The 452926-nt window shown below is 68.7% G+C and carries 427 protein-coding genes, 8 tRNA genes and 8 pseudogenes (2 of these 443 only partly in view); 294 read left to right on the top strand and 149 right to left on the bottom strand.

The genetic code is table 11. From position 1 onward, the window contains the following. The 4 genes from ligA to AB0H76_RS04285 all read left to right on the top strand — a co-directional run. A protein-coding gene (gene ligA, locus AB0H76_RS04270) for an NAD-dependent DNA ligase LigA (protein WP_357317170.1) crosses the window boundary here: on the top strand, window positions 1-1197 show its 3' portion. 927 nt of this gene lie to the left of the window's left edge; the window shows 1197 of its 2124 coding nt (coding positions 928-2124); its start codon lies off the left edge, out of view; it ends in the stop codon at window positions 1195-1197. An 83-nt stretch (window positions 1198-1280) separates the two neighbouring features. Continuing rightward, on the top strand, window positions 1281-1829 hold the full coding sequence (locus tag AB0H76_RS04275; RefSeq protein WP_357317172.1) for a hypothetical protein: 549 nt from the start codon (window positions 1281-1283) through the stop codon (window positions 1827-1829). 52 nt (window positions 1830-1881) lie between these two features. Next, entirely contained in the window at window positions 1882-2583 is a 702-nt protein-coding gene (locus tag AB0H76_RS04280) for an SDR family oxidoreductase (RefSeq protein WP_357317174.1), read from the top strand. Next, a complete protein-coding gene (locus tag AB0H76_RS04285; protein WP_357317176.1) occupies window positions 2580-3608 on the top strand; it encodes an S-adenosylmethionine:tRNA ribosyltransferase-isomerase in 1029 nt (342 codons plus the stop codon). The genes AB0H76_RS04280 and AB0H76_RS04285 overlap by 4 nt, the downstream gene beginning before the upstream one ends. Here the strand turns inward: AB0H76_RS04285 and AB0H76_RS04290 are convergent. After that, on the bottom strand, window positions 3605-3955 hold the full coding sequence (locus AB0H76_RS04290) for a hypothetical protein (RefSeq protein ID WP_357317178.1): 351 nt from the start codon (window positions 3953-3955) through the stop codon (window positions 3605-3607). The two genes, AB0H76_RS04285 and AB0H76_RS04290, sit on opposite strands and share 4 nt — an antisense overlap. A gap of 230 nt (window positions 3956-4185) precedes the next feature. Here AB0H76_RS04290 and AB0H76_RS04295 point away from each other — a divergent pair, with 230 nt between their 5' ends. From AB0H76_RS04295 to AB0H76_RS04305, 3 genes are read left to right on the top strand one after another with little or no spacing between them, the layout of a single operon-like run. After that, the gene (locus AB0H76_RS04295) at window positions 4186-5433 is read left to right on the top strand and encodes an ATP-binding protein (RefSeq protein WP_357317180.1); all 1248 of its coding nucleotides are present in this window, start codon (window positions 4186-4188) and stop codon (window positions 5431-5433) included. A 10-nt stretch (window positions 5434-5443) separates the two neighbouring features. Further along, window positions 5444-5785 carry a hypothetical protein gene (locus AB0H76_RS04300; protein WP_357317181.1) on the top strand — a complete coding sequence of 114 codons (342 nt, stop codon included), beginning with the start codon at window positions 5444-5446 and terminating at the stop codon, window positions 5783-5785. A gap of 43 nt (window positions 5786-5828) precedes the next feature. Further along, complete coding sequence (locus AB0H76_RS04305; protein ID WP_357317183.1) at window positions 5829-6335, top strand: GNAT family N-acetyltransferase; 507 nt, start codon at window positions 5829-5831, stop codon at window positions 6333-6335. A 13-nt stretch (window positions 6336-6348) separates the two neighbouring features. On the opposite strand, the gene AB0H76_RS04310 is transcribed toward AB0H76_RS04305, so the two are convergent. Beyond that, window positions 6349-6999, bottom strand: coding sequence for an amino acid-binding protein (locus tag AB0H76_RS04310; RefSeq protein ID WP_357317185.1), 651 nt, complete (start codon window positions 6997-6999; stop codon window positions 6349-6351). Between the two features lie 309 nt (window positions 7000-7308). Between AB0H76_RS04310 and gatC the strand changes: the two genes are divergently transcribed. Together gatC and gatA are read left to right on the top strand one after the other, a co-directional pair. Then, window positions 7309-7608: an Asp-tRNA(Asn)/Glu-tRNA(Gln) amidotransferase subunit GatC gene (gatC, locus tag AB0H76_RS04315; protein ID WP_357317188.1), complete on the top strand. Its 300-nt coding sequence runs from the start codon at window positions 7309-7311 to the stop codon at window positions 7606-7608. After that, window positions 7605-9077, top strand: a complete 1473-nt coding sequence (gatA, locus tag AB0H76_RS04320) for an Asp-tRNA(Asn)/Glu-tRNA(Gln) amidotransferase subunit GatA (RefSeq protein ID WP_357317191.1) — start codon at window positions 7605-7607, stop codon at window positions 9075-9077. Before gatC ends, gatA begins: the two co-directional genes overlap by 4 nt. Window positions 9078-9153: 76 nt before the next feature. Here gatA and AB0H76_RS04325 read toward each other — a convergent pair whose 3' ends face one another. Beyond that, window positions 9154-10017, bottom strand: a complete 864-nt coding sequence (locus tag AB0H76_RS04325) for an SDR family NAD(P)-dependent oxidoreductase (protein ID WP_357317193.1) — start codon at window positions 10015-10017, stop codon at window positions 9154-9156. Window positions 10018-10132: 115 nt separating this feature from the next. Between AB0H76_RS04325 and AB0H76_RS04330 the strand changes: the two genes are divergently transcribed. Beyond that, window positions 10133-10711 carry a TetR/AcrR family transcriptional regulator gene (locus tag AB0H76_RS04330; RefSeq protein WP_357317196.1) on the top strand — a complete coding sequence of 193 codons (579 nt, stop codon included), beginning with the start codon at window positions 10133-10135 and terminating at the stop codon, window positions 10709-10711. Here the strand turns inward: AB0H76_RS04330 and AB0H76_RS04335 are convergent. The 3 genes from AB0H76_RS04335 to AB0H76_RS04345 are packed head-to-tail and all read right to left on the bottom strand — an operon-like array spanning window position 10708 to window position 13453. Next, window positions 10708-11151 (bottom strand): SRPBCC domain-containing protein, encoded by a 444-nt coding sequence (locus AB0H76_RS04335; RefSeq protein ID WP_357317199.1) that lies wholly within the window; start codon window positions 11149-11151, stop codon window positions 10708-10710. The two genes, AB0H76_RS04330 and AB0H76_RS04335, sit on opposite strands and share 4 nt — an antisense overlap. 38 nt (window positions 11152-11189) lie before the next feature. Next, on the bottom strand, window positions 11190-12620 hold the full coding sequence (locus tag AB0H76_RS04340) for an alpha/beta-hydrolase family protein (protein ID WP_357317202.1): 1431 nt from the start codon (window positions 12618-12620) through the stop codon (window positions 11190-11192). A gap of 50 nt (window positions 12621-12670) precedes the next feature. After that, window positions 12671-13453, bottom strand: a complete 783-nt coding sequence (locus AB0H76_RS04345) for a hypothetical protein (protein ID WP_357317205.1) — start codon at window positions 13451-13453, stop codon at window positions 12671-12673. A 168-nt stretch (window positions 13454-13621) separates the two neighbouring features. Here AB0H76_RS04345 and AB0H76_RS04350 point away from each other — a divergent pair, with 168 nt between their 5' ends. Then, complete coding sequence (locus tag AB0H76_RS04350) at window positions 13622-14833, top strand: sensor histidine kinase (RefSeq protein WP_357317208.1); 1212 nt, start codon at window positions 13622-13624, stop codon at window positions 14831-14833. A 63-nt stretch (window positions 14834-14896) separates the two neighbouring features. Beyond that, window positions 14897-15562, top strand: a complete 666-nt coding sequence (locus tag AB0H76_RS04355; protein WP_194814781.1) for a response regulator transcription factor — start codon at window positions 14897-14899, stop codon at window positions 15560-15562. Here the strand turns inward: AB0H76_RS04355 and AB0H76_RS04360 are convergent, their stop codons facing one another. Then, a complete protein-coding gene (locus tag AB0H76_RS04360; RefSeq protein WP_357317211.1) occupies window positions 15563-16459 on the bottom strand; it encodes a hypothetical protein in 897 nt (298 codons plus the stop codon). It lies immediately after the preceding gene. Between the two features lie 221 nt (window positions 16460-16680). On the opposite strand from AB0H76_RS04360, the gene AB0H76_RS04365 reads away from it, so the two are divergent. Next, window positions 16681-17790: a serine/threonine-protein kinase gene (locus AB0H76_RS04365; RefSeq protein WP_357317213.1), complete on the top strand. Its 1110-nt coding sequence runs from the start codon at window positions 16681-16683 to the stop codon at window positions 17788-17790. Between the two features lie 6 nt (window positions 17791-17796). Here the strand turns inward: AB0H76_RS04365 and AB0H76_RS04370 are convergent, their stop codons facing one another. From AB0H76_RS04370 to AB0H76_RS04380, 3 genes are read right to left on the bottom strand one after another with little or no spacing between them, the layout of a single operon-like run. After that, the gene (locus AB0H76_RS04370; protein ID WP_357317216.1) at window positions 17797-20286 is read right to left on the bottom strand and encodes an FtsX-like permease family protein; all 2490 of its coding nucleotides are present in this window, start codon (window positions 20284-20286) and stop codon (window positions 17797-17799) included. After that, complete coding sequence (locus AB0H76_RS04375) at window positions 20283-21008, bottom strand: ABC transporter ATP-binding protein (protein ID WP_357317218.1); 726 nt, start codon at window positions 21006-21008, stop codon at window positions 20283-20285. Before AB0H76_RS04375 ends, AB0H76_RS04370 begins: the two co-directional genes overlap by 4 nt. A gap of 34 nt (window positions 21009-21042) precedes the next feature. Then, on the bottom strand, window positions 21043-21357 hold the full coding sequence (locus AB0H76_RS04380) for a hypothetical protein (RefSeq protein WP_357317221.1): 315 nt from the start codon (window positions 21355-21357) through the stop codon (window positions 21043-21045). Window positions 21358-21514: 157 nt separating this feature from the next. On the opposite strand from AB0H76_RS04380, the gene AB0H76_RS04385 reads away from it, so the two are divergent. The 8 genes and pseudogenes from AB0H76_RS04385 (at window position 21515) to AB0H76_RS04420 (ending at window position 31111) form a co-directional block, all read left to right on the top strand. Continuing rightward, entirely contained in the window at window positions 21515-22909 is a 1395-nt protein-coding gene (locus tag AB0H76_RS04385; protein ID WP_357317223.1) for a histidine kinase, read from the top strand. A gap of 35 nt (window positions 22910-22944) precedes the next feature. Further along, window positions 22945-23598 carry a response regulator transcription factor gene (locus AB0H76_RS04390; RefSeq protein WP_357320379.1) on the top strand — a complete coding sequence of 218 codons (654 nt, stop codon included), beginning with the start codon at window positions 22945-22947 and terminating at the stop codon, window positions 23596-23598. A gap of 48 nt (window positions 23599-23646) precedes the next feature. Continuing rightward, window positions 23647-24495 (top strand): annotated as a pseudogene (locus tag AB0H76_RS04395) (serine/threonine-protein kinase); the annotation flags it as partial. Window positions 24496-27036: 2541 nt separating this feature from the next. Further along, window positions 27037-28176, top strand: a complete 1140-nt coding sequence (locus AB0H76_RS04400) for an LLM class flavin-dependent oxidoreductase (RefSeq protein WP_357317226.1) — start codon at window positions 27037-27039, stop codon at window positions 28174-28176. A 4-nt stretch (window positions 28177-28180) separates the two neighbouring features. Continuing rightward, a complete protein-coding gene (locus tag AB0H76_RS04405; protein ID WP_357317229.1) occupies window positions 28181-29023 on the top strand; it encodes an ABC transporter permease in 843 nt (280 codons plus the stop codon). Next, window positions 29020-30072, top strand: coding sequence for a glycine betaine ABC transporter substrate-binding protein (locus tag AB0H76_RS04410; RefSeq protein ID WP_357317231.1), 1053 nt, complete (start codon window positions 29020-29022; stop codon window positions 30070-30072). Before AB0H76_RS04405 ends, AB0H76_RS04410 begins: the two co-directional genes overlap by 4 nt. Further along, window positions 30059-30880 (top strand): ABC transporter ATP-binding protein, encoded by an 822-nt coding sequence (locus AB0H76_RS04415; RefSeq protein ID WP_357317234.1) that lies wholly within the window; start codon window positions 30059-30061, stop codon window positions 30878-30880. Before AB0H76_RS04410 ends, AB0H76_RS04415 begins: the two co-directional genes overlap by 14 nt. Before the next feature lie 45 nt (window positions 30881-30925). Next, window positions 30926-31111: a hypothetical protein gene (locus tag AB0H76_RS04420; protein ID WP_357317237.1), complete on the top strand. Its 186-nt coding sequence runs from the start codon at window positions 30926-30928 to the stop codon at window positions 31109-31111. On the opposite strand, the gene AB0H76_RS04425 is transcribed toward AB0H76_RS04420, so the two are convergent. After that, window positions 31108-31527 carry an ATP-binding protein gene (locus AB0H76_RS04425; RefSeq protein ID WP_357317240.1) on the bottom strand — a complete coding sequence of 140 codons (420 nt, stop codon included), beginning with the start codon at window positions 31525-31527 and terminating at the stop codon, window positions 31108-31110. The two genes, AB0H76_RS04420 and AB0H76_RS04425, sit on opposite strands and share 4 nt — an antisense overlap. Before the next feature lie 259 nt (window positions 31528-31786). Between AB0H76_RS04425 and AB0H76_RS04430 the strand changes: the two genes are divergently transcribed. The 6 genes from AB0H76_RS04430 to gatB all read left to right on the top strand — a co-directional run bounded on the left by AB0H76_RS04430 (window position 31787) and on the right by gatB (window position 39169). Beyond that, entirely contained in the window at window positions 31787-32989 is a 1203-nt protein-coding gene (locus AB0H76_RS04430; protein WP_357317243.1) for a SpoIIE family protein phosphatase, read from the top strand. Further along, on the top strand, window positions 32986-33996 hold the full coding sequence (locus tag AB0H76_RS04435; protein WP_357317246.1) for a YdcF family protein: 1011 nt from the start codon (window positions 32986-32988) through the stop codon (window positions 33994-33996). The genes AB0H76_RS04430 and AB0H76_RS04435 overlap by 4 nt, the downstream gene beginning before the upstream one ends. Window positions 33997-34240: 244 nt before the next feature. Further along, complete coding sequence (locus AB0H76_RS04440; protein ID WP_357317249.1) at window positions 34241-35104, top strand: hypothetical protein; 864 nt, start codon at window positions 34241-34243, stop codon at window positions 35102-35104. Between the two features lie 53 nt (window positions 35105-35157). Continuing rightward, window positions 35158-36192 (top strand): ATP-dependent 6-phosphofructokinase, encoded by a 1035-nt coding sequence (locus AB0H76_RS04445; protein WP_357317252.1) that lies wholly within the window; start codon window positions 35158-35160, stop codon window positions 36190-36192. Window positions 36193-36223: 31 nt separating this feature from the next. Beyond that, a complete protein-coding gene (locus tag AB0H76_RS04450; protein ID WP_357317255.1) occupies window positions 36224-37603 on the top strand; it encodes an alpha/beta fold hydrolase in 1380 nt (459 codons plus the stop codon). A gap of 54 nt (window positions 37604-37657) precedes the next feature. After that, window positions 37658-39169: an Asp-tRNA(Asn)/Glu-tRNA(Gln) amidotransferase subunit GatB gene (gene gatB, locus AB0H76_RS04455; protein WP_357317258.1), complete on the top strand. Its 1512-nt coding sequence runs from the start codon at window positions 37658-37660 to the stop codon at window positions 39167-39169. A 52-nt stretch (window positions 39170-39221) separates the two neighbouring features. Here the strand turns inward: gatB and AB0H76_RS04460 are convergent, their stop codons facing one another. After that, window positions 39222-40331 (bottom strand): PQQ-dependent sugar dehydrogenase, encoded by a 1110-nt coding sequence (locus tag AB0H76_RS04460; RefSeq protein ID WP_357317261.1) that lies wholly within the window; start codon window positions 40329-40331, stop codon window positions 39222-39224. 240 nt (window positions 40332-40571) lie between these two features. On the opposite strand from AB0H76_RS04460, the gene AB0H76_RS04465 reads away from it, so the two are divergent. Next, window positions 40572-41402, top strand: a complete 831-nt coding sequence (locus tag AB0H76_RS04465) for a DoxX family protein (protein ID WP_357317264.1) — start codon at window positions 40572-40574, stop codon at window positions 41400-41402. A 71-nt stretch (window positions 41403-41473) separates the two neighbouring features. Here the strand turns inward: AB0H76_RS04465 and ilvD are convergent, their stop codons facing one another. Next, window positions 41474-43315, bottom strand: a complete 1842-nt coding sequence (gene ilvD / locus AB0H76_RS04470) for a dihydroxy-acid dehydratase (RefSeq protein ID WP_357317267.1) — start codon at window positions 43313-43315, stop codon at window positions 41474-41476. A 207-nt stretch (window positions 43316-43522) separates the two neighbouring features. Next, the gene (locus AB0H76_RS04475; RefSeq protein WP_357317270.1) at window positions 43523-43981 is read right to left on the bottom strand and encodes a PH domain-containing protein; all 459 of its coding nucleotides are present in this window, start codon (window positions 43979-43981) and stop codon (window positions 43523-43525) included. A 426-nt stretch (window positions 43982-44407) separates the two neighbouring features. Between AB0H76_RS04475 and AB0H76_RS04480 the strand changes: the two genes are divergently transcribed. The 4 genes from AB0H76_RS04480 (at window position 44408) to AB0H76_RS04495 (ending at window position 48991) form a co-directional block, all read left to right on the top strand. After that, window positions 44408-46330 (top strand): acetolactate synthase large subunit, encoded by a 1923-nt coding sequence (locus AB0H76_RS04480; protein ID WP_357317273.1) that lies wholly within the window; start codon window positions 44408-44410, stop codon window positions 46328-46330. Continuing rightward, window positions 46327-46830: an acetolactate synthase small subunit gene (gene ilvN, locus AB0H76_RS04485; RefSeq protein WP_040693551.1), complete on the top strand. Its 504-nt coding sequence runs from the start codon at window positions 46327-46329 to the stop codon at window positions 46828-46830. The genes AB0H76_RS04480 and ilvN overlap by 4 nt, the downstream gene beginning before the upstream one ends. An 84-nt stretch (window positions 46831-46914) precedes the next feature. Then, window positions 46915-47916 (top strand): ketol-acid reductoisomerase, encoded by a 1002-nt coding sequence (ilvC, locus tag AB0H76_RS04490; protein WP_357320382.1) that lies wholly within the window; start codon window positions 46915-46917, stop codon window positions 47914-47916. A gap of 142 nt (window positions 47917-48058) precedes the next feature. Continuing rightward, window positions 48059-48991 carry an alpha/beta fold hydrolase gene (locus AB0H76_RS04495; protein ID WP_357317275.1) on the top strand — a complete coding sequence of 311 codons (933 nt, stop codon included), beginning with the start codon at window positions 48059-48061 and terminating at the stop codon, window positions 48989-48991. Between the two features lie 54 nt (window positions 48992-49045). On the opposite strand, the gene AB0H76_RS04500 is transcribed toward AB0H76_RS04495, so the two are convergent. Further along, window positions 49046-49465, bottom strand: a complete 420-nt coding sequence (locus AB0H76_RS04500) for a VOC family protein (RefSeq protein WP_357317278.1) — start codon at window positions 49463-49465, stop codon at window positions 49046-49048. Window positions 49466-49542: 77 nt separating this feature from the next. Between AB0H76_RS04500 and AB0H76_RS04505 the strand changes: the two genes are divergently transcribed. Then, a complete protein-coding gene (locus tag AB0H76_RS04505; RefSeq protein WP_357317281.1) occupies window positions 49543-49854 on the top strand; it encodes a hypothetical protein in 312 nt (103 codons plus the stop codon). Between the two features lie 389 nt (window positions 49855-50243). Here the strand turns inward: AB0H76_RS04505 and AB0H76_RS04510 are convergent, their stop codons facing one another. The 3 genes and pseudogenes from AB0H76_RS04510 to dcm form a co-directional block, all read right to left on the bottom strand. Next, the gene (locus AB0H76_RS04510) at window positions 50244-51062 is read right to left on the bottom strand and encodes an HNH endonuclease (RefSeq protein WP_357317284.1); all 819 of its coding nucleotides are present in this window, start codon (window positions 51060-51062) and stop codon (window positions 50244-50246) included. Between the two features lie 648 nt (window positions 51063-51710). Then, window positions 51711-51812, bottom strand: a pseudogene (locus tag AB0H76_RS04515) (DNA cytosine methyltransferase); the annotation flags it as partial. 354 nt (window positions 51813-52166) lie between these two features. Beyond that, a pseudogene (gene dcm / locus AB0H76_RS04520) lies at window positions 52167-52868 on the bottom strand (DNA (cytosine-5-)-methyltransferase); the annotation flags it as partial. 120 nt (window positions 52869-52988) lie between these two features. Between dcm and AB0H76_RS04525 the strand changes: the two are divergent. Then, window positions 52989-53402 (top strand): very short patch repair endonuclease, encoded by a 414-nt coding sequence (locus AB0H76_RS04525; RefSeq protein ID WP_357317287.1) that lies wholly within the window; start codon window positions 52989-52991, stop codon window positions 53400-53402. Window positions 53403-53717: 315 nt separating this feature from the next. Here the strand turns inward: AB0H76_RS04525 and AB0H76_RS04530 are convergent, their stop codons facing one another. Both AB0H76_RS04530 and AB0H76_RS04535 read right to left on the bottom strand, forming a co-directional pair. Further along, window positions 53718-54047 carry a hypothetical protein gene (locus AB0H76_RS04530; RefSeq protein WP_357317290.1) on the bottom strand — a complete coding sequence of 110 codons (330 nt, stop codon included), beginning with the start codon at window positions 54045-54047 and terminating at the stop codon, window positions 53718-53720. A 169-nt stretch (window positions 54048-54216) separates the two neighbouring features. Further along, entirely contained in the window at window positions 54217-54903 is a 687-nt protein-coding gene (locus AB0H76_RS04535; RefSeq protein ID WP_357317292.1) for a hypothetical protein, read from the bottom strand. Between the two features lie 185 nt (window positions 54904-55088). On the opposite strand from AB0H76_RS04535, the gene AB0H76_RS04540 reads away from it, so the two are divergent. The 3 genes from AB0H76_RS04540 to AB0H76_RS04550 are packed head-to-tail and all read left to right on the top strand — an operon-like array spanning window position 55089 to window position 59189. Further along, the gene (locus tag AB0H76_RS04540) at window positions 55089-56498 is read left to right on the top strand and encodes a ParB N-terminal domain-containing protein (RefSeq protein ID WP_357317295.1); all 1410 of its coding nucleotides are present in this window, start codon (window positions 55089-55091) and stop codon (window positions 56496-56498) included. Next, window positions 56465-58324: a DEAD/DEAH box helicase gene (locus AB0H76_RS04545; protein WP_357317298.1), complete on the top strand. Its 1860-nt coding sequence runs from the start codon at window positions 56465-56467 to the stop codon at window positions 58322-58324. The genes AB0H76_RS04540 and AB0H76_RS04545 overlap by 34 nt, the downstream gene beginning before the upstream one ends. After that, window positions 58308-59189 carry a DUF3883 domain-containing protein gene (locus AB0H76_RS04550; protein WP_357317300.1) on the top strand — a complete coding sequence of 294 codons (882 nt, stop codon included), beginning with the start codon at window positions 58308-58310 and terminating at the stop codon, window positions 59187-59189. The genes AB0H76_RS04545 and AB0H76_RS04550 overlap by 17 nt, the downstream gene beginning before the upstream one ends. A 24-nt stretch (window positions 59190-59213) precedes the next feature. Here AB0H76_RS04550 and AB0H76_RS04555 read toward each other — a convergent pair whose 3' ends face one another. From AB0H76_RS04555 to AB0H76_RS04565, 3 genes are all read right to left on the bottom strand, one after another. Then, window positions 59214-59957 carry a hypothetical protein gene (locus AB0H76_RS04555; protein WP_357317303.1) on the bottom strand — a complete coding sequence of 248 codons (744 nt, stop codon included), beginning with the start codon at window positions 59955-59957 and terminating at the stop codon, window positions 59214-59216. A gap of 739 nt (window positions 59958-60696) precedes the next feature. Then, window positions 60697-61044 (bottom strand): hypothetical protein, encoded by a 348-nt coding sequence (locus tag AB0H76_RS04560; RefSeq protein WP_357317305.1) that lies wholly within the window; start codon window positions 61042-61044, stop codon window positions 60697-60699. A gap of 170 nt (window positions 61045-61214) precedes the next feature. Beyond that, window positions 61215-61535 carry a hypothetical protein gene (locus AB0H76_RS04565; RefSeq protein ID WP_357317308.1) on the bottom strand — a complete coding sequence of 107 codons (321 nt, stop codon included), beginning with the start codon at window positions 61533-61535 and terminating at the stop codon, window positions 61215-61217. Between the two features lie 242 nt (window positions 61536-61777). On the opposite strand from AB0H76_RS04565, the gene AB0H76_RS04570 reads away from it, so the two are divergent. From AB0H76_RS04570 to AB0H76_RS04580, 3 genes are all read left to right on the top strand, one after another. Beyond that, entirely contained in the window at window positions 61778-63139 is a 1362-nt protein-coding gene (locus AB0H76_RS04570) for a DUF2252 domain-containing protein (RefSeq protein ID WP_357317311.1), read from the top strand. Between the two features lie 22 nt (window positions 63140-63161). Then, a complete protein-coding gene (locus AB0H76_RS04575) occupies window positions 63162-64043 on the top strand; it encodes a MoxR family ATPase (RefSeq protein WP_357317313.1) in 882 nt (293 codons plus the stop codon). A gap of 100 nt (window positions 64044-64143) precedes the next feature. Then, window positions 64144-65529 (top strand): VWA domain-containing protein, encoded by a 1386-nt coding sequence (locus AB0H76_RS04580; RefSeq protein WP_357317316.1) that lies wholly within the window; start codon window positions 64144-64146, stop codon window positions 65527-65529. On the opposite strand, the gene AB0H76_RS04585 is transcribed toward AB0H76_RS04580, so the two are convergent. The 6 genes from AB0H76_RS04585 to AB0H76_RS04610 all read right to left on the bottom strand — a co-directional run bounded on the left by AB0H76_RS04585 (window position 65530) and on the right by AB0H76_RS04610 (window position 69567). After that, window positions 65530-65967, bottom strand: a complete 438-nt coding sequence (locus AB0H76_RS04585) for a GNAT family N-acetyltransferase (RefSeq protein WP_357317319.1) — start codon at window positions 65965-65967, stop codon at window positions 65530-65532. It abuts the gene before it with no gap. Further along, window positions 65964-66314: a hypothetical protein gene (locus AB0H76_RS04590; RefSeq protein ID WP_357317322.1), complete on the bottom strand. Its 351-nt coding sequence runs from the start codon at window positions 66312-66314 to the stop codon at window positions 65964-65966. The genes AB0H76_RS04585 and AB0H76_RS04590 overlap by 4 nt, the downstream gene beginning before the upstream one ends. 49 nt (window positions 66315-66363) lie before the next feature. Then, window positions 66364-66645 carry a hypothetical protein gene (locus AB0H76_RS04595; protein WP_357317325.1) on the bottom strand — a complete coding sequence of 94 codons (282 nt, stop codon included), beginning with the start codon at window positions 66643-66645 and terminating at the stop codon, window positions 66364-66366. Between the two features lie 159 nt (window positions 66646-66804). Continuing rightward, entirely contained in the window at window positions 66805-67503 is a 699-nt protein-coding gene (locus tag AB0H76_RS04600; RefSeq protein ID WP_357317327.1) for an endonuclease/exonuclease/phosphatase family protein, read from the bottom strand. Between the two features lie 10 nt (window positions 67504-67513). Further along, the gene (locus AB0H76_RS04605) at window positions 67514-68539 is read right to left on the bottom strand and encodes a Gfo/Idh/MocA family oxidoreductase (RefSeq protein WP_357317330.1); all 1026 of its coding nucleotides are present in this window, start codon (window positions 68537-68539) and stop codon (window positions 67514-67516) included. A gap of 26 nt (window positions 68540-68565) precedes the next feature. Further along, window positions 68566-69567 carry a LacI family DNA-binding transcriptional regulator gene (locus AB0H76_RS04610; RefSeq protein WP_357317332.1) on the bottom strand — a complete coding sequence of 334 codons (1002 nt, stop codon included), beginning with the start codon at window positions 69565-69567 and terminating at the stop codon, window positions 68566-68568. 242 nt (window positions 69568-69809) lie between these two features. Between AB0H76_RS04610 and AB0H76_RS04615 the strand changes: the two genes are divergently transcribed. From AB0H76_RS04615 to AB0H76_RS04660, 10 genes are all read left to right on the top strand, one after another. Next, window positions 69810-70724, top strand: coding sequence for a TIM barrel protein (locus AB0H76_RS04615; RefSeq protein ID WP_357317335.1), 915 nt, complete (start codon window positions 69810-69812; stop codon window positions 70722-70724). Between the two features lie 50 nt (window positions 70725-70774). Then, window positions 70775-71752: a sugar ABC transporter substrate-binding protein gene (locus AB0H76_RS04620; RefSeq protein WP_357317338.1), complete on the top strand. Its 978-nt coding sequence runs from the start codon at window positions 70775-70777 to the stop codon at window positions 71750-71752. A gap of 19 nt (window positions 71753-71771) precedes the next feature. After that, window positions 71772-72821, top strand: a complete 1050-nt coding sequence (locus tag AB0H76_RS04625; RefSeq protein ID WP_357317341.1) for an ABC transporter permease — start codon at window positions 71772-71774, stop codon at window positions 72819-72821. After that, on the top strand, window positions 72818-73603 hold the full coding sequence (locus AB0H76_RS04630) for an ATP-binding cassette domain-containing protein (RefSeq protein ID WP_357317344.1): 786 nt from the start codon (window positions 72818-72820) through the stop codon (window positions 73601-73603). The genes AB0H76_RS04625 and AB0H76_RS04630 overlap by 4 nt, the downstream gene beginning before the upstream one ends. A 16-nt stretch (window positions 73604-73619) precedes the next feature. Then, window positions 73620-74570 carry a 5-dehydro-2-deoxygluconokinase gene (iolC, locus tag AB0H76_RS04635; RefSeq protein WP_357317346.1) on the top strand — a complete coding sequence of 317 codons (951 nt, stop codon included), beginning with the start codon at window positions 73620-73622 and terminating at the stop codon, window positions 74568-74570. 16 nt (window positions 74571-74586) lie between these two features. After that, window positions 74587-75480, top strand: coding sequence for an aldolase (locus tag AB0H76_RS04640; RefSeq protein ID WP_357317349.1), 894 nt, complete (start codon window positions 74587-74589; stop codon window positions 75478-75480). 130 nt (window positions 75481-75610) lie between these two features. Beyond that, window positions 75611-76489 carry a 5-deoxy-glucuronate isomerase gene (gene iolB / locus AB0H76_RS04645; protein ID WP_357317352.1) on the top strand — a complete coding sequence of 293 codons (879 nt, stop codon included), beginning with the start codon at window positions 75611-75613 and terminating at the stop codon, window positions 76487-76489. A gap of 12 nt (window positions 76490-76501) precedes the next feature. Next, on the top strand, window positions 76502-78415 hold the full coding sequence (iolD, locus tag AB0H76_RS04650; protein ID WP_357317355.1) for a 3D-(3,5/4)-trihydroxycyclohexane-1,2-dione acylhydrolase (decyclizing): 1914 nt from the start codon (window positions 76502-76504) through the stop codon (window positions 78413-78415). 171 nt (window positions 78416-78586) lie between these two features. Then, a complete protein-coding gene (locus tag AB0H76_RS04655; RefSeq protein ID WP_194814734.1) occupies window positions 78587-78790 on the top strand; it encodes a cold-shock protein in 204 nt (67 codons plus the stop codon). A 96-nt stretch (window positions 78791-78886) separates the two neighbouring features. After that, window positions 78887-79093 carry a cold-shock protein gene (locus AB0H76_RS04660; RefSeq protein WP_357317359.1) on the top strand — a complete coding sequence of 69 codons (207 nt, stop codon included), beginning with the start codon at window positions 78887-78889 and terminating at the stop codon, window positions 79091-79093. Here AB0H76_RS04660 and AB0H76_RS04665 read toward each other — a convergent pair. Continuing rightward, the gene (locus AB0H76_RS04665; RefSeq protein ID WP_357317361.1) at window positions 79083-79889 is read right to left on the bottom strand and encodes a nucleotidyltransferase domain-containing protein; all 807 of its coding nucleotides are present in this window, start codon (window positions 79887-79889) and stop codon (window positions 79083-79085) included. The two genes, AB0H76_RS04660 and AB0H76_RS04665, sit on opposite strands and share 11 nt — an antisense overlap. 946 nt (window positions 79890-80835) lie before the next feature. On the opposite strand from AB0H76_RS04665, the gene serA reads away from it, so the two are divergent. Continuing rightward, entirely contained in the window at window positions 80836-82434 is a 1599-nt protein-coding gene (serA, locus tag AB0H76_RS04670) for a phosphoglycerate dehydrogenase (RefSeq protein WP_357317364.1), read from the top strand. 59 nt (window positions 82435-82493) lie between these two features. Here the strand turns inward: serA and AB0H76_RS04675 are convergent, their stop codons facing one another. Continuing rightward, complete coding sequence (locus AB0H76_RS04675) at window positions 82494-82685, bottom strand: hypothetical protein (RefSeq protein WP_357317367.1); 192 nt, start codon at window positions 82683-82685, stop codon at window positions 82494-82496. Between the two features lie 100 nt (window positions 82686-82785). Between AB0H76_RS04675 and AB0H76_RS04680 the strand changes: the two genes are divergently transcribed. Together AB0H76_RS04680 and AB0H76_RS04685 are read left to right on the top strand one after the other, a co-directional pair. Continuing rightward, window positions 82786-83793, top strand: coding sequence for a 3-isopropylmalate dehydrogenase (locus AB0H76_RS04680; RefSeq protein WP_357317370.1), 1008 nt, complete (start codon window positions 82786-82788; stop codon window positions 83791-83793). A 1017-nt stretch (window positions 83794-84810) separates the two neighbouring features. Beyond that, entirely contained in the window at window positions 84811-85074 is a 264-nt protein-coding gene (locus AB0H76_RS04685; RefSeq protein WP_357317372.1) for a hypothetical protein, read from the top strand. Between the two features lie 56 nt (window positions 85075-85130). Here the strand turns inward: AB0H76_RS04685 and AB0H76_RS04690 are convergent, their stop codons facing one another. After that, on the bottom strand, window positions 85131-86198 hold the full coding sequence (locus tag AB0H76_RS04690; protein ID WP_357317375.1) for an ADP-ribosylglycohydrolase family protein: 1068 nt from the start codon (window positions 86196-86198) through the stop codon (window positions 85131-85133). A 78-nt stretch (window positions 86199-86276) separates the two neighbouring features. Beyond that, complete coding sequence (locus AB0H76_RS04695) at window positions 86277-87464, bottom strand: MFS transporter (protein ID WP_357317378.1); 1188 nt, start codon at window positions 87462-87464, stop codon at window positions 86277-86279. 251 nt (window positions 87465-87715) lie between these two features. Between AB0H76_RS04695 and AB0H76_RS04700 the strand changes: the two genes are divergently transcribed. The 4 genes from AB0H76_RS04700 (at window position 87716) to AB0H76_RS04715 (ending at window position 90416) form a co-directional block, all read left to right on the top strand. Further along, window positions 87716-88489, top strand: coding sequence for a fumarylacetoacetate hydrolase family protein (locus AB0H76_RS04700; protein ID WP_357317381.1), 774 nt, complete (start codon window positions 87716-87718; stop codon window positions 88487-88489). Window positions 88490-88505: 16 nt separating this feature from the next. Then, complete coding sequence (gene gltX, locus AB0H76_RS04705) at window positions 88506-89978, top strand: glutamate--tRNA ligase (RefSeq protein WP_357317384.1); 1473 nt, start codon at window positions 88506-88508, stop codon at window positions 89976-89978. 125 nt (window positions 89979-90103) lie between these two features. Next, window positions 90104-90175, top strand: a tRNA-Gln gene (locus tag AB0H76_RS04710). A gap of 168 nt (window positions 90176-90343) precedes the next feature. Next, window positions 90344-90416, top strand: a tRNA-Glu gene (locus tag AB0H76_RS04715). 213 nt (window positions 90417-90629) lie between these two features. Here AB0H76_RS04715 and AB0H76_RS04720 read toward each other — a convergent pair. From AB0H76_RS04720 to AB0H76_RS04730, 3 genes are all read right to left on the bottom strand, one after another. After that, window positions 90630-90812, bottom strand: a complete 183-nt coding sequence (locus AB0H76_RS04720) for a DUF5302 domain-containing protein (protein WP_357317387.1) — start codon at window positions 90810-90812, stop codon at window positions 90630-90632. 84 nt (window positions 90813-90896) lie between these two features. After that, a complete protein-coding gene (locus AB0H76_RS04725; protein ID WP_357317390.1) occupies window positions 90897-91397 on the bottom strand; it encodes a PPOX class F420-dependent oxidoreductase in 501 nt (166 codons plus the stop codon). 33 nt (window positions 91398-91430) lie between these two features. Then, window positions 91431-92132: an IclR family transcriptional regulator gene (locus tag AB0H76_RS04730; protein WP_357317393.1), complete on the bottom strand. Its 702-nt coding sequence runs from the start codon at window positions 92130-92132 to the stop codon at window positions 91431-91433. Window positions 92133-92287: 155 nt separating this feature from the next. Here AB0H76_RS04730 and leuC point away from each other — a divergent pair, with 155 nt between their 5' ends. The 3 genes from leuC to AB0H76_RS04745 all read left to right on the top strand — a co-directional run bounded on the left by leuC (window position 92288) and on the right by AB0H76_RS04745 (window position 95155). Beyond that, window positions 92288-93712 carry a 3-isopropylmalate dehydratase large subunit gene (leuC, locus tag AB0H76_RS04735; RefSeq protein WP_357317396.1) on the top strand — a complete coding sequence of 475 codons (1425 nt, stop codon included), beginning with the start codon at window positions 92288-92290 and terminating at the stop codon, window positions 93710-93712. 35 nt (window positions 93713-93747) lie between these two features. Next, window positions 93748-94356 carry a 3-isopropylmalate dehydratase small subunit gene (gene leuD / locus AB0H76_RS04740; protein WP_357317399.1) on the top strand — a complete coding sequence of 203 codons (609 nt, stop codon included), beginning with the start codon at window positions 93748-93750 and terminating at the stop codon, window positions 94354-94356. 157 nt (window positions 94357-94513) lie between these two features. After that, entirely contained in the window at window positions 94514-95155 is a 642-nt protein-coding gene (locus AB0H76_RS04745; RefSeq protein WP_357317402.1) for an HU family DNA-binding protein, read from the top strand. Window positions 95156-95326: 171 nt separating this feature from the next. Here the strand turns inward: AB0H76_RS04745 and AB0H76_RS04750 are convergent, their stop codons facing one another. From AB0H76_RS04750 to cofC, 3 genes are all read right to left on the bottom strand, one after another. Beyond that, window positions 95327-96301, bottom strand: a complete 975-nt coding sequence (locus AB0H76_RS04750; protein WP_357317404.1) for an NUDIX hydrolase — start codon at window positions 96299-96301, stop codon at window positions 95327-95329. Further along, window positions 96298-98475, bottom strand: coding sequence for an RNA degradosome polyphosphate kinase (locus AB0H76_RS04755; protein ID WP_357317407.1), 2178 nt, complete (start codon window positions 98473-98475; stop codon window positions 96298-96300). The genes AB0H76_RS04750 and AB0H76_RS04755 overlap by 4 nt, the downstream gene beginning before the upstream one ends. Window positions 98476-98546: 71 nt before the next feature. Next, window positions 98547-99224: a 2-phospho-L-lactate guanylyltransferase gene (gene cofC / locus AB0H76_RS04760; RefSeq protein ID WP_357317410.1), complete on the bottom strand. Its 678-nt coding sequence runs from the start codon at window positions 99222-99224 to the stop codon at window positions 98547-98549. Window positions 99225-99267: 43 nt separating this feature from the next. Here cofC and AB0H76_RS04765 point away from each other — a divergent pair, with 43 nt between their 5' ends. Next, window positions 99268-100281: an NAD(P)H-dependent glycerol-3-phosphate dehydrogenase gene (locus AB0H76_RS04765; RefSeq protein WP_357317413.1), complete on the top strand. Its 1014-nt coding sequence runs from the start codon at window positions 99268-99270 to the stop codon at window positions 100279-100281. Window positions 100282-100332: 51 nt separating this feature from the next. Continuing rightward, complete coding sequence (locus tag AB0H76_RS04770) at window positions 100333-101445, top strand: D-alanine--D-alanine ligase family protein (protein ID WP_357317415.1); 1113 nt, start codon at window positions 100333-100335, stop codon at window positions 101443-101445. On the opposite strand, the gene AB0H76_RS04775 is transcribed toward AB0H76_RS04770, so the two are convergent. Then, on the bottom strand, window positions 101442-102068 hold the full coding sequence (locus AB0H76_RS04775) for a DUF3515 domain-containing protein (protein WP_357317418.1): 627 nt from the start codon (window positions 102066-102068) through the stop codon (window positions 101442-101444). The genes AB0H76_RS04770 and AB0H76_RS04775 overlap by 4 nt on opposite strands. Before the next feature lie 167 nt (window positions 102069-102235). On the opposite strand from AB0H76_RS04775, the gene AB0H76_RS04780 reads away from it, so the two are divergent. From AB0H76_RS04780 to AB0H76_RS04795, 4 genes are all read left to right on the top strand, one after another. Then, on the top strand, window positions 102236-103207 hold the full coding sequence (locus AB0H76_RS04780; RefSeq protein ID WP_357320385.1) for a thiamine-phosphate kinase: 972 nt from the start codon (window positions 102236-102238) through the stop codon (window positions 103205-103207). Between the two features lie 79 nt (window positions 103208-103286). Next, window positions 103287-103970, top strand: coding sequence for a uracil-DNA glycosylase (locus AB0H76_RS04785; RefSeq protein ID WP_357317421.1), 684 nt, complete (start codon window positions 103287-103289; stop codon window positions 103968-103970). 44 nt (window positions 103971-104014) lie between these two features. Then, complete coding sequence (locus AB0H76_RS04790) at window positions 104015-104257, top strand: hypothetical protein (RefSeq protein WP_357317424.1); 243 nt, start codon at window positions 104015-104017, stop codon at window positions 104255-104257. A 120-nt stretch (window positions 104258-104377) separates the two neighbouring features. Then, window positions 104378-105247, top strand: coding sequence for an alpha/beta hydrolase (locus tag AB0H76_RS04795; RefSeq protein ID WP_357317426.1), 870 nt, complete (start codon window positions 104378-104380; stop codon window positions 105245-105247). Window positions 105248-105292: 45 nt separating this feature from the next. Here the strand turns inward: AB0H76_RS04795 and AB0H76_RS04800 are convergent, their stop codons facing one another. Both AB0H76_RS04800 and AB0H76_RS04805 read right to left on the bottom strand, forming a co-directional pair. Then, on the bottom strand, window positions 105293-106078 hold the full coding sequence (locus tag AB0H76_RS04800; RefSeq protein ID WP_357317429.1) for an enoyl-CoA hydratase-related protein: 786 nt from the start codon (window positions 106076-106078) through the stop codon (window positions 105293-105295). After that, window positions 106075-106584: a GNAT family N-acetyltransferase gene (locus AB0H76_RS04805; protein ID WP_357317432.1), complete on the bottom strand. Its 510-nt coding sequence runs from the start codon at window positions 106582-106584 to the stop codon at window positions 106075-106077. Before AB0H76_RS04805 ends, AB0H76_RS04800 begins: the two co-directional genes overlap by 4 nt. Before the next feature lie 227 nt (window positions 106585-106811). Between AB0H76_RS04805 and AB0H76_RS04810 the strand changes: the two genes are divergently transcribed. The 3 genes from AB0H76_RS04810 to AB0H76_RS04820 are packed head-to-tail and all read left to right on the top strand — an operon-like array spanning window position 106812 to window position 110837. Then, window positions 106812-107744 (top strand): glucosyl-3-phosphoglycerate synthase, encoded by a 933-nt coding sequence (locus AB0H76_RS04810; RefSeq protein ID WP_357317435.1) that lies wholly within the window; start codon window positions 106812-106814, stop codon window positions 107742-107744. Window positions 107745-107776: 32 nt separating this feature from the next. Beyond that, window positions 107777-109189 (top strand): condensation domain-containing protein, encoded by a 1413-nt coding sequence (locus AB0H76_RS04815; RefSeq protein ID WP_357317438.1) that lies wholly within the window; start codon window positions 107777-107779, stop codon window positions 109187-109189. Continuing rightward, on the top strand, window positions 109179-110837 hold the full coding sequence (locus AB0H76_RS04820; RefSeq protein ID WP_357317441.1) for an MFS transporter: 1659 nt from the start codon (window positions 109179-109181) through the stop codon (window positions 110835-110837). Before AB0H76_RS04815 ends, AB0H76_RS04820 begins: the two co-directional genes overlap by 11 nt. A gap of 65 nt (window positions 110838-110902) precedes the next feature. On the opposite strand, the gene rpmB is transcribed toward AB0H76_RS04820, so the two are convergent. Continuing rightward, complete coding sequence (gene rpmB / locus AB0H76_RS04825) at window positions 110903-111091, bottom strand: 50S ribosomal protein L28 (protein WP_194814704.1); 189 nt, start codon at window positions 111089-111091, stop codon at window positions 110903-110905. A 326-nt stretch (window positions 111092-111417) separates the two neighbouring features. Between rpmB and AB0H76_RS04830 the strand changes: the two genes are divergently transcribed. Both AB0H76_RS04830 and recG read left to right on the top strand, forming a co-directional pair. Next, complete coding sequence (locus AB0H76_RS04830) at window positions 111418-113040, top strand: DAK2 domain-containing protein (RefSeq protein ID WP_357320388.1); 1623 nt, start codon at window positions 111418-111420, stop codon at window positions 113038-113040. Window positions 113041-113073: 33 nt separating this feature from the next. After that, on the top strand, window positions 113074-115356 hold the full coding sequence (recG, locus tag AB0H76_RS04835; RefSeq protein ID WP_357317444.1) for an ATP-dependent DNA helicase RecG: 2283 nt from the start codon (window positions 113074-113076) through the stop codon (window positions 115354-115356). On the opposite strand, the gene AB0H76_RS04840 is transcribed toward recG, so the two are convergent. Beyond that, on the bottom strand, window positions 115353-116777 hold the full coding sequence (locus AB0H76_RS04840) for a short-chain fatty acyl-CoA regulator family protein (RefSeq protein WP_357317446.1): 1425 nt from the start codon (window positions 116775-116777) through the stop codon (window positions 115353-115355). The two genes, recG and AB0H76_RS04840, sit on opposite strands and share 4 nt — an antisense overlap. Before the next feature lie 246 nt (window positions 116778-117023). Then, complete coding sequence (locus AB0H76_RS04845; RefSeq protein WP_357317449.1) at window positions 117024-117206, bottom strand: DUF1737 domain-containing protein; 183 nt, start codon at window positions 117204-117206, stop codon at window positions 117024-117026. Between the two features lie 129 nt (window positions 117207-117335). Between AB0H76_RS04845 and AB0H76_RS04850 the strand changes: the two genes are divergently transcribed. Then, entirely contained in the window at window positions 117336-117710 is a 375-nt protein-coding gene (locus AB0H76_RS04850) for a limonene-1,2-epoxide hydrolase family protein (RefSeq protein WP_357317452.1), read from the top strand. 203 nt (window positions 117711-117913) lie between these two features. Here AB0H76_RS04850 and AB0H76_RS04855 read toward each other — a convergent pair whose 3' ends face one another. Together AB0H76_RS04855 and AB0H76_RS04860 are read right to left on the bottom strand one after the other, a co-directional pair. Further along, entirely contained in the window at window positions 117914-118492 is a 579-nt protein-coding gene (locus AB0H76_RS04855) for a hypothetical protein (RefSeq protein WP_357317455.1), read from the bottom strand. After that, a complete protein-coding gene (locus AB0H76_RS04860; protein ID WP_357317458.1) occupies window positions 118489-119058 on the bottom strand; it encodes a TetR/AcrR family transcriptional regulator in 570 nt (189 codons plus the stop codon). Before AB0H76_RS04860 ends, AB0H76_RS04855 begins: the two co-directional genes overlap by 4 nt. Window positions 119059-119265: 207 nt before the next feature. On the opposite strand from AB0H76_RS04860, the gene AB0H76_RS04865 reads away from it, so the two are divergent. From AB0H76_RS04865 to coaD, 3 genes are read left to right on the top strand one after another with little or no spacing between them, the layout of a single operon-like run. Further along, window positions 119266-122658, top strand: coding sequence for a pyruvate carboxylase (locus tag AB0H76_RS04865; RefSeq protein WP_357317461.1), 3393 nt, complete (start codon window positions 119266-119268; stop codon window positions 122656-122658). Continuing rightward, complete coding sequence (gene rsmD, locus AB0H76_RS04870) at window positions 122655-123212, top strand: 16S rRNA (guanine(966)-N(2))-methyltransferase RsmD (protein ID WP_357317464.1); 558 nt, start codon at window positions 122655-122657, stop codon at window positions 123210-123212. The genes AB0H76_RS04865 and rsmD overlap by 4 nt, the downstream gene beginning before the upstream one ends. A gap of 50 nt (window positions 123213-123262) precedes the next feature. Further along, window positions 123263-123748: a pantetheine-phosphate adenylyltransferase gene (coaD, locus tag AB0H76_RS04875; protein ID WP_357317467.1), complete on the top strand. Its 486-nt coding sequence runs from the start codon at window positions 123263-123265 to the stop codon at window positions 123746-123748. Window positions 123749-123801: 53 nt separating this feature from the next. Here coaD and AB0H76_RS04880 read toward each other — a convergent pair whose 3' ends face one another. Beyond that, window positions 123802-124314: a GtrA family protein gene (locus AB0H76_RS04880; protein ID WP_357317470.1), complete on the bottom strand. Its 513-nt coding sequence runs from the start codon at window positions 124312-124314 to the stop codon at window positions 123802-123804. A 252-nt stretch (window positions 124315-124566) separates the two neighbouring features. Between AB0H76_RS04880 and AB0H76_RS04885 the strand changes: the two genes are divergently transcribed. The 8 genes from AB0H76_RS04885 to AB0H76_RS04920 all read left to right on the top strand — a co-directional run bounded on the left by AB0H76_RS04885 (window position 124567) and on the right by AB0H76_RS04920 (window position 130070). After that, window positions 124567-125313: a DivIVA domain-containing protein gene (locus tag AB0H76_RS04885; RefSeq protein WP_357317473.1), complete on the top strand. Its 747-nt coding sequence runs from the start codon at window positions 124567-124569 to the stop codon at window positions 125311-125313. A gap of 85 nt (window positions 125314-125398) precedes the next feature. Next, window positions 125399-126004 (top strand): DUF177 domain-containing protein, encoded by a 606-nt coding sequence (locus AB0H76_RS04890; protein ID WP_357317476.1) that lies wholly within the window; start codon window positions 125399-125401, stop codon window positions 126002-126004. 43 nt (window positions 126005-126047) lie between these two features. Further along, window positions 126048-126230, top strand: a complete 183-nt coding sequence (rpmF, locus tag AB0H76_RS04895) for a 50S ribosomal protein L32 (protein WP_357317479.1) — start codon at window positions 126048-126050, stop codon at window positions 126228-126230. Between the two features lie 26 nt (window positions 126231-126256). After that, entirely contained in the window at window positions 126257-126979 is a 723-nt protein-coding gene (rnc, locus tag AB0H76_RS04900) for a ribonuclease III (protein ID WP_357317481.1), read from the top strand. A gap of 18 nt (window positions 126980-126997) precedes the next feature. After that, window positions 126998-127858, top strand: coding sequence for a bifunctional DNA-formamidopyrimidine glycosylase/DNA-(apurinic or apyrimidinic site) lyase (mutM, locus tag AB0H76_RS04905; protein ID WP_357317483.1), 861 nt, complete (start codon window positions 126998-127000; stop codon window positions 127856-127858). A gap of 66 nt (window positions 127859-127924) precedes the next feature. Further along, window positions 127925-128506 (top strand): dihydrofolate reductase family protein, encoded by a 582-nt coding sequence (locus AB0H76_RS04910; RefSeq protein ID WP_357317486.1) that lies wholly within the window; start codon window positions 127925-127927, stop codon window positions 128504-128506. Between the two features lie 26 nt (window positions 128507-128532). Next, the gene (locus AB0H76_RS04915) at window positions 128533-129558 is read left to right on the top strand and encodes a PHP domain-containing protein (protein WP_357320391.1); all 1026 of its coding nucleotides are present in this window, start codon (window positions 128533-128535) and stop codon (window positions 129556-129558) included. A 71-nt stretch (window positions 129559-129629) separates the two neighbouring features. Then, window positions 129630-130070, top strand: a complete 441-nt coding sequence (locus AB0H76_RS04920) for a carboxymuconolactone decarboxylase family protein (RefSeq protein ID WP_357317488.1) — start codon at window positions 129630-129632, stop codon at window positions 130068-130070. A gap of 9 nt (window positions 130071-130079) precedes the next feature. Here the strand turns inward: AB0H76_RS04920 and AB0H76_RS04925 are convergent, their stop codons facing one another. Next, on the bottom strand, window positions 130080-130367 hold the full coding sequence (locus AB0H76_RS04925; RefSeq protein ID WP_357317491.1) for a hypothetical protein: 288 nt from the start codon (window positions 130365-130367) through the stop codon (window positions 130080-130082). 54 nt (window positions 130368-130421) lie between these two features. On the opposite strand from AB0H76_RS04925, the gene AB0H76_RS04930 reads away from it, so the two are divergent. After that, window positions 130422-131507 (top strand): winged helix DNA-binding domain-containing protein, encoded by a 1086-nt coding sequence (locus AB0H76_RS04930; RefSeq protein ID WP_357317493.1) that lies wholly within the window; start codon window positions 130422-130424, stop codon window positions 131505-131507. A gap of 2 nt (window positions 131508-131509) precedes the next feature. On the opposite strand, the gene AB0H76_RS04935 is transcribed toward AB0H76_RS04930, so the two are convergent. Next, the gene (locus AB0H76_RS04935) at window positions 131510-131983 is read right to left on the bottom strand and encodes a VOC family protein (RefSeq protein WP_357317496.1); all 474 of its coding nucleotides are present in this window, start codon (window positions 131981-131983) and stop codon (window positions 131510-131512) included. A 73-nt stretch (window positions 131984-132056) separates the two neighbouring features. Between AB0H76_RS04935 and AB0H76_RS04940 the strand changes: the two genes are divergently transcribed. Next, entirely contained in the window at window positions 132057-132653 is a 597-nt protein-coding gene (locus AB0H76_RS04940) for a YdcF family protein (RefSeq protein ID WP_357317498.1), read from the top strand. Here AB0H76_RS04940 and AB0H76_RS04945 read toward each other — a convergent pair. Continuing rightward, window positions 132644-132892 carry a hypothetical protein gene (locus AB0H76_RS04945; protein WP_357317500.1) on the bottom strand — a complete coding sequence of 83 codons (249 nt, stop codon included), beginning with the start codon at window positions 132890-132892 and terminating at the stop codon, window positions 132644-132646. The genes AB0H76_RS04940 and AB0H76_RS04945 overlap by 10 nt on opposite strands. A gap of 81 nt (window positions 132893-132973) precedes the next feature. On the opposite strand from AB0H76_RS04945, the gene AB0H76_RS04950 reads away from it, so the two are divergent. Together AB0H76_RS04950 and AB0H76_RS04955 are read left to right on the top strand one after the other, a co-directional pair. Further along, window positions 132974-133807, top strand: coding sequence for an SDR family oxidoreductase (locus tag AB0H76_RS04950; protein WP_357317503.1), 834 nt, complete (start codon window positions 132974-132976; stop codon window positions 133805-133807). After that, on the top strand, window positions 133804-134586 hold the full coding sequence (locus tag AB0H76_RS04955; protein ID WP_357317506.1) for a MerR family transcriptional regulator: 783 nt from the start codon (window positions 133804-133806) through the stop codon (window positions 134584-134586). The genes AB0H76_RS04950 and AB0H76_RS04955 overlap by 4 nt, the downstream gene beginning before the upstream one ends. A 48-nt stretch (window positions 134587-134634) precedes the next feature. Here AB0H76_RS04955 and AB0H76_RS04960 read toward each other — a convergent pair whose 3' ends face one another. From AB0H76_RS04960 to AB0H76_RS04980, 5 genes are read right to left on the bottom strand one after another with little or no spacing between them, the layout of a single operon-like run. Further along, a complete protein-coding gene (locus AB0H76_RS04960; protein ID WP_357317508.1) occupies window positions 134635-135534 on the bottom strand; it encodes a potassium-transporting ATPase subunit C in 900 nt (299 codons plus the stop codon). A gap of 1 nt (window position 135535) precedes the next feature. Then, window positions 135536-137689: a potassium-transporting ATPase subunit KdpB gene (gene kdpB, locus AB0H76_RS04965; RefSeq protein ID WP_357317511.1), complete on the bottom strand. Its 2154-nt coding sequence runs from the start codon at window positions 137687-137689 to the stop codon at window positions 135536-135538. 1 nt (window position 137690) lies between these two features. Continuing rightward, the gene (gene kdpA / locus AB0H76_RS04970; protein WP_357317514.1) at window positions 137691-139361 is read right to left on the bottom strand and encodes a potassium-transporting ATPase subunit KdpA; all 1671 of its coding nucleotides are present in this window, start codon (window positions 139359-139361) and stop codon (window positions 137691-137693) included. Further along, a complete protein-coding gene (gene kdpF, locus AB0H76_RS04975) occupies window positions 139362-139448 on the bottom strand; it encodes a K(+)-transporting ATPase subunit F (RefSeq protein ID WP_357320394.1) in 87 nt (28 codons plus the stop codon). Beyond that, a complete protein-coding gene (locus tag AB0H76_RS04980) occupies window positions 139445-139528 on the bottom strand; it encodes a potassium-transporting ATPase (protein ID WP_067449012.1) in 84 nt (27 codons plus the stop codon). Before AB0H76_RS04980 ends, kdpF begins: the two co-directional genes overlap by 4 nt. Window positions 139529-139828: 300 nt before the next feature. Here AB0H76_RS04980 and AB0H76_RS04985 point away from each other — a divergent pair, with 300 nt between their 5' ends. The 9 genes from AB0H76_RS04985 (at window position 139829) to AB0H76_RS05025 (ending at window position 147339) form a co-directional block, all read left to right on the top strand. Next, window positions 139829-139957 (top strand): hypothetical protein, encoded by a 129-nt coding sequence (locus AB0H76_RS04985; protein ID WP_357317517.1) that lies wholly within the window; start codon window positions 139829-139831, stop codon window positions 139955-139957. 7 nt (window positions 139958-139964) lie between these two features. Then, entirely contained in the window at window positions 139965-142544 is a 2580-nt protein-coding gene (locus AB0H76_RS04990) for a sensor histidine kinase KdpD (protein ID WP_357317520.1), read from the top strand. Window positions 142545-142575: 31 nt separating this feature from the next. Next, the gene (locus tag AB0H76_RS04995) at window positions 142576-143283 is read left to right on the top strand and encodes a response regulator (RefSeq protein ID WP_357317522.1); all 708 of its coding nucleotides are present in this window, start codon (window positions 142576-142578) and stop codon (window positions 143281-143283) included. A gap of 72 nt (window positions 143284-143355) precedes the next feature. Next, window positions 143356-143781 (top strand): OsmC family protein, encoded by a 426-nt coding sequence (locus AB0H76_RS05000; RefSeq protein ID WP_357317524.1) that lies wholly within the window; start codon window positions 143356-143358, stop codon window positions 143779-143781. Then, window positions 143782-144057: an acylphosphatase gene (locus AB0H76_RS05005; protein WP_357317527.1), complete on the top strand. Its 276-nt coding sequence runs from the start codon at window positions 143782-143784 to the stop codon at window positions 144055-144057. A gap of 13 nt (window positions 144058-144070) precedes the next feature. Then, complete coding sequence (locus AB0H76_RS05010; RefSeq protein WP_357317530.1) at window positions 144071-144736, top strand: hypothetical protein; 666 nt, start codon at window positions 144071-144073, stop codon at window positions 144734-144736. Next, window positions 144736-145902 (top strand): glutathionylspermidine synthase family protein, encoded by a 1167-nt coding sequence (locus AB0H76_RS05015; protein WP_357317532.1) that lies wholly within the window; start codon window positions 144736-144738, stop codon window positions 145900-145902. Before AB0H76_RS05010 ends, AB0H76_RS05015 begins: the two co-directional genes overlap by 1 nt. A gap of 23 nt (window positions 145903-145925) precedes the next feature. After that, complete coding sequence (locus tag AB0H76_RS05020; protein ID WP_357317535.1) at window positions 145926-146375, top strand: DUF350 domain-containing protein; 450 nt, start codon at window positions 145926-145928, stop codon at window positions 146373-146375. Continuing rightward, the gene (locus tag AB0H76_RS05025; RefSeq protein WP_357317538.1) at window positions 146353-147339 is read left to right on the top strand and encodes an endonuclease/exonuclease/phosphatase family protein; all 987 of its coding nucleotides are present in this window, start codon (window positions 146353-146355) and stop codon (window positions 147337-147339) included. The genes AB0H76_RS05020 and AB0H76_RS05025 overlap by 23 nt, the downstream gene beginning before the upstream one ends. Before the next feature lie 7 nt (window positions 147340-147346). Here AB0H76_RS05025 and AB0H76_RS05030 read toward each other — a convergent pair whose 3' ends face one another. Continuing rightward, complete coding sequence (locus AB0H76_RS05030; protein WP_357317541.1) at window positions 147347-147763, bottom strand: hypothetical protein; 417 nt, start codon at window positions 147761-147763, stop codon at window positions 147347-147349. 93 nt (window positions 147764-147856) lie between these two features. On the opposite strand from AB0H76_RS05030, the gene AB0H76_RS05035 reads away from it, so the two are divergent. Continuing rightward, entirely contained in the window at window positions 147857-148276 is a 420-nt protein-coding gene (locus AB0H76_RS05035) for a hypothetical protein (protein ID WP_357317544.1), read from the top strand. A 7-nt stretch (window positions 148277-148283) separates the two neighbouring features. Here AB0H76_RS05035 and AB0H76_RS05040 read toward each other — a convergent pair whose 3' ends face one another. The 3 genes from AB0H76_RS05040 to AB0H76_RS05050 form a co-directional block, all read right to left on the bottom strand. Beyond that, on the bottom strand, window positions 148284-148907 hold the full coding sequence (locus AB0H76_RS05040) for an MBL fold metallo-hydrolase (RefSeq protein WP_357317547.1): 624 nt from the start codon (window positions 148905-148907) through the stop codon (window positions 148284-148286). Then, window positions 148904-149989: an S-(hydroxymethyl)mycothiol dehydrogenase gene (locus AB0H76_RS05045; RefSeq protein WP_357317550.1), complete on the bottom strand. Its 1086-nt coding sequence runs from the start codon at window positions 149987-149989 to the stop codon at window positions 148904-148906. Before AB0H76_RS05045 ends, AB0H76_RS05040 begins: the two co-directional genes overlap by 4 nt. Before the next feature lie 82 nt (window positions 149990-150071). After that, on the bottom strand, window positions 150072-150833 hold the full coding sequence (locus tag AB0H76_RS05050; RefSeq protein WP_357317553.1) for an alpha/beta hydrolase: 762 nt from the start codon (window positions 150831-150833) through the stop codon (window positions 150072-150074). 128 nt (window positions 150834-150961) lie between these two features. On the opposite strand from AB0H76_RS05050, the gene AB0H76_RS05055 reads away from it, so the two are divergent. Continuing rightward, the gene (locus AB0H76_RS05055; RefSeq protein ID WP_357317556.1) at window positions 150962-151393 is read left to right on the top strand and encodes a DUF1707 domain-containing protein; all 432 of its coding nucleotides are present in this window, start codon (window positions 150962-150964) and stop codon (window positions 151391-151393) included. Window positions 151394-151397: 4 nt separating this feature from the next. Here the strand turns inward: AB0H76_RS05055 and AB0H76_RS05060 are convergent, their stop codons facing one another. Next, window positions 151398-152816 (bottom strand): hypothetical protein, encoded by a 1419-nt coding sequence (locus AB0H76_RS05060; protein ID WP_357317559.1) that lies wholly within the window; start codon window positions 152814-152816, stop codon window positions 151398-151400. Between the two features lie 246 nt (window positions 152817-153062). Between AB0H76_RS05060 and smc the strand changes: the two genes are divergently transcribed. Beyond that, a complete protein-coding gene (gene smc / locus AB0H76_RS05065) occupies window positions 153063-156668 on the top strand; it encodes a chromosome segregation protein SMC (RefSeq protein WP_357317562.1) in 3606 nt (1201 codons plus the stop codon). Here smc and AB0H76_RS05070 read toward each other — a convergent pair whose 3' ends face one another. Next, window positions 156669-157565 (bottom strand): NmrA family NAD(P)-binding protein, encoded by an 897-nt coding sequence (locus AB0H76_RS05070; protein ID WP_357317564.1) that lies wholly within the window; start codon window positions 157563-157565, stop codon window positions 156669-156671. Window positions 157566-157679: 114 nt separating this feature from the next. Between AB0H76_RS05070 and AB0H76_RS05075 the strand changes: the two genes are divergently transcribed. Next, window positions 157680-158450, top strand: a complete 771-nt coding sequence (locus AB0H76_RS05075; RefSeq protein WP_357317567.1) for a helix-turn-helix domain-containing protein — start codon at window positions 157680-157682, stop codon at window positions 158448-158450. Between the two features lie 25 nt (window positions 158451-158475). Here AB0H76_RS05075 and AB0H76_RS05080 read toward each other — a convergent pair whose 3' ends face one another. After that, window positions 158476-158865: a DUF2237 domain-containing protein gene (locus tag AB0H76_RS05080; protein WP_357317570.1), complete on the bottom strand. Its 390-nt coding sequence runs from the start codon at window positions 158863-158865 to the stop codon at window positions 158476-158478. A gap of 243 nt (window positions 158866-159108) precedes the next feature. Here AB0H76_RS05080 and ftsY point away from each other — a divergent pair, with 243 nt between their 5' ends. From ftsY to ffh, 6 genes are all read left to right on the top strand, one after another. Further along, on the top strand, window positions 159109-160434 hold the full coding sequence (ftsY, locus tag AB0H76_RS05085; protein WP_357317573.1) for a signal recognition particle-docking protein FtsY: 1326 nt from the start codon (window positions 159109-159111) through the stop codon (window positions 160432-160434). A gap of 305 nt (window positions 160435-160739) precedes the next feature. Next, a complete protein-coding gene (locus AB0H76_RS05090) occupies window positions 160740-162059 on the top strand; it encodes an ammonium transporter (RefSeq protein WP_357320397.1) in 1320 nt (439 codons plus the stop codon). 5 nt (window positions 162060-162064) lie between these two features. Further along, entirely contained in the window at window positions 162065-162403 is a 339-nt protein-coding gene (locus AB0H76_RS05095; RefSeq protein WP_357320399.1) for a P-II family nitrogen regulator, read from the top strand. 104 nt (window positions 162404-162507) lie between these two features. Further along, window positions 162508-164910: a [protein-PII] uridylyltransferase gene (locus AB0H76_RS05100; protein ID WP_357317576.1), complete on the top strand. Its 2403-nt coding sequence runs from the start codon at window positions 162508-162510 to the stop codon at window positions 164908-164910. A 117-nt stretch (window positions 164911-165027) separates the two neighbouring features. Next, window positions 165028-165342 (top strand): hypothetical protein, encoded by a 315-nt coding sequence (locus AB0H76_RS05105; RefSeq protein WP_357317578.1) that lies wholly within the window; start codon window positions 165028-165030, stop codon window positions 165340-165342. A gap of 147 nt (window positions 165343-165489) precedes the next feature. Further along, the gene (gene ffh, locus AB0H76_RS05110) at window positions 165490-167058 is read left to right on the top strand and encodes a signal recognition particle protein (RefSeq protein ID WP_357317581.1); all 1569 of its coding nucleotides are present in this window, start codon (window positions 165490-165492) and stop codon (window positions 167056-167058) included. 35 nt (window positions 167059-167093) lie between these two features. Here the strand turns inward: ffh and AB0H76_RS05115 are convergent, their stop codons facing one another. Next, window positions 167094-167291 carry a hypothetical protein gene (locus AB0H76_RS05115; RefSeq protein WP_357317583.1) on the bottom strand — a complete coding sequence of 66 codons (198 nt, stop codon included), beginning with the start codon at window positions 167289-167291 and terminating at the stop codon, window positions 167094-167096. Window positions 167292-167363: 72 nt separating this feature from the next. On the opposite strand from AB0H76_RS05115, the gene AB0H76_RS05120 reads away from it, so the two are divergent. The 4 genes from AB0H76_RS05120 to AB0H76_RS05135 all read left to right on the top strand — a co-directional run bounded on the left by AB0H76_RS05120 (window position 167364) and on the right by AB0H76_RS05135 (window position 171228). Then, window positions 167364-168296, top strand: coding sequence for a LysR family transcriptional regulator (locus AB0H76_RS05120; RefSeq protein WP_357317585.1), 933 nt, complete (start codon window positions 167364-167366; stop codon window positions 168294-168296). Between the two features lie 81 nt (window positions 168297-168377). After that, window positions 168378-169472, top strand: coding sequence for an amidohydrolase family protein (locus AB0H76_RS05125; protein ID WP_357317588.1), 1095 nt, complete (start codon window positions 168378-168380; stop codon window positions 169470-169472). Window positions 169473-169569: 97 nt separating this feature from the next. Further along, entirely contained in the window at window positions 169570-170553 is a 984-nt protein-coding gene (locus AB0H76_RS05130; RefSeq protein WP_357317590.1) for an LLM class F420-dependent oxidoreductase, read from the top strand. A gap of 120 nt (window positions 170554-170673) precedes the next feature. Then, window positions 170674-171228 carry a dihydrofolate reductase family protein gene (locus AB0H76_RS05135; RefSeq protein WP_357317593.1) on the top strand — a complete coding sequence of 185 codons (555 nt, stop codon included), beginning with the start codon at window positions 170674-170676 and terminating at the stop codon, window positions 171226-171228. A 4-nt stretch (window positions 171229-171232) separates the two neighbouring features. Here AB0H76_RS05135 and AB0H76_RS05140 read toward each other — a convergent pair whose 3' ends face one another. After that, entirely contained in the window at window positions 171233-171391 is a 159-nt protein-coding gene (locus AB0H76_RS05140; RefSeq protein WP_357317595.1) for a hypothetical protein, read from the bottom strand. Between the two features lie 276 nt (window positions 171392-171667). On the opposite strand from AB0H76_RS05140, the gene rpsP reads away from it, so the two are divergent. The 23 genes from rpsP (at window position 171668) to AB0H76_RS05255 (ending at window position 191718) form a co-directional block, all read left to right on the top strand. After that, window positions 171668-172108 carry a 30S ribosomal protein S16 gene (gene rpsP, locus AB0H76_RS05145; protein WP_357317597.1) on the top strand — a complete coding sequence of 147 codons (441 nt, stop codon included), beginning with the start codon at window positions 171668-171670 and terminating at the stop codon, window positions 172106-172108. Then, the gene (locus tag AB0H76_RS05150; protein ID WP_163822793.1) at window positions 172108-172350 is read left to right on the top strand and encodes an RNA-binding protein; all 243 of its coding nucleotides are present in this window, start codon (window positions 172108-172110) and stop codon (window positions 172348-172350) included. The genes rpsP and AB0H76_RS05150 overlap by 1 nt, the downstream gene beginning before the upstream one ends. Then, on the top strand, window positions 172351-172884 hold the full coding sequence (gene rimM / locus AB0H76_RS05155) for a ribosome maturation factor RimM (RefSeq protein ID WP_357317600.1): 534 nt from the start codon (window positions 172351-172353) through the stop codon (window positions 172882-172884). It begins immediately after the preceding gene. Continuing rightward, a complete protein-coding gene (gene trmD, locus AB0H76_RS05160) occupies window positions 172881-173564 on the top strand; it encodes a tRNA (guanosine(37)-N1)-methyltransferase TrmD (RefSeq protein WP_357317602.1) in 684 nt (227 codons plus the stop codon). Before rimM ends, trmD begins: the two co-directional genes overlap by 4 nt. A gap of 105 nt (window positions 173565-173669) precedes the next feature. Beyond that, a complete protein-coding gene (locus AB0H76_RS05165) occupies window positions 173670-175325 on the top strand; it encodes an AMP-binding protein (RefSeq protein WP_357317605.1) in 1656 nt (551 codons plus the stop codon). 144 nt (window positions 175326-175469) lie between these two features. Continuing rightward, window positions 175470-177809: a Tex family protein gene (locus AB0H76_RS05170; protein ID WP_357320402.1), complete on the top strand. Its 2340-nt coding sequence runs from the start codon at window positions 175470-175472 to the stop codon at window positions 177807-177809. A gap of 32 nt (window positions 177810-177841) precedes the next feature. Further along, the gene (locus tag AB0H76_RS05175; protein WP_357317607.1) at window positions 177842-178729 is read left to right on the top strand and encodes a hypothetical protein; all 888 of its coding nucleotides are present in this window, start codon (window positions 177842-177844) and stop codon (window positions 178727-178729) included. Window positions 178730-178920: 191 nt separating this feature from the next. Next, window positions 178921-179262, top strand: coding sequence for a 50S ribosomal protein L19 (gene rplS, locus AB0H76_RS05180; RefSeq protein WP_357317610.1), 342 nt, complete (start codon window positions 178921-178923; stop codon window positions 179260-179262). Between the two features lie 106 nt (window positions 179263-179368). Then, window positions 179369-180133 carry a signal peptidase I gene (lepB, locus tag AB0H76_RS05185; protein WP_357320405.1) on the top strand — a complete coding sequence of 255 codons (765 nt, stop codon included), beginning with the start codon at window positions 179369-179371 and terminating at the stop codon, window positions 180131-180133. 49 nt (window positions 180134-180182) lie between these two features. Then, on the top strand, window positions 180183-180947 hold the full coding sequence (locus tag AB0H76_RS05190; protein ID WP_357317613.1) for a ribonuclease HII: 765 nt from the start codon (window positions 180183-180185) through the stop codon (window positions 180945-180947). Window positions 180948-180987: 40 nt separating this feature from the next. After that, complete coding sequence (locus tag AB0H76_RS05195) at window positions 180988-181293, top strand: DUF2469 domain-containing protein (RefSeq protein WP_011210678.1); 306 nt, start codon at window positions 180988-180990, stop codon at window positions 181291-181293. 110 nt (window positions 181294-181403) lie between these two features. Beyond that, window positions 181404-181760: a YraN family protein gene (locus AB0H76_RS05200; protein WP_357317616.1), complete on the top strand. Its 357-nt coding sequence runs from the start codon at window positions 181404-181406 to the stop codon at window positions 181758-181760. Beyond that, entirely contained in the window at window positions 181760-183268 is a 1509-nt protein-coding gene (locus AB0H76_RS05205) for a YifB family Mg chelatase-like AAA ATPase (RefSeq protein WP_357317619.1), read from the top strand. Before AB0H76_RS05200 ends, AB0H76_RS05205 begins: the two co-directional genes overlap by 1 nt. Beyond that, a complete protein-coding gene (dprA, locus tag AB0H76_RS05210; RefSeq protein WP_357317622.1) occupies window positions 183265-184479 on the top strand; it encodes a DNA-processing protein DprA in 1215 nt (404 codons plus the stop codon). The genes AB0H76_RS05205 and dprA overlap by 4 nt, the downstream gene beginning before the upstream one ends. Window positions 184480-184572: 93 nt before the next feature. Beyond that, window positions 184573-185496 carry a tyrosine recombinase XerC gene (locus AB0H76_RS05215; RefSeq protein ID WP_357317625.1) on the top strand — a complete coding sequence of 308 codons (924 nt, stop codon included), beginning with the start codon at window positions 184573-184575 and terminating at the stop codon, window positions 185494-185496. 124 nt (window positions 185497-185620) lie between these two features. Then, complete coding sequence (locus AB0H76_RS05220; RefSeq protein WP_357320408.1) at window positions 185621-186316, top strand: acetoacetate decarboxylase family protein; 696 nt, start codon at window positions 185621-185623, stop codon at window positions 186314-186316. A 71-nt stretch (window positions 186317-186387) separates the two neighbouring features. Further along, window positions 186388-186744: a DUF202 domain-containing protein gene (locus tag AB0H76_RS05225; RefSeq protein WP_357317627.1), complete on the top strand. Its 357-nt coding sequence runs from the start codon at window positions 186388-186390 to the stop codon at window positions 186742-186744. After that, on the top strand, window positions 186741-187061 hold the full coding sequence (locus AB0H76_RS05230; protein WP_357317630.1) for a DUF202 domain-containing protein: 321 nt from the start codon (window positions 186741-186743) through the stop codon (window positions 187059-187061). The genes AB0H76_RS05225 and AB0H76_RS05230 overlap by 4 nt, the downstream gene beginning before the upstream one ends. Window positions 187062-187080: 19 nt before the next feature. Beyond that, window positions 187081-188982 carry an alkyl sulfatase dimerization domain-containing protein gene (locus AB0H76_RS05235; protein ID WP_357317632.1) on the top strand — a complete coding sequence of 634 codons (1902 nt, stop codon included), beginning with the start codon at window positions 187081-187083 and terminating at the stop codon, window positions 188980-188982. 6 nt (window positions 188983-188988) lie between these two features. After that, the gene (locus tag AB0H76_RS05240) at window positions 188989-189339 is read left to right on the top strand and encodes a hypothetical protein (RefSeq protein WP_357317635.1); all 351 of its coding nucleotides are present in this window, start codon (window positions 188989-188991) and stop codon (window positions 189337-189339) included. Between the two features lie 68 nt (window positions 189340-189407). Continuing rightward, complete coding sequence (locus AB0H76_RS05245; protein WP_357317637.1) at window positions 189408-190124, top strand: ANTAR domain-containing protein; 717 nt, start codon at window positions 189408-189410, stop codon at window positions 190122-190124. Window positions 190125-190231: 107 nt separating this feature from the next. After that, window positions 190232-190942 (top strand): GAF and ANTAR domain-containing protein, encoded by a 711-nt coding sequence (locus AB0H76_RS05250; RefSeq protein ID WP_357317639.1) that lies wholly within the window; start codon window positions 190232-190234, stop codon window positions 190940-190942. Window positions 190943-191112: 170 nt separating this feature from the next. Continuing rightward, window positions 191113-191718, top strand: a complete 606-nt coding sequence (locus AB0H76_RS05255) for a sigma-70 family RNA polymerase sigma factor (protein ID WP_357317642.1) — start codon at window positions 191113-191115, stop codon at window positions 191716-191718. 47 nt (window positions 191719-191765) lie between these two features. Here the strand turns inward: AB0H76_RS05255 and AB0H76_RS05260 are convergent. The 3 genes and pseudogenes from AB0H76_RS05260 to AB0H76_RS05270 form a co-directional block, all read right to left on the bottom strand. Then, window positions 191766-192279, bottom strand: a pseudogene (locus AB0H76_RS05260) (DUF1990 domain-containing protein). A 602-nt stretch (window positions 192280-192881) separates the two neighbouring features. Then, window positions 192882-193364, bottom strand: a complete 483-nt coding sequence (locus AB0H76_RS05265) for a M23 family metallopeptidase (RefSeq protein WP_357320410.1) — start codon at window positions 193362-193364, stop codon at window positions 192882-192884. A 299-nt stretch (window positions 193365-193663) separates the two neighbouring features. Beyond that, the gene (locus tag AB0H76_RS05270; protein WP_357317644.1) at window positions 193664-194323 is read right to left on the bottom strand and encodes a hypothetical protein; all 660 of its coding nucleotides are present in this window, start codon (window positions 194321-194323) and stop codon (window positions 193664-193666) included. 326 nt (window positions 194324-194649) lie between these two features. Here AB0H76_RS05270 and rpsB point away from each other — a divergent pair, with 326 nt between their 5' ends. The 5 genes from rpsB (at window position 194650) to AB0H76_RS05295 (ending at window position 199036) form a co-directional block, all read left to right on the top strand. Then, window positions 194650-195522 carry a 30S ribosomal protein S2 gene (gene rpsB, locus AB0H76_RS05275; RefSeq protein ID WP_357317647.1) on the top strand — a complete coding sequence of 291 codons (873 nt, stop codon included), beginning with the start codon at window positions 194650-194652 and terminating at the stop codon, window positions 195520-195522. A 101-nt stretch (window positions 195523-195623) separates the two neighbouring features. Then, on the top strand, window positions 195624-196448 hold the full coding sequence (tsf, locus tag AB0H76_RS05280) for a translation elongation factor Ts (RefSeq protein WP_357317649.1): 825 nt from the start codon (window positions 195624-195626) through the stop codon (window positions 196446-196448). Between the two features lie 186 nt (window positions 196449-196634). Beyond that, entirely contained in the window at window positions 196635-197375 is a 741-nt protein-coding gene (gene pyrH / locus AB0H76_RS05285) for a UMP kinase (RefSeq protein WP_357317652.1), read from the top strand. 68 nt (window positions 197376-197443) lie between these two features. Beyond that, window positions 197444-198001 (top strand): ribosome recycling factor, encoded by a 558-nt coding sequence (gene frr / locus AB0H76_RS05290; protein ID WP_357320413.1) that lies wholly within the window; start codon window positions 197444-197446, stop codon window positions 197999-198001. A gap of 138 nt (window positions 198002-198139) precedes the next feature. Beyond that, window positions 198140-199036 (top strand): phosphatidate cytidylyltransferase, encoded by an 897-nt coding sequence (locus tag AB0H76_RS05295; protein WP_357317654.1) that lies wholly within the window; start codon window positions 198140-198142, stop codon window positions 199034-199036. Here the strand turns inward: AB0H76_RS05295 and AB0H76_RS05300 are convergent. Together AB0H76_RS05300 and AB0H76_RS05305 are read right to left on the bottom strand one after the other, a co-directional pair. Then, window positions 199033-199470, bottom strand: coding sequence for a lipopolysaccharide assembly protein LapA domain-containing protein (locus AB0H76_RS05300; protein WP_357317657.1), 438 nt, complete (start codon window positions 199468-199470; stop codon window positions 199033-199035). The two genes, AB0H76_RS05295 and AB0H76_RS05300, sit on opposite strands and share 4 nt — an antisense overlap. A 61-nt stretch (window positions 199471-199531) precedes the next feature. Next, window positions 199532-201076, bottom strand: coding sequence for a long-chain fatty acid--CoA ligase (locus AB0H76_RS05305; protein ID WP_357317659.1), 1545 nt, complete (start codon window positions 201074-201076; stop codon window positions 199532-199534). 153 nt (window positions 201077-201229) lie between these two features. Here AB0H76_RS05305 and AB0H76_RS05310 point away from each other — a divergent pair, with 153 nt between their 5' ends. The 7 genes from AB0H76_RS05310 to rlmN are packed head-to-tail and all read left to right on the top strand — an operon-like array spanning window position 201230 to window position 207698. Then, window positions 201230-202417, top strand: a complete 1188-nt coding sequence (locus AB0H76_RS05310; RefSeq protein ID WP_357317662.1) for a lipid-transfer protein — start codon at window positions 201230-201232, stop codon at window positions 202415-202417. A gap of 2 nt (window positions 202418-202419) precedes the next feature. After that, window positions 202420-202878, top strand: coding sequence for a MaoC family dehydratase N-terminal domain-containing protein (locus AB0H76_RS05315; protein WP_357317664.1), 459 nt, complete (start codon window positions 202420-202422; stop codon window positions 202876-202878). Next, entirely contained in the window at window positions 202875-203288 is a 414-nt protein-coding gene (locus tag AB0H76_RS05320) for a MaoC/PaaZ C-terminal domain-containing protein (RefSeq protein WP_357317667.1), read from the top strand. Before AB0H76_RS05315 ends, AB0H76_RS05320 begins: the two co-directional genes overlap by 4 nt. Window positions 203289-203312: 24 nt before the next feature. After that, window positions 203313-204143 carry an SDR family oxidoreductase gene (locus tag AB0H76_RS05325; protein WP_357317669.1) on the top strand — a complete coding sequence of 277 codons (831 nt, stop codon included), beginning with the start codon at window positions 203313-203315 and terminating at the stop codon, window positions 204141-204143. Between the two features lie 36 nt (window positions 204144-204179). After that, window positions 204180-205358, top strand: coding sequence for a TetR/AcrR family transcriptional regulator (locus AB0H76_RS05330; protein ID WP_357317671.1), 1179 nt, complete (start codon window positions 204180-204182; stop codon window positions 205356-205358). A 44-nt stretch (window positions 205359-205402) separates the two neighbouring features. Next, entirely contained in the window at window positions 205403-206536 is a 1134-nt protein-coding gene (locus tag AB0H76_RS05335) for an NAD(P)/FAD-dependent oxidoreductase (RefSeq protein ID WP_357317674.1), read from the top strand. Between the two features lie 49 nt (window positions 206537-206585). Beyond that, window positions 206586-207698 (top strand): 23S rRNA (adenine(2503)-C(2))-methyltransferase RlmN, encoded by a 1113-nt coding sequence (rlmN, locus tag AB0H76_RS05340; RefSeq protein WP_357317676.1) that lies wholly within the window; start codon window positions 206586-206588, stop codon window positions 207696-207698. Between the two features lie 264 nt (window positions 207699-207962). Here the strand turns inward: rlmN and AB0H76_RS05345 are convergent, their stop codons facing one another. Beyond that, on the bottom strand, window positions 207963-208889 hold the full coding sequence (locus AB0H76_RS05345; RefSeq protein ID WP_357317678.1) for a hypothetical protein: 927 nt from the start codon (window positions 208887-208889) through the stop codon (window positions 207963-207965). Window positions 208890-209290: 401 nt separating this feature from the next. Here AB0H76_RS05345 and AB0H76_RS05350 point away from each other — a divergent pair. From AB0H76_RS05350 to AB0H76_RS05365, 4 genes and pseudogenes are all read left to right on the top strand, one after another. Further along, a pseudogene (locus AB0H76_RS05350) lies at window positions 209291-209619 on the top strand (23S rRNA (adenine(2503)-C(2))-methyltransferase RlmN); the annotation flags it as partial. Between the two features lie 274 nt (window positions 209620-209893). Next, complete coding sequence (locus AB0H76_RS05355) at window positions 209894-211012, top strand: hypothetical protein (protein ID WP_357317681.1); 1119 nt, start codon at window positions 209894-209896, stop codon at window positions 211010-211012. Then, the gene (locus AB0H76_RS05360; protein ID WP_357317683.1) at window positions 211009-214251 is read left to right on the top strand and encodes a hypothetical protein; all 3243 of its coding nucleotides are present in this window, start codon (window positions 211009-211011) and stop codon (window positions 214249-214251) included. Before AB0H76_RS05355 ends, AB0H76_RS05360 begins: the two co-directional genes overlap by 4 nt. Continuing rightward, a complete protein-coding gene (locus AB0H76_RS05365) occupies window positions 214238-216733 on the top strand; it encodes an RNaseH domain-containing protein (RefSeq protein ID WP_357317686.1) in 2496 nt (831 codons plus the stop codon). Before AB0H76_RS05360 ends, AB0H76_RS05365 begins: the two co-directional genes overlap by 14 nt. 137 nt (window positions 216734-216870) lie before the next feature. Here the strand turns inward: AB0H76_RS05365 and AB0H76_RS05370 are convergent. Continuing rightward, window positions 216871-217898 (bottom strand): annotated as a pseudogene (locus AB0H76_RS05370) (IS3 family transposase); the annotation flags it as partial. Between the two features lie 244 nt (window positions 217899-218142). Here AB0H76_RS05370 and AB0H76_RS05375 point away from each other — a divergent pair. Genes AB0H76_RS05375 through AB0H76_RS05390 form a run of 4 tightly spaced genes read left to right on the top strand, consistent with a single transcriptional unit; the run spans window position 218143 to window position 226256 of the window. Next, on the top strand, window positions 218143-219693 hold the full coding sequence (locus AB0H76_RS05375; protein ID WP_357317689.1) for a DUF2397 domain-containing protein: 1551 nt from the start codon (window positions 218143-218145) through the stop codon (window positions 219691-219693). 4 nt (window positions 219694-219697) lie between these two features. Further along, complete coding sequence (locus tag AB0H76_RS05380; protein ID WP_357317691.1) at window positions 219698-220837, top strand: DUF2398 family protein; 1140 nt, start codon at window positions 219698-219700, stop codon at window positions 220835-220837. Further along, on the top strand, window positions 220834-225069 hold the full coding sequence (locus AB0H76_RS05385) for a TIGR02680 family protein (RefSeq protein ID WP_357317694.1): 4236 nt from the start codon (window positions 220834-220836) through the stop codon (window positions 225067-225069). The genes AB0H76_RS05380 and AB0H76_RS05385 overlap by 4 nt, the downstream gene beginning before the upstream one ends. Further along, window positions 225066-226256 carry a TIGR02679 domain-containing protein gene (locus AB0H76_RS05390; protein WP_357317696.1) on the top strand — a complete coding sequence of 397 codons (1191 nt, stop codon included), beginning with the start codon at window positions 225066-225068 and terminating at the stop codon, window positions 226254-226256. Before AB0H76_RS05385 ends, AB0H76_RS05390 begins: the two co-directional genes overlap by 4 nt. Window positions 226257-226361: 105 nt before the next feature. Here AB0H76_RS05390 and AB0H76_RS05395 read toward each other — a convergent pair whose 3' ends face one another. Genes AB0H76_RS05395 through AB0H76_RS05405 form a run of 3 tightly spaced genes read right to left on the bottom strand, consistent with a single transcriptional unit; the run spans window position 226362 to window position 227876 of the window. Continuing rightward, window positions 226362-226898: a hypothetical protein gene (locus tag AB0H76_RS05395; protein WP_357317699.1), complete on the bottom strand. Its 537-nt coding sequence runs from the start codon at window positions 226896-226898 to the stop codon at window positions 226362-226364. Continuing rightward, window positions 226895-227545, bottom strand: a complete 651-nt coding sequence (locus tag AB0H76_RS05400; protein ID WP_357317701.1) for a nucleotidyl transferase AbiEii/AbiGii toxin family protein — start codon at window positions 227543-227545, stop codon at window positions 226895-226897. Before AB0H76_RS05400 ends, AB0H76_RS05395 begins: the two co-directional genes overlap by 4 nt. Window positions 227546-227549: 4 nt before the next feature. Then, window positions 227550-227876, bottom strand: a complete 327-nt coding sequence (locus AB0H76_RS05405; RefSeq protein WP_357317703.1) for a hypothetical protein — start codon at window positions 227874-227876, stop codon at window positions 227550-227552. A 99-nt stretch (window positions 227877-227975) separates the two neighbouring features. Between AB0H76_RS05405 and AB0H76_RS05410 the strand changes: the two are divergent. Continuing rightward, a pseudogene (locus AB0H76_RS05410) lies at window positions 227976-228545 on the top strand (radical SAM protein); the annotation flags it as partial. A gap of 15 nt (window positions 228546-228560) precedes the next feature. On the opposite strand, the gene AB0H76_RS05415 reads toward AB0H76_RS05410, so the two are convergent. Continuing rightward, window positions 228561-229985, bottom strand: coding sequence for an ATP-binding protein (locus AB0H76_RS05415; RefSeq protein WP_357317705.1), 1425 nt, complete (start codon window positions 229983-229985; stop codon window positions 228561-228563). A 304-nt stretch (window positions 229986-230289) separates the two neighbouring features. On the opposite strand from AB0H76_RS05415, the gene AB0H76_RS05420 reads away from it, so the two are divergent. Both AB0H76_RS05420 and AB0H76_RS05425 read left to right on the top strand, forming a co-directional pair. Continuing rightward, window positions 230290-231087 carry a hypothetical protein gene (locus AB0H76_RS05420; RefSeq protein ID WP_357317708.1) on the top strand — a complete coding sequence of 266 codons (798 nt, stop codon included), beginning with the start codon at window positions 230290-230292 and terminating at the stop codon, window positions 231085-231087. A 132-nt stretch (window positions 231088-231219) separates the two neighbouring features. Further along, entirely contained in the window at window positions 231220-232362 is a 1143-nt protein-coding gene (locus AB0H76_RS05425; RefSeq protein WP_357317710.1) for a serine/threonine-protein kinase, read from the top strand. Here AB0H76_RS05425 and AB0H76_RS05430 read toward each other — a convergent pair. Beyond that, entirely contained in the window at window positions 232359-232775 is a 417-nt protein-coding gene (locus tag AB0H76_RS05430) for a DUF5997 family protein (protein ID WP_357317712.1), read from the bottom strand. The genes AB0H76_RS05425 and AB0H76_RS05430 overlap by 4 nt on opposite strands. Window positions 232776-232847: 72 nt before the next feature. Between AB0H76_RS05430 and AB0H76_RS05435 the strand changes: the two genes are divergently transcribed. The 3 genes from AB0H76_RS05435 to AB0H76_RS05445 all read left to right on the top strand — a co-directional run bounded on the left by AB0H76_RS05435 (window position 232848) and on the right by AB0H76_RS05445 (window position 235514). Further along, on the top strand, window positions 232848-233810 hold the full coding sequence (locus AB0H76_RS05435; protein WP_357317715.1) for a LysR substrate-binding domain-containing protein: 963 nt from the start codon (window positions 232848-232850) through the stop codon (window positions 233808-233810). Between the two features lie 146 nt (window positions 233811-233956). After that, window positions 233957-235093 (top strand): BTAD domain-containing putative transcriptional regulator, encoded by a 1137-nt coding sequence (locus AB0H76_RS05440; RefSeq protein ID WP_357317717.1) that lies wholly within the window; start codon window positions 233957-233959, stop codon window positions 235091-235093. Between the two features lie 223 nt (window positions 235094-235316). Next, window positions 235317-235514: a hypothetical protein gene (locus AB0H76_RS05445; protein ID WP_357317719.1), complete on the top strand. Its 198-nt coding sequence runs from the start codon at window positions 235317-235319 to the stop codon at window positions 235512-235514. Here the strand turns inward: AB0H76_RS05445 and AB0H76_RS05450 are convergent, their stop codons facing one another. The 5 genes from AB0H76_RS05450 to dxr form a co-directional block, all read right to left on the bottom strand. Continuing rightward, entirely contained in the window at window positions 235515-237305 is a 1791-nt protein-coding gene (locus AB0H76_RS05450) for a penicillin-binding transpeptidase domain-containing protein (protein ID WP_357317721.1), read from the bottom strand. Between the two features lie 60 nt (window positions 237306-237365). Next, window positions 237366-238229, bottom strand: coding sequence for a GNAT family N-acetyltransferase (locus tag AB0H76_RS05455; RefSeq protein WP_357317723.1), 864 nt, complete (start codon window positions 238227-238229; stop codon window positions 237366-237368). 55 nt (window positions 238230-238284) lie between these two features. Beyond that, on the bottom strand, window positions 238285-239439 hold the full coding sequence (ispG, locus tag AB0H76_RS05460; RefSeq protein WP_357317725.1) for a flavodoxin-dependent (E)-4-hydroxy-3-methylbut-2-enyl-diphosphate synthase: 1155 nt from the start codon (window positions 239437-239439) through the stop codon (window positions 238285-238287). A gap of 126 nt (window positions 239440-239565) precedes the next feature. After that, entirely contained in the window at window positions 239566-240768 is a 1203-nt protein-coding gene (locus tag AB0H76_RS05465; protein WP_357317728.1) for a M50 family metallopeptidase, read from the bottom strand. A 158-nt stretch (window positions 240769-240926) separates the two neighbouring features. Continuing rightward, the gene (gene dxr / locus AB0H76_RS05470) at window positions 240927-242069 is read right to left on the bottom strand and encodes a 1-deoxy-D-xylulose-5-phosphate reductoisomerase (protein WP_357317730.1); all 1143 of its coding nucleotides are present in this window, start codon (window positions 242067-242069) and stop codon (window positions 240927-240929) included. 131 nt (window positions 242070-242200) lie between these two features. On the opposite strand from dxr, the gene AB0H76_RS05475 reads away from it, so the two are divergent. Then, window positions 242201-242488 (top strand): DUF2631 domain-containing protein, encoded by a 288-nt coding sequence (locus tag AB0H76_RS05475; protein ID WP_357317733.1) that lies wholly within the window; start codon window positions 242201-242203, stop codon window positions 242486-242488. Window positions 242489-242551: 63 nt separating this feature from the next. Here AB0H76_RS05475 and AB0H76_RS05480 read toward each other — a convergent pair whose 3' ends face one another. After that, window positions 242552-243070 (bottom strand): peroxynitrite isomerase, encoded by a 519-nt coding sequence (locus AB0H76_RS05480; protein WP_357317735.1) that lies wholly within the window; start codon window positions 243068-243070, stop codon window positions 242552-242554. 34 nt (window positions 243071-243104) lie between these two features. Further along, on the bottom strand, window positions 243105-243449 hold the full coding sequence (locus tag AB0H76_RS05485) for a helix-turn-helix domain-containing protein (RefSeq protein WP_357317738.1): 345 nt from the start codon (window positions 243447-243449) through the stop codon (window positions 243105-243107). A 65-nt stretch (window positions 243450-243514) separates the two neighbouring features. On the opposite strand from AB0H76_RS05485, the gene AB0H76_RS05490 reads away from it, so the two are divergent. Both AB0H76_RS05490 and AB0H76_RS05495 read left to right on the top strand, forming a co-directional pair. Further along, window positions 243515-244282: an SDR family oxidoreductase gene (locus tag AB0H76_RS05490; protein WP_357317741.1), complete on the top strand. Its 768-nt coding sequence runs from the start codon at window positions 243515-243517 to the stop codon at window positions 244280-244282. Between the two features lie 140 nt (window positions 244283-244422). Next, on the top strand, window positions 244423-244905 hold the full coding sequence (locus tag AB0H76_RS05495) for a hypothetical protein (protein ID WP_357317743.1): 483 nt from the start codon (window positions 244423-244425) through the stop codon (window positions 244903-244905). A 31-nt stretch (window positions 244906-244936) separates the two neighbouring features. Here AB0H76_RS05495 and AB0H76_RS05500 read toward each other — a convergent pair whose 3' ends face one another. The 4 genes from AB0H76_RS05500 to AB0H76_RS05515 form a co-directional block, all read right to left on the bottom strand. Further along, the gene (locus tag AB0H76_RS05500) at window positions 244937-245419 is read right to left on the bottom strand and encodes a hypothetical protein (RefSeq protein WP_357317746.1); all 483 of its coding nucleotides are present in this window, start codon (window positions 245417-245419) and stop codon (window positions 244937-244939) included. Between the two features lie 69 nt (window positions 245420-245488). Beyond that, window positions 245489-246901: an APC family permease gene (locus AB0H76_RS05505; protein ID WP_357317747.1), complete on the bottom strand. Its 1413-nt coding sequence runs from the start codon at window positions 246899-246901 to the stop codon at window positions 245489-245491. 68 nt (window positions 246902-246969) lie between these two features. Further along, window positions 246970-247851, bottom strand: coding sequence for a helix-turn-helix transcriptional regulator (locus AB0H76_RS05510; protein WP_357317750.1), 882 nt, complete (start codon window positions 247849-247851; stop codon window positions 246970-246972). A 129-nt stretch (window positions 247852-247980) separates the two neighbouring features. Further along, the gene (locus tag AB0H76_RS05515; protein WP_357317752.1) at window positions 247981-249312 is read right to left on the bottom strand and encodes a family 1 glycosylhydrolase; all 1332 of its coding nucleotides are present in this window, start codon (window positions 249310-249312) and stop codon (window positions 247981-247983) included. A 672-nt stretch (window positions 249313-249984) separates the two neighbouring features. Between AB0H76_RS05515 and AB0H76_RS05520 the strand changes: the two genes are divergently transcribed. Beyond that, on the top strand, window positions 249985-250344 hold the full coding sequence (locus AB0H76_RS05520) for a DUF4254 domain-containing protein (RefSeq protein WP_357320416.1): 360 nt from the start codon (window positions 249985-249987) through the stop codon (window positions 250342-250344). 206 nt (window positions 250345-250550) lie between these two features. Here the strand turns inward: AB0H76_RS05520 and AB0H76_RS05525 are convergent, their stop codons facing one another. After that, window positions 250551-253862, bottom strand: coding sequence for a hypothetical protein (locus tag AB0H76_RS05525; protein WP_357317755.1), 3312 nt, complete (start codon window positions 253860-253862; stop codon window positions 250551-250553). A 134-nt stretch (window positions 253863-253996) separates the two neighbouring features. Then, window positions 253997-254725 (bottom strand): GntR family transcriptional regulator, encoded by a 729-nt coding sequence (locus AB0H76_RS05530; protein WP_357320419.1) that lies wholly within the window; start codon window positions 254723-254725, stop codon window positions 253997-253999. Between the two features lie 136 nt (window positions 254726-254861). Here AB0H76_RS05530 and AB0H76_RS05535 point away from each other — a divergent pair, with 136 nt between their 5' ends. Genes AB0H76_RS05535 through AB0H76_RS05565 form a run of 7 tightly spaced genes read left to right on the top strand, consistent with a single transcriptional unit; the run spans window position 254862 to window position 261583 of the window. Continuing rightward, window positions 254862-255989, top strand: a complete 1128-nt coding sequence (locus AB0H76_RS05535) for a TIGR03364 family FAD-dependent oxidoreductase (protein ID WP_357317758.1) — start codon at window positions 254862-254864, stop codon at window positions 255987-255989. Window positions 255990-255997: 8 nt separating this feature from the next. Next, window positions 255998-256687, top strand: coding sequence for a phosphonatase-like hydrolase (locus tag AB0H76_RS05540; RefSeq protein WP_357317761.1), 690 nt, complete (start codon window positions 255998-256000; stop codon window positions 256685-256687). A 55-nt stretch (window positions 256688-256742) separates the two neighbouring features. Further along, a complete protein-coding gene (locus AB0H76_RS05545; RefSeq protein WP_357317763.1) occupies window positions 256743-257801 on the top strand; it encodes a 2-aminoethylphosphonate ABC transporter substrate-binding protein in 1059 nt (352 codons plus the stop codon). A gap of 29 nt (window positions 257802-257830) precedes the next feature. Next, window positions 257831-259045, top strand: coding sequence for an ABC transporter ATP-binding protein (locus tag AB0H76_RS05550; protein WP_357317766.1), 1215 nt, complete (start codon window positions 257831-257833; stop codon window positions 259043-259045). After that, on the top strand, window positions 259042-259935 hold the full coding sequence (locus AB0H76_RS05555; protein WP_357317768.1) for a 2-aminoethylphosphonate ABC transporter permease subunit: 894 nt from the start codon (window positions 259042-259044) through the stop codon (window positions 259933-259935). Before AB0H76_RS05550 ends, AB0H76_RS05555 begins: the two co-directional genes overlap by 4 nt. Window positions 259936-259937: 2 nt before the next feature. Next, the gene (locus tag AB0H76_RS05560) at window positions 259938-260735 is read left to right on the top strand and encodes an ABC transporter permease subunit (RefSeq protein WP_357317771.1); all 798 of its coding nucleotides are present in this window, start codon (window positions 259938-259940) and stop codon (window positions 260733-260735) included. 5 nt (window positions 260736-260740) lie between these two features. After that, on the top strand, window positions 260741-261583 hold the full coding sequence (locus AB0H76_RS05565) for an EamA family transporter (protein ID WP_357317773.1): 843 nt from the start codon (window positions 260741-260743) through the stop codon (window positions 261581-261583). A gap of 6 nt (window positions 261584-261589) precedes the next feature. Here the strand turns inward: AB0H76_RS05565 and AB0H76_RS05570 are convergent, their stop codons facing one another. Next, window positions 261590-262417, bottom strand: a complete 828-nt coding sequence (locus AB0H76_RS05570; RefSeq protein ID WP_357317776.1) for an SDR family NAD(P)-dependent oxidoreductase — start codon at window positions 262415-262417, stop codon at window positions 261590-261592. Between the two features lie 90 nt (window positions 262418-262507). Between AB0H76_RS05570 and AB0H76_RS05575 the strand changes: the two genes are divergently transcribed. After that, window positions 262508-263068 carry a helix-turn-helix domain-containing protein gene (locus tag AB0H76_RS05575; RefSeq protein ID WP_357317779.1) on the top strand — a complete coding sequence of 187 codons (561 nt, stop codon included), beginning with the start codon at window positions 262508-262510 and terminating at the stop codon, window positions 263066-263068. 9 nt (window positions 263069-263077) lie between these two features. Then, on the top strand, window positions 263078-263689 hold the full coding sequence (locus AB0H76_RS05580; protein ID WP_357317781.1) for a DUF4126 domain-containing protein: 612 nt from the start codon (window positions 263078-263080) through the stop codon (window positions 263687-263689). Window positions 263690-263715: 26 nt separating this feature from the next. Here AB0H76_RS05580 and AB0H76_RS05585 read toward each other — a convergent pair whose 3' ends face one another. Continuing rightward, window positions 263716-264726 carry an LLM class flavin-dependent oxidoreductase gene (locus AB0H76_RS05585; RefSeq protein WP_357317783.1) on the bottom strand — a complete coding sequence of 337 codons (1011 nt, stop codon included), beginning with the start codon at window positions 264724-264726 and terminating at the stop codon, window positions 263716-263718. Window positions 264727-264851: 125 nt separating this feature from the next. Here AB0H76_RS05585 and map point away from each other — a divergent pair, with 125 nt between their 5' ends. From map to AB0H76_RS05605, 4 genes are all read left to right on the top strand, one after another. Then, the gene (map, locus tag AB0H76_RS05590; RefSeq protein WP_357317785.1) at window positions 264852-265715 is read left to right on the top strand and encodes a type I methionyl aminopeptidase; all 864 of its coding nucleotides are present in this window, start codon (window positions 264852-264854) and stop codon (window positions 265713-265715) included. Between the two features lie 28 nt (window positions 265716-265743). Beyond that, window positions 265744-267303 carry a cobyric acid synthase gene (locus tag AB0H76_RS05595; RefSeq protein ID WP_357317787.1) on the top strand — a complete coding sequence of 520 codons (1560 nt, stop codon included), beginning with the start codon at window positions 265744-265746 and terminating at the stop codon, window positions 267301-267303. A 63-nt stretch (window positions 267304-267366) separates the two neighbouring features. Then, window positions 267367-267930, top strand: coding sequence for an alpha/beta hydrolase (locus AB0H76_RS05600; RefSeq protein WP_357317789.1), 564 nt, complete (start codon window positions 267367-267369; stop codon window positions 267928-267930). A gap of 60 nt (window positions 267931-267990) precedes the next feature. Continuing rightward, window positions 267991-269037, top strand: coding sequence for a hypothetical protein (locus AB0H76_RS05605; RefSeq protein ID WP_357317792.1), 1047 nt, complete (start codon window positions 267991-267993; stop codon window positions 269035-269037). Here AB0H76_RS05605 and AB0H76_RS05610 read toward each other — a convergent pair. Further along, window positions 269028-270080 carry an alpha/beta hydrolase gene (locus AB0H76_RS05610; RefSeq protein WP_357317794.1) on the bottom strand — a complete coding sequence of 351 codons (1053 nt, stop codon included), beginning with the start codon at window positions 270078-270080 and terminating at the stop codon, window positions 269028-269030. The genes AB0H76_RS05605 and AB0H76_RS05610 overlap by 10 nt on opposite strands. Before the next feature lie 217 nt (window positions 270081-270297). On the opposite strand from AB0H76_RS05610, the gene mqo reads away from it, so the two are divergent. The 6 genes from mqo (at window position 270298) to AB0H76_RS05640 (ending at window position 277305) form a co-directional block, all read left to right on the top strand. Next, window positions 270298-271812, top strand: coding sequence for a malate dehydrogenase (quinone) (gene mqo / locus AB0H76_RS05615; RefSeq protein ID WP_357317796.1), 1515 nt, complete (start codon window positions 270298-270300; stop codon window positions 271810-271812). A gap of 18 nt (window positions 271813-271830) precedes the next feature. Continuing rightward, on the top strand, window positions 271831-272280 hold the full coding sequence (locus tag AB0H76_RS05620; RefSeq protein WP_357317798.1) for a GNAT family N-acetyltransferase: 450 nt from the start codon (window positions 271831-271833) through the stop codon (window positions 272278-272280). Between the two features lie 107 nt (window positions 272281-272387). After that, window positions 272388-274703 (top strand): VWA domain-containing protein, encoded by a 2316-nt coding sequence (locus AB0H76_RS05625; RefSeq protein ID WP_357317801.1) that lies wholly within the window; start codon window positions 272388-272390, stop codon window positions 274701-274703. Window positions 274704-274770: 67 nt separating this feature from the next. After that, window positions 274771-275385, top strand: a complete 615-nt coding sequence (gene cobO, locus AB0H76_RS05630; protein WP_357317803.1) for a cob(I)yrinic acid a,c-diamide adenosyltransferase — start codon at window positions 274771-274773, stop codon at window positions 275383-275385. Between the two features lie 79 nt (window positions 275386-275464). Then, window positions 275465-276901, top strand: a complete 1437-nt coding sequence (locus AB0H76_RS05635; RefSeq protein ID WP_357317805.1) for a cobyrinate a,c-diamide synthase — start codon at window positions 275465-275467, stop codon at window positions 276899-276901. Between the two features lie 35 nt (window positions 276902-276936). Then, on the top strand, window positions 276937-277305 hold the full coding sequence (locus AB0H76_RS05640; protein ID WP_357317807.1) for a cobalamin biosynthesis protein: 369 nt from the start codon (window positions 276937-276939) through the stop codon (window positions 277303-277305). Window positions 277306-277348: 43 nt separating this feature from the next. Here the strand turns inward: AB0H76_RS05640 and AB0H76_RS05645 are convergent, their stop codons facing one another. Both AB0H76_RS05645 and AB0H76_RS05650 read right to left on the bottom strand, forming a co-directional pair. Then, complete coding sequence (locus AB0H76_RS05645; protein ID WP_357320422.1) at window positions 277349-278470, bottom strand: hypothetical protein; 1122 nt, start codon at window positions 278468-278470, stop codon at window positions 277349-277351. 8 nt (window positions 278471-278478) lie between these two features. Continuing rightward, window positions 278479-279609 (bottom strand): phosphotransferase family protein, encoded by a 1131-nt coding sequence (locus AB0H76_RS05650; protein WP_357317809.1) that lies wholly within the window; start codon window positions 279607-279609, stop codon window positions 278479-278481. A gap of 360 nt (window positions 279610-279969) precedes the next feature. Between AB0H76_RS05650 and AB0H76_RS05655 the strand changes: the two genes are divergently transcribed. Both AB0H76_RS05655 and AB0H76_RS05660 read left to right on the top strand, forming a co-directional pair. Beyond that, window positions 279970-281331 carry a DoxX family protein gene (locus tag AB0H76_RS05655; protein WP_357317811.1) on the top strand — a complete coding sequence of 454 codons (1362 nt, stop codon included), beginning with the start codon at window positions 279970-279972 and terminating at the stop codon, window positions 281329-281331. 97 nt (window positions 281332-281428) lie between these two features. Beyond that, window positions 281429-282712 (top strand): DoxX family protein, encoded by a 1284-nt coding sequence (locus AB0H76_RS05660; RefSeq protein WP_357317814.1) that lies wholly within the window; start codon window positions 281429-281431, stop codon window positions 282710-282712. A gap of 15 nt (window positions 282713-282727) precedes the next feature. On the opposite strand, the gene AB0H76_RS05665 is transcribed toward AB0H76_RS05660, so the two are convergent. Beyond that, the gene (locus tag AB0H76_RS05665) at window positions 282728-283699 is read right to left on the bottom strand and encodes a hypothetical protein (protein ID WP_357317816.1); all 972 of its coding nucleotides are present in this window, start codon (window positions 283697-283699) and stop codon (window positions 282728-282730) included. Window positions 283700-283836: 137 nt separating this feature from the next. Here AB0H76_RS05665 and AB0H76_RS05670 point away from each other — a divergent pair, with 137 nt between their 5' ends. The 5 genes from AB0H76_RS05670 to AB0H76_RS05690 all read left to right on the top strand — a co-directional run bounded on the left by AB0H76_RS05670 (window position 283837) and on the right by AB0H76_RS05690 (window position 288576). After that, window positions 283837-284796 (top strand): lipase, encoded by a 960-nt coding sequence (locus AB0H76_RS05670; RefSeq protein ID WP_357317819.1) that lies wholly within the window; start codon window positions 283837-283839, stop codon window positions 284794-284796. A 65-nt stretch (window positions 284797-284861) separates the two neighbouring features. Further along, window positions 284862-286115 carry a uroporphyrinogen-III C-methyltransferase gene (cobA, locus tag AB0H76_RS05675; protein WP_357317822.1) on the top strand — a complete coding sequence of 418 codons (1254 nt, stop codon included), beginning with the start codon at window positions 284862-284864 and terminating at the stop codon, window positions 286113-286115. A gap of 102 nt (window positions 286116-286217) precedes the next feature. Next, complete coding sequence (locus AB0H76_RS05680) at window positions 286218-287678, top strand: MFS transporter (protein WP_357317825.1); 1461 nt, start codon at window positions 286218-286220, stop codon at window positions 287676-287678. A gap of 32 nt (window positions 287679-287710) precedes the next feature. After that, window positions 287711-288145, top strand: a complete 435-nt coding sequence (locus AB0H76_RS05685) for a helix-turn-helix transcriptional regulator (RefSeq protein WP_357317828.1) — start codon at window positions 287711-287713, stop codon at window positions 288143-288145. A gap of 20 nt (window positions 288146-288165) precedes the next feature. After that, window positions 288166-288576: a VOC family protein gene (locus AB0H76_RS05690; protein WP_357317831.1), complete on the top strand. Its 411-nt coding sequence runs from the start codon at window positions 288166-288168 to the stop codon at window positions 288574-288576. Here AB0H76_RS05690 and AB0H76_RS05695 read toward each other — a convergent pair. Further along, entirely contained in the window at window positions 288573-289496 is a 924-nt protein-coding gene (locus AB0H76_RS05695) for a LysR family transcriptional regulator (RefSeq protein ID WP_357317834.1), read from the bottom strand. The genes AB0H76_RS05690 and AB0H76_RS05695 overlap by 4 nt on opposite strands. A gap of 127 nt (window positions 289497-289623) precedes the next feature. Between AB0H76_RS05695 and AB0H76_RS05700 the strand changes: the two genes are divergently transcribed. From AB0H76_RS05700 to AB0H76_RS05710, 3 genes are read left to right on the top strand one after another with little or no spacing between them, the layout of a single operon-like run. Continuing rightward, a complete protein-coding gene (locus AB0H76_RS05700) occupies window positions 289624-289890 on the top strand; it encodes a hypothetical protein (protein WP_357317837.1) in 267 nt (88 codons plus the stop codon). 20 nt (window positions 289891-289910) lie between these two features. Further along, window positions 289911-290147 carry a hypothetical protein gene (locus AB0H76_RS05705; RefSeq protein WP_357317840.1) on the top strand — a complete coding sequence of 79 codons (237 nt, stop codon included), beginning with the start codon at window positions 289911-289913 and terminating at the stop codon, window positions 290145-290147. A 46-nt stretch (window positions 290148-290193) separates the two neighbouring features. Then, the gene (locus AB0H76_RS05710; RefSeq protein WP_357317843.1) at window positions 290194-292581 is read left to right on the top strand and encodes an excinuclease ABC subunit UvrA; all 2388 of its coding nucleotides are present in this window, start codon (window positions 290194-290196) and stop codon (window positions 292579-292581) included. 97 nt (window positions 292582-292678) lie between these two features. On the opposite strand, the gene AB0H76_RS05715 is transcribed toward AB0H76_RS05710, so the two are convergent. Beyond that, window positions 292679-294169 (bottom strand): CoA-acylating methylmalonate-semialdehyde dehydrogenase, encoded by a 1491-nt coding sequence (locus AB0H76_RS05715; protein ID WP_357320425.1) that lies wholly within the window; start codon window positions 294167-294169, stop codon window positions 292679-292681. Between the two features lie 148 nt (window positions 294170-294317). On the opposite strand from AB0H76_RS05715, the gene AB0H76_RS05720 reads away from it, so the two are divergent. After that, window positions 294318-294947, top strand: a complete 630-nt coding sequence (locus AB0H76_RS05720) for a metal-dependent phosphohydrolase (protein ID WP_357317846.1) — start codon at window positions 294318-294320, stop codon at window positions 294945-294947. A 60-nt stretch (window positions 294948-295007) separates the two neighbouring features. Next, a pseudogene (locus AB0H76_RS05725) lies at window positions 295008-295742 on the top strand (NAD(P)-binding domain-containing protein); the annotation flags it as partial. Between the two features lie 2 nt (window positions 295743-295744). Here AB0H76_RS05725 and yaaA read toward each other — a convergent pair. Then, window positions 295745-296488 (bottom strand): peroxide stress protein YaaA, encoded by a 744-nt coding sequence (gene yaaA, locus AB0H76_RS05730; protein WP_357320428.1) that lies wholly within the window; start codon window positions 296486-296488, stop codon window positions 295745-295747. A gap of 102 nt (window positions 296489-296590) precedes the next feature. On the opposite strand from yaaA, the gene AB0H76_RS05735 reads away from it, so the two are divergent. Both AB0H76_RS05735 and AB0H76_RS05740 read left to right on the top strand, forming a co-directional pair. Next, window positions 296591-298339, top strand: a complete 1749-nt coding sequence (locus AB0H76_RS05735) for a proline--tRNA ligase (protein WP_357317849.1) — start codon at window positions 296591-296593, stop codon at window positions 298337-298339. Window positions 298340-298498: 159 nt separating this feature from the next. Next, window positions 298499-299185 carry a maleylpyruvate isomerase family mycothiol-dependent enzyme gene (locus AB0H76_RS05740; RefSeq protein WP_357317852.1) on the top strand — a complete coding sequence of 229 codons (687 nt, stop codon included), beginning with the start codon at window positions 298499-298501 and terminating at the stop codon, window positions 299183-299185. 52 nt (window positions 299186-299237) lie between these two features. On the opposite strand, the gene AB0H76_RS05745 is transcribed toward AB0H76_RS05740, so the two are convergent. Together AB0H76_RS05745 and AB0H76_RS05750 are read right to left on the bottom strand one after the other, a co-directional pair. Next, a complete protein-coding gene (locus AB0H76_RS05745) occupies window positions 299238-300530 on the bottom strand; it encodes an FAD-dependent monooxygenase (protein ID WP_357317855.1) in 1293 nt (430 codons plus the stop codon). A 16-nt stretch (window positions 300531-300546) separates the two neighbouring features. After that, the gene (locus AB0H76_RS05750; protein ID WP_357317858.1) at window positions 300547-301032 is read right to left on the bottom strand and encodes a MarR family winged helix-turn-helix transcriptional regulator; all 486 of its coding nucleotides are present in this window, start codon (window positions 301030-301032) and stop codon (window positions 300547-300549) included. A 135-nt stretch (window positions 301033-301167) separates the two neighbouring features. Between AB0H76_RS05750 and AB0H76_RS05755 the strand changes: the two genes are divergently transcribed. Further along, entirely contained in the window at window positions 301168-302919 is a 1752-nt protein-coding gene (locus AB0H76_RS05755; protein ID WP_357317861.1) for an acyl-CoA dehydrogenase family protein, read from the top strand. Window positions 302920-302970: 51 nt separating this feature from the next. Here AB0H76_RS05755 and AB0H76_RS05760 read toward each other — a convergent pair whose 3' ends face one another. Both AB0H76_RS05760 and AB0H76_RS05765 read right to left on the bottom strand, forming a co-directional pair. After that, window positions 302971-303408, bottom strand: a complete 438-nt coding sequence (locus tag AB0H76_RS05760; RefSeq protein WP_357317864.1) for a ferritin-like domain-containing protein — start codon at window positions 303406-303408, stop codon at window positions 302971-302973. After that, a complete protein-coding gene (locus tag AB0H76_RS05765) occupies window positions 303405-303983 on the bottom strand; it encodes a hypothetical protein (protein WP_357317867.1) in 579 nt (192 codons plus the stop codon). Before AB0H76_RS05765 ends, AB0H76_RS05760 begins: the two co-directional genes overlap by 4 nt. A 202-nt stretch (window positions 303984-304185) precedes the next feature. Between AB0H76_RS05765 and rimP the strand changes: the two genes are divergently transcribed. The 8 genes from rimP (at window position 304186) to AB0H76_RS05805 (ending at window position 312972) form a co-directional block, all read left to right on the top strand. Then, on the top strand, window positions 304186-304809 hold the full coding sequence (gene rimP / locus AB0H76_RS05770; protein ID WP_357320431.1) for a ribosome maturation factor RimP: 624 nt from the start codon (window positions 304186-304188) through the stop codon (window positions 304807-304809). Beyond that, the gene (nusA, locus tag AB0H76_RS05775; RefSeq protein ID WP_357317870.1) at window positions 304806-305834 is read left to right on the top strand and encodes a transcription termination factor NusA; all 1029 of its coding nucleotides are present in this window, start codon (window positions 304806-304808) and stop codon (window positions 305832-305834) included. Before rimP ends, nusA begins: the two co-directional genes overlap by 4 nt. A gap of 167 nt (window positions 305835-306001) precedes the next feature. Further along, complete coding sequence (locus AB0H76_RS05780; protein ID WP_357320434.1) at window positions 306002-306289, top strand: YlxR family protein; 288 nt, start codon at window positions 306002-306004, stop codon at window positions 306287-306289. Window positions 306290-306398: 109 nt separating this feature from the next. Beyond that, window positions 306399-309419 carry a translation initiation factor IF-2 gene (infB, locus tag AB0H76_RS05785; protein ID WP_357317873.1) on the top strand — a complete coding sequence of 1007 codons (3021 nt, stop codon included), beginning with the start codon at window positions 306399-306401 and terminating at the stop codon, window positions 309417-309419. A gap of 147 nt (window positions 309420-309566) precedes the next feature. Next, window positions 309567-309857 carry a DUF503 domain-containing protein gene (locus AB0H76_RS05790; protein WP_357317876.1) on the top strand — a complete coding sequence of 97 codons (291 nt, stop codon included), beginning with the start codon at window positions 309567-309569 and terminating at the stop codon, window positions 309855-309857. A 23-nt stretch (window positions 309858-309880) separates the two neighbouring features. Further along, entirely contained in the window at window positions 309881-310321 is a 441-nt protein-coding gene (gene rbfA, locus AB0H76_RS05795; protein ID WP_357317879.1) for a 30S ribosome-binding factor RbfA, read from the top strand. Between the two features lie 9 nt (window positions 310322-310330). Continuing rightward, the gene (locus AB0H76_RS05800) at window positions 310331-311362 is read left to right on the top strand and encodes a bifunctional oligoribonuclease/PAP phosphatase NrnA (protein WP_357317881.1); all 1032 of its coding nucleotides are present in this window, start codon (window positions 310331-310333) and stop codon (window positions 311360-311362) included. A gap of 269 nt (window positions 311363-311631) precedes the next feature. Beyond that, window positions 311632-312972 carry an MATE family efflux transporter gene (locus tag AB0H76_RS05805; protein ID WP_357320436.1) on the top strand — a complete coding sequence of 447 codons (1341 nt, stop codon included), beginning with the start codon at window positions 311632-311634 and terminating at the stop codon, window positions 312970-312972. 28 nt (window positions 312973-313000) lie between these two features. Here AB0H76_RS05805 and AB0H76_RS05810 read toward each other — a convergent pair whose 3' ends face one another. Next, complete coding sequence (locus tag AB0H76_RS05810; RefSeq protein WP_357317884.1) at window positions 313001-313615, bottom strand: DUF6461 domain-containing protein; 615 nt, start codon at window positions 313613-313615, stop codon at window positions 313001-313003. A gap of 115 nt (window positions 313616-313730) precedes the next feature. Here AB0H76_RS05810 and AB0H76_RS05815 point away from each other — a divergent pair, with 115 nt between their 5' ends. Both AB0H76_RS05815 and AB0H76_RS05820 read left to right on the top strand, forming a co-directional pair. Beyond that, entirely contained in the window at window positions 313731-314723 is a 993-nt protein-coding gene (locus AB0H76_RS05815; protein WP_357317886.1) for a permease, read from the top strand. Next, on the top strand, window positions 314720-315436 hold the full coding sequence (locus AB0H76_RS05820) for a TIGR03943 family protein (RefSeq protein ID WP_357317889.1): 717 nt from the start codon (window positions 314720-314722) through the stop codon (window positions 315434-315436). The genes AB0H76_RS05815 and AB0H76_RS05820 overlap by 4 nt, the downstream gene beginning before the upstream one ends. A gap of 46 nt (window positions 315437-315482) precedes the next feature. On the opposite strand, the gene grpE is transcribed toward AB0H76_RS05820, so the two are convergent. After that, window positions 315483-316058: a nucleotide exchange factor GrpE gene (gene grpE / locus AB0H76_RS05825; RefSeq protein WP_357317892.1), complete on the bottom strand. Its 576-nt coding sequence runs from the start codon at window positions 316056-316058 to the stop codon at window positions 315483-315485. A gap of 128 nt (window positions 316059-316186) precedes the next feature. Here grpE and AB0H76_RS05830 point away from each other — a divergent pair, with 128 nt between their 5' ends. The 5 genes from AB0H76_RS05830 (at window position 316187) to truB (ending at window position 325031) form a co-directional block, all read left to right on the top strand. Then, window positions 316187-317869 carry an Hsp70 family protein gene (locus tag AB0H76_RS05830; RefSeq protein ID WP_357317895.1) on the top strand — a complete coding sequence of 561 codons (1683 nt, stop codon included), beginning with the start codon at window positions 316187-316189 and terminating at the stop codon, window positions 317867-317869. Between the two features lie 7 nt (window positions 317870-317876). After that, window positions 317877-321362 carry a hypothetical protein gene (locus tag AB0H76_RS05835; protein ID WP_357317898.1) on the top strand — a complete coding sequence of 1162 codons (3486 nt, stop codon included), beginning with the start codon at window positions 317877-317879 and terminating at the stop codon, window positions 321360-321362. 871 nt (window positions 321363-322233) lie between these two features. Further along, on the top strand, window positions 322234-323190 hold the full coding sequence (locus AB0H76_RS05840; protein ID WP_357317900.1) for a metallophosphoesterase: 957 nt from the start codon (window positions 322234-322236) through the stop codon (window positions 323188-323190). A 252-nt stretch (window positions 323191-323442) separates the two neighbouring features. Beyond that, the gene (gene npt / locus AB0H76_RS05845) at window positions 323443-324111 is read left to right on the top strand and encodes a 4'-phosphopantetheinyl transferase Npt (RefSeq protein ID WP_357317903.1); all 669 of its coding nucleotides are present in this window, start codon (window positions 323443-323445) and stop codon (window positions 324109-324111) included. Then, on the top strand, window positions 324111-325031 hold the full coding sequence (truB, locus tag AB0H76_RS05850) for a tRNA pseudouridine(55) synthase TruB (protein ID WP_357317906.1): 921 nt from the start codon (window positions 324111-324113) through the stop codon (window positions 325029-325031). The genes npt and truB overlap by 1 nt, the downstream gene beginning before the upstream one ends. Before the next feature lie 66 nt (window positions 325032-325097). Here truB and AB0H76_RS05855 read toward each other — a convergent pair whose 3' ends face one another. After that, complete coding sequence (locus AB0H76_RS05855) at window positions 325098-325700, bottom strand: helix-turn-helix domain-containing protein (protein ID WP_357317909.1); 603 nt, start codon at window positions 325698-325700, stop codon at window positions 325098-325100. 93 nt (window positions 325701-325793) lie between these two features. Between AB0H76_RS05855 and AB0H76_RS05860 the strand changes: the two genes are divergently transcribed. Next, window positions 325794-326177, top strand: a complete 384-nt coding sequence (locus AB0H76_RS05860; protein ID WP_357317911.1) for a DUF4345 domain-containing protein — start codon at window positions 325794-325796, stop codon at window positions 326175-326177. 36 nt (window positions 326178-326213) lie between these two features. Here AB0H76_RS05860 and AB0H76_RS05865 read toward each other — a convergent pair whose 3' ends face one another. Continuing rightward, window positions 326214-327020 carry an alpha/beta hydrolase gene (locus tag AB0H76_RS05865; protein WP_357317914.1) on the bottom strand — a complete coding sequence of 269 codons (807 nt, stop codon included), beginning with the start codon at window positions 327018-327020 and terminating at the stop codon, window positions 326214-326216. 137 nt (window positions 327021-327157) lie between these two features. Between AB0H76_RS05865 and AB0H76_RS05870 the strand changes: the two genes are divergently transcribed. Together AB0H76_RS05870 and AB0H76_RS05875 are read left to right on the top strand one after the other, a co-directional pair. Continuing rightward, window positions 327158-327577 (top strand): EF-hand domain-containing protein, encoded by a 420-nt coding sequence (locus tag AB0H76_RS05870; RefSeq protein ID WP_357317917.1) that lies wholly within the window; start codon window positions 327158-327160, stop codon window positions 327575-327577. 399 nt (window positions 327578-327976) lie between these two features. Then, window positions 327977-328510 carry a hypothetical protein gene (locus tag AB0H76_RS05875; RefSeq protein ID WP_357317920.1) on the top strand — a complete coding sequence of 178 codons (534 nt, stop codon included), beginning with the start codon at window positions 327977-327979 and terminating at the stop codon, window positions 328508-328510. A gap of 4 nt (window positions 328511-328514) precedes the next feature. Here the strand turns inward: AB0H76_RS05875 and AB0H76_RS05880 are convergent, their stop codons facing one another. Then, window positions 328515-329171: a metal-dependent transcriptional regulator gene (locus AB0H76_RS05880; RefSeq protein ID WP_357320439.1), complete on the bottom strand. Its 657-nt coding sequence runs from the start codon at window positions 329169-329171 to the stop codon at window positions 328515-328517. Window positions 329172-329451: 280 nt separating this feature from the next. Between AB0H76_RS05880 and AB0H76_RS05885 the strand changes: the two genes are divergently transcribed. The 6 genes from AB0H76_RS05885 (at window position 329452) to AB0H76_RS05910 (ending at window position 338313) form a co-directional block, all read left to right on the top strand. Continuing rightward, window positions 329452-330420, top strand: a complete 969-nt coding sequence (locus tag AB0H76_RS05885) for a bifunctional riboflavin kinase/FAD synthetase (protein ID WP_357317922.1) — start codon at window positions 329452-329454, stop codon at window positions 330418-330420. 128 nt (window positions 330421-330548) lie between these two features. Further along, window positions 330549-330818 (top strand): 30S ribosomal protein S15, encoded by a 270-nt coding sequence (rpsO, locus tag AB0H76_RS05890; protein WP_357317925.1) that lies wholly within the window; start codon window positions 330549-330551, stop codon window positions 330816-330818. Between the two features lie 379 nt (window positions 330819-331197). Next, complete coding sequence (locus tag AB0H76_RS05895; RefSeq protein ID WP_357317928.1) at window positions 331198-333474, top strand: polyribonucleotide nucleotidyltransferase; 2277 nt, start codon at window positions 331198-331200, stop codon at window positions 333472-333474. Window positions 333475-333542: 68 nt separating this feature from the next. Then, entirely contained in the window at window positions 333543-334862 is a 1320-nt protein-coding gene (locus AB0H76_RS05900; protein WP_357320442.1) for a pitrilysin family protein, read from the top strand. A 114-nt stretch (window positions 334863-334976) separates the two neighbouring features. Continuing rightward, on the top strand, window positions 334977-336476 hold the full coding sequence (locus tag AB0H76_RS05905; RefSeq protein WP_357317930.1) for a hypothetical protein: 1500 nt from the start codon (window positions 334977-334979) through the stop codon (window positions 336474-336476). Between the two features lie 76 nt (window positions 336477-336552). After that, on the top strand, window positions 336553-338313 hold the full coding sequence (locus AB0H76_RS05910; RefSeq protein ID WP_357317933.1) for an alpha/beta-hydrolase family protein: 1761 nt from the start codon (window positions 336553-336555) through the stop codon (window positions 338311-338313). Window positions 338314-338321: 8 nt separating this feature from the next. Here AB0H76_RS05910 and AB0H76_RS05915 read toward each other — a convergent pair whose 3' ends face one another. Continuing rightward, window positions 338322-338633, bottom strand: a complete 312-nt coding sequence (locus AB0H76_RS05915; RefSeq protein ID WP_357317935.1) for a helix-turn-helix domain-containing protein — start codon at window positions 338631-338633, stop codon at window positions 338322-338324. 91 nt (window positions 338634-338724) lie between these two features. Here AB0H76_RS05915 and AB0H76_RS05920 point away from each other — a divergent pair, with 91 nt between their 5' ends. Next, window positions 338725-339954, top strand: coding sequence for an MFS transporter (locus tag AB0H76_RS05920; RefSeq protein WP_357317938.1), 1230 nt, complete (start codon window positions 338725-338727; stop codon window positions 339952-339954). Between the two features lie 98 nt (window positions 339955-340052). Continuing rightward, on the top strand, window positions 340053-341495 hold the full coding sequence (locus AB0H76_RS05925; protein WP_357317941.1) for a pentapeptide repeat-containing protein: 1443 nt from the start codon (window positions 340053-340055) through the stop codon (window positions 341493-341495). On the opposite strand, the gene AB0H76_RS05930 is transcribed toward AB0H76_RS05925, so the two are convergent. Then, window positions 341474-341869 carry a VOC family protein gene (locus AB0H76_RS05930; protein WP_357320444.1) on the bottom strand — a complete coding sequence of 132 codons (396 nt, stop codon included), beginning with the start codon at window positions 341867-341869 and terminating at the stop codon, window positions 341474-341476. The two genes, AB0H76_RS05925 and AB0H76_RS05930, sit on opposite strands and share 22 nt — an antisense overlap. A 153-nt stretch (window positions 341870-342022) precedes the next feature. On the opposite strand from AB0H76_RS05930, the gene AB0H76_RS05935 reads away from it, so the two are divergent. The 5 genes from AB0H76_RS05935 (at window position 342023) to AB0H76_RS05955 (ending at window position 345780) form a co-directional block, all read left to right on the top strand. Beyond that, window positions 342023-343126 carry an alcohol dehydrogenase catalytic domain-containing protein gene (locus tag AB0H76_RS05935; protein WP_357317943.1) on the top strand — a complete coding sequence of 368 codons (1104 nt, stop codon included), beginning with the start codon at window positions 342023-342025 and terminating at the stop codon, window positions 343124-343126. Window positions 343127-343262: 136 nt separating this feature from the next. After that, entirely contained in the window at window positions 343263-344207 is a 945-nt protein-coding gene (locus AB0H76_RS05940) for an NAD(P)-binding domain-containing protein (RefSeq protein WP_357317946.1), read from the top strand. Further along, window positions 344204-344458 (top strand): hypothetical protein, encoded by a 255-nt coding sequence (locus AB0H76_RS05945; RefSeq protein WP_357317949.1) that lies wholly within the window; start codon window positions 344204-344206, stop codon window positions 344456-344458. The genes AB0H76_RS05940 and AB0H76_RS05945 overlap by 4 nt, the downstream gene beginning before the upstream one ends. A 93-nt stretch (window positions 344459-344551) precedes the next feature. Beyond that, entirely contained in the window at window positions 344552-345298 is a 747-nt protein-coding gene (dapB, locus tag AB0H76_RS05950) for a 4-hydroxy-tetrahydrodipicolinate reductase (RefSeq protein WP_357317952.1), read from the top strand. Next, window positions 345295-345780, top strand: a complete 486-nt coding sequence (locus AB0H76_RS05955; protein ID WP_357317955.1) for a hypothetical protein — start codon at window positions 345295-345297, stop codon at window positions 345778-345780. Before dapB ends, AB0H76_RS05955 begins: the two co-directional genes overlap by 4 nt. Before the next feature lie 14 nt (window positions 345781-345794). Here AB0H76_RS05955 and AB0H76_RS05960 read toward each other — a convergent pair whose 3' ends face one another. Further along, complete coding sequence (locus tag AB0H76_RS05960) at window positions 345795-346502, bottom strand: 2'-5' RNA ligase family protein (protein WP_357317958.1); 708 nt, start codon at window positions 346500-346502, stop codon at window positions 345795-345797. Window positions 346503-346615: 113 nt separating this feature from the next. Between AB0H76_RS05960 and AB0H76_RS05965 the strand changes: the two genes are divergently transcribed. Continuing rightward, entirely contained in the window at window positions 346616-347068 is a 453-nt protein-coding gene (locus tag AB0H76_RS05965; protein WP_357317961.1) for a flavodoxin family protein, read from the top strand. Window positions 347069-347328: 260 nt separating this feature from the next. Here the strand turns inward: AB0H76_RS05965 and AB0H76_RS05970 are convergent, their stop codons facing one another. Next, window positions 347329-347457 (bottom strand): hypothetical protein, encoded by a 129-nt coding sequence (locus tag AB0H76_RS05970; protein WP_357317964.1) that lies wholly within the window; start codon window positions 347455-347457, stop codon window positions 347329-347331. 320 nt (window positions 347458-347777) lie between these two features. Between AB0H76_RS05970 and AB0H76_RS05975 the strand changes: the two genes are divergently transcribed. Genes AB0H76_RS05975 through AB0H76_RS05990 form a run of 4 tightly spaced genes read left to right on the top strand, consistent with a single transcriptional unit; the run spans window position 347778 to window position 352011 of the window. Further along, complete coding sequence (locus AB0H76_RS05975) at window positions 347778-348458, top strand: response regulator transcription factor (protein WP_357317967.1); 681 nt, start codon at window positions 347778-347780, stop codon at window positions 348456-348458. Continuing rightward, window positions 348455-349744: an ATP-binding protein gene (locus AB0H76_RS05980; protein WP_357317970.1), complete on the top strand. Its 1290-nt coding sequence runs from the start codon at window positions 348455-348457 to the stop codon at window positions 349742-349744. The genes AB0H76_RS05975 and AB0H76_RS05980 overlap by 4 nt, the downstream gene beginning before the upstream one ends. Then, on the top strand, window positions 349737-350771 hold the full coding sequence (locus tag AB0H76_RS05985) for a hypothetical protein (RefSeq protein ID WP_357317972.1): 1035 nt from the start codon (window positions 349737-349739) through the stop codon (window positions 350769-350771). Before AB0H76_RS05980 ends, AB0H76_RS05985 begins: the two co-directional genes overlap by 8 nt. 37 nt (window positions 350772-350808) lie before the next feature. Then, complete coding sequence (locus AB0H76_RS05990; RefSeq protein WP_357317975.1) at window positions 350809-352011, top strand: crosslink repair DNA glycosylase YcaQ family protein; 1203 nt, start codon at window positions 350809-350811, stop codon at window positions 352009-352011. A gap of 2 nt (window positions 352012-352013) precedes the next feature. On the opposite strand, the gene AB0H76_RS05995 is transcribed toward AB0H76_RS05990, so the two are convergent. Further along, entirely contained in the window at window positions 352014-352481 is a 468-nt protein-coding gene (locus AB0H76_RS05995) for a hypothetical protein (protein WP_357317978.1), read from the bottom strand. A 147-nt stretch (window positions 352482-352628) separates the two neighbouring features. Here AB0H76_RS05995 and dapA point away from each other — a divergent pair, with 147 nt between their 5' ends. Beyond that, window positions 352629-353537, top strand: coding sequence for a 4-hydroxy-tetrahydrodipicolinate synthase (gene dapA / locus AB0H76_RS06000; protein ID WP_357317981.1), 909 nt, complete (start codon window positions 352629-352631; stop codon window positions 353535-353537). Continuing rightward, window positions 353534-355564: a ribonuclease J gene (locus tag AB0H76_RS06005; RefSeq protein WP_357317984.1), complete on the top strand. Its 2031-nt coding sequence runs from the start codon at window positions 353534-353536 to the stop codon at window positions 355562-355564. Before dapA ends, AB0H76_RS06005 begins: the two co-directional genes overlap by 4 nt. Window positions 355565-355622: 58 nt before the next feature. Here the strand turns inward: AB0H76_RS06005 and AB0H76_RS06010 are convergent, their stop codons facing one another. Beyond that, a complete protein-coding gene (locus tag AB0H76_RS06010) occupies window positions 355623-356180 on the bottom strand; it encodes a hypothetical protein (RefSeq protein ID WP_357317987.1) in 558 nt (185 codons plus the stop codon). 62 nt (window positions 356181-356242) lie between these two features. After that, window positions 356243-356623, bottom strand: coding sequence for a DUF4189 domain-containing protein (locus AB0H76_RS06015; protein ID WP_357317990.1), 381 nt, complete (start codon window positions 356621-356623; stop codon window positions 356243-356245). Window positions 356624-356830: 207 nt separating this feature from the next. Between AB0H76_RS06015 and AB0H76_RS06020 the strand changes: the two genes are divergently transcribed. Then, window positions 356831-357454: a TIGR03085 family metal-binding protein gene (locus AB0H76_RS06020; RefSeq protein ID WP_357317993.1), complete on the top strand. Its 624-nt coding sequence runs from the start codon at window positions 356831-356833 to the stop codon at window positions 357452-357454. A 103-nt stretch (window positions 357455-357557) separates the two neighbouring features. Beyond that, window positions 357558-360272 (top strand): DNA translocase FtsK, encoded by a 2715-nt coding sequence (locus AB0H76_RS06025; RefSeq protein ID WP_357317997.1) that lies wholly within the window; start codon window positions 357558-357560, stop codon window positions 360270-360272. Window positions 360273-360293: 21 nt separating this feature from the next. On the opposite strand, the gene AB0H76_RS06030 is transcribed toward AB0H76_RS06025, so the two are convergent. The 7 genes from AB0H76_RS06030 to AB0H76_RS06060 form a co-directional block, all read right to left on the bottom strand. Then, window positions 360294-360368 (bottom strand) — tRNA-Gln (locus AB0H76_RS06030). 4 nt (window positions 360369-360372) lie between these two features. After that, window positions 360373-360445 (bottom strand) — tRNA-Arg (locus AB0H76_RS06035). 45 nt (window positions 360446-360490) lie between these two features. Beyond that, window positions 360491-360563: transfer RNA gene (locus tag AB0H76_RS06040), tRNA-Arg, on the bottom strand. Window positions 360564-360590: 27 nt separating this feature from the next. Continuing rightward, window positions 360591-360662 (bottom strand) — tRNA-OTHER (locus AB0H76_RS06045). 9 nt (window positions 360663-360671) lie between these two features. Next, window positions 360672-360745, bottom strand: a tRNA-Leu gene (locus AB0H76_RS06050). 222 nt (window positions 360746-360967) lie between these two features. Then, the gene (locus AB0H76_RS06055) at window positions 360968-361801 is read right to left on the bottom strand and encodes a hypothetical protein (protein WP_357318000.1); all 834 of its coding nucleotides are present in this window, start codon (window positions 361799-361801) and stop codon (window positions 360968-360970) included. 116 nt (window positions 361802-361917) lie between these two features. Continuing rightward, a tRNA-Leu gene (locus tag AB0H76_RS06060) sits at window positions 361918-361994 on the bottom strand. A 474-nt stretch (window positions 361995-362468) separates the two neighbouring features. Between AB0H76_RS06060 and AB0H76_RS06065 the strand changes: the two genes are divergently transcribed. After that, a complete protein-coding gene (locus tag AB0H76_RS06065; protein WP_357318003.1) occupies window positions 362469-363452 on the top strand; it encodes a TerC family protein in 984 nt (327 codons plus the stop codon). Window positions 363453-363503: 51 nt separating this feature from the next. Here the strand turns inward: AB0H76_RS06065 and AB0H76_RS06070 are convergent, their stop codons facing one another. After that, window positions 363504-363791, bottom strand: a complete 288-nt coding sequence (locus AB0H76_RS06070; protein WP_357318006.1) for a YciI family protein — start codon at window positions 363789-363791, stop codon at window positions 363504-363506. Between the two features lie 16 nt (window positions 363792-363807). After that, window positions 363808-364317, bottom strand: coding sequence for an amino-acid N-acetyltransferase (locus AB0H76_RS06075; RefSeq protein WP_357320447.1), 510 nt, complete (start codon window positions 364315-364317; stop codon window positions 363808-363810). Window positions 364318-364538: 221 nt separating this feature from the next. On the opposite strand from AB0H76_RS06075, the gene pgsA reads away from it, so the two are divergent. The 7 genes from pgsA (at window position 364539) to AB0H76_RS06110 (ending at window position 369127) form a co-directional block, all read left to right on the top strand. Next, entirely contained in the window at window positions 364539-365186 is a 648-nt protein-coding gene (gene pgsA, locus AB0H76_RS06080; RefSeq protein WP_357318009.1) for a CDP-diacylglycerol--glycerol-3-phosphate 3-phosphatidyltransferase, read from the top strand. Beyond that, complete coding sequence (locus AB0H76_RS06085) at window positions 365183-365677, top strand: CinA family protein (RefSeq protein ID WP_357318012.1); 495 nt, start codon at window positions 365183-365185, stop codon at window positions 365675-365677. Before pgsA ends, AB0H76_RS06085 begins: the two co-directional genes overlap by 4 nt. 163 nt (window positions 365678-365840) lie before the next feature. Beyond that, complete coding sequence (locus tag AB0H76_RS06090) at window positions 365841-366290, top strand: helix-turn-helix transcriptional regulator (RefSeq protein WP_357318015.1); 450 nt, start codon at window positions 365841-365843, stop codon at window positions 366288-366290. A 198-nt stretch (window positions 366291-366488) separates the two neighbouring features. After that, window positions 366489-367307 (top strand): PspA/IM30 family protein, encoded by an 819-nt coding sequence (locus AB0H76_RS06095; protein WP_357318018.1) that lies wholly within the window; start codon window positions 366489-366491, stop codon window positions 367305-367307. 31 nt (window positions 367308-367338) lie between these two features. Further along, on the top strand, window positions 367339-368241 hold the full coding sequence (locus AB0H76_RS06100; protein ID WP_357318021.1) for a hypothetical protein: 903 nt from the start codon (window positions 367339-367341) through the stop codon (window positions 368239-368241). A 100-nt stretch (window positions 368242-368341) separates the two neighbouring features. Then, a complete protein-coding gene (locus tag AB0H76_RS06105) occupies window positions 368342-368809 on the top strand; it encodes an MmpS family transport accessory protein (protein WP_357318023.1) in 468 nt (155 codons plus the stop codon). Window positions 368810-368950: 141 nt separating this feature from the next. Beyond that, window positions 368951-369127, top strand: a complete 177-nt coding sequence (locus tag AB0H76_RS06110; protein ID WP_357318026.1) for a hypothetical protein — start codon at window positions 368951-368953, stop codon at window positions 369125-369127. Between the two features lie 70 nt (window positions 369128-369197). Here AB0H76_RS06110 and AB0H76_RS06115 read toward each other — a convergent pair whose 3' ends face one another. Next, complete coding sequence (locus tag AB0H76_RS06115; RefSeq protein ID WP_357320450.1) at window positions 369198-369908, bottom strand: PIG-L deacetylase family protein; 711 nt, start codon at window positions 369906-369908, stop codon at window positions 369198-369200. 123 nt (window positions 369909-370031) lie between these two features. On the opposite strand from AB0H76_RS06115, the gene AB0H76_RS06120 reads away from it, so the two are divergent. Further along, window positions 370032-371192: a nucleotide disphospho-sugar-binding domain-containing protein gene (locus tag AB0H76_RS06120; protein WP_357318029.1), complete on the top strand. Its 1161-nt coding sequence runs from the start codon at window positions 370032-370034 to the stop codon at window positions 371190-371192. Window positions 371193-371301: 109 nt separating this feature from the next. Here AB0H76_RS06120 and AB0H76_RS06125 read toward each other — a convergent pair whose 3' ends face one another. Next, entirely contained in the window at window positions 371302-371937 is a 636-nt protein-coding gene (locus AB0H76_RS06125; protein WP_357318032.1) for an FMN-binding negative transcriptional regulator, read from the bottom strand. A gap of 66 nt (window positions 371938-372003) precedes the next feature. Between AB0H76_RS06125 and AB0H76_RS06130 the strand changes: the two genes are divergently transcribed. Beyond that, entirely contained in the window at window positions 372004-372195 is a 192-nt protein-coding gene (locus tag AB0H76_RS06130; RefSeq protein WP_357318035.1) for a DUF3046 domain-containing protein, read from the top strand. After that, window positions 372192-373475, top strand: a complete 1284-nt coding sequence (locus AB0H76_RS06135) for a phosphotransferase (RefSeq protein ID WP_357318038.1) — start codon at window positions 372192-372194, stop codon at window positions 373473-373475. The genes AB0H76_RS06130 and AB0H76_RS06135 overlap by 4 nt, the downstream gene beginning before the upstream one ends. A gap of 2 nt (window positions 373476-373477) precedes the next feature. On the opposite strand, the gene AB0H76_RS06140 is transcribed toward AB0H76_RS06135, so the two are convergent. Beyond that, window positions 373478-373993, bottom strand: a complete 516-nt coding sequence (locus AB0H76_RS06140; protein ID WP_357318041.1) for a CGNR zinc finger domain-containing protein — start codon at window positions 373991-373993, stop codon at window positions 373478-373480. Window positions 373994-374132: 139 nt separating this feature from the next. Between AB0H76_RS06140 and AB0H76_RS06145 the strand changes: the two genes are divergently transcribed. The 6 genes from AB0H76_RS06145 to recX all read left to right on the top strand — a co-directional run bounded on the left by AB0H76_RS06145 (window position 374133) and on the right by recX (window position 378454). Next, window positions 374133-374594, top strand: a complete 462-nt coding sequence (locus tag AB0H76_RS06145) for a VOC family protein (protein WP_357318044.1) — start codon at window positions 374133-374135, stop codon at window positions 374592-374594. A 39-nt stretch (window positions 374595-374633) separates the two neighbouring features. Then, window positions 374634-374888 (top strand): hypothetical protein, encoded by a 255-nt coding sequence (locus tag AB0H76_RS06150; RefSeq protein WP_357318047.1) that lies wholly within the window; start codon window positions 374634-374636, stop codon window positions 374886-374888. Between the two features lie 54 nt (window positions 374889-374942). Beyond that, window positions 374943-375833 carry a pyridoxamine 5'-phosphate oxidase family protein gene (locus tag AB0H76_RS06155; RefSeq protein WP_357318050.1) on the top strand — a complete coding sequence of 297 codons (891 nt, stop codon included), beginning with the start codon at window positions 374943-374945 and terminating at the stop codon, window positions 375831-375833. Window positions 375834-375847: 14 nt separating this feature from the next. Further along, window positions 375848-376300 (top strand): nuclear transport factor 2 family protein, encoded by a 453-nt coding sequence (locus tag AB0H76_RS06160; protein WP_357318053.1) that lies wholly within the window; start codon window positions 375848-375850, stop codon window positions 376298-376300. A 181-nt stretch (window positions 376301-376481) separates the two neighbouring features. Further along, entirely contained in the window at window positions 376482-377522 is a 1041-nt protein-coding gene (recA, locus tag AB0H76_RS06165) for a recombinase RecA (RefSeq protein ID WP_357318056.1), read from the top strand. Between the two features lie 383 nt (window positions 377523-377905). Further along, window positions 377906-378454 (top strand): recombination regulator RecX, encoded by a 549-nt coding sequence (gene recX / locus AB0H76_RS06170; protein ID WP_357318059.1) that lies wholly within the window; start codon window positions 377906-377908, stop codon window positions 378452-378454. Window positions 378455-378500: 46 nt separating this feature from the next. Here the strand turns inward: recX and AB0H76_RS06175 are convergent, their stop codons facing one another. Further along, on the bottom strand, window positions 378501-379271 hold the full coding sequence (locus tag AB0H76_RS06175) for a phytanoyl-CoA dioxygenase family protein (RefSeq protein ID WP_357318062.1): 771 nt from the start codon (window positions 379269-379271) through the stop codon (window positions 378501-378503). A 189-nt stretch (window positions 379272-379460) separates the two neighbouring features. Here AB0H76_RS06175 and AB0H76_RS06180 point away from each other — a divergent pair, with 189 nt between their 5' ends. Then, window positions 379461-380684: a cytochrome P450 gene (locus AB0H76_RS06180; RefSeq protein WP_357318065.1), complete on the top strand. Its 1224-nt coding sequence runs from the start codon at window positions 379461-379463 to the stop codon at window positions 380682-380684. A 62-nt stretch (window positions 380685-380746) separates the two neighbouring features. Here the strand turns inward: AB0H76_RS06180 and AB0H76_RS06185 are convergent, their stop codons facing one another. The 5 genes from AB0H76_RS06185 to AB0H76_RS06205 form a co-directional block, all read right to left on the bottom strand. Beyond that, window positions 380747-381751 (bottom strand): amino acid ABC transporter permease, encoded by a 1005-nt coding sequence (locus AB0H76_RS06185; RefSeq protein ID WP_357318068.1) that lies wholly within the window; start codon window positions 381749-381751, stop codon window positions 380747-380749. Beyond that, window positions 381748-382419, bottom strand: a complete 672-nt coding sequence (locus AB0H76_RS06190) for an amino acid ABC transporter permease (protein WP_357318071.1) — start codon at window positions 382417-382419, stop codon at window positions 381748-381750. Before AB0H76_RS06190 ends, AB0H76_RS06185 begins: the two co-directional genes overlap by 4 nt. 96 nt (window positions 382420-382515) lie before the next feature. Further along, window positions 382516-383349 carry a glutamate ABC transporter substrate-binding protein gene (locus tag AB0H76_RS06195; protein WP_357318074.1) on the bottom strand — a complete coding sequence of 278 codons (834 nt, stop codon included), beginning with the start codon at window positions 383347-383349 and terminating at the stop codon, window positions 382516-382518. 36 nt (window positions 383350-383385) lie between these two features. Beyond that, window positions 383386-384114, bottom strand: coding sequence for an amino acid ABC transporter ATP-binding protein (locus tag AB0H76_RS06200; protein ID WP_357320453.1), 729 nt, complete (start codon window positions 384112-384114; stop codon window positions 383386-383388). Window positions 384115-384434: 320 nt separating this feature from the next. Further along, a complete protein-coding gene (locus tag AB0H76_RS06205; protein WP_357318075.1) occupies window positions 384435-385625 on the bottom strand; it encodes a hypothetical protein in 1191 nt (396 codons plus the stop codon). Window positions 385626-385802: 177 nt separating this feature from the next. On the opposite strand from AB0H76_RS06205, the gene miaB reads away from it, so the two are divergent. Continuing rightward, on the top strand, window positions 385803-387317 hold the full coding sequence (gene miaB / locus AB0H76_RS06210) for a tRNA (N6-isopentenyl adenosine(37)-C2)-methylthiotransferase MiaB (RefSeq protein ID WP_357320456.1): 1515 nt from the start codon (window positions 385803-385805) through the stop codon (window positions 387315-387317). A 177-nt stretch (window positions 387318-387494) separates the two neighbouring features. Next, window positions 387495-388082: a hypothetical protein gene (locus AB0H76_RS06215; protein WP_357318078.1), complete on the top strand. Its 588-nt coding sequence runs from the start codon at window positions 387495-387497 to the stop codon at window positions 388080-388082. Window positions 388083-388085: 3 nt separating this feature from the next. Here AB0H76_RS06215 and AB0H76_RS06220 read toward each other — a convergent pair whose 3' ends face one another. Together AB0H76_RS06220 and AB0H76_RS06225 are read right to left on the bottom strand one after the other, a co-directional pair. Further along, window positions 388086-388652, bottom strand: a complete 567-nt coding sequence (locus AB0H76_RS06220; protein ID WP_357318081.1) for a VanZ family protein — start codon at window positions 388650-388652, stop codon at window positions 388086-388088. 87 nt (window positions 388653-388739) lie between these two features. After that, a complete protein-coding gene (locus AB0H76_RS06225; RefSeq protein WP_357318084.1) occupies window positions 388740-390182 on the bottom strand; it encodes a DUF349 domain-containing protein in 1443 nt (480 codons plus the stop codon). A gap of 288 nt (window positions 390183-390470) precedes the next feature. Here AB0H76_RS06225 and AB0H76_RS06230 point away from each other — a divergent pair, with 288 nt between their 5' ends. The 16 genes from AB0H76_RS06230 (at window position 390471) to entS (ending at window position 418213) form a co-directional block, all read left to right on the top strand. Further along, on the top strand, window positions 390471-391235 hold the full coding sequence (locus AB0H76_RS06230) for a hypothetical protein (protein ID WP_357318087.1): 765 nt from the start codon (window positions 390471-390473) through the stop codon (window positions 391233-391235). Then, window positions 391232-392221, top strand: a complete 990-nt coding sequence (gene miaA, locus AB0H76_RS06235; RefSeq protein ID WP_357318090.1) for a tRNA (adenosine(37)-N6)-dimethylallyltransferase MiaA — start codon at window positions 391232-391234, stop codon at window positions 392219-392221. Before AB0H76_RS06230 ends, miaA begins: the two co-directional genes overlap by 4 nt. Further along, a complete protein-coding gene (locus AB0H76_RS06240) occupies window positions 392218-393099 on the top strand; it encodes a TrmH family RNA methyltransferase (RefSeq protein ID WP_357318093.1) in 882 nt (293 codons plus the stop codon). Before miaA ends, AB0H76_RS06240 begins: the two co-directional genes overlap by 4 nt. 29 nt (window positions 393100-393128) lie before the next feature. Next, window positions 393129-394010: a diaminopimelate epimerase gene (gene dapF / locus AB0H76_RS06245; protein WP_357320459.1), complete on the top strand. Its 882-nt coding sequence runs from the start codon at window positions 393129-393131 to the stop codon at window positions 394008-394010. A 119-nt stretch (window positions 394011-394129) separates the two neighbouring features. Continuing rightward, complete coding sequence (locus AB0H76_RS06250) at window positions 394130-394597, top strand: hypothetical protein (RefSeq protein WP_357318095.1); 468 nt, start codon at window positions 394130-394132, stop codon at window positions 394595-394597. 391 nt (window positions 394598-394988) lie between these two features. Next, window positions 394989-396581 (top strand): GTPase HflX, encoded by a 1593-nt coding sequence (hflX, locus tag AB0H76_RS06255; RefSeq protein ID WP_357318098.1) that lies wholly within the window; start codon window positions 394989-394991, stop codon window positions 396579-396581. A 451-nt stretch (window positions 396582-397032) separates the two neighbouring features. Continuing rightward, window positions 397033-397842 carry a lysophospholipid acyltransferase family protein gene (locus AB0H76_RS06260; protein ID WP_357320462.1) on the top strand — a complete coding sequence of 270 codons (810 nt, stop codon included), beginning with the start codon at window positions 397033-397035 and terminating at the stop codon, window positions 397840-397842. A gap of 221 nt (window positions 397843-398063) precedes the next feature. Further along, window positions 398064-399062 carry an alpha/beta hydrolase family protein gene (locus AB0H76_RS06265; protein WP_357318101.1) on the top strand — a complete coding sequence of 333 codons (999 nt, stop codon included), beginning with the start codon at window positions 398064-398066 and terminating at the stop codon, window positions 399060-399062. Window positions 399063-399222: 160 nt separating this feature from the next. Beyond that, on the top strand, window positions 399223-400368 hold the full coding sequence (locus tag AB0H76_RS06270; protein WP_357318104.1) for an acyl-CoA dehydrogenase family protein: 1146 nt from the start codon (window positions 399223-399225) through the stop codon (window positions 400366-400368). 196 nt (window positions 400369-400564) lie between these two features. Then, window positions 400565-401281 carry a hypothetical protein gene (locus tag AB0H76_RS06275; protein ID WP_357318107.1) on the top strand — a complete coding sequence of 239 codons (717 nt, stop codon included), beginning with the start codon at window positions 400565-400567 and terminating at the stop codon, window positions 401279-401281. An 87-nt stretch (window positions 401282-401368) separates the two neighbouring features. Next, on the top strand, window positions 401369-402403 hold the full coding sequence (locus tag AB0H76_RS06280) for an iron chelate uptake ABC transporter family permease subunit (RefSeq protein WP_357318110.1): 1035 nt from the start codon (window positions 401369-401371) through the stop codon (window positions 402401-402403). Continuing rightward, window positions 402400-403455, top strand: a complete 1056-nt coding sequence (locus AB0H76_RS06285) for an iron chelate uptake ABC transporter family permease subunit (RefSeq protein WP_357318112.1) — start codon at window positions 402400-402402, stop codon at window positions 403453-403455. Before AB0H76_RS06280 ends, AB0H76_RS06285 begins: the two co-directional genes overlap by 4 nt. A gap of 26 nt (window positions 403456-403481) precedes the next feature. Next, window positions 403482-404324: a siderophore-interacting protein gene (locus AB0H76_RS06290; RefSeq protein ID WP_357318115.1), complete on the top strand. Its 843-nt coding sequence runs from the start codon at window positions 403482-403484 to the stop codon at window positions 404322-404324. Window positions 404325-404442: 118 nt separating this feature from the next. Next, complete coding sequence (locus AB0H76_RS06295; protein WP_357318118.1) at window positions 404443-415893, top strand: amino acid adenylation domain-containing protein; 11451 nt, start codon at window positions 404443-404445, stop codon at window positions 415891-415893. 59 nt (window positions 415894-415952) lie between these two features. Then, window positions 415953-416957 (top strand): ABC transporter substrate-binding protein, encoded by a 1005-nt coding sequence (locus AB0H76_RS06300; protein WP_357318121.1) that lies wholly within the window; start codon window positions 415953-415955, stop codon window positions 416955-416957. After that, window positions 416954-418213, top strand: coding sequence for an enterobactin transporter EntS (gene entS, locus AB0H76_RS06305; RefSeq protein ID WP_357318123.1), 1260 nt, complete (start codon window positions 416954-416956; stop codon window positions 418211-418213). Before AB0H76_RS06300 ends, entS begins: the two co-directional genes overlap by 4 nt. Before the next feature lie 86 nt (window positions 418214-418299). Here the strand turns inward: entS and AB0H76_RS06310 are convergent, their stop codons facing one another. Continuing rightward, a complete protein-coding gene (locus AB0H76_RS06310) occupies window positions 418300-419943 on the bottom strand; it encodes an AMP-binding protein (protein ID WP_357318126.1) in 1644 nt (547 codons plus the stop codon). 55 nt (window positions 419944-419998) lie between these two features. Here AB0H76_RS06310 and AB0H76_RS06315 point away from each other — a divergent pair, with 55 nt between their 5' ends. The 3 genes from AB0H76_RS06315 to AB0H76_RS06325 all read left to right on the top strand — a co-directional run bounded on the left by AB0H76_RS06315 (window position 419999) and on the right by AB0H76_RS06325 (window position 422460). Further along, entirely contained in the window at window positions 419999-420802 is an 804-nt protein-coding gene (locus AB0H76_RS06315; protein ID WP_357318129.1) for an SDR family oxidoreductase, read from the top strand. Window positions 420803-420847: 45 nt separating this feature from the next. Then, window positions 420848-421495 carry an isochorismatase family protein gene (locus tag AB0H76_RS06320; RefSeq protein ID WP_357318132.1) on the top strand — a complete coding sequence of 216 codons (648 nt, stop codon included), beginning with the start codon at window positions 420848-420850 and terminating at the stop codon, window positions 421493-421495. Between the two features lie 122 nt (window positions 421496-421617). Beyond that, window positions 421618-422460, top strand: a complete 843-nt coding sequence (locus tag AB0H76_RS06325; RefSeq protein ID WP_357320465.1) for an AMP-binding protein — start codon at window positions 421618-421620, stop codon at window positions 422458-422460. On the opposite strand, the gene AB0H76_RS06330 is transcribed toward AB0H76_RS06325, so the two are convergent. Next, window positions 422374-424299: a hypothetical protein gene (locus tag AB0H76_RS06330; protein WP_357318135.1), complete on the bottom strand. Its 1926-nt coding sequence runs from the start codon at window positions 424297-424299 to the stop codon at window positions 422374-422376. The two genes, AB0H76_RS06325 and AB0H76_RS06330, sit on opposite strands and share 87 nt — an antisense overlap. A 131-nt stretch (window positions 424300-424430) precedes the next feature. Further along, window positions 424431-425576 (bottom strand): isochorismate synthase, encoded by a 1146-nt coding sequence (locus tag AB0H76_RS06335; RefSeq protein WP_357320467.1) that lies wholly within the window; start codon window positions 425574-425576, stop codon window positions 424431-424433. A 146-nt stretch (window positions 425577-425722) separates the two neighbouring features. Here AB0H76_RS06335 and AB0H76_RS06340 point away from each other — a divergent pair, with 146 nt between their 5' ends. The 3 genes from AB0H76_RS06340 to AB0H76_RS06350 are packed head-to-tail and all read left to right on the top strand — an operon-like array spanning window position 425723 to window position 427917. Further along, entirely contained in the window at window positions 425723-425971 is a 249-nt protein-coding gene (locus AB0H76_RS06340; protein ID WP_357318138.1) for a phosphopantetheine-binding protein, read from the top strand. Beyond that, a complete protein-coding gene (locus tag AB0H76_RS06345; protein WP_357318141.1) occupies window positions 425971-427260 on the top strand; it encodes a SidA/IucD/PvdA family monooxygenase in 1290 nt (429 codons plus the stop codon). Before AB0H76_RS06340 ends, AB0H76_RS06345 begins: the two co-directional genes overlap by 1 nt. A 21-nt stretch (window positions 427261-427281) precedes the next feature. Next, window positions 427282-427917 carry a histone deacetylase gene (locus AB0H76_RS06350; protein WP_357318144.1) on the top strand — a complete coding sequence of 212 codons (636 nt, stop codon included), beginning with the start codon at window positions 427282-427284 and terminating at the stop codon, window positions 427915-427917. 317 nt (window positions 427918-428234) lie between these two features. Here the strand turns inward: AB0H76_RS06350 and AB0H76_RS06355 are convergent, their stop codons facing one another. Continuing rightward, the gene (locus tag AB0H76_RS06355; protein WP_357318147.1) at window positions 428235-428639 is read right to left on the bottom strand and encodes a DUF4440 domain-containing protein; all 405 of its coding nucleotides are present in this window, start codon (window positions 428637-428639) and stop codon (window positions 428235-428237) included. A 95-nt stretch (window positions 428640-428734) separates the two neighbouring features. After that, a complete protein-coding gene (gene lexA, locus AB0H76_RS06360) occupies window positions 428735-429397 on the bottom strand; it encodes a transcriptional repressor LexA (protein WP_357320470.1) in 663 nt (220 codons plus the stop codon). Window positions 429398-429648: 251 nt separating this feature from the next. Here lexA and AB0H76_RS06365 point away from each other — a divergent pair, with 251 nt between their 5' ends. The 3 genes from AB0H76_RS06365 (at window position 429649) to nrdR (ending at window position 432040) form a co-directional block, all read left to right on the top strand. Next, window positions 429649-430107, top strand: a complete 459-nt coding sequence (locus AB0H76_RS06365; protein ID WP_357318150.1) for a hypothetical protein — start codon at window positions 429649-429651, stop codon at window positions 430105-430107. Between the two features lie 134 nt (window positions 430108-430241). Further along, window positions 430242-431501, top strand: coding sequence for a hypothetical protein (locus tag AB0H76_RS06370; RefSeq protein ID WP_357318153.1), 1260 nt, complete (start codon window positions 430242-430244; stop codon window positions 431499-431501). A gap of 71 nt (window positions 431502-431572) precedes the next feature. Then, on the top strand, window positions 431573-432040 hold the full coding sequence (gene nrdR, locus AB0H76_RS06375) for a transcriptional regulator NrdR (RefSeq protein ID WP_357318156.1): 468 nt from the start codon (window positions 431573-431575) through the stop codon (window positions 432038-432040). 58 nt (window positions 432041-432098) lie between these two features. Here nrdR and hrpA read toward each other — a convergent pair whose 3' ends face one another. Then, complete coding sequence (gene hrpA, locus AB0H76_RS06380; RefSeq protein WP_357318159.1) at window positions 432099-436259, bottom strand: ATP-dependent RNA helicase HrpA; 4161 nt, start codon at window positions 436257-436259, stop codon at window positions 432099-432101. Between the two features lie 137 nt (window positions 436260-436396). Here hrpA and AB0H76_RS06385 point away from each other — a divergent pair, with 137 nt between their 5' ends. The 3 genes from AB0H76_RS06385 (at window position 436397) to AB0H76_RS06395 (ending at window position 438984) form a co-directional block, all read left to right on the top strand. Continuing rightward, entirely contained in the window at window positions 436397-437029 is a 633-nt protein-coding gene (locus tag AB0H76_RS06385) for a Pr6Pr family membrane protein (protein WP_357318161.1), read from the top strand. A 93-nt stretch (window positions 437030-437122) separates the two neighbouring features. After that, entirely contained in the window at window positions 437123-437764 is a 642-nt protein-coding gene (locus AB0H76_RS06390) for a Pr6Pr family membrane protein (RefSeq protein WP_357318164.1), read from the top strand. Then, on the top strand, window positions 437761-438984 hold the full coding sequence (locus AB0H76_RS06395) for an aminotransferase class III-fold pyridoxal phosphate-dependent enzyme (RefSeq protein WP_357318167.1): 1224 nt from the start codon (window positions 437761-437763) through the stop codon (window positions 438982-438984). The genes AB0H76_RS06390 and AB0H76_RS06395 overlap by 4 nt, the downstream gene beginning before the upstream one ends. 5 nt (window positions 438985-438989) lie before the next feature. Here AB0H76_RS06395 and AB0H76_RS06400 read toward each other — a convergent pair whose 3' ends face one another. Further along, window positions 438990-439559 (bottom strand): hypothetical protein, encoded by a 570-nt coding sequence (locus tag AB0H76_RS06400; RefSeq protein ID WP_357318170.1) that lies wholly within the window; start codon window positions 439557-439559, stop codon window positions 438990-438992. Between the two features lie 37 nt (window positions 439560-439596). Continuing rightward, a complete protein-coding gene (locus AB0H76_RS06405) occupies window positions 439597-440064 on the bottom strand; it encodes a GNAT family N-acetyltransferase (protein ID WP_357318172.1) in 468 nt (155 codons plus the stop codon). A 129-nt stretch (window positions 440065-440193) separates the two neighbouring features. On the opposite strand from AB0H76_RS06405, the gene AB0H76_RS06410 reads away from it, so the two are divergent. Then, complete coding sequence (locus AB0H76_RS06410) at window positions 440194-441816, top strand: acyl-CoA synthetase (RefSeq protein WP_357318175.1); 1623 nt, start codon at window positions 440194-440196, stop codon at window positions 441814-441816. Between the two features lie 3 nt (window positions 441817-441819). Here AB0H76_RS06410 and AB0H76_RS06415 read toward each other — a convergent pair whose 3' ends face one another. Beyond that, the gene (locus AB0H76_RS06415; protein ID WP_357318177.1) at window positions 441820-442548 is read right to left on the bottom strand and encodes an SDR family NAD(P)-dependent oxidoreductase; all 729 of its coding nucleotides are present in this window, start codon (window positions 442546-442548) and stop codon (window positions 441820-441822) included. Between the two features lie 388 nt (window positions 442549-442936). Between AB0H76_RS06415 and AB0H76_RS06420 the strand changes: the two genes are divergently transcribed. From AB0H76_RS06420 to AB0H76_RS06445, 6 genes are all read left to right on the top strand, one after another. Then, the gene (locus tag AB0H76_RS06420; protein ID WP_357318180.1) at window positions 442937-443974 is read left to right on the top strand and encodes an AraC family transcriptional regulator ligand-binding domain-containing protein; all 1038 of its coding nucleotides are present in this window, start codon (window positions 442937-442939) and stop codon (window positions 443972-443974) included. 89 nt (window positions 443975-444063) lie between these two features. After that, the gene (locus AB0H76_RS06425; protein WP_357318183.1) at window positions 444064-445101 is read left to right on the top strand and encodes an AraC family transcriptional regulator; all 1038 of its coding nucleotides are present in this window, start codon (window positions 444064-444066) and stop codon (window positions 445099-445101) included. Window positions 445102-445169: 68 nt separating this feature from the next. Further along, a complete protein-coding gene (locus AB0H76_RS06430; RefSeq protein WP_357318186.1) occupies window positions 445170-446210 on the top strand; it encodes an AraC family transcriptional regulator in 1041 nt (346 codons plus the stop codon). 122 nt (window positions 446211-446332) lie between these two features. Next, window positions 446333-447046 (top strand): DUF5134 domain-containing protein, encoded by a 714-nt coding sequence (locus AB0H76_RS06435; RefSeq protein ID WP_357318188.1) that lies wholly within the window; start codon window positions 446333-446335, stop codon window positions 447044-447046. Window positions 447047-447107: 61 nt separating this feature from the next. Further along, the gene (locus AB0H76_RS06440) at window positions 447108-447521 is read left to right on the top strand and encodes a phage holin family protein (protein WP_357318191.1); all 414 of its coding nucleotides are present in this window, start codon (window positions 447108-447110) and stop codon (window positions 447519-447521) included. Continuing rightward, window positions 447518-448186 (top strand): DUF3618 domain-containing protein, encoded by a 669-nt coding sequence (locus AB0H76_RS06445; protein ID WP_357318194.1) that lies wholly within the window; start codon window positions 447518-447520, stop codon window positions 448184-448186. Before AB0H76_RS06440 ends, AB0H76_RS06445 begins: the two co-directional genes overlap by 4 nt. Before the next feature lie 19 nt (window positions 448187-448205). Here AB0H76_RS06445 and AB0H76_RS06450 read toward each other — a convergent pair whose 3' ends face one another. The 3 genes from AB0H76_RS06450 to AB0H76_RS06460 form a co-directional block, all read right to left on the bottom strand. Beyond that, entirely contained in the window at window positions 448206-448880 is a 675-nt protein-coding gene (locus AB0H76_RS06450; RefSeq protein ID WP_357318197.1) for a PhzF family phenazine biosynthesis protein, read from the bottom strand. 117 nt (window positions 448881-448997) lie between these two features. Beyond that, window positions 448998-449537, bottom strand: coding sequence for a carboxymuconolactone decarboxylase family protein (locus AB0H76_RS06455; RefSeq protein ID WP_357318200.1), 540 nt, complete (start codon window positions 449535-449537; stop codon window positions 448998-449000). Between the two features lie 57 nt (window positions 449538-449594). Continuing rightward, the gene (locus tag AB0H76_RS06460) at window positions 449595-450182 is read right to left on the bottom strand and encodes a peroxiredoxin (RefSeq protein ID WP_357318203.1); all 588 of its coding nucleotides are present in this window, start codon (window positions 450180-450182) and stop codon (window positions 449595-449597) included. Between the two features lie 121 nt (window positions 450183-450303). On the opposite strand from AB0H76_RS06460, the gene AB0H76_RS06465 reads away from it, so the two are divergent. Continuing rightward, window positions 450304-451212: a hydrogen peroxide-inducible genes activator gene (locus AB0H76_RS06465; RefSeq protein WP_357318206.1), complete on the top strand. Its 909-nt coding sequence runs from the start codon at window positions 450304-450306 to the stop codon at window positions 451210-451212. 3 nt (window positions 451213-451215) lie between these two features. Here AB0H76_RS06465 and AB0H76_RS06470 read toward each other — a convergent pair whose 3' ends face one another. Then, window positions 451216-451944, bottom strand: a complete 729-nt coding sequence (locus tag AB0H76_RS06470) for a PE-PPE domain-containing protein (RefSeq protein ID WP_357318209.1) — start codon at window positions 451942-451944, stop codon at window positions 451216-451218. Continuing rightward, on the bottom strand, window positions 451941-452711 hold the full coding sequence (locus tag AB0H76_RS06475) for an N-acetylmuramoyl-L-alanine amidase (protein ID WP_357318211.1): 771 nt from the start codon (window positions 452709-452711) through the stop codon (window positions 451941-451943). Before AB0H76_RS06475 ends, AB0H76_RS06470 begins: the two co-directional genes overlap by 4 nt. Window positions 452712-452897: 186 nt before the next feature. Between AB0H76_RS06475 and AB0H76_RS06480 the strand changes: the two genes are divergently transcribed. Beyond that, window positions 452898-452926 carry the beginning of a DUF4231 domain-containing protein gene (locus AB0H76_RS06480; RefSeq protein ID WP_357318214.1) on the top strand. 424 nt of this gene lie beyond the right edge of the window, so only the first 29 of its 453 coding nucleotides appear in the window; the start codon lies at window positions 452898-452900; the stop codon falls past the right edge of the window.

Here is a 452926-nt window from a genome sequence, read left to right on the forward strand (position 1 = left end):
GTCATCAAGATCGACGAGACGGCGTTGCAGCGCCGCCTCGGGTCGACCTCGCGCGCGCCGCGCTGGGCCATCGCCTACAAGTACCCGCCGGAGGAGGCGACCACCCGGCTCCGCGATATTCAGGTGAATGTCGGTCGCACCGGGCGGGTTACGCCGTTCGCGGTGATGGAGCCGGTCTCGATCGCGGGTTCCACCGTCTCGATGGCCACGCTGCACAACGCGTCCGAGGTGAAACGCAAGGGCGTGCTGATCGGCGACATCGTCACCATCCGCAAGGCCGGAGACGTGATCCCCGAGGTGCTCGGCCCGGTGGTCGACGCGCGCACCGGCGCGGAGCACGAGTTCGTCATGCCGACGCACTGCCCGGAGTGCGACACCGAGCTCGCGCCCGCCAAGGAAGGCGACGCCGACATCCGCTGCCCCAACCAGCAGTTCTGCCCGGCGCAGCTGCGGGAGCGGGTCTTTCACGTCGCGGGGCGCGGCGCCTTCGACATCGAAGCGCTCGGTTACGAGGCCGCGGTCGACCTGCTCAAGGCCGGCGCGCTCGCCGATGAAGGCGACTTGTTCGACCTCGACGAGGCCGACCTGCTGACCACCACGTTGTTCGCCAACAAGAGCGGCACGCTCTCGGCCAATGGCAAACGCCTGCTGGAGAACCTGGAGTCGGCCAAGGATCGTCCGCTGTGGCGGGTGCTCGTGGCCCTGTCCATCCGCCATGTCGGCCCGACCGCCGCGCGTGCCCTCGCCGCCGAATTCGGCAGCATGGAACGAATCATGGCGTCGTCGGCCGAGGAGCTCGGCGCGGCCGACGGTGTCGGCCCGACCATCGCGCAGGCGGCCGCGGAATGGTTCACCGTCGGGTGGCACCGGGCCATCGTCGACAAGTGGGCGGCCGCGGGTGTGCGCATGGAAGACGAGCGCGACGAATCGATCGAACGCAATCTCGAGGGTCTGTCCATCGTGGTCACCGGTTCCCTGCAAGGGTTCACCCGCGATGGCGCCAAGGAGGCGATTCTCCGTCGCGGCGGCAAAGCGGCCGCCTCGGTCTCCAAGAAGACCGCGTTCGTGGTGATCGGCGACGCACCCGGCACCAAGGCCGCGAAGGCGGAGGAGCTCGGGGTCCCGATCCTGGACGAGGACGGGTTCCGCCGCCTGCTCGACGAGGGGCCCGAGGCGGTGACGCCGCCCGCCGAGTAGGGCCGGTACTACGCGTCGCGGCGTAGGCGAGCCGTCGCCGTCAGCCGGATTCGCCGCGCGCCGCCGGGCGCGAGGCTTGCCCCATGAGGAAATTGAGCCGCCGAGGGCGTCAGACCGTGCTCATCGTTCATCTCGTCGCGGCCGGGGCGTGGATCGGTATCGACGTCATCGTCGCGGTGCTGGTCATGGTCGGCCGCTTCGGCTCGGGGCTGGAGACCAGAAGCCTCGCCTACCGGGCACTCGCGGCCTTCGTGGTGTGGCCGATGCTGATCTCGGGGTTGGTGTGCCTGGCCACCGGCGTGCTGCTGGGGCTGGGGACCAAGTGGGGGCTGATCCGCTACTGGTGGGTCCTGGTCAAGCTGGTGCTCAACGTGGCGCTGTGCACCGTGATCCTGGCGGTGCTGCGGCCGGGCATGGGCGCGGTCGGGGACTACGGCCGGGATCTGCTGACGGGCACGCCCGACCCGGTGGAGGTGTCGCAGCTCTTCTATCCGCCCGCGGTGTCGCTGACCGCGCTGACGATCGCCACCGTGCTCAGTGTCGCCAAACCGTGGGGCCGGCGCGGCGGCACGCCGGCGCGGAAGCCGGCGACGGAGCGGCCCGCCCTTACGCGCACGGCGAACAGTGCTTGACCTGAACTATTGTTCAGGTATCACGATGGGTGGTGACTGGTAGGAGGTCACCATGAGTCAGGAACGCAATGCTCTGATCACCGGTGCGTCAGCGGGTTTCGGGCTGGCGCTGAGCCGGGAGCTGGTGCGCCGGGGCTGGCGGGTCGTCGGCACCGGGCGGCAGGCGGAGCGGCTGGAGCGGGTTCGGGACGAACTCGGCGCCGCGTTCGTCGCGGTGCGCGGCGATGTCATCGATCCCGCGCATCGTGCGCGGCTCGCGGAGATCGCCGTGGGTCTCGGGCACCTGGATCTCGTCGTGAACAACGCGAGCGCGCTCGGCCCGAGTCCACTGCCCACGCTGGCGGACTATCCGCTCGACGTGCTGGAGCAGGTCTATCGCACCAATGTCGTTGCGCCGCTGGCGGTTCTGCAAGTCGCGCTGCCGCTGCTCCGCGCCGTGGACGGTGTCGCGGTGAACATCAGCTCCGACGCCGGAGTCGAGCCGTACCCGGCCTGGGGCGGCTACGGCTCGTCCAAGGCGGCCCTGGACCAGCTCACCGCGATCCTGGCCGCCGAACAGCCGGGCCTGTCGATCTACGCCTTCGACCCCGGGGACATGCGCACCGAGATGCACCAGGCGGCTTTCCCGGGTGAGGACATCTCCGACCGGCCGACGCCGGAATCCGTTGTCCCCGTGCTGCTCCGCCTGCTCGAGCAGCGCCCCAAGAGCGGCCGCTACACCAGTGCCGACTTCGCCACCGAGGTTGTTCGATGACCGCGACGATGGCGGCGCGGGCCTTCGTGCTGCCGCCGGAGCGGAACGCGACGCGGCCGCCGGAGGCGCGCGGACTCGCTCGCGACGAGGTGCGCCTGCTGGTCGCGCAGGACGGGCTGACGCACGCCCGGTTCCAGGAACTGCCGCGGCATCTGCGGCCGGGTGACCTTGTGGTGGTGAACAATTCGGCGACCATGGCGGCGGCGGTGGCGGGTTTCCTCGGTGACCGGCCGGTCGCGGTGCACTTCTCCACCTGGCTGGACGACGGGCGCTGGATCGTCGAGGTCCGGTCACCGGATCGGGTGCCGTTCCCGCCGGAAGAATTACGGGCGGGGACCGTGGTGGCCCTGCCGGACGGGGCCCGCGCGCGGCTGGTCGAGCCGTGGTTGCCGCCCGCGCGTCGACTGTGGCGTGCCGAAGTGACCGTCGATCCGCATCAGCTGATGCGGGCCCACGGGTACCCGATCACCTATTCCTATGTGCCGGAACGCTGGTCGGCGTCGTACTACAGCACCGCGTTCGGGCGGATCCCGGGCAGTGCGGAAATGCCCAGCGCCGCGCGGCCGTTCACCGACCGGCTGGTGCTGGACCTGCTGACCTCGGGCGTCGGCGTCGCGCCGATCACCCTGCACACCGGGGTGTCCTCGCCGGAGACCGGGGAACCGCCCAGCCCGGAACGCTTTTCGGTTCCCGCCGCGACCGCTCGCCTGATCAACGACACGAAAGCCGCCGGCGGCCGGGTGATCGCGGTCGGCACCACGGTGACGCGCGCGCTCGAATCCGCCGCCGACTCGTCCGGGCAGGTCCGGCCCGCCGCGGGCTGGACGGAACTCGTCCTCGGCGCGGACCATCCGGCTCGCGTTGTCGACGGCTTGATCACCGGCTGGCACGCGCCGGGTGCGTCGCACCTGGACCTGCTGGTCGCGGTCGCGGGCGAACGCGTGGTGGCCGAGGCCTACGCGGCGGCGCTGGACACCGGCTACCTATGGCACGAATTCGGCGACAGCGCGCTGCTGCTGCGTTAGACCGGCGTGAGGACCACGGAGGCGGACTTCTGCGCGGGCAGCGGAACCTGGGCGCAGTGCCCGGGCGGGAGTTCGCGATCGTACGGCTTGGCCTTGCGGCCCTCGTACTCGACATGCAGGGTGACCTGCACCCGGCCCACCGAGCACACCTTGGACACCCACTGCGGCGAGGAGAAGGACGCCGACCCCGCCTGGCAGTGGTTGTCACCGCCTTCGAAGAAGATGCGCGCGGTGCCGTCCGGACAGGGCGCGCCCGCCACCGCCTCCGGCACGAACACCACCGACCCGAGACCCATCGCCGCGATGACCGCGCTCCGGAGTGCTATCCGCTGTACTGAAATTTCCATCGCTACCTACCCGCTCGAAACTTTCGCACCGCATCGCACACGGCAACTACTGCGTCCAGCATGCTAGTGCGACTCGTCCGCCTTGTCCGCACTTCGAGCCCGTGACGCCGCTCCGCCGCCGCCGCGGTCGACCGCATTTCCGCAGCTCCGGGCGGTGCGGTCGGGTCGTGAACCGGCTTGCGCACACCTCCGATGTCGCAGTCGGCCGGTCCAGGCGCAAGGATGACACCGTGTTGCGGAGCTTTCAGGTGGAGAATCATCGGTCCTTGGCCGAGCGGCAGGAACTGCGGCTGTATCGGGGAAGCGGCCCGGTGGCGGTGCCGGTGACCGCGGTGCTCGGTGCGACGGCGGCGGGCAAATCCAGCCTGATCGGCGCGCTGGGGCAGATGCGGGACGCGGTGCTGAACTCGGTGACCGGATGGGATCCCTATGCCGGGCCGGTGCGCGCGCCGCATCTCGGATCTCCGGACAAGCCCACCGAATTCGTCGCCGCGTTCGTCGCGGAGGGGGTGCCTTATACCTACGGCTTCCGCCTGGACAACGCCGATGTGACGGCGGAGTGGCTGCACACCCATCCGCGCAACCGCAAGCGAATCGTGTTCGAGCGCACCGGCGATCAGATCAAGGTCGGCCCGATGTTCGAGGCGGCGCGCTTCGGGATCGCCGCACTGGTGCCGCTGGTGCGCCCGAATGCCTTGCTGCTCAGCCTGGCCGGTCAGATGTACGCCGAGGCGCTGGTGCCCGCGTACCGCTGGTTCTCCTCGCTGCTGGAGGTGCAGCTGGGCACGCCGGATCCGGTCGAGGTGGCGCATAGGTTGGGCGGGCACGTCTCCCGCTCCGCCGACAACGCCGCACGCCTGCTGCTGCTGTTGCGGGCCGCGGACCTGGGCATCACGGATCTCCTTGTCGCCGAACACGATCCGATGTACGCCGACTATCTGCGCGAGCTCGACGCCGACATCCTCGCGACCGCCGAGCAGGCCGACCTGTGCGCCACCTCGCCGGGCCACGCCGAGCAGCTGTTGCGCGCCAACGGCATCACGCCGCTGCTGCTGGAGCGCGAGTTGACCAATCTGCGGGCGGCCCGGGACGCGCTCTACGCCCGGATGGCCGATCGCCGCGGCACCGGCCTGCACCTGGTGCACGCCGGCATCGGCACGCCGTTCGAGATCACCGACGAGTCCGCCGCCACGTTGTCCCTGCTCCGGCTGCTGCCGACCATGCTGGACGCGCTGGACGCCGGGCGCGTGCTCGCCGTCGACGATCTCGGCGCGCACCTGCCCGCCGAACAGGCCGACCGCCTGATCCAGCTGTTCCAGAACCCGGAAACCAATTCCCGTGGCGCCCAGCTGATCTACACCACCGGCAACCGCGCGCTGATCGACCGGGGCAACGGCCGCTCGCAGCGCACCCGCACCGCGGTGTGGCAGATCCGTCGCACCGAGCAGGGTGCCAGCGAGCTGGCCGCCACTCACTAGGATGGGTGCCATGCTGCAGTTCGCGTTTGTCGTGGTCATGGTGGTCGTGCTGGCCGCCCTGGTCGTACCGATCCTGCGCGGACGCAAGGGCTCGGTGATCGCGGAACCCGAGAGCGGCTCGGTGTACGTGACCGGCATCAGCCCCCTTCCGCTGGAGGGCACCGAGGATTTCGTCACCATCACCGGCAATCTGAGCGGTCCGACCGTCTCGGAGCAGGTCGTCTACGGCCGGTGGGTCTGGGATGTGAACCAGTGGCCGACGGTCGGGGAGTTCATCCCGGTGGTCTATCCGGCCGGGAAACCGGATCGCTGGCGTCCCGTGCACCCCGGTGCACGGTCGCTGTGGGGGTAGCCGCGCGGCGCGCACCGGCGTCGCTGGTGGCAGGATGCCCGGTATGGGTGCAAACGACTCCGCGCTCGTCATCCGGGCGGCGAATCCGGACGACTACGACGCGATCGGCGAATTGACGGTCGACGTCTATGTGGGCGAAGGCTACGTGCAGGCGGACAGCCTCTATGTCGCCGAGCTGGGCGATACCCCCAAGCGCGCGGCCGCCGCACAGATCCTGGTGGCCACGCACGAGGAGCGGATCGTCGGCTCGCTGACCGTGGCCCGGCCCGGCAGCGACTATGCCGAGATCGCCCGGCCGGGTGAGCTCGAGTTCCGGATGTTGGCGGTGTCGAAGCGGGCGCGCGGTCTGGGCGCCGGCACGACGCTGGTCCGCACGGTGCTCGAGATCGCCGCGGCGGAGGCGTTCGAGGCGGTGGCGATCACGACGATGCCCGCCATGGTCGACGCGCGCCGACTCTACGATCGGTTCGGTTTCGTTCCGGTGCCCGACCGGGACTGGAGTACGCCCAGCGGGGAGCAGCTGCGCGTGCTCCGGCTGCAACTCGCCTGAGGCGCAGCCGGATTCAGCCGAGGACGGTGGCGACTATCCCGGCCAGGTAGCCGAGCCGCGCGACCTCCGACGGCCGGAAATCCGGCCCGCCCGGACGGCCCAGCATGAACACCTTGCCGGTGTTGCCGAGCGGCGCGGCGGCCAGTTTGGTGTCCATGTCGCGCCAGATCTGCGGCACCCACTCGGCCTCGGGATCGAGCACCGCGGGCTTCTCCAGCGGCATCCACGGCGCCGACGCCGCCTGGGTCTGCGGCGCGCTCTGGCTGCCGACCACCCGATAGGCGCCCTGCGGGCCCATGTCGAGGATGGTGGACCAGCCGACGCGCAGCACCCGGGGCGCACCGTCGACGAGCACCTGCATCCGGTCGTCGCGGGCGCTGGCGACCTGATCGATCAGTTCGAGTTCGCGGTGGGTGTCGAGCACGCCCGAGTACGGGCGGATCGAATCCACGAGGACGTCGCCGATGGATTCCGCGGCGGTGATGAGCGTGTCGGGCAGGGCGCCGGGCGGCACCTCCACCACCAGATCGTCGATCGCGAAGCCGGCTCCCCGCTCGACCACGTCGAGGGAGAGGATGTCGGCACCCACCGAACCCAGGGCGAGGGCCAAGGAGCCGAGGCTTCCCGGGCGATCCGGAAGTTGCACGCGGAGCAGATAAGACACGCGCGTTCCTTTCCTCTGGGCCGGCCGAGCCTGGTGTTCGGTTACCCGGGTCTGGCAATACTTACACCCCTGGGCGACGGTTATCGAGTCGAACAGCCGCCAGTGACCAACGCCACGCGGCGTTTTGGCGGCGCGACGGCGTGTCACGCTAGGCGGTGAGGGTGTGTCGCTCCGCCTACGGTACGTCGGCGAAAGCCGGCCAGTGCGCGGTGGGCCCGGCCCGGGCTGCGGTGGTCGGCGCACGCGGCGGGGTCGGTAGGCTACCGTCTGGCCGATTCATCATGCTCACATGCCGAAAGGGGTCCTGCGGTGCCCGCCATCTCCCGCGACGAGGTAGCTCACCTCGCCCGGCTGTCCCGGCTCGCGCTGTCCGAGGCCGAACTGGATCAGTTCGCCGGTCAGCTGGATTCGATCCTGAGTCACGTACGGACCATCAACGAGGTCGCCGCCGCCGACGTCCCGCCCACCTCGTCGCCGAATCCGGCCACGAACGTGACCCGGCCCGACGAGGTCCGGCCCAGCCTGACCCCGGAGGAGGCGCTCTCCGGCGCACCCGCGGTGGACGAGCAGCGGTTCATGGTTCCGCAGATTCTGGGAGAGGCCGAATGAGTGACCTGACCACCCGGACCGCGGCCGAGCTCGCCGCGCAGATCCATGCGCGCGAGGTGACCTCCGTCGAGGTGACGCAGGCGCATCTGGATCGCATCGCCGAATCCGACGGTGAGATCCACGCGTTCCTGCATGTCGCGGGTGAGCAGGCGCTGGCAGCCGCCGCGCAGGTCGACGCCGACCTGGCCGCCGGTCAGGCGCCCGCCTCCGCGCTCGCGGGTGTGCCGCTGGCGCTCAAGGATGTGTTCACCACCACGGACATGCCCACCACCTGCGCCTCGAAGATCCTCGAGGGCTGGGTCTCGCCCTACGACGCGACGGTCACCGCGCGGCTGCGCGCCGCCGGCATCCCGATCCTCGGCAAGACCAACATGGACGAGTTCGCGATGGGCTCCTCCACCGAGAACTCGGCCTACGGCCCGACCCGCAACCCCTGGGATCTCACCCGCATTCCGGGCGGTTCCGGCGGCGGTTCGGCGGCCGCGCTGGCCGCGCACCAGGCGCCGCTGGCCATCGGCACCGACACCGGCGGTTCCATCCGCCAGCCCGCCGCGGTCACCGCGACCGTCGGCACCAAACCCACCTACGGCACCGTGTCCCGGTACGGCCTGGTCGCGTGCGCGTCCTCGCTGGACCAGGGCGGCCCCTGTGGCCGCACCGTGCTCGACACCGCGCTGCTGCACGAGGTGATCGCCGGGCACGACCCGCGCGACTCCACCTCCCGCGACGTGCCGGTGCCGGCCGTGGTCGCCGCCGCGCGCGCGGGCGCCGCGGGTGACCTGCGCGGGCTCAAGGTCGGCGTGGTCAAGGAACTGCACTCCGACAGCTACCAGCCGGGCGTGCTCGAATCCTTCGACGCCGCCGTGGCGGTGCTGAAGGAACTCGGGGCCGAGGTCGTCGAGGTGTCGTGCCCGAACTTCGAGTACGCGCTGTCGGCGTACTACCTGGTGATGCCCTCCGAGGTGTCCTCGAACCTGGCCCGCTTCGACGCGATGCGCTACGGCCTGCGCGTCGAGGACGACGGCAAGCACAGCGCCGACCAGGTGATGGCGGCCACCCGCGCCGCCGGGTTCGGCCCGGAGGTCAAGCGCCGCATCATGCTCGGCACCTACGCGCTCTCGGCCGGCTACTACGACGAGTACTACGGCCAGGCGCTGAAGGTGCGCACGCTGATCACGCGTGATTTCGACCGGGCCTACGAGCAGGTCGACGTGCTGGTCTCGCCGACCAGCCCGTTCACGCCGTGGAAGCTGGGCGAGAAGGTCGACGATCCGCTGGCCATGTACCTCTCGGACCTGTGCACCCTGCCCACCAACCTGGCCGGGCATCCGGCGATGTCGGTGCCGTCGGGGCTGAGCAAGGACGACGGCCTGCCGGTCGGGTTCCAGATCATGGCGCCCGCGCTGGCCGATGACCGGCTCTACCGCGTCGGCGCGGCCTACGAGGCGGCGCGCGGCGCGATCGTCTGACGCGAGAATCGAAGGCGGGCCTGCGAAGTGGTGACACTGCGCAGGCCCGCTTCGTTTTTCCGGGACGGCGGCTCGGCTAGGCGGGCCAGCTGAACTCCGGGTCGCTCAGGTAGTCCTGACGGCGCTGGTCGAGCGCGAGCGCGACCATCTGGTGCGCGCCGGGGCCGATCACCTTGCGCAGCGGCGGGTTCGGCAGGTTCACCAGGTCGAGTAGTCCGGCCGCGGCGACTTCCGGTGCGGCTTCGACCCATTCGGATTCCTCGGCGGAATCGGCTGCGGTGTCGGTGGTTTCGGGTGCGCCGGCCGGGTCCGGGTAGTCGGCCATGCCGAGGATGCCGGTGCGCAGGTCCGCGTAGGCCGGGAGCCCGGTGCCGAACTTCATGCTCGACTTCGCCCAGTCGGTATCGAAACCGCCCAGCTGCGCCAGGGTTACGTGGACCCCGAAGGGGCGCAGTTCGTCGGCGAGCGCGGCGCTGAAACCCTCCAGCGCCCATTTGCTCGCGTTGTACAGGCCGAACAGGGGCAGGCTGCCGACCGCGCCGACGGTCGAGATCTGCACGATGTGCCCGTGGCCCTGGGCGCGCAGATGCGGCGCCGCCGCCTGCGAAACCCACAGTGCGCCGAAGAAATTGGTGTCCATCTGGTCGCGGATGGCGGCTTCGCCGAGTTCCTCGATGGCGCCGACGAGGCCGTAGCCCGCGTTGTTGACGAGCACATCGATGGTGCCGGCTTTCGCGAAAGCGGTGTCCACCGTGTCGATCACGGTGGCGCGGTCGCGCACGTCCAATGCCAGCACGGTGAGCCGCTCGTGCCGCAGATCGTCCATGGTCTGCGGATCCCGGGCGGTGGCGACGACCCGGTCACCCTGGGCGAGGGCGGTGGTGGTGAAGGCGCGGCCGAGGCCGCGGTTGGCGCCGGTGATGAACCAGGTGCGAGTCATGTCGATCCTTTCGTCGCGAGACGGTCCGTCTCGTTGGAACGAGGACCACAATGTCAGGCGGTTCGAGAGTTGTCAAGACGAGACGTATCGTCTCGCTCGCTGGTAGAGTGCTGCCATGCCCGAAACCGCAAGACGCAGTGAGCGCGCTCGCGCCGCGATTCTCACCGCCGCCACCGAGCTGATCCGGGAACTGCCGTACGGGAAGCTCAGCGTGGAGGCGATCGCCGCCCGCGCCGGGGTCGGCAAGCAGACGATCTATCGCTGGTGGCCGTCCAAGGGCGCGGTGGTGTTCGACGCGATGCTCGAACTCGACGCCGGGCCCGACGGATTGGCGCTGCCGGACACCGGCGACATCCGCGCCGACCTGGTGCCACTGCTGCGCGGCTCGGTCGTCGCACTCACCGACCCCGGTTTCGAGGCGTTCCTGCGCGCGATCTACATCGAGATCCAGCACGACCCGGCGCTGGCCGCGCTCTATCGTGAGCGGCTACTGCTGCCACAGCGCGCGGCGCTGGCCGACCGGCTGGCGGCCGCGATCGAATCCGGCGAGCTCCGTGCCGATCTGAACATGGAACTCGCGCTGGACCTCTTGCTGGGCCCGATTCAGAGCCGCTGGTCCCTGGGCCTCGGCGGCCTGGACGAGGCCTACGCCGACGCCGTCTTGGACGCGGCCCTTGCCTACCTCCGGGCCTAGGGGGTGTGCAGCGATTCGGACTGGCGCTGGACGGCGGCGGTCATGCCTTCGAAGCCGTTGCGCAGCTGCTTGCCGAGCAAGGCCGCGACGACGGGGTGCAGCCAGCCGTTGAGCTCGAAGTGGGATTCGTAGCGGGTGCGGGTCGGGGTCACCGCGGTGACGGTGTGGGTGCGCGCGCTGTGCAAGGTGCCCAGGGGGACCGGCTTCATGGTGTAGCTGAATTCGCGGCCCGGAGTGTGGCTGCGGATGAATTCGCGCTGGCGCTGGCGGCGCGGGCCCAGGTTGACCACCATGTCGATGGGCTCGCCCGGCACCAGGCTGGTCTTGCACTCGGGCACGAAGGGATTCCAGTCGCCGTAGTGCGCGAAGTCGGTGAGCACCCGCCACACCACCTCGGCGGGGGCGTCGATGTACACGGCGGCGTCGATGGTCAGTCCCATGCGAGAAAACTAGAACACGTTTCAGGATGCGTCAACGTTCAGCAGCTGCCCAGGGCGCTGCCCTGATCGGTGCCGTAGCGGTGGCCGTGGCCGGCGGGGGCGTCGAGGGCGGCGAGCAGGTCGGCGGTGGTCTGCACGAAGGCGAGCAGCGGAAGCCACTGCGGCACCGGGGCATCCACCCGGGTTCCCGACAGCTCGGGCGCCCGCCACAGTAGCGACGGCGACCAGTGCACGACCGGATCGGAACTGTTGGCCAGCACCGTCGCGCCCGGCCGGTGCACCTGACCGGCGGGTGGCCCGGCCCAGAGCGCCGCGCAGGTGCGCCGATCCTGGTCGGCCGCGTCGGCGAAGACGGCGCTGCCGCCGTACGCGCCCAGGCTCTGGCCGTACACGAACAGCCGATGCGCCCCGCCGAGTTCGGCGCTGCGTCGCTCCACCGCGGCGAACAGGGCGCGGGCGGCGGCGGTGGCCTCGTCCCGGCCGAACACGAACGTCACCCAGCTCGGCGCGTAGGAGTACTGCAAGCCGACGACCGCCGCGTCGGCGCCGAACCGCTGCGCGAAACCGGTCATCGCGTTGGCGTCGATCCACCCCGACCCGGTCGGCACCGCGATCACGATATTGGACCGCGCGAAGCCGCCGGAGCGCTCCAGCTCCCGAATCGCCAGCGCCACCCGCGAATCCAGGTCCGGCGCGGAGTTCATCCCGACGTAGACCCGCACCGGCCCCTCGGCCGCGCCGGACACGAACTTGCGCCCCTCCGCCCCGAGCGAACCCCAGCTGACCGCCGACTCGGCACTACCCGACCTGGTGAACGAAACCGGCCGCACCAGAGTGGAATCCACGACCGCGTTGGCCGCCGCGTAGGTGCTCTGCCGCCATCCGACGAAGCCCGGCACCAGCACGAGATAGCCCGCGATCGCGGCCACCACGGTCAGCGCGACACTGCGCGCGAGCCCCAATCGCCGCAGCGCCCAGCCCATGCCCCGCGCGAGACCGACGCACGCCAGAACCAGCGCGCCCGCCGTGAACGCGCACCGCACCCAATAGTCCGCCCCGATCGGCGGCGTCCCCATCGCGGCCCGCAGTGCGTTCTGCCAGTGCCCCGCATGCGCCGCCGCGCCGGCGATCAGCAGCGCGACGAGGCCGGACAGCGGACGGCGGGCCCGTGGAAAACGGCTGTTGAGATCGATAGTCCAGTGCCGCAGCGCGATACGTCCCAGCCCTGCCGCCGCGAGCGCGAGCACGATGAGCAGTGCGGTCAGGATCGCCTGCGCTCCCGGCGTTCTCGGCAGCAGTCCGGGCGCCAGGGAGACCAGCCCGCCGAGGCCGATCGACAGGGTCGTACCGATGCGCGGCGCGCTCGATAACACCCGTCGCGCCGTCACCAGAAGTTTGCTCTGCCGCAGCTCCACTGTTGCCGGGGCGGCATCGGCGACGACGCCGGGCCGTTCGAGAGTGGTCGTCATCGGGAAACCTCCTGCGAATGAACACGATTCAGGGATGGGCGACCGCACGGTCAGGCCGGGGCCCCGGCGAGACCGATCGGGGCGGGCCGGGCACCCCGTGCGGCGGGGGTGCGGCGAGTGAAGAGGGAGCGGGCGAAGGCCAGCAGGGCGGTCAGGCCGAGGCCGGCCAGGGCGAAGATGCCGAAATGCCAGCTGTTGAGGCCGGATTCGGGGATGGGTGCGCCGTAGTCCTGGCGGCGGGAGTTCAGGTCGACGAAGGCGTCGGCGATGTCGGCCATCGCGAAGCATTGCGCGCGGCCGATCGAGGTGCCGCGGGTGGTGCAGGCTTCCTGCATGCGGCGGTCGAGCATGCTGTCCACGGCCTGGCGGGCCCAGGGGCCCAGGGGCGCGCCGCTGTAGTCGGCGTAGCGCAGCAGGTCGTAGCCGAGATCGTGGGTCCGGCAGGCGAGTTCGAATTCGTCGGGCAGCGGGACGGGGGAGGAGCAGTCGCCGCTGGGATTGACCAGCAGACCACGCTCGGTGCCGGGTTGGTAGCCGACGACGGCCCGGAAGTCCGCGGGGAGCCGGTCGGCCGAGCCGGGCCCGCCCGAGGTGAGATCCAGCACCGCGGCGGCCGCCGAGGCGTTTTCGATCCGCGGGTCCGCGGCCGCCGCGTGCGTCACAGGGGCGAAGGTGACGGTGGCGGCCATCGTGGTCAGCGCGACGGCCGTGGCGGCGGCACCGCGCCGGAGCTTCGTGCGCCCACCGCGCGCGGCGGGGGAGGTGTTCGCGAGGGAGGAGTCGTCGGCCGCTGTGTCAGCGCCGGCCAGTCGGGCGGTGGTCGGGAAGCTCATGATCAGTGACGTTAGAAATCGGCTCCGCCCGCCCACCTCCCGCCGAAGTGCGGTTTCGGGTGCCGTGCCGGCGGGGGAGCGGGCGGCCGATCTCCCACCGGGGTACGGGGTCGCGGTTCACCCGCCGGTATGACGCGGTCCGCGCCGGGGGTTTCTACTGTCATAGGTATGAAGCAGCAAAGCCCTGCCTGGAAGCGGTCGATGACCCCACGCCTGATGTTCGATATCGGCTCGGTGGTGGTGGCCCTGATCTTCTTCAGCATCGCCTGGCCGACGCTGCACCTCACCCATGTGGTCCCGATCGCGGCGCAGCCGGGTGTGGCCGCGCTGGCCGCGTTCCCGGTGCTGTTCGCCCGGGTGAATCCCGCGCTGGGCTGGGCGATTTCCGCGGGTTCGGCGCTACTGATCGCGCTGGCGATTCCGCATCAGCCGGGTAATGACATGCCGTTCCAGGTGATCCACCTGTTGTCGCTGCTGATCCTGTTGTTCGCGGTGGGCCTGCGCGCCCCGGGGCAGCTGGTGGCGGTGGCGTGGGCGGGGACCGCGCTGCTGTTCGGCACCGCGATGCCGGGGCCCGGCGCCGGCGCGGCCTGGGGCTGGCCGATCGGGTTGGCGGCGATCGTGCTGGTCGCGCTGCTGGTCCGCTGGCTGGTGGCCTCGCGGGCGCAGCTGGTGCAGCAGGAAGAGGCGAACGAACTGGAGCGGGCCCGGCGCGCGATCCTCGAGGAGAAGGCGCGCATCGCCCGGGACCTGCACGATGTGGTGGCCCACCACATGTCGCTGGTGGTGGTGCAGGCCCAGACCGCGCCGTACCGGGTCGAGGGCGTGACCCCGGCCGCGCGGGCGGAATTCGATTCCATCGGCGCGACCGCGCGCGAGGCGCTGAACGAGATCCGCGGGATGCTCGGGGTGCTGCGCAGCGACGGTCAACTGCCGGAAACCGCACCCCAGCCCAAGGCCTCCGACCTGGTCGGGTTGTTCGAAGGCGCGCGCCGGGCGGGCGTGGACATCGACTGGACTATCTCGGGTGACCTCACCGCGGTCCTGGAGACCACCGGCTTGGCGCTGTACCGGATCGCGCAGGAGTCGCTGTCCAATACCTCCCGGCACGCACCGGGCGCACCGGTGCGCGTGGATCTGGTCAGCGGCGCCGACCTGGTGCTGCGCATCGGCAACGGCCCGGGCACGACCGCGGCCCGGCCGTCCAGCAACGGCGGGCACGGCCTGGCGGGCATGCAGGCCCGGGCGCTGGCGGCCGGTGGCGAACTCGTCGCGAGTCCGCGCCCGGACGGCGGTTTCCAGGTCGAGGCCCGGCTGCCGCTGAGCCCGGCCGTGCCGGGCGGCGCCGCCCTCGCGGTCGGTGCGCCCCCGGTGGGCTAGGACTCGTGTAGCCCCGAAAACCTGCGGGGACGGTGTGGTCGCGTGCGCGGCTAAGGTGAGCGGGTGGCTATAACGGTTTTGATCGCCGACGACCAGGCGATGGTGCGCCAGGGCTTCGGCGCACTGCTCGCCGCGCAACCCGATATCAGCGTGATCGGGGACGCGCCGGACGGCAAGGCCGCGGTGGCAGAGGCCAAGCGGCTGCGCCCGGACGTGGTGCTGATGGATGTGCGGATGCCCGAGATGAACGGCCTCGACGCCGCCCGGGCGATCCTGGCCGCCGGGTTCGATCCGCCGGTGCGGGTGCTGATGCTCACCACCTTCGACATCGACGATTACGTCTACGAGGCATTGAGTCTGGGCGCGAGCGGCTTCCTGCTCAAGGACGCGCCCGCCGAGGAGCTGGTGCGCGCGGTGCGGGTGGTCGCCGAGGGGCAGGCGCTGCTGGCGCCGACCGTCACCCGCCGCCTGATCGCCGATGTCACCAGCCGGCGCAATCACACTCGCGCGAAACCGACTCCCGCCCTTGCCTCGTTGACGCCCCGGGAGCGCGAGGTGCTGGAGCTGATCGCCAAGGGCATGTCCAACACCGAGATCGCCGAGGCGCTCTTCGTCGCCGAGCAGACCGTGAAAACCCATGTCTCCAAGGTGTTCTCGAAGCTGGATCTGCGCGACCGGGCGCAGGCGGTGGTGCTGGCCTACGAGTCCGGTCTGGTCACGCCCGGCTGATCAGCGCGGGCACTTGCCGCCGCGCATCTCGGTGAGGTGCCGGTCCAGCAGTTCGGCCAGGGTGTCCAGCAGCCCGGTCGCGTCGTCGTAGGTGCCCGAATCGGCTTGCGCGGCAACGGCGATGGCCACCCGGCCGGCCTTGGTGGGCACCAGGCCGAACTGGCGGACGGTGTAGATGCCGGTCTCGTCGTCGGGACCCCAGCCGCCCTTGAACTCCACGTCGGCCAGATTGCCCAGCCCCCAACCCTGTTCGGGGGTGATCTCGCCCATCAGCTTGGTGACCGTGTCGGTCTGGTCCAGGCAGGGCAATTTCGAGGCGAACTTGACCTGATCGGTGAGCGTCCACTCGGTGGCGCCGAACGCCGACAGGTCCAGGCGAGTGTGCGGGGACGCGAGATCGGTCTCGTCGTCGGCCTCGTCGAGCACCTCCTGGACGGCCTTGGCGGCCTCCTCGCCGGCGCCGAGCGAAGCCCAGAGCGCGTCGGCCGCACCGTTGTCCGACCAGGTGATGGCGGCTTCGACATCGCTGAGCACGCCCTCGGGATCGTGGCGCAGCGCGGCGATGGCGAGCGGAACCTTGATGGTGGACCAGGCGATGCCGGTGGTCCAATCGCCGAGCACGGTCATCTTGCCGCCGCCGACCGGCATGATCGCCAAGCCGACCCGGCCGGCCAAAGTGGGTTGCAGGTCGGCGAATTCGGCGGCCAGCGAGGTGGAGCGGGCGGCCGACCAGGCCGAGCGCCACATGCCATCAGTGGGCAGCACGATCTTCGGTGGCGCGGCTTCCATCTTGTGGTCGGGCGCGAGCCCGCAGGAGGTCAGGGCCAGCGCCGCGACGGCAACGGCGGCGCCCCGTAACGCCGCCCGCCGCACGGGCTTCGATCTAGCAGACTTCACTACCGCGTCCTCCCCACCACCACGGCACGAGCAACTACCTGGTGATGCAAACTACTCCGCATGCCGACCGGTTGCCACCGGACGGCGGGAACGCCGTACCCCGTCGCCGGAGTAGTGACGTTCCTCTTCCAGTTTCCCTGATGTTCGGGTGGAATTCGAAATCAAGAGCTGGGCGGTCGCCTTGTAGGCTGACTCTCGGTCTTTACCGGAAGGGGGTCGCGTTGCTGAACATCGGTGACGTGTTCGCCGGCTACACCGTGGAACGCCTGCTCGGACAGGGTGGCATGGGCTCGGTGTATCTGGCCAGGCATCCACGCCTGGCTCGGCAGACCGCGCTGAAGTTGCTGAATCGAGACCTGTTCACCGACGCCGAAGTTCGAGCCAGATTCGAACGTGAGGCCGATTTGGCCGCTCACCTGGACCATCCGAACATCGTGGCGGTCTACGACCGCGGCTCCGAGGACGAACAGCTCTGGATCGCCATGCAGTACGTCGACGGGGTGGACGCGGCCACGGTGAACCCGATGACCCTGCCCCCGGACCGCGCGGTGCAGATCATCGAAGGCGTCGCGGGCGCACTGGATTACGCGCACGGCATGGGTGTGCTGCACCGGGACGTGAAACCGGCCAACATCATGCTCGCCAAGGCCGGTGGCGGCCACGGCGAGCGGGTGTTCCTCACCGACTTCGGAATCGCCCGGCTGCGTGAGGATTCCACGCATCTGACCCAGGCGGGCATGTTCACCGCCACCCTCGCCTACGCGTCCCCGGAGCAGATGACCGGCCGCCCCCTGGACCACCGCTCGGATCAGTACGGCCTGGGTTGTGCCCTGTATTGGCTGCTCACCGGCATCGGCCCGTTCGACGCCGACAATCCGGCCGACATCATCCACGGCCACCTGCGGATGGCCCCGGTGCCGGTGTGCGTGCGCCGCCCGGGCCTGAATCCGGCACTGGACCAGGTGATCGCCGTGGCGATGGCCAAGCTGCCCGACCAGCGGTTCGGTTCGTGCGCCGAATTCGCCTCCGCCGCAAGGAAAGCCCTCACCGCGCCGGTGCCGCAGGCGCCGCCGCCCACCGTGACCGGGTCGATGGCTCCGCCCTTCCCGGCCGGGTTCGCGGGCTATCAGGGCGTCCCGCAGGTGCTGCCCGTGCCCGCGATGGCCGCGCCGCCGGTCCCGGCCCCGCCGCCCAATTATCCGGTGCCGCACCCGATGGCCCGGCCGCCGCGCCGCCCGTCCAGCGGCCTCGGGTGGCTCGCGGCGGGCCTGATCGTCGCCCTGGTCCTGGTGCTCCTGCTGTTCGTCGCGGCGCTGTACGGGCCGATCTGAGCCCGCTCAGTCGACGGCCAGGGCCTGCACGATCGGCATGCGCGCCGCGCGCAGGGCGGGCGGGATGGAGCCCAGCAGGGCCAGGCCGAGCGCGCCGGCCCCGTAGACCAGGATCAGGATGCTCGGGTCGTAGATCGGGTCGATGGTCATGGCGTGCCCGATCGCGATGATGGCCAGGTATTGGATGCCGACGCCGACGGCGAGACCGATTGCCGCCCCGGTGAATCCGATACCCACCGCTTCGGCGAGCACCGAGCGCAGCAGGAATCGGCGGTTGGTGCCCATGGCGCGCAGGACCCCGAGTTCGCGGCGGCGCTCCAGGACCGAGAGCATCAGCGTGTTCAGCAGGGCCACGGTGGCGACGAGAACCACGATCCAGAGGATGGCGGCGCTCAGCGCGGTGCCCTGGCGCAGGCTGCCGGAGATGGCCTCGACCTGCTGCTGACCGGTGGCGACGCGGATGTCGGGCGGCAGCGCCGCGCGGATCGCGGACTGCACCGCGGCCGGGTCGGCGCCGTCGGCCACGTCGACCCCGAGAATGGTCTCGCCGGGTCGTTCGTACCAGGTGCGCAAATGCTCGATATCCATGATGACCACGCCCGCGACGGCGGTGAAGTACGGAATCACCTGCAGCACACGCACGGTGTGGTCGCCGGTCGGCGTCGGCAGCGTCACCTGCGCGCCCGCCGTGACGCCGAGTTCGCGGGCCACATCGCGCGAGACGATCACGCCCTCGCCGGAGGCCAGGCGGGGCAGCAGGGTTCGGTCCACCGCCGCGATATTGATGTCGTCCTCTTCGGTCCGGAAGCCTTGCAGCATGACCCGGCCGCTGCCGAGCGTCGCGAACGCCATCTGGGCCGGGCTGACGTCGGCGACGCCGGGGATGCCCGCGATCGTCTCCTTGACGTCGGCGGGCAGCAGCGGCCCGGTCGGGAACTGTTCGGCCGCGGTCACACTCACGTTCAGATCGATGCGGCCCAGTTCCTCGAACGTCTTGCTCGCCGAGTCGACCATGTCGCGGGACGCGCCGCCCATCGCGACGGTCGCCGCCACGCCGATCATCACCGTCATCGCCGTCGCCCACACCCGGCGCGGCGCCCGTTCCAGCGTGGTGGCCCCGAGTGCGCCGGGCGCCCCGAAGCGGCGCGCGATCGCGGCCGCGGCCCGCACGATGGGCCCGGTGGCGGCGAAGCAGAGCACCACCGCGCCCGCGTAGGACAGCGAGATCGCCCCCAGCGAGAGCCGCCCCAGATCGGCCTTCGCCAGGGCGATCGCGCCGCCGGCCAGCCCGAGGCCCAGCACGATGGCCGCGATCCGCAGCGCCCGGCTGGTGTTGTCGGTCTGCGCCACGCCCACCGGGACCAGGGCCTCGATCGGTTCCACCTTGTACACCTGACGCGCGGCGATGGCCGCGGCGATCACACTGGCCAGCACGCAGGCGGCGACGGCGATCGGAATCGCGTACCCGGGCACCATGTACTCGGTGCGGGCCTCGACCGACTGCACGATTCCGGCCGGAACGCGGTCGATACTGATGCGCCCCATGAGGATTCCGATGCCCGCGCCGAGCGCGCCGCCGAGCACGCCGAGCAGCGCGGCCTCGACCAGCAGATCGCGCACCATCGGCCCGCGCTTACCGCCGATCGCGCGCAGCAGCGACAGCATCGGACGGCGCTGTGCCACCGCCATACTCATCGCGTTGTAGATCAGGAACGCGGACACGATCAGCGCCGCGAGCGAGGACATGAGCGTGGAGTAGCGCACGATCTGGATGGCGCCACCGGCCTGGGCGGTGCGCAGGCTCGGATCGGCGACCACCGCGCGCCCGCCGACGGCCGCGGTCAAAGCCTCGCGGAGCGTGGCGATGTCGGCACCGGGCGCCGCGACGATCTGCACCGAGTCCAGCCGCCCCGGCCGGCCGGTCAGCTTCTGCGCCAGGCTCAGCTGGGTGGCGACGATATGCCCGCCGTTGAGCTGCTTCGCGGATTCCTCGTCGAGAACCCCGGCGACCGTGACGGTTTCGCTGCCCAGCCGGAAAGTATCGCCCTCCTTGTGGCCGAGCGCCGGGCCGACGAGCACACCGTTGCGCACGGTGGCGAGTTTCAGCGCCTGTCCGGCCATCGGCCCGGTCAGCCGATTGCCGAGGGCGGCGATGGTCTGGTCGGCGCCGATCAGCATCAAGCGCTCCTCACCCGCGCCGACCTGGGCGCGCAGCATCGGCACCGCCGTCCCGACGCCGGGCGTCGCCGAAATCCGGGGCAGCAGTTGCTGATCGAAGCCCGCGTCGGTGATCCCGCTGATCTCCAGCACCGCCGCGCCGCCGAGCGCGCGAGTCAGCTTGTCGACCGATCCGGTGACCGAGCCGGAGATACTCAGCACCGCGACCAGCAGGGCCGCCGACACGCTCATCACCGCCAGGGACATGACCGTGCGGCCGCGGTGCGTGAGCAGCTCGCCGATGTTGAACAGCCGCAACCGATCCCAGACCGCGCTCACGCGTGCACCGAACCGGTTTCGCGGGTCTTGCGCGCCACGGCGTCGTTGGACCCGATCTGCCCGTCGCGCAGGGTGATCACCCGGTCGCAGTACTCGACCGCGCCCATGTCGTGGGTCACCATGACCACCGAGTTGCCGTCCGCGGCGATGTCGCCCAGCAGTTTCAGGATGGCGGCGCCGGTCTTGGAATCGAGATTGCCGGTGGGCTCGTCGGCCAGGATCAGCGGCGGGTCCATGATCAGCGCCCGCGCCACCGCGACCCGCTGCATCTGCCCGCCGGACAGCTCCGAGGGGCGGTGCCCGGCTCGGTCGCCCAGGCCGACGCGGTCCAGCAGCTCCAGCGCGCGCGGCTTGGCCTTGCGTAACCCGGTGCCGTCCAGCAGCTTCGGGATGGCCACGTTCTCCCAGGCGGTCAGCGTCGGCAGGAGGTTGAAGAACTGGAAGATGAAACCGACCCGGTGTCTGCGGAATTCGGACTGCCGCTCGTCGTCGAGCGCGCCGATCTCGTTGCCCTGGAATCGGATCGAGCCGGAGGTCGGCGTGTCCAGCGCGCCGAGCAGATGCAGCAGCGTGGATTTGCCGGAGCCGGACGGCCCGATGATCGAGGTGAATTCGCCCGCCTCGATGCGCAGGCCGATCCCGTCCAGCGCGCGCACCACCTGGCCGCCGATCCGATATTCCTTGATGATGTCCTGCAGTTCCAACATGGCCGGCTCCGGCATTGCTGTCCCCCTCCTGTTTTCGAAAGTCTTGTTCTCAGCGCGCCAGGGCTCGGCCGGCGGTGCGCGGGGTGTGCGCATCGAGGACCGCGCGCAGCACCGGCTGCTCGGCGGCGAGTTCGAGATAGGCCTCGACGGCGGACTGGTCTCGGCTCAGCGCCTGCTCCAGCTTCACCTCGAGGTGGATCTTCCAGCGGTAGTACAGGGCTTGCAGCACCCCCGCGGGGCCGCCGAACAACCGGTGCAGTTCCGGGATCCCCGTGAACAGGTCGGGACTGGCCGGGTCGAGGGCCGCGCGGGTGAGCACGGTGTGCACGATCGCCGATCGTGCGTGCTGATCTTCCCAGGACATTGGCGTTGGCCTTCCGTGATTGGATGAATTCACGCTACGGCCGGCAACTACACCGTGTCGTCGTGCCGGAGCAGCGAATTCGGTTCCTACCGGGGTAGGAGAGAGCGACCTTTCCGGGCAGGATGTGCCGGGCCGCACCGGCCGCTAGCCTGGCGAGATGGATGTGACGCAGGCCATGGCGTCGTCGAGCGCCCGGTCGACGCCGCAGTGGGGGACCGAGTCGGCGCGGGAGCGGTTGCGGGCCTTGCGCAAGGACCCGGTGACCGTGCTCAAGCGCGCCATCGAGGAACTGCCCTACGACTATCCGCCCTCGGTCCTGCTGGGTGCCGAGCTGGCGCTGTTCGGGGTCTGCGTGGCGTCGGTTGTCCAGCGCTACGACTACATCGCCCAGCAGCCGCTGTGGCTGGTGCTGTGGGTCGCTATCGCGCTGTGGGCGCTGCTCGCGGTGCCGGTGTGTTATCTGTTCGCCGTCCCGCCCAGCCCCGCGATCCTGATGCCGCTGGCGATGGCCGCGACGGCCGGCCTGCTGATCAAACCCGTGATGGCGGACCTGGCGCCGTTCGTCCTGGTGGTGACGGTCGGCGAGGTGGCCTCGATCCTGCCCAAACGGTGGAGCGCGCTGTTCGCGGTGGCCGCGGCGGGTGAGCTGATCGTCTTCGACGTGGCCGGGCACCTGTGGTGGAGCTTCACCGAGGGTCAGCGGTTCATGGGCATGCAGATGTACCTGCTCGGCCTCGCGCTGGGCTGGATGGTCGGCGTGATGCTGCAATACCAGCGCAAATTCCTGTACCGGGAACGCGAGAGCCAGCAGATCCTGGCGATCCAGGCGGCCGACGAGGAACGCCGGCGGATCGCGCGCGAGGTGCACGACGTCATCGCGCACTCGCTCAGCATCACGCTGCTGCATCTCACCGGCGCCCGGCACGCCTTGCAGACCGATCGTGATGTCGACGAAGCGGTCTCGGCGCTGGTCGACGCGGAGCGCCTGGGCCGGCAGGCGATGGCCGACATCCGGCGGACGGTCGGACTGCTCGACGCCCGGCCCTCGAACCCGGTGCCCGAACCCGGCATCGGCGATATCGAGAGCCTGGTCGGCGATTGCGTGCGCGCGGGCCTGGACATTCGCTACGCCGGACCCGAGGATCTGAGCGCGGTCACCGCGGCGGTCGGGCTGGCGCTCTACCGGATCAGTCAGGAATCACTGGCGAACGTGGCCAAACACGCGCCCGGCGCGCGAACGTCGGTGCTGCTGCGGGTCGACGCGGCCACCGCGGCGCTCACCGTGTGCAACACACTGCCGGGCGACGCCGCCCCGCAGCGGGGGAAGGGGATGGGATTGACCGGAATGCGACAGCGCGCCGAACTGCTCGGCGGCCGGATGGCCGCGGGACCGACCGGCGAGATCTGGACGGTGCAGGTCGAATTCCCGCTGACCGCCCTGCGGAACTGCTGGGTGCCCGACGTCGTCGCCGAGGCCAGGACGGTGGCCCGCGAGAACTTCGGCGTGCTGGGTGTGGGCACCGCCGCGCCGGCGCCGCGGCCGGGCCTGTGACCACCGGCAACGGGGCCGGTGCCGACACCGTCGCGGTGCTGGTGGTCGACGATCAGGAGCTGGTGCGCGGTGGCCTGCGCCGAATCCTGCGCCGCCGCGACGGTTTCGTGGTCAGCGAGTGCGCCGACGGCGACGAGGTGGTCGCCGCGGTGTCCGCGGAGCGGCCCGACGTGGTCCTGATGGACCTGCGCATGAAACGCGTCGGCGGCATCGATGCCACGCGATTGCTGCGCGCCAAGGCCGGTGCGCCGCCGGTGCTGGTGCTGACCACCTTCGACGACGACCAACTGCTCTCCGGCGCGTTGCGCGCGGGCGCGGCGGGCTTCCTGCTCAAGGATTCGCCGGCCGAGGACCTGATCCGGGCCGTGCGCACCGTCGCGGGCGGCGGGGCCTGGCTCGATCCGTCGGTCACCGGGCGCGTCCTGTCGGCCTACCGCACCGTCCGCCCGGTGGTGGCCAAAGCGCACAGCCGGCTCTCCGAGCTGACCGCGCGCGAGTACGAAGTGCTCGAATTGATCGCCCGCGGCCGGGTGAACGGAGAAATTGCCAGGGACCTAGGCATCTCCGAGGTCACCGTGAAAAGCCATGTCGGACACATATTCGGCAAACTGGACCTGCGAGATCGGGCCGCCGCGATCGTCTTTGCGTTTGACCACGGGGTGGTCACCCCAGGAGAATCCTCTCCTTGACGGAACGCCGCGCCTGGCTCCGAACACAGGGCCAGGCAGGCGGCCGGGATGCGGAGGTTGTACGGCGTGGACGGACCTGGCTGGAGGGTCGGCAGTCGATTCGGGCCGTATGAGTTGCGCGCGCTGCTGGGCAAGGGCGGCATGGGCGAGGTCTACGAGGCCTACGACACCGTGAAAGAGCGCGTGGTCGCGGTCAAGCTGCTGCCCGAGGAGCTCGCCAAGGACCCCGTGTACCAGGTGCGGTTCCGGCGCGAATCGCAGGCGGCCGCACGGCTGGCCGAACCGCACATCATCCCGATCCACGACTGGGGCGTGATCGACGGCGTCCTGTTCATCGACATGCGCCTGGTGCCGGGATCGGATCTGCGCACCCTGCTGCGCGCGCAAGGGCCGATGGAGCCTGTACGCGCGATCAGCATCGTCGAGCAGATCGCGGCCGCGCTGGACGCCGCGCACGCCGACGGGCTCGTGCACCGCGACGTGAAGCCGGCCAACATTCTCGTGACCGAGGCGGATTTCGCCTACCTGGCCGACTTCGGCATCGCGCACACCGAGGGCGACGCGGCGGTCACCCAGGTGGGGATGGCCGTCGGGTCGTATGTGTACATGGCGCCGGAGCGCTTCGACGTCGGCCAGGTCACCGGCCGCGCCGACATCTACTCGCTGGCCTGCGTGCTGCACGAAGCACTCACCGGCGCAACGCCGTTCCCGCAGGCCAGCATGAGCGTGCTGATCCGCTCACACCTCACCGAGACACCGCCGCGCCCGAGCGCGGCCCGCCCCGGCGTGCCGCCCGCGATCGACGACGTGATCGCCCGCGCCATGGCCAAGGACCCGGTCGACCGCTATCAATCCGCCGCCGCGTTCGCGCAGGCCGCCCGTGCCGCGCTGGGTGCGCCCGTCGCGCCCGGCCCGAAATTCGTCGTGCACGCCCCGGACCCGTCCCGCTTCGGGCACAAGGACGCGACGGCCCGCAACGTCGTGGTGCCGCCGGAGGCGACGGGGGAGTTCTCGGTCATCCAGCCGCAGGCGGCGGCCGAGGTCAGCCTCACCGACTTCCACTTCACACCGCTGCAGCCGCTGCAATCCCAGGATCCCGCGGCCCCCGATACCGGCGCGCTGCCGATCCGCCCGTTCCCGGACGCGCACCTCTACGGCGGCGACGAGCAGTACCCCAGTGGACAGTTCGCCGCCGTCCCGATCACCGAGGCGCCGGTCACGGAGAAGTACGTGGCGCCCTACGGCTCCGAACCCCAGCCGTACGCGCCGCCGGAGGGTTACTCCGCGCCGCAGCGCTACCCGGAGCCCGAGGCGTTGTCGGAATCCGGCGGTTACTCGGAGCCGCACCGCGAACCGTCGTCGCAGGACTACGTGGAACCCGAGCGCGCCACCGGCCGCCAGGGTTATTCGGAGCCGAGAGGTTTCGGCGACCCGGTGTCCGAGTCGAACGTTGGCGGGTACGGGGAGCCGTCGGGTCCGGCTGGGCCACCGCGTGAACCGGAAACCCGGAGCTACTCCGAGTCGCACCCTTACGTGCCGCCGGCGAGCGAGCCGGAAACTCCGAGCTACCCGGAGTCGCAGGGTTACGTGCCGCCGTCGGGCGAGCCGGAAACTCGGAGTTACTCGGAGTCGCAGGGTTACGTGCCGCCGCCGAGTGCGCCGGAAGCTGCTTCCGCGCCGCGCGGTTACGCGAAGCTGCGGCGGGATCAGGAACCCCAGGCATACGCCGAGCCGCAGGGGTACGCGAAGCTGCGCCGTGAGTCCGAGTCGCGCCGTGAGTCCGAATTGCGGCGCGAGTCCGAAGCCGGCCGTGAGACCGAGGTTCGGCGGGAGACCGAGTCCCCGGGCTACTACGAGCCACGAGGGTTCGGTGAGCCGCGTCCAGATGCGGAGTCGCCGCAGCGCGAGGCTCCGGGGTATGCCGAGACGCGGCCTGCCACCGGTCCGCAGAGTTACTCCGCGCCAAGAGGTTTCGCCGCGACGCCACCCGAGTCGGAGTCCGCGGGTTTCGCTGAGCCAAAAGGTTTCGCTGAGACGCGCCCCGAGTCGGGCCGCGGGGGGCGCTCCGCGCCAAGGGGTTTCGACGAACCGAGAGGCGTCGGCGCGCCAAGGGGTTTCGAGGAGCCGAGAGGCGTCGGCGAGCCACGAGGATTCGACGAGCCACGAGGATTCGACGAGCCGCCAGGCGTCGGTGAGCCGCGAGGCGTCGGTGAGCCGCGAGGCGTCGGTGAGCCGCGAGGCGTCGGTGAGCCCAGAGGCGTCGGCGAGCCCAGAGGTTTCGAGGAGCCGCGAGGCTTCGGGGAGCCAAAAGGTTTCGAGGAGCCGCGAGGGTTCGGCGAGCCACGGGGATTCGGCGAGCCGCGATCCACTGCCGACCCGCAGGGCTACGAGGAGCCGCAGGCTTACTCGCAAGCCGGTTACGAGGAGCCGCAGGCCTACTCGGACGGGCGCTACGACCCGACCCAGGCCTACTCCGAAGCCCCGGGGCCGCAGGCCTATTCGGATTCGCCCTATCCGCCGCCCCGCGGGCGCGACACGGACCCGGGCCTGACCCCGGCGGCCCGCGCGTACCCGGTGGAGCCCTACGACGAGCAGTACCCCGAGGAGCAGTACGCGCCCGAGACCCGGCGCTACCCGGAGTACGCCGCGGAACCGGAGGGCTACCCGGAGTCGGACTACGACCGCCAGCGGGCGGCCGCGGACCCGTATGAGCCCGAGGCCCAGGCCTATTCGGACTACCAGGAGCCGCGCGGCGGCTACCGCCCGGACTACGACGAGGACCGCTATTCCTCGCGCGGCGGCGGTTACAACCGCGCCGAGGAGAATCCCGACGACGATCCGTATTACCCGCCGGCGTCGCGGGGTTCGGTCGTGATGCCGATCCTGGTCGGCGTGGTCAGCGTCGTGGTGGTCGCGGTCGCGGGCGCCATCGGCTGGCAGATGTTCGGCGCGGGCAACTCCCAGCCCGCCGCCGACGCACCGGCCGCCTCGGTCTCGGCGACCCCGGACGCCGTCGAGCCGGGAACACCTGCGCCGCAGCCGAGTTCGGCCAAACCGACCACCACGACCAGCGGCACCGCGGTGAAACTGCCGGACGGCGCGAAGCCGTGCTCCACGGGTGCGCCGACGGCCGCCAACGGTCGCGCGGCGACCGGCAGCGAGGTCACCAGTTGCCAGTTCGCCGAGGCGGTGCGCAAGGCCTACGCCGAGGCCGCCTCGGGCACCCGCGCACCCAGCTCGATCGTGGCGACCAGCCCGGTCACCGGCCGGACGTACACGATGAACTGTGCCACCCAGGGGCAGGTGGTGACCTGCAGCGGTGGTGAGAACGCGGTGGTCTACGTCTACTGACGCCGATCATCGAGCATTCGCCAATAGTTCGAATCCGCGCGATCCGATCCCTCGTCAGCGCCCGCGCCGCCGAGTTGGATCGGTCGAATGTCCCTCACCTTCCACTGGTTTCTGCCCACCAACGGTGACAGCCGCAATGTCGTCGGCGGTGGCCACGGTGCGAACGCGACGAGTTCGGCCGGTGACCGCCCGCCGAGCGTGGCCTACCTGAGCCAGATCGCGGTGGCCGCGGAGAACCTCGGGTTCGAGGCGGTGCTGACGCCGACCGGCGCCTGGTGCGAGGACGCGTGGCTGACGACCGCCATGGTCAGTCAGGCGACGAAACGCCTGAAGTTCCTGGTGGCGCTGCGTCCCGGCTTCCTCTCGCCGACCTTGGCCGCGCAGATGGCGAGCACCTTCCAGCGCCAGACCGGCGGCCGCCTGCTGATCAACGTCGTCACCGGCGGCGAATCCAGCGAACAGCGCTCCTACGGCGACTTCCTGGACAAGGAAGGCCGCTACCAGCGCACCGGCGAATTCCTCGAGGTGGTGCGCAAGCTGTGGGCGGGCGAGACGGTCAGCCTGGCCGGTGAGCACGTCCACGTCGACGGGGCGAAGCTGGCGCAGGTGCCGGATCCGGTGCCGGAGGTGTACTTCGGCGGCTCCTCGCCGATCGCGGGCACGATCGCCGCCAAGCACTCCGACGTCTACCTGACCTGGGGCGAACCGCCCGCTCAGGTCGCCGAGAAGATCGCCTGGATCCGCAAGCTCGCACAGCGCGAGGGCCGCACCGTGCGCTTCGGGATCCGGCTGCACGTGATCACCCGTGACACCGCCGAGCAGGCCTGGGCCGAGGCGGACCGCCTGCTGGCCGGTTTCGATCCCGCGGCTGTCGCCGAGATCCAGCAGTCGCTGGCGCGCAGCGAATCCGAGGGGCAGCGCCGCATGCTGGCCCTGCACGACGGTTCCAGCGCCTCGCTCGAGATCTACCCGAACCTCTGGGCCGGCATCGGCCTGGTGCGCGGCGGCGCGGGCACGGCGCTGGTCGGCAGCCACGACGAGGTCGCGGACCGGATCCTGGAGTACCACGACCTCGGCATCGACGAGTTCGTCCTGTCCGGATATCCGCATCTGGAGGAGGCGTACTGGTTCGGCGAGGGCGTGCTCCCGCGCCTGGCCGCGCGCGGCCTGTGGCGGCACCCCGACGCGCCGGTGGCGTATCGCGGTCTCGAAGTCGCGTCGTCGTAGTCCGATGACAGTGCTTACCGAAGGCGCTCCGGTCGAGACCGCGGCGCCGGCTCCGCGCCGCCGGATCCCGGTCGTGCGCATCGTCCTGCCGCTGTTGTCGGTGGCCGTCTTCCTCGCGGTGTGGCAGGCGGTGGCGGCGGCCGGGCTCTGGAACGAAACCTTTGTCCCGCAGCCGATCACGGTCTGGCGTGCGGCTGTCGACATGTCGAGCACGCACGACGGTGTGGTCGGCTACCAGGGTTATCTGCTCTGGGAGCACCTCTACATGACTCTGCGCCGCGTGCTGGCCGGCGTCGCGGTCGGTGTCACCCTCGGGGTGGCGCTCGGCGTCGCGATGGGCACCGTCGGCTGGCTGCGCAGCATTCTGGAACCCTGGCTCACCTTCCTGCGCACCCTGCCGCCGCTGGCGTACTTCTTCCTGCTGGTGATCTGGCTGGGTATCGACGAGGCGCCCAAGGTGACCCTGCTCGCGCTCGCGGCGCTGCCCGCCGCGGCCATCGCCACCACCACGGCGGTGGCGGCCGCGCCGATCGGACTGGTCGAGGCCGCCCGGGCGCTGGGCGCCTCACGCGCCCAGGTGATTCGCGACGTGGTGTTCCCGGCCGCGCTGCCGGAGACCTTCACCGGCGTGCGACTCGCGGTCGGCATGGCCTATTCCTCGGTGGTCGCGGCGGAGCTGTTCAATGGCCTGCCCGGTATCGGCGGCGTCGTGAAGGACGCGAGCAACTACAACAACACCCCTGTTGTGCTGGTCGGGATTGCCGCCATCGGCATTTCCGGTCTGGTGATAGACGGTCTGCTGCGTGCGGCCGAACGGCGCGCTGTGCCGTGGAGAGGAAAGATATGAGTTCCCAGAGGTTTCGGCCGCGCATCCTGCGTGCGGTCGCGGCGGCGGTGGCCGGTGCGCTCGCGTTCGGCGTCGCGGGCTGTGCCGTCGACCACTCCGGTTCCGATGACAGCAAGCCGACGATTCGCATTGCCTACCAGTCGTTTCCGAGCGGCGACCTGATCGTCAAGAACAACCGGTGGCTCGAGACCGAGCTGTCCGGCTACAACATCAAGTGGACGAAGTTCGACTCGGGCGCGGATGTGAACACCGCCTTCATCGCCAAGCAGGTCGACTTCGGCGCCCTCGGTTCCAGCCCGGTGGCGCGCGGGCTCTCGGCCCCGCTCAACATCCCGTACCAGGTCGCCTACGTTCTGGATGTGGCCGGCGACAACGAGGCGCTGGTGGCGCGCAACGGCACCGGCGTCGAGACGATCGGCGACCTGCGCGGTAAGCGCATCGGCACCGCCTTCGCCTCCACCGCGCACTACAGCCTGCTGGCCGCGCTGGACCGGAACGGGCTGAGCGCCAACGACGTCAAGCTGGTCGACCTCCAGCCCGCGGCCTCGCTCGCGGCCTGGGAGCGCGGCGACGTCGACGCGGTGTACACCTGGCTGCCGACGCTGGATCAGCTGCGCAAGGGCGGCAAGACCCTGATCACCAGCCGCGAGCTCGCCACCGCGGGCAAGCCGACCCTCGACCTCGGCGTGGTGTCCAAGGAATTCGCCCAGGCCCATCCCGACATCGTCGATATCTGGCGCAAGGTGCAGACCCGCGCCATCGACACGATCAAGAACCGGCCCGAGGAGGCCGCCAAGGCGGTCGCCGCCGAGATCGGCGTCACCCCGGCCGAGGCGGCCCAGCAGCTGGGCCAGGGCGTGTTCCTGACCAAGGCGCAGCTCACCTCCGGCGAATGGCTCGGCACCGAGGGCAAGGTCGGCGAGATCGCGACCAGCCTGCAGAGCGCGGCCGAATTCCTGGCCGGGCAGAAGCAGATTCCCGCGGCGCCGTCGTTGCAGACGATCAAGGACGGGATCTACGTCAAGGGCCTACCCGGTGTCCTCGACTAGGACTGTCGCCGAGGGGGTTACCGCGCCGAGCTCGCCGACGAGCCAGGGCAGCATCAGGATTCGGCAGGTATCGCATCGGTACGGCCGGGGCGGCGCCGCCGTCACGGCCGTCGGGCCGCTCGATCTCGACGTCCCGCCGGGTGAATTCCTGGTGCTGGTCGGCGCTTCCGGGTGCGGTAAGAGCACGCTGCTGCGGCTGATCGCCGGTTTCGAGACCGCGACCCAGGGCAGTATCGAGGTGTCCGGCACCGCGCCCGCGCCCGGCCGCACGGCGGGCATGGTGTTCCAGCAGCCGCGGCTGTTTCCGTGGCAAACCGTCGGCGGCAACGTCGATCTCGCGCTGAAGTACGCGGGGGTGCGGCGGGATCAGCGGCCCGCGCAGCGCGAGGAACTGCTGCGCCGGGTCGGCTTGGACGACACCGCGCACCGCCGGATCTGGGAGATCTCCGGCGGCCAGCAGCAGCGCGTGGCGATCGCCCGCGCGCTGGCCGCCGAGCACGCCCTGCTGCTGCTCGACGAGCCGTTCGCCGCGCTGGACGCACTCACCCGGGAGCGGCTACAGGACGATCTGCGCCGGGTCGGCACGGAATCTGGCCGGACCGCCGTCTTCGTCACGCACAGCGCCGACGAGGCGGTCTTCCTCGGGTCGCGGATCGTGGTGCTGTCCAAGCGGCCGGGGCAGATCGCCCTCGATCTCCCGGTCGACCTGCCGCGCACCGGTGTCGACGCGGACGAACTGCGGGCCGCACCGGAATTCGCGGCGCTGCGCCGGGAGGTGGGTCTCGCGGTGAAATCCGCGGCCGCCTGAGCGATCTGCCGATTAGCCTTCGGGTAGCGGGGTATTCGCGGACCTATGGCAGTCATTCATCGACCCAAGCACCGTGCCGGTGTCGAGTTCGGCGCGGCGCTGGCTCCCATCCAGACCGACCTGCTCGCCGGGTTCGGTGTCTTCCTGCGCTATTTCGCGACCTCGCTGACCTCGGTCAGCACCATGCTCATCGGCTTCACGCTGACGTTGTATGCCTGGCCCGCGCGCTAACGCGCGGCGGAGTCGCGGCTGTCGGTGGCCTGCGGCTCCGCGGCCGCGAGCCCCACGCGCAACTCGACCGTGGTGCCCTCGGTTCCGGTCCGCACGTCGAGCTGGTCCATCAGCGATCGCATGAGTTGCAGGCCGCGCCCGCGGTAGTCGTCCTGCTGTGCGGCGGGCGGGTCCCAGCGGCCGTTGTCGGAGACCAGGATCCGCAGCGCCCCGTCCTCGACCGCGGCTCGCAGCCGCACGATGCCGTCGTCGCGATCGCGGCAGCCGTGCTCGATGGCGTTGGCACACGCCTCGTCGGTCGCGAGCAAAATGTCGTAGGCCCGGCGCGCGTCGAGACCGCAGTCCGTGAGCCACTGGCGCAGCGCCTCGCGCGCGTCCGATAGGCGGGCCGGATCGGCCGGAAATGTCAGGTCCAAGGGGGCCGGCGTCGACGGATTCGTGATGTGTCACCTCCCTGCTCGAGCCCGGCATACCCGATTCCCGCGCTACCAAGCGGTTGCTGGTGATGTTGTTCGGAAGGATTAGGACGCGCGCGAGGGGGTACAAGATGCACGCATCCCCGTTCCACCCTGATCTGGGTAATATCTTCTCGCCTCTCGGTCCAAAAACTCGCCGATGAGCCGAGTTCGGCGTGCGCTCCTGCCGCCACCTGAGTGATCGGAGGCGGCGTTGTCGATGCGTGCCCGGGGAATGGCCTCGGTGCTGCTGGTCGAGGACGACCCCGGAGACGCCCTGCTGGTCGAGGAATTGGTCGCCGACGGTGCGCCCGGCCTGCGGCTGGAGTGGGTGCGGACCCTGGCCGAGGCCGGGGCCCGGCTGGCCGTGGGGCTGCCCGATTGCGTGCTGCTCGACCTGCACCTGCCCGACGCGCAGGGGCTGGACGCGCTGGCGCGGCTGCGCCGCTACACCGACCAGGTCGCCGTGGTGGTGATGACCGGTCTGGACGCGGAACAGACCGGCCTGGCTGCGGTGGCCGCCGGTGCGCAGGACTACCTGGTCAAGGGACGGGTCGAGCCCGAATTGTTCGGCCGCGCCGTCCGATACGCGATCCAGCGCAAGCAGGCCGAACGCACGACGGCGGAGTTGCGGCTGAGCAAGCTGCGCGCGGAGGAGAACGCGCGCCTGGAACGCGGGCTGCTGCCCACGCCGCTGCTGCGCGGGGAGCGGGTGGTGGACGTCGTCTCGCGCTACCGCCCCGGCCGCGACAACGCGCTGATCGGCGGCGACTTCTACGACGTCGTCCAGGACGCCGACGGCACGGTGCACGCGCTGATCGGCGACGTGTCCGGGCACGGCCCGGACGAGGCCGCGATCGGCGTCGGACTCCGGTTGGCCTGGCGCACGCTGGTTCTCGCGGGCATCACCGGCGTGCGGCAGCTGCGCCTGATGGAGGAGGTCCTGGTCGCCGAGCGCACCGGCGATAATTTCTTCGCGACGGTGACCACGCTGCGGGCCCGGCCCGGCGTGGACACGGTGCAGGTGCTGCGGGCCGGACATCCCGGCATGCTGGTGCGTTCGGCGGCCGGGACCGAGTGGGTGCATCCGCCCGGCGGCCCCGCGCTGGGCTTCCTGCCGGGGCGCGCCCAGTGGCCGCTGAGCGAGCTGGCCCTGGCCCCGGACGACGGGCTGCTGCTGCTCACCGACGGCCTGTTCGAGGCGCGCATCGACGAGCGGGGCCGCCGGCTCGGCGAAGACGGACTGCTGGCGCTGGCCAACAGCGTGGTGGCCCGCGGCGGCGCGGACTACGTCGACGAGCTGATCGGCCGGGTGGAGGTGGCCGCCGCGTCCAGCGGTGGGCTGGAAGACGACGTCGCGGTCGTGTTCTTGGCGGGGCTGCGGTCGGTCGGCGAAATCCGCACGCCTACAGTGTCGTCGTGATTTTCCTCACGGTCGGCCTCGTCCTGCTGGGAGTGTTCGCGCTGAGATTCCACGCGGATCGGCGGCGCATCAGCAACGGGGTCTGGCTGCTACTAGGTGTCACGGTGACCGGCGTGTGGATCGCCGGTTCCGGCGGTCAGGGCGACCTGGTCCGGACCCTGACGGGTGTCCTGGTGGTGCTGTCGCCGATCGCCGTGCTCACCTTCGCGGGGCTGCTGCTCGGCAACGGCCTGAAGATGATGCGCAACGAGGGCATGCGCATCGCCAACCTGCTCTCGATCGGCCCGGGGGTGGTGCTGACGGTGCCCTACGTGATGCTGGTCGTGGCCGTGGTCACCGGAAATCTCCGCTCGGTCCTGCTCTCCACGCTGGCAATGGCCCTGTGCTACATCGGATTCGTGTTCACCAGCTTCGTGCTGTACTCGCTGGTCTACGGCTGGATGCCGTACCGGCCGGGGATGGACGCGATCGTCGTGCACGGTTCCGGCCTGGTCGGCGCGCGGGTCTCGCCGCTGCTCGCCGACCGGCTCGATCGCGCGATCCACATCTACTGGGCCGAGATCGCCGAGGGCCGGCGGCCGGTGATCATCGCCAGTGGCGGCAAAGGCCCGGACGAGGCCGTACCGGAGGCGACGGCGATGGCGGAGTACATGATCGCGCGCGGCGTGCCCGAGGATTGCGTCGCCACCGAGCAGCGCTCCACCACGACCAGGGAGAATCTGCTGTTCGTCAAGCGCCTGCTCGGCGATCGCGGCAGCAAGATTCGAATGGTTCTGGTTACCAGCAATTTCCATGTGCTGCGCACCGCGATCCTGGCCCGGCGACTGGGCTTGGACGCCGAGGTCACCGGGGCGCGCACCGCTTTCTATTACCTGCCCAGCGCCATGTTTCGCGAGTTCGTGGCGGTCCTGGTCGCCTACAAGTGGACGAATGTCCTGGCCTGTCTGGCGCTCGCGGCGGTGCCGCTGGTGCTCGCCCTGGCAACCGGCGGGCTGGTGCATCGATAGCGCGCGAGCACGGGATGCGCCAAGGTTTTTGCGCACGAGCAGGGCGGCGCCGGGCAGTTCATCTAGTACGTTCTCTGGGATAGCGAGAAGAAGTTCTCGGGTGCGGTCGGCGGCGACCAACTACTGTTCGCCGGCTCCGGGCCCGGCCGCCCGGCGGTATCGGGCGGGTATGTGGAGGTGACCATGCTTGTTGACCACGCCATCGGCACCTGGCTGGGAGACAAGGACGATGTCTAGTAGCCGTGTGCGAAAGGCACTGGGCGGCAGTGTGTTCGCACTGCTCATGCTGACCTCCTGCGCGCAGGACGCCGGGACCGGCACCGCGGGCGAACCCACCACCATCACCCAGGCCGCGGCCCGCACCGAGCAGCAGAACCTCTCGATGACGGTGCCGGGCACGCTCGCGCACAGCTTCCAGCAGTTGCAGGCCGGGTGGCGCGGTCATCTCGGCCTGGCCGTCATGCCGGTCGGCGGCAGCCAGATGGTGGCCTTCGGCGACTGGTCCACCGGCCCGGCCTGGTCCACCATGAAGGTGCCGCTGACCCTGGCCGCGGTGCGCCGCAATCCGGCCAACGCCGGCTACAACGGGACCACCGCCATCACCCAGTCCGACAACGCCGCCGCCGACGCGCTGTGGCAGGCCCTCGGCGGTGCGCAGGAGGCGGCCAAAGCGGTGGAAGCCGTACTGCGCGAAGGCGGTGACACCAAGACCGTGGTGCCGGCCACCCGCACCCGCGCCGAGCATTCCTCGTTCGGGCAGGCGGAATGGTCGCTGGCCGAACAGGTCCGCTTCGCCTCCACCCTGCCGTGCCTGCCGCAGGCCTCGACCGTGCTGAACATGATGGCGCAGATCATCCCGGCTCACCGCTGGGGTCTCGGCGCGTTCAGCGGTGCCGAATTCAAGGGCGGCTGGGGCCCGGACGCCTCCGGGTCCTACCTGGTGCGGCAGTTCGGCGTGCTCGACACCGAGGTCGGTCAGATCGCGGTCGCCTTTGCGGCGCAACCGGATTCGGGCGCCTTCAACGACGGCATGGCCGCCCTGGACAAGATGGCGGCGCTGCTGAGCCAGCACCTGGACGAACTCGCCGGCGGTAAGTGCGCGGCCTGAACACCCAGGGGCGTGGCGAACACCGCCGGGGAAACGCTGGCATGATGGCGGCCATGCGTATCGGAGTCTTGACCGGAGGCGGAGACTGTCCAGGGCTGAACGCGGTGATCCGCGCGGTCGTTCGCACCGCGAACGGCCGCTATGGCGACGCGGTCGTCGGCTTCCAGGACGGTTGGCGCGGCCTATTGGAGGACCGCAAGATCGCCATCGCCAACGATGACCGCACCGATCGGCTGCTCACCAAGGGCGGCACCATGCTCGGCACCGCCCGCACCAACCCCGAGGTGCTGCGCGCGGGGCTCGGCCAGATCAAGCGCACCCTCGACGACAACGGCATCGAAGCGCTCATCCCGATCGGCGGCGAAGGCACCCTGACCGCCGCCAGCTGGCTGTCCGACGAGGGCGTGCCGGTGGTCGGCGTGCCCAAGACCATCGACAACGACATCGACTGCACCGACGTCACGTTCGGCCACGACACCGCGTTGAGTATCGCCACCGACGCCATCGACCGCCTGCACACCACCGCGGAATCGCATCAGCGCGTCATGCTCGTCGAGGTGATGGGCCGGCACGCCGGCTGGATCGCCATGCACGCCGGCATGGCCGCGGGCGCGCACCTCACCCTGGTGCCCGAGCAGCCGTTCGAGATCGACGAGGTCTGCGCCATGATCAAGCGCCGCTTCCAGCGCGGCGACAAGCACTTCATCTGCGTGGTGGCCGAAGGTTCCGCGCCCGCACCGGATTCCGGTTTCACCCTGCGCCAGGGCGGTATCGACGAGTTCGGCCACGAGCGCTTCACCGGTGTCGCCCAGCAGCTCGGCGCCGAAATCGAACGCCGCATCGGCAAGGAGGTGCGCACCACCGTCCTGGGCCACATCCAGCGCGGCGGCAGCCCCACCCCCTACGATCGCGTCCTGGCCACCCGCTTCGGCCTGCACGCCGCCGAAGCCGTGCACCACGGCCACTTCGGCCAAATGGTCGCCCTGCGCGGCACCGACATCGACCTCGTCCCCCTCTCCGAAGCCACCAAACAACTCAAGCGCGTCCCCCAGGACCGCTACCTGGAGGCCGAAGCCTTCTTCGGGTAGGCGCCGCCCACCCGTCGGTACTGTGGATGCCATGCGGAGCGGGCGACTGATCGCGTTGGTGCTGTTGGTGGTTGGTGTGCTGGTGGCCGGGTGCTCGGAGGAGTCGAATCCGCCGGACCCGACGATCGGGGAGTGGCAGGGGGCGATCGAGATTCCCGGGCAGCCCCTGCCGGTCGGGGTGACGTTCACCAAGGACGGCACCGGCACCATCGATATTCCGTTGCAGGGCACCGCGGCACAGCCGCTGAAAGATGTGAAGTCGAGCCGGGATGGCGTGGAGTGGGCCATTCCGGATGTGCCGGGTGATCCGAAGTTCAAGGGGCGCTACGACTCCGGGGCCGACAAGATCACCGGGGATTTCACGCAGTCCGGGCAGTCGTTTCCGCTGTCGATGCAGCGGGGCAAGGTCGCGCAGCTGAATCGGCCGCAGGAACCCAAGCCGCCGTACCCGTATCAGTCGGAGGACGTCGGCTACAGCAACGGGGCGATCAAGATCGCGGGCACGTTGACCAAGCCGCAGGGCAACGGTCCGTTCCCCGCGGTGCTGCTGATCACCGGCAGCGGGCCGCAGGATCGCAACGAAGAACTGATGGGGCACAAGCCCTTCCTGCTGCTCGCCGACACGCTGACCCGCGCGGGCTACGCGGTGCTGCGCGCCGATGATCGCGGCGTCGGCGGGACCGGCGGCAAGCTCGACGACGCGAACTACGACGATCTGGCCGCTGACGCCGCCGCCGGAGTGAGCTTCCTGCGCGGGCGCGCCGACATCGACAAGAACCGGGTCGGCCTGCTCGGGCACAGCGAAGGCGGCTACCTCGCGCCCAAGGTCGCCGCGAAGCCGGACAGCGGCGTCGCCTTCGTCATCTCGATGGCGGGCCCGTCGGTGGCCGGTCGCGACGTCTTGATCGAGCAGAACCGGGTGATCCTCGCCGCGGGCGGCGCGACCCCGGAAGAGATCGAGACCCAGGTGCGCTACGTCTCCGACTGGTCGGACTTCCTGGCCAAGGGCCTCCCGGCCGCCGCCAAGCAGATCCAGCTGCGGCACAACCGGACGCTCCCCGCCGACCAGCAGCAGTCCGAGGCCGCCATGGACGCGATGAACAGCCGGTACATGGCCGCCTTCCTGGCCTACGACCCCGGCCCGGACCTGTCCGCGCTGCGCATCCCGGTCTTCGCCTTCTACGGCGACAAGGATTTGCAGGTCCCGCCCGCGCAGAGCGCGCAGCGGATGCGCGAGGTGCTCGCGGCGAACCCCGACCAGACGGTGCGCGTCTACCCCGGGCTCAACCACCTGATGCAGCCCGCGCCGACCGGCCAGCTCAGCGAATACACCACCATCGAAACGACCATCGCACCCGAGGTACTGACCGACATCACCGGCTGGCTGACCCAGCGTTTCCCGCCGAAGTAGCGTCAGCGCGATCCAGCTTGGGCCGCCCCGACCGCCTTACATAGGATGGTCGCCATGAGTGCAGCCACGGTCGAGTTGATGGATTATGCCGACGTCCTCACCCGCTACGAGCCGGTGCTGGGCATGGAGGTCCACGTCGAGCTGTCCACCGCGACCAAGATGTTCTGCGGGTGCCCCACCGAATTCGGCGCCGAGCCCAATACCCAGGTGTGCCCGGTGTGCCTGGGCCTGCCGGGCTCGCTGCCGGTGGTGAACGAGAAGGCCGTCGAGTCCGCCATCCGGATCGGTCTCGCGCTGAACTGTTCGATCACCCCGTGGGGCCGGTTCGCGCGCAAGAACTACTTCTACCCGGACCAGCCGAAGAACTACCAGATCAGCCAGTACGACGAGCCGATCTGCGGCCCCGGCCACCTCGATGTGCTGCTGGACGACGGCAGCACCTTCCGCGTCGAGATCGAACGCGCGCACATGGAGGAGGACACCGGCAAGTCGCTACACGTCGGCGGCGCGACCGGTCGCATCCACGGCGCCAGCCACTCGCTGCTCGACTACAACCGGGCCGGTGTGCCGCTGATCGAGATCGTCACCAAGCCGATCGAAGGCGCCGGCGAACGCGCCCCCGAGGTGGCGCGCGCGTATGTGACCGCGCTGCGTGAGGTGCTGCGCTCGCTCAACGTCTCCGACGTGAAGATGGAACAGGGTTCGCTGCGCTGCGACGCCAACGTCTCGCTGATGGAAAAGGGCGCCAAGGAATTCGGCACCCGCACCGAGACCAAGAACGTGAACTCGCTGAAGTCGGTCGAGGTCGCGGTGCGCTACGAGATGCGCCGCCAGGCCGCGGTGCTCACCGCGGGCGGCACGATCCTGCAGGAGACCCGCCACTTCCACGAGACCGACGGCTCCACCTCGCCCGGTCGCGTGAAGGAGACCTCCGAGGACTACCGCTACTTCCCGGAGCCGGACCTGGAACCCGTCGCGCCCGACGCCGACTGGATCGAGACCCTGCGCGGCACCATCCCCGAATACCCGTGGCTGCGCCGGACCCGGCTGCAGGCCGACTGGAACCTGTCCGACGAGGTGTTCCGCGACCTGGTCAACGTGGGCGCGCTGGATCTGATCATCGCCACGGTCGACGCCGGCGCCTCGGTGGACACCGCCCGCGCCTGGTGGGGCAACTCGCTCGCGGCCACCGCCAAGGACCGCGAGGTCGCCCTCGCCGAGCTGCCGATCACCCCGGCCCAGGTGGCCGAGGTGATCAAGCTGGTCGAGGCCAAGACCATCAACAGCAAGGTCGCCAAGCAGGTCGTGGACTTCGTCCTCGCGGGCGAGGGCGAACCGGCGCAGATCGTCGAGGCCAAGGGTCTGGGCATGGTGTCCGACGACTCCGCGCTGCAGACCGAGGTGGAGAAGGCGCTCGCCGCGAACCCGGACATCGCCGAGAAGATCCGCTCCGGCAAGGTGCAGGCCGCCGGCAAGATCGTCGGCGATGTCATGAAGGCCACCCGCGGCCAGGCCGACGCCGCCCGCGTTCGCGAACTGGTCCTGGCAGCCTGCGGCGCCAGCTAGCTACGACACGAAAAAGGCGTCCCGCGTGCGCGCGGGACGCCTTTCGCGTCTGCTAGTCCGGCGTGCCGCCGCCACCCGAGGGCGGCGGGATCTTCACCACGCGGTCGTCGAACGGGCCGTGGTTGTCGTCGTTGTTGACCGTGGCGACCCAGATCGCGCCGTCGCTGGCCCCCGCGGCACCGCCGAGGCGGCCGTACTTGTCCTGGTTGGTGAGTGCCGGTTGCGTGGTGATCGCGCTGGTCTGCTTGTCGACCTCGGCGATCGCGAGCGCCTTGCCGTTCGTCATCGCGATCGCCACCATCTCCAGCCCCGCCGCACAGCCCGCGACGCCGGGATGATCGGGCCAGGTCCACCCGGTGCTGACCGAGCCGTCCCGGGCGATGCGCTGCAACCGGTCCTCGGTGGCGGTGCGGTCGGTGACCCAGGTGCTGTCCGCGCCGTCCCAGCACAGATCGCCGCCCATGCCGAGCCCGGACAGCACGACCTCGGGGGTGGCGCCCGGCGCTGGCGACTTGATCCGCAGCACCTTGCCTGCCAGCGACGCCGGGTTCGCAGCGAGCCCGGGATTGCCGGCGTCGCCGGTCTTGACCAGCAGATCGGTCGGCGAGATGAACTCGAGTGCACCCTGATTGCCGGTGGCGCTCTTGGGGATTCCGGTCAGGATGTCCTTGGCCTGCCCGCCCTCGGAGATCCGCACCACCCGGTTGTCGGACCCGGTGGTGATGAACGCGTACAGCAGGCCGTCCTCGTGGAAGGTGGGGGAGAGCGCCAGATCGGTGATGCCGCCGTCACCGGAGGCGTCCACGTCGATCTTGGCGACTTCGACCGGCGGCACCTGCGGATCGCTCTCGCCGACGGGCACGGTCCGGAGGATGCGGCCGGTGCGCCGCTCGGCGACCAGTGCGCTGTCACCTAGGGCGATAATGCCACCGGTGGAATCCAGGCAGGTGCTGATCACGGCCGGATCCGGGTCGATGCACGGCCCCTCCGGGCGGGGCGGCGGCTTCTGGGTCGACTTCGGCGCCTTGGGGTTCGCGGGCGCGAAGGTGGGTTCGGGTGTGAACGGGCTGGCGGCGGAATCGTCGAAACGCGCACAGCCGACCAGGAGGACCGAGCCGAGCGCCAGACTCAGGGCGACGCGGCCCGCGACAACCAAACTCATGGTAGTGACGTTACGGAAATACCGTCGCCTGCGCTGCTTCCGGGTCGGTGTTGTCGCGATCCGGGTCTCGCGCGCGTAACAGCGTCGCGCGCGACACGCTGGGATTGACACGCCGTCACGGGTAAGTCTCCCGCCGAACGATCGTGCGGCATATGGTATGCCCGTGAGTGAGCGCAGTGAGCGAACCATGGAGGCAGCACCGCCACCCTCGGCGGCGCTTATCGGGAGCGAGGTGCGGTCGTGACAGACAAGCCCAAGGAACCTACCGGTGATCCCGACGCGACGGCCACCGGCCGCGGCGTGAGCAGCCCCTACGATTCGCCGACCGGGCAGTTCCCGCGCGTCGGCGGCGGCCCCGAACTGCGCAAGGACGTGCCCCGCACCGACGAGGAACTGGGCCTGGATCCCGACGTTCCCACCGTCGGCGAGCAGGCCGGCCAGACCCCGCCCTACTCCTACGCCAGCATTCCGCCCGCCGCGGCCGCCCCGGGCACGCCCAGCTCCGCGCTGCGCCGCCGTGCGGCCGAAAACCGGCGCGGCACCCTGGATTTCGGTCTGTTCCTGCTGCGCCTGACCGTCGGCGGCACCTTCATCTATCACGGCTTGCAGAAGCTGACCGGCTGGTTCCACGGCCCCGGCCTGGACGGCACCCGCGACATGATGACCGGCGGCGGCTGGGATCACGCCACCCTGGCCTCGATCCTCGTCACCACCGGCGAACTGCTCGGCGGTGTGCTGCTGGTGCTCGGCCTGGCCACCCCGCTCGCCGCGGGCGCGGTGCTCGCCGTGATCATCAACGCCTGGCTGTGGAAGCAGGGCATGATCCCCGGCTTCCAGTACAACGCGGGCACCAAAAGCGGCGTCGAACTGGACAGCGTCCTCACCGGCGGGGCCGCGGCGCTGCTGCTGACCGGCCCCGGCCGCTGGTCGCTGGATCGCAGTCGCGGCTGGGCCACCCGCCCGGCCTGGGGCACCTTCGTGGTGCTGCTGCTGGCCGTGGCCGTGGCGATTCTCACCTACTGGTTCCTGCACGGCGGCAACCCGCTGACGGGCATCGGCCCGTTCGACTAGGCCCCCGAATCGAACAAACGCCCCCTCCGGCCGGAGGGGGCGTTTCTCGTTCTCGACTGCGCTGCTGCCGATTACGGCACGTAGCGGACCGCGCCCTTGTCGGCCGAGGTGGCCAGCGCGGCGTAGGCGCGCAGCGCGGTGGTCACCGGGCGCTGCCGGTCGACCGGCTGCCAGGGCCGCTCGGAGGCGTCCATCTTGGCGCGCCGCTCGGCCAGCACCGCGTCGTCGACCAGCACCTCGAGCGCCCGGGAGGCGACATCGATGCGGATCTGGTCGCCGTTCTCGATCAGGCCGATCGCGCCGCCCGCACCCGCTTCGGGCGACATGTGCCCGATCGACAGGCCGGAGGTGCCGCCGGAGAAGCGGCCGTCGGTGATCAGCGCGCACTTCTTGCCCAGGCCCGAGCCCTTCAGGAACGCGGTGGGGTGCAACATCTCCTGCATGCCCGGCCCGCCCTTGGGGCCCTCGTAGCGGACCACGATCACATCGCCGGCCTTGATCTTCTTGCCGAGGATCGCCGAGACCGCCTCCTCCTGGGATTCGACCACCACGGCCGGGCCCTGGAAGGAGAACAGATCCTCCTCGATGCCCGCGGTCTTGAGGATCGCGCCGTCGGGAGCGATGTTGCCGCGCAGCACGACCAGCCCGCCCTCGACGGTGTAGGCGTGCTCCTTGTCGCGGATGCAACCGCCGGCCGCGTCGGTGTCCAGCGAGGACCAGCGGTTCTCGGTGGAGAACGGCTCGGTGGTGCGCACGCCGCCCGGGGCCGCGTGGAACAGCTCGAGGGCTTCCTCGGACGCCTTGCCGGAGCGGATGTCCCAGGTGTCGAGCCACTCGTCGAAGCTGCGGGTGTGCACGGTGGAGACGTCCTCGTGCAGCAGGCCCGCGCGGCGCAGCTCACCCAGGATGGCGGGGATGCCACCGGCCCGGTGCACGTCCTCCATGTGGTAATCCGAGTTCGGCGAGACCTTGGACAGGCAGGGCACCCGGCGGCTGATCTCGTCGATGGTGGTCAGATCGAAGTCGATCTCACCCTCCTGCGCGGCGGCCAGGGTGTGCAGCACCGTATTGGTGGAGCCGCCCATCGCCACGTCCAGCGCCATCGCGTTGCGGAAGGCCTTCTCGTTGGCCACGTTGCGCGGCAGCACCGAGGCGTCGTCCTCGCGGTACCACTTGTTGGCGATGTCGACGATCACCGAACCGGCCCGCTGGAACAGCGCCCGCCGGGCCTCGTGGGTGGCCAGGGTGGAGCCGTTGCCCGGCAGCGCCAGGCCGAGTGCCTCGGTCAGGCAGTTCATCGAGTTCGCGGTGAACATGCCCGAACAGGAACCACAGGTCGGGCACGCGCTGCGCTCGACCTCGTCCAGCCCGGCATCGGAGACGGCCTGGTTGGCGCTGGCGGAGATCGCCACGACCAGGTCGGTCGGCGCCTGCGCGACGCCGTCGACGACCACGGCCTTACCGGCCTCCATCGGGCCGCCGGAGACGAACACGGCGGGGATGTTGAGCCGCATGGCGGCGTTCAGCATGCCGGGAGTGATCTTGTCGCAGTTGGAGATGCAGACCAGGGCGTCGGCGGTGTGCGCGTTGGCCATGTACTCGACCGAGTCGGCGATGATCTCGCGCGAGGGCAGGGAGTACAGCATGCCGCCGTGGCCCATGGCGATGCCGTCGTCGACCGCGATGGTGTGGAATTCGCGCGGGACGCCGCCGGCGGCGCGCACCGCCTCGGCCACGATGTCGCCGACGTCCTTGAGGTGCACGTGGCCGGGAACGAACTGGGTGTAGGAGTTCGCGATGGCGATGATCGGCTTACCGAAATCGGAGTCGGTCATACCGGTGGCGCGCCAGAGTGAACGGGCGCCTGCGGCATTGCGGCCGACGGTGGTGGTGCGTGAGCGAAGCGGTGGCATGGCTGGATCCTCGAGAGGTCGCGGGGGCTGATGTGCGACGGCGCAGCTGGGAGCCGGGACCCGCGAAGGGTGTCGCGGGTGCCGGCGGTGTCATCGGGGAGTGCCCGAAACGGCTCGGCCGAAGCTCGCTGATCGCGAAGCTTCGCCCAGTCTAGCGAGCCGGTCGCAGCGAATATTCCGCGGTTTGCGCTGGGATCCGGCGTCTCACTATTTGGAAGTGTCTGCTTCGTCACTTTCCGCCGCCGCGGCGGCCTCGGCCGCCTTGCGCTCCTCGTATTCGCGCACCTCCGCGTCCCGGGCGGCGGCGAACAGGTCGGGGATGCGGCCCTGCGACGCCTCGATCAGATCGCGCAGCCGGTCGTAGCCGACGGCGGGCAGCTTCACCTGGGAGTCATCGCTCAGGTGCGCCCGCACGTAGCCGCGCTTGGGCACCGAAACGCCTTTGAGCTCCGCCCAATCGATGTGCCGCGAACCGCGGACGGTGCGCAGGTCCAGGCCCGCCTCCGACACCCGCGTCTGCGTGCGCTCGATCCACCACGCGACGCCGAACGGCAGCAGCAGCAGCCACCACAGCCCGATCGGCCAGCCCGCGAAGAAGAAGAAGACGCAGAAGAACAGCACGACCACCGCTAGGTAGGTCGTCTGCGGAATCCGAATAACCTTCACTTCGGACCCACCCGTGGCGGGTTCCGCAGCGGAGGTGTGGGACGATTTAGCCGGTGGCACGGACTGATGCGGTGATGACACACCACCATCCTCGCATCCTGGTGAATGGACACAAGCAACCGCACTGTCTCACATAATGAGACGCCACGAGTCAGAAGTTTGACTCACCGGTTCACGCCCGCATAACGTCGTCCGCGTGAATCCAAACGAGCTTCTCGTAATCAGCCGGCGCGTCCAGCGTTGAGCTTGACTCCCTGAGTCGACTACGAAGCTCGCGTTGCGACGCGCCACCCTCGAACAGCCTGGCTGTCGAGGGTTTTTTTGTGTCCAGGACTGATGTCCGGCACGGGGCGCTCGTGGGCGCCACGTGCCAAGCACAGCAAGGTTTGTCCGGGGTCTAGAACGAAGAAGTTAGGAACGAAGACGGTGAGTGCACCAACCGCACGGCCCGGGCCCTCGGCCCGCAGGCCAGCGCCTTCGGCGAATCAGCAGGGTACTGCTGCCGGCCCGACGACCGCGGCCAACCGCCGCCAGGTCCCGCCCGAGAAGGTCACCGGCGCGCAGTCGGTCGTCCGCTCGCTCGAGGAGCTCGGCGTCGACACCGTATTCGGCATTCCCGGTGGCGCGATCCTCCCGGTCTACGACCCGCTCTTCGACTCCACCAAGGTGCGCCACGTGCTGGTGCGCCACGAGCAGGGCGCGGGCCACGCGGCCACCGGTTACGCCCAGGCAACCGGCAAGGTCGGCGTCTGTATGGCCACCTCCGGCCCCGGCGCGACCAACCTGGTCACCCCGATCGCCGACGCCCAGATGGACTCGGTGCCGATCGTGGCCATCACCGGCCAGGTCGGCCGCAGCCTGATCGGCACGGACGCCTTCCAGGAAGCCGATATCTCCGGCATCACCATGCCGATCACCAAGCACAACTTCCTCATCACCGAGGGCATCGACATCCCGCGTATGATGGCCGAGGCGTTCTACCTGGCCTCCTCCGGCCGTCCCGGCGCGGTGCTGGTCGACATCCCGAAGGACGTGCTGGTCAACCAGACCACCTTCAGCTGGCCGCCGGAGATGCGGCTGCCCGGCTACCGTCCGGTCACCAAGCCGCACGGCAAGCAGGTGCGCGAGGCCGCCCGGATGATCATGGAGGCCAAGGCCCCCGTGCTCTACGTCGGCGGCGGCGTCATCAAGGCCGACGCGTCGGCCGAGCTGCTGGAGCTGGCCGAGCTGACCGGCATCCCCGTGGTCACCACCCTGATGGCCCGCGGCGCGTTCCCGGACAGCCACACCCTGAACATGGGTATGCCCGGCATGCACGGCACCGTCGGCGCCGTGGCCGCGCTGCAGCGCTCCGATCTGCTGATCACCCTCGGTGCCCGCTTCGACGACCGGGTCACCGGTCAGCTCGACTCGTTCGCGCCCAACGCCAAGGTGATCCACGCCGACATCGACCCGGCCGAGATCGGCAAGAACCGGCACGCCGACGTCCCGATCGTGGGTGACTGCCGCGAGGTGATCGCCGAACTGATCGAGACCCTCAAGGCCGACCCGGCCGCGACCGGCAGCCCGCTGCTGGCCCTCGGCGACTGGTGGAACTACCTGGACGGCGTGCGCAAGTCCTACCCGCTCGGCTACGGCCCGCAGGAAGACGGTTCGCTCTCGCCCGAGTTCGTCATCGAGAAGCTGGGTGAGCTCGCCGGACCCGACGCCATCTACTGCGCCGGCGTCGGCCAGCACCAGATGTGGGCCGCGCAGTTCATCAAGTACGAGAAGCCGCGCACCTGGCTGAACTCCGGTGGCCTCGGCACCATGGGCTACGCCGTTCCGGCGGCCATGGGCGCCAAGATGGGCGCCCCGGACAAGGAGGTCTGGGCGGTCGACGGTGACGGCTGCTTCCAGATGACCAACCAGGAGCTGGCCACCTGCGCCGTCGAGGGCGTGCCGATCAAGGTCGCGCTGATCAACAACGGCAACCTCGGCATGGTCCGCCAGTGGCAGACCCTGTTCTACGAGAAGCGCTACTCCAACACCGATCTGGGCACCCACACCCTGCGCATCCCCGACTTCGTCAAGCTCGCCGAAGCCCTGGGCTGCCACGGCATCCGGGTCGAGAGCGCCGACGAGGTGGAAGCCGCGATCCGCGAGGCGCAGTCCATCAACGACCGCCCCGTGGTGATCGATTTCATCGTCGGCAAGGACGCCCAGGTGTGGCCGATGGTCGCCGCCGGCACCGGCAACGACGAGATCATGGCCGCGCGCGGTATCCGCCCGCTGTTCGACGAGGACGAGGCCGCCGCCGAGCCCGCCGTCATCCACGAGGCGATGACCAAGAACGAGGGACAGAAATGAGCACGACCCACACCCTGTCCGTCCTGGTCGAGGACAAGCCCGGCGTGCTCGCGCGCGTCGCCGCCCTGTTCTCTCGCCGCGGCTTCAATATCGAGTCGCTGGCGGTCGGTGGCACCGAGATCCCCGAGATCTCGCGGATGACCATCGTCGTCACCGTCGAGGACCTGCCGCTCGAGCAGGTCACCAAGCAGCTCAACAAGCTGGTGAACGTCATCAAGATCGTCGAGCAGGACGCCGACACCTCGGTCGCTCGCGAACTGATCCTGGTGAAGGTGCGCGCCGACGCGAGCGTGCGCACCCAGGTCATCGAGGCCGTCACCCTGTTCCGGGCGAAGGTCATCGACGTGTCCCCGGACGCGCTGACCGTCGAGGCGACCGGAACCCGGTCCAAGCTCGACGCCCTGCTGCGGATGCTGGAACCGTATGGCATCCGCGAGATCGTGCAGTCCGGTGTCGTCGCTGTCGGCCGCGGGCCGAAGTCCATCACGGCGACTCGCTAGTAACCCCCTGATCCCGGCATGCTTGCCGCCGGGACCTAATACCTAAGAAGAAATCAGAAGGAGATACCCACAGTGGCAGTCGAGATGTTCTACGACGACGATGCGGACCTGTCGATCATCCAGGGCCGCAAGGTCGCTGTCATCGGCTACGGCAGCCAGGGCCACGCGCACTCGCTGAGCCTGCGTGACTCCGGCGTCGACGTGCGCGTCGGCCTCGCCGAGGGCTCCAAGTCCCGCCCGAAGGCCGAAGAGGCCGGTCTCACCGTCGGCACCCCGGCCGAGGTTTCGGCCTGGGCCGACGTGATCATGGTGCTCGCGCCCGATACCGCGCAGGCCTCCATCTTCACCAACGACATCGAGCCCAACCTGAAGGACGGCGACGCGCTGTTCTTCGGCCACGGCCTGAACATCCACTTCGGCCTGATCAAGGCGCCGGAGTTCATCACCGTCGCCATGGTCGCCCCCAAGGGCCCCGGCCACCTGGTGCGTCGTCAGTTCGTCGACGGCAAGGGCGTTCCCGCCCTGATCGCCGTCGATCAGGACCCGAAGGGCGAGGGCCAGGCCCTGGCGCTGTCCTACGCGAAGGCCATCGGTGGCGCCCGCGCCGGCGTCATCAAGACCACCTTCAAGGAAGAGACCGAGACCGACCTCTTCGGTGAGCAGGCCGTGCTCTGCGGCGGCACCGAGGAACTGGTCAAGACCGGCTTCGAGGTCATGGTCGAGGCCGGCTACGCCCCCGAGATGGCCTACTTCGAGGTGCTGCACGAGCTCAAGCTCATCGTCGACCTCATGTACGAGGGCGGCATCGCCCGCATGAACTACTCGGTCTCCGACACCGCCGAATTCGGTGGCTACCTGTCAGGCCCGCGCGTCATCGACGGCGACACCAAGAAGCGCATGCAGGACATCCTCAAGGACATCCAGGACGGCACCTTCGTCAAGCGCCTCGTCGCCAACGTCGAGGGCGGCAACAAGGAGCTCGAGGGTCTGCGCAAGGCGAACGCCGAGCACCCCATCGAGGTCACCGGCGCCAAGCTGCGTGGGCTGATGAGCTGGGTCGATCGCCCGATCACCGAAACCGCGTAAGTTCTTACGCCTGAAAAGGCCCGGCACTCGAAGAGTGCCGGGCCTTTTCGTGTCGTTGGCGGGGTCCGCCGAATTCGCTGGCTAGGGTGACAGCTAATTCTCGGCTACTGACGGTGAGCGCCTCGACCTTCGGAGGATTGAGTTGCGTCGGTTCTGGAGTCGTCTCGGATTCGCCCTCGCCGCCGTCCTGCTGGTACCCGCGGGCTACGCCGCAGCACAGCCCGAGCAACTACCGGTCGTCTATTCGGTCCCGGCGTTCGTCACCGGCGCACTGACCGCCAAGGCCCCCTTCGACTCACCCGGTGCCAACGACTGGTCCTGCGTCCCGACCGCGGAACACCCGCAACCGGTGGTCCTAGTCCACGGCGTCCTGGGCAACGGCGCCGGCTGGCCCGCCATGGCCCCGCTGCTGCACAACAACGGCTACTGCGTCTTCGCCGTCACCTACGGCATCTACCCCGGGCAGTCCGGCGCCCTCGCCGGCACCGGCGGCCTGGCCCCGATCGCCCAGTCCAGCACCGAATTACGTGACTTCGTCGCCCGCGTCCTGGCCGCCACCGGGGCCGCGAAGGTCGACCTGCTGCCCTGGTCCGAGGGCACCCTGGTGGCCGCGCGCTACCTCCTGGTCGACGGCGGCGCCGAGGTCGTCGACCAGGTCTTCAACCTGGCCCCCATCTATGCCGGCACCAACGTCGCCGACCCGGCCGTCAACGCCGTCTACGCCCTCGGCATCCAGGACCCGGCCTTCGCCGCCCTCGGCAACACCTGTCAGGGCTGCGTCGACATGCTCCCCGTCTCCGCCAACATCCACGAACTCCAGGCCGCCGGTGTCTACGCCCCCGGGGTCGAATACACCAACCTCCTGACCCGCGCCGACACCGAAGTTGTCCCCTACACCAACGGCTACCGCGAGGGCCCCAACGCGACCAACATCGTCCTCCAGGACGTCTGCCCCGTGAACATGGCCGGCCACAACTCCATCTCGGTCGACCCCACCGTCGCCGCCCTGATGCTCAACACCTTCGGCACCCCCACCGAAATCCCCTGCGCCCCTTCACCAACCCCCTACATCTGACATCACGTAGAAAGGCCTGGCACTCACCGAGTGCCAGGCCTTCATCGTCTCTGCTCAGCCCTGCTTCACCGGCTGACTGAACCGAATCATGTTCCCGGACGGATCCCGGAACGCGCAGTCCCGCACCCCGTAGAACTGATCCGTCGGCTCCTGCAACACCTCGGCACCGGCCGCACTGATCCGCTCGAACGTCGCATCGACGTCATCCGTCCCGAAAATGACCCCCCGCAACAGCCCCTTCGACAGCAGTTCCGCGGCAGCCTTCTTGTCCTCCTCGGACGCGTTCGGATCGCCCACCGCCGGCTCGATCACGATCGTCACATCCGGCTGCGACTTCGGCCCGACGGAGATCCAGAACAGGCCCTGAGCCTGCACATCGTTGCGCAGCTCCAGCCCGAGCACCTCGGTATAGAAGGTCAGCGCCGCATCGTGGTCGGCAGCGGCAATGAATGTCTGTGAGAGTGTGAGTTCCATGGGTTCAACGCTAGGCCCGCAGCCCTGACCAGCGCTTCTTGATTCCTGATCGGTGTCAGCCCTGATAAGGATCGACGGTGAACTCCACCTCGCCCGACGAGCCCACGCTCAATGCGTTGACCGTGACCGTCCCGACGAACTTCCCGAACCCCGGTTGGAAGATCGACGACTTCGGATCACTGATCCAGAACCCAGGCCCGGTCGCCTTCGCTGTCCGAGACCCGCTCTCCCCGGTATCTACATTCCGCCAGTACAGCGTCACCTCAAGCGTGCACGACCCGACCCCGGTCATGTTCGTACTCACTGTGCACGAGGCGAAGTTCGGATACACAGGTCCGCTTGCTGACGACTCCACCACGGCAAAGCGCAGTCCGTCGGCTAGCGGGTAGATCGGCAGCAACTTGCGGTCATTGGCCGCGGATGCTGGTACTGCTGAAAGCGCCAAATCGCAGCGGTAGCGAAGGCTCCGGCAGCAGTGAGAGCGAAGTCTCGTCTAGCCGAGTGCGGGGTTGCGCAGCAAATCCTTCACAGAATCCCTTGTGTCGGGCATAGTTTCGGGCAAATCGATGCACTGCGTGCCCTCTGCGCAAAGGTATATTCATATCCAAATGTGAGCGCTAACTGTTCGAGGCTTACGCTTAGGTTGCAGCTACCTGCGATATTTCGAAGTTTATACTAGCCGTACTAAGTGCCCACCGCCCAATGAACATGATCGTACTACATCGCCTGAGAGTGGCCAGCTTCCCGATAAAAAGCACCGTGGGGTGCGCCTGTTCAACTAGCTGTCTCTCTTCTTCTCTGCCCGCCGGTCTTCCTCTGCTTTTATCGCTGCAATAATATTTTCTGGCCACGGCGCTGACCGTGTCAGTTTATACGAAGTGCGGGTTCTGTCGCTCTCTCGTTTTTTCCTGAACGCGTAATCCCAGCCAAGATACCGCAGGTCGCGCATGCGACGCTGCCAGTCATCTTGATATTCTTTGGCGCTAGCGACAATTTCGATCACTTCCGATGGGATCCATTCACCCTCCCCGAAGGCCAGGTACAGCTCGCCGATCCGCTTCTGAGGCTCATCGTGCATGGCGGCGGATCTGATCTGGTCGCTATACTGATCGTAGGCCTCGAAATGATCTTTTTTGCCGGCATTGCAATCGGTGCAGAGGGGTTGGAGGTTCTCCAACTCATGGGTTCCGCCCCATTTCTGTGGCACTTTGTGATCCACTACAAGTTTGACATCGTCTTCTAGTGGAGTTGCGCCGCACATCGCGCAACGCTGCGGGGCCAGGACTTGAGCGCGGATCCGCAGGCTGATCGCCGTTGACTTGGTTATGTTACGAGTGCTCCTTGAGACAAGGACATACCGGGGCACCCGCTCTTTCGTCTTGTCTATCTGAAAATGGGGATATAGTTCGCGAACCCGGCGTCCGCGCTGAGACTGAGGAGAGCCCGTCAATTCCTGGAGATGAGCCTCGATCTCGGTCATTGTGGGGGGATCCGAGCGCCGCGCATACAGGAAGGTGTAGATACGCCGAGCCTCAGCCGACGTTAGGGTTGCCAGGAGCTCGGCGCTATCCGGCAGAGGCAGTTCGTCCGCAACCATGTAAGAAGGTTACCTAAAGAGTGTGAGGTAATGAAGCCTCGGTCCACAAGCTTGCTTCGCCGCTTGTCGGTCAATCTTTGGTCGAGTGTTGCGGGAACATGAGGCCATCAACCTGCTTGAGGTTGGTCTGCGGTGCGCTCAAAACCTTTCAGTCCCGGTCTTCTTGAGGCCGGTTTGCAGCTGCGGCCTGACTCGCTTTCGTCTGACGGCTCAGCAGGTGGGAGCCTGTTGAGCCGTCAGGCATGTCGACCAAACATTGCGGTTTTCCATGCCCGCCTTGGTCAGCGAGCCGTAGCGCCAAGAATTTTGTATTGTTGACGGTGACTCGGTTTCGGGCGCCGTTCTTCAGCTGATCCGAGACAGGTACGTTCGGAAATTCTCGTGACGAACATGCCCCTCCTCTCCTCGGAAGGCGCGGAATTCTCCAAGCATATAGGTCGGAACACCGGTTTCATGCTCCTCTTCATGTATCTCGAAATCCTGCCGAAGCAGTTCGATTCGCCGGACAATCTCAGTGGCATCGAGTCCAAGCCCGGTTTTATCGGAGATTTCATCGACTGCCGCAAATCCCTTCTGCTCACGAAGGTATTTGAAGATAGGGTCAAGTGTAGATTCGAGAACGCGATCATGAGAGGCGGTCTCACGCCTGAGCGCGGCAGCGATCGAACGCCCTACAGCTTCAGCCATCGGAGGTGGGAATGCGTTGCCGATCTGGCGGTACTGCGAAGTCTTCGCGCCGGAAAACATCCAGATCCTCCGCCTCTGTTCCGAACTCAGCGGTGTATCAGCGAGATCGACCTCGTGCCTAAGCTGTTCCAATTCCCTGTTGGACAGCTTGCCGCCTTCAAGGTGCTTCTTGTGCAGTTCATTCTTGGCCCATATCCAACCCTGCAGTCGAGCTACCATCTCGACGGTCAGCTTGGGGCCGTACTCTGTCATGGGCCGCTTTGGCCCGTAAGGCGGGGCGTGGTCGTGGATGCCAAAGGCATCGACTCCCATTGCTGCCCATGCCTTCTTAGCGCGAGTTGGGCCTAGATCAGCTCCACCATGCTTCTTCGATCCGCCGACCACTGTAGGAGCAATGCCGCCTGCCCTCTCAGCCCATGCCGCAGCGCCGTCCCAGCCGCGTACCTTCATCAGATCGACAAGAGTCTGTCCCACGGTGAGCTTGTTACCAGTTGGAATCGGCCAATGGAAATAGCTGAAATCTTCATGCTTCATGGCAACCAGGACAAATCGGGGTCGCAGCTGCGGCACCCCGTATTCGTGCGCCTCCATGAGACGCCATTCGGCTGAGTAGCCGATGTCGTTCAACTGATCGAGGACATGCTGCCGATATCCTGCGAAGCGAGGCATACTCAGCCCGCGGACATTTTCCAGCATCAGCGCTCGAGGCTGAATCACTTTAACTTGCTCTACCGCCCAGGCAAACAAGTCACGTTCGTCGTTAGCTCCTAGCTGTTTTCCCGCGATTGAGAAGGGCGGGCACGGTACTCCGCCGGCGAGTAAATCTATGGGATGATCACGTTCGCCCCTTGCGTATTCCTTTGGATTCCAGACTCCGCCGGCGCCAGTGTCGGCAACATCGCCGACTTTAACACTCCATTGACGATTCAGTTTCAGTGTGTTCGCGGCGTTGGTATCCAGTTCGATCGCAAGCTCATGTTCGAAGCCGGCGAGTTCCAGTCCCAGAGCTTGGCCGCCTGCGCCGGCGCAGATCTCGATTACCCGAAGGTCAGTCACACTAGTACCTTTCGATTGGACGCGGACAACAGGCGGATGCGCAGGCAAGGTATCTTTCCGCATGGCAACCGTATGAGTCGAACTGGGACAGACTTGACTGAGAACAGATCGGAAGCCGCCCGGCAGCGAGCGCACCGGACGGGCTTGTATCCTGCCCCCGCCAGCGAGGGGCGCTCCCGGAACATGCGATCGATCCGCCGAACCGATACCAAACCCGAAGTCATATTGCGAAAAGCGCTGCACCGGTTGGGTTTTCGGTACCGCAAAGACTTCAGGCTCGACCTTGGGGCAATGAAAGTCCGGCCCGATGTCGTTTTCACGGCTCGTAAGGTCGCGGTCTTCGTGGACGGTTGCTTCTGGCATGTCTGCCCGGAGCACGGCCGACTCCCCGCGGTCAACGAATCGTACTGGTCTCCGAAGCTTCGCAGGAACGTCGAACGCGATCGCGCTGCTGATGCTGCACTGGTAGAGGCTGGTTGGCAGGTTGTGCGCCTGTGGGAGCATGAGAGTTTGGACAGCGCGGTAGCCGCCGTCACTCAAGCTCTGAAGGGTGCATCCGAACACCTGAGCGATCATATGGGATCCGGGCGCGGTTGAGCGCGGACGCTCCGAAATAGCCGGTCGCTATGTCTGCGCCGCCCTGCTACTGCGAGCTGGGATGCCTGCGGGCCGCAGCAATTCGCTGTTCGGTGACAGCAGCTACTGCGCATACAGACCGTGCGGTCGACGGGTTGGTCAGCTCCAGCCGAATGCTCAGACGGTGCGGCCTGCGGCTCCAATACTTGTGCCTCTGTCGCGCCGGTTCCTCGGCTGAGGAGGCCCGGCGCGACGAGAGCTGCCGCGGTGCCCCCGAATCCGTGGCGAGGATCGGGTGAGCTCGCAAGACGGCGATGGCCGTGACTGTTTTGCCGCCTACGCCTTTGGGAGCTCCTCGGTGGTATCGGTTGACTCGCTTTGGCGATCTGTTCTGCCGCCTACGACGCGGCGCGTGACGAAGACCGCGACTATGGTTGCTGCTCCTGTACAAACGATTGTCGCCGCCTGCGTCGCTGCACCATTGTCGATTGCACGACAAGCCACGATCGCAACGATTGACAGCGCTACCAGACCGGACAGCTGACCAACCAGCGTGTGAGTGATCAGACTGGCCCATGCCAGACGTTGGCGATGCTTTTGCGCGAGGCGTTTATGCTCGAGAAGCTCACGACAAAGATCGGGAGCCGTGGCATTCAGTTCGGCCAACTCTCGGGCCTAGTCCGTCGTCGCTGAGCTTCGATCGATGGGGTGAGCGCGGCTTCGCCACCGAAGTCAACGCTCTTCCCCGTTCTCGTATGGAGTTGTCGCACCGGAGTGGCGACTAGCCTCAAACCGCTGATCCACGAAGACCGCCGACGGCTCATTGCAAGCCGACTTACGACTGCAGGTGGACTTGCACCTGCGCTCGGGCATCTGCGGGAAGCTGACGGTATCCGATCCACGCGCGCTCGATTGGGGTGGATCCCCGGCGTCCACGGTCGATCCATCGGGCCAGTCGACGATGATCGTTGGTGTCGAGAGCTTGGATCTCGCCGAGAACCTCGGCCAGGTTCACGTCCTTCGTGCGATTGCCGACGTGGCATCGCCGACACTCTGTCACGGACATGACCTTCATCTCGCCGCTAGGCAACTGTGCCTTACGGCGAGCGACTTCAAGAACTGCCGTCAGATTCGAGTCGTCGATGTACGGTTCGCCGCCGCCAATACCGCAAATGACACACATGTAGCCATCTTGCTTGAAGACTTCCTGTCGATTGCTTGCTGAACCTGCCCTCGCAAGGTCGGCGCGCCGCCGGGCGTTCTTGTCCCACACGGGGACTCCCGCTTTGACAAACCGCTGCTCGTTCGACGCCAGCTGGCCGTCGTCGGTGTTGGTGTGGATGATCCACCCGTAGTCGCGGAGCTCCCGGACACGGCGATCAGCCTGGGAGACCTTCGGAAAGACCTCTCGAAGTTGCTCTTTCGTGAAGGTGTTTCCTTCACCGACCAAGTCGATGAGCCACAGCCCGCCACGGATCATCGTGCCGCCGACACTTGTGTCGCGCCAGTTGGGGAGGGTCATAGGAGCTCCGTTCAGGTAGTAGCCGAGATAGAACCATGCATACAGGAAGTTCGCAGACCAGGGGCCCCTGGCTGATGAGGACGCCTGCGCGACGCGCTATCTCGGCCACAACCATCCGGATGTCGGTCGGTCGTGAAATGATCTGCAGGCAAACAAACGTGGTGATCGATGGGAGGCGCCCCACAATGGCAGGACAGTTCGGAATCCCACCAGAAGGCGAGAAGGTCGGCCTGATGGTGCACAGCAGACTCCGGCAGGCCAAGCAAGACAACGGGGCCAAGGTGACGGTGAACTGGCGGGGGGAGCAGAAGCACCTGTACGTGATCTCAATGCCTGTAGACATGCTCTATCTCAATCCCGACACGCATCGCATTAGGGCTCAACGAACGCTCGACCTCGCGCGCAATCGCACGCTCGATGAGAACCCGTGGAGCGACGAAGCTCAGAACTACCTGGCGTATCTGCTGAGATGCAAGCCCTCAAACCCGGATCAAGTCGATCCGGACTACGAGGCGCTGATGAACGAATTGGACGATTCGGGCCAGCGGGACCCGGGGATCATCAGTCCCCACGGCATTTTGGTGGATGGCAATACTCGATGTGCCGCGTTGCGGCAACTAGGAATCAAGGATATTCGAGTTGGTGTACTTCCAGATGATACATCGCGCCGCGACATTAATGAAGTTGAGCTTTCCCTTCAACTTCGAAAAGATAAGCGACGCGACTATTCGTACATAAATCGCCTAATTGCGATCGAAGACGAGCTTTCGAGTGGGCGGCTCCCCGAAGACGTCGCGCGTGACTTTAATATTAAACGACCCACGTTGGTCGGAGATAGATGGATCTATGATCTGATCCTAACGACAATTAAGCGGAGCCACGTCGATGGGGCGCAGCTGCGACTCGTGGACTTCGAGGAGCATCAGGAGAAGCTCCGTGAGCTGTACCGGGAATACACGAAACTCGCTGCCACCGATCCTGATGGTGCGGAAAAGATCAAAGAATTGCGGCTTGCCGGCATTCTTATGGACTATTCCAAGACTACGTTGAGGCTTGTGGAGACAGATTTTTACGACAGATACCTGAAGGATCGCCTGCCTGAAGATTTGAAGCTCCACGAGGTTGCATCCACGAGCATCGAGATTCCAGGCCTGCCCGGTATCGCCCTCCCCGACGCAGACGAGGATGTCAAAGTGGTGCAAGCTCTGACCGATACCCTTCTGAAATCGAAGGTGTTGTCAAGGGGGGGTGGCAGCCTGCCGCCGGCGAAGATCGCGGCTGCAGGCAAGACAGTCAATAATGCGCGTCTAGTGTTCACAAACGTCGCTCGTTTGGCTGGGACTAACGCGCAGCTCGAAAAGCGCAAGATCGCAGTCCCTGAGCGTCTGTCCGATGCGGCTGATTACGTCAATCAGTGCGTTGCAGAGTTCGCTGAGGCCAAAAGTAAACGCGCGCTGGATGATGAGGCATTTGACGATGCATTGCTGGATCTGAGGGCAAGTCTCACTCGTCTGGCTAAACTTGCGGCTCGTACCTATGACGCACCTGGCGACGGTGTTGCATGGTTGCTGAACGCCACGCGGGAGACGGTATGACGGATGCTGCAAGCGCCAGTCTTGAGATCCTATTCGGTGATGAAATCACCCGCGCAAGATTTCGGGTAAGTCCGGGTCATGAGGAGAACTTGCGGAACTTTGCACTCAAATTCCGGACAGCGATTCAACGATCAACTACATCCGTCGAAGTCGATATTGATGAATTGTTGACCAACCTCGTTGCCGTTGCGAATTGGCCATACCCGCGCACTGTTGAATGGGATCCCCATCTGGCTGCACTTGCCAGCGATACCGCAACGGATGCCAAGGCAATTGGCAATATTATTAATACGGAAATTGTAAACGAAGAAAATATTGATTCAGCCTATTTCGCAACTCTTCTCGGCTTGGATTGGAAGGGGGATCTAACCGAGTTTCAGCGCAGAGATATTGTCAAACTACTCTCACTTAGGCATGGCGCAAATTTTTCGGTACCTGGTGCAGGAAAGACGCGAGTAGGTCTAGCCGTATTTCAAGCGCTACGGAATTCTCGTGGAATAGAACGTTTGCTCATCGTGTGCCCTAAATCGGCTCGGGAGTCCTGGCAGTCGGAGAACCTGGAGTGCCTAGTTGACCCGCTACAGATGGATTTGTATTCGCGAGGTGCTGATTCTGCGGCTGACGCAATAATCATCAACTACGAACGACTTGACGGTGCGCTCAACGAGCTTGCGGGTTGGCTGGCCAGCCGTCCATCGATGATAGTGCTCGACGAGGCTCATCGGATGAAGCTAGGTGCAGGTGGTACCTATGGTGCCGCGTGTTTGGCGTTGGGGCCACGATCTCGTCATCGATTGATACTAACCGGAACTCCAGCGCCCAACGGTGTCAAGGATCTGGAAAATCTCTTCGGCTTCGTGTGGCCCGGGTACGGGCGTCAGAAGGTGGTCCAAGCCGTCGCGGGCGGTGATCTCGCACACGCGAGCCGGGTATTGAAACCTCTCTTTGTTCGGACAACGAAGAGGGAGTTAGGGTTGCCGCCAGTCCGGGCAGCGCTGCGCCTTGTCCCATTGCCCGCGCTGCATGAGGAGATCTATCAGGCCTTGATTGGGCAACGTTCGGCGCGAGCCGCTCAGTCAGAACCTGATTTCCAGGCGCTTGGTCGAACGGTGATGTATTTGCTGATGGCAGCAACTAGCCCCGCTTTGCTCTCGGTGGGGACAACCCGGTACGAGCCCTTGGCATACCAAGTTCCTCCTCTACCAATTCCTCATAATTCGACACTATTCAATCTTATGCGCGATTTGCCTGCATACGAATTGTCTCCGAAATACCAAGAAGTTCTGTCAATTGTGGCAGCGAATGCCAAACAAGGCAGGAAGACGCTTGTCTGGTCGACCTTTGTTAGAAGTTTGCTGACGCTTGAGAGAATACTTGAAAGATTTTCCCCAGTTGTCGTGCACGGCGGGACGAAAGACAGAGAAGATAAAATAGCAAGATTTCGCAATGATATTAGTTGTATGGTCCTCCTTTCGAATCCCGCTACGTTAGGTGAAGGGATAAGTCTGCATCATCACTGCCACGACGCTGTGTATGTTGATCGAGACTTCGCTGCGGGCCGATTCTTGCAAAGCCTCGATCGAATTCACAGATTAGGTCTTCCGCCCGACACCGAGACTCGCATCACAATTCTTGCCGCGGCTGGGACGATCGATGAAGTGGTGGACCAACGCCTGGGCGACAAGATAACAATCATGGGCACCATTCTGGACGACCCAACTGTGCGCGAGCTCGCAGACTTAGAAGAAGAACCATCTGTCGGTGGCGGACTCGATAAGAATGACGTCAAAGCGCTGGAGGAGCATCTTCGTGGCGCTTCCTCATAGCTCAGTGTTGCGGGCGGCCCTGCGCTGGCTTGAGCACCTTCCATCGCTTGAGCACCTTTCTTCTCAGGCAGACGTGCGGCTGAGAGCCGTATTTTCGACTGTCGAGCAATACAGTGACCTTACTCCTAGTCAGTATGACGCGGGATTCGCGTGGCTTCGGGAGGTGGGGCTTCTGGACAATCCGTGCATGGGCTCTCATGCTGCGGGATTGGTCTTTGATGCAGCATTAATGTACAGCGAAGCTTCATGGCTGCCAGACAGCGATGCGCTGATTGGTTCCCCTGCGGAGTTGCCTGCTGACGTGCAGATTGCAGCGGCAGAATTGGGGATCGATGATGTCACGGCTTTTGCCCGTCTATCGGCGCTCTGTGGAAAAGTCGACACTGAGGAGAGGTTGAGGGTCGGGAATGCGGGCGAGCTTGCCCTTATATTTCTATTGAACGAGACATTGCCGGAAGCTGCAGTAGACCACGTTGCTAGTCGGTCAGATGGTTTCGGGTATGATATTGCTGTTTCACACAGGTCTATGCTAATGCATTTAGAGGTTAAGTCGACAGTGCGCCGCGGAAGGGTGTCCTTCTATCTCAGTAGAAACGAAGAAAGGGTAATGCGTCAAGATCCGGATTGGATTCTTGTTGTGGCGCGGCTTGACTCTAATTTAGATCCAGTCACGATAGCCACCATTCCCAGGGATTGGATCATCGCGAACCTGCCGCATGACAACTCGGCGTTCGGAAAATGGCAGTCATGCCGTCTAGATGTGCCGAAACACATCCTTACGCCCGGCCTTCCTGCCGATTTTGTGCTGGCATCCGGAATCGAGCAACCAGTACTCGCGGGCACAAACGGGTGGCCTGGAGGTTAGAGGTGCAGGCTCGAAAATAAGTGCTCACTTCTGTCGTCCACTAGGGTTCTTTATTGGTAAATGTTTCTCTAAATTTATAGGCTGGGGGCTAAGTCCCATCGCTTGAATCGCGGTTATCGATTTAAGTCGATCTCGCAATTCGATATCGTTAACGTCGTTTATCAAAGCATTGGCGCGCTCCATGGCGTGATCTGACTGAATATCTTCGTAGATTACGTCAGCTTGACGTGTGAGATGGTCGCGGGCTCTACTTGCGCGTACTGCGAATGCGCCGCCGCATGTTGTGATTAGTAGACCGCTCAGCCCCGTAACTATCGCCGGGTACTGAATTGACTCATCGTCGGCATGGATCAGTGTGAGAATCGCGCCAGCGAGGAGCACGAGTGCGCTTGCGATTGTAAAAATGACACTGAATCTGAATGTTGTCTCTGCCTGTGAAAGTGCTTGCTGTAAGAAACGGAAATAAAACTTTTGGCGCTGGATTCCTAGTTCTAGATGCCGCGAATCAGCGCCAGGTGCAGTTTGGCTGCTATTCACCTCGACATTGGCGTTATTGCCAGTTACGATCACCTGCTGTGTGGGCTGGATGAATCGCTGTTCAAGGATCACGTACGCGTTCTGCCATGACAATACAAGCTCGGTAGGCATTTCCAAGCCTTCCAATACCCCTTCGAAGAACATTCGAGAGGGGAGCCTGAGGGTGTTGCCTTCAAAGAATGCAACGAGCGAGCTTCGTGGCAGACGCCCAGTGCTGACGACGGCATCCAACGAGGTACCCGACTGCCGTCGATAGCATTCCAGCAAACGACCTAAGTCCGAGGGTGTCTCGGGCCATGGCTCGGCTGGAAGTCCTAGAGGCGTTGCAGTTGACTCGTCACGTCCATCCACAGTCGCGGTCCTCCCCGATTGTCAGCGATCGGCACATCTTAGGTCGAAATGCTGTAATCGGTCGAGTATCGCGCAAGATTCATTTGGTGCGGGGGCAGGTGACGTAGCTGTTCCTAGTGCTCCTGCAGAGAGCGGCTCACATGGCAAGTGGCGTAAAGTGTTCGATTGTGGGGCCAAGTTAACCCGCCGCCAGATCGGCTGCGTCGTCCGAGAGTTGTGCCACGGTCGTCGACGGTGATATCAGCACTCGGCGTGGCCATCCGGGTAGCGTCCAACATTGGCGGTACTTCGTAGTTCTCGTCGCATAGGTACCCGCCCTCGAACCGAGGTCGACGCGTCGACGCAGACCGCCACATCGGTGGGATCATCCGCGCTGGCAACATTTGTCGTGGTGGCGGATGCGACCGGGCTGACGGTGCGATCCGGCGTCCCGCACCCCGCGGAAAGCAGTGACACCGCCACCGCCGCTGGCAGCGCATAGGACACGCGCCGCGATTTCAAACCCTGCCGGTGGATGCGCCAGGCATCTCCCCACCCCCTGCTGTGCGTATATCGAGCCGCCCGAGGGTAGCAACCTGATCTACTCGGCGACAGGGGGTTGGGGTCACGCCGTGGGTGTTCAGGACGCGGGCTGGTTGAGGGGGTTACTGGGGCTGAGGGGACTCACGGGGTTGAGCGGGCTCAGGGAGTTGAGCGGATTGGCCGCGTTGCCGAGGTTGAGGGGGCTCGCCGGGTTGGCGGGGTTGTTCATGCTGGTGTCCCAGCAGGGGTCGGTGGGTTCGCAGTTGTCGAACGCGCCGATGGGGGTAGCGGTGGTGGCGGCCAGGGCGGGGATGGCGACGGCGGACAGGGTGGCGGCGGCGAGGGCGCTCGCGGCGGCGAGGCGGAGGAGCGGGCGGCGGGAGTTGGCGGTGGAGAACACGGTGGGCCTTCCTGTCGGAGTGTGCGTGCCGGGTGTCGTTCGCACAGGTCAACTCTGGCCCAGAAAATCTTGAAAAGTGCTGTTACCAGGTACTTCCCAGGGAAAGTTCATTCTTGTGGATGATCGCGCAGTGCCGGGGTGCTAGGGGTTGACCCTGACCGGAAACGGGAACGGCCCGGCTCCCCGAAGAGGGCCGGGCCGTGCGGGATTCGGTGCTAGCTGCTGCCGAACCAGATGCCGGGCAGGTGCGGGCGGCCGTAGTCGAACGGGTCGCGCGGCTCGTGCGGCTTGCGGCGGCGTTCGCAGCGGTCCCGGTCGTTGTCCCAGGGGTTGTCGTGGCGGTTTTCCCAGATGTTCTCCTGCCACGGCTGCTTCTTGCGGCAGTCGTCGCCGCGGTGGACCTCGGTGAGGCCGGGGACCGCGGGGGTGGCTGAAGCGGGAATTGCCATGGTGGTCAACGGGATCGCGGTGAGGACACCGGCGACGGCGACGCGGGCCAGGGTACGGCGAGCGCTGGACGTTCTAGTCGTGTGCAACGTAAATCCTTTCGACTCTCGGGCGAACATCCACGTTCGCGGAGTTCGCACACCTGACACTGTGCCGCACTCGGGCTGAAAGGTCATCGGTGGAAAGCTATTCGATCGAAGATCTCACTCTCGGGGATGAGGGGCGGTCGGGGTGCACCCTGAGGTCTAGGTGGGGGTAGCACCACGGGCCGGGGACGCGCAGGATTTGCTGAATGCTTGCCGACTTGGTCCATCGGCGGAAGACTGGGCGGATGACGAGCGCGACGATCTCTCGAGCCGAGCGCCCCGCCGAAGACGGCAGGGCACTGCGCAAACAGGTTCCGCGTTCCGCGCACGCCGAGTGGCGTCCGCCGAAGAACCGCAAGGATCCGGTCGCCATCCTGGAGAAGCAGGCCAAGACCCGGGTGCCGGAGCTGATTCCGATTCGGTACGCGCGGATGTCGACCGGTCCGTTCCCGTTCTTTCGCGGCGCGCCGGCGATCATGGCCGCGGATCTCGCGGCCGGTCCGCGCACGGATCTGCACGTGCAGCTCTGCGGCGACGCGCATCTGTCGAATTTCGGCCTGTTCGCCTCCCCGGAACGTCAGCTGATTTTCGACGTCAACGATTTCGACGAGACCCTGCCCGGCCCGTTCGAATGGGACGTCAAACGCCTGGTCGCCAGCATCGCGGTCGCGACCCTGGCCAACGGCGGCACCGACGCCGAGGCGCAGGTGGCCGCGCTCGCGGGTGTGCGCGGCTATCACGAGGAGATGTGCCGGCTGGCCGACGCGGACGCGATGACGGTCTGGTACGAGCGCACCGACGCGCAGATGGTCGAGGACCTGATGCACACGGTCAAGTTCCGCAAGAACGCCGCGAAGATGATCGCCGACGCGCGCGCCCGCACCAGCGCGCAGGCCCTGCACAAACTCACCGAGCCGGGCCCGGACGGCGTCCCTTACATCCGCAACCGGGAGCCCTTCGTCGTCGAGACCACCGATGCGGAGAAGGCCGCGATCGATGTGGCCTATCTCGACTACCGGCGCACCATCGCCGAGGAACGCCGCCCGCTGCTGCACCGGTATCGGCTGGTCGATTCGGCGCGCAAGGTGGTGGGGGTCGGTAGCGTCGGGACTCGCTGCTACATCCTGCTGATGGAGGACCTGCACACCGGCAGCCCGCTGTTCTTGCAGGCCAAACAGGCGGAGGAGTCGGTCCTCGCGCCCTACCTCAAGCCGAGCCGGTTCCGGCACCAAGGGCACCGGGTCGTCTACGGGCAGCGGCTGATGCAGGCCACCAGCGACATCCTGCTCGGCTGGGCCTGTGGCACCGAGAATCGCTACTTCTACGTACGCCAGCTGCGCGATATGAAGGGCTCGGTGGTGCTCGAGGAAATGTCGCCGCAGGTGCTCGCGGCCTACGGCGAACTGTGCGGGGCCACGCTGGCTCGCGCGCACGCCCGCTCCGGTGATCGTCGCGCGATCGCCGCCTATCTGGGCAGCGGTGAGGTCTTCGACAAGGCGATCGCGGAATTCGCGCTCACCTACGCCGAGCAGACCCTCGCCGATCACCTGGCCCTGCTCGACGCCATCGAATCCGGTCGCGTTCAGGCCGCGTCCGAGGCGTACTGAACCAGCTCTACACTGGTTACCGATGAGTAAGTTCTTTGCGTCGGTGGACGAGGTGACCGCGCGGCTGTCCGCGGCCGGCTACCTGCCGTCCACCGATATCGCTACCGCCGTGTTCCTCGCCGGGCACCTGGGTAAACCCCTGCTGATCGAGGGGCCGGCCGGCGTCGGCAAGACCGAGCTCGCCAAGGCGGTGGCGGCGGCGACGAGCTCGGAACTAGTGCGCTTGCAGTGCTACGAAGGCATCGACGAGGCCCGCGCGCTCTACGAGTGGAACCACGCCAAGCAACTGCTGCGCATCACGGCCGAGCTCGAGAACTGGGACAGCACCCGCGACCACGTCTTCACCGACGAGTTCCTGCTGGAGCGCCCGCTGCTCGCCGCCATCCGCAACCCGCATTCGACCGTCCTGCTGATCGACGAACTCGACAAGGCCGATGTCGAACTCGAGGGGCTGCTGCTCGAGGTGCTGGGCGACTTCCAGATCAGCATCCCCGAACTCGGCACCATCACCGCGGTCCGCACCCCGTTTGTCGTGCTGACCTCGAACGCCAACCGTGACCTCTCCGAAGCGTTGAAGCGGCGCTGCCTGTACCTCCACATCGACTATCCGACAGCGGAATTGGAACGCGCGATCGTGCGCCTGAAGGTGCCGGAGCTGGACGAAGTTCTCGCCGCGTCGGCCGTCGAGGTCGTCGGCGCGCTGCGTCAGCTCTCGCTTCGTAAGGCTCCGTCGATCGCCGAAACCGTGGACTGGGCAAGAACATTGGTCACCCTTGGTGCGCGCAATCTGACCAGTGGCATGGTGCGCTCGACCCTCGGCGTGCTCCTGAAGTACCAGTCGGATCATCGCACCGCGATCGAACGGCTGGCGCTGCTGGACGCAGATAGGGATGCCGCGCGGTGACCGCCCTGCTGAGTTCGCGGGCCCGGAGTGCCTGGCGGACTGGCCAACTCGACGCCTTGGTCTGCAACCTTCCGGTGCGGCCCCGAAGTGGTGCGCCGAGGTGAGCGGGCGAGACGATCGGACGCTGACCGATCGACTGGTGGACTTCGTCGGGATTCTGCGCGAGCACGGGATCAACGCGGGGCCGAGTGAGACGGTCGACGCCGCGGAGGCGATCATCGCGCTGGGGCTGGCGGATGCGAACCGGCTGCGGTCGGGGCTGGCGGCGACGCTGTTGCGACGCAACGGGCAGCGGTCGGTCTTCGATCAGCTCTTCGATCTGTATTTCCTGGGTTCCGAACTGCCGCAGCGGGATACGGATCTGTCCATCGATGAACTGCGCGATCGGCTGGTCGACGCGCTCGCCGAAGACGATCCCGCCGCGGTGACCGAACTGGCCCGACAAGCGCTCACCATGCTCGGCGGTTACGGCGGTGTCGGTACCGGGCAACCCGATCGTCCGGTGACCACCGCTTCCGGTGTGGGCTGGTCTTCCTATCTGACGATGAAAAGCCTGCGCCCGGAGGAACTTCAGGGCCGCATCGTCGAATCCATGGGCGGCTCAGGCGAACTCGATATGGCCGTACACACCATCGAAGCCCAGCGTCGGCTCACCGACTTCCGCACCCAGGTGCAGACCGAGGCTCGCCTGCGATCGGCCGAACTGCGCGGCACCGAGTACATCGCCCGCCGCGGTATCGAAGCCGCCACCGATCAGATCGATTTCCTCGGCGCCCGCGAGCAGGACCTCGCCGAAATGCGCCGCCTGGTCAGTCCTTTGGCGCGCAAGCTCGCCACCCGGTTGGCGGCCCGCCGCAAGAAGGCCGTGCGCGGGCAGATCGATATGCGCCGCACGATGCGCCGTTCCATGGCGACCGGCGGCGTGCCGGTGGACCCGGTGCTGCGCGCCCGCAAGCACGGCCGACCCGATCTCGTCGTCTTCGCCGATCTCTCCGGCTCGGTCACCGGCTTCGCCGAATTCACCCTGCAACTGGTCCAAGCCCTACAGGATCAGTTCAGCCGGGTCCGCAGCTTCGGTTTCGTCGACACCTGCGACGAGATCACCGGCTTCTTCACGCCCGGCGAACCGCCCGAGCCGGGGCTGTCCAGCCGGATCCTGCGCGAATCCCGGGTCGCCCGCTTCGGCAGCAGCAACTACGGTGACGCCCTCCAGGGCTTCGCCGACCACTACCTCGACGCGCTCGGCCCGCGCACCTCGCTGCTCATCCTCGGCGACGCCCGTACCAATCGCACCGACCCGAATCTGGCCGCCCTGCAACAGATGTGCGATCGGGCCAAGCACGTGTACTGGCTCAACCCGGAGCAGTCCCGCTCCTGGTCCACCGGCGACTCCGCCGCCGATCGCTACGCGGAGCTGGTCACCATGCACGAATGCCGCAACGTGAAGCAGCTCGCCGAGGTCGTCTCGCGCCTGCTGCCCAGCTGATCACTCGAAGCGCCGGATCATCCATTCCCCGGGCCGCTCCAGTTCGGTGAACCCGAGCTTCTTGTACACGCCGTGCGCGTCACCGGTCGCGAGCAGGATTCGTTTGACACCGAACGCGTCCAGGTGGTCGCAGACCAGACCGACCAGCGTCGTGCCCAGCGCTTTGCCGCGGACCGACCGATCAATGTACACATCGCACAGCCAGGCGAAGGACGCGAAATCGGTGACCACGCGCGCGTACCCGACCTGCTCCCCGGAAACAGCGTCGTACACACCGAAATTGAGCGACCCGGCGACCGCCGCATCCTGCTTCTCCCGACTACGGCCCATTGCCCAGTACGCGTCCGTGGACAGCCAGTGATGCACGCGCCCGGCATCGAGCCGCCCGGCCTCGGTCGACAATTCGTAGCCGTCGGGCAGTGCCGGTGAGTTCGTCACGGCCGCACCTCCGTAGCCGATCGCACGCGGCGCGCTGCGGGAGGGCGAACTGCTTCGGCCCAGGCAGCACGTTCGGCCAAATACTCGCCCAGCGGCGTATCGGGACTCTTTCGAAATGCCCGCCGGCGCTGATTGAGCACCCGCTGCTCCACGCGGTCGGCGAGATCCGGATCGACGGCGCCGGTCGACCCACCCAGTGCCTGCGCGTCGAAGTGCCGGTTGGCCCGGTGCACGCGCGCGCGACTACGCGGGATGTTCTTGCGCGAGGCCTTGTCGTTCTCGCCGTAGGTGTTGCGACGATCCTTGGCGTAACTGAGCCGCTTCTTCTCCTGGGGTGTCTTCCGCACCAGGCCACGCTAGAGCCGCGGCCCGGTGCGCCGCACCCGAATTTCCGGTTCAGTGCGCGCTGTGGGTGTAAATCCAAGTGGCCCAGCCGGATACCGCGACACCGACCAGCATGAGAACGACGCCCGCGGCCAGCAGGCGCAGGGCGAGGCGCTGGTAGCGGGCGGAGCGGGTCTGGTTGGTGAAGTAGGCGTCGGTGGGTAGATCGCCGTTGATGAAACAGGACTCGGCCGCGCGGGTAGCGCGGCCCGCTCGAGCATCGCTGACCGCCGAAGCCAGCAACGCGGCGGCGATACACGCGATCGATAAAGCGGTAGGCAGGACATGCGACATGAGAACCCCCCCAAGGTAATTCGAACCGACCGGCGCGGGCACGCGGTCTACCACCAGTGTCCCACCGCCCTACGACATCTCGCCCCCACCGGAGCGGTCGGTATGAAGGTGGGACATGGGTGTGGCCCCTACTCGATCTTCCGCACGCGCATGTCCCAGTCAGAGAGTGAGCGCCGCGTGTATGAGGTTGTGGTCCGAGAGGCCGGGGGTGGGAACGACGGTGGCGGCCGAGGGGCTGGCCCCTCGCACGATGACGTGATCGATGACCTGGGACTTGCTACCGGACAGCCGGGGCCGGGTAGGCGGCGACCCGGCCGGCAGTTCGGCACCGGTGAACCCCTCGCCGAGCCCGCGTAGGACGGTCTCGCGATCAGCGTTGAAATCACCGAGCAGAACCACCGGCGAGCTGTCGGCAAGCTTGGCGAGCTGGGCGAACTGCTCGGTGCGACGTCGGTCGCCGGTGACGTGGGTGGCGATCACCAGCAACCCGCCGACCTGCACGGCGAGGGCGCCGTTGCCGGGATCGTTGGCGAATGCCTCGGCGCTCAGCAGTCGACTCGGCCGGTCCACCACGAGAACGAGATGCTCGGCGATGTCGTCGAGTTCGGCGACACCGCGTCGCAGCCGCGGAATGCGCGGATACCGCAGCATGTGAATATCCCGCTCGGGCAACGCTTCCCGCAGCGAGGCCAGCTGATCCCCGCTGACCTCTTGCAGCGCGATCACGGTCTCGGCCCGCGCCGCCACCAGCGCCGTGACGCCGGCGATACGTTCGGCCTCCTCCGGCCACCGCTCCTCGCCGCGCCAGTTCTCGGCGTGGACGCGATGCAGGACATTCCAGGTGGCAACCGTGATCACAGCTCCGATGCTAATAAGTTCGGTGCCGCACCTCGTGCTGGGCAACCGGCCGGCTTTCCCGGCGGGACAGCTCACAGGCCTCGGCGATGTAGAACGCTTCCAGAGCGTCGGCGGGGCCGCACGGGCTGGGGATCGTCCCGGCGGCAACCTCGAGGAAGGCGGTGAGCTCGGCGGTATAGGCCAGGTGGAAGCGCTCCATGAAGTTCGGGTAGGCGGGCGAAGCCGAAGGGAGGCAACCGGGTTCGACCGAGCGCAGCGGGGCGCGGTCGTCCAGGCCGACGATGGCGTTGCCGCGCGAGCCGAGCGCCTCCAGGCGAACGTCGTACCCGGCCCCGTTGTAGCGCGACAGCGACACCGTCGCCAGTGCGCCGTCGTCGAGGGTCAGGAAGACGGCGGCGGTGTCGACATCGCCCGCGGTGCCGAAGAATTCGTCGCCGCGGTTACCGCCGGTGGCATACACCTCGACCACTTCGCGCCCGGTGACCCAGCGGATGATGTCGAAATCGTGCACACCGCAGTCCCGGAACAGACCACCGGAGCGGGCGATGTACTCCGCGGGCGGCGGAGCGGGGTCGAGCGTGGTGGCGCGCAGGGTGTGCAGCCAGCCGAGTTCGCCGGAGGTGATGGCCGCCCGGGCGGCGCGATAGCCGGCGTCGAAGCGGCGCTGGAAGCCGATCTGCACGGGCACGTCGGAGTTTTCGAGATGGTCGAGCACCGCGAGGGTGCCGCCGATATCGGCGGCGACCGGCTTCTCGCAGAAGACCGGGATGCCGAGATCGACCGCACGGGTGATGAGTTCGGGATGCGAGTCGGTGGCCGTGGCGATGACCAGGCCGGAAAGCCCGGCGGCGAGCAGGGTTTCGACGTCGGGCGCGAACTCGACGCCGAGCTTGGCCGCAGTGGACCGGGCCCGGCCGGCATCGGCGTCGGCGACGACGACCGAGCCGACGCCGGGCAGGGTGGTGAGGGTTTCGGCGTGCGCAGCCCCGATGCGGCCGGTGCCGGCGAGGCCGATGCGGAGGTCGGTCGTGGTCATCGAATCTCCTTGGTTGCGAGCGCGGCTCAGGTGATGGCCGCGGTGGTGGCGCGGACGACGAGGGACGGTTCGACCCGGCGACGGACCGGGGCGGTGCGCCCGTCGCGGAGCCGTTCGGCGAGGGCGCCCAGCGCGAGGTGGCCCATCCGGATGCGCGGTTGATCGATGGTGGTGAGCGAGATGTGCCGGAGCGCGGCCAAGGAGGTGTTGTCGTAGCCGATGATCGAGACGTCCTCGGGCACGCGCAGCCCGGCTTCCTCCAGCCCGGACATGGCGCCGACGGCGTTGAAGTCGTTGCCGCAGACCAGGGCCGTGGGGAAATCGCCGGGGGAGAACAGATTCCGCAGCTGCTGGACGGCGGCGAGGCCGGCCGAATCGGTGTGCTCGCTCGGCACGACCATCGGTTCCAGGCCGTGGCGCCGCATGGCGGTGTTGTAGCCGCGGCGGCGGGCGGCCGAGGAGAAGGCCGCGCCGCCGTCCAGGTGCACGATGCGGCGGTGGCCCAGGGCCACCAGGTGATCGACGGCCAGGGCCGACCCGGCCTCGCCGTCGTCGTTGACGGTATCGACCTCGGGGACGGTCGAGCCGCGCGAGACCAGCACGACCGGGCCCTGCTGGGCGGCCTGCCGGATCGCGGCCGCGGGCAGCACGGGGGAGAGCAGGATGATGCCGCCCGGCCGGAAGGCGAGCAGGCTTTCCAGGGCGGTGCGCTCGCGGGCGGCGCTGCGGCGGCCGGTATTGAGGATCAGTTCGAAGCCCAGCTCCTGGGCCGCGGTGTCCATGCCCTCGACTACGTCGGCGAAGAAGGCGTTGCGCAGGTCGGAGACGAGCACGCCGACGATATTGGAGGTCCGGCTGGCCAGCGAGCGCGCCATGATGTCGGGTTGGTAGCCGAGGTCTTTCGCGGCCGCCAGCACGGCCCGGCGGCGATGCTCGCTCACCTTGGGTGAATCGCGCATGACGAGTGAGACCAGGGCGCGGGAGACACCGGCGCGGGCGGCGACGTCCTCCATGGTCGGTCGCGCCATCTCGCCTCCGGTCCGCACGCCCTGGTGATCGTGCCGCTCGCACGTTACAAGCTCTGTTCCCGCTCGGCAATAGAGCGTTCTAACAGAATGTGGGCTCGCGGTCGCTTGTCCTGGACGGCAACATCTTCCGAGGTAGCCCGACTTTCCGGCCCGAACGGACAACCCTTGACACACTGTGGCCTGCGTTACATAGTTGGAGCGCTCCAATCCGCGAGCGCTCGTGCACAGGTCGGAGAGTCCTGATGGCCGAACCGTTCCGCCCGCCGCGTATCGCGGGCGCACCGATCTCCTGGGGTGTCTGCGAGGTGCCCGGCTGGGGCCACGTGCTGGACGCCCGCACCGTGCTCGCGGAGATGGCCGGGCTCGGCCTCACCGCGACCGAACTCGGCCCGCCCGGCTACCTCCCCACCGACCCGGCCGAGCTGCGCACGCTCCTGGCCGAGTTCGAGCTGCGCGCGCTCGGCGGCTTTCTCGCCGTGCCGCTGCACCGGCACCCGCAACACGCCATCGCCACCGTCCGGCGCACGGCCGCGCTGTTCGCCGCCACCGGAGCCGAGGTGCTGGTCCTCGCGGCCGCCACCGGGCTCGAGGGGTACGACACCCGGCCGCCGCTCACCGACAACGAGTGGCAGACGCTGATCGAAACCGCCGCGGTGGCCCGCGACATCGCCGCCGGGCACGGCCTGCGCACCGTGCTGCATCCCCATGCCGGCACTCAGATCGAAACCGAGGCCGAGATCGAGCGCTTCCTGGCCGATTCCGATCTGGACCTCTGCCTGGACACCGGCCACCAGCTCATCGGCGGCGCCGACCCGGTGCGGCTGGCCCGCCGCCACGCCGCGCGGATCGGCCACATCCACCTCAAGGACGTGCGCGCCGAGCTCGCCGCCGAAATCCGGGGCGGCGCGCTCGAATACAGCCAAGCGGTGCGCCGGGGGCTGTATGTTCCGCTGGGTGAGGGCGATGTCGATATCGCGGAGCTGGTGCGAATCATGCACGAAACCGGCTACCGCGGTTGGTATGTCATCGAACAGGACACCGCCTTGGCGCCCACCGGCCCGGCCGACAGGCCCCGCCGGGACACCGAACACAGCCTGCGCTACCTCGCGGAGATCACTACCGCGCTCGCGCCGGGTGGAAATCTAGTTGGGAAGTGATGACAGTGTTTACCCGCCCCGCCGGCTCCGCCGGCTGCCATCCCCGAACGATGTCGAAACAGCGCATACGCCGGTTGGCGCCGTGGATCGCCGCGGCGGCGATCCTGGCCGCATGCAGCGGGCCCGGCTCCGATGAGCCCGCCAAGACCGAATCCCCGGGTGCACAGGGGAAGTTGGACTCGGTCGCGGTGGTCACGCACGGCAGCGCCGGTGACGCCTTCTGGAACGTCGTCAAGAACGGTGCCGAGCAGGCGGGCAAGGATCTCGGCGTGCGCGTCGACTACAACTCCTCCGGTGATCCGGGCCAGCAGGCCAAGCTGATCGACAACGCGGTCGCGCAGGGTGTCGGCGGCCTGGTCGTCTCCATGGCCAATCCCGACGCGCTGCGCACCTCGCTCGAAAAGGCGGTGGCGGCGGGCATCCCGGTCGTCACCATCAACTCCGGCGAGAGCGACAGCGCGAAATTCGGCGCCATCACCCACGTCGGGCAGAGCGAGACCCTCGCCGGGACGAACGCGGGCAAGCGCCTGGCCGACGCCGGAAAGAAGAAGCTGCTCTGCGTGATTCACGAGGCCGGCAATATCGGCGCGAATCAGCGCTGCGAGGGCGCCACCAAGGCCTTCGGCAACGGCAGCACGCTGCAGGTCGACATCAACAACCCCACCGACGCCCAGGCCCGGATCAAGGGCGCGGTGGACGCCGATCGCTCCATCGACGCGGTGCTCACCCTGAATTCCCAGGTGGCCGCCCGCGCCGTCGACGCGGTCAAGGAAGCGAACTCGGCCGCGACCATCGCCACCTTCGATCTGAACGCCGACGTGGTCGAGGCGATCAAGGCGAACAAGCTGCTGTTCGCGGTGGACCAGCAGCAGTACGAGCAGGGCTACCTGCCGGTTGTGCTGCTGAATTTGTACCGCACCAACCGCAACACCCTCGGTGGCGGCGCGCCGGTGCAGACGGGTCCGGCGTTCGTGGACAAGAACAACGTCGAAGCCGTCGCGGCGCTCGTGCAGCGCGGCACCCGCTGATCGTCGAGGAGGCCAGGTCATGACGGTTGCCACTCCGGTTCCGGAGCAGTCGAGCGAGGTGGCGGCCGGTCCCTCGCTGCTGCATCGGCTGCTCGTGCGCCCGGAGGTCGGGGCGGCGCTCGGCGCGCTGCTGGTCTTCGTGTTCTTCTCGCTGATCACCGAGCGCTTCCTCAGCGCGGCGGGCATCGCCAACTGGCTCGACGACGCCTCCACGCTCGGCATCATGGCGGTCGCGGTGGCGCTGTTGATGATCGGCGGCGAATTCGATCTCTCGGCGGGCGTGATGACGGCGTCGACGGCATTGGTGACCGCCCTGCTGGCGGTGCACGCCGGCTGGAACGTGTGGCTCGCGCTGCTGGCTTCCCTGATATTCGCGCTGTCGGTCGGGGCGTTCAACGGCTGGCTCGTGATGCGCACGGGCATGCCGAGTTTCATCGTCACCCTCGGCACTTTCCTTGCGTTGCAAGGCCTGAACCTCGGTGTCACCCGGCTGGTCACGGGAACCGTTCAGGTGGCGGGCATCCGGAGCGCGGACGGCTACGAATCCGCCGGATCGGTCTTCGCCTCGACCCTGAACATCGGCGGCACCAGCGTGCAGGCCTCGGTGCTGTGGTGGATCGTGCTGACCGCCGTCGCGGCGTTCGTGCTGACCCGGACCCGGTTCGGCAACTGGATCTTCGCGGTCGGCGGCTCGCTGCCCAGCGCGCGGGCGGTCGGTGTGCCGGCCGACCGCACCAAGATCATCCTGTTCATGACGACCGCCTTCGCGGGGTGGGTGGTCGGCTCCTGCATGATCCTGCGGTTCTCCAGCGTGCAGGCCAACCAGGGCATCGGCCTGGAACTGCACTACATCATCGCGGCGGTGGTCGGCGGCTGCCTGCTCACCGGCGGTTTCGGCTCCGCAGTGGGTGCGGCGATCGGCGCGCTGATCTTCGGCATGGCCCGGCAGGGCATCGTGTTCGCCCGCTGGGACAGCGACTGGTTCATGCTGTTCCTGGGCGTGCTGCTGCTGGCCGCGGTGCTGGTGAACAACCGTTTCCAGAAGCGAGCCGAGAGGATACGGCGATGACCGCGCCATGCATCGAGACCATCGATATCGGGAAGAGCTACGGCGGTGTGGTCGCGCTGCACGACGTGTCGATGACGGTGCGGGCCGGCGAGGTGACCTGCGTGCTCGGCGACAACGGCGCGGGCAAGTCGACGCTGATCAAGATCCTGGCCGGGGTACACCAGCACGACCGGGGTGAGCTGCGGCTCGACGGCGAGACCACCCGGTTGTCCTCGCCGCGCGCGGCGTTGGATCGCGGCATCGCCACGGTCTATCAGGATCTGGCCGTGGTCCCGCTGATGAGCGTGTGGCGCAACTTCGTCCTCGGCTCCGAACCGACCATCGGCGCCGGGCCGTTCCGCATGCTCGACATCCGCAAGGGTCGCGACATCGCCCGAAAGGGACTGTCGGACATGGGGATCGAGATCCGCGATATGGAGCAGCCGGTCGGCACGCTCTCGGGCGGCCAGCGCCAGTGCGTGGCCATCGCCCGCGCGGTGCACTACGGGGCGAAGGTGCTGATCCTCGACGAACCGACCGCCGCGCTCGGCGTCAAACAGGCCGGTGTCGTGCTGCGCTACGTGGTGCAGGCCCGCGAACGCGGTCTGGGCGTCGTCCTCATCACGCACAACCCGCACCACGCCTACCCGGTGGGCGATCACTTCCTGCTGCTCAAACGCGGCGGTGTGCTGGGCTCCTATGCCAAATCCGAGATCGATGTCTCCGATCTGACCCGGCAGATGGCGGGCGGGGCCGAACTGGAGGCGCTGGAGCACGAACTCCAGCGGGTGGTGAAACCGTGAGACGAGTGGGTAGGCCATGACCGAGCTCGAAGTCCTGACGATCGGCCGGGTCGGGGTGGATCTCTACCCGCAGCAGAGTGGCGTACCCCTCGCCGAGGTCGAGACCTTCGCGAAATCGCTGGGCGGCACCGCGACCAATGTCGCCGTCGCCGCCGCCCGGCTGGGCCGGCGCAGCGCCGTGCTGACGAAGGTCGGCGCCGACGGTTTCGGTGACTACGTGCGATCGGCGCTCGAAAGTTTCGGCGTGACTTCCCGTTACGTCGGCACGTCGTCGAATTTGCAGACCCCCGTGGTCTTCTGCGCCCTGGATCCGCCCGAGGACCCGCCGCTGGTGTTCTACCGCGCTCCGATCGCCCCCGATCTCACTCTCGAATCCCGGGATGTGCCCTGGGAAGTGGTGGATCGAGTGCCGCTGCTGTGGGTGACGGGGACCGGGGTCAGCGCCGACGCCGCCCGCAGCACGCAGCGCGCGATTCTGCGCCGTCGCGCCCGCCGCGGCCACACCGTGCTCGACCTCGACTACCGGCCGATGTTCTGGCCCGACCCGGCCCTGGCCCGCCCGGAGATCTCCTGGATGCTCGATCACGTCACCGTCGTGGTGGGCAACCGGGCCGAAACCGAAGTAGCCGTGGGCACCTCGGATCCGGACGAGGCCGCCGACCGGATCCTCGCGCGCGGCGTCGGCCTCGCGGTCGTCAAACGCGGCGCGGAGGGTGTGCTCATCGCGACGGCGCAGGACCGGTGGACGGTCCCGCCGTGCCCCGTCGAGGTGGTGTGCGGGCTGGGCGCGGGTGACGGCTTCGGCGGTGCGCTGATCCACGGACTGCTCGCCGGCTGGGAACCACGGCGCGTCGCCGAGTACGCCAATGCCGCTGGGGCACTGGTCGCTTCGCGGCTGGCCTGTGCGGACGCGATGCCGACGCACGCGGAGATCGAGGAACTGGCCGCCGGGCGATCCCGCCTGTGAGATCCGAGGAGGCGTGATGTATCTGACCGATGCGCGCTGGCGGGAACTGCTTCGCATCCGCGCCACCGACCCCGGGGCGGTCGAACGCGCCTACGCCCGGCGGGTGCGCCGGCCCACCCTGATGCCGGACAAGCGCACCCTGTTCCTCGTCGCCGCCGATCATCCGGCGCGCGGATCGCTCGGCGTCGGCGCCGACCGCACCGCCATGGCCGACCGGCGGACGCTGCTGGAACGCCTGCTCATCGCGCTGTCCAACCCCGCCGTCGACGGCGTCCTCGGCTCCCCGGACGTCGTCGAGGAACTCCTGCTGCTCGGCGCGCTGAACGAGAAGGTCGTCATCGGGTCGATGAACCGGGGTGGTCTGGCCGGTGCGGAATGGGAGATCGACGACCGGTTCACCGGCTACGACGCCGAGGCGCTCGTGAAGTACCGGCTGGACGGCGGCAAGATGCTGCTGCGCCTGGTGGACTCGGACCCCGGCACCGTCCCCACGCTGCACGCCTGCGCCCGGGCCGTCTCCGAACTCGCCGCGCACGGCCTGATGGCGATGGTCGAACCGCTGCCGTACCACAGGGATGCGTCCGGCGCCCTGGTCATGAGCCGGGATGCGCCCGCCCTGTCCCGCGCCATCACCGTCGCCTCCGGCCTGGGCGTCACCTCCGCCTACACCTGGCTGAAAATCCCCGCGCCCGACGACAACTCGGTCCTGGACGCCACCACGCTGCCCGTGGTCGTGCTCGGCGGAATCCCATCCGGTGATCCCGCCGCCGACGTCACTTCGTGGGGGAGCGCGCTCGCCCACGAGGTCGTCCGCGGCCTGGTGGTGGGCCGTTCCCTGCTCTACCCGCCCGACGGCGATGTCGCCGCAGCGGTGGATGCCGCGGCCCGTGTCTTGAAGGAGACCCGATGAAGATCTTGCCGCACGGTCGCTCGAGCGTGCTCGTGTCGGCTCGCGAATCGCTCACCTGCACGATGCTCACGTTCTGGATCCCGGCCGACGGCTTGCCCGGTCGAGGGAAGCGTATGCGGGCAGGCGCCCGGTGACTCTGCATCGGCCCGCGGGAACACTCGAGGATGGTTCGGACCCGGTCTTGCTCACTCCGGAGCATGCAGGGTGGCGCTACACCGGCTTGCGCGTGCTGACGGTGCCCGCCGGGACAACGCGTGTCCTGCACACCGGCGAATTCGAGGCGTTCGTGCTGCCGCTGGCCGGTTCCGGCACCGTGCGGGTGGACGGGCTGACCTTCGAATTACGCGGGCGTGACACGGTATTCACCCGTGTCACCGATTTCGCCTACGTCCCGCGCGACGCCGAGGTCGAACTGTTCAGCGTGGCGGGCCTGGAGGTGGCGCTGCCGATGGCGCGCTGCTCGCGCCGCCTGAGCCCGAAGTACGGTCCCGCCGAGGATGTTCCGGTGGAGTTGCGCGGCGCGGGCCAGGCGACCCGTCAGGTCACCAACTTCGGCGTCCCCGGGGTCTGGGACCACGCCGACAAACTCGTGGCCTGCGAGCTGATCACGCCCGACGGCAACTGGTCCTCCTATCCGCCGCACAAGCACGACGAGGCCACCGAACGCGAAGTCGTCAACGAGGAGATCTACTACTTCCGGATCGCCGATCGCGACGGAATCACGCCGTCGCGCACCGGGTTCGGGCTGCATCGCACCTACGACGGCACACTGGACGAGAACGTCGCCGTACGCGACGGTGACGTCTTCCTCGTCCCGCGCGGCTACCACGGCCCGTGTGTCGCCGCCCCCGGCTACGCCATGTACTACCTGAACGTGCTCGCCGGTCCGGCCGAGCACAGATCCATGGCGTGCTGCGACGACCCCGCCCACGGCTGGGTCCGCGAATCCTGGAGTACTCAACCCCGCGACCCGCGCTGCCCCGTCACCACGCACGAGGGCCGCCTGTAGAGGACGGTTCCGATGAAGTCGACCACCGCACAAGCCCTGGTCTCCTGGCTGATCGCGCAACGCTCGGAGACGCTCGACGGGCAGGAGGTCCCGCTCTTCCCGGCGGTGTTCGCGATCTTCGGGCACGGCAACGTGCTCGGCCTCGGCACCGCCCTGCAGGAGCGCCGCGCGGACATCCCCACCTGGCGCGGCCAGACCGAACAGGGCATGGCCCTGGCGGCCGTCGGTTACGCGAAGGCCACCCAGCGCCGGCAGGTGGGCGTGGCCACCTCATCTATCGGTCCCGGAGCGTTGAACATGGTCACCGCCGCGGGCGTCGCGCACGCGAATCGTCTTCCGCTGCTGCTGCTTCCGGGTGACACCTTCACCGGGCGAGCACCGGACCCGGTGTTGCAGCAGGTCGAGCATTTCCACGATGCCACCGCGACCGTCAACGACGCGTTCCGTCCGGTCAGCCGCTACTTCGATCGGATCACCCGCCCGGAGCAGCTCATCGCGACCCTGCCCCAGGTGGCCCGCGTGCTCACCGATCCCGCCGACGCGGGCCCGGTCACGCTGGCGCTTCCGCAGGACGTCCAGGCCGAGATCTACGACTTCCCCGACGCGCTGTTCGAGCCGGTCCTGCATCGAATCCCGCGCCCGCGCCCCGACATTCGCGTGGTCGCCGAGGCCGCGGCGCTGGTCCGCGCCGCCGCGCGCCCGCTGCTGGTGCTCGGCGGTGGAGTCCGCTATTCGGGCGCGACTTCTCAGATTCTGGAATTCGCCGAACGGCACGGCATCCCCGTCGCCGAGACCACCGCGGGCCGGACCCTGGTACCGCACGAGCACCCGCTGCACGCGGGACCGCTCGGCATCACCGGATCGGAATCGGCGAATACCCTTGCCGCCGAGTCGGATCTGGTCCTGGCCATCGGCACCCGGTTGCAGGATTTCACCACCGCGTCCTGGACCGTGTTCGCGGCGGACGTCCGCCTGATCACGATCAACACCGCGCGCTTCGACGCCGTCAAGCGTGGCGCCCTGGCCGTCGTCGGCGACGCGCGAGCCACCATCGACGACCTCGCCGCGCACGTGCAGAAGGACTGGCAAGTCGAGGACCGCTGGACCCAGCGCGCCGCCGCCCTGCGCGGCGACTGGGACGCCCGGATCGACAAGCTCCGCGCTCCCGGCACCGGCGAACCCAGTTACGCCCAGGTCGTCGGCGTCGTCAACGACCTCAGTGAACCGGCCGACTACGTGATGACCGCCTCCGGCGGGCTGCCCGGCGAGCTCATCGGCGGCTGGCGCGCACACAGCGGCGGCCCGGCCATGGACGTCGAGTACGGCTTCTCCTGCATGGGTTACGAGCTGTCCGGCGCGTGGGGCGCCGCGATGGCGCACACGGCGGGCCTGGTGACCACCCTGCTCGGCGACGGCTCCTACCTGATGGCGAATTCCGAGCTGTTCTCCGCCGCGTTCGCGGGCCATCCATTCGTCGCCGTCGTCTGCGACAACGACGGCTACGCGGTCATCGCGCGGCTGCAGGAGGGGCAGGGCGGAGTTTTGTTCAATAATTTCTACGCCGATTGCCGGACCACCCTCGCCGACCCGCCGCGAGTCGATTTCGCGGCACACGCCCAAGCCCTCGGTTGCACCGTCTTTACCGCCGCTGACCTGGCGGAATTTCGGGTCGCGTATGCCGGGGCGCGGGCCGCCGCCGTCGAGCTGTCCCGGCCCGCCGTCGTGGTGGTCCGCACCCGCCCCGCAACCTGGACCGAGTCCGGCGCTTGGTGGGAAGTCGGTGTCCCGCAACACCTTTCCGGTCATGCCGACTACGAACCGGGCAAGCGGGCGCAGCTCCGCTACCTCGATCCGGCCGGGATCCGGCCGTCTCCTGCGCGCCACCGGCCTCCCGGCGCAGAACTTCCGGATGGAAATGGGTCCTGAACGGGGGAAACGCGGTTCGCGCGGGCCGCGCCACACCCTTCGGCCGGCGTTGGCTACCTCACAGTTCGCCCGGAGATATGTGGCCGAATTCGTCGGATCATGGCATCGTTGATCACGAGACCAGGGCATTCCGTTTGCCAGAATCTGGCTCGTCAACATAGAAGGTATGAAATGGCTCAGGGTGTAGTTAAGTGGTTCAACAGCGAGAAGGGCTTCGGCTTCATCGCGCAAGACGGCGGAGGCCCCGACGTCTTCGTGCATTACTCGGCCGTTAGCGGCGCGGGTTTCCGGTCCCTCGACGAGGGGCAGCGCGTGGAGTTCGAGATCGGTCAGGGCCAGAAGGGCCCGCAGGCACAGGACGTCCGCGTCCTCTGATCTCGCTGATCTAAGCTTCGGCAGCCCCCGCACCGGTTTCGGTGCGGGGGCTGTCTCACTTTCCGAGGCGATGACCGGCCCCTCTACGATGGGCTGGTGGCGTACGGCACAGTCAAGTGGTTCGACACCAAGAAGGGTTTCGGGTTCATCGCCGCGGACGGCGGCGGCCCCGACGTCTTCGTCGATTACCTGGAACTGGACGGATCCGGTTTCCGCAATCTCGCCGAGGGGCAGCGCGTGGAGTTCGAGATCCGTCAGGTCAAGGCGGGCCCGGAGGCGGTGGGCGTGCGCGTCATCGACTGAGCGTCTCCGCGCGGAAGAACTCCGTCGTCAACGCCCGGACCCGGGCCGGATCCTGGTACGCGCTCTTCGGGAAAGCCACTTCGGCACAGTCGAATTCGGCCTCGATGAACGCCGCGATGGGCCCCGGCACCGCGCCGCTGCCCATCTCCCTGGTCCGGGACTTGAGCTCGGTGAGCTCGGCGACCGCCGAGAGCAGCGTGCCGGGCAGCTCGCACTCGGCGAGCAGCGTCGGCAGGTGCATCGGCGCCACCGCGGCCTGCGGATGTTCGCGCAGCCAGCGCAGCGCCATCGCCGGACGCAGCGAGTAGAACACCTTCTTCAGCGATCGGTTGCTCTCGAACAGCGACCACTGCTTGGTGCCCAGGTGCAGGTAGTGCCGGGCCACCCGGTTGCGGTCGGCGACCTCGCCGGCCAGGTCCCGCAGGTCCGTGCGGAAGCCGGCGTCGCCGCGGTAGACGATCGGCGACGTCAGCCACTCGATGAGCACGGCGTTGCCCGCGACCAGCAGGCGCAGCGCCTTGGCGAGGTCCCAGCCGTTCACGTCGAGCAGGCCGGCCAGTGGCGTTTCGATGACGTCGCGGGTGGGCCACGGCGTCAGGTAGGTGTCCAGTTCGCCGACGTAGACGAAGCGGCAGTCGTAGTCGGAATCGGGGGAGGGGAAGCCCCAGGCCCGGCTGCCGCTCTCGACCGCCAGGCGGACGGTGACGCGGTGCTCGCGCTGTACCCGATCCAGCTCGGCGTCGATCTGCCCGACGACAGTCGGGTCCATCGAGGCGGGGATCGAGCGCAGTGTCATGGCGGGGATGCTAGCGGCGGCGGTGTTCGATCGGCCACATCTTTTCCCGGCTCTCGGCTTCGGACGCGGGGTTCGGCAGGCATCGTCGAGATGCCTGATATGTCCGTTCCGCGCCACGGGGTAGTTGTCCGAATGTGGCCATTCGCCCGAATTCCTCCGTGGCCCGGACCGGGTCGTCCGGGGCAATGTGTTCGAGTTCGAACCAATGACGTGTCCAGCTGATTTCGTGAGTATCACGAGCGGATCTCTTCGAATGGACGATGAGGCTCGCCGCGTGCGCGGAGCGGTCGTCGGCACGCCGACGACTTCGGCGCACAATTCGTCTACCTGCAATTCTTAAGTATTTGCCAGAATCCTCACATGGAACCGCAAGGGCGCTCGGAGTTGGTCGACCGTCCAGCCTGTGCGTACCGGATTTGCCCAGGTAAAGCCCCCTTTTTTAGGGGCATGAGCCCGAAAATAGGGTGCCTGCGGCCACTTCTGGCGCATTAATGTGTCCTGCATCACTATCTCTGCGAATTCCGTAACCGCATTCGTCCGGGGCCCGATGTGCCATGTGCAAGCCAGTTCACTGGAAACATTTCGACCGAAGAGGTATTCAAATGATCCCCGTTATCATCGACACCGGTTCCGCTGCCCTGTCCGGCCTGTTCAACACCTTCGGTGCGGCCTTCCACGGCATCATCGACACCCTGTGGACCGGCTCGTTCGGCGGCTGATCTGAATTACCGATCGAATAATTCGATCGACCCTGCGCTGCCCGATCGGCGCGAAATGTGGGAAGGCCTCTCGCCCTGTGCGTGGGGCCTTCCGCCGTGTCCGGGCCCGCCCGCGCGGCGTCCACACTGACGGCGGGTGCCTACCGGGGGGTAAGGGGACCCAAAATCGATCCCACTAAGCTGGGCGGCGGTAAATGCCGACCACCATTCCCCAGGAGTACTCCATCGTGAGCCAACAAGGCCGTCCCGTTGTCCTGATCGCCGACAAGCTCGCCCAGTCGACCGTCGACGCGCTCGGCGATGGAGTCGAGGTTCGCTGGGTCGACGGCCCCGACCGCCCGGCACTACTCGCCGCGGTACCGGAGGCCGACGCGCTACTCGTGCGCTCCGCGACCACCGTCGACGCCGAGGTGCTCGACGCCGGTAAGAACCTGAAGATCGTCGCCCGCGCCGGCGTCGGCCTCGACAATGTCGACGTGCCCGCGGCCACCGAGCGCGGCGTCATGGTCGTCAACGCCCCGACCTCCAACATCCACACCGCCGCCGAGCACGCCGTCACGCTGCTGCTCTCGGCCGCCCGCCAGATCCCCGCCGCCGACGCCACCCTGCGCGAACACACCTGGCAGCGCAGCAAGTTCAACGGCGTCGAGATCTTCGGCAAGACCGTCGGCGTCATCGGCCTCGGCCGCATCGGCCAGCTCTTCGCCCAGCGCCTGGCCGCCTTCGAAACCAAGATCGTCGCCTACGACCCCTACACCTCCCCGGCGCGCGCCGCGCAGCTCGGCATCGAACTGGTGACCCTGGACGAGGTGCTCGAGCGCGCCGACTTCATCTCCATCCACCTGCCGAAGACGCCCGAGACCAAGGGCATGCTCAACGCCGAGACGATCGCCAAGACCAAGAAGGGCGTCATCATCGTCAACGCCGCCCGCGGTGGGCTGATCGACGAGCAGGCGCTCGCCGACGCCATCACCTCGGGCCACGTCCGCGCCGCCGGCCTGGACGTCTTCGAGACCGAACCCTGCACCGACAGCCCGCTGTTCGACCTGCCGCAGGTCGTGGTGACCCCGCACCTGGGCGCGTCCACCGCCGAGGCGCAGGACCGCGCCGGCACCGATGTCGCGAAGTCCGTGCAGCTCGCCCTCGCCGGTGAGTTCGTGCCCGGCGCCGTCAACGTGACCGGCGGCTCGGTCACCGACGAGGTCGCCCCGTGGCTGGAGATCGTGCGCAAGCAGGGCGCGCTGCTCGGCGCCATCGCCGACGAGCTGCCGGTCAGCCTCGAGGTCCAGGTGCGCGGCGAGCTCGCCGCCAACGATGTTGCGGTGCTGGAACTCTCGGCACTGCGCGGCGTCTTCTCCGCGCTCATCGAGGACGCGGTCACCTTCGTCAACGCGCCGTCGCTGGCCAAGGATCGCGGCCTCGAGGCCACCGTCACCACGCACACCGAGAGCCCGACCCACCGCAGCCTGGTCGACCTGCGCGCCGTGTTCGGCGACGGCCGCACCCTGAACGTGGCCGGCGCGCTGACCGAGCCGCACCAGGTGCAGAAGATCGTCAACATCAACGGCCGCAACTACGACATGCGCGCCGAGGGCCTGAACGTGGCCGTCCTGAACTACGAGGACAAGCCGGGTGCGCTGGGAAAGATCGGCACCAAGCTCGGCGAAGCCGGCATCGACATCCTGGCCGCGCAGCTCAGCCAGGATGTGGATCAGGAAGGCGCGACCGTGGTCCTGCGCGTCAACACCGAGGTGCCCGCCGAGGTGCAGGGTGTGATCGCCGAGACCGTCGGCGCGTCCAAGGTCGTGCTGGTCGACCTGGCCTGACCGAGAGTTCTTGCCGCCGAGTCCCTTCCACGGTTCGTGGGAGGGACTCGGCGTATCCGTCAGGGCGCGCGGCGCTCCCGGGCCTCGACCGCGTTCTTCGCCTCCAGCAGGCTCGCGGCGGGGTCGAGCTCGCGATAGACCTTGATCGCTTGAATTTTCTTGCCGCGGCTCAGCAGCGCGTCGACCTCGGCGTAGTCGAAGGCCAGGCTCGGATCCGGGATCCCGACCCTATCGAGTCCGTCCGATCTCACTGTGTGAGAGAGGTTTGCCCTGGTGGCAGGGCTATCCGAGCTGCCAGCTATGGTGGCTCGTGTTCACGGGCGCACAACATCCGAACGGAGCATTGGTTTCATGAAGCTTGCTGTCATCCCTGGTGACGGAATCGGTCCCGAGGTCATCGCCGAGGCCCTCAAGGTGCTCGACGTGGTGCTGCCCGGTGTCGAGAAGACCGAATACGACCTGGGTGCCAAGCGCTACCACGCGACCGGCGAGATCCTGCCCGAGAACGTGCTGCCCGAACTGAAGCAGCACGACGCCATCCTGCTCGGCGCCATCGGCGATCCGTCGGTGCCCAGCGGCGTGCTGGAGCGCGGCCTGCTGCTGCGCACCCGTTTCGCGCTGGACCACCACGTGAACCTGCGCCCGTCCAAGCTCTTCGCCGGCGTCACCAGCCCGCTCGCCGGTAGCCCGGACATCGATTTCGTCGTCGTCCGCGAAGGCACCGAGGGGCCCTACACCGGCACCGGCGGCGCCATCCGCGTCGAGACCCCGCACGAGGTCGCCACCGAGGTCAGCACCAACACCCGCTTCGGCATCGAGCGCGTGGTCCGCTATGCGTTCGCGCTGGCGCAGACCCGCCGCAAGCACCTCACGCTGGTGCACAAGAACAACGTGCTCACCTTCGCCGGTTCCCTCTGGCAGCGCACCGTCGACGAGGTCGCCACCGAATTCCCCGATGTCGCAACGGCTTACCAGCACATCGACGCCGCCACCATCCACATGGTGACCGACCCGGGCCGCTTCGACGTCATCGTCACCGACAACCTCTTCGGCGACATCATCACCGACCTCGCCGCCGCCGTCTCCGGCGGCATCGGCCTGGCCGCCTCCGGCAACATCGACGCCTCCGGCACCAACCCCTCGATGTTCGAGCCGGTGCACGGCAGCGCCCCCGACATTGCGGGCCAGTCCAAAGCCGACCCCACCGCCGCCATCCTCTCGGTCTCCCTGCTGCTCAACCACCTGGGCCACACCGAGGCCGCGGCCCGCATCGAATCCGCCGTCGCCAAGGACCTCGCGTCCCGCGGCGGCCCCGCCTCCACCGTGGAGATCGGCGACCGCATCGCCGCCGCGGTCTGAGCTTCAACGCGACTGGTCAGGGCCCCGGCAAATAGCCGGGGCCCTGACTTGTCTTCGGCTGACCGAGAAGCTGTGGCGTCGGCTCATTTCGACGGATATTGCACGATCTGCGTGCGGTTCGCCCTGAGGAGGGATCGCCGGGGGATCGGCCTGTGGGTGTTGTCCACCGGGTGCGTCGGGACGCTACTTCGACTACCGCTACTTCGGTGCGGAGTCGGCGGGCGGAGGTTTGATACCCGTTGGCGGGGTGGGTGTTTCGCGTTGGGGGTGGGGATGGGTGCGCCAAGAGGTGTCGGGCTTGGCGGGGCTCGGTCCCGGATGTGGTGGGGGAGTGAGGTGTTGGTCGCCGGGGTAGCCGGGGCTGTTCGGAGGTGGGGGCCACGGGGCTCCGGGTGGGGGAGGTGGCGGCGGCCAAGGGGCGCCCGGTGGCGGGGGCGGTGTGGACCCCCAATGTGGTTGCTGCGCATGGGGATCGCCGGGTGAATGGGGTGGGATTGCGGGCCACGGCGCGTCTTGTGGATCGTGCACTGGTGGTGGTGGCGGCGGTGCTGGGGAGTCGAGCGGGCTGCTGGTTGGTGGCGGGTCGGGGGGTTCGCCTATGGGGGTGTTCGGTTCGGTGGACATTCTTATCTCCTTGTCGGGAAAAGGGATTCAGGATGGGTGGCATGCCGGGGGTCGGCGGGTGTCCGGTGAGGTCGGCGGCTAACGCGGGGGTTCTGGGCTCGGCGGCGTTGGCGGGAAGGGTGGGACTTGCCCGCCTCGCGAGGTCGGGGGAAATGGCGGCGGTTGTGGACCTGGAGGTGTGGGTGGGTTGGGTGGGGTTTGCGTACCCGGCGGCGTTGGCGGGAAAGGCGGGGTCTGCGCGCCCGGCGGAGTTGGCGGGAAGGGTGGACCCGGCGGGGGCGGTGGGAACGGTGGGGTATGGGTGCCACGGGGAGTCGGGGGGAACGGTGGCATCGGGGGGTGGGGGTAGGGGGTGAGTGGGGGCATGGGGCCGCTGAAGCGTTGGAAGGCGGCTTGGCGGGAGGTGCCGAGGAGGTCGCCGAGTTCGGCCCAGGTGTGGCCTTCTTCGCGGGCCTGGCGGGCCAGGGTGTGCAGGATGTCGTCGACCAGGCGGCTCAGGTTGCGGGTGGCGGTGAGGGCGGCCAGGACCGGGACCTTCGGTTCGCCCGCGGCGGGGTGCAGGACTTCGACGACGAGTTCGGCGTTGGTGGACAACAGCGTTCCGAGGGTCGCTCGTTCGTCCTGGGGGTCAGGGTGCTGTTCTTCGGTCATACGTAAAGGCTGCCTTGACATCCAAGCGCTGTCAAGGCTGGCTTTACATCGATGGGGAGCGGTTAGGCCGTCTCGTCCAAGGGATAGCGCTCGGCGAGGCGGGTGCGATCGCGGTAGCCGAAGTTGACGACGAGATCGTCGGCTACCTGGAGGATGACGTCGCGGCCCTCGATATCGGCGACCCAGTCCATGGGCAGGGCGTGCAGGCCGTGGACGGCGCCGAGCAGGTTGCCCGCGACGGCGCCGGTGGAGTCCGAGTCGCCGGAGTGGTTCACCGAAAGGAGCAGGGCGGCACGCACATCGTCGGTCGCCAGCGCGCAGTACACGGCGATCGCCAGGCATTCCTCGGCGATCCAGCCCGCGCCCACCTGTTGGACCGTTTCCGGGATAGGTGCGGCGGAGTCGGCGAGCCGAATCGCGGTCTCCAGTGCGGCAATGGTTTCCGCGCTGCTCGGCATCTCGCCCAATTGAGCGATGGTCCGGTGCAACGCGGTTCGCAGGTCGAGCCCGCCGAGGACGCGGTCGAGCAGGGCGGCGAAGGCGCCGGCGGCGAGGTAGCCGGTGGGGTGGCCGTGGGTCAGTTGCGCGGCGCGGGCCGCGGAGTTGAACGCGATGTCGGGGCCGAAACCGGCCAGTCCGAACGGTGCCGAACGCATCACCGTGCCACAGCCTTTGGAGTCGCTGTTGACCTTGCCGGGTTTGCCCAGCGGCACCGGCGTCGCGTAATCCTTGCGCTGCGTGCGCAGTCCGCTCATGCAGGCATTGCCCGGCGCGCGCACGGCGTAGAGGAAGTACTGGGAAGCCAGCCAGCCGTCGGGCGTCGGGCCGGGGCCGGATTTCTGCTGTGTGTCCAGCCAGCGCAGGTAGGCACGGCGCAGCGCCGGTACCGGATCGCGGCCGGGCGGGCACCGCAGCAGCCCTTCGGTGGTGAACAACGTCATCTGGGTGTCGTCGGTGATCCCGTGCGGCACAGACCGTCCCGGCAGGAACCCCGTGACGCCCGCGCCGCCGTACTCCTCGCGTATCACCTCCAGCGCCAGGAATTCGATCGGCCACCCGAGCGCATCCCCCACGGCCCCGCCCAGCAGCGCGCCTCGAACCTTGTCGACGATCTGTGCGTACTCCTCCACCCGACCGATCCTGTCAGCCGACGCGCCTCCCGGCCAACCGCTTTCGCGACCGACCGGGTGGCGCGTCCGAAGCAGGGCTCAGCGCTGCGCCCGATCCCGGGGCACCAGCGGCACCGCGACAACCGCCAGGGCGGCGGCCGCCAGGTAGGCGGCGGGGAAGCCGGTGGCGGTGATCAGAGCGCCGAAAACCGGTGGGACGGCGGCGACCATCAGGTTCTGGCCGGTGTTCTGGACGCCCAGGCCGCGGCCGCTCCAGTAGGGTCCGGCGATCTCGGCGACCGCCGTGAAGGCCAGCCCGTTGTCGGACACGGTGATGACGGAGGCGGCGACCAGCAGCGGCACCGCCGCCCACCACCATTGCGTCCACGCGGCCAATCCCAGTGCGGCCATCGAGATCACGGCCGCGATCGCGACGGTGCGCAGCGGACCCATCCGGCTGCCGACACGGTCCGACCACGCGCCCGCGCCGATGCGCCCGAGCGCGCCCAGGATCTGGGTGAACGTCACCAGCAGACCGGCGGCGGCCAGCGACCAGCCCAGGTCGGTGTGCAGCCACAGCAGCGCGAAAGTCCAGACGGTGGCCTGCGGAACGACCAGCAGCACCGACACCGCGTGGATCCGCCACAGCGTGGAATCTCCGCGATAGGGGTTGGCGCGCAACGCCGGATCGGCTTCGGAGAGCTTCGGCCGGGGCGGGTCGACGATGCCGGCCAGGCAGCCCAGGGCGGCGACCCCGGCCATCGCGGCGGGCACCAGAATGGCCGCCGCGACGCCGTATTCGGCCGCGACCGCGGGAATCGTCAGCGCGCCGACGCCCACGCCCAGCGGCTGCGCGGTCTGCCGGATGCCCATGGCCAGCCCGCGCCGCTCCGGCGGGAACCAGCCGACGATCACCCGCCCGCTCGCGCCGTTGGTACTCGCCGCGCCGACGCCGCCGGCGAACAGTAGTGCGCCCAGGGCGATGTCGTTGTGCGTCATGGCCGCCGCGACGCCGGCGGCGCACATCAGCAGGGGGCCGCCGATCAGGACCTTGCGCTCGCCGATCCGGTCGACCACGTAGCCCCAGGCGATCAGGGTGCAGACCAGGCCGACGGTCGGCATCGCCACCAGCAGCCCCGCCGTCGGCAGCGACATCCCACCCGCGGTCAGCGCCGGCAGCAGGAAGGGCACGCCGTGGATGAAGACCGAGCTCGAGGCCTGGGCGAAGACGCCGAGGCCGAGCATGGACCACCGTCGAGCCTCGCGGATCTCGGTCATGGTAGCCATCGGCCTCACCTCGTCATCTCATAATATGGGAACTGAGTCCCACTGTGTGAACTTGCAAACGACACGCTACACCTGACCCCCCGAATTCGTTCCCCACCCCGGCTGTCGTACTTGTCACACCCCGCGACAGCCACCGCCCGGCGCGGGAACAGGTTCGGCCGTAACCGGTTTCAGATGGCCCGGCCGCGCCGCAAGCGCCCTGCTCTCGGCCCCATTCGGGCAGGTCGACGCTGGTCGATAGACTGCCGGACATGCGCCTAGGTCGAGTTGCAAGTCCCGATGGGGTCGCGTTCGTCAGCATCGACGGGCAAGGAAGCGACACCATCGCCAAGGAAATCGCGGAACACCCGTTCGGGAACCCCACCTTCACCGGACGGAGCTGGCCGCTGGCCGATGTCCGCCTGCTGGCGCCGATCCTGGCCAGCAAGGTGATCTGCATCGGCAAGAATTACGCCGCGCACGCCGCGGAAATGGGCGGCCCCGCGCCGGCGGAGCCGGTCATCTTCATGAAGCCGAGCACCGCCATCATCGGCCCGAACGCCCCGATCGTTCTCCCGCCCAGCTCTTCTCAGGTGGACTACGAGGGCGAACTGGCCGTGGTCATCGGCCGCCCGTGCAAGGACGTGCCCGCCGCCCGCGCCCAGGATGTGATCCTGGGCTACACCGTCGCCAACGACGTGACCGCCCGCGATCAGCAGCGTCAGGACGGCCAGTGGACCCGCGGCAAGGGCTACGACACCTTCTGCCCGCTCGGCCCGTGGATCGAAACCGCGCTGGACGCAACGGATGTGGAGATCGTCACCGAGCTCGACGGTGAAGTGAAACAGCGCAGCCGCACTTCGCTTCTGCTGCACGACATTCCGAAGCTCATCGAATGGGTATCCACAGTGATGACCCTGCTGCCGGGCGATGTCATCCTGACCGGCACCCCCGAGGGCGTCGGCCCGATGAAGGACGGCCAGCAGGTGTCCATCACCGTCGAGGGGCTCGGCACCCTCACCAATCCCGTTGCCGCCAAGCGCTGATCGCGAAAGAGAGCCCATGACCGACGTCCGCGTCCGTTTCTGCCCGTCACCCACCGGAACCCCGCACGTCGGCCTGATCCGGACCGCCCTGTTCAACTGGGCCTACGCGCGCCACACCGGCGGCACCTTCGTCTTCCGCATCGAAGACACCGACGCCGCACGCGATTCCGAGGAGTCCTACCAGTCGCTGCTGGACGCGCTGCGCTGGCTCGGCCTGACCTGGGACGAGGGCCCGGAGGTCGGCGGCCCGTACGAGCCGTACCGGCAGTCGCAGCGGCGTGATCTGCATCTCGACGTGGTGCGCAAACTGGTCGAGGCCGGCGAGGCCTACGAATCCTTCTCCACCCCTGAGGAAGTCGAGGCGCGGCACAAGGCGGCCGGTCGCGACCCCAAACTCGGGTACGACAACTACGACCGCGATCTCACCGCCGAGCAGATCCAGGCGTACCGCGACGGTGGCCGCCCCGCGGTGATCCGGCTGCGCATGCCCGACACCGACCTGACATGGCACGACCTGGTGCGCGGCGAGACCGGCGCCAAGGCCGGCACCGTGCCCGACTTCGCGCTCACCCGCGGCACCGGTGAGCCGCTTTATACGCTGGTCAATCCGGTGGACGACGCGTTGATGAAGATCACTCACGTGTTGCGCGGCGAGGATTTGCTGTCCTCCACGCCCCGGCAACTCGCGCTTTACGCCGCACTGCAACGTATCGGGGTGGCCGAGTTCACTCCCGAGTTCGGTCATCTGCCGTTCGTGATGGGCGCCGGGAACAAGAAGCTCTCGAAGCGCGATCCGGAGTCGAATCTGTTCGCCCATCGCGATCGCGGATTCATCCCCGAAGGTTTGCTGAATTACCTCGCACTACTCGGCTGGGGTATCTCCGACGATCACGACGTGTTCTCTATGACGGAGATGGTCGAGGCATTCGATATTACGAAGGTCAATTCCAATCCGGCCCGATTCGATCAGAAGAAGGCGGACGCGCTCAACGCCGAGCACATCCGATTGCTGGAACCCGGCGATTTCGCGCGCCGACTCCGTGAGTTCCTTACCGGTCAGGGCCATATCGGTGCCGAGGTCGACGAGAAGACGTTCGCGGAGGCGGCGGAGTTGGTGCAAACCCGCATCGTCGTTCTCGGTGATGCCTGGGATCTGCTGCGATTCCTTTTCGTTTCACCGGCGGAATTCGCTATCGATCCGGCGGCGGGTGCGAAGAATCTCGGCGCCGAGGCCGATCCCGTTCTGGATGCCGCCATCGCGGCGCTGGAGCCGTTGACCGAGTGGACCACTCCGGCTATCGAGGAGGCGCTGAAAACGGCGCTCATCGAGGATTTGGGCCTCAAGCCGCGCAAGGCGTTCGCGCCGGTGCGGGTCGGGGTGACGGGTTCGCACATCAGCCCGCCGCTCTACGAGTCGCTGGAACTGCTGGGCCGAGAGGTCACGCTGGAGCGCCTGCGGGCCGCCCGAAACTGGGCCACAACGGTGTAATTCGGCAAAAAACAGGGCTTTGACCAGGCGATTTGTAGTTTACCGGGAGGGGTTTGGTAGTCTTCTCCTCGTTCGGAACACGGCCTCACAGTCACCCAGACGGTGGGGTCAAGCGTTCTGGTCATTGGGGTATGGTGTAATTGGCAACACAGCTGATTCTGGTTCAGCCATTCTAGGTTCGAGTCCTGGTACCCCAGCTGGAGAATGTTGTTCTTCTCTCGGTTCGCGACCGAAAGTTGTTCAGCATCTGGCGATTTGGTCGCCGAGCTCCGGTCAGCTAAGCTAACCGAGCTTCCAACGATCACCAGATTGAACCTCTGGAGATCACACGGTTGGTCATCACGGAAACGTGAGAGATCAGTCCTGGCCCCGTCGTCTAGCGGCCTAGGACGCCGCCCTCTCAAGGCGGTAGCGCGGGTTCGAATCCCGTCGGGGCTACACAAGATAGAAGGCTCGTGCTCGCAAAGAGCGCGGGCCTTTTCTTGTTTCGCAAGGTTTTCTGGGGGCCGAGCCCCCAGGCCCCAGCCGGCGGGGCTTCGCCCCCCGGACCCCCCATCTCTTGTGATGTGACACATGGTGGTCGTCGGCTCTTGGTGACGTGGCATGAAAAAGGCCCTCTCACGCTTGTGAGAGGGCCTTTTTCGGGTCTTTCTATCCGCTCTTGCGGCGGAATTCGCGCTTGTGGCTGGCGTTGCTGTGGGCTCCGGAGGCCTTCGAGCGGCCATCCAGATGGTCGTTCGACTGGGCGTTCTGGGACTTCTTGCGCTCCAGCGCCTCGCGGAACTTGCGCTTCACCTCGTCGGCGCTACTACCCGAACTATCCGATTCCGCCATCGCCTGCTCCTCCTCGTCGACCTCTACGAACTACAGAACGCTATACCGGCCGCTGTGGCGATGTCATTCCGCTTTGCGGCGGAGTCAGTCCAGGGGTTCGGCGGTGCTGCCACCGCGGGGGATGGCGGGCAGGCCGAGTTTGCGGTGGTCCCAGGAGCGGGTGCGGCCGGGGACGATGCGGACGGCGACGCGCTTGTGCAGCATCTGCTCGACGAAGGGGCGCATTTCCTCGCTGTAGGGGCCGGAGTAGCGCTCCCAGACGCTGATGCCCACGGCGAACAGTTTGTCGGCGTCGTCGACGATCTCGGCGGTGCCTTCGAACGAGACGCCGCGCAGCTGGTCGTAGGTGTCGCCGGCTTCGATCATCACGGTGACGTGCGGATTCCGGCGCAGGTTGACGGCCTTCTGCGACTTGGCCTTCGTCTCGAACCAGATCTCGCCGTCGATCAGGGCGTACCACATCGCGGTCAGATGTGGTGTGCCGTGCGCGCTGATGGTGGCCAGCGTCGCGACCCGGCTGCGCTGCAGGAACTCGGCGATCTCGGTCTCGGACATGGTGATCTGCGCCCGTTGGTTCACTCCCATGGCCCAACTGTAGAGCCCCACCCCTAGAACGCGTTACAGACGTTTGTGCAAAGCCTCGGCGGCGGCGACCAGATCGGCGGCCCAGCGGGCGCCGGGGCGCCGGCCCATGCGGTCGATGGGTCCGGATACCGAGACGGCCGCGACGATGGTGCCGCCGCTGTCGCGCACCGGCGCGGAGACGCTGGCCACACCGGCGGCGCGCTCGGCCGCGCTCTGCGCCCAGCCGCGCTTGCGGACCTCGGCCAGGGCACGCTCGCCGAACACGGCGTCGGCCAGGATGGTGCGCTGCAACTCCGGATCGGCCCAGGCGAGCAACACCTTGGCGGCCGAGCCGGCGGTGAGCGGCAGCCGGGCGCCGACGGGCACGGTGTCGCGCAGGCCGACCGGCGGTTCCATCGAGGCGATGCAGACCCGGGAGTGGCCGTCGCGCACATAGATCTGCACGCTCTCGCCGGTGATCTCGCGCAGCCGCGGCAGGATGGCCGACGCGGCCTCCTGGAGCGGATCGGAGGCGCCCGCGGCGAGCTCGGCCAGCGCCGGGCCCGGCCGCCAGAGCCCGTTGCTGTCACGGGCCAGCAAACGGTGCACCTCCAGCCCGACCGCCAGCCGGTGCGCGGTGGCGCGGGGCAGGCCGGTGCGGGTGCACAGCTCGTTGAGACCGCAGGGGTGCTCGGCGACGGCGTAGAGCACCGCCACTGCTTTGTCGAGAACGCCGATGCCGCTATGCTGTCTCATAGAACGATATTAGCGTCTCGGATGTTGAGATGGTCAACCCTGGGGTGATCACAGGACTCCGGTGTCGCGGTTATCCACAACTCTCGGCGGCCGCCGCCCCGCGCATTCAGCCCTGATCGCGGACGGACGGTCGCTCGTCGGAAAGGTGATCGAACATGGCCGACCGCCCACGCACACTGGCCGAAAAAGTGTGGGAGCAGCACGTCGTTTTCCGTGGCGAAGGCGAAGGCGAAGCCCGGGAACCGGATCTGATCTACATCGATCTGCACCTGGTGCACGAGGTGACCAGCCCGCAGGCCTTCGACGGCCTGCGCGCCGCCGGCCGCCCGGTGCGCCGCCCGGATCTCACCATCGCCACCGAGGACCACAACGTCCCCACCACCGATATCGACAAGCCGATCGCGGACCCGATTTCGCGCACCCAGGTCGAGACGCTGCGGCGCAATTGCGCGGAATTCGGCGTGCGCCTGCACCCGATGGGCGATCTCGATCAGGGCATCGTGCACGTGGTGGGCCCGCAGCTGGGCCTGACCCAGCCCGGCACGACGGTGGTCTGCGGCGACAGCCACACCTCCACCCACGGCGCGTTCGGCGCGCTGGCCATGGGTATCGGCACCTCCGAGGTCGAGCATGTGCTTGCCACCCAGACGCTCTCGCTGCGCCCGTTCAAGACCATGGCGATCACCGTGGACGGCGACCTGCCGCCCGGCGTGACGAGCAAGGACCTGATCCTGGCCGTCATCGCCAAGATCGGCACCGGTGGCGGCCAGGGTTACGTGCTGGAGTACCGCGGCGAGGCGATTCGGGCCATGTCGATGGAGGCCCGAATGACGATCTGCAACATGTCGATCGAGGCGGGCGCGCGCGCCGGCATGATCGCGCCGGACGAAATCACCTATGAATTCCTGAAGGGTCGCCCGCACGCACCCGAGGGCGATGACTGGGATGCCGCTGTGACCGCCTGGGAGGCGCTGAAGACCGACGAGGGCGCCGTTTTCGATCATGAGGTGCACATCGACGGCAGCGCGCTGACGCCGTTCGTCACCTGGGGCACGAACCCCGGTCAGGGCGCGCCGCTGGGCACCACCGTGCCGAATCCGGCCGAGATCGCCGACGAGACGGCACGCGAGTCGGCGGAGAAAGCACTCCGGTACATGGATTTGACGCCGGGTATGCCGCTGCGCGAGGTCTCGGTGGACACCGTATTCGTCGGTTCCTGCACCAACGGGCGCATCGAGGATTTGCGCGCGGTGGCCGGGATTTTGGAGGGCCGCAAGGTCGCCGACGGGGTCCGAATGCTGGTCGTACCGGGGTCCATGCGGGTGCGCGCACAGGCGGAAAAAGAAGGACTCGGCGAGATTTTCACCGCCGCGGGCGCCGAATGGCGCCAGGCGGGCTGCTCGATGTGCTTGGGAATGAACCCCGATCAGCTCGAACCGGGCCAGCGCTGCGCTTCCACGTCCAACCGCAACTTCGAGGGCAGGCAGGGCAAAGGCGGCCGTACGCACCTGGTTTCCCCGCTCGTAGCGGCCGCGACGGCGGTCCGCGGAACGCTGTCCTCGCCTGCGGATCTGGTCTGACCGGGCGCGAAACCCTACTCGAACAGGAGAATCTCATGGAAGCCTTCACCGTCCACCAGGGCGTCGGAGTGCCGCTGCGCCGCTCCAACGTCGACACCGACCAGATCATCCCGGCCGTCTACCTGAAGCGGGTGACTCGCACCGGATTCGAGGACGGGCTGTTCGCGGCCTGGCGCTCGGATCCGGACTTCATTCTCAACACCGAGCCTTACAAACACGGCAGTGTGCTGGTCGCCGGTCCGGATTTCGGCACCGGTTCCTCCCGTGAGCACGCTGTGTGGGCGCTGTCCGACTACGGCTTTCGGGTGGTCATCTCGTCGCGCTTCGCCGACATCTTCCGGGGCAATGCCGGTAAGGGCGGCCTGTTGGCCGCGCAGATGTCACAGAATGATGTCGAAATGCTCTGGAAGTTGATCGAGGAACAGCCCGGCCTCGAATTGGTAGTTGACCTCCGATCCCGCACCGTAACCGCCGGAACGGTCGTGTTGCCGTTCGATATTGATGACTACACGCGGTGGCGTCTGCTGGAAGGATTGGACGACATCGGGCTGACGCTACGGCGTAGCGAGGTCATCACCGAGTTCGAAAACTCAAGGCCGGCTTGGAAGCCCGTCACGCTCCCGGCACGTATTTCGCAGGCGTAATCACACCGGACAGATAGCTGGGTACCACGGGAGAGGGTAGCTAGACGTGTGCTAAACCACGATGAATTTTGGCGTGGCACATAGACTCTTGCCCAATGTGGGTTTACCGTGGTACCTAGTCGGTCCGACGACGGGCCATTAGTCTGCGGAGGATTCAATGAACAAGGCGGAACTGATCGACGTTCTGACCGAAAAGTTGGGTACGGACAGGCGCACGGCTACCGCGGCAGTCGAGCATGTTGTCGACACCATCGTTCGCGCGGTTCACAAAGGCCAGAGCGTCACCATCACCGGTTTCGGTGTGTTCGAACAGCGCAAGCGTGCGGCTCGTGTGGCCCGGAACCCGCGCACCGGTGAAACCGTGAAGGTTAAGCCGACTTCGGTGCCCGCGTTCCGTCCCGGTGCCCAGTTCAAGGCCGTCATCGCGGGTAAGCAGAAGCTCGCGGCGAGCGGCCCGGCGGTCAAGCGCGGCGTGAATGCGCCTGTGGCGGCGAAGAAGGCGGCCAAGAAGACGGCGGCCAAGAAGACCACCGCCAAGAAGACCACCGGCCCGGCCAAGAAGACGGCCGCCAAGAAGGCACCGGCCAAGACGGCTGCCCGCAAGGCGACCGCCACCAAGACGGCGGCGAAGAAGGCTCCGGCCAAGAAGACCACCACCAAGGCCGTCGTCAAGAAGGCCGCTCCGGCCAAGAAGACGGTTGCGGCCAAGAAGACGGTCGCCGCCAAGAAGACCGCCGCCAAGAAGGCGCCCGCGAAGAAGACCACCGCCAAGAAGGTCACTGCGCGTCGCGCTCGCTAGTCCTTACGGACTGGCGGCAACGCAATACCGTTCAAAACATATGCGGCGCGGTTCCGACTGCGCCGCTGGGTAATTCGCTGTCAACGCAGTCGAATCACCCGCTGCACCGACTGAAAGCGGCCCTGGGGTTCTCCCTCGGGGCCGCTTTCGTTTTGTAAGTATGAACTCGAATCAGCTTGCGGCGTCGGACTTCACGATGCCGGTCGACAGTGTGCGGTCCATATGATCGGCGGCCACCAGCTTCCCGTCGACGAACGAGAGCACCCAGGCGCTGCCCTTGCGATTGCGCGCCGAGGGCAGTGCGATGCCGTCACGCTCGGCCCACCAGGCCAGTAGATCGGGAATCACCTTGCCCTGACTGCACACAACGCGCACCGCGGAATCTGAAACAAGACCGACCATTCGGGCTCGGGCCGCGTCCGGGTCTGCGGCATAACCTGTTTCGGACAGCAGGGGTTCCAGAGTTATTGGCACGCCCAGCTTCTCGGCCAGCGGCTGCACGGTCTGCACGCAGCGCGCCGGATCGGCGGCGAAGACCTCGGATGCGCCGAACGCCAACAGGTTCGGGACCAGGCCGTGGGCCTGCGCCTGACCGGCCCGCTCCAGCGGGCGTTCGGCGTCGGGCCCGTCGAAACGGCCACGCTGCCCGGCCTTCGCGTGCCGCACCAGCACCAGCGTGCTGGTGCGCGCGGGCAGCCGGATGAACGCGCGCAGCACCTGCCGGTCCATCGGATAGGACAGCTGATCCTGCACCTTGTCCAGGGTGTACCAACTGAGCTGGTCCACTTCGGAATTGGCGGTGAAGGCGCCGCCCGCCACCTCGGCGGCCCAGTAGTCCACTCGCTTGAGCTTGCGATGGCCCGGCACCGGGTAGGTGACGTGCCCGAGATAGCGGCCGAGCCGGCAGTCCAGCCCGGTCTCCTCGCCGACCTCGCGCACCGCCGCGATCACCGGGGTCTCACCGGGATCGAGCTTGCCCTTGGGCAGTGACCAGTCCATGTACTTCGGACGGTGTACCACGGCGATCTCCACCGCGCCGGAATCCGCTCGCCGCCACAGCACCGCGCCCGCGGCGTGAATGTTGGCGTGTACCCGGGGATCCCAGAACGGCTTGCTGTTCTCTTCGTATCCGGTCGAATCCTTCACCGCTGATCAGGTCTCCGCAATCGCATCAGGAATTCTTGGTGGTCACGCACCCGCACGTCCTCGGAGTCGTCGCCGACTCCGGTCGGCCAGGCGTGCCAGCTGCCATCGGATTGGAGTACCCAGCAGCGGGTCTCCGGATTCAACGCCGAGTCGAATACGCCCGCGAGCTGTTCGGTCAGGCGCGGATCCTTCACCTGCGCCATGACTTCCACCCGCCGGTCCAGGTTGCGGTGCATCATGTCGGCGCTGCCGATCCAGTACTCGTCCTGGGCCTGGAAGTGCATGACCCGCGAATGCTCCAGGAAGCGGCCGAGAATCGAGCGCACCTCGATGTTGTCGCTCATCCCCGGCACGCCGGGGCGCAGGCCGCAGATGCCGCGCACCACGATCTGCACCGGCACGCCCGCCTGGGAGGCCCGGTACAGCGCGTCGATAATCTGCTCGTCGACGATCGCGTTGGCCTTCAGCCGGATTCGGGCCGGCTTGCCCTGCCGCGCCGATTCGGTCTCACGTTCGATTCGCTCGATGATCCCCTGGCGCACACCCTGTGGTGCGACCAGCAGATTTCGATAGTTCGCCTTGCGCGAGTAACCGGTCAGCGAATTGAACAGGTCGGTCAGGTCGGCGCCGATTTCCGGTGCGGCGGTGAGCAATCCGACGTCCTCGTAGAGCCGCGCGGTCTTCGGGTTGTAGTTGCCGGTGCCGATATGGCAGTAGCGGCGGATGGTCGCGCCCTCGCGCCGCACCACCAGGCAGGTCTTGCAGTGCGTCTTCAGGCCGATCAAGCCGTAGACCACGTGCACGCCCGCCTGTTCCAGCGCCCGGGCCCATTTGATGTTGGCCTGCTCGTCGAAGCGGGCCTTGATCTCGACCAGCGCCACCACCTGCTTGCCGGCCTCGGCCGCGTCGATCAGCGCGTTGACGATGGGGGAGTCGCCGGAGGTGCGGTACAGCGTCTGCTTGATGGCCAGCACCTGCGGGTCGGCGGCGGCCTGCTCGATGAAGCGCTGCACGCTGGTGGAGAAGGAATCGTAGGGATGGTGCACCAGGACGTCGCCCTCGCGCAGCGCCGCGAACACATTGCGCGGGGTCTCGCGTTCGCCGAAGGCGGGCGGGGTGGCCGGAACGTAGGGGAAATCCTTGAGATTGGGCCGATCGACGCCGTAGACCTGCCACAGGCAGGACAGGTCGAGCAGGCCGGGCACCTGGATGACGTCACCGGGATCGACGTCGAGCTCGCGCAACAGCAGATCGAGCATGTGCTCGGTCATGTCATCGGAAACCTCCAGGCGGACAGGTGATCCGAAGCGTCTGCGAGCCAGTTCGCGTTCCAGCGCCTGCAACAGGTCCTCGTCGCGGTCCTCGTCGACCTCGAAATCGGCGTTGCGGGTGATCCGGAACGAATGGTGTTCCACCACTTCCATTCCGGGAAACAGCAGATCCAGGTGCGCGGCGATGAGCGCTTCCATCGGCAGGAAAGCCGCGATGGGGGAACCGGATTCGGTGCGCCGGACGCGCACGAAGCGGTCCACGTTGTCGGGGACCTTGACGCGGGCGAAGTGCTCGCCGCCGGTCGCCGAATCCTTCACCGTGACGGCCAGATTGAGGCTCAGGCCGCTGATGTAGGGGAACGGGTGGGCCGGATCCACCGCGAGCGGGGTCAGCACCGGGAAGACCTGGTCCTGGAAATGTCCCGATAGTCGCCGGCGCTCGTCCTCGTCCAGATCCGACCAGTCGATGATCGCGATGCCCTCGTCGGTCAGCGCGGGCAGCACCGAGTTCATGAAGACCCGGGCGTGCCGGTCCGCGATCTCCTGGGCGCGGGTCGCGATCAGCTCGAGCTGCTCGCTGGGCGAGCGGCCGTCGGCCGAGCGGACGGTCAGGCCGGTCTCGGCGCGGCGCTTGAGGCCCGCGACGCGCACCATGTAGAACTCGTCGAGGTTGGAGGCGAAGATCGCCAGGAACTTCGCCCGCTCCAGCAGGGGCAGCGAGGCGTCCTCGGCCAGGGCGAGCACCCGGGCGTTGAAGTCCAACCAGCTCAGTTCGCGGTTGAGGTAGCGATCACGGGGCAACCGCTGCGCCTCAGGGTCGGCCGACAGCGGCGTGGCGGCCGGCGGGGGCGTCGGCAGCAACTGCTGCTTGACGATTTCCGTATCACTCACGCCCACGATCATCCCTCACTTCGGGCGCTGCGCGCAGGCCGACACCCGCCAATGCAGTGAGTCTCACCACCGCCGGCGATCGACTAGCACACCCGGCGAACGGCTTCGTGAACCCCGGTCGACCAGCTGATTTCGCGCAGGAGAGCACGTGTCGCCGGACCCGCACCCAACGCGACGGCGGCGTCGAGGTCGGCCGCGGTGTCGACATCCAGACGTAGCCCTGGCCAGTCACCGTCCAGGTCGACCGCGCCGGCCGCGCGGTGCGCGCGCGCCGAATCCGGGCCGAACCGCGGATCCAGGGCCAGGGTGCCGTCGCCGACGAACAGCGCGGCGGTGCCGGTGCCCGCGTGGTCGACGACCACCGAGCGTTTGCCGGCGGGCGCGACCGCGAGCATGTCGGCGAGTTCGGCCGGGCACAGCGCGGGCAGGTCGGCCTGCAGCGCGAGCAGCTCCACCGGCCCGTGGGACTCGCGCAGCGTCGTGGCCGCGGCGGCCAGCGCGCTGTTCAGATCGGTGGCCGTGCTCGGTTCCGGATGCACGACCGCGCCGAGCGAGCGGGCCAGGCCCGCGACCGTGGGATCCGGGGTGACGACGGTGACCGAGCCGACCCGCGGCACCGCCGCCGCGGCGGTCACGGTGTCGGCCAGCATCGCCAGCACCAGGCGCGCCCGATGCTCGGGGCGCAGGTGCTCGGCCAGACGGCTCTTGGCCAGATCGAGGTTCTTCACGGCGATCACGGCGTGCACGGCGTGCGGACGCATGCGGCCAATCCTTCCATGCCCGCCCCCATGGCATATTGAGCAGATGACAAGGGCGGCAGTAATGGGCGCGGGATCGTGGGGTACCGCGTTCGCGAAGGTATTGGCGGACGCGGGCACGGAGGTGACGATCTGGGCGCGCCGCCCCGAGGTGGCCGAGACACTGGCCACCACACACCGCAACCCGTCCTATCTCACCGACGTCCAGCTGCCCCCGGTCGCGGCGACCGCCGATCACGAGGCCGCGCTGGACGGCGCCGAGATCGTGGTACTGGCGGTTCCGTCTCAGACTCTGCGGGCAAATCTCGAGAAGTGGAACGTCGCGCTGGACCGGGCGGTTTCGGGTCAGGACGCCACCCTGCTGAGCCTGGCCAAGGGCATCGAGACCGGCACCCTGCTGCGGATGAGCCAGGTCATCGAGGAGGTCACCGGCTACGACCCGAGCCGGATCGCGGTGCTGTCGGGCCCGAACCTGGCCGGCGAGATCGCGGCCGGTCAGCCCGCGGCCGCGGTGGTCGCCTGCTCCGACGCCGAGCGCGCGGCCGCGGTGCAGCACGCCTGCGCCACCGGATACTTCCGGCCCTATACCAACACCGACGTGATCGGCGCGGAGATCGGCGGCGCCTGCAAGAACGTCATCGCGATCGCGACCGGCATCGCCTCCGGCATGGGCCTGGGCTACAACACCCGGGCCAGCCTGATCACCCGCGGTCTGGCCGAGGTGATGCGGCTCGGGGTGGCGGTCGGCGCGGACCCGGTGACCCTGGCCGGCCTGGCCGGCGTCGGCGACCTGGTCGCCACCTGTACGTCCGCGGACTCGCGCAACTATTCCTTCGGATACGTGCTCGGTCAGGGCAAGTCGATGGAGGCGGCCCAGGAGGCCACTCATGGGCAGGTCGCCGAGGGTGTGAAGTCCTGCACATCGGTGCGCGCGCTGGCCGAAGTGCATCGGGTGGAGATGCCGCTGACGAATGCCGTGCACCAGGTGTGTCACGGAGGTGTGTCGGTGGCCGAGGCGGTCGGGAATCTGCTCGGCAGGCAGATCAAACCGGAGCGTTAATCGCCTGGGCCAGGAGGGTTACGGCGGCCCTGACCGGGTACGGTTCCAGCCATGACGAACCGGATCAGGGTGGCTGTGGTCTTCGGCGGGCGCAGCAACGAGCACGCCGTGTCGTGCCGGTCGGCCGGCAGTGTGCTGCGCAATCTGGATCCGGAGAAGTACGAGGCGGTGCCGATCGGCATCACCCGCGAAGGCAGTTGGGTGCTGGGCGGCGCCGAGGTCGCGGCGATGGGCCTGCCGGACGCGAGCGGCAACACCGCGCTGCCGTCGGTGAACGCCGCGGGCACCGCGCTCACCCTGACCACCGACCCCAACCGGGCGGGTCAGCTGGTCGCCCTGGACGACGCGCCGATCGCCGAACTCGGCGCGGTGGACGTGGTTTTCCCGATCCTGCACGGCCCCTTCGGTGAGGACGGGACGTTGCAGGGCATGCTCGAATTGACCGGCGTGCCCTATGTGGGGCCGGGCGTGCTGGCCAGCGCCGCGGGCATGGACAAGGAATTCACCAAGAAGCTGTTCGCCGCCGAGGGCTTACCGGTCGGCGTGCAGGTGGTGCTGCGGCCCGGCACGAAGACGCTGACCGAGACCGAGCGCGACCGGCTCGGGCTGCCGGTGTTCGTCAAACCGGCGCGGGCCGGTTCCTCCATCGGCATCACCAAGGTGACCGACTGGGACGATCTGGAGGGCGCGATCGAGCTTGCGCGCCAGCACGATCCGAAGGTGATCATCGAGGCGGGCATCGTCGGGCGCGAGGTCGAGTGCGCGGTGCTGGAGTTCCCGGACGGCCGGATCGAGGCCAGCGTCGTCGCCGAGATCCTCATGCCCGAGGCGGACGCGGCGGCGCCGCAGTTCTACGACTTCGACACCAAATACATCGACGACGTCTGCGATTTCGATGTGCCGGCCAAGCTGGACGACGAGGTCTCCGATCAGATCCGCGAACTCGCGGTCCGCGCGTTCCAGGCGCTGGACTGCCAGGGCCTGGCGCGGGTCGACTTCTTCGTCACCGCCGACGGTCCGGTGATCAACGAGATCAACACGATGCCGGGGTTCACCTCGATCTCGCTGTACCCGCGTATGTGGGAGGCGACCGGAATCGACTACACCACCCTGATTTCCACCCTGATCGAGACCGCGATCGCCCGCGGCACCGGCCTGCGCTAGTTCGGCAGCGGGCCCGGATCGATCGGCCGCTCCGGCATCGCCTGCTTGATGCTGTCCGACACCCCTTGCAGCGGTGTCGGCCCGGAACCGTCCGGAACCGTCAGCGCCACATAGGTTTCCCGGTCGACCGCGAACCAGGTGCTGGTCTTGGCGACCTGGTCGCGGGCCTCGAACCACTGCACGCCGTTGACGATCTGCAATCCCGAGGCGCGGTTGAAGTCGAGCGGGCGGTCCAGGCCGCAGCGCAGCACGATCGGGTCGCCGCCGTCGGAGCGCTGCCAGGCCCGGGTGCCGGGCGGTTGCGGGTCGACGAGCTGGGCGTGGGTGTAGTCGCCGAGGTCGGCCGGGAGCACCGGCAGCAGTGCGGTGCAGGCGGGACCGTCGGCGGCGGGAGCGGGGACCGGGCCGAGCACCAGCGGCTCGCGGTCGGCCGGGCCGCGCGCGGCCAGCACCGCGGCCACCAGCACGCCGACGACCAGCATGATCGGCAACGCGACAGCGGTTGCGACGAGGGCGGGCGGGTAGGTGTGGGAGCGGTCCTCCTCGGACGCCGGGGCCGCGGGCTTCGCCTGCTCTTCGCCGCCGGTCTCGGATGTCTGGCTCTCCGGCTCCTGCGCCGCCATGTGTGCCGGTCCTTGTCTGCTCGGTAGTCTCGATTGCCTTGGACAATGTACCGTCGTCCCGATTTCACCAGTACAGCACCGGAAGGGGCGGGGTCATCAGCGAGAGCAGCGCGGGATCGCGAGGCGTGGACCAGACCGAGCCGTTGGGCCGGGTGCGTCCGCAGACCGTGCGCGAGCTCGGGGAGTTCGCGCTCATCGAGCGCATCAACTCCGGCCGGACACAGGCGCCGGCCGTGCTGCTCGGCCCGGGTGACGACGCCGCGCTGGTGGCGGCGCCCGACGGCCGCTTCGTGGTCAGCACCGACATGCTCGTCGAGGGTCGGCACTTCCGGCTGGACTGGTCCAGCCCGCACGACATCGGCCGCAAGGCGATCGCGCAGAACGCCGCCGACGTGGTCGCGATGGGCGCGGCGCCGACGGCGTTCGTGGTGGCGTTGGGTTGCCCGGCCGACACCCCGGTCGAGGTGGTCGACGGGTTGACCGAGGGAATGTGGACCGAAGCCGCGCGCGCCGGCGGCTCCATCGCGGGCGGTGACCTGGTGCGCAGCCCCCGGCTGGTGATCTCGGTGACGGCGTTCGGCGACCTGCGCGGTCAGGCGGCGGTGACCAGATCCGGTGCGCGCGTGGGCGATGTCATCGCGGTCGCGGGGCGGCTCGGCTGGTCCGGCGCGGGCCTGGCGGTACTCGCCGCCGGGGCCGACATCGAGCCCGCGGCCGATCTCGTTGCCGCCCATCGCGCCCCGCGCCCGCCCTACGGCGTCGTGCTGGACGAACCGTCGCGGCCGAACGCGCTGACCGATGTCTCCGACGGTCTGCTCGCCGACCTCGGGCACCTCGCCGACGCCTCCGGCGTCGCCATCGATCTGGATTCGGCGGCGCTGTGGGATCCGGTGCTGGAGGCGCTGGCCGAACGTCTCGCGGTCGAGGCCGCGCTGGATGTGGATGCGGCGCAATGGGTTCTGGCCGGCGGCGAGGACCACGCGTTCGTCGCGGCCTGGTCGCCGGGCTCGGAGCTGCCGCTGGGCTGGCGGCGGATCGGGCGCGTGCTGGCCGGACACGGCGTCACCGTGGACGGCTTGCGCCGGCCCGGCAACGGCGGCTGGGAATCGTTCAGTGGGGCGGACACGGACCGCCGGTAGGCATTGCTCCGCACCGGCTTCGGCTCGCCGCGGGGTGCGGTTGGACTTCGGTCGGGCGCGCCGATTAGGTTGTGCGGTCATGGGCGCGAAACCATTGGCGGAAATAATGGATCCCGGCTGGGCGCAGGCGTTGGAGCCCGTCGCGGATCAAATCCGGACCATGGGTGAGTTCTTACGCACCGAGAACACCGACGGCCACGGCTATCTGCCGGCCGGCGAGAACGTGCTACGCGCCTTCCAGCGCCCCTTCGCCGCCGTGCGCGTGCTCGTCGTCGGCCAGGATCCCTATCCCACGCCGGGGCACGCGATGGGCCTGAGTTTCTCTGTGGCGCCGGACGTTTCGCCGATTCCGCGCAGCCTGTCCAACATCTTCGCCGAACTCGCCAAGGACCTCGGCCACCCCGCGCCGTCCTGCGGCGACCTGAGCCCCTGGTCGGATCAGGGCGTGCTGCTGCTGAACCGAGTGCTGACCGTGCGCCCGGGCGCGCCCGCCTCGCATCGCGGCAAGGGCTGGGAAGCCGTGACCGAGCAGGCCATTCGCGCGCTCGTAGCGCGCGAAGAGCCGCTGGTGGCTATCCTCTGGGGCCGTGACGCTTCGACGTTGAAGCCGACCCTGACCGCGGCGGAGGTACCGTTCATCGAATCCGCGCATCCCTCACCGCTGTCTGCCTCGCGCGGGTTCTTCGGATCCCGGCCGTTCTCGCGGGTGAACGAACTGCTCGACGAATTGGGTGCCGAACCCGTCGATTGGCGGCTGCCCTGACAATGCACGATCGCACGACCGATAAACGATTGAGGAGCTCTTTGATGCAGACCCGAACCACCCTCCGTGGCGCCACCGCCGCCTTCGCCCTGTGTGCCGCCCTGGCCGGTGGGACCGCCGCCGCCAGCGCCGAGGGGCTGAAGCTCGAGCCCGCCGCGCCGGAAACCTCGGCGCCGGTGTCGGAGGAGATGACCTCGACCGGTTCGTCCACCATCTCCTCCTCGGTGAACGCCAAGGTCGCGTGCATCTTCCAGAACACCCTCTCGGGCCACAAGCTCGATTGCTGAGTTTTCGGCGGCGCGGGCGCCGCGTGTTCGGTCGCAAGACTCCCTCCGTGCGGGGCTGAGTCTGGAGCGGTAAGGGGAGGGCCCGCTCTGTAGTTCGATCGACTGTGCGATGCTCGAATCGTGAGTAACGCGAACAATCTGCTCGAGCCGGTCCGGCTGACCCTGACCGGCTCGGGCGGACTCGAGCTGGCCGCCGACCGCTTCGGTCCGGCGGACGGCCCGCTCGTCGTCTTCCTGCACGGCGGCGGGCAGACCCGGCATTCCTGGAAGCAGACCGGCGCGAAGCTCGGTGCGGCCGGGATGCGGGTGGTCACCCTCGATGCCCGCGGGCACGGTGACAGCCAGTGGGCGCCGGACCGCGACTACACACGCGCGACCATGGTCGCCGACCTGCTGGACGTGCTGAAACAGCTCGGTGCGACCCCCGAGGACGGCGCGGTCGTGGTCGGCGCGAGCATGGGCGGGATCACCGGCCTGATCGCCACCGCCGTGCCCGGCGTGCCGATCCGGGCCCTGGTGCTCGTCGACATCGTCACCCGCCCGGAGCAGGAGGGTGTTTCGCGGGTGCTCGACTTCCTCGGCAAGCACCGCGACGGCTTCGACTCCCTCGACCAGGCCGCCGACGCGGTCGCGGAATATCTCCCGCATCGCCCGCGCCCCAAGAGCACCGACGGCCTGATGCGCAATCTGCGCGAACGTGACGGCCGGTTCTACTGGCACTGGGATCCGGACATGCTGCGCGACCGCGTCGAGGACCCCTCCGCGATGATCGGCGACATGGAAGCCGCCGCCCGCGAACTCACCATGCCGGTACTGCTGGTGCGCGGCCTGCGCTCGGACGTGGTCAGCGCCGAGGGCGCCGCCCAGTTCCAGCAACTCGTCCCGCACGTGCGGATCGCCGAGATCGGCGGCGCCGCACACACCGCCGCGGGCGACGACAACGACGCCTTCACCGACGCCGTCGCGCAGTTCGTCCTGGAGACCTCCTAGCCGGACCGCGCCGGCCTGGCGGTCTCCAGGGCGAATTTCGTTGTGTCAGTTCGCCTTGGTGTAATCAGGCTTGCGCTTCTCGACGAAGGCGTCGATGCCCTCCTGGCCCGCGGGGGTGCTCGCGGCCGCGGCGATGGCGTCGCGTTCGGCGTCGAGCTGGTCGCTCAGGGTGGACGAGTCCGACTGGGCCAGCAGGGTTTTCATGGTGGCGAAGGTGGAACGTGGTCCGGTGGCCAGGGTTCGGGCCAGGGTCAGTGCTTCGGCGCGCACGTCCTCGTCGGCGACCAGGCGGCTGAGCAGGCCGAGGCGCACGGCCTCCTCGGCGTCGAGAACCGCGTCGGTGAGCAGGATTTCGCGGGCGCGGCCCAGGCCGACCACGCGCGGCAGCGTCCAGGACATGCCGCCGTCGGGGCTCAGGCCGATGCCGGGGTAGGCGGGGCGCAGTTTGGTGGCGGGGCCGCCGAGGGCGATGTCGGCGGCGCACACCAGGCTCATGCCCGCGCCGGCCGCCCAGCCCTGCACGCCGACGACGACGGGCACCGGGGTGGCGTCGAGCGCGCGCACGAAATCGTGCAGCGTGGTCGCGAGCGCGTGGATGTGGGCCGAGCGGTCGGTGGCCGCGGCGAAGCCGCGCACGTTGCCGCCCGCGCAGAAATTGGCGCCGGTTCCGGTCAGCAGCACCGCGCCCACCTCGGGGCCGAGCGCCTTCAGCGCCGTGGTGCCCGCGATGATGCCGTCGAAGTCCATGGACGTGCCGGCGGCGGTGGTGGCGATGGTGATGGTCAGGACGCCGTCGGCGATCGACACGTATTCGGCTTGCTCGGTGCTCATACCAGCACCCTAACCGGGCGGCCCGGGCGCACCATCCGCACCTGCACAGCGGGCGTGAACTCCTCGACCTTGCGGCCGCCGTCGAGGGCGAAGCCGTGCCGGCGATAGAAGGCCTGGGCGCGCGGGTTCGCCTCGAAGACCCACAGCTGACAGGACCGGGCCGGGTCGAGCGCCACGCGGAGCAATTCGTCGGCGAGCCCGGTGCCGTACCAGGCGGAACGCACATAGATGGCGTTCAACTCGACCTCGGCGATCGCGTCGGCGGCGTGGTTCGGCTTGGCCGCGGCGAAGCCGGTGACGGTGCCGCCGTCGACGGCCACGAAAACACAGCCCGGATTGCGTTCGGCGTCGCGCGTCCACCGCCGGGCCAGCGGCTCGACCTGGAAGGCGTCGAGCACATGGGCGGGCACCAAGCCCGGATACGCCTCGCGCCAGCACGCGATATGGCACTCGGCCAGGGCGCGGGCGAATTCGGGCGTGAGCGGGCGAATCTGCCGGTGTGTCATAGCCGAAGTATTGCGCAGAATGCGACCGCGGTCACTCCGCGACCGGCCTGCGGGTGCCCGAATTGCCTGACCTATAAGCATATTGGTTAATGGAAGGTTACTTCCATCTGAAAGGTCGAAATCTCAGATTGGCGGCTTCGCCGGTGAGTTGTACTGTCCGAGAATCGCAGCGCCGCGATTCTCGAGCTCCAATTCGCGAAGTACTTCTCTTGTGATAGGTGGTCGAAATGGCCGATCTGTTGAGGAACGAATTCCACGGCGATATTCGCACCTGGTCCGCGCCGCACTGGAGCGCGCACGACCTGATCGCCGCGAAACGCGGGCGCACCGTCTCGGTCGTGCTCCCGGCGCTGAACGAGGAAGCCACCGTCGGCGCCGTCGTGCACGCCGTGCGCCGCCTGCCCGAGGGCCTGGTCGACGAATTGATCGTGATGGATTCCGGGTCCGCCGACGGCACCATGCGCGTCGCCGCCGCGGCCGGGGCCACGGTGGTCAGCCGGGAGGCGGTGCTGCCCGAGCATCCGCCGGTGCCGGGCAAGGGCGAGGTGCTGTGGCGCTCGCTCGCGGTCGCCTCGGGTGACATCGTGATGTTCATGGATTCGGACCTCATCGATCCGGATCCGCAATTCGTGCCCAAACTGATCGGTCCGCTGCTGCTGGACGAATCCCTGGTCTTCAGCAAGGCCTATTACCGGCGGCCGCTGCTGGTCGGTGCGACCTTCGACGAATCCGGTGGCGGGCGGGTCACCGAACTGGTGGCGCGCCCGCTGCTGGCGGCGCTGCGGCCCGGCCTGCGGCATGTGGTGCAACCCCTGGGCGGCGAATACGCCGCCACCCGGTCCGCGCTCGAAAGGCTGCCCTTCGCACCGCATTACGGCGTCGAAATCGGTCTGCTGATCGATGTGTACGACACCTACGGCGCGGCCGCCATCGGACAGGTCGATCTGGGGGTGCGTAAACACCGTAATCGGCCCCTGCACGAATTGGGTGTCATGAGCCGGCAAATCATGGCGACGGCGCTGGAACGGTGCGGCCTGCCCGATTCGGGCGCCGGAATCGTTCAATTCCCGCTCGGCGCCGCGGGTTTCGCGCCGCAGGAATCCGCGCTGCATACCGCACACCGGCCACCGATGCGTTCGCTCCTGCGGATCGCGTCCTGACACCACACCGGCAAGAAAGGAGGGATCGACTCATGATGCAGAGCGGGCTGATCGAGGACTGGCGGCCGAAAGGCGGCCGGTTGACCATCATTCGTCCCAGCGAGCACGCACGCGCCGCGGCCATCCGGGCGCGCACCGACAGCACACCGCCGTCGTTCCAGCAGGACGCCTACCTGGCGATGGCGCGCACCGCCAAGCAGGCCGGCCGCCGCTTCGATCGGCTGATCCTGTGCGCCTTCACCCTCCCCGGCGCTCCCGATATCGCCGCGCTGGTGGCCGCCACCACCGCGGTCGTGCGCCGGCACGACGCGTTCCACAGCTGGTTCGAACTCGATGACGCCGCCGGGATGCAGCGGCGCGTGCTCGAGCCGGCCGACATCGATCTCGTCGCCGACTCCTGGGGTGAGATCGACGGCCTGCTGATCAGCCGCATCGTGCAGCGGGTGACCCCGGGCCCGACCAGCTGGGATTGCTTCTCTTTCGGGATCATCGATCACGGTGGCTCCTTCACCGTGGTGGTGGCCTGCGATCACCTGAATACCGACGCCGTCTCGGGCTGCATCATCAGCGCGGAAGTCGTGCGGCTGTACCTGGATCCGGCTGCCCGGCCCGCCGACGTCCCGGTGGGCAGCTATCGGGAGTACTGCGAGCGGGAGCGCGCGCAGGCGGCCGAACTCGTGGCGCACTCGCCGCAGATCACCGAGTGGGCCGACCGGATCCGCGCGAACGGCGGCCGGTTGCCGAGTTTCCCCCTGCCGCTGCGGGAACCGGACGCACAGGTGAGTACCTCGGCGGCCTCCGACCATCGGGTCCTGCTGAGCGGGCCGCTGGCGGACGCCTTCGAGGACGAATGCGACCGTGCCGGAGTGCGTTTGGTGGCCGGTGTCTTCGCCGCGGCCGCCTATGCCGACTACCACTTGACGGGCCGCACCCGGTATTTCAACCTGTCGCCGAAGAACACCCGCGCCGGCGCGGCCGAGCACCGCACCGTCGGCTGGTACGCCAGCCTCATCCCGATCGATTTCGAATTCGATCCCGCGGCGGGCTTCGCGGCGACGGCACAGCGCGCCGACGCCGCCTTCACCGCCGGGAAGTGGCTGTCGAACGTCTCCCTGCACCGGGTCGTGGAACTCCTGGAAGCCCAGGAGGGATTCCATGTCCGGCGCGGCTGGGTGGCGCCCATGCTGTCGTTCCTGGACCTGCGCAAACTGCCCGGCGCGGAGCTGTTCGCCGCGCTCGACTTCTCCTTCTTCGGCAGCCGGGGCACCTCCGAGGAGGTCTACACCTGGGTGCAGCGCACCGACGACATGATCTGGGCGGCTTCCCTTTTCCCGGACACCCCGCTCGCGGGCGGTGCGATGACGCGCTACTGCGATGTGCTCACCCGGGTGATGGAATCGATCGCGCGCGCCGGGACCGGGCCGATCGCCCGAGATGTCGCGTAGCGCCGTGCTCGCGCTGGAAACGCCCCGGCGCACCCGCAACAGCACCGGGTGGGCCGGGGTGGCGGCGATCTTCCTCGCCGTCTTCATGCAGATGGTCGACGCGACGATCGTCACCGTCGCGATCCCGGACATCGTGCGCGACCTCGGCGCGAGTTCGGCCGAATCATCGCTGACGCTCACCGGTTACACCGTCGCGCTGGCGTGCGCGTTGCTGCCGAGTGCGCGCCTGGGCCTGCGCTGGGGGCGCGGCGGATTCTTCACCGCCGCGCTCGCGGTGTTCGTCGCGGCCTCGGTGCTGTGCGGGCTGGCGCCGAATCCGGTGGCGCTCATCGCCGCCCGGGTGGTGCAGGGCGCGGCGGCCGGCGCGGTGTCGGCACAGCCGATCGCGATCATCAGCGCCCGGTTCGCCGACCCGGCGCGTCGCAACCTCGCCTTCGCGCTCTACGGCGCGACGGCGGGTACCGCGGCGATGCTCGGCCCCCTGCTCGGCGGCGTGCTGCTCGGCGCGAATCCGCTGGAGCTGTCCTGGCGTTCGATCTTCCTGGTGAATCTGATCCCCGGGGCGGTGGCGCTCGCGCTGGCCGCCCGGCACCTGCTCGGATCGGTGCCACGGGAGCGCTGCGCGCTGGACGCCACGGGCGCGGTGCTGGCGACGACGGGTTTGTTCCTGCTCGTCTACGGGCTCTCGATTGGCCGTGAACATCGTTGGGCGCCAACGATTCTGGTGATGCTCGTGGTCGCCCTGGCGGCATTCGCGGCCTTCGTCCGGCACGAACGCCGGTTGGCCGCGCGGGGCGGGGCGCCGCTGCTCGATCCCGGATTATTCGCCGCCCCAGGGTTTCTCGGCTGGATCCTGGCTTGCCTGGTGGTCTACGGCGTCTTCGGGGCGTATTTGTTCACGATGTCGGTGTCGCTGCAGTTCGGGCTCGGCTACAGCGCGTTGCGCACGGGAGTGGCGACGCTGCCGTTCTCGGCGGGCGCGGTACTCGGTGCGCTGTCCGCGCCGCGGCTGGCGGGCCGGTTCGGCAACCGGTTGATCGGCCTCGGCTGCGCGCTGTTCGGTGTGCTGCTGGCCGGTTGGCTGCTGGCGCTGAGTCCGGATCCCGCCACGCTGTCCTGGCCGGTGCTGATGGTTCCGCTGGTGCTGGGCGGATTGGGTGTGGGCGCGGCCGCGGCGCGCCTGCAGATCGCGGTCGTCGAGGCGGTTCCGCCGCGGTCCATCGACTCCGCCTCGGGGTTGGTGCCGACGGCCCAGCAGGTCGGGAACTCGCTGGGCGTGGCCCTGGTCGGCATCCTGTTCTTCCACAGCGTGGCGCTCGCCGCTCCCGCGGCCGTGAGTCAGGAGCGCGATCAACTCCAGCATCGGCTCACGGCGGTCACGCCCTTCGCGCCGCGGATCGCCGATGAATTCGGCCGGTGCGCGACCCTGCAACTGCGATCGCCGACGCCGGAGCGAATACCGCCGGGCTGTGATCGGTCCGGCGCCGCGACCCCGGGTGCGGCCGGTCTCGCCGAGCAGGTTCGGACGGCCGCGCAGAACCTCTCGGGGACGGTGTTCGTCTCGGCCTTCCGCACGACGGTGGTCGTGCTGCTCGCGCTGGTCTCGTGCACCAGTGCCGCGCTGCTGATCCGACGCCGGAAAGGGTAGCGGGAACGACAAAGGCGAGCCTCCCGCGGGAGGCTCGCCTTTGTGGATCGATCTCTAACGCACGCTCAGCGCGTGACCTTGCCGGCCTTCAGGCAGGAGGTGCACACGTTCATGCGCTTGGTGTTGCCGGGGGCAACCTGGGCGCGCACGGTCTGAATGTTCGGGTTCCAGCGACGGTTGGTACGCCGGTGCGAGTGCGAGACCGACTTCCCGAAGCCGGGGCCCTTGGCGCAGACGTCGCAGACGGCAGCCATAGTCGCGAACTCCTTCATGTCTAGTGGGGACTCTGCGAGGAACGCAGCATGTCCGGAAACAATGTCTTATGCCTTGCCGACTGACGTCGGCCAGCGCGAACCGGCCAAGGCCGCGCGAGGCAACCCTGCAAGGGTAGCTGGCACGTCCCGGATCCACCAAACCGATGGTCCGGGGAGGTGGGCCGTAGCGGCCGATATGCGGGAGCCAGTCTAACGGGTCCGAGTTCGCGTCCGTCACCGGTGCTGTCGGTAGCGCCCGCTAACCTGGCGGGGAGCAAGCGGCGAGTGGTGGAAGTGAGGTGGCGGTGCCCGGAGCGCGGGATGTGATCGATGGTGCGGTACTGCTGCGCTGGGCCCGGATCTGCGTCGACGGCCTGGAGTCGCGGCGCGCCGAGATCAACGCCCTCAACGTCTTCCCGATCGCCGACGCCGACACCGGCACCAACCTGCTGGCCACCATGCGCGCGGCACTGCACGCCGCCGAGACGGCGGCCACGGATGTGACCGAGATCGCGGCCGCCGAGGTAGCCGGGGCCCTGGCCCGCGGCGCCACCTCGGGCGCCCGCGGCAATTCCGGCATCATCCTGACGCAGGTGCTGCGCGGCATCGCCGAGGCGGTGCACGCCGGGCCGCTCACCGCGCAAACCCTGCGGTCGGCGCTGCGGCGGGGTGCGGTACTGGTGCGCGAATCGCTGAGCGTGCCGGTCGAGGGCACCATGCTCACCGTGCTGGACTACGCGGCCACGTGCGCCGAGGAGTGCTCCGACAGCGCGCTGGCCGAGGTGGCGCTGGCCGCGGCCGACGGCGCGGCCAAGGCGCTCGACGATACGACCGCCCAGCTCGGCGTGCTGCGGGCGGCCGGAGTCGTCGACGCCGGGGCCCGCGGGCTGCTGGTGCTGCTGGACGGGCTGGTCACCGTCGCGACCGGCGAACCGCCCGCCCGCCCCGAATACCTGCCCGCCGAACCGGCCCGCGCCCCGGTCGCGGCCGCGCAGCCCGTTCCCGGCGCGGACGATCCGCACTTCGAGGTGATGTACCTGCTCGCCGGTACCGACGAGGAGCGCGTGGCCCGGCTGCGCGAGCGCCTGTCCGAGCTGGGCGATTCGGTGGTGGTGGTCGGTGACGGCGGCGGCGGGTGGTCCGCGCATGTGCACTGCGTCGACGCGGGCGCCGCCGTGGAGGCCGGGTTGGCCGCGGGCACGCTGAGCGGCATCCGGATCGAGAGTTTCGCGGTCACCGCGCCGGTTCGGGCCGGCGCCGACTGCGTGGCCGCGCCCGTGGAAACGACCGGCCCGGCCGATCGCGGCATCCTCGCGGTCGCCGCCGGCGCGGGTGCCGCCGCGCTGTTCGAGGCCGCGGGCGCGGTGGTGCTCGGCGAGGATCCGGTCACCGCGCAGGCGCTGCTCGCCGCGATCCGCCGGATGCCGAACCGCGAGGTGATGGTGCTGCCCAACGGCGCGCTGCCCGCACACGAGCTCGTCGCCGTCGGCGTCGCGGCCCGCGACGCGCACCGTGACGTCCTGCTCTTGCCGAGCGGGTCGATGGTCCAGGGCCTCGCGGCCGCCGCCGTGCACGATCGCGGCCGCATCGCGGTCGACGACGCCTTCGCCATGTCCGAGGCCGCCGCCGCGACCCGCTGGGGTTCCCTGCGGGTCGCCCGGGAGCGCGCGCTCACCATGGTCGGCACCTGCGCGGCCGATGACGGCCTCGGCCTGGTCGGCCACGATGTCGTGGTGATCGACCATGATGTGCGCGCGGCCGGATGCACCCTGCTGGACCGCATGCTCGGCTTCGGCGGTGAACTGGTCACGCTGCTCGTCGGCGCGAGTGCGCCGCAGGGCCTGGCCGAGGAACTCGCCGAGCACATCGGGCGCGGTTTCCCCGGCGTCGAGGTGATCGTGTATTCCGGTGGGCAGCACGGTGATCTGGTCCAGATCGGCGTGGAATGACCCTGGCGCAGCAGGCACAGACGGGAATGAGGCATGGCGACACTTGGTGACCGGCTGGACCACGTCCTCGGGGTGAAAGCGGCCGAGAAGCTGGGCGAAGCCTTCGACATGAACACCGTCGAGGATCTGCTGCGCCACTATCCGCTGCGCTACGCCACCCAGGGCCAGCCCCTCACCGAGAACGAGCCCGAGGACGGCGCGCACATCACGGTGGTCGGGCGGATCGCCAAGACCGAGCTGAAGCCGATGCGCAATCGGCGCGGTTCCCTGCTGAAGGTGCAGCTCGACACCGGGGCGGGCAAGCCGGTGGAGGTCACCTTCTTCAATGGCGACAAGGTGAAATACGTTGTCAAGGAAGGCCTTCGGGCGATGATGTCGGGCACCGTCAGCTACTGGCGGCCCGGCAGCTGGAACCTCAGTCATCCCGGCTATCTGATCCTGCCCGAGACCGAGGACGAGGAGACGGTCGCCTCGTTCACCAAGGTGCGCGGCGGCGGCGACCTGCGCGGCCTGGCCGAGAGCGCGAAAGGCGCCGGGGGCGTGGACGTCTCGTTCATGGAGCGCGAGTTCATCCCGGTCTACCCGGCCACGGCGAAGGTGCAGAGCTGGGATCTGCTGGCCTGTGTGCGGCAGGTGCTCGAGCAGCTGGACCCGATCGATGATCCACTGCCGGAGGCGGTGCGGGCGGATCGCGGCCTGCTGGCGGTGTCCGACGCGCTGCGCCTGGTCCACCTGCCCGAGCACAAGACCGATATCGATCAGGCCAAGGAGCGGCTGCGCTTCGACGAGGCGCTGGCCTTGCAGCTGGTGCTGGCCGAGCGCAGGCACGAGGTGGCCGGCCGGACCGCCCGGCCCTGCCCGCCGCGCACCGAGGGCATCGCCGCCGCCTTCGAGAAGAAGCTGCCCTTCGAGCTGACTTCCGGTCAGCTGCAAGTGATCTCGGAGATCTCCGACGATATGTCCCAGGTGCAGCCGATGCATCGGCTGCTGCAGGGTGAGGTGGGCTCGGGCAAGACCATCGTGGCCCTGCACGCCATGCTCCAGGTGGTCGACGCGGGGTTGCAGTGCGCGCTGCTCGCGCCGACGGAAGTGCTTGCCGCACAGCACTATCGGTCGCTGCGCAACATGCTCGGTGAGCTGGGCACGGCGGGGGAGCTGGGCGCGGCCGAGCAGTCCACCAAGGTCGTGCTGGTGACCGGGTCGATGCCGACGGCGACGAAGAAGGCGGCGCTGCTGGACGCGGTGACCGGCGAGGCCGGCATCGTGATCGGCACGCACGCCCTGATCCAGGACGCGGTCGAGTTCTTCGATCTGGGCATGGTGATCGTCGACGAGCAGCACCGGTTCGGCGTCGAGCAGCGCGACGCGTTGCGCGCCAAGGCCAAGCCAGGCGTGAGCCCACACCTGCTGGTGATGACCGCGACCCCGATCCCGCGCACCATCGCGATGACCACGCTGGGCGATCTGGAGACCTCCACGCTCACCGAACTGCCGCGCGGTCGTTCCCCGATCGCCTCCAAAGTCGTTCCGCGCAAACAGCATCCGAACTGGGTGGACCGGGCCTGGGAACGCATCCTGGAAGAGGTCGAAGCCGGCCGCCAGGCCTATGTGGTGTGCTCGCGGATCGGCGAGGACGAGGAGAACGGCACCGCCAAGGGCAAAGGCAAGGGCAAAGCCAAGAAGGACGAGGAGAAGGAGGCCCCGACCACGGCGGCCGCCCTCGACGTCTTCGACACGCTGCGCGCCGGCCCGCTGGCGAACGTCCGCGTCGGCCTGCTGCACGGCCGCCTGCCCTCGGACGAAAAAGACCAGGTGATGCGGGAATTCAACGCCGGCGATATCGACGTGCTGGTCTGCACCACGGTGGTCGAGGTCGGCGTGGACGTGCCGAACGCGACCGTGATGGTGATCGTCGACGCCGACCGCTTCGGTGTCAGTCAGCTGCACCAGCTGCGCGGGCGCATCGGCCGTGGCAAGCACCCCGGGCTGTGCCTGCTGATCACCGACGCGTCCCCGGGCGGTTCGGCGATGACGCGCCTGGAGGCGGTCGCGGGCACCACCGACGGTTTCGAGTTGTCCGTGCTCGACCTGCGCCAGCGCCGCGAGGGTGACGTGCTCGGCGCCGCCCAGTCCGGCACCGCGCGCTCGCTGCGCCTGCTGTCACTGCTCGACGATCTCGAAGTCATCACCGCCGCACAGGAGTTGGCGCGCGAGCTGGTCGAGTCCGATCCCGGCTTGCAGCACCATCCGGGTCTGGCGAGCATGATGCACGCCGCGGTCGACTCCGAACGCCTGGAGTACCTGGCGAAGTCCTAGGCGCGTCCCCAGCGCGGATAGGGCAGGTCGGTGCTGGTGTGCTCGGCCACCGCCAGCGGCGCGCCGATCTGCGGAAAGGCGCGCTGCGGGCAGGCGGGCCGCTCGCAGACCTTGCAGCCCGCCCCGATCGGCACCGCCGTGGCCGGTTCGTCGAGTTGCAGGCCGGCCGAATACACCAGCCGGTCGGCGTATTCGATGTCGCAGCCCAGGCCGATGGCGAAATTCCTTGTCGCCGTGCCGTATCCGTGCGCGGTCGTGCTCGCGGTGCGCGCGATCCACAGGTAGCGCCGCCCGTCGGGCATGGCGGCGATCTGGGTGAGGATCCGGTCGGGATGGGCGAACGCCTCGTGCACCACCCAGAGCGGGCAGCTGCCGCCGACCCGGGAGAAGTGGAAAGCGGTGGCGGACTGCCGTTTCGAGATGTTGCCCGCGCGGTCGGTGCGGACCAGGAAGAACGGCACCCCGCGCTGGCCCTGGCGTTGCAGGGTGCTGAGCCGGTGACAGATGGTCTCGAAACCGACCTCGAAACGCAGGCTCAGCAGGTCGATGTCGTAGCGCAGTTCCTCGGCCGACCGCAGGAAGCGGCCGTAGGGCAGGACCACCGCGCCCGCGAAGTAGTTGGCCAGCCCGATCCGGGCCAGGGTGCGGGATTCGCCGGACAGGTTGGGGCTCTCGTCCAGGACCGCGTCCAGGTTGTCGCCGTAGAGCAGGAAGCCCAGGGTGGTGGCGATCTGGAAGGCGCGCTGCCCCGGCCGCAGGCGCCGGGCCAGGGTGAGAGTGCGGCTGTCGGGATCGTAGTGGCGTTTCGGGATGGCCGGATCCGCGCCGTCCCCGCGCACCAGCACCGTCACGCCCGCGCGCTCGTCGGCGATCCGGGCCAGCTGGCGGTCCAGTGAGCCGATGGTGAGCCCGGCTTCCTCGAAGAGCTGCTCGGCGACCAGATCCAGGTGCGGGATGTGATTGTGGTGGTCGTAGAAGAAGTCCCGGACGTCCTCGTAGGGCATCGGCACCCCCGGTCCGCCGGTCGGGGCCGCGACCCGTGAGGACAGCAGGTCGAGCTGATCGGTGGCCGAGCGCAGGCGCCGGTGCATGGCGACCAGGATGCGCGCGACCTCCGGCTGGCGGGTGGCCAGCTCTTCCACCTCGGTCAGTGGCGCGCTGTCGCCGCCCGCGGCGTCCACCAGGACATCGTGCAGATCGGAGACCAGCCGGGCGTCGGAGTCGGCGGCGAAGAACTGCACATCGAGATCGAACGTCGAATTCAATTTCAGCAGAACCGGAATGGTGAGCGGCCGCTGATCGCGTTCGAGCTGGTTGAGGTAGCTGGGCGAGAGGTCCAGCGACTTGGCCAGCGCCGCCTGGGTCATTCGCCGTTCCTCGCGCAATCGCCGCAACCGGGCACCCGCGTACATCTTGCGCACGAGCTGCAATGCTAGTCGTCCGGCTTCGCAACCATCGCAGAATGGTGAGTTCTGGGCGGCGAATATCTCTCGGTGCAAGGGGTTTTGGCGAAATCGAGCACTGTGTAGCGTGCGAAGTGCAGCGGGCGACGCCACCGGGGACCACGTCGGACGGATGAAGATCCTTATCGTACGCGCACGACGTGCGCCGGAGAAGCGTCCGCGTGCGAAACCTCCGGCAACCGAGATTGCTGCGCGACGGCGGATCTACTCCATGAAGCCACCCAGGACCAGTGCCTGGGCGGCGATGACATCGGTGCCGTTGAACGTCACGGCCGGCGGCCCGTGCAGCCGGTAGCCCTCGTCCAGCAGGTCGCTGACTCTCTTGCAGAACGCGACGTCATCTTTTCCGGTGATCAGCCGGTAGCGCAGGGGTTGGTCGGCGGGCATGGATCAAGCCTAGGGGGCTGGGGGCGGTGGGTACGCTCCGCGCGGCCGCGATCGGCGTGCCGGTGTTCAACCAAGCAATTGTTTGGTTGAATCGGGGTGCTTCAGCCCCGTCGAAAGTGAGTCCCGCCGATGTCGAACCCTGACGAGATCGTCCGCGCCATGTGCCAGGCCTGGTCCACCCCGGACCCGGCGGAGATCGCGAAATTCTTCGCCGAAGACGCCATCTACCACAACATTCCGATGGAGCCCATTCTCGGCCGCACCGCCATCGCCGACTTCATCACCGGTTTCCTCGCCGCCTTCACCGCCATCGATTTCGAGATCCACCTGCAAGTGGCCAACGGCGCCATCGTCATGAACGAGCGCACCGACACCCTGCGCGGCAAGGACGGCCGCGACACCCCGCTCCCGGTGGTCGGCGTCTTCGAAGTCCACGACGGCCTCATCACCGCCTGGCGCGACTACTTCGACATGGCCGCCATCACCCGCGCCTTCGGCGGCTAGCCCGGCCGGAGGTTCCGCGGAAATAGCGGAACCGAATGACCGGGCGATGCGTCGAAGGATTACAAGAAGGGGCGATGGATCCCTGTGGCCGAGGAGCGTGACGCCATGCCTTGTTGTCCGGATGACCCGACATCGTGGCGGCGGGGGATCAGCGGTAAGGGGCCGATGCGGCCGGCGGCGCGAGCGGGCGAGGCGTGTGAAAGCTACGCCTCGCGACGCAAGCGCCGGCCGAAGCCCAAGCCGGAGGGGGAGTGAGCGGCGGCCTCCTCCGGAAGTAGGTGTGCGAGCAGGAGTTTGATCAGGAGGATGGGCGCGAACCAGGCCGCCGCCACGGGCACGGTGAGTAAGCCGGTGGTGATCGCGATGCCGAAGGCGGTGCCGGCGAAGGCGGCCGGGCGGCGCAGCGGCGCGGGTGTGGCGGTCACGAGGAGGGCGCCGAGCAGGGCGGTCGCGTAGATCGTCGAGGCGGCGAGCCAGCTGAAGCCCGGGAGAATCCAGGCCAGGACGAATGGCTGGACGTGCACGGCGACGAAACCCAGGTGGTGCGCAGAGCTCCGGCCGGGGCGGTGGTACCAGCGTTTCGCGGAGCCGGTCGCGTTGACGACCGCGCCGCCGAACATGTCGAACGCGACCAGCGCCAGAATCGCGACGCGCCACAGCTCCAGATCGGCATGCAGGCCGAGGCCGAAAACCATTGCGGCCCCGAGGATCGAGGCGCCGAACCCGAGAGCGACCTCGCCGCGGCTCGCGCCCGGTGCGATCAGCCGATCGGTGAGCGTCATCGCCGGATCCCGTCGACGCAGATCTGGATGATCGGCTCGGCCAGCTCCCGCAACGGTAGCTCCGGGTCCACCAGCGCCTGCACTAGACAGCCCTCGATCGCGCCCACGATGACCACGGCGTGCCCCGCCCCGATGCCGGGCCGCAGCTCACCGGCGCACTCCGCTTCGCTCAGCAGATCCGCCACGGCCCCGCGATATTCGCGATAGACCGCGGCCATGTCGATCGGCGGATTGGACGCCCACACATCCAGCAGCACCCGCGCGTGATCCGGGTGCGCGGCCAGCATCGCGACGGCCCCGGTGATCAACCGCCGCAACCGCTCCAGCGGTGACCCGGACCCCAACTCCGCCAGCACCCCGGCCGCCTTCCCGGCATAACTGTCGAAAACCCCTGCCAGCAGAGCGTTTCGGCTCTCGAAGTACAGATACACGCTCCCCTTGGCGATCCCGGCCTCGGCCGCCACATCCTCGATCCGCGACGCGGCGAACCCCTTGCGCGCGAACACCTTCACCGCCGCGTCGAGGATCTCCTCCTGCCGCGCGGCCCGGTCCACAATCTTCGGCATCTGCCGATTATGAATGACCGGTCAGTCATAAACAACCCTGTGCGCGGATCGTGCAGCTCTGAGGCCTCGCGGCCGTTTCGGTCTTAACTGCACGATGTGACGGGGGGATTTCCGGAACTTCGCAACCCTGCTAGGCCCGGTTGTGAAGATGTCCGCGAAGCCCGTATCCGTGTCGGTCCCGCGCTCTGCGCCAGGTACCTTGGGTCAATGTTCTCGAAAGTCTTGGTTGCCAATCGCGGCGAGATCGCCATCCGCGCCTTTCGCGCGGCCTACGAACTGGGCATCGGGACGGTCGCCGTCTTTCCCTACGAGGACCGCAACTCGGTCCATCGTCTGAAGGCCGCCGAGTCCTACCAGATCGGCGAGGAGGGGCACCCGGTCCGGGCGTACCTCTCCATCGACGCGATCATCGATGCGGCCAAGTCCGCGGGCGCCGACGCCATCTACCCCGGCTACGGCTTCCTCTCGGAGAATCCCGACCTCGCCGCGGCCTGCGCCCGCGAGGGCATCACCTTCATCGGCCCGTCGGCCGAGGTACTCGAGATGGCGGGCAACAAGGCCACCGCCATCGAGGCGGCCAGAGCCGCCGGGCTGCCGGTCCTGAAGTCCAGCGCGCCGTCGGCCGATATCGACGAGCTGCTGGCCGCCTCGGAGCAGCTCGAATACCCGATCTTCGTCAAGGCCGTGGCCGGCGGTGGCGGACGCGGCATGCGCCGGGTCGCCGCACCCGAGCAGCTGCGCGAGTCGATCGAGGCCGCGTCCCGCGAGGCCGAGTCCGCCTTCGGTGATCCCACCGTCTTCCTCGAGCAGGCCGTGGTGAACCCGCGCCACATCGAGGTGCAGATCCTGGCCGACCAGCACGGCAACGTCATGCACCTGTTCGAGCGCGACTGTTCGGTGCAGCGCCGGCACCAGAAGGTCATCGAACTCGCGCCCGCGCCCAACCTGGACCCGGAGCTGCGCGAGCGGATCTGCAACGACGCGGTCGCCTTCGCCCGCCAGATCAACTACAGCTGCGCGGGCACGGTGGAGTTCCTGCTCGACGAACGCGGCAACCACGTCTTCATCGAGATGAACCCGCGCATCCAGGTCGAGCACACGGTGACCGAGGAGATCACCGATGTCGACCTGGTGCAGTCGCAGTTGCGCATCGCGGCGGGGGAGACGCTGGAAGACCTCGGCCTGAGCCAGGATTCGGTGTCCATCCGGGGCGCGGCCTTGCAGTGCCGGATCACCACCGAGGACCCGGCCAACGGGTTCCGGCCCGACACCGGCCGGATCACCGCCTACCGCACCCCGGGCGGCGCGGGCATCCGCCTGGACGGCGGCGCCAACCTGGGTGCGGAGATCGGCGCCTACTTCGACTCGATGCTGGTGAAGCTGACCTGCCGCGGCCGCGACCTGCCCGCGGCGGCCGCCCGGGCCCGCCGCGCGCTGGCGGAATTCCGTATCCGCGGCGTCACCACCAACATCCCGTTCCTGCTCGCGGTGCTCGACGACCCCGACTTCCAGGCCGGCCGGGTCACCACCTCGTTCATCGACGAGCGCCCGCAGCTGCTGACCTCGCGCGGCTCCGCCGACCGCGGCACCAAGATCCTGAACTACCTGGCCGACGTCACCGTGAACAAGCCGCACGGCGAGCGCCCCACCGCGGTGTACCCGCACGACAAGCTGCCCGCGCTCGACCTGAGCGTGCCGCCGCCGGACGGCTCGCGGCAGAAGCTGCTGGCCCTGGGGCCGGAGGGTTTCGCGCGGGCGCTGCGGGAGCAGAAGGCGGTCGGGGTCACCGACACGACCTTCCGCGACGCGCACCAGTCGCTGCTGGCCACCCGCGTGCGCACCAGCGGCCTGCTCGGCGTCGCCCAGCACGTCGCCCGGCTGACCCCGGAACTGCTGTCCATCGAGTGCTGGGGCGGTGCGACCTACGATGTCGCGCTGCGCTTCCTGTTCGAGGATCCGTGGGAGCGCCTGGCCGCGCTGCGTGAGGCCGTCCCGAACATCAACTTGCAGATGCTGTTGCGCGGGCGCAACACCGTCGGCTACACCCCGTACCCCGAAAAGGTCACGCGCGCTTTCGTTTCCGAGGCAGCCGCGACCGGCATCGACATCTTCCGCATCTTCGACGCGCTCAACAACGTCGACCAGATGCGCCCGGCCATCGACGCCGTCCGCGAAACCGGCAGCACCCTGGCCGAAGTGGCGATGAGCTACACCGGCGACCTGTCCAACCCGAACGAAACCCTCTACACCCTCGACTACTACCTGAAGCTGGCCGAGCAGATCGTCGACGCGGGCGCGCACGTGCTCGCGATCAAGGACATGGCGGGCCTGCTCCGCGCCCCGGCGGCCGCGAAACTCGTTACCGCCCTGCGCAGCAACTTCGACCTGCCGGTGCACGTGCACACCCACGACACCCCCGGCGGCCAGCTGGCCACCTACCTCGCGGCCTGGCAGGCCGGTGCGGACGCGGTCGACGGCGCCAGCGCCGCGATGGCGGGCACCACCAGTCAGCCCGCGCTGTCGGCGATCGTGGCCGCCGCCGCGCACAGCGAATACGACACCGGCCTGAATCTCCAGAACGTCTGCGATCTCGAGCCGTACTGGGAAGCGCTGCGAAAGGTGTACGCGCCCTTCGAATCCGGGCTCCCCGCGCCGACCGGCCGCGTCTACACCCACGAGATCCCGGGTGGTCAGCTGTCGAACCTGCGCCAGCAGGCGATCGCGCTCGGCCTCGGTGATCAGTTCGAGGAGGTCGAGGCGAAATACGCCGCGGCCGACCGGCTGCTGGGCCGCCTGGTCAAGGTCACCCCGTCCTCGAAGGTCGTCGGCGACCTGGCCCTGGCCCTGGTCGGCACCGGCGTCAGCGTCGACGACTTCGCCGCCGATCCCGGCCGCTACGACATCCCCGACTCCGTAATCGGTTTCCTGCGTGGCGAACTCGGCACCCCGGCGGGCGGCTGGCCGGAACCGTTCCGCACCAAGGCACTGGCCGGGCGCGGTCCCGCGAAGCCGGAAACCGAGCTGTCCGCCGCCGACGAGACCGGCCTGTCCGGCAGCTCGCTGGAACGCCGCACCACCCTGAACCGGCTGCTGTTCCCCGGCCCCGCCGCCGAATTCGAGGCGCACCGGGAGAAGTACGGCGACACCACCGGCCTGTCCGCCAACCAGTTCTTCTACGGCCTGCGCCACGGCGAGGAGCATCGCGTCCAGCTGGAGAAGGGCGTCACGCTGCTCATCGGCCTGGAGGCCATCGCCGAACCGGACGAGCGCGGCATGCGCACGGTCATGTGCATCCTCAACGGGCAGTTGCGTCCCGTCGCGGTGCGGGACCGGTCCATCTCCAGCGAGGTGCCGGTCGCGGAGAAAGCCGACAAGTCCAACCCCGGCCACTTGGCCGCGCCGTTCGCCGGCGTGGTGACCCTGGCCGTGTCCGAGGGCGACGCGGTCGCGGCGGGCGACACCATCGGCACCATCGAGGCGATGAAGATGGAAGCCGCGATCACCGCGCCGCGCGCGGGAACCGTTGCCCGCGTGGCGATCTCGAAGGTGCAACAGGTCGAGGGCGGCGACCTCCTCGTCGAATTGTCCCTCACCGAATGACACGCATCGTGGCCGGCACCGCCGGCGGGCGGCGCCTGCGCGTCCCGCCCGCCGGCACCCGGCCCACCTCGGACCGGGTGCGCGAGGCACTCTTCAGCGCCATCGACGCGCGCCTGGACCTGGACGGCGTCCGCGTACTCGACCTCTACGCGGGCTCCGGCGCCCTCGGCCTGGAAGCACTGTCCCGCGGCGCCGCACACGCCTTGCTCGTCGAATCCGACCGCAAGGCCGCCGCGGTCGTCCGCGGCAACATCACCGACCTCGGCCTGCCCGGCGCGGAACTCCGCAACGGCGCCGTCGCCGCGGTACTGCAACAGGGTGGCGCGGGTGAATTCGACCTGGTCTTCTCCGACCCGCCCTACGACCTGGACACCACACAGGTCATCGCGGACCTGCAGCTGCTCGCCGAGCGAAAGTGGCTGGCCGCCGACGCCCTCGTCGTCGTCGAGCGGTCCATCCGCTCACCCGAGATCACCTGGCCCGACGGCTATACCGCCGCCAAGGCCCGCAAGTACGGCGAGACTCGCCTGGAACTGGCCGAGTTCACCGGTTGAGGCCGGATCCCGGCGTTCGCCGGGCGCGCGGGAGCAGGTAGCGTCCACTCATGGCTGGAGCACTGTGCCCCGGGTCCTTCGACCCGGTCACCAATGGGCATCTCGACGTATTCACCAGGGCGGCGGCGCAATTCGACGAGGTTGTGATCACCGTCTCGGTCAACCCGAAGAAGCAGGGCATGTTCAGCGTGGAGGAGCGCATGGAGATGCTGCGGGAGTGCACCGCGCACCTGCCGAATATTCGGGTCGCCTCCTGGCAGGGTCTGACCGTGGATTTCGCCGCGCAGGAGGGGATCAGCGCGATCGTGAAGGGTCTGCGGGACTTCACCGACTTCAGCTATGAGGTGCAGATGGCGCAGATGAACAAGAAGCTCACCGGCGTCGATACCTTCTTCATCGCCACCACCCCCGTCTACAGCTACCTGTCCAGTTCGCTGGTCAAGGAGGTGGCCGCCTACGGCGGTGACGTCGCGGACATGCTGCCCGCCCTGGTGCACAAGCGCCTGCTCGCGCGTCTCGCCGAGAATCGCGCCTAGACAAAGAAAAACAAGCCCCGGTTCCGAGCGGAACCGGGGCTTGTCCGTAGCTGTCAGAAGACCAGGCCGCGCAGCGCGAGGAAGCGCAGCCCGCCGACCGCGGCGGTCAGCGCCAGTACCGCGCCGGCCTGCGCCGCACCGCCGAGCCCGGGGGCCCAGATCTCCAGTGCGGCCAATCCGGCCGTGCTGATGCCGAGCCCGATCAGGGCCAGCCCGCCGCCTTCCCACTGCGCGGTGAACCAGCCGACCCGGCCGGCCGCGTGGAAGGTGAGCTGACGGTGCAGTTCGTTGGCGATGACGGTGCTGACGATGGAGCCGACGACGTTGGCGATCAGCGGCCCGACGCCGTGCATCGCGAAGAACAGCAGCACGTAGGCGATATTGCTGGACCCGCCCACCAGGGCGAACCGGATCAGCTGGGCGAAGGCGCGGTCGCCGCGCAGGTAGCGGAGCAGCTGCTCGAACGGCGCGGCTGTCAGCTCGCCCATGGCCGGGTACGGGACAGCCCACGGGGTGTACATGCTCGCGGGCAGAACTGCCTGCCGTGGTGCTTCCAGAACCGTCATGGTCATTCCGATCGAACGTGTGCCCCTGAAGACTCGAGCGTCCTGCGTGGGGCCTGTGATCCGCTTAAAAAGTTCTTTCTCAGGTCTTTCATCGACTTCCTTAAGAATGTATCACCAAGCGGAGGGTGTCTCTCCACTTCTTTTGTGTGGCGTGCGAGACACTGGCGCGACACACCGGTAGAGGTCTCGGCCTGGGCGGTGATCGCAGGCACACTGGCTGAGATAGACACGGCAGAGAAGCGGGAGTGATCCATGTATCGCGTATTCGAAGCACTCGACGAGCTGGTGGCCATCGTCGAAGAGGCGCGCGGCATCCCGCCGACTCGCAATTGCATCGTGCCGCGTGGTGACGCGCTCGAACTGCTCGACGACGTGCGCGACGCGCTGCCCGGCGAGCTCGACGACGCCCAGGATGTGCTCGACCACCGGGACAAGCTCGTCTCCGACGCCAGATCCGCGGCCGAGACCACGGTGTCCAGCGCCAACGAGCAGGCCGAGGAGACCGTCGGCGGCGCCCGCCTGGAAGCCGATCGCATCCTGGCCGACGCCAAGGCGCACGCCGACCGGATGGTCGCCGAGGCCAGCGCGCACGCCGATCGCCTGGTCGCCAGCGCCCAGGCCGAGGCCGATCGCGTGATCGCCGACGGCAACGCCGAGTACGAGGCCGTCACCGGCCGGGCCCGGGTCGAATCCGAGCGGATGATCGAGGCCGGTCAGGCCTCCTACGATCGCTCGGTCGCCGAGGGCCAGGCCGAGCAGTCCCGGCTGGTGCAGCAGACCGAGGTGGTGCGGTCCGCGCACGCCGAGTCCGCGCGGCTCATCGACTCCGCCCAGGGCGAGGCGGACCGCATGCGTGACGAATGCGACCACTACGTCGACTCCACGCTGGCCGATTTCGAGGAGACCTTGAACGCCACGCTGCGCACCGTCGGCCGCGGCCGGCATCAGCTGCGCTCGGGTGCGGGCTCGCCCGACTACGTCTCGGAGTACCGGCGCTAGATCACCTCATTTGGGCTCGAGCTGCCCGCTCCAGTACTGTGGAGTGGTTGCCCATTCTCTTTCCCGATCGTGAGGTGAGTTCGTGATGTCCGCTGACAGCGGTCATGTGTCGCGTTCGCGCGCGGCCTCGCGCCGTGAGCCCGACGGTATTTTCGTGCACGACACCCGCAGCCTGGGGCGCCGCCCCGGTGACATGCGGGAGCTACGGCACACCGTCACTCTCACCGATCGGCTGGGATTGGAGATGGTCGCCGTCCCCGCGGGCGCCGAGGTGGAGCTCGATCTGATGCTCCAGTCGGTGTCCGAAGGTGTGCTGGTCACCGGAACGGTGGCCGCGCCGACCGCGGGGGAGTGCTCGCGCTGCCTGGAGCCGTTCACCGGCGAGGTGCGGCTGCATCTCACCGAGTTGTACGCCTACCCGGACAGTGCCACCGAGCAGACCACCGAGGAAGACGAAGTGCAACGCCTGGTCGACGACACGCTCGACCTGGAACCGGTGATCATCGACGCCATCGGGCTGGAGCTGCCGCTGCAGCCGACGTGCACCCCGGATTGCCCCGGGCTGTGCGCGGAGTGTGGTGTACGGATGGCGATTGCGGGATCTGATCACTCGCATGAGATACTTGACCCTCGCTGGGCCAAGCTCGCGTCGTTTGCCGCTGAATCGCCCAAGCAAGACCAAGACCAGTAGTTAGTACGTACGAAACCCCCGTTAAGAACTAGGAGAGTCAGTCGTGGCCGTTCCGAAGCGCCGGATGTCCCGTTCCAACACCAGGTCGCGGCGCAGCCAGTGGAAGGCTACCGCGCCGACCCTGGTCACCTGCCCGAACCGCGCCTGCGGCGAGAAGACCCTGCCCCATGTGGCCTGCCCGTCCTGTGGCACCTACAAGGGCCGCCAGGTCACCGCAGCCGTCTGACGGTTCGAATTTTCACACGTACCGACGTGACCGCCAGCAAGGACGCCACCGGAGCACCCGGTGACAACGCGAGCCTGCTCGCCGCGCTCGGAGTCGACGTACGACCGGATCTGCTACGCCTCGCGCTGACGCACCGGTCGTACGCCTACGAGAACGGTGGGCTGCCGACCAACGAGCGCCTGGAATTCCTGGGCGACTCGGTCCTCGGCCTGAGTATCACCGAACGCCTCTACCACGAGCACCCGGAGAAGTCCGAGGGCGAACTGGCGAAGCTGCGCGCGAGTGTGGTGAACATGCATGCGCTCGCCGAGGTGGCGCGTGTGCTCGGACCAGGCGGGCTCGGCCCGCACCTGTATCTCGGTAAGGGCGAAGAGCTCACCGGTGGCCGGGACAAGCCGAGCATCCTCGCCGACGGCATGGAGTCGCTGCTGGGTGCCGTGCATCTCGAGCACGGCATCGAGGTGGCACGCGAAGTCGTGCTGCGCCTGTTCGCCGATCTGCTCGAGCGCGGGCCCCGCATGGGCGCCGGCCTCGATTGGAAGACCAGCCTGCAGGAACTCACCGCCGAACGTGGCATCGGCGTGCCCGCCTACGAGATCAGCTCGACGGGCCCCGACCACGACAAGGAATTCACCGCGACCACGGTGATCGGTGGCCGTTCCTACGGTCAGGGCATCGGCCGCTCCAAGAAGGAAGCCGAGCAGAAGGCGGCGGGTGCCGCATACCAGGCGCTGACCGCCGAATCCTGAAACCCGGAGCCCTGATACGTGCCTGAACTGCCAGAGGTGGAGGTGGTTCGGCGCGGTCTGGACTCCCATGTCGTCGGCCGCGTCATCGAGTCCGTCGCCATCACCCATCCCCGGTCGGTGCGGCGGCACCTCGAAGGCGCCGCCGATCTCGCCGCCCGGCTGCAAGGGCTGCGCGTCGACTCCGCGCAGCGCCGCGGGAAGTTCCTCTGGCTCACCTTCGACGACCCCGAGTCCGCGCTGGTCGTGCATCTCGGGATGAGCGGGCAGATGCTGGTGCAGGCCGTGGACGCGCCGCTCGAGAAGCACGCCCACATTCGCGCCAGCCTGCACGACGGCACCCAGTTGCGGTTCGTCGACCAGCGCACCTTCGGTGGCTGGGCCCTGGCTCCCCTCGTCGAAGTAGCCGGCACCCGGGTTCCCGAACCGGTCGCCCACATCGCGCGCGACCCGCTCGATCCCCTCTTCGACCTCGAACTCGCGGTCACCGCCATTCGCGCCAAGCAGACCGAGATCAAGCGCGTCCTGCTCGATCAGACGGTGATTTCCGGCGTCGGCAACATCTACGCCGATGAGGCGCTGTGGCGGGCGAAGATCCACGGCAATCGCCTGGCTTCCGGCCTGACCCGCGCCGCGATCCGCACCCTGCTGACCGAGGCGACCACCGTCATGCGGGACGCCCTCGACGCCGGCGGCACCTCCTTCGACGCGCTGTACGTCAACGTCAACGGCGAATCCGGCTACTTCGAGCGGGCCCTGAACGTCTACGGCCGGGAAGACGAGCCGTGCCGCCGCTGCGGTGCGCCCATCAGCCGAATGAAGTTTATGAATCGTTCGTCCTTCTACTGCCCCCGGTGCCAGCCGAAGCCTCGCGGAGTGTGAGCAAATCGAGCTACCGTTTCTCCTAGGTGGCCGGGCATGAGGCCGGCCGTCGGGAGGAAGGACCACATGCGCAAGCTCACGTACTACGTCGCGTCGACGATCGACGGATTCATCGCCACCGAGGAGGGGTCGGTGAATTTCTTCCCGGTGGGGGGCGATCACGGGCCGGCGATCACCGCGCAGTATCCCGAGACGTTACCGACCAAGGTGCGCGAGGCCAGGGGCATCACCAAGAAGGCCGCCTATTTCGACACGGTGCTGATGGGGCGCAAGACGCACGACTTCGGCGTGCGGACCGGCACGTCGAGCCCGTACGCGCATCTGCGCCAGTTCGTGGTGTCGACCACGCTGCCCGAAACCCCCGATCCGGCAGTCGAATTGATCGCGGCCGATCCGGTGTCGAAGGTGCAGGAGCTGAAACGGGAGAAGGGGCTGGGGATCTGGCTGTGCGGCGGCGGGGAACTCGCGCAGGTGCTGCTGCCGGAGATCGATCAGATCTTCCTGAAGCTGTATCCGATCGTGCTGGGGCGCGGTAAGTCGCTGTTCGGTTCCGGGCCGCTGCTGCCCGATCCGGCCCGGTTCCGGGTGATCACCAGCCGGGTCTTCGAGGACGGGGTCGCCTTCGTGAAGTACAGCCGGATTCGGTAGGCGCTGTGGCCGACCAGGATCCGACCGTGACGGGGCCCGCGCCGGGGCCGGTGGAAGCGCTGCGCGAGATCGGATTCTGGTTGGAGCGCGAGCGCGCGGAGACGCATCGCGTGAAGGCTTATCGCCGCGCGGCCGACGTGGTGGCCGGGCTCTCGGCCGCCGAGCGCGCGAAACATGAACGCGCACACAGCTGGCAGGAGCTGGCCGGGATCGGGCCGAAGACCGCCACGGTGATCGAGCAGGCGTGCGCGGGCACGGTTCCGGTCTATCTGGCGGATCTGCGGCTGGCCGCGAAACCTATCGGCACACCGGGCAAGTCGTTGCGCACCCTGCTGCGCGGCGATCTGCACACGCACTCCGACTGGTCCGACGGTGGCAGCCCGATCGTCGAGATGATGAGTGTCGCCGCGGCATTGGGCCACGACTACTGCGCGCTGACCGACCACTCGCCGCGGTTGACGGTGGCGCACGGACTGACCGCGAGCCGGCTGCGGCGGCAGCTGGACATCGTGGCGGAGCTGAACGAGCAACTGGCCCCGTTCCGGATCCTCACCGGCATCGAGGTCGACATCCTCGACGACGGCGCCCTCGATCAGGAGGCCGACCTGCTCGCCGAGCTGGATATCGTGGTGGCGAGCGTGCATTCGCATCTGCGCGCCGACAGCGACGTGATGACCAAGCGCATGGTGTACGCGGTCGCCAACCCGAACGTGGACGTGCTCGGCCACTGCACGGGCCGCCTGATCACCGGCGGGCGCGGCACCCGCCCCGAGTCGTCCTTCGACGCCGAGGTGGTCTTCGAGGCCTGCAAGCAGTACGGCACCGCCGTCGAGATCAACTGCCGCCCCGAACGTCTGGACCCACCCTCGCGCCTGCTGCGACTCGCGGTCGAGACCGGCTGCTACTTCTCCGTCGACACCGACGCGCACGCCCCCGGCCAGCTCGACTGGCAGGGCTACGGCTGCGAACGCGCGGTCGCCAACGGCGTCCCACCGGACCGCGTCATCAACACCTGGCCGCTCGCGGACCTGCTGGCCTGGCGCACCGGCTAGTCGGTAAAGCGGTGTCACATTTGCGGGGGCTGTCTCGTCTAGCTGGTGAAGACCGACGAAAGGACATCGATATGCCTCGCTTGAACCTTCCCGGCCTCGCCCCCGAGGTCTACAAAGGCTGGTACGACGCCGAGATGGCGATTCGGCGCGGGCCGCTGGACGCGACGGTGCGGGAGCTGGTGAAGATCCGGGTCTCGCAGATCAACGGCTGCCTGTTCTGCATCGATATGCATACCACCGACGCCCGGCTGCACGGCGAGACCGAGCAGCGGATCTACTACCTGAACGCCTGGCGGGAGTCGGCGAAGTTCAGCGCGGTGGAGAAGGCGGCGCTGGCCTATGCCGAGGAGGTGACGACGCTGGGTCCGCACGGGGTGACCGACGCGGTCTGGGCCGAGGTCGAGCAGCACTTCGAGGAGGAGGCCCGCGCGGGGCTGGTGGCGGTGACCGCCATGATCAATCTGTGGAACCGGATCGGGGTGCCGTTGCGGATGGAACCGGCGGCGCCCTGAGCGGCCGGGTCAGTCGGTCGGCGGCAGGATCGGCCGGCTGAACAGTTCCTCGATCGGCTGCGGGCCGGTGTAGCGGCGGCAACCGCAGGCGACCCACTCGTGCAGGCCGCCGATGGTCTTACGACGGATCTCGGTGTGGCATACGCCTTTCTCCGGATCGTGCATGGACAGATCGTGTCCGCAGCCGCAGCGCGCGACGATCGGGGTGTCGCGGGCCGGTCGGCGGCCGAATCGGCCCAGGGCCCAGCCGGCGCCGACCAGGCCGGCGCCGAGGGCCAGACTCAGGGGATCGAGCATGGTTCCAGGGTAGGCCACGGCGAATCTGTCGGTGGCCTGAGCCAGGATGGACCTATGACCGAACTATCGCTGCGGGAACTGAACCGGACGCTGCTGGTGCGCCAGCTGCTGGCCGAGCGCGTCGAGCTCACGCCGCTGGAGCTGGTCCGGCATCTGGTCGCGGTGCAGGGGCAGGAGCCGAACTGGCCCTACGTCGGATTGTGGACGCGCCTGGCCGATTTCGACTACGCCGATCTCGAGTCGCTGCTGCACGACCGGAAAGTGGTGCGTTCCACCATGATTCGGCGCACCGTTCATCTGGCCACCGCCGAGGATTTCACCTGGCTGCGCCCGACGGTGCAGCCCTGGGTGGACGCGATGCTCAAGGCCGCCTACTACCGCGAGGAGATCGAGGGCGTCGATCAGGTCCGCCTGGCCGCTGCGGGCCGCACACTCCTATCGGGTAAAGCCCTGTCCCGCAGTGATTTCGGCAAGTTGCTCGCCGAGCAGTTCCCGGATCGGCACGCGCGCCGGCTGGCCGAAGCGGTCGAGGTCATGGTGCCCATGGCGCACAGCGCCGAGACGGGCGCCTGGGGCCGCTGGCGCAACCGCTACGTCACCGTCGGCCTCGCCGACGAATGGATCGGCGCCCCGCTCGGGGCGGCCGATCCCGCGCAACTGATCCGCCGCTACCTGGCCGCCTTCGGCCCCGCCACCGTCGCCGATATGCAGGCCTGGTCCGGCACCACCAGGCTGGCCGAGGTCATCGACGGAATGCGTTCGGAGCTCACGGTTTTCACCGACGATCAGCACAAGGTCCTCTTCGATCTGCCCGGCGCCCCGCTGGCCGACCCGGACCTGCCGGTCCCGGTCCGCTTCCTGCCCGCCTTCGACAACGCGGTGCTCGGCCACAAGGACCGCCGCCGCATCATCGCCGAGGAAGACCGGCAGCGCATCGCCAAGGAAGCCTCCGGGGGCGTGCCGATGTATCTCGTCGACGGCTTCGTGCACGGGCGCTGGGCGCTCGACGGCGCCACCCTGCGCATCACCCCGTGGCATCCGCTCGCCGAGGCCGACGCGGCGGCCGTCCGCGCCGAAGCGGAGACCCTGCTGCCGTTCCTCGCGCCGGGCGAAGCGGGCGAGGTCGTCCTCGAGGCGTGAGCTCAGGAAGTGGCCTGCGGCGTGCGGCGCCGGGTGACGACCGCGCCCTGCTGGATGCGCACGGTGGTGCCGGAGGGGTCGCGGACCGCGGAGTCGCGCGGGCCCCAGGGGCGCTCGACCGGTTCCTGGAGCACGTCGGCGCCGGCCGCCCGGACCCGCTCGAAGGTGCTGTCTAGGTCATCGGTGGTGAACACGAGCATGGGCAGGATGCCCTTGACCAGCAGCGCCCGTAGAGCGTCGCCGTCCTCCGGTGAGCGCCCCGCGTACGGGGTGGACAGGACATATTCCAGGCCGGGCTGGGCCGGGCTGGTCAGGTTCACCCAGCGCTTGTCGCCGGAGCCCAGGTCACTGACGAGTTCGAGGCCGAGGATGTCCCGGTAGAACGCCAGCGACTCGTCGACATCGGTGACCGTGATCTGGACGTACTGCAAGGCGAGGGTGGCCTGGCGGGGCGGCTCAAAAGGTGTGTTGCACATGAGAATTACGGTAGGCGCGCGGTAGGGCCCCGGGCTTCTCGATTCCTGATCGGATGTGTGCTTGGCTGAGGCGATGCGAAGACGGACTCGATGCACGATCGCAGGTCTCGGGCTGGTGCTGCTGTGGGGTGAGTGGGCGAGCTGGCAGGCCACCCGCCGGGGTGTGGGGCCGGCGCGCGGCGGGTCCGAGGCCGTGCTGGTGCTCGGCTACCGCAACGCGGGGGCCAGGGCCAATGCCATGAACAGGTGGCGGGTGCGCGCCGGTGTCCGCTCCATCGATGCCGGCGCCGAGAGCCGGCTCGTGCTGTGCGGCGGCGCGTGCGCGGGCCCGCACAGCGAAGCGGCGCTGATGGCGCGCTACGCCCGGGAGCAGCTGGGCTACCGCGGCACCCTGGTGCTGGAGGAGCAGAGCCGCAGCACCTGGGAGAACATCGCCTACGCGCTTCCGCTGGTGCGCGAGGTGGATCGCATCAAGATCGTGTCCATCCCGCAGCACGCGGAGCAGGCCCGGCGCTATCTCGCCCGGCAGGACCCGGGGCTGGCGGCCCGCCTCGTTCCCGCCGCCGAGTATCGGTTCGGGGAGTGGCTGCCGCTGAAGCCGGTGCTGGCGCTGTACGGGCTGCGCAAGGACGCCACCGGTGGGCGGCACCGGCTGGAGAATCAGCGCTGAGTGGTGCTCGGAACGGGCGTGGTGGTGGACGACGTGGTCGGGTACTGCTTGGTGTACACCGGTAGCTGGTAGGGCAGCCGCGTGTTCGGATCCGGTGTGGCGGGCTGGCCGGGTGCGAGGCTGAACGTGATCATCCCGACGATAACCAGGCAGACGGCGGCCGCACTGCCGAGCAGCGGTCGCAGGCAGGCGGCGGTGCGCCATCGTGCGCGCGCCTCGGACCGGCCCTCATCATGCATTGCGACTCCCACCTTTACGAACCCCTATCGATCAGATCGGGCCGCGCCGCCCGGGAGTTACCGCCGCATTACGCTCGAACCATGAAGTCTGTTTTGGTGACCGGTGCGGGACGCGGTATCGGTCAGGCCATTTCTCTGCGACTGGCCGGCAAGGGCTGGCAGGTCTACGCGGGCGTCCGCAAGATCGCGGACGGCGAAGCGCTGGCCGCGCGGCATCCGGGCATCGTCCCGGTTGTGCTGGACATCACCGATGCCGGACAGCTCGCCGAGCTGGACGCGGTGCTGCCCGCCGAGCTGGACGCGATCGTGAACAACGCGGGCATCGTGGTGGACGGCCCGGTCGAGACGCTCACCGTCGAGGATCTGCGCCGCCAGTTCGAGGTCAACGTGTTCGGCACCCTCGCGGTGACCAATGCCGTGCTGCCGCGACTGCGAAAGAGCAAGGGCCGCATCGTCTTCCTGTCCTCGCTCAGCGGCCGCGTCTCCACTCCGGGCACCGGGGCCTACAGCTCCTCCAAGTTCGCCCTCGAGGGTTTGGTCGACGCGCTGCGGATCGAGCTGCGGCCGTGGGGGATTCCGGTCTCGATGGTGGAGCCCGGTCCGACCGATACCGATATGTGGGGCGGCGCGCTGGACATGGTGGACGCGGGCCTGGAGCGGCTCACCCCTGAGCAGCGCGAGCTCTACGGCCCGCAGCTGGCGGGGATGCGCAAGATGGCGGCCCAGGTGCAGAAGATCGCCGCGCCGGTCTCGACCGTGGTCGACGATGTCGAACGCGCGCTCGGCGCGCGAAAGCCCAAGGCGCGCTACGTCGTCGGGCTGGCGGGTAAAGCGCAGGTGCTCGGCGCCCGGTTCACCCCGACCCCGGTGCTCGACCTGCTGCTGTCGTTCGCGAGCGGCATCAAGCGCCGGTGAACGGCGTCACGATCGGTCAGGCGGCGGCCTTCGTCGGCGTCACGATCAAGACCGTGCGGCACTATCACAAGCACGGTCTGGTCGCGGAACCCGAGCGCGACAGCTCCGGCTATCGCCGCTATGGATCGGCCGACCTGCTGCGCCTGGTCCAGGTCCGGACACTGGCCGCGGCGGGTGTGCCGCTGGCCGAGATCGGGCCCCTGCTCGACGCCGACGCCGCGGGGTTCGCCGCCGCCCTGTCCGACGTCGAGCGGGATCTCACCGCGCGGATCGAGGAGCTGACCCGCCGCCGCGACACGCTGCACCGGCTCGCCGACGGCAACCGGGCGCTGCTGCCCGACCGGGCGGTGGCGCTGCTGGAGCGGATGCCCGGTCTCGGCTTCGCCCCCGGGGAGATCGCGACCGCGCAGGAGGGCTGGGTGCTGGCCAAGGCCTTGGCGCCGGAGGGTTTCGACGAATACCTCACCCATCTGGAGCGCGCCATGGAGGACCCGCGGTTCGTCGCGATCAGCCTGCGGGCCTCGGAGGTGGCGACCTGGGACGCGGATGATCCGCGGATCCCCGAGTTCGCCACCGAGATGGTCGAGCACTATCTCGCGAATCCCGAGCAGTTGAAGATCCTGACCGGCATGCAAGCCCGCACCGAGGCCGCGACCCGGTACCGGATGATCGCCCATCACGGCGAGGAACGGGAGTCGGCCGGGGCCCGGGTCGCCGCGCTGATGGAAGCCGGGCTGCGCGCCGCGGGCGTCTATATCCCCAGACCGGAAACCCCCTGACCGAGACCCGAGCGGCCGGTGACGAAAAGTCACCGGCCGCAAGTGGTTTCAGCCCTGGAACGGGTAGCGCCGGTCCAGGTCCAGGTTGAGTTCCAGCACGTTCACCCGCGGCTCACCGAGGAAGCCGAGCGTGCGGCCCTTCGTGTGTGCCGCGACGACTTCGCGCACCTGATCGGCGCCGACGCCGCGCACCTTGGCAATTCGGTCCACCTGGATGGCGGCGTACGCGGGGGAGATGTGCGGGTCCAGGCCGCTGCCGCTGGCGGTGATCGCGTCGGCGGGTACGGCGGGGTCGGCCGGGGCCGGGCCGTAGATGGGCACGATGCGGCCGGTCGAGAAGTCCGCGCCGTCGTTGCAGACGACGGGCGTGCCCCGGTAGGTGGCGAGGAAGGGCTGCTGTGTCACCGAGCAGAACTCGTTGACGCTCACGACCTCGGTGGGGTGTGCCACCTCGCCGTCGGCCCCGCGCGGGCCGAGCACCGAAAGCACCGCGCCGACACCATTTCTGGTGCAGAACGGGCGCGCCCCGTCGACCCCCTCAAGGTCGGCGACCGCCAGGCTCCGCGCGCACACGGTGGTCAGCAGGCTGGCGTCGATTTCGGGTTTGCCCTCGTCATCGGTGCCCATGCGATCCACGATGTCCTCGGGGCCGAGGTTGGACGCCGAGGTGGACAGCGGGTCGTAGCCGTCGCCGGCGGCGGAGGGCCGGCTCTGGAAGTACTGCACCAGCGCGTTGCCGTCGGCATCGGTGAAGTTCTGCCCGATCAGGCTCGAGCCCACCACCTTTCCGTCGACGCGCACCAGGGACCCGTCGGCCCGGTCGTGCAGGCCGGGAATCTGCCCGACCGCGAAAACCGCCAGCGGGTAGGCGATTCCGGTGATCACGGTCAGCACCAGCAGCGCGCGCAGGGCGGCCAGGTGCTGCCGAAGCCAGGTTGACATGCGCATTTCAGGACATCCCGGGGAGGTGTTGGACGATGAGGTCGATGAGCTTGATGCCGAGGAACGGCGCGATGATGCCGCCGAGCCCGTAGATGGTCATGTTGCGGCTCAACAGTTTCGAGGCGTTGGCGGGCGTGTATCGCACGCCGCGCAGGGCCAGCGGAATCAGCGCCACGATGATCAGCGCGTTGAAGATCACCGCGGACAGGATCGCCGATTGCGGGCTGGCCAGCCGCATGATGTTGAGCAGGCCGAGGCCGGGGAACAGGGCCACGAACAACGCGGGAATGATCGCGAAGTACTTGGCGATGTCGTTGGCGATGGAGAACGTGGTGAGCGCGCCGCGGGTGATGAGCAGCTGCTTCCCGATCTCCACGATCTCGATGAGTTTGGTCGGATCGGAATCCAGATCGACCATGTTGCCCGCCTCTTTGGCGGCCGAGGTGCCGGTGTTCATGGCCACGCCCACGTCGGCCTGGGCCAGGGCGGGTGCGTCGTTGGTGCCATCACCGGTCATGGCGACCAGGCGCCCGCCGTCCTGCTCCCGCTTGATCAGCGCGAGCTTGTCCTCGGGCGTCGCCTCCGCGAGGAAGTCGTCGACGCCCGCCTCCTCGGCGATCGCCTTGGCGGTCATCGGATTGTCGCCGGTGATCATCACGGTGCGGATGCCCATCCGGCGCATCTCGTCGAACCGCTCGCGCATGCCCTGCTTCACGACATCCTTGAGTTGGATGACGCCCAGCACCCGGGCGGTCCCGCCCTGGACCTCACCCACCACCAGCGGTGTGCCGCCGGACGCGGAGATGCCCGCCACGATGCCGTCGATCTCGGCGGGCACGGTGCCGCCCTCGGCCCGCACCCACTCGGTGACCGCACTGGCCGCCCCCTTGCGCAGCCGGTGCCCGTCGGCGAGGTCGACGCCCGACATCCGGGTCTGCGCGGTGAATTCCACCCAGTTCGCGCCGAGCAACTCACCCGGTGTGCGTTCGCGCTTGTTGAACACCTCTTTCGCGTAGACCACGATCGAGCGTCCTTCGGGCGTCTCGTCGGCGAGGCTGGACAGTTGCGCGGCGTCGGCGACCTCGTCGTCCAGCACGCCCGGTGCCGGCACGAAGGCCGAGGCCTGCCGGTTGCCCAGGGTGATGGTGCCGGTCTTGTCCAGCAGCAGGGTGTTGACATCGCCCGCCGCCTCGACGGCGCGCCCGGACATGGCCAGCACGTTGCGCTGCACCAGGCGGTCCATGCCCGCGATGCCGATGGCCGAGAGCAGCGCCCCGATCGTGGTCGGGATCAGGCAGACCAGCAGCGACACCAGCACGATGCCGGTGATGCCGTACTGATCCAGCGCCGAAGTGTCGTCGACGCCAGGGTTGTTCGCCTTGGAGAAGATCGCCAGCGGCTGCAGGGTGGCCACCGCGAAGACGAAGATGATCGTCAGCGAGGCGAGCAGGATGTTCAGGGCGATCTCGTTCGGCGTCTTCTGCCGGGACGCGCCCTCGACCAGGGCGATCATCTTGTCGATGAAGCTGGCGCCGGGTTCCTGGGTGATCCGCACGACGATCCGGTCCGAGAGCACCGTGGTGCCGCCGGTCACCGCGGAACGGTCACCGCCGGATTCCCGGATGACGGGCGCGGATTCACCGGTGATGGCCGATTCGTCCACCGAGGCGATGCCTTCGACGACATCGCCGTCCCCGGGGATGATCTGGCCGGCCTCGACCACGACGTAGTCGCCGCGCCGCAGCTCGGGCGCGCCGACCCGCTCCTCGACGATCCGGGCGCCGGGCGACCAGTCGGTCAAGCGCCGGGCCACGGTGTCGGTCTTGGCTTTACGCAGGGTGTCGGCCTGGGCCTTGCCGCGGCCCTCCGCGACCGCCTCGGCCAGGTTGGCGAAGATGACGGTGAGCCACAGCCACACCACGATCGCCCAGGCGAAGAACGACGGGTTCAGCAGGGCGAGCACCGTCGACCAGACGGCGCCGATCTCGACGATGAGCATCACCGGGTTGCGCCACATCAGGCGCGGATCGAGTTTGCGCACCGCGTCCGGCAGCGACCTCAGCATCTGCTTCGGATCGAAGGCCCCGCTGCGCGGCCCCTTGACCTTCGGCGTCGGAGCCGGCGTGGTGACTTCAGGTATTTCTACTGTGGGACTGGACATTTCAGTGGATTCCCTCGGCGAGCGGCCCGAGCGCGAGCGCGGGCAGGAAGGTGAGCGCGACCAGGATGAACGTCACCCCGGCGACCAGGCCGACGAACTGCGGCCGGTGTGTGGGCAGCGTGCCGATCGACTCCGGTGTGTGGCCCTGCCGGGCCAGCGAACCGGCCAGGGCGAGCACGAAGATCATCGGCAGGAACCGGCCGAAGATCATGGCCAGGCCGAGCGCGGTGTTGAACCACTCGGTGTTGCCGGTCAGACCGGCGAAGGCCGAACCGTTGTTGTTGGCCGCGGAGGTGAAGGCGTACAGCACTTCCGAGAGCCCGTGCGGACCCTCGTTGAGCATGGACGCGCGCTGGCCCGGCAGTGCCATGGCGACCGCGGTGCCCACCAGCACGATCAGCGGGCTGATCAGGAAATAGGTTGCGGCGAGCTTGATTTCGCGCGGCGTGATCTTCTTGCCCAGATACTCCGGGGTGCGCCCGACCATCAGGCCCGCGACGAACACCGTGATCACCGCGAGGATCAGCATGCCGTACAGCCCCGAGCCGACGCCGCCGGGCGCGACCTCGCCGAGCTGCATGTTGAACATCAGCATCAGGCCGCCGAGGCTGGTGTAGGAGTCGTGGAACGAGTCCACCGCACCGGTCGAGGTGAGCGTCGTGGCGGCCCCGAAGACGGCCGAGCTCGGCACGCCGAACCGGGTCTCCACGCCCTCGGTCGCCGCCCCGATCGCGGTCGGCACCGTTCCGTGGGCGCGGATCTGGAAGAACATGGTCAGCGAGGTGCTGATCAGCGCGATGACGCCCATCACCGACACGATCGCGAAACCCTGCTTCTTACTGCCGACCATGCGGCCGAAGGTGCGCGGCAGCGAGAAGGCGAGCACCATCAGCAGGAAGATCTCCAGCCAGTTGGTCCACCCGTTCGGATTCTCGAACGGGTGCGCGGAATTCACGTTGTAGAAGCCGCCGCCGTTGGTGCCGAGTTCCTTGATGACCTCCTGGCTGGCCACCGGCCCGCCCGGAATGGTCTGCGCGCCACCGGTAATGGTGTCGACGACCTGGTCGTTCAGCACGAAGTTCTGCACGGCGCCGCCCGCGACGAGCACCACCGCGGCCACGAAGGAGATCGGCAGCAGGATGCGGATCGTGCCGCGCACCAGGTCGACCCAGAAGTTGCCGAGATCGCCGGTGTGCCGGCGCGCGAACCCGCGGACCAGCGCGATCGCCACCGCCATGCCGACGGCCGCGGAGACGAAGTTCTGCACCGCCAGCCCGCCCATCTGCACCAGATGGCCCATGGTGGATTCACCGCTGTAGTTCTGCCAGTTCGTGTTCGTCACGAAGCTGACCGCGGTGTTCCAGGCCAGCGCGGGGGTGAGCTCGGTGGCCGGATCGTTTAGGTGCAGCGGCAGCAGGCCCTGCACCAGCTGGAAGACGAAGAGGAACAGGATGCCCACCGCCGAGAACGCCAGCACGCTGCGGGCGTAGACCGCCCAGGTCATCTCCACGCCGGGCTGCACACCCACGAGCTTGTAGAGCAGCTTCTCGACGCGAGAGTGCTTGGTGCTGTTGTAGACCCGGTACATGTAGTCGCCCAGCGGCACGTGAACCAGGGCGAGGGCCAAGATCAGGGAGACCAGGAAAACGATCCCCGCGGTTGTCGTACTCACCTAGAACCTCTCCGGGAAGAGCAGCGCCGCGACCATGTACACCGCGATACCGACGGCCAGGACCAGACCGATCAGGTTCGCGATCACAGCTTCTCCACCCCGCGCTGGATCAGGCCCAGCAGGGCGAATATCGCCACGGTGAGCACCGTGAACACCACGACAGACATGAAAGACAACCTCCGTACGGCGCTCGGAACGATGAGCGCGTCCAGGTGAGTGAAGCGCCCGTATCCGGCGATCCCGCGGTTCCTTACGACTCCTTAGCGCCGGGCTCGGGCGCCTTTGCGCTTCGTTTACGCCGGGGCCCGTGTGGGGCGCAAAGAGGCCGTCAAAGGATCGGGCCGGGCCGTCAACACACCGTAAAGACGCCGGATATCCGCTGATCGGTAGGTAGAAACGAGACAGCCGGCCAGGCGGATCCACTCCAGCGCAACCGGGTAGTCGAGGGTGCGAGGGAAGGTTTGGACATGTCGGCTGTGCCGGTTGTCGTCATCGCGGGATTCCTGTGCGGTGTGCTGATGCTGCGGATACTGGGAGCGCGCCTGGAGCGGGCGCGCCCGCGGGTTGCCCGGGTCCCGGGTCGTCGCGCGCGATGATGACAGCGTGAAACGCGGGCAACTTCGCATCTACCTCGGTGCGGCGCCGGGGGTCGGCAAGACCTACGCCATGCTCGGCGAGGCGCGGCGCAGGCTCGAACGGGGCCGTGACGTGGTGGCCGCGATAGTGGAAACCCACGGCCGGGCCAAGACCGCCGAACTGCTCGACGGCATCGAGCGGATCCCGCCGAAGCTGGTGTCCTATCGCGGCACCGAGCTGCCCGAATTGGATGTCGAGGCGGTGCTGCGGCGCGCGCCCGCGGTGGTGCTGGTGGACGAACTCGCGCACACCAACGCTCCGGGCAGCGCGAACGCCAAGCGCTGGCAGGACGTGGAAGTCCTGCTCGACGCGGGCATCGACGTGGTGTCCACGGTTAATGTGCAGCATCTGGAGAGCCTCAACGACGTGGTCGAGCGGATCACCGGCATCCAGCAGCGCGAGACGGTGCCGGATGCCGTCGTCCGGGGCGCGAGCCAGGTCGAGCTGGTCGACATCACGCCGGAGGCGCTGCGCCGCCGGATGTCCCACGGCAATGTCTATAAGGCGGACAAGGTCGACGCCGCGCTGCGCAACTACTTCCGCCCCGGCAATCTGACCGCGCTGCGCGAGCTGGCGCTGCTGTGGCTGGCCGATCAGGTCGACGCGGCGCTGGCCAAATACCGGGCCGACCACCAGATCACCGAGTTGTGGGAGGCCCGCGAACGCGTGGTCGTCGCGGTCACCGGCGGTCCGGAATCCGAGACGGTGGTGCGCCGCGCGGGTCGCATCGCCACGAAATCCAGTGCCGATCTGGTGCTGGTGCATGTGGTGCGCGGCGACGGGCTGGCCGGTGTCTCGACCGAACGGCTCGTGCGCCTGCGCGAGCTGGCCGCCGGATTGAACGCGAGCCTGCACACCGTCACCGGCTCCGATGTGCCCGACGCCCTGCTCGAGTTCGCGCGCGAGGCGAACGCCACCCAGCTGGTGCTGGGCACCTCGCGCCGCTCGCGCTGGGCGCGGATGGTCGACGAGGGCATCGGCGCCACGGTGGTGCAGCGCTCGGGCAAGATCGACGTGCATATGGTGACGCACGAGGAATCGAACACGGGGATACGCCGGTATTCGGTGCTGCCCCGGCGCGGGCTCTGGGCCTGGGCCGGCGCCCTGCTGATCCCGGCCGCGGTGTCCGCGGTCAGCGCGGCCCTGGACCGGTATCTCGATCTCGGTGGCCTGAGCGCTCTGTTCTTCGTCGGCGTGGTCGCGGTCGCGCTGCTGGGTGGCGTCGTTCCGGCGGCGCTCTCGGCGCTGCTGTCCGGCATGATGCTGAACTGGTTCTTCACCCCGCCCACCCGCAGTCTCGCTATCGCCGAGCCGGATAACTTCGTCACCGTCGTGGTGCTGCTCTTCGTCGCGGTCGCGGTGGCCGCACTGGTCGACGTGGCCGCCGCGCGAGCCCGGCAGGCGCGCAAGGCTTCCCGGCAGGCCGAACTGCTGACGATGTTCTCGGGCGCGGTGCTGCACGGCGCCGACCTGCCGAATCTGCTCGAGCAGATTCGGGAAACCTATGGTCAGCGCGCGGTCGCCCTGCTGTGCGGTGACCAGGTGCTGGCGGCTGCGGGCACCGACCCGCCGCGCCGGGCCGCCGACGCGGACACGGTGATCGAGGCGGGCGACGCCACCAGCCTGTTGCTGCTCGCGGGTCGCGGGCTCGCCTCGGCCGATCGTCCGGTGCTCAACGCCGTGGCCAACCAGGCCGCCGGACTGGTGCGCCAGGCCCGTCTCGCGGAGGAGGCCAGCGCCGCCGCGGCCCTGCTCGAGGCCGATCGGCTGCGGCGCGCGCTGCTGTCCGCGGTCAGCCACGACCTGCGCACGCCGCTGGCCGGGGCCAAGGCCGCGGTCTCCAGCCTGCGCAGCGACGACATCGAGTTCTCCACCGAGGACACCGCCGAATTGCTGGAAACCATCGAGGAATCCGTCGATCAGCTCACCGCGCTGGTCGGCAACCTGCTCGATTCCTCGCGCTTGGCGGTCGGGGTGGTCGCGCCGCAACTACACCGGGTGTATCTCGACGAGGTGGTGCACCGGGCGCTGGTGAGCGTCGGGATGGGCGCGCGCGGGTTGCGCCGGGCCGCCATGAATCGGGTACAGATCGAGGTCGGCGAGGTGTCGGTGCTGGCGGATGCCGGTCTGCTGGAGCGGGTGCTGGCCAACCTGATCGACAACGCGCTGCGGCACGCGCCGCGGGAAACCCCGGTCCGGGTGACCGCCGAGCGCACCGGCGCGCGCGTCTCGATCGCGGTGCTCGACACCGGTCCCGGCGTCGCGCCCGGCTCCGAGGAGCAATTGTTCGAGCCGTTCCAGCGCCTGGGCGACCGCGACAACAGCACCGGGGTCGGGCTCGGCCTCTCGGTGGTGCGCGGCTTCGTCGACGCGATGGGCGGCAGCGTGCACGCCGAACCGACGCCCGGTGGCGGGTTGACGATGCTCGTGGATCTGCCCGCGGCGGACCCGGTCGAGGGGGCGCGGGCCGAACTCGCGGGTGCTCGGCAGCGGAAGATGGAGACCCCAGGTGACAGCGACAACGACAGCGAGGGTGATCGAACGTGACGAAGCGGTCCGGTCCAGCCGGGAATCGTCGATGACCGATCGCAAGAGCGACGCCCCGGCGGTCAAGGTGCTCGTCGTCGACGACGAACCGCAGATCGTGCGGGCGCTGCGGATCAACCTGTCGGTCCGCGGGTACGAGGTGCTGACGGCGGGCAGCGGCGGCGCGGCATTGCGCATCGCCGCCGACAAGCATCCCGACGTGGTGATCCTCGATCTCGGCCTGCCCGATATCGACGGCATCGACGTGCTCGCCGGACTGCGCGGCTGGACCTCGACCCCGGTGATCGTGCTCTCGGCCCGCACCGATTCCGCCGACAAGGTCGAGGCGCTGGACGCCGGTGCGGACGACTACGTCACCAAGCCCTTCGGCATGGACGAACTGCTGGCCCGGCTCCGCGCCGCGGTGCGCCGCGGCGCGGGGGACCCCGGCACCCACGAGCCGGTGGTCGAGACCGCGTCGTTCACCGTCGACCTGGCGCTGAAGAAGGTGACCAAGAACGGCGCGGCCGTGCATCTGACGCCGACCGAGTGGGGGATGCTCGAAATGCTGGTGCGCAACAAGGGCAAGCTCGTCGGCCGCAAGGAGCTGCTGCGGGAGGTGTGGGGTCCGGCGTACGCGACCGAAACCCATTATCTGCGGGTGTACCTGGCCCAGCTGCGGCGCAAACTCGAGGACGATCCGTCACGGCCCAGGCACTTGCTCACCGAGGCCGGTATGGGGTACCGGTTTCAGGAATAGGAATGTGTCAAACCTGCGCGATGTTCTCAGGCGTGCATGGCAGGACCACATCGAGATGGCAGGATCGTGAGCATGGCTGAAGAAACCCCGACCACCCTGTGGGTCGAGCGCACCGGTACCCGGGCATACACCGGCCGCAGCTCGCGCGGCGCGGAAGTGCTGATCGCGAGCCAGGGTGTGCCCGGCGCGTTCACCCCGGGCGAGCTGCTGAAGATCGCGCTGGCCGGCTGCTCCGGGCTGAGCGCCGACTTCACCCTCGCGCGCAAGCTCGGCGACGATTTCGACGCGACCATCCGGGTCTCCGGCGACGCCGACCGGGAGAACGAGGTCTACCCGCAGCTGGACGAGTCCTTCGAGCTCGACCTCAGCGAACTCGACGAGGCCGCCCGCGAGCGGCTGCTGGTCGCGGTGCAGCGCGCCATCGACAAGGTGTGCACCGTCGGGCGGACGCTGAAGGCGGGCACCAAGGTCACTCTGAACTTCGACGTCGACGCCTAGATGGACCCGGTCCGGCTGAGTGCCTGGGTGCACGGCACCGTGCAGGGCGTCGGGTTCCGCTGGTGGACCCGTTCGCGCGCACTGGAACTCGGGCTGACCGGGTATGCCCGGAATTCGCGCGACGGCCGCGTGCACGTCATCGCCGAGGGGCCGCGCCCGGCGGGCGAGAAGTTGCTCGCGCTGTTGCGTTCCGGTGAATCACCTGGCCGGGTCACCCTGGTTGTGGAAAGCTGGGAGCCCGCGCGGGGGGATATGTCCGGATTCGAGGAGCGGTAATGAGGGCGAAGCGGTGAGCACCCAGCACCCGGGCGACGGCGACCAGCGGCCCGAGGACAGGCCCGAGCTGGCCCTGCCCCCCGAGGAGCACGCCCGCCCGGAATTGGCGCTGCCCCCGGAGGAACCTCGGGCCGGTCGCATCCAGCGCCAGGAACCCGGCCGCACCCAGCCGCGCCCGCCCACCGTGGCCGAGTCGCGCGCCCGCGACAAGGCCCGCAAGCAGGCCGACGAGCAGCGCCGCGCGGCCGAAGCCGCCGAGGCGGCCAAGAAGAAGACGCGCAAGCGCGTCCTGATCGGCAGCGTCGCCATCGTCGGCGTGGCCGGGCTGGTCGGTGGCGGCTATCTTGCCTACCGGGCCGTGAACAAGCCGGACCAGGTGACCGCGTCCTGTGTGCAGATCGATCAGAGCGGCAAGGAAGTCGTGGTCCCCGACGACAAGTGCGGGCCCGGCCGACAGAATTTCAGCGACAACGACAACTGGCACGGCGGCCTGGGCGGGCTGATCATCCTCGGCGGCTGGCCCCAGTACCGCTACTACTACGGTGGCACGCCGACCATCGGGCAGACGCCCGCCGGCGGCAGCACCGTCAAACCCAAAGGCGCGGAGATCAAAACCAAGAGCGGCACCACCGTGCAGCGCGGCGGCCTCGGCAGCAAGAGTTCGGGCGGGGGGTCCTGATGCGGCGTGTCCGCGGCACGCCCCGGCCGGGCTGGCAGCAGATCATCGAGGAGCAGGGCCTGGTCTACGGCGCGCCCGGCCGCGACGCCAGCGGCCGCCCGCGGCCGTACTGGGACGAGTCGGTGCACTACGAGTTCGACATGGACGAGATCCTCGCGCTGGAGGCCGATGTCGAACTGCTGCACTCGATGTGCCTGCATGCCGTCGAGCAGGTCATCCTCACCGAGCGGTTCAAGGATTTCGGGCTGCCCGAATGGACCTGGGCGCCGATCACCGAATCCTGGCGGCGCGGTGACCCTTACGTGTACGGGCGCTTCGATCTGCGCTACGACGCGCGCCGGCCCGCGAAACTGCTGGAGTACAACGCCGATACGCCGACCTCGCTGCTGGAGGCCGCGATCATCCAGTGGCACTGGCTGACCACGCAGTATCCCGGCGACGATCAGTGGAACTCGCTGCACGAGAAGCTCGTCGCGCGCTGGACCGAATTGCGCGACGTGCTGCCCTCCTCGGAGTTGCACTTCGCGTGGTCCTCGGCCGACGGCTCCGGTGAGGACAACGTCACCACCGCCTATATGCAGGAGACGGCCGCCGAAGCCGGCTTCGACACCATCGCGCTGCCCATCGAGGAAGTCGGATTCGACACCGAGCTGGAGCGTTTCGTGGATCTGGCCGAGGCGCCGATCGACTCGATCTTCAAGCTGTACCCGTGGGAGTGGGTGCTCGACGACGACTTCGGCAAGCAGGTCATCGGCAGCCTGCCCGCCACCATGTGGGTCGAGCCGCTGTGGAAGTCGCTGCTCAGCAACAAGGCGATTCTCGCGGTGCTGTGGGAGATGTACCCCGGGCACCCGAATCTGCTGCCCGCCTACCTCGATCAGCCCAACGAGCTCACCGAGTACATCCGCAAGCCCAAGCTGGGCCGGGAGGGCGCCAACATGACCATCGTCGGCGCGGGCCTGGAAACCGCGACCGGCGGTGTCTACGGCGCCGAGGGGTTCGTCTACCAATTGCTGGACCCGCTACCGGAATTCGACGATATGCGCCCCGTGCTGGGCGCCTGGATGGTCGGTGACAGCTCCGCCGGCCTCGGCATCCGCGAGACCGCCGGCCTGATCACCGACGACGGCGCCGCCTTCGTCCCCCACCGCATTCCCACCACGTAATACTTTCCCGGAAGGACCATCAGATGACCGCATATGCCCTCGAGCAGGACTACTGGCGCCTGCTCGGCGAAGGCGTCGGGGCCATCATCCTGTACGCGATCGTCGGCCTCGCCCTGATGCTGATCGGCTTCTACGCCATCGATCTCACCACGCCGGGCCGGCTGCGCGGCCTGGTCACGGCGGGCAAGCCGAACGCCATCATCGTCACCGCCGCCGGCCTGATCAGCATGGCGTTCATCGTCGTGATCGCCATCTACACCTCCGGTGGCGCACTGGTCGAGGGCCTGATCGCCTCGACCGTGTTCGGTCTGATCGGCATTGTCGCCCAGGTGATTTCGGTGCGCGTGCTGGAGAAGGCGGTCGGCATCCACATCGGTGAGGCGATGCACGCGGATACCTTCACTCCCGCCTCGCTGGTCGTCGCGGCGGCGCACTTCGCGCTGGGCCTGGTTGTTGCTTTCGCGATCTTCTGAGTTACGCCTGCGCCCGCTGCGGGCGATCGCGGTGCTGTTCGGTGCGGGCGCGACGGTGGCGGGTGCGGCCGGCCTCGCGCTGCACTTCAGCCGATCGGCGTCGCGCCTGCTCGTCCTCGCGGCCTCCGGTGCGCCGTACCTGATGTGCGGTGCGCTCGCCGGGGCGCTGGCGTTCGCGGTGCTGCGGATCTGGGCGGGTGCGGGAGTCGCGGCCGTGCTCGCCGCCGCCGCGGTGTGGACGCAATTGCCGCTCTATGTCAGCGATTCGGGCCCGGCGGGCGGCACCGAGCTGACCGTCATGCAGGCCAACCTCCTGTTCGAAGGCGCCGATCCACGCGCCCTGGTCGAGGAGGTCCGGGCGGGCCAGGTCAGCATTCTGACCGTCAACGAGCTCACCCCGGCCGGGCTGGCGGATCTCACCCGCGCCGGACTCGATCAGCTGTTGCCGCACCGCTATGTCTCCCCGGGGCGCACCGCGACCGGCACCGGGATCTGGAGCAGTTACCCGCTCAGCGACACCGTCGAATTCGACGGCTATGTCCTGAACCAGCTTTCGGCCACCACGACCATTCCGGGCGCGGGCCCGGTGACGGTCTACGCCTTCCACCCGGTCCCGCCGATCTACGGGACCGAGGTCTGGTCCGGGGAATTGGCCCGGCTCCGTGCGATTCTCGACCGTGCCCCGGCCGATCGCCCGGCGATCGCGGGCGGCGACTTCAACGCCACCTTCGACCACTCCCAGTTCCGGGCCATGCTCTCCGGTCGCTTTCACGACGCCGCCGAACAGTCCGGCGCGGGCCACCTGGTCACCTACCCGACCGACAAGCGCTACCCGCCACTGGTCGGCATCGACCACATTCTGCTGGCCGACGGCCACGCGACCGAAGTACGGACGATCCCGTTACCCGGCGCCGATCATCGCGCCCTACTCGCCCGGATCCGCTTGGCGCCCCGGCCCTCCTGAGCGGACCTCACCACCGCACCTTGCGCGCGTAATCGAGTGCCGTACCCAGATCACGGCCATGGACGCCTTTCATGTGGGCGCTGATATATCCGCGCTCGGTGGCGAACCGCGGGTCCGACAGCGGTGTGTTCGAGTCGATCGCCCAGCTGATGTCCGCGCCCGCGTCGGTGCGCCCAGCGTGCAGCGCGGCGATCAGGATGTGCTCGCCGAGGCGCGGGCTGACGGCGAGTGCCCAGATGTCCGAGCTCTCGCCTTCCGGGCTGGTGTCCGGGCAGTACCCGACCGCCCAGAGGTTCTCGAACACCGCGGTGAACGTGCTCGACCTCGGCACTTCGACCAGGTGCCCGTGCGGCGCGTCGAAATCGTCTCCGGCGTTGATGCTCTCGCGGGTCAGCATCACCTTGATCGTCGAATCGTCGGTCATGATCGAATTCTGCCAGCGGCTGGGTGAAAGGGCGACGGGCCGGGCAGGTAGCTCGTAGCCTGGAACTCCTGGTTGTGCGACTCGGGAGTTGCGGTGGCCTACGAACTCAGCGCGGTGATCGGTGAAGTGGCAATGCTGTCGGCGATCGGCAGGGAGCACGAGGTTCCGGTCATACCCCTGGCCGAGGGACTGGGTTTGATTCCGCTCACCGACGAGGTGGCGAGTGTGCTGTTCGAGCCGAATCTGCGGTTCGAAGAGGTGCTGCGGAGCTGGTCGGCCCGGGGTCCGGTGCTGTACGCCTGGTCGGAGATGCACGCGGGGCTCGGCGTGCAGTCGGCGACGATCTGGGACGCCGGTGTGCTGACCTACCACGAAACCGGTTACCCCGGCCGCGGCCCGATTTCCGTTGCGCTGCAACGGCTGGGCGTGGCCGGCGGTAGCGACCGCCGCGACGAGTTCGACGTCGTCGGGCTGGGCCGCCACCGCCGCACCAGCGCGTGGATTCCCGAGTGAGCGGCGGTCAGTGACCGCGGGCCAGCCACTCCGACAGCGACGGCTTCTCGGCGCCGATGCTGGTGGCGTCGCCGTGCCCGGTGTGCACGGTCGTCTCCTCCGGCAGGGTGAGCAGGCGATCCCGGATGGAATCGATGATGGTGCCGAAATCGGAGTAGGACCGGCCGGTGGCGCCGGGACCGCCGGAGAACAGCGTGTCCCCGGTGAACAGGGCAGCGAGATCGGGCGCGTGCAGCGACACCGACCCGGGGGAGTGCCCGGGCGTGTGCAGGATGTCGATATCGACGCCCGCCACCGTGATGCGTTGCTTGTCGGCCAGTGATTCGTAGCCCACGTCCGGATGCGTCTGCCGCCACAGCACATCGTCGGCGGGGTGCAGCAGGATCGGGGCGTCGAAATGCCGGGCCAGCTGCGGAGCGACGGTGATGTGGTCGTTGTGCGCGTGCGTGCACAGGATGCCCAGCACCTGGCGGTCGCCGACGCCGTCGAGAATGGCCTCGGTGTCGTGCGCGGCGTCGACGATGAGGACCTCGGTGTCGTCACCGATCAGCCAGATGTTGTTGTCGACGTCCCACGTGCCGCCGTCCAGCGAGAAGGTGCCGGAGGTGACGACGCGGTCGATCCGGGTCACAGGACCACCACCGAGCGCAGCACCTCGCCGGCATGCATGGCGTGGAAGGCCTTCTCGACCTCGTCGATGGTGATGCGCTCGGAGACGAAGCGATCCAGCGGGAGCCGGCCCTGGCGGTACAGATCGATCAGCAGGGGGAAGTCGCGCTCGGGCAGGCAGTCGCCGTACCAAGAGGACTTCAGCGCGCCGCCGCGGGAGAACAGGTCGATCAGCGGCATCTCCAGGGTCATGTCCGGGGTGGGGACGCCGACCAGCACGACGGTGCCCGCGAGGTCGCGGCCGTAGAAGGCCTGCTTCCAGGTCTCGGGACGGCCGACCGCCTCGATGACCACGTCGGCGCCGAAGCCGTCGGTGAGTTCCTGGATCCGCTCGACCACGTCCTCGGTGCCCGCGTCGATGGTGTGGGTGGCGCCGAAATCCTGGGCCCACGCCAGTTTCCGGGCATCGCGATCGATGGCGATGATGGTGCGCGCGCCGGCCAGCCGGGCGCCGGCGATGGCCGCGTCGCCCACGCCGCCGCAGCCGATGACCGCGACCGTGTCGCCGCGCGAGACGTTGCCGGTGTTCACGGCCGCGCCGATACCGGCCATGACACCGCAGCCGAGCAGACCGGCCACGGCGGGATCGGTGCCGGGATCGACCTTGGTGCACTGCCTTTCGTGCACCAGGGTCTTGTCGGCGAAGGCGCCGATGCCCAGCGCCGGGCTCAGCTCGGTGCCGTCGGTGAGGGTCATCTTCTGGCTGGCGTTGCTGGAATCGAAGCAGTACCAGGGGCGGCCGCGCTTACAGGCCCGGCATTCGCCGCAGACCGCGCGCCAGTTCAGCACCACGAAATCCCCGGCCTCGACGTGGGTGACCGCGCTGCCCACGGTCTCCACGATGCCCGCGGCCTCGTGGCCGAGCAGGAACGGGAACTCGTCGTTGATCCCGCCCTCGCGGTAGTGCAGGTCGGTGTGGCACACCCCGCACGCCTGGACCCGCACCACGACATCGTGCGGACCGGGATCCGGGATCACGATATCGACGAGTTCGACAGGGGTGCCTTTGCTTCGGGCGATGACGCCGCGCACGGTCTCGGACACGAAAACAACCTCCTCGATCATCGTGCCAACGGCGGCACCGATCCACACTAATACGGCTGAACCCGGTTCCGCGGTTGCGGATTCACCCGGCGTTCGCGCCGCCCTGCCAGTCCAGGACCTGATCGATGAGCCAGTCGGGTTCGTCGGTGGCGATGTCGTGCCCGGAGGTCGGGTGCACCCGCAGCGGCGCGCCGGTCCTGGTCGCGATCGCGGCGGAGCACTTGTGCGAGACCAGGCGGTCGCCGGTCGTGGTGACGACGAGCAGCGGTGTGGTGGTGGTCGGGGTCATGCGGAAGGTGATGCCCGCGCGGACCTGATTGAGCCGGCTCGCCCGGGACGGCGTGGCCTCGCGCTGCCAGCGGGCCCACTGCGCGCCCAGCGGATCCAGGTCGGCGGGTGGCTTGTTCGAGGAGATGCCGAGCACGGCGCGCTCGAACCGGTCCGGGTTGCCGAGCTCGCCGCGGGCGATGCTGCGCAGGACCGTGCCGAGGAACGCGGGCTGGACGCGGTCGCGCAGGGTCGCGGTGTTGCCGGCCGAGCTGTTGATGACCACCGCGCGGGTGAATTCGCCGGGGTGGCGGGCGATCCAGTCCAGGGTCACCATGCCGCCGAGCGAGATGCCGAAGAGCGACCAGTCGTCCGCGCCCCGGAATTCGGCGAAGCGCGTGCGGATGTCGTCGGTGATCGCGGCGATGGTGGTGGGGGAGGTGCGGTGGTGCTGGCTGCCGAAACCGGGCGGGTCGATCGTGCGGACCTCGGTGCCGGTGGCGGCGGCGAACTTCTCGGGGAACTCGCCCCAGTGCCTGGCGTCGCGGGTGAGCCCGCGGATGAGCAGCCATTTCATCGAGTCATCGTCACACCGTCCCGCGATCAGGGGCAATGGGCAGCGGACCAGAATCGCTTGACATTCCATAGTGGAGGGTGCATCCTTGATTTACCTTCCAATGTGGAACATAGATCGAAGGACCTGACATGGACATCAGCCCCGGCACCCGCGCCTCCGACGCCGAACGCGACACCGTTGTGCGACAGCTCGGCCGGCACCTGGCCGACGGCCGGCTCGATCTGGCCGAATACGACAAGCGCGTGGCGCAGGTCTACGCGACCGCCACCCGCGAGGATCTGGGCTCGGTCCTGACCGACCTGCCGACGCTCACCGAGAAGGCGGCCGGCTTCGCCAAACCCGTGAGCGGGCAGCGCTTCCCGATCTGGCAGCGCATCGAGGCGAGCTCCTGGGCGGGCGTCAGCCTGCTCGTCCTGGTGATCTGGGCGGCCATCTCGATCGGCGTCGGCGAGTTCACCTATTTCTGGCCGGTCTGGGTCATCGGCCCGTGGGGTGCGGTGCTGGCCTTCCGCATGGTGACCGGATTCGAGTCACCCAGGCAGCGCGTGCTCTGCCGCTGACCGGTCAGCGGGCGCGGCGGGAACGCGGACGCGGGGCGTCGTACTCGTCGTAGTCGCGGCCCGCGTCGAGGCGATTCAGCGGAACTTGAACCGGGCGATCGGTGACGGCCTGACCGCGGCGGGCGGAACGCTCGGCAGCGGCCGGCACGGCGCGATCGGAGGACGCCCGCGCGGAACGATCGGACGCGGAACGCGCCGACCGCTCAGACGCCGACCGCGCGGCACGTTCGGATGCCACTCGCGCGGATCGCTCGGATTCGCTGCGGGCCGGGCGGTCTCGGCGCAGCGGGGCCGAACGGTCCGGGCGCTGCGGCAGTTCCGGCTGTAATCGCTCGGATTCGCTGCGAGCAGGGCGGTCCCGTCGCAGCGAAGCCGAACGGTCCGCGCGCTGTGGCATTTCCGGTTGCGCCCGACGGTCCCTCCGGGCCGGCTCTTCCCACGACTCCGGCTGCGCCCGCCGGTTGCGCGGGGCTGAATCATCGCGCGAGTCCGATGGGTCCCGTTGTGCCCGCCGGTTGCGCGGGGCCGAATCATCTTGTGAATCCGGCAGATCCGGCTGTACCCGCCGGTTCCGCCGAGGCGAATCCTCGCGCATGCCGCCGCGCGGGGACGGTGCCGGCTGATCGAGGGGTGGTCGCGCCGAACGGCTTCGAGTCGCGGATGCGTCGGCACCACTTCGTGACGCAGGTTCACTGCGCGCTGAGGTGCGCTGAGGTGCGGCCTGTGCGCGTTGCCGCGGCTGCGGACGCTCGAGCGACGCCCGATCATTCGCCGACTGCGCATTGCGTTGCCGCTTCGCCGCACCCGCGCGCGGCTGCTCGGAATCGCCGGCGCTCGCGCGGGGTGTCTCGGTCTTCGGCAGCCCGACCTTCATCACCGGCAACTCCCGGGTCACCTCGGTCGGATTGTCGCCTTTCTCCCGGTACGTCGCCGCCACGTCCTGCGCCCGTAACCACGCGCCCGGATCGCAGCGCGCGTTCCGATCCAGCTGCGGGATCGAATTTTCCAGCAGCTTCAGCAGATCGCCGCCGTCGTCGCCGAGCGCGGCGCGGATCGCGGGGAAGGCGGCGGGGCGGAAGGTCCAGGACCATTCGTAGTCGGTTTCCAGGTCGCGGCCGTGCAGGATCAGGTTGCCGGAGCGCGCGATCCGGCCTCGGATGACCAGCTCGCCGGTCTCGTAGTGCAGGCCGGAGCCGGCGGCGTTGCCGTTGCGGGCAGATCGCTCGTCCATCATGATCTCGAACCACGCGGCGCCGATTCCGGCCATGCCGAAGGCGGCCGCGAGCAGGATCTCCACCCAGACGTCGGACAGCATCGTGCTCCGGCTGCGTTCGCAGGCGTAAAGGAACAGCAGGCTTCCGACGACGAGCGCGGCGATCCGAGCGAGCCGGTAGCTGGTGCTGGTCCCGAAAAGGGGTGGCATCGGCGGATACTCCCGAATGACGGTGCGCTGGCAAATCAGGGTGGATGGTATGTGGCCCGGGTGTCCGGCGTCGGGATTTGGTGATCACGGGTTGGCATCGAATCCGACCGTGACAGCTGACCGATTTCGGCTAACCTTTGGCACACTGAAAAAGCGCCGCTACCGGGTGAACTCGGCCGGCTCAGGGCGGATACCATGGCTGGTCGCCCGCGCCCCGATCATGCCGACTCCCGAAAGGTCGTCGAATTGCATTTGAAGAGTCTGACGTTGAAGGGATTCAAGTCCTTCGCGTCCGCGACGACCCTGCGGTTCGAACCAGGCATCACCTGTGTGGTCGGCCCCAACGGATCCGGCAAGTCGAACGTGGTGGACGCGCTCACCTGGGTGATGGGCGAGCAGGGCGCGAAGGCGCTGCGCGGCGGCAAGATGCAGGACGTCATCTTCGCGGGCACCACCGGGCGCGCGGCGCTCGGCCGCGCCGAGGTGACGCTGACCATCGACAATGCCGACGGCGCGCTGCCGATCGACTACGCCGAGGTGTCGATCACCCGGCGCATGTTCCGTGACGGCGCGGGTGAATACGAGATCAACGGCAGCAGCTGCCGCTTGATGGACGTGCAGGAGTTGCTCAGCGATTCCGGCATCGGCCGGGAAATGCACGTCATCGTGGGTCAGGGGCAGCTCTCGGCGATCCTGGAATCCCGGCCCGAGGACCGGCGCTCCTTCGTCGAAGAGGCGGCCGGTGTGCTCAAGCACCGCAAGCGCAAAGAGAAGGCGGTGCGCAAACTCGAGGCGATGCAGGCGAATCTGGCCCGCTTGACCGACCTCACCACCGAACTGCGCCGCCAGCTCAAGCCGCTGGGCCGCCAGGCCGAGGTGGCGCGCCGCGCGCAGACCGTGCAGGCCGACCTGCGGGATTCGCGCCTGCGGCTGGCCGCCGACGATCTGGTGACGCGGCGCAACGAGCTGGAGAGTCAGCAGAGTAAAGAGGCCTACGCGCGCGAGCAGCACATCACGGTGCGGTCCGAGCTGGACGCCGCCAACGCGGTGCTGGCGCAGCAGGAATTCCAGCTGTCGCGGCTCACCCCGGGCGCGGAGGCCGCGGCCCAGACCTGGTTCCAGCTCTCGGCGCTGGCCGAGCGGGTGAACGCGACGATCCGGATCGCCGGTGATCGCGCGCGGCATCTGGACACCGACGTCCAGGTCGGCACCGGCCGCGACCCGGAGCAACTCGAAGCCGAAGCCGCGCGGGTGGAGGCCGAGGAGGCCGAACTGCGCGAGGCCGTGGAGATCGCGACCGAAACCCTGGAGGCGGCGCGGGACGCGCTGGCCGAACGCGATCATGCCGCCCGGGCCGCCGAGCAGGCGCACCTGGCGGCGGTGCGCGCGATCGCCGATCGCCGGGAAGGCCTGGCGCGGTTGTCCGGTCAGGTCGACAACCTGCGCACCAAGTCGCAGTCGATGGACGCGGAGATCGCGCGGCTGTCGGTGGCGATCACCGAGGCCCGGCATCGCGGCGAGGCCGCGCAGGCCGAATTCGACACGGTGCAGAGCGAACTCGGTGAACTCGACGCCGGGGAGGAAGGGCTCGACGCCCAGCACGAGCACGCGGTGCAGGCCCTCGAACTCGCCGACCAGCGCGTCAAGGAACTGCGCGAACAGGATCGTGACGCGAGCAAGCTGGTCGCCTCGCTGAGCGCGCGGATCGAGGCGCTGAGCATGGGGCTGGCGCGCCGCGACGGCGCGGCGTGGCTGGTGGAGCATCAGACCCAGGGCCTGCTCGGCCCGCTGTCCGGCTTGCTGCGGGTGCAGGGCGGTTTCGAAGCGGCCGTCGCCGCCACCCTGGGTCCGCTGGCCGACGCGGTGGCCGCCGAGAGCGCGGGCAGCGCGCACGCCGCGGTGCGGTCGCTGAAGGAGGGTGACGGCGGCCGGGTCGCGCTGGTCTTCGGCGCGGACGACGCGTCCGCGCCCTCGCACGGCGCACTGCCGGGCGCGGCCCGCTGGCTCGCCGACGTGCTGGAGTGCCCCGATTCGGTGCGCGGCGCGATCGCGGCGCTCACCGCGGGCGTAGCCGTGGTCGAAAACCTGTCCGCCGCAACCGAATTGCTGCGGGCCCGCCCGGAACTGCGGGTGGTCACCCGGGAGGGCGATCTCACCGGCACCGGCTGGATCCTCGGCGGCTCGGACCGCGCGCCCAGCCAGCTCGAGATCCAGGCCGACATCGATACCGCCAAGGCCGATCTGATCGCCGGCCAGCGCCGCGCCGAGGAACTGGAAGCCGCGCTCTCCGGCGCGCTGGACGAGCAGACCGACCGCAAGGACGCCGTCGATCACGCGCTGCTCGCGCTGCACGAGTCCGATCAGGCCCTGATGACGATCTACGACCGGCTCGGCCGGCTGGGTCAGGCCGCCCGCGCGGCCACCGGGGACAGCGAACGCCTGGCCAAGCAGCGCGGCGACGCCGAGGCCACGCGCGCGGAATCGCTCACCGCGCTGGCCGATCTGGAAGACCGGCTGCGCGCCGTGGAGCTGGAGCAGGACGATTCCGAGATGGCCTCGGCGGGAACCGAATCCGCGGGCCGGGACCGGGAGGAAGCCGCGGCCGCGCTGGCCGAGGCGCGCGCGATGGAGGTGGAGGCGCGCCTGTCGGTGCGCACCGCCGAGGAACGCGCGGAATCGGTCCGCGGCAAAGCCGATGGGCTGCGCCGCGCGGCGCGGGCCGAACGCGAAGCGCGCGAACGCGCCGAACGCGCGCACGCCGCCCGCCGCCAGGCCGCCGGGGTGGCCGCCGCCGTCGCCGAATCCGGCGCGCGCATCGCCACCGAGCTGGAGAAGGTGGTCGCCGAGGCCAGCGCCCGGCGCGACGAACTGGTGCGCCGCCGCACCGAAGCCGCCGCGCAGGTCGAGCAGATCAAGGAGCGGGTCCGGGCGCAGAGCGCCCAGCTGGCCCAGCTCACCGACGCCGTGCACCGCGACGAGGTCGCCAAAGCCCAAGCGGCCCTGCGGATCGAACAGCTCGAGACCAATATCTCCGAGCAGTTCGGCATCGCGCTGGACGACCTGATCGAGGAGTACGGCCCCGACGTGCCGCTGCCGCCGACCGATCTGGAATGGCAGGAGTACGACCAGGCCCGCGAGCGCGGCGAGCAGGTCGTCGCGCCCACCGCGATGCCCTACGACCGCGCCACCCAGGAGCGCCGCGCCAAGCGCGCCGAGAAGGACCTGGCCACCCTGGGCAAGGTGAATCCGCTGGCGCTGGAGGAGTTCGCGGCGCTGGAGGAGCGCTACACCTTCCTGTCCACCCAGCTCGAGGACGTCAAGAACGCCCGCAAGGACCTGCTGGACGTGGTCGCCGAGGTCGATGCCCGCATCCTGCAGGTGTTCACCGAGGCCTACGAGGACGTGGAACGCGAATTCGTCGGCGTCTTCGCGAAACTGTTCCCCGGCGGCGAGGGGCGGCTCGTGCTCACCGACCCCTCCGACATGCTCACCACCGGCATCGAGGTCGAGGCCCGGCCGCCGGGCAAGAAGGTCAAGCGCCTGTCCCTGCTCTCCGGCGGGGAGAAGTCGCTGACCGCGGTGGCCCTGCTGGTGGCGATCTTCCGCGCCCGCCCGTCCCCGTTCTATGTGATGGACGAGGTCGAGGCGGCGCTGGACGACACCAACCTGCGCCGCCTGATCGGCCTCTTCGAGCAGTTGCGGGAGAAGAGCCAGCTGATCGTCATCACCCACCAGAAGCCCACCATGGAGATCGCCGACGCGCTCTACGGCGTCAGCATGCGCGGTGACGGCATCACCCAGGTGATCTCGCAGCGGATGCGCGGGCAGAACCTGGTGGGCGCGGCGATCTGATCAGGGCGTCAGCAGCGCCTTCAGCTGCGCGGCGCCGGTGGCGGTGAGCCAGGAGTCCAGCGACAGCAGACCCGGGTGGAGTTCGCGCGAGGCGGCGAGATCACCGCGCCAGCCACCTGTCTCGCGGCTCAGCCGCCAGACCTTCACGATCTCCGGGCCGATGGCTTCGGCCTCTGCCTCGGTGATTTCCTGGTAGCGCACCGGTTGACCGATGTGCTCGCCGATCAACGCGGCCGCCGCCACCGGAGTGATGGCGTCACCGGCGATTTCCAGGCTCGCGCCGTGCAGCCGGTCCGGGTCGGCGAAGGCGAGCGCGGCGAACTCGGCGACGTCGTCGACCGCGATCATCTGGAGCGGGCGGTTGGCGGCGAACAGGTGCCGGTGCACGCCGTTGTTGATCCCGTCGACCGGAAAGCCCTGCATCAGATAGTTTTCCATGAACCGGACCGGCCGCAGGATGGTGTAGCGCAGGCCGCTGGCGCTGACCGCGCGTTCGATGCGGCGCTTGCCCACGCTGCCCCAGGTCTCGTCGTCGCTCATGGAGGCGACGCCGGTGAAGACCAGCTGCTCGACCCCGGCCTCGCGGGCCAGTTCGACCAGGGTTTCGCCCCGGCGGGCTTCGAGTTCGACATTCCAGCCACCCGCCTCGTAGGCGGCGGGCGGCACGATCAGGATGGCGCCGACGCCGGCGACCGCGGCCGCGAGCGTGTCGGGTGCGTCGAAATCACCGACCACCAGCTCGGCGCCTGCTGCCGCCAAAGCCTGTGCGGCCGGTGCGTTCTCGTCGCGGACCAGCGCGCGGACCACGGCGCTGCCGGCCAGCAACCGGCGCGCGGTGGCGCCGCCCTGCTTGCCGGTGGCGCCGGTGACGAGGATCGGGTGCTGCGGGAAGGACATGCGAGGCCTGCCTCTTGTGAGTTCCGGATACAATCGGGTCGGGCGACCCGCTTTCGGACCATACGGGCGGCCCGCCCCGCTCCACCAGCCTCGAATCCGGAAGGCCGTAACGAAATGCCCACTCCGCCTACCGCTCTCGCCCCCGTTTCGCGCACCGACGCGCGCCGCAACCGGGCCCTGGTGCTGGCCGCCGCGCAGCAGGCCTTCGCCGAGCACGGCATGTCGGTGTCCCTGGCCGAGATCGCCCGCCGCGCCGGAGTCGGCGCGGGCACCGTCTACCGGCATTTCCCGACGAAATCCGATCTGCTGGAAGCGGTTATGCAGCAGCGGATCGACCGGCTGGCGCGCGTCGCCGCCGAGCATCTGCGCGCGCCGGATCCGGGCGTCGCCTTCTTCGCCGTGTGCACCGAGGTGATCGCGTCCACCCCCGGTAACCAGGCCCTGTGCGACATAGTGCAATCCGGTGACGGCTGGCCGCGCGCGCTGTTGCAGAGTGCGGGCGCCCGCTTTCACCGCGCGATGGAGGCGCTGCTGGTCAGTGCGCAGCAGCAGGGTGCGGTGCGCGCCGACATCACCCTGGCCGATGTGCTGGACATCTTCACCGGATGCGTTGCCATCCAACGACATCAGCTCCCGGATCGCAGCCTGGTCCGCGGCGCCGCGCTGGTGCTCGACGCGCTGCGCCCGAACGCCGCGCTCCCCGCCGTAACGAAACCCGGTCCAGCGCCGAACTCGCGGAACGAAACCCCGGCACGTAACGAAACCGACGGCACTCCGCGCTGCCCGATCTGCGCCACCGCGCTGCGCCGGCCGCCGACCGGCCGCCCCGCCCGCTACTGTTCCGCCGCGTGCCGGCAGAAGGCGCATCGCCGCCGGCAGGGCTAGCCGGTGCGGGTGGGTAGCGGCTGATTTACAGCAGGTCGCTCACGTCGTTGGGGACGTCGACCGCGTATTTGCGCAAAATATCCATGGAGATGACCTCCAGGGCGTTCTCGTGTGTGGCGGCCAGCACAACCGGTGCGGCGACGCCGTCCTCGTGGGCATGCAGCCAGCGCACGGCAACCACGCACCATCTATCGCCGGGTTGCAGGCCGGGGAAGTTGTTGTCCGGACGGGGGGTGGACAGGTCGTTGCCGATAGAGGCCTGATGCTCCAGGAACTCGGCCGTGACTACGGTGCACACGGTGTGGCTACCGAGATCCTCCGGGCCGGTGCTGCAGCAGCCATCGCGGTAGAAGCCGGTCACAGGATCGGCGCCGCACTCTTCCAGCGGCCCCCCAAGCACGTTTCGGTCGGTCACGCTGCCGATCCTATTGTCAGTTCGCGAGAAGTTCCGCAGGACAAGAAATCTCGTGGTCTGTGTCAGGTGCACAAATGCCTTCTGCCTGCGACACCAGTCGCGGGTGCCGGACTCGTCCGGTTGTGCCTAGTCGGCGGCGTGTCGGTGTTCTGCAAGGATGGGGCCCGTGAGTGAGCGAAGCGAGCGAACCATGTGCCGGCGTGCGGAGCGCATGCCGGAGCCGAGCGCCAGCGAGGCGGACGCATGAGTTCCGAAGCCTGGATCCTGATCGCCGCGGTTGCCGCGTTGCTGCTGGTCGTGCTGGTCGCCGGAACTGTCCGGTACCGCCGACGGCGGGTGACGCTGGCGCCGCCGACCCCGGACAAGGAGGTGACCGACCGGTCCGGTGGTTATTCGGCCCAGGGCGGGTTCAGCTTCAGTCAGGGCGGTGGCGATACCGCGACCCTCGAACCCGTCCCGCTGGAGCGCACCGACGACGAGGGTCAGCCGCACGTCGGCGACGACGCGGCGATCCCGCGCGACGCCCCGAAACGCGGCATCACCAACGTCGCGCTGCCGGACGGCGATGTCGCCGAGACCGTCGAGCCGGTCGAAACCGTCGAAATTGTCGAGGAAGCCCCGGCCCCCGAGATCACCCTCGACGAGATCGAGCCGACCGAGGGCCGGCTGTTCCGCCTGCGCGGTCGCCTGTCCCGCTCCCAGAACGCGGTCGGCAAGAGCCTGCTCGGCCTGCTCGGCGGCGGCGACCTGGACGAGGACTCCTGGGAGGAGATCGAGGACACCCTGGTCCTGGCCGACCTCGGCACCGCCAGTACCGCGGCCGTGGTGAGCCGGCTGCGCGAGGAGATTGCCGCCAACAGCGTGCGCACGCCGGAGGAGGCCCGTGCCGTCCTGCGCAAGGTGCTGATCGAAGCGCTGCGCCCGGAGCTGGACCGCTCGGTCCGCGCGCTGCCGCACGAAGATCATCCGGCGGTGTTGCTGGTCGTCGGCGTCAACGGCACCGGAAAGACCACCACAACCGGAAAACTCGCCCGCGTCCTGGTTGCCGACGGCCGCCGGGTGCTGCTCGGCGCGGCCGACACCTTCCGTGCCGCCGCCGCCGACCAGTTGCAGACCTGGGGTGAGCGGGTCGGCGCCGAGACCGTGCGCGGCAAGGAGGCGGCCGACCCGGCCGCCGTCGCCTTCGACGCGGTCAGCGCGGGCATCGACCACGGCGTGGACGTGGTGCTCGTCGACACCGCGGGCCGCCTGCACACCAAGACCGGCCTGATGGACGAGCTCGGCAAGGTCAAGCGCGTCATCGAGAAGAAGGCCGAGGTGGACGAGGTGCTGCTGGTGCTCGACGCCACCGTCGGCCAGAACGGCCTGATGCAGGCCCGGGTCTTCGCCGAGGTGGTCGACATCACCGGTGTGGTGCTCACCAAGCTGGATGGAACGGCCAAGGGCGGCATCGTCTTCCAGGTGCAGCACGAACTCGGCGTCCCGGTGAAGCTGGTCGGGCTCGGCGAGGGCGCGGATGATCTCGCCCCGTTCGAGCCGGGCGCGTTCGTCGACGCGCTGCTGGGCTGACACGTCAACTGAGGGCCGGGTGGAGCTACTCCGCCCGGCCGTTGTCGTATTTACCGAGCGTTTGCCGCCTGCCAAGCCTCACACCAGCACTTTTGTTCACAGTCGGCGCCATGAAACCTAGCCGCAACACAACTGGCTCATCCGTTCACGCACGCGAAACCTCGCGGCACGCCAGACGAAACACCGAGTGAGGAACCTTTCTGTTCAGGTCCATATCGCCGTAAGTCGGCTGGGCCCGAGATGAGGAGGACTTCAAGGTGGCATTTCCCGTAATCGGCGCGCCGGACGCCGGCGATACCGCATGGATGCTGACGAGCTCAGCACTCGTGCTGTTGATGACACCCGGACTCGCGTTCTTCTACGGCGGCATGGTCCGCAGTAAGAACGTGCTGAACATGATCATGATGAGTATCAGTGCCATGGGCCTGATCACCATCCTGTGGTCGCTCTACGGTTTCTCGATAGCTTTCGGCGAGGACAAGGGCAACCTGATCGGCGACCCGGGGCAGTACTTCGGGCTCAAGGGCGTATTCGGTGGTGACTACCTGGCTTCCACCGATCCCGCCGCGCCGGCCGCGATCCCGCTCAACGGCACCGTTCCGCTGTCGGTCTTCGTCGCCTTCCAGCTAATGTTCGCGATCATCACGGTCGCACTCATCTCGGGCGCGGTCGCCGACCGCCTCAAGTTCGGCTCCTGGCTCGTGTTCGCGGGCATCTGGGCCACCGTCGTCTACTTCCCGGTCGCGCACTGGGTCTTCGCCTTCGACGGCTACACCGGTGAAGAGGGCGGCTGGATCGCCAACAACCTCAAGGCCGTCGACTTCGCCGGTGGCACCGCGGTGCACATCAACGCCGGCGTCGCGGGCCTGGTGCTCGCGGTCATCCTCGGCAAGCGCAAGGGCTGGCCCAAGACTCCGTTCCGGCCGCACAACCTCACCTTCGTGATGCTCGGCGCCGGTCTGCTGTGGTTCGGCTGGTACGGCTTCAACGCCGGCTCCGCGGTCGGCTCCAACGGCATCGCGGGTGCGACCTTCCTCACCACCACCATCGCCACCGCCGCCGCCATGCTCGCCTGGTTGCTGGTGGAGAAGCTGCGTGACGGTCACCCCACCTCCCTCGGCGCGGCCTCGGGCATCGTGGCCGGTCTGGTCGCCATCACCCCGGCCTGTTCCTCGGTGAACGTGGTGGGCGCCATCGCCATCGGCGTGGCCGCCGGCGCCCTGTGCGCCCTCGCGGTCGGCCTGAAGTTCAAGTTCGGCTTCGACGATTCGCTCGACGTGGTCGGCGTGCACCTGGTCGGCGGTCTGGTCGGCACCCTGATGATCGGCCTGGTCGCGACCGAGGAAGCACCGGCGGCGGTCAAGGGCTTGTTCTACGGTGGTGGCATCGAGCAGTTGAAGCTGCAGGCCGTCGGAGCGTTCGCCGTCCTCGCGTACTCGCTGGTCGCGACCGCTGTGATCGCGCTCATCATCAAGTTCACAATTGGTCTGCGGGCCAGCGAGGAAAGCGAGTCGGCGGGCCTGGACGAGTCCGAGCACGCGGAAACCGCATACGATTTCGCTGCTGTGGGTGGCACGGCACGCTCGGCCAGCTCGGTTCCGAGCTCGCTCGTCAAGGAGGCATGACGAACATGAAGTTGATCACCGCAATCGTCAAACCGTTCACTCTCGAGGACGTCAAGTCCGGGCTCGAGCAGGCGGGCGTGCTCGGCATGACCGTCAGCGAGGTACAGGGTTACGGGCGGCAGAAGGGCCACACCGAGGTCTACCGCGGCGCCGAATACTCGGTCGACTTCGTGCCCAAGGTCCGCGTGGAGGTCGTCGTGGACGACGCCTCGGTGGACAAGGTCGTCGAGGTGATCGTCGAAGCGTCGCGCACCGGCAAGATCGGTGACGGCAAGGTCTGGATCACCCCGGTCGAGTCGATCATCCGGGTCCGGACCGGCGAACGCGGTACCGACGCTCTGTAAAGCCAGAACGACAATCGAGCGGCGGCCTCGCTCCTACCGGATCATTCCCGGTAAGGGGCGGGGCCGCCCGCATTGGGCCGTGAATCGGACACAGGTGGTGGGTTGTGGGTCAGTCGAATGGAGCGGCCGAGTTGGTCGCGGCACGGAAGCAACTGCTCGACGGGGGAGCACCCCGGAATCCGCGCTTGGACTCCGAGGCCGTGCGCGCGGCGCTGGTCGATCTCTATGAACTGTGGCTGACCACCAAGGGCGCCGAACTCGGCATCACCGCCGACAGCGGCCTGGCCGTGGTGGCCGTCGGCGGCCTCGGCCGCCGCGAGATGCTGCCGTACTCGGATCTGGATCTGGTGCTGCTGCACGACGACGTCGACCCGGCCCGGGTGGCCGAGGTCGCCGACCAGCTCTGGTATCCGCTCTGGGACGCCCACATCAAGCTCGACCACAGCGTGCGGACCGTGGCCCAGGCGCTGCGGGTGGCCGCCGACGACCTGATCGCGGCCATGGGCATGCTCGAGGCCCGGCACATCGTCGGTGACGCGGATTTGAGCAATCTGCTGATCGGCGGGGTGCGCCGGGAGTGGCGCAGCGGGATCCGCGGTCGCTTCGACGACATCATCGCCCAGGCCGAGGCCCGCTGGCAGCGCAGCGGTGAGATCGCGCACCGCGCCGAACCCGATCTGAAGAACGGGCGCGGCGGGCTGCGGGACATCCAGTTGCTCGACGCGCTGGCTATCGCCCAGTTGACCGATGCCATGCCGGGGCTCGGTCCGGACGTGCCGGGTGGCGGCCTGAAAACCGCCCATCGTCGATTGCTGGATGTTCGCACCGAGTTGCATCGGGTGGCGGGCCGGGCGCGCGATCAGCTCCGGGCCCAGGATGCCGACGAGATCGGCGGTGCGCTGCGCATCGGCGATCGCTTCGACCTCGCCCGCACCCTGAGCGATTCGGCCCGGACGGTGAGCTACTCGGTCGATGTCGGCCTGCGCACCGCCGCCAACGCGCTGCCGCGCCGCGGCCTGGCCCGCCTGCGCCGGATGCCGGTGCGTCGACCACTCGATGAGGGGGTGGTCGAACACGCCGGCGAGGTGGTGCTCGCCCGGGACGCGCGGCCGCAGCGCGATCCCGGGCTGATCCTGCGGGTCGCCGCGGCCTCGGCGCAGACCGGGCTGCCGATGTCGGCGACCACGCTGAATCGGCTCTCCGAGGACGCGCCGGAGCTGCGCGAGCCGTGGCCCAAGGACGCGTTGAACGATCTGCTCGTGCTGCTGGGCTCGGGGCGCGGCATCATCGACGCGATCGAGGCGCTGGACCGCACCGGGCTGTGGGGCCGGCTGCTGCCGGAATGGGGCGCGGTGCGCGATCTGCCGCCCCGCGACGCCATGCACACCTGGACCGTCGACCGGCACCTGATGGAAACCGTCGCCTACGCAAGCGCTTTGAGCACCCGGGTCGCCCGCCCGGATCTGCTCGCCCTGGGCGCGCTGCTGCACGACATCGGCAAGGGCCGGGCCGGGGACCACAGCGTGGTCGGCGCGGAACTGGCCACCCACATCGGCCGCCGGCTGGGGCTGTGGCCGCAGGACGTGCGGACCCTGTCCGCGATGGTGCGCCACCATCTGCTGCTGCCCGAGACCGCCACCCGCCGCGACCTCGCCGACCCCGACACCGTGCAGTTCGTCGTCGACGCCCTCGACGGCGACAGTCAGCTGCTCGAATTGCTGCACGCGCTGGCCGAAGCGGATTCGCTGGCCACCGGCCCCGGCGTCTGGGGCGACTGGAAGGCCTCGCTGATCGGTGATCTGGTCCGGCGCTGCCGCCTGGTGCTGACCGGTGAGGCGCTGCCGACGCCGGAACCGATCGCCCCGGAACTGCTCGCCAAGGCCGAGGCGGGTGGCGTGCACGTCGACCTGCGGCCCGCCGAGGGCAAATACACCTACACCGTCACCGTCATCGCGCCGGACAGTCCGGGGCTGCTCTCGGATTCGGCCGGCGTGCTGGCCCTGCATTCGCTGCGGGTGCTGGCGGCCTCGGTCGGCAGCGCGGGGGAGTCGGCGATCAACACCTTCGTGGTCTCGCCGAAGTTCGGCAACCCGCCGGAACCGGGTTTGCTGCGCCAGGAACTCATCCGCGCCATCGCGGGCGCGCTCGATCTGCCCGCGCTGCTGGCCAAGCGGGAACGCGACGCCGGGATCCTGCCGAGTCCGTTCGCGCAGGCCGCGCCGCGCCTGATCTGGTCGCCCACCAGCGCGCCCGGGCAGTGGCTGCTGGAACTGCGGGCCGAGGACCGGATCGGCCTGCTCACCCGCCTGGCCGCGGCGTTCTCGGCCTGCGCGGCCAACGTGCGCTGGGCGAAGGTGGTGACGATGGGTTCGTCCGTGGTCGACGCGTTCTGCCTGGACCTCGGCGCCGACGACGGTCCGGCCCGCCGCGAAGCCATCGAAAAGGCTGTCATGGAAGTGGTCCCGCGCCCCGCGCCGAAGAAGCCCGAAGAGACGACGGCCACATAAGCTCGAATCGCGCTATCAAACCGTTGCACGCTATTTGCTGGAACCCATGGTCGGCAGCCTGTTCAGCGCCTTAGTATCAGAGCGTCCGGCTATCGCGAGCACGAGGGGAGCAGGTCGGTGGCAATAGAAGTCGTGTCGGCGTCGATGATGACGAGCAACGAGACAACGCACATGGCGCGCTGTGTCGGCGGTGACCGCTGGGTCGTCTCCTGGCTACCCGGCCGGACCCTCACCGGGCAGCAGGCCGTCACCGCCATGACCATCGCCGTGACCGCCGCCTGCACCGACGCCCCCACCGACACCGAGTACGCCCTGCTCGACGATCTGGCCCTGGAACTCGGGCTCACCGGCCGCGAGGCGCTGTTCATGGTGGGCGCCGAAAACCACGATTACCGCAAGACGGTCAAGCCGCGCCGCCGCGCTCTCGGCTGACCCTCGGCCGGTAGATCAAGGCCCCGCCCGCGCGTTTCCAGCGGGCGGGGCCTTCTCCTGCCCGCTCCCCGTGCACGATCACCGGCATTCTCCGATTACGCTTGGGAAAGTAAGAGAGACGTCCCTCGAGATTCAGGAGCGCGATCGGTGTTCGAATCACTGTCCGACCGGCTAACCGGTGCCCTCAAGGATCTGCGCGGTAAGGGGCGTCTGTCACCGGCCGACATCGACGCCACCTGTCGCGAGATCCGGCTGGCCCTGCTCGAAGCCGACGTCGCGCTGCCCGTCGTGCGCGGATTCATCGCCAAGATCAAGGAGCGCGCCAAGGGCGCGGAGGTCTCGGTGGCGCTGAATCCGGCGCAGCAGGTCGTCAAGATCGTCAACGAGGAGCTCGTCGCCATCCTCGGCGGTGAGACCCGCCGCATCACCTTCGCCAAGACCCCGCCGACGGTGGTCATGCTGGCCGGTCTGCAGGGTTCGGGTAAGACCACCCTGGCCGGCAAGCTGGCGAAATGGCTGAAGGGCCAGGGCCATACGCCGCTGCTGGTGGCCTGTGATCTCCAGCGCCCCGGCGCTGTCACCCAGCTGCAGGTGGTCGGCGAGCGGGCCGGCGTTGCCGTGTTCGCCCCGCATCCCGGCACCTCCATCGGTGGCGGCGACAACCCGCTCGGCATCACCGCCGCCGACCCGGTCGAGGTCGCGCGCGCCGGTGTCGCGGAGGCCCGGACCAAGCAGTACGACATCGTCATCGTCGACACCGCCGGCCGCCTGGGCATCGACGCCGAACTGATGGCGCAGGCCGCCGGCATCCGCGATGCCGTGCAGCCCGACGAGACCCTGTTCGTGCTCGACGCCATGATCGGCCAGGACGCGGTGCACACCGCCGAGTCCTTCCGCGACGGCGTCGGTTTCACCGGTGTCGTGCTCACCAAGCTCGACGGCGACGCCCGCGGTGGCGCGGCGCTGTCGGTGCGCGAGATCACCGGCGCGCCGATCATGTTCGCCTCCTCCGGCGAGAAGCTGGAGGACTTCGACGTCTTCCATCCCGACCGGATGGCCTCGCGCATCCTGGGCATGGGTGACGTGCTCTCGCTCATCGAGCAGGCCGAGCAGGTCTACGACGCCGGGCAGGCCGAGGAAGCGGCCCGCAAGATCGGCAGCGGCGAGCTCACCCTCGAGGACTTTCTCGATCAGATGCTGGCCATCCGCAAGATGGGCCCGATCGGCAACCTGCTCGGCATGCTGCCGGGCGCGGGCCAGATGAAAGACGTGCTCGCCCAGGTCGACGACAAGCAGCTCGACCGCGTGCAGGCCATCATCCGCGGCATGACCAAGGCCGAGCGGGACAACCCGAAGATCATCAACGCCTCGCGCCGCCTGCGCATCGCCAACGGCTCCGGCGTCCAGGTCTCCGAGGTCAATCAGCTCGTCGATCGCTTTTTCGAGGCGAAGAAGATGATGACCGCGATGGGCCGCCAGATGGGCCTGCCCGGCGGTAATCGCCGCAACAACAAAAAGGGCGGCAAGAAGGGCAAGAAGGGCGGGCGCGGCCCGACCCAGCCCAAGATGCGCGGTGGTTTCCCGGGAATGCCGGGCTTGCCGGGCGGAATGCCCGCCGGGATGCCCGACATCTCCGACATGCCGCCCGGCTTGGATCAATTGCCGCCGGGGCTCGAGGGCTTCGACCTGTCGAAGCTGAAGTTCCCCAAGAAGTAGTCACCCGCGCGCCCGGCCCATCGGCCGGGCGCGCGTCAGTGGCGCAGCAGGTCGCCGGCGCCGAAGGGTCGCAACCAGATCTGGGCCAGGCCGCACGGGCAGCGGGTGTAGCGGACGGTGCCCTCGGAGGTGCGGTGGCAGGACACCGAGGGGTCCGGGCGTTCGACCGCGCGGCCGCAGCGGCGGCACAGGGAGCGGGATTCGTCGAAGGGGCGCTGCGCTGGAGGTGTCATGACTGAAGTATTCGACGCGGGGATGTGCGAATCCATCAAAAGATTCCGCACTGAATCATGTTGAATAGACACATGATCGACCCGAGGTTGCAGACCTTGCGGATGCTGCGTGAACACGGCACCGTCACCGCCGCGGCCACGGCACTGCATCTCACGCCCTCGACGGTCTCCCAGCAATTGCGGCAGCTCGCGCACGATCTGGAGGTCGTGCTGCTGGAACAGGTCGGCCGCCGGGTGCAGTTGACCGCCGCCGCGCACACCCTGCTGCGGCACGCGGACGAGTTGTTCGCCGGGGCCGAGCGCGCCCGGGCCGACCTGGCCGCGCACCGTGACGACCTGGCGGGCGTGCTGCGGATCAGCGCGTTGCCGACCGCGATGGTGGCCCTGGTCGCGCCCGCGGCGGCGCGGCTGCGCACCCGGCATCCACGGCTGGGCTTGGAGATCACCGAGGACGAAAGCCGGCACTGCTTCGACCTGTTGCTCTCCGGGGATACCGACCTCGGCGTCGTCATCCCCGCCGCGGACAGCCCGTCCCCGGCCGATCCGCGCTTCGAACAGCACCCCCTCCTCGACGAACCGCAGGACCTGCTGGTGCCGGTCGATCACCGGCTGGCCGGGCGGGTGAGCATCGAGCTCGCCGAGGCCGCCGCCGAGGACTGGATCGGCGCCCCGGACCGCGTCGCACACTGCCAGCTCCAGTCGAGCGCTTGCGCCGCAGCCGGTTTCACGCCGCGCGTCCTGCATCGCGGCATCGACTGGATCGGTATCTCGTCCCTGGTAACCCAGGGTTTCGGCGTCAGCCTGGTCCCGCGCCTGGCCTACTTGCCCGCCGAGCACGAGGTCGTCCGGGTCCGGCTGCACGGCCCCTCGGCCCCGAGTCGCCGCCACGTCGCCTTCGTGCGCCGCGGCAGCAGCGCGCACCCCGCGATCGCGGCCGGATTGGCCGCGATCCGCGCGATCTGCCACGAGCGCACCGACATCACCGTGCTGGCCCCGGTGCTCTGACAGGGTTCGAGTGCCGACGCCGACCGAAGGCGGGCGCGGCGCGGTAGTTTGGATGCTGCCGACGACGTCCAGGAGGTAGCTGTGCATCTGCGTGGTGTGGTTCTCCCTGATGACGAGGTGCGTGACCTGTGGGTACGCGACGGGGTGGTGTCCTTCGAGCCGGTGCCCGGCGCGGAAACCCTGTGTGCCGCAGGCTGGATCGTGCCCGGCCTGGTGGACGCGCACTGCCACGTCGGGATCCGCTACGGCGGGGGCGACGAGGATCGGGACGGCGCGATCGCGCAGGCCGAGACCGAACGCGACGTCGGCGCGCTGCTGCTGCGTGACGCCGGGTCGCCGATCGATACGCGGTTCATCGACGACCACGCGGAACTGCCGAAGATCATCCGGGCGGGCCGGCACATCGCCCGGCCCAAGCGCTACATCCGGGAACTCGGCATCGAGCTCGACGACGAACGCGATCTGCCCGAAATCGTCGCCGAGCAGGCACGTTTCGGCGACGGCTGGGTCAAGATCGTCGGGGACTGGATCGACCGCTCGGTCGGTGACCTGCGCCCGTTGTGGAGCGACGCGATCCTCGAAGAGGCCATCGACGCCGCGCACGCCAACGGGGCCCGGGTCACCGCGCACGTCTTCGGCGAGGACGCGCTGCCCGGCCTGATCAACGCGGGGATCGACTGTCTCGAGCACGGCACCGGCCTGACCGACGACACCGTCGAACTGATGGTCCGGCACGGCACGGCGCTGGTCCCGACACTGATCAATATCGACACCTTCCCCGAGATCGCCGACGGTGCGGGCAAGTTCCCCACCTACGCCGCGCACATGCGGGACCTGCATCGCCGGGTCCGCGATACGGTCGGCAACGCGCACGACGCGGGCGTCCCGATCTACGCCGGTACCGACGCGGGCGGATCCATTCGCCATGGTCGCATCGCCGACGAGATCACCGCGCTGGCCGGTGCTGGTCTGTCCGCGCACGACGCCCTGGGCGCGGCCTCCTGGAACGCCCGGGCCTGGCTCGGGCGGCCGTCGATCGAACACGGCGTGCCCGCCGATTTCGTTGTCTATGAGGAGGATCCGCGTATCAACCCCGCAATGCTCGCCGAACCCCGCTGGGTCGTCCTGCGGGGCCGGGTTGTCAAATCTCCGAATCCCGTCACCGGCCACCGCTGACCGATCGACCGCCGCGCCGCATCCGCACGCTCTGGTGGACCCGGCTCGAATTCGGCAGCCCGGCGCTGCCCCCGCGAGCGCGAGTACCGTCGATGTGGTGACCATTCGCCTCGGTTATCAGATGCCCAACTTCAGCTATGGGCAGCCGGTTCGTGACTTGTTCCCGACTGTGCTGGCACAGACCAGGGAAGCCGAAGCCGCGGGCTTCGACACCGTCTTCGTGATGGACCACTTCTATCAGCTCCCGGGCATCGGCACACCCGACGATCCGATGCTGGAGAGCTACACCACCCTCGGTGGCCTGGCCGCCGCCACGGAGCGAATCCAGTTGTCGGCGTTGGTCACCGGCAACACCTATCGCAATCCGGCGCTGCTCGCCAAGACCGTCACCACCCTGGATGTGGTGAGCGGCGGCCGCGCGGTGCTCGGCATCGGCGCGGGCTGGTTCGAGCTGGAGCACCAGTCCTACGGTTTCGAGTTCGGCACCTTCACCGACCGTTTCCACCGGCTCGACGAGGCCCTGCAGATCATCCACCCGATGCTGCGCGGCAAGCACTCCACCTTCACCGGCGAGTGGTACCACACCGACGACGCGATGAACGAGCCCCGCATCCGCGACGACCTGCCGATCCTGCTCGGCGGTGGCGGCGAGAAGAAGACCTTCGCCCTCGCGGCCCGCTACGCCGACCACCTCAACATCATCTGCAACGCCTCCGAACTGCCCCGCAAGATGGACGCGCTGCACCAGCGCTGCGCCGAGATCGGCCGCAACCCGAAGACGCTGGACGTCAGCTTCCTGGCCTTCCTGATCATCGACGAGAACGGCGACCGCGCCCGCGAACAACAGCAGGACATGTTCAGCGCCAACGGCGTCGACCTGTCCGCCCTCTCCGCGGAACAGCGCCGCCAAACCCCCGCCGACCGCCAGTTCGCCGGCGCCCCCGACGAGATCGTCGAACAACTGCAAACCCGCGTCTTCGCCCACGGCGTCAACGGCCTGATCGTCAACATGGTCACCAACGGCCACGAACCCGGCGCCGTAGCCCTCGCCGGCCGCACCCTCACACCCCTGGTGAGCTGAGTTCTACTGCCGCAGCGGTGTGAAAACCGCTGCGGCAGAGCCAGTTTCGCAGCACCGGTGAATTCTGTCCGGTTGGACCGTCGGTATCGGTAGACGTGTTTCCCACGAAAGGACCGAATCATGCGGGATCTGGTGGTTACCGAGAACATCACGGTCGATGGGGTGATCGATGCGACGGCGGGGTGGTTCACCGTCGGTAACGACGCCGCCGTCGACGACTCCGACATCACGGCCGAGCTGGCGGCGCATACGGCCGACTGCGACGCGGTGCTGTTCGGGCGGCGGACGTTCGAGGACATGCGCGGGTACTGGCCCGAACAGCAGGACGATCAGACCGGTATCACCGATGATCTGAACCAGATCGCCAAGTACGTGGTGTCGCGCACGATGGACGATCCGGGGTGGCAGAACTCCTTCGTCCTGCGCGATCTGGACGCGGTGCGGGCGCTCAAGCGGCAGCCGGGCAAGGACATCGTCAGTACCGGAAGCATCTCGCTGGTCCACGATCTGATCCGGGCCGGCCTGGTCGACGAGTACCGGCTGTTCGTCTACCCGGTCGTGCTCGGGCGCGGCGCCCGCCTGTTCGCGGACGGGTTCGAGGCGCCCAAGCTGCGGCTGGTCGAGACCAAGACGTTCCGGTCGGGCGTCGTACTGCTGCGCTACCGACCGGCGTAGCCCACTAGTTCAGGGCGTTGAGCAGGCCGCGCACCACGCCGCCGAGGACCCGGAACACCCAGGGCAGGGCCTCGCCCGCGACGAGCACGGCGTCGGCGGCGTTGCTGTCGAGTCCGGAGCCACCCCTGCGGCGGCGCTGTCGGCTACGGCGAAATATGCTCATGCCTAGTTATAGGGCTGTCGGCCGGCACCATTTCCCTGCGGGCATTGTTGTGGCGCAGATCACAATGTGGCCAGCTCTCGCCAGGTCAGCGACCGATTTCCGGCTCGGCAAACCCATCTGGCAGAATGAATCCTCGTCCTTCCATGGACAAGTGTCAGCCCGTCTCCGGTTACGTACCGCGCGGCGGTCACACACTCCAAGCGTGAAACCGGGCTCGCAGACCGTGCGGGTCGCTGAATTACGCCGTGACCAACTACTGAAAGAGGCAGATCAGCCATGGCTGTGAAGATCAAGCTGACCCGCATGGGCAAGATCCGTAACCCGCAGTACCGCGTCGTCGTCGCCGACGCGCGCACCCGTCGTGACGGCCGGGCCATCGAGTCCATCGGCAAGTACCACCCGAAGGAAGAGCCCTCCTTCATCGAGATCGATTCCGAGCGCGCGCAGTACTGGCTGGGCGTCGGCGCGCAGCCGACCGAGTCGGTGCAGCGTCTGCTGGAGATCACCGGCGACTGGCAGAAGTTCAAGGGCCTGCCGGGCACCGAGGGCACCCTGAAGGTGAAGGCCCCGAAGGCGTCCAAGCTGGACCTGTTCAACGCCGCTCTGGCCGCCGCCGACAACGAGCCGCGCGGCGAGGCCACCACCGCCAAGAAGAAGAAGGCCAAGGAGACCGAAGCCGCCGCTGAGGCCCCCGCCGAGACCGAAGCCGCCGAGTAATGTCGGCCGTCGTCGCCGATGCCGTCGAACATCTGGTTCGCGGCATCGTCGCCAACCCGGATGACGTCCGCGTCGAGCTGATCACCGGCCGCCGCGGACGCACCGTCGAGGTGCACGTGCACCCCGAGGATCTGGGCAAGGTCATCGGCCGCGGCGGTCGCACCGCGACCGCGCTGCGGACCCTCGTCGCCGGTATCGGTGGCCGGGGTATCCGTGTCGACGTGGTCGATACCGACGCCTAGATGGAACTCGTCGTAGGACGGGTCGCCAAATCGCACGGTGTGCGTGGCGAACTCGTCGTCGAGATCCGTACCGACGATCCGGATGCCCGGTTCGCCGTCGGCACTACCCTGCGGGGCAAGTTGCCGCGGTCCACACAGGTTCGTGATTTCACCATCGAGTCGGCCCGGGAACACTCGGGCCGGCTTCTGGTGTTCGTCACCGGCGTCTCCGACCGCACCGCCGCCGACGCGCTGCGCGGCACCCTGTTCTTCGTGAACAGCGACGACCTGCCGCCGTCGGAGGATCCGGAGGAGTACTACGACCACGAGCTGGAGGGCCTGACCGTCCAGCTCACCGACGGCACCGTCGTCGGCACGGTCACCGAGGTCCTGCATTCGGCCGCGGGCGAACTGCTGTCGGTGCAGGCGGTCGAGGACAAACGGGAGATCCGGGAGATCCTGATCCCGTTCGTCAACGCCATCGTGCCGACGGTGTCGATCGCGGACCGGCTCGTCGTCATCGATCCGCCCGAGGGTCTCCTCGATCCCGAATGAAAATCGACGTCGTCACGATCTTCCCGGAGTATCTGGAACCGCTGCGGACCGCGTTGCTCGGCAAGGCCATCGACAAGGGCCTGCTCGCCGTGGACGTGCACGACCTGCGGCACTGGACCCATGACGTGCACAAGGCCGTCGACGATTCGCCCTACGGTGGCGGCCCCGGCATGGTCATGAAGCCGACCATCTGGGGCGCCGCCCTGGACGAGGTCTGTCCCGACGACGCCCTGCTCGTCGTCCCGACCCCCGCCGGTGTCCCGTTCACCCAGCGCACCGCCGAGCGCTGGGCCACCGAGGAGCACATCGTCTTCGCCTGCGGCCGTTACGAAGGCATCGATCAGCGTGTGTTCGACGATGCCGCCCGCCGTGTCCGGGTCGAAGAGGTCAGCATCGGCGATTACGTGCTGATCGGCGGCGAGGCCGCGGTGCTGGTGATGACCGAGGCTTTCGTCCGCCTCATTCCCGGCGTGCTGGGCAATCAGCAGTCCCACCAAGAGGATTCGTTCTCCGACGGACTGCTGGAGGGCCCCAGCTACACCCGCCCGGTGTCCTGGCGCGACCTGGACGTCCCGCCGATTCTGCTGTCGGGTGATCACGCCAAGGTCGCCGCGTGGCGGCGCGAGCAATCCTTGCAACGCACCCGCGAACGCCGCCCGGATCTGCTCCCGCCGGACTGAGCGCGGTCCCCGGACCTGCCTACCCTCTTTCAGGGGTGGTGCGGAAACGCTGTGAGTCACATCATGTTGTGGACAGTGCGACCAGTCCGTGGAGGAGATCGAGCCATGCCAGTGCACCCTGGGCTACCCAGCTACGCGTCCGGTGCGTCGCAAGCGCCCCTGCTCGGCGACACCATCGGGGCGAATTTCGATCGGGCCGTCGCGGCGTTTCCGAATCGGGAAGCCCTGGTCGACGTTCCGTCCGGACGGCGCTGGACCTATCGCGAACTCGCCGCCGCCATCGACTCGCTGGCCACCGGCCTGACCGCCCTGGGTATCGACAAGGGTGACCGGGTCGGCATCTGGGCGCCGAACTGCGCGGAGTGGTTCCTGGTGCAGTACGCCACCGCGAAGATCGGCGCGATCCTGGTCAACATCAACCCCGCCTACCGCACCAGTGAACTGGAATACGTGTTGCGACAGGCCGGGGTCCGGCTGCTGATCGCCGCCCCGGAGTTCAAGTCCTCGAACTACGTCTACATGATCGACGAGGTTCGGCCGAAATGCCCGGGGCTGGAACAGATTCTGATTCTCGGCACGGTGGCGTGGGATGTGCTGGTGCGCTACGAGATCGACGCGCCCCGGCTCGCGGAGATCGCGGCGACGCTGTCCATGGACGACCCGATCAACATCCAATACACCTCCGGCACAACCGGTTTCCCCAAGGGCGCCACCCTCAGCCACCACAACATCTTGAACAACGGCTTCTTCGTCGGCGAGCTGTGCGGCTACACCGAGCAGGACCGGATCTGCCTGCCGGTGCCCTTCTATCATTGCTTCGGCATGGTCATGGGCAACCTCGCATCCACCAGTCACGGTGCCGCGGTGGTGATCCCGGCCCCCGCCTTCGACCCGGCGGCCACCTTGCGGGCGGTCGCGGCCGAACGGTGCACCTCCCTCTACGGCGTGCCGACCATGTTCATCGCTCTGCTCGGTGAACTCGACGGCGGTGCGGCGCCGGATCTTTCGAGCCTGCGCACCGGCATCATGGCGGGCTCGCCGTGCCCGGTCGAGGTGATGAAGCGGGTCATCGATCGCCTGGGTATGGCCGAGGTCTGCATCTGCTACGGCATGACCGAGACCTCGCCGGTGTCCACCCAGACCCGCCGCGACGACACCCTGGACCGCCGCACCGCCACCGTCGGCCGGGTGCTGCCGCACCTCGAGGTCAAGATCGTCGATCCCGCAACGGGTTCGACGGTCCCGCGTGGGGAACCCGGCGAACTCTGCACGCGCGGCTACTCGGTCATGCTCGGCTACTGGGAGCAGCCGGACAAGACCGCCGGCGCGATCGACGCGGCCCGCTGGATGCACACCGGCGACATCGGCGTCATGGACGAGGACGGCTACCTCGCGGTCACCGGCCGGATCAAAGACATGGTCATCCGCGGCGGCGAGAACATCTATCCGCGCGAGATCGAGGAGTTCCTCTACACCCACCCGGACATTCTGGACGCTCAGGTGATCGGCGTGCCCGACCCGAAATACGGTGAGGAACTGATGGCTTGGCTCCGGCTGCGCGCGGGCGCGGCGGCGCTGGACGCGGACGCGATCCGGACTTTCTGCGCGGGCAAGCTGGCGCACTTCAAGATTCCGCGCTATGTCCACATCGTGGACGAATTCCCGATGACAGTCACCGGGAAAGTGCGCAAGGCCGAGATGCGTGAAGCGGCGAAGTCGCTGGTCCCGGCCGCCGGGGACGAAGGGTTCACCCAGGGGTAGGCAGCTTGTCGGCTGACGGCGGTAGTGTTGGCGGCCGTGACGACAGCGCCCGAGATCGCCAGTTCAGAGTCGAACAGCACCGACACGACCGCCGCCGCGACCACGCTTGCGCCGACCGCCGATTCCGTCGGCAGTCCTGCCCCGCTGGCCAGCGTGGGTCGCCGCATCGCCGACGAACTAGGGGTGCGCGAATCCCAGGTCCGGGCCGCGGTGGAGTTGCTGGACGGCGGGTCGACCGTGCCGTTCATCGCGCGTTACCGCAAGGAGGTCACCGACGGTCTCGACGACGCGCAGCTGCGCCAGCTCGACGAACGTCTGAGCTACCTGCGCGAACTCGACGAGCGCCGCGGCGCGATCATCGAATCCATCAAGGGCCAGGGCAAACTCGACAACGCGCTGCTCGGCCAGCTGATGACGGCCGAGACCAAGGCCCGCCTCGAAGACATCTACCTGCCCTACAAGCCCAAGCGCCGCACCAAGGCCCAGATCGCGCGCGAGGCCGGGCACGAGCCGGTGGCCGACGCCCTGATCAACGACCCGGCCACCGATCCGGCCCAGTACAACGCCGAACAGCTCGACGGCGCCCGCGCCATCCTGGTCGAGCGTTTCGCCGAGGACGCCGACCTGGTCGGCGAACTGCGCGAACTGATGTGGAACCGCGGCCAGATCAAGTCCGCCGTGCGCCCGGGCAAGGAGGAGGCGGGCGCGAAGTTCGCCGACTACTTCGAGTTCAGCGAGCCGTTCACCAAGCTGCCCTCGCACCGCATCCTGGCTCTGCTGCGCGGCGAGAAGGAGGACGCGCTCAGCCTCCAGCTCGACACCGAGACAACGGAATTGGCTCCGGGGGAGCGCTCGATCTACGAGGGCCGGATCGCGGTCAAGTTCGCCATCGCCGACAAGGGCCGCGCCGCCGACACCTGGCTGCTGGACACCGTGCGCTGGGCGTGGCGCACCAAACTCCAAGTGAGCCTTGGCATCGATACCCGGATGCGCCTGCGCCAGGCCGCGGAGAAGGACGCCGTCGACGTCTTCGCGATGAACCTGCGCGACCTGCTGCTCGCCGCGCCCGCCGGCACCCGCACCACCATGGGCCTGGATCCGGGCTACCGGACCGGCGTGAAGGTCGCGGTCGTCGATGCCACCGGCAAGGCGGTGGCCACCGAGGTCATCTACCCGCACAAGCCGCAGGGGCAGACCGAGAAGTCGCTCGCCGTGCTCGGCGCGCTGGTCGCCCGGTTCAATGTGGAGCTCATCGCCATCGGCAACGGCACCGCCTCGCGCGAGACCGATGCCCTTGCCACCGAGCTGATCTCCCGCATCCCGGAGAACAAGCCCACCAAGATCGTCGTCTCGGAGGCGGGCGCCTCGGTGTACTCCGCCTCGGCCTACGCCACCCAGGAACTGCCCGACATGGACGTGTCGCTGCGCGGCGCGGTCTCCATCGCGCGCCGCCTGCAGGACCCGCTGGCCGAGCTGGTGAAGATCGATCCGAAGTCCATCGGTGTCGGCCAGTACCAGCACGATGTGTCCGAGACCCTGCTGGCCCGCTCGCTGGGCGCGGTGGTCGAGGACGCGGTGAACGCGGTCGGCGTCGACGTCAACACCGCCTCGGTGCCGCTGCTGTCCCGGGTCTCCGGGATCACCGGCTCGATCGCGGAATCCATTGTGGCGCACCGTGATCAGAACGGTTCCTACCGCAGCCGCAAGGCCCTGCTCGGGGTGCCACGATTGGGCCCGAAGGCGTTCGAGCAGTGCGCGGGCTTCCTGCGCATCCGCGGCGGCGACGACCCGCTCGACACCTCCGCGGTGCACCCCGAGGCCTATCCGGTGGTGCGGCGCATCCTGGATCAGACCGGTAGCGGCGTCGCCGAGCTGATCGGCAACACCGGCGTGCTGCGCGGGCTGCGGCCCGATCAGTTCACCGACGAGAAGTTCGGTGTCCCCACCGTCTCCGACATCATCTCCGAGCTGGAGAAGCCCGGCCGCGACCCGCGCCCGGAATTCAAGACCGCCGAGTTCGCCGCCGGCGTGGAGAAGGTCGCCGACCTGGAGCCCGGCATGGTGCTGGAAGGCGTCGTCACCAATGTGGCCGCCTTCGGCGCGTTCGTCGACGTCGGCGTGCACCAGGACGGCCTGGTGCACGTGTCGGCCATGTCGCACAACTTCGTCAAGGATCCGCGCGAGGTCGTGAAGTCCGGTGACGTGGTGAAGGTGAAGGTGCTCGAGGTCGACGTGCAGCGCCAGCGCATCGGCCTGTCGCTGCGCCTGGACGACGAGCCCGGCACGGCCAAGCCGGAGCGCGGCGGCGGCAACCGCGGCGGCGCACCGCGTGGTCAGACCGGCCAGGACAACCGGCAGCGGCAGAATGGACAGGGCAAGCAACCGGGCCGCGGCCAGGGTGGTCAGGGCAATCAGCGGCGCAGCGCGCCCGCCCCGACCGGTTCCATGGCCGACGCGCTGCGTAAGGCGGGCTTCGGCAAATAGGACGACGACCGGCAGGAGAGTGGTAGGCGGCCATGCGCAGGTGGCTCGAGAACGATGTGATCGCGCAGGGCCGGCTACCACTGCTGTGCTTCCTGCTCGGGTTCATCGTCGGGTTCCTGGTCATTCGGATCAGCGTCCGGCTGATCCGTAAACAGGTGCGCTGGTGGCCCGGCAACCTGCGCGCCGGGGATACCCACATCCACCACATGGTGATCGGTGTGGTGCTGGTCCTCGGCTCGGGTCTGGGTCTGATCGCGGTCTACGAGAGCGCGAGTGCGGGGGTCACGGCGGCGTTCGCCGCGACCTTCGGGGTCGGCGCCGCCCTGGTCCTGGACGAGTTCGCGCTCATCTACTACCTGCGCGACGTGTACTGGGAGGAACAGGGCCGCACCTCCGTGGACGCGGTCTTCGTCGCGCTCGCGGTGACCGGCTTGCTGCTGCTCGGGTTCCATCCGATGTCGTTCCTGGAGATCGCCGACGTGCGCAGCTCCATCGGCGACGACGCCAAGGCGGTGGCGGCCGCGATCAGCCTGTCCAATCTCGCGTTCGCCGCCGTCGTCATCGCCAAGGGCAAGATCTGGACGGGCCTGTTCGGCATGTTCTTCCCGCCGCTGCTGTGGATCGGCGCGCTGCGACTGAGCCGCCCCGGCGCGCCGTGGGCGCGCTGGCGCTACGCCGAACGCCGCCGCCTGATGTACCGCGCGATCGTGCGGGAGCGCCGCTATCGGCGGCCGGTGATCCGGGCCAAGATCTTCATCCAGGACCTGATCGCGGGCAAGCCCGACGTCGAGCATGTCCGCAGTGCCGCCGAGGCGGAGCTGGCGCGCAAGGTGGTGCCGGCCCCGCCCGCGCCGCACCCGCATCCGCTGTTCTCCCCGGAGCACTCGTTGTTCGCGCCGGAGCACCGGTCCGACCGCTGATCGGGCGCTCGAGCAGGGGCGATTTCTCCGGCGCGGCGGTGGTCTGGCACAATACTCGGGTTGCCCTGGGGAGATTTCTGTCCGCAGGAGCACCCTCCTAATTCGGAGCATGAACCGGTCGCGCGCCCTCGTCAGTAGCCAGGGTTTGCCGCCAGGGTCCTCTGTTCACGCAAACATCACAAAGGATGACAATGAACACCCTCGACTTCCTCGACGAAAAGTCGCTGCGCAGCGACGTCCCGGACTTCCGCCCGGGCGATACGCTGAACGTGCACGTGAAGGTCATCGAAGGCTCGAAGGAGCGCGTCCAGGTCTTCAAGGGCGTCGTGATCCGTCGCCAGGGTGGTGGCATTCGCGAGACCTTCACCGTCCGCAAGGTCTCCTTCGGCGTCGGCGTGGAGCGCACCTTCCCGGTGCACAGCCCCAACATCGACCACATCGATGTCGTCACCCGCGGTGACGTCCGTCGCGCCAAGCTGTACTACCTGCGCGACCTGCGCGGCAAGGCCGCCAAGATCAAGGAAAAGCGCTGATCTTGTAGCGACCCGTTCGCCACAGCCAGAGCGTTCGTAGCCCGGTACCCGCCGTCAGGCAGGGTGCCGGGCTACGCTGTTCGGCGTGGCAGACGAAAGTGGGTCGGTGTCGGTGTCGGGTGCGGACGACGAAGGCGCGGCACGCGCCCCCAGGGCGCGGCGCGCCAAGAAGACCAAGAAGCAGCGGCCGTTCTGGCAGGAACTGCCCATCCTGATCGTGATCGCGGCGGTCATCGCCGCGCTGATGGTCACCTTCGTCGGCCGGCCGTATGTGATCCCCTCCCAGTCGATGGAGCCGACCTTGCACGGCTGCCCCGGCTGCGTCGGCGATCGCATCTACGTCGAGAAGCTGAGCTACTACTTCGGTGATCCGAAGCCGGGCGATGTCGTGGTGTTCGTCGGCCCGCCGTCCTGGAACACCCGCTACCAGTCGATCCGCTCGGAGAACACCGCGATCCGCGGCGTACAGAACTTCTTCTCCTTCTTCGGCCTGGTGCCGCCGGACGAGAACGATCTGGTCAAGCGCGTCATCGCGATCGGCGGGCAGACCGTGCAGTGCTGCGACGCCGAGGGCCGGATCCTGGTCGACGGCAAGCCGCTGGACGAGCCGTATGTGAAGAACGACTACCCGTGGTTCGCGGGCAAGCAGAACGCCACCTACCCGGCCGGCCGGGTCTTCGGCCCGATCAAGGTGCCCGAGGGCAACCTGTGGGTGATGGGCGACAATCGCGACCAGTCCGCCGATTCCCGGGCGCACGTCTCGGACTCGCTGCAGGGCACCGTCCCGGTCGACAACGTCCGCGGCAAGGCGGTGTTCAAGATCTGGCCGCCGAGCCGTATCGGTCCGGTCAGCGCGGTCGATCCGCAGTGAAGTGACCCCCAGGCGAACCTAAGGCGCACGGCGGCAGGATAATTGGATCGTGGGGTATACCCGGAGCACCACTCTTTGGCCGCCGCGCGTCGTGATGCGCAAGGCGGGCGGTCTGCGCACCCTGGAGTCAGCACTGATCCGCAGCGGCCTAGGCCCCGTCGCCGGCGTCGACGAGGCCGGGCGTGGTCCGTGCGCGGGTCCGCTGGTGGTCGCCGCCTGCTTGCTCGCACCCAAGGCCTACGACCGGCTCGGCGGGCTCGACGATTCCAAGAAGCTCACCGAGGCCGCCCGCGAGGAGCTGTTCCCGGTGATCCAGCGGCTGGCGCTGGCCTATGAGGTCGTGGTAGTCCCGGCCTGGGAGGTCGACTCCATCGGCATCCACGTCGCCAATATCGAGGGCATGCGGCGCGCGGTAGCGGGGCTCGCGCAGACGCCCGGTTATGTGCTCACCGACGGTTTCCGGGTGCCCGGCATCCCCACGCCGTCGTTGCCGGTGATCGGCGGCGACGGGGTGGCCGCGTGCATCGCGGCGGCCAGCATCCTGGCCAAGGTCACCCGGGACCGGATGATGGTCGAACTCGACCAGCGTCTGCCCGGTTACGGATTCGCCGCGCACAAGGGCTACAACACGCCCGAGCACACCGAGGCGTTGCGGCGGCTCGGACCGAGCAGCGAGCACCGGCGCTCCTGGCGCAATGTGCGGGAAATGGCGGGGCTCGTGCCGGTAGATCCGGCCCTGGACTACGCCGACGCGGTGCTGGCCGAAGAGGCGCCGGAAGGCCGAGTGGCTACCGGCACGGTCCATGCGAGATGATGTGCACCAACGACCTGCGAAATAGGAGGACTTCCACCCGATGAGTGCCGAGGACCTCGAGAAGTACGAAACCGAGATGGAACTCTCGCTGTATCGCGAGTACAAGGACATCGTCGGTCAGTTCTCGTACGTGGTGGAGACCGAACGTCGCTTCTACCTGGCCAATTCCGTCGAGCTGCGGCCGCAGAACGCCGACGGCGAGGTGTACTTCGAAGTGCGCATGAGCGATGCCTGGGTATGGGATATGTACCGCCCGGCGCGTTTCGTCAAACACGTCCGGGTGATCACCTTCAAGGACGTCAATATCGAAGAGCTGGAGAAGCCCGACCTGCGGCTTCCCGAGTAGGGCTCGGCTCGCCGCGGCGAGTTGTCCACAGCTGAACGCTTATCCACAGCTTTTCTGTTTCCCCAGGTCGCTTCGGCGGCCGGGTCCGGGTGACGCCGCACGCTGTGCGGGTGACGGATAAAAAGGCGCTCGGCGCACGAGGGGAAGAGCTGGCGGCCCGGTACCTGCGGTCGGCCGGCTGGCAGATCATCGGCAGAAACTGGCGATGCCGCTACGGCGAGCTGGATCTCATCGCCCGCGCATCCGGAATCACCGCGTTCATCGAGGTGAAGACCAGGCGCGGCCTGGGTTTCGGCACACCCGCGGAATCGGTCACCTATCAGAAGCGGCGGCGCATCCGCACGCTCGCGCTGCTGTGGCTCAACGAGCACGACAGTCCGTGCCGCACGGTGCGGTTCGACGTCATCTCGGTGCTGCTGCTGCCGGGGCAGCGGCCGGTCATCGATCACCTCGAGTCGGCGTTCTGATGGCGCTCGGGCGCGCGCACTCGGTCGCGGTCACCGGGGTGGACGGCTTGCTGGTCGAGATCGAGGCCGATATCGGGCAGGGCCTGCCCTCGGTGCACCTGGTCGGCTTGCCCGACACCGCGCTCCAGGAATCCCGGAACCGGGTGCGCTCGGCGGTGGCCAACTCGGGGGAGAAGTGGCCGGACGGCCGGGTCATCCTGGCACTGTCCCCGGCCACCTTGCCCAAGGTCGGCAGTGTCTACGATCTCGCCCTGGCGGTCGCGGTGCTGGACGCCTCGGGCGCGGTGCCCTGCGAACGGCTGGCCGAGACGGTGGTGCTCGGCGAGCTCGCGCTCGACGGCCGGGTGCGCCGCGTGCGCGGGATCCTGCCCGCGGTGATCGCCGCCCGCAACGCGGGCTGGCCCACCGTCGTGGTGCCGGAACCCGCACTGGCCGAAGCAGGTCTGGTCGACGGCATCGAAATCCTCGGCGCCGCCAGCCTGCGCGCCGTGATCGACTGGCTGCGCGGCGAAGGCGCCCTGACCGAGCCCAGCGGCGACGTGCCGGTCCCGGCGCACACCGGCGGCGACCTGAGCGAGGTCGTCGGTCAGGACGAGGCCAGATGGGCGCTCGAGGTCGCGGCCGCGGGCGGGCACCACCTGCTCTTGACGGGCCCGCCGGGCATCGGCAAAACGATGCTGGCGCAACGGCTCCCGGGCTTGCTGCCGCCGCTCTCGGATGCCGAGTCGCTCGAGGTCACGGCCATTCATTCGATGGCGGGCCTGCTGTCCGGAAACCAGCCGCTGGTCACCATGCCGCCCTTCGTCGCGCCGCATCATTCCACCTCGGCCACGGCGATGGTCGGCGGTGGTTCCCCCGCGGCGCGGCCGGGCGCCGTCAGCTGCGCACACCGCGGCGTGCTCTTTCTCGACGAATGCGCGGAGATCGGGACGAAGGTGCTCGAGGCGCTGCGAACTCCGCTGGAGGAGGGCGAGATCCGGATCGCGCGGCGCGACGGGGTGGCGCGCTATCCGGCGCGGTTCCAGTTGGTCTTGGCCGCGAATCCGTGCCCGTGCGCACCCGCACGCGATGTCGACTGCATCTGCGCACCCTTGGCCCGGCGTCGCTACCTGGGCAAACTCTCCGGCCCCCTGATCGACCGCATCGACATCTGGGTCCAGATGCGCGGTCACTCCGGCGCGAGCTTCAGCTCGGAGAACGCCGAATCCAGCGCGGTCGTGCGTGCCCGGGTGGCCGCCGCCCGGCGCGCCGCGGCGCTGCGCTGGCAAGAAGACGGCTGGACCACCAACGCCGAAGTCCCGGGCCATGTGCTGCGCCAGCGTTTCCGCCTGCCCCACGACTCGATCGCCCCGGTCGAAACGGCCCTGCGGATGGGCCGCCTCTCGGCCCGCGGCGCCGACCGGGCCATCCGCGTGGCGTGGACCATCTGCGATTTGCGCGGCGCCGATGTCCCCAGCGCGCAGGACGTCATGCTGGCGTTGAACTTCCGGCAGCGGGGTGCGCAATGAGCCCGGCACTGCGGCTCGTCGATCTCGATGCCGCCGAGCCCGATCCGCCGGCCGGTGACCAGCGGCGGTTGGCCTGGGCGTACCTGTCCCGGGTGCTGGAGGGGCCGTGTCCGGCGTTGTCGGCGCTGATCGACTCGGTCGGCGTCGTGGAGGCCGCGCGTGCCGTGCGGGAGTGCGCGTTGCCGGAGTCCCTGCGCGGTCCCACCGAGTTGCGGCGCGCGATCGATTGCGCCGAGCGGGATCTGGAAACCATCGATCGGCTCGGCGGTCGCCTTGTCACCCCCGATGATCCGGAATGGCCGGCGTGGCGGATGCTCGGTCTCGCCCAATTGCCTTCGGGCCGCGATCGCGACGGCGCGCTGCCGCTGGCCCTCTGGGTGCGCGGCCCACTGTCTCTCCTCGAGACCAGCGAGCGCGCGCTGGCGGTGGTCGGCGCGCGCGCCAGCACACCCTACGGCGATCAGGTGACGGCCGACATCGTGAGCGACCTTGCGGCACAGGGGTGGACCATCGTCTCCGGCGCCGCGTACGGCATCGACGCGAGGGCGCACCGTGCCGCGCTGGCCGGCGGCGCTCCCACCGTCGCGGTGCTCGCCTGCGGGGTAGACCGCCCGTACCCGGCCGAGCACGACCGGTTGCTCGCCGAAATCGCCGACAGCGGTTTGGTCGTCAGCGAATACGCGCCCGGCGTCGCGGCACGGCGGTATCAGTTCCTGGCCCGGAACCGCCTGATCGCCGGTCTGGCGGACGGTGTGCTGGTGGTGGAGGCCGGGTTACGCAGCGGGGCGCGCAACACCGTCAAGTGGTCCCGCCGCCTCGGCCGCCCGGCCTTGGCGGTTCCGGGCTCGGTCGACTCCGCCGCCTCGGTCGGTTGTCACCGCATGATTCGCGATGGCGAGGCCCTGCTCGTCACCCGGGCGGAGGAGGTAATCGACGAAGCGGGCCCGTTGCGGCTATCGCTGCCGGGTGCCGCGGGTGTGGTCACCGGTCCGGAGGATTCGCTGAACGGTGGCGAGGCCACCGTTTTCGCTGCGTTGCCGAAGGTCGGTTCCCGCCTGCCCGCCGAGTTGGCCGCACACGCCGATCTACCGCTGCCCGCCGTTCGGGCCGCCTTGGCCGCGCTCGAGCTGGCCGACCTCGTCGGCGTCGGCGAAAGCGGCTGGTACCGAGTCGCATCGAAGCGCTCCAGGCGCCTCGGTGGGGGAGTCTGATGGCCGCGCGGCAGGCGCCTCGGGGTCCCGCGGAGGGCGCACCGCGGCGCGGGAGCTTGCCAGCGTGCGGTGCGGCGCGCCACGGTAGTCGGTATGGAGGAACTGCCGGAGGATCTGGAAGCGCTGCTGGCCGAGTACGGGCGGCATCTGCGGCTCGGGCGGAATCGGTCGGCGCACACCGTGCGGGCCTACCTCGGGGACGCCCGCTCGCTGCTGGCGCATCTGTGCGAGCGGGCGGCGGATTCGGCCGTGCGCGAGCTGGATCTGGCATTACTGCGGTCCTGGCTGGCCGCGCAGTCGGCGAAGGGCGCGGCGCGCACCACCATGGCGCGGCGCGCGTCCTCGGCGCGGACGTTCACGGCTTGGCTGACCAAGAACGGCCAGCTCACCATGGATCCGGGCTTGCGGCTCGGTTCGCCCAAGGCGCAGCGCACGCTGCCCGCGGTCCTGGGCCGCCAGCAGGCCGCCGACGCCATGGCCGCGGCGGAATCGGGTGCGGCGCAGCAGGATCCGGTGGCGCTGCGGGATCGATTGATCGTGGAGCTGCTGTACGCCACCGGCATCCGGGTGAGCGAGCTGTGCGGCCTGGATCTGGACGACGTCGACCGCGAACGCCGCCTGGTCCGGGTGCTCGGCAAGGGCAACAAGGAGCGCTCGGCCCCGTTCGGCGGGCCCGCCGACCAGGCCATCGAGCGCTGGCTGCGTTACGGCAGGCCCGCCCTGGCGAACGGCGAGTCGCGGCGGGCGCTGCTGCTCGGCCGCCGGGGCCGCAGGCTCGATCAGCGGCAGGCCAGAGACGTTGTGCACGAGGTGATTTCCGCGATACCCGGCGCGCCGGATCTGGGTCCGCACGGCCTGCGGCACAGCGCCGCCACCCACCTGCTCGAGGGCGGCGCCGATCTGCGCGTGGTCCAGGAGTTGCTAGGGCACGCCAGCATGGCCACCACTCAGCTCTATACCCACGTCTCGATCGAACGGTTGAAGAAGGTGCACGACCAGGCGCATCCGCGCGCCTGAGCGCGGTCGCGGGGAAAGCCTGTGGCGCGCGGCCGAAGCACCCTATTCTGGAACGAGTTCTAATTTGGGAGGCTTCGTGAACGACGCAGTCAGCGTGCACAGCGTGCTCGGCAAAGAGGTCAGGATGCCGGTCCAGATCCGGCAGGCCCGCGCCTTCCTGGCCTCCTATACCGTCGCGGCCGACGCGGCCCAGCGCGTCATCGATTATTCGGGCCTGCAACTGATCCGGGTGCCGGGCAATCGCGCGCTGTGCACCCTGGTGTTCGTCCAGTACGTCGACGGCGATCTCGGCCCGTATCACGAGTTCGGGGTGTCGTTCATGGTCCGCCACCACCGCGCCACGGCGGCCGGCGGGCTCGCCGATGCCCGTGCCCTGGCCGCCGGGCAGGCGGGCGTGTTCATCCACCGGCTGCCGGTCGACGGCGAGTTCACCCTGGCGGCGGGCCGCGGGATCTGGGGGTTCCCCAAGGAGATCGCCGACTTCCGGATGGACTACGAAGGCACCCATCGCCGCGGGGCGCTGCACCACAACGGGGAACTGGTGCTCGGTCTCACGGTCCGGCCGGGCTTCGCGGCCCCGGCCAAGCGCGGCGCGGGCACCTCTTTCGACGCCTACTCCCATATCGACGGCGTTACCCGGTGCACGCAGTGGGACATGGAACCGTCCGGCCTGCACGCCCGACCGGGCGGCGCCGATCTGACCCTGGGCGAGCATCCCTGGGCCCGGGAACTGGCGGCCCTCGGATTGCCCAAGCGCGCCTCGATGAGCTCGACCATCGCCCGGCTCCGGATGACCTTCCAGGACGCCACTCCGGTGTGATCCGCGGGGTCACCGGCTTTGCGCCGCCCGGGCACTAGGGTGAAAATCCCCGGCCCGATGGGAGAGGTGAGGTGGCGTCCGAGCCGCAGGAATCAGAGGACGAAGCGCAGCTCGACTACCGCTTCGATCTTGCCAACGAACGAACCTTCCTGGCCTGGATGCGTACGTCCCTCGGCTTGCTGGCCGGTGGTGTCGCCGTGCATACCCTGGTGCAGCCGTTCAAGACCGCCGGCTTCCGGCGGGCACTCGCGGTCAGCTGTCTGGTGCTCGCCGTCATCGTGGCCGTCGGCGCGTACGGCCATTGGCGCCGGGTCGGTACCGCGATGCGGCGCGGCGAGACGCTGCCCCGCACTGTGATGGTGCCGATCCTGTCCGCGGGCATCGCGATCATCTCGGTGCTGGCCGGTGTCGCGGTGCTGTTCAAGTGACCCCGCAGGCACGCGATGTCGGTCTTGCCGTGGAGCGGACCGCGCTGGCCTGGCGGCGTACCGCGGTATCGGCCATGGTCTGTTGCGCGCTGTTCCTCAACCACGCGCTCACCAGCGGCTGGCGTCCGGCCCAGGCCGCGCCGCTCGGCTCGGGCGCCGCGATGGCGGCGCTGGCCGTGCTGTGTTACGTCCGCAATCGCGCTCTGCGCGAGGGCAACCTGGCCAACAGTCGAACCGTGGTCGCGGCCGCCACCCTCGCGGTGGTCGCCGTCGCCTGCGTCGCGGCCACGATCGGTGTCACCATGCCAGATCCGTGAACCCACGAGGAGGATGAAGATGAGTGCAGCAGCAGATCCGAGCAGCTTCATCGTCGCCCAGAACGAGCGCGCGGTGGCCGAACTTCCCTTCGCCGACACCGCCGATCAGGCCGACTCCGCGCGCGGGTTCATCGCCGCGCTGGAGCCGGGCGTGGTCACCGCCGATGACGGAACGGTGGTGTGGGACACCGACTCCTACGCGTTCCTGCGTGAACCCTGTCCCGCCTCGGTGCATCCCAGCCTGTGGCGGCAGTCCGGGCTGGTGGTGCAGCAGGGGCTCTACGAGGTGACCGCGGGCATCTACCAGATCCGTGGTCTGGACCTGTCGAATATGACGCTGGTGGAGGGTGATTCGGGTGTCGTCGTCATCGACCCGCTGATCTCCGCCGAAACCGCGGCCGCGGGCCTGGCGCTGTACCGGGCGCACCGCGGTGACCGCCCGGTGACCGGGCTCATCTACACCCACTCCCACGTCGACCATTTCGGCGGCGCGATGGGCATCGTCAACGCCGAGGAGGTCGCGGCCGGCCGCTGCCCGGTGCTCGCGCCCGCCGGATTCCTGGAACACGCGGTGTCGGAGAACATCTACGCGGGAGCCGCGATGACACGCCGCGCCGCCTATATGTACGGAGCCGTACTGCCGCGCGGACCGCTCGGCCAGGTCGGGGCCGGTCTGGGCCAGACCAACTCGATCGGCAAGTTCACCCTGATAGCGCCCACACACGACATCACCGCCACCGGCCAGACCGAAACCGTCGACGGCGTCCGGATCGTCTTCCAGGTCACCCCGGGCACGGAGGCGCCGGCCGAGATGAACTTCTACTTCCCGGACCGTCGCGCGCTGTGCATGGCCGAGAACTCGACCCACACCCTGCACAACTTGCTGACGTTGCGCGGCGCGCTGGTCCGGGATCCGCACGTGTGGGCCAAGTACCTGAACGAGTCGATCACGCTCTACGCCGCGAACTCCGATGTCCTGTTCGCCTCGCACCACTGGCCCACCTGGGATAGCAGTCGAATCACGGAATATCTTGTGCTGCAACGGGACCTGTACGGCTATCTGAACGACCAGACGCTGCGCCTGCTGAACCAGGGCTACGTCGGCGCCGAGATCGCCGAGCTCATCCAGCTACCGCCCGCCATCGACAAGGCCTGGCACGCCCGGGGTTACTACGGTTCGGTCAGCCACAACGTCAAGGCCATCTACCAGCGCTACATGGGCTGGTTCGACGGCAACCCCGCGCACCTGTGGGAGCATCCGCCGGTCGAGAGTGCCCGGCGGCACGTGGAATTCATGGGCGGCACCGAAGAGGTGCTGCGCAAGGCGCAAGAATCCTACGACGCCGGCGACTACCGGTGGGTCGCGCAGGTTCTCAATTACGTCATCTTCGCGGGCCCCTACAACCGGGCCGCGCGCGAGCTACAGGCGAGCACCTTCGAACAGCTCGGCTACGGTGCCGAGAACGCCACCTGGCGCAACTTCTACCTCAGCGGCGCCTATGAACTGCGCTACGGCTCCTTCGGCACGCCCACCAAGGCGGATTCGCCGACCATGCTGAACGCCCTGACTGTCGAGCAGATCTTCGACGCGCTGGCCCTGCGGGTCGACGGGCCGCGGGCCTGGGAGCTGCGGATCGTCACCGAATGGCGAATCACCGATGAAAACCACACGCACCGAGTCGAATTGGGCAACGGCGTGCTGACCCACTACGACCGGCCCGAGGCCGGGGCTCGGCCCGCGCCGGACGCCACCTTCGCGCTGACCCGCGCGACTCTGATCCGGGTGCTGCTGGCCGGTGAGGATTTCGGGGTCGCCGTCGCGGCGGGCGATATCGAGATCGACGGTGACCCGGCGGTGCTGGCCAAGCTGGTCGGGGTCTTCGACGAGCCCGATCCGGACTTCGCCATCGTCACGCCGTGACCGGCCATGGCGCCTGACGCCGGACTGCGCGATCGTCTGCGGGCCGCGCTGACCGTGGCGATGAAGGCGCGCGACCGCGACGCCGCGGCCGCACTGCGATCCGCACTCGGCGCTATCGACAACGCCGAGGCGGTCGAGGCGCCGCGGGCGCGGGCCGGGGCCATCGAGGCGAGCGCGGCCGGGCTCGGTGCGGCCGAGGTGCCGCGCCGCGAGCTCACCGAGGATGACATCGCCGCGATCGTGCGCGCGGAGATCGCCGAGCGGCGCAGCGCCGCAGCGGAATACGACAACAACGGGCACACGGTGCGTGGCACAGCGTTGCGCGCGGAAGCGGATGCGCTGGCAGCGCTTTTGTAGGACAAACGTCGGGTAATTTCGGCTATCCTGACGCTGCCGGTCAAGCGCAAAGCGGTTCGTAGGGTGGCGTGGCACAGAACGATCAATTGACCGAGCGGTTCAGCTCGGCACTGCGGCTCGGCGGGGGCGATATCTCCGCCGCGTGCCAGGCGTGTGTGCAAGTGCTGCCGGTGCACGGCGCCGCGATCCTCATCGGCGAACGGCATCTCGGGCTGTGGCCGTGGTCGGTCACCGGAGTGGCGGCCGCCCGGATCGAGGGCCTGCAAGCCGTCGTCGCCGCCGGTCCAGCGGTTTACGCGTTCGCCACCGGCGTGCCGGTGCCCCTGCCCGATCTCACCACCCCCTGCCCGCGCTGGCCGGAATTCGCCGCCGCGATGAGCCGGGAATCGCTCACCGGCGCGATGGTCTCGGTACCGCTGCGGCTCGGCCTGGCCCGGCTCGGCACCCTGGACCTTTTCGATCCGGACCCCGGCATGGCGGCGCCGCCGACGATCGCGGCGGCCGTCCGGATCGCGGAACTGGTTACCGCGCAGCTGGTTTCGGCGCAGTCCGCGCGGTCGCCGGGCTGGCTGACACCGCCGCCGGACAGCGTCCTGATCCACCAGGCGGCGGGTATGGTGATCGCGCACCTGCACGTCGGCGCGCCCGAGGCCTACGCGCGGTTGCGGTCTCTGGCTGTCGGTCAAGGCCTTTCACTGTCCGAGGTTGCCGAGCGGATAATCGGGCGGCGGCTACCGATCGCCGCGGCACTCGACGCACACCCGCCGAAAACACACGGCAACTGAAGGTTTCGCCGGAGGCCCATCGGTCCATACCATGGTGAGGTTGGGCACGGTGCGGCGCAGGATCTCCGTGGCGGACACCAGGGTTCGCCGGTACAGGGGTGGTTCGGATGTCTGACAGCGAGCTGCTGGTAGCGGCGCTGGCAAAGCTCGCGCGCCTACTGGCCGCCGATGACACCGCCGCCCTGCTACAGCACGTGATCACCAGTGCCACCGAGCTTTTGGAGCTGGCCGGAGCCGGTGTGCTCCGGGTCGGAGAGGTATCGGAGCCGGGCCGGCCGGCGGCGATCACCGCGTCGGCGGTCGCGGTGGAAGAGCTGGAACAGAGCCAGCTCGCCGCGGCCCGTGGCCCGGCGCTGGAAGCCATGCGCCACGGTGCGCCCGTCACCGTCACCGAGATCGGAAAGTATCTCGACGTGTGGCCGGAATACGCGGGCGCGGCCGAACGGCATGCCATGTCCTCGGTCGCCAGCATCCCGCTGCGGCAGGGCGAGGCCAGTATCGGTGTGCTGTCCATCTATTCGGCCGAGCGCCGGGAATGGGCGGCGGGGGACCTCTCGGTCGGCGAGCTGCTCGCCCAACTGGCCGCCGGGCACCTCGTCACCGCGGACCGGCTCCGCGAGCAACAGCAAATCGCCGACCAGCTGCAACATGCCCTCGACGCCCGCATCGTCATCGAACAGGCCAAGGGCGTGATCGCCAACGCCCGCAACATCGCACCCGACGACGCCTACAAACTGATCCGCGCGCATGCGCGCCGCAACCGGATCAGCGTGCACGCAGTGGCCACCGGCATCGTCGAGCTGCGCCTGCGGATCTGATCGCGCACCGGATCGTGCAAATGCACACGCACGGCCGTGCGCCGGTCGGTAATCTGGCGAATGGCGGATTTCGAAACCCCTGCCCCCGGACCGGAATCCGAGCGCCGACGTGAGCATCCTTGCCCCCCGATGGTCGGTACCCACACCGTTCTCGCAGCCATGGGGGCTTCATGGTCTCGCACGTCTCCGCCGCCCGCCGCTATCGGCGCTGTTCCCTCCCGCGCGCCGAAGCCGACACCCTCGCTCAGCTGATGCGCCGCACCGGCGCCGGCGACCGCGACGCCTACGCACAGCTCTACGACCGCACCCGCAACCTCGTCTTCCACCGGGTCTTGACCATCGTGCGCGACCCCGGCTACGCGGAGGAGACCTGTCACGAGGTCTATCTGCAGGTCTGGCGCAGCGCGGCCAGCTATGACGAGCGCCGAGGTTCCGCGACGACCTGGTTGTGGACCCTGGCGCATCGCAAGGCGGTCGACCGGGTCCGCCACGAGCGCGCGGCCCTCGCGCACGAGCAGGCTTGGGCTGTAGGCGATTACGGCCCGCCGATCGACCTCGTCTCCGAGGAGGTGCTGCGCCGCCACGAATATCGCAGCGTGCGCCGCGGCCTCGTCGCCCTCACTCCGCTCCAGCGCGAATCGGTAGTCCTGGCCTACTACCACGGGCTCAGCTACCCCCAGGTCGCTGCCGAACTCGGCATCGGCCTGGCCACCGTCAAATCTCGTATCCGGGCCGGCCTGGCCCAACTCGAATCGGCGCTCGCGAGCGCCGCCTGAGCTCGCACATCCGTTCCCGTCCGCTGCCACAGCGGGTGTGCGAGCTCCTAGGCGGTCGGCAGCGTCCGGATGTACAGACCGGCCACCAGTCGCTGCACCACGCGCACCGCCGGCCCGCCGAGCCGGGTGTACCAGGTGCCCGGCCGCGAGAACGCGACCACCATCCCGTACACGCTGTCGTCGGTGGGGTCGTACTCCACCGCGAACAGCTCCTCCCCGGACTCCGGATGCCCGGGCAACGTCCCGTACGCGAACCCCCGCCGCTCCGGTTCGTCCAGCACGTACACCACCCGGCAGGGCGCGACGATCCCCATCGGCCCCACCCCCAACCGCACCGTTATCGCCGTACCCGCCTCCGCCGCCGGCGTACTGGCCCCCCGGAAGATGCCGGTGCCCTTCTGCATCCGATAAGCCAGAATCTCGCCCCCGGCCCGCTCGAACAACTCCCGCCCCCGCCCGATCCGCCGCCGCAACCGAAACTGGTGATACCCCTCCGGCATCACCCCCCCGCGTCGCCCCGATTTCGCTATACGTAAACGGCGGATCGCCAGCACCACTCATGCCCCGATCATCACCCCCCACCCACACCGAGCAAAGCCCCAACCCCAGATCTAGATCATCGTCACTAATCACCGCGGCGCAGAGCACCGTCTGCAGACGATGCCTCACCCGACTCGCAGTCCTGTGCGTGCCATCCCATCTGGGCCTGTTCGCTCCCGCTCGATCTCGAGAGCCAGCTACGGTCAGGGCGCTGTATGGGTCCCGAACCGACGCCAGTGACTCGCGGCGCGAGCTCACAAGTCTGGTCGCGGCCCCCGCAGCCCTGTGTCCCAATGTCGGCTACCGCGGAACTCGATGGTTTCGAGGTAGCGACTCGTGCCGGCCTGCACCTTGTGGCAAACCTTCGCGGGCCGTCTCGCTTCGTTCTGACCCGAGGCGAATTCCGCATGGCAGCGAGCCGTGGTCAATTATCTCGGCCTAGTGCAATGGGGCGCGCAGCTCGCAGCAAGGTAGCTGCGGATTCGTCACATGCCACCGGACTATGGCGATGTCGACCTAGTCCGTGCAGTGAAAGATGAAGTAAGCCAACTAGACTCACGCAATCCCGCTGACTTCGGCTTGTCGCCGTGGCCGAGTGGAGTGATGTCCCGTAACAGGGTGCGCTATCTCGCCGCGCTGGATTCGGGCAGCACCGGTTTCAACCGTATCGGTGAAAGGCGAAGCAGCCCGAGCGGATCCACGTACTCCCGTTTGGTTCGTGAACCGCCCTCCCGCCGCGCACCCCAGTGCAGGCACGCGGCGGCCGCGCATCCCTCGTGTCCAGCCTGCAGAGCTCCGATCACTGTGCCTCGCCCAACTCGTCGGCCCATCGCTACCTTCGCCTCCACCGGCTCATAGGTTGTGCGCAACCCACCGGAATGCTCGATCGACACCACCGGTTTCCCCGCCACTTCCCCCGCGAACACGACCACCCCATCCCCAGCCGCCAGCACCTCCTGCCCCGGAGCCCCCGCCAAATCCACCCCTCGATGCCCGGGCAACCAGTCCTGCGCCGGTTTGTCGAAGCGGCGCTCGATAACCGGACGCGGCCGCAACGGCCACCCGAACTCCGCAGCTGGAACGGCCCCGGCCGACGGCCCCGACATGACCGCGAGGGCCGCCACCAGGCTCGCGGCCAGTGCGAACCGCCCACGTCGCCAGTCGGAGCACCACCTATCTCCGAGCCCACAAGGGGCGGATCGGCTCGAAGGATTGGCCCGTGCCGTGTTCTTGTTCGGGGCTGCCCCGGTCGGCGCGCTCGCCACCAACGCAGGGTGCCGAGGTGCCCGACCGCGGCAGTCGGCACGGTGCTTGCCGGGAAGCGCGGATCGGCGGAACCGCCTCGATGGAGCGGTCCCCGCCGGCTGCTCCATCGAGGTGATCAGTGCCGACTGGTTCAGGTGGCTCAGTTCGGGCCCCACGCCAGGGTGAGGAGGACGGTGACTTCGCCCGGCGGGCAGGTGTCGGGGTTCGCGCACAGGGCCTCCGGCTGGTCGGCGTTCGAATTCGGGCCGACCAGCTTCAGGACGAGCGGGGTAGACGGCTGCTTCTTCGGCTTCGGCTTGGGCTTGGGTGTGGTCGTCTCGGCGGGCCGGGGATCCGTGTTCGGGTTGTCGGGCGCGGGGTGTGGGGGTTGGGTGAGCAGGCCGTTCACCAGCTCGGCGGTCAGTTGGGTCAGGGGAGGGCCGAACTGGGTGATCAAGCGGTGCAGTTCGGCGGTGGATCGGCCGAGCGCGGCGGCGACGCGTGGAACCAATTCCGCCGTCAGCGGCACCAGTTGTGCGAGCGGTGGACCGAACTCCGCGATCAGGCGCTGCACCTCGTTCGCGGGAACACCGAGGGCGGCAGCGATGTGCGGCACCAGCTCCGTCGTGAGTGGGGCCAACTGGGCAAGCAGCGGGCCGAGTGAATCGGCGGGCAACGCCTGATCGATCCGGCGGGGTGCGCTGCACACCGAGCCGGTGCACTGCCCGCCCGCCTCGGCCCGGGCGGGCTGGGCGGTGATCACGGCCGCCGCGAAGGCGAGGGGGACGAGCAGGGTCGTGGTGATCGAAGTACGGTTCATGACGTCGAGATTCGTCCGGCTGCGCGGCGTGCCGTAACCCCGCCTTCGGCGAGTGTGGACAACTTCCCGCACTGTGGAGATCTCGCATTTCTCCTGGTCAGAGGTCCGGGATCGGGGCGATTTAGAGGGTGGGGCACCCACGCCGTAGACTGATCGAGCGGTCTGTGCCTGGCATCGACCGACTTCGCGCGCCATCCGTGCTTGAAACAGTGAATCGTCGGCTGGTCCCGAGCCTGCACAGGTCCGGGTCCGACGGTTCGGAGGCGCCAGGGCTGCGAATCACCGATTCGCGGCGTCAACCACAACGAAAGAGAGATACGAGAGCAATGGCTGTCGTAACTATGAAGCAGCTGCTGGACAGCGGCGCGCACTTCGGGCACCAGACTCGTCGGTGGAACCCGAAGATGAAGCGGTTCATCTTCACCGACCGCAATGGCATCTACATCATCGACCTGCAGCAGACGCTGACCTACATCGACAAGGCCTACGAGTTCGTCAAGGAGACTGTCGCCCACGGTGGCACCGTCCTCTTCGTCGGTACCAAGAAGCAGGCCCAGGAGTCGATCGCGGCCGAGGCCACTCGGGTCGGTATGCCGTATGTCAACCAGCGCTGGCTGGGTGGCATGCTCACCAACTTCTCCACCGTGCACAAGCGCCTGCAGCGCCTCAAGGAGCTCGAGGCCATGGAGCAGACCGGTGGCTTCGAGGGTCGCACCAAGAAGGAAATCCTCATGCTCACGCGTGAGATGAACAAGCTGGAGCGCACCCTCGGTGGTATCCGCGACATGGCCAAGGTGCCTTCGGCCATCTGGGTCGTCGACACCAACAAGGAGCACATCGCCGTCGGCGAGGCGCGCAAGCTGAACATCCCGGTCATCGCGATCCTGGATACCAACTGCGACCCCGACCTGGTCGATTACCCGATCCCGGGTAACGACGACGCGATCCGTTCCGCCGCCCTGCTGACCAAGGTCGTCGCCTCCGCGGTGGCCGAGGGCGTGCAGGCCCGTGCGGGCGCTTCCTCGAGCGACGACAAGCCGGAAGCCGGCGCGGGCGAGCCCCTCGCCGAGTGGGAGCAGGAGCTGCTGTCGCAGGCCGCCCCCGCCGCCGCGGAGGCCCCGGCCGCCGAGGCCGCTGCCGAGGCGCCGGTTGCCGAGGCCGCTGCTGAGGCCCCGGTGGAGACCCCGGCCGAGGCCTGAGTCTCTTAACGCTCTGTTTCAGCGGTGATCATGTTGACGTGTCAGCGTGATCACCGCTGCCCAGTATCCAAAACTTTTCTCCTGAAGGAGGCTCGCCCGAGATGGCGAACTACACCGCTGCCGATGTGAAGCGGCTCCGGGACCTGACCGGCTCCGGAATGATGGACTGCAAGAAGGCGCTCGAGGAGAACGGCGGCGACTTCGACAAGGCCGTCGAGTTCCTGCGTATCAAGGGTGCCAAGGATGTCGGCAAGCGCGCCGAGCGCTCCACCGCCGAGGGCCTGGTCACCGCGCAGGACGGCGTCCTGATCGAGATCAACTCCGAGACCGACTTCGTCGCCAAGAACGCGGAGTTCCAGGAGCTGGCGAACAGCATCGTGGCCGCGGCCGCCAAGGCCCGCCCGGCCGATCTGGACGCGCTCAAGGCTGTCGACCTGGGTGGCAAGACCGCCGACCAGGCCGTGCAGGAGCTCGCCGCCCGCATCGGTGAGAAGCTCGAGCTGCGTCGCGTCGTGTCCTTCGACGGCCCCGTCGCCGTCTACCTGCACAAGCGCGCCACCGACCTGCCGCCCGCCGTCGGCGTGCTGGTCGAGTACAAGGGTGAGGGCGAGGCCGCCGAGGCCGCCGCTCGCGCCGCCGGTATGCAGGTCGCGGCCCTCAAGGCCAAGTACCTGACCCGGGAGGACGTGCCCGCCGACCTCGTCGCCAAGGAGCGCGAGATCGCCGAGGCCACGGCCAAGGAAGAGGGCAAGCCCGAGGCCGCTCTCCCGAAGATCGTCGAAGGCCGCGTCAACGGCTTCTACAAGGACGTCGTGCTGCTGGAGCAGGCTTCGGTCACCGACTCCAAGAAGACCGTCAAGAAGCAGCTGGAGGAAGCCGGCGTCACTTTGACCCGTTTCGCCCGCTTCGAGGTCGGCCAGGCCTGATAGCCACTGAAAAGACCCCTCACACATTGTGATTCAATGTGTGAGGGGTCTTTTTCTGTCCGGCCTGACGCGCCTTGCGCGGGGGCTTGTGCCGTGGCGCATTCCGGATAGGGCAGGATGAGAGCGCTTTGTGATGCGCACTCGCGCGCCATGTTGATGATCAATTGCCGAAGGAGACGAGCACCGATGACGGACCCGGGGACCGACCGCCCAGGATATCGCCGGGTGCTTCTCAAATTGGGGGGCGAGATGTTCGGCGGCGGCAAGGTCGGCTTGGACCCCGATGTGGTGCAGACGGTGGCCGAGCAGATCGCCGAGGTGGTCTCCGACGGCATCCAGGTCGCCGTGGTCATCGGGGGCGGGAACTTCTTCCGTGGCGCCGAGCTCGAGGAGCGCGGCATGGACCGGGCCCGCTCGGATTACATGGGCATGCTCGGCACCGTGATGAACTCCCTTGCGCTGCAAGACTTCCTACAGAAGCAGGGCATCGACACCCGCGTGCAGACCGCCATCACCATGGGCCAGGTCGCCGAGCCGTACCTGCCGCTGCGTGCCAAGCGGCACCTGGAGAAGGGCCGCGTGGTCATCTTCGGTGCGGGGATGGGCATGCCCTACTTCTCCACCGACACCACCGCCGCCCAGCGCGCCCTCGAGATCGACGCCGAGGTGGTGCTGATGGCCAAGGCCGTGGACGGCGTGTTCGACGCGGACCCGCGGGTCGTGGAGAACGCCACCATGTTCACCGAGATCACCCACCGTGAAGTGATCGAACAGGGCCTGAAGGTCGCCGACGCCACCGCTTTCAGCCTGTGTATGGACAACCAGATGCCCATGTTGGTGTTCAATCTGTTGACGAAGGGCAATATTGCCCGCGCGGTCGCCGGTGAGAAAATCGGCACATTGGTTCGGACCGACCCCGAGGCTTAGGAACCACCCAGACCAGGGGTCAGGACGATGACGACGCTGTGGAGTCGGTGTCAAGGAAGGACATGGTCGTGATTGAAGAAGCGCTCTTCGACGCCGAGGAGAAGATGGAGAAGGCCGTCTCGGTAGCGAAGGACGATCTCGGGAGCATCCGGACCGGCCGGGCCAACCCCGGCATGTTCAACCGAATCGTCATCGACTACTACGGCTCGGCGACCCCGATCACCCAGGTCTCCAGCATCACCGTGCCCGAGCCGCGGATGGTGGTGATCAAGCCTTACGAGCAGTCCACGCTCGGGCAGATCGAAACCGCGATCCGCAATTCCGATCTCGGCGTGAATCCCACCAACAACGGCGACATCATCCGGATCTCGGTCCCGCAGCTCACCGAGGAGCGGCGCCGTGAACTGGTGAAGCAGGCCAAGGGCAAGGGTGAGGACGCCAAGGTCTCGATTCGCAACGTGCGCCGCAAGGCGATGGAAGAACTGGGTCGCATCCAGAAGGATGGCGAGGCAGGCGAGGACGAGGTGGGGCGCGCCGAGAAGGATCTCGACAAGACCACCGCGCGATACGTCGGCCAGATCGACGAATTGGTCAAGCACAAGGAATCCGAACTGCTCGAGGTCTGAGGGGCATCGGGCGGCGGTTCTTTGGCGGGGGAACGAACGGAACTAGACGAGTTGAGCGACGGGACAATCGTGGCCGAAGACGCCGCCGCGACCGGTGCGGCCGACGAGCCGAGACCGGCTAGCGGCACACCTGAAGCGATGTCGGAGCATTCCGGCGACGCCCTGCACAGTGGTGGGTTCACCACGCCTGCCGCCGCCGCGGCGGTCGTGGCGCCCAAGTCGCGCGCGGGGCGCAACCTGCCCGCCGCGCTGGCCGTCGGGCTCGGTTTAGGTCTTTCGCTGATCGCGATCCTGCTGTTCGTGCCGAAGGTTTTCATCGCCGTGGCGGCCGCCGGTGTCGGCGTCGCCACCTGGGAGGTCGCCAAGCGCCTGCGCGAGGCCGACGTCATGGTGCCGCGCATCCCGTTGATCGTCGGTGGTCAGGCGGTCTTCTGGCTGGGCTGGCCGTTCGGGGCCAGCGGCGTCGCGGGTGCGTTCGCCGCGACGACGCTGATCTGCATGGTGTGGCGGCTTTTCGATCACGGCCTGCAACAGGCGCCGCGAAACTTCCTGCGCGACACCGCGATCACCGTCTTCACCCTGGCCTGGATCCCGCTGCTGGCGTCGTTCGCGACGTTGCTGCTGCTCGAACCGGACGGCAACCTGCGGGTCCTGACCTTCATGATCCTGGTGGTCTGCTCCGACGTCGGCGGTTACGTCGCCGGCGTGCTGTTCGGCCGGCATCCGATGGTTCCGTCGATCAGCCCGAAGAAGTCCTGGGAGGGTTTCTGCGGGTCGCTGGTCTTCGCGGTGATCGGCGGTCTGCTCACGGTGACCTTGCTGCTGCAGGCCAATTCGATGATCGGCATCGTGCTCGGCGTCGGCCTCGTCGTCGTCGCTACCCTCGGTGACCTGATCGAATCCCAGGTCAAACGCGAACTGGGCATCAAAGACATGGGTACATTGCTGCCCGGCCATGGCGGCATCATGGATCGTCTCGACTCCATGCTGCCGTCGGCCTTCGTCTCCTGGCTGGTGCTGAGCACCCTGATCTAGTGTTTGGCGACGCGCCTGAGTTGCAGGATGCGCAGCCCGCCGACCGAGGCCATCAGTAGCGCCCCGCCGATCGCGGACAGCAGGACGGCGATCCCGACCGGCAGGTTGAACTCCCAGAACAGCAGGCTCACCGTCACGCTGCCCAGGTTCTGCAGGATGAAGATGAGCAGCACGATCAGGATGAACGCCGAGACGATCAGCCCCACCCAGGTCCACCCGGTGCGGGTGCCGAGCGACTGTTTGGTCTTGGTGGGAGCCGGCGGCGGTGGCGGAGTGGTCTCCGGCCCGACCGGCTTCGTCTCGAAATCCGGTCCGCGTTTCTCGGTCTCCGTGTGATACGGCTCGGGCCCCGGCTGGTACGGCTCCGGTTCGAGGCGCTGCGGCTCGGCCTCCGGCCGCCGCGATTCGGGCTTGTGTTCGGGATTCAGCGACATACCCGGGGCATTCCCCCTAGTAGCCGCTCTACGCACCGCGCCGGGGTCCGATTCCGTGCCTTCAGTGCACCTGACGGCCGCTGTCGTCCCAGTACTTGCTGCGCAGTTCGCGCTTGAGGACCTTGCCTGCCCCGGAGATCGGCAGCGCGTCGGTGAGTTCGATGGTGCGCGGGGCCTTGTAGCCGGCGATGCGGGTTTTGGCGTGTTCGCGGATTTCCTCGGCGGTGACGGTGCTGCCGGGGACGCAGACGATGACGGCGTGGACGCGTTCGCCCCATTCGGCGTCGGGGACGCCGATGACGGCACAGGCGGCGACATTCGGGTGGGCGGCGACGGCGTTCTCGACCTCGGTGGAGTAGACGTTCTCGCCGCCGGTGACGATCATGTCCTTGAGCCGGTCGACGACGAAGACGTAGCCCTGCTCGTTCATGTAGCCACCGTCGCCGGTGTGCATCCATCCGTTGCGCAGGGCGGCGGCGGTTTCCTCGGGCTTGTTCCAGTAGCCGAGCATGACGTGATCGCCGCGCACCTGGATCTCGCCGACGGTGCCGGGCGGGACCTCGTTGTCGTCGAGGTCGGCGATGCGCACGTCGGAGTGCGGCGCGGCACGCCCGGCCGAGCGCATCTGGCCGCCGGTGTGGTCGGCGGGCCCGAGGATGGTGGCGACGGGTGAGAGTTCGGTCATGCCGTAGGCCTGGGTGAGGCCGGCGTTGGGGAAGGCCTTCATCACCCGGTCCAGTACCGCCTGCGAGACGGGCGAGGCGCCGTAGAGGATGCGGGCGACGCTGGACAGATCATGGTCGCCGATCTCGGGGTGGTCGACCAGCATCTGCAACATCACCGGCACGAGCAGGACGTCGGTCACCGCGTGCGCGGCCATCGCCCGCATGGTGGCCAGGGGCTCGAACATCGGGATGACGACGTGCGTGCCGCCGAGGAACACCACCGACACCCACCCGGCGAGGTCGGCCAGATGGAACATCGGCGCCGCGTGCAGATACCGGCCGCCGGGCGCGAACAGGTAGCCGGTCGCGACCGAGCCGAGCGCGGAGGCGAACAGGTTGTCGTGGCTGAGCATCACGCCCTTGGGAAATCCCGTGGTGCCGCCGGTGTAGAAGACGCCGGCCAGTTCGTCTCCGCCGCGGCGCGCATCGGCGATCGGCTCGGTGTTCGCGATCAGGTCCTCATAGGAGAGCGCGCCCTCGGGCGTCGGCCCGTCACCGCAGTGGATCACCGCCGCCAGGCCGTCGTAGGCCTGCCGGATGGCGGGCAGCATCGCCGCGAACGCGTCGTCGACGAACAGCACGTTGGTGCCGGAGTCGGCGAAGCTGTAGGTGATCTCGACCGGGCTCCACCGGATGTTGACCGGGTTGAGCACGGCGTTCGCCCACGGCACGGCCAGCAGGTATTCGCTGTAGCGATCGGAGTTCAGGCTCAGAATGGCCACCCGGTCGCCGTCGCCGACGCCGAGTTCGCGCAGCGCGCCGGCCAGCCGGGCGACGCGGTCGGCGACCTCGCCGAAGGTTCGGGTCCGGTCGCCGTAGATCGTCATGATCCCGTCGGGATCCTGCTGAACGGCGCGGTGCAGACCTTGGGTGAGGTACATCGTTCTTCCTCCGAGCGTGCGATGTGAATCACCCGTAGCGTAACACCGATCACAATCATGCCAACTTGGTTTGGCTATGCGCGGGTATTGCGTAAACGAGCTCGGTCGGATCTACTAAGTGAATCGACAGTAGCCTCAATCGTTAGGAAAGCTATGAGTAATCGAGTGGTGGTGGCCGGTGTCGGGATGATCCCGTTCACAACCCCGAGCCGCACGCAGACCTATGACGTCATGGGCACCGAGGCGGCGCGAAAGGCCCTGGCCGACGCGGGAATCGAGTACTCGAAGATCCAGCAGGCCTACGCCGGCTACGTCTACGGCGACTCGACCTGCGGGCAGGCCGTGATCTACGGCCTCGGGCAGACCGGCATCCCGGTCATCAACGTCAACAACAACTGTTCGACCGGCTCCTCGGCGCTGTATCTGGCGCGGCAGGCGGTGGCCTCGGGCACGGTGGATGTCGCGCTGGCGGTGGGCTTCGAGCAGATGCAGCGCGGCGCGCTGGCCATGGGCTACACCGACCGGCCGACACCGTTCGACCGGTTCAACGCGGTGATGGACGAGATCCAGGACCGCACCGAAGCCCCGTTCGCGGCCCAGATGTTCGGCGGCGCCGGGCGCCAGTACGCCGAGAAGTACGGCACCGCACCGGAGACCTTCGCCAAGATCTCGGTGAAGTCGCGCAGGCATGCCGCCGGCAATCCGTACGCGGTGTTCAAGGATCCGGTGACGGTCGAAGAGGTGCTCGCCTCGCCGCACATCTATGGCCCGCTGACCCGGTTGCAGTGCTGCCCGCCCACCTGTGGCGCGGCGGCGGCGGTGCTGGTGAGCGAGAAGTTCGCGCGCGCCAACGGCATCGACGCCTCGGTGGTGATCAAGGCGCAGGCGATGACCACCGACTTGCCCTCCACCTTCACCGAGTCCGACATGACCAAGATCGTCGGTTACGACATGTCCAAGGCTGCGGCGCAGCAGGTCTACGAGGCCTCGGGCGTCGCGCCCACCGATATCCCGGTGGTCGAGCTGCACGACTGCTTCACCGCCAACGAGCTGCTCACCTATGAGGCGATCGGCCTCACGCCGGAGGGCACCGCGGAGAAGTTCATCCAGGACGGCGACAACACCTACGGCGGCCGCGTGGTCACCAATCCGTCCGGCGGCCTGCTGTCCAAGGGGCATCCGCTGGGCGCGACCGGGCTGGCGCAGTGCGCCGAGCTGGTGTGGCAGTTGCGCGGGCAGGCCGAGGCGCGGCAGGTCGAGGGCGCGCCGAAGGTCGCCCTGCAGCACAACATCGGGCTCGGCGGCGCGGCCGTGGTGACCCTGTACGAGAAGGTGAGCTGAGGATGGCCATCGATCCCGCGATCGTCGGAACCGAGTTCCCGCCGACCACCCTGACCGTCGAGGCGGGTCGCCTGCGCTTCTTCGCCAAGGCGATCGGGGAGACGAACCCGGTCTACACCGATCTCGACGCCGCGAAGTCCGCGGGCTACGCCGACCTGCCGGTGCCACCGACCTTCCTGTTCGCGATCGAACTCGAAAAGCCGGACGCCTTCGCGTTTCTCGCCCAGGCCGGCGTCGACCTGCGCTTCGTCCTGCACGGCGAGCAGTCCTTCACCTATCACTCGCCCGCGGTGGCCGGTGACGTGCTCACCGCGACCCCGCGCATCACCGACGTCTACAGCAAGAAGGGCGGCGCGCTGGAGTTCCTGGTGAAGGAGACCGCCGTCACCCGGGCCGACGGTTCGGCCGTCGCGGACCTGAAGTCGATCATCGTCGTGCGCAACCCAGGAGCCGGGAAATGACCGCCATCGAGACCGTAGCCGTCGGTACCGAGTTGCCGCCCTTGCGGATTCGCCCGATCTCCCGGACCACGCTAGCGCTCTTCGCGGGCGCTTCCGGCGACCACAACCCGATGCACGTCGACCTCGACGTGGCCAAGTCGGCCGGACTCGACGACGTGTTCGCGCACGGCATGCTGTCGATGGCCTACCTCGGCCGGTTGCTCACCGAATGGGTGCCGCAGCAGCGCATCCGGTCCTACGGTGTGCGGTTCGCCGCGATCACCCCGGTGCACGGCGAACCCACCGCCACCGGCACGGTCGTCTCGATCGACGAGGTCGACGGCGAACGCCGTGCCACCCTCGACCTGTCGGTCACTCTCGCCGACGGCACCGTCACCCTGACCGGTGACGCCGTTGTCGCACTGCCCTGAATTACCCGAAAGGATCTGGAACACATGGGAACTCTGGATGGCAAGGTCGCTCTGGTCTCCGGCTCCGGCCGCGGCATCGGCCGTGAGATCGCGCTGAAGCTGGCGGCCGAAGGCGCCAAGGTGGTGGTCAACGACCTCGACGCCGAACCGGCGAAGGAGACCGTCACCGCGATCGAAAGTGCTGGGGGACAAGCTCTCTCGTGCATCGGCAGCGTCACCGACGCGGATTTCGCCGACCGTTTCGTGCAGACCGCGGTCGAGGGATTCGGCGGTCTGGACATCATCGTCAACAACGCCGGCTACACCTGGGATTCGGTGATCCAGAAGATGGGCGACGAGCAGTGGGACGCCATCCTGGACGTGCACCTCAAGGCGCCGTTCCGGATCCTGCGGGCCGCGCAGCCGGTGATCGCGGCGGCCGCGAAGCGCGCCAAGGAGGCGGGTGAGCCCGTGCCGTGCCGCAAGGTCGTCAATATCTCCTCGATCGCCGGCACGGGCGGCAATGCGGGGCAGGCGAATTACTCCGCGGCCAAGGCCGGTCTGCTCGGGCTGACCAAGACCCTGGCCAAGGAGTGGGGCCGCTACAACGTCACGGTGAACGCGGTCGCGTTCGGCATGATCAAGACCCGGCTCACCGAGGCGCCCGCCGGCAGCGGCGGCACCATCGACGTGCAGGGCAAAGAGATCAAGGTCGGCGTCAACCCGCAGTTGGTGGCCGCGATGGAGCAGATGATCCCGCTCGGGCGCGGTGGCACGCCGGCCGAGGCGGCGGGTGCGGTGTATCTGTTCTGCACCCAGGAGTCGAACTACATCTCCGGCCAGACCGTGGTGTGCGGCGGAGGATTCAACATCTGAGGGCGACGGTAGCGTCTGTCGCGTGGAGGTAAGGCAATGGTGAACGGGCCGGACGTGGTCCGTCCGGCCCGTGGCACGCGGCCGGCGAACCGGCGGGAACTGATCGTCGCCGCGGCGAGTGAGCTGTTCTATCGCAAGGGCTATGCCAACGTCGGCATGGGGGAGGTGGCCGAGGCCGTGGCCATCGGCCCGTCCGCGCTGTACCGGCATTTCCGGGGTAAGCAAGGCCTGCTGGCGACGGTGGTGAGCGGCGCGCTGCAAACCATCGACGACGCGCTGGCGGCCTCCGACCCGGAGCCGGCCGAGGTCGCCTCGACCCTGGCGACCTCGGTGCTGGCGCATCGGGGCGTCGGGGTGCTGTGGCGGCGCGAATCGCGGCACCTCGTCGACGACGAGCGGGCGGCGTTCCGCGCGCAGGCGCGCCGGATCGGCGGGCGGATGGGCGAGTTCATCGGCCGGGCCCGACCCGAGCTGTCCGCGGCCCAGTGCGACGTGCTGGCCTGGTCGGCCCTGTCGGTCACCAATAGTGTTTCGTTCCACAGTCTTTCGCTGCCCGAACCCGAATTCTCCGGCCTGCTGGCCGAACTCGTCGAGCGGGTGCTCGCCACCGCGCTGCCCGAACTCGGGGCCCGGCGTGCGCCCGCGGCGCACGAGCCGCTGGCGGCCCGCTCGCGGCGCGAGGCGATTCTCATCGAGGCCACCAAGCTCTTCGCCCAGCAGGGGTTTACCGGCGTGAGCGTGGAGGACATCGGCGCGGGCGTCGGCATCGCCGGGCCGAGCGTCTACAACCACTTCGCGGGCAAGGCCGACATTCTCGCCGCGGCCATCTTCCGCGGCGACGAATGGCTGCGCATGGATATGCACCGGGCCTTGGCGCGCGCCGCCGACCCGCGTGACGCGCTCGCCCGGATCCTGGACAGCTACGTCGCCGTCGTCTTCGAGAATCCGTATCTGATGCAGACTCTGGTCTCGGAGACCCAGCACCTGCCCGAGGCCGCCCAGGTGCGCGCGCGGGCCGCGCAGCGCGCGTACATCGCGGAATGGGTGCATCTGCTGGGCAAGGTGCACCCGGAGTGGGAGCCGGTGGCCGCGCGGATCCGCGTGCAGGCCGTGCAGGGGATGATCAACGACACCGCGTTGACCGCGCATCTGCGCGCGCTGCCCGAGATCGACGCGGTGTGCGCGGCGATCGGCGCGCAGGTGCTCGGCATCTGAGCGATGCCCGCACGGCGCCATCCGAAATGGGTTAATTTCACTGAATGGCAAGCACGTTCGACGACCCGGTCCTGATCATCGGCGCCGGTCCCGGCGGACTCGCCGCCGCGGCCTGTGTCACCCGGGCCGGGCGCGAGGTCGTCCTCGTCGACAAGGCGGATTCGGTCGCCTCGGCCTGGCGCGGTCATTACGAGCGGCTGCATCTGCACACCATCCGCCACCACTCGCACCTGCCCGGGTACAAATTCCCGCGCGCCTACGGTGACTGGGTCGCCCGCGCGGACGTGGTCCGCTATCTGGAGGACTACAGCGCCCACCACGAACTGCGAGTGCGCTGCGGCGTCACCATCGATCGGCTCGACCGCGTCGACGATCGCTGGGTCGCCCGCAGTCCGCAGGGCGATATCACCGCCCGGAACGTCGTCGTGGCGACCGGCTACAACCACACCCCGCTGCTCCCGGACTGGCCGGGCCGCGACACCTTCCGCGGCGAACTGGTGCATTCCTCCGCTTACCGCAACGCCGCGCCGTTCGCTGGGCGTTCGGTGCTGGTTGTCGGCACCGGCAATACCGGCGCCGAGATCGCGGTCGACTTGGTCGAGGGCGGTGCGTCCCGGGTGTGGCTCGCGGTGCGTACCGTGCCGACCTTCGTCCGCCGCCAGGTCGTGCCCGGCATCGGCCAGAGCTCGGTCGGCATCCTGCTGCGCAAACTGCCGGTCCCGTTCGTCGACCGGTTCATCGCGGTCGCGAGCCGGCTCACCACCCCGAATCTCAGCGCCTTCGGCCTGCCCCGCCCGGCCGCCGACGTCTACACCCGCCTGCTGGCCGACGGCGCGGTGCCGATCATCGACATCGGCCTGATCGACCTGATCAAGGCTCGCAAGGTCGAGATCGTCGGCGCGGTCACCGGATTCGACGCCGACAAGGTGCTGCTGGCCGATGCCGCCACCGTCGCGCCCGACGTCGTGGTGGCCGCCACCGGCTTCGAGCACGGCCTGCACGACCTGGTCGGCCACCTCGGCCTGCTCGATGAGCAGGGCCGGCCCATGGTGCACGGCGGCCACACGCACCCCAACGCCCCCGGTCTGTACTTCACCGGTTTCACCAATCCGATCAGCGGCATGTTCCGGGAATTGGCGCTCGACGCCCGGCGGATCGCCAAGGCCATGTCCGGCTGACTCCGCCCAGGTCGGGGCCAAGATCTCGGTATGGGACACTGGAGGCACTATGACCGCCGTCCCCGTACCCCTTGTTTTCGATGCTCCGCGCCGGGGCATGCCGCCCACGCACCTCGCCGATCTGGACGCGGACGGGCGGAAGAAGGCGGTCGAAGAGCTGGGGTTGCCCAAATTCCGGGCCGATCAGATCGCGCGGCAGTACTACGGGCGGCTGCAGGCCGACCCGGAACAGATGACCGATCTGCCCGCTCCCGTGCGGGAAAAGATCGGCTCGGCGCTGTTCCCGCCGCTACTCAACGTGGTGAGACACATCACCTGCGACGCCGGCGAAACCCGCAAGACACTGTGGAAGGCCGGCGACGGCACCCTGCTGGAGAGCGTGCTCATGCGCTACTCCGACCGGAACACCCTGTGCATCTCCAGCCAGGCGGGCTGCGGCATGGCCTGCCCGTTCTGCGCGACCGGCCAGGCCGGGCTGACCCGCAACCTGTCCACCGCCGAGATCGTCGACCAGGTCCGCGCGGCCGCCGCCGCGCTGCGCGACGGTGACGTCGCCGGTGGGCCGGGCCGCCTGTCCAACATCGTCTTCATGGGCATGGGCGAGCCACTTGCGAACCTTCGTCGGGTTATTGCTGCCGTTCGGCGGATCACGTCGCCGGTGCCGGATGGTTTCGGTATCTCGCAGCGCGCTGTGACGGTGTCGACGGTCGGTCTGGCTCCGGCGATCCGTAAGTTGGCCGACGAGGACATGTCAGTGAGGCTCGCTGTCTCCCTCCACACTCCGGACGACGAGTTGCGGGATACGTTGGTGCCGGTGAACAACCGCTGGCCGATCGCAGAAGTTCTTGACGCGGCGCGTTATTACGCCGACAAGTCGGGTCGACGGGTGTCGATCGAGTACGCGCTGATCCGCGATGTCAACGATCAGCCCTGGCGCGCGGACATGCTCGGCAAGAAGCTCCACAAGGCTCTGGGTTCGCGCGTGCATGTCAACGTCATCCCGCTCAACCCCACTCCTGGCAGCAAATGGGACGCCGCTCCTAAACCGGTCGAACGCGAGTTCGTTCGCCGTGTCAACGAACAGGGCGTGCCCTGTACCGTCCGCGACACCCGCGGTCAGGAGATCGCCGCCGCCTGCGGTCAACTCGCTGCGGAAAGCTAACGCACGGTGCGGGGCGGGCCCGGAAGTTCATTCACCCGCAGGACGGGACGGCCGGGGCAGTGTACGCTCGACGCTGGCGTTCGTCAATGCGACAACGTATCCGGGGGAGTTGAGGCGCATGGCGTGTGCCCTGCACCCTCGGCCAAGAAATCGCCGCTGGCTGTGGCCAGCTCGCCACTGAACGGCAGCTGCACGGACGAGCGTTGTTAGGGCCCAACTACCGATATTCCCTGGTCCGGTGCGTCATTGGCTCAAGAGCTCTTGCTAATTGCGAGTTGCGGTTGGCCGCCGACGCTGCCGCGGCGGCGGGTTCCTGAATGGCTTGAATACTTCATCCAGACTCAGGCCCATGACCTTCTTACCGGTGTGCAAGAGGTCGCGAAAGTCATGATCCTGATAGAGCGCTTCCCGCAGCTCATCGAACGAATAATCGTGCTCAGATTCGGGGAGGTCCCGGATCGATGCTGGCTCCATGTCCGAGTCCGGGAACTCTTCGGCATCCGCAAGCATTAACCACAACGCGATCTCTTCACCCATGCTTCGGGGTTCGGGGTCATCCCCCCGGTTGAGGTCGTCGACCAGGTTTTCGAAACACTGCGCGAGTTTTTTGTAGAACCCAGGCTTCTGCCCTTCGAGTGCTGGCGGTAGACCGTAGCTGAGATCAGGGTGTTTGATCTCATCAGCGGCTACTACTCCTGCCGTGCGCAGCGCTTCCGCAGTCCGTGGCGTGATGATGGTTTCGAAATAGTACTCGTCCTCGTCCAGGTCGGCGGCTGTGTCCCTGTCGATTTCGCTTCCGCTGTCATCGAAGATCGGTGATCTGACAGGGAAGCGCATTACACCGCAGATGGACGGTCTGTAAAGTGCGTCGAGGTATTTGTTGTGGACCTTCCCGAACAGGTTCATGTCGGATTCGACGTCGGACGAAATCTTCTCGGCGATGCGCTCGACTTCGGCACGCACCGGTCCGGGAGCGCTGTGCACAGCTTCCATCACGAATTCCGGGGCAAGGCCTGTGCCGGCGAGTAGTTCATTCAAAGCGTCGGCGAGCCGGACTGCGTCCCATCGGTTGTCGAATGTGGCTATCGCCTTGAGTTCGTCCCAGCCGTCGGAGCTGTATAGCGCGACGACGCGATGCTTACTTGGCGTGTGTTGCGGCAAGAAAAGTTTGTACGGATTGTGATAGCTCATCGTCAGGTCTTCCTATAGGTATGGACGGTTGCACCGAGGTATGCCAGTGCGTAGAGGCGGCATGCCTCAGTGCGCTTAATTGTTGTTAGGACCCTGCTGGAAACCGCGGTTCGTCCGGCGGTCCCGTTGCGGGATGGCATTGACACTAGCGCCTTCGAGCACTGGCCGCAGCGGATTCGTCTGTGTGAATGTGGAGTCTCGCGGGGCAACTGGAGACCATCGGCGGCGATTGGCTGGCCATGAATGTGTGTAAGCCGCAACTAGACTCGTTGGATCGGCTGCCGGTCGTGTCCGAGGTTTGTCATCTTCGGTGCCGGCTGACTGTCACCGCGTGCCGCGGTTGTGCGGTGGCGGTCGGCCGAATCAGTACTGGTCGTTGTTGCGAGGCACCAGGCTTCGAGGAGATCGCCGAGGTCCTCGAAGCTGCCCGTTGCGACAGCGACAAGTCCGGCCGCTGCGTCTTCATCGAGTAAGCCCTGATCCGCGACGTCAACGATCAGCCCTGGCGTGCGGACATGCTCGGTAAGAAGCTGCACAAGGCCTTCGGCTCCCGCATGCAAACTTGATTCCGTTGAATCCGACCCCTGGAAACAAGTGGGGTGCCAGTCCGAAACCTGTTGAACAAGAGCTCGTTCGGCGGTTTCGGGCTCAAGGCGTGCCATCCACCGTTCGGGATACTCGCGGGCGGGAGGTTGCTGCGGCTTGCGGCCAGCTCGCTGCGGAGCAATAGCGCGCTCCAGAGGATTTCAGCGCCGGACACTGGTCGTGATGTTCGGCCAGGTAGTTACACCGCGGCAGAGGTGACGCGATGCGTGGTGCGCGGAGATGCAGGAGCTGGACGGCCGAGGACCAGCCGGTGTGCTCGGCAGCACCGGTGTGCAGCTCGGCGACCTCGGCCTGCAAGGCCGAGGTCGGAGTGTCCCGCTTGGCAATAGGTGCTGCGGGCGCGGTGCGCACTGCTGGATCACGGGAACCTGTCAGTGGGTATCGCTATCGTCCAGCGCATGCACGAATTCCAGTCTGATCACCAGACGGTTCGTCTGGTTACCTCTGCCGCCCTCCGCGCCGCAGTGGCATGGTCTCAGCGCGAGAATCGTACGGAGGCATGGCGAGAAGTCTCTCGAATGACGGGAGTCGTAATGAAGGTGTTCGGTCCGGCGGACACGTCGTTCACCCCGGCGATGTTGATCGAGAAGCTGTACCAACCGCTTTCGGCGCTTGTGGGGCCGAGTAGTCCCGTCAGCGACGTGGTGCTGCTCGATGCAGACGGCAGCCTCAGTGACGCCGCTGTCGACATCGCGTGCGAGTACGCCGAGGGACTCTTCCCGAATAGCGCCGACCCATCACAGGATTGGCTGCCGAGTTGGACTTGGCAGCAACAAGAGCAAGTCGAGAGGGCGGTCTACAGCGGTCTCATCGCGAGCGCTGACCAGCGCGCCTACGAGGCAACGCGTCGGTTCCTCATCGAGCACCCCGCCGGCGACGGCCGGAAGCTAATCGAACTCAGGAACAAGGCGGGTGCTCGAAGCGTCGCCAAGTACGACCCGATCGGGTCGGAGCGCGTCTGGCCGGGCGGCGGCTCCGGATATTGGTGGCCGTGCCCAGTCTGTCGGTGGCCGATGAGAGTCCGTCCCCCAATGGTGAGCTGCGACTTCCGTCATCACGATGCGCGGTTCCGGCTCGCGGACCCGACGAGTCCTGAGGGACAGCCACTCCTGTCGTCGCTCACAGAATCACACCGCAGCCCCGACGCCATCGCGACAGACGGATCCGTTTGCCTGGAACTGTCTGTCTGGCGCCACATCACGGTACCGGGCATCTCCGAACTGGCACTCGAACGGGACCTTCAGAAGATCGAGGACGTGCAGGTCGGCATGTGGGCGGGTCTCGACGCAATCGATTTGCTGGTTCAAGTTGCTGGCCGGAAGTTGGAGGTCGACGTCAAAGACCAGGTCGACCCCTTCATGATCGCCGCGAAGCCGCCGACCGCAGCCCACGTCGTCGTTCCCGACTACCGTGCCGCCCAGCTGCCGGTATTGCGGGAGCTACTGGCGGAGAAGAAGATCTGGACGTCAAGCCAGTTCGTGAAGCACGTTCGTGCCCAGGGAGGACAGCAGCGATGACTCCAGTCAACAAGGGACCCGTTAGCGGCGGCCTGTCATTTGTTGTCGGTGGTGCGCTCGGCCTTGCCGCGCACTACTTTCCGCGGAGGACTGACGACGGCAAGACCTACGTGCGGCTCGATGACGCTCTCTACTTCCTCAGCGGGCACGTGGAGGTGTGGTCACGCTGGCACTCGCTGGAGCAGGCTGAGCGGTCGCGAATCGCGCGGCTCCTGCGCTTCCGGGAGGTCGAAGTGGCGAACCGGAATGTCTTCGCACGCTTGGTGAATGAGCTCATTCCCGGGCAGATCCCCGGTTTCCGGATGGGTGCGGACGACCAGCTGCTGGTCGATCTGGGGTGTGCCCCACTCGAGTACGTCGACGAGTGCCTTGGCTTTCTGCTCCATGAACGGGAAGTTCGACCACGGGCTGTCCGCGCGGTCGCGCGGTCCGGCCTCTTCGCCACGCCGTTGAACCTCGGCCAGCGAGACGGGGGAAGCCGGACCGTGGATGTCCGGTATCGCCTAGAGCTGACCGAGAAGGAGGCGGTGAGGGAGGTACCCACCATCATTGGGGGTGCCGCCGATGCAGCCTCGGTCACTATCCCGATCTCGGATCTGCGCGATCTCGCAGTGCAGCTGGACACCGCGTTCGGACAGATCCATCGACTTGAGTCCGTGAACCGGATCTTCGACCATCTCGGCACCCAGCCAGGTGAAGAAGTCGAGGACGGCTGGGCCCTTCGGGCTGGTCCGACTCAGATCCTGCACGCACCCACCGGCGTCGGGAAGAATGTCGTGGCCGAACTCGTCGCCTGCTGGTGTGTCGAGAACAACATGGTGGCCAGCCTCGTGGTGCCCACCAACGCCGTTGTCGCGAAGACCGCGTATTCCATTGAGCGAAGCCTCCGTGCCCTCGGGCACGACAACGCGGTCGTGGCCTTGACGTCACCGCGGTCGGCGCAGAAGCTCGCCGAGGAAACCGCCCGAAATGCTGGCACGGATCCGTTGGGCGAATGGACGTTCACGAACCTGGCCTACGGCTGCGCAATGCCGTCAGCGGCGCTGACGGACAGCGCGGTTGATAGCTGGCAGCCAGGCCAGGAACCATGTGATGGACTCCGCAAGGTGGGCGAGGACGGCCGCGCCGGAGGTAGCCGTGCCGTGTGTCCGTGGAAGCGTTCCTGTGGCAAATTTCGTAATGTGCGGGCCGCGCTGACCGCGTCGGTTGTGGTCACCTCTCATCCCAACTGGCACGTCGGTGTCGTTCAAGTGCCGACCGAGATCGATGGTCGCATCGATGAGAACCTCCGTGTTGAGGAACTTCTATTGCGTCGCAGCCACATCGTCCTCATCGACGAGATCGACGCGTTCCAGGCGGCAATGATCGGCCGCAGCGCGCGCGACCTCGTCTTGGCTGACCGTCGATCGGGTGCCCGGCCTTCTCCGCTGCGGCGGCTCGATAATGAGCTAGCCGACTCGTCCGGACGTGTAGATGCTTCGGTGGAGCACGAGGTCCGCGCCGCTACCGCTCAGGCACGGTTCCTCGCCGAGACATACACCGGGCATCTCGCCGAAGGCGCGTTCCGGCGAGCGCAGCGCGGTCGGAATCCTGGCCACCCGTTGTTCGGGCGGTGGCTGCTGCCTCGCCGTTGGGACGCTCGGTTGGTCGCGACGCTGTTCGGCATTCCTGAGGGCGTAGCGCCATTGCCGGCGCACTACGCGATGTTGCAGGGCTTGTTTCCGGGTGAGGGCGACCCGACGACGGTACCCGACTGGCTGCTCCCGATCCGGGAAGCGTTGCATCGAGTGACCAGCCTGACAACCGGAAACGATGAGTTTCAGCCAGCATGGGCCACGATCGCCCAGACGCTTGCGGACTGCCCGGATCCGCATAGTCAACTGAAAGAAGTCGACGAGCGTGCTGTCGTGACCGACAGGCTTGTTCGGCGCGCTTACTTGGAGCAGTTGCGCTCGATGCTGTTTCGGTTCGTCTACGCAGCACCGCAACTTCAAGCGTCGGGAATCACGGCGGCCCGCGATGTCGCCGAGGCCCTCGGACCATACGCGGAATGGCGTGCGACTCCCTATGGCCCGTTGGGACGGTCGTTGTTCGCGTTCACCGAGAAATACGATCCCGACCGACCGGACGAGACGTCACTTCGAGTCAGTGGATTCGGCGGTGACCCGCACAATTACGTCACGTCGATCGGTGACCTGACTGCCTTGGCACATTTCGGTAAACCCAGAGTGGTAGTCGGGCTTTCGGCGACGTCCTACTTCCCGGGCGCGCCGCACCATCACGTCTTCACGAAACCAACGTGGTGGGTGTCCGACGACCACTCCGGTGGTGTCCGCATCCTGTCGTCACCAGTTTTCGACGGCGAAGACTTTCTGCGCGTGTCCGGTACGAACGGGGAGGCCCGTAGTGAAGTGCTGGTGCGGCTTGGTGAGATCCTCTGGAAGAAGCGGCTGGCCCCTGCACTTCGTGACCTTGCTGCCGATCCGAAAGCCCTGCATCGCCAACGACTGCTACTGGCAGTGACCTCCTACGAAGGCGTGCGCGACCTCGCAGACGGAATCAGCAACGCAGGTGTTCCTGCAGACAAGATTGTCGCCGCCGTCCGTCCGGGCGACGAAGGTTCGAACCGTCGGTGGACGCCACTCCCGGCTGACCAGCTGGAATCCTTCGGCACCAAGGTTGACGGCTCGGTGCTGATCGCGCCGCTCGGCCGCGCCGAACGTGGCTTGAACATTGTTGATTCCGAAGGTCGATCGCTGCTGGGTTCGGTGTGGCTCGTGGTCCGCCCAGTCCCGATTATCGATGAGCCGGCCCAAATCCTTGCGCACGTCCATAGCCGGGCCACAGCGGCGGTGCGCGCCACCACCGATCCGGTCGGAGTACTGGAGATCGTCCGGCGCGTCGCTGGCCAGAGCTTCGATGAGATGTTCAACTCGCTGCCGTACTTCAGCACCATGCCGACCGAAATCAAGCTCGGCATCGTCGCTGAGAACCTCAACGGACTCATTCAGCTGGCAGGACGTGCACGTCGAGGCGGCACCACAGGCGAGATCCATCTCGTCGACTACGCATTCATCGACTCCCGTGGCCAGTCCGACATGCCACGTCTGATTACCAAGCTGCGCACCGAATGGCAGCGTGAGGGTCACTTCGACCTTATGCAGCGACTCTACGGCGATACCCTCACCGAAATCCTCGATTTCGCCGAGCAGCGGGAGATCGCAAGTGAATCAGAGTGAACCGGGGCTTCACACCCTCGACTTCCGGATCGATCCAGCCGTACTTGGGTCGCTGGTGCTATATCCGATGACAGCGGATTTCAGCGTTGCCTGGGAGCGGTTTGTGTCCGCGGTTCGTCGCAAAGGCCCATTCTCTCCCCGGTATTCGAACCTTGCTACCGCCCTGACCGCGGTGACGGGACAGCCCGTCGGGTTGTTTCCGGCCAGGGAACTGTCGGGGCAGCAGAAGGAAGCCGGCACCGACTCACTGTTGATCACCACAGCGCCGATCGACCCCTGGTTACTCGCTACCGCTGTGCGCTCGTTCGAGCATCTACACCTTACTGGAGACCAAAGCGATTACCTTGCAACAGATCTCGTGGATTCTCAGCTGGCCCTCCGTGCAGTAGCTGATTACGCTGAGGTTGTCGAGGGCACCATCCGCGCTCCAGGCTGGCTGTACAAGATGGCGCAGTGGAATCTGGCGGCCACGATTGCGGCAGAACCGTTGACCATTGACGACCACTTGCCGATCTCGCTCCGTTTGGACACCACGGGTAACCTCATCGCCTGGGACGACCCGATCACTCGGACCTGGTCCAATGGGCAACACCACGCCACCATCTACATCAGCACTCACATCGTGACGCTTCCCGGAGCGGCGGGCCTATACCTGCGGCTCGACGGTCACGTGGCCCGGATGCCGAATTCGTGGTGGGACGTCAAGAACGCCTGGGTTGCTCCCAGCGACACTATGCGGCCCATCCTGCGTCTGCCCGTGCGAGGCCCATGGCCAGATCGTGGCAGACCCAACGCCGAATACAGCGACTTCGTCGCCGAGATCGTGAACAGCTGCGAACTCGACCCGCTCCCCACACTGCCGGACACCTTCGGCGGTGGGCCGGGGTCGGTGCGCCTCATCGGAAAGCCCTCGAAACATCCGGTCGGCAAAGGCCCCGGTGCCAGGACACTATTCCAACTACATCGTCAAGTTCGGGATCGCCTGGGTCTGCAAGATCTCGTATATAAGAAAACAAAGATCAGCGTGCCCAAGCAGATCGAAGGAGCGGTCCCTCCGGACAAAATCGACACCGCGATAATCGCTTCCGGCATCAAAGGCCTCCGTGTTCTGTGCCTCTACGGTGACCGGCAAACCAGGCACCGAATGTTGGACACCCTTGCTGAATACAGCTCCAAGGATGTTTCAGACCTAGTCGGTTTCCAAGACGGAGAGCCTGTCGAGTTTACGAGCCGCCTGTCGGCGGTGTTCCACCGTGACGAATCCCTGCTCGCCCACGGCAGCCACGAGCGTGACCTTCACGAGATCCCCCACGTCCATGCCGAACCCGATGCAGCTGTGGTGGCATGGGTCGAAACTCGATGGAAGGACGAGAAGATCACTCACGACGCGAAGCCGCCCCTGCGATCCGGCCTCGCCAATCTCGGTGTCGTCGCCCAATTCCTGGACGCGAACAACCCGCCAGCTCCGCCGCGTCGCCTGCCCGACGGTACGGTTTCAACCGTTGTGGACTACCCGGCTGTCGCGGGGCTGCGGGACTTGCTTCGCCAGGCGGGGGTGATCGACAACCGGCTGGCGGTCGCCACCGTCGGTGCGCGAACATCGTCGCTGACCAGAGATGCCACCTTGGTCGGTATCCATATCCGCCAACACACCCCGAGACGTAAGGTCGGCCGCTCGGCGACCAGCCAGATGGTGATCCGCATGGTGGCGATCCAATCGACGCCTGACTCAGCCGATTGCTGGTCCGTCCAAATGTACGACGACAGCGAAGGCTGGCTGCCGTATCGGGAGGCCAACGCCCGCTATCACCGTGGCCAAATCGGGTACGAGAAGTTCGGGCGGACGGGAGCGAAATCCGTCCTCGTTCGCGACCACGTCGACCAAGCGCTGAGCTCGCTGCCGAAGCGCGTGCCGCTAGCTGTCTTCGTGGATGCTGAAGGGGCGCAAAGTCTCTGGGTTGGGTTGACCAACGCCAGATTCGGCGATCACTCGCTTCCAGGCTCGTCCATTCGACACGATGACCTGGCGGTTGTTCGCTGCGCGTCGGGACACCGTACGTCCCGGCCCAGTCACCAGGACCACTCGCCTCGAGTTTCTGATCCCCACCAGCCAGACCTGCCCGGCGCATTCCTCTATCGACATCAAGAAGGAGACACCGAAAGCTGGATGCTTGCCCAACCGTCGAGGGTTCACCGATCCGGTGCTCAGGGCCGCGCAGGGACGAGTCACACTCGATGGACTCTGCCGGAAAAGCGCGAGCGGTGGATGGCGGACGATTGGCACGCACTCACCGGCATCGAGATCTCGATTCCTCGACCAGGTGGCTGGTGTGCCGACGAACTCGCAGCCCTCACCGCGCGCCTCTGTCAGCAGACGGTCGGCTGGGACGACCGGACGGTGCTGCCAGCGCCCCTGCACTTGGCGAAATGCGCTGACGAAGACCACCCTCGCTACGAGCAGGGAGCTCCCGGAGTTAGTTGACTCGTGGTTAGCGACTACTAGGGGTGCCTGGGGTTAAGGGTATTGAGCCGATCGGCCGGATGAAGACAACGAGGTGGCGGGCGCGGGTGATGGCTACCCGCAGCAGCCTCCGGTCGGCCTGCTGCTGCCTCGACGTCCTTCCAATCGGTGATCACGACTCTGGCCTGGATCAGTGACCAGAAGCTGTTGAGGTTGAGGCATTCGTCCCGTAGGCGGCCGTTGAACGATTCGATGTAGCCGTTGCGCCAGGGCTGCCCGGGTGGGATGAACGCGAGCCCGACGCGTTCGCCGGCCCAGTCCCGCATGGCCTCACAGGCCAGTTCGGGTCCGTTGTCGCTGCGGAGCGCCGCCGGGTAGACGCGGCCGGTGGCGAGGCGGTCGAGCTCGTCGATGAGCCGGTCCGCAGTGATCGAGCGCTCGACCAGCCCGCCCAAGCATTCGCGGGTGTGTTCGTCGACGATCGACACGATCTTGACCGGGCGCCCGTCCTGGGTCGCGTCGAACTGAAAGTCCACCGCCCAGACCCGATTCGGTGCGTTGGCGGTCGCGTCGGTGGCCGTGGAGGTCCCCATTCTTTTCCGTCGTCGCCGCTGCGGCACTCGAAGTCCCTCGTCGTGCCAAAGCCGTTGGATCTTCTTATGATTGGTGGTCCAGCCCTCGCCGCGGGCGTCGTGATAGGCGCGGCGGAAACCCCAGCGTGGATGCGCGCGGGCGTAATCACACAGCCATGCTCGCAACGCCGCGTCGGGATCGGCCGGGGTCTGCCCGGGCGGTTCGCGGCGTTGGGTACTTCGGTATTGCCCGGTGATCCGGCAGGCGAACCGCTCGCTGAGGTCCAGGACTCGCATCAGGTGCTCGACCGCGGCTCGCCGTCGTTCCGGGCTCAGAAGTTTCCCTTGGCGATCTCCTTCAACGCGGCTTTCTCCAGCTCCGCCTCGGCTAAAAGCCGTTTCAGAGTCGAGTTTTCGCGCTCGAGGTCTTTCAACCGTTTGGCATCGTCGGCCTTGAGGCCGCCGAACTGGTTTCGCCATCGGTAGTAGGTGGCCTCGGTGATCTGCAAGGTGCGGCACACCTCGGCGACGTCCTTGCCCTCGCCCAGCAGCCGATCGGCCTCGGTCAACTTGCGCACTACCTGCTCGGGGGTGTGCCTCTTCTTGGTCGTCATCGTGATCGAGCCTTCCCGCCCACAACGCGGGGGCACAAGACTCTCACAATCGCCGGACCGAACCTACGGGGTCAGGTCACGACCACATCATGTGCTTCGCCAGGCTGCGGGCCTGAACTTGACGACTGTTGTGGACAACGCAATTATCCCCGCCCGCGAGGCGGTTGCCGCAGCGGAGCTGCGGGCCTGCGAACCACCAATTGCATATAGCTTTGACTCATGTTGGGCCGCTACCGTAGTTCCCGTGCGGGATGGGGACGAGCTCGAGGAAGCGGCCGGTCCTGATGCGTGGGCGGCGCATCTGCCAGGACAGGAGCTCGTCCCTGCGTATTTCGTATCGCGGTTCGCGGCGCAGTATCGGGCGATCGTGGAAGTTATGCTGGAAGCGCAGGATACGAGCCTGACCGGGATGGCTTACGGCGAGATCGCGACTCGGTTGCGTACCTGGGTCGGCGAGCGCACCGGTTCGGCGGCGATCGCGGACCGGCTGCTGCACGAGGATGCGTTCGCGCTGGACGCACGTCTGGATAGTCTGGTGCGGTGGGGTGTGTTGACCCGCTGGCAGGAACCCGCGCGCACCGGCGAGGACTTTCTGCGCCGCCGTGACCGGTTCCAGCTGACCCCGACCGCTGCCCGGCTGCACACATTCTGGACGCTGGAGCTGGCGGCCGAGGAAGACGCGGCGGCCGATCTGACGTTGGCGCCACGAGCCATCCACGATCGTTTGGAGCAGTTCGTAATTGCCTTGCGCGAACGCCGGTTTCCGGCCGCTGCGGCCGAATTCCAGCAGATCATCACCCTGCATCACGGTATGGCAGTGGCGGCGCGTACCTGGCAGCGCAGTCTCGCGCATGCGCTGTCGGGCGGTCCGGACCCGGACAAGCAAGAGATTCTGTGGCGGACTTTGCAGTCCTATATCGGCATGTGGGGTGAACAGGTGGACACCTACACGCCAGCGATCGCCGAGATGATCACCGGACTCGAGTTGGTGCTGACCGAATCGGCGTGGCGGGCCTGTGTGCGAGGCGCGCTGCCCGAGGATGCGCCTGACATGGTGGTAGACGCGCAGCAGCAGCGGTGGGAGCGCACCGGGGAGGCCCTCGGCAGGTGGTTCAGCGGGGCAGACGGGCAGGCGCGTCGGTTGCGTCGCCAGTTACGTGACTTGGTGGCGCCGTGGGCGCGGAACATGCATATTCTGATGGACACCGGTGGCGCATTGACCCGCCGCGGTGAGCTGCTCGCGTTGGCGCGGGCAATCGAGCGGGCCCCTGATGACGAGTCGGCGTGGCGGATGTGGGATACGGGTGTCGGAGTCTTCCCGGCTCGGCATCTGATCATTGCCGCCGAAGGCGCGGACGAACACGGCACGCCGTGGCGGGAGGCGGACGCGGCCCCGATCACCGGCCGTTTCCGGGAGCACGGGCATCGAGCGGCGGTCGGCAAACGCACAAAGGCCATCGACAACTCGGTGGGGCGTGAGGCCGCCCGCCGGTCCAGAGCCGCGGCGTTGGCGGAGCGCCGGGCGGCCGAGGCGTCATTGCGGGCTCGGTCGGGAACATCGCTGGCGGAGTGGGACGCGCTGACGCAGCCAGAGCTGGGTCTGCTGCTCGAATTCCTGGCTGTGGCCCGTGGACGTCGCGGCGAGCAGTACCGTTCGGCGCTGACCGAGGATGGTCGCTGGCGAGTGTCGCTGACCTCGCCCGCTGATGGCGCGACCACCACGGTGCTCTCGCCGGGTGGCCGGTTCGTCACCACCAACTGGCGATTCGATCTCGAACCGGCAGTTGAGGTCTGAGGTAGTGGACACCGCAGCACGCGATGAGGTGGATCGGCGCCGCGCATTCGTGGGACTGCTCGCGAATCCGGTACTGGATCGACGTCGACACTCGGAATTGTTCGCGCTGGTGCGCCATCCCCGGCACCGTTCCGAATTGATGAACTGGTTCAGTTCCCGTCTGGGGTACCGGCTCGTGGTCACCGACACCGCGGCGCGGTTGTTCCGCCTGCCGCTGGGGGATGTGGTGGTGGCTCCGCGCAGGGTCACGACTCCGCCGCGCCGAATGCTGGTGCTGGCGTTGCTGGCGGCCGCGGCGGCCGAGGACGCGGAGGACATCACCACGACGCAGGATCTGTCGGATCGGGTGCGAGTGCTGTCTGCTCGCGAGGACTGCGATGTCGCTGGCTATGACCCCGATCAATTCGCGGAACGGAAGCTGTTCGAGGCGGCGGTGGAGTTGCTGGTGTCGGCGGGGGTGCTGTGGCCGGTCGGCGCGGACCACGGTGATGGCTGGGCTCGCCGGGCCGACAAGATCGGCACCACCTATCAGGTGCAGCGGGAGATGTTGCTGCGCATGGTCGATCCGGCGTCGTTCACCGCAGCGCTCGGTGAGCGCGGTCCGGTGCTGACCGAGTCGGCCGAACGGTTCACAGTGATGCGGCGGCTGATCGAATTGCCGGTCTGCCTTTACACCGATTTGACCGAGGCCGAGCGGGCGTATTTGATACGGCAACGCAGCCGGGTCGTGGCCTGGTGCACCGAGATGACCGGATGGACGGTGGAACAGCGCGCGGAGGGGCTGGCCCTGATCGCGCATGACGAGGCCGATACCGACCTGCCGTTCCCGCGACTGCGTGCCGTCGATTTCGTCACCCTGATGATCTTGGACGATTTGTTCCGGCGACGCGCCGACGATGACGTGGTGACCGACGCTGATCTCGCCGCTGCGGTGCTGGAAGTCGCGGCCCGCTATCCCAAGTCGATCACCAACGAGATCGCGTCCGAAACCGCGCGCAGCGAACGAGCGATGGAGTTGCTGCGGGCTCTGGATCTGCTGCGTCCGGGCCTGCGGCCCGGATTGTGGCAACTCACGCCGATCGCCGCGCGCTACCGCGATCCCCGGGTCGTTTCCGTCACCGCTCGTCTGGAGGACACCGAATGACGTTGGTACCGGAGGCCGACATCGAACTCGAGGGCGCCTCTGCCGATCTGGGGGCGGAATGGCTGCGGTCCGCGACTTCGGGTGGCTTGCCGGCACCGGGCCGAACGCGCTGGCAACCACTGCGGGTGGGCATCGTCAATCTGTGGGAATACGACGACGCCGAATTCTGGTTCGCCGACGGCCGTTTGGTGTTGCGCGGCGGCAACGGCGCCGGAAAAACCAAGGTGCTCGAGCTGACGACTCTGATGCTGTTGCGCGGTGAAATCGCGCCTGCGGTGCTGGATCCGTTCGGTTCCCAGCATCGGACGATGCGTTTCAATCTGCTGCCGACCGGCGACGGTGACGACCCGCGCGAGCCCGCCGACGCAGGCCTGGGATATGCCTGGGTGGAGTTCGGGCGCCGCGACGCCGACGGTGCGGCGCACTATTTCGTCTGTGGCCTCGGCGCCTCGGCTCGGGCGGGCACCGGCTCCGGGGCGGTGAGCACCTGGCATTTCCACACCCAGCGCCGGCCCGGCCGCGATTTCCGTCTGCTTTCCGAGGGGCGGGCCATCGAGCAAAAAGATCTGAAGAAGATCGACGGAATCACGGTGCCGCCAAACGCCACGGCTTATCGGGCGCGTCTCGCCGATGAACTGTTCGACCTATCGGCGGAGTCTTACGACAACCTCACCGAATTGCTCAAGCAGCTACGCAAACCGAAACTGGGGGAGCGGCTCAACCCCGCCAGCTTGGCCGCTACGTTGCGAGATGCGTTGCCGCCGTTAGCGACCCATGAGGTCAATCAGCTTGCCGAGGGGTGGGAGCATCTCGAGCAGCTGCGGCTGTCCATGCAGCGCACCGAGGATGCCGCGCGCGCGATCGCCCTATTCGTCCGCACCGGCTGGCGGCCCTGGGCGCGGACCGTGCTGCGTGGGCGGGCCGATGAGATGGCGAGTGCAACAACCAGTCTGGACAAGACGACCGACGCCAAGAAGACCGCTGAGACGCGGTTGGAGCAGGCGCGGGCCGAGCTGGCCGATGCCCAAGCCAAGCTGTCCACGACGAAAACCGAACGCGCAGACAGTGACACCGCGCTGCGCGAGTTACTCGAATCGCAGTCCTACCGGGATGCGGTCGCCACAACTGGGCGGGTGGAGGGCTTGCGCCGTGAGCTCTCGAACCTCGACGACCAGCATCGGGCGGCGACGACGCGGGCCGAATCTGAGTATGCGGCAGAATCAACCGCGACCAAGAGAGTCGAGACCGCCCGCAAGGAGGCGACGAGTGCGGAGAATGCCGTCACCGACGCCGCCGCGACACTCACCGTCGATGCCGATGCCGCCGGGCTCGCCGATGCTGTCGCGCGTCATCTGCCGGATCGGGAGGTCGACGCGCTCAGCGGAGCCCTGCATGCACGGCAGGAACGGTACGCGCAACTACGCAAGCTCGATGCGGCACAGGCACATGCGGAGCGGCAGGTGGAGCGATCCGGACAGACGGTGCAGCAGGTGGCGGCCTCGGTCGAGCTGGCCCGCGCCGATGAGGCCGACGCGCTGGCGACGGTGCGGATCGCCGCCGATACCTTCGCTGAGCAGGTGCGGGCCTGGGCGGCCGAAGCGGAGGTGACGCTCTGCCCGGAGTCGTTGGTCGGCCAGTGGTGCGATCTGATTGCCGAGATGACCGTCATCGACGACGAAGGCACGGTGCCGCTGCCCGTTTCGGTGCTCGAGGCGATGCGCGCACACCTCCACGATGTCCGTACGAGCTGGTCGCAGCGTGCTGAAGAGCGCCGGATGGACCGTGCGCCACTAGCCACCCAGCGGGCTGCGACCGCCGAAAAACTGTCTGACGCGCGGCGGCAGACCGAGGCCGTGCCGCCCGCCCCGAACCTGTGGCAGCGACGCGCACGCCCGGATCTCGAGGAGCAGGAGGGCGCACCGCTGTGGCGGCTGGTCAATCCGGCGCCGGGAGTCGACGACGCCGCCCTCGCGTTGTTGGAAGCCGCGTTGGGCGGCTCGGGTTTGCTGGACGCCTGGGTACATCCGGACGGCAGCGTCGATTTCGATACGGCGGATGTGACGGTGCTGGCTGACAGCGAGGGCGGAGATGGTGCGGCGGTATCGAACCTGACCGCGGTGCTGGTGCCGGTGGCGGCGGGCGGGCTGCCGGCCGCTGTGGCCGATCAGGTGCTGGCCGGGATCGGCTGGTATGCGCACCGGCCGGACGAGGTGTCCGGGGATTGGCTTGCCGCAGACGGGAGTTGGCGCATCGGCGGGCTCACGGGCCGCGCCGGACCGACCGGACCGGCGGCCTTCGTCGGTGCTGCGGCGCGGGAAGCGGCGCGAGTTCGGCTCATTGCACAACTGGAAGGCGAACTCGAAGAGCTCGATCGTCGGCTGGCGCTCATCGATAACGAGCTCGCCGCCGCGGAGTCCGCACTTGCCCGGCTGAAGACCGAGGAACGAGCGCTGCCTGCGAAGGGCGAGCGCACGGTCGCCGATGCTGTGGTGCGGTGGGCCGAACGCGGACGGGCCGCTTGTACCCGGGCCGAGGAACTTGCGGTCGCCGAGCGTGCGCACGCGACTGATGTCACCCGCCGAGACGGGGCCCGCGCCGTATTCGCCGAATATGCGAGCACCCACCGGTTCCGGCTGACCGATCTGGACGCCCAACGCGACGCGCTCACTGAATTCCGCTCGGCCCTGGACAGATACGCGCACGCGCTGAACCGTTTGAGACTCGTCGAGGACAAGCTCGCCGACGCGGAGACCGTGCTCGCCGAACGCTCCGATGCCCGTGCCCTCGCCGAAGATGAGTTGGCCGCCGTCGCCGACCACCGACGCCAGGTCGGCATCCGGCTCGCCACCGCCGAGCAGGCACTCGGTGCGGGCCATCGCGAGCAACTCGACCGCAAGAGCACCCTCGAGGCACGGCTGACCGAGCTGTCCGACGACCTTGAGACCTATTCGGATCAGCTCACCCAGGCAGGAACCGCGGCGGCCCGGTCCGAGGAAGTGCTGCGCAACCACGAGGACAGTCGCGCCAAGGCCGAGAGCCAGCGCGACACAGCCATGACCGCGCTTTGGGAAGCTGTCGGCCAGGGGCTCGCCCAGCCGCTGGACATCCCGCCGCCCGAACGGAAAAACGTCCAGGCCGCAAGGGAATTCGCGGCGGCGGTGCGCCGGGCGATCTCGGTGAACGCCGAGGAGGCCGTCGAGGCCAGGGCTTGGCGGCACTGCCTGCAGAAGCTGGAGGAGCTGCGCCAAGCGCTGCTGCCGCAACAGGACGCGCGGGTACTCGACGAAGACGACACCTTGCCGCGCGTCGAAATCCACAGCGATTCCATGCACGGCTTCCAACTCCCGCCCGCGGCGGCCGACACTCTTGCCGAACGCGTCCAGGAGCAGCGCCGGGGGTACGACGCCGAACAACAACGGGTGCTGGCGACCCTATTGGGTTCCACCTTCATCGAGCATCTGAAGGATCGCCTCGATTACACGACTCGCACGTTCGCCAATATCAACACCCACCTCGCCGCGCACCCCACGAGACAGGGACATGCGGTGCGGGTGGTCTGTTCGCCGGATCCCGCCGATCCCGACGCGGGCGCCGTGATCGAAGCGCTCGGCCGCGGCTATCACGAACTGTCGGTGGAACGACAGGAACGCGTGCGTGAATTCCTGGCCCGCAAGATCGACGAAGCCCGCAGCGAGGCAAACGCCGACGGTGCCGCGGAGTGGAAGCAGCAGCTGACGAAGGCATTGGACTACCGCGGCTGGCTCAAAATCACCCTGCAGTATCGGCCTGGATCGACCAGCAAATGGATTGTGTTCGACGCGGCCAAGCACGGCGCGAAGTCCGGTGGTGAAAAAGTGGTTCTGCTGTCGCAGCCGCTGTTCGCCGCCGCCGTCGTCGCCTACGACGCCGCTGCCGCGCACGCACCTCGCTGGGTGTGGCTGGACGAGGCGATGACCGGGGTGGACGCGCAGGTGAAGGCGTCGTTCATGGGATTGACCGTCGACTTTGAACTTGACATCATGCTGACCGCGCACGACGAATGGTGCACCTACGACTCGGTGCCCGCGGTCGCGGTCTACGACTTGGCCCGCGAACGTCATCTGCCCGGTGTCGATGTACTGCCGTATCTGTGGTGTGGTGGCACGCTCACCAGCGTGGACGTCGACCGGCTTGGAGTCGCGCAGGCACCGCCGCCACTGGCTCAGGACGATCTGTTCACGATGGCGGAATGAGCGGCGAACTGCCCGCTGGCTTGCGGTCGTGGGCGGCGCTGCCTGGACCGGCGCAGGTGCTCGAGGCGATCCGCCGCCGGGCACGGCGTGGTGCGCAAGTGGAAACCGGGCCGCTGCGGATCGAGTTGACCGTCGAGGAGCGTCGCCAGGTTGCGCGGATGCTGGGTACCGAGTGGGAGGTTTCGGGGCGGGCGGTCGCGCTTCGATTGCTGGCATTCGGACTCGCCGAACACGGTTTTACCGTGCGGCAGTTCGTCGAAATGCTCGACGGCGCACCGTTGGTGGCGCGGCAGCACGTTCGTGCCGCCGAACGCCAAGTGGCGGACCGGGAACGCCGCCGAGTGCTTGAGATCCTGGACAGCGCTGGCGTCGGAGCCGAGGTCGGCCAGTCCTGGATCGACGGATCGGGTACACCGCGTCTGGGATCGGGCGACGCGGTTGCTCTCGCCGCCGAGATCGCTAGGGTATGGCCTGCGTTGCCGTGGGCCGGGACGCCGATGCGGCTCGCGCAGTTGGCCGCGACCACGACTCGCAACGCACATGGGCTCGACCCGGATACCGTACTGGGACGGGCGGTAGCGCGCCTGACCGCCGCCACCGCGGGCGTCGACCGGCCGGCACGACCCGGGCGCGCATGGCGGGCGGCCTGGGCCGCGGCGGGCGTGCGCTGTGACACTGTCTCTTCCCGCGTGCTGACTCTCAATGTGCCGCTGGATATCTCGGCTGGCTACCGGCGTGGGGCGCCGCTGTGGCTCACTTTGCGGGACTTCCTCGGTCCGTGGCGCTTCGAACCCACACCTACCCGGCTTTTCTTCTGCGAGAACCCCACCGTTGTCGAAGCGGCCGCGGACGAGCTGGGAGCGGCATGTCCGCCTATGGTGTGCACCGACGGGGTTCCGGCGCTCGCCGCGCTGGATCTCATCGCTGGTGCTGCCGATGCCGGGATCGAGATCCACGTCCGGGCCGACTTCGATCCGGCCGGTTTCGCCATTGTCGATTCGCTGCAAGCGGTCGCTCCGAACGCCGTCCGCTGGCGTTTCGACACCGACACCTACACAACATATTTCGGCCTTCCCGCGGCCCCAACCGCATTGCCGGATGAAGCCCGGAACAGCCACGGCCACGACTTGCACGAAGAAGCGATTCTCCCGTTGCTCCTCGCCGACCTACGCCGGGCGGCAAAGTAGTGACCAACGTGGGCGTCCCCTGCACCGTCCGCGACCCCCGCGGTCAAGAGATCGCCGCCGCCTGCGGTCAGCTCGCCGCAGAAGGATAGGTACCGTCGACGAGCGTTACAACCTCTGCTCGCAGGGGATCTCAGTCAGCTCCGGATCTGTTCTGATCCATCGCCACTGAGGTGTAGCACCGAGTATCAGCAGGACGGCGTCGTGGTAGTGAAATGGGTCCGACTGCAGCGCGCACAATCTTTCGAGATCGTCCTCTATTGCTTCGGCGGATTTCTTGATCTCCACTGCAAGTAGGTTCGACTCATTGGTATCCCGGACATGGATCACCAGGTCGGGTCTCTTTCCGATCCTGCCTTGACTGAGGATTACCTTCGGTTTTGTGCCTTGGCGGTTGTACTCCGAATCTACGTGCAGCTTGCTGTCCGGGCGTTCGATTGTGTTCGCGAGGAACAGACCGATCCGGAATCCGAGAGCTTGTTCGTGGACGTTGTGATCGATCAGTTCGCGCTCATTCCGATAGAGCGCCAGGGCCGCACGGTGAAGTAGTGCACGGACTTCCTCGTGTGTCGGGTAGCCATCCTGGATACGTTTCCTGTCACGAGACTCAATGGTTGATCGCGGTACTCCATCGGATAAGATCACGGGCTTCGAAGTTTCTGCCGCCAGGCGGCGAATCGGCGGCGCATAGCAGTGGCGACCTCTGATGGTATGCCGTACTCCGCGAAGGCGTCGTCGGTGATCTGGGTGAGTGCGCCAAGTGCGTCTGCGAAGAGGTGGTCGTCGAAACCGCTGTCGGCGTTCTTGGCCAAGTCGAGTAGTTGGTCGTGGTCGTATCGGCCGCTGGTGATCACGGCGTCGATGTCCAGGAAGTCACGGGGCAGCGCTCGCCCGAAAAGCGCACACATTTTGTTGGCGACGGCGTCATCGGGGTGAAGGACTGGCCCGACATCGAGCCAGACCGGAGGGTGTGCTCGCCAGTCGGCCGACATCTCGAGTTTGTCGGGTTCGTGGTGGGGCTCTGTCGTGGAAAGAACCAGCAGGCGCGCGAAGGTTTCGCTGGTCATTGCGGTGGTCACGGCGTATCCATGCTGCTCGAGAGCGGTGACGACGGCTTTGACAGCGCCGGGGAAGTCGGCTCTGCGGTGCCAATCTGTGAAAAGGTCGACGTCGCCGCTCGGCCGGTTGCCCATGCCGTGGGCTCGGATCGCGTAGCCGCCGGCCAGCGCGAACCCGTGCTCGCCCGCGACGGACAGAGCGATTTCCGTGAGTCGACGGTGGCGTGGTTCCACGCGATTACGCCGATGTCAGGCGGCTGAGTTCAGCAAGTTCAGGGAAGCGGCTTTCCCAGGCACGCTTGGTCGACACGGGAAGCCAGATGTATGACCAAAGTTGTTTGAGGACCGCTTGATTGAGATAGGCGTGGAGGTCGCTCGGACTCATGGCTTCGTTGATGACCGCGCGGTAGAGATCGACGATTCGACCCGGACGCTCCAGATCGTAGTCGGCATTACCGGACCAATCGAGGTGACTGGGAAGGTGCACGATCCCGCTGGTAGGCCCCTCAAGTAGCCGGAGATTTTCTGGGATCACGACAGGCTTGCTGTACTTCCTGTCCGGCATTGCCTGCTCCTCGTCTTATCTGTCGGCCGTCGTGCAAGCCTACCGCGCTCGAAGGCTGTTGAGCAGCGATCCTGCCGGTCAGGGCGTTTGTAAAACGGGGGCATGGGCGAGCCGCTGGCCAACTACAAGCGCGTGGTCGCCGCGGTCCGTCGCATCACCTCGCCCGCACCCGACGGCTTCGGCATCTCCCAGCGCAACGTCGTCGTCTCCACCGTCGGCCTGGCCCCCGCCATCCGCAAACTCGCCGACGAAGACCTCTCGGTAACCCTCGCGGTCTCCCTGCACACCCCCGACGACGAACTTCGCGACACCCTGGTCCCGGTCAACAACCGCTGGTCCGTCGCCGAAGTCCTCGACGCCGCACGCTATTACGCCGACAAGTCCGGCCGCTGCGTCTCGATCGAATACGCCCTCATCCGCGACGTCAACGACCAGCCCTGGCGCGCCGACATGCTCGGCAAGAAACTGCACAAGGCATTGGGTTCCCGAGTGCACGTCAACGTCATCCCCCTCAACCCCACCCCGGGCTCGAAGTGGGACGCCGCCCCCAAGCCCGTCGAACGTGAATTCGTCCGCCGCGTCAACGAACAGGGCGTGCCCTGCACGGTCCGCGACACGCGTGGTCAGGAGATCGCCGCCGCCTGTGGGCAGCTCGCCGCGGAAGGCTAGTCGCGCCGATCGGTTTCAGCTGCTCCGTTGCCAGGCTTCGAGCAGGTCGGCGGGGGTGAACACGGCGTCGAGATGGTCGGTGGTCACTCCTGATCGGGTGACGGCGATCAGTGGGACCGGTTCGTCGGTGACGCGGTGGCGGTGACGCTGTAGCGCGAGGAGGTCGTGGTTGTCGAACGGGGAGTTTTCCAGCCACTTGATCGAACCGAAGAAGGCCAGTTCGTGGGCGACGGGCTCGCGGTCGGCGCCGACGATGTCGATTTCGACGTCGTTGCTGCGGGTCCAGTAGCCGCCGATCGCGGGGACCGCGGGGATGCCGTGGGCCGGTAGCAGGCGGGCCAGCGATTCTCGGACCAGGGGCTCCACGGCCCGGCCGCGCCAGCTGGTCCAGCCGCGGTGGATCCGGGCGAGGGTGAGGTCGGAGCGCATCCGGTTCAGTTCGGCGAGGTTGGGCCCGAGGAATGTCAACCAGAAGCGCAGGTAGGGGTCGGTGATCCGGTATCGGCGTTCTTTGGACGGGGTCAAGCTGATCGGCAGTTCGGCCGCGACAATGCCCTTGTCGGTCAGCAGTTCCGTGGCGCGGGACAGGGTGGAGTGCGCGATTCCGCCGGCGGCGCGGGCGATGTTGGTGAAGGTACGTTCGCCGCTACCGATCGCCGCCAGGACCTGCCGAGCTTGGGCCTGGTCCGGAAATTCCGCGGCGAGCGACAGCTGTGCGGAAACGACCAGTGGACTCACCGGGTCCGCGAGTTCACGGGTGAGAAATGCCGACAGGTCATCGCCCGGGCGCCAGCGCGCGCAGATGATGGGCAGCCCGCCGGTCACCAGTGTCGCGTCGAAGGCCGCCGCTGGGTCCAGGCCGGTCATGGTCGCGACATCGGCCGGGTTGAGCGGTCCCAGGCGCATCTCGGTGCCGCGCTGGTGGAACGGCCGCCCGTAGGAGGTGAGCATGTGCATCATGGCGAGGTCGGAGCCGATGAGGATGAGCAGTACCGGTTTCCGGGAGAGCTCGCGATCCCAGGCGCGCTGCAATACGCTCTCGAACGCGCCGGCGGCGTCCATCAGGTAGGGCAGTTCATCGAGCACGACGACGCTCGGCCGATCGTCGGGCAGGATGCTCGCGAGCTGGCGGAACGCCGCGGTCCAATTGCCGGGCATGGCCTCGGCGAAGACCTCGGCATCGGGCAGCGTGGAGGCGCGCACGGCATCGGTGAATTCCATCAGGGGGTCGGTGCCGAAGCCGATCTCGCTGGTGTGGAAGACATTCGGTACTCGACCGCGATGCACGAACTCCTCGACCAGCGCGGACTTGCCGATCCGGCGTCGCCCGCGCAGGATCAGGCAACGTCCCGGCCGCGCTGTTCCGATTTCGGCCCGCACGCCGTCCAGCGCGACTTCGAGGGCGTTCAGTTCGCGCTGTCTGCCGATGAAATCGACCATGGCATGCCTCCACGCTCGCCGACTGAATACTTCCAGTTCAGATACTATCGCGACCGCTACTATTGCGAGGCGGTGAATGTGCTAAACGTTGCCATGACGACGTTAGCGCGACGGTGCCGCCCGAAATGCCGGGAATTCCGTCCTTAACGTCGGCATCGCAGCGTTAAGGACGGCTACGCCGCGCCGGGATCGTGTCGAACTCGCAATTCGGATGGCTCGATAGCACGGGTAACTGCCGGTATTCTCCGAGAAAAGTACGTCTCGGTCTGTTTTTAGCAGCGTTCATCGCGCAGAGGAGCACCGCATGACCTACCCCGGCTTCGATCCCGATCGCCCCGCTGACCAGCCGGGTGGGCAGTACGAGGCGTTTCCCGCGCAGGGCGGGGATCAGCCGCCGGCGGGGTATGGCGCCGAGCCGCTGCGGTTCTCGGCGAGCAACGCGGTGTCGTTCGGCTGGCAGCGGTTCAAGGGGAATCCGGTGCCGTGGGTCGGGGTGACGGCGCTGTACGGGATCTTGCTCGGTGTCGTCACCGGGGGAACCGGTGGTTTCGATACCGATGCCGATTCGGCCGGCGCGATGACGTTGGGCGCCGTGCTCACCTGGCTGCTGACCACGTTGTTCTGGAATGTGTTCACCCAGGCGGCGCTGGCGGAGGTGGCGGGGGAGCGGCCCAGGCTCAATCGGTTCACGACGCTGAAGAACTTCGGGCCGTTCCTGATCGCGTCGATCGTGCTCGGCGTGCTCGGGGTGATCGCGCAGCCGCTGGTCGGATCCGGGTCGGTGCTGCTGACGCTGCTCGGTGTGGTACTGGCGATCGCGTCGCTGGTGGTCGCGTTCCTGCTGCAGTGGAGCTACCTGTTCATCATCGATCGCGACCTGAGCGCGGTAGACGCGATGAAGGCGAGCATGGCGGTGATCCGCGCGAATCTGGGCCCGGTGCTGCTGCTGACGATCACGCTGGCCGCGCTCAATGTGATCGGCGCGCTGCTCTGCGGTCTCGGGTTGCTGATCACCATCCCGGTCGCGGTGATCGCCTCGGCGTGGGCCTATCGGGTGCTCACCGGCGACGGCACCTACCACCCGGTAAGCCCGGCTCACTAGGCTTTCCACGGTCGCGGCGGGCTGAAGGCCGGGCCGACGCTCGCGCCGACCGGGTAGCATCCGAGCAAACCGCCCGGAAGTTCGAAGAGTTGCACGGATCTCCGCCTGCGCTCGAGGGGGAAGGAGAAACACGTGCTGGAACCTGGTGATGTGTTCGCCGGTTACACCATCGAACGACTGCTCGGCCGGGGTGGCATGGGCTCGGTCTATCTGGCGCGGCACCCGCGCCTGCCCCGCCAGACGGCGCTGAAGCTGCTGAGCCGGGAACTGTACGAGGACGACGAGATTCGCGCCCGGTTCGAGCGCGAAGCGGATCTCGTTGCCCAGCTGGATCATCCGAACATCGTCACCGTGTTCGACCGGGGCGTCGAGGACGAGCAGCTGTGGATCTCCATGCAGTACATCGACGGACCGGACGCGTCCTCGGTGGATCCCCGAAAACTGCCGCCGCCGCGAGCCGCGCAGATCATCGCCGAAACCGCTGCGGCCCTGGACTACGCGCACCGGATGAACGTGCTGCACCGGGACGTGAAACCGGCGAACATCCTGCTGGCCAAGGGCTCCGGACGGGAACGGGTGCTGCTCACCGACTTCGGCATCGCCCGCCCGCGCGAAGACACCAGACAGCTCACCCAAACCGGAACCTTCACCGCCACACTGGCTTACGCCGCACCCGAGCAGCTGACGGGAGCCCAGCTGGACGACCGCACGGACCAGTACTCGCTGGCGTGCAGCCTGTACTGGCTGCTGAGCGGGTCGGTGCCGTTCGAGTCGCCGCACGCGGCCGCCGTCATCCAGGGGCATCTGCAGCAACCGCCGCCGCCGGTGAGTTCGCTGCGCCCGGATCTGCCGCAGGGCCTGGATCAGGTGCTGGGGCGCGCGCTGGCGAAACGGCCCGCCGATCGCTACGGCTCGTGCGTCGAATTCGCGGTCGCGGTGCAGCGTGTGCTGACCGGCGGGGGACACCGGCCGGCTACCGGCCCGACGCCGATGCCGATGCAGGTGGCCGCGCACACTCCGCATCCGATGCCGATCGCGCAGCCGATGACCGGGCAGCAGTCCCAGCCGCAGCCGATCCCGTACCAGCCGCCCCGGCCGCAGCCCACCGGATACGGCCAGCAGGGCTATTCGTCGGGCGGCGGTTACCCGCAGGGCGGCTACCGTCCGCAGCAGCAGCCCGCGGACATGGCCTCGAACATGAAGATCCTGCTGAGCATCCTCGGGGTGGTTGTCGTGCTGACGATCCTCGCCCTGATCTGGGCGATGGCCGCTTAGACCCCGCGGTTCTTGGCCGGACGGTTGGAGGCGGCGCGGCGGTCGGCGTCCTTGGCCTTCACCCGGTCGGCCTCTTCACGGACCGCCACGAAGTTGGCGCGCTCGCGGGTCAGCCACTCCGGCGGGTCGGCGAGCAGGGTGTCGATCTCGGCGGTGGTCAGCGCGTCGGCGACGTCGGCGCGCTGCAGGCCGCTGTTGGAGACGCCGAGCTTGCGGGCGGTGACGTCGCGCGGGAAGGGGCCGGTGCGGCGCAGTTCGGTCAGCCACTCGGGCGGATCGTTGCGCAGGGCGTCGAGCTGGGCGCGGGTGAACGAGGAGTTGCGGAACTCCTCGGGGGTCGCCGGAAGGTAGATGCCGAGCTTGCTCGCCGCCGTCAGCGGCTTCATCGTCTGCGAATTCTTCTCCTGGCTCACCGGGTCAGCATAGTCGGAGCTATCCGGGGTGGTTCGCAGGCGACCCGATGACCGTGCAATACGCTTGGCCGAATGGACCGGTTCTCCTCGATCGACGTCGTGCGCCTGCGGTGGTTTGTGGCGGTTGCCGAGGAACTGCATTTCGCCCGCGCGGCCAAGGCGCTGCACATCGCGCGGCAGCGCCTGAGTCAGACCGTGATCGAGCTGGAGGCTGAGCTGGACACGAAACTCTTCGTGCCCGGGGCCTCGCCCACCGAACTGACCGAGGACGGCCGGGAGTTGCTGCGCGCGGCCCGGGAACTGATCGTGCAGGCCGAAGCGGCCGCTCAGGAGCAGAGCTCCGACGGCCCGGCGGCGCTGCGGGTCGGCTTCGCGCCCGGCGTGACGGTGTCGAAGTGGACCCGGATCTGGGCCGATCGTTTTCCGGAGATCCGGCTAGAGGTGATCGCGCTCGCGGCCGCCGACCAGGAGGCGGCGCTGCGGGACGGCCGGGTCGACATGTGCTTCGTGCGGCTGCCGATCGACCGGGACGGGCTCAGCGCGATCCCGCTCTATCGCGAACTTCCGGTCGTCGTGGTGCCCAAGGACCATCCGATCTCGCTGTTCACCGAGGTGCGCCTGGCCGATCTCGCCGACGAGAAGATGCAGGACGCGAGCGATATCGACGAGGCGGCGGTGCTGTTCGAGATGGTCGCGGCGGGGGTCGGGCAGACCATCGTCCCGCATTCGATCGCGCGTCTGCACGCCCGCCGTGATCTGGTCTACCGGACGGTCACCGACGCCCCGGATACCGAAATCGTGCTGGCCTGGCCGACATCGAAATCCACCGACCACACCGAGGAGTTCGTCGGTGTCGTACGCGGTCGCTCCGAGCGCAGCTCGCGGTCGCCGTCGGGGCAGGGGCCCGCGCCGCGACAGGCGAGCGCCGCGAAGAAATCCGGCACCGCCAAGAAGCCCGCCGCGGCGCGCAAGCCCGGCTCCGGCGGGAAACCCGCGGCCGCCAAGAAGAAGCCGATGAAACGGCGCGGTCGGTAGCTTCCGATAAGGGGTAGTCACGCCGGGACGTCTGCCGGTGTGGCTGGTTATGCTGGACGCACTCGTGGAACGGGCAGGCCGCGAGAGATATTCGCGCACCCGGTGGGCGGACCGGCCATGGGTGGCGTGGTTGGGAGGGAGCTCCGATGGAGTCGACCATCTTCGATGGGACGGCACTGGACATCCGGGTGCTCGGGCCGGTGCGGCTGCTGTTCGGCGGTAGTGAGGTTCCGGTACCCGGGGTGAAGCTGCGCGCCCTGCTGGCGATCCTGGTCATCAACCGGCGCCGGGCGGTGCCGAAAACCGCGCTGGTCCAAGCGATCTGGGAGGACGAGCAGTCGGCGCGCTCGGTCGACGGGCTGTACGCCTACGTCTCGAATCTGCGCACGGTCCTGCGCGGGGCCGGGGTCGACGATCGCGCGGTGCTGCGCACGGTGCCCGCCGGCTACCTCCTGGAGATCCGCGACGAGGACTGCGATGTCGGCCGGTTCGAAAAGGCCCGCACGCAAGGGGGCATGGCCGCCGCGGCGAGCGATTCGGCCGCGGCGGCAAAGCATTTCGCCGTCGCGCTGGCGCAGTGGAGCGGTGAACCGGTGGCGGGCCTGCACGAACTGCGGTTCGCCGGCAATTTCGCCGCCGACATGGCCGAGCGCCGGCTCAACGCACTCGCCGACCGGCTGGAAGCCGATATCGGGTGCGGGCGCGCGGGCGCGGTACTCGGTGAACTCACCGCGCTGACGGCCGAGCATCCGGTGAACGAGCGGCTGTGGCGGCTGCTGATCACCGCCCTCTACCGATCCGGGCGGCAGGCCGACGCGCTCGCCGCCTGCCTGCGAATTCGTCGCAACCTCGCCGACGATCAAGGCATCGACCCGGATCCGCGCACCGTCGCGCTGGAGGAGGCGGTCCGCGGGCAGCGCCCGATGCACACCGACGGGCCACGGCCCGGGGCGACCACCCGGGAGGCGCCGCAGATCCGCCGCCGGGCCTGGCTGCGTGTCGGCGAGGCGGATCCGGTGGCGATCCCGCCCGCCGGCTTGCGCATCGGGCGCGCGCCGGACAACGACGTGATCCTCGACGACAACCGCGTGAGTCGCAAACACGCCCGCATTCTGCACCGCGAAGGCGGCGTGTTCGTGCGGGATCGCGACTCCGCCAACGGCGTTTACGTCAACGGCGCGCCGATCGGAGCCGACACGCCGTTGGCCGACGGCGATATCATCCGGGTCGGTTCCACCACCTTGCGCTTCGAGCTACACGCCGAACGCCCCGTCTCGCCCTGACTGAGACTGTCGCCTCACCCCGTTTCGTGGCGCCCCCGCCGGGTATCAGACCGACATCGGATGCCGGAGAGGGAGAGGGATGTCGATCATCGGGTCACGGATCGAACACTTTCCTTGGCAGGGTCAGCTAACGTCTGGCAATCTTCCCTCAAGCTTCTTTCGCGCGTTCCGCTCCAGCCCGGCGCCCTCGCCTTTCCGACTTCCGAATCAAGGGAGACCGATCATGAAGCGTTATTCCTCATTGCTGGCCACGTTCGGTCTATTAGCGGGGGGCACCATCGCCGTCCAGGTTCTCGGTGGTGGTGACGACGGTGCCCCGCTGCCCTTGATTCTGGAGACCTCGAGCAGTCGCGTCGAGTTGTCGCATACCGAGCAGGCCGAAAACCCGCTGCCCGACGCGTGGGGCCTGCTCTACCGCTAGCTAATACCCTTTCGGCAACGCCGCCATCATGTCCCGAGTCACCGCGACCGCGTTGTCCGAGCTGCCGCCCTGCACCAGCAGCGTCGCGAAGGCCACATCGCCGCGGTAGCCGACGAACCACGAGTGCGAACCGCCGCCCGCTTCGGCCTCCCCGGTCTTGCCGTACACCTCGCCCTGATCGGCGATCCGTTCCGCGGTGCCGCCCGTGACCACCTTGCGCATCATGGCCCGCAGGCCGTGCACCACCTTCGCCTCGATCGGCGGCGGCGGATCGACGATCGCGGTCTCCCGCCCGGCGATCAGATACGGCACCGGCACCGAGCCGCGCGCGACGGTCGCCGCCATCAGCGCCATTCCGAACGGGCTGACCAGCACCCGGCCCTGCCCGATGCCGTCCTCGGTGCGCTGCACCAAACCCTCGGCCGGCGGCACACTTCCGGTGATCGTCGGAATGCCGGGCACTGTGTAGTCCGGGCCCACGCCGAGTTTCGCGGCGGCGATGTGCAGCGCGTCGGCGGGCAGTGTGCTGGCCAGCTTCGCGAAGGCGGTATTGCAGGAGCGCTCGTAGGCGGCGCTCATCGGGGCGTCCCCGATGGTGAACAGGTTGTAGTTGGGAATCATGCGTTCGCCGATGGTGATTCGGCTCGGGCAGGGCAGCACCGTGTCGGGGGTGGCGGCGCCGGAGATCATGGCCGCGGCGGCGGTGACGGTCTTGAACACCGAGCCCGGGGGATAGGCGCCGATGGTCGCGACCGGCCCGTCCCGGTCGGCCGCCGGGTTCTGCGCGACCGCGAGAATCGCGCCGGTGGAAGGCCGCAGCACGACCATCATGGTCTGTTCGGTGCGCGCGTCCACCGCGCGCTGGGCCGCGATCTGCACATTGCGGTCGATGCTCAGCGCGAAGGACGGTGCGGGCTGGGCCCGAACCTCGGTGAGCACGTCGGTTTCCAGGCCGTTGGCGTTGCGGGTGACCACACTCCAGCCCGCCTTGCCGTCCACCTCGGCGATCACGGTCTTGCGGATCTGGCTCATCAGATCGGGGGCGAACCAGCGGTCGGTGGGCAGCAGATCCCACTGCTCGGTCACCCGGACGCCGGGCAGGCCGGTGAGATCCTCGCGCACGGTGTCGAATTCGTCCTCGCTCAGGTCGGCCACCGGGTAGGCGCCCTCGGTCTCGAGTGCCGCGTCCCGGATCGTCTCCGCGCTCAGCTTGGTGTCGAAGCGGCGCAGCGACGAGGACAGCACGATCGAGACCCAGCCCGGATCCGGCGCCTCGGCCGCGGTGAAGGTGACCCGGGAAACCTTGCCCGGCACCAGCACGTCCGCGCCGGACTGCTCGTTGACCCGGGCGCGCGGCGCGGGTGTGACGCGCAGCTGCATGGTCTGGGTATCGCCGAGTTTCGGATGGATGTCGGAGGCGGCCCAGCGCACCCGCCAGCGGCCCGCGGTGCGGCCCATGTGCAATTGCACCGTGTAGGCCCAGATCCGGTCCTTGGGCAGCCGCCAGCGGTAGGTGTAGTCGACGGTGCCGGCGTCACCGCTGATCCGGACCGCGCCGGTGTGCGCGGTGAGTTCTTCGGCCTGTAGCTGACTCCAGGCCGAATCCATTGCGGCGGCGGCCTTCTCGGGCTCGCTGGTGAGCTCGGCGGCGCGGGGCACATCGCGCTGAGTGAAGGCGGTGACGAAGGCGTCGGCGGCCGCGACCGGTCCCTGCGGGCCGGCCGAACAGCCGGTCGCCGCGAGGGCGAGCGCCACGATCGCGGGCAGGATGAGCACACGTGTCGATGACATCGGCACGAATGGTAGCCCAGCATCAGCAAACCGCGATGATGCACCGCTAAGGGTTGTATGTCAGTCGAGCAACACCGTGGCGAAGGTGGCGATCTGCCGGAAACCGATGCGGCCGTAGGCCCGCCGGGCGACGGTGTTGTAGTCGTTGACGTACAGGCTGGCGGTGCGGCCGGAGGCGACGACGGCGTTGGCGATGGTCGCGGTGCCCGCGGTGCCCAGGCCGTGCCCGCGCCGATCCGGCCGCACCCAGACACCCTGGATCTGGCCGGTGCGCCGGGACAGCGAACCCACCTCGGCCTTGAACACCACCTCGCCGTCCTCGAAACGCGCCCAGGCCCGGCCGGATTCGATCAGGCTCTGGATCCGGCGGCGGTAGCCGCGCCCGCCGTCCCCGGCCCGGGGGTCGACGCCGACCTCCTCGATGAACATCGCGATGGCCGCGTCGAGATACCGTTCCAGCTCGTCGGGCCGGGCCCGGCGGACCAGCGGGTCGGGGGTGGTGATCGGCGGCTGGCCGAGCGCCAGCAGCGGTTGCTCGCCGCGCAGTTCGCGCTCCGGGCCCCAGCGCACACTCAGCATTTCCCACAGCGGCAGCGCGAGTTCCCGGCGGCCGACCACCGAGGAGGCGACCCGTGGCCAGCGCGCGGCGCGATCGGCGAAGGCGCGCAGGGCCTCCGGACCGCCGCGTAGCGGCACCAGGTTGGCGCCGGAGAAGCACAGCGATTCCGACGGCGCCCCGCGACTCCACAGCTCACCCTGCCCCGCGCGGGCATCGAGACCGAATTCCTGGAGTCGTGCGGCAACCATGCACGAGGCCACCGGATCGGCGTCGAGCACGCGCAGGACCTGAGCCAGGTCACGGTTCGCAAGCTGACGCGCGGGAACGTATCTCGCCCGACGCGCCGGCTCCAGCAGACTCCGCACATCGACAGCCTGCCACGTGACCGGCCCATCTGGTACGGCTATGTAAAAACGTGACTTAGCTGATGGTCACAGTCGGCTCGCCGGAAGGCACATCGGTCATGGTCTCGGCCAAACGCATGGCCTCCTCGATGAGGGTTTCCACGATCATGGCCTCCGGGACCGTCTTGATGACCTCGCCCTTGACGAAGATCTGACCCTTGCCGTTGCCCGAGGCCACGCCCAGATCGGCTTCGCGCGCCTCACCAGGACCATTGACCACGCAGCCCATGACCGCGACCCGCAACGGCACTTCCATGCCTTCCAGACCGGCGGTGACCTCGTTGGCCAGGGTGTAGACATCGACCTGGGCGCGCCCGCACGAGGGGCAGGAGACGATCTCGAGTTTGCGGGGCCGCAGGTTCAGCGACTGCAGGATCTGCCCGCCGACCTTGACCTCCTCGGCGGGGGGCGCCGAGAGCGAGACCCGGATGGTGTCGCCGATGCCCTCGCTGAGCAGGGCGCCGAAGGCGACGGCGGACTTGATGGTGCCCTGGAAGGCGGGGCCGGCCTCGGTCACGCCCAGGTGCAGCGGGTAGTCGCAGGCCGCGGCGAGCTGGCGGTAGGCCTCGACCATGATGACGGGGTCGTTGTGCTTGACCGAGATCTTGATGTCGCCGAAGCCGTGATCCTCGAACAGCGAGGCTTCCCACAGCGCGGACTCGACCAGCGCCTCGGGGGTCGCCTTGCCGTACTTCTCCATCATGCGCTTGTCGAGGGAGCCGGCGTTGACGCCGATGCGGATCGGGATGCCGGCGGCACCGGCCGCCGCGGCGACCTCTTTGACGCGGCCGTCGAATTCCTTGATGTTGCCCGGATTCACCCGCACCGCAGCGCATCCCGCGTCGATCGCGGCGAAGATGTACTTCGGCTGGAAGTGGATGTCGGCGATCACAGGGAGCTGGGACTTGCGGGCGATGGTGGCCAGCGCGTCGGCGTCTTCCTGACGCGGGCAGGCCACGCGCACGATGTCGCAGCCGGAGGCGGTGAGCTCGGCGATCTGCTGCAGAGTGGCGTTGATGTCGTGGGTCTTCGTGGTGGTCATCGACTGCACCGAGATCGGGCTGTCGCTACCGACACCGACGTTGCCGACCATCAACTGGCGAGTCTTGCGTCGGGGCGCGAGAACGGCGACCGGTGCGGCCGGCATGCCCAATCCGATTGTGGAGGTCACTTTCGGCTGCCTACTTTCCTGCGTTGACGTGCGGGCCGTTCGCCTCCCGAGCTTAGTCCGGCAGGCGTGGAGGAACTGTGTGACGACGGTGACATGGTGGTGCGGACCCCGGGCGAGGGTACCGGGTCAGGGGAAGAGCTTCACCGGATTCACGATGTCCGCGGTCAGCGTGAGCAGCATGTACGCGCCGCCGATGACCACCGCGACATAGGTCAGCGGTAGCAGTTTGAGGTAGTCCACCGGGCCGCCCGGAGCCAGCCCCCGCCACCCGCGGAAGGTGTTGCGGATCTTCTCGTAGAGCACCACCGCGATGTGGCCGCCGTCCAGTGGCAGCAACGGCAGGATGTTGAACGCGCCCAGGAAGAAGTTCAGGCTGGCCAGCATCAGGATGAAGACGCTCCACAGGCCGCGTTCGGCGGTCTCGCCGCCGATCCGGCTGGCGCCGTAGACGCTGACCGGGGCCTCCGGATCGCGCTCACCGCCGGAGACGGCGGTGATCAGGGCCGACACCTTCTGCGGCATCTGCGCCAGGGACTGGAAGGTGCGCACGAACATGTCGCCGGTGAAGGAGACCGAGGCCGGAATCGCACCCAGCGCGCTGTACTGCTCGGGCTCGTAGAAGTCCGGGCCGACGCCGACGGCGCCGACTTCCTTGCCCGGCTCGCCTTCCTTGGCGTAGCGCAGGGTGCGCTGCGGGGTGACCGGAACCGTCAGGGTCTGGCCGTCCCGATCGACGGTGTAGGTGAAGGGACCGGTCTGCTTCTGGGTCTCCGCCTGGAACTGCTTCCAGGTCGTCACCGGCACGTCGTTGACCTTCTCGACCACGTCCCCGCGTCGCAGGCCGGCCGACTGGGCGGGACCCGCGCCGGTGCACGGCTGCAGGGTGAGGTCCGGATTCATGGTCGCGACGCAGCTCATGTTGCCGAGCGCGGTCTCCGGCGGCTGATCGAAACGGGGTAGGCCCCAGCCGATCGCGAGCACCACGATCAGCAGGAAGCCGAGCAGGAAGTTCATCGCGATACCGCCGGACATCACCAGCAGGCGCTTCCAGGTGGCCTGCCGGTACATGGCGCGGTCGAGATCCTCGGGGGCGACCTCGTCCAGCGCCGTCATGCCCGCGATATCGCAGAAACCGCCGAGCGGCAGCGCTTTCAAGCCGTATTCGGTCTCACCGCGCTGGAAGGAGAACACCTTCGGGCCGAAGCCGACGAAGTAGCGGCGGACCTTCATGCCGGTGGCCTGGGCGGCCCACATGTGCCCGCACTCGTGCAGCGCGACCGAAATCGTGATGCCGAGGGCGAACAGCGCGAACCCCAACGCGAACACCATGTGTTTGACAGCCCTCCTGCGTGACGCAGACCTCGATGACATACGGCCCAGGAAGCCGGACCACGCCCGACCACACTAACCGCAGCCGGATAAACCCTCACCGGACAGTGTGCCAGGCTCCGTTGCGGGCGCGCGTCCGGAGCAGGTAGTGGCAGGGATTACCCCGCGCTGACAAGTGCCGTTGCGTAATCGCGGGCCCAGGTGTCGGCGGCCAGCACCTCGGCCAGATCCTCCGGTTCGGCCCGCCATTGATCGGCCGCCTCGACCGCCCGCGCGACGGTGCGCACGATGCCGGGGAAACGCAGGTGGCCGTCGAGGAAGGCCTGCACCGCGATCTCGTTGGCCGCGTTGTAGACCGCGGTGACGCTGCCGCCCGCTTCGCCGGCCTGCCGGGCCAACTGCACCGCCGGGAACACGGCGTCGTCGACCGGTTCGAAGGTCCAGGTGGACGCGGTGCCGAAATCGCAGGCCGCGGCCGCGCCCGGCACCCGGTCCGGCCAGCCGAGGGCCAGCGCGATGGGCAGCTTCATGTCCGGCGGGCTGGCCTGGGCCAGCGTGGAGCCGTCGGTGAAGGTGACCATCGAGTGCACGATCGACTGCGGGTGCACGGTGACATCGATGCGGTCGTACGGAATGCCGAACAGCAGATGGGTTTCGATCAGTTCCAGGCCCTTGTTGACCAGCGACGCCGAGTTCAGCGTGTTCATCAAGCCCATCGACCAGGTCGGATGTGCCTTGGCCTCGGCCGGATTCACCGATTCCAGCATCTCGGCGCTCCAGCCGCGGAACGGGCCGCCGGAGGCGGTCAGCACCAGCCGGTCCACCTCTTCGGCGCGGCCGCCGCGCAGGCACTGGGCCAGCGCCGAATGCTCGGAATCCACGGGGACGATCTGGCCGGGGGCGGCGGCGCGAGTCACCAGGGATCCGCCCGCGACGAGCGATTCCTTGTTCGCCAGCGCGAGGCGGGTGCCCGATTCCAGGGTGGCCAGCGTGGGTTCCAGGCCCAGCGAACCGACCAGCGCGTTGAGCACCACATCGGCTTCGGTGCGGCGGACCAGGTCGGTGACCGCGCCCGCGCCACCGAGTTCGAGATCGAGTTCGCGGGCCGCGGCGGGGTCCGCGACCGCGACATTGCGGGTGCCCGTGGCCGCCATCTGCTGCGCTAGCAGCGCCGTGTTCCCGCCGCGCGCGGCCAAGCCGACCACCTCGAACTTGTCCGGGTTGGCGGCGATCACCTCGAGGGCTTGGGTACCAATGGATCCGGTGCTGCCGAGCAGCAGGACTCTCACGATGTCGGACACGAACCTCATTGTGGCTTACTCGAGACCGACGCCACTGGCCCGGCCGACTTCCAACGACACACCGTCGTATGTCACGATATCCGGCAACAGTCCCGTACCCCGCGAGGTACCGAACCAGCCGAGGAGCGATCGTGGCCGCCACGGAACTCGAAACCACCAAGACCGAGCGCCGCATCGCCACCCACGTGGACACCGCCGAGGTGCCCTCGGCGGCCTGGGGTTGGAGTGGCGAGTCGCCCCGCACCTTCCGCATCGCGGGTGTGGTCGTCGCGCTGGCGCTGCTCGGCATGCTGTTCGAGGGCCCGCAGGGCAGCTCGTCCGGCTCGGGCAATGTCGGCTACGTCTTCCTGGTCCTGTTCGCCGCGGGGCTGGCCGCGATCCTCATCCGCGACGCGCTGACCCGGAACAAGCCGCGGTAGCTTCCCGCCACTTCGTTTTCCGACTTCGCCGCCCGGCCATCGCGCCTGGGCGGCGAATCTCGTTTATTCGGCGGGATCGCGGCGCAGGCTCGCCGCCAAGTGGTGCTGGAACGGCTCGCCGACCGCCGCCATCCGCAGTGTGTAATCGATGGTGTCACCGTGCACCTGGAATGAACGGCCCAGTGCCGTAACAACTTTCGCGGTGCTGGAGCGCCCGATCGAGGTGGAGTCCAACTCCATTCGCAACTCGCCGTCGCTGACGGTGAGCCCGCCTTCGCAGATCTCGGTGATACCGGTGGGATGCGCCAGAATCAGTTCCAGCTGCCCCGGCCGCGGGCACCGCAGATACCCGGTCTCGGCATGCATCGGCCGACTCCCGTCCGCCGCCCGCGTGCGCTGCCGATAGGTCAGAAACGGCCGCCCCAAATGCCCGAAACTGATCTCCTCCACATACTCGAACGACGGAATCGTCGGATACTCCCCCCGCCCCGCCCCCCGCCAAGTACCCAGCAGCGGTGCGAGCAGCGCGATATCGGGATGCAGTGCGACAGAAGGCTGAGGTTCGACCACGGCCGACAGCATAGGCCCGCCCAGCCGGGGCCCGGAGTCCGCCCGCCTAACGCTCGTCGCCGAGCGATCCTGCCCACCGCTGTGACCAGGCCCAAACCGACTCCAGCGCACCACTTAGCTCGCGCCCCGCCGCCGTCAGTTCATAGGACTTGTCGGGGTTCTTCTCGATCAACCCGTCGGCCTGCAACTGATGCAACCGGGTGGACAACATGCTCGACGAGCACTGCCCCATCCGCCGCCGCAGCTCGAGGAACCCCAGGCGCCCGGGTTCCAACTCCCACAGCACCCGCAGATTCCAGCGCTGCCCGATCAGCTCCATCGCGGCCAGCATCGGCGCATAGGCCGGATCGTGCTGCCCCCGAGGTGGTTTGGCTCCGCTTGCGCTTCTCATTTCGAATCACGATAGTGGTTCTAAATTAGAAGCATCGGGTCGGGGCGAATGGAGCAGGGGAAGCAATGGAGTCAGCGCAGCGAATCGTCCTGATCACCGGGTCCGCACGGGGCATCGGCGCGGAAACGGCCCGGGTCCTGGCCGCGCGCGGTGATCACGTGATCGTCAACTACCGGGAGAAGCGCAAGCGGGCGGTGGCGCTTGCCGAGGAGATCGCCGACGCCGGCGGCAGCGCGTCGACGGCCGGCGCCGATATTTCCGATGCCGCGTCCGCACACGCGCTGATCGAGGGCATCGCAACGGAATTCGGCCGGCTGGATGTCCTGGTCTTGAACGCGTCCGGGGGCTTGGAGCGCGGGGCCGGTCCGGACTACGCGCTTGCCCTGAACCGGGACGCGCAGGTCCGGCTCGTCCGTCTCGCCCTGCCGCAGATGTCTGCCGGGGGTCGGATCGTGTTCGTGACGAGCCATCAGGCGCACTTCCACGGCCGCAAGCCGGTTCCGGCCGACTATCTTCCGATCGCCGCCAGTAAGCGGGCGGGCGAGGACGCGCTACGGGCGATGATTCCGGAACTCGCCGAGCACGGTATCGACCTGGTGGTGGTCTCGGGCGACATGATCGACGGGACCACCATCGTGCTGCTGCTGGAGCGGCGCGATCCCGAGGCGGTGGCGGCGCGCAAGGAGCACGGCGAGTTGCCCACGATCAGGGAGTTCGCGACGGCGGTGGCCCAAGCTACCGGGGAGACAGTGGAATCCGGGCACACGGTCTACGTCGGGGGCGTGGACTATCTTGATGCTGAGGGGTTGCCGGTGGGGGCGGGTGGTTCGTAAAACCCCCGGTACCCGGGTGTTTCGGCGATCTTCGTGTGGTGTGCGGACAATGGGGGGACTATGGGGTTGTCCGCTTCCGTTAGCGGGGTCGGTCGGGGAAGGTCTAGGCAGAGCTGGGTGGTCGGTGGGAGGCCGATGCGATGACGGATGCGAGTGACAACTGGATGGTGCCCGGGAAAGAGCTGCTGCTGGCGGCTTGCCGCGGGTTGCCGCACGATGATCATCCGATGTTGGACGCGGCGGGTGAACTCACCCAGCTGCATGTCATCCGGGAGCGGACGCCGGTCTGCGAGATGGCGAAAATCGACCGGCGGCGGTTGCAGTTGGTGCGGGCGATCGACCGCTGGGTGACGCTGGTGACGCCGGTGCCGCTGGACACCGATTACATCCACTGCGAATCGGTGGGGCAGGTGGTGGATCGGCTGGCCGAATTGGCCTCCCAGGCCATTCCGCTGGCGCACGCGCCGGATCCGGTGTTCTACGACACCTGGCTACGGGTCGGCGAAACCGCGGACACCTACCAGGATTTGGTGGACGGGCTCTGTGCCGGCACCCGGCGCCCGCCGGAGCGCGGCTACTGGTTACCGCCGGATCATTTCGAGCGCCCTGCAAGCAGTCGCTAGCTGATCATTTCGAGCGCCCTGCAAGCAGTCGCTAGCGGCGCCCGAACAGGCGCCGCCCGCGCCGGCGCGGCAGGGTGGCGTACACCATCGTCATATCGGCGAACACCTCCGCTTCCCGCTCGTTGTCGGCGCCGAATTCGTTGCGGCCCAGCGCATGCTGCACCGACAACGACGGTAAGAGCGCGGCGAGTTTGGGCGGCAGCGGTGTCGCGGGCTCGGCGTCACTCTTGCCGTGCCCGAGCAGCATGTGCCCGATCTCGTGCAGGATGATGTGGTCGGCATTGCGTTCGGTGGCCGCGGCGTCGAAGACGATGATGTCGTCGTGTTTGCGGGCCAACCACAAACCCTTTCCCCGGCAGCCTTTTTCGGCCAGCATCTCGGCCGGGACCGACCGCAGCGAAATGGAGCGGCCGCGGTAGGCGGCGACATCGGCGAGGTACGCGTTGAGGTTCCACGGATTCGGTAGTGGCACTGTCCGGGTCGCGTCACCGAAGCGGGCTTCCATGCTGGTCATCGGGGCACACATTACCCACCCGTAGCCCCGGCGTCACGTCCGTGACCGATCCGTCCGCGGCGGTCGTTCTCACGACTCCGGCGCGGGGGTGATGTCGGCCTTCGGCGCGTTCGGCGGCGGCGGGGTGGACCCGGAGGCCCGCAGCACGAAATAGTTGATCGCCCACAGCCCGACGCCGATGGCCAGCAGCACCCCGGCGATGGCGTACTGGTTCGGATTGCGGTCGGTGAAGGGCGTCACGAGGAACCCGCAGGTGAGCGCGCCGACCACCGGCAGCACGGTGGGTGTGCGGAAGTGGTCGTGCTCCACCGGATCTCGGCGCAGCACCAGCACCGCGATGTTGACCACGGTGAACACCGCGAGCAGCAGCAGCGCGGTGGTGCCGCCGAGTTCGGCGACCTTGCCGACGAACAGGATCAGCCCGAGCGCGAGCGCGGTGGTGAAGAGGATGGCGACGTGCGGGGTGCGGCGCGCGTGGTTGACGTTGCCGAGCGGCCGGGGGATGACTCGCTGCTTGGCGAGCCCGTACAGCAGCCGGCTCGCCATCAGCATGTTGATCAGCGCGGTGTTGGCGACCGCGAACATGGAGATGATGGCGAAGATGTGCGTCGGGAAGGCGGGCGCTCCGATCTCGACCACCTTCAGCAAGGGTGTGTCGCCCTTGGCGAGGTCGGCGATCGGCACCAGCGCGACCGCGGTGATCGCGACGAGCACGTAGACCAGGGCGGTGATCAGCAGCCCGGCCAGCAGCACCTTCGGGAAGATCCGCGAGGGCTGCTTGCACTCCTCGGCCATGTTCACCGAATCCTCGAAGCCGACCATCGCGTAGAAGGCGAGCGTGGTCGCCACGACGACGCCGCCCACGGCACTGCGGTCGCCGGTCTCGAACTCGGTGATGCGGCTGAAGTCGCCGTTGCCGAAACCCAAGGCCCACAGGCCGATTCCGATGACGATCAGCAGACCAGTGAGCTCGACGCAGGTGAGCAGCACGTTGAGCTTGACGCCCTCGGAGACGCCGCGCAGGTTGATCGCGGCGACCATCAGCATGAACGCCAGCGCCACCAGGGTGAGGCCGGCGCCGGTGCCGAGGTCGATCTCGAAGGCCTCGCCGACGTTGGCGGCGAAGGCGCGGGCCGCGGTCGAGGCCGAGGTGATGCCGGAGCTCATGACCGCGAAAGCGACCATGAAGGTGAGGAAGTGGACGCCGAAGGCCTTGTGTGTGTACAGCGCGGCGCCGGCGGCCTGCGGGTATTTGGTGACCAGTTCCAGGTAGCTGAGCCCGGTGACGAGCGCGACCAGGAAGGCGACCAGGAACGGGACCCAGACCGCGCCCCCGACTTCCTCGGCGACCTTGCCGGTCAGGGAGTAGACGCCGCTGCCGAGAATGTCGCCCACGACGAAGAGCAGGAGCAGGCCGGGGCCGATCACGCGTTTGAGTTGCGGCTGTTCCCCGGCGGCGGAGTCAGCGGTCACATCGGCCATGGCGACACCCCTCTGTCTACATCCAAGTCACGGGAGGTTACCCGTTTCCGGCCGAACTAGACCGCAGGTCAAGGCTTTTCGTCTGCCTGCTCCAGCAGGCTGTCGGCGGTCTGCTCGATCAGGGTCGAGGAGTCGCGCGGGCTCAGCGCCATGGCGCGCAGCTGGTCGAAGATGACCCCGAAGCGCCGGATCTCGTTGTGGCCCTCGATGAGTTCGTCACCGGCGATGCCTTCGACGTAGACCAGCTCCGGATCCTCGGGCTTGGGGAAGTCCACCAGGGTGAACGAGCCGGCCATGCCGGGGTGCGCGCCCGCGCTGAAAGGCAGGATCTGCAGGATGACGTTCTTGCGCTTGCCTTCTTGGAGCAGTTTCTGCAACTGACCGTGCATCACCTCGCGCCCGCCGACCTCCCGGCGGATCGCCGCCTCGTCGAGCACCACCCACAGCTCCAGCGGGTCGTCCTTGCTGAGCACGCGGGCGCGTTCCATCCGAGCCTGGGCCCGGCTCTCCATGATCGAGGCCTCGACCTTGGGCATGGTGGTGTCGATGACGGCCATCGCGTATTGCTCGGTTTGCAGCAGCCCCGGAATGAAGGAGGTCTGGTAGTGCCGCGCGGACAGCGCCTCGGACTCGAAGTTGATGTAGGCGGCGTAGACCTCGGTGAGGTTGCCCTCCCAGGGCCGTGACATTCCCGGTTTCTGGGCGTCGGTCAGCAGATCCAGCGCGTATTTGCGCCGTTCCGCCTCCACGCCGTACAGATCGAGCAGCGTCATCAGGGTGCGCCGCTGCGGGCGGGCCTGCGCCGCCTCGATGCGGTAGAGCGTGGTGACGTTGATTCCGGTCCGGCCGCTGACCTCTTCCTTGCTGAGATGGACGCTTTCACGCATCTCCGAGAGCACGGTGGCCAGTCGGCGCAGACCCGCGGTGAGGACGGTGCGCTTGCCCGCCATGTCGATAGTCCTTTCGCCGTGCGCACACTGGTACGCACCCCCGTGTGCGCTCGTGCGACCGATAGAGCCCACTCAGTGCAGCAGATTCACACGCGAATTGGGCGAATATCGGGAGAGCGTACCCCCGGTTTACGGCACCGTGACGGGGTGGTCGCAACTCAGCGGCGGGTCGACCAGTTCGCAGTCGGACGGTCCGCGCACCGGCTGGTAGCCGCTGGGCACGCCGCCGGCGGCGATGATCCGGCGATAGGTCTCGACCGCGTCGGTGGGCCGGCGGGTGAGGCCGGGGTCGGTGCGGACGTCGACGGTATAGAGGCCGAATCGGGGCGTGTAGGAACCCCATTCGTAGTTGTCGGTGATGGACCAGTAGTTGTAGCCCATGATCCGGATGCCGTCGGCCTTGGCGCGCTGCAACCAGTAGACGGTGTCGCGCAGATGGTCCGAGCGGGTGTAGCCGTCGGCGCGGGGCCGGCCGTCCTCGGTGGGCATCCCGTTCTCCACGATCCACAGCTGCTTGTCCGGGAACTCGCGCGAGTAGTGCTGGAGCGCGTAATAGATGCCCTCGGGGCGGACCGGCAGGTGCCACATGCCCGCGGGGGAGGCCGCCGAGCCGTCGGCGGCGGGGCTGACCTCGGCGCCGGGCTCTTCGAGGCCGAAGTAGTAGTCGATGCCGATGAAGTCGAGCTTGCTCCGGATCCGGGCGATGAGCTCGCCGTTGACCTCGGCCTCCGCGCCCGCGACGTACCCGACATTGCTGGTGACCATGGCCTCGGGCTGGACCCGGTGGATGTAGTCGTAGATCTCGTTGTGTGCCTGGGCGACGCGCTCCAGCATCGCGGCGGCGTCGGTCCCGTTCTGGCGGACCTCGTGCATGATGTAGGCGACCGGCTCGTTGATGGTGACCCACACCGGCTTTCGCGCGGCGAAGCGGTCCACCACCTGGCGGGCGCTGGCCAGCCACTGCTCGACCATGCCGGGGTTGTTCCAGCCGCCCTGATCGGCGACCCAGCCCGGGTAGACCCAGTGGTCCAGGGTCAGCATGGGGTGCATGCCAGCCGCGACGATGGCCTCGACGACCGCGTCGTAGAAGGCGAATCCGTTCTCGTCCCAGGTCTGCGGGGTGGGCTGGATCCGGGCCCATTCGACGCCGACGCGGAAGACCTTCGAGCCGAGCGCGGCGGCGAGCGCGATGTCCTGGGCGTAGCGGGTATGGAAGTCCACCGATTGTTCGTAGCGATCCCAGGTCGGGTTGGCGTCGATATAGCGCAGCCAGTTGGAGTCGGGCGCGTGGCCCTCGGACTGGGAGCCGGAGGCCGCGACGCCCCACAGGAAGTTGGCGCCCAGGCCGTCGGCGATGCTTTTGGCCGGTGCGTGGGGTGCGGACAGGGCGGTGGCGTCGGGCAGCAGCACCGCCGCCGCGGTCAGTCCCGCCAGGGCCAAACGCTGCAGCCGTATGCGCATCGCACTCCCTCCTCCGGACGGGCCGAGGTGACCCCACCCCCGTAGATTAGCTGGGAATTAGCTGAATTCTGGGGAGCGCGGCGGGTGTCGCGAATGTCGAATCGGGGTCGCGTGCGGATCGGGGTGACGGCCGTGTGCCATCCGTGGCCGTTCCGTCGAGCGGAACCGATGGTCCGAACGACCGCGCGGGGCCGACTCTGCAATGGCGCGGGGCGCCGTCGGGCACTGCCCGGAATCGGGTAGCACGGACCGTCCAGTACTATCGCCTGGCTACTGGTTAGCATCCCGAAAGGATTGCGGCGCTTAGCGGTTGCTGCGATCGCAGATGCAAGCACACTCGCGTTGCAGGATTGAAGACGCACTCTTGCGTTCTTGCATCGCTGGGAGCATGATCCAGCTAGCGTAGGAGTTGAAAACAACCAATCCGCGACACGGAAAACCGAATCGAGAGCCAATCATGTTGGTACACATAGCGTTGGTGTCGGGTGTAATTCAGGTGAAGCCGCCGAGTGCGCGCAACGACCGGGGAAATGGCGCAACCGCCATCGCCGCGGTCATGCCGGCGTCGGGCGTTGGCGAGGTGCGGGCATGAGCGCGCCCACGGTGGGTGCGCTCCCCACGGCGCCGCAATTGTTGTGCGCATTCCAGGGCCGGCGCTTCCTGGATCGGGAGCTGCTGCGCTCGGCGCACGCGCTCGCGGACCTGCACGCACGGCGCGCGCAAGTGCGCGATGCGTATCTGGTAGCCGAAATCGATTGCCGTCGAAGTGAACTCGTCGACGATATCAACGATTGGGTGACGGCGGAGGTGCCGCAGCACCGCAACGGCGCCTCGCTGCACACCGAGAGCCTAGGTGCGGTAGTCGACCGTATGGCGCGCAGCTGGGTCGATGCCAATCAGGCCATCGACGCCGACGGGCCGCGCAGCGACAATACCCATAAACATTGGTACCACCTGGCAGAACTGGTGGACGGCTACACTGATCTGGTAACCGACGTGGCCGGTGGCCGGCGTCGATTGCCGGAACAGTGACTCGGCACGGCAGCACTATCGACCGAACAGTGACACTGCTCCATCAGCGTCACTGCCGGAAATGGTGGCGTCCCTGGCCGATTCATCCGACCAATGAATGGGCCAGGACGAAAACGCTACCGGCATTGACGGCGGGCGCAACGGGGCGCCCCGCCCGGCGTGCCGCGTGGTCGACTGGCGCGGCACGCCCGCCGGGATCGGGTTATTCATTCGGCAATCGTGAATTCGGCCGAGGCAGCAGCGCGAATATCGATCTTGTTATGCGCGCGCATTCGGTGCAGTAATTCCACCCAATCCGGTGACCATCCGAAATGTTTGCCGCACATACCCGTTAGTGTCAGCGCCGCGTAAACGGTAGCCAGGTCGCTGCTCTCGATCAGGGCCAGTGCGACCGTATGCAGCGTCGCGGGGGTGTGAGCGCGCATGTTTGCCGAGGACAGGGCGCGATCCACATGACGTGCCGGTCGGTCGACCAGCAAGCCGTCGGCAAGGTTGCCGGCCCGGCGGATCGCGGCGATCGCGGATTCGGGCTCATTCCAGTGGATTCCGGCCATGTGCAGGGTGATGGCGGCCTCCCGCCACAGCGGCTCCGCGCCCAGTGTCGCGGCGATCGCCCCCGCCGCGTTCCGCGCGGCCGGCGACACTCGCGCCTGCATGGTGAGCCGAGATATCAAGGTGGCCAGGCGTTGCCGGGCGGGTAGATCACGGCCGGGCAGCTCGGTGCCGTCCGCCGCCAGTAGCAGGCCCACCGCTGTATGCAGCGGCGCCGGGTCTCCCGTCGCCGTCACGAAGAGAACCAGTGCGGGCACGGCGGTATGCCACAGGCCGAGCTCGTCGAGCTCACAGACGCGCCGCGCCAACTCCGCGCCGGTCTCCGGCGGGCTCCAGCGACTCCACGTCGGCAAGGCCGAAATCGCCTGGGACGCCAGCGGAGTGTCCGTACTCCGGGCTGCCACCAAGATCAAGGCCGCCAGTCGGCGGCGCTGCTCGACCGGGAACAGGCGGGGCGCGAGATCGGTGATCTCCCCGGCCACGGCCGGATCGGTCGCGGCCTCGGCCAGCAGCTGCCAGGCGGGCGACTGATCCAGCAGGAACCGGCACGCGAACACCGCCGCGCGCCGCACATCACGATGCTGATTCGGGCGTTGCCAGACCTCCTGGATGGTCGCCATCGCCTCCGGTGCGTGCAACTCGGCGAGCAGGCGCAGGCCCTCTTTGTTCGCGGTGATCTTGGGAGAATTCAGCAGTGCGGCTGTCGCGGCCGCGAGCCGGTCGGGTGCGATGCCTTTCGCGCAGGTCGCGATGCTGCTCACGGCCACTCGCGCCCGGTCGGAGCCGACGTGGGCGGCCAGCACGACCAGCGCGCGTTCGGGCTGTTCGCTGCGGCCCAGGGCGGTCAGGGCCGCCTCGGATACCGACAGTTCGGGATGTTCGACATAGTTGACGAGGCGGTCGAAGGTATCCGGCAGCCGTCCCAATTGCCGTACTGCCCAGCGCTTTTCCCAGACCGAGGACTTCTGGTGGTCGGCGTGCGCGCTCAGCAGGTGGGCGTACCGCTCCACCTGGTGTGCCGTCCAGCTGCCGAAACCGCTGGAAAAGGTTGGTACGAAGCGTACTTTCGCGGACAGGAAGCGTCCCGGCGTCGCCGCGCCCAGCAGCGATTCGAGCAGATCCGTTCGGCGCGAACCGATTACCCGCTGCACCGCGGGCAGCGTGATCACCGAGCGGTCCCGCTTCAGCAGCGTCATGAGGTGCTGGTCGCGGGTCGCGGGGTTGCGCAGCGCGAGGTCCACCGCGTGCCGCACCGTGGTGTCGTTCCCCGCTCCGGCCGCCCGCAGCACCAGCCGCTCCAGGTCGGGGACATTCCAGGCACGCTTGTCCAGACCCGACGCCAGCGCCAGCGCCAGGTCCCACTCGTCGCGCGCCGCGTCGTTGTCCAGACGGCGCCGCAGCGCCTCGAACAGGCGCTGCTCGGCCCCGCGGGGCAGGTTCCGGTGGATACCGCCGAGCGGGACCTCGGTGGCATGCGCGGCGAGCAGTTCCAGCAGACGCTGGGCGGTCTCGAGGAACGAATTCTCGGTGGCGGTCGGGGTGACGGCCCGGACCAGCAGGACGCGGGCCAGGGTCGCGACGCCGAATATCGTCGGGCGGGAACGGTCCCGGGCTTGCAGCGCGTCGGCGCACAGTTGCTCCAGGGTGGGCAGGTGCTCGGCGCGCAGCAGGGTCGGGGGAACGGTGCCGAGTGTGTGGAAAGCCTGGGCGCGCACCGGTTCCTGCTCGTTGCGCAGCCGGCGCAGCGTCACCAGCAGGGCGGTCAGCACCTGCGGGTCGCGCGCGCCGAAGGCGGCGGTGATCAGCAGCGGATAGGCGGCGGTGCGCTCGTCGGCGGTCGGCCGGCGGATCGCCGCGGCCAGCACGGGTTCGGCTTCGTCCCAGGGCAATCGGGCGGTGAGGGCTTCCCGGATCCACCGAATCGCGTCGGCGCCCGGGCGGCCGAGCAGTTCCCGGGCCAGCTCCGCGCGGGCGCGCCACGGCAGCAGATCGAGTATTTGGGCGTCGAATTGGGCCGGAGCCAGGCCCGGCCGGGCGAAGACAGCCCGCACGACAGCGGCTCGGCGGGCGGGCGGGAGGGCCTGCACGAAGCCGGTCTGAGCGTAAGGGGGGTAGACGGAACAGAGGGAAATCAAATGCTCGTCGGGCAGTTCGCGCAGCGCCTGCCACAGGGCGCTGCCGGTGAGGCTCGCACCGCGGCCGGACGGATGCAGGACGAGGGCGCGTACCGCGTCGGGGTCGTGCCGGGCCAATTGCCCGCCGACGGGCTGTAGCTGCTGGATAGGGCAGTAGCGGATCGCCTGGGCGGCCAAGGCGAGCAGTCGGTCCGGGTGGTGTTCGGCAGCGGTGCGCGCGCAGGCGCCGACCCGCGGCCACAGGTCCCGCCACTCGGATTCCCCGTCCTGGGCGGCGAGCTCCTCGGCGTGGGCGAGCACGACCCCGAGATGCCGGCGCCCGAGCGCGGTCCAGTCCGGCAAACAGTAGGCAAGCTCCGGCAAATATTCGGCGACAGTCGATTCGGAGCAGTACGGCAGCATCCGAGCGGCCTCGCCGTCGCCGTACCGGCGGCGGATCTCGGGCAGGAGCGGGTCGGCCACGTAGGCGCCCTTGGCCCGCCGCAGCGCTCGGTACAGCGCGCGGCGGGTGCGGAAGGACATCCGCGGCAGGCGGTCGACCAGCGTTTCCAGTTCTATTTCGGAACGGATCAGGGCGTTCATCGCGCGGGCCGCCAGCTCCGGTGACTCCGCGTCGAGCCGGCTCAGCAGGAACTCCCGCTCGTCCGCGACCGCCGCGAGGTGCAGGGCGAGCACCTGCTCGTAGTGCCCGCGCTCGGACAGGTCGGCGAGCAGGCCGGTGAGCTCGGGAGTGCCGCGCAACCTCAGCGCGGTCGCCGCCATCGCGTGCCGCCGCGCGGACACCGGCAGCGGTTCGATCTCTTTGAGCAGCTTCGTCGCGCTGGCGGCCATGGCCCCACATCCCCTTCGTCGGCGCCGGACCGCACCGGCCACGGATCTCCCGCCCCGCCGGACCACGCGGTCTCGAATATCTCGGCGATGCTAGGCGATTCCGGTTGCCGCCGCACCGGCATTTACCAGCGTGGTCAGCGGCTGAGCAGGGCCTCGAAGGCGATCCGGTCGCCGCGGTACAGCGCGCGCACGCGTTCGATCGGCGCGCCGTCCTGATCGAGACTGCGCCGGTTCAGCAGCAGCAGCGGCAGGGCCGTGGTGCATTCGAGCAGGGCCGCCTCCCGCGGGGAGGCCAGGACGGTCTCGATCCGCTCGGTGGCCGAGGTGTAGACCACGCCGGTGGCGCGGACCGCGGCGTAGAGCGAGGTGGTGGGGTCGTAGACGGCGCGCAGCCCGGCGAAGCGGGCCCGGGGGAGATAGGTGCTCTCCAGCCCGATGCGTTCGCCGTCGGCGAGCAGGACCCGCTCCAGATGCATGACCGGGGTGCCGGGCGCGAGGCCGAGGGCCTGCGCGGTGTCGGCGTCGGCGGGGACATCCTCGAAGCCGACCACCACCCGGCCCGGGACGCGGCCGAGACTGATCGCGCCCTCGGTGTAGGAGCGCAGCGACAGCGGCTGCACCATTTTCGGACGGGAGACCACGGTGCCGCGGCCCTGGCGCCGGATCCGGCCCTCGACCAGCAGGTCGCGCAGGGCCTGCCGGACCGTTTCCCGGGCCACCTCGAAGCGCACCGCGAGATCTCGCTCGGAGGGGACGGCGTCGCCCACCTCGAGTTCGGCGAGGATGCGCTCCAGCTCGGTGCGCACCACATACGACTTCAGCTGCCGCCCCGGGGTCACCGAATCCGCACTCCCGCCGGGCATTTCGGCCCGCGCGGCACCCTTCGCCTCGGTTGCTTCCATGCCGCCAGCCTACCCGGCATTGGTCTATACCAATTGTTAACCCAGCGTTCGCACAGGAAACACCCGTTGGTCTAGACCATTGGTCACCATAGTGACCATGCGATTGGTCATCATCGGAGGTGGAATCCTCGGCACCGCCCACGCCCTGGCCGCGATCGGCCGCGGCCACGAGGTCGTGCAGCTGGAGCGGGAACCGGAAGCGCGGGGCGCCACCGTGCGCAACTTCGGGCTGGTGTGGGTCTCGGGCCGCTCGGCCGCGGAACTCGACCTGACCCTGCGCTCGCGGGAGCTGTGGGAAGAGATCGGCGGCAAGGTGCCCGGCGTCGGGTTCCGTCCGGCCGGGTCCATCACCCTGGTGCGCACCCCCGAGGAGCTCGCGGTCGCCGAGGCCGCGGCGGTGGATCCGAGCGCCGAGGCGCGCGGCTTCGAACTGCTCGACCCCGATCGGGTACGTGCGATCAATCCCGCGCTGCGCGGTAAATTCCTTGCGGGACTGCACTGTTCGACCGATGCGGCGGTGGAGTCGCGGCAGGCGCTGCCCGCGCTGCGCGCCTACATGACCGCCACCGGCCGCTACACCTTCCACGCCGGCACCGAGGCGCGCTCGGTGACCGAGACCGGCTCCGGCGCCGCGGTACTCGACGATCAGGGCCGGACCTTCCAGGCCGATCTGGTGCTCGATTGCCCGGGCGCCGCGCACACCGGTCTGACCCGTGAGCTCGTCGGCGCCATCCCGGTGCGCCGGGTCCGGTTGCAGATGATGCAGACCGCGCCGCTGGACGAGCCGCTGACCACCGCGATCGCCGACGGCGACAGCTTCCGCTACTACCCGGGCTTCGCCGGGCCGGAAGTGGACGCGCTCAATGCCGAACAGTCCCAGTCCGCCACCGCCGCCGAGCACAAGATGCAGCTGCTGTGCGTGCAGCGCCTGCACGGCGGGCTCACCATCGGCGACACCCACGAGTACACCGAGCCGTTCGCCTTCGACGTGGACGAGGCGCCCTACGAGCACCTCACCCAGGTCGCCGAGGAACTGCTGGGCCGCAAGCTGCCGCAGGTCGTCCGGCGCTGGGCCGGGGTGTACAGCCAGTCGATCGACCCGGCCGCCATCGTCACCCGGGCCCGCGCGAGCGAGCGCGTCTGGGTGATCACCGGGCCCGGCGGGCGCGGCATGACCCTCGGCCCCGTCCTCGGCGAGCAGACCGCCGACCTACTGAACCTGTGAGGAAAGCTATGCCGGACAACGCTATTCAGCTCGCGGTCTTCGATATGGCCGGAACCACGGTCGCCGACGGCGGCTTGGTGGTGCGTGCCTTCGACGCCGCCGCGACCGCCGCCGGCCTCGAAGCCGAAGGCCCGCAGCGGGATCGGGCACGCCAGTACGTGCTCGACACGATGGGGCAATCCAAGATCGTGGTGTTCCGCGCGCTCTTCGACGACGAGGACCGAGCGCAACTGGCCAATCGCGCCTTCGAAGCCGCCTACGACGCGTTGATCGAGGAGGTCGGCGTCACCGCGATTCCCGGCGCCGCCGCGGCTTTCGAGCAGCTGCGCGCCGCCGGCGTCAAGGTCGCGCTGACCACCGGGTTCAGCCGCGGCACCCAGGACCGGCTGCTGACCGCGCTGGGCTGGCACGACATCGCCGATCTCACCCTCGCGCCGGCCGAGGCCGGTCGCGGGCGGCCCTACCCCGACCTGGTGCTGACCGCCTTGCTGCGCCTGGGCGCCGACGCGGTCGATCGCGTCGCGGTGCTGGGCGACACGACCAGCGACATCGCGACCGGCCTGGCCGCGGGCGCGCGGATCGTCGCGGGCACCCTGACCGGCGCGCACGACGAGGCGCAACTGCGGGCCGCGGGCGCCACCCACGTGGTGCCCTCCGTCACCGAGTTCGCCGACCTGATCCGCACCGAACTTTCCTGACCGTCCACCCGTCCCTTCCAGCACCCCACCTCGACGAAGCGAAAGTTGTTCAACCGTGCGTACTTCCACAACGCGCCTCTTCTCCAAGACCGCCCTGCTGCTCGCCGCCGTCTGCGCGGTCTCGCTCACCGCGGCCTGCGGTGGCACCGGTTCCGGTGGCTCCGGCGACCAGACCGTGACCGTCTACTCGGCCGACGGCCTCGACGGCTGGTACAAGACCCAGTTCGAGAAGTTCAAGGCCCAGACCGGCATCTCGGTCAACGTCGTGGCCGCGGGCTCCGGCGAGGTGGTCAACCGGGTGGAGAAGGAGCAGTCCAACCCGCAGGCCGACGTCGTCGTGACGCTGCCGCCGTTCATCCAGAAGGCCGACACCGCCGGGCTGTTGCAGCCGATCGGCGTCGACCTCTCCGCCATCGCCGACTCGGAGAAGGATCCGAAGGGCAAGTACGTCAGCCTGGCCGGCAACTACCTCAACTTCATCGCCAACTCCGCGGTGGACTCGTCCAAGCTCACCTGGGACGACCTGCTGAAGCCGGAATACCAGGGCAAACTGCAGTACTCGACGCCCGGCCAGGCCGGTGACGGCACCGCCGTGCTGATTCTGCTCCAGGCGCTGCGCGGCAAGCAGGGCGCGCTGGACTACCTGAAGGCGTTGCAGGCCAACAATGTCGGCCCGTCCTCCTCGACCGGCAAGCTGCAGCCCAAGGTCGACAAGGGTGAGCTGCTCATCGCCAACGGCGACGTCCAGATGAACATGGAGTCGATCAAGTCCAAGGGCTCGAAGTTCAGCATCTTCTTCCCGGCCTCGGCCGACGGCAAGAAGCACACCGTGTCGCTGCCCTACTTCATGGGCCTGGCCAAGGGCGCCCCGCACGCCGACGCCGCCAAGAAGCTGATGGAGTACCTGCTCAGCAAGGACGTGCAGGTCACCCTCGGCCCCGACGCGTTCGCCGTCTCGGCGCGCAAGGACCTGGCCGAGGTCACCCCGACCGGCACCGGCCCCACCCCGGCGTCGCTGATCAAGGGCGTCGAGGTCGTGCACCCCGACTGGTCCAAGGTGATCACCGAGCTCGACGGCGATGTCGCCGCGTACCAAAAGGCCACCGGCAGCTGATTTTTCAGCCTCGGAGAAGGAGACCGATCATGAACGTCGGTGACGCGCTGACGAAATCCAGTACGACCACAGTGTCCTCGGCCCTCGAACCCGCCATCGTGTTCGACCGGGTCGGGGTGCGGTACGGCACGGGTCGCAAGACCACGGTCGCCCTGGCCGATTTCACCTTGCGCGTCGCCGCCGGGGAGACGGTCGCCCTGCTCGGACCGAGCGGCTCCGGCAAGTCGACCGCGCTCAAGGCCCTGGCCGGATTCGTCCGGCCGACCTCGGGCGCGGTCCGGCTGGCCGGCCGCGACGTCACCGACCTCTCACCCGCCAAGCGCGGGATCGGGGTGGTCGTGCAGTCCTACGCGCTGTTCCCGCACATGACCGTGCACGGCAATGTCGCCTTCGGGCTGAAGGCGCACCGGGTGCCGCGCCGGGAGATCGACGCGCGGGTCACCGAGGCGCTGGAGATGGTCGGCATGGGCGCCTACGCCAAGCGGCTGCCGCGCGAACTGTCCGGCGGTCAGCAGCAGCGGGTGGCGATCGCCCGGGCCCTGGCCATCCGGCCCAAGGTGCTGCTGCTCGACGAACCGCTCGCCGCGCTGGACGCGCAGCTGCGCCAGTCCATGCTCGGCGAACTCCAGCAGTTGCGAAAAGCGCTGCCGGACACCGCGATGCTCTACGTGACCCACGATCAGGCCGAGGCGCTGGCGCTGGCCGACCGGATCGCGGTGATGCGGGACGCCCGGCTGGTCGACATCGACACCGCCGAAAACCTCTGGCAGCGCCCACCCAGCGATTTCACCGCCGCCTTCCTGGGCGGTGCGAACCTGGTGCCCTGCACCGTGAATCACATCTCCGGTGACGCCGCCCTGGTCACCGCGGGTACGCACACGCTGCGCGCCAAGGCGCCGAAACCCGGTGTGGGCAAGGCCGCATGGGCTCCGGATGCCGCGGCTCTGCTCTGCGTCCGGCCGCACACGCTGACCGTCGGCGCGACCACCGACCGGGACGCGCTGCGGGCCACCGTGCGCGCGAGCGTCTGGCGCGGCGCCACGACCCGCCTGCGCCTGGCGGTCGACGGGCTGCCGGATGAGATCGCCGCCGATGTACCGGGTCACCTTGCCGCCGAACTCGATTCGGTCGTCGGCGTGCGGTTCCCGGACCCGGCCGGTGTGCTCATCCCGGCCGAGCTCGGTGCCCGACCGCCCGCCACCGCGGCGGGATCCGGTGTGGACGAGACGGGACCGCGGGCATGAACGCGCCCGCGCTGCTGGAAAATCCGGTGGAGCGAGACGAAGCGCCGATCGGTGTTCGACGCGGTTGGCGGCCCGTGCTGTGGACGGTGCCGCCGATCCTGGTCGTGCTGATCATCGCCGTGTATCCGATCACCCGGGTGCTCGCCGAGTCGACGGTGACGCCGTCCGGACGCGGCAGCTCGGTGTGGACGGAGGTGCTGGCCTCGGAATCGTTCCGTAATGCATTGTGGCGCACCATTTCCGTCGCCGTGGCCTCGACCGCGGGGTGCCTGCTGCTCGGTACCTTCCTCGCGGTGGTGCTCGCCTTCGTGCCGTTCCGTGGTTCGGCGGTGGTGGGCCGGCTCATCGATACCGTGCTGACGTTGCCCTCGTTCCTGGTGACGCTGGCCTTCGCCTTCCTCTACGGCACCGCGGGCGCGGTGAACGCGCTGATCTCCGAGCTCACCGGCCGCGAGACGCCGCTGCTGAACTTCCTCACCACCCCGTGGGGCGTGATCGCCGCGGAGATCACCTTCTTCACCCCGTTCGTGGTGCGGCCGCTGCTGGCCGCGTTCGCCCAGTTGCCGCGCGAACAACTCGATGTCGCCGCGAGTTTGGGCGCGTCGCCGTGGCGAGTGCTGCGCCAGGTGGTGCTGCCGGAGGCCTGGCCCGCGCTGGCGGCCGGGGGCAGCCTGGTGCTGCTGCTGACGCTCAACGAGTTCGGCATCGTGCTGTTCACCGGCGCCAAGGGCGTGCTGACCCTGCCCGCGATGATCTACACCCGCGGCATCGTCACCTTCGATCTGCCCGGCGCGGCGGTGCTGGCCACCGTGCAGGTGGTCCTCTCGCTCACCCTGTACGCGGCCTACCGAATCGTGTTCGCCCGCTTCACCTCCCGGAAAGGACACTGACCATGCTGGTGTGGACCCGCACCGGTAGAGCGGTGCTGCTCGGCGTCTTCGGCCTCGTGCTGACGATCGTGTTCCTGGCCCCGATCGCCACCGTCGTCGCGGCGGCGCTCGCGGGCAGCTGGACCGGGCCGCTGCCGTCGAACCTCGGTGTCGCCAACTTCTCCCAGGCGCTGACCGGTGACGACGCGGCCAGTCTCGCCGTCAGCCTGCAAACCGCCTTGCTGGCCGGAACTTTCGCGCTCGTTCTCGGCACCTGGGCGGCGCTGGCGGCGCGGGAAGCGCCCGGCTGGTGCCGGCGGCTCACCGACGCGGTGTTCCATCTGCCGGTCGCGGTGCCCTCGGTGGCGATCGGCCTCGGTGTGCTGATCGCGTTCAACGAGCGCCCGATGCTGCTCGGCGGCACCAAATGGATTGTCATCCTGGCGCATTCGGTGCTGGTGCTGGCCTACGCCTTCAGCGCCGTCTCCGCCGCCCTGGACCGCCTCGACCCCGGCTACCGGCAGGCCGCCGAATCCCTCGGCGCGGGCCCGGTCCGCGTGCTCTGCCAGGTGACCCTGCCGCTGCTGCTGCCCGCCCTCGGCGCGGCGGCGGGCCTCTCGATCGCCCTGTCCATGGGGGAACTCGGCGCGACCATCATGGTGTACCCGGCCACCTGGCGCACGCTCCCGGTCACCATCTTCGGGCAGACCGACCGCGGCGAGATCTTCACCGCCGCGGCGAGTACCAGCCTGCTGGTGCTGATCACCCTGGTCGCCCTCGTCCTGCTCGGCCGCGTGAAGGGGCGCGCCGCACTGCGGTAGCTCCTATGTCCGACCCATTACTCGCAACAGTGCTGGCACTGATCTCCGCGCTCATGCACGCCTCGTGGAACGCGGCCGTCAAGTCCGGCACCGACCGGCTCACCCAGATGGGCATGGTGGACGCCACCGCGCTGGTGGTGTGCGCGGCGGCCGCGCCGTTCGTCGCGCCGCCCAACAAGGAAGCCTGGCTGTTCCTCGGGATCTCCACGGTGCTGAACACCGCGTTCCGGCTGTGCATGATCAAGGCCTATCAGCTCGGCGATTTCGGCCAGATGTATCCGATCATGCGTGGCGTGCCGCCGCTGGCGGTCGCGGTGATTTCCGTTGTGGCGCTGCATCAGTCGCTGACCGCGCTGGCCTGGACCGGGGTCGCGCTGATCTCGGCCGGCGTGGTCAGCCTGGTCTTGTCGAACAAGCTGGGGGCGATCCGGGTGCTGCCGGTCACCTACGCGGTGCTGGCCGGGCTCGCGATCGCCGGATACACCGCCTCCGACGCCGGCGGTGTGCACGCGGCGACGAGCCTGCTCGGCTACCTGGTCTATCTGTTCCTGATCGAGAGCATTCCGATCCCGGCCCTGGCCCTCGCCGCCCGCAAGCGCGCGGCGTTCACCTATGTCCGGCACAACTGGAAGCTCGGCCTGTTCGGCGGCGTCAACGCCCTGCTGTCCTATTCGCTGATCCTGGTGGCGCTTTCGCTCGCGCCCGCCGCGAAGGTCGAGGCGCTGCGCGAGACCAGCGTGGTGCTCGCCGCGGGCATCGGCGCGCTGGTGTTCAAGGAAGCCTTCGGCCGCAACCGCGTGCTCAGCTCGATCGTGGTGGCGGCCGGGATCGTCCTGATGAGCGTGTGATCCGCCCTACGCGGACGCTGTCGGCGGGTGGTCGACGGCAGCGCGGAGGCGTTGCGCGGCGCGGGCGTCGTCGGGCCCGTGCACCAGCGGGACCGGCTTGTTCCCGCGATAGGCGTGTCGTCCGGCGGGCGGGGCGGCGAGGAGCTCGATGATCGATTCGACTGCGGTGTCCGGTGATTCGGCGGTGCGGGCGAGCAATTTCGCGCTCAGGCGCAACGCCGCCCCGTACTCACCGGCGAAGCTGGTCTTGACCATGCGCTTGGGGCCCCAGGTGAGGTAGCTCAGCGCGGTGTTCGTGGTGAGCTCGAGGCCGAGTAATTCGTTGGCGCGGCGCTGCTGGGCGTTGGCACGGCTGAAGCGGAAGCCCCGTGCGGATTCGAGGTCGTCGAACGCGATCGCGTCGACCTTGGTGCCCGGCACCGACATATTGACGATGACCGGCCGATCGCTCGCCGCGAGCGCGTCGGCGAGACCGGTGGTCAGCAGGTATTTGGAGACGAAGAACAGCACCCACGACGCCTCCCGCCCCTCGGCGGTGACGTGCCGCCGCTGCCGGACGAACGAGGCGGCCAGCACCAGCGCGTCGATCCGGGGATGGCGGGCGGTGATCTCGGCGACGACCCGCCGGCTGTCGGCGACCAGGGAGAGATCGGCGCGGACGAACTCGGCACGGTCGCCGGCCGACCCTCCCGCCGCGGTGAGCCCCGCGAGTAAGCGGTCGAACTTCGCGCGGTCGCGGGCCACGACCACGACCCGATCGCCGCCGCGCAGGAAGTGCCGCACCAGCGCGGCGCCCATGCCCTCGGTTCCACCTGTCACGACCACGGTCCGCATAGCGACTCCTTCCGATACATCGGAACGCATGTTCCGATGCTGCCACCGTAGCGCAACGGAACCGATGTTCCGAATTGTTAGGGTGGTGCCATGACCGGGCAGCGACGACAGAGCCGTGACGTGGTGGCCAATCGGGCCCAGATCGTCGCGGCGGCGGCGCGGGTGCTCGAGGAACAGGGCATGCGCGCCGATATGCGCACCATCGCCAAAGCGGCCGGGCTCGGAATCGGCACGCTGTACCGGCATTTCGCCACTCGCGAGGACCTGCTGCGCGCGATCACCGAGTCCGATCTGGTGGAACTCGCGGAAACTCGGCTGCCCCCGGGGGCGACCGCGCTCGAGGCGCTGCGCGCGTACTACGCCGCCGCGCTCACCGGCCTGGCCGGTAACCGGGCGCTGCTCGAGATCCTCGCCGACAGTCAGCCCTCGGCCGCCGAATTCGCCGCCTGCGTAGCCCATTTGACGGCGATCGGCAGCGACGCGGTCGAGCGGGCCAGGCACGATCACACCCTGGCCGCGGATATCACCGCGACCGACATCGCCTACCAATTCCTCGCGCTGGTCCGGATCGTGCAGTTGCATCCCGATCCGGACGCGATCGGCCATCACATCGATATCGCGTTGCGGGGGCTGCACGCCGGCCGCCTCTAGGATTGACCTGTGTCTCTACTGCCGCTGATCTTCACCGCCGGCTGGGCCAGCGGTATCAACGCCTACGCGGTCGTGCTGCTGTTCGGGCTGTTCGGAGTGACCGGTCTGGTCGACGACGTCCCGGAAGGGTTGCAGCGCACCGACGTACTGATCGCGGCGGGCGTGCTGTTCCTGATCGAGGCGGTCGCCGACAAGATCCCGTACTTCGACACCTTCTGGGATTCCATCCACACCGTGATCCGTCCCGCCTCGGGTGCGGTGGTGGCCGCGTTGCTCGCCGGTTCGGACGGTTCGCTGCCGCAATTGGGCGCGGCGGCCGTCGGCGGCACGACGGCGCTGGTCAGTCATCTGGTCAAGGCCGGATTGCGCATGTCGATCAACACCTCACCCGAACCCGCGAGCAATATCGTGGTCAGCACCGCCGAAGACCTGACCGTGGCCGGGGTCATCACGCTCGCGGTGTTCCATCCGGTCGCCGCCGCGCTCATCGCGGCCGTCCTGCTGATCCTCGGCATCTTCCTGGCCGTGTTCCTGGCCAAGCGAATTCGCCGCGCCCGGCGGCGCTTCCGGGCGTGGCGCGAGGCCCGGTCCGCGGCGCGGTACCGCCCGGCCGGTGGCTGACCCCGACCGGGCGGTTCCTCGACCGGCTAGCGCACCTGGGGTGCGACTTTCTCGCCGAGCAGTTCGATATTGCGAATCACCTTGTCGTGCGGGAGCGTTCCGACGCTGGTGTGCAGCATGAACCGGTCCAGCCCCAGGGTGTCGCGGACGTCGGCGATCTTCCCGGCGACATAGTCGGGAGTGCCGACGAACAGCGAACCGCTCTGCGAGCGCAGGGCATTGAACTGCGGGCGGGTCATCGGGCCCCAGCCGCGTTCGCGGCCGATCTGGCTCATGGCGGCGGCATAGGGTTCGTAGAAGTCGGCCACCGCCTGCTCGTCGGAGTCGGCGATGTAGCCGTGCGCGTGCACGGCGACCGGCTGCTTCTCGTGCCCGCCCTCGGCCAGCGCCCGGTGGTAGAGATCGACCAGCGGCTTGAAGCGCGCGGGCTCGCCACCGATGATCGCGATCGCCAGCGGCAGGCCGAGCAGGCCCGCGCGGACGACGGATTCGGGGCTGCCGCCGACGGCGATCCAGACCGGCAGCGGCCGGTCATCGGTGCGCGGGTAGACGATCGCGTCGCGCAGCGGCGCCCGGAACTTGCCGGACCAGGTCACCGGGCCCTCGTCGCGGATGTGCAGCAGCAGGGCCAGCTTCTCCTCGAAGAGTTCGTTGTAGTCCGACAGGTCGTAGCCGAACAGGGGGAAGGACTCGGTGAACGAGCCGCGTCCGGCCATCAGCTCGGCGCGGCCGTTGGACAGGCCGTCCAGCGTCGCGAATTCCTGGTACGCCCGGACCGGATCGACCGAGCTGAGCACGGTGACCGCGCTGGTCAGCTGGATGCGCTCGGTGCGCGCCGCGATCGCCGCCAAGACGACGGCGGGTGCGGAGGCGGCGAAATCCTTGCGGTGATGCTCGCCGACGCCGTAGACGTCCAGGCCGACGCGCTCGGTCGCCACGGCCTCCTCGACCACCTCGCGCAGCCGCTGCCCGGCGCTGGGCGCGGGCCGGTCGCCGACCGGCATGACCTCGGCGAAGGTTGTCATTCCCAATTCCACGGCAGGGTCCTTGTCTGTGAGTGGGCCTAGTCTATCCGCTTAAACGGACCCCGGTCCGTATCTATTCCGGCAGGGGACGTGGGAGCTGACGAGTGCGAGCGGCCCCGGACCGATAGGCTTGATCCATGGCAGTTCGCACCCGCAAACCCCTCGTCCCCGGTACGCAGTCGCCCATCCGTGAGGTGCCCCGCTCGATCGAGCGGCCCGAGTACGCGTGGAAGAAAACGGTGAACGAGGGGCGCGAGCCCTGGGTGCAGACCCCGGAGACGATCGAGAAGATGCGGGTCGCGAGCAAGATCGCGGCGCAGGCGCTCGAAGCGGCCGGCCAGGCGGTGGCGCCGGGCGTCACCACCGACGAACTCGACCGGATCGCGCACGAGTTCCTGCTCGACCACGGCGCCTACCCCTCCACCCTGGGGTACAAGGGCTTCCCGAAGTCGTGCTGCACCTCGCTCAACGAGGTCATCTGCCACGGCATCCCGGACTCCACCGTGATCGAGGACGGTGACATCGTCAATATCGACGTCACCGCCTACATCGACGGCGTGCACGGCGACACCAACAAGACCTACCTGGCCGGCGATGTCGACGAGGAGGTGCGGCTGCTGGTGGAGCGCACCGAGGAGGCCACCCTGCGCGCCATCAAGGCGGTGCGTCCCGGGCGTGCGCTCAATGTCATCGGCCGCGTCATCGAGTCCTACGCCAACCGCTTCGGCTACGGCGTGGTCCGCGACTTCACCGGCCACGGCGTCGGCCCCACCTTCCACAGCGGCCTGGTCATCCTGCACTACGACCAGCCCGCGATCGACTCGGTCATCGAAGAGGGCATGACCTTCACCATCGAACCGATGATCAACCTCGGCGGCATCGACTACGAGATCTGGGACGACGGCTGGACCGTGGTCACCAAGGACCGCAAATGGACCGCGCAGTTCGAGCACACCCTGGTGGTCACGGCGACGGGCGCCGAGATCCTCACCCTGCCGTGAGTCCGGCGCGTCCGCGCGTCGCGGCGCTGTGAAGGGTGCGTTGCTGGTGGCGGGGACGACCTCCGACGCCGGGAAAAGTGTTGTGGTGGCGGGGCTTTGCCGGATGCTGGCGCGGCGCGGGGTGCGGGTCGCGCCGTTCAAGGCGCAGAACATGTCCAACAACTCCGTGGTCACGCTGGACGGCGGGGAGATCGGCCGGGCGCAGGCCTTGCAGGCCCAGGCCTGCGGGCTGGCGCCGAGCGTGCGGTTCAATCCCGTACTGCTGAAGCCGGGTAGCGATCGGCGGTCCCAGCTCGTGGTGCGGGGCAAGGCGATCGGCACCGTCGGCGCGCGGGACTACTTCCAGCACCGGCAGGATCTGCGCGCGGTCGTTGCCGCCGAACTGGATTCGCTGCGTGCCGACTACGACGTGGTGATCTGCGAGGGCGCGGGCTCACCCGCCGAGATCAACCTGCGTGCCACCGATCTGGCGAACATGGGCCTCGCGCGGGCGGCGCACCTACCGGTCGTGGTGGTCGGCGACATCGACCGCGGGGGCGTGCTGGCCCACCTGTTCGGCACCGTCGCGGTCCTGGAACCCGAAGACCAGCAGCTGATCTCGGCGTTCATCGTGAACAAGTTCCGGGGCGATGTCGACCTGCTGAAGCCCGGGCTGGATCGGCTGGCCGAACTCACCGGTCGTCCCACCCTCGGTGTCCTCCCGTACGCGGAGGACCTCTGGATCGACGCCGAAGACTCCCTGAGCACGATCGCCGACGCGCCCGTCGGTCGCCCGCGCCCGCCGCGCGGCACCGAATGGCTCACCGTCGCCGCCGTTCGCCTGCCCCGTATCTCCAACTCCACCGACATCGAAGCCCTGGCCTGTGAGCCCGGCGTCTCGGTCCGCTGGGTGACCGAACCGTCGCGCCTGGCCGACGCGGATCTGGTTGTGCTGCCGGGCAGCAAGGCCACCGTCGCCGACCTGGAATGGTTGCGCCGCACCGGATTGGCCGACGCTCTGCGCGCCCGCGCCGCGGCCGGCCGGCCCGTCCTCGGGATCTGCGGCGGCTATCAGATGCTCGGCGCGCGCATCACCGACACCGTCGAGTCCGGGGCGGGTCACGTCGAGGGCCTGGGCCTGCTCGATCTCGACATCGAGTTCGCCGCGTCCAAGGTGCTGCGGCAGGTCCGCGGATACGGCGGTGCGTCGGCCGGGACGCCGATTCCGCTGGGCGGCTACGAGATCCACCACGGCCGCGTCGCCCGCACCGGCGACCCGGCCTGGCTCCAGGTGGAAGGCGAGCCCGAGGGCAGCGTCCACGGCGTGATCTGGGGCACCCACCTGCACGGCCTGATGGAATCCGACGCGTTCCGCCGCACCTGGCTCACCGCGGTCGCGGCGGCCGCGGGCCGCTCCGGTTTCCTTGTCGCCGAGGATGTTTCGGTGGCCGACATTCGTTCGGCCCAGCTCGACCTGCTGGCCGATCTGGTCGAGCGGCACCTCGACCTCGCCGCGCTGGAACACCTCATCGACCACGGCGCACCCGCCCACCTCCCCGAGATCACCAGCCGGCTGAGTGTCGCGGCACTCGATCCCGGCGGAATGTGACGCCGGGCGCGACTGGGTGAGACGCGCCGCCGCGTTCAGCTCGGCCGTGTAGCGTTCACCGGCATGAAAGCTCGGCAAATCGCGGTGGGGGACCGGGAATGGACGGTGCGGGTCGACGGCCCGGAGTCTCGGCACAGCGTGCTGTTGCTACCGGACGCCGGTGACCCGGCGGACGTGTTCGACCAGGTGTGCGCCAGGTTGCACAATTCCGACCTGCGCACCATCGCGGTGGAATCGGTCGACGGCCTGGAACCGGCGGCGATCCACGCGATCCTCGACGAGGTCGGCGTGCCCTACACCCACGTCGCCGGTCGCGGCGCGGGCGCGCAGCTCGCCTGGCGGCTGTGCGCGGGCACGTTCGGGCGGTTCATCAGTCTGACCGTGGCCGATCACGGTCATCCGGCGGTGGCGGGGCCGGACGGTTCGATCGCCGATCCGGAGTGCCGTCCGATGGAGGTGCCGGTGACGGTGATCGCCACCAAGCGGCTGCCGCGCGCGGTCGCGGACACCTCCGGTCGCTACATCTACGGGGAGTTCCGGGTCGTGCAGGTCGACGTCGACAACGTCGCCACCGAGGCCGACCACGAACTGGCCACCGAGATCGTGCTGCGCACCAGCCCCTGGTGAGACGAACCGTTCCGATCTATTGTTCGCTCGGACGAGCGAGAGATCGAGAACGAGGGACCGATGCGGGGGATGCGGGGCGCGCTGGCGCTCGCCGTGGCGGCGGGGCTGAGCACCGGCTGCACACACTGGATGCCGGGCACCCCGACCCCGGAGCCCGCGGCCCGGGCCGAGGTCACCATCGACGACTACGGGCTGGACCTGGCCCTGCGCGAGCGCGCCGATCTGCGGACCGCCGCGGTGCTGCGCACCATCGACCCGTGTGGCCTGGTCAGCCGCACCGAACTCGGCAAGTACGGGCGCGTTGTCCAGGTCGTCCCGCACGGCGGCCCGCACCGCTGCCAGGTGCTGGTCCTGTCCGGCGCCGGTGACTCCCAGCGCCTGCTGATCGAGCTCGGCGACCGTAAACCGGACGCGCCCGCCGACTACGCGGTGGACGGCGGCGTGGTGCTGCGCGCGCCGAACGCCAGGGGCACCGACTGCGCACTGGTCGTGCCGATGAAGCTTCCGGCCGCCGGGATCGGCGGCCTCGGCGGTGAGACGTTCACCACCTACACCAGTGTCACCGCGCACGCCTTCGACGGCGACAACTGCCTGCCCGCCGCCACCGTGGCCGCGAAAGTGCTTGCCGCGGCCGAACATTTGAAGCTGCCGCTGCGCGGGTACGCGGCGAACCGGCTGCCGGGCGGCGGCAACGATCCCTGCGCGCTGGCGGGGCACCTGCCGGCGGGCTGGCGCGTGGGCCGGTTCATCACCCTTTCGGCCCCCTACGACTGCACCTTCTACGCCAAGGCCGCCGACAACAAGGACCACTACTTCACGATCCGGCTGGAGATCGGCAAAGCCGACGTGACCAGCTCGCTCGCCGACCCGATCGACCTGGGCGGCCGACCGGGGACGCTCTACTGCCCGCCGCACACCTCGCCGGAGGTGCCGGAGAACTGCTTCGCCGACTTCGCGCTGGACGGCACCCTGGACGGCAATGTGGCGGATTCCCCGCTGCGCGGCCTCGAGCTGTCCTACGGCAAGGTGCGGACCGTGGTCAGCGTGTACGGCATCCGGGCCGTGGTCCAGGAGTTCGCGACCGCGGCCACCGCGCTCTACCGCTGAGCGCTGTCCGCGGACTTGCGCTGGTACTCGGTCAGCCAATCGAGCCAGTTGTCGAGCTCGGTGAAGGCCTGCGCCAGCGGCTGCGCCGAGGACAGGAACACGTCGTGGCGCGCGCCGTCGACCGGGACGATATTGGTGCGATCGCCGAGGCAGCCCGCCCAGCGCTGGATCTGGCGCACATCGAGCACCACGTCGGCGACGTCGGCGGCGGGCCCGTACTTGCGGGCGAACTTGGTCAGGCGCGAGCGCAGGATCAGCGAGGGCACACCGATATCCAGGCCGCGGTGCAACCGGGCGTGCCCCTCGCGGATGGCGCGCAGCCAGCCGAGCCGCACCGGGAAACCGGCCAGCGGCTTCCAATCCAGGTTGTAATCCCATTCGCCCGCGACGGTGCGGTGCAGGCTGTCGCCGTAGGTGCTGATCTTCGCGCCGGGCAGCTCGAACATGGAACGGAACCGGCCCAGCGCCTTGATGACCGGCGTGCCGACGGTCCGGTAGTAGGACGGGCCCTGCAGGTCGAACCACGGGCTGTTGAGCACGAGCCCGCTGATCCCCGCGGCCGCCGTGCCGCCGGCCTTGTTGAGCCGGTCCAGCCAGAGCGGGGTGATGAGCCCGCCGGTGGAGTGCGCGATCACCAGCACCGGCGCGCCCGTTTCCGCCTTGACGATGCGCAGCGCCTCGTTCAATTCCGCGTCGTAGAGCGCCAGATCGGTGACGTAGTGCGGCGTCTGGCCGTCGCGCAGCGAGCGCCCGCACTTGCGCAGATCCAGCGCGTAGAACCGATGGCCGCGATTGGTGAAGTGCTCGGCCAGGTGCTGCTGGAAGAAGTAGTCGGTGAATCCGTGCACGTAGAGCACGGTGGCTTCGGTCGCGGCCGCGCCCGACTCGGAGGTATGGCGCACCAGGGTGGCCACCGCTTCGCCCTCGCCGTCCGGGTCCGGCCCGAGCGGGATGCTCCGGTACTCGTAACCGGCCCCGAGCACGTCGGGATGCCAGTGCTTAGTAGTGATGTCGGACACGCTGACCGAGGTTTCATCCGTCACCAGACCCAATCTAGGCCAGGTCGCGCTTGGATCGAAGAGCGGTGGGTAGGACTTTATCTATGTCACATTCGCCAGGTTCGTTGCAGGTATTCGGGGCGGTGAGGTGCACAATCGGGGGAGGTGACTCAGGGGTAACCTTTTGTTCACCTAGCGCCCGTGCCCACGCTGCCCACCCTCACCGGTGGGAAGCGAGACGTGACAAGGAAGTCGATCAACCGTGCCGAACGCTGCCATGACTGAAAAGACCGATGTTGTCCTCATCGGTGCCGGCATCATGAGTGCCACTCTCGGCGCGCTGCTGCGTCAGCTGCAGCCGGAGTGGACGATTTCCATGTTCGAGCGCCTGGACGCCGCCGCCGCCGAGAGCAGCGACCCGTGGAACAACGCGGGCACCGGCCACTCCGCGCTGTGCGAGCTGAACTACAGCCCGCAGAACGCCGACGGCTCCGTCGATGTCACCAAGGCCATCGACATCAACGAGCGTTTCCAGGTGTCGCGCCAGTTCTGGGCCTACGGCGTCGAGAACGGCATTCTGGGCGACCCGTCGCGCTTCATCAACCCGATCCCGCACGTCAGTTTCGTGCACGGCGCGGACGACGTGCAGTACCTGCGCAAGCGCTACGAAGCGCTGTCCGGGCACCCGCTGTTCGAAGGCATGGAATACGTCGACAGCCCCGAGGAATTCGCGCGGCGACTACCGCTGATGGCACGCGGGCGGGACTACTCCGACCCGGTCGCGCTGAACTGGACCGACGCGGGCACCGACATCGACTTCGGTTCGCTGACCAAGGAACTGCTCGCCTACCTCGGCACGAGCGGCGCGGACATCGCCTTCGGCCACGAGGTGCGCAACCTGACCAAGCAGGCCGACGGCAGCTGGCTGGTGAAGGTCGAGAACCTGCGCACCGGCCGGGCGCGCACCCTCAACGCCAAGTTCGTCTTCGTCGGCGCGGGCGGCGGCGCGCTGCACCTGCTGCAGAAGTCCGGGATCAAGGAGATCAGCGGTTTCGCCGGTTTCCCGGTGAGCGGCCAGTTCCTGCGCTGCACCAACCCCGAGCTGATCGCCCAGCACGAGGCCAAGGTGTACGGCAAGGCCGCCGTCGGCGCGCCGCCGATGTCGGTGCCGCACTTGGACACTCGCGTCATCAACGGTGAGGCGGGGCTGCTGTTCGGCCCGTACGCCGGATGGACGCCGAAGTTCCTCAAGGACGGCTCCAACGCCGACCTGTTCAAGTCGATCCGCCCGGGCAACCTCGCACCCATGCTCGGCGTCGGCCTCACCGAGCTGTCGCTGGTCAAGTACCTGGTCAGCGAGCTGCTGAAGTCGCAGGCCGGCAAGGTCTACACGATGGAGGAGTTCATCCCGCGCGCCGAGGGCCGGGATTGGGAGCTCATCACCGCCGGTCAGCGCGTGCAGATCATCCGCCGCAAGGGCGCGGGCGGCGTGCTCGAGCTCGGCACCGCCGTGATCGCGGCCGAGGACGGCTCCATCGCGGGTCTGCTCGGCGCTTCGCCGGGCGCGTCGACCTGTGTCACCGCCATGCTCGACGTGCTGCAGCGCTGCTTCCCGACCGAGTACGCCGGCTGGGCGCCGAAGCTGCAGAACATGGTGCCGTCGCTGGGCGTGAAGCTCTCCGACAACAAGGCGCTGTTCGGCGAGGTGTGGGATTGGACCTCCAAGACTCTCAATTTGACATCGGCCCGGCACGCGGGGGTCGCGCCGACGAGCTAGGCGTGGTAGCAAGATGCGATGATGTCAACGGTTGTTCTCAAGCGGTCATGGGCACAGGATCTCGACACCGCCACCCTTTATCAGCTGTTGAAACTTCGCGTCGAAGTCTTTGTCGTGGAGCAGAAGTGCGCCTACCCGGAGCTGGACGGTCTAGACCTGCTCCCGGAGACCAGGCACTTCTGGCTCGACGACGAGGGTGAGGTCGTAGCCACCGCACGGTTGTCCGAAGAGCACGACGACGGTGTGAAGTCCTTCCGCGTCGGGCGGGTCTGTACCGAGAAGTCGGCACGCGGCCACGGCTATGCGAACCGTCTGGTTCGCGCCGCCGTCGCCGAGGCCGGCTCGGACCCGATTCGCCTGAGCGCCCAGAGCTACCTGGTGGAGATGTACACCAAGCTGGGTTTCCACGTGGATGGCGAAGAGTTCATCGAGGACGGCATCCCGCACGTCCCGATGCGCAAGGGCTGAATCGCGGCGCGCGCACCCCTGTCCCGGACCTCCGTTCCCTGGCAGGGGTGCTCGTTCGTCTCCGGGGTGGTGCGGGCGGCGTCGGTCGGCGCGCCTAGAGTTGGGGCGTGTCCGTGTCCCATTTCGAACCTGCCGTGTCCGCCCGAACCGAGGAAGCCGGGTTTCCGTTCTCCGCCGTTGTCGGCCAGGAGCGGTTACAGCTCGCGCTGATCTTGTGCGCGGTCCATCCGGGGATCGGTGGCGTGCTGGTGCGCGGCGAGAAGGGGACCGCGAAATCGACTGTGGTGCGCGCGCTCGCGCAGTTGCTGCCGCCCGTCGTCGACGAGACCGGGGCACGGCCCGCGCGGCTGGTGGAGCTGCCGGTCGGCGCCACCGAGGACCGCGTGGTCGGCTCGCTGGATCTGGAACGGGTGCTGCGCGACGGTGAGCAGGCGTTCCGGCCCGGTCTGCTGGCCGCGGCCCATCACGGCGTGCTCTACGTCGACGAGGTCAACCTGCTGCACGATCACCTGGTCGACGTGCTGCTCGACGCCGCCGCCATGGGGCGCGTGCACATCGAGCGCGACGGGGTCTCGCATTCGCATCCGGCGCGGTTCGTGCTCGTCGGCACAATGAATCCCGAAGAGGGTGAGCTGCGTCCGCAGCTGCTCGACCGGTTCGGGCTCACCGTCGACGTCGCCGCCTCCCGGAACGTGGACGTGCGCATGTCCGTGGTGCGCCGCCGCCTCGACTACGAAGCCGACCCGGGCGGGTTCGCGGCGCGCTACGCCGGCGCCGATCGCGAAGTCGCCGACCAGATCCTGACCGCCCGCGACCTCGTCGCCCAGGTGCGCCTCGACAATGTGGAGCTGCGCCGGATCGCCGCGCTGTGCGCCTCCTTCGACGTCGACGGCATGCGCGCGGACCTGGTGGTCGCGCGCACCGCCACCGCGCACGCCGCCTGGCGCGGCAGTGACCGGGTGACCGAGGACGACGTGCGCGTCGCCGCGGAACTCGCGTTGCCGCATCGGCGGCGGCGGGATCCGTTCGACGAGCCCGGGATCAGCGAGGAGCAGCTGGACGAGGCGATGCGGGACGCGGGGGAAGAGGCGTCGCGCGAGTCCGGGGAACTCGATCGGGACGAGGAGCCCGGGGCCGAGAACCCTTCCGGCGGTGCGCGTTCGGAGGGATCGGACGAAGATCCGGATGACGATCCAGACGGGCCTGGCGGGCCCGATGGATCGGGCGGCCCCGATGGATCGGATGGCCCCGATGGGTCGGGCGGCCCTGACGGCCCGGGGGACCCGAAGCCACCTCGGAACGAACCGCGCGACAGCTCCGACGACTCGGAAAACCCCGGCGGACCCGCCCGCAAAAGTCGCACCGGGACACCGGCTTCCGGCAAGATCGCCGCACCGCGCTGGGAGGTCCCCGGAATCGGCGAAGGCGCCCCGGGCCGCCGTTCCCGCGCACAGACCCGGCAGGGCCGCGTAGTGCGCCCCATCACCGAAACCACCGCGGGCCTGCACCTGCTCGGCACGATCTTCGCCGCCGCCCCCCACCAGCACCGCCGCCGAACGGCCCTGGGCATCGCGGGTATCCGGACTGCCGAGATGTTCGGTGACTTCGGGCAGCCCGGTTCGCTCCCGGGCGATACCGATCTGAATTCGATTGGCCCCGCGCCGGTCTCGGGTGGCCCCGGTTCGGTCTCCGGCGGCACCGATCCACTTCCGGCCGCCGAACCGATCTCGATCGGCAGCGGTTCCACGGGCCGCGGTGCGGGCGCGATCGCTGGACGTAACGGCCACGGATACGGCGGCAAGCTGCTGCTGGAGGCCGCGGATCTGCGGGGCGCGTACCGCGAAGGGCGCGAGGGCAATCTGGTGGTCTTCGTGGTCGACGCCTCCGGTTCGATGGCCGCGCGCGATCGGCTCTCCGCCGTGACCGGTGCGGTGGTGGCCCTGTTGCGCGACGCCTATCAGCGGCGCGACAAGGTCGCCGTCATCACCGTGCGCGGTCAGGACGCCGAACTGGTGTTGCCGCCGACCTCCTCGGTCGACATCGCGGTCCGCCGCCTGGCGGGTATGCGCACCGGCGGCAAGACTCCGCTCGCCGCGGGGCTGTTGAAGGCCCGCGAGGTCATCGGCCGCGAACGCGTCCGCGATCCGCGCCGCCGCCCGATGCTGGTCCTGCTCACCGACGGCCGCGCCACCGGCGGCATCGACCCGGTGCTGCGCGCCCGCGCGGCCGCCGACATGCTCGCCCGTGCGTCGGTCACCGCCATGGTCGTGGACTGCGAACGCGGCATGATCCGGCTCGGCCTCGCCGCCGACCTGGCCCGTGACCTGCGCGCCGGCTACCTGCGCCTGGCCGAACTGACCGGCGACGCCGTCGCGGACGTGGTGCGCGCCGGCGCCGGCCGGACGGCCGCCAGAGCCGCGTGAACACGCACCGCCCGCTTCGGCGGTGGTCGGTGGCTCGGTCAGATGTACCTCATAACAAGGAGTTTCGATGCCCAAGGGTGTGCCGGAGACGGTTCCGGACGACGGATTGACGACCCGGCAGCGGCGTAATCTGCCGGTGCTGGCGGTGCATACCGGGCCCGGTAAGGGCAAGTCGACGGCGGCGTTCGGGATGGCGTTGCGGGCCTGGAACCAGGGCTTCGATGTCGCGGTGTTCCAGTTCGTGAAGAGCGCGAAGTGGAAGGTGGGCGAGGAGGCCGCTTTCCGCACGCTCGGCCAGTTGCACGAGGAGACCGGCGCCGGCGGGTCCGTGGAGTGGCACAAGATGGGCGAGGGCTGGTCCTGGACCCGCAAGCAGGGCACCGAGGAAGACCACCAGGCCGCCGCGCTCGCGGGCTGGCAGGAGATCTCCCGCCGCCTGGCCGCCGAACAGCACCGCTTCTACGTCCTCGACGAATTCACCTACCCCCTGAAGTGGGGCTGGGTCGACCTCGACGAGGTCGTGGAAACCCTGACCAACCGCCCCGGCAACCAGCACGTCGTCATCACCGGCCGCGACGCCCCGCCGGCCCTGCTGGCCGCCGCCGACCTCGTCACCGAAATGACCAAGCTCAAGCACCCCATGGACGCGGGCCGCAAAGGCCAGCGCGGTATCGAATGGTGAGCCGACCCTCGACAACCGAGGCCTGGCCGCGGCGAAGCGCGGGTAGCCCCCGCTGTGCTGTCCCACTGCGGAGCGCGCGATGAGCGTGCCCGCGGTGGTGATCGCCGCGCCCGCGTCCGGGAGTGGCAAGACCACGCTCGCGACGGGGTTGATCGGGGCGCTGCGGCGAGCCGGGCATGTGGTGGCGCCGTTCAAGGTGGGGCCGGACTACATCGACCCCGGGTATCACGGGCTGGCCGCCGGTCGTCCAGGGCGGAACCTGGACCCGGTACTGGTCGGGGCGGAACGCGTGGTGCCGCTGTACCAGCACGGTACGCGGGGTTGTGATCTCGCGGTGGTCGAGGGCGTGATGGGCCTGTTCGACGGCCGGATCGACGAAAACCATGCCGGACCGGTCGCCGAGGGGTCGACCGCGCAGGTCGCGAGTCTGCTCGGCGCCCCGGTCATCCTCGTGGTCGACGCCCGTGGCCACAGCCAGAGCCTGGCCGCCCTGCTGCACGGTTTCGCCACCTTCGACAGCGGGATCCGTTTGGGCGGCGTGATTCTCAACCGTGTCGGCAGCGAACGCCACGACCAGGTCCTGCGCGCCGCCTGCGCCCGCGTCGGCCTCCCGGTCCTCGGTTCGCTACCGCGCATGGCCGAACTGGAAGTCCCCTCACGCCATCTCGGCCTCATTCCCGCCGTCGAGCACGGCACCGCCGCCACCGCCGCGGTCGCCGCGATGACGGATCTCGTTGCGGCACATGTCGACTTGGCGGCGATCGCCGCGCTGGCCCGCTCGACAGTGGCGGGCCCGGCCTGGGATCCCTCCGAGGCCGTGGCGCCGTCGACGAGCGACGGGCGCGGTGCGGATCCGCACGTACCCGTATCGCAGCCGGCCTCGTCGGACGGCCCGGTGATCGCGATGGCCGGTGGTCCCGCGTTCACCTTCGGATACGCCGAGCATCGTGAGCTGCTGAGCGCCGCGGGTGCGCGGGTGGCGACCTTCGATCCGCTGCACGACGAACTGCCCTCGGGCACAGCCGGTCTGGTGCTGCCGGGTGGATTTCCGGAGGAACATGCCGCTGATCTGGCCGCCAATTCCCGGCTGCTGAAGTCGGTTCGGGAGTTGGCGGGGCTCGGGTTGCCGATGCACGCCGAATGCGCGGGGCTGCTCTATCTCACTCGATCGCTGGACGGGCACCCGATGGCCGGGGTTCTCGACGTCGACGCGGAATTCGGTCCGCGCCTGACGCTCGGGTATCGCGATGCGGTGGCGCTGGTGGACTCGGTGCTGTGGCGGGCGGGCGAGCGGGTGCGCGGCCACGAGTTCCACCGCACCCGGTTGATTTCCACCGGTACGGACGCCGCGGCCTGGGGCTGGCACGGGAGCCGAGGCGAGCGGGTCCGGGAAGGTGCCCTGGTCGGCAACGTCCACGCCTCGTATCTGCATACCCATCCGGTTGGAAACCCCACCGCCACCGCACGATTCGTGGCCGCCGCCGACGACTTCGCGAGCGCACGTGTCGCCGGTTGACGCCCCGGTGGCGCGGTCCACGACCGGCGGCTCCCATGGCTGAGCTGATTGTCGGGATCGGCGCACGGCCCGGGGTCACGGCCACCGCGATTCGCCGCGCGCTCCGTGAAGTGCTGGGCAACAACATCATTCGTGGTCTCGCGACGATCGATCGGCGCGCCGCGGAGCCCGGGTTGTCGCTGGTGGCCGCGGAGCTGGGCATCCCGGTCCGCGCGTTCTCGGCGGCCGAGCTGGATCGCGTGGTGGTGCCCGGCGCGGCCCGGCGGGTCCGGGACGCCGTGGCGACCGGCAGTGTCGCCGAGGCGGCGGCGATTCTGGCGGGGGAGGGCCCGCTGGTGGTACGCAAACGGGTGGTCGGCGGGGTGGTGATCGCCGCGGCGCGATACCAGCCCGGCTCGGTCTGACAGCTCGGCAGGTGCCCGCCGGGCGCGGGCACCTGCCGATCGGTTACGGGGCCACCGAGCCCCAGTCGGCGAACCCGGTGGGGTCGTGCCGCCCGAGGCTGGCGTGCTCGAACAGCCCCCAGCCTTCGGCGTCGCCGCAGCGTGCGTGACCGACGTGGTCGATGACGCCGTAGGGGATGCGGGCGGCGATGGCGGGATCGGTGAGGTCGTAGCTGCGGGAGTCGACCCAGCCGCGGCCCTTCCATTGCCCGTGCAGCCAGTCGGGGTCGCCGCCGTAGCCGCAGCCGATGTGCAGCGGGACGTTGGTGCCCGCGGTGACCTCGATGTCGAGCGGCTTGCCGTCGGCGGTGGTGCATTCCAGCCGCGCGGATTCGGGAATCCTGGTGCCGGAACGGTATTTGATCGAGATGCGCGGCCACCCGAGCTGCTCGACGCGGCCGTCGGGCCAGATGCGGGTGGCGTCGTTGAGGGTGCGCCGGCCGTCGGGCTCCTCCTGCACGATGATGATGATGGAGAAGTCGTCGAAGCGCAGCGGCACGTAGAGCCACCAGAAGCCGCCGGAGGGTTCGGCGGCGGCGCGCCCGGCGGGCTCGGTTTCGCCGATCGGGCGGATGCCCCAGGAGCGGTCGCGGGTGCCGGTCCACACCGCCGGATCGACGGCGGTGTCCACGCCGTCGACGGTCAAGGTCCCGGCCCAGGAACCGACCTGGGCGAAGCGGGTGGCGTCGATGATGGGCCGGTTGTGGTTGAGGATCAGATGCGGCTGCTCCTGCACGACCGGGAAGGCGCCCTCCCAGGTCATGTCCATGCCGAGGTCTTCGTGCTCGCAGATGACCCGGAGCTTGCGCAGCGGTTCGACGACCTCGATGCGGTAGCCGCCGACGGCCATGTCCAGGCTGCGGTCGCCCAGGGCATCGGAGAAGCGCACCGAGCGCTGCGAATCACCGCGCCGCACACAGACATAGGCGTCGGTGACGCCGAGGTTCGGGTAGACGCCGAACCCGGTGATCAGCAGGGTGCCGCCGTCTCGGTCGTGACCGTTGAAGTAGCTGCGGTCGTAGAAGTTCCGGTCGCTGGAGACCACCCGCGCCATGGTCAGCGGCGTCTGGTGGATCGGGTATTCGTCCAACGGAGCGGGCGCGGAGCCCGGAATGCGTTCGGCCATATCGGTTCTCAATCCCACTGGTAGGTTCCGTCGAGCAGCGCCTCGAGGCCTGCCCGGTGCATCACGTAGTCGTCGCGATCCGGCGTGTCGGTGTCCTCGCCGAAGTGCATCATCCGGCGCTTGACCCGGGCCATCACGATCGCGTGCTTGAGCGCGGAGAAGACGATGTAGAAATCGAGATCTCGCAGCGTATGGCCGGTCAGCTCTTCGTATTTCGCCACCACCTCCGCGCGCCGGCAGAAGTCCGGCAGGCCGGGCTGGTCGAAGCGCACGGCCAGATCCTGGAAGAAGCGGTGCAGGAAGATGAGCCAGGCCACGTCGAGTTCGCGCGGGCCGAGGGCGGCCATCTCCCAGTCCAGGACCGCGGCGGGTTCGAAGCCGCGGTAGAGGATGTTGCCGGGCCGAGAGTCGCCCCAGCACAGCACATCCGGGCCCGGATCGGCCGGCCAGTGCGCGTCCAGCCAGTCGAAGGCCCGCTCGATGATCGGGATGGCGTAGCCGTCGTCGGCCAGGCCCCACCGATACCAGCCGCGGTACCAGTCGACATTGCGGCGCAGCGCCTGGCCGGGGCCGTCCAGCATCGGGAATTTCGTTGCGGGGTCGGCGATGTCGTGGATCTTGGCGATCGCCTCGACGGTGCCCGCGACGAGCCGGGCGTGGTCCTCGGCGCTCGCGTCGAACACCCAGCCCAGGAAGACGTAGGGCGGATTGTCCGACACCACACGGCCTTCGGCCTTGTCCATCACGAAGAAGGGCGCGCCGAGCACGGTCGCGTCGGTTTCCAGCCAGCGCAGCGCGGGCACCGGCACGTCGGAGGCCGCCGCGACGCCCGCCATCACGTGGTACTGGGTGGCCAGGTCGTAGGTCTCGAAGATCGGGTAGTCGCTGTCCTGCGGCGCCAGCCGGGCCACGAAAGAACCGCTTTCCCGGGCGCCGCCGGCGCTCCACTCGGCGTCGAAGAACACCGAGGTGCTCGACATACCCGCGCCCTCCGGCCGCGACAGCGCCGAGATCTTCGGCGGTTCGTCGGCGGCGACCCGGCCGCCGAGCCACCGCGACAACTCCTCGGCAAGGGTGTCGAGATCACGGCCACTGACGGTGAGTTGCATCCGCTCGGTGGGGTCGGGCGCATCGGCCATATTCGTCCTCCTGAAACCTGTTCGCTCGGTCGCGAATGTAACCGGCATACCGCAGTGGCGCAGCCGATTCCGCGCTGGCCGGCGAACCCGTCCACTGCGCGGGCGAGCTCGCTCACTGGCCGGAATCGATGGTTGACATGTCCGGCCACGCGGCGTTTGCTGGTCGCTCTGCCAGCGCCCGCGCGGGCGCGGTGGTGCAGGCACCACCGCGCCCGGTAGCGCTCTCACCCCACGGTGCTGGGGGTAGCACGTAAGTCGTGCGGCGTAGGGGAAGACCAGGGATTTCCTGGAGGTGCGCACCCGGAGCCGGCCGATAGTTTTCGACCATCGAAATGTTGTCGGTGAGAGTGAGGTCTTCGGGTGAGTGCCCTCGGTGCGCAGGTAGCGGAGAAAGATGACAGCGCGGTGGACCTACCGCTGGAACCCCGGCGACCGTGGCATCCGCTGGCCCGCATCGGATTCCGGTTCTGCTTCACCTATTTCACGCTGTTCTGTCTGCTGTTCGCGCAGATCCTGTTCGTGTTCGCGGGTATCGCGATCGCCGTGCTGCCGGACGACGCGGTCGCGTGGCAGATGAACCAGGTCGCCCCGGTGGCCGAATGGTTGGGCGAACACGTCTTCGGCGTCGAAGCCGTGCTGCAGTCGAACGGCAGCGGCGACCAGGCCGCGATCTGGATGATGGTGTTCGGCATGCTGGTGCTGGCCGCCGTGCTCACCCTGATCTGGACGCTGGTGAGCCGGCGCACCGAATACCGCACGCTCAGTACCTGGTTCGTGACCGCGATCCGGCTGTGCGCCGGTGGGCAGTTGCTCTGGTACGGCTTCGCGAAGCTGATCCCCAACCAGATGCCGTATCCGACGCTGACCACGATGTTGCAGCCATACGGCAACTTCACCAAGATCGACGTGCTCTGGAACCAGGTCGGCGTGTCACCGGTCTACCAGGTGCTGCTCGGCGCCGCCGAGGTGCTGGCGGGGCTGCTGCTGTTCCTGCCGCGCACCGCGACCCTGGGCGGCATGCTGGGCCTGATCAGCATGCTGCAGGTTTTCCTGTTGAACATGACCTACGACGTCCCGGTCAAGATCCTGGCGTTCCACCTGGTGCTGATGGCGCTGATCGTGCTCGCGCCGCAGACCCGCCGGATCCTGGACTTCCTGGTACTCCAGCGGAATACCGCCCCGGCGACCCAGCGGCCACTGTTCCGCACCCGCCGGGCCAATCGCCTCGCCGCCGTCGCCCAGGTGGCCCTCGGCCTGTGGGCGACCACCGCATGCCTGCACGACGCGCACCAGATTTGGTACGAATACGGTTACGGCGCACCGAAGCCCGCGCTCTATGGCATTTGGAACGTGACCGAGTTCAGCCGCGACGGGCAACCACTGCCGCCGCTGACCACCGACGAGAATCGCTGGCAGCGGCTGGTCTTCGATCAGGGCTTCATCACCCGCCAGCGGATGGACGGCACCCTCGTGCCGAGCACGGGTGCGGTCGACACCGCCGCCCGGACCGTCACCCTTACCGCGCCGCCACAGTCCGCGGACGCCGCACCCGTCCCGTTCGCCCAGCTCACGTTCGAAGAACCGGCCCCCGATCGGCTCGTCCTGCGCGGCGAGGTCGACGGTCATCCGGTGACGGTGTCGCTACAGAAGCAAGACCTCGACGCGTTCCGGCTGCGCGGACCGGGCTTCCACTGGGTGCAGAACGCCCCGGCCCTGGGCTGACCGAACCCGGGCCTCGGAGGACCCGGCCGGGGGGTCGGGTCCTCCGGCGCGGCGTTAGGTTTGCTGCGCAGGGCGGTGCGGGAGGTGAGGTGGTCGCGTGAGCGCGGTGGGTGCGACGGCTCGGGAGAACGCGGCGTGGCCGCCGCCGGTCAGGGCCGGGTTCCGGTTCTGCGTCAGCTATTTCCTGCTGTTCGGTGTGGTGTTCACCCAGTTCCTGTTCGTCTTCGCGGGCTCGGTCACCGAGTTCCTGTCCGAGGAATCGGTGCTGTGGCAGGTCTCGTGGCTCACCGCGGGCCCCGCGTGGATCGGCAGGCACGTCTTCGGGGTCGATGCCACGCTGCGGATGAGCCAGAGTGGCGATCAGGCCTATATCTGGGTGCTGGTCTGCTGCCTGCTGGTCCTGGCCGGGTTGCTCACTCTCGTCTGGACCGCCCTGGCCCGGCGCACGGAGTACCGGCGGCTCGGGGCGTGGTTCGTCTTCGGCGCGCGGATCTGCCTGGGAACACAGCTGCTCTGGTACGGCATCGCCAAGCTCGTCCCGAACCAGATGCCCTACCCGCCGCTGACCACCCTGCTGGAGCCCTTCGGCGGCTTCACCCGGATGGAGGTGCTGTGGAACCAGGTCGGCATCGCACCGGCGTATCAGGTGCTGCTGGGTGCGGCGGAAGTGCTCGCCGCGCTCCTGCTGCTGGTGTCGCGCACCGCCACACTGGGCGGATTGCTGGCATTGATGTGCCTGACCCAGGTGTTCGTGCTGAACCTCACCTACGACGTGCCGGTGAAGTTGTTCTCACTGCATCTCCTGCTGCTTGCCATAGTGGTGCTGGCCCCGCAAGCGCGTCGGCTCGCGAATATTCTTGTGCTGCAACGATCATCCGAGCCCGCCGTGCAACCGGCGCTGGCCGCGAACCCGCGCGTCGCCACGGTCGTTCCGGTGTTGCTCGGCCTGCTGGCGAGCAGCACCTGCCTGCGCGACGCCTGGCAGAGCTGGCACGAATGGGGTTACGGCGCACCGAAACCGGCGCTCTACGGCATCTGGGACGTCACCGAGTTCACCGTCGCCGGACAGTCGCTCCCGCCGCTGACCACCGACGAAACCCGCTGGCAGCGCCTCATAGTCGACATCTCCGGGCTCACCTATCAGCGCATGGACGGCACGCTGGTGCGCACGCCGGGAACGGTCGACGCCGCCGCGCACGCCGTCACCCTGTCCGGGATCGCCGCCCTCGCCTATGACAATCCGGCCCCTGACCTGCTCGTGCTCCAGGGCGAGTTACATGGCGACCCGGTCGCGGTGCGGCTGACGCGGCACGACCTCGACGATTTCCGGGTGCGTCGCCCCGGCCTGCACTGGGTGCAGGAAACCCTCCCGCGCGACTGACGCGGTCTTGGACGCTCAGCGCAGGTTGGTGGACTGATTGGACCAGTTGCGCGACGGGGTGGTGAACTCGCCGCCGACGGTGAAGGCCCAGCGGGCCGCGGTGTCGCCACGAAGCTGGGCCAGCAGCCAGGCCGTGGGGTAACCGAGGTAACCGTAGACGCCGGTGCCGCAGGGGAAGGAAGCCTCGGCGCAGGTGGGTTTGCCCTGCACGTCATTGTGATTCGGGCCGATCAGGGTGGCCCACGCCTTCGGCAACTGCTCGGGTATCGCCTCGAAATAGGCCCGGTTGGACTGCAATCCGGCGCTCTGCCACGGCTGGGTCTGCGTCGACGGGGAGATGATCCCGTCCTGCGAGCCGTTCACCAGGAACACCGAACCAGCGGTCAGCGCGCGGGTGTCGGGGCACCACTTCCCGGTGTTGCACCAGATTTGTGCGGGCAACTCCAGCGGCACCGCCGTCTTGATCCGGCCGTTCGATCGCAGCATCGCGTTGAGGACACCGCTGGCACCCTGCGAATGCCCCATCGCGCCCACCGAATTCGCGTCCAGCCTGCCGTGGAAGACGCTCGCCGGGTCCGCGGCCTGCGCGAGCAGGTAGTCCAGCGACTCGATGATCTCCTGACCGGAACCGGTCTGCTGATTCTGCGTGGCGACCACCACGAAACCCCACGAGGCCAGATGCCGCAGCAGGTAGCTGTACTGCGCGGGCACCGCGTTGGTGCCGTCGCCCCACACCAGGATGGAGTGCTGGAACCCGCCCGCGCCGAGGTCGGTGGGCCGCCAGAGGTCGAACTTCGCGCCCGTCGAATCGCAGCAGCCGGCGCCGGACTGCTCGGTCACCGCCCATGGGCCGGGCTGGAAGTAGGTCGCCTCGATGCCCGGGTTCGGGACGTAGGGTGCGGGATCCGCCTGTGCCGCACCGGCTGTCAGCAGCGGTACGCCGAGCGCCACCGTCACCAGTATCCGAAACAGCCATCCCAGTCGCATCCGCCGAGTATAGAAATGAAAATCCCCGCCGGGTTGTGCACGCGCCCAAGGGCTTTGTGCATTTCGACGTAGCGAGTGGCGTGCGCCACATCTACAGTTAGGAAATCATTGCTTCCTAACAGGTCGAAGGTGGCTCCATGCGTTGGAAATTGCTTGCCGCACCGGTCATCTCGCTCATCACCGTACTCGCGGCGGGCACCGCGGGCGCCACGCCCCAGCACGTGCCGTGGGGCCCGGTGGAAAACGTGGGCGGCATCCTTCCGCACGCCGTCGACTTCCGCGGCACCCCACCGGGCGCGAACGACTGGAACTGCCGCCCCACCCCCGAGCATCCGGAACCGGTGGTGCTGCTCTCCGGCACCAGCGCCGGGCCCGCGCAGAACTTCCGGTGGCTGGCACCGCTGCTGGCCAACAACGGCTACTGCGTCTACGCCCTGACCTACGGGATCGACCCGTCCAGTCTCAGCGGCATGCTCGGCGGGCTGTCCCTGCCCGGCAACGCCGACATGCGACGCGTCGCCGCCGAGGAACTCGCGCCGTTCGTCGATCGGGTGCTGGCCGCGACCGGCGCCGAGCGGGTCGACTTCCTCGGCCACTCGCAGGGCACGGTGCTGCCGCGCTGGTACGTACGGTTCCTGGGCGGCGCGGCGAAGGTCGCGAAGTCGGTCAACCTGACGCCGCTGTGGAACGGCTCCACCCTCTACGGCCTCAGCCACCTGGTGCGCGGCCTCGACGACCTCGGCGCGGGCCCGGCGGTCGAGGGCGTGGTCGGCCTGTTCAGCCACGCCGTGCTGGACTTCGTGACCGGCTCGGACTTCTTGAACGCCGTCAACGCGGGCGACGCCTTCCCCGACAGCATCGACTACACCAGCATCATGACCCGCTACGACGAGGCCGTCGTCCCCTACACCAGCGGTTTCGCCCCGCCCGGACCCAACATCACCAACGTCGTTCTGCAAGACCTGTGCCCGCTGAACTTCAGCGAGCACCTGTTCGTGGCGGCCGATCCCGTTGTCGGGCAACTCGTCCTGAACGCGCTCGATCCCGAGCACGCGACGCCGGTCGACTGCCAGGGGCTGCCGCGCAACAGCGGATAGCCCGCGCCGGACAGACCGCGCGGCCGGTTCGGTGGCTGACCAGGCGTCCCGTAGGCTCGAACCTTGTGTCGAACCCGTCAGCAAGCCCCGATGAGCACGCGGAAACCACCCCGGCCGGGGATCCGAACTACCTGGTCGGCCTCGATCTGAACGGTCGCCGCGTGGTCGTGGTCGGCGGCGGATCGGTGGCGCAGCGCCGACTCGGCCTGCTCATCGCCGCCGGCGCCGACGTGCACGTCATCAGCCGCAGCGTTACCCCCGCCGTCGAAGGCATGGCGACATCCGGGCAGATCACGGCCGACCTGCGCGCCTACGAAGACGGCGATCTGGACGGCGCCTGGTACGTCATCGCCTGCACCGACGAACCGGAGACCAACGCGGCCATCGTCGCCGAGGCCACCCGCCGCCGGGTGTTCTGCGTGCGTGCCGACACCGCCCGCCTGGGCACCGCCGTCACCCCGGCCACCGCCCGCTACGACGGGCTCTCGCTCGGCGTGCTGGCCGGCGGCGAGCACCGCCGTTCCGCGGCGGTCCGCAACGGACTGCTCGAGGCCCTGCAATCCGGCGTGGTGACCGACGATTCGGCCCCGATCGTCCCGGGCGTCGCGCTGGTCGGCGGCGGCCCCGGCGACCCCGACCTGATCACCGTCCGCGGCCGCCGCCTGCTGGCCCGCGCGAACCTGGTCGTCGCCGACCGCCTCGCGCCGCCGGAGTTGCTCGCCGAACTCGGCCCCGATGTCGAGGTGATCGACGCGGCCAAGATTCCCTACGGCCGCGCCATGGCCCAGGAGGCGATCAACCTCGCCCTCGTCGAGGGTGCGAAGGCGGGCAAGTTCGTGGTCCGGCTCAAGGGCGGCGATCCCTATGTGTTCGGCCGCGGCTTCGAGGAAGTCGAAGCCTGCCTCGAAGCGGGCATCCCGGTGACCGTCGTCCCGGGCATCACCAGCCCCATCTCCGTTCCCGCGGCGGCGGGTATCCCCGTCACCCACCGCGGCGTGACGCACGAATTCGTCGTCGTCAGTGGACATGTCGCGCCGGATCACCCGGATTCGCTGGTCGACTGGCCCGCGCTGGGCCGGCTGCGCGGCACCCTCGTGCTGATGATGGCCGTCGAGCGCATCGAGCAGTTCGCTCAGGCTCTGCTCGACGGCGGCCGCCCCGCCGATACCCCCGCCACCGTCATCCAGGAGGGCACCCTGCGCACCCAGCGTGTCCTGCGGGCCGACCTCGCCACGGTCGCGGCCCGGGTGCGCGACGAGGGCATCCGCCCCCCGGCGATCGTGGTGATCGGACCCACCGCGGGCTTCTCCGCCGAGTAGCCGGGACCTGGAACATCGCGGCCTCGACCGTAGATCGGGGGCCGACGGCGGTGGACGAGTCGATTACAGTGGCTGACTGTGCTCCAGAATCCCGCTGCGCCGATGCAGTATCCAGTGACGCAGCGGGCCTTCGGGCTCGCGATCCTCGTACTCAGTGGGATGCAGCTGATGACCGTGCTCGACGGCACGGTGACGATCCTGGTGGTGCCGCGGCTGCAAGCCGACTTCGGCATGACGGCCTCCAGCGCGAACTGGGTGATCACGGCCTACGCGCTCACCTACGCCGGGCTCATGCTGCTCGGCGGCCGGGTCGGTGACGCCTTCGGGCGCAAACGGATGTTCCTGGTCGGCGTCGGGCTGTTCGCGTTCGCCTCGCTGCTGTGCGGTCTGGCGATCAACGGCGGCATGCTGATCGGCGCGCGGGCGTTGCAGGGCGTCGGCGCGGCCTTCGCCTCGCCGACCGCCATGGCCCTGGTCGTGACGACGTTCGCGCCGGGCAAGGCCCGCAACCAGGCCATCGCGATCTTCGGTTCGATGGTCGGTGTCGGCTCGGTGGCGGGCCTGGTCGTCGGCGGCGCGCTGGCCGACGTGTGGTGGCGCGGCATCTTCCTGATCAATGTCCCGATCGGGCTGCTGGTCATGGTCGGCGCGATGATCTGCCTGAAGGACAGCGAGCACCAGCGCCTCACCCTCGACGTGCGCGGCGCGGTGCTGGCCACCTTCGGCGTCTCGGCCCTGGTCTTCGGCGGCATGGAGGGCCCGGTACTGGGCTGGACGCACTGGGCGATCCTGACCTCGCTGCTGAGCGGCGCGGTGCTGCTGGTCGCCTTCGTCGTCGCCGAGGGCAGCGTGGACAATCCGCTGCTGCCGTGGTCGCTGTTCGGCAGCAGAGACCGGGTGGCGACCTTCCTCGCGGTGCTGCTGGCCGCCGGTGTGATGGGCGGCATCTCCATCTACGGCGCGCAGTATGTCCAGAACGTGCTGGGCTACACGGCCTTACAGTCCGGTCTGATCTTCATTCCGTTCACCATCGGTATGGGCATCGGCGGTGCGGCGTCCTCCCAGCTGGCCACCCGTGTCGCACCGCGCTGGGTGATCGCCCTCGGCGCCGGGCTCGCGGCGGCGGCCCTGGTCTTCGGCTCGACGCTGGACCGTTCCGCGCATCTGCCGACGCTGCTGGTGCTGTTCCTGGTGATCGGCACGGGCGTCGGGATCGTGCTGGTGATCGTTCCGCTGTGCCTGATCGTCGGCGTCGAGGTGACCGAGGTCGGCCCGCTGAGCGCGGTCGGCCAGATGCTGATGGCCTTCGGGCCGGCGCTGGCGCTCGGTTTCCTCGGCCCGGTCGTCGTCTCGCGCAGCCTGGCGATGGGCGGCAGCGACAGCGTCAAGCCCGCTGACATGAGTACCACCCAGCTCGACGCCCTGAGCAGTGGCTACACCCTGGCCCTGTTCCTGTGCGGCGCCGGTGTGCTGCTCACGCTGTTCATCGCGCTCACCATCCGCTATAGCGCCGCCCAGGTCGCGCAGGCTCAGCACGCTCAGGAAGAAGCCCAGCAGACCTGACAACCGGGCCGCGAGGTGGGAAGATCGCGAGAGTGACCAGCAAGCCCACCCCGGAGGAACGCCTCAGCGATCTGGTGCGCCTGCGCCGGGTGCGTGACCGGATCGACCGGGAGTATGCCCAGCCGCTGGATGTGGAAGCCCTCGCCCGTGACGCGCACATCTCGGCCGGGCATCTCAGCCGCCAGTTCAAGGCGGCCTACGGCGAATCGCCGTACTCCTATCTGATGACCCGCCGCATCGAGCGCGCGATGACGCTGCTGCGCCGCGGCGATCTGAGCGTCACCGAGGTCTGCTTCGAGGTCGGCTGCTCCTCGCTGGGCACCTTCAGCACCCGCTTCACCGAACTCGTCGGCATGCCGCCCAGCGCCTACCGGGAGCAGGAGGCGATGGCTACCGAGGGCATGCCCTCGTGCGTGGCCAAGCAGGTGACCCGACCGATCAGGAATAAAGAAGCGCAGGCAACCTGACCGCAATTAGCCTGGTCATCATGGAAATCGCCATTTATCAGAGCTATCTCCCGCAGACCGACCCGGAGGCCGCCCTGGCCTTCTACCGCGACGCCCTCGGTTTCGAGGTGCGCAACGACGTCGGCTACAACGGCTTGCGCTGGCTGACCGTCGGCCCCGCCGGCCAGCCCGACATCGGCATCGTCCTGTATCCGCCGTCCGCCGACCCGGGCATCACCGAGGAGGAGGGGCGGGTCATCGGCGAGATGATGGCCAAGGGCACCTTCGCCAGCATCAACCTCGGGACCGCGGACCTCGACGGCGTCTTCGAGAAACTGCGGGCCGGCGGCGCCGAGGTGGTGCAGGAACCCACCGACCAGCCCTACGGCGTGCGTGACTGCGCCTTCCGCGACCCCTCGGGCAACATGGTCCGCATCAAGCAGACCGGTTAGCTCACCGAACGCAACCGCCGCAGGGTGGTCTGATCGAGATCCAGTTCCAATTCGATCGGCCCGAGTTCGGCCGCGATGGCCTCGAACTCCGCGGCCCAGCGGCCGATCGGAGCGGCACGATGTACGAGACCCCAGCTCAGCGTGGGACTTTCCTCGATCGGGAGGTACACCGCCTCGCCGCGGTCGTAGTACTTGATTGCCTGCCCGCAGGCGAAGGCCACCGCGTCACCGGCGGATACGGCGAACAGGATCTCCTCGCGGGTCGGCTGCGGCGCGTCGGATTCCCGCGCCGGCAGCGGCGAGAACGACTTCTCCCAGTAGTCGGGCAGCGGCAGCCCGGAGGGGAGGACCTCGTACTCGGCGATCTCGGCCAGCGTGACCGAGGTGCGCCCGGCCAGCGCGTGCGCGTGCCCGACCACCAGCACGATGGGTTCGGTGAATGCCGGCGGACCGGTCTCGAGGTCGGCCTCCAGCACCGGCATGGCCAGCAGTGCCACGTCGACCTCGCCGCTGCGCACCAGCGCGAACGGGTCGTCGATCCGGACTTCCCGCATACGCAATCGCACACTGGGACAGCGAGTTCGGAACAGTGCGGTGATCGGGGCCAGGTCCTGCCACATCGGGCCGAGCACACCGAGCGTCAGCGTTTCCGGCCCGCCGCGAGCGGCGCTCGCGGCGGATTCGACCCCGTCGAGAATGCGCCGGTATCCGGCTCGCAAATCGTCGCGCAGTTGCTCGCCGAGCGGCGTCAGGGTGACTTTGCGACTGGTTCGCTCGAACAGCGGCGCCCCGATACGACGCTCCTGTTTGGCGATGGTCTGACTCACCCGCGGCGTCGAGATGTGCAGCCTCTCCGCGGTCCGGCCGAAGTGCAACTCCTCGGCCAGCGTCAGAAAGATCTCGATATCCCGCAACTCCATCCCGTAATCGTCCGCGATCGTTAACCCCGCACGCAACCGTCGTTTCGTGATTGCTCATTGTTCGCCCCCGTGCCGAACGGAAAACTGAATCTCGTCAGCAGAAACCGAAACAAGAGAGGTCAGGGGCATGGCAGTCGTACGGACCCACCGATACACCGTGGTGACCGGCAAGCTGGCGCAGTTGCTCGAACAGCGCATGCGATTGATCCGTGGTCTGCGCTCGGCGAACCCCGCGTTCACCGCCGCCACCCTGATCCGCCAGGAGGACGGGTCCTACCTCGATATCTGGCGCTGGGAATCGGCCGAGGCGCGCCGCGGCGCACTGGCCGAGGCGCTCGCGGCGCTGACCACCGGCCACACCGTCGTGGACGGTGAAGTGCTCGTCGAACGATAGAACTCGACAAGGAGATCATCATGTCCTACAGCAAGAACAACCGGAAAGTGCACCGCGCGATGTCGATCACCTTCACCGCGACCGTGCTGCTCTGCTTCATCGCCGTCCCCTTCGGCGCGCTGGAATCCGCGCCGTGGATCTTCTACCTGCCGCTGCCGCCGCTGTTCGTCCTGATGGGCACCGGCCTCTACATGTACGCCCAGCCCTACCTGGCGAAGCGCCGCAACGGCCGTCCCGCCCCCGTCAACCAGTCCTGATCAGGCAAGATCGATACGCCACCCCGCAGCACAGATGGAGACCACGATGACCACCGCCGCCGACAGCCATGATCTGATCCGCGTGCACGGTGCGCGCGTCAACAACCTCAAAGACGTCAGCATCGAGCTGCCCAAGCGCCGCCTGACGGTGTTCACCGGTGTCTCCGGCTCGGGGAAGAGCTCGCTGGTGTTCGACACCATCGCCGCGGAGTCGCAGCGGCTGATCAACGAGACCTACAGCACCTTCGTGCAGGGTTTCATGCCGACGCTGGCCCGCCCCGACGTCGACGTGCTGGACGGGCTGACCACCGCGATCAGCGTCGACCAGCAGCGCATGGGTTCGGACCCGCGCTCCACGGTCGGCACCGCCACCGACGCCAACGCCATGCTGCGCATCCTGTTCAGCCGGCTCGGCAAGCCGCACATCGGGTCACCGCAGGCGTTCTCGTTCAATGTCGCCTCGATCAGCGGCGCGGGCGCGGTGACGGTGGAGAAGGGCGGCCAGGAGGTCAAGGAGCGGCGCAGCTTCAGCATCACCGGCGGCATGTGCCTGCGCTGTGAGGGCCGCGGCGCGATCAACGACATCGACCTGACCCAGCTCTACGACGAGAACAAGTCCCTCAACGACGGCGCGCTGACCATTCCCGGCTACAGCATGGACGGCTGGTTCGGCCGGATCTTCAGCGGCAGCGGCTTTTTCGACATGGACAAGCCGATCAAGAAGTTCACCAAGAAGCAGCTCGCCGATCTGCTGCACAAGGAGCCGACCAAGATCAAGGTCGACGGCATCAACCTCACCTACGAGGGCATCATCCCGAAGATCCGCAAGTCGATGCTGTCCAAGGACGTCGACGCGTTGCAGCCGCACATCCGCGCCTTCGTGGAGCGCGCGGTCACCTTCGGCACCTGCCCCGACTGCGGCGGCACCCGGCTCACCGAGGCGGCCCGCTCCTCGAAGATCAAGAAGATCAGCATCGCCGACGCCTGCGCGATGCAGATCAGCGACCTGGCCGCCTGGGTGCGCGCCCTGAACGAGCCGTCGGTGGCGCCGCTGCTGGACAAGCTGGCCGACACCCTGGACTCGTTCGTGGAGATCGGGCTGGGCTACCTGTCACTGGACCGGCCGGCGGGCACGCTGTCCGGCGGTGAAGCCCAGCGCGTCAAGATGATTCGCCATCTCGGTTCGGCGCTCACCGATGTCACCTACGTCTTCGACGAGCCGACCGTCGGGCTGCACCCGCACGATATCGAGCGCATGAACAACCTGCTGCTGCAACTGCGGGACAAGGGCAACACCGTGCTCGTGGTGGAGCACAAGCCGGAGACCATCGCGATCGCCGACCACGTCGTCGACATCGGCCCCGGCGCCGGCACCGCGGGCGGGTCGGTCTGTTACGAGGGCACCGTCGCGGGCTTGCGGGCCAGCGGCACCGTCACCGGCAAACACCTGGACGACCGTGCGGCACTGAAGGATTCGGTGCGCGAATCCACCGGCAAGCTGCCCATCCGCGGCGCGAACAGCCACAATCTGCAAGATGTCGACGTCGATATTCCGCTGGGCGTGCTGTGTGTCGTCACCGGCGTCGCGGGCTCGGGCAAGAGCTCGCTGATCCACGGCTCGATGCCCGGCGCGGAAGGCGTTGTCGCCGTTGATCAGACGCCGATTCGCGGTTCGCGGCGCAGCAACCCGGCCACCTACACCGGGCTGCTGGAGCCGATCCGCAAGGCCTTCGCCAAGGCCAACGGCGTGAAACCCGCACTGTTCAGCGCGAATTCGGAGGGCGCCTGCCCGAACTGCAACGGCGCCGGTGTCATCTACACCGATCTCGGGATCATGGCGGGCATGGAGACCGTGTGCGAGGTGTGCGACGGCAAGCGGTTCATGGCCGAGGTGCTGGACTACAAGCTCGGCGGGCGCGATATCAGCGAGGTACTCGCCATGCCGGTGTCGGAGGCGGAGGAGTTCTTCCGCGCGGGCGCGGCGAAGATCCCGGCCGCGCACGCGATTCTGGAGCGGCTCGTCGACGTCGGTCTCGGCTACCTCACCATCGGCCAACCGCTCACCACGCTGTCCGGCGGCGAGCGGCAGCGGCTGAAGCTGGCCACGCACATGGGCGACAAGGGCGGGGTCTACGTCCTGGACGAGCCGACCACCGGCCTGCACCTGGCCGATGTCGAGAACCTGCTCGGCCTGCTGGACCGCCTGGTCGAATCCGGCAAGTCGGTGATCGTGATCGAGCATCACCAGGCGGTGATGGCGCACGCCGACTGGATCATCGACCTGGGCCCGGGCGCCGGCCACGACGGCGGCAAGATCGTCTTCGAGGGCACGCCCGCCGATCTGGTGGCGGATCGCACGACGCTGACCGCCCAGCATCTCGCGGAGTACGTGGGTGCCAAGAGCACGCGTAAGAAGGCCGCTGCGCGAAAGTAATTCACCACGTAGATCCCGACGGGCCGCTCTCCTCGAGAGCGGCCCGCGCGAACGCGCCGCGCGGCAGCGATATTCCCAGATCAGGGCCGGGCGCCGCTCAGGTGTTCCGCGGAAAGCCGAGTTCCAGGCCGCCGTGCGAGGGATCGAGCCAGCGGGTGGTGACGGCCTTGCCGCGGGTGAAGAAGTGCACGCTGTCGGTGCCGTGCGCGTGTGAGTCACCGAACAGGGAGTTCTTCCAGCCGCCGAAGCTGTAGTAGGCCATCGGAACCGGGATCGGCACATTGATGCCGACCATGCCGACCTCCACCTCGTGGTGGAACCGCCGCGCCGCGCCGCCGTCGTTGGTGAAGATCGCGGTGCCGTTGCCGTAGGGGTTGGCGTTGATCAGGGCGAGTGCGTCGTCGTAGGTGTCGACCCGTACGACCGACAGGACGGGGCCGAAGATCTCGTCGGTATAGACGCTCATGTCGGTGGCGACGTGATCGAGAATCGTCGGGCCCAGCCAGAATCCGTCCGCCGCGCCGTCGGCCCGCACCGCCCGGCCGTCGAGCGCGACGGTCGCGCCCGCGGATTCGCCGTCGTCGATGTAGCGCGCCACCCGATCGCGGTGCTCGCGGGTGATCAGCGGGCCCATGTCGACGGCCCGGGTGCCGTCGCCCGTGGTGATCGTCGCGGCCCGTTCGGCGATCTTGCCGACCAGATCGTCACCGACGGTGCCGACCGCGAGCACCACGCTGATCGCCATGCAACGCTCACCCGCCGAACCGAATCCGGCGTTCACCGCGGCGTCGGCGGCCAGATCCAGGTCGGCGTCGGGCAGCACCACCATGTGGTTCTTCGCGCCGCCCAGCGCCTGCACCCGCTTACCGTTGGCGGTGCCGCGCTGGTAGACGTAGCGCGCGATCGGCGTCGACCCGACGAAGGACACCGCCTTGATCGCCGGGTTGTCCAGCAGCTCGTCCACTGCCTCCTTGTCGCCCTGGAGCACGTTGAAAACGCCTGCGGGCAAACCGGCTTCGGCCCACAGCTCGGCCAGCCACAGCGCCGAGGACGGGTCCTTCTCGCTCGGCTTCAGCACCACCGTGTTGCCCGCGGCGATCGCCACCGGGAAGAACCACATCGGCACCATCGCGGGGAAATTGAACGGCGAGATCACCGCCACCGGCCCCAGCGGCTGCCGGATGGAGAAGATGTCGACCTTGGTCGAGGCGTTCTCGGTGTAGCCGCCCTTGAGCAGATGCGCTACCCCGCAGGCGAATTCGACCACCTCCAGGCCACGGCTCACCTCGCCCATGGCATCGGCGTGCACCTTGCCGTGCTCCGCGGTGATCAGCGCGGCCAGCTCTTCCTTGCGTTCGTTGAGCAGCTCCCGGAACCCGAAGAGCACCTGCGTGCGCCGCGCCAGCGAGGTCTCGCGCCAGTCCGCGAAAGCCGCGGCGGCCGAGGCGATCACGGCCTGCGCGTCGGACCGGTCGGCCAGGGCGACCTGCCCGGTGACCACCCCGGTCGCCGGATTGGTGACCGGCGCGGTGCGCGCGCTCGTCCCGCCGAACGCCTTGCCGTCGAGCCAGTGCGCGATCGTCTGCATGTCGTCCTCGATTCGGTCGGATACCACCGGGCTGCCGCACCTCAATCCTGCTCCGCACCCGCGCGGCCCGGACCGGAATAGCCATCTCGATTTCCGTGGTGGCGAAATCCACATTGTCGGCGGCCCGGCGGTGAATGAGACTGAGCGGATGGGTGGAGAGATAGATCAGGAGCTGCTGGCGCGGTGGGTGCGGCTGGCCGGCCCGCGGGCCGAGGCGGTGGGCGCGGATCTGGTGCGCCGGTACCGCGAACCGCATCGGCGCTATCACACCGTCGATCACCTGGCGACGATGCTGACCGTCATCGACGAGCTGGCCGCCGATGCCGCGGACGCCGACGCCGTGCGCTACGCCGCGTTCTTCCACGACGCCGTCTACGCGGTGGACCGGCCCGACAACGAGGAACGCAGCGCCGAGCTGGCCGAGCAGATCCTCGAATCACTGGGGGCCGCCACCGGACTCGTCGAGGAGGTCGGCAGGCTGGTGCGACTCACCGCGGGCCACGACCCGGCCCCCGGCGACCGCAACGGGGAAGTCCTCTGCGACGCCGATCTGGTCATCCTGGCCGCGGACGCCCCCGGCTACGCCGCCTACACCGCGGCCGTGCGTGCCGAATACCAGCACGTCCCCGACGAGCTGTTCCGCGCGGGCCGCGCCGCCGTGCTCCAGGGCTTGGCGCGGCAACCGCACCTGTTCCGAACCCCCGTCGCGCGAACCCGTTTCGAGGACGCGGCCCGCGCCAACCTGGCCGCCGAACTGGCCGATCTGACCGCGCCCTGACGGCCGGGCCGGGAAAGTGCCTGTCCAGCAGCGGTTTCCGATTCCGCCGATGCCGCGAACCGGGCGGTTTCCTGGTCTAGGCTCCGGAAGAACACCGAGCACGAAGTGGGAGCGGATATGACAACGCTTGGATTGATCGGCAGCGGCCGCATCGGCGCGACGGTAGCGCGCTTGGCGGTGGACGCGGGAATCGAAGTGGTCCTGAGCAATTCGCGCGGACCCGACACGCTCGCCGAACTCGTCACCGACCTCGGCTCCCGGGCCCGGGCGGCCACCGCGCAGGAGGCCGCCGAAGCCGGCGACCTCGTGGTGGTCAGCACGCCGTTCCGCGTCTACCGCGACGTTCCGGCGGCTCCGCTGGCGGGCAAGATCGTCCTGGACACCACCAACTACAGCGCCCAGCGTGACGGCGTCATCCAGGAACTGGACGACGGCAAGGTCACCAACAGCGAACTACTGCAACAGCATCTGGCCACCTCGAAGGTCGTCAAAGCCTTCAACACCATCTTTTTCACGCACCTGGCGGCCCTGCCGCGCCCGGGTCGCGCCGCCGACCGCTCGGCACTGCCCATCGCCGGCGACGATCTCACCGCGAAGACCACCGCCGCCGAACTGCTCGACACGCTCGGCTACGACACCGTCGACATCGGACCGCTCGCCGAATCCTGGCGGCTCGCCCCCGGTACACCCGCCTACGGCGCCCCGTACTCCGCGGGCACCCCGTTCTGGGAGCACGAGCCCAGCCCGGCCGACCCCGCCGCCGTGCGCGCCGCGGTCGAGAAGGCCACCCGCTGAGCTCAGGTGAGGATCAGAAGTTCGGTCGGCGAGGCGATTTCGGTGCGCAAGCCGGCCTTCTCGGCGACCCGGGCGACGCCGGAGACGTTTGTCGGCTCGGCGCGGGTCAGGACCAGCGCGCGGGCGAGCAGACCCTTGTGATGCTTGTTGAAATGGCTGACCACGGTGCGTGAGCCGTCCGGGTGTTCGGTCAGGACGTTGGCGGTGAGCGCGCCCGGGACGCGGCCGAGCTGCTGGTAGGTGCCCGAACGCAGGTCGATGACGAGATCGCCCGCGGCCTCGGCGGCCAGCGCCTCGGGGAGGGTGTCGCGCCACAGCGCCGAGAGGGTCGGCAGGCCGGGCAGTTTCGAGCCGCCGGAGAGCCGGTAGGCGGGGATGGGGTCCCCGGCGCGGACGGCCCCGAACAGCGCCGAGCCGATGCCGAGGCGGGCGTAGGCCTTCTCGCGCTGCGCCTTGGTGAACGATTTCGCGTTCAGGGCGTCGTACAGCACGCCGGTGTAGCGCTCCAGCGCGGGCCGGGTGGGGGAGGTGCGCAGGGCGGCGTTGCGGGCGATCTCGGCGTCAGCCCCCTTGCCCAGGGCCAGGGCCTTGCGCGCGGCGTCCGGGTCCTTGCTCAGTTCGATCAGTTCGGTGACCAGCTTGTCGCGGACCGCGGTGAGCTGCGGCATCGCGAGGTCGGCGAGATCCAGGGGCGCGCCCGCCCCGCCGTCGGACTTGGTTTCGGAGGGAGGCAGCAGCACCAGCACGAGCGGATACGGTACCGGCGCGCGCGGCGGTGGCGCCGCGGGCACGCCTGAATGGGTAATGCGTTGGAGCCCGCGCACGGCCAGGGACTACGCTGAGCACCCGTGATCACCCGCCTCTCCCACCTGTTCCTGCGTACCCTGCGCGACGATCCCGCCGACGCCGAGGTGCCCAGCCACAAACTGCTCGTTCGCGCCGGATACGTGCGCCGCGTCGCCCCGGGTGTGTACTCGTGGCTGCCGCTGGGTCTGCGTGTGCTGCGGGAAGTGGAGCGTGTGGTCCGCGAGGAAATGAACGCGATCGGCGCGCAGGAGATCTCGCTGCCCGCGCTGCTGCCGCGCGATCCGTACGAGACCACCAACCGGTGGACCGAATACGGCGACGCGCTGTTCCGGTTGCAGGACCGCAAGGGCGCCGACTACCTGCTCGGCCCCACCCACGAGGAACTGTTCGCGCTCACCGTGAAGAGCGAATACAACTCCTACAAGGACCTGCCCGTCGCGCTGTACCAGATCCAGACCAAGTACCGCGACGAGGAGCGGCCCCGCGCCGGCATCCTGCGCGGGCGCGAATTCATCATGAAGGACTCCTACTCCTTCGACCTCGACGAAGCGGGCCTGAAGAAGTCCTACAACGCGCACCGCGAGGCCTACCAGCGGATCTTCGAGCGACTCGGCGTCAAGTACGTCATCGTGGCGGCGACCTCCGGCGCCATGGGCGGCAGCGCGTCCGAGGAGTTCCTGGCCGACAGCCCCGTCGGCGAGGACACCTACGTGGTGTGCCGCGAGTCCGGGTACGCCGCGAACGTGGAGGCCGTGGTCACCGCCGCGCCCGAGGCCAAGCCGGTCGAGGGCCTGGCCGACGCGGTCGTGCACGAGACCCCGAACACGCCCACCATCGCGACCCTGGTCGACTGGGCGAACGAGGCCGGCGTCTACGGGCGTCCCGTCACCGCCGTCGACACCCTGAAGAACGTCATGGTGAAGCTGCGCCACCCGGACGGCAAGTCCGAGATCGTCGGCATCGGCATCCCCGGCGACCGCGAGGTCGACGACAAGCGCCTCGGCGCCTCGGTCGAACCGGCCGAGGTCGAGCTGCTCACCGACGAAGACTTCAAGAACAACACCTTCCTGGTGAAGGGCTACATCGGCCCGAAGGCGCTGCAGGACAACGGCGTCCGCTACCTCGTCGACCCCCGCGTGGCCACCGGCACCAGCTGGATCACCGGCGCCGACGCCCCGGGCAAGCACGTCGTCGGCTTGGTCGCCGGCCGTGACTTCACCCCCGACGGCACCATCGAGGCCGCCGAGGTCCGCGACGGCGATCCCTCGCCCGACGGCCGCGGCACCCTGGTCGCCGCGCGCGGCATCGAGATCGGCCACATCTTCCAGCTCGGCTACAAGTACACCGACGCCTTCGAGGTCGACGTGCTCGGCGAGAACGGCAAGCCGGTCCGCCTGATCATGGGCTCCTACGGCGTCGGCGTCTCCCGCATGGTCGCCGTCATCGCCGAGCAGCAGCACGACGAGAAGGGCCTGCGCTGGCCCTCGGAGGTCGCCCCGTTCGACATCCACGTCGTCATCGCCAACAAGGACGAGGCCGCCCGCGCCGGCGCCGAACAGGTTGTCGCGGGCCTGGATTCGCACGGCCTCGATGTCCTCTTCGACGACCGCACCGCCTCCCCGGGCGTGAAGTTCAAGGACGCCGAACTGCTCGGCATGCCCTGGGTGCTCGTCATCGGCCGCGGCTGGGCCGAAGGCAAGGTCGAACTCCGCAACCGTTTCACCGGTGAGGCCGAGGACATCCCGGCCGACTCGGCCGTCGAGTCCGTCCTGGCCAAACTGCGCGGCTGACCCCTCACGCTGTCTCGCCCCCGCTGTGCCGCGCGGTACAGCGGGGTTGCGCGAGACCGGGGTAGGGATAGCGCCAACTTCTATCAAGATGGCGCCAATCGGGGTGTGGCGGCGTCCGATTCCCGCGTAACCGTCCTGATGATGCGGTTGGATCGGCGCATGACACCTGACGAGTACCTGGCCTTGCTACGCGCTGAGTTGACCGCGTTCGGCGCGTGCGCGGGGGAGCGGTTGGACGCGCCGGTCGAGCACTGTGGTGACTGGACGATGTATGAGCTGGTCGATCACGTCGGTGGGGGGAACCTGTGGGTGGTGGCCGGGGTCAAGGAGCGCCGCGGTGACTACGAGCCCCCTGCCGGCCCGAAAGACCCCGCCGCGCTGAAGGATTGGTACGGTGCCACCGCGAACGCGCTGGTGTCGGTGCTGGAGGCCGACCCGGACACGCCTGCGTGGACCTTCTGGCCGCCACACACGGTGGGGTTCTGGCGCCGCCGCCGCTGGCTGGAAACCCTGGTGCACCGCTTCGACGCCGAGCGTGCGCTCGGCATCGACAGCCGGATCGAAGCCGCCCACGCGGCAGACGGCATCGCCGAGGTCATCGAGGTCTTCGCACCCCGGATGGTGAAGCGCGGTCTCGCGACCACGCCCACACACTCGGTCCGGTTGTCCGCCACCGACACCGGCGAATCCTGGGTACTCGGCCCCGGCGACCCGGTCGCCACGATCAGCGGCCCCGCGACACAACTCTTTCTGGCCCTGTGGAACCGAGCCGCGATCGCAGATCTCTCCTGGTCCGGCGATATCGCTGCCGCCCGGGAAGTGATGAAGGGCCCACTGGTCCCATAACCCTGGTTATGGGCGATCGGTGACCGGAGTCGTCCGCCATCCGCACTGGAGGTCATGCGCCGAGTTCGGCGAACATCTTCCGCTTGATGACGGGAACCGCGTTCGCGGTGCGGAAGAACAGGCGGCCGGCGGTGCGGGCGAGGCGGTTGTCGGACACCGATTGGTTGGCGGCCTTCAGGGATGTGCGCACCGCGTCGAAGCCGTAATCGATCATCTGCGCCTCGTACTCGTGGATGCCGGACAGCAACTCCTGTTCCCCACGATCGGCGGCGATCAACGCGCGGCACAGCGACTGTGCGTCGCGCAGGGCGGTGTTGGCGCCGATGCCGCCGAATGGGGTCATGCTGTGGATGGCGTCGCCGAGCACGGTCACGTTCGTGGTCTCCCACGGCGGCACCGGGACCGAGGTCTTGATGGGTAGCAGCGCGATCGTCTCGCTGTCGGTGTCGGCGACCAGGCGGCGTAGCGCGGGCGCCCAGCCCTCGGTCAGCCGGAGCGCGAGTTCCAGCAGCTCGTCGTTGCTCTTCGCCTCGAGATCCGGGCCGAAGCGTTCGCGCTTGGCGCCGAAGCCCCACAGCACGTAGGGCTGGGTGTTGTCGAACAGCGGGCCGGACAGGCCGGCCTCGTTGCCACCGATCGCCCCGGCCTCGGTGGGCGCGTCGAAATCGTGTGCGGCGACGAACATTCCGCAGCCGCTGGGCGGGATGACGCTGAACGGATGGGTCAGCAGGCGCGGATCGATGCGCCGGCGCGACTCCGAGGTGAGCAGGAATTTCGCACCGAGGGTGACGATTCCGGTATCGACCCGTTCGGCGTGCGGCAGATACTGGGCGCGCACTCGGGAGGTGCCGCCGTCGGCGCCGATCAGCACGTCACCGACTTCGCTTGTGCCGTCGGCGAAATGCGCGACCACCCGGCCGTCGGCCCGATGCTCGTAGCGTTCGAACATGCTGTCGTAGCGCACGACATCGCCGAGTTCGGCGAGCAGGATCTGGCGCAGCGTGATCCGGCTGACCCCGTAGTGATCGCCGCCGGCCGGATCGTGGGCGGGCTCGATCGGATCGAATTCCAGCAGTTCCTTCAGCTGTTCGGTGACGAACCCGAACCCGATGCTGCCCTTGCCGGAGGTGGCGATGAACGTCGAGAACAGTTCGGGGGAAAGCAGTTCCGCCAGCGCCCGGCTGCCGTTGGGGTTGATGTGGACGCGGAAGCCCTGCAACCGATCGGTGCGCTGGGTCTCGCGCTCGTGGACAGACACACTGACTCCGGCCCGGCGCAGCCCGTTGGCGAGCGCCAGCCCGCCGATGCCGCCGCCGGCGATGAGCACGTGCAGATTTCTGGCCATGACTTTCTCCTGATAGCTAGGTCCGGCTCCAGCCGAACTTTCCGGGGCGGCGTTTCGTCGCCCGCTGTTGATGTGCGGGGCCCGTGGTTGCCCAGTCCGCGAGCATCCGGTTCAGCAACCGGTCGAGGGTCGCCACGTCCTCGGCGGACCACTCGTCGATCACCGCCGCCAGCACCTGATCGCCGGTCTCCAGGAACTGCCGCAGCTCCGCGCGACCCGCGTCGGTCACCTCGATCAGCACCGCGCGCCGGTCGGCCGGATCCGGCGCGGTGCTCACCAGACCGGATTCGGCCAGGACCTGCACGTGCCGGGTGATCGAGGAGGGAAGCGCGTCCAGCCGCTCGGCGAGTTCGCCGGCCCGGATCGGCCCGGACTCCGCCGCGTGCTGCAGGACGCCGACCCGGACGGGGTCGTAGACCCGGGAAGTGCCCTGCCTGGTCGCCTCGGCGAACCGGATGATCGTGCGGGACAGGCGTTCCACGAGATCTTTATTTGCTTCCATGAAACAAACATATCATTTGTTTTCGTGAAACAATAGAGTTGCTGGAAAGACCTACGGTTCCGTAGGTAGATTTGCAGGTCAGCGGTTCCGCACACCCGGCCCACGCTGCTGTTACCCGCTGGTAAGTTAACCGGCATGACGAGCACCGACGCGCTGTTGTTCAACCCTGCGACCTACGACCCCCAGCACTTCGACGCCGAGACGCGTCGACTGCTGAAGGCGACTATCGAATGGTTCGAAGCGCGCGGCAAGGCGCAGCTGCTCGCCGACGACGCGGAAGCCGCCTGGGTCTCGGACTTCCTGGAGTTCGTGAAGCGGGAGAAGCTGTTCGCGACCTTCCTCACCCCGGCCGCCTACGCCGACGGCGACGAGAACCGCCGCTGGGACGCCGCCCGCAATGCCGCGCTCTCGGAGATCTTCGGCTTCTACGGCCTGGCGTACTGGTACGCCGAGCAGGTCACCATCCTGGGCCTGGGCCCGATCTGGCAGAGCGACAACGAGATCGCCAAGCAGAAGGCCGCCGCCGACCTCGCCGCCGGTGAGGTGATGGCCTTCGGCCTGTCCGAGCAGTCGCACGGCGCCGATATCTACAACACCGACCTGGTGCTCACCCCCACCGAGCCGGGCAGCGCCGACCGCGAGGCCGGAATCCTGTTCCGCGCCAACGGTGAGAAGTACTACATCGGCAACGGCAACGTCGCCAGCATGGTCTCGGTGTTCTCCCGCCGCGCCGACATCGAGGGCGCCGAGGGCTACATCTGGTTCGCCGCGGACTCCCAGCACGAGAACTACAAGCTGCTCGGAAACGTTGTGCACCAGCAGATGTACGTCTCCACCTTCCGCCTGGAGAACTACCCGGTGCGGGCCGAGGACATCCTGCACACCGGCCCCGAGGCCTTCTCGGCCGCGCTGAACACCGTCAACGTGGGCAAGTTCAACCTGTGCCACGGCGGCGTCGGCATGGTGGAGCACTCGTTCTACGAGGCCATCACCCACGCCAACAACCGGATCCTCTACGGCAACCCGGTCACCCAGTTCCCGCACGTGCGCGGCAATTTCGTCGACGCCTACAGCCGCATCGTCGCGATGAAGCTCTTCAGCGACCGTGCCGTGGACTACTTCCGCACCGCCAGCCTCGAAGACCGCCGCTACCTGCTGTTCAACCCGATGACCAAGTCCAAGGTCACCTCCGAGGGCGAGGTCGTGATGACCCTGCTGCTGGATGTGCTGGCCGCCAAGGGCTTCGAGAAGAACACCTACTTCGCCGAGGTCTCGCGCCTGATCAACACCCTGCCCCGGCTCGAGGGCACCGTGCACGTCAATGTCGGCCAGATCCTGAAGTTCATGCCGAACTACCTGTTCAACCCGAAGGAGTACCCGGAGGTCGGCACCCGGCAGGACGCCGCCGACGACACCTTCTTCTGGCAGCAGGGCCCGGCCCGCGGCGCCGGCAAGGTGCAGTTCGCGGACTGGACCCCGGTGTACGAGAAGCACTCCGACGTGCCGAACGTGGCCCGCTTCTACGAGCAGGCCCAGGCGCTGCGCAACCTGCTGCTGCACGCCGCGCCGAACGAGGCCCAGCAGAAGGACCTGGACTTCATGCTGACCATCGGCCACCTGTTCTCGCTGGTGGTCTACGGCCAGCTGGTGCTGGAGCAGGCCGCGCTCACCGGCCTGGACCGCGATGTGCTGGATCAGATCTTCGACTTCCAGATCCGTGACTTCAACGGCCACGCCACCACGCTGTACGGCAAGCCGTCGACCAGCCCGGCCCAGCAGGAATGGGTGGTGGGCGCGCTGCGCGGACCGGACGCCGACCGGGACCGCTTCGACCGCGTGTGGAACCAGGTCGTCGCCTACGACGGCGCCTACGAAATGCGCCCCTAGTCGCCATGATTCGGCCGGCCCCGACCGGGGCCGGCCGAGTTCACCCGCGGCTCAGGCGGGTTTACCCGGGAACGCCACCGTCGGTGGTTCCGTTCCCAGAATCGTCTGCCAAGTAGCCTGGCGCACAGCCGATTCGGTCAGCGCGTCGATCCCCGTGCGGCGGAACTCCGCGGTATCGGCGCGCTCGACCACCGCGCGCCAGGCGACGGTGCAGTCGTTCTCCACGGCCACCGCCAGTTTCGCCGCGGGGATCGGATCGTCCACCGGGAACGGCGTGGTGTACGCGGGATCGGGCGCCGGCACGGCCACCCCGGAAACCTTCAGCGCGTCGATCGTGGAATCCCGCCGGGCGCGGTGCGCCGCAACGTATTCCGCGACCAGCCGGGCCCGGTCGGTATTGGCGTAGGCCGCGACCACGCCGTAGGCGTACACCGCGGCGTACTCGGCTTCGAGCGCGTCGAGCAGCGCCTGCTGCTGTCCGGTCGTCATGCGAGCAGGACCCCCACTTCGGTCGCGCAGGACGCGCTGATGGACGCGAGCAGCCCGGCCCGGAACCCGGACAGCTGGCGGCTCAGGTCGGCCGCCGACTGCCGGGAGCGGGCGAGCTGATCGCGCAGCTGCTCGACGCCGATCGGCGTCGTCGGCGGTACCGGCGTACCGGTCGGCCCGCCCGGGGCGCCGGCGCCGGACGGGGTCACCGCGGCGCGGGTACGGGGCACCGGGGTGGTGCCGTCGCCGTAAACGCCGATGACGCGGTCGATTTCGGCCTGCAACGCCTCGGCGTGCGCGGTGCGCTCGGCGGCGATGGTGCTCAGCGCGCCCTGCCGCTGCGGTGCGAGCGCGATCGCCGCGGTGGCCGCGGCGGCATCGGCTTTGGCCGAGGTGACCTGCGCCGCAAGCGGATCCGGCGCCTGTAGCGGTTCCTCACCGCAGGCCGTGGTCGCACCGAGCGCGAACGCCCCGAGCGCGCCGCCACCCGCCAACCGGAGTGCGGTGCGGCGGGAGAAGCCAGTACTGTGGCCGGGCGAGCACCCGGCATGCGGGGCGAGGAGGCGGATGGGCACGGCACCATCGTGCCAGATTCACCCCGTGGTTCCGGCGGCGGCGCGGGCGCGATAGGTCGGGACGCGCGCCTGTGATGTACCCAGCAAACTTGATTACGCTGGCTGGTCCTTTACACTCTCCGAGCGCGTTACGCTAGACCTTCGGTACAGAAATAAATTTCCCCCCGCGTCACAACTGAACCAGGAGCCGCCCCAGATGCCGATGCCGACCGAGGAAAGGGTGAGCCAGCTAGTTGCTGGTCTCGTCGAACGCCGGGGATTCGACCTCGAAGGCGTTGAGATCTCCACTGCCGGACAGCAAACGGAAGCGGGCGACCCCGGTCAGTACCGGGTCAAAATCGTCATCGACAGCGACGCCGCGGTGGACCTGGACGCCATCGCCGGGGTCAGCAGCGAGGTCTCCGAGGTACTGGACGCGGCCGGCGACTTCGGTGAGACGGCGTACCTGCTGGAGGTCACCACCCCGGGCATCACCCGTCCGCTCACCGCGGACCGGCACTGGCGGCGCGCACAGGGCCGCAAGGTCCGGATCAAGCTACGCAACGGCGCGGACTCCCCGGACCCGGCCGGCGCCGCGAAGTTCGAGGCCCGGGCCGGTGCGCTCGACGGCGAGAAGATCGCCCTGGTGCTCGGCGGCAAGGCCAAGCCGCACCTGGTCACGGTGGCGCTGGCCGACATCGCCGAGGCCGTCGTCCAGGTCGAGTTCAACCAGCCCGGCGCCGCGGAACTGGAGCTGGCGGGCGGTATCGCGCCCGGCAAGCCACTACCCGGTTCGCAACCCGAAGACCTCTCATCCGAATCAGCATCCGAAGGGATCGTGGAATGAACATCGAAATCGAAGCCCTGCGCGCGATCGTCGCCGACAAGGGGATCTCGATCGAGACGGTGATCTCCGCGATCGAATCCGCGTTGCTCACCGCCTATCGGCACACCGAGGGCCACCAGCCCAACGCCCGCATCGACATCAACCAGAAGACCGGCACGGTCCGGGTGATGGCGCGCGAGCTCGACGCCGACGGCAACGTCATCTCCGAATGGGACGACACCCCTGAGGGTTTCGGCCGGATCGCGGCCACCACCGCACGCCAGGTGGTGCTGCAGCGGCTGCGTGACGCCGAGAACGAGAAGTCCTTCGGCGAGTTCGCCACGCACGAGGGCGACATCGTCGGCGGCGTGGTGCAGCGCGACGCGCGGGCCAACGCCCGCGGCACCGTGGTGGTCCGGATCGGCAGCGAGCTGCACGGCACCGAGGCGCTGATCCCCTCGGCCGAGCAGGTGCCGGGGGAGACCTACGAGCACGGCGATCGCATCAAGGCCTACGTCTACGGGGTGTCCCGCGGCCCGCGTGGTCCGCAGATCACGCTGTCGCGGACGCACCCGAATCTGGTTCGCCGCCTGTTTGCCCTCGAAGTGCCCGAAATCGCCGACGGCTCGGTCGAAATCGTCGCGGTCGCGCGGGAGGCCGGGCACCGGTCGAAGATCGCGGTGCGCTCCACCGTGCCCGGCGTGAACGCCAAGGGCGCCTGCATCGGCCCGATGGGGCAACGCGTGCGCAACGTGATGAGCGAACTGGCCGGCGAGAAGATCGACATCATCGACTGGGCCGAGGAGCCGGCGACCTTCGTCGGCAATGCGCTGTCCCCGTCGAAAGTGGTATCGGTCACGATCGTCGATCCCGAGGCCCGCGCCGCGCGAGTGGTGGTGCCGGACTTCCAGCTGTCGCTGGCGATCGGCAAGGAGGGGCAGAACGCCCGCCTGGCGGCCCGTTTGACCGGGTGGCGCATCGATATCCGCAGCGACGCCGCCCCTGACATGGGCGAAGGCGTGCGTTCGGAGGCGCAGCGCGGTTGACCGAAACGCAGGACGGCGGCTCGGAATCGGGCCGCCGGGATGACATGTTGGTAACTTCCCCGGGGGCGGGGTTCGTCGTTCCGACCGGGTCAGCGGTAGAGTGGTCACAGGTTCAGCGCGAGCCTTCGGTTCCTTTGCAAGAACGCACCAATGAGCAGTCTTCTCGGATGGCTCCGGTGCGCACGTGCATCGGATGCCGGAAGCGCGAGTTGGCCGTCGATCTGTTGCGGATCGTGGCGCAAGATCGGGACTCGGTAGACGAATCCCGTATCGTCGCGATCGTTCCCGATCCGCGGCGCAGACTTCCCGGGAGGGGTGCCTATTTGCACCCCCTTTCGTCTTGTCTGAGCACGGCAGAGCGACGCCGAGCATTCGGCAGAGCACTACGAGTGTCCGGACATCTGGATATCTCAGCCCTGGAGCATTACCTCGAGAACAGGCACGAGCACTCATGAGCACACCGTGAAGTACCAACGATGAACGTCCGTCGGAGATAACCCGAGGTCGTGCGGGCCGCCGTCCCCTGAAACGGCGGGGCTGCTCGACCTCTCAGTGAGGAGAGCAGTGGCAGGCAAGGCCCGCGTGCACGAGTTGGCTAAAGAGCTCGGTGTCACAAGCAAGGAACTACTCGCGAAGCTCAAGGAGCAGGGCGAGTTCGTGAAGTCCGCGTCGTCGACGGTGGAAGCACCCGTCGCCCGTCGCCTTCGTGAGTCGGTGGCGACCAAGGGCGCCCCGAACAACGAATCCAAGTCCGGGCCCCGTCCCGGCGCCGCTTCGTCGGCCAAGCCGGGCGCGAAGCCCACACCGGGCGGTCCGCGTCCGGGTCCCAAGCCCGTCGCCCCGGCTCCGGCCGCAGCGGCCCCGGCGGCTCCGGCCGCCAGCACCCCCGCGGCTCCGGCTGCCGCGACTCCGGCCCAGGCCGCTCCGCGTCCGACCGAGGGCGCTCGCCCCGGTCCGGCCGTGCGTCCCGGCCCGGCTCAGACTCCGGCCGCTCCCGCGGCCGAAGCGCCCAAGGCGGCGCCGGCTCCGGCCGGCCCGCGTCCCACCACCCCCGCGGCCGCCCCGCAGCCCGGTCAGCAGCAGCGTCCCGCTGCCGCGGCTCCTGCGGCTCCGCGTCCGGGTGGCCCGAAGCCGGGTCCGAAGACCCCGCGCGTCGGTAACAACCCCTACTCGTCGGCTCCGGCCCCCGAGCGTGCGCCGCGTCCGACCCCCGGTCAGGGCGGTCCCCGTCCCGGTCAGGGTCAGGGTGGCCCGCGTCCGGGTCAGGGCCAGGGCGGTCCCCGTCCCGGTCAGGGTCAGGGTGGCCCGCGTCCCGGTCAGGGTCAGGGCGGTCCCCGCCCGGCCGCTGCCCAGGGTGGCGGCGCTCGTCCCGGCGGTCCGCGGCCGAGCCCCGGCTCGATGCCGCCGCGTCCGAATCCCGGTGCCATGCCCGCACGTTCGGCTCGTCCGGCTCCCGGCGGTGCCGGTGCCGGTCGTCCCGGTGGCGGCGCAGGCCGTCCCGGCGGCGGTGCCGGTCGTCCCGGTGGCGGCGGCGGTGGCGGTGGCTACCGCGGCGGCGGCGCGGGAGGCGGCACGGGTGCTCCCGGTGCCGGTGCTCCCGCGGCCGGTGGTTTCCGTGGTCGTCCCGGTGGCGGCGGTCGTCCGGGTGGTCCCGGTGGCCGTGGCGGTGCGGCCGGTGCGTTCGGTCGTCCCGGTGGCGCTGTCCGTCGTGGCCGTAAGTCGAAGCGGGCCAAGCGCGCCGAGTACGAGTCGATGCAGGCTCCCGCCGTCGGCGGCGTGCGGCTGCCCCGCGGCAACGGCGAGGTCATCCGCCTCGCCCGTGGCGCCTCGCTCTCGGACTTCGCGGAGAAGATCGACGCGAACCCGGCTGCCTTGGTACAGGCCCTGTTCAACCTCGGCGAGATGGTCACCGCGACCCAGTCCGTGAACGACGAGACCCTCGAGCTGCTCGGCGGCGAGATGAACTACGTCGTGCAGGTCGTCAGCCCGGAGGACGAGGACCGCGAGCTGCTCGCCAACTTCGACCTCACCTACGGCGAGGACGAGGGCGACGAGTCCGATCTCGAGCAGCGTCCGCCGGTGGTGACCGTCATGGGTCACGTCGATCACGGTAAGACCCGACTGCTCGACACGATCCGTAAGGCCAACGTCCGTGAGGGCGAAGCCGGCGGCATCACCCAGCACATCGGCGCCTACCAGGTGCTGACCTCGCTGGAAGGCAACGAGCGCCTGGTCACCTTCATCGACACCCCGGGTCACGAGGCCTTCACGGCCATGCGTGCCCGTGGCGCCAAGGCGACCGACCTCGCGATCCTCGTGGTCGCCGCCGACGACGGCGTCATGCCGCAGACGGTGGAAGCCATCAACCACGCCCAGGCGGCCGACGTGCCGATCGTGGTCGCGGTCAACAAGATCGACAAGGAAGGCGCGAACCCGGACAAGATCCGGCAGCAGCTGACCGAATACGGCTTGGTGGCCGAGGAATACGGTGGCGACACCATGTTCGTCGACATCTCGGCCAAGCAGGGCACCAACATCGACGCACTGCTCGAAGCGGTCCTGCTGACCGCGGACGCGGCGCTGGACCTGCGGGCCAACCCGGACATGGACGCGCAGGGTGTCGCCATCGAGGCGCACCTGGACCGCGGCCGTGGCCCGGTGGCGACCGTGCTCATCCAGCGCGGCACGCTGCGGGTCGGCGACTCGATCGTGGCGGGCGACGCCTACGGTCGTGTGCGCCGCATGGTCGACGAGCACGGCGACGATGTCACCGAGGCGCTGCCCTCGCGGCCCGTCCAGGTCATCGGCTTCACGTCGGTGCCCGGCGCGGGTGACAACCTGCTCGTGGTCGACGAGGACCGGATCGCTCGCCAGATCGCCGACCGCCGCAATGCGCGTAAGCGCAACGCACTGGCCGCGCGTAGCCGCAAGCGGATCAGCCTGGAAGATCTGGATGCCGCCCTGAAGGAGACTTCGGAGCTCAACCTGATCCTCAAGGGCGACAACTCCGGCACCGTGGAGGCGCTGGAAGAAGCCCTGATGCAGATCCAGATCGACGACGAGGTGCAGCTGCGGGTCATCGACCGCGGTGTCGGTGGCGTCACCGAGACCAACGTCAACCTGGCCTCGGCCTCGAACGCGATCATCATCGGGTTCAACGTGCGGGCCGAGGGCAAGGCGACCGAGCTGGCCAATCGCGAAGGCGTGGACATCCGGTACTACTCGGTGATCTACCAGGCCATCGACGAGATCGAGAAGGCCCTCAAGGGCATGCTCAAGCCGATCTACGAAGAGGTCCCGCTGGGCCGCGCCGAGATCCGCGCGATCTTCCGTTCGTCGAAGGTCGGCAACATCGCCGGCTGCATGGTCACCTCGGGTTCGGTCAAGCGCAACGCCAAGGCGCGCTTGCTCCGCGACAACGTGGTGGTCGCGGAGACCGTGACGATCTCCTCCTTGAAGCGGGAAAAGGACGACGCCACCGAGGTCCGCGAGGGCTTCGAGTGCGGTCTGACCTTGACCTACAACGACATCAAGGAAGGCGACATCATCGAGGCCTACGAGATGCGCGAAAAGCCGCGCGACTGATAGTCCTCGCGGTGTAGACGGCGACGGCCCCACCTCCCCCCGTGGTTCAGGGGCCGTCGCTGCTGGACAGTGGTTCGCACAGCGAGCCGGAACGCCGCGCCTTACGGCGCGGCGTTCGTCCATCAACACGAACAAACGGGGGTCTCTATGTTTCTTGGTGCGCTCGAATTCGACATCCTGCTCGGCGACGTTCACTCGCTGAAAGAGAAACGATCGGTGATCCGGCCGATTCTGGCCGAGCTACACCGCTTCGGCGTGAGCGCCGCGGAGGGCGGGGAACAGGACCGCTTCCGCCGTTCGTTGCTGGGAGTGGCACTGGTCAGCTCTGGGATGGACCATCTGAACCAGGTGCTCGATCGGTGCGAACGCACCGTGGCGGCACGTCCGGAGTTAGAGTTGCTGGCGGTGCGCCGGCGTATCTTCGGACCCGAAGACTGAACTTCTAAGAGGAGGGAAAGGCCATGGCAGATCCAGCCAGGGCACGCCGACTCGCCAAGCGGATCTCCGAGATCGTGGCGACCGCCATCGATCACGAGGTGAAGGACCCGCGGCTGCGTTTCGTCACCGTCACCGATTCCAAGGTCACCGGTGACCTGCGCGACGCCACGGTGTACTACACCGTCATGGGCGAGACCGTGGACGCCGAGCCCGATTACGAGGGCGCCGCGATGGGCCTGGAAAAGGCCAAGGGCGTACTGCGCTCCAAGGTCGGGGCGGGCACGGGCGTGAAATTCACTCCGACGCTGGCCTTCGTGCTCGACAAGGTTCCCGAGGTCGCTCGCGACATGGAGGAACTGCTGGCGCGCGCCAGGGCCGCCGACGAGGAAGTCGCGGCGGCGCGGGCGAATGCCACACCGGCGGGTGACGCCGACCCCTACAAGGTCGACCGCACCGACGAGTAACGTGCGGGAATGACACTGAGCCAGAGCCCGGCAGGCGAGGGCGGAGCCGCCACCGCCGGGGTGCCGTTCGACGCCGCGATCGCGGCATTGACGGCGGCCACCTCGGCCACCATCGTCTGCCATGTGCAGCCCGACGCCGACACCGTCGGCAGCGGTCTCGCGCTGGCACTGGTGCTGGAACGGCGAGGGATTCCCGTGCGGGTGTCCTTCGCCGAACCCGCCGAGCTCCCGCAGTCCATGCGGACGCTGCCGGGCCTGTGGCACCTGGTGCCGCCGGCCGAGGTACCCGCCGAGGTCGATCTGCTGATCGCGGTGGACTGCGGCAGCGCCAATCGCCTCGGTGCGCTCTCCGACCGGTTGGCCGGGGCCGCAACAACTCTGGTGATCGATCATCATCGATCCAACACCGCGTTCGGCGCGGTGAATCTGGTCGATCCCGACGCGGAGTCGACCACCGCCGTGCTCGCCCGGCTGCTCGACGCCTGGGGTGAGCCGATCGACGCCCTGGTGGCGCACTGTCTGTTCGCCGGGCTGGTCACCGATACCGGGTCCTTCCGCTGGGTGCGACCCGGCACCCACGCGCTGGCCGAACGACTGCTCGCGACCGGCATCGACGGTCCCGAGATCGCGCGCACCCTGCTCGACACCCACCCCTTCGCGTGGTTGCCGATGCTCTCCCGCGTGCTGGGCACCGCCCGCCTGGAACCCGCGGTGCGTCAGGGCACCGGGCTGGTCTACGTGTTCGTCCGCCGCGCGGACGAGCGCGGCGTCGGCTCGGAGGAGGTGGAGAGTGTCATCGACATCGTCCGCACCACCACCGAAGCGGGCATCGCCGCCGTCTTCAAGGAATCCCGCACCGTCGACGACCGCTGGACGGTCTCCCTGCGTTCCCGCGACTCCGGGCCCGGCATGCGCGACGGCATCGACGTCGCCGAAGTGGCAACCGCGCTCGGCGGCGGCGGTCACCGCTATGCGGCGGGTTACACGGCCTTCGGCAGTCCCGACACCATCGTCGCGGCCTTGCTCGCAGTCCTCGACTGACCGTCGAAAATACACGCCCGCAAGGGAATTCAGCGTCGCATATGCAGGGACGGGGTGCCGCCGAAGTCCTCCGTCGTGCGCGAGCCGCTCGGCCACGCGCAACGATGGTGTGTCGGTGACGATCGGCCGACCGCGAGTCATAGCGATGGACGGGTTGTCGGTCCGGAGTGGTTGGGTAAGGGGTCGGGTTGGTCCTGGCCGGGCGGCCGGCTGGGCGGCCATCGAATACCAGGAGGTGCGGAGTGGGTCGGCGATCGGTCGAGGATCCGGTGGAGGGTGATCCGGCGGCGGCAGCGGGGCCCCGGCGGATTCTCGGGCTGGCGTTGCCGGCGCTCGGGGTGCTGGTGGCCGAGCCGATCTATCTGCTGTTCGACATGGCTGTGGTGGGGCGGCTCGGGGCGCTCGCGTTGGCGGGGCTCGCGGTCGGCGGGCTGATTCTGGCGCAGGTGAGTTCGCAGTTGACGTTCCTGTCCTACGGGACCACGGCGCGTGCGGCGCGGCGACACGGCGCGGGTGACGACCGCGGGGCGGTCGCCGAGGGCGTGCAGGCCACCTGGATCGCGGTGGCGGTCGGGCTGCTGATCGTCGCGGTGGTGCAGGTCGTCGCCGTGCCGCTGACCGACGCGATCGCCGGTGGCGGCGATATCGCGGCGCAGGCGTTGCCGTGGCTGCGGATCGCGGTGTTCGGGGTGCCGCTGATCCTGATCTCGATGGCGGGCAACGGGTGGATGCGCGGGGTGCAGGACATCCGGCGCCCGCTGATCTATGTCGTTGCGGGCCTGCTGCTTTCCGCGGTGCTGTGCCCGTTGCTGGTGCACGGCTGGTTCGGCGCGCCGGAACTGGGCCTGCCGGGATCCGCCGTGGCGAATCTGGCCGGGCAGTCGGTGAGCGGCGTGCTGTTCCTGTACGCGCTGGTGCGCGAGCGGGTTTCGCTCACGCCGCGCTGGCCGGTGATCAAGGCGCAGTTGGTGATGGGCCGCGATCTGATCGCCCGCAGCTTGGCCTTCCAGGCCTGCTTCGTCTCGGCGGCGGCAGTGGCCGCCCGGTTCGGCGCGGCGTCGGTGGCGGCGCACCAGCTGGTATTGCAGTTGTGGACCTTCCTGGCGCTGACCCTGGATTCGCTGGCCATTGCCGCGCAGACCCTGGTCGGTGCGGCGCTCGGGGCCGGTGACGCCACCGGTGCCAAGCGGCTGGCCCGGCGGATCACCAACTGGTCCACGGCTTTCGCGCTCGTGCTCGCCGGGTGCTTCGCGGCCGGCTACAGCGCGATCCCGCGACTGTTCACCACCGATCCGGCGGTGCTGGAGCGCACCGGCGTCGCGTGGTGGTTCTTCGTCGCGATCATCCCGGTCGCGGGCGTGGTCTTCGCCCTCGACGGCGTGCTGCTGGGCGCGGGCGACGCCGCCTTCCTGCGCACCGCGACGCTGGGCTCCGCGCTGATCGGCTTCCTGCCCGCCATCTGGCTGTCGCTGCTGTTCGACTGGGGTCTCGCGGGCATCTGGACCGGCTTGGTCGCCTTCATGATCCTGCGCCTGGCGGCGGTGGTGTGGCGGGCGCTGTCGGGCCGCTGGGCACGGGTCGGCGCGGACGTGCCCGCCGGGAGTGCCTAGGCGGGGCGCGCCGTAAGAGGCTCCAGCGCTAGGGGAGTGGCGCGAGGCCGCAGGTGAATTCGGCGGCGGTGAAGAGCTCCGGGGTGACCGGAACGCCGGTGATGCGCTGGGCGAGAGCGAAGCTGGCCTCGGTGTGCGCCTCGTAATCGCGGTCGTCGGCGTCGCTGAGGTCGAAGCCCGATTCGACCATCTGGGTGAGGAGCTGGTCGGGATGGCTGCCGTCGCGGCTGTGGGCGAAGAGCGGCTCGAAATGCAGGCGTAGGTCGCCATCCTCGTACCAGTGGAAGTGGTCCACCGCGTTGATGTTCCGGAAGTGCGACACCACCGTGCGCCCGCGCGAGAGCGGCAGGATGACCTCGCTGGTGGAGCCCAGATAGCCGTTGAACTCGAGCATTACCGACCAGTCGCCGACGGCGGTGACGCCGACGAAGAGTTTGTCGCCGCCGTGGTCGTCCCACGCGTCGAAGCTCGGTTCATACAGGGCGTCAACGCCTTTCACCGAACTCGCGGGTTCGGCACGCAGCTCGGCGAGTAGCGCCTCGGGGGTGATGTCGCGCACCAGCGTGAGGCAGTAGGCCTCCATCAGATGCGGATAGTGCTCGTCGAGCCAGGTGTAGTCGGCGGCGGTCGGGATCCCGGTCATGGTGGTCAGCCTCGCACGCGAGGCCGACAAACTCATGCCCCGCGTGACGCGGCCGCTGCGGCAGTGCCGCCCGGCCTACCTGGAAATGATATTCAATACTGGCAAGATGGGGCGCATGCTGGAGAAACAGCCGGTGCGGGAACGGGTGTCGTCGACGTATGTGCTGGTCGGACTGCTGGTACTGGGTGCGCTGGTGCAGACCCAGCTCGCGTCCGCTCTGGGGTCGGCCGCGCGAGTGCAGACGGCGCTGACGGTGTTCGTCGGGGTGTTCGTGCAGGCCATTCCGTTCTTGGTGCTCGGCGTGCTGGTGAGCGGCGGTATCGCGGCCTTCGTCTCACCGGCGGTGCTGCGGAAAGTGCTGCCGCGCAACGAGTCCGCCGCGATCGGGGTGGCGGGGCTGGCGGGCATGGCGCTGCCCGGTTGTGAGTGCGGTGTGGTGCCGGTGGCCCGGCGGCTGATCGATCAGGGCGCGCCGAGTTCGGTGGCGCTGGCCTTCCTGCTGTCGGCGCCGGCGATCAATCCGGTGGTGCTGGTCGCGACGGCGGTGGCGTTTCCGGGCGAGCCGGGCATGGTCGGCGCGCGCTTCACGGGTTCGCTGGCGACCGCGCTCATCATGGGATTGATCTGGTCGCGGATCGGCCGACCGGGGTGGATGCTGCCGCGCGGCGGGCACGACCACTGCGTGTCCGGAAGTACCCGGCGGGAGGTCTTCTTCGAGGCGGCGCGGCACGACTTCCTGCAGGCCGCGGCGTTTCTGGTGCTCGGCGCCGCGGCCGCGGCGGCATTGCATGTGCTCGTGCCGCCCTCCTGGTACGAGCGGCTCGCCGGACAGATGGTGGTCGCGATTCTGGTGCTGGCCGTGCTCGCGGTGGTGCTGGCCCTGTGCTCGGAGGCGGACGCGTTCGTGGCCGCGAGCATGTCGAGTCTGCCGTTGCTGCCGCGCCTGGTGTTCCTGGTGGTCGGGCCCGCCGTCGACGTGAAGCTGTTCGCCATGCAGGCGGGCAGCTTCGGACGGCTCTTCGCGATTCGCTTCGCGCCGTTGACCTTTGCGGTCGCGGTGGTCTGCGGCACCCTCGCCGGCTACCTCTGGCTCGGCGGTGCCCGGTGAAACGCGAAGCGCAGAACCTGTTGCTGCTGCTCATCGGTGCGGCGGTGTTGCTGATCACGCTCGACGGGACCTACCTCAACTACGTCAAACCGGGGCTATCGCCCTTTCTGCTGATCAGCGGAGTCGTCATTGTGGTGCTGGCCGTGGTGGCCATGGTCCGTGACATCCGAAGCGGGCATGCGGCTTCCGGCCACGAGCACGGCACCGGACGGGCGCAGTGGTTGCTGCTGATCCCGGTCGCCGCACTGCTGCTGGTCACCCCGCCCGCGCTCGGTGCGGGCGCCGCCGAGACCACCGCGCCGGTGCGCGTGGCCACGGATACGGCAGGCGGTCAACCGAAGTCGTGGCCCTTCCCGCCGTTGCCCGCCGAACCCGCACCGGTGCTGTCGATTTCGGAGCTGGTGGCCCGCGCGACATTGGACGCGCTGGACTCCCTGCACGATCGGGACGTGACGATCCGCGGGTTCGTCATGCAGGGCGAACGGGTCGATCTGGCCCGCGTCGCCATCACCTGTTGCGTCGCCGACGCACGCTACGTACGAGTCCACCTGGCCGGGTTGCCGGAGCAATTCCCCGACGACACCTGGCTGGAACTCCGGGGGCGAGTGGAACCCGGAAGCGCCCGAAGCGATCCGGAGCGCACCCCGACGTTCGCCGTGAGTGACTACCGGCCGATCGAGCGGCCGGAACATCCCTACGAGCGAGTCCGCTGACCGCCTTCGTGAAGTCGCGTCCGGGAGCGGAACGGCTGTGTGGCGCTCAATCCGTGGCGGGCCGGTGCACCCGGACGACCACGTTCGCCGGGCGGACCGAACGCCCGCCGACGCTCAAGCCCGGCTGCACGAGCGCCTCGATGGAGCGATCGGCCGTGGGGTCGTCGGTCGGGGCGACGTCGCCGGCCTCCATGGTCAGCGAGTCGAAAGGGTCACCCGGGCGCGGTGTGACCAGGGTCGCGCCGCGACCGGTCAGGAGTCGTTCCATGCGGGTGGCGAGGGCGGTGAAAGCGGCGCGTTCGCGGTCGGATTCGGCGGTCGCGGCACAGGCGGCGGCGTCGCCGTGCAGGGCGAACAGCTCGACCACGAGGGGCAGATCCGCGCCCGCGCGTTCCTGTTGCGCGCGGGACTTGGCGTCGTCGGTGAGGCGTTCGATGGTGCCGGCCTGGCGGGCGATCACCCGGGAGAGGTCTTCGACCTGCTCGACCAGGCGGGTCAGGGTCTGTTGGAGGCCCGCGGAATCGGCCGGCTCCGCCGGAGTCTCCGGCGGGGCCGGTGGCCGCCGGATGGGGCTGGTCGGTCCGTCGAATTCCTCGGCTTGCCGCACGACTGATTCAGACATAACCGCACCATAACGCGCGCCGCGCCGGAAGGGGCGGGCCGCCAGACGTATTGGCTGGTCGGCCGCCGATAACCGGGCGAAAAGATCGGACGGGACGGGCCCGGATCCGGCTGCTACCATCGCGTCTCATGGGGGTCTACGGGATCGACCTGGGCACAACGAACTCGGCTATCGCGCGGATAGACGCCGACGGTCGCCCAGAAGTCATGGTTGGGATGAACGGCGAGACGACGGTGCCGTCGGTGGTGCTGTTCGCGTCCGCGTTCGATCATCTGGTCGGGGAGGGCGCGCGCCGGCAGGCCCGGCTCGATCCGGAGCATGTGTGCGCGCTGGTGAAGCGCCGGATGGGCGATACCGACTGGCGGTTCGCCGCACACGGTGAAAGCTGGTCCGCGCCCGCGGTGTCGGCGCTGATCCTCAAGAGCCTGGCCGCCGATGCCGAATTCGGCGGCGGTGCGCCCGTGCGGCGCGCGGTGATCACCGTGCCTGCCTACTTCGGTGACGAGGAGCGGCGCGCCACGATCCAGGCGGGTAACTACGCGGGCTTCGAGGTGGCGGGCGTGCTGTCCGAGCCCATCGCCGCCGCGCTGTCCTACGGTTTCGGCCGGTTGGACGGCAGCGTCGACGTCGGCAAAACCGGTGCCCGCGAGACCGTTCTGGTCTACGACCTCGGCGGCGGCACCTTCGACGCCACCGTCATCGAGCTCGCCGACCGGCGCATCTCGGTGCTGGCGGTCGAGGGTGATCACCAGCTCGGCGGCGCCGACTGGGACGAGCGGATCGCGCTGTACCTGTCGCAGCAGTTCTGCGCGGCCAACCCCGATGCCGAAGACCCGCTGGATGATTCGGCCGGTTCGCAGATGCTGGTGCTGGCCGCGGAGCGAGCGAAATGCGAGCTGAGCACGGTCGAGCGCACCGATGTGGTGGTCGCGCACGACGGTGCCCGCGCGGTCATCTCGCTGACTCGCGAAGAGGTCGAAGCGATGACCTCCTCGCTCATGCGGCGCACCCTCGACCTCACCCGGGACTGCTTGGCCGCGGCCGGCAAGCGCGGTGTCAACGCCGTCGACCGGCTGCTGCTGGTCGGTGGTTCCTCGCGGATGCCGATGGTGGCGCGTGAACTGCGGGCCGAACTGGGGCTCACCGGTGAACTGCGCGACCCCGACCTGTCGGTGGCTCGCGGCGCGGCGCTGTACGGGGAGAAGCTCGAGGTGGAACGGCTGATCATCGCGGACCTGGTCACGCGTGGCCGGCTGCGCGACGGCTCGATCCTCGAGGACGCGGCCCCGCAGGACCTGGACCAGGCTGTCGCCCGGGTCGCGGCGTCGTTCGGGCAGCCGGTCGGCCTGGTCCGCCGGATGCTGGAAATCCAGGTCGACACCGTGGTGTCGCGCGGCTTCGGCGTGCTCGCGCTCGACACCCACTACGGGTTGGCCGCGACCTGGCTGGTGCACCGCAATCAGACGCTGCCGGTGCGGGTGCGCAAATCCTTCGGGACCGTCCGCGAGGACCAGGATCAGATCAAGCTCACCATCGTCGAACAGCAGGGCCAGGCCGCCTCGATGCGGCCCGAAGACGCGAAAGTGCTGCTCGAGGGCCAGATCGTCGGTATCCCACCGGGCTATCCGGCGGGCAGCGAAGTCCGCGTGACCTTCGAGATGGGCTTCGACGGTGTCCTGCACGTCACCGTGCACCACGTCGACGCCGACATGCCGTTGACACTGTCCGCACAGACCGGGGCCACGCTGTCGCAGTCGGAGGTGGCGCGGGAGCTGGACCAGGTGCAGCGTTCCCGGCGCCGCGCAAGCTGAGGCGGTCATGGAAGCTTTCGTTCCCAACGACTATCGCAAACGTGTGCTCGCCGAGGTCGAGCGCCGGGGCGGGCTCGAGTTCTCGGATCCGTTCGAGCTCTACGACATTCCGCTCGACGAAGCCGAAACGCTCAGCGACGCCGAGGTTTCCGCTCGGGTCGAGGAAGTGTGGGGCTTCTGGCAGAAGCAGCGCGACCATCCGAAGTACCGGGTACTCGTCGGCCTGCTGGTCGACGGGCACGAGCGGCGCTCGGAGTTGCTGCTGTACAGCGGTTCCCGGCGGGCCGAGGCGCTGCGCGTGCGCAACGAACGTGAGCAGCGCGACGCCGGACGCTTCGAAATGCTGGACACCGCCGTCGCCCGGCTGGTGCAGCGCTACGGCGGCGTGCCCGCCGGAAAGGTGGCCGGGCTGGAGGAGATCGGCGCGATGGGCGGGCTCACCGCCGCCGAGGTCGCGACCCGCCTGCGCCGCCACCGAGTGATCGCCGATCAAGCCCCGCCCGCCGCGACCGGCGTACTCACCGATCAACGGCGCAAGCAGATCCGCCAGCTGCTCGGCGAATGGTCGCGCCTCGTCGATGGACCGCCCACTCCGACACTGTTCGCACTCCTACAGGTCGACCCGTCGAAGGCGACGCACACCAACGAAATCCGGCTGCGCGCCGACGCCCTCCGCGCCCGCTCCCGGGAACTGCCACCCGGCCGCGTCCGCGTGGTGCTCGACGAACTCTTGGTGCACGTCCAAGATCTGCTCGAAGCCGGCGGCGCGGTCGCCGAAGAATACGTTCGCTCGATCACCGAAGACGTTGCCACGGAACTGCGCCCGAAGATCCGGGCGGCGGTGCTGGTCGAGGATCAGCTCGTCGGTGAGGATTACGAGTATCTGCTCGACGAGGCGATTGAGTTGGGGCTCGATCGCGACGCGGCGGTGCGGTTGCTCGCGGAGATCGCGGGGGCACTCGGGGCTCGGATCGAGAGTTCCTCGGCCGCAACGCAATACGGGGGTGGGGCGTCGGACGGCTGGTCCGGGTCGGAGCATGGGTCCGGGGGTCGGACGGGTTCGGACCATGATTCGGGGGGCCGGACCGGTTCGTATCGTGATTCCGGTGGGTCCGGGGATCGGACGGGTTCGGGTCATGATTCGGGGGGCCGGGCCGGTTCGCATCGCGACTTCGGTGGGTCCGGAGATCGGACGGGTTCGCATCACGACTCGGGGCCCCCCACTGGTTCGTATCGCGACCTCGGCGGGTCAGGAGCCGGGGCGGGTTCGTATCGCGACTCCAGTGGGCCGGGCGGCCGGGCTGGTTCGCCTCGCGACTTCGGTGCGTCGGGTGGTCGAGGTTCACGTCCCAACGCCGGTTCGTCGCGCGAATGGGAGGAACCGCTCAAGGCCGCCCGTGCCGCATTGCGCGCGGGCCGCCCGCAGGAAGCTGCCCGCCACGTCGCCGAGGCCAGACAGCTCGACGCGGGCGCCAACGGCGGCGCAACCCCCATCCGCCCGGTCGCCGACGAGATCGAACGCGTCCTCGCCGAAGCGACCACGCACTGGCGCGACGCCACCGCGGCCTGCACCGCCAAACGCTTCGTCGCCGCCACGCCACACCTGGAATACCTGCGCCGCAACGCTTCTGACGTCCCACCGCCCACCGGCCACCCCGCCACCCTCGACCAACTCCTGACCCGCGCCGAGCAGGCCATCGCCGAAGCCGACCGCCTCGTCGCCGAAGCTGCCGCGGGCCCCGCCCACGACCGCACCCGCACCTTGCTCGCCGCCCAAGCCGCCTGCGCCGACCACGCCGCCGCGGCCGCCGCCCTCGCCGCCACCCCGATCGCCGCACCACCCACCGTCGCCGCCACCCGCCTGACCAACGGCTCCGTCCTGATCACCTGGACCCCCTCACCCACCGGCAACGCCGACTACAAAGTCACCCGCCTGCAACCCGACGGCTCTTGGCGCGTAGTCGGCCGCACCCGCACCACCGAACTCGAAGACGGCGGCGCCCCACCCACCGGCCACCCCATTTACGCCGTCGTCGCAGCCGTAGCCGGCCGCTACTCCACCGAAACCCGCTCCGACACCCCACCCCCGCCCCCACCCGTGACGGCAAGCCACACGGATCCCGCTGCCCAGACCACAACCGATCCTGCCCCCAGCGCCGCCAACGCCGCCAGTGCCGCCAGTGCCGCGAGTGCCGCGAGTGCCGCGAGTGCCGCCAGCGCCGCGAGTGCCGCCAGCGGCCCCAGCGCCGCGAGTGCCGCCAGCGCTGCGAGTGCCGCGACGGCCGGGAGTCCCGCGAGTGTGGCTGGTGCCGAGACGGCCGGGAGTGCCGCCAGTCCCGCGAGTGCCGCCGGTGCCGCGACGGCCGGGAATACCGCCGGGAGTTCCGCGAGTGCCGCGAGCGGTCCGGGGCTCGGACGCGCGCGTACGTCCTCCACTCTGGATCAGTCCGTTCCGAGCGAGCAGCCTGGTCAACCACAGCCCGCCCTGGCTGATACGTCTGCGAACACCTACTCGGATGCAAGCCGAACTGGACAGGGCAGCCCTTCTCAATCCCCGCTTTCGGGCTCGACCAATGCCGACGATCGCGCGAAATTCCACGCCGTCCCGCCGAGCCATCCGGTCTCAACTTCTCGGCCAGCACAGCCGATCGATCCCGCCTCCGCGAGAGAGCCATTTGGTGCTGATCCGGCTGGTTCAGGTGAAGGCCGCCAGGGAGATTGGGTACCGGGCTCGGCCGCTCCAGGCCAAACTACTTCGGCTGGTCTGCCGGTTTCGACGGCTCGGCCAGCACAGCCGATCGATCCCGCCTCCGCGAGAGAGCCATTTGGTGCTGATCCGGCTGGTTCGGGTGAAGGCCGCCAGGGAGATTGGGTACCGGGCTCGGCCGCTCCAGGCCAAATGGGTTCGGCTGGTCTGCCGGTTTCGACGGCTCCGCCAATGGGGCAAACTACTGCGGCCAGCGAGTTCGACGACGTGAGGCAGTCCGAGCAGTCGCCTCCGACGAGCTCAGCTCAGGGGGATCGGGCATCGAGGGCCGTCGGCTCGGCCCAAGAGGCTCCGGTGCGGCAGCCGGTGTCCGTGTCGGAGCCGGTATCGGTTGGGAGCGAATCGGTTCCAGCGGCTCAGTCCCTGGTGCACGCGGCTTCGGCGGCGGTCGAGTCCGTCGCGGGTGACGAGCCCAACCCCAGCGGAATTCCCACCGTCAGCAACCTCGCTATGCGAGACGGTCGACTGACGTTCGATTGGCCCGGTGGGGTTACGGAGGTCATGGTTGTCCTCCGCTCGGATGCCCCGCCGCTCAATCCCATGGATCCGCAGGCGACTTCGTGGAAGGTCACCAACTCGCGCTACCAGATCGATAATGGTGTCCCCATTCAGCCGACTCTCACCCCCTGTCACCTGGCTGTCGCTTCGTGCCGTCGCGCCCCCAACGGCACCCTCAATATCGCTTCCGGGTTTGCCGCGACCGCCCGACTGCGCTCCGACGCCTGACGTCTTCAGCGACTCGCGATCCGGGGGTGTTCGCCGCGAAACCGTTCGCGTCGGGACCCCAAGGGCAGTCGTCAGCCCTGTGGCAGTTCGGACCTGACACCTTCTCCGAATGCGGGCTGGGGCATTGTCCGCGGTACCCCCGGCGCTGTCTGGGTGTGTGGTCGGGCAAATACGTGCACTTTGCGTGCCGAACGTCTGTGTAATCTAATGCCGCGGCGCTTTTCTGCACGGATTTGCCGACACACCGCGACGGCGTTCCCTTCCGACGGCCAGTGCCATGTGCCCTCGCTCCAGCCGTCGCGCTCCTAACGGCACGCCTTCGCTGCTGGCATCGCGTCGACCTCAGGCGTCACGCGCTCCTAACGGCACGCCTTCGCTGCTGGCTTCGCCTCGACCTCAGGCGTCACGCGCTTCGGCGGGTACGCAGAACGTGCGCTTTCCCGCGAGAGTCCGTGCACTTTGCGTGCCGAGCATCCGTGTAATCCATTGCAGCGGCGCTTTTCTGCACGGATTTGCCGACACACCGCGACGGCGTTCCCTTCCGATCGGCCAGCGCCATGTGCCCGTCGCCTCCTGCCGTCGCGCTCCTAACGGCGCGCCGTCGCTGCTGGCATCGCCTCACTTGCAGGCGTCCGAGGCCGCCTCACGCGCTTCGGTGGGTGAGCAGAACGTGCACTTTTCACGTCCGAGTCTGTGCAATCCGTGGCTGTGGCACTGTCCTGCAAGATTCGCATAAGCGGCATGCGCCGGGCGCGTGTCTGGGCTGGGTGACCCGGTTCGACACCGCGGCACCGCACGCTGTCGGCGGCGACAGGTGGTTTTCGCGGAGGTGAGCGAGCCGGTCCGGCGCGGGTGTGCCAATGTGGGTGGGGTGATACCCAAGTTGATGGCGGTGAGCGATGTTCATGTCGGGCACCAGGGGAATCGGCCGGTGGTCGAGCAGATCACGGCGGACTCGCCGGAGGACTGGCTGATCGTCGCCGGGGACGTGGGGGAGAAGACCGACGACATCCGGTGGGCGCTGGAGATTCTGCGCGGCCGGTTCGCGAAGGTGATCTGGGTGCCGGGCAACCACGAATTGTGGACCACGCCGAAGGATCCCGTGCAGATGCATGGTGCCGCGCGCTACGACTATCTGGTGTCGATCTGCCGCGACCTGGACGTGCTGACCCCCGAGGACCCGTTCCCGGTGTGGACCGGCGCGGGCGCCGAGGAGTTCGGCGGTCCGGTGACGCTGGCGCCGATGTTCCTGCTCTACGACTATTCGTTCCTGCCCAAGGGCGCCACCACCAAGGCCGAGGGCCTGGCCATCGCCCGCGAACGCAACGTCGTCGCCACCGACGAATTCATGCTCTCCCCGGAGCCGTATCTGACTCGCGACGCCTGGTGCCACGCCCGCGTCCAAGCCACCCAACGCCGGCTCGACGCGCTGCCCGAGGGCACCCCGCTGGTCATGATCAACCATTTCCCGATGGTCCGGCAGCCCACCGACGTGCTGTTCTATCCGGAATTCGCGCTCTGGTGCGGCACCGAGCTCACCGCCGACTGGCACACTCGCTACAACGTGGTCTGCTCGGTTTACGGCCACCTGCACATCCCCCGCACGTCCTACTACGACGGCGTCCGCTTCGAAGAGGTCTCCCTCGGCTACCCCCGCGAATGGCAACGCCGCGGCCTCCCCGACCCCCTCCTGCGCCAAATCCTGCCCACCCCCGCCTACCCGCCGGGCACCCTCAACAAATTCGGCGGCCACTTCAAACTCACCCCTGAAATGGAGCAGGCGGCCGCCGCCATGCGCGAACGCGCCGAACGCCGCCGCGGCGTCTGACCCACACCCGCGACCGCACAGATGCGGTCGCGCTCCGATCTGCCGCGCCGGCCGCTGTGGCCTGGCCACCACAGCTGTCTTTCCGGGCCCATCACGTTGTTGTGGGGGAGGTACCGATAGGCACCGTACAGGTGAGCCGGTTACGACACGGGTCATCTTGCGGCTGCACGCATGCGATGGCGTGGGTGGTGTCGTGAGCAGGGCTGTGGGGGGTGCGGGTGGGAGTGCGGTGCTGGACTACGCTCGGGCGTGATGATCGAGAACATTTTGCCCAGTGGGGTCGCGTCCGCTGAACTGCTGGAGTACCCGGAGGAGCTGAAGGCGCATCCGGCGGAAGAGCATCTCATCGCCAAGTCGGTGGAGAAGCGGCGGCGGGATTTCATCGGCGCGCGGCATTGTGCGCGGCTGGCGCTGGAGCAGCTCGGTGAGCCCGCGGTGGCGATCGGGAAAGGCGAGCGGGGGGCGCCGGTGTGGCCGAAGGGGGTGGTCGGCAGCCTGACGCACACCGAGGGGTATCGGGCGGCGGCGCTGGCGCATCGACTGCGGTTCCGGTCGGTCGGGATCGACGCCGAACCGCACGAGGCGCTGCCGGAGGGCGTGCTGGATTCGGTGAGCCTGCCGGAAGAGCGCGAGTGGCTGGCCACGGCCTCGGGGGCACTGCACCTCGACCGACTTCTGTTCTGCGCCAAGGAAGCCACCTACAAGGCGTGGTTCCCGTTGACGACGCGCTGGCTCGGTTTCGAGGACGCGCACATCACCTTCACCCTCGACGACAACGCCGGTGGTGCGGGGGCGGGCACGTTCCACAGCAAGATCCTGGTCCCCGGCCAGACCAATGACGGTGGCGCGCCGCTGCTCACGTTCGACGGCCGCTGGCTGATCGCCGACGGGCGCATCCTGACCGCGATCGTGCACGGCTGATGGCGGGCGCACCCGCACTCGGCGGCCTGCTGATCGTCGACAAGGACGGCGGCTGGACCAGCCACGACGTGGTCGCGAAATCGCGAAGGTTGTTGCGCACCAAGAAGGTCGGGCACGCGGGCACGCTGGACCCGATGGCCACCGGCGTGCTGGTGCTCGGCGTGGATCGCGCCACGAAGCTGCTCGGCCTGCTCACCCTCACCACCAAGGCCTACACCGCGACGATCCGGCTCGGCCAGGCCACCGACACCGATGACGCCGAAGGCGAGGTCCTCTCGACCGCCCCGGCATCGCACGTCGCCGATGACGATATCGCCACGCAGGTCAAGATTTTGACCGGCGACATCGAGCAGGTGCCCGCCACGGTCAGCGCCATCAAGGTCGACGGCGAACGCGCCTACGCCCGCGCCCGCGCCGGCGAAGACGTGCAGCTGGCGGCCCGCCCGGTCACCGTCTCCCGCTTCGATGTCCTTGCCCGCCATGACATCCCGGACGGCGAGTTCGTCGACCTGGACGTCGAGGTCGAATGTTCCTCCGGCACCTATATTCGCGCCCTCGCGCGTGACCTCGGCGCAGCCCTGGGCGTCGGCGGTCACCTGACCGCCCTGCGCCGCACCAGGGTCGGCCCGTTCACCCTCGAACATGCCCGCACCCTGGACGAATTGGCGACCGCCGCCGAGTCCGATCCGGACGCCTCCCTGCTCTCCCTCGACATGGACGCCGCCGTGCGCACCGCCTTCCCGCACCGCGACATCGACGAGACCCAAGCGGGTGACCTCCGCAACGGCCGCTGGCTCGACCCCGTCGGCATCCCCGGCGTGTACGCCGCCATCGATCCCGCGGGCCAGGCCATCGCCCTGCTCCAGGAAAGCGGCAAACGGGCCGCCTCGGTCATGGTCGTCCGCCCCTCCAACCTCTGACCGGTCGCTGCGCCTGCCGATCTCCGTGAGCGGGATCGGCGTGGACGACAACCGGCGGCACGCTGCTTACCGAGCGCTGGCCTCCTCATCCCCGGACAAGAGGGGTTCCAGCGCCCCGAGCAGCGCCCCGGCGCTGATATCCCGAAGCTGCTCCCGCGTCATCGTCCCGTGCTCGAGCCAGTCGACGGTGAGCACGCGGACGAAGGTGAGCCAGCTCATCAGGACGGACGAGGTGGTGGTGCGGGTGGGGCCTTCGACGCCGATGACGTCGAGGAGCCGCTGCCGGAGGACGTCGAGTTCGCCGGTGATGATCGACTGCACGGTGGGGTCGGTGGCCAGGACCTTGTTGGCGGCCAGGACGGAGTGGGCGTTGGCCTCGAAGTAGTCCAGGTGGGCGTCGAGGGCGGCGTTCAGCTGACCGGGGAGCGGTGCGCCGGGATCGAGTTCGGTGACGACCAGGAGCTGTTCGGTGGCCTGCTGGTAGATCGCCACGAACAGTTCGCGCTTGCTGGGGAAGTGGCGATAGAGCAGCGCGCGGGAGATGCCCGCGGCCGCCGCTACGTCTTCCATCAGGACCTCGTCGTAGGCGCGGTCGGCGAACAGGCGCGCACCGGTTTCGACGAGTTGGTGGCGGCGGTCGTCGGGGGTGAGGCGGCGGCGTGGGGGCACGACTCGAATCCTAGTTGACGTGTGTCTACTAACGGTCGTAGTCTCGCTGTAGTTGACACGCGTCTACTAAGCGGCCTCGGATGGAGGAGCCCCATGTCGAAATTGCTCAAGGTCTTGGCGCTGGTGATGGGCTACGCCTGCGTGGCGATCGGGTTCGCGCACATCGCGCTCGGCAACGACTCGGTCCCCGACATGGGTGACGCCGGCGTCACCGCGGACAGCCAGAGCCGGTTCTTCGGCGCGATCTTCGTCGGCTACGGCCTCGCGTGGATCTGGGCGGTGCGCCGGACTCCGATCGCTGTCGACGCGATCCGGTGGCTCGCCGGTATTTTCCTGCTCGGCGCCTTCGCCCGCCTGGTCTCCGTGGCGGTGCACGGCTGGCCGCACTGGTTCCAGATCGTGCTCACCGTCATCGAATTCGTGCTCCCGCCGGTGTTCTTCTGGCTGGCGCAGGCCGAGCGGAAGCGGGCGGCCTGAGCCGGGCTGGGAACCGTTGGCTCCCAGCCGTTCCGATCAAGCGCGCAAGAACTCGGCGACCGTCTCCGGGAAGCGCTTGTCGGCGATCGCGCTGTTGTGATCGCGGCCTTCGTACAGCACGAGGGTGGCGTCGGGAATGCCAGCAGCGGTGTCGCGGAACATCTGCGCGGGGTAGGCCAGATCCTTGTCGCCGCCGAGAATCAGTGTGGGCGCCTGGATTTCGGCGAGCCGGGCCTGGATATCCCACTGGTCCTCGGCCTCGATGGCCCGGATGCCGTCGGTGTAGTCGCCGTCGGAGGGGCGCATCATCGGATCGAGCAGCCACAGCAGCCCGCCCCACAGGCGCTGCCCGATCGGGGACGTGCTGGCGATCGACGCCCACGCGGTGGCGGGCCGCTTGCCCGCCGCGGCGAGCTCCGCGAACCGGCGCATGGCCGCGCGGCCTGCCGGGCTCAAGGTGTAGGCGGAACTCGTAACCACCAGCCGCCGAACGACTTTCGGATGCCCGAGCGCCAGCTGCTGCGCCACCGACCCGCCGGTGGAGTAGCCGAGCACGTCGACCGGCTCGCCGAACTCGCCCGCCAGCCCCTCGGCCAGGTCGGTGGCGATGTCGGCCAGGGTGGACCCCGCCGCCAGGCCCGGCCGCCGGTTGACGACGTACACCGTGTGCCGCTCGCCCAGCGCCAGGAAGGGCTTGATCATGAACTTCCGCGCCCCGCCGCTCAGGTTCCCGTGCTCCGAGGTGGAGCCGGGCAGCGCCACGAGCGGCGCGCCACTGCCGAACTTGAGGTAAGCGAGACCGTTGGGAAACGTGCCTTCGTGGATTTCGACCTTGCTGGACATGGGTGCCTCCGGTGCTGCGAGTAGCTGTTGCCTGAAGTCTAACGGAAGAAACCATTCCGTTCCAGTCCAAATTCGACTTTCTTCCGGAGCGACCACCGCCCGTAGAGTGACTGACGACCGCCGACGAGGGGAAATCGATGACAGCGCATCCGGATTCGTTCGATCTGTGGGACCTGGACGCCGACGGCCAGGTCTCGGTCCAGGACATTCTCATCGGCATCCGCACCCTCGGCATCGAGGTCGACCAGGACTCGGTCGAGCGCATGGTCGCGGCCGCCGACACCAACGGCGACTATCTGATCTCCCGCGCCGAGTTCGACGCCGCCCTGGTGGCGGGCCGGATCGAGGTCAACGACGCCGACGCCGCGTTCCAGGTCTTCGACATCAACCAGGACGGCAAGATCTCGGTCGAGGAACTCGAACAGCTGATCCGCCACGTCGGCCAGGGCATGGTCGAGGGCCCCGCCGAGGCGCTGCTGAACGAGGCGGACGCCGACGGTGACGGCTACCTCTCGCCGCCGGAGTTCCGGGCCCTGCTGGAGTACCTCGCGCGCTGAACCGCCGCTCGCTCAAGCAATCCTGCGGAAAACCTCTAGGTGACGAGCTCACCTTGGGGGAGTCCCGAGGATTCGAGTGAAAGGTCGGTGGCGATGACGCCGCATGGAATCGTCCGCAAGGCAGTAATTCTCGCCGTATCGGCAATCGCGGTGGCGGGCTGCGGGAGCGACCCCGAGCCCGCTTCCCCGACCACCCGGACGTCGACGGCTACGAGCACGGCTCCGTCGCAACCCGGTTCGACCGTCGGATCCGGTGTATCGAACACTCCGGCGACAGCCCGGCCGACACCATCGCAACCCACGCAATCGCCACCGGCGCAAGCGATTCCACCCCGCGCCACCGGCACCGCGACGATCGTCACCCGGACCCAGGCGCTGCACCCGGTCCCCAACGTCCCGGTGAACCTGCGCTTGGTCACCCCGTGCGACCCGGCCGCGCACGACATCCCCGTCGAGGGCGTCCAGGAGACGCAACGCTTCACCGGCACCACCGACGCCACCGGCCGCGCGGTCTTCACCGTCCCGGTCGGCTGCTACCGCATGGGTATGGGCCAGCCGCCCGCAGGCACCCGCCCGGTTCCCGAGGGCATGCACACCCTGTTCGTCACCCGCGCCGGCGAGGCGGTCGAGGGCAGCTTCCGCTTCCAGGACGCCGGCTGGCCGCCGGTGTGCAGCACGGAAACGATCGTGAACGACCTCGCGGCCGGCGGCGAACTCTATGCCGGCCAAGCCGACCCCGCACTGGCCCAGCTCCGCGACTGCGAGGGCACCTGGGGCGTCATCAGCTGGAACACCCCGGGCGACACCCAGCGCATCGTCCACCACAACTTCGAACGCTGGACCACCTACGTTGCCTTCCCCCACGACACCTGCTGGACCGAGGCGACCCGGGCGGGCGTCCCCGAACGCCTGCGGCCCTACTTCAACTGCTGACGGATCAGGCGGTGAGCCAGATGGCCTCGGCGGCCGGGCGGCCGAGGTCGATCGGGGTTTCGATGGCGCCGAGGCGCAGGCAGATGGTGCCCGCGAAGTCGCGGCGTTCGAGCACCGTGATGGCGGTGTCGAGGGCGATGCCGACGGAGTCGAAGTAGCGCAGCATGTCCGGATCGGAGTCGGAGATGCGGGCGACGCGACCGGATTCGCCCGCCGCGAAGTCACTGAGCTGGCGAGCCGGCGGCGTGGGCACCGCGCCGTCCACCGAGGGGATCGGGTCGCCGTGCGGATCCCGGTCGGGATAGCCGAGCTTCGCGTCGATGCGCGCCATCAACAGCTCCGAGACCGCGTGCTCGAGCACCTCGGCCTCGTCGTGCACCTCGTCCCAGCCGTAGCCGAGCTCGTTGACCAGGAAGGTCTCGATCAACCGGTGCCGGCGCACCATGGCCACCGCGGCGCGGCGGCCGTCCTCGGTGAGCGTGATCGATCCGTATCGGGCGTGCTCGACCAGCCCCTGGTCGGCGAGCTTGCGGACGGCTTCGGAAACGGTCGAGGCCGACACGCCGATGCGTTCGGCGAGCAGCTTCGTCGACACCTTCTCCTGGGACCACTCCTGCGCGGTCCAGATCACCTTCAGGTAGTCCTGGGCGACCGAGGTCAGCTCCGGGGCCACCGTCGCGGCGGCGGGCGGCAGCTCGGCGGCGTCGGGCGTCGGGGCCTGCTCGGCCAGCTCGCGGCGGGTGGCGATGTCACGTTTACCGGGCACGTCCCCGAGCTTATGCACTCGTTCGCCGATACACACATCACGCGGCTGACCATTTCGAGCGACCTGCAAGCAGTCGCTCCGGGAACCCGAACGCCTGTTCGCTGATTCCATAACAGGATGTGACTTGTGGGACGCCGGAATACTGTTCGCCACGCCGTTTGCGTACGCTGCAACCGTGCAGAGATGGCGAAGCCTCGACGATGTACCAGCGGACTGGGGCCGCTGTGTACTCACGATCGGCGTGTTCGACGGCGTGCATCGCGGCCATGCCCAATTGATCAGCCGGGCGGTGAAATCCGCGGCCGCGCGTGGTGTTCCGGTGGTGCTGATGACCTTCGATCCGCACCCGATGGAAGTGGTGCGGCCCGGTTCACATCCGGCGCAGCTGACCACCCTGACCCGCCGCGCCGAACTGGCCGAGGAACTCGGCGTCGACGTCTTCTGCGTCATGCCGTTCACCTCCGAATTCATGAAGCTGACCCCCGAGAGCTACGTGCACGACCTGCTGGTCGAACGGCTGCACGTGGCCGAGGTCGTGGTCGGTGACAACTTCACCTTCGGCAAGAAGGCCGCCGGCACCGTCGACACCATGCGGGAGCTGGGGGAGCGGTTCGGTTTCGAGGTCGACGGCGTGAAGCTGGTCGGCGAGCACGCGGTCACCTTCTCCTCTACCTACATCCGCGCGTGCGTCGACGCGGGCGATATGGCCGCCGCCGCGGAGGCGCTGGGCCGGCCGCATCGGGTGGAAGGTGTCGTCGTGCACGGCGACGGCCGCGGCAAGCAGCTCGGATTCCCGACCGCCAATGTCGCGCCCTCGGCGTTCGCCGCGATCCCCGCGGACGGGGTGTACGCGGGCTGGTTCACCGTGCTCGAGCCGACGGGTCCCGTCATCGGCGGCGCGGCGCCCGGCGAGCGGGCGATGGCCGCTATCTCGGTGGGCACGAATCCGCAGTTCGACGGCGTCAGCCGCACCGTGGAGGCCTTCGTGCTGGACGGCGAGGCCGATCTCTACGGTCAGCGCGTCGCGGTCGACTTCGTGGAGCACCTGCGCGGTATGCGCAAATTCGATTCCCTGGACGAACTCCTCGAGGCCATGGGCCGCGACGTGGAGAACGCCCGCAAGGTGCTGACGGCGGCGGAGTAACCCCGATTGGGTCTGCCGGAGGCGCTCCGGTAAAGTCGATCCTCGGGTTTGCTGCGGTCCGCGGTGGCGCCCAGCCCGGGTTACCGGACATTCGAGCGCGGAACTGAAATATAGGAGTGGAACGCCGCATGGCTCTCACCACCGAGCAGAAGACCGCCATCCTCAAGGAATACGGCCTGCACGAGAAGGACACCGGTTCCCCGGAGGCGCAGATCGCGCTGCTGTCCAAGCGGATCTCGGATCTGACCGAGCACCTGAAGCAGCACAAGCACGATCACCACACCCGCCACGGCCTGCTCGCCCTGATCGGCCGCCGTCGTCGTCTGTCGAAGTACCTGCAGGCGAACGACATCGCGCGCTACCGTTCGCTGATCGAGCGTCTGGGCCTGCGTCGCTGATTTCGAGCTACAACGCTGGACACGCTGGCTTTCCAGACCAGCGGTAGAACAGCCAACGGGGAGACGTACAATCTCCCCGTTGGCTATTTGCGTATGCGGGGTGAACATCTCCCCGACGCACAACACTGCACAGCCGTAAGTACCCGCCCGCGTGGCGTCGGTCTTCGGTAGTGGCCTCTCGGTTACCCGTTGGGCTTCGATCGATGATCGCCTCCGCGTAGCCGCCCTTGGCAATATTCCAGCCAAGGGGAAATCGGCCGGGTCTGCGCGTCGCAGCCAGGATGGTTGCCGCGTGTCCGTGCCAGGTACGGCTGACGAATAGCCGGATCGCGCCTACGAGGCGCTGGATCCGGCGAAGACGAGAGGTTGAGAGAAGAGAATGACCGAAACAACTGAACGCAAGTCCTCGGCCGTAGAGGTCGAGCCCGGTGTGTTCGAATCCGTCGCGCTGATCGACAACGGCAGCTACGGCACCCGCACCATCCGCTTCGAGACCGGCCGCCTGGCCCGTCAGGCCGCCGGCGCCGTCGTGGCCTACCTGGACGACGAGACCATGCTGATGTCCGCGACCACCGCGGGCAAGCACCCCAAAGAGCAGTTCGACTTCTTCCCGCTGACGGTCGACGTCGAAGAGCGCATGTACGCCGCGGGCCGCATCCCCGGCTCGTTCTTCCGTCGCGAGGGCCGCCCCTCCACCGACGCGATCCTGACCTGTCGCCTGATCGACCGTCCGCTGCGCCCGTCCTTCGTCGACGGCCTGCGCAACGAGATCCAGGTCGTGGTGACCGTGCTGTCGCTGGATCCGCAGGACCTGTACGACGTGGTGGCGATCAACGCCGCGTCCGCGTCCACGCAGATCGCCGGCCTGCCGTTCTCCGGCCCCGTCGGCGGCGTGCGTGTCGCCCTGATCGAGGGCCAGTGGGTCGCGTTCCCGACCGTCGAGCAGCTCGAGGGCGCCGTGTTCGACATGGTCGTCGCGGGTCGCGTGGTCGAGTCCGGTGACGTCGCGATCATGATGGTCGAGGCCGAGGCCACCGACAAGGTGATCGCGCTGATCGACGCCGGCGCGCAGGCGCCGACCGAGGCCGTGGTGGCCGAGGGCCTGGAGGCCGCCAAGCCGTTCATCGCCCGTCTGTGCCGCGCGCAGGCCGATCTCGCCGAGCTGGCCGCCAAGCCGACCGGTGATTTCCCGCTGTTCCCGCCGTACGGCACCGACGTGTTCGAGGCCGTCGAGGGCACCGCCAAGCGTGAGCTGAACGAGGCGATGAGCATCGCCGACAAGCAGGAGCGCGAAGCCAAGATCGACGAGATCAAGCTGGACGTGCTCAGCCGCCTCGGCGATGATTTCGCCGGCCGCGAGAAGGAGCTGGGCGCCGCGTTCCGCTCGGTCACCAAGAAGCTGGTGCGCCAGCGCATCCTGACCGACGGCTTCCGCATCGACGGCCGTGGTCTGGCCGACATCCGCGCGCTGTCCGCCGAGGTCGCGGTCATCCCGCGCGCCCACGGTTCGGCGCTGTTCGAGCGTGGCGAGACCCAGATCATGGGCGTCACCACCCTGGACATGGTCAAGATGGCGCAGCAGGTCGACTCGCTCGGCCCGGAGACCTCCAAGCGCTACATGCACCACTACAACTTCCCGCCGTACTCCACCGGTGAGACCGGCCGCGTCGGTTCGCCGAAGCGTCGCGAGATCGGCCACGGCGCCCTCGCCGAGCGCGCCCTGATGCCGGTGCTGCCGTCGCAGGAGGAGTTCCCCTACGCCATCCGTCAGGTCTCGGAAGCGCTGTCCTCCAACGGTTCCACCTCGATGGGCTCGGTCTGCGCCTCCACCCTGTCGCTGCTGAACGCCGGTGTGCCGCTGAAGGCTCCCGTCGCCGGTATCGCCATGGGCCTGGTCTCGGACACCATCAAGAACGACAAGGGTGAGGACGAGGTCCGCTACGTCGCCCTGACCGATATCCTCGGCGCCGAAGATGCCTTCGGCGACATGGACTTCAAGGTCGCCGGCACCCGCGAGTTCGTCACCGCGCTGCAGCTGGACACCAAGCTCGACGGCATCCCCTCCAAGGTGCTGGCCGGCGCGCTGAGCCAGGCGCACGACGCCCGCACCACCATCCTGGACGTGATGGCCGAGGCCATCACCACCCCGGACGAGATGAGCCAGTACGCCCCGCGCGTCACCGCGATCAAGATCCCGGTCGACAAGATCGGCGAGGTGATCGGGCCCAAGGGCAAGGTGATCAACCAGATCACCGAGGAGACCGGCGCCAACATCTCGATCGAGGATGACGGCACGGTCTACGTCGGTGCGACCAACGGCCCGGCGGCGCAGGCGGCGATCGACATGATCAACGCCATCGCGAACCCGCAGCTGCCGAAGGTCGGCGAGCGCTTCCTGGGCACGGTCGTCAAGACCACCGCCTTCGGCGCGTTCGTCTCGCTGCTGCCGGGCCGCGACGGCCTGGTGCACATCTCCAAGCTGGGCAACGGCAAGCGCGTCGCCAAGGTCGAGGACGTGGTCAACGTCGGCGACAAGCTGCGCGTGGAGATCGCCGACATCGACAACCGCGGCAAGATCTCGCTGGTGCCCGTCGAGGAAGCCACCGAAGAGCCGGCCGCTGACGAAGCCGTTGATGCGGCGGCGGCAGCAGAGTAGTACTTGTCTCTGTGACGAAGAAGAAGACGGCCCCCCTGCTCGCCGGCGAGCAGGGGGGCTCGTCACTCCTGAGAGCCGACGAATCCCTGTCGCACTCCGTTGATTCGGGTGTGCGCCGTACTGTGCTGCCCGGCGGGCTACGCGTGGTCACCGAGCATGTGCCCGGGGTGCGCTCGGCGTCGATCGGTGTGTGGGTCGGCGTCGGCTCGCGCGACGAGGGCCCGACCGTGGCCGGCGCCGCGCATTTCCTGGAACATCTGCTGTTCAAGGCGACGCCGTCGCGCTCGGCGCTGGACATCGCCCAGGCGATGGACGCGGTCGGCGGCGAGCTCAACGCGTTCACCTCCAAAGAGCAGACCTGCTACTACGCGCACGTCATCGACGAGGATCTGCCGCTGGCGGTCGATCTGGTCAGCGACGTGGTGCTCAACGGCCTGTGCCGGTCCGCCGACGTCGACCTGGAACGCCAAGTGGTGCTCGAGGAAATCGCCATGCGCGACGACGACCCCGAGGACATGGTCGGCGACGCGTTCCTCACCGCGCTGTTCGGCGACCATCCGATCGGGCGGCCGGTGATCGGTTCGATCGAATCGATCGAGGGCATGCAGGCCGCGCAGCTGCGCTCCTTCCATCTGCGCCGGTATCGGCCGGACCGGATGGTGGTCGCGGTGGCGGGCAACATCGACCACGAGCACACCGTGGAACTGGTGCATCGCGCGTTCGCGCACCGGCTGGATCTGTCGGCGGCGCCCGCTGCCCGGCGCGAAGGCCGGTTCCGTCCGTCGGGTGTGCCGCAACTGCACTGGAGCCACCGCGACAGCGAGCAGGCGCACCTCACCTTCGGCGTGCGCGCCTTCGGGCGGCACGAGGGTGAGCGGCGCTGGCCGCTGTCGGTGCTCAACACCGTCGTCGGTGGTGGGCTGAGTTCGCGGCTGTTCCAGCGCATCCGGGAGGAGCGCGGCCTGGCGTACTCGGTGTACTCCAGTGTCGACACCTTCGCCGACACCGGCGCGTTCTCCGTCTACATCGGCTGCCAGCCCGAAAACCTCGGTCAGGTCGCGGCTTTGGCGCGCGGCGTGCTCGACGAGGTCGCCGAGCACGGCATCACCGATGCCGAATGCGCCCGCGCCAAGGGTTCACTGCGCGGTGGTCTGGTGCTGGGACTGGAGGATTCGGCCTCCCGGATGAACCGGATCGGCCGCAGCGAACTCAGCTACGGCAACCATCGCAGCGTCTCCGACACCCTGGCCCGTATCGACGCGGTATCCACCGAGGAGGTGTCCGCGGTCGCCCGGTCGCTGCTGTCGCGCCCGTTCGCGGCCTCGGTCGCCGGGCCGTACCGGCGTACCCGGGAACTCCCGGCCGCGGTTCGTCGCCTGGTCGCCTGAGTCCGCATACCCGTGGGTGATGTCACGCGTGTGACGTCACCCAACGGGCGTGTGCGGAGCTAGGATCGGCGTACCCGGATAGGGAGTTCGGGCGCGAGAATCATTGGGGGGCATGTGAATACGGTGTGGGCCGCGCTGGATCGGGCGCGGGTCGCCAGGGGGCTGCAACGGTTCGAGGAGGCGCGGCGGCTCCTCGGCGAGGCGCTGGTGCACGCGCCGGACGATCCGCGATTACTGGAGGCGATGGCGGACATCGCCTTTCGGCTCGACGAGGACGACGAGGCGCTGCGGTTCGCGCGGGCGGCGCTCGCGGTCGATCCGGATCGCTTCGACGCGCATCTCACCGCGGCGCTGGTCAGCAGCGCGATGGGCGAGAGCGAGACCGCGGAGCGGCACGCCCGGCGGGCGGCCCAGCTGCTGCCGCACAACGATTCCGTCTACCTGGTGCTGGCGCATGTGCTCATCAACGGGCCCGTGGTCGACAGTCGCCGTGCCGAAGCCCGCGCGGCCGTCGAGCGCGCGGTCGAATTGGCGCCCGACGATGCCGACACCCATGCGCAGGCCGCGGAGATCTATGTGCGGCTGCATGATTCGCAGGCCGCCGGGCGCCATATCGAGGCCGGGCTGGCGGCGGACCCGCTGCACGCGGGGCTGCTGCACCTGCGGGCGCGGTGGGAGTTCGAAGACGTCGGGACCACGCGGGACAAGGCCATCGCGACCCTGCGGGGGCTGCTCGGCGCCCGCCCCGATCACGTCGAGGCCCGCAAGCTGCTGGCCGAGATCATGTGGCGGGCGCTGCTGCGGCTGGTGACGTGGTTGTGGGCGTTCGCGTTCACGGTCGTGGTGCTGTCGATCTGGATCGGGCCGGGGGTGTTGCGCGTGGTCACCTCGCTGCTGTTCTTCGGTCTGCTGGCGGCCTGGTTCCGGGTGTTCCGGAAGCTGCGAAAGCAGTTGCCGCCCCGCTATTTACGCACTCGCCTCCGTCGTCGGCCGGAGGCCATAGCGGCCTTGGCGTCGCTGGTCTTCGCGAGCCTGCTCACGAACCTGGGTGTGCTGGTGCTGCGCACCGACCTGTCCGCCGGCGTCGTCCGGGCCGGATACGTCCTGATCGTCGCGGGCGTGGTCTTCGCGGCTCCGTCGCACCTGCTGTTGATGCTGGCCTGGGTGCGCGGCCGTGATACCGAGGCCGACCGCGCCGCCGCCGACGAGTACGCCGGCTTCAGTGGCTTCGCGATTGTGCTCCTCGGGGTGCCGCTGCTGGGGTTGCTGTCGGTGCTGCGCCTGTGGTCGCGCCAGCCGGCGGCGTTCTGGGCCGCCGTCCTGATCGTGTCCGTCGTCGTGCTCGCCCACGTGCTGGTGCAGGTGCCGTTCTTCGTTCTGGAATATCGGCGGCACGTGACGCCACTGCGCTGGGGTGCGGCACTGGCCCTGGTGGCGCTCCTCGCGACCGGCGGAACCTGCTGGGGCGCAGGGCAACTCTTCGCCCAGGACTTCCGCAGCGCGGACCGCCTTTCGGTGCCGGAATTCCCGGAACCACCGCATCGCCGTCCGCTCGAGATGCCGTCGCTGCACCTGACCGTTCCGCCCATGCCGCCGCCGAGTGGTGAGCGGTAGGGAGCATGTCCGGTAATAGCTGATCGGTTGCGTGTCGTTTCCCGGAACACCGGCCCGGGACGGGAAGACTCGGGCCATGACGGCCGAGCCGCAGTCGAGTCGATCGCTGTCCGAGCGGGTGCTGGGCGTACTCCGCGCCGCCGAACGCGCGATTCGGCCGAACTACACCGGGGTGGTGATCGGCGCGATCTTCTTCGCCTGGTCGGTCTCGCCCTCCCTGCTGCCGCGCACCTGGATCTTCCAGGGCCTGGTCAGCGGCATCAGCGCGATCATCGGCTACGGGGTGGGCTGCGTGCTGGAGTGGGCGTTCCGCAAGTGGGTCTGGCCGCGGCTGCCCGCGCGGATCCGGGCGCGGGCCCGGTTCTACCTGCAACCCTCGGATCGGGCCCGCCAGCTCACCAAGCTGGTGATCATGTTCGGCGCGGCCGTCGGCGCGGCGGCGGTGCTGGCGCGTTCGGCGCGCTGGCAGCGAGATCTGGAAATCCTCATGGGGATGGAGCCGACCAACACCTCCAGCTATCTGCGCGCCGAATTGCTGGCCGCCGCGACCGTCGCGCTCGTCATCGGTGTGTTCCGGATCGTGCGCTGGCTGATCCGGAGCATCGTGCGGGTGCTGAATATCGATTGGCGGATTCCGCGCGCCATCGCGCTCCCGGCCGGATTCCTGGTGGTGGTCGTGCTGAGTGCGCTGCTGTTCCAGGGCGTGCTGGCGAAAGCCTTCTTCAACGTGGCGAATTCGGCGTTCAGCGTGCGCAACAGCAACACCTCCCCGGCCGCGGTGCAACCCACGCAACCGGAGCGGTCGGGCAGCCCGCAGTCGCTGGCGCCCTGGAACACGCTCGGCTCCGAAGGGCGCTGGTTCGTCTCGTTCGTGCCGTCCGCCGATCGCATCGCCCAGGTGACCGGGGCGCCTGCCCGCGAGCCGATCCGGGTGTACGCCGGACTCGAATCGGCCGAGAACCCGGAGGCCGTCGCCGATCTCGTGGTCAAGGAGCTCGACCGCACGGGCGCCTTCCAGCGCAAGGTGCTGGTGCTGGTCACCACCACCGGCACCGGCTGGGTCGACTCCACCACCGCCGAGTCGATCGAATACCTCTACGGCGGCGATTCCGCCATCGCCGCCACGCAGTACTCGTATCTGCCCAGTGTGCTGTCGTTCCTGTCGGACAAGTCCAAGGCCACCGAGGCCGGCCGGCTGCTGGTGCACGCGGTGCACGAACGCTGGGCGCAGCTGCCGGCGGAGGCGCGGCCCAAGCTGCTGGTCTACGGCGAGAGCCTGGGTTCGCAGGGGTCCGAGGCCGCCTTCACCGGACTCGACGACATTCGCACCCTGGTGGACGGGGTGCTGTGGGTGGGCCCGCCCAATTCCAATCGCCTCTGGAGCCAGCTGACCACCCGCCGCGATCCGGGCACGCCCGAGATCCTGCCCATCTACGCCGACGGACTCATCGTCCGCTTCGCCGCCGACGCCGCGAATCTGGACCGGCCGAAGGGGCCGTGGGTCGATCCGCGCATCGTCTACCTGCAACACGCCTCGGACCCGATCGTCTGGTGGTCACCGGATCTGCTGTTCGAGGAACCGGATTGGCTGCGCGAACCGCACGGCACGGATGTCTCGAAATCCATTCGCTGGTGGCCGGTGGTCACCTTCTGGCAGATCAGCGCCGACTTGGCGCACGCGCAGAAGGTGCCGTCCGGGCACGGTCATCGCTACGGCACCCTGGTGCTGGACGGCTGGGCCGCGGTGGCGCAGCCGGACAACTGGAATCCGGATCTCGAGTCCCGGATCCGCCGCGCCCTCGACGAGGACTCCGACTGGGAGATCGCGCACAAATAGTCGGCCGGTCAGGCCTGGTTGGCCGCGGTGACTATCGCGGGGAGCAATCCGGGCAGCGCCTGATCGATGTCACCCGCGCGCAGGCGCTGGTGGATCTGCCCGTCGATGACGAGCCGTTCGATGAGCCCCGCCTCGCGCAGAATCCGGAAGTGGTGGGTGGCGGTGGATTTGTTGATCACCTCGTAGAGGGCGCTGCAGCGCACGGCGGTGCCGGTGTTGCTGAGGCGGCGGACCATTTCCAGGCGGATCGGGTCCTGCAGAGCGCCGAGAACAGTGGGGAGGGCGGCGACCGGCGGTAGCGGTTCGTTAGCCTCGGTCATGATCCACCTCACACGGGGGTTTCGATGTTCGTCGCGCCGGTTGTAGGGTCGACTGAAGTTCGATCGACATCAAACTTACCTGATCGGAGCGATGATGGCAGTCTCAGGGGCAGTGCCGGCCGACGAGCAGACCGGGCAGCGCTGGGCTTATCCCCTGGTACTGGCGGCCAGCGGCGTAGCACTGGGGGTGTCCGGCGTACCCGCTCCGCTGTACGGCATCTACGAGAAGGAGTGGCATCTGTCGCCGCTCACCACGACTCTCGTGTTCGCCGTGTACGCCTTCGGGGCGCTCGGCGCGGTACTGGTGTCGGGCCGGATCTCGGATGTGGTCGGGCGCAAGCCGGTGCTGCTGGGCGCCTTCGCCACCATGATCGCCGGGCTGGTGGTGTTCATGCTCGCCGACTCGGTGCCGATGTTGTTGCTGGCCAGAGCATTGCACGGGCTGGCGGTCGGCGCGACGGTGGTAGCCGGTGCGGCCGCGCTACTCGATCTGCGCCCGCAGCGCGGCGCGCGCTCCGGGCAGCTCACCGGCGTCGCCTTCAATGTCGGTATGGCCGTGGCGATTCTGGGCTCGGCGTTGCTCGCGCAGTACGCGCCGCATCCGCTGCGCACGCCGTATGTGGTGATCACCGTGGTCTGCCTGATCATCGGCGTCGGCGTGCTCGCCCTGCGCGAGCCACATCTCGCGCGCGTCGACGGCCGCATCCGGATCGCGAAGCCCGCGGTACCGCCCGAGATTCGGGCCGACTTCTGGTTCTCCGCGATCGGCGTGATGGCGGCCTGGTCGGTGCTGGGTGTGCTGCTGTCGCTGTATCCGTCGCTGGCCGCGCAACAAACCGGTATCCACAATCTGGTCTTCGGCGGCGCGGTCGTGGCCTCGACAGCACTCTCCGGGGCGACCAGTCAGCTCTTCGCGACCGGTATCCCGGCCCGGCGCGCCGCGATCATCGGCGACACCGGCATGGCCCTGGCACTGCTGCTGACCGTGCCCGCGCTGGCCACACACAACTGGGTCGCCGTGCTCGGCGCGGGCGTCGCGCTCGGCCTCACCTTCGGGCTCGGGTTCGGCGGATCGCTGCGGCACCTGTCCAATGTGGTGCCGCAGCACAAGCGCGGCGAGACCATGTCGGCGTACTACCTGCTGGCCTACGCGGCGATGGCACTGCCGACGATCCTCGCAGGCTGGGCCGCTACTACCTGGGGCCTGGACAACGTCTTCCCGTGGTTCGTCGGCGTGGTCGCGGTGGCCTGCCTGATGGCCGCGGCGCTCGGGCTGCGCAGCCATCGAGATCCCGACCAGTCGGCTTCGATCACGGGCTGACCGGCCCGGATGGGTGACATCTGAGCGCGTCCGGGGCATCGGCGTAGCCGATCTTGTCCTATAGTCGCGGCGCACCATCCGCGTTTAACATGCCCCTCATGCGATGGGGGAGGTTGGGCGACCGGGTGCGCCGCGCGGCACTGTTCTTCGCGGTGTCCACCGTCGTACTGCTCGGCCTGGTCATCGGCGGGTTGACCTGGTGGCTGTTGCGGCTCGGGCTGGGCGTGCAAGCCGAGCGACCGAATCAGGTGCAGCTCACCGCGATCGCGCTGGCCGTGCTCGCGGGCATCGGCGGGGCTGTCGCGGTGACCGTGGCCTACCGGCGCCAGCGCGACCTGGAACGCGGGCGGTTCGCCGAACTCATCGGCGGCGCGGTGCGTCAGCTGGGTGACGAGGATCCGGCGGTGCGGATCGCCGGGGTCTACGCGGTGGCCGTCATCGCCGACGAATGCGCCACCCCGCGCCGCCGCCAGCAGTGCGTCGACGTGCTCTGCGGCTATCTGCGCCTGCCCTACGAGCCCGGCGACGGCTCCAATCATCTGATCTCCCGGGCGGAATCGCTGGAAGAGGCCGGCAGCCGGGTGGAGCGGATCTATCACATCCGGCGCGACGATCGCGAGGTCCGCCGCACCATCGTCCGGGTCGTCGCCGAGCATCTGCGCCGCGCGCCCCAGGATTCCTCGTCGCGCCGCTACGCCGAGGTGTCCTGGTCGCAGTGCGACTTCGATTTCACCGGAGCGGTCTTCGACGACGCCGATTTCCAGGGCGTCGAATTCGCCGGTCGGTGGACGCTTTTCACCGGCGCGCGCTTCGTCGGCGACCTGCGCACCGATTTCGAACGGGCGCGGTTCACCGGGCGGCATCTCAGCTTTCACGGCGCCCACTTCGGTGAGGCACCGGTGGCCTTCGACCGGGCCGAGTTCCGGTGCGAGCAGACCAGTTTCGACGAGGCCGTCTTCAAGTCGCCGCACACCTCGTTCGCCGAGACGCTGTTCGCCGGCGCCCGAACGGGCTACACCGGCGCACGATTCGTCGGCATCGAGACCTCGTTCCGGGCGGCCAAGTTCGGGGCCGAGCTCACCTCGTTCGAGGGTGCCACGGTGGACGGCGAGCGGGTCTCGTTCGCGCACACCGTCTTCAGTGGCGCGCGGATCGCGTTCGGTGGTGCGCACTTCTGCGCGGCCGGCGTCGCCTTCGACGAGGCGCGGTTCGGCGGGCAGGGCCTGCGGCGCAACAAGTCCACCCGCGAGATCGACTTCGCCAAGGCGCAATTCCACGGCGGCGCCACCTTCGCCCGCACCGTCATCGGCGGCCGCTCGGCCGACTTCACCGCCTGCGACTTCTTCGGTGACGTGTCCTTCGCCGAGGCGCGCTTCGCGGCCGGGCAGATCCAATTCGGCAGTCCCACGGCGTGGGTGGGCGTGCGTTTCGACTGGGATGAGAACCCCACGCGCAAACCGGCTTCGGTGAAACCGGATCCGTGGCCACCGGCGCTGGAAGCGGTGGGGTCCTCGCCCGGTTACGCCGGCCAGCCGCCGTAGGGCACGGTGATCAACTCCAGGTAGTGACCGCTCGGGTCCTCGAAGTAGACGCCGCGCCCGCCGTCATGGTGATTGATCTCGTTGACGCCGTGCTTCTGTGGATCCGCCCAGTGCGCCAGCTTGTATCGCTGGATCTTGGCGTAGGCCACGTCGAATTCGGCTTCCGAGATCAGGAAGGCGTAGTGCTGGGGCTGGATATCCTCGATGAACGGCGGAACATTCGCCAGATCGAAGGTGACACCGTTCTCGGTGGTCAGCGGGATGAAGAAGCCCGCTTCCTGACCGATTTCCAATCCCAGCAGGTCCGACCAGAATTCCGCGGACACTTGCTTGTCGCGACAACCGACAATGGTGTGATTGAACTGTACTGACAGGGGATTACTCCTTGAATCGTGACGGTCCCGACCCTGGGCTCGGTACAAGGCGGCCGACAGGAGCACCGTCACGGTGCCCGAGATTAGTAGAGCGCCGGGGAGATTTTCAACCCCTGAGTGACGGGGGCCATGTTCGGCGGTAGCGTCGGGCCAATGAAGATTCGTGGTGCGGTTCTGGAGCGGATCGCGGCGCCGGTGCCCTTCGCCGAGTCGGCGCCGATCACCGTGTGCGAGCTCGACCTGGCCGAGCCGGGTCCCGGGGAGTTGCTGGTCCGGATCGAAGCGGCCGGGTTGTGTCACTCGGATCTGTCGGTGGTGGACGGCAACCGGGTGCGCCCGGTGCCGATGCTGCTCGGGCACGAGGCCGCGGGGCGGGTGGAGGCGGTCGGGCCCGGTGACGGCGACATCGCCGTCGGGCAGCGCGTGGTGATGACCTTCCTGCCGCGCTGCGGCGAATGCGCCGGCTGCGCCAGCCAGGGCCGAACCCCTTGCGGGCCGGGCAGTCTCGCTAACAACGCCGGGGAGCTGCTGAACGGTGGGCGGAGGCTGCGCCGCGACGGTGCGCAGGTGCACCACCATCTCGGCGTCTCCGCCTTCGCCACCTACGCGGTGGTCGATCGGCGCTCCGTCGTGCCGGTGGACGACGACGTGCCGCCGGAGGTCGCCGCGGTACTCGGGTGCGCGGTGCTCACCGGCGGTGGCGCACTGCTGAATTCGGCCCGGCCGGGTCCGGGTGATCGCATCATGGTGGTCGGGCTCGGCGGCGTCGGCATGGCCGCGGTGCTGGTCGGCGTCTCGCTCGGCCGTGAGGTGATCGCCGTCGACACGGTTGCCGAAAAGCTCTCCCTGGCAACCAAACTCGGTGCTACCGCGGTCTATACACCGGGCGAACTCGCCGACGGGGGGATCCAGGCCGAGATCGTCGTCGAAGCCGCGGGCAATATCCGGGCCTTCGAGACCGCGGTCGCGGCGACCGCCGCCGGCGGCACCACCGTCACCGTCGGTCTACCCGCTCCGGACGCCCGCGCCAGCATCTCCCCGCTCGCCCTGGTTGCTCAGGGCCGTTCCATCGTGGGCAGCTATCTCGGCTCCGCGATTCCCGCCCGCGACATCCCCGAATACGTCCGGATGTGGCGCGCGGGCAAACTTCCGGTCGAGCGGCTGATCTCCGCGCACATCGGGCTGGATCAGATCAACCACGCGATGGACGAGCTCGCCGCCGGGCACGCGCTGCGCCAGGTCATCATTTTCGACTGACCGCCGCCTCCTGAGCTGGATGCTTACCTCCAGCGGGGGTATTCGACCGAAAAGTAGGTACTTGCCGGTACCTCCGGCCGCCTCGAGACTGGCGCTATCAGGGCATGGCCCGTAGCGAATCGGACTGGGAGGCAACATGACCGGCAATACACCCGTGACGGTGCTCGGCATCGGATCGATGGGACGTGCGGTGGCGGCGGCCTTCCTGGCCGCGGGACATCCGACGACGGTGTGGAACCGCAGTCCGGAGCGCGCGGCGGCGCTGGTGGAACACGGTGCCGCGCAGGCACTCACGATCGAGGACGCGGTGCGGGCGAGCCCGGTGCTCATCGCCGTGCTGACGGGGTTCGACGCGACGCTGGACAGTCTCGCGCCGGCCGCCGGGGCGCTGGCGGGCCGCACCGTGGTGACCCTCAACAGCGGGAGTCCGGCGGGGGCGCGGGCGGCGGCGGCGTGGATCACCGCGCGGGGCGCTCGATTCCTCGGCGGCGCGATCAAGAATGTGCCTGCGGCGGTGGGGGATTCGGACACCCTGCTGTATTTCGGTGGTGCGCGTGCGGTGTTCGACGAGCAGGCCGGATTGCTGCGCGCGCTGGGCGGGGACCTCGCGTATTTGGGTCCGGAGCCCGATCTGGCGGCACTCTACGAATCCGCTGTCGGCGCGACCTTGCTGCCCGCCCTGCTCGGTTTCCTCGAGGGAGCCGCGGTGCTCGCCACCCGCGGCATTCCCGCCGCCACGATGGTGCCGTACTCGCGCAACTGGCTTCGGATGATCGAATCCCTGCTCCCGATTCTGGCCGAGGAGATCGACACGGGGGACTACACGAAGCTGGGTTCCTCGGTCGACCTGTTCGACGCCGCCGTGGCCGATGATCGCGCCCTCGCCGCGGAGTCCGGGGTCGACCTGTCCTGGCACGAGCCGATGCACGAGCTGGTTCGGCGAGGTGTCGCTGAAGGGCTTGGTGCGCAGAGTATTTCGTCGTTGTTCGAGGTGATGAAGCAGCCTGCCGGTTGGGCGGGTCCGGCGCGTCGGGCGCCAGGGTTCATGGTGGCCTCCCCGTTGCGCAACCCCGAATCGTGAAGGGCTACCTGCTCGACACCTGCGCGGTGTCGGAGTGGATCGAACCGCTGCCGAACCCGGGGCTGATGCGGTGGCTCGACGAGGTCGACGAAGATCGACTGCACTCGAGCGTGATCACGCTCGGTGCGCTCCGCAAACGAATCGAACTCTTGCCCGCCGGTGCGCGCCGGCAACGCAGCGTCGAATGGCTGACCGGGCCGCTGCTGGACCGGCCGACGGGCGTGCCTGTGTTCTGTCCGTGGGCGGTGTGAAGAAAGACTCGGGCCGCAGGCGCGGCGGCGCCGGAGCGGCCTACTAGGCTGGTCGGGAACGTGGGGCGCGGCCCCGAGGACACAGGAGGTGCGGTGACCATTCGGGTCGGAGTGCTCGGAGCACACGGCAAAGTCGGACAGGCGATCTGCGCGGCGGTAGAGGCGGCGGCCGATCTCGAGCTGTCCGCGGCCGTCGACAAGGGCGACGCGCTGGAGACGTTCACCGAGTCCGGCACCCAGGTGGTCGTCGACTTCACCCATCCCGACGTGGTGATGGGGAACCTGAAGTTCCTGGTGCAGAACGGGATCCACGCCGTCGTCGGCACCACCGGCTTCGACGCCGCGCGGCTCGACGAGGTCCGGGGCTGGCTGGCCCAGCAGCCCGAGACCGGCGTGCTGATCGCGCCGAACTTCGCGATCGGCGCCGTGCTGTCGATGCGGTTCGCCGAGCAGGCGGCGCGGTTCTTCGAGTCCGTCGAGGTCATCGAGCTGCACCACCCGAACAAGGCGGACGCGCCCTCGGGCACCGCCTACCGCACCGCGGGCCTGATCGCCGAGGCGCGGGCACGCGCCGGCGTCGGCGCCGGCCCCGATGCCACCAGCACCGAATTGGACGGCGCCCGCGGCGCCGAGGTCGACGGGGTGCGGGTGCACTCGATCCGCCTGGCCGGGCTGGTCGCGCACCAGGAAGTGCTGTTCGGCACCCAGGGCGAGACCCTCACCATCCGCCACGATTCCATCGACCGCTCGTCCTTCGCGCCGGGCGTGCTGCTCGGCGTGCGCGAGATCGGCAAGCGCCCCGGCCTCACCGTCGGGCTCGACCCGTTCCTGGATCTGTGACTGTTCAGGGGTCTTCCGGCAGCGACGTCCGCAAGGTCGTCGCCGTTATCGGCGTCCTGGTCCTGGTGCTCGGTTTCTACTTCCTGCTGCTCGGGCGTATCGCGTTCGACCTGCTGACCTCCGGTGATATCGCCGCGACCGTGATCGGTCTCGGCGTGCTGATCCTGCCGCTGGTCGGCGTCTGGATCGTGGTCGCCACCGTCCGCGCCGCCCTGGACCACCAGCACCTGGCCCGCCGAATGCGCGAGGAGGGCCGCGAACTCGACACCTCCGACCTGCCCCGCCGCGCCTCCGGCCGCATCGAACGCGGCGCCGCCGACCAACTCTTCGCCCAGGTCCAACAGGAATGGGAAGCCGACCCGGACAACTGGCGCGTCTCCTACCGCCTGGCCCGCGCCTACGACTACGCCGGCGACCGCTCCCGCGCCCGCGAAGCCATGCGTCGCGCGGTCGAGCTGGAAAAGCGCGAGCGCGAAAGCTGACTGGGCCTCGCCGGCTAGTTCGCGAGTGGGATCACAGCGCGGTCGGTCCATCGGTACGTGCGGTCTACGCGGCGGAGTTCGACCAGGTGGAGCTTGTCCACCTGGGCGGTCGCTGAGGGCAGGGTGCGCAGTGTGCTGATATCGCTGATCAGTTGCTGTGCGTGCTGTGATCGGTTGATGTAGCCGATTCCGAGATGTGGTCGGAGGTCGGCGGTTTCCGCGAGGCGGCTGGCTGGCCTGTTCTCGGTGGTCGCGTACCGGACTCGGCGGTGCAGGTCCAGCAGTCGGTCCCAGGGGGTGACCGAGAATCGCACGGCGCTCGGTGCACCTGTCAGCGGGCCGACCGTGATCTGGAAGGGCTTGATCTCGGCTGCTGCGCGTCGGCCCGCATCGATGATGTGGGCGAGTTGCTCCGCGCCGATTTCCTCGGTCCGGCCGATGTCGAGCAGGGTGAGGTGCAGTCCGTCGAGCGGGACGGGATCCAGCCCGTCGTGTGCGAGTTTTTCCTGGCACTGTGCGACGAGATCGACCAGGGCCGGTTCCGTGAAGGTCAGATACCAGTAGTAGCCGGTTCGTCCGGGTGCCCAGGGCCGCAGCGACCAATGGTCGTGCACGGAGGTCAAGTGCTGGAAGGAGGACCAGTCGTTGTCCCGAATCGCCTCGGCGTCGGTCATCGAGGCCGGGCGCAGCAGTGGGAACGGTCGTTTCGCTGTAGCTGTCATCGCTGCCGTACCCCCTCGAACTCGAACGCCTGCCCTGGGCAGTGTACGGACGACCAGCGGTCGCGACACTTGCCTTTCCGCGCAACCACTTCGCGACGTCGTAAGCTCGATCGATGCCGCGGCTGCTGATCATTCATCACACTCCGTCCCCGCATATGCAGGCGATGTTCGAGGCGGTGGTTTCCGGTGCGACCGATCCGGAGATCGAAGGGGTGGAGGTGGAACGGCGTGCCGCGCTGGCGGTTACGGCCAGTGATGTGCTGGCAGCCGACGGTTATCTGCTGGGGACGCCGGCCAATCTCGGGTATATGAGTGGGGCGTTGAAACACGCGTTCGATACGTTTTATTACCCATGTCTGGATTCGACGCGGGGGCGTCCGTATGGGCTGTATATCCACGGTAATGAGGGCACCGAGGGTGCTGAACGCAGTGTCGTCGGCGCGACCACCGGCCTCGGCTGGGAGCAGGCCGCCGCCGCGGTGATTCTCTCCGGGCCGCCGGGTAAGGACGATATTCAGCGCTGCTGGGAACTCGGGGCTACGGTGGCCGCGCAGCTCATGGCCTAGCCCCGAATAGACGAATGGGATGGTCCTGGTCAGGACCATCCCATTCGCTGTTTCGGTGCACGAACCTCAGGCGAGACCCCAGGCTTGCAGCAGGTAGGTGATGTTGGCCGCGATATTGGTCACGACATTCGCCAGGTTGAGGGCGGCGGAACCCAGATCAATGATCGACACTACTAATCCTTGTTCGATGAGCTAATTTCCTCGACCGTAGGAGAGTCGATCATCCGGCGGCAACCTGCGGCGCGAACTTATGAGAGAACTCACCAACGGTGGAAGGCGACCGCCGTACCGGCGGCGCCGAACAGTCGGGCGATTCGGGAAAACCACGCGAACGGCTGCGAATTCACGAGCTGCGCCGAGGTGTGGGCGTTGTGCGCGAGAGTGGTCATGGCTAGGCCTCCTTGTCGAGTTCCGCGAGCCCGGCGGCCATCGCGGTTCCGGTCAGCACGGCGAGCACGGTCATCACGGTGATCGAGGCGACGATCGCGGTAACTGCTTGCATGGCAGTAAGTTTTGTCCAGTCAAGAAACTGCCACCAGTGTCTGTATCGACATAGTTCGCAAATATTCGGCCAGAAAGATGCGCGGTGGTAGCGGCCCCCGATTTCTGGTGTCTGACCGTCGGCCCCCTGCGGGCGTCATACTCGACGTGACGTTGTAGCGGTGGGGATAGTGGACCGGGTTCCGGCCCGGGATGGGAGTGTCGTTTGATGAGCGCCGAAGGGGGCGACATCACCACCCGGCGGATCGGGCTGGTCGAAGACCACGAATCCGTCGCGATGGGGCTGGCCGCGATGCTGGCACCGGAGTCGGATCTGGACCTGGTGCTGACCGCGGGCACCGTCCCGGAGTTGCTGGCCGTGCCCGGCGCGGCCGACCTGGACCTGGTGGTTTTGGACCTGCGCCTGGCCGACGGCTCCTCCCCGGAGGACAACGTGCGCGCCCTGCGTGACCGCGGCACCGAGGTGCTGATCTTCACCGGCGCCGACAACGCCTTCCTGGTCCGGGCCGCTGCCCGCGCCGGTGTGCTGGGCGTGGTGCGCAAGTCCGAGGACGCTTCGACCGTGGTCGCGGCGGTGCGTCATGCCGCGTCCGGTAACCAGGTGGTCACTACCGACTGGGCCGCCGCCATCGACGGCGATCCGCAACTGTCCGATGTCGGCCTGAGCCCGCGCCAGGAGGAGGTGCTCACCCTGTACGCCTCGGGTGAGAAGGCCTCCCGCGTGGCACGACTGACCGGCTTGTCGGAGCAGACCGTCAACGACTACCTCGGCCGGATCCGCCAGAAGTACGCCGACGCGGGCCGCCCCGCGCCGACCAAGACCGACCTCTACAAGCGGGCGGTGGAGGACGGATGGCTGCCGATGCCCGAGCGGCATCCGAAAGCATGACGGCGTCCAGCCTGCTGGACACCCGAGCGACCGCGAGCGCTGCCTCGATCGACCCGATCCGGGCCGGACGCTGGCGGCGGGGGTTGGCCGCGGTGTCCCGGGAGAAGTCGTCCGAGGCGGCTTCGGATCGCATCATGCGCCGGCTCGCGCTGACCTTCGGCATCGCCGGCGTACTCGCCGTCATCGCGGAGATCCCCGAGATCGCCGACCAGAGCCGCGGCGCGCCGCTGGCCTGGGCGGTACTGACGGTGGCACTGGCCTTCGGCTGGTTCCCGGTGCTGGCGATCGTGTCGATGGGCCTGAGCACCAGGGTGATCCAGGGGGTGGCCGGCGCCGCGGCGATCTGTTACCTGCTGGCGTTCGCGCTTGTGCCGTTCACCTACGGGGATCCGGAGATCGAGGCCACCGCGGTCTGGCTGTATCGGGTGTTCGCGCTCGGCGTGCTCGCGGCGGCGCTGGCGTGGCGTCCAGTGGTCGCGGTCGTCTACCTCGTGGTCGGCGCCGCCGCCTCGGCGATCGCCAATATGTATGTGGTGCCGCACGGTTCGGCCTGGACGCTGGCCGGGGATTTCGCCCGCGCCGCCGGGCTGTGCGTGCTGTTCCTGTGGTGTGCGATCTACGCGCGCGCCGCCGCGGCCCGAGTGGACCGGGAATCGGCGATCGCGAGCAGCCGGGCCGCGATCGCGGCCGGCGCCACCGCCCGCGACCGGGAGCGGGCCCGTTTCGCCGCGCTCATCCACGACGCCGTTCTGTCGACGCTGCTGGACGCTTCGCGGGCGGGCACCGAATCACCGGTGCTGCGCAGGCAGGCCGAACACACGCTGACCCAGCTCGACGAGGCCCGCGGCAGTGCGATCGAACCGGACCGGCTCAATGCCAAGCAGGCGATCGGGTTCCTGCGAGCCGCCGTGCACGAGGTGAACCCGGGCGTCACCTTCGCCGCCCGGCAATGGCCGGGCTTCGACGACCTGCGGTTGCCGGTGCAGGCCGCGGGCACCATCGCCGCGGCGCTGGCCGAGGCGGTGCGCAACAGCCTGCGCCACGCCACCGTCGTGGGTCGCTCGGTGCGCCGCTCGGTCACCGTGACGGTGAGCGCGGGCGGCATCCGGGTGGTGTTCCGGGACGACGGCGCGGGTTTCGATCTGAGTCAGGTGCCGGCCGATCGGCTCGGCGTCTCGGTGAGCATTCTGGGCCGGATGCGCCAGCTGGCCGGCGGCGCCGGCTTCGTGGAGTCGCAGCCGGGGGAGGGCACGACGGTGACTTTGGTGTGGGGCAGTGATGGCTGAGACCGAGAACGAATTCGGCCTGCGCGACCTGCTGGGCCTGCGCGACGGCTCGGCCTGGCTGTTCCTGATCATCCTCGAGGTGACGATCGTGCTGTACATGGTGCGCAATCTCTCGCATGTGCCGTTGATCGCGGCCGCCGCCGCCGCGCTGCTGCTGATCGTGGCGGGGGTGCTGGTGCTGGTCATTCCGGTGGATCCACTGCCCTGGCCCGCAACGGCTTTCGTGACCGCGTGCGGTCCGGTGGCGACGGCGCTGACCACGGTGGACGTGCAGAGCGGCTGGTCGCGGCCGGTGTGGACGGCGTTCGCCTCGTCCTATGTGCTGGCGGTGCTGGTGCTGCGCGGGCGGCTGGGCGCGGCCTGGTTCGGTGTCGCCGGTATCGCGGCGGTGATCGTGACCGCGGGTGTGCTCGGTGACGTGCGCGCCGGGGTGATGGTCGGCTCGGTCGTGCCGGTCGCCACGGTCGCGGGCGTCTCGGTGTGTGCCGCGCTGATGCGCCCGACCCAGCGTTCACTGCGCTTGCTGCGCGAGGAGGCGACCATGCGCGCCGCCGCCGAGGCGAGCATGGAGGCCGAGAACGGCGAACGGGACCGGCAACTGGCCCGCCTGGACAAGGTGGCGCGCCCGATCCTGGAGCGCATCGCCGACGGCGCCGACCTGACCGCCGCGGAGCGCGAACAGTGCCGGTTACTGGAGGCCGAACTGCGCGACGGCCTGCGCGCGCCACAGCTGGTCACCGATGAACTGAGCTGCGCCGCCCGCGGCGCGCGGTCCCGCGGCGTCGAGGTGGTCCTGCTCGACGACGGCGGCTTCGCCGGGGTGCCGCGCTGGGTGCGCGAACGGGTGATCGACGCGGCGACAAAGGAATTGGACGCCGCCAACGCGGGCTCGGTGACCGTGCGGGTGCTGCCGATGGGCCGCCGGATCCTGGCCACGGTGCTGGCCAACGCGCCGGCCGCCGACCGGCGCACCGAGATCGATACCGCGGGCGCGGTCAGCGTCATGACCGAGAGCTGTGAGGTGTAGCGGCGACTTGTCGTACCCCCGTGGCATTGTTTCTCGGGTGCGAAGGATGAGTGCGGCGGCCGCACGCCGGACGGCGTTGGCGGCGCAGGGGTTCGGCAAGCGCAAACCGGCGGTCACCAACCGCCGGGCGATTCTGGATGTGCTCAACAGAACCCAGCTGCTGCAAATAGATTCGGTCTCCGCCGTGGTGCGCGCGCACTACGCCCCGGTCTTCAGCCGGATCGGCGCCTACGACCGCGATCTGCTCGATGCCGCCGCCTGGAGTCACAACGCCCGTAAGCCGCGGCGGCTGGTGGAGTACTGGGCGCACGAGGCCGCACTGCTGCCGGTCGAGGATTGGCCGCTGATGCGCTGGCGGATGGCGAAATATCAGGACGGCCGCTGGCAGGCGGCCAAGCGGGTGCTCGAGCACAGCCCGACGCTGGGCAAGGACATTCTCGATGTCATCCGCTCGGTGGGCCCGTCGCCGGCCGGTGTGGTGGAGCGTCATCTGGAATTGGACAAGCCGCGCGCCAAGGACCACTGGGGCTGGAATTTCAGCGACACGAAGATGATCTGCGAGCAGTTGTTCGCCAGCGGTGAGCTGTCGGTGGACAAACGCGTCGGCTTCACCCGGCACTACGACCTGACCGAGCGGGTCGTCCCGCCGGAGGTGCTGGCGCGCCGGGTCGCCGACGCCGACGCCTACCGCGAGCTGATCCGCCGCGCGGCAACGGCTTTGGGCATCGCGACCGAACCCGACCTGCGTGACTACTACCGCATGCACCGCTCCCAGACCGAGCCCGCGATCGCGGAGCTGATCGACGCGGGTGAGCTGGAACGTGTCGAGGTGACGGGCTGGGATAAACCGGCCTACCTGCACACCGGCGCCAAGACGCCGCGCGCGATCGAGGGCGCGGCCCTGCTGTGCCCGTTCGATCCGCTGATCTTCTTCCGCCCGCGCACCGAGCGGATCTTCGACTTCCACTACCGGATCGAGATCTACACCCCGGAACCCAAACGGGTGCACGGCTATTACGTCTTCCCGTTCCTGCTGGACGGTGAACTCGTCGGCCGGGTCGACCTGCGCGCCGAACGCGCCAGCGGCCGCCTGCTGGTGCCGGGCGCCTTCGCCGAACCCGGGCACGACACCCCGCGAACGGCTGCGGCGCTACGGGATTCGCTGCGCGAGATGGCCGATTGGCTCGAGCTCGACGAGATAGTGATCGGGGCCAAGGGCGATCTCACGCCCCTGCTCTGAGCTCAGTTGTCGGTCTTGCCGTACCCGCTGTCGCGCTTGGACCGGCTGCCGTAGCCCATCTGGTGCCGCAGCGCGTCGCTGACGGTGTTCTGCAGCCAGCCGTTGAGTGACATATTGCTCTGTTGCGCCGCCTCTTCGGCCTTGGACTTCAGCTGCTCGACCATGCGCAGGGTGACACGGCTGATGTCACCGGTCATTTCCTCGAAGGTCGGCGGTTCGTCGGAGCCGGCGTTCTTGCGGACGTCGACGGTGGCGTCGGTGCCGTCGACCGAGACGTGCACGGTGCGGTCGCCGAGCTCGGCGCTGACCTCGGCGGCCAGGTCCGAGAGGGCGGCCAGCAGGGCCAGGCGCGCAGAGCTCTCGGTGGCCGCGGCCAGGGCGGCAGCGGTGGACTGCGTCTTCTCGTCGCCCAGCGCGGCGGCCGCGATGAGGTCGTCGCGCAGCCGGGCGGTGTACTTGTTCAGATCCATGACACCAGTGTGACGTCATTGCTGATGTCATTCAAGGGCGGATTGATGTCAGGTCGGGGGAAGTGGGAGGTGAATCACCAGCGCGGGCTGGCCGATCGGCGGTCAGGATGTCGTTCCTGATCTCTGGACCGGGTAGCCTTTCTGACCATGACGAACGGTGAATCGACGCCAACACCGCGCAGTGCGTCCGGCACGGTCGGTGTCGCAATGGTGACCCCTTTCAGTGCCGACGGCAAGCTGGACGTCGATGCCGGTGTTGCCCTGGCCGCCCGTCTGGTCGACCGCGGTATCGACCTGCTCGCGATCTCCGGCACCACCGGGGAATCGCCGACGACCACCGAGTCGGAGAAGTTCGATCTCCTCAACGCCGTCGTGGACGCGGTCGGCGATCGCGCCACCGTGATCGCCGGGGCCGGTACCTATGACACCGCGCACTCGATCGAACTTGCCAGAAACGCGCAGCGCGCCGGGGCCCACGGTCTGCTCGTGGTCACCCCCTACTACTCCCGCCCCACCCAGGACGGCTTGATCGCGCACTTCACCGCGGTCGCCGACGCCACCGATCTGCCCATCACGCTCTACGACATTCCACCTCGCTCGGTCGTCCCGATCACGCCGGACACCATCCGCACCCTGGCCGAGCACCCGAACATCGTCGCGGTCAAGGACGCCAAGGGCGATCTGAACGCCGGCGCCGACCTGATCGCCAGCACCGGCCTGAAGTTCTACTCCGGCGACGACTCGCTGAACCTGCCGTGGCTGTCCATCGGCGCGGCCGGGTTCATCAGCGTCATCGGTCACTTGGTGCCCGAACGCCTGCGCGAACTGCACGAGGCCTACTCCGCCGGAGATGTGGCCCGCGCCCGCGCGCTCAATGTGAGCATGCTGGCCCTCAATACCGCGATGGCCCGTCTCGGCGGCGTCGCGATGAGCAAGGGAGGTCTGCGCTTGCTCGGCGTAGAAGTCGGCGAACCACGGTTGCCGCAGTTGATGCCGAGTTCCGACCAGCTGGACCAGCTGGCCGCCGACCTGCGCCTGGCGGGGGTACTTGCATGACCGAGCCCATTTCGTCCCGTCCGCCCCGTCGCCGCAGCGCCAGTCGCGAGGCCGGCGCACCCGCCCCCGTGCAGCCCGACGCGCCCAAGCGCATCGAACAGCCGGCCCCGGCGGTCAAGGAATCGCACCCCGAGCCGGTGATGCACGCCGAACCCGAGGCGCCGCCCGCCCGGAAGAAGGCCAAGGCCGAAGAAGCGCCGAAGGCCAAGAAGTCCGCGCCCGAGTCGGGTCAGCAGGGCAACGGCCAGTCCGGCCGCGACAATCAGTCCGGCCGGGGCAACCGCGGCCGTCAGGGTGGTGGCCGCGGCCGCCGCGACCAGCCGCCCGCACAGGCCCCGGTGAAGGCCGCGCAGGATCGCCTCGGCCTGCCGCCCAAGGCGCCGAAGAACGGCCTGCGCGTCTTCGCGCTCGGCGGTATCGGTGAAATCGGCCGCAACATGACCGTCTTCGAGTTCGGCGGCAAGTTGCTGATCGTCGACTGCGGCGTGCTCTTCCCCGAGGACCAGCAGCCCGGCGTCGACCTGATCCTGCCCGACTTCAAGCCGATCGAGGACCGCGTCGACGACATCGTCGCCGTCGTGCTCACCCACGGCCACGAGGACCACATCGGCGCGGTGCCGTTCCTGCTGCGCCTGCGCTCCGACATCCCGATCATCGGCGCCAAGTTCACCCTCGCGCTGATCGCGGCCAAGTGCCGTGAGCACCGGCTGCAGCCGAAGCTGATGGAGGTCGTGGAGGGCGAGACCACCATCCACGGCCCGTTCGAGTGCGAGTACTTCGCCGTCAACCACTCGATTCCGGACGCGCTGGCCGTCTCGATCCGCACCCCCGCGGGTGTCGCGCTGCACACCGGTGACATCAAGCTCGATCAGCTGCCGCTGGACGGCCGCCTCACCGACCTGGCCGGGTTCTCCCGCCTGGGCGACGAGGGCGTCGACCTGTTCCTGGTCGACTCCACCAACGCCGAGGTTCCTGGCTTCGTCACCCCGGAGCGCGAGATCGGCGGCGTGCTGGACACGGTGATCGGCAAGGCCAAGAACCGCGTCATCATCGCTTCCTTCGCCAGCCACGTGCACCGCATCCAGCAGGTGGTCGACGTGGCCGAGCGGCACGGGCGGCGGGTCTGCTTCATCGGCCGCTCGATGGTCCGCAATATGCAGATCGCGCAGGATCTCGGCTACCTGCGGGTGCCCGACGGCCTGGAGGTCGACCTCGAGGTCGCGGCCACGCTGCCGGGTAATCGCCTGGTGCTGATCTCCACCGGCTCGCAGGGCGAACCGCTCTCGGCGCTGTCGCGGATGGCGCGCGGTGAGCACCGCCAGATCCACATCCGCTCCGACGATCTCGTGGTGCTGGCGTCCTCGCTGATCCCCGGCAACGAGAACTCGGTGTTCGCCGTGGTGAACGGCCTGGCCCGGCTCGGCGCCACCGTCATCACCCAGCAGAACGCGAAGGTGCACGTCTCCGGGCACGCGTCCGCGGGCGAGCTGCTGTACCTGTACAACGCGGTGCGGCCCACCAATGCCATGCCGGTGCACGGCGAATGGCGGCACCTGCGCGCCAACGCCGCGCTGGCGGTGGCCACCGGTGTGCCCGAGGAGCGCGTGGTGCTGGCCGAGGACGGCGTGGTGGTCGACCTGGTCGACGGCATCGCCTCCATCGTGGGCCGGTACCCGGTCGGGCACGTCTACGTCGACGGCCTCTCGGTCGGCGATGTCGGCGAGTCGACCCTGTCGGATCGTCTGGTGCTCGGCGAGGGCGGTTTCATCTCGATCACCGTCGCGATCGACTCCACCACCGGCAAGGCGGTCAGCACGCCGGAGCTCAACGGCCGCGGGTTCTCCGACGATCCGTCCGCGCTCAGCGACGCCTTGGCCCTGGTCGAGGCGGACCTGCTGCGGCTGGCGGGGGAGAACGTCACCGACGCCCATCGCATCGCGCAGAGCGTGCGCCGGGTGGTCGGGCGCTGGGTTGCCGACGTCTACCGTCGCCGCCCGATGATCGTGCCCACCGTCATCGAGGTCTGAGCCACACAGCAAAGCGCCGGGAAGCCTTGGCTTCCCGGCGCTTTCGTGTTGTCCGGGCCTACTTCGCCTGGCAGGCGGCCGAATCCAGCTTCGCCGCGCGCACGATGTTGCAGGTGAACTGGTTCGACACCTTCCAGCCCTCGGTCTCGGCCACGAACTCCACGAAGGCGTTCTCGACCGGCGCGCCGTCGATGGTGACGTTGGCGTCGGCCTTCAGCTTGCCGTCCTTGGGCTCCTGCACGCCGGTGATCTCGACCTTCACCTTGTTCTTCTTGGCGGCGTCGACCAGCTTGTCGACCAGCTGCGGATCCTTCTCGGCGTCCTGCACCCAGCTGATCTTCTCCTGCTCGCCGACCGAGGAGTCGAACGCCTTGTTGATCTTCTCGTTCAACTCCGCGGCGGTCGGCTTGGGCAGGTTCGGCGGCGGCGTGGTGGTCAGCTCGCCCTCGGCCTCGACCGCTTCGCCGGCCTTGGTGCCCTCCTCGAACTGCCCCGCGGTGGTCGGCGTCGCGCTCGGAGCGGCGGAGTCACCGCTGTCGGAGCCGCACGCACCCAGCGTGAGCACGGAAGCGGCGGCGGCGATGGCGACCGCGGCGCGAATGGATCGGAGTTTCACGTGTTCCCCTCGATGAAAAGTGTTCGCCGCCCGGGATCCGGCGCGGCGCGTAGGTCTGGGTGCTAGCTGTAGCCGTTGGTGCAGCGCCAGGTCACGACGTGGCTGCCGGCCAGCCGGGCCAGCGCGGCATCCCGGGCGGCGCCGTAGTTGGACCGCGAGGAGGCCTGCCAGGTGGTGGACCGCGGGTTCTTGCGGGCGACCAGCACGGCACAGCCGTTGCGCCAGGACAGCAGAACCGAGCAGCCCGGCCCGCAGGCCCCGTTGGCGGCGCCCTCGGCCTCCTGGAAGCCGTTGTAGTTGTTGGTGATGCTCCACCGGCCGTTGCTGCCGGTGGAAATCGCCCCGTAGTATCCACCGCCCTGCGCCTGCGCGGCGGGTGCCGAAACGGCAAGTGCCGCACCGACGGCGACCATGGTGGTGGCTGCGGTGATGAACTTCTTCACGTGTGAGTGCCCTCCATTGATGTGATTACCCCGGATCTAGTGGAGGTGCGGAACTGGCCCCCCAACCTGACCAGTCCACAACGTACATTTGCGACAACATGGACGCCAGCCCGGTATTGCGGAACGAAGGCATCTCATAAGGATTCGACAAGGGCGTGTCTGAGTCGGCGATGTGTAAAGTTCGGACACTCGGCTATGTTCAGCGGTATGAGCATGGCGCAGCGCGAACGGGCAGCACTCGTGGAAGCGATGAGGCAGGCGGGTCCCGACGCGGGCACGCTCTGCGGGACCTGGACGGTGCGAGATCTGGCCGCGCACTTGATCGTTCGCGAGCGCCGGCCCGACGCCGCGCCCGGCATTCTGCTCAAACCCCTTGCCGGGCACTTGGATTCGGTGCAGGAGAAGACGGCACGCAAGCCGTTCGACGAGTTGCTCGAGCTGGTGCGGACCGGGCCGCCGTGGTGGTCGCCGCTCAAGCCGGTCGACGCGATCGCCAATCTCAGTGAGATGTTCGTCCATCACGAGGATGTGCGCCGCGGCGCGCCCGGCTGGGAGCCGCGGGAGTTGCCGGCGGCCGACGAGACGAAGCTGTGGAACATGGTGTCGCGGATGGCGAAGATGTCCTACCGCAAGTCCCCGGTCACCCTCGTGCTCCGGACGCCGGACGGGCGCAGCGCGGCTGCGAAGACCACCTCCGGGCCGGAGGTGACACTGACCGGTACACCGTCGGAATTGCTGCTGCACGCCTTCGGTCGCGACGAGGTCCGGGTCGAAACCACGGGCGAACCCGACGCGGTGCGTGCGGTCCTCGAACTCGACCGTTCGGTCTGAATTAGGCCCCGACCAGCCCGGAATCCCGGTTTTCGGCAGCTGAGACGCCCGATACCAGTGTTGCGGATGGTCTGGATGGGGCCTTTGCGGCTAGCCTGAAGCAATGGCAGGTAAGTCCCGCAACACCGCGACGCCTCGGTCACGGGCGGGAACCGGGCGGGAAGCACAGCAAACGGGAGCGGCCAGAGCGCGCAGCACTGCCACATCTCGGTCTCGGTCGGAAGCGCAGCAGGGGGCAGCCGGAGGGAGGACCACCACGTCTCGGTCTCGTTCGACCACACCGCGTTCCGCCGCCCCACGTCCCGCCCAGCGCCGCACCGGCCCCGCGCCCCGCGCCCGGGCCACCCCGCCGCGCCGACCGGCCGCCCGCACCGCGCGCGGCTCCAACACCGCGCCCCTCGCGGTCTTCAGCCGCACCGTCAGCAGCGGCTGGAACATGCTCGCCCGCGGCCTCGGCGCCACCACCCGCACGCTGAGCCGCGCCGGCGATATCGAACACGGTCATCGGCGCGACGGCATCGCGCTGGCCCTGATCGCGGTCAGCGGCATCGTCGCGGCCGCGGTGTGGCTCTCGGCCGGCGGCCCGGTCGGCCGCTGGGTCGAAGAGGCCATCCGCTGGGTGTCGGGTTCGGCCTCGGCCGGTCTGCCGTTCGCCTGCGCGGGACTGGCGGTCATCCTCATGCGCACCGAACCCCATCCGGAGATCCGGCCCCGTCTGGTGCTCGGCGGCCTACTGGTGAGCCTGCCGATGCTGGGCCTGTGGCACCTGGCCGCCGGCGCACCCGACGACGCGCACGGCCGTTCCCGCGCCGCGGGTTTCGTGGGTTTCGTGGTGGGCGGCCCGCTCACCGACGGCCTCACCGCCTGGCTCTCGGTCCCGATCCTGTTGCTGGCCATCATCTTCGGCGTACTGCTGCTCACCGGCACTACGGTGCGCGAGGTGCCGCAGCGCCTGCGTGAGTACTTCGGCACCGCCAGCGGCGGCGACGAATACGGCGACTACCGCGGCGAGCACGGCGATTTCGAACCCGCCGACTACGACGCCGACGGCTTCCCGCTGCACCGCGGCCGGTCCCGCCGGCGCGGTCGCACACCCGCCGAGAACTATCCCCCCGACGAATTCGGCGATCCCGACGCGGCCACCGAGGCCTTGGCCGCCCCGCCGCTGCGGGACGCGAAAACCATCGCCACGGCCGCCGAATTCGGCACCGACGAACCCGAGGCGGCCGCGCCGAAACCGCGCAAGCGCCCGGCGCCGCCCAAGGTCACCGATCAGACCCCGCCGCCCCCGCCGAAGGAACCCGAATTCGTTCCGGAGCGGGTCATCGAGGGCGATTACACGCTGCCCCCGATGAACCTGCTCACCGACGGCGATCCGCCCAAGAAGCGCAGTGCCGCCAACGAATCGATGATCGAGGCGATCACCGAGGTGCTGGTGCAGTTCAAGATCGACGCGGCGGTCACGGGATTCGTGCGCGGCCCGACGGTCACCCGCTACGAGGTCGAGCTCGGGCCCGGCGTGAAGGTCGAGAAGATCACCGCGCTGGCCCGCAACATCGCCTATGCCGTGGCGACCGAGAACGTGCGCTTGCTCGCACCGATTCCCGGCAAGTCCGCCGTCGGCATCGAGGTGCCCAACTCCGATCGCGAGCTGGTCCGCCTGGCCGACGTGCTCAAGGCGCCCTCGACCCGCAACGACCACCACCCGCTGGTGATCGGCCTCGGCAAGAACATCGAGGGCGATTTCGTCTCCGCGAACCTGGCGAAGATGCCGCACCTCTTGGTCGCGGGCTCCACCGGTTCCGGTAAGTCGAGTTTCGTGAACTCGATGCTGGTGTCGCTGCTGCAACGCGCCACCCCGGACGAGGTCCGGATGATCCTGATCGACCCGAAGATGGTGGAACTCACGCCGTACGAGGGCATTCCGCACCTGATCACGCCCATCATCACCCAGCCGAAGAAGGCCGCCGCCGCGCTGGCCTGGCTGGTGGAGGAGATGGAGCAGCGCTACCAGGACATGCAGGCCAACAAGGTCCGCCATATCGACGACTTCAACAAGAAGGTGAAGTCCGGCGCGATCACGGCCCCGCTCGGCAGCGAGCGCGTCTACCGGCCCTATCCGTACATCCTCGCCATCGTCGACGAGCTCGCCGACCTGATGATGACGGCCCCGCGCGACGTGGAAGACGCCATCGTCCGGATCACCCAGAAGGCCCGCGCCGCCGGCATCCACCTGGTGCTGGCCACCCAGCGGCCGTCGGTCGACGTGGTCACCGGCCTGATCAAGACCAACGTGCCCTCCCGCCTGGCCTTCGCCACCTCCTCGCTGACCGACTCCCGCGTCATCCTGGACCAGCCGGGCGCCGAGAAGCTGATCGGCATGGGCGACGGCCTGTTCCTGCCCATGGGCGCGGGCAAACCGACTCGCCTGCAGGGCGCGTTCATCAGCGACGAAGAGATCCACGGCGTGGTCGACTTCGCCAAGAACCAGGCCGAGCCGGACTACCAGGAGGGCATCACCGCCGCCAAGACCGGCGAGAAGAAGGACGTCGACGCCGACATCGGCGACGACCTCGATGTCCTGCTGCAGGCCGTCGAACTCGTCGTCACCTCCCAGTTCGGCTCCACCTCGATGCTGCAACGCAAGCTCCGCGTCGGCTTCGCCAAGGCCGGCCGCCTGATGGACCTGATGGAAACCCGCGGCGTCGTCGGCCCCTCCGAAGGCTCCAAGGCCCGCGACGTCCTGATCAAGCCCGACGAACTCGACGGGCTGCTGCTGTCCATCCGTGGCGGCGACGCGCCCACCGACGACGAATAGCCCGAGCGAGGTCGGGTGGGCTGGCTGGAGTGCCAGGACTCGAACCTGATCCGGCGGAACCAAAATCCGCCATGCTGCCGCTTACACCACACTCCATCGGTGCGCCTGGGAGGACTCGAACCTCCAGCCACCCACTTCGTAGACGGGTGCTCTTCCGCTTGAGCTACAGACGCGAACCCGTGCGGGGGCACGGGGTTGTTCACGAGCGATCACTTGCGCGCCCATGGGTGGGTTCGAACCACCGGCCTCCGCCTCCGCAAGGCGGCGCTCTCTCCACTGAGCTACACGGGCATGTTCAGTTGTCCGGAACGGTTCCGGTACCCATGGGTGGATTCGAACCACCGACCTTCGCCTCGGAAGGCGCTGCTCTTTCCGCTGAGCTACACGGGTTGGTCGACGTTCCCTCGGCGAGAGTCGAACTCGCAACAACCGCATTCTGAGTACGGCGCCTCTGCCGGTTGGGCTACGAGGGAATGAGAAAGGGGCCACTCCTGGCTAGGAAAGCCGCGGAGTGACCCCTTGAAGGTCTGCTGCGAGCAGAGACCTAGAGGCGACCCCACAGGCGGAGGCGGCTACGTCGCTGTCGCAAGATCATGGCCGTGTCCTTCCGCTGTGTGGTGCTCTGAACTGTTGGCTATAACGCTACAGGTGCGGCCGTCACACCGAAACCTATTTTCTACCTGGGCAATCGAGGTCTATCGGGGCGGTGCGGCGGTGGCCGCCGCGCAAGCGAAGGCGATGGCGTGCTCGTTCGACGGGCGATCGCTGAGGCACCCGTAGGGTTCGGCTCCCGAGGAGCTGAGCCGTATCCCGGCCACCGCCTTCTGGTCGACACAGAACAGTCCGGCCTGATCCATCCGGCAGTCGAATTCGTTGAAGCTGAGGCGGCTGCCGTAGTTCAGGACCGGGCCGTCGCCGAGGGTGAAGTCACCGGGATCGCCGCGCAGCGCGCCGATACCGACCGCGCCCGCGCCGAAGACGGTCCAGCCGCCGACCCAGTTGCCCTCGGGCGGCAGGCTCGGCGGCCGCGCGGGCTCGTTGTCGAACTGCACCAGGCAGGTCATCCCCGGGCGGGGGTTGTCCGCGTCACGCGGCGACATGCAGCGGATCTTCTTGGTCGGGCTGACGAAGGCGACGGCCGCGCCCAGATCGGTGGGTTTGCCGTCCTCCGCGGTCGCGGTGTGGAACGGCGCCGGATCGACCGGCGTGCCCGCCTGGATCCAACTGGTCACCGCGGCCAGCACCGCGCCGGGCACCGGAACCTGCGCGGTGCGCGGCGAACTGGTACCTGCCGCGGTCGTCGGCGCCGCTGTCGCCGAGGGGCTCGGCCCGCCCCTCGATCCCTCGAAGAACCCGCTGGCCCACAGGCTGATCGCGGTGACCCCGGCGGCCACCGTCACCGCCGTCAGCCCGATGAGAATCGGCTGCACCCGGCTGCGGCGGGGGAGCGGCGGCGCGACACGGACCGGCTCGATCACCTCGGTGGGCTCATACCAGGGCCGGTGCGACCGACGGGAGTCCGGAGCCATCTGTCCTCCATCACATTCGAACGGGCACGCCGGACGTGCCCGACGGCAGCATACGCGCGTCGGGGCGGCAGTGAATATCGGTGCGACGGAGGATAATTCACCCGGCGGTACAAACCTGGTTCCCTCGACGAGATTCGAACTCGCAACAACCGGCTCCTAATGCCGGCGCCTCTGCCAATTGGGCTACGAGGGAGCGGGGATAGCGGGGCGTGAATCCCCGATCCTGGCTACGAAAAAGGGGCCACTCCTGGCGTTGGCGCCGGAGTGACCCCGAGAGGTCCGGGTGGTGGCGACCTCAGGGGCGGCTCCGGGCACGCGCGAGGCGGGCCTGCCGGGTGGCCGATAGCCGGACGAAACCACACCGGGTGCTCGCGAGTGAGCGCGGGGTGGACTGCCGGATCATGCTGCCGCCCTTCCGGGTTGGTGGTCTGCGAAGTTGCCAACTATCACGCTAACACCCGAAATCGGTACTCGGAACCTCTTTTCCGGCGTGCCGTCTCAGTTGTCCGGTTGGGTTTGCCGGCGAGATTTGCTGGCGGGCCCGCAAGCGTGCCCAGCTACCTGCGGCGATGTGGGATTATGGTCAGCAAATACCCCGCTAGCGGACAGAAATGGACAATTCGGGCATTATGGACGCCATGAGACCCCAAGCCGATCGGGCTGACGCATGCATGTGACCACCTTGACCTGGGCGATCACCGTGTTGGTGATCCTCGGACTCTTCGTCTTCGACTTCTTCGCCCACGTCCGGACTCCGCACGAGCCGACATTCCGCGAATCCGGCTTCTGGTCGGCGGTGTACATCGGCATCGCACTGCTGTTCGGTGGCTTCGTCGCCTGGCAGTGGGGCGGAACCTACGCCGGGGAGTACTACGCGGGCTTCGTCACCGAGAAAGCGCTCTCGGTCGACAACCTGTTCATCTTCCTCATCATCATGAGCACCTTCGCGGTGCCGCGGATCTACCAGCAGAAGGTGCTGCTCATCGGCATCGTGCTGGCGCTGGTCATGCGCGGCATCTTCATCGGCGTCGGCGCCGCCGCGATCAGCGCCTTCAGCTGGGTGTTCTATCTGTTCGGCGCCTTCCTCATCTACACCGCCGCCAAGCTGCTCAAGGAGAGCGGTCACGAGGAGGAGGCCGAGGAGAAACGTGACAGCCGGGTGGTCGCGCTGGCCAAGCGGTTCCTGCCGACCACCGACGAGTACCACGGTGACAAGCTGATCACCCGCATCGACGGCCGCCGCACCCTGACCCCGCTGCTGCTCGCGCTGCTGGCCATCGGCTTCGCCGACCTGCTGTTCGCGCTGGACTCGATTCCCGCTATCTACGGTCTCACCGAGCAGCCTTACCTGGTGTTCACCGCCAACGCGTTTGCTCTGATGGGCCTGCGCCAGCTGTTCTTCCTCATCGGCGGACTACTGGACCGCCTGGTCTACCTGTCCTACGGCCTGGCCGCGATCCTCGCGTTCATCGGCGTGAAGCTGGTGCTGCACGCGCTGCACGAGAACACCCTGCCGTTCATCAACGGCGGCGAGCACGTCAGCGTCCCGGAGATCTCGACCCCGGCCTCGCTCGGCGTGATCCTGGGCATCCTGGTCGTGGCTACCGTCGCCAGCCTGATCAAGACCCGCGGCGCGGTGAAGCAGAGCTAGCCCACCGACGAAAAACCCGCACACCCCGAGGGTGTGCGGGTTTTTGTCGTCTCAGGCCTCGAAACGCTCGCCGATGGTCGGGCTCCACTCGAGCACGCGGACCGCCTCGATCAGGCTCTCGCGCGCGAACGGGTCCTTGGCCAGCAGCTCGGTCAGCGCGCCCGCGCTCTCCGCGCGGAACAGCAGCAGCGCGCCCGAACCGTCACCGTAGGGCCCGCTGCTGAGCAGCACGCCGGCCTCGGCCAGCTCCCCGAGCCAGGCCCGATGCTCCGGCCGGTGGGTGTCGCGGCCGGGGACGGTGGTCTCGGCGTAGGTGTAGTCGACGGCAAAAGTCGGCACAGCGGATCTCTTTCTGTCAGAGGGTGAGCAACATACGAGTGTTGCCGAGCGTGTTCGGTTTCACATAACTGAGGTCGAGGAACTCGGCGACGCCGGTGTCGTAGGAGCGGCACATCTCGGCGAACACCTCGGCGGTCACCGGGGTGCCGTCGATCTCGGCGAAGCCGTGGCGGGCGAAGAAGTCCACCTCGAAGGTGAGCACGAACAGCCGCCGCAGTTCCAGCTGCCGGGCCACCGTGATGAGCTGTTCCACGATCAGCCGCCCGACGCCGTGGCCCTTGACGTCGGGGTGCACCGCGACCGTGCGCACCTCACCGAGATCGGCCCACAGCACGTGCAGCGCGCCGCAGCCGACGACCCGGCCGCCCAGGTCGGCGACCCAGAACTCCTGGACCGCCTCGTACAGCGTGACCAGGTTCTTTTCCAGCAGTATCTTGCCCGCGTACACGTCGACGAGGTTCTTGATCGCGGGGACATCGGAGGTTCGAGCGCGTCGTACCACCGGCGTGGCGGACTGCGCATCCATCGATGCGCCCGGATAGGCGTCGCTGGTCGAACCACCCTGTGGTCCCCGAGAGGTCATGGGGTGCACAGTAGTCGGGTCGGTTACCGATAGGCTGAACGTGTGCCGCACATCCCCCCGCTCTGTTCGCCTCGCGCTGCCCGCGTGTCGGTCGGCGTGTGCAGTCGTAGCGCGCAGGGGTGGGGCACGACCGAGCAGCGCCTGGGTGCCGGCGAGGCGAGGGTATGAGCGTGCAACCCGACGAGATCGATAAGGCGTGGGTGGAGCAGCCGGTGCGCTCGGGGTTCGTGCCTGTGCACGCCGAACCCAACGTGCCATTGATGAACATCGCGAACGTGCTGACCATGTTCCGGATCGCGATCGTTCCGGTCTTCGTGCTCGCGCTGTTCACCGACGGCGGTCACGAGCCCGGCTGGCGGATCGTGGCGGCCGCGCTGTTCGGCATCGCCGCCATCACCGATCGCTTCGACGGGCAACTGGCGCGCAAATACGGTTTGGTCACCGATTTCGGCAAGCTCGCCGACCCCATCGCCGACAAGGCGCTGATCGGTTCGGCGCTGATCGGTTTGTCGATGCTCGGCGATCTGGCGTGGTGGATCACGCTGGTCATCTGCGGCCGCGAGATCGGTGTGACGCTGTTGCGGCTGGTGGTCGTGCGCCGCGGGGTGATCCCGGCCGGGCGCGGCGGGAAGCTGAAGACGCTGGTGCAGTCGCTGGCGATCGCGGTGCTGGTGCTGCCGCTGCCGGACAATTTCCTCACGGCGGGTATGTGGCTGATGTACCTGGCCGTCGCGCTGACGGTCTACACCGGCCTGGACTATCTGGCCCAGGCCGCCCGGGTGTGGTTCGCCGGAGCGCACAGCACCCGATGAGCTCGGATCCGCTGGTCGCCGGGGTGCCCGTCGCCGATCTCGTGCGGGAGCTGGCTACCCGCGAGCAGACCGTCGCCACCGCCGAATCCCTCACCGCGGGCCTGCTTTCGGCCACCATCGCCGGTGTTCCCGGCGCCAGCGCGGTCCTGCGCGGCGGCCTGATCGTCTACGCGACCGAGTTGAAACACACGCTCGCCGGGGTGAGCGCGGACCTGCTGCGGACCGAGGGGCCGGTCGCCGCGAGCACCGCCGAGCAGCTCGCCGTCGGCGCCCGGACCAGGTGCGATGCCACCTGGGGCTGCGGCCTGACCGGGGTGGCCGGTCCCGACTCGCAGGGCGGGCATCCGGTCGGCACGGTGTTTCTCGGCGTGTCCAGTCCGTGGCACACCGAGGTGATCCGGTTGCAACTCCCGGGCGACCGGTGGACTATCAGAATCGCCGCGACCCACATCGCGGTGCGGGAATTGCTCCGGTGCGTCCGAGCGGGCTGACTGTCCAGTCGGTGAGTTCAGGAGGGCGGGAACTCACCGGTACGCGTCCGACGTTGTGCCAGAAAGAACGGGTGCGCGTCCGGCGTGGAGTTGCCGTGCGGGTCCGTTGGAGCGGTTGACCGGGAACCTGCCGGTCCACCGCATACTGGGAGCGAAGGAGAACGTGATGACGCTGCTTCGAGAGGCGATCGGGGACAGTCTGCGGCGTGCACGCCTCGCCCAGCACCGGACCTTGCGCGAGGTGTCCACTTCAGCCCGGGTGAGTTTGGGGTATTTGTCCGAAGTCGAGCGAGGCCGCAAAGAAGCCTCGAGCGAACTGCTGGCCGCCATCTGCGCGGCGCTGGACGTGCCGCTCTCCCGCGTGCTCTGGGATGTGAGCACGATCATGGCCGGCGCGGACGGCATCCCCGTCCCGGCCGAGGCCGCGCCCGCGAGCGAAGAGCGCACCGCCGCAGCCGAACCGGCCGCGGCCCCGGCGGGCGAGGGCGCCACCGAGCCCGCGGCCGCCGCCATGTCCGCGGCCGGGCCCCGGGGTTCGCGGATCGCCGAGGACACCAGAATCGTCATTCCGGCGCCCAAGTCGGACATGCTGATCCTGGTCAAGAGCAACTGAGAAGTTCTGGTGGACAACGGCGCCGCACTGCTGTGCGGCGCCGGAAGCGGATAGATTTTCCGTGGATAGGTGCTCGCTCGGGCCGGGTTCGCCCGGTCCGAGCCGCGCATAGTGGAGGATAGGCACAGACGGGTGCGTGACGGTCGCGCACCGACTACCGCGGGCAGCGGTAGGAGCACATGGAGGCGGGATCAATCGATGGCTAATCCGTTCGTCAAGGCCTGGAAATACCTGATGGCCCTCTTCGACTCGAAGATCGAAGAGCATGCGGATCCGAAGGTGCAGATCCAGCAGGCTATCGAGGAAGCCCAGCGCCAGCATCAGGCCCTCTCGCAGCAGGCCGCGTCGGTCATCGGCAACCAGCGTCAGCTGGAGATGAAGCTGAACCGGCAGTTGGACGAGGTCGAGAAGCTCAACGCCAACGCCCGGCAGGCGGTCACGCTCGCCGATCAGGCGTCGGGCGCGGGCGACACCGAGAAGGCGATCCAATACACCAACGCCGCCGAGGCTTTCGCCGCGCAGCTGGTCACCGCCGAGCAGTCGGTGGAAGACCTGAAGGTGCTGCACGACCAGTCGCTGCAGGCCGCCGCGCAGGCCAAGAAGGCCGTCGAGCAGAACGCGATGATGTTGCAGCAGAAGGTCGCCGAGCGCACCAAGCTGCTCAGCCAGCTCGAGCAGGCCAAGATGCAGGAGCAGGTCAGCGCCTCGCTGCAGCAGATGGATTCGACCCTGTCCGCGCCCGGCAACACCCCCAGCCTGGACGCCGTCCGCGACAAGATCGAGCGCCGCTACGCCAACGCGCTGGGCTCGGCCGAGCTCGCGCAGAACTCGGTGCAGGGCCGCATGCTGGAGGTCCAGCAGGCCAGCATCCAGATGGCCGGTCACAGCAAGCTGGAGCAGATCCGCGCCTCCATGCGCGGGGAGGCGCTGCCCGCCGGCGGCGACCAGCAGGCCATCAAGCCCGCTCAGCCACAGTCGGCGCAGACCGAGGTACGGTACGAGAAGGGCCAGGCGTAGGCCTCGGATCGACGCGCTAGGAACTCCATCGATGAGCCGCAAGCGAATTCACCCGCAGCCCGGTCAGCGGCTGCCCGTCGTGCCGTCGGGTTCCGGTGTGCCACCGTCGAATCTGCCCGAATCCCTGCGTGAGGTGGGCGAGACCGCGCTGACCGCGGTCCGCAAATGGGCCGACCCCCGGGAACGGGAACTGCGCAAGCGCCGTCGCGCGCGCCGGGCCAGCTTCCACCTCGGCACCGCCTCCGGGTTGACGACCGCGGGTGCGGTCGGACTGGTGGTCATCTCGGCGCCGATCGGTGCGGTGGTGTTCCTGGGCGGGGTCGCGGTGGCGCTGGTCACCGGCGCCGCCTACACCACCCGGCGCTACCTGCGGCTGCGCGGCGCCCCGCTGCCGATGGCCGCCTATGTGCCGCGCAAGCAGCCACCGCTCGGTTCGGCCGCCCGCCCGGCGATCACCCGGCTCGGTCAGGCCGAGCGCGCCATGTACGGGCTGACGGCCGCGATCGGCCGCTCCAGCCGGCTGCCGCAGGACGAATTCGCCGAGATGGTCGAGACGGCCGCCTCCGGCGCGGAGGCGCTGCACGCGCTCTCGGTCGACATCGTGGAGATGGAACGCGCCGTGATCGCCGTCGGGCCGGCCGCCGCGAACGCGTTGCGCGGCAACGTGCAGTTCGCGGTGACCCGCCTGGAGGCCGGCGTCGCGGAGTACGAGCAGGTGGTCGCGGCCGCCGGCGGCGTGCTCGCGGTGCCCGAAACCCTGGTCGTGGCACACCAATTCGACACCATCGTGGCGGATCTGCGGCATGCCGCCGACCGGCTGGACGGCTGGGCGCAAGCGCTCACCGAGGTCGCCGATCGGCCGCTGGGCGCGGGCGCGTTTCCCGGCCAGCAGCAATGGAACGATCCGACCGTGCGGATCGAGCGCCTGCCCTGATTTTGTGATCTCGCATATCGGCGCGTCTGCCTGATCGTCGAAGCTCCAACGTTTCGCCGAGTGGCTAGGGCCGGTCGGCCGGGGCGCATATCGTTCGGTCGTGGTTGATCAGCGGTGGCCGGGGCAGATACCGGCGGAAACGCCGCCCGAGCGCCGGCGCGGGAGCGCTCGCGCCGGGATGCTGGTGGCGTGCCTGCTGACCGTCGGCTTCGGGCTGGTCGCGCTCGCCGTCGCGGTCGTCGCCGAGGGCGCCGCCGGACCGCTTGCCCTCGTCGATCAGGAGCCGCTACCGCCGGCCGGGTCGATCACCTACGAGGTCACCGCTTCCACCGGGACCGCGCACAGCGTGGCCTACGTCGGCGGCGACAATATGCTGCGGACGGAGGTCTCCACGCCGTTGCCCTGGCGCAAGCGGGTGAGCGCCCCCAGCCTGGCCCTGGCCCTGAACGCCCAGCGCAACGGCATCGGCGACATCACCTGCCGGATCACCGTCAACGGCCGCACCGTCGCCGAGCAGACCGCGAGCGGGCTGTACGCGGTGGTCAACTGCACCGCCGCGGCCCCCTAGTCCGGTCGGGGCCCGCCTCTCAGGGTCTTCCCCGATCTTTCACCGATATCGCTGCTGACCTGGTGATTTCCCGGCCGGAAACTGTCAGAGTCGAAGGTGCGGATCGTTGGACGACGGTTCCGGAGACATACGGAGGCAGTAATGCTGTGGAAGATCATCGGTGTGGTCGCGCTCGTCTGGATCGCGTTCATGGTCATCGGTGCGCTGATCAAGGGTCTGTTCCCGATCCTGATGATCAGCGCCATCGTGTTCGGGCTGTACCTGCTGTACAAGGCGGTCACCGGCGCGGAGGACAAGACCACCATCAACAAGGTCTAGCCGGACCGCTGGGGCCGCGGGCCGGTCGATGTCGACCGCCCGCGGCCCTTTCGCATGTCCGGCGGGCGGATCAGCCCGCGAAGTAGTACAGCTCGAAGCCGACGGCGTGGGCGGCGGGATAGCCGGGCAGCGGCCCGGTGGCGCGGTCGACGATCGCGCGGACCTGGGCATCGAGCGGGTCGGAGCTGAGGATTTCCAGGTAGCGGCGGTGTTCGGCGAGCGAGGCGAAGGCCTGGTCGAGCTGTTCGCCGACATCGACGGCGTGGGTGGCGCCGGGGCCGGCCACGGCGGCCCAGCGAGCCGACCACGGGGCTTGCTCGGCGAGTTCGGGGAAGATCCATTCGTTCCCGGCGTCGGAGATGGCGTCCAGGGCGGCACGGCCGACGGCGCGATGGTCGGCGCTGTTGGCGTAGCCGGGTGCCCAGGTGTCGCCGAAGTTGAACAGCACCACCATTTCGGGTTGGTGGCGGCGGATCGCGGCGGCCAGATCGCGGCGCAGTTCCAGGGTCTCCTGGACGCGGCCGTCGGGGTGGCCGAGGAACTCGACCTGCTGCACGCCGAGCGCTTTCGCGGCGGCGATCTCCTCGGCTTCGCGCAGCGGGGCCGCCTCGGCGGGCGGCACGCCGGCCATCCCGGCCTCACCGCTGGTGACCAGCACGTAGCGGATGTCCTTGCCCTGTCCGGTCCAGCGGGCCACCGCGGCGGCGGCGCCGTATTCGATGTCGTCGGGATGCGCGACGATCACGATGCCGCGCTGCCAGTCCTCCGGAATTTGCTCCACGAGAGTCATTCAAGCACCTGCGCCGGCAGCATCCGGAAGGGTTGGCGGCATTGCGCGCGGTCGGTCCGCCGGTATCGCGTACGGCGTCGTTCGCCGGCCGAGGGGGTGTGGCAGTCTGAGCGCATGCGTGTAGCCGTTGTTGCCGGGCCGGATCCTGGGCATGCGTTTCCGGCGTTGGCGCTGTGTGAGCGGTTTTTGGCGGCCGGGGACGAGCCGGTGTTGTTCACCGGGCCGCGGTGGTTCGGGGTGGCGAAGGATGCCGGGATCCCGGTGCGCAAGCTCAAAGGGCTCGCGCCGCGGGCGGGGGAGAACGACGGCGACGCCGGGCGGCGGATTCATGAACGCGCCGCGCATATTTCGATGGAGATCATGCCGGATCTGAGCGCGATGCTGCCGGAGCTGGTGGTCTCGGACGTGCTCACCGCGGGCGGCGGGATGGCGGCCGAACGGCTCGGGGTGCCGTGGGTGGAATTGTCGCCGCATCCGCTGTATCTGCCGTCGAAGGCGTTGCCGCCCATCGGCAGTGGGCTCGCGCCCGGCGAGGGGCTGCGCGGCAAACTGCGCGACAACGTGCTGCGCACCCTGACCGCGCGCGACATCCGCAATGGCTTGCGGCAGCGCGAAAATGCCAGGGAGAGTGTGGGTCTGCCCGCCACCGACCCCGGCCCGGCCCGGCGGCTGCTCGCCACCCTGCCCGCGCTGGAAGTGCCCCGGCCGGACTGGCCGGACAACGCCCACGTCATCGGCCCGCTGCTCTGGGAACCCACCAGGGAGGTGCTGACCCCACCACCGGGTGACGGCCCGCTGGTGATGGTCGCCCCGTCCACCGCGCACACCGGCATCGCGGGCATGGTCGAAACCGTGCTGGAGGCGCTCGCCGGAACCGGTGTGCGCGTGGCTATTTCGATGCTCGACACGCCACCCGCGGACCTCCCGTCCTGGGCCACCGCGGGCCTCGGCCGCCAAGACGAGCTGCTGGGCCACGCGGCGGTCTGCATCGGCGGCGGCGGTCACGGCTTGCTCGCCAAGTCCCTGATCGCGGGCGTCCCCATCGTCACCATCCCCGGTGGCGGCGATCAGTGGGAACTCGCCAACCGCGCGGTCCGCCAAGGCAGTTCGATCCTGGTCCGCCCGCTCAGCGCCGAATCCATCCGCGCCGCCGTGCAATCCATGCTCGACCACCCGCGCTACACCGCCGCCGCCGAAGCCGCCGCGATGACCCTCGCGGAGGTGTCCGACCCGATCGAGCTGTGCCACGAGGTCCGCGACAACGTGTCTGCCTGATAATCGCGTCGGCTCGAGCGGCGCGCATGCTCCGAGTCGGCGGGAGCTTGCGGTCGCGGTGGGCCTGCGGCACTTCGGGTCGGGCCGCCGGGCCGTGCTCGCGCCGCTGCTAGGAATGTGGGCCGGGCTCGGTGCTGGGGCGCGCCGCGCGGACTGCCTCGGCGGAAGCGAATTCGCCACGGGCGGTCAGCGATTCGATGACGCCGTCGATGTCGGCGGCCGGCCGGTTCTGGCTGAGTTTGGCTTTGGCTTCCACCCGGGTGATGGTGAGTTCGACGCCGACGATGGCGCGTAGCTGCCCGGCGACGAAGCCCTCGGGAGTGTCGTCGATCGACCAGGGCTCCGGGAAGGCGGCTTCGTGCTTGTCGGTGAGGCGGCGCAGCAGGGCGGCCAGCCAGGCGGGGTCGTCGTGGATCCTCAGGTGACCGTAGACGTGGGCGGTCACGTAGTTCCAGGTCGGGACGACCCGGCCGTGCTCGCGCTTGCTCGCGTAGGCCGAGGGGGAGATGTAGGCGTCCGGGCCGCTGATGATCGCCAGGGATTCGCCCAGGGCGGGAGCGCGCCACTGCGGGTTGTTGCGGGCCAGGTGGCCGCGCAGGACGTTCGTTTCCGGGTCGTAGACGAACGGCAGCAGCGTCGCGAGCAGGCCGTCCGCCGTCTGGGTGATCAGGTTCGCGGCGCCGTGCTGGATCAATAGCTCCCGCACCTCGTCGTCGGCGACGGTGAAGGCCTTCGGTACGTACATGGACCCATTCTGGTCGCTGACCGGGTGGACTGGGGCGGCGGGGACGGCGCGAGTATCTTGAACACGATGCGGTTGACTGAGTTCCAGGAGCTGTTGCATACCGAGTTCGGGACGGCGCGCGGCGATGTGCTGCTACGCGATCACGTGATTCCCGGGCTGGGGCGAACGGGCGCGGACGCCATCGAATCGGGTGTCGACCCGCGCGAGGTGTGGCGGGCGCTGTGCGCCGAGTTCGATGTGCCGAAGGTGCGCTGGTGACCTCGCGGTACCGGTTCGACGAGCGGCAGCGGATGATCCCGGTGGATCCCGCGGGGCTGGCGGCACGGGTGGCCGCGTCCGCGCCGGATGATTTCGCCGGGTTCCGGCAGACCGGGATCGAGCTGATGCTGCTCGGGCGGTTCGAGGAGGCGCTGGACCATTTGGATCGGGCGCTCGAGCTGGTGCAGGCCGGCGCCTCGGACGGGTTGGGGTCGGGGGAGCAGCGCCGGATCTCGGTGTGGATCAACCTCGGCGATGTCTACCGGTACCAGGGTGACGTGGCCACGGCCGAAGTGCTGTACCGCCGGGCGGTGGACGCGGCCCGGCAGTGCGCGCCCGTGCCGGAGCTGCTGTCGTTCGCGGTGCAGCACCTGGGCAAGGCATTGGCCGAGCAGGGCCGGTTGGCCGAGGCGCGAACCTTGCTGGCCGAGGCCCAGCATCTGCGGATCGCCGAGGGTGATGCCGAGCTGATCGAGTCGACGCGGATCGCGCTGATAACGCTGGAGCAGTCGCCGATTCCGCTGCCACCCACGATTGTCGCGCTGGTCGGGCCGGCACCCACCTTTTCCGATGAGCACGAAGGGCAAAGTGGCGGAGTCGCTTTCGTCAACGGCGGCTATTGGATGAAGCGGGGCCCGCGCGCCGCCGCCGAACACGAGCGGTTCGAATGGTTGCGGGGCAGAGGAATCCGACTACCGGAGATCGCCGCCTTCGAAGCGGAGGTGTTGCTGCTCGCCGATGCCGGAGCGGTGAGCTTGGCCGCTCGCGGGCACGACTATGACGACGCGGAGCCGGATTCGGCGGTCGCGCGGCCTGCGGACGGGCCCTCGGTCGGCACGATCATGGGCACCCTGCTGCGCCGCCTGCACAGCATCCCGGTGGACGAATGCCCCTTCGACGGCCGCCTCGACGTCACCCTCGCGCAGGCTCGGCGGGCCGTGCTCGAAGGCCTGGTCGACGCCGAGGACTTCGACGACGACAATCAGGCCCGCACCCCGGAGCAGGTGCTCGCGCGGTTGCGCGCCGAGCGGCCGGACGAGACGGATCTCGTTGTCGCGCATGGTGATTACACCTCCGCCAATGTGCTGGAGGGTGCGATCCTGCTCGATGTCGGCGCGCTCGGTGTCGCCGATCGCTATCGGGATCTGGCGCTGGCCGCCCGGGATCTGGGCGATCATCACAGCGCCGAGGAGGTCGCCGCCTTCTTCTCCGCCTACGGTCTGGACGCCCCGGACCAGCGTCGTCTGGACTATTACCGCTTGCTCGACGAACTGTTCTGACCTCAGTCGCGCTGCTGCGCGGAGTAGTGCCGCGCCGCCTTGGTGCGATTGCCGCACGTCGCCATCGAATGCCAGCGCCGCGTCCCGTTCTTGGACGTGTCGTAGAAGAACAGCACGCAGTCCGGGTGCGCGCACTGCCGGATCCGATCGGGCGCCCGCTCGAGCAGGTGCAGCAGGTCGTCGGCGGCGAGCCAGCCGGGTAACCACGCCGCGTCGCCGACCTCGGGAACCCCGCGCGGCCCGGACTCGGTGAGCAGGCGGCGGATTCGACCGTGCGCGAGCACGTCGTTCAGCGCGGCGTGACCGGCGTGCCGCACGGTGTCGTAGATGGCCGAGCGGGCGGCCAGCACTGCCTCGAGGGTGCGCTCGTCGGCGGGCGCGTCGATGCCCGCGGTGGTCAGCCAGACGCGCAGACCGGCCACGTCGGTGAGCAGGTCCTGGGGACCGTTGTCCATCCACCGGGTGTTGAGCAGGTCCAGCGCGAGCGGTTCACCGAGGTGCGGGCGTGGATCGAGCATGCCTGAGATTAGCGGTCTCCTTCGAGTCGATACGGCATCTAACTACTGAAACTTATTTTACCGGTTGACCCTTTCGTGGAGTCGAGCTATGTTCTAACTACTCAAGCAATAATACCGGTTAGAACCTCTGGAGGGCTTCATGACCACCGCGACTTCCGCCCAGCTCGTCACCGGCCACATCGGCCTCAACGTCGCCGATCTGGACCGCTCGGTCGAGTTCTACCGCCACGCGCTGGGGTTCGAGCAGCTCGCCGCCGACACGGACGGTGAACGCCGCTGGGCCTTCCTCGGCGCGGACGGGAAGCTCCTGGTCACGCTGTGGCAGCAGGCTTCGGGCACGTTCTCCACCGAAACGCCCGGCCTGCACCATCTTTCGTTCCAGGTCGACACCCTGGAGCAGGTCCGCGCCATCGAAGCCACGCTGCGCGACCTGGCGGTGACCTTCGCCCACGACGGTGTGGTCAGCCACGGCGAGGGCGCGTCCTCCGGCGGCATCTTCTTCACCGACCCGGACGGGATCCGGCTCGAAATCTATGCCCCGACCGGCGCCGAATCCGCGCCGGCGCCCAGCGGCGCGGCCCCGACCTGCGGGTTCTTCTGAGCCTCGTTTGCCGGGCGCCGCGGCGGGCAGACCAGCCACATGAGCGCAGAGGAACAGCAGCAGACCGAATCGGATACACCCGAGGCCACTCCGGAACCGGAAGTGCAGGACAAGCACCGCGAGCAGGCCGAGCAAATGGTCGAGTCCTACAAGGACGAGCGGCCGCACACCATCCTGCCGGGCACCGACGGAATGGTCGCGGGCACCGCGGTGGCCGACTGGGTGGACGAGAGCGACCGCGGCCGGCGCGACAACCAGCCGCCCGAGGACTACGAGCGAGTCCAGGACCGGTAGCCCGGCGAGCAACCGCCAGGTTCTCCGGCTTCGGGCTCGGACAGGAGAACTGGCATGGCACCCTTCCATTCCGGCGAGCTGGCCGTGCAACAGCGCATGGGCCAGGCGCATATCGCCGAACGGGTCGGACGCATGGTCCGGCCCGAGATCCCCGCGGTAGCAGCGGATTTCCTCGCCGAGCAGCCGATGGTGGTGCTCGGCGCCGCGGACGAGCACGGACGGCTGTGGGCGAGTCAGCTCGCGGGACCGCCCGGGTTCGTGCACGCCGTCGACGACGAAACCATCGCTGTCGAAGCGACATTCGCGCCGGGTGACCCGCTGCGGACAGCGCTGGCGTCCCCCGCCCGGATCGGCATGATCGCCCTGCAACCCCAGCGCCGCCGCCGTATGCGGCTCAACGGCCGCGCCGAACCCGTCGCGGGCGGGCTGCGAATCCGCACCGACCAGGTCTACTCGAACTGCCCGAAGTACATATCCCGCAGGCAAATTCAGGCCTACGACCCGGGCGACACGGAGTTCGAGGGCCGCCAGGGGACCGAACTCGACCCGGCGCAGCAGGCCGCGATCGCCGCCGCCGACACCTTCTTCGTCGCGTCCGCCGATGCCGACGGCAACGCCGATGCCTCCCATCGCGGCGGCAACCCCGGCTTTCTGCGCGTGCTCTCCCCGACGCGATTGCGCTGGCCGGACTATCAGGGCAACTCGATGTTCATGACGCTGGGCAACCTCGCGGTCGACCCGCGCTGCGGGCTGCTGATCCCGGACTGGACGACCGGCGGTGCGCTACAGCTCACAGGCACCGCCGAATTGAACTGGGAATCGGGCACGTTCGCGGTCGGTTCACAGTGTTCGATCGACTTCACCGTCACCGGTGTCGTGGCATCCCGGGGTCCGCTGCGGTGGGGCCCGGCCGAACTGTCGCCGGTCAATCCACCGCTGGCCTGAACGAAGGAAACCTCATGCGACCACCCCTGCCCCCTTTCGACCGGGACTCCGCCGAGGCGAAGGTGCGCGCCGCCGAAAACGCCTGGAACACTCGCGATCCCGAACGCGTCGCCGCCGCGTACACCGCGGATTCGGTGTGGCGCAATCGCGACGAGTTCTTCACCGGTCACGCCGCCATCGTCGACTTCCTGACCCGCAAGTGGGCCACCGAGAACGGTTACGCGCTGCGCAAGGACCTCTGGGCCTTCGACGGCAACCGCATCGCCGTGCGCTTCCAGTACGAATGGCACGACGACACCGGCCGGTGGTGGCGGAGCTACGGCAACGAGCAGTGGGAGTTCACCCCCGAGGGCCTGATGTCGCGGCGCGAGGCCAGCATCAACGATGTTCGCATCGAGGAGGCCGAGCGCCGGATCTTCGGGCCGCGGCCGCCGGCGGAGGCCGACGCCCCGCTACCGCAGCGGTAACCTGGCCGCGGCTTTGCGTACCGGTTGCCGCGTGTCGGAAGTCGCGGCGCGTGTCGTGGGGCGCGTCGCTTGACTCGAACAGGTGTTCGTCTAATCTGGTCGCCAGGACTTGTCGGTGCCGCCCTCTACTGTGGGCGCCAACCAGAGAACAGGCTTACCCACTCGAAAAGGGGATCAGGACATGGCACCACAGGCGTTCGATCGCGACAAGGCGCTCGATCTGGCAATGGCACAGGTGGAGAAGAGCTTCGGCAAGGGCGCGCTGATGCGCCTGGGCGAGGAAGCCCGCCAGCCGATCGCGGTGATCCCCACCGGTTCCATCGCGCTGGATGTGGCACTGGGCATCGGCGGTCTGCCGCGCGGCCGCGTGGTGGAGATCTACGGCCCGGAATCCTCGGGTAAGACGACCGTCGCGCTGCACGCGGTGGCCAACGCCCAGGCCGCCGGCGGCGTCGCCGCGTTCATCGACGCCGAGCACGCGCTGGATCCGGATTACGCCCGCAAGCTGGGCGTCGATACCGACGCGCTGCTCGTCTCCCAGCCCGATACCGGTGAGCAGGCGCTCGAGATCGCCGACATGCTGATCCGTTCCGGCGCACTGGACATCATCGTCATCGACTCGGTGGCCGCCCTGGTGCCGCGTGCCGAGATCGAGGGCGAGATGGGCGACAGCCACGTCGGCCTGCAGGCCCGCCTGATGAGCCAGGCGCTGCGCAAGATGACCGGCGCCATGAACAACTCCGGCACCACCGCCATCTTCATCAACCAGCTGCGCGAGAAGATCGGCGTCATGTTCGGCTCGCCCGAGACCACCACCGGTGGTAAGGCGCTGAAGTTCTACGCTTCGGTCCGCCTGGATGTGCGCCGCATCGAAACCCTCAAGGACGGCACCGACGCGGTCGGTAACCGCACCCGCGTCAAGGTCGTGAAGAACAAGGTCTCGCCGCCGTTCAAGCAGGCCGAGTTCGACATCCTCTACGGCCACGGCATCTCTCGCGAGGGTTCGCTCATCGACATGGGCGTCGAGCACGGCTTCGTCCGCAAGTCCGGCTCCTGGTACACCTACGAGGGTGACCAGCTCGGCCAGGGCAAGGAGAATGCCCGCAAGTTCCTGCTGGAGAACGCGGACATCTGCAACGAGATCGAGAAGAAGATCAAGGAAAAGCTCGGCATCGGCCCCGTGCTGACCGCCGAAACCCCCGAAGTCCCCGCGGACTTCTGAGTCGGCGAGCGCACCGAGCAATGGGCACAGCAGCGTCGGACCCGATGTCGCCGGATGCGGCGGCATCGGCTCCGAAGCGCGGCCGGCCGGCCGATCCCGTAGCGGAGATCCGGCACCGGTTGGCCCAGCTCGGCGTCGACGTCGAACCCCCGTCCAGTACACGGGAACCCAAGCCAGTCCGGTCGGCCTCAGGTGGTGGCGCCGCGCCGGACTCCGCGGGGACCCGGTCGAGCGATCCCGATCCGCAGCGGGAGCGCTCGACCGGGTTCACGCCCCCGGCCCGGCAAGCACGCGGGCGAAGGAAACGTTCTTCGGATTCCCGTTTCGGGGATACCGAATCGAAGCGTGCGAGACGGACCAGGGATACTCACAGCGCGGATCCGGTGGCGGCCGGATCCGAGGGGGCCGGTTCCGGCCCGGGTACCGATTTCGATCGGTCCCGCAAGGACCGCACCCCGCAGGGCGGGACGGTCGAGCAGGCAAAAGAGGCGTGTCTTCGCCTGCTCGCCGTCCGCGCTCGCAGCCGCGCCGAATTGGCCCAGCGCCTTGCCACCAAGGGCTACACCCCGGAGATCACTGAAGAGGCGCTGAGCCGCCTCGCCGGGGTCGGCCTGATCGACGACGCGGCCTTCGCCGCCGAGTGGGTGCACGCGCGCCACACCTTCTCCGGCAAGGGCAAACAGGCCCTCGCCCAAGAGCTTCGCCGCAAGGGCGTGGATCGAGCCGATTCCGCCGCGGCCTTGGACGCCATCAGCTCCGACGACGAGGCCGAGCGGGCCGCCGATCTCGTCCGTCGCAAACTCCGCAGCATCCCGGCCGGTCTGGATCGCGAGAAGGTGCTCCGCCGCCTGGTGGGCATGCTGGCCCGCCGCGGCTACTCGCAGTCGCTCGCCTTCACGGTGGTGAAAGCCGAACTGGCCGCCGACGAGTGAGCGGCGTGCGGAATGGGCCTCCGTCGAATCGGCAGCGGGGCGGCGCTCAGCCGTCGAGTCCTCGCCGAATCGCTCGCTCGACCGGCGTGTAAGCACCGTCCGGCCGATCCAGCTCACACGGGCTCCGTGTGAGCAAAGGCGGCTGCGCCATGAAACGAACATCGGTGCCCCGATGTCGCTGGGCGGCATGCACCAGGAACGGGTGACACAGGTAGACATCGCCCGCCCGGCCCGTGGCCGCGATCTCGGGCAGATCCGCGGTGGCCTGCTCGTAAGGGAATTGCGTGAGATCCGCACCGGATTCGCCGAACGGCGCCAGCAGCGCGGGCAGCCGCAGGTGCGAGCCGACGCGAATGCGGGTCGGCGCGTCGTCGGCGCCGACATCGGAGAACAAGAACAGCAGCAGCAGACCGCGCCCCTTGGAGTGCAGGTTCACCCGCCAGTTCAGGTAGTCCGTGGGGTCGTCGCCGGGAAAGCTGACATCGATATGCCAGCCGTCGTCGCCGGCCGCCACGTCGACCGGGAAGCGGATCGGGAAGGTGCCGATGCTGTTGCGCGGCAGCCAGCGCCCCGCACCGACGAGCTGATCGAAGGCCGCCACCAGCGCGGGCGACCGCACGGCCCGCGCGAACGGTTCGTCGCCGCGTTCGCCGATCCGGATCACCGGTTGCGTCCAGGTCGCGCGATCCTCGGGATCACACCCGCTCGCATCCCACAGAATCGCCCGCCCCGCGTCCGCCACCGCACGCGGAAACGCCTGTTCCACCTTGACGAACCCCTCGGTAATGAAGGCTTCGATCTGACCGTCGTCGAGCATAGGTTCCTTTCGTCGCCCACACGATGAACGACCGCGCCCGGATCCGCCACCGATTTTGCCCGCGCAGTGGTCGGTGGTTCATGGGTTCAACTGCGAAAACGGCGGTGTGGCAACGGTTTATGTAGCGTGGCTGCGGACAGCGCCTGTGGGGTGGCAGGCGGGGAATGGGCTCGGGTTAGTGAGGTCAGCATGGGCGAGATCGAAATCGATGAACCGATCAAACTAGTGGGGAACGATTTCTACGGCGATCCGCATCGGTATTACGAGCGGTGGCGCGAGCAGGGGCCGGTGCATCGGGTGCAGTTCACGCACGGGATTCCGTGCTGGGTTGTCATCGGGTACACCGAAGCCCGCGCTGTGCTGGCAGATCCGCGGTTGCACAAGAACGTCGCGGGCATGTACGAGCTGTTCCGGCGGAAGGACGCCGAGATCCTGTCCAACGAGGGTGCACAGGCGCTGAACTCGCACATGCTCAACAGCGATCCGCCCGACCACACCCGGCTGCGCAAGCTGGTCACCAAGGGTTTCACGCCGCGGCAGGTGGCGGCGCTGCGGCCGCGGATCGAGGAGATCACCGCCGAACTGCTCGACGGTATGGCCGGGCAGGACGAGGTCGATCTCATCCAGGCCTTCGCGAACCCGTTGCCGGTCACCGTGATCTGCGAACTGCTGGGTGTGCCGTTCGAGGATCGGGCCGACTTCCAGTCCTGGACCAGGGTGCTGGTCGGTTCGGGTGGCGCGATGGAGGATCGCATCGCGGCGACGCAGGCTATGTCGGAATATCTGCGGAAGCTGATCGCGGCCAAGCAGAGCCACCCGGCGGCGGATCTGCTATCGGGGCTGGTGCAGCCGGGGGAGGACGGCGAGCGGCTCGACGAACAGGAGTTGGTCGCGATGTCGTTCCTGCTGCTCGTCGCCGGGCACGAGACCACGGTGAACCTCCTCGCCAACGGGACGTACGCGTTGCTCCACGACCGAGCGCAGTGGGACGCGTTGCGCGCTGACCCCTCGGGCATTCCGGCCGCGGTGGAGGAGTTCCTGCGTTACGAAGGCCCGGTCGGCTGGTCGACCCTCCGCTTCACGTCCGAACCGGTGCGGATCGGCGAGATCACCATCCCGGCCGGCGAACTGGTCTACGTCGCGCTGTCGGCGGCCAACCGTGATCCCGCCCGCTACGACACCCCCGGCGAGCTCGATATCAAAGCCAACGCCGGCGGCCACCTGGCCTTCGGCCACGGCATCCACTTCTGTGTCGGCGCACCGCTGGCCCGCATGGAGGCCGAGATCGCCTTCTCGGCCCTGCTCCGCCGTTTCCCCGCCCTGGACTTCGCCGACGCGGCCTACACCCCGCAGTGGCAGCAGAGCATCCTGTTCCGCGGCCTGGGCGACCTGCCGGTCCGTCCCGGCGCCTGAGCCGCTCCGAAACGGCAGCAGCCCCGCCGATTTCGATCGACGGGGCTGCTGCGCGGGGAAAACTACTTCCGGGTGATATCCACGCCCGGAGCGGCATCGGTGAGGACCGAATCCGCGGCCAGGACCGCGCGACCCTTCTTCGACTGGGTCCGCAGGCGCTGCTCCAGCTTGGTGGCCAGCAGCGTCAGCGTGCTGTTGAAGAAGATCATGATCAAGCCCACCACCAGCAGCGCCGGGATGGTGTTCTGCAGCGCGGCGCCCATCTGGAAGCCGGAGCGCACGAGCTCGGTGTAGAGGATCAGGTAGCCCAGCGCCGTATCCTTCAGCGCCACCACCATCTGCGAGACGAGCGCGGGCAGCATCGCGGTGATCGCCTGCGGCAGCAGCACCAGCCGCATCAGCTGGTTCTTGCGCATGCCGAGTGCGACCGCGGCCTCGGTCTGCCCCCGGGGCAGCGACCGGATGCCGGCCCGCACGATCTCGGCGATGACCGACCCGTTGTAGATGGTCAGGGCCGACACGACCGCGGCCAGCGTGCGCTGGTCGGAGTCGAACATCTTGTACTCGTTGAAGACCGCGTACAGGAAGATCATCAGGATCAGCACGGGGATCGAGCGCGCGATCTCCACGATCGTGCCCGCGAACCCGCGCATCACCCGATGGTCCGAGAGCCGCAGGATGCCGAAGACCATGCCCACCAGCAGTGCGAGCACGATCGCCAGCGCCGCGGCCACCAGGGTGCCCTTGATGCCGGGCAGCAGGTAGGTCTCCCAGACCTGGCTGTCGGTGAAGGGCTCCCACTTGGCCGAGGTGAACTGGTCCTTCTTCTCGAACGCGACGAACAGCCAGACCGCGGCGATGAGCACCACGTCGAGAATGACGACGGAGAACAGGAGGTTGCGCAGCCGGCCACGCGGTCCCGGCGCGTCGAACAGCACCGAGGCCGCGGCGTTGCGGCCGGCGAACACCAGGGCGTACGACAGCGCCGCGGCGATCAGGGTGGTGGCGACCAGGAACACCAGGTAGGTCGTCGCGGTCGCGTCTTCGGTGAAGGGCTTCCAGGTCATCGCGCCACCTCGTATCGCTTGGCGAGCCAGCCGAACAGCAAGCCCATCGGGAGCGTCAGCACCACGAAGCCGAACGCGAAGATCGCGCCGATGGTGATGAGCGCCGCCTCGTTCTCCAGCATTTCCGACATGAGCAGCGCGGCCTCGGCCACACCGATCACGGCGGCGACGGTGGAGTTCTTGGTCAACGCGATCAGCACGCTACCCAGCGGGGCGATGACCGCGCGAAAAGCCTGCGGCAGCACGATGTGCCGCAGATTCTGGCCGAAGGTCAGCCCGAGCGAGCGGCCCGCCTCGGACTGGCCGAGGGCGACGGTGTTGATACCGGAGCGCAGCGACTCGCAGACGAACGCGCCGGTGTAGATGGACAGGCCGATGATGGCCCAGCGGAAGTTGGACACCGTCAGGTCCGAGCTGCCCAGCTTCCAGTCCAGGGTGAGCAGCAGGCCGAGCGAGCAGAACACGATGATCAGCGTCAGCGGCGTATTACGGAAGATGGTGACGTAGGCGCTGCCGACCGCGCGGGCGATCGGAACGGGGGACACGCGCATGGCGGCGACAAGGGTGCCCAGGACGAGCGCACCGACCGCGGAGAACGCCGTCAGCTGGATAGTCGTCCAAAAGGCTTCGAGGATTTGGGTGCCATACCGCGAAATCAGGTCGAACACGTGGGCGCGGCCCTCCGATCGAAAGTGGATTTGCTAGTCGGTTGAAAAAAATGCGGGTGGCTCGAGGATCACCCGAACCACCCGCGGGAGGAAACCTCAGTAACGGTTGACCGTGGGCTTGTCGGCGACCTTGAAGCCCGAGGGTCCGACGGTGGCGGCGAGCGCCTTGTCCCACGAACCGTCGGCGATCATGGCCTCGATCGCGTCGTTGATCTTGTCGCGGAGTTCCTTGTCGCCCTTCTTCACACCGATGCCGTAGTTCTCGGTGGTGAAGCTCTTACCGACGACCTTCAGCTTGCCCGGCGACTGCGCGGCGAAACCGGCGAGGATGATGTCATCGGTGGTCAGCGCGTCGACCGAGCCGTTCAGCAGCGCCTCGACACACAGCGAGTAGGTGTCGAACTCCTGCAGCTGAACTTCCTTGGCGTACTTCTCCTTGACGTTCTGCGCCGGGGTGGAGCCCTTCACCGAGCACAGCTTCTTGTTGCCGTTCAGCGACTCGGCGCCGGTGATATCGGTGTTGTCCGACTTCACCAGCAGCGACTGGCCGGCCACGTAGTACGGCCCGGCGAAGTCGACCTTCTCCTTGCGCTTGTCGGTGATCGAGTAGGTGGCGACGATGTAATCGACCCCGCCGTTCTCGATCAGCGATTCGCGCTGCGCCGACGGCGATTCCTTCAGCGTGACGTTCTCCGGCTTCACGCCGAGCTTGCCGGCCACGTACTTGGCGACCTCGACGTCGAAGCCGCTGAAGGAGCCGTCCTTGTTACGCAGGCCCAGGCCGGGCTGGTCGTACTTGATGCCGACGGTCAGCTTGCCGTCCTTGGCCTTGTCCAGGGCGGACTGCTCGTCACCGCCGCCACAGGCGGAGGCGGCCAGCGCCAGGGCGAGCGCCCCGACACCGAAGCGAAGTGCACGGGTGATCCTCATCGGGTTCCTAACTCTTCTGTGGGTTTTCGAAGATGTTCAGTGGCTCAAGATCTTGCCGAGGAAGTCCTTGGCGCGCTCGGACTTCGGCGCGGTGAAGAAGACCTCGGGAGTGGCGTCCTCGACGACCTCACCGTCGGCCATGAACAGGACCCGATTGCCGGCGCGGCGCGCGAAGCCCATCTCGTGGGTGACGACCAGCATGGTCATCCCCTCCTTGGCGAGCGAGACCATCACGTCGAGCACCTCGTTGACCATTTCCGGGTCCAGCGCCGAGGTGGGCTCGTCGAACAGCATCACCTTCGGGTTCATCGCCAGGGCGCGGGCGATCGCCACGCGCTGCTGCTGGCCGCCGGAGAGCTGGGCCGGGTACTTGTCGGCCTGGTTGGCGATGCCGACCCGCTCCAGCAGCTCCATGGCGCGGGTGCGGGCGTCTTCCTTCTTGGTCTTGCGCACCTTCATCGGTGCGAGCATGACGTTCTCGAGGATGGTCTTGTGCGCGAACAGGTTGAACGACTGGAACACCATGCCGACATCGGCACGCAGGGCGGCGAGCGCCTTGCCCTCGGCGGGCAGCGGCACGCCGTCGATGGCGATGTCGCCGGAGTCGATCGGCTCGAGCCGGTTGATGGTGCGGCACAGCGTCGACTTGCCCGAGCCCGAAGGGCCGAGCACGATCACGACCTGGCCCTTGGGCACTTCCAGATTGATGTCCCGCAGCACGTGCAGGTCGCCGAAGTGCTTGTCCACCGTCTTCATCGAAATCATCGGCGGGCCACTGGCGGCAGGCCCCGAGTCGGTGGTCGAGACATCATCCTTGGTCAGCGTCGGCGGCACGGAGGTGGTAGCGCCTTCGTCCCCGGTTGAAGCGTTCCCGGTCGTGTCGGGCGCGGCAGCGGCGTCGGTCATGGTCCAAGACCTTAAGGGGAAAACGATCTTTTGCCCTGATTTCGGCGACATGCCGCGAGGACACGCCGATGTGTCACGTAGATGTAACATGAACAGTTGCCTAAATCAAGGTCGTGTAAAGGTGCGTTCGCCCTTGTCCACGCTATTTCGACAAGCTTTGGGGCACCGGAACTTCCGGTTCAGCCGCCGTTCAGCCACCGCTCTTTGAGCTGCCAGTGATTGGCCCACCAAGCGCGGATCGCGGCGGGGTCGGCATTCGAGGGCGGGGGCGGGGATTCGCCGGGAAACAGACCGTTCGCGTCGGGCGCGCCGACCGCGGTGCGCGGGGGCGTCTGCGCGGGCGGGGCCGGGCTGGGTTCGGTCGATTCGGCGGGCTCGGGCGTACCCGGGGTACTGGGGCGCCGGGGAGCATTCGGCGTAGTCGGCCAGGGCTCGGCGGGTGGCTGAGCGGTGGACGGTTCGGCGGGAGGCGGCGGAGCCAGGGGCGGTTCGGTCGACGCCGGGGGCGCCAGGGGTGACGCGGCCTCGGTGGGGCTCGGGGTGAGCGACGAGGTCGACGGCGGGGCGGTGGCCAGCGTGCGGTCCCCGCCGGCCGGGGAGTTGTCGCGGATCGCGGCGGTGGCCAGCGCGGCGCCGGTGCCCAGCACGGTGACGGCGACCGCGGCGGCCAGCAGGCGCCGGGCCCGGCGATTGTCGGCGACCGGCGGCGGGGCGGGGGTGAGCTGCCGAACCTGGTCCGCCGCAACGAGTGCCGCGCCGCGGGCGGCGGCGTCGACGTGGTAGGGGACCAGGGTCACCGTCTCGGCGAGACCGCGGCGCAGCGCGGGCAGCAGATCCGGATCGCCGGTCGCCGAACCGCACAGCACCACGGCGTCCGGCGGGGTGGCGTCGGCGTTCAGGATCGGCAGGATCTGGCTCGCGGTATCGGCCTCGGCCGAGCCGAAGGCCCAGGAGTCCGCCGCGGAGACGGTGCCGCGGTCCGGGCCGAGGCAGACATAGGAGGCGTACCCCTCCAGGACCTCGAGCACCAGCACCGTGCCGAACGCTTGGAACCCGGTCTCGGCGCGGGTCAGCGCCGCCAGGGCGGTGCGGTCCGAGACCAGCGACGCGGTCGCCCATCTGCCGGTCGCCAGCTCGGTGAGTATCGATCGCCGCTCGCTCACCGACCGGTAGACGATGGCGACATCCTCGATGCGGTCGCCCGCGCCGAACTCGGCGGCGAAACCCTCCAGCACACCGGTGATCACCGCGCCGGCGGTATCGCCGGGTAGTCGCCGCTGTGTCGCCCGCACTACGATCTGCGGGGGTTCGCCCTGCAGTACGACGCCTCGCACCACGGTCTGCTCAATGGAAATTCCGACTGTGGCCATGCCGAACACACCTCTGCTCGAAAACAACTCTCCTTGATGCTTCGACACGGACCGGTCCGCCGATTGCCCCGGCTGCCCGATTTCTCGGGAAAAGTGCGCTCTGCCACAGGTGGGCTCGAAAAATGTCCGGTTTGCATACCCCCGTACCCTTGATGGGTGGATTCGAACGGACAGGTAGTGGTAGACGCGCGTAGTTACGAAGTCCGCACGTTCGGTTGTCAGATGAACGTGCACGATTCCGAGCGTTTGTCGGGGCTACTCGAAGACGCGGGCTACGTTCAGGCCGCGCCCGGCGTGACCGCCGACCTCGTCGTCTTCAACACCTGCGCGGTCCGGGAGAATGCCGACAACAAGCTCTACGGCACCCTGGGGCATCTCGCCCCGATCAAGGCCGACCGGCCCGGCATGCAGATCGCCGTCGGCGGCTGCCTGGCCCAGAAGGACCGCGACACCGTGGTCCGCAAGGCGCCGTGGGTCGACGTGGTGTTCGGCACGCACAACATCGGTTCGCTGCCGGTGCTGCTGGAGCGCGCCCGCCACAACGCCGAAGCCCAGGTCGAGATCCTCGAATCCCTGGAAGCCTTCCCCTCCACCCTGCCCGCCAAGCGCGAATCGGCCTATGCGGGCTGGGTGTCGATCTCGGTGGGCTGCAACAACACCTGCACGTTCTGCATCGTGCCCGCGCTGCGCGGCAAAGAGGTCGACCGCCGCCCCGGCGACGTGCTCGCCGAGGTGCAGGCCCTGGTCGACCAGGGCGTGCTGGAAGTGACCCTGCTCGGCCAGAACGTGAACTCCTACGGCGTGAACTTCGTCGACGACTCCGAGCCGCGCGACCGTTCGGCGTTCGCCAAGCTGCTGCGCGCCTGCGGCGGCATCGAGGGCCTGGAGCGGGTGCGCTTCACCTCGCCGCATCCGGCCGAGTTCACCGACGACGTTATCGAGGCCATGGCCGAGACGCCCAATATCTGCCCGCAGCTGCACATGCCGTTGCAGTCCGGCTCCGATCGCGTGCTCAAGGCCATGCGCCGCTCCTACCGCAAGTCGCGCTACCTCGGCATCATCGAGAAGGTGCGCGCCGCGATGCCGCACGCGGCGATCACCACCGACATCATCGTCGGCTTCCCCGGCGAGACCGAGGAGGACTTCCAGGAGACCCTGGACGTGGTGCGGCAGGCCCGTTTCACCAGCGCCTACACCTTCCAGTACTCCATCCGCCCCGGGACGCCCGCCGCGGACATGCCCGATCAGCTCCCGAAAGCCGTTGTGCAGGAGCGCTACAACCGGCTGATCGAGTTGCAGGAGCAGGTCTGCCTGGAAGCGAACCGGGAACTGCTCGGCACCGAGGTGGAACTGCTGGTCGCCGAGGGCGCCGGCAAGAAGAACGCCGCCACCGCCCGGATGAGTGGCCGGGCCCGCGACGGCCGCCTGGTGCACTTCCGCCCCGGCGGCACGGCCGAGACGATCCGGCCCGGTGACATCGTCGTCGTCGACGTCACCGAGGCGGCGCCGCACTTCCTGATCGCCGACTCCCCGATCAAGGCGCACCGCCGCACCCGCGCCGGCGACGCGCACGAGCGCGGCATCACCCCCAAGACCGATCCCATCGGGGTCGGCCTGGGCCTGCCCCGCATCGGCGCTCCGGTACTGGAGCCGGTCGCGGCCGCGGGATGCGCCACCGGCTGCGGCAGCTGACCCGGCCGGAAAGGCGTCGAGCGCACGGAATCCGCGGGTAGCGTTGGCCCGGGAGGCGACATGAACGGCGGCGAACCGGACGACGCTACTACTGGACGTAGTGGGGCGGGCGACCCGGCTGGAAGCGGAGATGGCACAGTGGACACGCCAGGTGCCGCCGATTCAGCCGAAGGAGACGTGGGTTCTGTGAACTCGGTCCAGAGCAGCAAGGACTTCGAGCAGTTCCGCGAGGAACTCGACGCCGTCGAACGGCGCATCGCGGGGGAGATCGACCCGGGCGTGCGCGCGATGGTGGTGGCCGGCGCGGTCTTCGTGCTGCTGTTGTCACTGGTGCTGCCGCACGCCGGCGCCGCCCGCGGTTTCGACGTGCTGCTCGGCACGGACGTCACCCGGCTCGAGCACATCGGCCTGCCCTCGCGCATCTTCGTGTGGTTCGCGGTGGTCTTCGGGGTCGGGTTCTCGCTGCTGGCGTTGATGACCCGGCGCTGGGTGCTGGCCTGGATCGCGGTGGCCGGTTCGGCCATCGGCTGCGCCTTCGGCGTCTTCTCCATCTGGCACCGGCAGACCCCGGGCGTGGGCAACATCTACAGCTCGGGTCCCGGCATCGGCCTGATCCTGGGCACCCTGGCCATCATGGTGCTCACCTTCCACTGGATCCGCGTCGTCTGGAGCCGCACCACCTTGCAGCTGGAGGCCGAGGAGCAGCGCCGCCGCGCCGCCGCCCAGTCCGAGGAACGCGACCGCCGCCGCCTCACCGGCGAGTAGCCCTCAGCCGATCCGGGCGAGTATGCGGGCGCTGTAGGAGCTTTCGCGCCGGGCGCTGTGCCGGCGGGCCAGCACGGCCCCGAGGCCGGCGCCGGCGGCGTTCATCAGGACGTCGTCGATCGAGCTGTAACGGCCCAGGTCCAGGACGTACTGGGCGATTTCGAGCGTCGCCGACAACGCCGCGCCGAGCAGCGTCATCCGCAGTACGCCCGACCAGCGCGGAAACCGCAGCGGCAGCAGGAAACCCAGCGGCAAGAACAGCACCGTGTTCGCGGTCACCTGGACGACGGTGTTGGCCGAGGCCTCGGTGATCGTCTCGAACAGGTCCAGCAGCGGGACCAGGATCACGTGCCGTTCGCCGTCGGCGGGGGTCAGGATCATCCAGACCCAGGGCAGCGTCGCGCCGAGAATTCCGGCTTCGGCGGCCGTGTGCCGCAGGGCCTGCTCCGGCGACCGGCCGTGGCGCACGCGCCACCGGAAGACCAGTGCCGCGCCGGCGATCAGCATCGGCACCGCCAGCGCCCAGACGGTCAGCACGCCGCCCCACGAATCCCACACCTGCCGCACCATGCTGACGTTATCGGTGTGACGGCCGATCTCGTTGCGCGCCAACGAGACCTGCGCAACCTCCGCACAGCATCGACACAACCCGCCGGGTCAGAGGTTGCTGACCGCGCCTTCCGCGGCGTCGGCCCACTCGCGCCACTGTTTGGCCTGCTCCAGCGCCTTCTCGGCCTCACGCTTGTTACCCGCGGCCTGCGCCTTGGCGGCCTGCTCCTCGAACTGGGCGACCCGCTCGCGGAACTGCGCGGCCCGGGCCATGGCCTCCGGGTCGCTGCGCCGCCACTGGGCGTCGGCGGCCTCGCGGACCCGCTTCTCGATGGTGCGCAGCTTGCCCTCGAGCTCCTGGATGCGTTCGCGCGGGACCTTGCCCAGGGCGTCCCACTTGTCCTGCAGATCGCGCAGGGCGGCCCGGGCGGCGTCCAGGCCGTTGGCGGGGTCGATGTGCTCGTAGGTGCGCAGCAACTCCTCCTTGGCGGTGGCGTTGTGCTCGAACTCGGCGTCACGCTCGGAGACGGCGGCGTTGCGGGCGGCGAAGAACACGTCCTGCGCGCTCTTGAACCGCCGCCACAGGGCCTCGTCGGCCTCGCGCGGCGCGCGGCCCGCGGCCTTCCACTCGGTCAGCAGGTCGCGGAAGACGGCGGCGGTGCCGGTCCAGTCGGTGGAGCCGGACAACTCCTCGGCCCGCACGCACAGCTCTTCCTTGCGGGTCTTCGCGGCGGCGCGCTCGCGATCCAGATCGGCGAAGTGGGCGCCGCGGCGGCGGTTGAACGCCTCGCGGGCCTTGGAGTAGCGCTTCCACAGCGCGTCGTCGACCTTGCGGTCCACGCCGCGGATCGACTTCCACTCGTCGAGAATCTCGCGCAGCCGGTCACCGGCGGCCTTCCACTGGGTGGATTCGCCGGCGATCTTCTCCGCCTCCAGGCACAGCGCTTCCTTGCGCTCGGTGTGCTCGTGCTTGGCGCGTTCCTTCTCCTCCTTGGCGTGCGCGGCCGCCTCTTCGGAGTGCTCGGCGATCGCTGCCAGGCGGCGGGTCAGCCCGTCGATATCGCCGATGACGGCGGCGGTCGGCAGCGACTCGGCCAGGGCGACGGCGGCGGCCTTGGTCTTGCGGGCATCCGCGCCCGCGGCCAGGCGCGCTTCCAGCAGCGCCACCTCGGTGGCCAGATCGTCGAAGCGGCGGCCGAAATGCACCAGCCCCTCGGCGGCGTCGCCGGCCTGCCAGGACCCGACGACCCGTTCGCCCGCAGCGGTTTTCACCCACGCGGTGCCGTCCTCGTCGACTCGGCCCCAGACACTGGGATCGGTGACGGAGGGCACGACGACCGGATGCGGGTGCGGCTGGGCCGGGCCGGGAGCGGGTTTGATCGCGTGCGGCTTGGGATGGGGGGTGGGGCCACCGGGCTTGGGGGCGCCGGACGGGCGCGGGCCGGGGGTGGGCGGTGCGGAGGCCTCGGGGGTGGTAGCCGGCGGAGCTTGCGGAGCCGGCGGGGTGGATGGTTCCTGCGTGGCCTTCGCGGTTCCGTTGCTGTCGCTCATTGCTCTCCGTCCCTGCCGCGCGTCACGGCTGCCTGGTTACGCCCTAGCTCATTCCATTGAACCCGGTCCGAGCTCTTCGAGACCATCGATCGACGCTCTCCCCCGGTGGATTCCGGTGGATGTCAACCCGTGATGACCTGGGTTGTAGCACCTCGAGACTATCAATCCCCGGCTCGGTTGGACGCAGAGACACTCGAGGTCGCGGCGCGGCGGGGCCGGCGTGCGTTCGCGCGTCGCCGCGCACGGTGGTGCGCGGGGTCCTCGGCGGCAACGACTACCGTTTACCGAGTGTTCTCCCTTGCGGCCCTGGTCCCGTCGCCGCCGATCCTGGTTCCCGAGCTCGGCGGCGCCCGCGCGGGCACCGCCGACGACCCGGTGGCGCCGCTGCGCGCGGCGGCGCTGGCGGCCGTGCGCGCCCTCGAAACGGCGGGGGATTGGCTCGTCGTCGGCGCCGGGGAGAGCGATCGCGGCGTGGACAAGGACAGCGGAGTGGGCACCTTCCGCGGGTACGGCGCCGATGTCCGGGTGGCGATGTCGCAGGGGCCGCTGCTCGCGCAGGCTGAATCCGACGCCGCCGACCCGGACTGGCCGCTGCCCGCGCTGGTTGCCGGTTGGCTGCGGGGCGAAGCCGCGGCCGCGGCGAACGTCCTGGTGGCCTTCGTCGATCCCGAGGCGCCCGCCGAGGAGTGTGTGGCCTTCGGTCGCGCCATCCGGGCGGACCTCGATCGCACCCGCCCGCCCACCGGCGTCTTGGTGATCGCCGACGGTGCGGCCACCCTGACCACCAAATCGCCCGGGTATCTGAATCCGCAGGCCGCCACCGTGCAAGAGGGGCTCGACAAGGCGCTCGCCGCCGGAGACGTGGCGGCGTTGCGCGCGTTGGATCCACGACTCTGCGCCGAGGTCGGCCTCGCCGGCCGCGCGGCCTATCAGGTGCTGGCCGGTCTCTTCGCCGACGACGCGAGTGCCCCGACCGCCGAAACCCTTTATCAGGACGCACCTTTCGGCGTCGGCTACCACGTAGGCACCTGGCGGCCCGGCGGCGCTTCGTGAACGCCGTGACACCGGTGGCGGTCGTGGGGCCGACGGCCACCGGCAAATCCGACCTCGGCCTGGCCCTGGCCCAGCGGCTCGGCGGCGAGATCGTGAACATCGACGCCATGCAGCTCTATCGCGGCATGGATATCGGCACCGCGAAACTTCCGGCGGCGCAACGCCGCGGGATCCCGCATCACCAGCTCGACGTGCTCGCCGTGACCGAGTACGCGACCGTGGCCGCTTATCAGAGCGCCGCGATCGCCGACGTCGAGGCCATCATGGCGCGCGGGCACGTGCCGGTGATCGTCGGCGGATCGATGATGTATGTCCAAGCGCTGCTGGACAATTGGGAGTTCCCGGCGACCGACCCGCAGGTGCGGGCGCGCTGGGAGGCCTTCCTGGACGAGCACGGCGTCGCCGCGGTGCACGCGGAGCTACGCCAGGCCGACCCGGCGGCGGCCGCCACCATCCTGCCCACCGACGGGCGACGCCTGGTGCGCGCGCTGGAGGTGGTCGAGCTCACCGGCCGGCCGTTCGCGGCCTCCGCGCCGGTGATCGGCGAACCACGCTGGGGCACAACCATTATCGGTGTGGACCGGGAGACCGCCGAACTCGACGCCCGGATCGGGCAGCGCACCGCGCTGATGTTCGACGGCGGTCTGGTCGAGGAGGTCCGCGGGCTGATCGATCAGGGCCTGCGCGCGGGCGTCACCGCGCGCCGCGCCATCGGCTACGCCCAGGTGCTGGCCTACCTCGACGACGAATACGATCTCGATCAGGCCAAAGAACGCACCCTGATCGGCACGCGCCGCTACGTTCGTCGGCAGCGCTCCTGGTTCCGCCGGGATCCTCGGGTGCGCTGGGTCGACGGCGCCGATCCGGATCTGCTCGGGACCGCGCTCGCCGTGTTGCACCCGCGGCCGCAATCGCCCGAATTGCCCGATGCTACGGAGCCGGGCGCCGCCGACCGGCTCGACTCGACGGAACGGACAGCGCAGTGAACCAGAACTCTCGGCACCGGCCGGGCCGCACCGGGGACACCGGCGGCAAGCGGGTCAGCACCCGCAACGCCTCGGTCCAGGTCTGGCAGGCGTATCTGACCAACCGCGCCACCCGCAACCGCGACGCCCGCTTCCTGGTGCAGGGCGTGCGCCCGATCAGCCAGGCGATCGCCGCCGACTGGCCGCTGGAGACGCTGCTCTACCGCCTCGGTACCCCGGATTTGTCCAGCTGGGCGCGGGAATTGCTCGACACCACCGAGGTGCCGTGCATCGGGCTGGTGCCCGAACTGATGGCCGAACTCGGCGAGAAGACCGCGGGCACACCGGAGGTGGTGGCCGTCGCGGTCTCGCGCCAGGACAGCCTGGACACCTTCGCGCCGGGGGAGCCCGGCGAAACACCCCCGCTGGTCGTGGTTTTCGACCGCCCCAACTCGCCCGGAAATCTCGGCACCCTGATCCGCTCGGCCGACGCCTTCGGCGCGCACGGCGTGATCGTCACCGGCCACGGCGCCGATCAGTACGACCCGCAGGCGGTACGCGCGTCCACCGGCTCGCTGTTCGCGATGCCGGTGCTGCGCGCCGCGGGCGCCGCCCAGGTCGCCGCCTTCCGGGACCGGCAGATCGAGCGCGGCATCCCGACCCGCATCGTCGGCACCGACGAGCACGGCACGCACGCGCTGTTCGACCAGGATTTCACCGAGGCCACCATCCTGGTGATCGGCAACGAGACCAGCGGGATGAGCCAGGCGTGGCTGGAGGCCTGCGACGATCTGGTGTCCATCCCGATGGGCGGCACCGCCAGCTCGCTGGGGGCGCCCTCGGCGGGCGCGGTGGCCCTCTACGAAATTTCCCGGCAGCGCCGGACGTTTGCCCGATGAGCAGCGAGGAGACGAGCGACATGGCCGACATCGAGTTCACCAAGGGGCACGGCACCCAGAACGACTTCGTGGTGCTGCCCGACCTCGATGTCCGCCTGGACCTGAGCGTGGCGCGGGTGGCCGCCCTGTGCGACCGCCAGCGCGGTATCGGCGCGGACGGCGTCCTGCGGGTGGCGCGGGCCGGGGCGCTGCGCGACGCGGGTGTGCTCGACGAGATTCCCGAGGGCGTGGCCGCCGGGGACTGGTTCATGGATTACCGCAACGCCGACGGTTCGATCGCCGAGATGTGCGGTAACGGTGTGCGGGTCTTCGCGCACTATCTGGCGGCCAAGGGCCTGGAGACCCGGGCCGAATACGTGGTCGGTAGCCGCGGGGGCGCGCGGCCGGTCGTCGTGCACGCCGCCGACGCGGTCGACGGCGAGGTCACCGTGGCCATGGGCCCGGTCCGCGAACTCGGCCCCTCCACCGCGACCATCGCCGGCGGCGCCTATCCGGGCATCGGCATCGACGTCGGGAATCCGCACCTGGCCTGCGTGGACCCCAGCCTGACCGCCGAGGCGCTGACCAAACTCGATCTCAGCGTCTCCCCGGGGTTCGATCCGGAACTGTTCCCGCGCGGGGTCAATGTCGAGATCCTGACGCCGCTGGGCCCGGACGGCGCGGTGGACATGCGCGTCTACGAGCGCGGCGTCGGCGAAACCCGTTCCTGCGGAACCGGAACCGTGGCCACCGCCGCGGCGGCGCTGGCGCACCGGGGTTTCCGGATCCAGGAGGACACCGGGCAGGTCATCGTGCGCGTGCCCGGCGGTCAGGTCACCGTCGCGATCGCCGACGGCGCGGCCACTCTGCGTGGCCCGTCGGTGCTCGTGGCGACCGGTCACCTCGCGGGCGCATGGTGGGACGGCCTGTAACCCCTTCGTGTCGCAGGTCCGGCTAACGAATGACCGGCAGCGACCGACGATAGGAGTGGGCGGCAGCGATGCCGGGGCTCGAACAGTACGTGCACCACACCATCTGGGAAGGAACACGCATGTCCAGCCGATTCGCACTTCTCTCTTGTTCGCTCGCCGCGGTGGCCGCGGGCGTCTGCGCGACCGCCGCGCCGGCCCTCGCCGACAGCGATCTCGACAAGTACACCCCGTTGAACCCGGCCGACTATCTGGTCGCGGACCCGGTCTACAAGGGCACCGCCTTCTTCAAGACCCCCGACGGCCGCCACTGCGCCATCTACTGGAACAACGGCTACACCGGCTGCGACGCGGTCTCGCTGGACGCGCCCGCGGGCACCAACCAGCTGCGGGTCGCGCGCTGGGAGGCGGCCAATTTCCTCTACTCGGCCGAGCAGACCTACACCCACCCGGACGCCGAGGTGCTGCCCGAAGGGCACAAGATCACGCACGATCAAACCACCTGTGGCATCGGCTATCAGGGCACTGTGAGCTGCGAGGTCGTCGATCACGGGTTCACGCTGTCGGCGGTCTACAGCGTTCTGCACTGAGTTCGCGATGTCCGCCCGGAGAAAAACCGGATGCGGACCCACACCCTCCGCCGGTACGGTTGGCGGCATGTACGGGAACTTCGTAGCACGCATCTGGTCTGTCACGACCGTCGCCGGTCGCTGAAACGCGGCCCGGAGCACGGCAATTCGTTTCGCCCGTGCCCCCGGTGCGTGATCCGACGCGTGACGTCGGCCCGACCCCGGTAGTAGCGCGGCCCGCCGAGATCTCGGCGGGCCGGACGCGCACCACCGTTCCGTGCCTCAGCAACGGTCCCGGCCCGTCGCCGGACAATCCGATCTCGCCAACCTGACGCTGTCCGATTCATCCCAGGACGCGCCGTAGATCTTCGGCGTGCACCATGGCGTGGCAACGTGGCAGCATGGAGGACGTATGACGAACTCAGAGACTTTCGATATGACTCCGGCCGACGGTGAAAACTCCACCGATCAGGCCGAGAGCACCGCGGACTCCCGCGACGCGGTCGCCGAGCACGCGGCCCGCATGGCCGCGCGCGAAGAGCGGCTCAAGGACACCGCCCACGCCGGGTGGGCCACCGATACCGGCGGGCACGAGCCCACCGTCGGTGAGATGCAGCTCGACGAGCGCAGCTCGCTGCGCCGCGTGGCCGGGCTGTCCACCGAGCTCACCGACATCACCGAGGTCGAGTACCGGCAGCTGCGCCTGGAGCGCGTGGTGCTGGTCGGTGTCTGGACCACGGGCACGGCCGCGCAGGCCGACGCGAGCATGGCCGAACTGGCGCTGCTCGCCGAGACCGCCGGCTCGGAGGTGCTCGAGGCGCTGATCCAGCGCCGCGACAAGCCCGACCCGGCCACCTACATCGGTTCCGGCAAGGCCGAGGAGCTGCGCGCCGTCGTCCTGGACAGCGGCGCCGACACGGTGATCTGCGACGGTGAACTGACCCCGGCCCAGCTGACCGCGCTGGAAAAGGTGGTCAAGGTCAAGGTGATCGACCGGACCGCGCTGATCCTGGACATCTTCGCCCAGCACGCCACTTCCAGCGAGGGCAAGGCGCAGGTCGCGCTGGCCCAGATGGAATACATGCTGCCGCGACTGCGCGGCTGGGGTGAGTCCATGTCCCGGCAGGCCGGTGGCCGCGCGGGCAGCAACGGCGGTGTGGGCCTGCGTGGTCCCGGTGAGACCAAGATCGAAACCGATCGCCGGCGCATCCGCGAGCGGATGGCCAAGCTGCGCCGCGAGATTCGCGAGATGAAGACGGCCCGCGACACCAAGCGAGCGCGCCGCACCGGCAGCGGCATCCCGTCGGTCGCGATCGTCGGCTACACCAACGCGGGCAAGTCGAGCCTGATGAACAGCCTGACCGGCGCCGGCCTGCTGGTGCAGGACGCGCTGTTCGCCACCCTGGACCCGACCACCCGCCGGGCCGCGCTCGACGACGGCCGCGAGGTCGTCTTCACCGACACCGTCGGTTTCGTGCGGCACCTGCCGACCCAGCTGGTCGAGGCCTTCCGCTCCACCCTGGAGGAGGTGACCGGCGCCGACCTGCTGCTGCACGTCGTCGACGGTTCCGACCCGATGCCCTCGGGTCAGATCCAGGCGGTGCGCGAGGTGATCACCGATGTGATCAAGGAGCAGGGCACCGTCGCGCCGCCGGAACTGCTGGTGGTCAACAAGATCGACAACGCAGACCCGACGGAGCTGACCCGCCTGCGCGGCCTGCTCCCGGACGCGGTGTTCGTCTCCGCCCGCACCGGTGCGGGTCTGAGCGATCTCCGCGACCGTCTCGCCGAAGTCCTCGGTGGCCTCGACGTGGAGGTCAGCGTGCTGCTGCCCTACACCCGCGGCGATCTCCTCGCCCGCGTGCACGCCGACGGCCGGATCATCGACTCCACCCATGAGGAGGGTGGCACGCGGGTACACGCCCGGGTGCCGCATTCCCTGGCGGCGGCGTTGTCGGAGTACGCGCACGCGTCCACCAATGGGGCGGGCCCCGATCCGGAGTAGCGGTCGGCGACTGGCATTTTCGTGCGAACGGCCGCGCAAGTGTGCGCGGCCGTTCGCGTTTCGGGCGGATTCCGCACGAAAATGCCACTTCCCGGGCTCGAGCGGCTAGTAGTCGGCTACCGGCCGACCCGCGCCGCCCGAGCCTGTGCCGTCCTTGCGTACCTCCGCTTCGGTGCGACGGATTCGGCGACGCGGCAATGATCTTGTGCCCGGCTCGGCGCGGTCTCGCCGCGTCGCACGTCGGGTTTCAGCGCACCTCATCGGGTACCCCTCACCTATAACTTGTTGCAGTCGCATTTGGTAATCTGTGGCGCACACGGCCGTATCTATCTGCGGCGCAGGGGAAATCATTCCAATACGACGATGTGCTGGGATCCGACATTCGATGGGGACACCGATGCCTGAATCCTTGCCTGTGAAGGCAGTTCTGTCCGATGGGGCACCGCTCGAGGTGCGGTTGAGCGAGACCGACAAACTGGTGATCGAGGCGATCACCGCGCCGACCCGAGCCTGGACCAGCCCGCGTTTCTACGGTCTGGACAACATTCCCGCCGACGGCCCGGTGCTGCTGGTCGGTAACCACACCCTGATGGGCGGCCTGGACGCGCCGTTGCTGCTGCCCGAGGTGCTGCGGCGCCGTGGCCGGCTGCTGCGCGGGCTCGCCGAGGACGTGCTGATCGGGGTGCCGGGGCTGCGGGAGTTCCTGCACCACTTCGGGATCGTGCGCGGCAACCGCCGCAACTGCATGGCGCTGTTGCGCCGCGGCGAGGCGCTGATCGTCTTCCCGGGTGGCGGGCGCGAGGCGGTCGGCCGTAAGGGGCAGCAGAAGTACGTGCTGGATTGGCGCGGCCGGACCGGGTTCGCGCACATGGCGATCGAGACCGGCGCGACCATCGTGCCGATCGCGATGATCGGCGGCGACGACGTCTACGACATCGTCTTCGACGGTCAGCATCCGGTGATGAGCCCGCTGCGCAAGGTGGTCGAGGCGGTCGGGCTGAAATCCAATCTGACCCCGCCGCTGATCCGCGGGCTGGGGCCGACGCTGATTCCACGCCCGGAGCGGTTCTATTTCTCGGCGGGCGCGCCGATCGATCCGCAGGCCTGGCGCGACGGGGCGAACGCCGACGCCGCCGCGACCGAACTCCGGGATGTGGTGCGCAAGGCGCTGGAGGAGGAGATCAAGTTTCTGCTCGCCGAGCGGGATCGGGATCCGGGCCGCACGCTGAGCGGCCGGTTGCGCGGGCTGCTGCCGGTGTGAATCCGGTCGCATTTCCGCGCCGAGGCCGTGGGGTGCGGTCCCCGCTCGGCCTGGCCGAAGACCGCACGGAGCACGGCGTCGGCGAATCGTTACGCCGCGCGCCTGATGGTCCGCTGAGAATCAGATAGGCAATCTCTCAGCAACCGTTCCGTACGGTTGTCGCCATGTCTTGGATCAGGAAATCGGCGGTTCTAGCAGGTGCGATAGCAATAGCGTGCGGCGTGAGCGCGACCGGCGCCGCGGTCGCAGTGACCGCCGGGGACCCGATCATCGCCTCCGGAAAACTGCTGGGTTCGCCGCGCTCCGGCGACGGTTCCCACATCGCGAGCTATGACATCGTCGACGATCGCACCATCACCCTCCAGGTCTATTCGGCCGCGATGGGCAAGGACATCGAGGTCGACGTGCAGCGCCCGCGCGACACCTCGGCCCCGCGCCCGACGCTCTACCTGCTCGCCGGCGCGGGCGGCGGCGAGGACAAGGCGACCTGGCAGGCGCAGACCCAGGTTCCGCAGTTCCTCGCCGGTCAGGACGTGAACGTCATCCAGCCGGTCGGCGGCAAGTTCAGCTACTACACCGACTGGATCGCGGACGATCCGGAGCTCGGCGCCAACAAGTGGAAGACCTTCTTCACCGAGGAGCTGCCGCCGCTGGTCGACGGCGCGCTCGGGACCAACGGCGCCAACGCGATCGCCGGGCTGTCCATGTCGGGCACCTCGGTGCTGCAATTGGCCGAGGCGAAGCCGGGCCTGTTCGGGTCGGTCGCGTCCTACAGCGGTGCGGCGCAGATCAGTGATCCGGTCGGCTACGACTTCGTCAGCACCGTGGTGCGGGCCGGCGGCGGCGATCCCGACAACATGTACGGCCCCAAGGGTGACCCGCGGTGGGCCGAGAACGATCCGCTGCTGCACGCCGAACGGCTGCGCGGCACGAACCTGTTCATCTCCAGCGGTTCCGGGCTGCCCGGCCCGTGGGACACCCTCGACGGTGCGCACGCGCTGCCCGGCCCCGGCGGCCTGGCGAACCAGGTGACCGTGGGCGGCGCGCTCGAAGGCGCGACCAACTGGGGTTCGCACAACCTGCAGAACCGGCTGACCGAGCTGGGCATCCCCGCCACCTACGACTTCACCCCCGTCGGCACGCACTCCTGGGGTTACTGGCAGGACGCGTTCCTGAAGTCGTGGCCCGTGCTCGCGCAGGGCCTCGGCCTGCCTTCCTGAGTCCGTCTTCCCACTTCAATTGCCCCACCTGGTCGCTTCCGGGCCAGGTGGGGCAATTGTTCGCGCCCCAGAAGTGAACTGTGGTTCTCGTTCGGGGTACCGTGTGAGACAACGACGGGTCGGTGTGGACCGCCCCGGATGTGGTCACTAGGAGGTTGGTGTGGAGCGCACACTGTTCGAGCCCGAACACGATTTGTTCCGGGAGTCGTTCCGCAAGTTTCTCGATCAGCATGTCGCCCAGAACCACGCGAAGTGGGAAGAGCAGGGCATCGTCGACCGTGATGTCTGGCTCGAGGCGGGTAAGCAGGGCTTCCTCGGCATGGCCGTGCCGGAGGAGTTCGGCGGCGGCGGGGTCAAGGACTTCCGGTACAACGCCATCGTCACCGAGGAGACCGTGAACGGTCAGTACTCGGGGCTGGGCTTCACGCTGCACAACGACGTCATCGCGCCGTACCTGCTGGAGCTGGCCAACGACGAGCAGAAGCAGCGCTGGCTGCCCGGCTTCTGCTCCGGCGAGATCATCACCGCCATCGCGATGACCGAACCCGGCACCGGTTCGGACCTGCAGGGCATCAAGACGCGCGCGGTCAAGGACGGTGACGACTGGATCCTCAACGGCGCCAAGACCTTCATCACCAACGGCATCAACTCCGACATCGTCATCGTCGTGGCCCAGACCGACCCCGAGAAGGGGGCGATGGGCTTCAGCCTGCTGGTCGTCGAGCGCGGCATGCCCGGCTTCGAGCGCGGCGCCAATCTCGACAAGCTCGGCCTCAAAGCCCAGGACACCGCGGAACTCTCGTTCACCGACGTGCGCGTGCCCGGCAAGAACCTGCTCGGCACCGAGGGCATGGGCTTCATCCACCTCATGCAGAACCTGCCGCAGGAGCGTCTGTCCATCGCCGTCATGGCCGCCGGTGCGATGGAGGCCTGCCTGAACATGACCATCCAGTACGTCCGGGACCGCAAGGCCTTCGGCAAGCCGATCGGCGCCTTGCAGAACACGCGTTTCGTCCTGGCCGAGCTCGCCACCAAGACCACGGCCGTGCGCCTCATGGTCGATCGGTTCATCGAGGATCTCAACGCCGGCAAGCTCTCCGTCGAGGACGCGGCCATGGCCAAGTGGTGGAGCACCGAGGAGCAGGTCGACCTGATCGACCGCTGCCTGCAGCTGCACGGCGGCTACGGCTACATGAAGGAATACCCAATCGCCAAGGCCTACATGGACGCTCGCGTCCAGACCATTTACGGCGGCACCACCGAAATCATGAAGGAGATCATCGGCCGCTCGCTGAAGCTGAGCTGACTCTTCCTCTTTCACCGATGGCCGCACAGTTCTCCTGTGCGGCCATCGGTGTTTGCTATGACCCTGTCCCTGGATACGTAGGTCCCCATTGCGTTACCAATCAGGTTAGGCTAACTTTACCGACGCATGCCGGGTATTAGCCGGGTACGCGCGGGACTGTCGAAATAGAGTGAGGGATAGGTACAGCACGATGAGGATGAGGAACTTCGCTGCGGCGTCGATGATCACGATCGCCGCTTTGACGGTTGCCGGCGGCACCGCCGGCGCCGCACCGGCTCCGGTGGCTCCGGAGGGCGGGTTCAGCGTGCCGATCGTGCCCGGCAAGATCAACTACACCACCAACAACGATGGTAACTCCGCCGTCATCACCACCGACGCGGGCAGCCTCGAGGTCAAGGACGGCCAGTTCCGAATCCTGTCTCCTGCAGGCGGTATCGTCGGCGGCGTGCCGCTCGAGGTGAACGTCGACGACATCGTCTACCCGGTGCGCGCCACCATCGAGGGCAACAAGGCCACCCTGACGCCGGTCGTGGAGGGTGCGTTCTACCGCCCGGCCATGGCCGCGCCGAAGGAGATCTCCAACAAGGCCGCCGAGCAGCGCGAGCAGGCCGCCTGGTCCAAGTTCGGTAGCCGCCTGTCGGTGGGCGCCGCGGTCGGCGCGATCGTCGGCGCGATCGGCGCGGCCGTTGTCGGCTGTGTTGCCGGTGGTGTGCTCGGCCTGGGTCTGACCCTGCCGGTCGCCCTGCTGCTCGGCGGCGGCCCCATCGCGGGTTGCCTCGCCGGTGCCATGACCCTGGGCCCGCTCGGCGCCATGGCCGGCACCATCGTGGTCGGCGCCCCGGTCGCGATCGCCGCGGCGATCGAGTACTTCAGCACGGTCAACGCGCCGCTGCCGCCGGAGCCCGCCAAGTAGCGTTTGTGTAGTGCACGCGGTTTCGGCCGGTGCGTCCCTGACGGGCGCACCGGCCGCAGCCGTTTGGTCTGGGAGTAGGAGAGGGCAGTGGTCGAAACACCCACGGTCGCAACGGTGACCACCGGGTTGGCGGCACGGCGAACGCTGTGGCTGCTGGTAGGGGTCGGCCTGCTCGCGGTGGTCTGTGTGCTGAGCCTGATGATCGGGGCCCGCGATATTCCGATGGGCACCGCCTGGGATGCGCTGTGGCACTTCGACGGATCCGATGATCACGTCGTGGTCCGGTCGCTGCGCCTGCCCCGCACCGTGCTCGCGGTGATCGTCGGTGCGGCACTGGGTGTTTCGGGTGCGCTGATCCAGGCGATGACGCGTAACCCGTTGGCGGACCCCGGAATCCTCGGTGTCAACGCGGGTGCGGGATTCTTCGTCGCGCTGGGTGTGGCGGCCTTCGGGCTCACCAGCGTGTGGTCCTACGTGTGGTTCGCCTTCCTGGGCGCGGCCGTGGTGACGGTGGCGGTGTACGCGCTGGGCTCACTGGGTCGCGGTGGGGCGACGCCGATCCGGCTGACGCTCGCGGGCGTCGCGCTGGGTGCCGTCCTCACCGGTGTCACCATGGGCCTGATGCTGCTGGACCCCGACACCTTCGACCAGATGCGCTTCTGGAACGCGGGCACCGTCGCCGGGCGCGGTCTGGAGATCGTGTGGCCGATCTCGGCGTTCATCGTGGTCGGCCTGATCGTGGCGCTGGGGGTGGCGCGTCCGTTGAACGCGCTGGCGCTCGGTGAGGATCTGGCCCGCTCGCTCGGCATCGACATCCTGCGCACGCGCGTGCTCGCGGTGCTCGCGGTGACGCTGCTGTGTGGCGCGGCCACCGCGGCGGCGGGCCCGATCGGCTTCGTCGGCTTGATGATTCCCCATGTCGCGCGCTGGATCGTCGGCCCGGACCAGCGCTGGATCCTGCCCTACTCGATGGTCGGCGCGCCGGTGCTGCTCCTGGTCGCCGACATTCTCGGCCGCGTCATCGTCCGGCCGGACGAGCTGGCGGTGGGCATCGTGACCGCGTTCGTCGGCGCGCCCGTGCTGATCGCCCTGATTCGACGGAAGAAGGTGAGCGCGCTGTGAAGACGGCTCCGCGTGTGGATTTCGGCCGCCGGACCGTGGTGCTCCGCGCGGGCGACCGGTTTTCGTTCCGGGTCGGCCTGCGCACACCCGCCGTGATCGCGGTCCTGCTGCTCGCCTGCGCCGTGGTCGCGGTGCTCGCGCTGGGCACCGGCGACTATCAGCTGGCGCCGAAGACGGTGGTGCAGGCGGTCTTCGGTGATTCGACGCGGCTGGCCGAGTTCGTGGTGATGGACCTGCGGATGCCGCGGGTGCTGCTGGCGTTGCTGCTGGGCGCGGCGCTGGGCGCCAGCGGCGCGATCTTCCAGTCGCTGACCCGCAACCCGCTGGGCAGTCCCGACGTGATCGGCTTCAACACCGGCGCCTACACCGGCGCCCTGGTGGTCATGCTGATCTTCGGCGGCGGCTACCGCCAGACCGCCACCGGCGCGCTGGTCGGCGGAATCCTCACCGCCGCCATCATTTACGGACTCTCCTACAAGGGCGGCATGCAGGGCTTCCGGCTGATCATCGCCGGTATCGCGATCAGCACCATGCTGCAATCGGTCAACGTGTGGCTGCTGCTGAAGGTCGACGTGAACACCGCGATGGCGGCCGCGGTGTGGGGTTCGGGCTCGCTGACCGGGCTGGACTGGGACCAGGTCACGCCCGTCGCCGTCGCCCTGGCGGTGCTGCTGCCGGGCGTGCTGTGGCTGGCCTACCGGATGCCGCTGCTCGAACTCGGTGACGACACCGCGCAGGCGCTGGGCCTGCGCCTGGAACCGACTCGGCTGACAGCGGTGCTGGTGGGTGTGGCGCTCACCGCCGTGGCCACCGCCGCCGCGGGCCCCATCGCGTTCTTGTCCCTGGCCGCACCGCAATTGGCTCGCCGGCTGACGCGCTCGGCCACGGTGGCGCCCGCGCCGGCGGCCGCGCTGGGCGCTCTGCTGCTGTTGCTCAGCGATTGGATCGCCCAGCGCGCCTTCGCGCCGACCCAGCTGCCGGTCGGCGTGGTGACGGTGTCGATCGGCGGCGCGTACTTCGTGTGGCTGCTGGCCCGCGAGGCCCGACGGTAAACAACCTGCAGGAAAGGACAGTGCCGATGACTGTGAGTACCCATGTGGAGCGGATCGCCGAGGTGCGGGCCGGATCCGGTGGCGAGAAGGTGCCCTATCCGATCGGCCTGCGGGAGCTGGAGGTGCTGCGGACCCGGATGGTCGGATCGGCGCTGCTGCGCTTGACCTTCGGCGGCCCCGAGCTCGCGGGCTTCGAGAGTCACGCGCCCACCGAGCACATCCGGTTGATCTTCCCCGATGCCGACGGCTCGCTGCGGCTGCCGGAGAAGGTCGGGCTGAGCATGAAATGGCCCCGGCCGCTGCCGATTTCGCGCGAGTACACGGTGCGCCGCTTCGATGCCGGCGCGGGCGAGCTGGATATCGACTTCGCGCTGCACCCCGGTGGTTTCGCGGCCGGCTGGGCGGCGGCTGTCACGCCGGGGACGCGGGTGTACATCGCCGGTCCGCCGGGTGGTCTCGTGGTGCCCGACACCTACGACCGGTACCTGCTGGCCGGTGACATCACCGCGCTGCCCGCGATCGCGCGCTGGCTGGAAGCCTTACCCGCCAACGCCGGTGGGTGGGCGTTCCTCGAAGTCGCCGACGCCTCCGAGGTGATCGATATCGCAGCGCCGCCGGGAGTGCAGGTGCACTGGCTCTACCGCGACGGCGTGGCCGCCGGGCACTCCGAGGTGCTCGTGCGGGCCGTGCAGGCGCTCACGCCGCCGGTCGGCGAGCGGGTGTACGCCTGGGTCGCGGGTGAAGCCGTGACGGTGCGTCCGCTGCGCCGCTGGCTGCGTGCGGACTTCGGGCTGGACCCGGCGGATCACTCGGTCACCGGCTATTGGAAGCGCGGCGTCGCCGATTTCGAAGAAGCGCACGAGCACTAGTGAGTTAGCGCGCGACCGCTCGACTGGGTTCCAGTTTCTATGCCACATAGTTTAGGCTCATTAAGGTTAGGGTTGCCTATCTTGAAGGTGATCATGTTCTGAGGATGAGGAGTTCGGTGTGGGTGCGCTGCCAGGTGTGGATTCCGAAGCCGGTGGCGTGCGGGTGTTTTCGCTGACCGGCGCGCAGCTCGGGATCTGGAACGCCCAGCGCCTGGACCCGGAATCGCGCAGCTACCTCGTCGGCGAGGTCCTCGAGATCTCCGGCGCCGAACCGATCGACATCGAGCTGCTCACCGCGGCGATCCGGCGGACCATCGGCGAAGCCGAGACGATGCGCCTGCGGATGATCGAAACCCCGGAGGGGCCAAGGCAATTCGTCAGCGCCGCGGCGGCGGACCTGCGGCCGATCGCGGATCTGCGCGCCGAGGCCGACCCGGTCACCGTCGCCCATGCCCTGGTCGACGCGGAACGTGGCCGCGCCTCGGAGTACTGCCGGCACATGGTCGACCGCCAGCTCTACACCTATCAGCTGATCCGGCTCACCGATCGCGAAGTCTGGTGCGTGCAGCTCTACCACCATCTGATCGTCGACGGCTACAGCGCGGCCATGCTGTCGCGGCGGGTGGCGGCCCACTACACCGGACTGGTTCGCGAGACCGAGGTGCCGCCGGTCGGTTTCGGCTCGATCGAGACCCTGGTCGCCGAGGACGAGCAGTACCGCGCGGGTGCCCAGTTCGAGGGTGATCGCGCCTACTGGCGAGACCTGCTCACCCCGCTGCCCGCCCTCGACAACCGGGGGCAGCGCGTCGACGGTCCCGCGGAACGCACCATCCAGGCCCGCGCCGTGCTCTCGGCCGCCGACCTGGAGCGGGTGCGCGCGGTGGCCGCCGCCACCGGCACCACCTGGGCCGAGGTGCTGATCGCCTGCTACGCGGGCTTCGTGCACCGCCTGCTCGGCGAATCCGACGTGGTGATCGCTATGCCGCTCATGGCCCGGGTCGGGCGCACCGCGCTGACCACCCCCGCCATGGCGGTCAACGTGCTGCCGCTGCGCTTGACGGTGCGCAGCCACGACACCCTGGCCGCGCTGAGCAAGCAGGTCGCCGACGCGATGCGCGGCGTGCGCGCGCACCAGCGCTACCGCGGTGAGAATCTGGCCCGCGACCTCGGCGCGGCGGGCACCGGTGCGCTGCTGCACGGCATCGGCATCAATCTCAAGGCCTTCGACTTCGCCCTGGACTTCGCGGGCGCGGTAGGCGTGCTGCGGAACGTGGCGGGCGGGCCCCCGGAAGACCTGGGGCTCACCGTGACGCCGATCGCCGACGGCGAGGTGCAGCTCGGATTCGAGGTCGACGCGCGCACCAACGACCATGCCGCCGTGCAACGGCGGATCGGTGGACTGGTCCGCATCATTCAGGGGCTCACCGAGTCCGGCGATCCCTCGATCGGCCGGGTGGAACTGTCCGCCGCCGGGGACGGCCCGCGGATCCTGGCCGAGCGGGCCGCACCCGCACTGCCCGGCGCCGTCGAGGACGTGCCCAGCGCCCTGAACCGGCTCGCACAGCAGGCGCCGGACTCGGTGGTGCTGGTGTGCGGTGCGCAACGGCTCACCGCGGCGGAGCTCGCGGGCCGGGCGCACCGGCTGGCGCGCGCCCTGCGCGCCCGCGGTCTCGGCCCGGACGACCTGGTCGCGATCGCGCTGCCGCGCACCGCGGATCTGGTCGTGGCGCTGCTGGCGGTGCTCGACGCCGGGGCGGCCTACGTGGCCCTGGACCCCGAGCACCCGGTGCAGCGGCTGCGCGCCATCATCGACGACGCCCGTCCCGCGCTGGTGCTGAGCGACGCCGCACTCGCCGAGCAGCTGTCCGGCGACGATCGCCCCGAACCTGTCCGGCTGGAGTCGGATTCGTTCACCGCCGAGCTCGCCGCGCAGTCGGACGAGCCGCTGACCGCCGCCGAACTCGCGGCGCCGCGCGACGCCGAGCACCTGGCCTATGTCATCTACACCTCCGGCTCCACCGGCACGCCCAAGGGCGTCCTGGTGCGCACCGGGGGACTGGCGCACCTGCTGCACCACCACCGATCGACGATCTACGCCGAGGCCGCCGACCGCGCCGGCGATCGGCAACTGCACACCGCGCACACCGCGTCGTTCGCCTTCGACGCCTCCCTGGATCAGCTGCTGTGGCTGCTGTGCGGGCACCGCGTGCACGTCTACGACGCCGAATTGCAGCGGGACGCGGCGGCTTTGGTCGCGACCTTCGCGCGCGACGCCATCGATGTCATCGACACCACCCCGTCGATGGCGGCCGCCCTGGTCGACAACGGCATGCTCACCACCGCGCGCCCGCGGCTGCTGGTCATCGGCGGTGAGGCGGCGCCACCGGCGCTGTGGGACACCATCCTCGAGGCCGGCATCGACGCGCACAATCTCTACGGCCCCACCGAGGCCACCGTCGACGCGATCGGGACCGCGATCTCCGGCCCTACCCCGCGCATCGGCCGTCCGCTCGCGGGCACTCGCACCTATCTGCTGGACAGCGCGCTGCGTCCCGTCGCCGACGGCGAACGCGGCGAACTCTATTTGGCCGGACCGCAATTGGCGCGCGGCTACCTCGGCCGCCCGGCCGTCACCGCGGACCGCTTCGTCGCCGACCCGTTCGGCGCGCCCGGCGAGCGCATGTACCGCACCGGGGACCGGGCCCGCTGGGTGCCGGGCCTGGGCTACGACTTCCTCGGCCGCAACGACAAGCAGGTCAAGATCCGGGGCCACCGCGTCGAATTGAGCGAGGTGGAAGCGGTGCTCGGCGCGCTGCCGGGCGTCGCCGCCGCGGCGGCCGTCCTCACGACGACCACACCGGCCCAGCTCATCGGCTATGTCGTCGCCGCCACCGGGGTGACGCTGCCGCCTGCCGACGAACTGCGCCGCACCCTGGCCGCCGACGTCCCCGACCACCTGGTGCCCGCGGCGCTCGTGCTGCTCGATGAGCTCCCGGTGACCGTGAACGGCAAGCTGGATCGCGCCGCACTGCCTGCCCCGCAACTGGATTCGCACGGCCGGGCGCCGCGCACGGACCGCGAACGGGTGCTGTGCGAGGTGGTCGCCGAGGTGCTCGGCCGGCCGCGCGTCGGCATCGACGACGACTTCTTCGGACTCGGCGGCGACAGCATCACCGCCATCAGCGTGAGCAGCCGCCTGCGTGGCCGCGGCCTGATCCTGCAACCGAAAGAACTGCTGGCCCAGCGTGATCTGGCGACCCTCGCGGTGCAGGCGAGCGCCGTCGAAGCCGACGAGGCGCCGCGCACCCCCGACGTCGCCACCGGCACGGTGCCGGTCCCGCCGATCGTGCGCGCGCTGTTCGAGCGCAACCCCGATCTCACCGCCGTCGCCGGATATGCCCAGTGGACAGCGGTTCTCGTCGACGAAGCGCTCGCACAGGCCGATCTGATCGCGGGCGTGCAGACCATCCTCGACCGGCACGACGCGTTGCGCCTGCTGCTGCGCCGGGCCGCGGACAGTGGTGCGGCGGATCTGATCATTCGTGATGTGGGCGCGGTGGCCGCCGTCGACATCGTCACCGAAGCCCAGCTCGACGCTGCGGCACAGGCAAGCGATGAGATGCAGGCTGCGGGATCGCAGGGGTTCGAGGGCGATGCGTTGCGATCGGCGGTGATGGGCTCGCCGGAGTCGGTGGCGGCAGTCGATGACGCCGTCCGTCGAGTTGCGGAGCGAGCTGCCGATCTGCTTGATCCGCATGCTGGTGACGTGCTTCGAATCATCCTGTTGCGCAATACATCTGGACCGGATCAGCTGCTGGTCGTGGCTCATCATCTCGTCGTGGACGGTGTATCCTGGCGCATCCTGCTCCCGGACCTGCACGACGCGTGCACCGCGGCTCGGGAGCGGCGGACGGTGCCCGCGTTCCCGGCGAGCACCTCGTGGCGACGGCACGCCACCGTCCTGGCCGAGCAGGGTGCCGCGGGTGCCCGGCGTCCGGAACTGGCCTACTGGCAGCAGGCGCTGCAAGACGCCGCCCCGCTGGGTGCGCGGGGACTGTGCCCGACCCGGGACACCGTCGAAACCGCGGCGCGGACACACACTTTCGCCTCGCCGGATCTGACGCACGCGTTGCTGACGACCCTGCCGAACTCCTACCGGGCGCGCGTCGACGAGGTGCTGCTGGCGGCGCTGCTGCTGGCGCTGCGTTCGTGGCGCGCGACCCGCGGCGAGCAGGGCGCGGCGACTCAGCTGGTGTCGGTCGAGGGCCACGGGCGCGACGCGCTCACGCCCGACACCGATTTCGCGCGGACCATCGGCTGGTTCACCAGCGAATACCCGGTCCGGGTTCCCACCGGCGCGATCGAGGCCGACACCGACCTGTCCGACGCGCTGGGCGGCGGCGCCGCCGCCGGACGCCTGCTGCGCGCGGTGAAGGAAGCCAAGCGCGCGGTCCCCGACGGGGGTGTCGGCTTCGGCGTGCTGCGCTATCTCGATCCCGAGACCGCGCCCGTGCTCGCCGAGCACGCGGCGCCGGAACTGCTGCTCAACTACCTGGGCCGATTCCCCGCACTGCCGGGCACCGGATGGCGACTACCCGAGCAGGACCCGTTCGCCGTGTACGAACCGCGGGCCAAGGCGCTCTCGGAAGTGCTGGCGCTCAACGTCTTCGTGCACGAGGACGGTGCCGCGCGGCTGGCGGTCGAATGGACCGCGGCCGCGAACGTGCTCGACGCCGCCAGTGTGGCCGAACTCCAGGAACAGTGGGAACTGGCGCTGGAAGCGCTGGCGACGCACGCGGTGCTGGCGCCGGGCGGCCTGACCCCCGCGGACTGCCCCGAGGTCGAGGTCGATCAGGACGGCATCGATGAACTCGAAGCGCTGCACGGCCCGCTGGCGGACCTGCTGCCGCTCTCGCCGCTGCAAGAAGGCCTGCTGTTCCACGCGATTCGCGACGGCGAGAACGATGTCTACACGCTGACCGCGCGTTTCGATCTGACCGGTCCGCTCGACGCCGACCGGCTCGTGCAGGCCTTCGACCAGGTGGTCGCGCGGCACTCGAACCTCGGCGCGGCCTTCCACTACGAGCAGTTCGACCGGCCGGTGCAGGCGATCCCGCGTGACGTGCGGGTGCCGTGGCGCCACGTCGACCTCTCCGCGCTGCCCGCGCGCGCGGCGCTGCGGTCCGCGGACCGGCTCGAAGACGAAGTGGCGGCACAGCTTTTCGACGTGTCCACCGCACCGCTGTTGCGGGCGTTGCTGATTCGCCTGCCCGGCGACACGCACCGGCTCGTGCTCAACGCCCACCACCTGCTCACCGACGGCTGGTCCACGCCGATCATGGTGCGGGAACTGCTGTCGCTGTACCACGCCGCCGGGGCGGAAGAGCTGTCCACGCCCGCGCACTATCGCGACTATCTGCGGTGGATCGAAGACCGTGATCACGAAGTGGCACAGCGGATCTGGGGCGAACGTCTCGCGGACCTGGCCGAGCCGACACTGGTCGGCGTGCCCGACGCACGCGGCCCCCGTTCCGCCGTGCGGGTGCCGCTGCCCGAGCAGACGGCCGCCGCGCTGAGCGCGCTGGGCCGATCCCGGGCACTGACCCTGAACACCCTCGTGCAGGGCACCTGGGCGGCGGTACTCGCCGAACTCACCGGCCGCTCCGACGTGGTCTTCGGCGCGACCGTCTCCGGCCGCCCCGCCGACCTGCCCGGTGTCGAAACCATGGTCGGCCTGTTCAGCAACACCATTCCGGTCCGCCTGACCATCGATCCCGCACGGCCGCTACTGGACCAGTTCACCCGCCTCCAGGACGCGCAATTCGAGATCCAGGAGGTGGAGCACACCGGCCTCGCGGAAGTCGAGCGTATCGCGGGCCTCGGCACCCTCTTCGACACCCTGGTCCTGTTCGAGAACTTCCCGAACTCCGGCCCCGGACAACCGGAATCACACGAACTCCGCGTAACCGGCTTCACCAACCGCGGCGTCACCCACTACCCGATCACCCTCCTGGCCCCGCCTAGCGCCGGCCTGGACCTGATCCTGGACCACGACACCACCGCCGTCCCCGCCGAACTCATAGACCGAACCGCCACCAGACTCGTCGAGATCCTCACGGCGCTGGTCGCCGACCCGGACCAGACCGCCGCCACCCTCTTGACCGCCGCCCCCGACCCAGTCGTGGTCGCCAACCGTCGGTCCGCATCTCGCGCGCGTGTGCTGGATACCGGTGTCCGCCGGGATGACGTGAGCCCCGCTGAGGTAGGAGACCACCCGGGTGAGGTGGACAGCTACAGGGATGAGTTGAATGGCCGCGACGGCAGCGTGATCGGTCGCCGTGACGGCGGTGGGGGGCACACGGGTAACGCGGACAGCCGCTCGGGCGACGTGGGCGGCGCGCGGTCGAGCGAGCTGGTCGATGCGGTGCGCACTTGCGCGGCACGGATTCTCGAAGTCACCGAGGTCGGTCCCGACGACGACTTCTTCAGTCTCGGTGGGCACTCGCTGACGGCGATGCGCCTTGTCGGCGCGCTGCGCAAGCTCGGTGTGCGGATCGTGGTCGCCGATATCTTCGACGCGCCTACCGCTCGCGGGCTTGCGGCCTGCGCGGTGGTGGATCCGGTGCGTTGGGAGCAGACGCGTTCCGCCGCACAGGTGTCGAGCGCGAACGGTGTCGGCGATGCCGATCGCACCGGCAACCACGACGCGACCGCAACCGGCCGGCCGCTGCGGGGCGGCAACTCGGCGAAGAAGGATTCGGCCGGAAACGGTGCCGTTGTCGCCAGTGGGATCGGGTTCGCGCCGGACCCTGCCCGGCGCACGGAAGCGCCGCAGGGTGTGGCCGTCACTTTTGCCGAGCAGGTGGCGCGGACGCCCGGTGCCACCGCTCTGATCAGCGGGGGACAGGCTCTCACCTACCGCGAACTCGGTGCCCGCGTGAACGACCTGGCCCGGCGGCTGTCTGCGGCCGGGGCGGGCCCGGAAACGGTTGTCGCCGTGGCTCTGCCGCGGTCGGCCGATCTGGTGGTCGGCTTGCTCGCGGTGCTGCGGGTCGGTGCGGCGTATCTGCCGCTCGATGTCGACTATCCGGCGCAGCGCCTGGCGTACATGCTCGACGACGCGCGGCCGCTGTGCGTGCTGACCAGTGCGACGGTCGCCGATCGGCTGCCCGGCGCGGCGCCGCGGACGGTGCTGGTCGACAGCGCGGAGCCGGTCGAGGTCGTGCTGCCCGAGCCGATGCCCGCGGGTGCGCATCTCGCGTACGTCATTCACACCTCCGGATCGACCGGCAACCCCAAGGGCGTGCTGATCAGCACCGCCAATCTGGCCGCGTTCGCCGAGACAGTGGTGGCGGACGGCTGGATCCGGGCCGGTGACCGGTTCGTCGCGGTCACCACCGTGTCCTTCGACATCGCGGTGCTGGAACTGCTCTGCCCGCTGACCGCGGGCGCGACCGTGATCGTCGCCGACCGTCCGACCGTGCTCGATCCGGATGCGTTGCACGCCTTGATCGCCGAGCACGATGCCACCGTGGTGCAGGCGACGCCGTCGCTGTGGCGGGTGCTGGTCGAGCACGAGGACGCCGAGCGGCTCGGCTCGGTCCGCGCCCTCGTGGGCGGCGAAGCGCTGCCCGCCGATCTCGCGGTGGACATGGTCACGCACTGCGCCGCGGTGCGCAACGTCTATGGCCCCACCGAGGTCACGGTGTGGGCCACGGCCGCCGAACTGACTCAGGGTGACCCGGTCACGATCGGCGCACCGTGGACCGACGTCCACGTCCGAATCCTCGACGACGAACTGTGCGAGGTCTCCGAGGGCGAGCTGTATCTCGGTGGCGCACAGGTCGTCCGCGGCTACCTGAACCGTCCCGCCATGACCGCCGGCCGTTTCGTGGCAGACCCGAGCCGCCCCGGCCGGCGGCTGTACCGCACCGGTGATCTGGTGCGCCGCAACGACGTCGGACTCCGCTTCCTCGGCCGCGCCGACGACCAGGTCAAGGTCCGCGGCTTCCGCATCGAACTCGGCGAGGTCGAAACCGCCCTGCGCCGCGTACCGGGTGTTACCGGAGCCGCCGCCTGCGTGCGCGCCGATTCCGCCGGTACCGGAAGGCTTTTCGGCTACGTCGTCACCGCGGACGGTGCCGCACTCGATCCCGCGACAGTGCGGTCGCATCTGGCGACACTGCTGCCGGAATATATGGTGCCGCAGTCGATCACGACGGTGCCCTCGCTGCCGCTCACCCTGAACGGCAAGCTCGACCGTAAGGCGCTGCCCGACCCGACCGCCCCACGCGGAACAAATAGCCTGGTGGACGACACGTCCCAGGCAGAACCACTTCTGGCCCTGGACGCCGCCGCCCGATCCCGCCTGGACGCCCTCGCCCCGAACTGGACCGAGGCCCTACCGCTCGGCCCCCTCCAAGAGGGCATGTACTTCCAGTCGATCCTGGACAGCGCCGCGGGCAGCGACGCCTACCACATGCAGCCCCGATTCACCTTCGCCGCAACGGAATCCGGTGCCCCGGCTGTCGACGTCCCGGCCCTGCGCGCGGCCGCCGACGCACTGCTGCGCCGCTACCCGAACCTGCGGGCCGGTTTCACCCACGCGGGCTTCGCGCAGCCGGTCCAGTTCATCCCGGCCACCGCCAGCGTCCCGTTCCGGGAAACCGATCTCACGGCGGTCCCGGAGTCCGAAGTCGCCGCGGCGCTGAAAGATCTGGATGCCGAAGAGTTCGCGATCCCGTTCGACTACACCGCGCCGCCCCTGATCCGGATGACGCTGGCGTGGTTGCCGGGCGGCCGCGCCTACCTGGTGTGCACCCAGCATCACCTGCTCACCGACGGCTGGTCGCAAACCCTGATGTATCGCGAGCTGTTCGCGCTCTACGAGCAGGCCCGCGCCGGCGGCACCGAGCTGGACACCGTCCTGCCCGCTCCCGCCGATTTCCGCGACCACCTGCGCTGGCTCGCCGAAACCGACAGCGCCGCCGCGGAAGCCGCGTGGTCGGCCTATCTCGCCGAGCTGCGGCAACCGACCCTGGTCGCCACCAAGCAGCCCGCCGAGAAGGCGGCGCTGCCGGTGTTCACCCGGACCGGCCTGTCCGCGGGCACCACGGCCGCGCTGCACGCGTTCGCCCGGGAGGCGCGGGTCACCCTGTCCACCGTGGTGTCCACGGCCTGGGGTCTGGCGCTACGAGCGACCACCGGTGCGGACGACGTCGTCTTCGGCGCGACCGTCTCGGGCCGCTCCCCGGAGGTCCCCGACGCGGATCGGATGGTGGGCCTGGCGCTGAACACCGTGCCGGTCCGGGTCCGCACCGGCCCCGGCGAAGCGCTGACCGACCTGATGCGCCGGGTGTTCCGGGAGCAGGGCCGCCTCACCGACCATCACCAGCTCGGCCTGGGCCGCATCCAGCGGGCGGCGGGTGTTCCGGTCCTGTTCGACACCCTCACCGTCTTCCGCAATGTGCCCCGCGACACCGCGGCGCAGTCGGAGATGTTCCAGCGCAACGGCATCACGGGCTTCGACGCGATCGACGGCACGCACTACGCGATCACCCTCGACATCGAACCGGGTTCGCCGACCACACCGCTGGCGATCACCTGTGAGCACCGGCCCGACCTGGTCGCCGACGACGAAGCCGCCGCGCTCCTGGCCCGGCTGGTAGCTGTCCTGGAACTGATCACGGTGAAAACCGCGGCCCGCGTGGCCGACACGCTGGTCCCCGCGGCGAGCACGCCACTGGAGTACGCCCCGGCCCGGGGCGAGGTCCCGCTGCCCGGTCAGCCGGGCGGCAGCGTCGACGCGCTGCTGCGCGAACGCGCCACGGCGACCCCGGACGTGATCGCCCTGGTCTGCGGCCCGGTGTCGCTCACCGCCCGTGCGCTCGACACCCGCGTGGACCGCCTGGCCCGCGTGCTGGCCGCCACCGGCGTGGGCACCGGCGACACCGTCGCCCTGGCCCTGCCGCGCACCGCCGACCACGTGGTGGCGATCTTCGCGGTGATGCGCACCGGCGCGGCGTACCTGCCGCTGGATCTCGCGCATCCGCCGGCCCGCCTGCGGGACCTGATCGCGGACAGCGCTGCCGCGGCGGTCCTTTCGACGACCGCCGAGGCCCGCGACCTGCTCGACGACCGCCACCACGCGGTCCTGCTCGACGACCCGGCGGTCGCCGCCGTGCTCGACGGGCACGCCCCCGCACCCGCGGTGGCCGAGACCGCGGTCCGCGGCCCGGTCAGCGCCGATCAGCCCGCCTACGTCATCTACACCTCGGGTTCGACGGGTAAGCCGAAGGGCGTCGTGGTCGGCCATCGCGGCTTGACCGCGATGTATCACAATCACGTCGACGAGATCTTCCGTCCCACCGAGCGTTCCGCGAACCGCGGCCGGCTGCGGATCGCGCACACCGTGTCCTTCTCCTTCGACATGTCCTGGGAGGAACTGTTCTGGCTGCTGGCCGGGCACGAGGTGCACGTCATCGACGAGCGCGCGCGCCTGGAGCCGACGGCGCTGGTGCGGCACTACCGCGCGGTCGGCATCGATGTCATCAACGTGACGCCCTCCTACGCAAGGGAACTCATCGCGGGCGGTTTGCTCGACGGCGAGTACATCCCGGCGCTGGTGATCCTGGGTGGCGAGGCGGTGCCCGCCGACCTGTGGACCCGGCTGCGCGAACAGCCCGGCGTCGACGGCTACGACCTCTACGGGCCGACGGAATTCACCATCAACGCCATGGGCTCGCCGGTGCGAGGCTCGGAAACCCCGTGCCTGGGCCGACCGGTCCGCAATGCCCGTGCGCGCGTGCTGGATTCGGGTCTGCGGGAGGTCCCGATCGGCGCGGTCGGTGAGTTGTACATGGCCGGTGACGGTGTCGCGCTCGGCTACCTGGATCGCCCCGGCCTGACCGCCGCGGCGTTCGTCCCCGACCCGTTCGCGGCCGACGGCGCCCGTATGTACCGCACCGGAGATCTGGTGTGGCGCAGGCGCGATGGCCAGTTGCAGTACCTCGGGCGCGGCGACCACCAGGTGAAGATCCGTGGTGTGCGCATCGAGCTGGGCGAGGTCGAGGCCGCGCTGGCCGCCTGCGACGGCGTGCGCCGGGCCGCGGCGAACGTGCGCCGCGACAGCGCGGGCACGGCCCGCCTGGTGGGATACGTGGTCCCCGAACCGGGCCGGACCATCACGGATCTGCGCCCGGAACTGCGCAAGCGGCTACCCGCCCAGCTGGTGCCGTCCGACGTCGTGGTCATCGCCGCGGTCCCGTTGACCCCCAACGGGAAACTCGACCGCGCCGCGCTGCCCGCACCTCCGGAGCGCGCCACCACCAACGGTCCCCGCACGGCCACCGAACGCGACCTGTGCGCGGTCTTCGCCCGCGTCCTCGGTGTCGCCGAGGTCGCCGACGTGGAGGACAGCTTCTTCGACCTGGGCGGTGATTCGTTGCGCGTGATGCGTCTGGTCGGCGAACTGGAACGGGAATTCGGCGTCACCCTCGCGGTCGGCACCGTCCTGGCCCAGCCGACGGTCGCCGACCTGGCCGCGGTCCTGTCGACCACCCGAGCCTGAGCCCCAGCAAGGGGCTTACCCATCGGCCACCCCGGTGGCCGAGCACAACAAGGAGAGAAATGAGTTCATCGACCATGCCGTCCGGCAGTCGCCCGCGGCGGGTTGCCGCACTGCTGGCGCTGCTGCTCGCGGCGTTGACCGCGCTGATCGGATGCGGTTCGGACACCGACACCGCGTCGTCGGAGGGCAGCACCCGCGTCATCCAGACCGAGCGCGGCCCGGTGACCGTGCCCGCGCAGGCCAAGCGGATCGTGGTGCTCAGCGGCGGCCTGACCGGCTACCTGTACGCGCTGGACGCGCCGGTGGCGGCCACCGACACCCGCGTGCTCGGCGTCACCAACTTCGATGGCGGCTTCCCGCCGTCCTGGGCGGCCAAGGCCAAGGAGCAGGGCACCAAGCAGCTGCCCGCCGGTGAGGAACTCAATATCGAGGCCGTGGCCGCGGCCGCGCCGGACCTGATCATCGGTGGCGGACAGGGCATCACGGCCGTGCAGGCCGAGAAGCTGTACGACAAGCTGACCGTCATCGCGCCGACCATCCTGGTCCCCAAGACCGTGGCGGCGTGGCAGGACCAGCTGCGCCAGGTCGCCGACGCCGCCGGTCGCTCGGACAAGGTCGAGGCCCTGGTCGGCGCGTACCGCGACAAGGTCGCCAAGGTGAAGTCCTCGATCAAGGTGCCGGCCGGTAGCTTCGCCGTGCTGCTCTCGCTGCCCAACAACGAGCCCTACCTGGTTCCGCAGAGCGCGGCGCTGCCCGCGCTGCTCAGCGAACTGGGCTTCCAGGCCGACGACGTGCTGGCCAAGGCGGGCAACCCGAAGCTGTTCGGCTCCGGTGACTCCTTCGCCGTCAGCCCCGAACTGCTGTCCAAGGCCGCCGACGCCCCGCAGGCGTTCGTGCTGCCGGTCGGTGGTCGCTCGGTGGATCAGCTGAAGCAGGATCAGGTGTACGCGAATCTGCCCTCGTTCAAGGGCAATACGCTCTACGAGCTGCCCGCCACCAGCTACCGCCCCGACTACGACGGTGCGATGGCTACCCTCGACGTCATCGCGAAGCGCTTCGCGTGAGACGGCTGGGTGGGCTGGTTATCGATATCGCGCCGCTGCGAACCAGCCGCGCGTTCCGGTATGCCTTTGCCGCACGGCTGATCTCGCTGCTCGGTATCGGACTGCTGATCGTCGCTGTACCGGCTCAGATGTATCAGCTCACCCGGTCGAACCTGCAGGTCGCCGGCGTCTCGGTGGTGATGGCGGCGGCGATGTTCGCCGGTAGCCTGGCCGGCGGCGTGCTCGCCGACCGGTTCGACCGGCGGCGCACCATCCAATTCTCGCGCACCGCGGCGGGATTGGGCTTCCTGGTGCTCGGCGTGAACGCGCTGACCGACCATCCCGCGGTGTGGGTGATCTACGCCGCCGCGGGCATCGACGGGCTGGCCGGCGGCGTGAGCAGTACCGCGCTGATGGCGCTGACCCCGGCGCTGGTGGGGCGCGACAAGATGGCCGCCGCGGGCGCGCTGGTCACCCTCACCACCGATCTGGGCACCATGATCACTCCCGCGATCGCCGGTGTGATCATCGCCGCGGGCGGGGTCTCGGTCACCTACTTCGTGGCCGCCGCCGCGACCGCGATCACGGTCACGCTGTTCCAGGAGGTCGGCCCGGCCGCACCGCCGGAAACGGCCCGCGAGACGCCGTGGCAAGCCTTGCGGACCGGTCTGCGATTCGCCATGGGGGAACGCACGATTCGCGGCGTGCTGATCGTCGGCCTGGTGGTGATGCTGGCCAGCGGCCCGACGGTGCTGCTGCCCGCCTTCGTCGATCAGGTGCTGCACGCGGGCCCGGCGACGTTGGGCCTGCTCTACGGCGCGCCCGCGGTCGGTGCGGTGATCGGCACCCTGACCAGCGGCTGGACCGGCGGTGTCCGGCGCAGTGGGCTGGCGCTGCTGGCCTCGATGGCGGGGTTGCCGATCGGCTTTCTGATCATGGGCGGCGCCGGGCAGGTCGCGATCGGCGCGGTCGTCGTGGCCTTCCTCGGTATGGCCGGCTACGGCCTGGCGCGAGCGGTCAACGACATCTTCCGGTTCGCGGTGTTGCAGCACAACACCCCCGATGAGCTGCGCGGTCGCGTCTCCAGCCTGTGGCTGATCCAGGCGGTCGCGGGCACGGCGCTGGGGTCGATGACGGCGGGCCTGCTCGGCCAGTTCTTCGCACCCGATATCGCGCTGCTGGTCTACGGCGCCCTCGTGGCTGCGGTGGGCGCGTTCCTGTTCGCGACGCTCACCGCTGTCCGTTCCGCTACCGCACCGGAATCCGTCCAGGCCTGAGGATTTCGTTGCCCCGGCACACCTGCGGCCGGGACCCGGACACAAGTCCCGGGTCCCGGCCGCGACGTATGCCGGGGCGAGAGCCGCTAGCGGTTGGCGCGCTCGGACAGCGCGGCGCGCAGCGCCCGGCGGCTGGTCTTACCGACCCCGGTTTCCGGGAAACTGTCCACCACCTGGACCAGGTCCGGGAGCTTCCATGCCGCCACCCCGCGCTCCCGGACGAACTTGCGCAGCTCCGCGAGCGTCGGCGCGGCCGCCGGATCGGTGGCCAGCACGAACGCGCAGGTGCGCTCGCCCAGCGCCGCATCGGGCACCGAGACGATGGCGGCGTCGCGCACGGCCGGATGCTCGAGCAGATGCTCCTCGAGCTCCTCGGCCGAGACCTTCTCGCCGCCGCGATTCACGCGGTCGCCGTCGCGGCCCTTGACCACCAGGTTGCCGTCGGGTCGCAGGGCGACCACGTCGCCGGTCCGGTACCAGCCTTCCGCGGTGAACGAGCGCTCGTTCGCCTCGGGATTGTTGTAGTAGCCGCGAATCGTGTACGGCCCCTTGGTGATCAGCATGCCGTCCGCGCCCGGCGCGACGGGCGCGCCGTCGGCGTCGACCACGGCGACCTGATCGAGATCCGACATCGGCCGGCCCTGCGTGCCCATGATCACCTCTTCGGGATCATCGAGGCGGGTATAGCAGACCAGGCCCTCGGCCATGCCGAACACCTGCTGCACGGTGACGCCCAGCGCCGGCCCGATCCGGCGCGCCAGCTCGTCGGGGCAGCGCGCGCCGCCGACCAGCAGCACCCGCAGACTCGAAAGATCATGGGGCGTACCCGCTTCGGCGCGCTCGGCCCAGACCCGGGCCAGCGGCGGCACCAGGCCGGAGATGGTCACCCCGAACCGCTCGATCGCCGCGAACGCGGTGCTCGGCGTGGGATCGGCCGCCAGCGCGACGGTGCCGCCCGCGAACAGCGCGCCCAGGATGCCCGGCGAGCTCATCGGGAAGTTGTGTGCCACCGGCAGCGCGGCCAGATACACACTGCCGGAGTCGAGTCCGCAGAGTTCGGCGCTGCGGCGCACGCTGTAGAGGTAGTCGTCGTGGGTGCGGGGGATGAGCTTCGGAATGCCGGTGCTGCCGCCCGACAGCTGCAGGAACGCCACCTCGGCGGCGTCGAGGACCGGGAATTCCCCGGGCGTGCGGCGCAATTCGTCCAGCCCGACCGTGCCCGCGGGCGCGGCCGCGCCGCGATCCGCGACGACGATCACGTGGTCGAGCTCGGCCGCCGCGCCGCGCACGGTCTCGGCCAGCGCCGCGTGATCGAAGAGCTGATGGTGATGGCAGGTGATCAGGGCGACCGCGCCGCTGGCCTGGGCGATCGGCACCAGCTCGGCCTGGCGGTGCGCGGGCAGGCAGAACACCGGCAGCGCCCCGGCCTGGAACAAACCGAAGATCACCTCGACGAACTCGGCGATGTTCGGCAGCTGCACCAGTACCCGGTCCCGCGGCCGGATGCCGAGCTCGGCGAACCCGGTGGCCAATTCCTGTGCCCGGGTCTGCAATTCGGCGTAGGTCCAGCGCTGCGCGGTGTCGACCACGGCCACGGCGTCCGGGTGCCTCGCGGCCCGCGCGGCCAGCAGGTCGCTGAAGGTTTCGCCGGTCCAGTAACCGAGCGAGCGGTAGAGCTCGGCTTCGGCGGGCGGCCACGGAGTGAAGCCGGGGAGTGGGGAGTCCAACATCGAGCCCTTCCATCGAGCATTGTCATTCGCGAGAAAGTCAGTATAGGCTAACCTTATGTCGCAGAGCTGGGAAGCGTGTGGTCCGGTCGTCGTCACCGGGGCGGCGGCAGGGATCGGCCGGGCGGTCGCGGAATTGTTCGCGGCGCGCTCGGCGCCGGTATCGCTGTGGGACACCGATCCCGCGGTCTTCCGGGTGCGCACCGAGATCCGTGCCGCCGAGGGTGATTTCGTCGGGCACGCGGCCCGCGTCGATGTTTCCGACGAGGACGCGGTGGCCGGCGCCTTCGCCGACGCCGCCCGGGCCATCGGCCCGATATCGGTGCTGGTGCACGCCGCGGGCGTGCTGGAAACCGGTGACGCCGCGGATCTGACGGCGGCACAGTGGAATCGGTGCCTGACCGTGAACGCCACCGGCACAATGAACGTCACCCGGCTGGCGGCCGCGGCGATGGCGGCCAACGGTGGCGGCGCGATCGTCGTGGTCACCTCCAACGCCGCGAGTACGCCCCGCGCCGGAATGGCCGCCTACGGTGCGTCCAAGGCCGCGGCGGCCGCGTTCGCCCGCTCGCTCGGGCTCGAGGTCGCCGCGCAGGGTGTCCGGGTGAACCTGGTCTCGCCGGGTTCCACCGATACGCCCATGCTGCGCGGGATGCACGGCGCCGACGCCGAACTGGCCGACATCGCCCGCGAACGCATCATCGCCGGTGACCCGGACCGCTACCGGGCCGGAATTCCGTTGCGCCGCATCGGTCTTCCGGAGGACGTGGCCGAGGCCGCGTACTTCCTCGCCTCACCGGCCGCCCGGCACATCACGCTGCACGACCTGCGGGTCGACGGCGGCGCCACCCTCGACATGTAACCGCTGAAAACCCGTTCATCGAGCCTGTCCCCGAGAGGATTTGTTTTGGCCATCCCGCCGATCGCCCCCTACACGCTGCCGTCGCCCGATGAGGTCGAGGACAACCGGGTGCCCTGGTCGCTGGAGCCCTCGCGCGCCGCGCTGCTGATCCACGATATGCAGCAGTACTTCATCGACGCCTACCGCACCGATCAGGAGCCGATGGCCACTGCGCTGGCCAATATCCGCCGGTTACGCCAATTCTGCACGGTGGCGGGCATTCCCGTGATCTACACGATGCAGCCCGGGGATCAGCATCCCTCGCGGCGCGGCATCCTGGCCGACTTCTGGGGCACCGGGCTGGAGAACGGCCCGCAGGCGCAGGTGGTGCCCGAGCTGGCGCCGGGACCCTCCGACATCCAGGTCACCAAGTGGCGCTACTCGGCCTTCCAGCGCACCGACCTGCGCGAGCTGCTCAGCCACTACCAGCGCGACCAGTTGATCATCACCGGCGTCTACGCCCACATGGGCTGCATGCTCAGCGCGGCCGAGGCGTTCATGAGCGATGTGCGGCCGTTCTTCGCCCTCGACGCCACCGCGGATTTCACCCGCGAGGACCATCTGATGGCGGTGAATTATGTGGCGCGGCGCTGCGGTGTGGTGGCCACGACCGACGAGCTGGAGATGAGCCTGCGTCAGGTGCGGGCCGCCTGATCCACCGGATAGTGACCTGGGTCACTATTTCCCAAATCGGACATTCGTTGGTTAGGGTTTCCTTACCTTTCCGGCCGGAAGGGTTTCCGGTTTCGAGGTCGTGAGGTGGCACAGCAGTGCAGATGATGACGCGGATCGCGCAGGCGGTCGAAGGAATCGGACACTCCTTCGACCGGACGGCGATCCTCGACGAGGACTGCCTGCACACCTACGACCTGCTCGCCGAAGGCGTGGAGCTGCTGGCCGAGGAACTGGTCGCGGCCGGCCTGCGCGGTGGCGACCGGGTCGCGGTCTACATCCACTTCGGGTACGCGGGCCTGCTCGCGGCGCTCGCGGTGAACTACGCGGGCGCCGTGGCCATTCCGCTCGACATCCGGGAGACCTGCGCGGTCACCGAACGCAAACTGCGGGTCGCGGGCGCGCACTGGGTGCTCGGGCACGTCACCGACGATCACATCGTGGAGGAGATCGCGGGCCGCGAGGATCCGCTCACGGTCAGCGTGGCCGAGGCGTACACGCTCATCGGATTGCCCAGCGCCGCCGCGCGTTCGGGCGCGGGGTTCGCCTTCTGCACGCCGGAGGGTTTCGCCTGCCGCGCGGTCGACACCGAAGTGCTGGCCGACACCGCGCGCACCGTTGCCCGGCAGTGGGACATCGACGCGGACGACACCGTCGCGCTCGGGCCCGATCTGGGTGAGTTCGAAGCGTTCCTGGCCGCGTCCGCCGCCCTGGTCTCGGGTGCGACCCTGTGCCTGGCCGAGGCGGGGGAGCAGTGGGATTCGGCCTCGGTGCTGGTACAGGCGGAGCGCGGGAGCGACACGCCGCCGCCAGGGGACCGGCCAGTCGTGGCGCGGCTCGGCCGGGTGCCGGCGCGGGAGTCAGCCGGTTACGAGGTCCGCGAGTCCCGTCTCCCCGCGCGCCCGCAGCGCTTCGCCGACACCCCGCAGATCCGTCGCTGCGGGTAGCCAGATCGCCTCCGCGAGCGCGGCGCCCACCTGCCCCTTGGGCAACCGGGCCGCCTGGGAATGCCCGGTGGCGGCCAGCGCCCGGCGCACCTTGTCGCCGCTGCCGACCGCGGCCACCGGCACCACGTCGAACCGCAAACCCGATGCGCCAGGGGTGAATTCGAGGAAAACCTCGTCCCCGGCCGACAGCCCCAGATCATCGGTGAAGCGCTTGATGGTGCCGCAGCGCGCCTGCACCGACACCCACAGCACCGCCTGCGGCCCGAGCCGGCTCGCCAGCTCGACCGGATGATTCGGGCCGACCCCGACCAGGCCCGCCAGCGCCGAGGGCAGATTGAACGCCGAGCCCTTCAGGTGCGCGGCCGCGATCGTGGTGCGCCAGCGCACCACCTCGCCCTCGCGATACAACCCCCGGGTCTTGGCCGGCGACTTACGCGGCGCGTAGCTGCGTTCGCGCCGGGTGACCACACCGGCGTTGGTGACGTATTCGCCGGTCGCGGCATAGGTCCGGACGCTGACCTCGCGCACGTCGAAGTTGCGCGTCACCTGCCGGACCAGCTCCTCGAGCTCGATCCGGCCGCCGTTGGCGTCCAGGATCTCCCCGATCTGGCGGTGGATCGGCACATAGCGGGTGCCCCACCGGGTCAGGCCCCAGCGGGTGCGGTCGGCCTTGCCGAAGCGGTCGTCGGCGACCATCGCGTTGCGGATGCTCGACACCGAACGCGCGGGCACCACCGCCGCCTGGATCTCGGCCACCGTCAGCGGTTCGCCGGACAGGGCCAGCACGGCCGCGATCGCGTCGTGCACCGAGGCCGACCGGGTCAGCACATGCCGCTCGACCACGCGGTAGCCGAGGTAGGCCAGCAGCCGTTCGGTCTCGTCCAGCGGCAGCTCGAAAGTCGCTGCCGCCGCGGTCATTTCGACCAGCCCCTCCGGTGAAGCGGCCGCCGTCAGGAGCTTGCGGACCCGTTGGCGCGCGGCCTCGGCGGACGTCTCGACGAGCCAGTCGTCGATGACGTCGATCCGATCGTCGAGCCGGATCAGAACCTGCCACAGCCGCAGGTCGAGCCCCGCGACCGGCCCGGTGAGATCCGGGTCGGCGGCGCAGACCCGGGCCAGCGCCGCCATCGGCCGCGCCGCGGCGGCCAGGACGTCGGCGGCGCGCTGCAACTCGCGCGAGGCGCGGAACATCGTCCGCACCTGAACCCGCAGCCGGCTGTCGAGCTGATTCACCCGCTCCCGTGAGATGCCCAGTTCGATACCGCAGCTGATCAGCGTCATCGGCTTCACGGCGAGAATGCGCGCGGTGAGCAGAAACCGGTCCCGGTCGCTCAATCCGGCCACGAAGGCCTCGAATTCGGCGACCGCGGGCGTGGCCGAGTGCACCGGAATGCTGCAGCGCACCAGCGCCGCCCCGATTTCGGCGAGTGCCGCCGGTCCGATGCCGGGCTCGGCCGCCAGGTCCCGCACGGTCTGGGCGCCAAGGGCGGCCAGATCGCCGTCCTCGCCCAGCGCGATGCGCACCTTCGCGCTCAGCGCCAAGTCGCCGAAATCGGCGGTCGCGAATGCGAACGGAAATGCGGCGGCCAACTCCATATCCCGATGCCGCGCCACGAAAACCGCCGCGATACGGCGGCACACCTCGCCGAGAAATTCCGGCGGTACCCCCGCACCGGCCGGTGTCGACATCCACGCATTCGGAATGAGTTCGTTCTCACCGAGGAGTGACGGGCCGGCGCGATGCGCGCTCAGCCACGGCAATATCTCCAGCCAAGAACGCCCCGCGGCCACGCGCGGTAGGGGCTGCGCCTTTTCGGCAGCACCCGGCGAACCACTCACAGGCTGTTTCTCCTCGCTATGCCCGCCCCAGTTGAACTGGGTCGATCATAGGCGCACCTGGTGAATTCGCCCGGTCCGCGGGGTGGTCAGCAAGGATTCGGCGTGTCCGGCGAACCGGGCCGAACCGGGACTCAGTGTTCGGTCGCGCCCAGCGCGGCGAGCATGGTCCCGAATTTCGTTGTGGTCTCGGCGAGTTCGGCGTCCGGGTCGGATTCGGCGACAATCCCGCCGCCGGCGTAGGCCAGAATCGAACGGCCGTCGGCCGACAATTCCGCGCACCGGATACTGACCATCCATTCACCGTCGCCGTCGGCGGATGCCCAGCCGACCGCACCGGCGTAGAAGCCGCGGTCGCCTTCGAGCCCGGTGATGAGTTCGCGGGCGGCCGCGGTGGGCGTGCCGCACACCGCGGGCGTCGGGTGCATGGCCAGCGCCAGATCCAGGGCCGTCACCGCCGGATCGCGCACGATGGCGGTGATGGGTGTACCGAGGTGCCACAGCTTCGGGGTGCTGGTGAGTTCGGGGGTGTCCGGGATGACCACCTCGTCGCACAGCGGCGTCAGCGCCGCGCGCACCTGGTCGATGACGAACGCGTGCTCGCGCAGGTTCTTGGCTGAATCCAGCAGGGTCGCGGCGGTTTCCCGATCGGTCACCGGATCCGCGTGGCGGGGAGCGCTGCCGGCCAGGGGATGGCAGGTGACCACCTCGCCGCTGCGCCGCACCAGGACCTCCGGGGTCGCGCCGACCAGGGCCTTGCCCGTGTAGTCCGGTCCGGCGGGGGACAGGTCGACGCTGAAGCCGTTGCCGAAGGCGTCACCGGCGACGAGCCGGTCCAGGATCTGCGCGGCGGTCACCGGCGCCGAGCCGGCCAGCCGTAGGGCGCGGGCCAGCACCACCTTGTCGAGCACGGTGCCGGCCTCCGACAGCGTCGCGATCAGCTCCTTCAGCCGCTGCAAGTGCTCGGCGGCTTCGGGAATCGCCGCCTCGACCGCGATCGGCGGGAGGGTGGCCGCGCCGGCCCGCAGCGGGCCCGGCGTCACCGACACCGTGGACGGCGCCCACAGCGCGGCCGGTGCGCCCGGGTCGAAGGGCAGCGCGCCGACGATGTGGGTGACGATGCCCGAACGCAGTGTGGCCGCCGCCTGCTCGGCGTTCTTGAAGGTCGCGACCTGTCCGTCGGCGTGCACGGTGGCGTGCGGACGAGACAGGACGAACGCCGCCGCCGAGGGTGCGAGGGCTGTGGTGTCCTCGCTGCGTGCCGGGCTGAAGATGTTGATGGCGTTGCCTTTCCGTGCACGACCGGCTCCCCGAGGCATTTGACAGCCTATCCCGGTCTATGACCAATATGGTAGAAGTTAGTGTAGCCTAAACAAACGTTGGACGGGCTGGGTGAGTGATCCAGCCGCACGGACCGAGGAGTCGCATGAACGAGGCTTTGACCGCGCTCGACCGGCAGCAGGTGCGCGCCGATATCGCCGCCGCACTCGACGTGCGACCGGAGGAATTGGCCGAAGACACCAACCTGCTCGACGCGGGCCTGGATTCGGTGCGCCTGATGTCGCTGGTGGAGAAGTGGCGGGCCGCGGGGGCGACGCAGATCGATTTCGTCACGCTGGCGGCCGAGCCGGTGCTCGGTCTGTGGCTGGATGTGGTCACCCCCGAGGTCGCGTGATGCCGCACTCCGAGGACATCGTCGATATCGCCGGAATCGGCTTCGGGCCCTCGAATCTCGCACTGGCCATCGCGCTCGCGGAATTCAACGAGAACCGCAGCGCGGGCACGGCGTTGACCGCCCGCTTCGTCGAGCGCAAGGAAGAGTTCGGCTGGCACCCGGGCATGCTGCTACCCGGCGCGACGATGCAGATCTCCTTCCTCAAGGACCTGGTCACGCAGCGGAACGTGCACAGCCGCTTCACCTTCCTGGGCTATCTGGCCGAACGCGGCCGGCTCAACGACTTCATCAACTACCAGACCTTCTTCCCCACCCGCGTGGAGTTCCACGACTACCTGGCGTGGGCGGCGAGCACCGTCGAGGCCGACGTGCGCTACGGCACCACCGCGGAGACGATCACCGATGCCGGTGACTGCTTCGAGATCCGCCTGGCTGGTCGCGCGGCGGGCGTGCTGCGGGCGCGCAATATCGTGGTGGCGGGCGGGCTTTCGGCGCAACTGCCGGCGGGTGTCACCGCGGGGCCGCGGGTGTTCCACAATCACCATCTGCTCCCCGGGCTGGCCGCGCTGCCGGAGCAGACCCAGCAGCGTTTCGTCGTGCTCGGCGCCGGGCAGAGCGCCGCCGAGGTGGTGCAGTACCTGCACACCACCTACCCGGGCTCGGCCGTGCACGCGGTGTTCGCGAAGTACGGTTTCAGTCCCTCCGACGACAGCCCGTACGCCAACCGGATCTTCGATCCCGCGGCCGTCGACGACTTCCACTCCGCGACACCGGAATTCCGGCGCCGGCTGATGAATTACCACCGCGGCACCAATTATTCGGCCGTGGACCTGCCGTTGATCGAGGAGCTCTACGCCCGCGAGTACGCCGAACGGGTCAGCGGTACCCGGCGGCTGTTCATGCACGGCGCCTCGCGCGCGGCGCGGGTCACCGACACCGGCGACGGCGTGACGGTGACCGTCGAGCACGAGCCGACCGGGCTGACCGAGGAACTGCGCTGCGACGCGGTCGTCTGCGCCACCGGCTTCCGGCCGATGCCGTTGCGCTCGCTGCTCGGCGACCTGGCCGAGCGCGTCGTCACCGACGCCGACGGGCCCCGGGTCGCCCGCGACTACCGGCTGGTCACCAGCACGCCGCTGCCCGGCGGGATCTACCTGCAGGGCGGGACCGAGCACACGCACGGCATCTCCTCCTCGCTGCTGTCGAACGTGGCGGTGCGGTCCGGGGAGATCGTGCGCGCGGTGGCCCGCGACCCCGCGGTGCGGCCGGTCGCCGTGACAGGCGCCTAGATGTGGACGCACCATGGCTGAGTGAGGGTTTGGTACGCGTCCTACGGCTCGAACATGCACCGGCACCGGCTGCGCTGCTATCTGCGCGGCGGGCGGCCCGAGGGCGGCGCGCTCACGCTGCCGGGCTGTCGTGATGGCGCGGACCCCGCGCGATCGGTCCCGCTACTGCTGCCCGGCGTGCTGTACTTCGCGACCGAATCCCTCACCTGGACCGGCGGGCGCGCCTTCTACGACCCGCAGGTGCCGGGCGAGACCGCCGTCGCGGCACACCTGATCAGCGCCGCGCAGTTCAGCGATATCTTCGCGCAGGAGATGTATCGCGCGCCCGGCGCCGATCTGGATCTGACCGAGGTGCTCGACACCGGCCGGGCGACCTTCGGCCCCGGCCGGTACGAAACCGTGGTGCGCGCGGGCACCCGCGACGGTCATCCGGTGCTCACCTTCACCGCGCCGTGGCGCTACCGCGATCTGCCCGGCAATCCGCCGGCCGCGGCCTATCTCCGGCACCTCGCCGCGGGCCTGTGCGCCACCCACGGCTGGGGCCCCGCGGAGATCGCCGGTTATCTCGGTTCGCGCCCCGGGGCGAATCTCGGCTGGACCCCGGAAACCGTCGCGGCGCTTTTGCGTCCCATCCGCGTTTCCGCCCGTACCGAATAACAGTCGAATCCGCCAACGAGAAGGAAGGTACACGATGATTCCCAACCTTATCGGCAGCATTGTCGGCTCGGTCAACAGCTTCCTTTACCTGCTTTTGATGCCCTAGTTCGCGAAGCCCGGAACGGGGCTCGCGTCGTTCCGGGCATTTCGAAGCACCAATCCCCCTCCGCCGGAAAAGCATTCCGTCCAGACGTAGGTATTGTCCGGACTGCGAGCGGATCTACGGCGTCCGCGCTTTCGACTGCAAACGCCCTTCGGTTGATCCGACGGCATGCGCGCGGTGCGCTCCAAGAAATTCGACGACGTGCTGCCCTGAGCTAGCTGCCCGAGGGGTTGTCGATGACGTAGCGCCACTGCCCGTCGCTGCCGCGGCGCACGACATCGGTCGCGGCGCCGGACACGTCGACGGGCGTGCCGTCGGCGGCTGTGCCCCGCATCGTCCAATCGACAAGCAGCAGGGCGACATTGACGACGGTGTAGCACTGGCGGATATGCGCGGTCATCGGCACGCCGAGACTCACGAGATGCGCCAGCGCGGCCGAACGCCCGGCCTCGCTGACCGCGTGCCCGGGTGTGGGCACCACCACCGCGTCCGGTTCGTACAGCAGGTCGAGGGCGGCGAGGTCGCGCGCGTTGAACAGTTCTACGCGCTGTGCGATGAGCTGGGTGATCGCGTCGGGAACGGGCGTGGTGGAACCGGGCAGGTCGTGATCGAGCGTCATGATTCAGGGATCGTAATTCGTTGCCGGGCAGGATGATCGCCGGACGGCCTGGAACCGTGCGGCGGGCGGCGAAACTTCGCCGCCCGCCGTGGGCGCTACACCTTGCGGATGACTGTGACTACCTTGCCGAGGATGCGGGCGTCGTTACCCGGGATCGGCTCGAACAGCGGGTTGTGCGGCAGCAGCCACACGTCGTTGCCCGTGCGTTTGAACGTCTTGACGGTGGCCTCGCCGTCGATCATGGCGGCCACGATCTCGCCGTTGTCGGCGACGTTCTGCTGGCGCACCACCACCCAGTCCCCGTCGCAGATCGCGGCGTCGATCATCGACTGGCCGACCACCTTGAGCAGGAACAGCGAACCGTCGCCGACCAATTCGCGCGGCAGCGGGAAGACGTCCTCCACGGCCTGCTCGGCCAGGATCGGGCCACCGGCGGCGATCCGGCCCAGCACGGGCACGAAGGTCGGGGTGGGACGACTGGCATCCTCGGCCTCGTGGTCGGCGCCGTGCAGGCTCGTCACCGAGCGCACCGTGTCGTCGAGGATGCGGACGTCCACGGCGCGTGGACGATTCGGGTCGCGCCGTAAATAACCCTTACGCTCCAGGGCCCGTAACTGATGGGCAACCGAGGAGGTAGAGGTGAGCCCGACCGCGTCGCCGATCTCCCGGATGCTCGGGGGGTAGCCACGCTCGCTCACCGAGGAGCGGATGACGTCTAGGACCTTGCGCTGACGCACGGTGAGATCCGCCCCGGTCAGGGGCTGGTCGGTACCGACTCCGCTCTCGTCGCCCGTGCCGTCTGTGTGGCTCACCGGAACCCGCCTTCCTGCTGTAGATGATGTCGCCTCTTGAATTTAGTCCGGTCACGCCGATGTTTCAAACACCTGTTCGACCCAAGTCGTGTTTCTTGCTGACTTTGTCGGTGCCGCGTGGTAGAAATCGAACATCAGTTCTTCGAACGCATGATCGAATAGCCGCTCTCCTCAGCACCCACCCGGAGGTTCGTCCGATGAGCACAGCGATCCGCGAGACCACAGCTCCCTCCCTCTATGAACTCGGCCTCGTGCCCGCCGTGCCGGTCGCCGTCGAACCGGCCGAACCGGCTGAACCGGCCGCCGCGCCGCTGGTCCGGCAGTCGCACCACATCACCCTGCGCGCACTGGATTCGGCGCCGCGCCGGCTCGCGGACCGGCGCCCGCGCGACAGCCGCCCGGCCGGTGCGGTGCCGGCGCACCGGCGCACCGGAATCACCCGGCCGCCGCAGGGCGCCCATCCGATGGATCCGCGCGTGGCCGAGGCCCAGGTCGGGTTCGCGGTGCTCGCGGTGGCCGCGCTGCTGAGCGCGCTCGTGGTCACCTCGCTCATCCTGCTGGCGCAGTGGCGGGCGGGCAGCTTCGGGGTCCAGCCGGCGACCACGCCGGTCGTGGTGGAACAGCTGCCCGCCGCGGATCCGGGGCATGTCCGTTAGCGGATCTGTTGCGGCCGAGGCCGGTTCGCGGGCCGTGGCCGGAATTATCGATCGAGAATCAGAACACGTTGCTACGGTGCTGAGCGACGTGTCCGAGGCAGTTACTGCCATGATCGATTTCGGGATTTCACGCGATGACGCACCACACCGCCGGACGCTCACACCGTTCGCCTCGGGCAGCCCGGCTGGCCGTGCTGTTCACCTGTCTGCTGCTCGGGCTCGGCGCGCTGCCCGCCGCCCAGGCCGAGCCCGCCTACGCCGCCTACCTGGATCTGCCCGCCGTCAACGCTGACGGGTCGAGCGGCGGCGGCCTGAATCCCACGCTGCCCCTGGACGAATCGGTCCTGCGCGCGGCGCTGGAGGCGGCCCGCGCCGACGGCGTCGCCCCGCAGCGTTACGGCACCCTGCTCCACCAGTACTGGCTCGTCGTCGCCACCGGCAATGCCGAGATCGACCTCGCCGCCTGGGATCCCAGCCGCGGCGTCGCGGTCAACGAGCGCACCTTCAGCCAGGTGTACGTCAACTATCTGCGCTTGACCACCCAGCATCCGGAGCTCTGGTGGGCCGGCCTGGCGGGCATCGCGGGCGGCTCCTTCGCCTCCGGATTCTTCGATCTGCGCGATGCGGGCGTCATCCTGGACGTGCCGGGCATCCACCAGCTCGGCAATGCCGTAGCCGACCTGTTGCGCGCCACCCCGGCCGAATTGGTCGCCAAGGTCCCCGCCGATATCAAGCTGCTGGCCGCCGAGGGCGCACGGCTCAGCGCCGCCGATATCACCTGGTACCAAACCCGGCTGATGATCATGCAGAAGCACATCTTCACCGACCTGGTGCCCATGCACGAGGCCTACGTCGCCGCGGGGATGGCCGGCATCGAGGAGATGCTGAGCGCCGGTGTGATCGACGCGAGCATCCGCACCGCCTGGCAGTCCATCGCCACGGGCACCCGCGAGGGCTACATCGATGCGCTGGTCCGGATGACCGACCGCGAACAGAACTACGTCATCGCCGACCAATGGGACGCCACGTCGAGCGGGCGCGGCGCGATGGGCCGGGTCCTCACCTATGTCAGTACCGTCGCCGGCAAACCGGCCGTGCCGGGCGTGCGCGCACCGGGCAGCTTCCGCCCCGCCGTCGTCAGCGCCGACGTCGCCGGGCGCACCCTGAGCCTGCGCACCCCGCTGCCCGCCTTCAACTGGGCCGACCGCGAGGACCGCTGGAGCTACATCATGGGCGACCTCAATCCGCGCCACATCGACATGGAATCCAACTCGGCCCTGGCCGCCGCGGTGCTCGGCGAATCGTTCTGGAACAAGCTCGCCCAGGGCCGCGCGATCGCCCGCATCCCGGAGTTGATCTCCGATATGACTCAGCAGTGGGCCGTGGTGGAGTAGCTACCGAGCGAAATCGGTGGTAGGCCCCGAGTATCCTCGAAGAACTATGGCATCGACGAAGGATCTCTCGGATGCATTGCCCGTACTGCCGGCACCCTGACTCGCGGGTCGTCGACTCGCGCGAGGCCGAGGAGGGCGCGGCCATCCGCCGTCGCCGCTCCTGCCCGAATTGCGGCCGCCGGTTCACCACGGTGGAGACGGCGATCCTGTCCGTGGTCAAACGCAGCGGCGTCACCGAACCGTTCAGCCGTGAGAAAGTCATTCGCGGTGTGCGCCGGGCGTGTCAAGGCCGCGAAGTCGACGACGACGCCCTGAACCTGCTCGCGCAGAAGGTCGAGGACGCGGTGCGCGCCAAGGGTTCTCCCGAGGTGCCGAGCCACGAGGTCGGATTGGCCATCCTCGGCCCGCTGCGCGATCTCGACGAGGTCGCCTACCTGCGCTTCGCCTCGGTCTACCGGTCCTTCACCTCCGCCGACGACTTCGAACGCGAGATCCAGGACATGCGGACCGCCCGCGCCGAAGCCGCCCCCGCCGACTGACCCACCGCCCATCCCGGACCGCCGAGCGCCAGCGCGCTCGGCGGTTCTTCCGTCTGTCTCAGCGGCGGACGGCGGAGATGGCCTTCTCGATCCGTTTCACAGAGATCGGGTAGGGGGTGCCGAGCTTCTGGGCGAACAAGCTGACGCGCAGTTCCTCGATCATCCACCAGATCTCGACGACATCGGGGGCGGCCCTGCGGTGCTCGGGCAGAGCGTTGAGGAGCCGGTCGTAGGCGCTCAGTGCGCGATCCACCTCGATCATGCCCTGCCGGTCCCGCCCCGCCGAGGCGGGAAGGGCTTCCAGGCGCGCGGTGGCGGCCTGCAGGTAGCGCGGGACTTCGCGCAGCCGGGCGCCGCCGAACTCGGAGATGAAGCCGGGGAAGACCAGTTCGTCGACCTGGTGGCGCACGTCCTCGGCGATATCCTGCTCCCGCGTTTCGGTGAGTGCGGCCGAAACCCGGTGCGCGGCAGCGAGAATCGGCACGGACGCGCGGACCAGGCGAACGACCGCGGTGGAGAGCTGCGGGCGGATCGCGGCCACGAGCGCGCTGAAACGCTCCGGATCGTTGACCGGACCGCCTGCGCCGGCGATCAATTCGTCGGCGGCGGCCGCACGGCAATCCTCGACCAGGGCGTCGAGCGAACCGTAGGGGTTCTGGCTCAGCGCGAGCCGGTCGGCGGGCGGCAGGCCCGCGGTGACGGTGCGCGGCGAGGTCGCGATGGCGTGCAGGACCAGGTGCCTGGTGCCCGCGCGCATGGCGGCGGCCTGCTCGGCGGGGGAGCTGAGCACGCGCACGGCCACACCCGGGCCCTCGGGAACCAGGGCCGGATAACCGGTCACGGTCTGCCCGGCGACCTCGCGGCGCACGGTCGGCTCGACCGTGCCGAGGGATTCCGAGGTCCACACCGTGCTCGCCGCGCGTTCGGCGCCCGCGGTCGCCCGGGCCACGGAGGCGGAAACCTGTTCGGCGAGTTGCGTTTTCAGCGCGGTCAGGCTCTTGCCCTTGGCCAGTACCCGGCCGCCGCCGTCCACGGCGGCGAAGGTCATGCGCAGATGATCGGGCAGCGCGGCCGGGTCCAGATCGGCGGGGGAGATGGTGATCGAACCGAGGCGCGACAGTTCGCGCGCCAGCCCGGTGCGCAGCGGCTCGGCCCGCGCGGTGAGCGCGGCCAGCGCGGCGGCGGCATAGTCCGGAGCCGGAACCACCTGGCGGCGCAGGGTTTTCGGCAGGATTTTGATCAGCGCGGCGGCGAGTTCTTCGCGCATGCCCGGCACCAGCCAGTCGAAGCCGACCGGGCGGACGTGCGCGAGCTGCTCGACCGGGATGCGGACGGTGACGCCGTCGTCGTCCTGGCCGGGCTCGAACTGATAGGTCAGCGGGAAGCTCAGCTCACCCTGGCGCCAGGCGTCGGGGAAGTCGGTCGGATCCAGGGCGACCGCGCCGTCGTTGACGACCGTGGACTTCGAGAACTCCAGCAGCGCCGGGTCTTTGCGCTTGGCCGTCTTCCACCAGCTGTCGAAGTGCCGGACCGAGACGATATCGGCGGGGACGCGCTGATCGTAGAACTCGAACAGCACCTCGTCGTCGACGAGGATGTCGCGGCGGCGGGCCCGGTGCTCCAGATCGGCGACGTCGTCGAGCAGGGCGCGATTGCGGTGGAAGAACTCGTGGCCGGTCTGCCATTCGCCCTGCACCAGGGCGTGGCGGATGAACAACTCGCGCGAGATCTCCGGATCGATGCGCCCGTAGTCGACGGGCCGGCTCACCACCAGCGGGATCCCGTACAGGGTCACCCGCTCGTAGGCCCGTGCCGCGCCTCGCTTGGACGACCAATGCGGCTCGGAGTAGGTGCGTTTGACCAGATCACCGGCGAGCTGCTCGGCCCATTCCGGCTCCACCCGCGCGGCCATCCGGCCCCACAGGCGCGAGGTCTCGACCAGTTCGGCGGCCATCACCCAGCGCGGCGGCTTCTTGGCCAGGGAAGAGCCCGGGAAGATCATGAACTTGGCGTTGCGGGCGCCCAGGAACTCCCGTGATTCGGCTTCCCGCACGCCGATGTGGGAGAGCATGCCCGCCAGCAGCGACTGGTGGATCGCCGTGGAATCCCAAGGTAAGCCATCGGATTCGGCGATAGTCGCGGTCGGCGCCGCTTCGTTCTTGCCGCGCTTGGCATTCCGGCCGCCCGATCGACGGCCGCCCTCTGGTCCGCCCGCGTTCCGCCCGGAGGCTTTGCCGCGCCCGCCCTCGGATGTGCTTGCCGCCCGGTCGGTCTCGCCCGGCGCGCCTTCGCTCGACGAGCTCTCGGCCGACCAGCCCAGCCCCCGGGTGATCGTGCGTAACTGGCCGTGCAGATCCTGCCACTCCCGGATCCGCAGGTAATGCAGGAACTCGTCGCGGCACATCCGGCGGAACTGGTTGGACGACAACGCCTTGCGCTGGTCGGTCAGGTAGTCCCAGAGTCGCAGGTAGGCCAGGAAGTCCGAGCCCTCCACCGCGAACCGGGCGTGCTTGAGATCGGAGGCCTGCTGATGCTCGGCCGGGCGCTCGCGCACATCCTGGATCGAGAGCGCCGCGACGATGATCAGCACCTCGGCCAGGCAGCCGTTGCGCTGCCCCTGCACCAGCATGCGCGCCATCCGCGGGTCGACCGGCAGCTGTGCCATCTCGCGCCCGAGCGGGGTGAGGGTCAAGGCGGTCTCGCCCGCCGGCGCGGCCTCGGCGGTGTCGGAATCCGTTTGTGGCGCGAGCTTGTTCGCGCCCGGGCGCGCGAGCGCGCCCAGCTCCTCCAGCAGCGCGATGCCGTCGCGGATCGCGCGCTTGTCCGGCGCCTCCACGAACGGGAAGTTCTCGATATCGCCCAGTCCGAGCGCCGTCATCTGCAGGATGACCGCGGCCAGATTGGTGCGCAGGATCTCCGGTTCGGTGAACGCGGGCCGGGATTCGAAGTCGTCCTCCGAATACAGCCGGATGGCGATACCGTCGGCCACACGACCGCAACGCCCGGAGCGCTGCCGCGCCGAGGCCTGCGACACCTCCTCGATCGGCAGACGCTGCACCTTGGTGCGCATCGAATAGCGGGAGATCCGCGCGGTGCCCGGGTCCACGACGTACCGGATGCCCGGCACCGTGAGCGAGGTCTCGGCGACGTTGGTGGCCAGCACGACCCGACGTCCGGTGTGCGCCTGGAAGACCCGGTGCTGCTCGGCCGCCGACAGGCGCGCGTAGAGCGGCACGATCTCGGTGCGCGCCAGGTTCAGGTCGCGCAAAGCGTCCGCGGTGTCCCGGATTTCGCGTTCGCCGGAGAGGAAGACGAGCACGTCGCCGTCGCCCTCGTCGAACAGCTCGCGCACCGCGTCGCCGATGGCGTCGACCGGGTCGCGATCCACGATCCGGGTGTCCTCGTCGTCGTCCGGCGTGGCCGAGGGCAATTCCAGCGCGAGTGGCCGATACCGGATCTCCACCGGATAGGACCGGCCCGACACCTCGACAATCGGTGCGGGCGTGCCCTTCTCGTCGGCGAAGTGGCGCGCGAACAGTTCCGGATCGATGGTCGCGGAGGTGATGATCAGCTTCAGGTCCGGCCGGCGCGGTAGCAACTGCTTGAGGTAGCCGAGCAGGAAGTCGATATTGAGGCTGCGCTCGTGCGCCTCGTCGATGATGATCGTGTCGTAGCGGCGCAGCAGCCGGTCGCGCTGGATCTCGGCGAGCAGGATGCCGTCGGTCATCAGCTTGACCAGCGTGCGGTCCGAGGCGTGATCGGTGAACCGCACCGTGTAGCCGACGACATCGCCGAGTTCGGTGCCGAGTTCCTCGGCGATCCGCTCGGCCACCGTGCGCGCGGCCAGCCGGCGCGGCTGGGTGTGGCCGATGGTGCCGCGCACGCCGCGCCCCAGCTCCAGGCAGATCTTCGGGATCTGGGTGGTCTTGCCCGACCCGGTCTCGCCCGCGACGATCACCACCTGGTGCGCGGCGATCGCCGCCGCGATGTCCTCGCGGCGCTGGGTGACGGGCAGTTGCTCGGGGTAGCGGATCTGCGGCACCGCCGCCCGGCGCCCCTCGACGCGCAGCTCGGCGGCCTCGATCTCGGCCGTCACGCTCGCGAGTTCGGTGCCGCGGGCGCGATCCAGCTTGCGGCGCAGCCGGTATTCGTCGCGGAGCGAGAGGTTCGCCAGTCGGGTGCGGAGCTCGCGCACTGCGGGGTCGGCTGTCCTGGTCATGGCATCGTCAAGCCTAGCGAACCCCGCATACCAGCCGGTCAGCACAGGTCCCGAGACCGAACAGGTGTGATTGCTGATCGAGTGCTGCGTTGCGTTTCCGGCCCCTGTGACAGCTGTGTTCGTGCGATCATCAGACGATGAACACCAGCTCAGGAACGCCGCTGTGGATCCGGATCCTTCGAGTTGCCTTCGGTGTGCTCACCATTGTCGCGCTGGTCTGGATCCCGCTGCGCGAGCTCGATTCGCCGACCTACTCGATCGCGAACTTCTTCAGCTACTTCACCATCGAGTCCAATGTTCTGGCGGTGGTCGTGCTGCTGATCGGCGGTCTGAGCGACCCGCACAGCCGTCGGTGGCAGGTGTTCCGTGGGGCCGCGACGCTGTACATGGTGATCACCGGCCTGGTGTACGCGGTGCTGCTCGCCGACGTCGATGTGATGCTGACCGACCAGTGGATCAACGTCGTCCTGCATCGGCTGATCCCGATCGTGATGCTGGTGGACTGGGTGCTGGTACCGGTCGCCTTGCGGCTGTCCGCCGGCCTGATCGGCGGCTGGCTCGTCTTTCCCGTCCTGTACGGCGTCTACAGCCTGGTGCGCGGGCCGATCGTGGACTGGTATCCCTATCCGTTCCTCGATCCGCGCGAGCAGGGCTACGGGCCGCTCGCCGTCGGGCTCGTCATCCTGGTGGCCGTGTTCGTTCTGCTTGCCCTGGCCATCGCGCTGCTGGGGGCCGTCGCCGGTCGCTGGCGGCGGCCGAAACCTGTCTGAGCAAACCCTGAGTGAATCTGACGGCGGGCGCTCTCCAGGCAGCGCCCGTGTAAGAATCGCTGGATGCACGCCGCCGAGGTGTCGCCCGGTTCTGTGAGGTCCCCGCGCTGGCTGCGGGGGCTGCGCGTGGCATTCGCCGGACTGGCCCTTGTGGCGTTGATCGCCGGGCCGATCCAGCAGGCGGGATCTCCTGGCTACACACTGGCGAATCATCTGAGCTACTTCACGATCCAGTCCAACATTTTCGCCATGGCGATCCTGCTGATCGGCGGACTGCTCGATCCCGGTAGCCGGCGCTGGCAGGTGTTTCGCGGCGCGGCCACGCTCTACCTGGTCATCACCGGAATCGTGTACGCGGCGCTGCTGTCGGATGTGGCGCTGGGGGCCGAGCGCCCGTGGGTCAACGACATGCTGCACCGGGTGCTGCCGATCGTCCTGCTCGCGGACTGGATGGCAGCCCCGTACGCGCTCGGAATCAGCGCGCGACTGATCGGAACGTGGCTGGCGTACCCGTCGGTATATTGCGCGTATACCCTGTTTCGCGGGCCGATCGTGGACTGGTATCCGTACCCGTTCCTCGACCCGCGCGGGCAGGGATACGTCTCGATGACGATCGGCCTGGTGGTATTGGGTGTGGCGTTCGCGCTGCTCGCCGTCGCTGTCGTCGCCCTCGGCGAACTGGCCGGCCGGTGGTGCGGTGCGGCGGAGTCCGACAAGCAAAGGTGGTTGGAATGACAGCGTTGTGGCATGGCTTCGCCGATATGGGGGCCATCGAGAAGGACGGTGCGTTCGTCGTCGCGCGCGGCGAGGGCGCCTACATCTACGACCAGGCGGGCACCCGCTATCTCGACGCCACCGCCGGGCTGTGGTTCACCAACATCGGGCACGGCCGCGGCGAGATCGCCGACGCCGTCGCCGCTCAGTTGCGCCAGATCGCGCACTACTCCAACTTCGGTGACCTGGCCGCCCCCGCCACCCAGGAGCTGGCCGAGAAGCTGGCGACCATCGCGCCGGTCCCGGGCAGCAAGATCTTCTTCACCTCCGGCGGCTCGGACTCGGTCGACACCGCTGCCAAGCTGGCCCGCCGCTACTGGCGGGAAATGGGCAAGCCGGACAAGAAGATCCTGGTCAGCCGACAGAAGGCTTACCACGGCATGCATGTCGGCGGCACCGCGCTCGCGGGCATCCCGGTCAACGGCGAGGGCTACGGCGAGCTCATGGCCGACACCCGCGTGATCGCCTGGGACGACGCGAAGGCGCTGCTGGCCCTGATCGAGCAGACCGGCGCGGAGAACATCGCCGCCTTCTTCTGCGAACCCATCATCGGCGCGGGCGGGGTCTACCTGCCGCCGCAGGGCTACCTGGCCGAGGTGCGCCAGATCTGCCGCGACAACGACATCCTGTTCGTCGCCGACGAGGTCGTCACCGGTTTCGGCCGGATCGGCGGGTCCTGGTTCGCCTCCACCCGCTTCGATCTGCGGCCCGACCTGATGACCACCGCCAAGGGCCTGACCTCCGGCTACCTCCCGATGGGCGCGGTCTTCATCGCCCCGCACATCGCCGAGCCGTTCTTCGCCGGTGGCGTCTGGTGGCGGCACGGCTACACCTACGGCGGCCACGCCGCGGCCGCCGCCGCGGCCCTGGCCAACCTCGCGATCATCGAGCGCGAGAACCTGCTCGCGGAGTCGGCGCGCCTGGAAGCCACGCTGCACGAGAAGCTGGCGCCGCTGGCCGAGCACCCGCGCGTCGCCGAGATCCGCAGCGGCCTCGGCGCTGTCGCCGCCATCCAGCTGGCCGATCCGGCCGAAGGCCTCCCGCTGGTCAAAACCCTGCGCACGCACGGCATCTCCGGTCGGGCCGCCGGCCAGGGTGCGATGCAGATCTCCCCGTCCTTCGTCATGACCGACGCCCAGGTCGACGAACTCGTCGAAGGTTTCGGCAAGGCCCTCGGCTGAGCGGATCAGGCCTGCCGGACGTGGTACCAGCTGCCGTCGAAACGGGTGTAGGAGACGGTGGCGTCCTCGGGTGCGGGCGCCGCGCCGGGAAAGTAGGCGAAGCCGTAATCCTCTGTGCTGCTGCGGGTTCGGAAGAGGCAGCCCGCGGGGTGGCGGGAGATCGCGCGTACGTCGAAGAGGCCGATCTCCTGCCGCGGCAGCGTGGTCGACGGGGCGGCCTGGAGGCAGTGCGCCGCGACCGTCTCGAAGTCGCGCTGCGAGAGCTCCCAGGCGAGTCGGGCCGGCGTCCCGGTCTGGGCGAGGGTGATGCCCAGGGCGACGATGACCGGGGCGATCAGGCAGGCGCGCACGGCGCGGTAGGCGAGCAGACCGAACACGGCGACGAGCAGCCACAGCCCGGCCAAGCCCAGCAGGGTGAGGAGCAGCAGCAAGCCCGGGAGGAAGGGGCCCTCGATGGCTTGCTGCCACAGCAGCGTGCCGTAGCAGAGGGCGATCGAGCCGGTGACCGTGCCGATCACGGCACGCCACCAGGCGGGTGACCGGCGGGCGGTCCGGGCGCCGGGCCCAGTTGTCATGCGCACCACTGTAAGTCGCCGGGGCGGCGAAGATCGTTTACAGCGTCCGCGTCAGGAAGAGGCTGTGCGGGTCGGCGGCGTAGTCGGCGAACGGGTCGCAGAACTCGAAGCCGTGCCGCTGATACAGGCGGACGGCGGGCGCGAAGAATTCGGTGGCGCCGGTCTCGAGGCTCAGCCGGGCGTAACCGCGAGCCCGGGCCTCGGCGAGGAGATGGCCGAGCAGGGCGGCGGCGATCCCGCGCCCGGTGTGGCCGGTGGCGGTGCGCATGGACTTGATCTCGCCGTGGGTGGGATCGAGTTCCTTCAGCGCCGTGCACCCGAGCAGGGCGCCGCCGTCCCGGGCACTCCAGAAGGTGATCTCCGGCTTCCGGAGTTCGACCAGGTCCAGGGCGTGCACGCTGTCCTCGGGTGAATGGGCGTGCATGTCGGCCAGATGCTGGGTCAGCAGGGCGGCGATGTCCGGCCCGGTCAGGTCGTCGACGGCGATAGCGAAGGAACTGGACATCAGTCCATCATCGCCGAGGTCGCCCGCCCGGTCGCGCGCGGGCAGCCGGTCGACGGATCGATGTGACAGACCTTACTGTGAGGGCGGTTGCCCGCAAGGTGGCGGTGCGGAGTGGAGAGGGGTCGAGTGATGAGGCTCGCCAATCCGATCGGTACGGCGGTGCGCCGGGTGGCGGACGAGGCGTATTACGCCTCGCTCGCGGTGCGTGCCGGGCTGGTCACGCCGGTGCGCCCGGACCGGCTCGCGCGCATGGGCGTCGCGGTACTGCGCTCCGGGCTGATGGGCGGGGCGGTGACCGTCGCGGCCGAACGCTACGGCGACCGCGCGGCCCTCATCGATGAGCTCGGTGCCGTCACCTTCCGCGAACTCGACGAGCGCACAACGGCTTTGGCCAACGCCTGGCGGGCGCGCGGATTGCGCGACGGCGAGTGCGTCGCGATCCTGGCCCGCAATCATCGCGGTTTCCACTACTCGGTGTTCGCCGCGGCCAAGTGCGGCGCGCGAATCCTGTTGCTGAACACCGACTTCGCCGGACCGCAGCTGCGCGAGGTGGTCACCCGCGAGGGCGCCGATCTGCTGGTCTTCGACGACGAATACTCCCCGATCCTGGGCGAGCTGGCGCCGCCGCGCGGCCGCTACCGGGCCTGGACCGACAAGCCCGGCGTCGACACCCTGGACAACCTGATCGCCGGTGGCGCCCGCACGGCCCCGCGCCGCGCGACCACCCCGGCCCGCATCATCCTGCTGACCAGCGGCACCACGGGGACACCCAAGGGCGCCCCGCGTCGCGAGCCGACCTCGCTGGCCCCGCTCGCCGCCATCATCGGCCCGGTGCCGTTCCGGGCCCGCGAGATCACCGAATGCCCGGCGCCGCTGTTCCATACGCTCGGTTTCGCGCACGTCATGATGGCGGTCGGGTTCGGGACCACGCTGGTGATCCGCCGGCGGTTCGATCCGCGGGCCGTGCTCGACAGTCTCGACCGCAACGGCGCGACCGCCCTGGTCGCGGTGCCGGTGATGCTGCAGCGCCTGGTCGACCTGCCGCCGGAATCGCGTGCCGGGAAGGACCTTTCGCGCCTGCGCATCATCTTCGTCGCGGGTTCGCAGCTGGGCGCGGACCTGTGCCGGCGCGTCACCGAGGCGTTCGGCCCGGTGGTCTACAACGTGTACGGCACCACCGAGGTCGCCTACGCGACCATCGCCACCCCGGCCGATCTGGCGCGCGAACCCGGCTGTGTCGGCACGCCCGCGCCGAGCGCCACCGTGAAGATCCTGGACGAGCACGGCGCCGAACTGCCCGCGGGCCGGACCGGGCGCATCTTCGTGGGCAACACCTTCCAGTTCGAGGGCTACACCGGCGGCGGCGACAAGGATCGGGTCGGCGCGCTCATGTCCACCGGTGACGTCGGCCACTTCGACAGCGCCGGACGCCTTTTCGTCGACGGCCGCGACGACGACATGATCGTCTCCGGCGGCGAGAACGTCTTCCCCGGCGAGATCGAGGAACTGCTCGCCGCCCACCCCGCGGTCGAGGAGGTCACCGCCTTCGGCGTCGAGGATCCCAAGCACGGGCAGCGGTTGCGCGCGGTTGTCGTTGTGCGGGAAGAGCATTCGCTCACCGAGGACGAGGTGCGCGATTATGTGAAGCAGAACCTGGCCCGGTTCAAGGTGCCGCGGGATGTGCTGTTCGTCGATGAACTGCCCCGCAACCCGACCGGGAAGGTGCTCAAGCGCGTCCTGCGCGATCTGTGAGCCTCAGACCATGCCGAGCATCCGCCGCATGGTGTGCCGCAGCTGGACCGGATCCGGCACCGCCGTGCGGAACCACCCGTTCGGCGGAACCACCACCAGCCCGGCCCGCTGATGCTCGACACAGTCGACGATGGCGTCCGCCACCGCCTCCGGGTCGGGTGCGTAGCCGGGCGCGATGGTGCTGACGATGACGCCCTCCTCGGCCAGGCCTCGATGCAGCGCGGTGCCCAGCCCGACCACCGCGTGTTTGGTCGCGGAGTACACCGCGGCCCCCAGCGAGGCCGTGACCCCGATGGCCGAGCCGATATTGACGATGTGCCCGTGCCCCTGCTCGACGAATCGGATGCCCGCCAGCCGGGACCCGGTGATGACCGCGCGCAGATTGCTGTCGATCTGCCGGTCCGATTCGGCCTGCGACTCGGTGAGGAAGGTGCCGGTCGGCCCGACGTCGGCGGCGTTGACCACCACATCGAGGCCGCCCAGCCGGCGTTCGGCGTGCTCCAGGAATTCGGCGAACCGGCCGCCGTCGGTGACGTCGACCTGTAAGCCGACGACGTCGGCGCCGTGGATCCGGTTCAACTGCGAGGTGATCGCGCGCACCTTGCCGGGATCCGAATCGCCGATCGCGACCTCGGCGCCCGCGGCCAAGAAGGCCAGCGCGGCTTCCTTACCGATCCCGAAGGTGCCTCCGGTGATCGCGACTCGTGTTCCAGCAAGCGTCTTCTTCGGCATTGTGGTTCGCCTACCTTGGTCTGCTCGACGATAGCTACAACGCTAGGCCGACGGCGGCACACTCGCCATGCGATATCAGGTCATGACCTTGCGCAAAGCGGTCAGGCTGCGCGTTCCCGGTGAAATCGCTTGGTATTTAGGCGTTTCGGCCAGCATTTCGAAACGCGGCCACCGCTTTCCGGCCACTCTTCCGAACTTCGGCCAGGGGGCGCATCGGGATTGCCGCCGGGCGCCGTGAAGTTTGCTGGGGGGCATACGAACTCCGGCCAGACGCTTGTGGATAGCGGCCATCCGGCACCGTAACCGGACAATGAGGACGAGGCCGTGTCCTTTCGATGTCCGGCCAAAAGCTTTCGCGTGTCGGCCATCCCCGCGAAATCATGGACGGGTGGCCTCTTGGGAGTGGCGGCGATCCGTCGCGCACGCGGCGATCCTCGTCGACGTCGCCGACGAGCACGCGCTGACTCGCACCGAGTTGCTGCGCGACACCGGCATCGATCCGGTGGCGCTCAAGACCCCCGGCGCGGAGATCTCGGCCGGTCAGGAACTGGCCATGGTCCGCAACCTGGTCACGCTGCTCGGCGATCCGCCCGGCCTGGGTTGCGAGGCGGGCATGCGCACCCGGGCCACCACGCACGGCGCGCTGGGCATGGCCATCCTGAGCAGCCCCACCATGCGCGCGGCCATCGACGTCAGCCTGCGCTACATCAGCTTGATGACCTCGTTCGCGCGGGTCTGGCACGTCGACCACGGCGACGAGATCTGGGTCTACGTCGACGATTCGGATCTGCCCGAGGACGTGCGCGCCTTCCTGAACGAGCGTGATGTCTCGGCATTGCTGACCAACTGGTTCCTGGTCTTCGGGGTGGCCCCGCCGGTCAAGCGCGGCGAGGTGCGCGCGGACATGCGCTCCCGGCTGGTGCCGCTGCTGGAGGCGTTCGACATCCCGCTCACCGAGGCCGCCGAGGTCCATATCGCGGTGTTCGACATGTCCGATGTCGATCATCCGATGCCGCACGCGAGTCCGCTCACCGCCCAGCTCTACGAGGAGCAGTGTGCCGACCTGCTGCAACGCCGCGGGCTGTGCCAGGGCGTGGCCGGCACGGTGCGCGAGGTCCTGCTGCGTCAGATGAACGGCCGCATCACCCAGGAGGACGTGGCCGACCGCCTGCACATGAGCCTGCGCACCATGCGCCGCCGGCTGTCCGAGGAGGGCACCTCCTACCGGCGGTTGTGTGTGGAAACCTATGGCGCCCTTGCCGAAGAGCTGCTCGCCACCGGGCTGACGGTCGAGGATGTCGCCTACCGGATGGGCTATTCCGGCGCGCCGAGCTTCTCCACCGCGTTCAAGCAGTGGCGGGGTGTGTCCCCGGGGCGGTTCGCGCGCGCCTTCGGTGATCGGCACCGCACCACCGCGCCGCACTGATTCACCGTCCTTGACGCGAATTCGGTTGCCACTTACGAGGTTCGGCCAAAACCTTGCGGATATCGGCCACCGACGAGAATCATGAAGGCGTGTCCTCCTGGGAATGGCGGCGGTCGGTAACGAGCTCGGCGGTTCTCGTCGAGGTCGCGCAGGCGCGCGGCGTCGGGTCGGCGGAGATCCTGCGCGGCACGGGCATCGACGCCGAGGTGCTCGCCGATCCGGTCGGCGAGATCACCGCGGCACAGGAACTCGCGCTGGTGCGCAACCTGGTCACCCGCTTCGACGACCTGCCCGGGCTGGGCGCCGACGCGGGGCACCGCAATCGCATCACCATGCACGGGGTGTTCGGCCTCGCGGTGATGAGCAGCCCGACCATTCTCGCGGCGCTGGCGACCATGGTGCGCCACATCGGCCTGTCCACCTCGCTCAGTCGTCCCTGGCACGAGATCCGCGGTGGCGAAGTGCTGCTGTGCGTGGACGATTCCGAGTTGCCCGCTGACCTGCGCCCCTTCCTGTTCGAACGCGATCTGGCCGCCGCGGTGGTCAACTACGTGCTCATCGTCGGGGCCAAGCCGCCACTGATCCGGGTCGAGGCGGCCCGCGGCATGGCGGCCCGGATCGCCCCGATCCTGGAGAACTACGAGGTGCCGATCACCGACGGCGCCGACCATCACGTGCTCGTGCTCGACGCCGCCGAACTCGATCAGCCGATGCCGATGGCGAGCCCGCTCAGCGCCGAGCAGTTCGACCGGGAATGCGCGGAACTGCTGGAGCGCAGGGGCTTACGCAAGGGCGTGGCCGGTGCGGTGCGCGAGCTGCTGATGCGCCGGTTGACCGGGCGGGTCAGCCAGGAGGAGGTCGCGGCCGGTCTGAACCTGAGCCTGCGCACCATGCGCCGCCGCCTGGCCGAGGAGGGCACCTCCTACCGGCAACTGTGCTCGGAGACCTACGGCAGCCTGGCCGAGGATCTGCTGTCCACCGGCTTGACCGTCGAAGACGTGGCCTTCCGCATGGGTTATTCGGGCGCACCGAGCTTTTCGAACGCGTTCAAGCAGTGGCGCGGCGTCTCCCCGGGCCGGTTCGCCCGCAACCTCGCCCACGGACACCGCGCCTCGGTGCCGCAGTAGCCCGCATCCGCATGCGCCATTCGGCCGAAACCTTGCGAATCCCGGCCATAGCGGTTGACTATGGACGCGTGTCCTCCTGGGAATGGCGGCGATCGGTGATCAACTCCGTGGTGCTGGCCGAAGTCGGTGCCGAACACGGCCTCGGTCCCGATGAGGTGCTGCGCGGCACCGGGATCGACAAGCAGTTGCTCGACGATCCGGCCGGTGAGGTCACCGCCGCACAGGAACTCGCGCTGATCCGCAACCTGGTCACCCGCCTCGGCGACCCGCCGGGGCTGGGGATCGAGGCCGGCCTGCGCAACCGGCTGACCATGCACGGCATCTACGGCCTGGCGATCCTGAGCAGCCCCACCCTGCGCGCGGCGCTGTCGCTGGCCGTGCGCTACATCGGGCTGACGACCTCGTTCAGCCGGGCCTGGCTGGCCGCCGAGGGCGCGGAGGTCTATGTGTTCTACGACGACACCGCGGTGCCCGCCGACCTGCGTGGCTTTCTGCTGGAGCGCGACGCCGCCAGTCTGATCACGGACTTCGCGACGATGTCCGCGGGGCCGCCGCCGCTGATCCGCATCGAGGTGGCCGGCGGCCTGAGTGCGCGGCTGCGCGATCTCTTCGAGGCGCAGGGCGTGGCCTGCGTGGCGGGCGCCGATCCGCACCTGCTCGTCTTCGACGGCGGCGGGCTGGAGCGGCCGATGCCGATGGCGAGCCCGATGACCGCGCGAATGTTCGACGAGGAGTGCGCGGAACTGCTGCGGCGCAGGGGATTACACCGTGGTGTGGCGGGCGCGGTGCGCGAACTGCTGATGCGCCGCTTACACGGGCGGGTCAGCCAGGAGGACGTGGCCGCGAGCCTGCACATGAGCCTGCGGACCATGCGCCGCCGCCTGGCCGAGGAGGGCACCTCCTACCGCCGGCTGTGCACCGAAACCTACGGCAGCCTGGCCGAGGATCTGCTGTCCACCGGCTTGACCGTCGAGGACGTGGCGTTCCGCATGGGTTATTCGGGCGCACCGAGCTTTTCGAACGCGTTCAAGCAGTGGCGGGGCGTCTCCCCGGGCCGGTTCGCCCGCGCCGCCGGTACCCCGGCGTACCGCCCGGTGCCGGCGCCGTGAATCGCGCGAACGGCGGAAGCCCAAGGGTGGGAGCGGGTTAGCGGGAACGGGTGCCCCGCGGGCCGCGGGGGTGCGAGCATGGTTGCTGGGGACCTCGATCGTCGCGATGAGAGGTGGTGGGCATGACGCATTTCGTGCAGGAATATGTCGTACTGCGGTGGTTGGTGGTGGCCGCGTTTCTCTTGGCGTCGGCGATCGTGATCGGGCGGCTGGCGGCTCCCGTGCGGCGGCCGGCGGGGGTCGGTGCGGGGCCGGGAGATTCCCGCGGCAGCGAGCGGGTGGTGATCCGCGGTGGTGTGCGGAACCGGGCCGGCGACGAGCTGGAACAGCTACTCGCGCCGGGGGATTCGCGGGCGCCCGACCGCGTGGTCCCGACGGCCCGTGCGGCGCAGCACGAATCCGATGCCGCGCATCTGCTCATGTGCCTGGTCATGCTGGCGATGCTCATGTTCCCGGCCGGGGCGAAGCCCGAGGCGCTGCGCGGTGTGCTGGTCGCGATGACGGTGGTTTTCGCGATTCTGCTGGTGACCCGAATCGCGGAGGGGCGCAGCGGGTCCCGGGACCGCGTCGTGGCGATCGGGTACCACGTGGTGGCCGCCGCGGCCATGTTGTACGCGATGTCGGGGCACTCGGAATCGGGCCACACCGGGCCCGCGCCGGTGGTGGCGTTCGGGCTGGCGGCGCTGTTCCTCGCGGACGCGGTCGCGGTCCTCGTCACGGGTGGCCGGCACTGGCTCGGGCACCCCGCCGGGCCGGTGCTCACCTCGGCGCTGGTGCCGCACGTGGTGATGAATCTGGGCACCGCCTACATGTTGGTCGGTGCGGTCCTGGTGTGACCCGCGGCGGGTTTGCCCCGATCGACGCCGGGTAACCGGCCGACGATTGGGAGGTACCACCATGACGGAGACACACCCTGTGCCACCGGCCGATCGGCGATCGGTCGCCGAACTGGTCACCGATGCCACCGACCAGCTGAGCCGGCTGATCCGCGACGAAATCCAGTTGGCCAAACTCGAATTGCAGAGCAAGGGCAAACGGGTCGGGCGCGGCGCCGGTCTGGCCGGCGCCGGCGCGGTGCTCGCCTTCTACGGTGGCGCCGCGTTGATCGCGGCCGTCATCTGCGCGCTGGCGATCCCGCTGGACGGATGGTCCGCGGCGTTGATCGTCGGCGCGGTCCTGCTGATCGCCGGCGCCGTGCTCGCGCTGCTGGGCAAGAAGAACGTTCAGCAGGCGGTGCCGCCGCTGCCCGAGGAAGCGGTAGCGGGCGTGAAACGCGATATCGAAAGTATCAAGGACGGGAGCAAGCGATGAACGACCCACGGCCGAACCACAACGAGGCCGAGACCACTCCGGCCCAGCCGACCGTCAGCGTGCCGGTCGACCCCGAGGCGGTCCGCGCCGATCGCGATCAGACGCGCGAGGAGCTGGGGCAGACGGTTTCCGAGCTGACCGACAAGCTCGACGTCAAGGCCAACGCCCAGCGCAAGGCCGCCGAGGTGAAGGACGACGCCCGGCGCAAGACCGCCGAGACCACCGAGGCCGCCCGCGCCAAGGCCGCCGAGGCCACTCGGGTCGCCCGCGCCAAGACGACCGAGGCGAAAGTGAATGCCCAGGTCAAGGCCGCCGAGACCGCGGTCGCGGCGAGCCAGAAGGCCGGCGAGGCCAAGGAGGCGACCCGGGTGAAGGCCGCCGAGGCGACCGAGGCTGTGCGCCAGAAGGCGAACGAGACCACCGAAACCGCCCGACACCAGGCCGCCGAAGCGCGGATCGCGGTGGAGGAGAAGACCGCACAGGCCAAGGCTCAGGTCCGCGAGCTCACCGAGAAGGCCGAAGCCGCGGTCCCGGAACCGGTCGCGGAGCGCTCCAAGCAGGCCGCCGAGCTGGCCCGCCGTCAGCCCGTCGTGCCGTTTGCCGGGGCGGCGGCGCTCGCGGCGCTGCTCGTCTGGCTGATCCGGCGCCGCAGGCAGCAGCGCTGAGTGCGACGGGTGGGTGAACTCAGAGGTCGAGGACGGTTTCGGAAACCACGCGGCCGCCGAGGCGCACCCACCCGTCGGAATCCCACTCGGTGAAGATCTGTGAGCCCTGACCCTGGGTGATGGTCAGCCCCCGGCCCAGGCGGGCGGTGATGGCGACGGCCGCGGCGCCGGTGGCCTCGTCCTCGGCAATGCCCATGGCGGGTGCGAACATTCGCGACCGCACACTGCCGCGGTGCTCGTCCACCCAGGTCCAGAAGTAGTGCTGCGCGGCGGCGAATTCGTCGGGACGCAGTGCGGCCAGTTCCTCGGCGTCGGCCACCTGGTGGAAGACGAAGTCGGGCGCCCACGCGCCGCGCGCGGTGATCCAGGTGAGGGTGTCGGCGTACTCGACCGCGACCTGGCCGGCGGGGACATCCAGTGTGCGCACAGGTGTGCCCTGCTGGCCGAACCACCAGGCCGTGCCGACCGTCGGGTGCCCGGCGAACGGGAGTTCCACGGCCGGGGTGAAGATTCGCACCTGCGCCACGTCGTCGACGGGTTCGCCCAGGAACACCGTCTCGCTGTACCCGGCCTTCGCGGCCAGTACCTGCCGGTCCGGCTCGGCGACCTCCGCCGCGGACACCAGACCCAGCTCGTTGCCGAATCGTCCCGTGGAATCGGTGAACACCCGCACGACCTCGACTCGCACGCCCATGGTCTTGGTTCCTCCCTGTCTGCCTGCAGCGGAGCCTACCGGCTGGCCCGGGTCGATTCCCGCGATGAACGACTCCGGCCCCGTCCCTTTCTGGGACGGGGCCGGAGAACGCGGCGATTACACCGTGGCGGCGGCCAGGGTCTCGGTGGACTCCACCGCTTGCCCGACACCGGCGACGATCGAGGCCACGCGCAGCGACTCGAAGATCACCTCGCGCGAGACGCCCGCCTCACGCAGGGTCTTCTCGTGCGCCTCCAGACAGTGCGCGCACCCGTTGATCGAGGACACCGCGAAGGACCACAGCTCGAAATCGGCCTTGTCCACGCCGGGGTTGCCGATGATGTTCATCCGCAGGCCCGCGCGCAGGTCGTCGTAGCGGCCCTCCAGGAACGCCTTGCCCCGGTAGAACACATTGTTCATGCCCATGATCGAGGCCGCGCCGAGGGCGGCGTTGTAGGCCTCGGCCGACAGGGTGTCGGCGGCTTCCTCGGCGATCTCACGCAGCGTGCTCGCCGACCGGGTCGCGGCCGCCGAAGCGAGCAGGGTGCCCCACAGCTGCTGCTCGTTCAGCACGGTGGTGCGGCTGATCGAGGACAGATTGAGCTTGAGGTCCTTGGCGTACTCGGGGAGGGAGTTCTTCAGGTTCTCAATGCTCATTCGAAATACGTTCCTTTGCGATTCACGGAATTTGGATCGGGGTCAGGCTTTTCGGTCTCAGACGCTGGCGGTCATGAGCTCGCCGGCCTGGATGGTCGGGTCGCCCTTCTTCCAGTTGCAGGCACACAGCTCGTCGGACTGCAGGGCGTCGAGCACGCGCAGCACCTCGTCGACATTGCGGCCGACCGAACCGGCGGTCACCGAGACGAACTGGACCTCGTTGTTCGGGTCGACGATGAAGGTGGCGCGGTCGGCGACACCGTCGTTGTTCAGCACGCCGGCGGCGGCCGCGAGCTCACGCTTGAGGTCCGAGAGCATCGGGAAGGGCAGGGTCTTGAGCTCCTCGTGCTGCGCGCGCCACTGGAAATGCACGAACTCGTTGTCCACCGAAGCGCCCAGGACCTGTGCGTCGCGGTCGGCGAATTCCTCGTTCAGCTTGCCGAACGCCGCGATCTCGGTGGGGCAGACGAAGGTGAAATCCTTCGGCCAGAAGAAGACGATGCGCCACTTGCCGGCGTGGTCGTCGGAGGTGATCTGGGTGAAGTAGTCGTCAGGCTGCTGAGCGTCGACCTTGGACAGGTCACCGCCGATGACAGCGGTGAGGTTGTACGCCGGGAACTGGTCGCCAATGGTCAGCAGAGCCATGCTTGTCTCCTCGTTCTTTTGGAATGGGGTTGAAACAGATGTTTCAGAAGCGTGTGCCGTTGCGATCTTGCCTACGAGCCTGCGAAAGGTAAAGGTGATCAGTCGCACTACACTGATAGGCGTGACTGATCAGACTTATCAGCCCACACTGTCACAGCTGCGTGCGTTCGTAGCTGTCGCGGAGTATCGCCATTTCGGTACCGCGGCCGCTCGGCTCGGTGTGAGCCAACCCACGTTATCGCAGGCATTGGCCGCGCTCGAAAACGGACTGGGGCTGCAGCTCATCGAGCGCAGCACCCGGCGCGTACTGGTCACCGCGGAGGGCACGCGCCTGCTGCCGCAGGCGATGGCGACCCTGGAGGCGGCGGACCGATTTGTCGCCTCCGCCACCGGAGATGGGCTCGGCGGCACCCTGCGGATGGGCATCATTCCGACCGTCGCGCCATACGTCCTGCCCGCGTTGCTGCCGGAGTTGCGGCGGCGGGTACCGGGGCTGGCGCCGCAGGTGATCGAGGACCAAACCGCCCGGCTGCTGGACGGATTGCGCACCGGCGTGCTGGACGTCGCATTGCTCGCACTGCCCACCGGCGCGCCTGGACTCACCGAAATCGCTTTGTACGCCGAGGAATTCGTCCTGGTGACACCGCTCGGGCACGAACTTGCCGGGCGCGCGGACATCGCCGCGTCCCGGCTGAACACGCTACCGCTGCTGCTGCTCGACGAGGGCCACTGCCTGCGCGACCAGACCCTGGAGTTCTGCCGCTCCACCGATGCCCATCCGGGCTCGGTCGGCGACACCCGGGCCGCCTCGCTGACCACCGTAGTCCAGTGTGTCGCAGGCGGATTGGGCGTCACCCTGATCCCCGAGATGGCCGTCGCCGCCGAAACCGCCCGCGGCACCCTGGACACCGCCCGCTTCGCCACCCCGGCCCCGGGCCGCACCCTCGGGCTCGCCTTCCGCGCCTCCACCGCTCGCAAAGAGGATTACGAACAGCTCGCGGGCATCATCCGCGAGCAGCGGCCGAAGTGACCGTCAGGCGTGCACGGCCACCTCGTCGTTGAGCACCGCGCCGAGCCGGGCGGCGTGACCGAAGCGGACGTAGTCGTCGGTGTGGCGTCCGTCGAGTAGATAGCCGCGCGCGAAAGCGATTGCGCCACCCCAGCTCTGGAAGTTCTCCGGAGACCACCAATCCTGCATCTGGCGCTGGATCGCGACCTCCACCAGGCTCTGGCCCCAGCGGGCCACCGCCTCCGGCCCGGTCAGCGTGAAGTACTGCGACAGATCGGCGATGGTGCGCAACGGATTTCCCGGCGGCAGCGCCGTGATCGGATCGCCCGGCGCGGCCGACCAGTACGTCGGCACCCCATCGATGGGGCGTTCCCCGGCGATGCCGTATCCGCCCGGGTCGGGATCGAGGAATCGGCCGGTTGGCCGCAGCGGATCGGCGATGAGCGCGCAGGCGAGGACTTCCATCTCGGGCCGATGACCCTGCCCGATCTCGGCGGCGAGGTCACCGGCGATGACCGCGCCCTGCGAGTAACCGGCCAGGATGACCCGGTTGTCGGTGTTGTGCACCGCCTCGACCAGCGCGGCGGTCCCGGCGGCGCGGCTGTCGGCGAAGGTGGTCTGCCGCCCGTAATCCGCTGGGTAGGGGACCATCCGGGTGCTGAACCGGCTCGGATCCAGCGCCCGGGCGAACGCGTCGGTCACCGGATGGCCGTGCGGCGCCCAGGTGCCGCCGACGATGAGAACCTCGATCATCGGGCGCCGCCCTGCTCGAGCTTGTCCAAGCGGGTGCGGATATCGGCGATGGCCTCGACCAGCGTCAATCCGTCCAGTTGCGGCCAGCCCGCGTACTGGCCGGCGTCGCGCTGCTCGTGCCCGCACAGCTGCTCGCGAATGTCTTTGATGTCGCTGCCGATCGGCCCGCAGAACGCGGTGATGAATTCTTGGATCCGGTCTACTTCCGCCGCACTCATCGGTGCGCCCCCTTCTATGAAACCCTGTACTGCCCAACGGAACTCCGTCATATCGAGGCCGGCGGGGTCGATCTTTCCTTCGCTGCTGTACTCGCGGTGCGCCACGCAATCGTCCGCGTCCCGGCCGATGCGGCGCAGGATCGCCGCGGCGCCCCGCTGATACGCCTCGAGTTGCCGCGGCGTCCAATCGAACGGCGCGCGTCCGCACGAGACCGCCTCGATGCCGATGGTGTGGAAATTGGCGTCGTCGGTGGGCCAGCCGGGCCAGCTGCCGGCGCCCGCATGCCAGCACACGCCGGCCGCGATCACCCGGTAGGTGCCGTCCTTCTCCAGGACGAGCTGCGCGAGCGGACCGGCCAGGTCGGGGCGTCCGTCGCGCACGATGCGCCAATCGTGCGGCCCGCCCCCGCCGGTGTGATGACACAGCACCCCGCGGATATCGCGGAAGTCACCGTGGCCGCGCTCGCGCCAGCCCGCGTGCTCGATGACCCGCAGGCCCTCGGCGCGCAGCACGTCCGCGAGCCAGACCGGATCACCGGCCCAGGACATGGCATGTCGAGTTCTGTTGTGGAACAGCCGAATTACGCGAATACAAGGCGTACATATCCCCCCGGATCACTGCATGATCTCTGCGGCGAACCGCATCGGAACAAGTTCTATCATGAAAGGTGCACGGGCGCAGGTCGGTTGTTTCGAGTTCGGTGGCCGCGGCTCGTACGTGCTATGAGTTGTGCTGTGGTGGAAGCGAATCAAGCGGCGGGGGC

The organism is Nocardia sp. NPDC050712, from assembly GCF_040654295.1.
Taxonomy (GTDB): domain Bacteria; phylum Actinomycetota; class Actinomycetes; order Mycobacteriales; family Mycobacteriaceae; genus Nocardia.

Coding starts and splice junctions, on each gene's coding strand:
- AB0H76_RS05090 (WP_357320397.1), top strand. CDS start 160,740: ATGCTGACGAGCTCAGCACTCGTGCTGTTGATGACACCCGGACTCGCG.
- AB0H76_RS04620 (WP_357317338.1), top strand. CDS start 70,775: ATGTCGAAACAGCGCATACGCCGGTTGGCGCCGTGGATCGCCGCGGCG.
- AB0H76_RS05700 (WP_357317837.1), top strand. CDS start 289,624: ATGGCAGTCGTACGGACCCACCGATACACCGTGGTGACCGGCAAGCTG.
- AB0H76_RS05510 (WP_357317750.1), bottom strand. CDS start 247,851: ATGGCGGGCAAGCGCACCGTCCTCACCGCGGGTCTGCGCCGACTGGCC.
- AB0H76_RS05665 (WP_357317816.1), bottom strand. CDS start 283,699: ATGCGACTGGGATGGCTGTTTCGGATACTGGTGACGGTGGCGCTCGGC.
- AB0H76_RS04615 (WP_357317335.1), top strand. CDS start 69,810: ATGGCCGAACCGTTCCGCCCGCCGCGTATCGCGGGCGCACCGATCTCC.
- AB0H76_RS04890 (WP_357317476.1), top strand. CDS start 125,399: ATGTCCGCTGACAGCGGTCATGTGTCGCGTTCGCGCGCGGCCTCGCGC.
- AB0H76_RS04785 (WP_357317421.1), top strand. CDS start 103,287: ATGGGCGCGAAACCATTGGCGGAAATAATGGATCCCGGCTGGGCGCAG.
- AB0H76_RS04300 (WP_357317181.1), top strand. CDS start 5,444: ATGCTGCAGTTCGCGTTTGTCGTGGTCATGGTGGTCGTGCTGGCCGCC.
- dprA (WP_357317622.1), top strand. CDS start 183,265: ATGAGCCCGGCACTGCGGCTCGTCGATCTCGATGCCGCCGAGCCCGAT.
- AB0H76_RS05755 (WP_357317861.1), top strand. CDS start 301,168: ATGACGAGCACCGACGCGCTGTTGTTCAACCCTGCGACCTACGACCCC.
- AB0H76_RS04655 (WP_194814734.1), top strand. CDS start 78,587: ATGGCTCAGGGTGTAGTTAAGTGGTTCAACAGCGAGAAGGGCTTCGGC.
- AB0H76_RS05965 (WP_357317961.1), top strand. CDS start 346,616: ATGCCGCGGCTGCTGATCATTCATCACACTCCGTCCCCGCATATGCAG.
- AB0H76_RS04855 (WP_357317455.1), bottom strand. CDS start 118,492: ATGACGCTCACCGATCGGCTGATCGCACCGGGCGCGAGCCGCGGCGAG.
- AB0H76_RS05515 (WP_357317752.1), bottom strand. CDS start 249,312: ATGCGCATACGGCTGCAGCGTTTGGCCCTGGCGGGACTGACCGCGGCG.
- leuC (WP_357317396.1), top strand. CDS start 92,288: ATGGCCGACCGCCCACGCACACTGGCCGAAAAAGTGTGGGAGCAGCAC.
- AB0H76_RS05415 (WP_357317705.1), bottom strand. CDS start 229,985: ATGGTCGATTTCATCGGCAGACAGCGCGAACTGAACGCCCTCGAAGTC.
- cobO (WP_357317803.1), top strand. CDS start 274,771: ATGCCCAAGGGTGTGCCGGAGACGGTTCCGGACGACGGATTGACGACC.
- AB0H76_RS06460 (WP_357318203.1), bottom strand. CDS start 450,182: ATGGCTCTGCTGACCATTGGCGACCAGTTCCCGGCGTACAACCTCACC.
- AB0H76_RS05450 (WP_357317721.1), bottom strand. CDS start 237,305: ATGTCATCGACACGTGTGCTCATCCTGCCCGCGATCGTGGCGCTCGCC.
- AB0H76_RS05480 (WP_357317735.1), bottom strand. CDS start 243,070: ATGCTGTCGGCCGTGGTCGAACCTCAGCCTTCTGTCGCACTGCATCCC.
- ftsY (WP_357317573.1), top strand. CDS start 159,109: ATGAGTTCCGAAGCCTGGATCCTGATCGCCGCGGTTGCCGCGTTGCTG.
- AB0H76_RS05070 (WP_357317564.1), bottom strand. CDS start 157,565: ATGTCCTTCCCGCAGCACCCGATCCTCGTCACCGGCGCCACCGGCAAG.
- AB0H76_RS05150 (WP_163822793.1), top strand. CDS start 172,108: ATGTCGGCCGTCGTCGCCGATGCCGTCGAACATCTGGTTCGCGGCATC.
- AB0H76_RS04770 (WP_357317415.1), top strand. CDS start 100,333: ATGACGAACCGGATCAGGGTGGCTGTGGTCTTCGGCGGGCGCAGCAAC.
- truB (WP_357317906.1), top strand. CDS start 324,111: ATGGCGGGCGCACCCGCACTCGGCGGCCTGCTGATCGTCGACAAGGAC.
- AB0H76_RS05960 (WP_357317958.1), bottom strand. CDS start 346,502: ATGACAGCTACAGCGAAACGACCGTTCCCACTGCTGCGCCCGGCCTCG.
- AB0H76_RS04925 (WP_357317491.1), bottom strand. CDS start 130,367: ATGCTCGATCCCCTGAGTCTGGCCCTCGGCGCCGGCCTGGTCGGCGCC.
- AB0H76_RS04695 (WP_357317378.1), bottom strand. CDS start 87,464: ATGGCTACCATGACCGAGATCCGCGAGGCTCGACGGTGGTCCATGCTC.
- AB0H76_RS06250 (WP_357318095.1), top strand. CDS start 394,130: ATGTCCAGCCGATTCGCACTTCTCTCTTGTTCGCTCGCCGCGGTGGCC.
- AB0H76_RS04500 (WP_357317278.1), bottom strand. CDS start 49,465: ATGGAACTCACACTCTCACAGACATTCATTGCCGCTGCCGACCACGAT.
- AB0H76_RS04525 (WP_357317287.1), top strand. CDS start 52,989: ATGCGATCGATCCGCCGAACCGATACCAAACCCGAAGTCATATTGCGA.
- AB0H76_RS04800 (WP_357317429.1), bottom strand. CDS start 106,078: ATGAGCACCGAGCAAGCCGAATACGTGTCGATCGCCGACGGCGTCCTG.
- ilvN (WP_040693551.1), top strand. CDS start 46,327: ATGAGCACGACCCACACCCTGTCCGTCCTGGTCGAGGACAAGCCCGGC.
- AB0H76_RS04810 (WP_357317435.1), top strand. CDS start 106,812: ATGGCCGATCTGTTGAGGAACGAATTCCACGGCGATATTCGCACCTGG.
- AB0H76_RS04345 (WP_357317205.1), bottom strand. CDS start 13,453: ATGAGCTTCCCGACCACCGCCCGACTGGCCGGCGCTGACACAGCGGCC.
- AB0H76_RS04960 (WP_357317508.1), bottom strand. CDS start 135,534: ATGCGCATGTCAACCTGGCTTCGGCAGCACCTGGCCGCCCTGCGCGCG.
- AB0H76_RS05975 (WP_357317967.1), top strand. CDS start 347,778: ATGAGCGCCGAAGGGGGCGACATCACCACCCGGCGGATCGGGCTGGTC.
- AB0H76_RS05525 (WP_357317755.1), bottom strand. CDS start 253,862: ATGGCCGCCAGCGCGACGAAGCTGCTCAAAGAGATCGAACCGCTGCCG.
- iolD (WP_357317355.1), top strand. CDS start 76,502: ATGAAGTCGACCACCGCACAAGCCCTGGTCTCCTGGCTGATCGCGCAA.
- AB0H76_RS05500 (WP_357317746.1), bottom strand. CDS start 245,419: ATGACCAGCATGGAAGCCCGCTTCGGTGACGCGACCCGGACAGTGCCA.
- AB0H76_RS05075 (WP_357317567.1), top strand. CDS start 157,680: ATGCCCACTCCGCCTACCGCTCTCGCCCCCGTTTCGCGCACCGACGCG.
- gatB (WP_357317258.1), top strand. CDS start 37,658: ATGAGTGCAGCCACGGTCGAGTTGATGGATTATGCCGACGTCCTCACC.
- kdpB (WP_357317511.1), bottom strand. CDS start 137,689: ATGTCCAGTCCCACAGTAGAAATACCTGAAGTCACCACGCCGGCTCCG.
- AB0H76_RS05405 (WP_357317703.1), bottom strand. CDS start 227,876: ATGCCGGACAGGAAGTACAGCAAGCCTGTCGTGATCCCAGAAAATCTC.
- AB0H76_RS05980 (WP_357317970.1), top strand. CDS start 348,455: ATGACGGCGTCCAGCCTGCTGGACACCCGAGCGACCGCGAGCGCTGCC.
- leuD (WP_357317399.1), top strand. CDS start 93,748: ATGGAAGCCTTCACCGTCCACCAGGGCGTCGGAGTGCCGCTGCGCCGC.
- AB0H76_RS05390 (WP_357317696.1), top strand. CDS start 225,066: ATGAGCGGCGAACTGCCCGCTGGCTTGCGGTCGTGGGCGGCGCTGCCT.
- AB0H76_RS05870 (WP_357317917.1), top strand. CDS start 327,158: ATGACAGCGCATCCGGATTCGTTCGATCTGTGGGACCTGGACGCCGAC.
- npt (WP_357317903.1), top strand. CDS start 323,443: ATGATCGAGAACATTTTGCCCAGTGGGGTCGCGTCCGCTGAACTGCTG.
- AB0H76_RS05670 (WP_357317819.1), top strand. CDS start 283,837: ATGCGTTGGAAATTGCTTGCCGCACCGGTCATCTCGCTCATCACCGTA.
- dapA (WP_357317981.1), top strand. CDS start 352,629: ATGACGAACGGTGAATCGACGCCAACACCGCGCAGTGCGTCCGGCACG.
- AB0H76_RS06475 (WP_357318211.1), bottom strand. CDS start 452,711: ATGTCCTGGGCCGGTGATCCGGTCTGGCTCGCGGACGTGCTGCGCGCC.
- AB0H76_RS05750 (WP_357317858.1), bottom strand. CDS start 301,032: ATGGAAGCAAATAAAGATCTCGTGGAACGCCTGTCCCGCACGATCATC.
- AB0H76_RS04540 (WP_357317295.1), top strand. CDS start 55,089: ATGGCAGGACAGTTCGGAATCCCACCAGAAGGCGAGAAGGTCGGCCTG.
- AB0H76_RS06355 (WP_357318147.1), bottom strand. CDS start 428,639: ATGACGCTCGATCACGACCTGCCCGGTTCCACCACGCCCGTTCCCGAC.
- AB0H76_RS05745 (WP_357317855.1), bottom strand. CDS start 300,530: ATGGCCAGAAATCTGCACGTGCTCATCGCCGGCGGCGGCATCGGCGGG.
- AB0H76_RS05740 (WP_357317852.1), top strand. CDS start 298,499: ATGACACCTGACGAGTACCTGGCCTTGCTACGCGCTGAGTTGACCGCG.
- gltX (WP_357317384.1), top strand. CDS start 88,506: ATGACCGACGTCCGCGTCCGTTTCTGCCCGTCACCCACCGGAACCCCG.
- AB0H76_RS04765 (WP_357317413.1), top strand. CDS start 99,268: ATGACAAGGGCGGCAGTAATGGGCGCGGGATCGTGGGGTACCGCGTTC.
- AB0H76_RS05575 (WP_357317779.1), top strand. CDS start 262,508: ATGACCGGGCAGCGACGACAGAGCCGTGACGTGGTGGCCAATCGGGCC.
- AB0H76_RS05760 (WP_357317864.1), bottom strand. CDS start 303,408: ATGACGACCGGACAGCAGCAGGCGCTGCTCGACGCGCTCGAAGCCGAG.
- ilvD (WP_357317267.1), bottom strand. CDS start 43,315: ATGCCACCGCTTCGCTCACGCACCACCACCGTCGGCCGCAATGCCGCA.
- AB0H76_RS04325 (WP_357317193.1), bottom strand. CDS start 10,017: ATGACTCGCACCTGGTTCATCACCGGCGCCAACCGCGGCCTCGGCCGC.
- AB0H76_RS04700 (WP_357317381.1), top strand. CDS start 87,716: ATGCGCCTAGGTCGAGTTGCAAGTCCCGATGGGGTCGCGTTCGTCAGC.
- AB0H76_RS04350 (WP_357317208.1), top strand. CDS start 13,622: ATGAAGCAGCAAAGCCCTGCCTGGAAGCGGTCGATGACCCCACGCCTG.
- hrpA (WP_357318159.1), bottom strand. CDS start 436,259: ATGACCAGGACAGCCGACCCCGCAGTGCGCGAGCTCCGCACCCGACTG.
- AB0H76_RS04745 (WP_357317402.1), top strand. CDS start 94,514: ATGAACAAGGCGGAACTGATCGACGTTCTGACCGAAAAGTTGGGTACG.
- AB0H76_RS05790 (WP_357317876.1), top strand. CDS start 309,567: ATGTTTCTTGGTGCGCTCGAATTCGACATCCTGCTCGGCGACGTTCAC.
- AB0H76_RS05120 (WP_357317585.1), top strand. CDS start 167,364: ATGATCGACCCGAGGTTGCAGACCTTGCGGATGCTGCGTGAACACGGC.
- AB0H76_RS06385 (WP_357318161.1), top strand. CDS start 436,397: ATGAACACCAGCTCAGGAACGCCGCTGTGGATCCGGATCCTTCGAGTT.
- AB0H76_RS05865 (WP_357317914.1), bottom strand. CDS start 327,020: ATGTCCAGCAAGGTCGAAATCCACGAAGGCACGTTTCCCAACGGTCTC.
- AB0H76_RS06310 (WP_357318126.1), bottom strand. CDS start 419,943: ATGTTGGACTCCCCACTCCCCGGCTTCACTCCGTGGCCGCCCGCCGAA.
- rpsP (WP_357317597.1), top strand. CDS start 171,668: ATGGCTGTGAAGATCAAGCTGACCCGCATGGGCAAGATCCGTAACCCG.
- AB0H76_RS05695 (WP_357317834.1), bottom strand. CDS start 289,496: ATGGAGTTGCGGGATATCGAGATCTTTCTGACGCTGGCCGAGGAGTTG.
- AB0H76_RS05360 (WP_357317683.1), top strand. CDS start 211,009: ATGACTCCAGTCAACAAGGGACCCGTTAGCGGCGGCCTGTCATTTGTT.
- rpsO (WP_357317925.1), top strand. CDS start 330,549: ATGGCTCTCACCACCGAGCAGAAGACCGCCATCCTCAAGGAATACGGC.
- AB0H76_RS06275 (WP_357318107.1), top strand. CDS start 400,565: ATGAGGAACTTCGCTGCGGCGTCGATGATCACGATCGCCGCTTTGACG.
- AB0H76_RS05030 (WP_357317541.1), bottom strand. CDS start 147,763: ATGACCGACGATTCGACGATCAAGGTGATGCTGACCCGCGAGAGCATC.
- AB0H76_RS05235 (WP_357317632.1), top strand. CDS start 187,081: ATGAGTGCAGCAGCAGATCCGAGCAGCTTCATCGTCGCCCAGAACGAG.
- AB0H76_RS04335 (WP_357317199.1), bottom strand. CDS start 11,151: ATGGGACTGACCATCGACGCCGCCGTGTACATCGACGCCCCCGCCGAG.
- trmD (WP_357317602.1), top strand. CDS start 172,881: ATGAAAATCGACGTCGTCACGATCTTCCCGGAGTATCTGGAACCGCTG.
- AB0H76_RS05715 (WP_357320425.1), bottom strand. CDS start 294,169: ATGCAGACGATCGCGCACTGGCTCGACGGCAAGGCGTTCGGCGGGACG.
- AB0H76_RS06005 (WP_357317984.1), top strand. CDS start 353,534: ATGACCGAGCCCATTTCGTCCCGTCCGCCCCGTCGCCGCAGCGCCAGT.
- AB0H76_RS05895 (WP_357317928.1), top strand. CDS start 331,198: ATGACCGAAACAACTGAACGCAAGTCCTCGGCCGTAGAGGTCGAGCCC.
- AB0H76_RS04380 (WP_357317221.1), bottom strand. CDS start 21,357: ATGTCCTGGGAAGATCAGCACGCACGATCGGCGATCGTGCACACCGTG.
- AB0H76_RS06120 (WP_357318029.1), top strand. CDS start 370,032: ATGCGTGTAGCCGTTGTTGCCGGGCCGGATCCTGGGCATGCGTTTCCG.
- AB0H76_RS06370 (WP_357318153.1), top strand. CDS start 430,242: ATGACGCACCACACCGCCGGACGCTCACACCGTTCGCCTCGGGCAGCC.
- AB0H76_RS05915 (WP_357317935.1), bottom strand. CDS start 338,633: ATGACCGAGGCTAACGAACCGCTACCGCCGGTCGCCGCCCTCCCCACT.
- AB0H76_RS05195 (WP_011210678.1), top strand. CDS start 180,988: ATGAGTGCCGAGGACCTCGAGAAGTACGAAACCGAGATGGAACTCTCG.
- AB0H76_RS05050 (WP_357317553.1), bottom strand. CDS start 150,833: ATGAAATGGCTGCTCATCCGCGGGCTCACCCGCGACGCCAGGCACTGG.
- AB0H76_RS04665 (WP_357317361.1), bottom strand. CDS start 79,889: ATGACACTGCGCTCGATCCCCGCCTCGATGGACCCGACTGTCGTCGGG.
- AB0H76_RS05505 (WP_357317747.1), bottom strand. CDS start 246,901: ATGGCCGATGTGACCGCTGACTCCGCCGCCGGGGAACAGCCGCAACTC.
- AB0H76_RS06340 (WP_357318138.1), top strand. CDS start 425,723: ATGAACGAGGCTTTGACCGCGCTCGACCGGCAGCAGGTGCGCGCCGAT.
- AB0H76_RS05255 (WP_357317642.1), top strand. CDS start 191,113: ATGGTCTCGCACGTCTCCGCCGCCCGCCGCTATCGGCGCTGTTCCCTC.
- AB0H76_RS06200 (WP_357320453.1), bottom strand. CDS start 384,114: ATGATTTCGATGAAGACGGTGGACAAGCACTTCGGCGACCTGCACGTG.
- AB0H76_RS05705 (WP_357317840.1), top strand. CDS start 289,911: ATGTCCTACAGCAAGAACAACCGGAAAGTGCACCGCGCGATGTCGATC.
- AB0H76_RS04885 (WP_357317473.1), top strand. CDS start 124,567: ATGTATCGCGTATTCGAAGCACTCGACGAGCTGGTGGCCATCGTCGAA.
- AB0H76_RS04980 (WP_067449012.1), bottom strand. CDS start 139,528: ATGTCTGTCGTGGTGTTCACGGTGCTCACCGTGGCGATATTCGCCCTG.
- AB0H76_RS06075 (WP_357320447.1), bottom strand. CDS start 364,317: ATGGATGCGCAGTCCGCCACGCCGGTGGTACGACGCGCTCGAACCTCC.
- AB0H76_RS05345 (WP_357317678.1), bottom strand. CDS start 208,889: ATGAGCTATCACAATCCGTACAAACTTTTCTTGCCGCAACACACGCCA.
- AB0H76_RS05135 (WP_357317593.1), top strand. CDS start 170,674: ATGCGGGATCTGGTGGTTACCGAGAACATCACGGTCGATGGGGTGATC.
- AB0H76_RS06185 (WP_357318068.1), bottom strand. CDS start 381,751: ATGACCTGGAAGCCCTTCACCGAAGACGCGACCGCGACGACCTACCTG.
- AB0H76_RS04400 (WP_357317226.1), top strand. CDS start 27,037: ATGTCCCTCACCTTCCACTGGTTTCTGCCCACCAACGGTGACAGCCGC.
- AB0H76_RS04910 (WP_357317486.1), top strand. CDS start 127,925: ATGCGCAAGCTCACGTACTACGTCGCGTCGACGATCGACGGATTCATC.
- AB0H76_RS05815 (WP_357317886.1), top strand. CDS start 313,731: ATGCTGGAGAAACAGCCGGTGCGGGAACGGGTGTCGTCGACGTATGTG.
- pyrH (WP_357317652.1), top strand. CDS start 196,635: ATGACGGACCCGGGGACCGACCGCCCAGGATATCGCCGGGTGCTTCTC.
- AB0H76_RS05810 (WP_357317884.1), bottom strand. CDS start 313,615: ATGACCGGGATCCCGACCGCCGCCGACTACACCTGGCTCGACGAGCAC.
- AB0H76_RS06345 (WP_357318141.1), top strand. CDS start 425,971: ATGCCGCACTCCGAGGACATCGTCGATATCGCCGGAATCGGCTTCGGG.
- AB0H76_RS05300 (WP_357317657.1), bottom strand. CDS start 199,470: ATGTCGCTGAATCCCGAACACAAGCCCGAATCGCGGCGGCCGGAGGCC.
- AB0H76_RS06315 (WP_357318129.1), top strand. CDS start 419,999: ATGTCGCAGAGCTGGGAAGCGTGTGGTCCGGTCGTCGTCACCGGGGCG.
- AB0H76_RS06130 (WP_357318035.1), top strand. CDS start 372,004: ATGCGGTTGACTGAGTTCCAGGAGCTGTTGCATACCGAGTTCGGGACG.
- AB0H76_RS06195 (WP_357318074.1), bottom strand. CDS start 383,349: ATGAGGATCACCCGTGCACTTCGCTTCGGTGTCGGGGCGCTCGCCCTG.
- AB0H76_RS04755 (WP_357317407.1), bottom strand. CDS start 98,475: ATGATCGTGGGCGTGAGTGATACGGAAATCGTCAAGCAGCAGTTGCTG.
- AB0H76_RS06405 (WP_357318172.1), bottom strand. CDS start 440,064: ATGTCCAGTTCCTTCGCTATCGCCGTCGACGACCTGACCGGGCCGGAC.
- AB0H76_RS04510 (WP_357317284.1), bottom strand. CDS start 51,062: ATGGTTGCGGACGAACTGCCTCTGCCGGATAGCGCCGAGCTCCTGGCA.
- AB0H76_RS05315 (WP_357317664.1), top strand. CDS start 202,420: ATGGCCATCGATCCCGCGATCGTCGGAACCGAGTTCCCGCCGACCACC.
- AB0H76_RS05270 (WP_357317644.1), bottom strand. CDS start 194,323: ATGAACCGTACTTCGATCACCACGACCCTGCTCGTCCCCCTCGCCTTC.
- AB0H76_RS05215 (WP_357317625.1), top strand. CDS start 184,573: ATGGAGGAACTGCCGGAGGATCTGGAAGCGCTGCTGGCCGAGTACGGG.
- AB0H76_RS04305 (WP_357317183.1), top strand. CDS start 5,829: ATGGGTGCAAACGACTCCGCGCTCGTCATCCGGGCGGCGAATCCGGAC.
- AB0H76_RS04935 (WP_357317496.1), bottom strand. CDS start 131,983: ATGTGCAACACACCTTTTGAGCCGCCCCGCCAGGCCACCCTCGCCTTG.
- AB0H76_RS04880 (WP_357317470.1), bottom strand. CDS start 124,314: ATGACGGTTCTGGAAGCACCACGGCAGGCAGTTCTGCCCGCGAGCATG.
- AB0H76_RS05240 (WP_357317635.1), top strand. CDS start 188,989: ATGGCGCCTGACGCCGGACTGCGCGATCGTCTGCGGGCCGCGCTGACC.
- AB0H76_RS06290 (WP_357318115.1), top strand. CDS start 403,482: ATGACTGTGAGTACCCATGTGGAGCGGATCGCCGAGGTGCGGGCCGGA.
- AB0H76_RS06175 (WP_357318062.1), bottom strand. CDS start 379,271: ATGCTCGACGACGGTCAGATCGAAGCCTTCATTACCGAGGGGTTCGTC.
- AB0H76_RS04375 (WP_357317218.1), bottom strand. CDS start 21,008: ATGCCGGAGCCGGCCATGTTGGAACTGCAGGACATCATCAAGGAATAT.
- AB0H76_RS06065 (WP_357318003.1), top strand. CDS start 362,469: ATGCATGTGACCACCTTGACCTGGGCGATCACCGTGTTGGTGATCCTC.
- AB0H76_RS04625 (WP_357317341.1), top strand. CDS start 71,772: ATGACGGTTGCCACTCCGGTTCCGGAGCAGTCGAGCGAGGTGGCGGCC.
- AB0H76_RS04460 (WP_357317261.1), bottom strand. CDS start 40,331: ATGAGTTTGGTTGTCGCGGGCCGCGTCGCCCTGAGTCTGGCGCTCGGC.
- AB0H76_RS05420 (WP_357317708.1), top strand. CDS start 230,290: ATGACCTACCCCGGCTTCGATCCCGATCGCCCCGCTGACCAGCCGGGT.
- AB0H76_RS05935 (WP_357317943.1), top strand. CDS start 342,023: ATGAAGATTCGTGGTGCGGTTCTGGAGCGGATCGCGGCGCCGGTGCCC.
- AB0H76_RS05165 (WP_357317605.1), top strand. CDS start 173,670: ATGCCAGTGCACCCTGGGCTACCCAGCTACGCGTCCGGTGCGTCGCAA.
- AB0H76_RS06220 (WP_357318081.1), bottom strand. CDS start 388,652: ATGGTGCGGCAGGTGTGGGATTCGTGGGGCGGCGTGCTGACCGTCTGG.
- AB0H76_RS05115 (WP_357317583.1), bottom strand. CDS start 167,291: ATGACACCTCCAGCGCAGCGCCCCTTCGACGAATCCCGCTCCCTGTGC.
- AB0H76_RS05535 (WP_357317758.1), top strand. CDS start 254,862: ATGCGATTGGTCATCATCGGAGGTGGAATCCTCGGCACCGCCCACGCC.
- AB0H76_RS06150 (WP_357318047.1), top strand. CDS start 374,634: ATGAGCGCAGAGGAACAGCAGCAGACCGAATCGGATACACCCGAGGCC.
- AB0H76_RS06445 (WP_357318194.1), top strand. CDS start 447,518: ATGAACGACCCACGGCCGAACCACAACGAGGCCGAGACCACTCCGGCC.
- AB0H76_RS04275 (WP_357317172.1), top strand. CDS start 1,281: ATGAGGAAATTGAGCCGCCGAGGGCGTCAGACCGTGCTCATCGTTCAT.
- AB0H76_RS06085 (WP_357318012.1), top strand. CDS start 365,183: ATGAGCTCGGATCCGCTGGTCGCCGGGGTGCCCGTCGCCGATCTCGTG.
- map (WP_357317785.1), top strand. CDS start 264,852: ATGGCAGTTCGCACCCGCAAACCCCTCGTCCCCGGTACGCAGTCGCCC.
- AB0H76_RS05485 (WP_357317738.1), bottom strand. CDS start 243,449: ATGAGAAGCGCAAGCGGAGCCAAACCACCTCGGGGGCAGCACGATCCG.
- AB0H76_RS05335 (WP_357317674.1), top strand. CDS start 205,403: ATGGCAAGCACGTTCGACGACCCGGTCCTGATCATCGGCGCCGGTCCC.
- AB0H76_RS04420 (WP_357317237.1), top strand. CDS start 30,926: ATGGCAGTCATTCATCGACCCAAGCACCGTGCCGGTGTCGAGTTCGGC.
- AB0H76_RS06160 (WP_357318053.1), top strand. CDS start 375,848: ATGCGACCACCCCTGCCCCCTTTCGACCGGGACTCCGCCGAGGCGAAG.
- AB0H76_RS06325 (WP_357320465.1), top strand. CDS start 421,618: ATGATGACGCGGATCGCGCAGGCGGTCGAAGGAATCGGACACTCCTTC.
- AB0H76_RS04945 (WP_357317500.1), bottom strand. CDS start 132,892: ATGCATGATGAGGGCCGGTCCGAGGCGCGCGCACGATGGCGCACCGCC.
- AB0H76_RS05925 (WP_357317941.1), top strand. CDS start 340,053: ATGCGATGGGGGAGGTTGGGCGACCGGGTGCGCCGCGCGGCACTGTTC.
- AB0H76_RS05550 (WP_357317766.1), top strand. CDS start 257,831: ATGAACGTCGGTGACGCGCTGACGAAATCCAGTACGACCACAGTGTCC.
- AB0H76_RS06155 (WP_357318050.1), top strand. CDS start 374,943: ATGGCACCCTTCCATTCCGGCGAGCTGGCCGTGCAACAGCGCATGGGC.
- AB0H76_RS04950 (WP_357317503.1), top strand. CDS start 132,974: ATGAAGTCTGTTTTGGTGACCGGTGCGGGACGCGGTATCGGTCAGGCC.
- AB0H76_RS04940 (WP_357317498.1), top strand. CDS start 132,057: ATGCGAAGACGGACTCGATGCACGATCGCAGGTCTCGGGCTGGTGCTG.
- AB0H76_RS06095 (WP_357318018.1), top strand. CDS start 366,489: ATGGCTAATCCGTTCGTCAAGGCCTGGAAATACCTGATGGCCCTCTTC.
- AB0H76_RS04280 (WP_357317174.1), top strand. CDS start 1,882: ATGAGTCAGGAACGCAATGCTCTGATCACCGGTGCGTCAGCGGGTTTC.
- AB0H76_RS06125 (WP_357318032.1), bottom strand. CDS start 371,937: ATGTACGTACCGAAGGCCTTCACCGTCGCCGACGACGAGGTGCGGGAG.
- AB0H76_RS05435 (WP_357317715.1), top strand. CDS start 232,848: ATGGACCGGTTCTCCTCGATCGACGTCGTGCGCCTGCGGTGGTTTGTG.
- AB0H76_RS05005 (WP_357317527.1), top strand. CDS start 143,782: ATGGACCCGGTCCGGCTGAGTGCCTGGGTGCACGGCACCGTGCAGGGC.
- AB0H76_RS06110 (WP_357318026.1), top strand. CDS start 368,951: ATGCTGTGGAAGATCATCGGTGTGGTCGCGCTCGTCTGGATCGCGTTC.
- AB0H76_RS04720 (WP_357317387.1), bottom strand. CDS start 90,812: ATGGCGGAATCGGATAGTTCGGGTAGTAGCGCCGACGAGGTGAAGCGC.
- AB0H76_RS05860 (WP_357317911.1), top strand. CDS start 325,794: ATGTCGAAATTGCTCAAGGTCTTGGCGCTGGTGATGGGCTACGCCTGC.
- AB0H76_RS04630 (WP_357317344.1), top strand. CDS start 72,818: ATGACCGCGCCATGCATCGAGACCATCGATATCGGGAAGAGCTACGGC.
- AB0H76_RS05140 (WP_357317595.1), bottom strand. CDS start 171,391: ATGAGCATATTTCGCCGTAGCCGACAGCGCCGCCGCAGGGGTGGCTCC.
- AB0H76_RS06455 (WP_357318200.1), bottom strand. CDS start 449,537: ATGAGCATTGAGAACCTGAAGAACTCCCTCCCCGAGTACGCCAAGGAC.
- pgsA (WP_357318009.1), top strand. CDS start 364,539: ATGAGCGTGCAACCCGACGAGATCGATAAGGCGTGGGTGGAGCAGCCG.
- AB0H76_RS06225 (WP_357318084.1), bottom strand. CDS start 390,182: ATGAGCGACAGCAACGGAACCGCGAAGGCCACGCAGGAACCATCCACC.
- AB0H76_RS04535 (WP_357317292.1), bottom strand. CDS start 54,903: ATGACCCTCCCCAACTGGCGCGACACAAGTGTCGGCGGCACGATGATC.
- rbfA (WP_357317879.1), top strand. CDS start 309,881: ATGGCAGATCCAGCCAGGGCACGCCGACTCGCCAAGCGGATCTCCGAG.
- nusA (WP_357317870.1), top strand. CDS start 304,806: ATGAACATCGAAATCGAAGCCCTGCGCGCGATCGTCGCCGACAAGGGG.
- AB0H76_RS05645 (WP_357320422.1), bottom strand. CDS start 278,470: ATGGCCGAACGCATTCCGGGCTCCGCGCCCGCTCCGTTGGACGAATAC.
- rplS (WP_357317610.1), top strand. CDS start 178,921: ATGAACACCCTCGACTTCCTCGACGAAAAGTCGCTGCGCAGCGACGTC.
- AB0H76_RS04405 (WP_357317229.1), top strand. CDS start 28,181: ATGACAGTGCTTACCGAAGGCGCTCCGGTCGAGACCGCGGCGCCGGCT.
- AB0H76_RS06365 (WP_357318150.1), top strand. CDS start 429,649: ATGAGCACAGCGATCCGCGAGACCACAGCTCCCTCCCTCTATGAACTC.
- AB0H76_RS06435 (WP_357318188.1), top strand. CDS start 446,333: ATGACGCATTTCGTGCAGGAATATGTCGTACTGCGGTGGTTGGTGGTG.
- AB0H76_RS05250 (WP_357317639.1), top strand. CDS start 190,232: ATGTCTGACAGCGAGCTGCTGGTAGCGGCGCTGGCAAAGCTCGCGCGC.
- rimM (WP_357317600.1), top strand. CDS start 172,351: ATGGAACTCGTCGTAGGACGGGTCGCCAAATCGCACGGTGTGCGTGGC.
- AB0H76_RS05205 (WP_357317619.1), top strand. CDS start 181,760: ATGGCGCTCGGGCGCGCGCACTCGGTCGCGGTCACCGGGGTGGACGGC.
- AB0H76_RS04290 (WP_357317178.1), bottom strand. CDS start 3,955: ATGGAAATTTCAGTACAGCGGATAGCACTCCGGAGCGCGGTCATCGCG.
- AB0H76_RS04595 (WP_357317325.1), bottom strand. CDS start 66,645: ATGTCGCATGTCCTGCCTACCGCTTTATCGATCGCGTGTATCGCCGCC.
- AB0H76_RS04920 (WP_357317488.1), top strand. CDS start 129,630: ATGCCTCGCTTGAACCTTCCCGGCCTCGCCCCCGAGGTCTACAAAGGC.
- cofC (WP_357317410.1), bottom strand. CDS start 99,224: ATGCGTCCGCACGCCGTGCACGCCGTGATCGCCGTGAAGAACCTCGAT.
- AB0H76_RS05020 (WP_357317535.1), top strand. CDS start 145,926: ATGACCGCATATGCCCTCGAGCAGGACTACTGGCGCCTGCTCGGCGAA.
- AB0H76_RS06140 (WP_357318041.1), bottom strand. CDS start 373,993: ATGCTCGATCCACGCCCGCACCTCGGTGAACCGCTCGCGCTGGACCTG.
- AB0H76_RS05985 (WP_357317972.1), top strand. CDS start 349,737: ATGGCTGAGACCGAGAACGAATTCGGCCTGCGCGACCTGCTGGGCCTG.
- AB0H76_RS05570 (WP_357317776.1), bottom strand. CDS start 262,417: ATGCGGACCGTGGTCGTGACAGGTGGAACCGAGGGCATGGGCGCCGCG.
- AB0H76_RS06440 (WP_357318191.1), top strand. CDS start 447,108: ATGACGGAGACACACCCTGTGCCACCGGCCGATCGGCGATCGGTCGCC.
- AB0H76_RS04385 (WP_357317223.1), top strand. CDS start 21,515: ATGGATGTGACGCAGGCCATGGCGTCGTCGAGCGCCCGGTCGACGCCG.
- AB0H76_RS05385 (WP_357317694.1), top strand. CDS start 220,834: ATGACGTTGGTACCGGAGGCCGACATCGAACTCGAGGGCGCCTCTGCC.
- AB0H76_RS04725 (WP_357317390.1), bottom strand. CDS start 91,397: ATGGGAGTGAACCAACGGGCGCAGATCACCATGTCCGAGACCGAGATC.
- AB0H76_RS05600 (WP_357317789.1), top strand. CDS start 267,367: ATGAAAGCTCGGCAAATCGCGGTGGGGGACCGGGAATGGACGGTGCGG.
- AB0H76_RS04680 (WP_357317370.1), top strand. CDS start 82,786: ATGAAGCTTGCTGTCATCCCTGGTGACGGAATCGGTCCCGAGGTCATC.
- rpmB (WP_194814704.1), bottom strand. CDS start 111,091: ATGGCTGCCGTCTGCGACGTCTGCGCCAAGGGCCCCGGCTTCGGGAAG.
- AB0H76_RS06100 (WP_357318021.1), top strand. CDS start 367,339: ATGAGCCGCAAGCGAATTCACCCGCAGCCCGGTCAGCGGCTGCCCGTC.
- AB0H76_RS05325 (WP_357317669.1), top strand. CDS start 203,313: ATGGGAACTCTGGATGGCAAGGTCGCTCTGGTCTCCGGCTCCGGCCGC.
- AB0H76_RS06025 (WP_357317997.1), top strand. CDS start 357,558: ATGGCAGGTAAGTCCCGCAACACCGCGACGCCTCGGTCACGGGCGGGA.
- AB0H76_RS05445 (WP_357317719.1), top strand. CDS start 235,317: ATGAAGCGTTATTCCTCATTGCTGGCCACGTTCGGTCTATTAGCGGGG.
- AB0H76_RS06180 (WP_357318065.1), top strand. CDS start 379,461: ATGGGCGAGATCGAAATCGATGAACCGATCAAACTAGTGGGGAACGAT.
- AB0H76_RS06300 (WP_357318121.1), top strand. CDS start 415,953: ATGAGTTCATCGACCATGCCGTCCGGCAGTCGCCCGCGGCGGGTTGCC.
- AB0H76_RS05560 (WP_357317771.1), top strand. CDS start 259,938: ATGCTGGTGTGGACCCGCACCGGTAGAGCGGTGCTGCTCGGCGTCTTC.
- AB0H76_RS04430 (WP_357317243.1), top strand. CDS start 31,787: ATGCGTGCCCGGGGAATGGCCTCGGTGCTGCTGGTCGAGGACGACCCC.
- AB0H76_RS05055 (WP_357317556.1), top strand. CDS start 150,962: ATGGACATCAGCCCCGGCACCCGCGCCTCCGACGCCGAACGCGACACC.
- AB0H76_RS05940 (WP_357317946.1), top strand. CDS start 343,263: ATGACCGGCAATACACCCGTGACGGTGCTCGGCATCGGATCGATGGGA.
- AB0H76_RS05540 (WP_357317761.1), top strand. CDS start 255,998: ATGCCGGACAACGCTATTCAGCTCGCGGTCTTCGATATGGCCGGAACC.
- rimP (WP_357320431.1), top strand. CDS start 304,186: ATGCCGACCGAGGAAAGGGTGAGCCAGCTAGTTGCTGGTCTCGTCGAA.
- AB0H76_RS05320 (WP_357317667.1), top strand. CDS start 202,875: ATGACCGCCATCGAGACCGTAGCCGTCGGTACCGAGTTGCCGCCCTTG.
- AB0H76_RS05995 (WP_357317978.1), bottom strand. CDS start 352,481: ATGGATCTGAACAAGTACACCGCCCGGCTGCGCGACGACCTCATCGCG.
- AB0H76_RS05305 (WP_357317659.1), bottom strand. CDS start 201,076: ATGTACCTCACCCAAGGTCTGCACCGCGCCGTTCAGCAGGATCCCGAC.
- gatA (WP_357317191.1), top strand. CDS start 7,605: ATGAGTGACCTGACCACCCGGACCGCGGCCGAGCTCGCCGCGCAGATC.
- nrdR (WP_357318156.1), top strand. CDS start 431,573: ATGCATTGCCCGTACTGCCGGCACCCTGACTCGCGGGTCGTCGACTCG.
- iolC (WP_357317346.1), top strand. CDS start 73,620: ATGACCGAGCTCGAAGTCCTGACGATCGGCCGGGTCGGGGTGGATCTC.
- AB0H76_RS04610 (WP_357317332.1), bottom strand. CDS start 69,567: ATGGCGCGACCGACCATGGAGGACGTCGCCGCCCGCGCCGGTGTCTCC.
- AB0H76_RS04545 (WP_357317298.1), top strand. CDS start 56,465: ATGGTTGCTGAACGCCACGCGGGAGACGGTATGACGGATGCTGCAAGC.
- rlmN (WP_357317676.1), top strand. CDS start 206,586: ATGACCGCCGTCCCCGTACCCCTTGTTTTCGATGCTCCGCGCCGGGGC.
- AB0H76_RS06470 (WP_357318209.1), bottom strand. CDS start 451,944: ATGATCGAGGTTCTCATCGTCGGCGGCACCTGGGCGCCGCACGGCCAT.
- AB0H76_RS05175 (WP_357317607.1), top strand. CDS start 177,842: ATGCGCAGGTGGCTCGAGAACGATGTGATCGCGCAGGGCCGGCTACCA.
- AB0H76_RS05530 (WP_357320419.1), bottom strand. CDS start 254,725: ATGCCCGGCGGGAGTGCGGATTCGGTGACCCCGGGGCGGCAGCTGAAG.
- AB0H76_RS04640 (WP_357317349.1), top strand. CDS start 74,587: ATGTATCTGACCGATGCGCGCTGGCGGGAACTGCTTCGCATCCGCGCC.
- AB0H76_RS05295 (WP_357317654.1), top strand. CDS start 198,140: ATGTCGGAGCATTCCGGCGACGCCCTGCACAGTGGTGGGTTCACCACG.
- AB0H76_RS04330 (WP_357317196.1), top strand. CDS start 10,133: ATGCCCGAAACCGCAAGACGCAGTGAGCGCGCTCGCGCCGCGATTCTC.
- AB0H76_RS05710 (WP_357317843.1), top strand. CDS start 290,194: ATGACCACCGCCGCCGACAGCCATGATCTGATCCGCGTGCACGGTGCG.
- rpsB (WP_357317647.1), top strand. CDS start 194,650: ATGGCTGTCGTAACTATGAAGCAGCTGCTGGACAGCGGCGCGCACTTC.
- AB0H76_RS05835 (WP_357317898.1), top strand. CDS start 317,877: ATGGAAGCTTTCGTTCCCAACGACTATCGCAAACGTGTGCTCGCCGAG.
- AB0H76_RS04410 (WP_357317231.1), top strand. CDS start 29,020: ATGAGTTCCCAGAGGTTTCGGCCGCGCATCCTGCGTGCGGTCGCGGCG.
- recA (WP_357318056.1), top strand. CDS start 376,482: ATGGCACCACAGGCGTTCGATCGCGACAAGGCGCTCGATCTGGCAATG.
- AB0H76_RS06205 (WP_357318075.1), bottom strand. CDS start 385,625: ATGGCCACAGTCGGAATTTCCATTGAGCAGACCGTGGTGCGAGGCGTC.
- AB0H76_RS05970 (WP_357317964.1), bottom strand. CDS start 347,457: ATGACCACTCTCGCGCACAACGCCCACACCTCGGCGCAGCTCGTGAAT.
- hflX (WP_357318098.1), top strand. CDS start 394,989: ATGACGAACTCAGAGACTTTCGATATGACTCCGGCCGACGGTGAAAAC.
- AB0H76_RS04340 (WP_357317202.1), bottom strand. CDS start 12,620: ATGACGACCACTCTCGAACGGCCCGGCGTCGTCGCCGATGCCGCCCCG.
- AB0H76_RS05920 (WP_357317938.1), top strand. CDS start 338,725: ATGATGGCAGTCTCAGGGGCAGTGCCGGCCGACGAGCAGACCGGGCAG.
- ilvC (WP_357320382.1), top strand. CDS start 46,915: ATGTTCTACGACGACGATGCGGACCTGTCGATCATCCAGGGCCGCAAG.
- AB0H76_RS05355 (WP_357317681.1), top strand. CDS start 209,894: ATGCACGAATTCCAGTCTGATCACCAGACGGTTCGTCTGGTTACCTCT.
- AB0H76_RS05495 (WP_357317743.1), top strand. CDS start 244,423: ATGACGGATGCGAGTGACAACTGGATGGTGCCCGGGAAAGAGCTGCTG.
- AB0H76_RS05555 (WP_357317768.1), top strand. CDS start 259,042: ATGAACGCGCCCGCGCTGCTGGAAAATCCGGTGGAGCGAGACGAAGCG.
- AB0H76_RS05265 (WP_357320410.1), bottom strand. CDS start 193,364: ATGTCGGGGCCGTCGGCCGGGGCCGTTCCAGCTGCGGAGTTCGGGTGG.
- AB0H76_RS05330 (WP_357317671.1), top strand. CDS start 204,180: ATGGTGAACGGGCCGGACGTGGTCCGTCCGGCCCGTGGCACGCGGCCG.
- AB0H76_RS04985 (WP_357317517.1), top strand. CDS start 139,829: ATGTCGGCTGTGCCGGTTGTCGTCATCGCGGGATTCCTGTGCGGTGTG.
- AB0H76_RS05220 (WP_357320408.1), top strand. CDS start 185,621: ATGCCGGTCCAGATCCGGCAGGCCCGCGCCTTCCTGGCCTCCTATACC.
- AB0H76_RS04285 (WP_357317176.1), top strand. CDS start 2,580: ATGACCGCGACGATGGCGGCGCGGGCCTTCGTGCTGCCGCCGGAGCGG.
- AB0H76_RS04860 (WP_357317458.1), bottom strand. CDS start 119,058: ATGCCGAAGATTGTGGACCGGGCCGCGCGGCAGGAGGAGATCCTCGAC.
- AB0H76_RS04605 (WP_357317330.1), bottom strand. CDS start 68,539: ATGACCACGACCGACCTCCGCATCGGCCTCGCCGGCACCGGCCGCATC.
- AB0H76_RS06395 (WP_357318167.1), top strand. CDS start 437,761: ATGACAGCGTTGTGGCATGGCTTCGCCGATATGGGGGCCATCGAGAAG.
- AB0H76_RS04850 (WP_357317452.1), top strand. CDS start 117,336: ATGTCGAACCCTGACGAGATCGTCCGCGCCATGTGCCAGGCCTGGTCC.
- AB0H76_RS06055 (WP_357318000.1), bottom strand. CDS start 361,801: ATGGCTCCGGACTCCCGTCGGTCGCACCGGCCCTGGTATGAGCCCACC.
- AB0H76_RS06145 (WP_357318044.1), top strand. CDS start 374,133: ATGACCACCGCGACTTCCGCCCAGCTCGTCACCGGCCACATCGGCCTC.
- AB0H76_RS05800 (WP_357317881.1), top strand. CDS start 310,331: ATGACACTGAGCCAGAGCCCGGCAGGCGAGGGCGGAGCCGCCACCGCC.
- AB0H76_RS04575 (WP_357317313.1), top strand. CDS start 63,162: ATGAGTAAGTTCTTTGCGTCGGTGGACGAGGTGACCGCGCGGCTGTCC.
- AB0H76_RS05465 (WP_357317728.1), bottom strand. CDS start 240,768: ATGGTGTTCGCGTTGGGGTTCGCGCTGTTCGCCCTCGGCATCACGATT.
- tsf (WP_357317649.1), top strand. CDS start 195,624: ATGGCGAACTACACCGCTGCCGATGTGAAGCGGCTCCGGGACCTGACC.
- AB0H76_RS05015 (WP_357317532.1), top strand. CDS start 144,736: ATGCGGCGTGTCCGCGGCACGCCCCGGCCGGGCTGGCAGCAGATCATC.
- AB0H76_RS04450 (WP_357317255.1), top strand. CDS start 36,224: ATGCGGAGCGGGCGACTGATCGCGTTGGTGCTGTTGGTGGTTGGTGTG.
- AB0H76_RS04845 (WP_357317449.1), bottom strand. CDS start 117,206: ATGCCCGCCGACCAACCCCTGCGCTACCGGCTGATCACCGGAAAAGAT.
- AB0H76_RS05910 (WP_357317933.1), top strand. CDS start 336,553: ATGACGGCCGAGCCGCAGTCGAGTCGATCGCTGTCCGAGCGGGTGCTG.
- AB0H76_RS05060 (WP_357317559.1), bottom strand. CDS start 152,816: ATGCCACCCCTTTTCGGGACCAGCACCAGCTACCGGCTCGCTCGGATC.
- rsmD (WP_357317464.1), top strand. CDS start 122,655: ATGACACGCATCGTGGCCGGCACCGCCGGCGGGCGGCGCCTGCGCGTC.
- AB0H76_RS05440 (WP_357317717.1), top strand. CDS start 233,957: ATGGAGTCGACCATCTTCGATGGGACGGCACTGGACATCCGGGTGCTC.
- grpE (WP_357317892.1), bottom strand. CDS start 316,058: ATGTCTGAATCAGTCGTGCGGCAAGCCGAGGAATTCGACGGACCGACC.
- AB0H76_RS04790 (WP_357317424.1), top strand. CDS start 104,015: ATGCAGACCCGAACCACCCTCCGTGGCGCCACCGCCGCCTTCGCCCTG.
- AB0H76_RS06400 (WP_357318170.1), bottom strand. CDS start 439,559: ATGACAACTGGGCCCGGCGCCCGGACCGCCCGCCGGTCACCCGCCTGG.
- AB0H76_RS05680 (WP_357317825.1), top strand. CDS start 286,218: ATGCAGTATCCAGTGACGCAGCGGGCCTTCGGGCTCGCGATCCTCGTA.
- AB0H76_RS05830 (WP_357317895.1), top strand. CDS start 316,187: ATGGGGGTCTACGGGATCGACCTGGGCACAACGAACTCGGCTATCGCG.
- AB0H76_RS06020 (WP_357317993.1), top strand. CDS start 356,831: ATGAGCATGGCGCAGCGCGAACGGGCAGCACTCGTGGAAGCGATGAGG.
- AB0H76_RS04805 (WP_357317432.1), bottom strand. CDS start 106,584: ATGACACACCGGCAGATTCGCCCGCTCACGCCCGAATTCGCCCGCGCC.
- AB0H76_RS05565 (WP_357317773.1), top strand. CDS start 260,741: ATGTCCGACCCATTACTCGCAACAGTGCTGGCACTGATCTCCGCGCTC.
- AB0H76_RS04995 (WP_357317522.1), top strand. CDS start 142,576: ATGACCGATCGCAAGAGCGACGCCCCGGCGGTCAAGGTGCTCGTCGTC.
- AB0H76_RS04815 (WP_357317438.1), top strand. CDS start 107,777: ATGATGCAGAGCGGGCTGATCGAGGACTGGCGGCCGAAAGGCGGCCGG.
- AB0H76_RS05490 (WP_357317741.1), top strand. CDS start 243,515: ATGGAGTCAGCGCAGCGAATCGTCCTGATCACCGGGTCCGCACGGGGC.
- AB0H76_RS06415 (WP_357318177.1), bottom strand. CDS start 442,548: ATGCCGAAGAAGACGCTTGCTGGAACACGAGTCGCGATCACCGGAGGC.
- AB0H76_RS05095 (WP_357320399.1), top strand. CDS start 162,065: ATGAAGTTGATCACCGCAATCGTCAAACCGTTCACTCTCGAGGACGTC.
- AB0H76_RS05780 (WP_357320434.1), top strand. CDS start 306,002: ATGGCTCCGGTGCGCACGTGCATCGGATGCCGGAAGCGCGAGTTGGCC.
- AB0H76_RS04865 (WP_357317461.1), top strand. CDS start 119,266: ATGTTCTCGAAAGTCTTGGTTGCCAATCGCGGCGAGATCGCCATCCGC.
- AB0H76_RS04820 (WP_357317441.1), top strand. CDS start 109,179: ATGTCGCGTAGCGCCGTGCTCGCGCTGGAAACGCCCCGGCGCACCCGC.
- AB0H76_RS05690 (WP_357317831.1), top strand. CDS start 288,166: ATGGAAATCGCCATTTATCAGAGCTATCTCCCGCAGACCGACCCGGAG.
- AB0H76_RS04775 (WP_357317418.1), bottom strand. CDS start 102,068: ATGGCGGCGCAGGAGCCGGAGAGCCAGACATCCGAGACCGGCGGCGAA.
- AB0H76_RS06450 (WP_357318197.1), bottom strand. CDS start 448,880: ATGGGCGTGCGAGTCGAGGTCGTGCGGGTGTTCACCGATTCCACGGGA.
- AB0H76_RS05605 (WP_357317792.1), top strand. CDS start 267,991: ATGCGGGGGATGCGGGGCGCGCTGGCGCTCGCCGTGGCGGCGGGGCTG.
- AB0H76_RS05000 (WP_357317524.1), top strand. CDS start 143,356: ATGGCTGAAGAAACCCCGACCACCCTGTGGGTCGAGCGCACCGGTACC.
- recG (WP_357317444.1), top strand. CDS start 113,074: ATGGCGACACTTGGTGACCGGCTGGACCACGTCCTCGGGGTGAAAGCG.
- AB0H76_RS06410 (WP_357318175.1), top strand. CDS start 440,194: ATGAGGCTCGCCAATCCGATCGGTACGGCGGTGCGCCGGGTGGCGGAC.
- AB0H76_RS04730 (WP_357317393.1), bottom strand. CDS start 92,132: ATGAGACAGCATAGCGGCATCGGCGTTCTCGACAAAGCAGTGGCGGTG.
- AB0H76_RS05310 (WP_357317662.1), top strand. CDS start 201,230: ATGAGTAATCGAGTGGTGGTGGCCGGTGTCGGGATGATCCCGTTCACA.
- AB0H76_RS04445 (WP_357317252.1), top strand. CDS start 35,158: ATGCGTATCGGAGTCTTGACCGGAGGCGGAGACTGTCCAGGGCTGAAC.
- AB0H76_RS05620 (WP_357317798.1), top strand. CDS start 271,831: ATGATGTCAACGGTTGTTCTCAAGCGGTCATGGGCACAGGATCTCGAC.
- coaD (WP_357317467.1), top strand. CDS start 123,263: ATGGCTGGAGCACTGTGCCCCGGGTCCTTCGACCCGGTCACCAATGGG.
- AB0H76_RS04570 (WP_357317311.1), top strand. CDS start 61,778: ATGACGAGCGCGACGATCTCTCGAGCCGAGCGCCCCGCCGAAGACGGC.
- AB0H76_RS04930 (WP_357317493.1), top strand. CDS start 130,422: ATGACCGAACTATCGCTGCGGGAACTGAACCGGACGCTGCTGGTGCGC.
- AB0H76_RS05720 (WP_357317846.1), top strand. CDS start 294,318: ATGGGTGGAGAGATAGATCAGGAGCTGCTGGCGCGGTGGGTGCGGCTG.
- AB0H76_RS05635 (WP_357317805.1), top strand. CDS start 275,465: ATGAGCGTGCCCGCGGTGGTGATCGCCGCGCCCGCGTCCGGGAGTGGC.
- AB0H76_RS05640 (WP_357317807.1), top strand. CDS start 276,937: ATGGCTGAGCTGATTGTCGGGATCGGCGCACGGCCCGGGGTCACGGCC.
- AB0H76_RS05650 (WP_357317809.1), bottom strand. CDS start 279,609: ATGGCCGATGCGCCCGACCCCACCGAGCGGATGCAACTCACCGTCAGT.